The 460,247-nt window shown below is 48.0% G+C and carries 425 protein-coding genes, 17 tRNA genes, 9 rRNA genes, 1 other RNA gene, 8 pseudogenes and 1 riboswitch (1 of these 461 running past the window's edge); of the genes and pseudogenes, 248 read left to right on the top strand and 212 right to left on the bottom strand.

Going from position 1 to position 460,247, the window contains the following annotated elements:
- Positions 1–10 carry the 3' portion of a bifunctional helix-turn-helix transcriptional regulator/GNAT family N-acetyltransferase gene (locus C1H71_RS07490; RefSeq protein WP_130105989.1) on the top strand. The gene continues 902 nt to the left of window position 1, outside the view, so 10 of the gene's 912 nt are visible here — the last part of the coding sequence; its start codon lies beyond the left edge, outside the window; the stop codon is at positions 8–10.
- A 57-nt stretch (positions 11–67) separates the two neighbouring features.
- On the opposite strand, the gene gnd is transcribed toward C1H71_RS07490, so the two are convergent.
- Positions 68–979, bottom strand: a complete 912-nt coding sequence (gene gnd, locus C1H71_RS07485) for a phosphogluconate dehydrogenase (NAD(+)-dependent, decarboxylating) (protein WP_188053650.1) — start codon at positions 977–979, stop codon at positions 68–70.
- 437 nt (positions 980–1,416) lie between these two features.
- On the opposite strand from gnd, the gene ubiU reads away from it, so the two are divergent.
- The 4 genes from ubiU (at position 1,417) to C1H71_RS07465 (ending at position 4,859) form a co-directional block, all read left to right on the top strand.
- Positions 1,417–2,415, top strand: coding sequence for a ubiquinone anaerobic biosynthesis protein UbiU (gene ubiU, locus C1H71_RS07480; RefSeq protein WP_130105988.1), 999 nt, complete (start codon positions 1,417–1,419; stop codon positions 2,413–2,415).
- Positions 2,416–2,547: 132 nt separating this feature from the next.
- A complete protein-coding gene (locus C1H71_RS07475; RefSeq protein ID WP_130105987.1) occupies positions 2,548–3,423 on the top strand; it encodes a U32 family peptidase in 876 nt (291 codons plus the stop codon).
- Positions 3,420–3,845, top strand: a complete 426-nt coding sequence (gene ubiT, locus C1H71_RS07470; RefSeq protein WP_130105986.1) for a ubiquinone anaerobic biosynthesis accessory factor UbiT — start codon at positions 3,420–3,422, stop codon at positions 3,843–3,845. The genes C1H71_RS07475 and ubiT overlap by 4 nt, the downstream gene beginning before the upstream one ends.
- Positions 3,846–4,028: 183 nt before the next feature.
- Complete coding sequence (locus C1H71_RS07465) at positions 4,029–4,859, top strand: undecaprenyl-diphosphate phosphatase (RefSeq protein ID WP_130105985.1); 831 nt, start codon at positions 4,029–4,031, stop codon at positions 4,857–4,859.
- A gap of 92 nt (positions 4,860–4,951) precedes the next feature.
- Here the strand turns inward: C1H71_RS07465 and cyoE are convergent, their stop codons facing one another.
- The 4 genes from cyoE to C1H71_RS07445 form a co-directional block, all read right to left on the bottom strand.
- On the bottom strand, positions 4,952–5,863 hold the full coding sequence (gene cyoE, locus C1H71_RS07460) for a heme o synthase (RefSeq protein ID WP_130105984.1): 912 nt from the start codon (positions 5,861–5,863) through the stop codon (positions 4,952–4,954).
- A gap of 17 nt (positions 5,864–5,880) precedes the next feature.
- Positions 5,881–6,915, bottom strand: a complete 1,035-nt coding sequence (locus tag C1H71_RS07455) for a COX15/CtaA family protein (RefSeq protein ID WP_262488412.1) — start codon at positions 6,913–6,915, stop codon at positions 5,881–5,883.
- A 100-nt stretch (positions 6,916–7,015) separates the two neighbouring features.
- The gene (locus C1H71_RS07450; protein WP_130105982.1) at positions 7,016–7,471 is read right to left on the bottom strand and encodes a hypothetical protein; all 456 of its coding nucleotides are present in this window, start codon (positions 7,469–7,471) and stop codon (positions 7,016–7,018) included.
- 169 nt (positions 7,472–7,640) lie between these two features.
- Positions 7,641–8,357 (bottom strand): SURF1 family protein, encoded by a 717-nt coding sequence (locus C1H71_RS07445; RefSeq protein WP_188053648.1) that lies wholly within the window; start codon positions 8,355–8,357, stop codon positions 7,641–7,643.
- Between C1H71_RS07445 and C1H71_RS07440 the strand changes: the two genes are divergently transcribed.
- Entirely contained in the window at positions 8,356–8,547 is a 192-nt protein-coding gene (locus tag C1H71_RS07440) for a twin transmembrane helix small protein (RefSeq protein ID WP_130105980.1), read from the top strand. The genes C1H71_RS07445 and C1H71_RS07440 overlap by 2 nt on opposite strands.
- 409 nt (positions 8,548–8,956) lie before the next feature.
- Here the strand turns inward: C1H71_RS07440 and C1H71_RS07435 are convergent, their stop codons facing one another.
- The 6 genes from C1H71_RS07435 to coxB all read right to left on the bottom strand — a co-directional run bounded on the left by C1H71_RS07435 (position 8,957) and on the right by coxB (position 13,638).
- A complete protein-coding gene (locus C1H71_RS07435) occupies positions 8,957–9,823 on the bottom strand; it encodes a cytochrome c oxidase subunit 3 (protein WP_130105979.1) in 867 nt (288 codons plus the stop codon).
- A gap of 114 nt (positions 9,824–9,937) precedes the next feature.
- Positions 9,938–10,111, bottom strand: coding sequence for a DUF2970 domain-containing protein (locus tag C1H71_RS07430; protein ID WP_130105978.1), 174 nt, complete (start codon positions 10,109–10,111; stop codon positions 9,938–9,940).
- On the bottom strand, positions 10,108–10,620 hold the full coding sequence (locus tag C1H71_RS07425; RefSeq protein ID WP_130105977.1) for a cytochrome c oxidase assembly protein: 513 nt from the start codon (positions 10,618–10,620) through the stop codon (positions 10,108–10,110). Before C1H71_RS07425 ends, C1H71_RS07430 begins: the two co-directional genes overlap by 4 nt.
- Before the next feature lie 172 nt (positions 10,621–10,792).
- Positions 10,793–10,888, bottom strand: a complete 96-nt coding sequence (locus C1H71_RS21000) for a cytochrome oxidase small assembly protein (protein ID WP_218586923.1) — start codon at positions 10,886–10,888, stop codon at positions 10,793–10,795.
- Positions 10,881–12,530, bottom strand: a complete 1,650-nt coding sequence (gene ctaD, locus C1H71_RS07420) for a cytochrome c oxidase subunit I (protein WP_130105976.1) — start codon at positions 12,528–12,530, stop codon at positions 10,881–10,883. The genes C1H71_RS21000 and ctaD overlap by 8 nt, the downstream gene beginning before the upstream one ends.
- A gap of 10 nt (positions 12,531–12,540) precedes the next feature.
- Positions 12,541–13,638, bottom strand: coding sequence for a cytochrome c oxidase subunit II (coxB, locus tag C1H71_RS07415; protein WP_130105975.1), 1,098 nt, complete (start codon positions 13,636–13,638; stop codon positions 12,541–12,543).
- A gap of 304 nt (positions 13,639–13,942) precedes the next feature.
- Here coxB and C1H71_RS07410 point away from each other — a divergent pair, with 304 nt between their 5' ends.
- From C1H71_RS07410 to C1H71_RS07370, 9 genes are all read left to right on the top strand, one after another.
- Entirely contained in the window at positions 13,943–14,707 is a 765-nt protein-coding gene (locus C1H71_RS07410; RefSeq protein WP_130105974.1) for a DUF2189 domain-containing protein, read from the top strand.
- A 124-nt stretch (positions 14,708–14,831) separates the two neighbouring features.
- Positions 14,832–14,907, top strand: a tRNA-Met gene (locus tag C1H71_RS07405).
- Between the two features lie 533 nt (positions 14,908–15,440).
- Positions 15,441–15,516 (top strand) — tRNA-Met (locus C1H71_RS07400).
- 27 nt (positions 15,517–15,543) lie between these two features.
- Positions 15,544–15,619: transfer RNA gene (locus C1H71_RS07395), tRNA-Met, on the top strand.
- A 27-nt stretch (positions 15,620–15,646) separates the two neighbouring features.
- A tRNA-Met gene (locus C1H71_RS07390) sits at positions 15,647–15,722 on the top strand.
- Between the two features lie 110 nt (positions 15,723–15,832).
- Positions 15,833–17,218, top strand: coding sequence for an alpha/beta hydrolase (locus C1H71_RS07385; protein ID WP_130105973.1), 1,386 nt, complete (start codon positions 15,833–15,835; stop codon positions 17,216–17,218).
- Between the two features lie 200 nt (positions 17,219–17,418).
- The gene (locus C1H71_RS07380; RefSeq protein WP_130105972.1) at positions 17,419–18,177 is read left to right on the top strand and encodes an ABC transporter ATP-binding protein; all 759 of its coding nucleotides are present in this window, start codon (positions 17,419–17,421) and stop codon (positions 18,175–18,177) included.
- 174 nt (positions 18,178–18,351) lie between these two features.
- Positions 18,352–19,515 (top strand): ABC transporter permease, encoded by a 1,164-nt coding sequence (locus C1H71_RS07375; protein WP_130105971.1) that lies wholly within the window; start codon positions 18,352–18,354, stop codon positions 19,513–19,515.
- 166 nt (positions 19,516–19,681) lie between these two features.
- On the top strand, positions 19,682–20,833 hold the full coding sequence (locus tag C1H71_RS07370) for an acyltransferase family protein (RefSeq protein WP_130105970.1): 1,152 nt from the start codon (positions 19,682–19,684) through the stop codon (positions 20,831–20,833).
- Between the two features lie 339 nt (positions 20,834–21,172).
- Here C1H71_RS07370 and C1H71_RS07365 read toward each other — a convergent pair whose 3' ends face one another.
- The 17 genes and pseudogenes from C1H71_RS07365 to mraZ all read right to left on the bottom strand — a co-directional run bounded on the left by C1H71_RS07365 (position 21,173) and on the right by mraZ (position 40,054).
- The gene (locus tag C1H71_RS07365; RefSeq protein WP_130105969.1) at positions 21,173–21,364 is read right to left on the bottom strand and encodes a hypothetical protein; all 192 of its coding nucleotides are present in this window, start codon (positions 21,362–21,364) and stop codon (positions 21,173–21,175) included.
- A complete protein-coding gene (lpxC, locus tag C1H71_RS07360) occupies positions 21,364–22,278 on the bottom strand; it encodes a UDP-3-O-acyl-N-acetylglucosamine deacetylase (RefSeq protein WP_130105968.1) in 915 nt (304 codons plus the stop codon). Before lpxC ends, C1H71_RS07365 begins: the two co-directional genes overlap by 1 nt.
- Before the next feature lie 131 nt (positions 22,279–22,409).
- A complete protein-coding gene (ftsZ, locus tag C1H71_RS07355; protein WP_130105967.1) occupies positions 22,410–23,585 on the bottom strand; it encodes a cell division protein FtsZ in 1,176 nt (391 codons plus the stop codon).
- A gap of 74 nt (positions 23,586–23,659) precedes the next feature.
- Complete coding sequence (gene ftsA / locus C1H71_RS07350; protein ID WP_130105966.1) at positions 23,660–24,892, bottom strand: cell division protein FtsA; 1,233 nt, start codon at positions 24,890–24,892, stop codon at positions 23,660–23,662.
- Positions 24,893–25,065: 173 nt separating this feature from the next.
- Positions 25,066–25,815, bottom strand: a complete 750-nt coding sequence (locus C1H71_RS07345; RefSeq protein ID WP_130105965.1) for a cell division protein FtsQ/DivIB — start codon at positions 25,813–25,815, stop codon at positions 25,066–25,068.
- A gap of 63 nt (positions 25,816–25,878) precedes the next feature.
- Positions 25,879–26,786 (bottom strand): annotated as a pseudogene (locus C1H71_RS07340) (D-alanine--D-alanine ligase).
- A 199-nt stretch (positions 26,787–26,985) separates the two neighbouring features.
- Positions 26,986–28,374, bottom strand: coding sequence for a UDP-N-acetylmuramate--L-alanine ligase (murC, locus tag C1H71_RS07335; RefSeq protein ID WP_130108157.1), 1,389 nt, complete (start codon positions 28,372–28,374; stop codon positions 26,986–26,988).
- A 7-nt stretch (positions 28,375–28,381) separates the two neighbouring features.
- The gene (murG, locus tag C1H71_RS07330; RefSeq protein WP_223146010.1) at positions 28,382–29,449 is read right to left on the bottom strand and encodes an undecaprenyldiphospho-muramoylpentapeptide beta-N-acetylglucosaminyltransferase; all 1,068 of its coding nucleotides are present in this window, start codon (positions 29,447–29,449) and stop codon (positions 28,382–28,384) included.
- On the bottom strand, positions 29,446–30,633 hold the full coding sequence (ftsW, locus tag C1H71_RS07325; protein ID WP_130105964.1) for a putative lipid II flippase FtsW: 1,188 nt from the start codon (positions 30,631–30,633) through the stop codon (positions 29,446–29,448). The genes murG and ftsW overlap by 4 nt, the downstream gene beginning before the upstream one ends.
- Before the next feature lie 320 nt (positions 30,634–30,953).
- Positions 30,954–32,330, bottom strand: coding sequence for a UDP-N-acetylmuramoyl-L-alanine--D-glutamate ligase (gene murD, locus C1H71_RS07320; protein ID WP_130105963.1), 1,377 nt, complete (start codon positions 32,328–32,330; stop codon positions 30,954–30,956).
- Between the two features lie 146 nt (positions 32,331–32,476).
- Positions 32,477–33,565 (bottom strand): phospho-N-acetylmuramoyl-pentapeptide-transferase, encoded by a 1,089-nt coding sequence (mraY, locus tag C1H71_RS07315; RefSeq protein ID WP_130105962.1) that lies wholly within the window; start codon positions 33,563–33,565, stop codon positions 32,477–32,479.
- Complete coding sequence (locus C1H71_RS07310) at positions 33,566–34,930, bottom strand: UDP-N-acetylmuramoyl-tripeptide--D-alanyl-D-alanine ligase (RefSeq protein ID WP_130105961.1); 1,365 nt, start codon at positions 34,928–34,930, stop codon at positions 33,566–33,568. It abuts the gene before it with no gap.
- Entirely contained in the window at positions 34,930–36,411 is a 1,482-nt protein-coding gene (locus tag C1H71_RS07305; RefSeq protein WP_130105960.1) for a UDP-N-acetylmuramoyl-L-alanyl-D-glutamate--2,6-diaminopimelate ligase, read from the bottom strand. The genes C1H71_RS07310 and C1H71_RS07305 overlap by 1 nt, the downstream gene beginning before the upstream one ends.
- Positions 36,412–36,476: 65 nt before the next feature.
- Positions 36,477–38,339 (bottom strand): peptidoglycan D,D-transpeptidase FtsI family protein, encoded by a 1,863-nt coding sequence (locus C1H71_RS07300; RefSeq protein WP_130105959.1) that lies wholly within the window; start codon positions 38,337–38,339, stop codon positions 36,477–36,479.
- A complete protein-coding gene (gene ftsL, locus C1H71_RS07295; protein ID WP_130105958.1) occupies positions 38,336–38,629 on the bottom strand; it encodes a cell division protein FtsL in 294 nt (97 codons plus the stop codon). Before ftsL ends, C1H71_RS07300 begins: the two co-directional genes overlap by 4 nt.
- Entirely contained in the window at positions 38,626–39,558 is a 933-nt protein-coding gene (gene rsmH, locus C1H71_RS07290) for a 16S rRNA (cytosine(1402)-N(4))-methyltransferase RsmH (RefSeq protein ID WP_130105957.1), read from the bottom strand. The genes ftsL and rsmH overlap by 4 nt, the downstream gene beginning before the upstream one ends.
- 58 nt (positions 39,559–39,616) lie before the next feature.
- A complete protein-coding gene (gene mraZ / locus C1H71_RS07285) occupies positions 39,617–40,054 on the bottom strand; it encodes a division/cell wall cluster transcriptional repressor MraZ (RefSeq protein ID WP_130105956.1) in 438 nt (145 codons plus the stop codon).
- 270 nt (positions 40,055–40,324) lie between these two features.
- Here mraZ and C1H71_RS22105 point away from each other — a divergent pair, with 270 nt between their 5' ends.
- Entirely contained in the window at positions 40,325–40,489 is a 165-nt protein-coding gene (locus tag C1H71_RS22105; protein WP_445351653.1) for a protein MIGRI, read from the top strand.
- Positions 40,490–40,624: 135 nt separating this feature from the next.
- Positions 40,625–41,548 (top strand): protein-methionine-sulfoxide reductase catalytic subunit MsrP, encoded by a 924-nt coding sequence (msrP, locus tag C1H71_RS07280; protein WP_130105955.1) that lies wholly within the window; start codon positions 40,625–40,627, stop codon positions 41,546–41,548.
- A gap of 211 nt (positions 41,549–41,759) precedes the next feature.
- Here msrP and rpoH read toward each other — a convergent pair whose 3' ends face one another.
- From rpoH to ftsY, 5 genes are all read right to left on the bottom strand, one after another.
- Positions 41,760–42,611, bottom strand: coding sequence for an RNA polymerase sigma factor RpoH (gene rpoH, locus C1H71_RS07275; RefSeq protein WP_130105954.1), 852 nt, complete (start codon positions 42,609–42,611; stop codon positions 41,760–41,762).
- Positions 42,612–42,797: 186 nt separating this feature from the next.
- Positions 42,798–43,700, bottom strand: coding sequence for a permease-like cell division protein FtsX (gene ftsX / locus C1H71_RS07270; RefSeq protein WP_130105953.1), 903 nt, complete (start codon positions 43,698–43,700; stop codon positions 42,798–42,800).
- 6 nt (positions 43,701–43,706) lie between these two features.
- Positions 43,707–44,360, bottom strand: a complete 654-nt coding sequence (ftsE, locus tag C1H71_RS07265; protein ID WP_130105952.1) for a cell division ATP-binding protein FtsE — start codon at positions 44,358–44,360, stop codon at positions 43,707–43,709.
- A gap of 37 nt (positions 44,361–44,397) precedes the next feature.
- Entirely contained in the window at positions 44,398–44,925 is a 528-nt protein-coding gene (locus C1H71_RS07260; RefSeq protein WP_130105951.1) for a GNAT family N-acetyltransferase, read from the bottom strand.
- Between the two features lie 37 nt (positions 44,926–44,962).
- A complete protein-coding gene (gene ftsY / locus C1H71_RS07255; protein WP_188053644.1) occupies positions 44,963–46,195 on the bottom strand; it encodes a signal recognition particle-docking protein FtsY in 1,233 nt (410 codons plus the stop codon).
- 141 nt (positions 46,196–46,336) lie between these two features.
- Here ftsY and rsmD point away from each other — a divergent pair, with 141 nt between their 5' ends.
- A complete protein-coding gene (gene rsmD, locus C1H71_RS07250) occupies positions 46,337–46,891 on the top strand; it encodes a 16S rRNA (guanine(966)-N(2))-methyltransferase RsmD (RefSeq protein WP_130105950.1) in 555 nt (184 codons plus the stop codon).
- A gap of 223 nt (positions 46,892–47,114) precedes the next feature.
- On the opposite strand, the gene C1H71_RS07245 is transcribed toward rsmD, so the two are convergent.
- From C1H71_RS07245 to hmgA, 14 genes are all read right to left on the bottom strand, one after another.
- Complete coding sequence (locus C1H71_RS07245) at positions 47,115–49,154, bottom strand: putative bifunctional diguanylate cyclase/phosphodiesterase (RefSeq protein WP_130105949.1); 2,040 nt, start codon at positions 49,152–49,154, stop codon at positions 47,115–47,117.
- Complete coding sequence (locus C1H71_RS07240; RefSeq protein WP_130105948.1) at positions 49,151–50,143, bottom strand: HDOD domain-containing protein; 993 nt, start codon at positions 50,141–50,143, stop codon at positions 49,151–49,153. The genes C1H71_RS07245 and C1H71_RS07240 overlap by 4 nt, the downstream gene beginning before the upstream one ends.
- Before the next feature lie 99 nt (positions 50,144–50,242).
- Complete coding sequence (locus C1H71_RS07235) at positions 50,243–51,292, bottom strand: sulfate/molybdate ABC transporter ATP-binding protein (protein WP_130105947.1); 1,050 nt, start codon at positions 51,290–51,292, stop codon at positions 50,243–50,245.
- A gap of 142 nt (positions 51,293–51,434) precedes the next feature.
- A complete protein-coding gene (gene cysW / locus C1H71_RS07230) occupies positions 51,435–52,304 on the bottom strand; it encodes a sulfate ABC transporter permease subunit CysW (RefSeq protein WP_130105946.1) in 870 nt (289 codons plus the stop codon).
- 43 nt (positions 52,305–52,347) lie between these two features.
- Positions 52,348–53,181, bottom strand: coding sequence for a sulfate ABC transporter permease subunit CysT (gene cysT / locus C1H71_RS07225; protein ID WP_130105945.1), 834 nt, complete (start codon positions 53,179–53,181; stop codon positions 52,348–52,350).
- A 298-nt stretch (positions 53,182–53,479) separates the two neighbouring features.
- Entirely contained in the window at positions 53,480–54,481 is a 1,002-nt protein-coding gene (locus C1H71_RS07220; protein WP_130105944.1) for a sulfate ABC transporter substrate-binding protein, read from the bottom strand.
- A gap of 93 nt (positions 54,482–54,574) precedes the next feature.
- Positions 54,575–55,393 carry an EAL domain-containing protein gene (locus C1H71_RS07215; RefSeq protein WP_188053642.1) on the bottom strand — a complete coding sequence of 273 codons (819 nt, stop codon included), beginning with the start codon at positions 55,391–55,393 and terminating at the stop codon, positions 54,575–54,577.
- Between the two features lie 502 nt (positions 55,394–55,895).
- Positions 55,896–56,888, bottom strand: coding sequence for a sulfate ABC transporter substrate-binding protein (locus C1H71_RS07210; RefSeq protein WP_130105942.1), 993 nt, complete (start codon positions 56,886–56,888; stop codon positions 55,896–55,898).
- Positions 56,889–56,976: 88 nt separating this feature from the next.
- Entirely contained in the window at positions 56,977–57,831 is an 855-nt protein-coding gene (locus tag C1H71_RS07205; protein ID WP_130105941.1) for an EAL domain-containing protein, read from the bottom strand.
- Positions 57,832–58,388: 557 nt separating this feature from the next.
- A complete protein-coding gene (locus tag C1H71_RS07200) occupies positions 58,389–58,898 on the bottom strand; it encodes a DUF1993 domain-containing protein (protein WP_130108154.1) in 510 nt (169 codons plus the stop codon).
- A 433-nt stretch (positions 58,899–59,331) separates the two neighbouring features.
- Entirely contained in the window at positions 59,332–61,290 is a 1,959-nt protein-coding gene (locus tag C1H71_RS07195; RefSeq protein WP_130105940.1) for an acetoacetate--CoA ligase, read from the bottom strand.
- Positions 61,291–61,461: 171 nt separating this feature from the next.
- Entirely contained in the window at positions 61,462–62,091 is a 630-nt protein-coding gene (gene maiA, locus C1H71_RS07190) for a maleylacetoacetate isomerase (RefSeq protein WP_130105939.1), read from the bottom strand.
- Positions 62,092–62,526: 435 nt separating this feature from the next.
- Positions 62,527–63,837: a fumarylacetoacetase gene (fahA, locus tag C1H71_RS07185; RefSeq protein WP_130105938.1), complete on the bottom strand. Its 1,311-nt coding sequence runs from the start codon at positions 63,835–63,837 to the stop codon at positions 62,527–62,529.
- A 434-nt stretch (positions 63,838–64,271) separates the two neighbouring features.
- Positions 64,272–65,564: a homogentisate 1,2-dioxygenase gene (gene hmgA, locus C1H71_RS07180; protein ID WP_130105937.1), complete on the bottom strand. Its 1,293-nt coding sequence runs from the start codon at positions 65,562–65,564 to the stop codon at positions 64,272–64,274.
- 95 nt (positions 65,565–65,659) lie between these two features.
- Here hmgA and C1H71_RS07175 point away from each other — a divergent pair, with 95 nt between their 5' ends.
- Positions 65,660–66,436, top strand: a complete 777-nt coding sequence (locus tag C1H71_RS07175) for an IclR family transcriptional regulator (RefSeq protein WP_223146009.1) — start codon at positions 65,660–65,662, stop codon at positions 66,434–66,436.
- 94 nt (positions 66,437–66,530) lie between these two features.
- On the opposite strand, the gene C1H71_RS07170 is transcribed toward C1H71_RS07175, so the two are convergent.
- Positions 66,531–66,869 carry a 2Fe-2S iron-sulfur cluster-binding protein gene (locus C1H71_RS07170; protein ID WP_130105936.1) on the bottom strand — a complete coding sequence of 113 codons (339 nt, stop codon included), beginning with the start codon at positions 66,867–66,869 and terminating at the stop codon, positions 66,531–66,533.
- 64 nt (positions 66,870–66,933) lie between these two features.
- On the opposite strand from C1H71_RS07170, the gene C1H71_RS07165 reads away from it, so the two are divergent.
- Entirely contained in the window at positions 66,934–68,157 is a 1,224-nt protein-coding gene (locus tag C1H71_RS07165; RefSeq protein WP_130105935.1) for an HD-GYP domain-containing protein, read from the top strand.
- 258 nt (positions 68,158–68,415) lie between these two features.
- Here C1H71_RS07165 and C1H71_RS07160 read toward each other — a convergent pair whose 3' ends face one another.
- Positions 68,416–69,003, bottom strand: coding sequence for a protein-methionine-sulfoxide reductase heme-binding subunit MsrQ (locus C1H71_RS07160; RefSeq protein ID WP_130105934.1), 588 nt, complete (start codon positions 69,001–69,003; stop codon positions 68,416–68,418).
- A 320-nt stretch (positions 69,004–69,323) separates the two neighbouring features.
- On the opposite strand from C1H71_RS07160, the gene proB reads away from it, so the two are divergent.
- Complete coding sequence (proB, locus tag C1H71_RS07155; protein ID WP_223146008.1) at positions 69,324–70,451, top strand: glutamate 5-kinase; 1,128 nt, start codon at positions 69,324–69,326, stop codon at positions 70,449–70,451.
- 154 nt (positions 70,452–70,605) lie between these two features.
- Here proB and C1H71_RS07150 read toward each other — a convergent pair whose 3' ends face one another.
- The 7 genes from C1H71_RS07150 to C1H71_RS20620 form a co-directional block, all read right to left on the bottom strand.
- A complete protein-coding gene (locus tag C1H71_RS07150; protein WP_130105932.1) occupies positions 70,606–71,163 on the bottom strand; it encodes a CNP1-like family protein in 558 nt (185 codons plus the stop codon).
- A gap of 34 nt (positions 71,164–71,197) precedes the next feature.
- Complete coding sequence (locus tag C1H71_RS07145; protein ID WP_130105931.1) at positions 71,198–72,175, bottom strand: cation diffusion facilitator family transporter; 978 nt, start codon at positions 72,173–72,175, stop codon at positions 71,198–71,200.
- A 1-nt stretch (position 72,176) separates the two neighbouring features.
- Positions 72,177–73,463, bottom strand: coding sequence for an ATP-binding protein (locus C1H71_RS07140; RefSeq protein WP_130105930.1), 1,287 nt, complete (start codon positions 73,461–73,463; stop codon positions 72,177–72,179).
- Positions 73,460–74,125: a response regulator gene (locus tag C1H71_RS07135; RefSeq protein ID WP_130105929.1), complete on the bottom strand. Its 666-nt coding sequence runs from the start codon at positions 74,123–74,125 to the stop codon at positions 73,460–73,462. The genes C1H71_RS07140 and C1H71_RS07135 overlap by 4 nt, the downstream gene beginning before the upstream one ends.
- 45 nt (positions 74,126–74,170) lie before the next feature.
- Positions 74,171–74,443 (bottom strand): PepSY domain-containing protein, encoded by a 273-nt coding sequence (locus C1H71_RS07130; RefSeq protein WP_130105928.1) that lies wholly within the window; start codon positions 74,441–74,443, stop codon positions 74,171–74,173.
- A 101-nt stretch (positions 74,444–74,544) separates the two neighbouring features.
- Positions 74,545–75,495, bottom strand: coding sequence for a cation diffusion facilitator family transporter (locus tag C1H71_RS07125; RefSeq protein WP_130105927.1), 951 nt, complete (start codon positions 75,493–75,495; stop codon positions 74,545–74,547).
- A 346-nt stretch (positions 75,496–75,841) separates the two neighbouring features.
- A complete protein-coding gene (locus C1H71_RS20620; protein ID WP_188053640.1) occupies positions 75,842–76,126 on the bottom strand; it encodes a PepSY domain-containing protein in 285 nt (94 codons plus the stop codon).
- Between the two features lie 205 nt (positions 76,127–76,331).
- Here C1H71_RS20620 and C1H71_RS07115 point away from each other — a divergent pair, with 205 nt between their 5' ends.
- From C1H71_RS07115 to rnpB, 4 genes are all read left to right on the top strand, one after another.
- On the top strand, positions 76,332–76,571 hold the full coding sequence (locus tag C1H71_RS07115; RefSeq protein WP_130105925.1) for a sulfurtransferase TusA family protein: 240 nt from the start codon (positions 76,332–76,334) through the stop codon (positions 76,569–76,571).
- A 128-nt stretch (positions 76,572–76,699) separates the two neighbouring features.
- Positions 76,700–77,734 (top strand): dihydroorotase, encoded by a 1,035-nt coding sequence (pyrC, locus tag C1H71_RS07110; protein WP_130105924.1) that lies wholly within the window; start codon positions 76,700–76,702, stop codon positions 77,732–77,734.
- Positions 77,731–78,234, top strand: coding sequence for a hypothetical protein (locus tag C1H71_RS07105; RefSeq protein WP_130105923.1), 504 nt, complete (start codon positions 77,731–77,733; stop codon positions 78,232–78,234). Before pyrC ends, C1H71_RS07105 begins: the two co-directional genes overlap by 4 nt.
- 14 nt (positions 78,235–78,248) lie before the next feature.
- An RNA gene (rnpB, locus tag C1H71_RS07100) (RNase P RNA component class A) lies at positions 78,249–78,683 on the top strand.
- A 73-nt stretch (positions 78,684–78,756) separates the two neighbouring features.
- Here the strand turns inward: rnpB and aqpZ are convergent.
- From aqpZ to C1H71_RS07085, 3 genes and pseudogenes are all read right to left on the bottom strand, one after another.
- A pseudogene (aqpZ, locus tag C1H71_RS07095) lies at positions 78,757–79,306 on the bottom strand (aquaporin Z).
- Between the two features lie 281 nt (positions 79,307–79,587).
- A complete protein-coding gene (rimJ, locus tag C1H71_RS07090) occupies positions 79,588–80,169 on the bottom strand; it encodes a ribosomal protein S5-alanine N-acetyltransferase (protein ID WP_130105922.1) in 582 nt (193 codons plus the stop codon).
- Positions 80,166–80,426, bottom strand: a complete 261-nt coding sequence (locus C1H71_RS07085; protein WP_130105921.1) for an accessory factor UbiK family protein — start codon at positions 80,424–80,426, stop codon at positions 80,166–80,168. The genes rimJ and C1H71_RS07085 overlap by 4 nt, the downstream gene beginning before the upstream one ends.
- A gap of 254 nt (positions 80,427–80,680) precedes the next feature.
- On the opposite strand from C1H71_RS07085, the gene glnK reads away from it, so the two are divergent.
- A complete protein-coding gene (glnK, locus tag C1H71_RS07080) occupies positions 80,681–81,019 on the top strand; it encodes a P-II family nitrogen regulator (protein WP_130105920.1) in 339 nt (112 codons plus the stop codon).
- Positions 81,020–81,047: 28 nt separating this feature from the next.
- On the top strand, positions 81,048–82,448 hold the full coding sequence (locus C1H71_RS07075) for an ammonium transporter (protein WP_130105919.1): 1,401 nt from the start codon (positions 81,048–81,050) through the stop codon (positions 82,446–82,448).
- A gap of 694 nt (positions 82,449–83,142) precedes the next feature.
- Here the strand turns inward: C1H71_RS07075 and C1H71_RS07070 are convergent.
- Positions 83,143–84,357: a multifunctional CCA addition/repair protein gene (locus C1H71_RS07070; RefSeq protein WP_130105918.1), complete on the bottom strand. Its 1,215-nt coding sequence runs from the start codon at positions 84,355–84,357 to the stop codon at positions 83,143–83,145.
- Positions 84,358–84,443: 86 nt separating this feature from the next.
- On the opposite strand from C1H71_RS07070, the gene cysK reads away from it, so the two are divergent.
- The 6 genes from cysK to C1H71_RS07040 all read left to right on the top strand — a co-directional run bounded on the left by cysK (position 84,444) and on the right by C1H71_RS07040 (position 90,849).
- Positions 84,444–85,376, top strand: coding sequence for a cysteine synthase A (cysK, locus tag C1H71_RS07065; protein ID WP_130105917.1), 933 nt, complete (start codon positions 84,444–84,446; stop codon positions 85,374–85,376).
- Positions 85,377–85,593: 217 nt separating this feature from the next.
- Positions 85,594–86,184, top strand: a complete 591-nt coding sequence (locus C1H71_RS07060; RefSeq protein ID WP_130105916.1) for a TetR/AcrR family transcriptional regulator — start codon at positions 85,594–85,596, stop codon at positions 86,182–86,184.
- 196 nt (positions 86,185–86,380) lie between these two features.
- Positions 86,381–87,538 carry an iron-containing alcohol dehydrogenase gene (locus C1H71_RS07055; protein WP_130105915.1) on the top strand — a complete coding sequence of 386 codons (1,158 nt, stop codon included), beginning with the start codon at positions 86,381–86,383 and terminating at the stop codon, positions 87,536–87,538.
- Position 87,539: 1 nt separating this feature from the next.
- Positions 87,540–88,451, top strand: coding sequence for a glutathione S-transferase family protein (locus C1H71_RS07050; RefSeq protein ID WP_130105914.1), 912 nt, complete (start codon positions 87,540–87,542; stop codon positions 88,449–88,451).
- Between the two features lie 56 nt (positions 88,452–88,507).
- Positions 88,508–89,530, top strand: a complete 1,023-nt coding sequence (locus tag C1H71_RS07045; protein ID WP_130105913.1) for an NADP-dependent oxidoreductase — start codon at positions 88,508–88,510, stop codon at positions 89,528–89,530.
- A 215-nt stretch (positions 89,531–89,745) separates the two neighbouring features.
- Positions 89,746–90,849, top strand: coding sequence for an alkene reductase (locus C1H71_RS07040; protein ID WP_130105912.1), 1,104 nt, complete (start codon positions 89,746–89,748; stop codon positions 90,847–90,849).
- A 148-nt stretch (positions 90,850–90,997) separates the two neighbouring features.
- On the opposite strand, the gene C1H71_RS07035 is transcribed toward C1H71_RS07040, so the two are convergent.
- Positions 90,998–102,394 (bottom strand): beta strand repeat-containing protein, encoded by an 11,397-nt coding sequence (locus C1H71_RS07035; RefSeq protein WP_188053638.1) that lies wholly within the window; start codon positions 102,392–102,394, stop codon positions 90,998–91,000.
- A gap of 637 nt (positions 102,395–103,031) precedes the next feature.
- Between C1H71_RS07035 and C1H71_RS07030 the strand changes: the two genes are divergently transcribed.
- The gene (locus tag C1H71_RS07030; RefSeq protein ID WP_130105910.1) at positions 103,032–103,562 is read left to right on the top strand and encodes a YfaZ family outer membrane protein; all 531 of its coding nucleotides are present in this window, start codon (positions 103,032–103,034) and stop codon (positions 103,560–103,562) included.
- Between the two features lie 87 nt (positions 103,563–103,649).
- Here the strand turns inward: C1H71_RS07030 and C1H71_RS07025 are convergent, their stop codons facing one another.
- Complete coding sequence (locus tag C1H71_RS07025) at positions 103,650–104,864, bottom strand: MFS transporter (RefSeq protein ID WP_130105909.1); 1,215 nt, start codon at positions 104,862–104,864, stop codon at positions 103,650–103,652.
- A 124-nt stretch (positions 104,865–104,988) separates the two neighbouring features.
- Between C1H71_RS07025 and C1H71_RS07020 the strand changes: the two genes are divergently transcribed.
- From C1H71_RS07020 to C1H71_RS06970, 11 genes are all read left to right on the top strand, one after another.
- Entirely contained in the window at positions 104,989–106,161 is a 1,173-nt protein-coding gene (locus C1H71_RS07020) for a phosphoglycerate kinase (protein ID WP_130105908.1), read from the top strand.
- Between the two features lie 127 nt (positions 106,162–106,288).
- A complete protein-coding gene (locus tag C1H71_RS07015; RefSeq protein WP_130105907.1) occupies positions 106,289–106,804 on the top strand; it encodes a cupin domain-containing protein in 516 nt (171 codons plus the stop codon).
- Between the two features lie 166 nt (positions 106,805–106,970).
- Positions 106,971–108,014: a class II fructose-bisphosphate aldolase gene (gene fba, locus C1H71_RS07010; RefSeq protein ID WP_130105906.1), complete on the top strand. Its 1,044-nt coding sequence runs from the start codon at positions 106,971–106,973 to the stop codon at positions 108,012–108,014.
- A gap of 743 nt (positions 108,015–108,757) precedes the next feature.
- The gene (locus C1H71_RS07005; protein ID WP_188053636.1) at positions 108,758–110,542 is read left to right on the top strand and encodes a DUF6531 domain-containing protein; all 1,785 of its coding nucleotides are present in this window, start codon (positions 108,758–108,760) and stop codon (positions 110,540–110,542) included.
- 18 nt (positions 110,543–110,560) lie between these two features.
- Positions 110,561–112,762 (top strand): RHS repeat domain-containing protein, encoded by a 2,202-nt coding sequence (locus C1H71_RS07000; RefSeq protein WP_130105904.1) that lies wholly within the window; start codon positions 110,561–110,563, stop codon positions 112,760–112,762.
- Entirely contained in the window at positions 112,759–113,163 is a 405-nt protein-coding gene (locus C1H71_RS06995; RefSeq protein WP_130105903.1) for a hypothetical protein, read from the top strand. Before C1H71_RS07000 ends, C1H71_RS06995 begins: the two co-directional genes overlap by 4 nt.
- Before the next feature lie 159 nt (positions 113,164–113,322).
- Positions 113,323–114,141, top strand: a complete 819-nt coding sequence (locus C1H71_RS06990) for an RHS repeat-associated core domain-containing protein (protein ID WP_130105902.1) — start codon at positions 113,323–113,325, stop codon at positions 114,139–114,141.
- Between the two features lie 439 nt (positions 114,142–114,580).
- Positions 114,581–116,878: an RHS repeat domain-containing protein gene (locus tag C1H71_RS06985; RefSeq protein ID WP_130105901.1), complete on the top strand. Its 2,298-nt coding sequence runs from the start codon at positions 114,581–114,583 to the stop codon at positions 116,876–116,878.
- Positions 116,878–117,270, top strand: a complete 393-nt coding sequence (locus C1H71_RS06980) for an ankyrin repeat domain-containing protein (RefSeq protein ID WP_130105900.1) — start codon at positions 116,878–116,880, stop codon at positions 117,268–117,270. Before C1H71_RS06985 ends, C1H71_RS06980 begins: the two co-directional genes overlap by 1 nt.
- Before the next feature lie 165 nt (positions 117,271–117,435).
- The gene (locus C1H71_RS06975; protein ID WP_130105899.1) at positions 117,436–117,768 is read left to right on the top strand and encodes an ankyrin repeat domain-containing protein; all 333 of its coding nucleotides are present in this window, start codon (positions 117,436–117,438) and stop codon (positions 117,766–117,768) included.
- Between the two features lie 79 nt (positions 117,769–117,847).
- The gene (locus C1H71_RS06970; protein WP_130105898.1) at positions 117,848–118,273 is read left to right on the top strand and encodes a DUF4279 domain-containing protein; all 426 of its coding nucleotides are present in this window, start codon (positions 117,848–117,850) and stop codon (positions 118,271–118,273) included.
- Positions 118,274–119,139: 866 nt separating this feature from the next.
- Here C1H71_RS06970 and C1H71_RS06965 read toward each other — a convergent pair.
- From C1H71_RS06965 to C1H71_RS06940, 6 genes are all read right to left on the bottom strand, one after another.
- Positions 119,140–119,790: a hypothetical protein gene (locus C1H71_RS06965; RefSeq protein WP_130105897.1), complete on the bottom strand. Its 651-nt coding sequence runs from the start codon at positions 119,788–119,790 to the stop codon at positions 119,140–119,142.
- Positions 119,791–119,862: 72 nt separating this feature from the next.
- On the bottom strand, positions 119,863–120,600 hold the full coding sequence (locus C1H71_RS06960; RefSeq protein WP_130105896.1) for an AbiU2 domain-containing protein: 738 nt from the start codon (positions 120,598–120,600) through the stop codon (positions 119,863–119,865).
- Between the two features lie 72 nt (positions 120,601–120,672).
- Positions 120,673–120,918, bottom strand: a complete 246-nt coding sequence (locus tag C1H71_RS06955; protein WP_130105895.1) for a hypothetical protein — start codon at positions 120,916–120,918, stop codon at positions 120,673–120,675.
- A gap of 59 nt (positions 120,919–120,977) precedes the next feature.
- Positions 120,978–121,319: a DUF2489 domain-containing protein gene (locus C1H71_RS06950; protein ID WP_130105894.1), complete on the bottom strand. Its 342-nt coding sequence runs from the start codon at positions 121,317–121,319 to the stop codon at positions 120,978–120,980.
- A gap of 85 nt (positions 121,320–121,404) precedes the next feature.
- Positions 121,405–121,818, bottom strand: a complete 414-nt coding sequence (locus tag C1H71_RS06945; protein WP_188053634.1) for a hypothetical protein — start codon at positions 121,816–121,818, stop codon at positions 121,405–121,407.
- Positions 121,819–121,868: 50 nt separating this feature from the next.
- Positions 121,869–122,956 (bottom strand): IS3 family transposase gene (locus C1H71_RS06940; protein ID WP_130105893.1). Its coding sequence is split into 2 segments (ribosomal slippage): positions 121,869–122,704 and positions 122,704–122,956, totalling 1,089 coding nucleotides; the frame shifts between segments, so codons are not numbered across the junction.
- Between the two features lie 535 nt (positions 122,957–123,491).
- On the opposite strand from C1H71_RS06940, the gene C1H71_RS06935 reads away from it, so the two are divergent.
- Together C1H71_RS06935 and C1H71_RS06930 are read left to right on the top strand one after the other, a co-directional pair.
- Entirely contained in the window at positions 123,492–124,652 is a 1,161-nt protein-coding gene (locus tag C1H71_RS06935) for an AAA family ATPase (protein WP_130105892.1), read from the top strand.
- A 183-nt stretch (positions 124,653–124,835) separates the two neighbouring features.
- Positions 124,836–125,717 carry a CPBP family intramembrane glutamic endopeptidase gene (locus C1H71_RS06930; RefSeq protein ID WP_130105891.1) on the top strand — a complete coding sequence of 294 codons (882 nt, stop codon included), beginning with the start codon at positions 124,836–124,838 and terminating at the stop codon, positions 125,715–125,717.
- Between the two features lie 167 nt (positions 125,718–125,884).
- Here the strand turns inward: C1H71_RS06930 and C1H71_RS06925 are convergent, their stop codons facing one another.
- The 3 genes from C1H71_RS06925 to C1H71_RS06915 all read right to left on the bottom strand — a co-directional run bounded on the left by C1H71_RS06925 (position 125,885) and on the right by C1H71_RS06915 (position 128,309).
- Positions 125,885–126,307, bottom strand: a complete 423-nt coding sequence (locus tag C1H71_RS06925) for a hypothetical protein (RefSeq protein WP_130105890.1) — start codon at positions 126,305–126,307, stop codon at positions 125,885–125,887.
- A gap of 196 nt (positions 126,308–126,503) precedes the next feature.
- On the bottom strand, positions 126,504–126,875 hold the full coding sequence (locus C1H71_RS06920; RefSeq protein ID WP_130105889.1) for a hypothetical protein: 372 nt from the start codon (positions 126,873–126,875) through the stop codon (positions 126,504–126,506).
- Between the two features lie 42 nt (positions 126,876–126,917).
- Complete coding sequence (locus C1H71_RS06915) at positions 126,918–128,309, bottom strand: cryptochrome/photolyase family protein (protein ID WP_130105888.1); 1,392 nt, start codon at positions 128,307–128,309, stop codon at positions 126,918–126,920.
- Positions 128,310–128,413: 104 nt separating this feature from the next.
- Here C1H71_RS06915 and C1H71_RS06910 point away from each other — a divergent pair, with 104 nt between their 5' ends.
- The 5 genes from C1H71_RS06910 to C1H71_RS06890 all read left to right on the top strand — a co-directional run bounded on the left by C1H71_RS06910 (position 128,414) and on the right by C1H71_RS06890 (position 132,200).
- Positions 128,414–128,965 (top strand): YqgE/AlgH family protein, encoded by a 552-nt coding sequence (locus C1H71_RS06910; RefSeq protein ID WP_223146007.1) that lies wholly within the window; start codon positions 128,414–128,416, stop codon positions 128,963–128,965.
- 141 nt (positions 128,966–129,106) lie between these two features.
- Positions 129,107–129,601 carry a Holliday junction resolvase RuvX gene (ruvX, locus tag C1H71_RS06905; RefSeq protein ID WP_130105886.1) on the top strand — a complete coding sequence of 165 codons (495 nt, stop codon included), beginning with the start codon at positions 129,107–129,109 and terminating at the stop codon, positions 129,599–129,601.
- Positions 129,588–130,559, top strand: a complete 972-nt coding sequence (locus C1H71_RS06900; RefSeq protein WP_262488411.1) for an aspartate carbamoyltransferase catalytic subunit — start codon at positions 129,588–129,590, stop codon at positions 130,557–130,559. The genes ruvX and C1H71_RS06900 overlap by 14 nt, the downstream gene beginning before the upstream one ends.
- Positions 130,556–131,833: a dihydroorotase gene (locus C1H71_RS06895; RefSeq protein WP_130105885.1), complete on the top strand. Its 1,278-nt coding sequence runs from the start codon at positions 130,556–130,558 to the stop codon at positions 131,831–131,833. Before C1H71_RS06900 ends, C1H71_RS06895 begins: the two co-directional genes overlap by 4 nt.
- A 100-nt stretch (positions 131,834–131,933) precedes the next feature.
- The gene (locus C1H71_RS06890) at positions 131,934–132,200 is read left to right on the top strand and encodes an acyl-CoA-binding protein (RefSeq protein ID WP_130105884.1); all 267 of its coding nucleotides are present in this window, start codon (positions 131,934–131,936) and stop codon (positions 132,198–132,200) included.
- Between the two features lie 293 nt (positions 132,201–132,493).
- Here C1H71_RS06890 and C1H71_RS21370 read toward each other — a convergent pair.
- The 7 genes and pseudogenes from C1H71_RS21370 to C1H71_RS06850 all read right to left on the bottom strand — a co-directional run.
- Positions 132,494–132,929, bottom strand: a pseudogene (locus C1H71_RS21370) (transposase); the annotation flags it as partial.
- Between the two features lie 275 nt (positions 132,930–133,204).
- Positions 133,205–134,137 (bottom strand): septal ring lytic transglycosylase RlpA family protein, encoded by a 933-nt coding sequence (locus tag C1H71_RS21785; RefSeq protein WP_130105881.1) that lies wholly within the window; start codon positions 134,135–134,137, stop codon positions 133,205–133,207.
- Complete coding sequence (gene rodA / locus C1H71_RS06870) at positions 134,134–135,246, bottom strand: rod shape-determining protein RodA (RefSeq protein WP_130105880.1); 1,113 nt, start codon at positions 135,244–135,246, stop codon at positions 134,134–134,136. The genes C1H71_RS21785 and rodA overlap by 4 nt, the downstream gene beginning before the upstream one ends.
- Positions 135,239–137,158, bottom strand: coding sequence for a penicillin-binding protein 2 (mrdA, locus tag C1H71_RS06865; RefSeq protein WP_130105879.1), 1,920 nt, complete (start codon positions 137,156–137,158; stop codon positions 135,239–135,241). Before mrdA ends, rodA begins: the two co-directional genes overlap by 8 nt.
- Positions 137,155–137,661, bottom strand: a complete 507-nt coding sequence (mreD, locus tag C1H71_RS06860) for a rod shape-determining protein MreD (RefSeq protein ID WP_130105878.1) — start codon at positions 137,659–137,661, stop codon at positions 137,155–137,157. The genes mrdA and mreD overlap by 4 nt, the downstream gene beginning before the upstream one ends.
- On the bottom strand, positions 137,661–138,551 hold the full coding sequence (gene mreC / locus C1H71_RS06855; protein WP_130105877.1) for a rod shape-determining protein MreC: 891 nt from the start codon (positions 138,549–138,551) through the stop codon (positions 137,661–137,663). The genes mreD and mreC overlap by 1 nt, the downstream gene beginning before the upstream one ends.
- Positions 138,552–138,747: 196 nt before the next feature.
- A complete protein-coding gene (locus tag C1H71_RS06850; RefSeq protein WP_046351519.1) occupies positions 138,748–139,791 on the bottom strand; it encodes a rod shape-determining protein in 1,044 nt (347 codons plus the stop codon).
- 541 nt (positions 139,792–140,332) lie between these two features.
- Between C1H71_RS06850 and gatC the strand changes: the two genes are divergently transcribed.
- The 11 genes from gatC to pip all read left to right on the top strand — a co-directional run bounded on the left by gatC (position 140,333) and on the right by pip (position 151,943).
- Entirely contained in the window at positions 140,333–140,620 is a 288-nt protein-coding gene (gatC, locus tag C1H71_RS06845; RefSeq protein WP_130105876.1) for an Asp-tRNA(Asn)/Glu-tRNA(Gln) amidotransferase subunit GatC, read from the top strand.
- A 28-nt stretch (positions 140,621–140,648) separates the two neighbouring features.
- On the top strand, positions 140,649–142,097 hold the full coding sequence (gene gatA / locus C1H71_RS06840; protein WP_130105875.1) for an Asp-tRNA(Asn)/Glu-tRNA(Gln) amidotransferase subunit GatA: 1,449 nt from the start codon (positions 140,649–140,651) through the stop codon (positions 142,095–142,097).
- A gap of 21 nt (positions 142,098–142,118) precedes the next feature.
- Positions 142,119–143,546, top strand: a complete 1,428-nt coding sequence (gatB, locus tag C1H71_RS06835) for an Asp-tRNA(Asn)/Glu-tRNA(Gln) amidotransferase subunit GatB (protein ID WP_130105874.1) — start codon at positions 142,119–142,121, stop codon at positions 143,544–143,546.
- A 227-nt stretch (positions 143,547–143,773) separates the two neighbouring features.
- Positions 143,774–144,811 carry a tRNA dihydrouridine synthase DusB gene (dusB, locus tag C1H71_RS06830; protein WP_130108151.1) on the top strand — a complete coding sequence of 346 codons (1,038 nt, stop codon included), beginning with the start codon at positions 143,774–143,776 and terminating at the stop codon, positions 144,809–144,811.
- The gene (locus C1H71_RS06825; RefSeq protein WP_130105873.1) at positions 144,808–145,047 is read left to right on the top strand and encodes a helix-turn-helix domain-containing protein; all 240 of its coding nucleotides are present in this window, start codon (positions 144,808–144,810) and stop codon (positions 145,045–145,047) included. The genes dusB and C1H71_RS06825 overlap by 4 nt, the downstream gene beginning before the upstream one ends.
- Positions 145,048–145,257: 210 nt before the next feature.
- Entirely contained in the window at positions 145,258–146,820 is a 1,563-nt protein-coding gene (gene purH, locus C1H71_RS06820; protein WP_130105872.1) for a bifunctional phosphoribosylaminoimidazolecarboxamide formyltransferase/IMP cyclohydrolase, read from the top strand.
- 120 nt (positions 146,821–146,940) lie between these two features.
- Positions 146,941–147,498 carry a phospholipid:lipid A palmitoyltransferase gene (locus C1H71_RS06815; protein ID WP_130105871.1) on the top strand — a complete coding sequence of 186 codons (558 nt, stop codon included), beginning with the start codon at positions 146,941–146,943 and terminating at the stop codon, positions 147,496–147,498.
- A gap of 14 nt (positions 147,499–147,512) precedes the next feature.
- Positions 147,513–148,790, top strand: a complete 1,278-nt coding sequence (purD, locus tag C1H71_RS06810; protein ID WP_130105870.1) for a phosphoribosylamine--glycine ligase — start codon at positions 147,513–147,515, stop codon at positions 148,788–148,790.
- A 152-nt stretch (positions 148,791–148,942) separates the two neighbouring features.
- Positions 148,943–149,203, top strand: coding sequence for a FeoA family protein (locus C1H71_RS06805; RefSeq protein WP_130105869.1), 261 nt, complete (start codon positions 148,943–148,945; stop codon positions 149,201–149,203).
- Entirely contained in the window at positions 149,200–150,966 is a 1,767-nt protein-coding gene (gene feoB, locus C1H71_RS06800; protein WP_130105868.1) for a ferrous iron transport protein B, read from the top strand. The genes C1H71_RS06805 and feoB overlap by 4 nt, the downstream gene beginning before the upstream one ends.
- Positions 150,967–150,986: 20 nt before the next feature.
- On the top strand, positions 150,987–151,943 hold the full coding sequence (gene pip / locus C1H71_RS06795; RefSeq protein ID WP_130105867.1) for a prolyl aminopeptidase: 957 nt from the start codon (positions 150,987–150,989) through the stop codon (positions 151,941–151,943).
- A gap of 676 nt (positions 151,944–152,619) precedes the next feature.
- Here the strand turns inward: pip and C1H71_RS06790 are convergent.
- The 8 genes from C1H71_RS06790 to C1H71_RS06755 all read right to left on the bottom strand — a co-directional run bounded on the left by C1H71_RS06790 (position 152,620) and on the right by C1H71_RS06755 (position 158,278).
- Positions 152,620–153,642, bottom strand: coding sequence for a tyrosine recombinase XerC (locus tag C1H71_RS06790; protein WP_223146006.1), 1,023 nt, complete (start codon positions 153,640–153,642; stop codon positions 152,620–152,622).
- Positions 153,642–154,337, bottom strand: a complete 696-nt coding sequence (locus C1H71_RS06785) for a DUF484 family protein (RefSeq protein ID WP_130105866.1) — start codon at positions 154,335–154,337, stop codon at positions 153,642–153,644. The genes C1H71_RS06790 and C1H71_RS06785 overlap by 1 nt, the downstream gene beginning before the upstream one ends.
- Positions 154,324–155,181: a diaminopimelate epimerase gene (dapF, locus tag C1H71_RS06780; protein ID WP_130105865.1), complete on the bottom strand. Its 858-nt coding sequence runs from the start codon at positions 155,179–155,181 to the stop codon at positions 154,324–154,326. The genes C1H71_RS06785 and dapF overlap by 14 nt, the downstream gene beginning before the upstream one ends.
- Before the next feature lie 117 nt (positions 155,182–155,298).
- Positions 155,299–156,054 carry a DUF3658 domain-containing protein gene (locus tag C1H71_RS06775; protein WP_188053632.1) on the bottom strand — a complete coding sequence of 252 codons (756 nt, stop codon included), beginning with the start codon at positions 156,052–156,054 and terminating at the stop codon, positions 155,299–155,301.
- On the bottom strand, positions 156,051–156,467 hold the full coding sequence (locus C1H71_RS06770) for a CoA-binding protein (protein WP_130105863.1): 417 nt from the start codon (positions 156,465–156,467) through the stop codon (positions 156,051–156,053). The genes C1H71_RS06775 and C1H71_RS06770 overlap by 4 nt, the downstream gene beginning before the upstream one ends.
- A gap of 32 nt (positions 156,468–156,499) precedes the next feature.
- Positions 156,500–157,255 carry a hypothetical protein gene (locus C1H71_RS06765; protein WP_130105862.1) on the bottom strand — a complete coding sequence of 252 codons (756 nt, stop codon included), beginning with the start codon at positions 157,253–157,255 and terminating at the stop codon, positions 156,500–156,502.
- 25 nt (positions 157,256–157,280) lie between these two features.
- A complete protein-coding gene (locus C1H71_RS06760; RefSeq protein WP_130105861.1) occupies positions 157,281–157,664 on the bottom strand; it encodes a Rid family detoxifying hydrolase in 384 nt (127 codons plus the stop codon).
- Positions 157,665–157,672: 8 nt separating this feature from the next.
- Positions 157,673–158,278, bottom strand: coding sequence for a flavin reductase family protein (locus tag C1H71_RS06755; protein WP_188053630.1), 606 nt, complete (start codon positions 158,276–158,278; stop codon positions 157,673–157,675).
- A gap of 298 nt (positions 158,279–158,576) precedes the next feature.
- Between C1H71_RS06755 and C1H71_RS06750 the strand changes: the two genes are divergently transcribed.
- Positions 158,577–159,842 carry an Hsp70 family protein gene (locus C1H71_RS06750; protein ID WP_262488410.1) on the top strand — a complete coding sequence of 422 codons (1,266 nt, stop codon included), beginning with the start codon at positions 158,577–158,579 and terminating at the stop codon, positions 159,840–159,842.
- Between the two features lie 45 nt (positions 159,843–159,887).
- Here C1H71_RS06750 and C1H71_RS06745 read toward each other — a convergent pair whose 3' ends face one another.
- On the bottom strand, positions 159,888–160,970 hold the full coding sequence (locus C1H71_RS06745) for a class I SAM-dependent methyltransferase (RefSeq protein ID WP_130105859.1): 1,083 nt from the start codon (positions 160,968–160,970) through the stop codon (positions 159,888–159,890).
- Positions 160,971–161,059: 89 nt separating this feature from the next.
- Here C1H71_RS06745 and C1H71_RS21355 point away from each other — a divergent pair.
- The 3 genes and pseudogenes from C1H71_RS21355 (at position 161,060) to pdxY (ending at position 162,997) form a co-directional block, all read left to right on the top strand.
- Positions 161,060–161,570 (top strand): annotated as a pseudogene (locus tag C1H71_RS21355) (hypothetical protein).
- A 330-nt stretch (positions 161,571–161,900) separates the two neighbouring features.
- Positions 161,901–162,023, top strand: a complete 123-nt coding sequence (locus C1H71_RS21910; RefSeq protein ID WP_445351652.1) for a hypothetical protein — start codon at positions 161,901–161,903, stop codon at positions 162,021–162,023.
- Between the two features lie 119 nt (positions 162,024–162,142).
- Positions 162,143–162,997, top strand: a complete 855-nt coding sequence (gene pdxY, locus C1H71_RS06735; RefSeq protein WP_130105858.1) for a pyridoxal kinase PdxY — start codon at positions 162,143–162,145, stop codon at positions 162,995–162,997.
- Between the two features lie 130 nt (positions 162,998–163,127).
- Here pdxY and C1H71_RS21905 read toward each other — a convergent pair whose 3' ends face one another.
- The 3 genes from C1H71_RS21905 to C1H71_RS06720 form a co-directional block, all read right to left on the bottom strand.
- Entirely contained in the window at positions 163,128–163,322 is a 195-nt protein-coding gene (locus tag C1H71_RS21905) for an FCD domain-containing protein (RefSeq protein ID WP_374704446.1), read from the bottom strand.
- Positions 163,323–163,810: 488 nt separating this feature from the next.
- Positions 163,811–163,886: transfer RNA gene (locus tag C1H71_RS06725), tRNA-Phe, on the bottom strand.
- Positions 163,887–163,940: 54 nt separating this feature from the next.
- Positions 163,941–164,016 (bottom strand) — tRNA-Phe (locus tag C1H71_RS06720).
- Between the two features lie 410 nt (positions 164,017–164,426).
- On the opposite strand from C1H71_RS06720, the gene C1H71_RS06715 reads away from it, so the two are divergent.
- From C1H71_RS06715 to rplQ, 46 genes are all read left to right on the top strand, one after another.
- Positions 164,427–164,512: transfer RNA gene (locus C1H71_RS06715), tRNA-Tyr, on the top strand.
- A gap of 43 nt (positions 164,513–164,555) precedes the next feature.
- Positions 164,556–164,629: transfer RNA gene (locus C1H71_RS06710), tRNA-Gly, on the top strand.
- Between the two features lie 14 nt (positions 164,630–164,643).
- A tRNA-Thr gene (locus C1H71_RS06705) sits at positions 164,644–164,718 on the top strand.
- A gap of 41 nt (positions 164,719–164,759) precedes the next feature.
- The gene (tuf, locus tag C1H71_RS06700) at positions 164,760–165,950 is read left to right on the top strand and encodes an elongation factor Tu (RefSeq protein ID WP_130105856.1); all 1,191 of its coding nucleotides are present in this window, start codon (positions 164,760–164,762) and stop codon (positions 165,948–165,950) included.
- 47 nt (positions 165,951–165,997) lie between these two features.
- Positions 165,998–166,073 (top strand) — tRNA-Trp (locus tag C1H71_RS06695).
- A 67-nt stretch (positions 166,074–166,140) separates the two neighbouring features.
- Positions 166,141–166,494 carry a preprotein translocase subunit SecE gene (gene secE / locus C1H71_RS06690; RefSeq protein WP_130105855.1) on the top strand — a complete coding sequence of 118 codons (354 nt, stop codon included), beginning with the start codon at positions 166,141–166,143 and terminating at the stop codon, positions 166,492–166,494.
- 25 nt (positions 166,495–166,519) lie between these two features.
- Positions 166,520–167,053: a transcription termination/antitermination protein NusG gene (gene nusG / locus C1H71_RS06685; RefSeq protein ID WP_130105854.1), complete on the top strand. Its 534-nt coding sequence runs from the start codon at positions 166,520–166,522 to the stop codon at positions 167,051–167,053.
- An 81-nt stretch (positions 167,054–167,134) separates the two neighbouring features.
- On the top strand, positions 167,135–167,566 hold the full coding sequence (gene rplK / locus C1H71_RS06680; RefSeq protein ID WP_130105853.1) for a 50S ribosomal protein L11: 432 nt from the start codon (positions 167,135–167,137) through the stop codon (positions 167,564–167,566).
- Positions 167,567–168,262: a 50S ribosomal protein L1 gene (gene rplA, locus C1H71_RS06675; protein ID WP_130105852.1), complete on the top strand. Its 696-nt coding sequence runs from the start codon at positions 167,567–167,569 to the stop codon at positions 168,260–168,262.
- 271 nt (positions 168,263–168,533) lie between these two features.
- Positions 168,534–169,076 carry a 50S ribosomal protein L10 gene (gene rplJ, locus C1H71_RS06670; RefSeq protein WP_130105851.1) on the top strand — a complete coding sequence of 181 codons (543 nt, stop codon included), beginning with the start codon at positions 168,534–168,536 and terminating at the stop codon, positions 169,074–169,076.
- A 60-nt stretch (positions 169,077–169,136) separates the two neighbouring features.
- A complete protein-coding gene (rplL, locus tag C1H71_RS06665) occupies positions 169,137–169,505 on the top strand; it encodes a 50S ribosomal protein L7/L12 (protein WP_130105850.1) in 369 nt (122 codons plus the stop codon).
- Positions 169,506–169,724: 219 nt separating this feature from the next.
- Positions 169,725–173,903: a DNA-directed RNA polymerase subunit beta gene (gene rpoB / locus C1H71_RS06660; RefSeq protein ID WP_130108148.1), complete on the top strand. Its 4,179-nt coding sequence runs from the start codon at positions 169,725–169,727 to the stop codon at positions 173,901–173,903.
- A 67-nt stretch (positions 173,904–173,970) separates the two neighbouring features.
- Positions 173,971–178,161: a DNA-directed RNA polymerase subunit beta' gene (gene rpoC / locus C1H71_RS06655; protein ID WP_130105849.1), complete on the top strand. Its 4,191-nt coding sequence runs from the start codon at positions 173,971–173,973 to the stop codon at positions 178,159–178,161.
- A gap of 393 nt (positions 178,162–178,554) precedes the next feature.
- Positions 178,555–178,929: a 30S ribosomal protein S12 gene (gene rpsL / locus C1H71_RS06650; protein WP_130105848.1), complete on the top strand. Its 375-nt coding sequence runs from the start codon at positions 178,555–178,557 to the stop codon at positions 178,927–178,929.
- Positions 178,930–179,041: 112 nt separating this feature from the next.
- Positions 179,042–179,512, top strand: coding sequence for a 30S ribosomal protein S7 (rpsG, locus tag C1H71_RS06645; protein WP_046351551.1), 471 nt, complete (start codon positions 179,042–179,044; stop codon positions 179,510–179,512).
- A gap of 26 nt (positions 179,513–179,538) precedes the next feature.
- Positions 179,539–181,638 (top strand): elongation factor G, encoded by a 2,100-nt coding sequence (gene fusA, locus C1H71_RS06640; protein ID WP_130105847.1) that lies wholly within the window; start codon positions 179,539–179,541, stop codon positions 181,636–181,638.
- A gap of 26 nt (positions 181,639–181,664) precedes the next feature.
- Complete coding sequence (gene tuf / locus C1H71_RS06635) at positions 181,665–182,855, top strand: elongation factor Tu (protein WP_046351553.1); 1,191 nt, start codon at positions 181,665–181,667, stop codon at positions 182,853–182,855.
- A gap of 12 nt (positions 182,856–182,867) precedes the next feature.
- Positions 182,868–183,179: a 30S ribosomal protein S10 gene (rpsJ, locus tag C1H71_RS06630; protein WP_046351554.1), complete on the top strand. Its 312-nt coding sequence runs from the start codon at positions 182,868–182,870 to the stop codon at positions 183,177–183,179.
- A 156-nt stretch (positions 183,180–183,335) separates the two neighbouring features.
- On the top strand, positions 183,336–183,980 hold the full coding sequence (rplC, locus tag C1H71_RS06625; protein WP_130105846.1) for a 50S ribosomal protein L3: 645 nt from the start codon (positions 183,336–183,338) through the stop codon (positions 183,978–183,980).
- Positions 183,980–184,600 (top strand): 50S ribosomal protein L4, encoded by a 621-nt coding sequence (gene rplD, locus C1H71_RS06620; protein WP_130105845.1) that lies wholly within the window; start codon positions 183,980–183,982, stop codon positions 184,598–184,600. The genes rplC and rplD overlap by 1 nt, the downstream gene beginning before the upstream one ends.
- On the top strand, positions 184,600–184,902 hold the full coding sequence (gene rplW, locus C1H71_RS06615; RefSeq protein ID WP_197433117.1) for a 50S ribosomal protein L23: 303 nt from the start codon (positions 184,600–184,602) through the stop codon (positions 184,900–184,902). Before rplD ends, rplW begins: the two co-directional genes overlap by 1 nt.
- A 12-nt stretch (positions 184,903–184,914) precedes the next feature.
- Positions 184,915–185,751: a 50S ribosomal protein L2 gene (gene rplB / locus C1H71_RS06610; protein WP_130105844.1), complete on the top strand. Its 837-nt coding sequence runs from the start codon at positions 184,915–184,917 to the stop codon at positions 185,749–185,751.
- A gap of 5 nt (positions 185,752–185,756) precedes the next feature.
- Positions 185,757–186,032, top strand: coding sequence for a 30S ribosomal protein S19 (gene rpsS, locus C1H71_RS06605; protein ID WP_046351559.1), 276 nt, complete (start codon positions 185,757–185,759; stop codon positions 186,030–186,032).
- A gap of 9 nt (positions 186,033–186,041) precedes the next feature.
- Positions 186,042–186,371, top strand: coding sequence for a 50S ribosomal protein L22 (gene rplV, locus C1H71_RS06600; RefSeq protein WP_046351560.1), 330 nt, complete (start codon positions 186,042–186,044; stop codon positions 186,369–186,371).
- A 9-nt stretch (positions 186,372–186,380) separates the two neighbouring features.
- Complete coding sequence (gene rpsC, locus C1H71_RS06595; protein WP_130105843.1) at positions 186,381–187,088, top strand: 30S ribosomal protein S3; 708 nt, start codon at positions 186,381–186,383, stop codon at positions 187,086–187,088.
- Entirely contained in the window at positions 187,072–187,491 is a 420-nt protein-coding gene (gene rplP / locus C1H71_RS06590; protein ID WP_125974255.1) for a 50S ribosomal protein L16, read from the top strand. The genes rpsC and rplP overlap by 17 nt, the downstream gene beginning before the upstream one ends.
- The gene (gene rpmC / locus C1H71_RS06585) at positions 187,488–187,676 is read left to right on the top strand and encodes a 50S ribosomal protein L29 (RefSeq protein ID WP_046351563.1); all 189 of its coding nucleotides are present in this window, start codon (positions 187,488–187,490) and stop codon (positions 187,674–187,676) included. The genes rplP and rpmC overlap by 4 nt, the downstream gene beginning before the upstream one ends.
- A gap of 2 nt (positions 187,677–187,678) precedes the next feature.
- Positions 187,679–187,939, top strand: coding sequence for a 30S ribosomal protein S17 (rpsQ, locus tag C1H71_RS06580; protein WP_130105842.1), 261 nt, complete (start codon positions 187,679–187,681; stop codon positions 187,937–187,939).
- Between the two features lie 186 nt (positions 187,940–188,125).
- Positions 188,126–188,494, top strand: coding sequence for a 50S ribosomal protein L14 (gene rplN, locus C1H71_RS06575; protein WP_046351565.1), 369 nt, complete (start codon positions 188,126–188,128; stop codon positions 188,492–188,494).
- Positions 188,495–188,504: 10 nt separating this feature from the next.
- On the top strand, positions 188,505–188,825 hold the full coding sequence (gene rplX, locus C1H71_RS06570; RefSeq protein ID WP_099396482.1) for a 50S ribosomal protein L24: 321 nt from the start codon (positions 188,505–188,507) through the stop codon (positions 188,823–188,825).
- 13 nt (positions 188,826–188,838) lie between these two features.
- A complete protein-coding gene (gene rplE / locus C1H71_RS06565; protein WP_130105841.1) occupies positions 188,839–189,378 on the top strand; it encodes a 50S ribosomal protein L5 in 540 nt (179 codons plus the stop codon).
- A gap of 7 nt (positions 189,379–189,385) precedes the next feature.
- Positions 189,386–189,691 (top strand): 30S ribosomal protein S14, encoded by a 306-nt coding sequence (gene rpsN / locus C1H71_RS06560; protein ID WP_046351568.1) that lies wholly within the window; start codon positions 189,386–189,388, stop codon positions 189,689–189,691.
- A gap of 15 nt (positions 189,692–189,706) precedes the next feature.
- Entirely contained in the window at positions 189,707–190,099 is a 393-nt protein-coding gene (gene rpsH, locus C1H71_RS06555; protein WP_046351569.1) for a 30S ribosomal protein S8, read from the top strand.
- A gap of 12 nt (positions 190,100–190,111) precedes the next feature.
- The gene (gene rplF, locus C1H71_RS06550) at positions 190,112–190,645 is read left to right on the top strand and encodes a 50S ribosomal protein L6 (protein WP_130105840.1); all 534 of its coding nucleotides are present in this window, start codon (positions 190,112–190,114) and stop codon (positions 190,643–190,645) included.
- Positions 190,646–190,658: 13 nt separating this feature from the next.
- Positions 190,659–191,012 (top strand): 50S ribosomal protein L18, encoded by a 354-nt coding sequence (gene rplR / locus C1H71_RS06545; protein ID WP_130105839.1) that lies wholly within the window; start codon positions 190,659–190,661, stop codon positions 191,010–191,012.
- Between the two features lie 19 nt (positions 191,013–191,031).
- A complete protein-coding gene (gene rpsE / locus C1H71_RS06540) occupies positions 191,032–191,547 on the top strand; it encodes a 30S ribosomal protein S5 (protein WP_130105838.1) in 516 nt (171 codons plus the stop codon).
- On the top strand, positions 191,544–191,729 hold the full coding sequence (gene rpmD / locus C1H71_RS06535; RefSeq protein WP_046351573.1) for a 50S ribosomal protein L30: 186 nt from the start codon (positions 191,544–191,546) through the stop codon (positions 191,727–191,729). Before rpsE ends, rpmD begins: the two co-directional genes overlap by 4 nt.
- Entirely contained in the window at positions 191,730–192,164 is a 435-nt protein-coding gene (gene rplO / locus C1H71_RS06530) for a 50S ribosomal protein L15 (RefSeq protein WP_130105837.1), read from the top strand.
- A gap of 26 nt (positions 192,165–192,190) precedes the next feature.
- Positions 192,191–193,495: a preprotein translocase subunit SecY gene (gene secY, locus C1H71_RS06525; protein ID WP_130105836.1), complete on the top strand. Its 1,305-nt coding sequence runs from the start codon at positions 192,191–192,193 to the stop codon at positions 193,493–193,495.
- Positions 193,496–193,507: 12 nt separating this feature from the next.
- Positions 193,508–193,726, top strand: a complete 219-nt coding sequence (gene infA / locus C1H71_RS06520) for a translation initiation factor IF-1 (protein WP_046351576.1) — start codon at positions 193,508–193,510, stop codon at positions 193,724–193,726.
- A gap of 35 nt (positions 193,727–193,761) precedes the next feature.
- A complete protein-coding gene (gene rpmJ, locus C1H71_RS06515) occupies positions 193,762–193,875 on the top strand; it encodes a 50S ribosomal protein L36 (protein ID WP_046351577.1) in 114 nt (37 codons plus the stop codon).
- Positions 193,876–193,939: 64 nt separating this feature from the next.
- Complete coding sequence (rpsM, locus tag C1H71_RS06510) at positions 193,940–194,302, top strand: 30S ribosomal protein S13 (RefSeq protein ID WP_046351578.1); 363 nt, start codon at positions 193,940–193,942, stop codon at positions 194,300–194,302.
- 17 nt (positions 194,303–194,319) lie between these two features.
- Entirely contained in the window at positions 194,320–194,712 is a 393-nt protein-coding gene (rpsK, locus tag C1H71_RS06505) for a 30S ribosomal protein S11 (protein WP_130105835.1), read from the top strand.
- Positions 194,713–194,726: 14 nt separating this feature from the next.
- A complete protein-coding gene (gene rpsD, locus C1H71_RS06500) occupies positions 194,727–195,359 on the top strand; it encodes a 30S ribosomal protein S4 (RefSeq protein ID WP_130105834.1) in 633 nt (210 codons plus the stop codon).
- Positions 195,360–195,393: 34 nt separating this feature from the next.
- On the top strand, positions 195,394–196,377 hold the full coding sequence (locus C1H71_RS06495; protein WP_130105833.1) for a DNA-directed RNA polymerase subunit alpha: 984 nt from the start codon (positions 195,394–195,396) through the stop codon (positions 196,375–196,377).
- Between the two features lie 24 nt (positions 196,378–196,401).
- The gene (gene rplQ / locus C1H71_RS06490) at positions 196,402–196,791 is read left to right on the top strand and encodes a 50S ribosomal protein L17 (protein ID WP_130105832.1); all 390 of its coding nucleotides are present in this window, start codon (positions 196,402–196,404) and stop codon (positions 196,789–196,791) included.
- Between the two features lie 76 nt (positions 196,792–196,867).
- On the opposite strand, the gene C1H71_RS06485 is transcribed toward rplQ, so the two are convergent.
- Positions 196,868–197,755, bottom strand: coding sequence for an HDOD domain-containing protein (locus tag C1H71_RS06485; RefSeq protein WP_130105831.1), 888 nt, complete (start codon positions 197,753–197,755; stop codon positions 196,868–196,870).
- 58 nt (positions 197,756–197,813) lie between these two features.
- On the opposite strand from C1H71_RS06485, the gene C1H71_RS06480 reads away from it, so the two are divergent.
- A complete protein-coding gene (locus tag C1H71_RS06480) occupies positions 197,814–198,635 on the top strand; it encodes a symmetrical bis(5'-nucleosyl)-tetraphosphatase (protein ID WP_130105830.1) in 822 nt (273 codons plus the stop codon).
- Here the strand turns inward: C1H71_RS06480 and C1H71_RS06475 are convergent.
- From C1H71_RS06475 to C1H71_RS06430, 10 genes are all read right to left on the bottom strand, one after another.
- A complete protein-coding gene (locus C1H71_RS06475) occupies positions 198,617–199,291 on the bottom strand; it encodes a lysophospholipid acyltransferase family protein (protein ID WP_188053627.1) in 675 nt (224 codons plus the stop codon). The genes C1H71_RS06480 and C1H71_RS06475 overlap by 19 nt on opposite strands.
- A 184-nt stretch (positions 199,292–199,475) precedes the next feature.
- Positions 199,476–200,219, bottom strand: coding sequence for a GNAT family N-acetyltransferase (locus C1H71_RS06470; protein WP_130105828.1), 744 nt, complete (start codon positions 200,217–200,219; stop codon positions 199,476–199,478).
- 92 nt (positions 200,220–200,311) lie between these two features.
- Positions 200,312–200,503: a DNA gyrase inhibitor YacG gene (locus tag C1H71_RS06465; RefSeq protein WP_130105827.1), complete on the bottom strand. Its 192-nt coding sequence runs from the start codon at positions 200,501–200,503 to the stop codon at positions 200,312–200,314.
- The gene (zapD, locus tag C1H71_RS06460; protein ID WP_130105826.1) at positions 200,500–201,258 is read right to left on the bottom strand and encodes a cell division protein ZapD; all 759 of its coding nucleotides are present in this window, start codon (positions 201,256–201,258) and stop codon (positions 200,500–200,502) included. Before zapD ends, C1H71_RS06465 begins: the two co-directional genes overlap by 4 nt.
- Before the next feature lie 78 nt (positions 201,259–201,336).
- Positions 201,337–201,930 carry a dephospho-CoA kinase gene (gene coaE, locus C1H71_RS06455; RefSeq protein ID WP_130105825.1) on the bottom strand — a complete coding sequence of 198 codons (594 nt, stop codon included), beginning with the start codon at positions 201,928–201,930 and terminating at the stop codon, positions 201,337–201,339.
- 14 nt (positions 201,931–201,944) lie between these two features.
- Positions 201,945–202,814, bottom strand: a complete 870-nt coding sequence (locus C1H71_RS06450; protein WP_130105824.1) for a prepilin peptidase — start codon at positions 202,812–202,814, stop codon at positions 201,945–201,947.
- Positions 202,814–204,037 (bottom strand): type II secretion system F family protein, encoded by a 1,224-nt coding sequence (locus C1H71_RS06445; protein ID WP_130105823.1) that lies wholly within the window; start codon positions 204,035–204,037, stop codon positions 202,814–202,816. Before C1H71_RS06445 ends, C1H71_RS06450 begins: the two co-directional genes overlap by 1 nt.
- 18 nt (positions 204,038–204,055) lie before the next feature.
- On the bottom strand, positions 204,056–205,765 hold the full coding sequence (gene pilB, locus C1H71_RS06440) for a type IV-A pilus assembly ATPase PilB (RefSeq protein ID WP_130105822.1): 1,710 nt from the start codon (positions 205,763–205,765) through the stop codon (positions 204,056–204,058).
- 124 nt (positions 205,766–205,889) lie between these two features.
- On the bottom strand, positions 205,890–207,152 hold the full coding sequence (locus tag C1H71_RS06435; protein WP_130105821.1) for an HlyC/CorC family transporter: 1,263 nt from the start codon (positions 207,150–207,152) through the stop codon (positions 205,890–205,892).
- Between the two features lie 38 nt (positions 207,153–207,190).
- The gene (locus C1H71_RS06430; RefSeq protein ID WP_130105820.1) at positions 207,191–208,033 is read right to left on the bottom strand and encodes a cytochrome C assembly family protein; all 843 of its coding nucleotides are present in this window, start codon (positions 208,031–208,033) and stop codon (positions 207,191–207,193) included.
- Positions 208,034–208,092: 59 nt separating this feature from the next.
- Between C1H71_RS06430 and ffh the strand changes: the two genes are divergently transcribed.
- From ffh to C1H71_RS06390, 8 genes are all read left to right on the top strand, one after another.
- Positions 208,093–209,445, top strand: a complete 1,353-nt coding sequence (ffh, locus tag C1H71_RS06425) for a signal recognition particle protein (protein ID WP_130105819.1) — start codon at positions 208,093–208,095, stop codon at positions 209,443–209,445.
- Between the two features lie 229 nt (positions 209,446–209,674).
- The gene (gene rpsP, locus C1H71_RS06420) at positions 209,675–209,932 is read left to right on the top strand and encodes a 30S ribosomal protein S16 (RefSeq protein ID WP_130105818.1); all 258 of its coding nucleotides are present in this window, start codon (positions 209,675–209,677) and stop codon (positions 209,930–209,932) included.
- 8 nt (positions 209,933–209,940) lie between these two features.
- A complete protein-coding gene (rimM, locus tag C1H71_RS06415) occupies positions 209,941–210,474 on the top strand; it encodes a ribosome maturation factor RimM (RefSeq protein WP_262488407.1) in 534 nt (177 codons plus the stop codon).
- Complete coding sequence (gene trmD / locus C1H71_RS06410; RefSeq protein ID WP_262488406.1) at positions 210,464–211,255, top strand: tRNA (guanosine(37)-N1)-methyltransferase TrmD; 792 nt, start codon at positions 210,464–210,466, stop codon at positions 211,253–211,255. The genes rimM and trmD overlap by 11 nt, the downstream gene beginning before the upstream one ends.
- A gap of 41 nt (positions 211,256–211,296) precedes the next feature.
- Positions 211,297–211,680, top strand: coding sequence for a 50S ribosomal protein L19 (rplS, locus tag C1H71_RS06405; RefSeq protein WP_130105816.1), 384 nt, complete (start codon positions 211,297–211,299; stop codon positions 211,678–211,680).
- Positions 211,681–211,759: 79 nt separating this feature from the next.
- Positions 211,760–212,248, top strand: coding sequence for a methylated-DNA--[protein]-cysteine S-methyltransferase (locus C1H71_RS21345; RefSeq protein ID WP_130105815.1), 489 nt, complete (start codon positions 211,760–211,762; stop codon positions 212,246–212,248).
- The gene (xerD, locus tag C1H71_RS06395) at positions 212,226–213,149 is read left to right on the top strand and encodes a site-specific tyrosine recombinase XerD (RefSeq protein ID WP_130105814.1); all 924 of its coding nucleotides are present in this window, start codon (positions 212,226–212,228) and stop codon (positions 213,147–213,149) included. The genes C1H71_RS21345 and xerD overlap by 23 nt, the downstream gene beginning before the upstream one ends.
- Positions 213,150–213,212: 63 nt before the next feature.
- Complete coding sequence (locus C1H71_RS06390) at positions 213,213–214,037, top strand: mechanosensitive ion channel family protein (protein ID WP_130105813.1); 825 nt, start codon at positions 213,213–213,215, stop codon at positions 214,035–214,037.
- An 84-nt stretch (positions 214,038–214,121) separates the two neighbouring features.
- Here the strand turns inward: C1H71_RS06390 and clpA are convergent, their stop codons facing one another.
- Positions 214,122–216,386, bottom strand: coding sequence for an ATP-dependent Clp protease ATP-binding subunit ClpA (gene clpA, locus C1H71_RS06385; RefSeq protein WP_130105812.1), 2,265 nt, complete (start codon positions 216,384–216,386; stop codon positions 214,122–214,124).
- Positions 216,383–216,694, bottom strand: a complete 312-nt coding sequence (gene clpS / locus C1H71_RS06380; RefSeq protein ID WP_130105811.1) for an ATP-dependent Clp protease adapter ClpS — start codon at positions 216,692–216,694, stop codon at positions 216,383–216,385. Before clpS ends, clpA begins: the two co-directional genes overlap by 4 nt.
- 311 nt (positions 216,695–217,005) lie before the next feature.
- Here clpS and C1H71_RS06375 point away from each other — a divergent pair, with 311 nt between their 5' ends.
- Together C1H71_RS06375 and C1H71_RS06370 are read left to right on the top strand one after the other, a co-directional pair.
- Positions 217,006–217,209 (top strand): cold-shock protein, encoded by a 204-nt coding sequence (locus tag C1H71_RS06375; protein ID WP_046351601.1) that lies wholly within the window; start codon positions 217,006–217,008, stop codon positions 217,207–217,209.
- Positions 217,210–217,321: 112 nt separating this feature from the next.
- Positions 217,322–217,525, top strand: a complete 204-nt coding sequence (locus tag C1H71_RS06370) for a cold-shock protein (protein ID WP_046351602.1) — start codon at positions 217,322–217,324, stop codon at positions 217,523–217,525.
- 121 nt (positions 217,526–217,646) lie between these two features.
- Here the strand turns inward: C1H71_RS06370 and icd are convergent, their stop codons facing one another.
- On the bottom strand, positions 217,647–218,870 hold the full coding sequence (gene icd / locus C1H71_RS06365) for an NADP-dependent isocitrate dehydrogenase (protein ID WP_130105810.1): 1,224 nt from the start codon (positions 218,868–218,870) through the stop codon (positions 217,647–217,649).
- Positions 218,871–218,995: 125 nt separating this feature from the next.
- Here icd and C1H71_RS06360 point away from each other — a divergent pair, with 125 nt between their 5' ends.
- The 13 genes and pseudogenes from C1H71_RS06360 (at position 218,996) to C1H71_RS06305 (ending at position 234,019) form a co-directional block, all read left to right on the top strand.
- A complete protein-coding gene (locus C1H71_RS06360; protein ID WP_130105809.1) occupies positions 218,996–219,619 on the top strand; it encodes a pseudouridine synthase in 624 nt (207 codons plus the stop codon).
- 24 nt (positions 219,620–219,643) lie between these two features.
- Positions 219,644–220,093 (top strand): NUDIX hydrolase, encoded by a 450-nt coding sequence (locus C1H71_RS06355; RefSeq protein WP_130105808.1) that lies wholly within the window; start codon positions 219,644–219,646, stop codon positions 220,091–220,093.
- 26 nt (positions 220,094–220,119) lie between these two features.
- Complete coding sequence (gene mnmA, locus C1H71_RS06350; RefSeq protein ID WP_130105807.1) at positions 220,120–221,187, top strand: tRNA 2-thiouridine(34) synthase MnmA; 1,068 nt, start codon at positions 220,120–220,122, stop codon at positions 221,185–221,187.
- Positions 221,188–221,496: 309 nt separating this feature from the next.
- Positions 221,497–223,030, top strand: a 16S ribosomal RNA gene (locus C1H71_RS06345).
- Positions 223,031–223,098: 68 nt separating this feature from the next.
- Positions 223,099–223,175: transfer RNA gene (locus C1H71_RS06340), tRNA-Ile, on the top strand.
- 169 nt (positions 223,176–223,344) lie between these two features.
- Positions 223,345–223,420: transfer RNA gene (locus C1H71_RS06335), tRNA-Ala, on the top strand.
- Positions 223,421–223,711: 291 nt separating this feature from the next.
- A 23S ribosomal RNA gene (locus tag C1H71_RS06330) occupies positions 223,712–226,602 on the top strand.
- A gap of 142 nt (positions 226,603–226,744) precedes the next feature.
- Positions 226,745–226,858, top strand: a 5S ribosomal RNA gene (gene rrf / locus C1H71_RS06325).
- The 16S, 23S and 5S rRNA genes sit together here with 2 tRNA genes alongside, the layout of an rRNA operon.
- 340 nt (positions 226,859–227,198) lie before the next feature.
- A pseudogene (locus tag C1H71_RS21900) lies at positions 227,199–227,776 on the top strand (chemotaxis protein CheB); the annotation flags it as partial.
- The gene (locus C1H71_RS06320) at positions 227,765–230,218 is read left to right on the top strand and encodes a CheR family methyltransferase (protein WP_374704453.1); all 2,454 of its coding nucleotides are present in this window, start codon (positions 227,765–227,767) and stop codon (positions 230,216–230,218) included. The pseudogene C1H71_RS21900 and the gene C1H71_RS06320, both read left to right, overlap by 12 nt.
- Positions 230,208–232,451 carry a PAS domain-containing hybrid sensor histidine kinase/response regulator gene (locus tag C1H71_RS06315; protein WP_223146003.1) on the top strand — a complete coding sequence of 748 codons (2,244 nt, stop codon included), beginning with the start codon at positions 230,208–230,210 and terminating at the stop codon, positions 232,449–232,451. The genes C1H71_RS06320 and C1H71_RS06315 overlap by 11 nt, the downstream gene beginning before the upstream one ends.
- Complete coding sequence (locus C1H71_RS06310; RefSeq protein ID WP_130105806.1) at positions 232,448–233,266, top strand: response regulator; 819 nt, start codon at positions 232,448–232,450, stop codon at positions 233,264–233,266. The genes C1H71_RS06315 and C1H71_RS06310 overlap by 4 nt, the downstream gene beginning before the upstream one ends.
- Positions 233,267–233,290: 24 nt before the next feature.
- A complete protein-coding gene (locus tag C1H71_RS06305) occupies positions 233,291–234,019 on the top strand; it encodes a Crp/Fnr family transcriptional regulator (protein WP_130105805.1) in 729 nt (242 codons plus the stop codon).
- Positions 234,020–234,026: 7 nt separating this feature from the next.
- Here C1H71_RS06305 and C1H71_RS20985 read toward each other — a convergent pair whose 3' ends face one another.
- The 4 genes from C1H71_RS20985 to istA form a co-directional block, all read right to left on the bottom strand.
- Positions 234,027–234,206: a helix-turn-helix domain-containing protein gene (locus C1H71_RS20985; RefSeq protein ID WP_223146002.1), complete on the bottom strand. Its 180-nt coding sequence runs from the start codon at positions 234,204–234,206 to the stop codon at positions 234,027–234,029.
- Between the two features lie 46 nt (positions 234,207–234,252).
- Positions 234,253–234,741, bottom strand: coding sequence for a Crp/Fnr family transcriptional regulator (locus C1H71_RS06300; RefSeq protein ID WP_223146001.1), 489 nt, complete (start codon positions 234,739–234,741; stop codon positions 234,253–234,255).
- A 194-nt stretch (positions 234,742–234,935) separates the two neighbouring features.
- Positions 234,936–235,736: an IS21-like element helper ATPase IstB gene (gene istB, locus C1H71_RS06295; protein WP_130104872.1), complete on the bottom strand. Its 801-nt coding sequence runs from the start codon at positions 235,734–235,736 to the stop codon at positions 234,936–234,938.
- A complete protein-coding gene (istA, locus tag C1H71_RS06290) occupies positions 235,729–237,249 on the bottom strand; it encodes an IS21 family transposase (RefSeq protein ID WP_130104993.1) in 1,521 nt (506 codons plus the stop codon). The genes istB and istA overlap by 8 nt, the downstream gene beginning before the upstream one ends.
- A gap of 507 nt (positions 237,250–237,756) precedes the next feature.
- On the opposite strand from istA, the gene C1H71_RS06285 reads away from it, so the two are divergent.
- The 4 genes from C1H71_RS06285 (at position 237,757) to C1H71_RS06270 (ending at position 240,055) form a co-directional block, all read left to right on the top strand.
- Positions 237,757–238,134 carry a DUF4398 domain-containing protein gene (locus C1H71_RS06285; protein WP_130105804.1) on the top strand — a complete coding sequence of 126 codons (378 nt, stop codon included), beginning with the start codon at positions 237,757–237,759 and terminating at the stop codon, positions 238,132–238,134.
- Positions 238,135–238,262: 128 nt separating this feature from the next.
- On the top strand, positions 238,263–239,090 hold the full coding sequence (locus tag C1H71_RS06280) for an OmpA family protein (RefSeq protein WP_130105803.1): 828 nt from the start codon (positions 238,263–238,265) through the stop codon (positions 239,088–239,090).
- 48 nt (positions 239,091–239,138) lie between these two features.
- Entirely contained in the window at positions 239,139–239,675 is a 537-nt protein-coding gene (locus C1H71_RS06275; RefSeq protein WP_130105802.1) for a ferritin-like domain-containing protein, read from the top strand.
- A 71-nt stretch (positions 239,676–239,746) separates the two neighbouring features.
- Entirely contained in the window at positions 239,747–240,055 is a 309-nt protein-coding gene (locus C1H71_RS06270) for a DUF883 family protein (RefSeq protein WP_130105801.1), read from the top strand.
- Positions 240,056–240,557: 502 nt separating this feature from the next.
- Here C1H71_RS06270 and C1H71_RS21340 read toward each other — a convergent pair.
- The 4 genes from C1H71_RS21340 to C1H71_RS06255 form a co-directional block, all read right to left on the bottom strand.
- On the bottom strand, positions 240,558–240,803 hold the full coding sequence (locus C1H71_RS21340; RefSeq protein ID WP_262488405.1) for a Crp/Fnr family transcriptional regulator: 246 nt from the start codon (positions 240,801–240,803) through the stop codon (positions 240,558–240,560).
- 10 nt (positions 240,804–240,813) lie between these two features.
- Positions 240,814–241,311, bottom strand: a complete 498-nt coding sequence (locus C1H71_RS06265) for a Crp/Fnr family transcriptional regulator (RefSeq protein WP_262488404.1) — start codon at positions 241,309–241,311, stop codon at positions 240,814–240,816.
- Positions 241,312–241,567: 256 nt separating this feature from the next.
- Positions 241,568–242,116 carry a DUF1003 domain-containing protein gene (locus tag C1H71_RS06260; RefSeq protein ID WP_130105800.1) on the bottom strand — a complete coding sequence of 183 codons (549 nt, stop codon included), beginning with the start codon at positions 242,114–242,116 and terminating at the stop codon, positions 241,568–241,570.
- Between the two features lie 128 nt (positions 242,117–242,244).
- On the bottom strand, positions 242,245–243,081 hold the full coding sequence (locus C1H71_RS06255; RefSeq protein ID WP_130105799.1) for a BON domain-containing protein: 837 nt from the start codon (positions 243,079–243,081) through the stop codon (positions 242,245–242,247).
- A gap of 525 nt (positions 243,082–243,606) precedes the next feature.
- Between C1H71_RS06255 and C1H71_RS06250 the strand changes: the two genes are divergently transcribed.
- From C1H71_RS06250 to rrf (C1H71_RS06210), 12 genes are all read left to right on the top strand, one after another.
- A complete protein-coding gene (locus tag C1H71_RS06250) occupies positions 243,607–243,831 on the top strand; it encodes a CsbD family protein (protein WP_130105798.1) in 225 nt (74 codons plus the stop codon).
- A 71-nt stretch (positions 243,832–243,902) separates the two neighbouring features.
- Positions 243,903–244,049 (top strand): hypothetical protein, encoded by a 147-nt coding sequence (locus C1H71_RS20615; protein WP_188053623.1) that lies wholly within the window; start codon positions 243,903–243,905, stop codon positions 244,047–244,049.
- A 267-nt stretch (positions 244,050–244,316) separates the two neighbouring features.
- Positions 244,317–244,631 (top strand): BON domain-containing protein, encoded by a 315-nt coding sequence (locus C1H71_RS06245; RefSeq protein WP_130105797.1) that lies wholly within the window; start codon positions 244,317–244,319, stop codon positions 244,629–244,631.
- A gap of 141 nt (positions 244,632–244,772) precedes the next feature.
- Complete coding sequence (locus tag C1H71_RS20980) at positions 244,773–244,961, top strand: alpha/beta fold hydrolase (RefSeq protein ID WP_223146000.1); 189 nt, start codon at positions 244,773–244,775, stop codon at positions 244,959–244,961.
- A 124-nt stretch (positions 244,962–245,085) separates the two neighbouring features.
- Entirely contained in the window at positions 245,086–245,256 is a 171-nt protein-coding gene (locus tag C1H71_RS20975; RefSeq protein ID WP_223145999.1) for a hypothetical protein, read from the top strand.
- 109 nt (positions 245,257–245,365) lie between these two features.
- Complete coding sequence (locus tag C1H71_RS20970; protein WP_223145998.1) at positions 245,366–245,599, top strand: alpha/beta fold hydrolase; 234 nt, start codon at positions 245,366–245,368, stop codon at positions 245,597–245,599.
- Positions 245,600–245,701: 102 nt separating this feature from the next.
- The gene (locus tag C1H71_RS06235) at positions 245,702–245,860 is read left to right on the top strand and encodes a DUF3309 family protein (RefSeq protein ID WP_130105796.1); all 159 of its coding nucleotides are present in this window, start codon (positions 245,702–245,704) and stop codon (positions 245,858–245,860) included.
- Positions 245,861–246,279: 419 nt separating this feature from the next.
- A 16S ribosomal RNA gene (locus C1H71_RS06230) occupies positions 246,280–247,813 on the top strand.
- A gap of 68 nt (positions 247,814–247,881) precedes the next feature.
- Positions 247,882–247,958: transfer RNA gene (locus tag C1H71_RS06225), tRNA-Ile, on the top strand.
- 169 nt (positions 247,959–248,127) lie between these two features.
- Positions 248,128–248,203, top strand: a tRNA-Ala gene (locus C1H71_RS06220).
- A gap of 291 nt (positions 248,204–248,494) precedes the next feature.
- A 23S ribosomal RNA gene (locus tag C1H71_RS06215) occupies positions 248,495–251,384 on the top strand.
- Between the two features lie 130 nt (positions 251,385–251,514).
- Positions 251,515–251,628 (top strand): 5S ribosomal RNA (rrf, locus tag C1H71_RS06210).
- 321 nt (positions 251,629–251,949) lie between these two features.
- Here rrf (C1H71_RS06210) and C1H71_RS06205 read toward each other — a convergent pair.
- The 9 genes and pseudogenes from C1H71_RS06205 to C1H71_RS06175 all read right to left on the bottom strand — a co-directional run bounded on the left by C1H71_RS06205 (position 251,950) and on the right by C1H71_RS06175 (position 257,225).
- Positions 251,950–253,037, bottom strand: a protein-coding gene (locus C1H71_RS06205; protein WP_130105795.1) for an IS3 family transposase whose coding sequence is annotated in 2 segments (ribosomal slippage) — positions 251,950–252,785 and positions 252,785–253,037 — 1,089 coding nt in all. Because the reading frame shifts where the segments join, the coding sequence is not laid out codon by codon here.
- A gap of 157 nt (positions 253,038–253,194) precedes the next feature.
- A pseudogene (locus C1H71_RS21335) lies at positions 253,195–253,652 on the bottom strand (DDE-type integrase/transposase/recombinase); the annotation flags it as partial.
- A gap of 224 nt (positions 253,653–253,876) precedes the next feature.
- The gene (locus C1H71_RS21330; RefSeq protein WP_262488280.1) at positions 253,877–254,485 is read right to left on the bottom strand and encodes a reverse transcriptase domain-containing protein; all 609 of its coding nucleotides are present in this window, start codon (positions 254,483–254,485) and stop codon (positions 253,877–253,879) included.
- A 117-nt stretch (positions 254,486–254,602) separates the two neighbouring features.
- A complete protein-coding gene (locus C1H71_RS21325) occupies positions 254,603–254,977 on the bottom strand; it encodes a reverse transcriptase/maturase family protein (RefSeq protein WP_262488444.1) in 375 nt (124 codons plus the stop codon).
- Positions 254,978–255,247, bottom strand: a complete 270-nt coding sequence (locus tag C1H71_RS21320; RefSeq protein ID WP_262488281.1) for a hypothetical protein — start codon at positions 255,245–255,247, stop codon at positions 254,978–254,980.
- A 497-nt stretch (positions 255,248–255,744) separates the two neighbouring features.
- A complete protein-coding gene (locus C1H71_RS21315) occupies positions 255,745–255,873 on the bottom strand; it encodes a hypothetical protein (protein ID WP_262488282.1) in 129 nt (42 codons plus the stop codon).
- A gap of 8 nt (positions 255,874–255,881) precedes the next feature.
- Positions 255,882–256,304, bottom strand: a complete 423-nt coding sequence (locus C1H71_RS06185; protein WP_130105792.1) for an IS3 family transposase — start codon at positions 256,302–256,304, stop codon at positions 255,882–255,884.
- Positions 256,301–256,594: a transposase gene (locus tag C1H71_RS06180; RefSeq protein ID WP_130105791.1), complete on the bottom strand. Its 294-nt coding sequence runs from the start codon at positions 256,592–256,594 to the stop codon at positions 256,301–256,303. The genes C1H71_RS06185 and C1H71_RS06180 overlap by 4 nt, the downstream gene beginning before the upstream one ends.
- A 46-nt stretch (positions 256,595–256,640) precedes the next feature.
- Positions 256,641–257,225: an acetate uptake transporter gene (locus tag C1H71_RS06175; RefSeq protein WP_130105790.1), complete on the bottom strand. Its 585-nt coding sequence runs from the start codon at positions 257,223–257,225 to the stop codon at positions 256,641–256,643.
- Between the two features lie 287 nt (positions 257,226–257,512).
- On the opposite strand from C1H71_RS06175, the gene C1H71_RS06170 reads away from it, so the two are divergent.
- Positions 257,513–258,283 (top strand): HAD-IIA family hydrolase, encoded by a 771-nt coding sequence (locus C1H71_RS06170; protein WP_262488403.1) that lies wholly within the window; start codon positions 257,513–257,515, stop codon positions 258,281–258,283.
- Between the two features lie 91 nt (positions 258,284–258,374).
- Here C1H71_RS06170 and C1H71_RS06165 read toward each other — a convergent pair whose 3' ends face one another.
- The 3 genes from C1H71_RS06165 to rsmI form a co-directional block, all read right to left on the bottom strand.
- On the bottom strand, positions 258,375–258,842 hold the full coding sequence (locus tag C1H71_RS06165) for an AtaL-like protein (RefSeq protein WP_188053621.1): 468 nt from the start codon (positions 258,840–258,842) through the stop codon (positions 258,375–258,377).
- 156 nt (positions 258,843–258,998) lie between these two features.
- A tRNA-Leu gene (locus C1H71_RS06160) sits at positions 258,999–259,083 on the bottom strand.
- Positions 259,084–259,283: 200 nt separating this feature from the next.
- Positions 259,284–260,168: a 16S rRNA (cytidine(1402)-2'-O)-methyltransferase gene (gene rsmI / locus C1H71_RS06155; protein WP_262488402.1), complete on the bottom strand. Its 885-nt coding sequence runs from the start codon at positions 260,166–260,168 to the stop codon at positions 259,284–259,286.
- Between rsmI and C1H71_RS06150 the strand changes: the two genes are divergently transcribed.
- From C1H71_RS06150 to C1H71_RS06130, 5 genes are all read left to right on the top strand, one after another.
- Positions 260,163–261,359, top strand: coding sequence for a penicillin-binding protein activator (locus C1H71_RS06150; protein WP_130105788.1), 1,197 nt, complete (start codon positions 260,163–260,165; stop codon positions 261,357–261,359). The genes rsmI and C1H71_RS06150 overlap by 6 nt on opposite strands.
- Complete coding sequence (locus C1H71_RS06145; protein ID WP_130105787.1) at positions 261,356–261,700, top strand: YraN family protein; 345 nt, start codon at positions 261,356–261,358, stop codon at positions 261,698–261,700. The genes C1H71_RS06150 and C1H71_RS06145 overlap by 4 nt, the downstream gene beginning before the upstream one ends.
- A 2-nt stretch (positions 261,701–261,702) precedes the next feature.
- Entirely contained in the window at positions 261,703–262,293 is a 591-nt protein-coding gene (locus C1H71_RS06140; RefSeq protein ID WP_130105786.1) for a phosphoheptose isomerase, read from the top strand.
- Positions 262,290–262,871 carry a BON domain-containing protein gene (locus C1H71_RS06135; protein WP_188053619.1) on the top strand — a complete coding sequence of 194 codons (582 nt, stop codon included), beginning with the start codon at positions 262,290–262,292 and terminating at the stop codon, positions 262,869–262,871. The genes C1H71_RS06140 and C1H71_RS06135 overlap by 4 nt, the downstream gene beginning before the upstream one ends.
- Positions 262,872–263,064: 193 nt before the next feature.
- On the top strand, positions 263,065–264,267 hold the full coding sequence (locus C1H71_RS06130; RefSeq protein ID WP_130105784.1) for an amino acid aminotransferase: 1,203 nt from the start codon (positions 263,065–263,067) through the stop codon (positions 264,265–264,267).
- 262 nt (positions 264,268–264,529) lie between these two features.
- Here the strand turns inward: C1H71_RS06130 and C1H71_RS06125 are convergent, their stop codons facing one another.
- Together C1H71_RS06125 and murJ are read right to left on the bottom strand one after the other, a co-directional pair.
- Positions 264,530–265,030, bottom strand: a complete 501-nt coding sequence (locus tag C1H71_RS06125; RefSeq protein ID WP_130105783.1) for a hypothetical protein — start codon at positions 265,028–265,030, stop codon at positions 264,530–264,532.
- Positions 265,031–265,102: 72 nt separating this feature from the next.
- Entirely contained in the window at positions 265,103–266,650 is a 1,548-nt protein-coding gene (gene murJ, locus C1H71_RS06120; RefSeq protein ID WP_130105782.1) for a murein biosynthesis integral membrane protein MurJ, read from the bottom strand.
- Between the two features lie 232 nt (positions 266,651–266,882).
- On the opposite strand from murJ, the gene rpsT reads away from it, so the two are divergent.
- Positions 266,883–267,146 (top strand): 30S ribosomal protein S20, encoded by a 264-nt coding sequence (gene rpsT, locus C1H71_RS06115; protein WP_099398629.1) that lies wholly within the window; start codon positions 266,883–266,885, stop codon positions 267,144–267,146.
- Between the two features lie 67 nt (positions 267,147–267,213).
- Here rpsT and C1H71_RS06110 read toward each other — a convergent pair whose 3' ends face one another.
- Positions 267,214–267,570 (bottom strand): hypothetical protein, encoded by a 357-nt coding sequence (locus C1H71_RS06110; protein WP_130105781.1) that lies wholly within the window; start codon positions 267,568–267,570, stop codon positions 267,214–267,216.
- A 134-nt stretch (positions 267,571–267,704) separates the two neighbouring features.
- Here C1H71_RS06110 and C1H71_RS06105 point away from each other — a divergent pair, with 134 nt between their 5' ends.
- Positions 267,705–268,817, top strand: a complete 1,113-nt coding sequence (locus C1H71_RS06105) for a diguanylate cyclase (RefSeq protein WP_188053617.1) — start codon at positions 267,705–267,707, stop codon at positions 268,815–268,817.
- 29 nt (positions 268,818–268,846) lie between these two features.
- On the opposite strand, the gene C1H71_RS06100 is transcribed toward C1H71_RS06105, so the two are convergent.
- The 5 genes from C1H71_RS06100 to C1H71_RS06085 all read right to left on the bottom strand — a co-directional run bounded on the left by C1H71_RS06100 (position 268,847) and on the right by C1H71_RS06085 (position 272,396).
- Positions 268,847–269,038, bottom strand: coding sequence for a hypothetical protein (locus C1H71_RS06100; RefSeq protein WP_130105779.1), 192 nt, complete (start codon positions 269,036–269,038; stop codon positions 268,847–268,849).
- Positions 269,039–269,124: 86 nt separating this feature from the next.
- Positions 269,125–269,328, bottom strand: a complete 204-nt coding sequence (locus C1H71_RS06095) for a diguanylate cyclase (protein WP_130105778.1) — start codon at positions 269,326–269,328, stop codon at positions 269,125–269,127.
- Between the two features lie 400 nt (positions 269,329–269,728).
- Positions 269,729–270,592: an AI-2E family transporter gene (locus C1H71_RS06090; protein WP_262488401.1), complete on the bottom strand. Its 864-nt coding sequence runs from the start codon at positions 270,590–270,592 to the stop codon at positions 269,729–269,731.
- Positions 270,553–270,744, bottom strand: coding sequence for a hypothetical protein (locus C1H71_RS21310; protein ID WP_262488400.1), 192 nt, complete (start codon positions 270,742–270,744; stop codon positions 270,553–270,555). Before C1H71_RS21310 ends, C1H71_RS06090 begins: the two co-directional genes overlap by 40 nt.
- Before the next feature lie 53 nt (positions 270,745–270,797).
- Positions 270,798–272,396: an NAD+ synthase gene (locus C1H71_RS06085; protein WP_130105777.1), complete on the bottom strand. Its 1,599-nt coding sequence runs from the start codon at positions 272,394–272,396 to the stop codon at positions 270,798–270,800.
- Positions 272,397–272,882: 486 nt separating this feature from the next.
- Here C1H71_RS06085 and C1H71_RS20610 point away from each other — a divergent pair, with 486 nt between their 5' ends.
- Positions 272,883–273,047 (top strand): hypothetical protein, encoded by a 165-nt coding sequence (locus C1H71_RS20610; protein WP_188053615.1) that lies wholly within the window; start codon positions 272,883–272,885, stop codon positions 273,045–273,047.
- Positions 273,047–273,253: a hypothetical protein gene (locus C1H71_RS06080; protein WP_130105776.1), complete on the top strand. Its 207-nt coding sequence runs from the start codon at positions 273,047–273,049 to the stop codon at positions 273,251–273,253. The genes C1H71_RS20610 and C1H71_RS06080 overlap by 1 nt, the downstream gene beginning before the upstream one ends.
- Positions 273,254–273,410: 157 nt before the next feature.
- Here C1H71_RS06080 and C1H71_RS06070 read toward each other — a convergent pair whose 3' ends face one another.
- Both C1H71_RS06070 and C1H71_RS06065 read right to left on the bottom strand, forming a co-directional pair.
- Entirely contained in the window at positions 273,411–274,664 is a 1,254-nt protein-coding gene (locus tag C1H71_RS06070) for a hypothetical protein (protein WP_130105775.1), read from the bottom strand.
- Positions 274,661–275,569: an ABC transporter ATP-binding protein gene (locus tag C1H71_RS06065; RefSeq protein ID WP_130105774.1), complete on the bottom strand. Its 909-nt coding sequence runs from the start codon at positions 275,567–275,569 to the stop codon at positions 274,661–274,663. The genes C1H71_RS06070 and C1H71_RS06065 overlap by 4 nt, the downstream gene beginning before the upstream one ends.
- A 114-nt stretch (positions 275,570–275,683) precedes the next feature.
- Between C1H71_RS06065 and C1H71_RS06060 the strand changes: the two genes are divergently transcribed.
- The 4 genes from C1H71_RS06060 to pyk all read left to right on the top strand — a co-directional run bounded on the left by C1H71_RS06060 (position 275,684) and on the right by pyk (position 280,727).
- Positions 275,684–276,271, top strand: a complete 588-nt coding sequence (locus tag C1H71_RS06060; RefSeq protein WP_130105773.1) for an LURP-one-related/scramblase family protein — start codon at positions 275,684–275,686, stop codon at positions 276,269–276,271.
- Positions 276,272–276,297: 26 nt separating this feature from the next.
- Positions 276,298–276,780: a GAF domain-containing protein gene (locus tag C1H71_RS06055; RefSeq protein WP_130105772.1), complete on the top strand. Its 483-nt coding sequence runs from the start codon at positions 276,298–276,300 to the stop codon at positions 276,778–276,780.
- 241 nt (positions 276,781–277,021) lie between these two features.
- Positions 277,022–279,016 (top strand): UvrD-helicase domain-containing protein, encoded by a 1,995-nt coding sequence (locus C1H71_RS06050; RefSeq protein ID WP_223146052.1) that lies wholly within the window; start codon positions 277,022–277,024, stop codon positions 279,014–279,016.
- A gap of 280 nt (positions 279,017–279,296) precedes the next feature.
- The gene (gene pyk, locus C1H71_RS06045) at positions 279,297–280,727 is read left to right on the top strand and encodes a pyruvate kinase (RefSeq protein ID WP_130105770.1); all 1,431 of its coding nucleotides are present in this window, start codon (positions 279,297–279,299) and stop codon (positions 280,725–280,727) included.
- Between the two features lie 304 nt (positions 280,728–281,031).
- Here pyk and C1H71_RS21895 read toward each other — a convergent pair whose 3' ends face one another.
- On the bottom strand, positions 281,032–281,391 hold the full coding sequence (locus C1H71_RS21895) for an ABC transporter substrate-binding protein (protein ID WP_374704452.1): 360 nt from the start codon (positions 281,389–281,391) through the stop codon (positions 281,032–281,034).
- Positions 281,392–281,558: 167 nt separating this feature from the next.
- On the opposite strand from C1H71_RS21895, the gene coaD reads away from it, so the two are divergent.
- From coaD to C1H71_RS06025, 3 genes are all read left to right on the top strand, one after another.
- Positions 281,559–282,059: a pantetheine-phosphate adenylyltransferase gene (gene coaD, locus C1H71_RS06035; protein ID WP_130105769.1), complete on the top strand. Its 501-nt coding sequence runs from the start codon at positions 281,559–281,561 to the stop codon at positions 282,057–282,059.
- 112 nt (positions 282,060–282,171) lie between these two features.
- On the top strand, positions 282,172–283,113 hold the full coding sequence (locus C1H71_RS06030) for a class I SAM-dependent methyltransferase (protein ID WP_130105768.1): 942 nt from the start codon (positions 282,172–282,174) through the stop codon (positions 283,111–283,113).
- Between the two features lie 180 nt (positions 283,114–283,293).
- On the top strand, positions 283,294–284,682 hold the full coding sequence (locus C1H71_RS06025; RefSeq protein ID WP_130105767.1) for an exonuclease domain-containing protein: 1,389 nt from the start codon (positions 283,294–283,296) through the stop codon (positions 284,680–284,682).
- A 41-nt stretch (positions 284,683–284,723) separates the two neighbouring features.
- Here C1H71_RS06025 and C1H71_RS06020 read toward each other — a convergent pair whose 3' ends face one another.
- Together C1H71_RS06020 and C1H71_RS06015 are read right to left on the bottom strand one after the other, a co-directional pair.
- Positions 284,724–285,434 (bottom strand): SAM-dependent methyltransferase, encoded by a 711-nt coding sequence (locus tag C1H71_RS06020; RefSeq protein WP_130105766.1) that lies wholly within the window; start codon positions 285,432–285,434, stop codon positions 284,724–284,726.
- Positions 285,431–286,015: a Maf family protein gene (locus C1H71_RS06015; protein ID WP_130105765.1), complete on the bottom strand. Its 585-nt coding sequence runs from the start codon at positions 286,013–286,015 to the stop codon at positions 285,431–285,433. The genes C1H71_RS06020 and C1H71_RS06015 overlap by 4 nt, the downstream gene beginning before the upstream one ends.
- Before the next feature lie 57 nt (positions 286,016–286,072).
- On the opposite strand from C1H71_RS06015, the gene C1H71_RS06010 reads away from it, so the two are divergent.
- The 8 genes from C1H71_RS06010 to fabF all read left to right on the top strand — a co-directional run bounded on the left by C1H71_RS06010 (position 286,073) and on the right by fabF (position 292,769).
- Complete coding sequence (locus C1H71_RS06010) at positions 286,073–286,594, top strand: YceD family protein (RefSeq protein ID WP_130105764.1); 522 nt, start codon at positions 286,073–286,075, stop codon at positions 286,592–286,594.
- 36 nt (positions 286,595–286,630) lie between these two features.
- Positions 286,631–286,810 (top strand): 50S ribosomal protein L32, encoded by a 180-nt coding sequence (gene rpmF, locus C1H71_RS06005; RefSeq protein ID WP_046351409.1) that lies wholly within the window; start codon positions 286,631–286,633, stop codon positions 286,808–286,810.
- Between the two features lie 178 nt (positions 286,811–286,988).
- Positions 286,989–288,026, top strand: coding sequence for a phosphate acyltransferase PlsX (plsX, locus tag C1H71_RS06000; protein ID WP_130105763.1), 1,038 nt, complete (start codon positions 286,989–286,991; stop codon positions 288,024–288,026).
- Between the two features lie 182 nt (positions 288,027–288,208).
- A complete protein-coding gene (locus tag C1H71_RS05995) occupies positions 288,209–289,165 on the top strand; it encodes a beta-ketoacyl-ACP synthase III (RefSeq protein ID WP_130105762.1) in 957 nt (318 codons plus the stop codon).
- A gap of 120 nt (positions 289,166–289,285) precedes the next feature.
- Positions 289,286–290,212, top strand: coding sequence for an ACP S-malonyltransferase (gene fabD / locus C1H71_RS05990; RefSeq protein ID WP_130105761.1), 927 nt, complete (start codon positions 289,286–289,288; stop codon positions 290,210–290,212).
- Between the two features lie 61 nt (positions 290,213–290,273).
- Positions 290,274–291,017 carry a 3-oxoacyl-ACP reductase FabG gene (fabG, locus tag C1H71_RS05985; protein WP_130105760.1) on the top strand — a complete coding sequence of 248 codons (744 nt, stop codon included), beginning with the start codon at positions 290,274–290,276 and terminating at the stop codon, positions 291,015–291,017.
- 162 nt (positions 291,018–291,179) lie between these two features.
- Positions 291,180–291,419: an acyl carrier protein gene (gene acpP / locus C1H71_RS05980; RefSeq protein ID WP_125975770.1), complete on the top strand. Its 240-nt coding sequence runs from the start codon at positions 291,180–291,182 to the stop codon at positions 291,417–291,419.
- Positions 291,420–291,527: 108 nt separating this feature from the next.
- Positions 291,528–292,769, top strand: a complete 1,242-nt coding sequence (gene fabF, locus C1H71_RS05975; RefSeq protein ID WP_130105759.1) for a beta-ketoacyl-ACP synthase II — start codon at positions 291,528–291,530, stop codon at positions 292,767–292,769.
- Positions 292,770–292,833: 64 nt separating this feature from the next.
- On the opposite strand, the gene C1H71_RS05970 is transcribed toward fabF, so the two are convergent.
- On the bottom strand, positions 292,834–293,349 hold the full coding sequence (locus tag C1H71_RS05970; protein ID WP_130105758.1) for a lipocalin family protein: 516 nt from the start codon (positions 293,347–293,349) through the stop codon (positions 292,834–292,836).
- Between the two features lie 360 nt (positions 293,350–293,709).
- Here C1H71_RS05970 and C1H71_RS05965 point away from each other — a divergent pair, with 360 nt between their 5' ends.
- Together C1H71_RS05965 and pabC are read left to right on the top strand one after the other, a co-directional pair.
- Positions 293,710–295,023, top strand: coding sequence for an aminodeoxychorismate synthase component I (locus C1H71_RS05965; RefSeq protein WP_130105757.1), 1,314 nt, complete (start codon positions 293,710–293,712; stop codon positions 295,021–295,023).
- Between the two features lie 180 nt (positions 295,024–295,203).
- The gene (pabC, locus tag C1H71_RS05960) at positions 295,204–296,055 is read left to right on the top strand and encodes an aminodeoxychorismate lyase (protein ID WP_130105756.1); all 852 of its coding nucleotides are present in this window, start codon (positions 295,204–295,206) and stop codon (positions 296,053–296,055) included.
- Between the two features lie 102 nt (positions 296,056–296,157).
- Here the strand turns inward: pabC and C1H71_RS05955 are convergent.
- Positions 296,158–296,247 (bottom strand) — tRNA-Ser (locus tag C1H71_RS05955).
- 107 nt (positions 296,248–296,354) lie between these two features.
- Here C1H71_RS05955 and mltF point away from each other — a divergent pair.
- A complete protein-coding gene (gene mltF / locus C1H71_RS05950; RefSeq protein WP_188053613.1) occupies positions 296,355–297,812 on the top strand; it encodes a membrane-bound lytic murein transglycosylase MltF in 1,458 nt (485 codons plus the stop codon).
- Positions 297,813–298,107: 295 nt separating this feature from the next.
- On the opposite strand, the gene aceB is transcribed toward mltF, so the two are convergent.
- A complete protein-coding gene (gene aceB / locus C1H71_RS05945; protein WP_130105754.1) occupies positions 298,108–299,694 on the bottom strand; it encodes a malate synthase A in 1,587 nt (528 codons plus the stop codon).
- Between the two features lie 185 nt (positions 299,695–299,879).
- A complete protein-coding gene (gene aceA / locus C1H71_RS05940; protein ID WP_130105753.1) occupies positions 299,880–301,160 on the bottom strand; it encodes an isocitrate lyase in 1,281 nt (426 codons plus the stop codon).
- A 549-nt stretch (positions 301,161–301,709) separates the two neighbouring features.
- Here aceA and grpE point away from each other — a divergent pair.
- Positions 301,710–302,249, top strand: a complete 540-nt coding sequence (gene grpE, locus C1H71_RS05935; protein WP_130105752.1) for a nucleotide exchange factor GrpE — start codon at positions 301,710–301,712, stop codon at positions 302,247–302,249.
- A gap of 158 nt (positions 302,250–302,407) precedes the next feature.
- A complete protein-coding gene (gene dnaK, locus C1H71_RS05930; protein WP_130105751.1) occupies positions 302,408–304,345 on the top strand; it encodes a molecular chaperone DnaK in 1,938 nt (645 codons plus the stop codon).
- A gap of 78 nt (positions 304,346–304,423) precedes the next feature.
- On the opposite strand, the gene C1H71_RS05925 is transcribed toward dnaK, so the two are convergent.
- On the bottom strand, positions 304,424–306,055 hold the full coding sequence (locus C1H71_RS05925) for a methyl-accepting chemotaxis protein (protein ID WP_130105750.1): 1,632 nt from the start codon (positions 306,053–306,055) through the stop codon (positions 304,424–304,426).
- Positions 306,056–306,233: 178 nt separating this feature from the next.
- Here C1H71_RS05925 and dnaJ point away from each other — a divergent pair, with 178 nt between their 5' ends.
- The gene (gene dnaJ, locus C1H71_RS05920; protein WP_130105749.1) at positions 306,234–307,361 is read left to right on the top strand and encodes a molecular chaperone DnaJ; all 1,128 of its coding nucleotides are present in this window, start codon (positions 306,234–306,236) and stop codon (positions 307,359–307,361) included.
- Positions 307,362–307,445: 84 nt separating this feature from the next.
- Here the strand turns inward: dnaJ and C1H71_RS05915 are convergent, their stop codons facing one another.
- From C1H71_RS05915 to thiC, 3 genes are all read right to left on the bottom strand, one after another.
- Positions 307,446–307,796, bottom strand: a complete 351-nt coding sequence (locus C1H71_RS05915) for a DUF4870 domain-containing protein (RefSeq protein ID WP_130105748.1) — start codon at positions 307,794–307,796, stop codon at positions 307,446–307,448.
- Between the two features lie 108 nt (positions 307,797–307,904).
- The gene (locus C1H71_RS05910) at positions 307,905–308,369 is read right to left on the bottom strand and encodes a DMT family transporter (protein WP_130105747.1); all 465 of its coding nucleotides are present in this window, start codon (positions 308,367–308,369) and stop codon (positions 307,905–307,907) included.
- Positions 308,370–308,522: 153 nt separating this feature from the next.
- Positions 308,523–310,448 carry a phosphomethylpyrimidine synthase ThiC gene (thiC, locus tag C1H71_RS05905; RefSeq protein WP_130105746.1) on the bottom strand — a complete coding sequence of 642 codons (1,926 nt, stop codon included), beginning with the start codon at positions 310,446–310,448 and terminating at the stop codon, positions 308,523–308,525.
- 34 nt (positions 310,449–310,482) lie between these two features.
- Positions 310,483–310,584: riboswitch (TPP riboswitch) on the bottom strand.
- A 348-nt stretch (positions 310,585–310,932) separates the two neighbouring features.
- On the opposite strand from thiC, the gene C1H71_RS05900 reads away from it, so the two are divergent.
- The 23 genes from C1H71_RS05900 (at position 310,933) to C1H71_RS05790 (ending at position 332,995) form a co-directional block, all read left to right on the top strand.
- Complete coding sequence (locus C1H71_RS05900; protein ID WP_130105745.1) at positions 310,933–311,586, top strand: protein-L-isoaspartate O-methyltransferase family protein; 654 nt, start codon at positions 310,933–310,935, stop codon at positions 311,584–311,586.
- A 54-nt stretch (positions 311,587–311,640) separates the two neighbouring features.
- Positions 311,641–311,964, top strand: coding sequence for a rhodanese-like domain-containing protein (locus C1H71_RS05895; RefSeq protein WP_130105744.1), 324 nt, complete (start codon positions 311,641–311,643; stop codon positions 311,962–311,964).
- Positions 311,965–312,123: 159 nt separating this feature from the next.
- Positions 312,124–314,586: an SLBB domain-containing protein gene (locus C1H71_RS05890; RefSeq protein ID WP_130105743.1), complete on the top strand. Its 2,463-nt coding sequence runs from the start codon at positions 312,124–312,126 to the stop codon at positions 314,584–314,586.
- 166 nt (positions 314,587–314,752) lie between these two features.
- The gene (locus C1H71_RS05885) at positions 314,753–315,952 is read left to right on the top strand and encodes a GumC family protein (RefSeq protein WP_130105742.1); all 1,200 of its coding nucleotides are present in this window, start codon (positions 314,753–314,755) and stop codon (positions 315,950–315,952) included.
- Entirely contained in the window at positions 315,949–317,007 is a 1,059-nt protein-coding gene (rfbB, locus tag C1H71_RS05880; protein WP_130105741.1) for a dTDP-glucose 4,6-dehydratase, read from the top strand. The genes C1H71_RS05885 and rfbB overlap by 4 nt, the downstream gene beginning before the upstream one ends.
- A 4-nt stretch (positions 317,008–317,011) precedes the next feature.
- Positions 317,012–317,737, top strand: a complete 726-nt coding sequence (locus C1H71_RS05875) for an HI0074 family nucleotidyltransferase substrate-binding subunit (RefSeq protein WP_130105740.1) — start codon at positions 317,012–317,014, stop codon at positions 317,735–317,737.
- A 23-nt stretch (positions 317,738–317,760) separates the two neighbouring features.
- On the top strand, positions 317,761–318,681 hold the full coding sequence (rfbD, locus tag C1H71_RS05870; RefSeq protein ID WP_130105739.1) for a dTDP-4-dehydrorhamnose reductase: 921 nt from the start codon (positions 317,761–317,763) through the stop codon (positions 318,679–318,681).
- Positions 318,681–319,061 (top strand): type VII toxin-antitoxin system MntA family adenylyltransferase antitoxin, encoded by a 381-nt coding sequence (mntA, locus tag C1H71_RS05865; protein WP_130105738.1) that lies wholly within the window; start codon positions 318,681–318,683, stop codon positions 319,059–319,061. The genes rfbD and mntA overlap by 1 nt, the downstream gene beginning before the upstream one ends.
- Positions 319,051–319,494, top strand: a complete 444-nt coding sequence (gene hepT / locus C1H71_RS05860) for a type VII toxin-antitoxin system HepT family RNase toxin (protein ID WP_130105737.1) — start codon at positions 319,051–319,053, stop codon at positions 319,492–319,494. The genes mntA and hepT overlap by 11 nt, the downstream gene beginning before the upstream one ends.
- A gap of 2 nt (positions 319,495–319,496) precedes the next feature.
- Positions 319,497–319,760: a DUF2442 domain-containing protein gene (locus tag C1H71_RS05855; protein WP_223145997.1), complete on the top strand. Its 264-nt coding sequence runs from the start codon at positions 319,497–319,499 to the stop codon at positions 319,758–319,760.
- Positions 319,761–319,811: 51 nt separating this feature from the next.
- The gene (gene rfbA / locus C1H71_RS05850) at positions 319,812–320,717 is read left to right on the top strand and encodes a glucose-1-phosphate thymidylyltransferase RfbA (protein ID WP_130105735.1); all 906 of its coding nucleotides are present in this window, start codon (positions 319,812–319,814) and stop codon (positions 320,715–320,717) included.
- Between the two features lie 136 nt (positions 320,718–320,853).
- Entirely contained in the window at positions 320,854–321,402 is a 549-nt protein-coding gene (gene rfbC, locus C1H71_RS05845; protein WP_130105734.1) for a dTDP-4-dehydrorhamnose 3,5-epimerase, read from the top strand.
- 115 nt (positions 321,403–321,517) lie between these two features.
- Positions 321,518–322,378, top strand: coding sequence for a 3-hydroxyacyl-CoA dehydrogenase NAD-binding domain-containing protein (locus C1H71_RS05840; protein WP_130105733.1), 861 nt, complete (start codon positions 321,518–321,520; stop codon positions 322,376–322,378).
- A gap of 15 nt (positions 322,379–322,393) precedes the next feature.
- Positions 322,394–323,239, top strand: coding sequence for an acyltransferase (locus C1H71_RS05835; RefSeq protein WP_130105732.1), 846 nt, complete (start codon positions 322,394–322,396; stop codon positions 323,237–323,239).
- A gap of 14 nt (positions 323,240–323,253) precedes the next feature.
- Positions 323,254–324,339 (top strand): DegT/DnrJ/EryC1/StrS family aminotransferase, encoded by a 1,086-nt coding sequence (locus C1H71_RS05830; RefSeq protein ID WP_130105731.1) that lies wholly within the window; start codon positions 323,254–323,256, stop codon positions 324,337–324,339.
- Between the two features lie 2 nt (positions 324,340–324,341).
- The gene (locus C1H71_RS05825; protein ID WP_130105730.1) at positions 324,342–325,457 is read left to right on the top strand and encodes a DegT/DnrJ/EryC1/StrS family aminotransferase; all 1,116 of its coding nucleotides are present in this window, start codon (positions 324,342–324,344) and stop codon (positions 325,455–325,457) included.
- Between the two features lie 8 nt (positions 325,458–325,465).
- A complete protein-coding gene (locus C1H71_RS05820) occupies positions 325,466–326,809 on the top strand; it encodes an oligosaccharide flippase family protein (RefSeq protein WP_188053611.1) in 1,344 nt (447 codons plus the stop codon).
- Between the two features lie 24 nt (positions 326,810–326,833).
- Complete coding sequence (locus C1H71_RS05815) at positions 326,834–327,850, top strand: polysaccharide biosynthesis protein (RefSeq protein ID WP_130108142.1); 1,017 nt, start codon at positions 326,834–326,836, stop codon at positions 327,848–327,850.
- Complete coding sequence (locus C1H71_RS05810; RefSeq protein ID WP_130105728.1) at positions 327,819–328,922, top strand: glycosyltransferase; 1,104 nt, start codon at positions 327,819–327,821, stop codon at positions 328,920–328,922. Before C1H71_RS05815 ends, C1H71_RS05810 begins: the two co-directional genes overlap by 32 nt.
- A 36-nt stretch (positions 328,923–328,958) precedes the next feature.
- Positions 328,959–330,023 (top strand): hypothetical protein, encoded by a 1,065-nt coding sequence (locus C1H71_RS05805; protein ID WP_130105727.1) that lies wholly within the window; start codon positions 328,959–328,961, stop codon positions 330,021–330,023.
- 67 nt (positions 330,024–330,090) lie between these two features.
- On the top strand, positions 330,091–331,032 hold the full coding sequence (locus C1H71_RS05800; protein WP_130105726.1) for a glycosyltransferase: 942 nt from the start codon (positions 330,091–330,093) through the stop codon (positions 331,030–331,032).
- Positions 331,033–331,087: 55 nt separating this feature from the next.
- The gene (locus C1H71_RS05795) at positions 331,088–331,834 is read left to right on the top strand and encodes a glycosyltransferase family 2 protein (protein WP_130105725.1); all 747 of its coding nucleotides are present in this window, start codon (positions 331,088–331,090) and stop codon (positions 331,832–331,834) included.
- A 63-nt stretch (positions 331,835–331,897) separates the two neighbouring features.
- Positions 331,898–332,995 (top strand): MraY family glycosyltransferase, encoded by a 1,098-nt coding sequence (locus tag C1H71_RS05790; RefSeq protein WP_130105724.1) that lies wholly within the window; start codon positions 331,898–331,900, stop codon positions 332,993–332,995.
- Positions 332,996–333,218: 223 nt separating this feature from the next.
- Here C1H71_RS05790 and C1H71_RS05785 read toward each other — a convergent pair whose 3' ends face one another.
- The 12 genes from C1H71_RS05785 to C1H71_RS05730 form a co-directional block, all read right to left on the bottom strand.
- Positions 333,219–334,580, bottom strand: coding sequence for a glycosyltransferase (locus C1H71_RS05785; protein WP_262488443.1), 1,362 nt, complete (start codon positions 334,578–334,580; stop codon positions 333,219–333,221).
- Positions 334,562–335,416: a glycosyltransferase gene (locus tag C1H71_RS05780; RefSeq protein WP_130105722.1), complete on the bottom strand. Its 855-nt coding sequence runs from the start codon at positions 335,414–335,416 to the stop codon at positions 334,562–334,564. The genes C1H71_RS05785 and C1H71_RS05780 overlap by 19 nt, the downstream gene beginning before the upstream one ends.
- Positions 335,417–335,926, bottom strand: coding sequence for a glycosyltransferase family 4 protein (locus tag C1H71_RS05775; protein ID WP_130105721.1), 510 nt, complete (start codon positions 335,924–335,926; stop codon positions 335,417–335,419).
- A 5-nt stretch (positions 335,927–335,931) separates the two neighbouring features.
- Complete coding sequence (locus tag C1H71_RS05770) at positions 335,932–336,444, bottom strand: hypothetical protein (protein ID WP_130105720.1); 513 nt, start codon at positions 336,442–336,444, stop codon at positions 335,932–335,934.
- Positions 336,441–337,109, bottom strand: coding sequence for a class I SAM-dependent methyltransferase (locus C1H71_RS05765; protein ID WP_188053607.1), 669 nt, complete (start codon positions 337,107–337,109; stop codon positions 336,441–336,443). Before C1H71_RS05765 ends, C1H71_RS05770 begins: the two co-directional genes overlap by 4 nt.
- 28 nt (positions 337,110–337,137) lie before the next feature.
- Positions 337,138–338,067, bottom strand: coding sequence for a DUF4214 domain-containing protein (locus C1H71_RS05760; RefSeq protein WP_188053605.1), 930 nt, complete (start codon positions 338,065–338,067; stop codon positions 337,138–337,140).
- Positions 338,068–338,080: 13 nt separating this feature from the next.
- Complete coding sequence (locus C1H71_RS05755) at positions 338,081–339,322, bottom strand: ABC transporter ATP-binding protein (RefSeq protein ID WP_130105717.1); 1,242 nt, start codon at positions 339,320–339,322, stop codon at positions 338,081–338,083.
- Between the two features lie 2 nt (positions 339,323–339,324).
- Positions 339,325–340,113, bottom strand: a complete 789-nt coding sequence (locus C1H71_RS05750) for an ABC transporter permease (protein WP_130105716.1) — start codon at positions 340,111–340,113, stop codon at positions 339,325–339,327.
- Entirely contained in the window at positions 340,100–340,432 is a 333-nt protein-coding gene (locus C1H71_RS05745; RefSeq protein ID WP_130105715.1) for a VanZ family protein, read from the bottom strand. Before C1H71_RS05745 ends, C1H71_RS05750 begins: the two co-directional genes overlap by 14 nt.
- The gene (locus tag C1H71_RS05740; protein WP_130105714.1) at positions 340,414–341,547 is read right to left on the bottom strand and encodes a glycosyltransferase family 4 protein; all 1,134 of its coding nucleotides are present in this window, start codon (positions 341,545–341,547) and stop codon (positions 340,414–340,416) included. The genes C1H71_RS05745 and C1H71_RS05740 overlap by 19 nt, the downstream gene beginning before the upstream one ends.
- Positions 341,548–341,587: 40 nt before the next feature.
- Positions 341,588–342,760 (bottom strand): glycosyltransferase, encoded by a 1,173-nt coding sequence (locus tag C1H71_RS05735; RefSeq protein WP_262488442.1) that lies wholly within the window; start codon positions 342,758–342,760, stop codon positions 341,588–341,590.
- A gap of 393 nt (positions 342,761–343,153) precedes the next feature.
- Positions 343,154–343,837 carry a Crp/Fnr family transcriptional regulator gene (locus tag C1H71_RS05730; RefSeq protein ID WP_188053604.1) on the bottom strand — a complete coding sequence of 228 codons (684 nt, stop codon included), beginning with the start codon at positions 343,835–343,837 and terminating at the stop codon, positions 343,154–343,156.
- A 40-nt stretch (positions 343,838–343,877) separates the two neighbouring features.
- Here C1H71_RS05730 and C1H71_RS05725 point away from each other — a divergent pair, with 40 nt between their 5' ends.
- From C1H71_RS05725 to C1H71_RS05715, 3 genes are all read left to right on the top strand, one after another.
- Positions 343,878–345,326, top strand: a complete 1,449-nt coding sequence (locus C1H71_RS05725; protein WP_130105712.1) for a FecR family protein — start codon at positions 343,878–343,880, stop codon at positions 345,324–345,326.
- A 120-nt stretch (positions 345,327–345,446) separates the two neighbouring features.
- Positions 345,447–347,327 carry a CHASE2 domain-containing protein gene (locus C1H71_RS05720; RefSeq protein WP_130105711.1) on the top strand — a complete coding sequence of 627 codons (1,881 nt, stop codon included), beginning with the start codon at positions 345,447–345,449 and terminating at the stop codon, positions 347,325–347,327.
- 168 nt (positions 347,328–347,495) lie between these two features.
- A complete protein-coding gene (locus C1H71_RS05715) occupies positions 347,496–348,668 on the top strand; it encodes a tetratricopeptide repeat protein (protein ID WP_130105710.1) in 1,173 nt (390 codons plus the stop codon).
- On the opposite strand, the pseudogene C1H71_RS21305 reads toward C1H71_RS05715, so the two are convergent.
- Positions 348,652–349,187 (bottom strand): annotated as a pseudogene (locus C1H71_RS21305) (PLP-dependent transferase); the annotation flags it as partial. The gene C1H71_RS05715 and the pseudogene C1H71_RS21305 overlap by 17 nt on opposite strands.
- A gap of 211 nt (positions 349,188–349,398) precedes the next feature.
- Between C1H71_RS21305 and C1H71_RS05700 the strand changes: the two are divergent.
- Positions 349,399–350,550 carry an anthrax toxin-like adenylyl cyclase domain-containing protein gene (locus C1H71_RS05700; protein ID WP_188053602.1) on the top strand — a complete coding sequence of 384 codons (1,152 nt, stop codon included), beginning with the start codon at positions 349,399–349,401 and terminating at the stop codon, positions 350,548–350,550.
- Between the two features lie 398 nt (positions 350,551–350,948).
- On the opposite strand, the gene C1H71_RS05695 is transcribed toward C1H71_RS05700, so the two are convergent.
- From C1H71_RS05695 to C1H71_RS05675, 5 genes are all read right to left on the bottom strand, one after another.
- Positions 350,949–351,713 (bottom strand): alpha/beta fold hydrolase, encoded by a 765-nt coding sequence (locus C1H71_RS05695; protein ID WP_130105708.1) that lies wholly within the window; start codon positions 351,711–351,713, stop codon positions 350,949–350,951.
- A gap of 377 nt (positions 351,714–352,090) precedes the next feature.
- Positions 352,091–352,636, bottom strand: a complete 546-nt coding sequence (locus C1H71_RS05690) for a DUF1993 family protein (protein WP_130105707.1) — start codon at positions 352,634–352,636, stop codon at positions 352,091–352,093.
- 467 nt (positions 352,637–353,103) lie between these two features.
- Positions 353,104–353,571, bottom strand: coding sequence for a serine protease inhibitor ecotin (gene eco / locus C1H71_RS05685; protein ID WP_130105706.1), 468 nt, complete (start codon positions 353,569–353,571; stop codon positions 353,104–353,106).
- Positions 353,572–353,799: 228 nt separating this feature from the next.
- Entirely contained in the window at positions 353,800–354,318 is a 519-nt protein-coding gene (locus C1H71_RS05680; RefSeq protein ID WP_130105705.1) for a hypothetical protein, read from the bottom strand.
- 69 nt (positions 354,319–354,387) lie between these two features.
- The gene (locus C1H71_RS05675; RefSeq protein ID WP_130105704.1) at positions 354,388–355,302 is read right to left on the bottom strand and encodes a LysR family transcriptional regulator; all 915 of its coding nucleotides are present in this window, start codon (positions 355,300–355,302) and stop codon (positions 354,388–354,390) included.
- Between the two features lie 622 nt (positions 355,303–355,924).
- On the opposite strand from C1H71_RS05675, the gene C1H71_RS05670 reads away from it, so the two are divergent.
- Both C1H71_RS05670 and C1H71_RS05665 read left to right on the top strand, forming a co-directional pair.
- On the top strand, positions 355,925–356,332 hold the full coding sequence (locus C1H71_RS05670) for a DoxX family protein (RefSeq protein WP_130105703.1): 408 nt from the start codon (positions 355,925–355,927) through the stop codon (positions 356,330–356,332).
- 171 nt (positions 356,333–356,503) lie between these two features.
- Positions 356,504–357,283, top strand: a complete 780-nt coding sequence (locus C1H71_RS05665) for a DODA-type extradiol aromatic ring-opening family dioxygenase (RefSeq protein ID WP_130105702.1) — start codon at positions 356,504–356,506, stop codon at positions 357,281–357,283.
- A 661-nt stretch (positions 357,284–357,944) separates the two neighbouring features.
- On the opposite strand, the gene C1H71_RS21300 is transcribed toward C1H71_RS05665, so the two are convergent.
- The 12 genes and pseudogenes from C1H71_RS21300 to C1H71_RS05605 form a co-directional block, all read right to left on the bottom strand.
- Complete coding sequence (locus C1H71_RS21300) at positions 357,945–358,205, bottom strand: IS110 family transposase (protein WP_262488441.1); 261 nt, start codon at positions 358,203–358,205, stop codon at positions 357,945–357,947.
- Positions 358,206–358,230: 25 nt separating this feature from the next.
- Complete coding sequence (locus tag C1H71_RS05655; protein WP_262488399.1) at positions 358,231–358,998, bottom strand: alpha/beta fold hydrolase; 768 nt, start codon at positions 358,996–358,998, stop codon at positions 358,231–358,233.
- 408 nt (positions 358,999–359,406) lie between these two features.
- Positions 359,407–359,598, bottom strand: a pseudogene (locus C1H71_RS21295) (transposase); the annotation flags it as partial.
- A gap of 601 nt (positions 359,599–360,199) precedes the next feature.
- The gene (locus C1H71_RS05645) at positions 360,200–360,751 is read right to left on the bottom strand and encodes an NADPH-dependent FMN reductase (RefSeq protein ID WP_130105701.1); all 552 of its coding nucleotides are present in this window, start codon (positions 360,749–360,751) and stop codon (positions 360,200–360,202) included.
- Between the two features lie 191 nt (positions 360,752–360,942).
- Positions 360,943–361,695 carry a hypothetical protein gene (locus tag C1H71_RS05640; RefSeq protein WP_130105700.1) on the bottom strand — a complete coding sequence of 251 codons (753 nt, stop codon included), beginning with the start codon at positions 361,693–361,695 and terminating at the stop codon, positions 360,943–360,945.
- A 35-nt stretch (positions 361,696–361,730) separates the two neighbouring features.
- Positions 361,731–362,321 (bottom strand): hypothetical protein, encoded by a 591-nt coding sequence (locus tag C1H71_RS05635; protein ID WP_130105699.1) that lies wholly within the window; start codon positions 362,319–362,321, stop codon positions 361,731–361,733.
- A 288-nt stretch (positions 362,322–362,609) separates the two neighbouring features.
- Positions 362,610–363,191, bottom strand: a complete 582-nt coding sequence (locus C1H71_RS05630; protein ID WP_130105698.1) for a hypothetical protein — start codon at positions 363,189–363,191, stop codon at positions 362,610–362,612.
- Between the two features lie 307 nt (positions 363,192–363,498).
- Positions 363,499–367,008, bottom strand: coding sequence for a hemagglutinin repeat-containing protein (locus tag C1H71_RS05625; protein WP_130105697.1), 3,510 nt, complete (start codon positions 367,006–367,008; stop codon positions 363,499–363,501).
- Between the two features lie 35 nt (positions 367,009–367,043).
- Positions 367,044–368,372 (bottom strand): filamentous hemagglutinin N-terminal domain-containing protein, encoded by a 1,329-nt coding sequence (locus C1H71_RS05620; protein WP_130105696.1) that lies wholly within the window; start codon positions 368,370–368,372, stop codon positions 367,044–367,046.
- A gap of 440 nt (positions 368,373–368,812) precedes the next feature.
- Positions 368,813–370,495: a ShlB/FhaC/HecB family hemolysin secretion/activation protein gene (locus tag C1H71_RS05615; protein WP_130105695.1), complete on the bottom strand. Its 1,683-nt coding sequence runs from the start codon at positions 370,493–370,495 to the stop codon at positions 368,813–368,815.
- An 80-nt stretch (positions 370,496–370,575) separates the two neighbouring features.
- On the bottom strand, positions 370,576–371,262 hold the full coding sequence (locus tag C1H71_RS05610; protein ID WP_130105694.1) for a CTP synthase C-terminal region-related (seleno)protein: 687 nt from the start codon (positions 371,260–371,262) through the stop codon (positions 370,576–370,578).
- Between the two features lie 21 nt (positions 371,263–371,283).
- Positions 371,284–372,522, bottom strand: coding sequence for a deoxyguanosinetriphosphate triphosphohydrolase family protein (locus C1H71_RS05605; RefSeq protein ID WP_130105693.1), 1,239 nt, complete (start codon positions 372,520–372,522; stop codon positions 371,284–371,286).
- A gap of 719 nt (positions 372,523–373,241) precedes the next feature.
- Here C1H71_RS05605 and C1H71_RS05600 point away from each other — a divergent pair.
- Positions 373,242–374,492 (top strand): aminotransferase-like domain-containing protein, encoded by a 1,251-nt coding sequence (locus C1H71_RS05600; protein ID WP_130105692.1) that lies wholly within the window; start codon positions 373,242–373,244, stop codon positions 374,490–374,492.
- 615 nt (positions 374,493–375,107) lie between these two features.
- Positions 375,108–375,998, top strand: coding sequence for a hypothetical protein (locus C1H71_RS05595; protein ID WP_130105691.1), 891 nt, complete (start codon positions 375,108–375,110; stop codon positions 375,996–375,998).
- Positions 375,999–376,423: 425 nt separating this feature from the next.
- Here the strand turns inward: C1H71_RS05595 and C1H71_RS05590 are convergent, their stop codons facing one another.
- A complete protein-coding gene (locus C1H71_RS05590; RefSeq protein ID WP_130105690.1) occupies positions 376,424–376,933 on the bottom strand; it encodes a GNAT family N-acetyltransferase in 510 nt (169 codons plus the stop codon).
- Between the two features lie 366 nt (positions 376,934–377,299).
- On the opposite strand from C1H71_RS05590, the gene C1H71_RS05585 reads away from it, so the two are divergent.
- Both C1H71_RS05585 and treR read left to right on the top strand, forming a co-directional pair.
- On the top strand, positions 377,300–378,244 hold the full coding sequence (locus C1H71_RS05585) for a hypothetical protein (protein ID WP_130105689.1): 945 nt from the start codon (positions 377,300–377,302) through the stop codon (positions 378,242–378,244).
- A gap of 106 nt (positions 378,245–378,350) precedes the next feature.
- Complete coding sequence (treR, locus tag C1H71_RS05580; protein ID WP_130105688.1) at positions 378,351–379,073, top strand: trehalose operon repressor; 723 nt, start codon at positions 378,351–378,353, stop codon at positions 379,071–379,073.
- On the opposite strand, the gene C1H71_RS05575 is transcribed toward treR, so the two are convergent.
- Both C1H71_RS05575 and C1H71_RS05570 read right to left on the bottom strand, forming a co-directional pair.
- Positions 379,070–379,531 carry a threonine/serine exporter family protein gene (locus C1H71_RS05575; protein ID WP_130105687.1) on the bottom strand — a complete coding sequence of 154 codons (462 nt, stop codon included), beginning with the start codon at positions 379,529–379,531 and terminating at the stop codon, positions 379,070–379,072. The genes treR and C1H71_RS05575 overlap by 4 nt on opposite strands.
- Positions 379,532–380,377, bottom strand: coding sequence for a threonine/serine exporter family protein (locus C1H71_RS05570; RefSeq protein WP_130105686.1), 846 nt, complete (start codon positions 380,375–380,377; stop codon positions 379,532–379,534).
- 425 nt (positions 380,378–380,802) lie between these two features.
- Between C1H71_RS05570 and treP the strand changes: the two genes are divergently transcribed.
- From treP to C1H71_RS05555, 3 genes are all read left to right on the top strand, one after another.
- The gene (gene treP, locus C1H71_RS05565) at positions 380,803–382,260 is read left to right on the top strand and encodes a PTS system trehalose-specific EIIBC component (RefSeq protein ID WP_130105685.1); all 1,458 of its coding nucleotides are present in this window, start codon (positions 380,803–380,805) and stop codon (positions 382,258–382,260) included.
- A gap of 74 nt (positions 382,261–382,334) precedes the next feature.
- The gene (gene treC, locus C1H71_RS05560; protein ID WP_130105684.1) at positions 382,335–383,987 is read left to right on the top strand and encodes an alpha,alpha-phosphotrehalase; all 1,653 of its coding nucleotides are present in this window, start codon (positions 382,335–382,337) and stop codon (positions 383,985–383,987) included.
- 107 nt (positions 383,988–384,094) lie between these two features.
- The gene (locus C1H71_RS05555) at positions 384,095–385,303 is read left to right on the top strand and encodes a maltoporin (RefSeq protein ID WP_130105683.1); all 1,209 of its coding nucleotides are present in this window, start codon (positions 384,095–384,097) and stop codon (positions 385,301–385,303) included.
- A gap of 69 nt (positions 385,304–385,372) precedes the next feature.
- Here C1H71_RS05555 and C1H71_RS05550 read toward each other — a convergent pair whose 3' ends face one another.
- The 3 genes from C1H71_RS05550 to C1H71_RS05540 form a co-directional block, all read right to left on the bottom strand.
- On the bottom strand, positions 385,373–386,944 hold the full coding sequence (locus tag C1H71_RS05550) for a methyl-accepting chemotaxis protein (protein ID WP_130105682.1): 1,572 nt from the start codon (positions 386,942–386,944) through the stop codon (positions 385,373–385,375).
- A gap of 304 nt (positions 386,945–387,248) precedes the next feature.
- Positions 387,249–387,325 (bottom strand) — tRNA-Pro (locus tag C1H71_RS05545).
- Between the two features lie 58 nt (positions 387,326–387,383).
- Positions 387,384–388,346: a polyprenyl synthetase family protein gene (locus tag C1H71_RS05540; protein ID WP_262488398.1), complete on the bottom strand. Its 963-nt coding sequence runs from the start codon at positions 388,344–388,346 to the stop codon at positions 387,384–387,386.
- Positions 388,347–388,622: 276 nt separating this feature from the next.
- Here C1H71_RS05540 and rplU point away from each other — a divergent pair, with 276 nt between their 5' ends.
- The 13 genes from rplU to C1H71_RS05475 all read left to right on the top strand — a co-directional run bounded on the left by rplU (position 388,623) and on the right by C1H71_RS05475 (position 404,708).
- Complete coding sequence (gene rplU, locus C1H71_RS05535) at positions 388,623–388,934, top strand: 50S ribosomal protein L21 (RefSeq protein ID WP_130105681.1); 312 nt, start codon at positions 388,623–388,625, stop codon at positions 388,932–388,934.
- A gap of 36 nt (positions 388,935–388,970) precedes the next feature.
- Positions 388,971–389,249, top strand: a complete 279-nt coding sequence (rpmA, locus tag C1H71_RS05530; RefSeq protein ID WP_130105680.1) for a 50S ribosomal protein L27 — start codon at positions 388,971–388,973, stop codon at positions 389,247–389,249.
- A 261-nt stretch (positions 389,250–389,510) separates the two neighbouring features.
- Positions 389,511–390,758 carry a GTPase ObgE gene (gene obgE, locus C1H71_RS05525; RefSeq protein WP_130105679.1) on the top strand — a complete coding sequence of 416 codons (1,248 nt, stop codon included), beginning with the start codon at positions 389,511–389,513 and terminating at the stop codon, positions 390,756–390,758.
- Between the two features lie 109 nt (positions 390,759–390,867).
- Positions 390,868–392,142 (top strand): hypothetical protein, encoded by a 1,275-nt coding sequence (locus C1H71_RS05520; RefSeq protein ID WP_130105678.1) that lies wholly within the window; start codon positions 390,868–390,870, stop codon positions 392,140–392,142.
- Positions 392,143–392,190: 48 nt separating this feature from the next.
- Positions 392,191–392,841, top strand: a complete 651-nt coding sequence (locus tag C1H71_RS05515) for a hypothetical protein (protein ID WP_130105677.1) — start codon at positions 392,191–392,193, stop codon at positions 392,839–392,841.
- A gap of 34 nt (positions 392,842–392,875) precedes the next feature.
- Positions 392,876–393,523: a hypothetical protein gene (locus C1H71_RS05510; protein WP_130105676.1), complete on the top strand. Its 648-nt coding sequence runs from the start codon at positions 392,876–392,878 to the stop codon at positions 393,521–393,523.
- Positions 393,523–396,345 carry an ATP-binding protein gene (locus tag C1H71_RS05505; RefSeq protein ID WP_130105675.1) on the top strand — a complete coding sequence of 941 codons (2,823 nt, stop codon included), beginning with the start codon at positions 393,523–393,525 and terminating at the stop codon, positions 396,343–396,345. Before C1H71_RS05510 ends, C1H71_RS05505 begins: the two co-directional genes overlap by 1 nt.
- A complete protein-coding gene (locus tag C1H71_RS05500) occupies positions 396,342–397,514 on the top strand; it encodes a THUMP domain-containing class I SAM-dependent RNA methyltransferase (RefSeq protein ID WP_130105674.1) in 1,173 nt (390 codons plus the stop codon). The genes C1H71_RS05505 and C1H71_RS05500 overlap by 4 nt, the downstream gene beginning before the upstream one ends.
- 345 nt (positions 397,515–397,859) lie before the next feature.
- Positions 397,860–399,393: ribosomal RNA gene (locus C1H71_RS05495) — 16S ribosomal RNA — on the top strand.
- Between the two features lie 302 nt (positions 399,394–399,695).
- Positions 399,696–402,683, top strand: a 23S ribosomal RNA gene (locus tag C1H71_RS05490).
- A gap of 149 nt (positions 402,684–402,832) precedes the next feature.
- Positions 402,833–402,946: ribosomal RNA gene (rrf, locus tag C1H71_RS05485) — 5S ribosomal RNA — on the top strand.
- A gap of 312 nt (positions 402,947–403,258) precedes the next feature.
- Positions 403,259–403,561 (top strand): hypothetical protein, encoded by a 303-nt coding sequence (locus C1H71_RS05480; protein ID WP_130105673.1) that lies wholly within the window; start codon positions 403,259–403,261, stop codon positions 403,559–403,561.
- A gap of 91 nt (positions 403,562–403,652) precedes the next feature.
- A complete protein-coding gene (locus C1H71_RS05475; protein WP_130105672.1) occupies positions 403,653–404,708 on the top strand; it encodes an AI-2E family transporter in 1,056 nt (351 codons plus the stop codon).
- A 167-nt stretch (positions 404,709–404,875) separates the two neighbouring features.
- Here C1H71_RS05475 and C1H71_RS05470 read toward each other — a convergent pair whose 3' ends face one another.
- The 9 genes from C1H71_RS05470 to C1H71_RS05435 all read right to left on the bottom strand — a co-directional run bounded on the left by C1H71_RS05470 (position 404,876) and on the right by C1H71_RS05435 (position 416,289).
- The gene (locus C1H71_RS05470) at positions 404,876–405,175 is read right to left on the bottom strand and encodes an STAS domain-containing protein (protein WP_262488397.1); all 300 of its coding nucleotides are present in this window, start codon (positions 405,173–405,175) and stop codon (positions 404,876–404,878) included.
- A 122-nt stretch (positions 405,176–405,297) separates the two neighbouring features.
- On the bottom strand, positions 405,298–406,986 hold the full coding sequence (locus C1H71_RS05465; RefSeq protein ID WP_130105671.1) for a response regulator: 1,689 nt from the start codon (positions 406,984–406,986) through the stop codon (positions 405,298–405,300).
- A gap of 177 nt (positions 406,987–407,163) precedes the next feature.
- On the bottom strand, positions 407,164–409,290 hold the full coding sequence (locus C1H71_RS05460; RefSeq protein WP_130105670.1) for a UvrD-helicase domain-containing protein: 2,127 nt from the start codon (positions 409,288–409,290) through the stop codon (positions 407,164–407,166).
- Between the two features lie 272 nt (positions 409,291–409,562).
- Complete coding sequence (locus C1H71_RS05455) at positions 409,563–409,892, bottom strand: H-NS histone family protein (protein ID WP_188053600.1); 330 nt, start codon at positions 409,890–409,892, stop codon at positions 409,563–409,565.
- A gap of 80 nt (positions 409,893–409,972) precedes the next feature.
- On the bottom strand, positions 409,973–411,295 hold the full coding sequence (locus C1H71_RS05450; RefSeq protein WP_130105668.1) for a TolC family outer membrane protein: 1,323 nt from the start codon (positions 411,293–411,295) through the stop codon (positions 409,973–409,975).
- A gap of 170 nt (positions 411,296–411,465) precedes the next feature.
- A complete protein-coding gene (locus tag C1H71_RS05445; protein WP_308418303.1) occupies positions 411,466–413,673 on the bottom strand; it encodes an efflux RND transporter permease subunit in 2,208 nt (735 codons plus the stop codon).
- Positions 413,616–414,563, bottom strand: a complete 948-nt coding sequence (locus C1H71_RS21780; protein WP_308418302.1) for an efflux RND transporter permease subunit — start codon at positions 414,561–414,563, stop codon at positions 413,616–413,618. Before C1H71_RS21780 ends, C1H71_RS05445 begins: the two co-directional genes overlap by 58 nt.
- Before the next feature lie 4 nt (positions 414,564–414,567).
- On the bottom strand, positions 414,568–415,647 hold the full coding sequence (locus C1H71_RS05440; RefSeq protein WP_130105667.1) for an efflux RND transporter periplasmic adaptor subunit: 1,080 nt from the start codon (positions 415,645–415,647) through the stop codon (positions 414,568–414,570).
- Between the two features lie 3 nt (positions 415,648–415,650).
- Entirely contained in the window at positions 415,651–416,289 is a 639-nt protein-coding gene (locus tag C1H71_RS05435) for a TetR/AcrR family transcriptional regulator (RefSeq protein ID WP_130105666.1), read from the bottom strand.
- 189 nt (positions 416,290–416,478) lie between these two features.
- Between C1H71_RS05435 and argB the strand changes: the two genes are divergently transcribed.
- The 4 genes from argB (at position 416,479) to C1H71_RS05415 (ending at position 420,684) form a co-directional block, all read left to right on the top strand.
- Complete coding sequence (argB, locus tag C1H71_RS05430) at positions 416,479–417,354, top strand: acetylglutamate kinase (protein ID WP_130105665.1); 876 nt, start codon at positions 416,479–416,481, stop codon at positions 417,352–417,354.
- A gap of 170 nt (positions 417,355–417,524) precedes the next feature.
- Complete coding sequence (locus tag C1H71_RS05425) at positions 417,525–417,956, top strand: CBS domain-containing protein (RefSeq protein ID WP_130105664.1); 432 nt, start codon at positions 417,525–417,527, stop codon at positions 417,954–417,956.
- A gap of 58 nt (positions 417,957–418,014) precedes the next feature.
- Entirely contained in the window at positions 418,015–418,677 is a 663-nt protein-coding gene (locus C1H71_RS05420) for a pyrimidine 5'-nucleotidase (protein WP_130105663.1), read from the top strand.
- Between the two features lie 153 nt (positions 418,678–418,830).
- Positions 418,831–420,684 carry a M3 family metallopeptidase gene (locus C1H71_RS05415; protein WP_130105662.1) on the top strand — a complete coding sequence of 618 codons (1,854 nt, stop codon included), beginning with the start codon at positions 418,831–418,833 and terminating at the stop codon, positions 420,682–420,684.
- A gap of 225 nt (positions 420,685–420,909) precedes the next feature.
- Here the strand turns inward: C1H71_RS05415 and C1H71_RS05410 are convergent, their stop codons facing one another.
- The 3 genes from C1H71_RS05410 to argA form a co-directional block, all read right to left on the bottom strand.
- Positions 420,910–421,524 (bottom strand): LysE family translocator, encoded by a 615-nt coding sequence (locus C1H71_RS05410; RefSeq protein ID WP_130105661.1) that lies wholly within the window; start codon positions 421,522–421,524, stop codon positions 420,910–420,912.
- A 580-nt stretch (positions 421,525–422,104) separates the two neighbouring features.
- On the bottom strand, positions 422,105–424,930 hold the full coding sequence (locus C1H71_RS05405) for a bifunctional diguanylate cyclase/phosphodiesterase (protein ID WP_130105660.1): 2,826 nt from the start codon (positions 424,928–424,930) through the stop codon (positions 422,105–422,107).
- A gap of 201 nt (positions 424,931–425,131) precedes the next feature.
- On the bottom strand, positions 425,132–426,448 hold the full coding sequence (argA, locus tag C1H71_RS05400; protein ID WP_130105659.1) for an amino-acid N-acetyltransferase: 1,317 nt from the start codon (positions 426,446–426,448) through the stop codon (positions 425,132–425,134).
- Positions 426,449–427,127: 679 nt separating this feature from the next.
- Here argA and C1H71_RS05395 point away from each other — a divergent pair.
- The gene (locus C1H71_RS05395; RefSeq protein ID WP_130105658.1) at positions 427,128–427,670 is read left to right on the top strand and encodes an acyloxyacyl hydrolase; all 543 of its coding nucleotides are present in this window, start codon (positions 427,128–427,130) and stop codon (positions 427,668–427,670) included.
- Between the two features lie 149 nt (positions 427,671–427,819).
- Here the strand turns inward: C1H71_RS05395 and wbaP are convergent, their stop codons facing one another.
- From wbaP to C1H71_RS05375, 4 genes are all read right to left on the bottom strand, one after another.
- Entirely contained in the window at positions 427,820–429,274 is a 1,455-nt protein-coding gene (wbaP, locus tag C1H71_RS05390; RefSeq protein ID WP_130105657.1) for an undecaprenyl-phosphate galactose phosphotransferase WbaP, read from the bottom strand.
- 416 nt (positions 429,275–429,690) lie between these two features.
- On the bottom strand, positions 429,691–430,794 hold the full coding sequence (locus C1H71_RS05385; protein WP_130105656.1) for a glycosyltransferase: 1,104 nt from the start codon (positions 430,792–430,794) through the stop codon (positions 429,691–429,693).
- Complete coding sequence (locus C1H71_RS05380) at positions 430,791–431,597, bottom strand: glycosyltransferase (RefSeq protein WP_130105655.1); 807 nt, start codon at positions 431,595–431,597, stop codon at positions 430,791–430,793. The genes C1H71_RS05385 and C1H71_RS05380 overlap by 4 nt, the downstream gene beginning before the upstream one ends.
- A gap of 443 nt (positions 431,598–432,040) precedes the next feature.
- Entirely contained in the window at positions 432,041–432,847 is an 807-nt protein-coding gene (locus tag C1H71_RS05375; protein ID WP_130105654.1) for a glycosyltransferase, read from the bottom strand.
- 273 nt (positions 432,848–433,120) lie between these two features.
- Here C1H71_RS05375 and C1H71_RS05370 point away from each other — a divergent pair, with 273 nt between their 5' ends.
- Positions 433,121–433,576: an NUDIX hydrolase gene (locus C1H71_RS05370; RefSeq protein ID WP_130105653.1), complete on the top strand. Its 456-nt coding sequence runs from the start codon at positions 433,121–433,123 to the stop codon at positions 433,574–433,576.
- An 8-nt stretch (positions 433,577–433,584) separates the two neighbouring features.
- Here the strand turns inward: C1H71_RS05370 and soxR are convergent, their stop codons facing one another.
- Entirely contained in the window at positions 433,585–434,049 is a 465-nt protein-coding gene (gene soxR / locus C1H71_RS05365) for a redox-sensitive transcriptional activator SoxR (RefSeq protein ID WP_130105652.1), read from the bottom strand.
- Between the two features lie 85 nt (positions 434,050–434,134).
- On the opposite strand from soxR, the gene C1H71_RS05360 reads away from it, so the two are divergent.
- Complete coding sequence (locus C1H71_RS05360) at positions 434,135–434,590, top strand: VOC family protein (protein WP_130105651.1); 456 nt, start codon at positions 434,135–434,137, stop codon at positions 434,588–434,590.
- Between the two features lie 151 nt (positions 434,591–434,741).
- Here the strand turns inward: C1H71_RS05360 and C1H71_RS05355 are convergent, their stop codons facing one another.
- Together C1H71_RS05355 and C1H71_RS05350 are read right to left on the bottom strand one after the other, a co-directional pair.
- A complete protein-coding gene (locus tag C1H71_RS05355; protein WP_130105650.1) occupies positions 434,742–435,623 on the bottom strand; it encodes a dihydrodipicolinate synthase family protein in 882 nt (293 codons plus the stop codon).
- 42 nt (positions 435,624–435,665) lie between these two features.
- Positions 435,666–436,448: an aldolase gene (locus C1H71_RS05350; protein WP_130105649.1), complete on the bottom strand. Its 783-nt coding sequence runs from the start codon at positions 436,446–436,448 to the stop codon at positions 435,666–435,668.
- Positions 436,449–436,549: 101 nt separating this feature from the next.
- Here C1H71_RS05350 and C1H71_RS05345 point away from each other — a divergent pair, with 101 nt between their 5' ends.
- A complete protein-coding gene (locus C1H71_RS05345) occupies positions 436,550–437,098 on the top strand; it encodes a helix-turn-helix domain-containing protein (RefSeq protein WP_130105648.1) in 549 nt (182 codons plus the stop codon).
- 97 nt (positions 437,099–437,195) lie between these two features.
- Here the strand turns inward: C1H71_RS05345 and C1H71_RS05340 are convergent, their stop codons facing one another.
- Together C1H71_RS05340 and C1H71_RS05335 are read right to left on the bottom strand one after the other, a co-directional pair.
- Positions 437,196–438,053, bottom strand: coding sequence for a pirin family protein (locus C1H71_RS05340; RefSeq protein ID WP_130105647.1), 858 nt, complete (start codon positions 438,051–438,053; stop codon positions 437,196–437,198).
- A gap of 496 nt (positions 438,054–438,549) precedes the next feature.
- Positions 438,550–439,149 carry an FMN-dependent NADH-azoreductase gene (locus C1H71_RS05335; protein WP_130105646.1) on the bottom strand — a complete coding sequence of 200 codons (600 nt, stop codon included), beginning with the start codon at positions 439,147–439,149 and terminating at the stop codon, positions 438,550–438,552.
- 116 nt (positions 439,150–439,265) lie between these two features.
- Here C1H71_RS05335 and C1H71_RS05330 point away from each other — a divergent pair, with 116 nt between their 5' ends.
- Positions 439,266–440,159: a LysR family transcriptional regulator gene (locus C1H71_RS05330; protein WP_130105645.1), complete on the top strand. Its 894-nt coding sequence runs from the start codon at positions 439,266–439,268 to the stop codon at positions 440,157–440,159.
- Here the strand turns inward: C1H71_RS05330 and C1H71_RS05325 are convergent.
- The 3 genes from C1H71_RS05325 to adh all read right to left on the bottom strand — a co-directional run bounded on the left by C1H71_RS05325 (position 440,156) and on the right by adh (position 444,871).
- Positions 440,156–441,772 (bottom strand): methyl-accepting chemotaxis protein, encoded by a 1,617-nt coding sequence (locus C1H71_RS05325; RefSeq protein WP_130105644.1) that lies wholly within the window; start codon positions 441,770–441,772, stop codon positions 440,156–440,158. The two genes, C1H71_RS05330 and C1H71_RS05325, sit on opposite strands and share 4 nt — an antisense overlap.
- Positions 441,773–441,981: 209 nt before the next feature.
- The gene (locus tag C1H71_RS05320) at positions 441,982–442,995 is read right to left on the bottom strand and encodes a DUF475 domain-containing protein (protein ID WP_130105643.1); all 1,014 of its coding nucleotides are present in this window, start codon (positions 442,993–442,995) and stop codon (positions 441,982–441,984) included.
- Positions 442,996–443,350: 355 nt separating this feature from the next.
- Positions 443,351–444,871 carry an aldehyde dehydrogenase gene (gene adh, locus C1H71_RS05315; RefSeq protein WP_130105642.1) on the bottom strand — a complete coding sequence of 507 codons (1,521 nt, stop codon included), beginning with the start codon at positions 444,869–444,871 and terminating at the stop codon, positions 443,351–443,353.
- Positions 444,872–445,138: 267 nt separating this feature from the next.
- Here adh and C1H71_RS05310 point away from each other — a divergent pair, with 267 nt between their 5' ends.
- Positions 445,139–446,950, top strand: a complete 1,812-nt coding sequence (locus C1H71_RS05310; protein ID WP_130105641.1) for a sigma-54-dependent Fis family transcriptional regulator — start codon at positions 445,139–445,141, stop codon at positions 446,948–446,950.
- Positions 446,951–447,002: 52 nt separating this feature from the next.
- On the opposite strand, the gene C1H71_RS05305 is transcribed toward C1H71_RS05310, so the two are convergent.
- The 5 genes from C1H71_RS05305 to C1H71_RS05285 form a co-directional block, all read right to left on the bottom strand.
- The gene (locus tag C1H71_RS05305; RefSeq protein WP_130105640.1) at positions 447,003–447,251 is read right to left on the bottom strand and encodes a hypothetical protein; all 249 of its coding nucleotides are present in this window, start codon (positions 447,249–447,251) and stop codon (positions 447,003–447,005) included.
- A complete protein-coding gene (locus C1H71_RS05300) occupies positions 447,248–448,570 on the bottom strand; it encodes a deoxyguanosinetriphosphate triphosphohydrolase (protein ID WP_130105639.1) in 1,323 nt (440 codons plus the stop codon). Before C1H71_RS05300 ends, C1H71_RS05305 begins: the two co-directional genes overlap by 4 nt.
- A gap of 124 nt (positions 448,571–448,694) precedes the next feature.
- The gene (locus C1H71_RS05295) at positions 448,695–450,311 is read right to left on the bottom strand and encodes a bifunctional diguanylate cyclase/phosphodiesterase (protein ID WP_130105638.1); all 1,617 of its coding nucleotides are present in this window, start codon (positions 450,309–450,311) and stop codon (positions 448,695–448,697) included.
- The gene (locus tag C1H71_RS05290) at positions 450,308–451,201 is read right to left on the bottom strand and encodes an HD-GYP domain-containing protein (protein WP_130105637.1); all 894 of its coding nucleotides are present in this window, start codon (positions 451,199–451,201) and stop codon (positions 450,308–450,310) included. The genes C1H71_RS05295 and C1H71_RS05290 overlap by 4 nt, the downstream gene beginning before the upstream one ends.
- Before the next feature lie 182 nt (positions 451,202–451,383).
- Positions 451,384–451,644, bottom strand: a complete 261-nt coding sequence (locus C1H71_RS05285; RefSeq protein WP_130105636.1) for a DUF3391 domain-containing protein — start codon at positions 451,642–451,644, stop codon at positions 451,384–451,386.
- Between the two features lie 745 nt (positions 451,645–452,389).
- Between C1H71_RS05285 and C1H71_RS05280 the strand changes: the two genes are divergently transcribed.
- The 5 genes from C1H71_RS05280 to C1H71_RS05260 all read left to right on the top strand — a co-directional run bounded on the left by C1H71_RS05280 (position 452,390) and on the right by C1H71_RS05260 (position 457,705).
- Positions 452,390–453,478, top strand: a complete 1,089-nt coding sequence (locus C1H71_RS05280; protein WP_130105635.1) for an ABC transporter ATP-binding protein — start codon at positions 452,390–452,392, stop codon at positions 453,476–453,478.
- Positions 453,479–453,486: 8 nt separating this feature from the next.
- On the top strand, positions 453,487–454,419 hold the full coding sequence (locus tag C1H71_RS05275) for an ABC transporter permease (protein ID WP_130105634.1): 933 nt from the start codon (positions 453,487–453,489) through the stop codon (positions 454,417–454,419).
- Positions 454,412–455,185 (top strand): ABC transporter permease, encoded by a 774-nt coding sequence (locus tag C1H71_RS05270; RefSeq protein WP_130105633.1) that lies wholly within the window; start codon positions 454,412–454,414, stop codon positions 455,183–455,185. The genes C1H71_RS05275 and C1H71_RS05270 overlap by 8 nt, the downstream gene beginning before the upstream one ends.
- A gap of 162 nt (positions 455,186–455,347) precedes the next feature.
- Complete coding sequence (locus C1H71_RS05265; RefSeq protein ID WP_130105632.1) at positions 455,348–456,406, top strand: polyamine ABC transporter substrate-binding protein; 1,059 nt, start codon at positions 455,348–455,350, stop codon at positions 456,404–456,406.
- Between the two features lie 189 nt (positions 456,407–456,595).
- Positions 456,596–457,705, top strand: a complete 1,110-nt coding sequence (locus tag C1H71_RS05260; RefSeq protein WP_130105631.1) for a VanZ family protein — start codon at positions 456,596–456,598, stop codon at positions 457,703–457,705.
- A 627-nt stretch (positions 457,706–458,332) separates the two neighbouring features.
- Here the strand turns inward: C1H71_RS05260 and C1H71_RS21775 are convergent.
- Together C1H71_RS21775 and C1H71_RS21770 are read right to left on the bottom strand one after the other, a co-directional pair.
- A complete protein-coding gene (locus tag C1H71_RS21775; RefSeq protein WP_308418301.1) occupies positions 458,333–459,079 on the bottom strand; it encodes a hypothetical protein in 747 nt (248 codons plus the stop codon).
- Positions 459,076–460,233: a hypothetical protein gene (locus tag C1H71_RS21770; RefSeq protein ID WP_308418300.1), complete on the bottom strand. Its 1,158-nt coding sequence runs from the start codon at positions 460,231–460,233 to the stop codon at positions 459,076–459,078. Before C1H71_RS21770 ends, C1H71_RS21775 begins: the two co-directional genes overlap by 4 nt.
- Between the last annotated feature and the right edge of the window lie 14 nt (positions 460,234–460,247).

Genomic DNA, 460,247 nt, shown 5'->3' with positions numbered 1-460,247 from the left:
GGATCTGTAAAAAAACAAACCCCGCCTTTTAAAAAGACGGGGTTTGTTTTTAGTATGTTAAAGCCGTTTACTTCTTGGCTACATGATGGCCGCCAAAGGCATTGCGCATCATCGATAGCAATTTAGCGACGTAATCACCTTTACCTTGGGTGGTGTAGCGCTGGAATAGCGACGCTGCAATCACCGGCGCAGGAACGCCTAGTTCTACGGCTTCTAGTACTGTCCAGCGGCCTTCGCCTGAATCAGGAACGAAGGGTTGGATGTTTTCTAGCTTGGTATCGTTTTTCAGGGTGTCGGCGGTTAAGTCGAGCAGCCATGAGCGGATTACTGAGCCGTGACGCCATGTTTCAGCGACTTCAGCTAGATCAAGATTTAGCTCTTTTTTGGCTTCCAAGAGGGCAAAGCCTTCGGCAAAGGCTTGCATCATGCCGTATTCAATGCCGTTGTGAACCATCTTCACATAGTGGCCGCTACCGGCTGGGCCTGCGTGAATCCAGCCGCGATCTGATGCTGGAGCCAAGATTTTAACAAACGGCTCCGCCATCGCAAATGCGTCTTTTTCGCCGCCAATCATAATGGTGTAGCCGTTAGCTAAGCCCCATACGCCACCTGATACGCCCGCATCCATAAACTTAAAGCCTTTGGCATTCAGCTCTTTAGCGTGGCGTTGTGAGTCTTTATACATGGCGTTTGCGCCATCAATAATCAAATCACCAGGGGCCAGTAAAGCAGTCAGCTCACCAAACATGGTTTCGCTGATTTCGCCGGCAGGTAACATCATCCACACCACTCGCGGGCTTGGTAATTCGGCAATTAGGCTGGCTACGGAGTCAAAACTGCGGATATTGGCGTGCTCAGCGGCAAGTTGGGTACGCGTTTCAGCACTTACATCAAAGCCAAATATGGTAGCGCCACCAGCAGCTAAGCGGCGAGTCATATTTGCGCCCATTTTACCGAGACCAATCATTGCAATTTGCATTTTGAGCATCCTTGTTTGTTCGTTTTCTCGTGCTTGGCTTGTGCCCAAGCGTGAATATCCTGCAGCATGAACCTTAGTCTCATGTCTGCCAATTGGGAATTATGGCACTACGCGTTGGGCGTAGTGGGAAGCAAATGCCTACAAAACACGGTAAACGGCCTTTCTTACGTTTTTTTTGTTATTTTGGGCTTGTTTTTAAGAAATTGATCCTGATTAAACCAGAATATGTTGCGATGCAGTATGATGAAAAAGTGTCATAAAGCGTGTGGGCTTTGTGGCATGGTCACTCTGTGTGTGGGTTGATTAAGGCGTGCGGTGCTGCTTTTGCAGACGCACGCTTTTTTCTGCGCGCTATTTCTGATGTTTGTTTGATTTAACTTAAAAAGCGCTGTGTCAGATGTATTTAAGCTACCCGTGTTTATCATTCGGGGGTGCTTATGGCCCTGCCACAACTGGTTTGCCCTGCTGGCAGCCTGCCCGCCTTAAAAACCGCGATCGATCAAGGGGCTGATGCGGTTTATCTTGGTTTTAAAAATGCCACTAATGCCAGAAACTTTGCTGGCCTTAATTTTAGCGATGCTCAGCTGCTTGAAGGCGTGCGCTACGCCCATGCTAAATGCCGTGAAGTGCTGATCGCAATTAATACCTATGCTCAGCCGGGGCGAATTGCCGAGTGGCGTGCATCTGTTGATAAGGCGGCTGATTTAGGCGCAGATGCGGTGATTTTGGCCGATATGGGCCTTTTGGAATATGCCTATCGCACCCATCCTCATTTGCATCTGCATTTATCGGTGCAAGGCTCGGCCACTAATTTTGAAGCAATTAATTTAGCGCATGAATGCTTTGGCGTGCGCCGTGCGGTGTTACCGCGCGTGCTGACGTTGCCGCAAGTTGAATACGTGATTAAAAATACGGCTGTGGAGATTGAGGTGTTTGGTTTTGGCAGCCTCTGCGTCATGGCCGAGGGCCGCTGCATTTTATCTAGCTATGTAACGGGACAATCCCCCAACACTCACGGTGTGTGTTCTCCTGCCAGCTTTGTTCGCTGGGAAAACCACGGTGATCGTATGGATGCGCGTTTGAATGGCGTGCTGATTGATCGTTTTGAAGCAGGTGAGCCTGCAGGCTATCCAACCCTGTGCAAGGGGCGTTTTGAAGTGGCGGGCGAGACTTATTACGCCATGGAAGAGCCAACCAGCTTGAATACGCTATCAATCCTGCCTGAGCTGATGCGAATTGGTGTAGCGGCGATCAAGGTAGAGGGCCGTCAGCGCAGCCCTTCTTATGTTGGGGAGGTAACCAAGACTTTGCGCATGGCTATTGATGCCTGTGCGGACCCACGCTATTCAGTTAAACCTGCGTGGCAGGCGGCTTTGGATAAGGTGTCAGAAGGGCATCAGCAAACGCTGGGCGCTTATGATCGGCCGTGGCGTTGATGCTTAATCATCACTCTAATACTGGTGCAAAAAACGCTAAGCCTGAATGACAGAACCAAGCGTAATAGTGTTTAGTTTTCTTTGCGGAACGCTGTGCTTAAAGATTTAGCAATATTCTATTAACAGGTATTTATGAAACTCTCCCTCGGCCCCATCCTTTATTACTGGCCTAAGCAACAGGTGCTAGATTTTTATGCCGAGGCACTGACTTGGCCTGTGGATGTGATTTATCTGGGCGAAGTGGTTTGTTCGCGTCGGCATGAGCTGCGCAGTGCAGATTGGCTGGCGCTAGCTAAAACCTTGCGGGCAGCGGGCAAAGAGGTGGTGATTTCTTCGCAAGCTTTGTTGGAGTCGGCCAGTGATTTATCTAGCTTAAAAAAGCTGGCAGAGGCGGGGGGCTGTCTTGAAGCCAATGACTTGGGGGCGGTTAAAGTGGCCCGTGATTTGGGGATGCCTTTTGTGGCTGGGCCGCATCTGAATATTTATAACGGCGCGGCGCTGGATTGGTTTGCTGCTCAAGGCGCGATGCGCTGGCTGCCTTCTTTAGAAAGCAGCCACACCGATATTGCGGCTATTCTGGCGGAAAAAACCAACGTCATTGAAACCGAAGTCTTTGCTCACGGCTATTTACCATTGGCATTTTCAGCACGTTGTTTTACCGCACGTTATTACGGGTTAAATAAAGATGCCTGTGAGTTTCGCTGCCTTGATCATGCCGATGGGCAGTTGGTCGCTACGCGTGAAGGGCAGGGCTTTTTACGGCTCAATGGCATTCAAACCCAATCATCCGCCTGCCAAGTGCTGTATGCCGAGCTGCCGCAAATGGCCGAGATGGGCATCGATATCTTGCGTATCAGCCCCCAAGCCGCTGGCACGGGCGAGCTGGCGGCGGCGTATGCTAAAAAATGTAGTTATCCCAATGCTATCCACGACTTTTCAACAGCTTATCCACAGGGGATGGTGAATGGTTATTGGCATGGTGAAGCAGGCATTAAGGAGTGCATATGAAACGTTTACAACATTTTCTTTTACTGAAATTACCGGAAGCCCCTGCGGCGTTTGCTTTAGCCAGCAGCTTAAATCTGGCCAGAAAAAAATTATGGCTGGAGGAAGACTTTGCTTGGCTAAGCGGGCGAAATATCCGTTTGGAGGTGCTGGATATTGGGCGAGGCATAACGCTGTCTTTTCAGAATGATCGGTTTAAACGTGGGGAAGGTCAGGTAGATGTGAAATTTAGCGCCAGCCTTGCCGATTACCTCGTGTTGGCACGCCGCTTAGAAGACCCTGACACGCTGTTTTTTCAGCGCCGCCTAAGCATTGAGGGCGATACCGAGCTGGGGTTAAGGCTAAAAAACCTAATGGATGCAACTGATTTTGAGCCACTCTTGGCGTGGTTGCCAAGCAAATTACGGGCGCATTTGCCAATTTGAAGAGGGATTAGAAAAAGTTAGAAAGAATCTGTAGACACAGAGGAAACTGAGAAAACCTAATGATTGCAGGCGTAACTGAACAGGGTTAGTTGTAAATCATTGCAATAAATATCAGATGTTAATCAGTTGATAAGATTGCACAGATATAATGCGGTTCTTTTCAGGCTATTGGGCAGAGTATCAATGGATATCGTATTGCTGTTTAAGTCGCTCATTATGGGCATGGTTGAAGGTATTACTGAATTTCTGCCTATTTCTAGCACTGGGCATTTGATTTTAACTGGCGATTTGCTTAATTTTATGAGCAAAGAAAAACGCGACGTGTACGAAATCTTTATTCAACTGGGCGCTATGCTGGCGGTAGTTTGGGAGTATCGGGCAAAACTTACGCAAACGCTAAAGGGCGCAGTTAAGCCAGGCAGCGAGCGTAATTTGCTGCTTGCGGTGGTGATTGCGTTTATTCCTGCCGCTATTTTGGGGCTGTTATTTAGCAAAACCATTAAAGCGCATTTATTCCAGCCAGTGCCGGTGGCGATGGCATTTATTATTGGTGGGATCATTATTCTTTGGGCCGAAAAACGCCAAGCTAATAAAGTGCCTGTGGTTGAATCGGTGGATGATTTAAGTTTAAAAGATGCACTTAAAGTAGGCCTTTGCCAGTGCCTTGCTTTAATTCCTGGGACTAGCCGCTCTGGTGCCACCATTATTGGCGGTATGTTCCTAGGCATTTCTCGTAAGGCTGCTACTGAATTTTCATTCTTTTTGGGGATTCCAACGCTGGGCGCGGCATCTATTTATAGCCTGCTAAAACATCGCCACGAGCTGGATATGGGCGATAGCGGCGTATTTGCGGTGGGCTTTATTGCCTCGTTTATCTTTGCCTTTATTGCTATTCGTGCGCTGATTAAATTTATTTCTACCCATACCTTTGTTGGGTTTGCTTATTACCGAATTGCCTTTGGTCTCATTGTATTAGCTACGGCGTATAGCGGCCTTGTGAGCTGGACGGTTTAATCGAAGGGCACGGCATACCGTGCCCTTCTTATCTCTGTGCCCACGCGTATAAGTCGATATTTTCGGCCTTGGCAGGTGCCGTGCCCCTAAATTTAAGCCAGCAATACCATCAACCAATGATCCAATAATAAAGCTGCAAATAAATAAGCTAGGTATTTAATCGAATATTTGAATAGTTCGCGGGCAATTAGATCGCCTTCGACTTCTTTCTCTTCCTGCCATAGCTTAAAGGCACGGGATAAAAAGCCGGTATTAAGAATGGCGATACTCATGCCGTATAGCCAGCCACTCATTCCGATAGCCAACGGGAGGGCGGTAACGGCGGCGAGGATGGCGGCATAGAGCAAGATAGATAAACGGGTAAATGCTAAGCCATGGGTAATGGGCAGCATAGGTAAGCCGGCTTTGGCATAGTCGGCCCGTCGATAAATTGCCAGCGCCCAGAAGTGCGGTGGGGTCCAAGTGTAGATAATCAGAAACAACAGCATGGCTTCTGCGGGCACACTGCCCGTTACTGCTGCCCAGCCTAAAATCGGTGGCATGGCCCCAGATGCACCGCCAATCACAATATTTTGCGGCGTAGCGCCCTTAAGTAGGCGGGTGTAAATCACCGCATAACCAAAGAATGTGGCCAGCGTTAGCCACATTGTCAGCATATTCACCCACGCCCCTAGCATCCATAGGCCCAGTGCGGTGGTAAGTAGGGCGTAAATCAGCGCATCGCCGGGCCTTACCGACCCTTTGACCAGTGGCCGCTGCTCGGTGCGACGCATATTACTATCGCGCTCTACTTCAATCAGGCAATTAAACGCTGCCGCACCACTGGCAACAAGGGCAATGCCTGCTGTAGCGGCCAGTATCAGGCTGAAAGCAGGCACTGTAGGGCCTGCCAGCAGCATGCCAACTACGGCACAAAAAACAATCAGCACAATTACACGGGGTTTACCAAGTTTAAAAAGCTCAGAGAGCTGCGCGGCAGATCGGCTAAGGGCAAGGGCAGTCATGGCAAAGCTCCAGTAAATTAAAACTGCGATGAAGATGCTACTTTTCTACCACTCCCATTTGGGGAGAGGGTTAGAGGAGAGGGTGCTTGGGCAATGTGCTTCAGTGGTTTAAGCTGCGCCAGTGCGCTTACACATAGCATTAGCAATAAAGCCGCTCCGCCGTTATGCGCTACTGCTAGAGGCAAGGGTAGGTAGAGCCAAACATTGGCGATGCCTAGGGAGATTTGTAGTAGCAGCGCGGCGCTGATCATCATGGCGAGCTTGGGGCTGTGCTGACGCAGTTGCCAAGCGGCAAGGCTAAACGTGATCAGCACCAGTAGCGCACCCAGCCGGTGCAGCCAGTGAATCGTGGCCAAGTGTGAGATGGTGAGCGCCTCGCCGCTGGCGGTGTGGCCCAGTTGGCGTATGGGCTGCATAGCCTCTGTGATGCCATCTAGCGCCGGAGTAAAACTGCCTTGGCAGGCAGGGAAACCATTACAGGCTAATCCTGCATAATTGGTAGATACCCAGCCGCCCAATGCGATTTGCAGCACAATGGCGGCAAGGCTGGTACTGAGCAGGGGCAGTAAATGGCGGTTAAAGCGGGTGGGTGTGCTAACTCTGGTGGCTAACCAAGCCAGCAGTGCTAATAGACACATTCCACCTAATAAATGAGAGGTCACCACCACCGGCATCAGCTTCATGGTGACGGTCCACATCCCTAGCAAGGCTTGGAAAAGAATCACCACCAGTGGCAGTAAAATTATCGTTCGGCCTAAATGCAGTGCACGGCGTTTTTTCCACAGTAAGATAGATATCGCCAATACCAGTAGACCAAGCCCACCGGCAAAATAACGGTGGATCATTTCTTTCCAGCCCTTGGCAGGCTCAATCTCCCCGCCGAATTGTGCACTAGCCTGCGCAATTTCATGGGCTTCATCTGGCGCACCAATCTGCCCGTAGCAGCCAGGCCAATCTGGGCAGCCCAGCCCAGCATCAGAGAGCCGCACATACGCCCCCAACATCACAAGACAAAAGGTCCAGATCAGGGTGAGGCAGAGTAGTGGTTTCATTGTTTTACCCCTTATCTTTAATTGCATAAATGCTTGCTGCTTAAGATAGAAAAAGTTCGTAAGCGTAGAATTTTTCCCGTTCTCTGTGGCTACAGAGTTTTCACCCCAGTGCCTTATTGTTTTTGAGTACCTGGCCAATCTCTTTTAGTGCTTTGCTTCGCCCCTCAATGCTGCTGAGTTGTTCGATGGAATAGCGCAGCACGGCATTACCGTGGGGATCGATCAGATAGAGGCCACTTTCTGGGGCGTGGCTGGGTAGATAGGCGATATCGGCGCTGTTTGATGGGCAAAAGCTGGCACGAACCACCCGCTGGCTGGCTTCTCCCTGCGCTAAACGCAGCTGTCCAGCAGCAAAGAGCAGCTGGCTATGTACATCGCCACATGCCGCATCGGCCGCAGCTAATCGCCAAGGACCAGGCGCTGCGATAGGGGTGGCTAATAGCTCACCAAAGCTATGCCCACCCGTAGGCCGCCACCATTGCCAAACAGCTTGTGCTGCCAGTATGGGCAGCAGGGATAACATAAAGCATGCGATCAGTACCGTGCGTCCTTTCATTTTTTTGCTTCCCTTCTCAGGCCAGAAAAACTCATTAAATTTTTTTAAAACCAAACTTTGTACGACAGAGAAAAAGAAAAATACGGAAGGCCACAGAGAAATACACAGCAAACTTAGTACAACTTATGCAAGCTATTTATCAGGGGGCTTTTCCGTGTACTCCGTGTTATTAGTGCGCTTCGCGGTTTAATGTTTGACTTCTAATGGGTTGGAGTTTTAGTTCTTTTTTAAATCGAAACCAAAGAAAAGCACCTGCCAGCGTCATGGCCCACCACGTTGCGGTATAGGCAAGGTGGCGCTCTGGAGGAATGATGGGCTGGCTGTGTGCTGCGATCAGCCCGTTTTCGCCCTGCTGCATTAATGCGTAAGCCTGTGGCTTGGGCTGCTTTGCCCAAGTGGCAAAGCGCTCTGGATTGATGTTTTGAAAAATATTGCCGCTGGGCATGGTGTGGCCCAGCTCAAAGAAACGCGGCCAAGGCTGAGCGCTGACAATGTTGCTAGAGCTCGCTTGTGGGGGGTGGGAATCCGGCCACCAGCCACGATTAACCAGTAGTATGTCGCCGTTCTTTAGTTGAAAAGGTGTGATGACCTGATAGCCGATTTGGCCGTTTTCAATGCGATGATCTAGTAATAGTTCTGCGCTATGTAGCCAGCTACCAACGAGCCGTACTGGCCGATAGAGCGGTAGCGTACCGCTTTGCCAGATCAGCGGCGGTAAAGCTTCTTGCTCTGCCAGCTGGTCAATTAAGAGTTGTTTATTGTGCGCTCGGCTCAGCTGCCACAGACCCATGCAAAAGGTAATTAGGATTAGTAATGCCAATGAAATAAGCGCAAACCGCTGGCGCTGGGTTAAGCTGGTATTTTGAGTGGACAGAGGCTTTGCCATGAAAATTGTTGCCATTATCCTGCTCCTGATTATTCTGATCACTTTGGGGCGAGCGCTATTGCAGATGGTTCGCGGTGGGCGATCCACGCAAATGGTTAAAGCGCTAACGCTGCGAGTGGGCTTGTCGATTGTTTTATTTCTTTTGTTATTGATTGCTTATGGGGTGGGGTGGATACATCCCAATGCATGAGTGTTGTTTTGTAGGGCGGGTGTAACCCGCCGCTTTTTAATTTGTATGCTAATCAAAAAACTGGTTTAAATGCCTTCGGCACAGTGATTTTGGAACGGTAGCCACCGTGGGGGCGTTCTTTTCTTGAACGGCCAAGAAAAGAACCAAAGCCGCAACCTCAAAAACACGAAGGCCCCTCTCTGCGGACAATCGAGGTGGCGTCAATTCAACTCGCTTCGCTCAAACACGACACAACGACTACCCCACCCCGCTTGTTCCTCGTGTCGCGGCTTCAAGGGGAGGGTAAAAGCCCAGTGCTACGAGCCGAGAAGAGCCGGAGCATGAACCCCCAAAAAATTCAAAGAACTTGGTTTTCCTCCGTGAAACTTCGTGTTCTCAGTGCCCTTCGTGGTTCAATGTTTGGGTTCGCTTATAGCCAGTACACAAACACAAATAAAATCAGCCACACCACATCTACAAAGTGCCAGTACCAAGCGGCGGCTTCAAAGCCGAAATGGTGCTCGGGGGTGAAGTGCCCGCGCATGGTTCGTACCAGCATGGTGGCAAGCATGATGGTGCCAACTAAAACGTGCATACCGTGAAAACCGGTCAACATATAGAAGGTTGCACCATAAGCGCCTGAGCTCATTTTTAGGCCTAGCTCGGTCCAGCCGTGATGGTATTCGACTGCTTGTAGCGTTAAAAATAAGGTGCCGAGCATGACGGTAAACAGCAGGCCCAGCTTAAGTTGGCCACGTTTGTTTTCCATTAATCCCCAGTGCGCCCAGGTGAGCGTTGCGCCGGATGTCAGTAGTAAGGCGGTATTGATAGCGGGCAGGCCAATCGCCGCCATAGGGGTATAGGGTGCGGCTTTGGGGCCGGTGGCGGCTGGCCAACTTTCATGAAATCCTGACCAAAGCAGGGTGTTTGTATCTGAGAAAAAGCCTAGCTCAGGCACGGAAATGGTTCGGGTATAAAATAGCGCGCCAAAAAAGGCGGCGAAAAACATCACTTCAGAGAAAATAAACCAGCTCATTCCCCAGCGAAATGAATAATCAACCTGAGTACCATAGCTGCCGCTTTGCGATTCTTTAACCACATCGCCAAACCAGCCAAAAATCATCCATATTAGGATGGCAAAACCCAGCAGCAAGATCCAGCTACCGGCTGCAACGCTATTCATGGCAAATGCTGCGCCTAGGCCCATACAGAATAGGGCTAGTGAGCCCACCACCGGCCAACGTGATGGTGCGGGTACAAAGTAATGTGCGTCGTGGATGCCGTTTTCAACGTTCATTTCATTACTCCAAATCTATATGTTGGGTGGGCACGGTGCCCACGCGTCATTCGTTCAACGTCATCAAATATGTAGGATGAAGTAGTAAACGAGGGCAAAAAAACATGTCACACCCTAAGATGTGGCAATCAACACTCGTACAAGTAAGAACACGCACAGCGCCAAGCACAGCGCTAAAATTAGCCCCGCTGCAATAATTTGCTGCGGCTTTAATTTAGCGCTCTCGGCGTTTTTACGGCTGCGTACGCCAAAAAAAGCGGCGAGTACGGTTTTAAGCGCTGCAATCATGATTTCAGCTCTGGGTGCAGCGTGTATGAAAGCGTGGCAGCGCCAAGTTCTTCGGGTAGTTCTTTCGCCACCAGTAGCACAACGGTCACGTCGCGTTGCTCATTTGGAGCTAAGGTGAGCGCATCAAAGCAAAAGCATTCTAGTTTTTGTAATAAACCTGCCGATCTGGCAGGGGCAAAACTGGGTATGGCACGTACTTTTAAAGGCTGATCGCTTAGATTACTTAGGCGAAATCTTGCTTTAAGTAGACCACCTGGTTTGGCCGTCATGACCGGATCTAAAGCCGCTAATGTGGCTGGTAAGTTGTCCGCCACATTAGTATCAAATTCAACGCGGATCACAGCGGCGTTGAGATTGGCGTAATCGCTATTGGCCTGGTCAATCCCAATTGCCTTACATAGCGCACCATAAAACGGCACCATGATGTAGCCAAAGCCAAACATCAGGCAGGCCACCACCATCATCCGTATGGCAATTTTGCGGTTGGCTTGCTGGAGAGCGCTTTGCATTTTTGCCTTTTTTATTCAGGTGAAAAACGTACAAAAACCTGTAGACGCAGAGAACATAAAGCCCTTAGCGCTTAGGGTGGGCACGTCGTTGTACCCGCGCGGTTGGTGCAGTAGGCGTGGGCACAAAAAGCATGCCCCTACCAATCCGTGCGCTTAGATTTTAGGTTTACCTTTACACATCCATCAGCCAGCGCCGAATAATGATGCCCACAAAAAAGGCGGCGGCGATGCTGGCGGTGATCAGTGCGGTGCGTAGATTCTTACTCATGGTGACCTTCCAGTAAGCCTTGGGCTTTTAGGCCTTTTTCGACCATTTCTAAAGAGGGCGGTGTTTCCCATGTATGGTGTGGTGCTGGTGAGGGCACTTCCCACTCTAGTGTGTTAGCGCCTTCCCATGGTTTGGCCGGAGCCTTGCCCACACCGCCACGGATGGTGTGAATCACGTTGTATAAGAAGAAAATTTGCCCTAGCCCAAAGCAGAACGCACCTACCGTCGCCATGGCGTTAAAGTCGGTAAATTGCATATTGTAATCAGGGATACGGCGCGGCATTCCGGCGAGGCCCAAGAAGTGCATCGGGAAGAATGTGACGTTAAACCAGATCATCGACCACCAAAAATGAAACTGGCCGCGGCCTTCGTGGTACATAAATCCTGTCCACTTTGGAAGCCAATAGTAGGTGGCGGCAAAGAGCGTAAACAGAGCGCCTGCCACCAACACATAGTGGAAATGGGCCACCACATAATAGGTGTCTTGCATTTGAGTATCGACCGGTGCAATAGCAAGGATTAGCCCAGAAAATCCACCAATGGTAAACAGGCAAACAAAGCCAATTGAAAACAACATTGGCGTTTCAAAAGTCATGCTGCCCTGCCACATGGTGGCGATCCAGTTAAAGACTTTTACCCCAGTTGGCACGGCAATCAGCATGGTGAGAAACATAAAAAACAGCTGGGTGCTGGCGGGCATACCCACCGCAAACATATGGTGTCCCCAAACCATAAACGACAGAATGGCGATTGAGCAGGTGGCGTAAACCATCGACACATAACCAAACAGCGGTTTGCGGGCAAAAGTGGGGATAATCTGGCTGACGATACCAAAAGCGGGCAGCGCCATGATATAGACCTCGGGGTGGCCAAAAAACCAGAAAATATGCTGGAACAATACTGGGTCGCCACCGCCAACGGCTTTGAAAAAGTGCGTATCAAAGTGCCGGTCGGTGAGCAGCATCGTCACTGCGCCTGCCAGCACCGGAGCCACGGCAATCAATAGATAGGCCGTAATCAGCATCGTCCAGCCAAACAGCGGCATTTTCAGCATCGTCATGCCTGGCGCGCGCATATTTAGCACCGTGGTGACAATATTGATCGAGCCCATAATCGACGATAAGCCCAAAAGGTGGATGGCAAAAATCGCCAGATCCATCCCCATGCCCGCCTGAATCGACAGCGGTGGGTAAAGCGTCCAGCCGCCTGCCGCTGCGCCGCCGGGTACAAAAAATGAAATCATTAACAGTGCCGCTGCGGGAGGCAATAGCCAAAAGCTCCAGTTATTCATCCGTGCAAACGCCATATCTGGCGCACCGATCATCAGCGGCAGCATCCAGTTAGCTAGGCCGGTAAATGCCGGCATAATTGCGCCAAACACCATAATTACGCCGTGCAAAGTGGTCAGCTGATTAAAGAAATCAGGTTGCCAGAATTGCAGACCAGGTTGAAATAACTCAGCGCGAATACACAGCGCCATAATGCCGCCAGTAATAAACATGCTAAAGGCAAACCATAGATAAAGCGTGCCGATGTCTTTGTGATTGGTGGCGTAAAGCCAGCGCTGCACAAAGGAGACGTGATGCTCCTCATGCGCATGATCGTGGGCAGGGGCATGCAGCGTGTCGTGTGCGGTTGTCATGGGTTTATCCTCACTTTCTGGCGGCTTTAACATCGGCGGGGTATAGAGCATCGCCTACGGTATTGCCAAAACTATTGCGCTCGTAAGTGACGACTGCCGCAATCTCGGTATCTGATAAAGCATTCCATGCGGGCATGGCATTTTTGCCTTTCAACACCATTCCAAGATGGTCGGCAATAGGACCAAGTGCGATTTTTGATCCAGCCAGCGATGGGTAAGGGCCAGAGCCTTTGCCGTCGGCCTTATGACAGGCTACGCAGTTGATTTCATAAACAGATCGGCCTCGGGCAATCAGCTCGTCTTTGGTCCACTTTTTATTTGGATCGTCGGCAGCGGCTTTAGCCTCGGCTTGTTTCTTGCCAACCCATTCTTGAAACTCCTTATCTGTAACCACTTTAACGACCACAGGCATAAAGCCGTGGTCCTTGCCACAGAGCTCGGAGCACTGACCACGGAAGGTGCCTGTGTTTTCTGCTTTAAACCAAGTGTCACGGATAAACCCCGGAATTGCATCTTGCTTAACCCCAAAAGCGGGCATCGCCCAAGAGTGGATTACATCGTTACTGGTGGTCAGAATGCGGATTTTCTTGCCAACAGGCACCACCAATGGCTCATCAACTTCCAATAGATAATGCTCTCCCTTAGGGCTGGCATTGCCTTGGTAATCGTTGATTTGATCCTGTTTGGTGGTTAGACGGCTTTTAAAATCAACGCCATGATCCAGATATTTGTAGCCCCAGAACCATTGATAGCCGGTGGCTTTAATGGTGATTTCTGAATCGCGTGTGTCTTTTTGTGCGATCACTACGCGGGCGGCGGGCCATGCCATCGCAATCAAAATGAGCGCTGGAATGATGGTCCAGAGAATTTCGACCGTGGTGTTTTCGTGGAAAGGTTTGGCAGCATGGCCGAGTGATTTTCGGTGCCTTAAAATGGCGTAAAACATCACCCCGAACACAAGAAAGAAAATCACCAGAATAATCCACATCAATAATGTGTGTAGATTGGTGATGTCATGGGCTATTGCAGATTGAGCAGGCTGAAAGTTCATGCTTCCCGCTTGTGCAATAGCAGCAGGCAGCATTAATGCCAATGCAAGTCTTCGCATTACTCACCTCCCTAGGTGTAGCGCCTTCCTCTTAATAATAGGGTCGGTCGCAGATTTAATCTTTATTCATATAACATAGCAGAAGATCTGACATATGCAAGTCAGATAGCTCATGATATTTCTTACGCCAAACTACTAATTTCTACCGTCTGTCTGCTTTTTAGAAGGCCATTGCCAAAGGTGTACTAAAAAATAAATGACCATCTGTTTTTGTGGTCACCAGTTTTTATCGGTCAAGGGGCGGAGCCAGCTTCGATTAATACGAAGCGGCTCCGAAAAAAGGCCATCACCAGAGAGGATAATCATGAGCGTACATATGGCCGTATTGGATCAGCACTTCACGCTGCCTAAAATTAGAAAGGTAGCAGCTAATAGCCCTGTGCTTTGGCTACAAAGAGGATGGACAGATTTATGGGCGCACCCAGGGCCAAGCTTGGTTTATGGTCTGCTTGTTACCTTGATGGGGGCTTTGGTCTTGTCTCTTGCTATAAACAATCCTTATTTATTCACCACTTCAATTACTGGGTTTTTACTGCTTGCTCCATTGGGGGCGGCAGGGATTTATGAGCTGACGTCTGAAAGAGAAGAGGGTAGGCCAACTTCTTTTGTGCAATCAATTCGTGATTTATTGGCCAATATGGGGCAACTGGCTTTTCTAGGCTTGGCATTAGCGATGGTGGCGATTGCTTGGGAGCGCTTTTCAGCTATTTTATTTGCCATATTTTACGGCGGACAAGATGTTAGTTTGTCTGGCTATTTGAGCTCTTTAATTGGTGAGTTTTTACCCTTCACCATTGTTTGGTCATTGGCAGGCTTCTTACTCGCCTTTTTGGTATTTGGCTTAACGGCCATCTCGATTCCCATGCTGGCCGATCGGGAAGTCGACAGCGTCACCGCCATGATGTGCAGCCTGCGTGCCACCTCTGAAAATCGCGTGGTAATGATCCAATGGGCGGCTTTAATTGTGCTGCTTACTGCCGTTGGCTTTATTACGGTGATTGGTTTGATCGTGATTTTCCCACTGCTAGGGCACTCAACTTGGTACGCCTATAAAGACTTGGTTGAGTAGATGCCAAGCACCCTGCTTATGAGCTTAAGCAGGGTTTAATAGATTTTATTTATGAGTAAATCATTTTTAGTATGTCTTTTGTATTGACTCCGAGCTTAAGCTCTTGTACAGTTCGGCCCTCTGTCGCGGGGTGGAGCAGTTGGCAGCTCGTCGGGCTCATAACCCGAAGGTCACAGGTTCGAGTCCTGTCCCCGCAACCAAGAATTATAAAAGCCGCTGTTCAAATGAACAGCGGCTTTTTCATATGCTTTTTTTGTGGGGCTGGATTTTTATCGCCACATATTACTGATTCAATGCAATATAAAAATGCCAATTATGCAGCGTTCTCAAATTGGAGCTTATCCAGCAACCTAGCGATGTCGGTAGAGAATATCTTGCAACTTGCAAGTTGTGGGTATGACGGATCGAGCACTTTATGATGTAAAAAATCCACAAGCCGCATCTAATCGCCGTATCGAGCTATTAGTACTCACGGGAAGACCAAGCTCAAAAATGGGCTAAACCCGAAGGGCTGAGCCGGAAAATGGCCATTCACTGCGTGATGCTCCTCGGCAATAACCCGTTATTGCCTTCGTCACATGCCTTGTGTCTGGCCGTTTTCCGGCTCAGCGCAATGGCGAATGAACCGTCAACAGACCCTAGATAGGTGCGAGGCATGGCATGTTTCTTGCGGTAATTTTGGAATTAGCATTGACGCTAGCCGCTACACAGGCTATAGTCCGCCTCTCTCTGTCGCGGGGTGGAGCAGTTGGCAGCTCGTCGGGCTCATAACCCGAAGGTCACAGGTTCGAGTCCTGTCCCCGCAACCAGCGATGTAATATAAGCAAGACACCCGTCGCGGGGTGGAGCAGTTGGCAGCTCGTCGGGCTCATAACCCGAAGGTCACAGGTTCGAGTCCTGTCCCCGCAACCAGTGATGCAATATAGACAAGACACCCGTCGCGGGGTGGAGCAGTTGGCAGCTCGTCGGGCTCATAACCCGAAGGTCACAGGTTCGAGTCCTGTCCCCGCAACCAAGAATACTAAGCCTCTGATCTGTGATCAGGGGCTTTTCAATTTCCGTTCGCCACGTTTTAGGCAAGCCCTAGGTTATACTTGCACCAATCTTATTAATACAAAGATCGCGATGCAAGTATTAATTCTCGCCCTTCTCTTATTCAGCTTTTCTGCGCATGCGGCAACTAAGCCTTGCCGTATTGATGGCTTTGCTAGCGAAGTACAGTGCGGGCAAATTGAACGCCCGCTGAATCCTCTTGATCCTTCTGGTAAAAAAATCCAAATTCACTATATGGTTTTGCAGGCGCAAGACCGTAATAAACTCGCTGATCCCGTGTTTATGCTGGCAGGTGGCCCAGGCCAAAGCGCGATAAATATCGCCAGCTGGGCGGAAGGGCCACTTAATAAACTGCAGCGCCGTCGTGATTTAGTGTTTGTAGATCAGCGCGGTACGGGGCGCTCCGCGCCATTGGAGTGCCCAGAAACTGAGGATTTAAGCAAGATTGCTGATGCTGATTTGGGCATTGCCGCGCTTAAAAGCTGCAAGGCTCAGCTGCAAAAACTCCCCTATGGCGATCTGCGCTTCTTTACCACTAGCATTGCTGTGCAGGATTTAGAAGCGGTACGCAAAAGCGAGGGCTATCCAGCGATTAACCTGCTGGGCGTTTCTTATGGCACACGCGTGGGGCTGGAGTATTTGCGCCAGTATCCACAAGCGGTGCGGCGTGTGGTGCTCGATGGCGTGTTGCCACCTGATTACGCAATATCCGGCAACGATATACAAAAATCACTCGATAGCTTGTTTAGCGATTGCAGTCGCGATGCAGCATGCCAACAAGCCTACCCCAAGCTGGTGCAAAACTGGCGAGAGCTGCTTGCGAGCATGCCCAAAACCACCGTTTTAATGCACCCGCGTTTAAATACCGAGGCTAGCGTAACCATAAGCCGCGATACTGTGTTGGGCATGGTGTCGGCGGTGCTGTATTCACCGGTGAATAGCTCGGGCCTGCCGTTTGCCATTACAGAGGCAAAGGCTGGGCGCTTTAATCCGCTGTTGGCTCTTAGCGGGCAGACTGCTTTGCCCAATGCAGGCAAGATTTTTGTAGGTATGCATTATTCGGTTTGGTGTGCCGAGGAAGCGGGCCGCTTGCCGGTAGTGGATGATGATTTTGGCCGCTTTCGCAGCGAAACCTACCGCAAAGTCTGCGGTGTTTGGCCGCGCGGCACTGTGCCTGCGGTTTTCTATACCCTGCCTAAAAGCGCTGCACCTGTATTGCTACTGAGCGGCGGGCTTGATCCAGTTACGCCGCCTCAGCACGCGACCCACGTCGCTAAAGCGCTGGGAGCCAAGGCTCGGCACGTGGTGCTGGGCAAATCTGGCCACGGCATGTTGATGCAAAGCTGCGTGGATGATCTGGTCTATCGCTTTATAAATGCAGAAGACGCGCAAAAAGTAGACCTAAGCTGCGTAAAACCCATCCCAAGGCCTACGGTATGGGCCTTGCCTAAGGGGTGATTGGCCTAAAAAGATTTGTAGACACAGAGCTAAATAAGCATACAGAGCCACTGAGAAAGGCGGAGTAAAACCAAGCCCGCAGCACTTATCCGGCATGGTTTTAGATTCATTTATCTCGAAGTTTCTTCTCGTTTTTGCCCTTCTCCGTGTTCTCTGTGTCTACAGAACTGATGTTTTTAGAAGTCTTTTAAAGGCAGTTTATGATTATTGTCGAGCAATTATCTAAGCAATTTGTTCGTGAGGCCGCTTGGCCGCGTCGTTCTAAAAGCGTGGTTCAGGCGGTGAAGGATATTCACTTTAGCGCAGCAGATGGCGTGGTGACGGGCTTGTTGGGTGCGAATGGCGCAGGTAAGACCACCACTTTGCGCATGATTGCCGCCTTACTGCCTGCGGATTCCGGACGGGTGTTGGTCGATGGTGTGCAGGTGGAGGCAGGTAAGCAGGCCACGCAAGCGCGGATGGGGGTGTTGTCCGATGCGAGGGGCTTGTACCCAAGGCTGAGCGCTCGTGAAAATATTGCTTACTACGGCGTGCTGCACGGCATGAGTAGGGATGAGGCCAACGAGCGTGCCACGGCACTGGCCGATGCGCTGGATATGCGCGCCTTGATGGAGCGGCGCTGCGAAGGTTTTAGTCAGGGCGAGAAAATGAAAACGGCACTGGCAAGGGCGCTGGTACATGATCCGCAGAATATTATTCTGGACGAGCCCACAAATGGCCTTGATGTGTTGGCAACAAGAGCGCTGCGCGAGTTTCTGGCATGGCTAAAATCGCCAGCTGGCGGCAGTAAATGCATTCTGTTCTCGACTCATATCATGCAAGAAGTAGAGCGGCTTTGTGATCATGTAGTGATCGTTGCAGGCGGTGAAACCGTCGCACAGGGTACGGTAGCTGAGCTATTAAATCAGGCCGCAGAAAACAATTTTGAAGACGCGTTTGTGAAACTGGCCTTTGCTTGAAATATTCAAAAATGGTGATTACTCAAGTGCACGAACAAAACCTAAATCTTGAACCACAGAGAGCACGGAGTACCACGGATAAAATCATTCTATATGTTGGTTTACTCCGTGTTCTCCCAAACTCCGTAGTTTAAGACTTGGGTTTTAAATACATAATAAACTGGAAATGAGCGCATGATGATTTGGGAAATATTTAAAAAAGAATGGGTTGATTCATTAAGAGACAAGCGCACGATGCTGGTGGTGATTTTGTCTTCTTTAATGGGCATGCCCTTCTTTTTATTTATCAGCTCTGAAGCTTATTCCAGAATGGATGAGCAAAATGAGAAACGCTTTATTCGCGTACTAGGCGCTGATTACGCGCCGGAGTTGGTGAATTATATTCAGCGCCAAGGCTTTGAAATTAAACCCGCCTCAGCTGATTACGCCCAAAAACTGCATAGCAAGGAATACTCCGAGCCAGTGTTGTTTTTATCTAAAGACTTTGCCAGCCAGTTTGCCCAAGGCATTGCACCAAAGGTAGAAATTATCAGCGACCTAGCCAATAAAGATTCCCAAATGGGAGTGCGGCCGGTGAAACTATTATTGCAGGGCTTTATGCAAGAAAGGGCGGGATTAAATCTGGCATTGCGCGGTGTTTCGGCAGAAGTGCTGGCGGTATTAAAAGTAGAAGAGCGCCATTTAAGCCGAGCACAAAATCAACAGAGTGCGGGCTTAAAAGAAATGCTGCCCTTTATGTTTATTATGACGCTATTAGGCGTGGGCATGTATGCGGCGATTGATACTTCGGCAGGGGAGCGCGAACGTGGCTCACTAGAGCCCTTAATGATGAATCCGGTATCGAGCTGGCATTTTGCTCTGGGCAAATGGGCGGCGGTGGGAACGCTCACGGTTTGTGTATTGTTTTTTAATGTGATGAGTATTTTCCCCTCGCTATTTTTAATTAAAAACGAAGTATTAAAAATCGCTTTTCAATTCTCAATCAAAGACGCTTTTGTATTTTTGGCCGTGCTATGCCCGCTGGCGCTAGCCATTGCCGCCCTGCAAATCGCCGTGGCGATTAATGGTAAAAGCCATAAGGAAGCGCAGGCCAGAAACTCGATGTTGATGCTGCTTGCTCCCCTCGCCCTAGTGATCGGCATGTTAAAACAGGGAGCTGATCCAGTCTGGTTTTCTTGGACGCCGCTCTTGGCGCAAAACCAGCTGATTATCAAAATACTGAATGGCGAAACCTTGAGCCTTGCAGAAGTGCTGATCCCCATCTTGGTTTGCGTGGTGATTTTGCTGGCAAGCCTGAGCTACACCGCGCAGAAAATGCGGCGGGTGGTGATGATTTGATTGTTCTGAGTATTCTAGATATTGATGTGAGACATGATTTTCTATTCTCATTCAATACTAAATTATTATATTATGTGTTTCTTATTTGTTATTTTATTTGGCAATAAAAATTAATTATTAATTATGTATACTGCGGAAATTCCATTTGTTTTGTCGGAGCGGTGTAATGAATTTAAATATGAAGTCTTTTATTAATTTGTCGCGCTGGTTGGCTGCTTTTTTGGTTTTAATTAGCCACGTCAGGCATTTGGTTTTGGTTGATTATAAAAATGTAGTCAATAAGGGTTTTTTTAGTAAAGGTGTATATTTTTTAACGGGTTTTGGCCATGAAGCCGTTGTTGTTTTTTTTGTGATTAGCGGTTTTTTAGTCGGCGGAATTACGTTAGATCGCTGGGTAAGTAAAGGGCCGGATATTCATGGTTATGTTGCTGCGCGGATAAGTAGAATTTATACAGTTTTAATCCCCGCGCTATTTATTGGTCTTTTTTTCGACACTGCTGGCTTGAATTTTTTTAATGCAAGTGAGCTGTATACTAATTCTTCACAGTACCAAACTATTTCTTTAAATTCTATCATTGCTTCTGCAACAAGTATTCCAACTTTTTTTGGTAATTTGCTCATGCTTCAAGGTGTATTAACAGGCAATTTTGGAAGCAATGGGGCACTCTGGAGCTTGGCTTATGAGTGGTGGTATTATTGTATTTTTGCATTAATTGGATTTGCATTTTGTAATGAAGGAAATAAACGTTTTTTATGTATCGCTTTGGCTTTGGTAATCTCTGTTTTACTGCCTAATAAAATAATTTTGTGGGGTGCTGTGTGGCTACTGGGTGTTTTTGCATATAAATGGTTCTCCTCAAACAAATGGAAAATTAATCCACTATTGGGGTTCTCCGTTTTTTTTATTTTGATGATTGCCTCAAGGCTTAGCCATAATCAAGATAATGTAGAAAATCATGAGTTTTTACTTCAAGAATTTTTAAGAGATTTTACTCTTGGGGTTGCTTATGTTATTGCCCTAGTTAGCTCTTCTCAATTTTCAATTTATTCCGTATTCTCAAAGTTAAGTGAGCGGCTTGCTGATTTTTCTTTTTCTACTTATTTGTTCCATTTTCCTTTAATGGTTTTTTTTGTTGCTGTGGGTTATCAGATTTTTGGTTTGCAATTTCAAGTTCAGCCTGATTGGTATGGTTTTTCATATGCACTAACGTTAGTTGGTTTGTTGTATTTTTCTTGTTTTATTTTTTCACTTTTAACTGAAAAATGGACTTCTTCAATCAGAGAGCGTCTTCAGAGATTCATAGTGGGCAGGGCATAAATGTAAGGGAAAGAGTTCTTTTGGATATAAACGGGATTGATGTTATTTATTTAGCATCTAACCCGTTTGCTAATATTGGTGCTTTTTAGTTGGTATGCTGGTGCAGTTAACAGCTACAGGCTTTGCAGTAATCGATCAAGCCGTCCCGCTCACGTTGTCAACGAGCACGCCAGAAGCGCTGCTGCTTGGAGTCGGATACGAGGAGGGCGCTGGAGGGAAATGCTATGGGGCATAGGGAACCTTGCCGGCCCCCTGTGTCAGGATAGTTGAGATACTCCCTTTTCAGGGATTCCACCTTACTTAGGGGCGGGTTAATAAATCAAACTTGTCCAACAATCTTCAGCTCAACCCGCCCCCTAGCCGCTCTATCACCAGTCCTACAAAAAAGATCACCAGCAAACCCAGCGTGGAATACAGAATCCATTTTATGATGCGTAGCCAGCTTGGGTCTTGGCTGCGCTGGTATTTGAACGCACAGTAGGCGATGCCTAGAACGGCTATGACAAATAGCAGGCGTAGCACGATAAACATCAGATTCCTAAGGCCGGTAGATCGTGGAAGGAGCTGGGTACTTTGTCGCGCTCGTTAAAGCTGACAATTTCGTAGTTGCTAGCGTCTTCCAGTAGGGCGCGCAGTAGTTTGTTATTCATGGCGTGGCCGGACTTATAGCCTTCGAAAGCGGCGATAAGTGGGCGGCCTAGGATGTATAAATCGCCGATCAGATCGAGTACTTTGTGGCGCACAAATTCGTCTTCAAAGCGCAGGCCGCCATCGTTCAGCACGCGGTATTCGTCGATCACGATGGCGTTATCCATGCTGCCGCCACGGGCTAGGCCATTCATGCGCAGGTATTCTACTTCGTGGATAAAACCAAAGGTGCGGGCGCGGGCGATTTCGCTGACGTAATTGGTGTTAGCAAAGTCAATCTTGATGGTTTGGGCGGATTTTTTGAATGCTGGGTGAGCAAAGTCGATGGTGAGAGCAACTTTATAGCCTTCGTGGGGCAGTAGCCTTACCCATTTATCGCCTTCAATCACTTCTATCGGCTTGAGCACGCGCACAAATTGTTTGGCCGCTTGCTGATCCACAATGCCTGCTGATTGCAGTAAATAAATAAAAGGAGCCGCCGATCCATCCATAATCGGCATTTCCGGGGCGTCGACTTCAACAATCACGTTGTCGATGCCTAGCCCCGCAAATGCCGACATGATGTGCTCAATTGTTCCAACACGTACACCGTCTTTGACGAGCGTGGAGGAGAGCCGCGTGTCATTAACCAGCGCTGGCGTTACTCTGAATGGCGTCGACTCGGGCAAATCGACGCGTTGAAAGACGATCCCGCTATTGATCGGGGCCGGTTTTAAGACGAGGGTGACGCGCTCGCCAGAGTGCAGGCCCACGCCAACGGCGCGGATGGTCGTTTTCAGAGTGCGTTGTTGGAACATATTGGTCTCGTTAATCGGCAGACCGCAATCTTACCAGCACTGGGTTTGTGCTGGTTTTGATCTTTTCAATTGTACTGATAGGCCTTTCCTTCTTAATCTATGCGTGGGCGCGCACGCCCACTCTATTGCCATTAATCTGCCTGACGACGTAAAAACGCTGGAATATCCATATCAACATTCGAGGTGTTGTTACGCGTTGTTGTAGCCACATCCCCGCTGCCGCGTGCGCTACGTGCGCTCGGGCGAAAGCCTGGTGGCAAATCGTATTCGCTCCAATTTGGCTCGCTACTGGAGTGATTGTCGGTACCGGTTTTTAGCTGCGGCGTTGGCACGACAGAAAGCTGTGGCTTACTGGTGTTGCCCATGCCGGTAGCGATAATGGTGATACGAATCTGCTCACCTAAGCTTTCGTCGTAAACCACACCGTGTTTCACCATTGCATCTTCTGCTACGTGTGATTGGATGATTTCACGAGCGCGGGTGATTTCGCTTTTCTTCAAGCTGGCACGGCTGGCGCTGATATTTAGCAGCACACCACGCGCACCCTTGAAGTTAATGTTATCTAGCAATGGGCAGCTGATGGCTTCTTCGGTGGCGCGGATAGAGCGGTTTTCGCCAGCAGCAAAAGCTGAGCCCATCATTGCCATGCCTTTTTCTTGCATCACTGTTTTTACGTCGGCAAAGTCGACGTTGATCAAGCCTGGGTATTGGATGATTTCTACGATAGAGGCTACGGCATTACGCAGTACATCATCGGCAGCACGGAAAGCTTCGTCAACGGTTACGTCTTCGCCTAGTACTTCTTCTAACTTTTGGTTAGATACAATAATCAGCGAATCTACGTGTCGGCTGAGCTCGTCGATCCCCGCTTGGGCCACTTTCTGGCGTGAGCCTTCGTCAAGGCCAGGCTTGGTCACTACGCCAACGGTAAAGATGCCTTTTTCACGGGCAATTTGCGCAATCACCGGGGATGCGCCCGTACCTGTGCCACCACCCATCCCTGCGGTGATAAACAGCAGGTTGGCACCGCTGATGAGCTCGCCAATGCGCTCACGATCCACTTCAGCAGCTTCGCGGGCCACTTCTGGATCGCAGCCTGCGCCAAAGCCCGTGGTGCCCAATTGCACAACATCGGTGGCTTTAGATAATTTAAGCACCTGTGCATCGGTGTTGGCAGCAATAAACTGCACCCCACTTAATGCGTGCTCGATCATATTATTGATGGCGTTGCAGCCTGCGCCGCCTACACCAATCACTTTAATGTTGACGTGATGTGCAACTTCTTGCACTTCGAAAGTTAAAGCCATGTTGCTCTCCTTGCGTTGCCCGATTTAAGCGGCCGTGGTGTTTACCAACAACCGCTGATACTTACCTGAATAGATCAGAATGTGTTTTGAAACCAAGACTTCATACGGCCAAAAATATCCCCCATGGAGCCATCTTTGCCCCGATGTACGGGGTTCTTTTGTAGTTGTTCGCGTGCGATGAGTAATAAACCCACCGCGGTGGAATAACGTGGGTTTTTCACCACTTCGGCTAGGCCACCTACATACTTTGGCGTGCCCATCCGTAGTGGCATATGGAAAATCTCTTCCCCTAGCTCTACCATGCCAGGCATCATGGCTGCCCCACCGGTAATGACGATGCCGCTGGATAGGCGGCCTTCAAAACCAGAGCGGCGTAGTTCTTGTTGAACTAAGCCATATAGCTCTTCAATTCGCGGCTCAATCACTTCCGCCAAGGTATGCCGGCTCATTTGCCGCGCACCGCGCTCACCTACGCCCGGCACTTCAATCATTTGCGCTGGATCGCTCATATGGCGCAGCGCTACGCCATGTTGCAACTTGATGGTCTCGGCTTCAGACGTTGGGGTACGTAGCGCCATGGCGATATCGTTGGTGACTTGGTCGCCAGCAATAGGGATAACGGCGGTATGGCGGATTGCACCGCCAATGAAAATCGCTAAATCGGTGGTGCCGCCACCAATATCAACCAAGCAAACGCCGAGGTCTTTTTCATCTTCGGTGAGCACTGAATAAGCGGAGGCCAAAGGCTGTAATACCACTTCTTCGATTTCTAAGCCGCAGCGACGCACGCACTTGGTGATGTTTTGCACCGCACTCATCGCGCCGCTAACGATATGCACATTCACATGTAAGCGCACACCAGACATTCCTAGCGGCTCTTTAACGCCTTCTTGGCCGTCAATCATGTATTCCTGCGCCAAGATATGCAGTACTTGATGATCGGTTGGGATATTCACCGCGCTAGCGGTTTCAATCACGCGGTCTACATCGGCAGAGGTGACTTCCTTATCCTTGATCGCCACCATGCCATCAGAGTTAATACTCTTGATATGGCTACCCGCTATGCCGGTAATGACTTCGCGAATTTTGCAATCGGCCATCAGCTCAGCTTCACCTAACGCTGATTGGATGGCTGCAACGGTTTTTTCAATGTCGACAACCACGCCACGTTTCAAACCACGCGACGCAGCTGAGCCTAGGCCAACTACATTGAGTGCGCCGTCTTCCTTGATCTCGGCAACCACGGCCACCACTTTGGAGGTGCCGATGTCTAGCCCGACGATGAGGTTTTTGCTATCCCTGGTCATCTGACAACCTTTTTACAATGCTTATTTCTTAAAAAACGGCGCTTTATATAAGCTGATGCCGCTGAATGTTTGGTATTGCTTTATCGTTAGAATATAAAAATTTGTATCGGTGTAGCTTGGGCTTCGTATGTTCAGCGCCAAGCAACAAATTTATATTCATTACAAAAGGCTATTTAGTGCGCTAAAGCGGCCTCTTTTGCATTTTCCGGCTTGGCTGCAGCCGGTTTAAAATTTGGTAAACGTACTGCAAAGCCATTTGGATAGCGCAAATCTACATATTCAAAAGGCTGTTTTAATCTGCCCAATGAGTAAGGGTAAGCGGTTACAAAACGCGCGGTTCTTGCTACTGGCTCGTCTCTACCTACTTCAATGGTGAGCTGATGATCTAGCTCAAATCGCCATGCCCGCCTTGCCGATAGCCAAACGTGAGTGGCTTTTTTCCCGAGTGGCAACAGTGTTTTATGCAGCTCTACAAAGCCGTCAACCATGATTTTTTCTGTGCCATCTGGCCCTTCTAAAGTCGGTAATTGATCATTTGAAGCCGCATCAAAGCGTTCGCCATAGCTATTGAGTAAGCCAACTGAGCCCCAACGGGCCATGGCTTTATGCTCTTCAATATTTACCTCTACTCGATCTGGCCAATGGCGGCGCACCGTTACTTGTCTTACCCAAGGTAGCTTTTCAAAAGCTACGCGGGCTTTATCTAGATCCAGAGTAAAAAATGTTCCTTTTAGCTCGTGTTTAATAACGTATTGCAATTGCTCGCGAGTGACGTGAACTAAATCACCATCAACTTTGATTCGTTTAATCGGAAACAAAGGCGAATGCACAGTCAAAAACAACAAAGCATAAAATAAAAGCAATAAAGCCAGAGCCGTCAGCAAATTGGCAAACCACATTAATAGCTGAGGTTTATCCCACATGGGTTAGCCTCATCGTAATGGCGTTTATTAATCGGCTGAAATGGTTAAATAACATCAAGTTTCTTATTCCAGCGTGCTGTCTAATACTTGCAAAACTAAATCCTCATAGCTCAATCCGGCATCTTTAGCCGCCATAGGAAATAAGCTATGGCTGGTCATTCCCGGCGCGGTATTGGCTTCTAATAGATAGGGATTACCCGCTTCGTCCATTAAGAAATCAATACGTGCCCAGCCGCGGCCGCCAAGGGCCCAAAAGGCTTGCTTGACGTAGCCAGCGATTTTTTCATTGAGTTCAGAGGACAAACCGGCAGGACAGCGATAAACCGTATCATTGCGGATATATTTGGCTTCGTAATCGTAGAATTCAGTAGCAGGCTCAATTTTTACAAACGACAGTACTTGGTCTCCCAGCACCGCTGCGGTGTATTCTCCCCCTCCAATGAACTGTTCTGCAATGACAATCATGTCGTATTTGTAAGCTTCTGCAAACGCAGCGGCAAGATCTCCGGCATTTTTTACTTTACTCACGCCAATGCTAGAGCCTTCACAAGCAGGCTTTACAAATAAGGGTAGGCCTAGCTTGCGCTCAACCGCTGAAAAATCGCTTTCTGGAGTAAGAATTTCAAAAGCAGGAATAGGCAACCCTAGTGCTTGCCAAATCAGCTTGCTGCGCAGCTTATCCATACCTAGTGCTGAGGCCAATACACCACAGCCAGTATATGGCATGCCTATTACATCTAATGCACCTTGCAATGTGCCGTCTTCACCAAATGGGCCGTGTAAAATCAGGAAAGCGCGGTCAAATTTTTCTGTGGTTAATTCTGTCAGCGGTTTTTCAGCGGGATCAAACGCATGCGCATCTACGCCGCGGGATAGTAGAGCACCTAAAACACCTTGGCCGCTCATTAAAGAAACTTCACGCTCTGCGGAAGTCCCCCCATTACCACGGCTACTTTTCCGTATTTATTCATTTTGAAATCCATCTCATTATATTTTCCGCGTGGGCATAAAAACCGTGCCCACACTACAAGTTCTAACCCCAAACCTTGCGCCAAGAAGAAACAGGAGAACCATGGAGAAAGCAAAAAATGGTTAGTCTTTTTTTCTCAGGTTTTAGGCCTCTTCTTTGAAACGCTGTCTCCTCCGTGGTTCAAAATTTAGGTTTTTTATTTAAATTTCCGCAACCTTGCCAGGAACGCCGCCTATCGTGCCTGCGCCCATGGTGATGATCACATCACCGTCTTTGGCTGCGGTCATAATGGCGGTGGGCATGTCTTGGATGTCGGCTACAAATTGCGGCTCTACTTTGCCTACTACGCGTACTGCGCGGGCGAGGCTGCGGCTATCTGCCGCCACAATGGGCGCTTCGCCTGCGGCATAGACTTCGGCTAGCAATAAGCCATCTACCGTGGATAAAACGTGTACGAAATCTTCAAAACAATCGCGGGTGCGGGTGTAGCGGTGCGGCTGGAAAGCCAGTATTAAACGGCGGCCAGGAAACGCGCCTCGCGCAGCGGCAATGGTGGCTGCCATTTCAACTGGGTGGTGGCCGTAATCGTCTATTAACGTAAAGCTGCCGCCGGTTTCTAAGGCGATGTCACCATAACGCTGGAAGCGGCGGCCCACCCCTTGAAAGCCTGCTAGTGCAGATTGAATGGCGGCCTCATCTGCACCCACTTCAATGCTCACTGCAATGGCGGCTAGGGCATTGAGCACATTGTGCATGCCGGGCATATTCAGTGTGATCGGTAGACGGCGCGATTCGCCGTTTTCCCATACCGCATCAAATTGCATCTTGCCATCGAGGGCGACGATATTCTCGGCGCGCAGCATGGCGTCGCTACTGGTGCCATAGCTCGTTATTGGGCTGGTGACCTGCGGTAAAATCTCGCGCACATAGGGGTCGTCAATGCACAGCACTGCGCGGCCATAGAAGGGTAGATGCTGCAAGAAGGTGATAAAGGCTTTCTTTAGATTATTAAAATCGTGGCCATAGGTATCCATATGGTCTTGATCTATATTGGTGACCACCGAGATCACAGGGGTGAGCAGCAGAAAAGATGCATCGCTCTCATCGGCTTCGGCCACTAAAAAGTCGCCATGACCCAAACGAGCATTGCTGCCTGCGGCGTGTAATTTACCGCCAATTACAAACGTAGGATCTAGCCCCGCTGCTTCTAAGATCGAGGCGGTTAGGCTGGTGGTGGTGGTTTTGCCGTGGGTGCCAGCAATAGCGATACCTTGTTTTAAGCGCATCAGCTCGGCTAGCATTTGGGCGCGCGGCACTACGGGGATCTTGCGGCTATGCGCTTCGATCACTTCAGGGTTATCGTCTTTTACCGCGCTAGAAATCACCACCACATCGGCATTGGCAACGTATTCTGCGGAGTGCCCTAAATGAACTTGCGCGCCAGCAGCGGCCAAGCGGTGAGTGGTGGCATTGCTGCCAAGATCAGTACCACTGATCTCAAAATCAAGATTAAGCAGTACCTCAGCGATGCCGCTCATGCCGACTCCGCCTATGCCTACAAAATGGATACGTTTAACTTTATGTTTCATCATGATGTCACTTGGCTAATTCTTCTATTACAGCCACTACACTTAAGGTGGCATCCGGTTTGGCTAGTTTTCTAGCTTGTGTCGCAATGTTTAAGCAGGCTTCGCGGCTGGTCTGCTGAAGTAGAGCTGCAAAAGCGGCTGCGTTAAATTCTGTTTGAGGTAATAAATGGCCTGCGCTGTTTTCGCTTAAATAGCGCGCATTGCCGGTTTGGTGATCGTCTACCGCATGCGGAAAAGGCACGAGTACCGAGGCCACACCCATGCAAGCTAGCTCGGCCACGGTAAGTGCTCCGGCGCGGCACAATACCAAATCGGCATCGCCATAGGCGTTGGCCATATCGCTAATAAACGCTAGGCAATCGGCGCTCACGCCTGCTTTGGCATAGTTGGCGCGCAAAGTTTCAATATGTTTCTCACCCGCTTGATGAATCACCTGTGGACGGTTGGCTTCGGGTAAGAGCGCCAATGCTTTGGGTACTTCTTCGTTAAATACTTGTGCGCCTAAGCTGCCACCAACTACTAACAACTTTAGCGGGCCAGTACGCCCAGCAAACCGTGCTGCTGGGGCAGGCATGGCTTTGATTTCATCCCTAACTGGGTTGCCGATGCAGCCGTCTTGGTTAGGGAACGCGCTTGGAAAAGCAAACAGCACGCGGTTGGCTATTTTTGAAAGCACTTTATTAGTCAGGCCTGCCACAGCGTTTTGTTCATGTATGACCAGCGGCAGCCACATTAGGCGTATGGCTATTCCACCAGGAAAGCCAGTAAACCCACCAAAACCAATGGCTACATCGGGCCTGTGCTCAAAAATCACCTTAAACGCGCAGCAGAGGGCTTTGAGCTGCACCCACGGCTGGCTGAGTTTTTTAAGCAGGCCTTTGCCGCGCACGCCGTCAATTTTTAGCGTGATTAAATCAATGCCATGCTCTGGCACGATGCGGGTTTCCATACGCCCAGCCGCGCCCAGCCAGATAATCTTCCAACCACGCTCTTTTAACTCATTTGCTACCGCTAGGGCGGGGAAAATATGCCCGCCTGTACCGCCAGCCATAACCATAAGGGTGCGTTTACTCATGACCGATACCCTCTAATCAACTGACGACTTTCATAGTCAATCCGCATTAGCACACCCAGTGCAATTAAATTGGCTACGATGCCCGAGCCACCAAACGAGAGCAGTGGCAGGGTTAGTCCCTTGGTGGGCATCAGGCCCATATTTACGCCAATATTGATAAATGCTTGCACACCCATCCAAGTTCCTACGCCTTGCGCGGCTAGCGCTTGCCAGTGGCGCTCTAATTTTGCGGCTTGTACGCCGATCATAAAGGCGCGGAAAATCAAAAATGAAAACAGTAAAATCACAACGGCAACGCCTATAAAGCCAAATTCTTCGGCAATAATCGCCATCAAAAAATCGGTATGTGCCTCGGGTAGGTAGGAGAGTTTTTCTACGCTGGCACCTAGGCCCACGCCGCTCCATTCACCACGGCCAAACGCAATCAATGAGTGACTCAGCTGATAGCCCTTGCCGTAAGGGTCTTTCCACGGGTCTAAAAAGCCTAAAACGCGTTGCATGCGGTAAGGCGAGCTCACTACCAAGCCCACAAAGGCCACACCCAAAAACATAAACAGCCCCGCAAATAGCTTCCAGTTAAATCCGCCTAAAAACAGTGCACCCATAGCAATGGCGGTAATCACGGTAAACGCGCCAAAATCTGGCTCTAATAGCAATAAAGCGCCTACCACCATCATCACCATAAACATCGGTAATAGCACTTTGGTGACGCTTTCTAAAAATGAGCCATTCATATTGATGGCTTTACGTACGGTGTAATCAGCGGCATAGAGCACAACAAACAGCTTCATCAGCTCGGATGGCTGTAAATTAATCACCACTAAAGACAACCAGCGGCGGCTACCGTTTACTTCTTTACCAATATGCGGAACCAGTACCAAGATCAGTAAGACGATGCCAAGCATAAACAGCATCGGCGAGTATTGCTGCCAAGTTTTGGTAGAGATAGAAAACGAAATAAAAGCTGCAGCAATCCCTACGGCCAAGAAAACCACATGGCGGATTAGGAAGTAATTCGAACTAAAGCCGGTGTCTTTATCCACCTCGGCCATCGCAATCGATGAGGAATACACCATCACTAAACCAATGGTCAGCAGCAGGGTAATGCACCAGAACAGCGCCTCATCGTAGGCACTCATACTGGGGCGTAGCCGCTTAATGGCTTGTGAGAATAGCTGGCGCATCAGTCCCCCAAACCTTTAAAGAGGCAAAGCGGATAAGCAGGGATTGGATCCCTACGAAGCATCGTTGGGCGTACCCGAATAGCGGTTTGTGAGAATAGCTGGCGCATCAGTCCCCCAAACCTTTAAAAAGGCAAAGCGGATGAGCAGGGATTGGATCCCTACGAAGCATCGTTGGGCGTACCCGAATAGCGGTTTGTGAGAATAGCTGGCGCATCAGTCCCCCAAACCTTTAAAGAGGCAAAGCGGATTAGCAGGGATTTGATCCCTACGAAGCATCGTTGGGCATAACCGAGTAGCGGTTTGTGAGAATAGTTGACGCATTAGCTTTCTAATCCTTTCACTGCCGCAATAAATACTTCCGCACGGTGATGATAATTGCGGTACATATCTACGCTGGCGCAGGCAGGGGATAGCAGGACTACGTCGCCACTCTCGGCAAAGTTGCTGGCAAACTGCACGGCCATTTCCATGTTGGGCAGTTGCAAGATCGGCAGTAGCTGTTCGTTATCAAAATCTACAAATTGTGATTGGGCTTCATTTAAGGCTTCGGCCAGAATAGAGGCATCACGGCCAATTAAAATCACGGCACGGCAGATGCGCTCGCAAGCGGTTTTCAGTGGGCGGAAATCTTGGCCCTTGCCATCGCCACCGGCAATCAATACCACGGGGCGAGTCATGCCTTTGAGCGCCGCTTCAGTAGCGCCAACATTGGTGCCTTTGGAATCGTCGTAGTAGCTCACGCCGTTAACAGTGGCAACAAACTCAACGCGGTGCGCAAGGCCCGTAAATGATTTCAATGCGGCCAGCATCGGGGCCGTTGCTACGCCAATGGCACGGCACAGTGCGATGGCCGATAAGGCATTTACCGCGTTATGTAAACCTGCTACCGGTAAATTGGCGGCGCTCATCAGCGCTTCATCGCCGTAGCTTAGGGTAAAGTCCTCACCGCTTAAGCCATACTCGGCGGTCTTGGGAGTATCTGCGCCAAACCACACGACTTGGCGATCTGGAAGACTCATTTCACGGCAGAAAGCGTCTTCGCGGTTGAGCACCATGACGCCTGTGCCCGCAAAAATACTGGCCTTGGTGGCGGCGTAATGCGCTAGGTTTTTATAACGATCTAAGTGATCTTCGCTGATATTAAGCACCGCTGCAGCGTGTGCATTCAGTGAGCTAGTGGTTTCTAGCTGAAAGCTTGATAGCTCTAAGACAAACACCTCGGCATCAGGGTGCTGGCTTAGCGCATCCAGCACCGGCAGGCCAATATTGCCTGCCATAACGGTGTTTAAACCCGCCGCACTACACATTGCGCCAACCATACTGGTGACAGTGGATTTACCATTCGAGCCAGTAATCGCAATCACTTTGGCTTTGGAGCCAGCAATGGCTTGAGCAAATAACTCCACATCGCCAAGGGCTGGTACGCCACGGGCGATGGCTGCGGCAATCGCAGGTGTTGCTAGCGGCACGCCTGGGCTAACAATCAGTGCATCGGCATCGGTAAACGTGGTTTCGCTGAACTCGCCTAGGCGCAGCTCAATCTGGCTATGGGCAGAATGCAATTGCTCTAGATTAGGCGGGGTGCTGCGGGTATCGCAGACGGTGACGCGCGCACCTTGAGCTGCCAGCCACTTAGCAGCAGAAAACCCCGATTCGCCTAACCCCACAACGATGCAATGTTTGCCTTGGTAATTCATTTTTTTCTCTTTAATGTCTACAAGCAAAGCTAAAACCCAAATCTTGAACCACAGAGGGCACAGAGAAAACCTTCAGAACGGATAAAGGCAGGTGTGATTCTCTTGCTTTCCTCCGTGGTTCAAGACCTAGCTTTGTCTTTCAATCGTTAACGCAGCTTCAGCGTGGCTAAACCGGCCAATACCAACAGCATGGTGATGATCCAGAAGCGCACAACGACTTGGGTTTCTTTCCAGCCTTTTAATTCGTAATGGTGGTGAATCGGGGCCATTCTAAATACTCGTTTGCCGCGTAGCTTAAAGCTGGCGACTTGAATCATCACGGACAATGCTTCCATCACAAATACACCGCCCATAATCAGCAGTACAATTTCTTGGCGCACAATTACCGCCACAATGCCAAGGCCAGCGCCAAGGGCTAGGGCACCCACATCTCCCATGAAGACTTCGGCTGGGTAGGCGTTAAACCATAAAAATCCTAAGCCCGCTCCAGCCATAGAGGCACAGAAAATCACAAGCTCACCCGCGCCTGGCACAAAGGGCACACCTAGGTATTTGGAAAACACCACATTGCCGGCTACATAAGCAAAGATGCAAAAAGCAAATGAGATCAGCACCGTTGGCATAATGGCTAAGCCATCTAAACCATCGGTTAAGTTCACCGCATTACTGGTGCCAACAATCACAAAGTAAGTCAGGATACAAAAGCCAACCGCGCCAAAGGGGTAGAGGATTTGTTTGAAAAAGGGCACGACAAACCCCGTATTGGCAGGCAGGCTACCGCCGGCATACACCAAAAATACGCCAGCACCAATGGCGATCAAGGATTGCCAGAATAATTTGGCTTTGGCCGACATTCCCTTAGTGTCTTTTAAGGCAATTTTTCGGTAGTCATCTACAAAGCCAATGACACCGGTGGCGAGCGTAACAATCAGTGCTAGCCAAACATATTTATTGCGCAGATCACCCCAGAGCAGAGTGGTAAGGCCAATCGCCAGTAAGATCAGCGTGCCGCCCATAGTAGGAGTGCCCGCTTTAATTAAATGGCTTTGTACACCGTCAGTACGTACCACTTGGCCGACTTTCAAATCGGTGAGCTTTTGAATGACCCAAGGGCCCATCGTCCAAGAGATACCGAGCGCCGTCATGGTCGCCAGCACCGCTCTCAAAGTGATGTAGTTAAAAACGTGAAAGGCGCGAACTGATTCGCCTAGCCATTGAGCTAACAGCAACAACATTTACATCTTCTCCAGATTGTTTATTACTACGCCATCAACGACGCGTTCCATACGCATAAAGCGCGAGCCTTTTACCAAGATCGTGGTGCTTGGGGATAAATCTTTGCGAACGTAGCTGATTAATTCGGCAATATCGCTAAAGTGCTGGCCGTGAGTGCCAAAAGCTTGGCTGGCAAGCTGCATAAGCGAGCCGTGGGTATACAGGCGGGTAATGCCTTTGTGCTGCGCGTAAGTGCCGATCTCTTGATGGCGCTCTGCAACATCGCTTCCTAACTCGCCCATATCGCCCAGAATCAGCAGGGTGTCGCTGCCAAAGCTGGCCAGCACATCAATCGCTGCGCGCATGGATTCTGGGTTTGCGTTGTAAGTATCGTCGAATACTCTTGCGCCATTAAAGGCGGTTTTGCTTTGCAAGCGTCCCTTTGTGCCTTCGTAGCTAGCTAATCCGCTGGCAATGTCCTCTGCGCCTATAGCTAAGGCGTGGCCGACGGCCGCTGCTGCTAAGGCATTGAGTACATTGTGTAAGCCTGGTATTTGTAAATCGACTTGTGCCGAGTCATTGGGCGTGCACAGGGTAAATTGCGCGCCGGTATGGTGAGCGCACAAATTACGCGCGTAGACATCGGCATTTGTGAGGCTAAAGCTAACTTGTGGATGCTCGGCGGCTAGCTCGCGCCATAGCGGAGCGTAATCGTCGTCGGCGTTGATAATGGCGTAGCCACCCGCAACCAAGCCCGCAAAAATCTCACCCTTGGCCTGAGCCACCCCCGCCACGCTGCCGAGCGCTTCTAAATGGCAGCGGCCTGCGTTGGTGATAATGGCGATATCTGGCTTGGCGATATGGGTGAGGTAGCTGATTTCATCAAAATGATTCATGCCCATTTCGGCAACTACATAGCGATGGCTTGCACGTGCCGCCAATAGGGTAAGCGGTAAGCCGATATGGTTGTTTAGATTACCGCGTGTAGCGTGTACAGCGTTTTTACCGCTGTGGCCCAGCACGGCAGAGATCATTTCTTTAACCGTGGTTTTGCCATTGCTGCCGGTTACGCCAATCACAATTTGCCCTGTGGCTGCTTTTAAATGCGCGCGCCAAAAGGTGGCCAGCTGCCCAAGGGCTGCCAGTGTGTCGTCTACTAAAATATGTGGGCCAGCGATGGGCGTATCGACCAAGGCACAGACAGCCCCCGCCGCGATGGCCGCAGTTGCAAAGGCATTGCCATCGAAGCTTTCGCCGCGTAAGGCCACAAATAAATCACCCGCGCGAATATCACGGCTGTCGGTGGTAACGCGCTCAAAGCGGATCTCACCTTCAGCGTGTAAAGCGGCCTTAAGGGCCAGCGCGGTTTCTTGCAAAGACAACATTATTTTTTCTTCCTTGATAGGGCGCGGTTAGCGATCGCCACATCATCAAAGGGATGACGAATTCCTGCGATTTCCTGATAAGTTTCGTGGCCTTTGCCGGCGATCAAAATCACGTCGTTGGCGGTGGCTAAATCAATGGCATCCGCAATGGCCGAAGAGCGATCTGAATCAATGATGTAATTGGCGTGGCCCGTGCCTGGTACACCAGAAACACCACGTACGATGTCTTGAATAATCGCTTGCGGGGTTTCGGTGCGAGGATTATCTGAAGTGATAATGACTGAATCAGCCAAGTGGCAAGCAATCTCGCCCATTAAAGGGCGCTTGCCTTTATCTCTATCGCCGCCGCAGCCAAAGATGCAATACAAGCGGCCATCTTCCTGCATGGATTCGCGTAGCGTAGAGAGGGCTTTTTCGAGTGCATCAGGGGTGTGGGCGTAATCCACCACTGCGAGTGGGCGCTCATCGCCGCCCAACTTTTGCATACGGCCCGCAGCGGGCTGAATCTGCCCAAGAATATTGGCTGCGGTAGCGAGCGGCACGTCGGCGGCCAAGAGTACGGCTAGGCAGGCGAGCAAATTGCTGGCATTGAAACGACCTAACATTGGCGAGCTGATATTGCATAGGCCATAAGGCGTTGCAACTTCTAGCTCTAATCCGCTTAGGCTTAAATTGATTTTGGTGGCGCGAATGCCGCCGTTTTCTAGGCCATAAGTCAGTACGCGCGGCGCTTTGCAGGTGGAGGCTAGCTCGCGCCCAAATGCATCATCTGTGTTGATAACGGCTGTTTTTAAGCCTTCCCACTCAAATAACTTGGCTTTGGCCGCACCATAGCTGCCCATATCGCCGTGGTAATCTAGATGATCACGGGTCAAATTGGTAAATACCGCCACATTAAAAACGGTGCCATGTACGCGTGCTTGGACTAGCCCGTGCGAAGAAACTTCCATGGCAATATGGCTTGCGCCTTCACCTTGCAAGCGCGACAGCCAGCTTTGCAGAGTAACGGGGTCGAGCGTGGTGTGGCTGGAGCTTTCTAATTTATCAATAAAACCGTTGCCCAGCGTGCCAAGCATGGCCGCTTTATTGCCGAGCAGGTTAAAGGCTTGGGTCAGCCAGTGGGCAATCGAGGTTTTGCCATTCGTGCCGGTAATGCCGGTTACAAACATCGCTTGCGATGGATTGCCCAGTAAGTGCGCGGCCACAATGCCTGCTTGCGCACGCAAATCTGCAATGCCAAGGTTGGCTACTTTCCAATCTGGATTCCACTCAAAGCCATCGGTTTCCCATAAGACTGCGGCGGCCCCAGCGGCAATGGCGGCTTCGATATAGCTACGCCCATCAGCCTCTTCACCTTGAAAGGCTAAGAAAACATCCCCGTTTTGCACCCTGCGGCTGTCCACCACGAGGCGTGCCCCTGATGCGATTGCATCAATCGCTGGAAGGTCGAGAGAAGGGAGGTTCCAACTCACAGCTTTCATGTTTCTTCCTTTTTGGTGGTGAGGGGGGGCACGGCATAGCGTGTCATTACCGTGTCCATTGCTATTTACGTTTCTTCTCTTAGCTCTGGAGCATCCAGGCCTGGTAGCAAAATATTATTCATCGGCGCATCAGGCGGTACGCCCAAGATACGCAGGCTGCCGGCCATGATTTCTTGGAAAATTGGTGCTGAAACCCAGCCGCCGTAATATCGATTACCCACTGTGGACGGCTCATCCACCAAGACGGCCACAATCAGCCTAGGGTTGGAGACCGGTGCAAAGCCAATAAACGATACTTCGTACTTTTCTCTTGAATACTGACCATTCACAATCTTGCGTGCTGTACCCGTTTTACCGCCCACTCTAAAGCCAACAATTTGGGCTTTAGTGGCCGTGCCGCCAGGCTGAGTCACGGCTTCTAGCATGTTTTTAACTAAATCAGCAGTTTTGCTAGAAATAACCTGCTTACCTGGGCTAGGTGCGATCATCTTGGTAAAGGTGATCGGCTTCATCTCGCCGCTATTGGTAAATACGGTGTAGCCACGCGCCATTTGCATCAGGCTTACCGAAAGACCGTGGCCAAAAGACATGGTGGCTTGCTCAATTGGCCGCCATGTTTTCCAAGGCCTGACGCGCCCAAATGCTTCTCCTGGAAAACCGCTATGGGTTGATGCACCAAACCCGTAGTTATTAAAGTATGTCCATAAATTTTCACGGCTCATCATCAGGCCTACTTTGGCCGCCCCCACATTACTGGAGTGCTTTAAAATGCCTTCAGGGTTGAGCTGCCCATAGTTGCGAGTATCTTTAAAAGTGGCTGGGCCAATGGTCATAGAGCCCGTGGTCATCACCACACTATTGGGTTTAATTACACCTTGCTCTAAGCCCGCTGCAATAATAAAAGGCTTCATTGTTGAGCCTGGCTCGTAAGTATCGGTAACCACGCGATTGCGTTTCCTACCTAAATCAACCCGCTCACGGCTGTTGGGGTTGTAAGAGGGGAGGTTAGCCAGCGCCAGTACTTCTCCTGTTTTTGCATCTAGTACCACCGCTGCACCCGCTACTGCATTGGCGGCTTCAATGCCTTTTTTAAGCTCCCGATACGCCAGATATTGAATCTTACGATCGATGGATAACTGCAATGTTTCGCCGTCTTTGGCGGGAACAATGGTAGAAACGTCTTCAACGATATAACCACGTCGGTCACGAATAACGGTGCGGCTTCCTGATTTGCCTGCCAGCATCGCCTCACGGGTGAGCTCAAAACCTTCTTGCCCTTTGCCATCGATATCGGTAGTGCCCACAATTTGTGCCATCACATCGCCAGCAGGGTAGTAGCGGCGGTATTCGGTTTGCGTATAGACGCCTGGTACATTCAGCGCCATCACCGTTTTGGCGTCATTGGGTGACATATGCCGGTTTAGCCATAGGAAATCAGGCTTAACGCTTTCACCTTTTGCATTTTTACGTGAGTAGCTTAGCTTTTTAGTAATGTCTTCAAAGGGCTGTTGTAATGCTGTGGCCAGTTTTTTAATTTCACTTTTTGAAACTGGAACCGGGTCTTTCTCTGATTTAGGCTCCCAATCTGCGGCTCGCTCCTGGCCATCTGGCAAGAGCGTCATGCTGCGTGGGCTGGCCCAGATCGATTGCACTGGCGTAGAGATTGCTAGTGGCTCGCCATGTCTATCGGTAATCATTCCACGGTTTGCTGCTTGCCTTAGGTTACGCATATAACGGGCATCACCTTGCTCTTGCAGAAAGCCTTCATTCCAAGCTTGCAAATACAGGCCGCGCCCTAGCAAAATTGCAAATAAGCTGAGCAAAAATACCACTACAAACCACACTCGCCAGCGTTCTAGTTTTGGCGGCTGCGCAAAACGTTGTTGGCGTGGCTGCGATGCCACACGTTTAGGTCGGGCTAATTTCATTCCGACACCGGTTTAGCGACGCGTTCACCATGCGGTAAAATCACTTGAGTACGGCTTGGGCCTGGAACTTGCATATTTAATTTTTGTGTAGCTTCAGTTTCAATACGTGAATGCATGGCCCAAGTGCTTTGTTCAAGCTGTAATTGTCCCCACTCCACATCTAATTTACGGCTTAGTGCGGCCTCTTTTTGCAGCTCGCCATAAAGTTTGCGGGCCTTGTGCTGGCTGGTAATGAGCGCCAACGCACACACAATTAAAATTGCGAGCAAAAAAAGGTTCAAACGAGTCACAGCGCAATACCCGTCCGCTCTGCCGTACGCAAAATGGCACTGCGTGCACGCGGGTTATCGCTCACTTCTTTGTCGCTGGCACGGATCGGCTTACCAATGATTTTGACCGGTGGTTCGGCAATATCAGCGGCACGCACGGGCAGGCGCGATGGCAGTTTGTCGCCTTGTGCTGCGTCTTGTAAAAAGCGTTTAACGATGCGGTCTTCCAATGAATGGAAAGCAATCACCGAGAAACGCCCACCAGTATTCAACAGCTGCAAAGCTTGCGGCAGGGTTAGCGCAAGCTCCTCAAGTTCGCGATTGATGTAAATCCGTATAGCTTGGAAGGTACGTGTCGCCGGGTTCTGACCCGGCTCGCGACTCTTGACGGCTGTTGCAACAATCTCGGAGAGTTGCCCAGTGGTGAGAATCTGTTTTCCCGCTCGACTTGCAACAATCGCTGCTGCAACCTGTTTAGCAAACCGCTCTTCGCCATAGTCTTTTACTACCTCTGCAATTTCTTTCTCATCGGCTAGGTTCAGCCATTCGGCCGCCGTTGTGCCACGGGTGGTATCCATGCGCATATCCAGCGGTGCGTCAAAACGAAAGCTAAAGCCACGGCTTGCGTCATCTAATTGTGGGGATGACACGCCTAAATCCATTAGCACGCCGTCCACTGCATCAATTCCGCGCAGGTTTAATTCTTTCTGCAAATTCACAAAGCCTTCGTGAACGATGGTAAAGCGCGGATCCGTAATGGTTGTTGCCTCGGCAATCGCCATTAAATCTTTATCAAAAGCGATCAGACGGCCTTCGGGCCCTAGTCTGGAGAGAATGAGCCGCGAATGGCCACCGCGACCAAAGGTGCAGTCAACGTAAGTACCATTTGGCTTGATAGCCAGAGCGTGCACCGCTTCTTCTAATAAAACGGTGGTGTGGATAAGCGTCAAAGCACAAAGTCCTGCATAGCGTTGTTGAGAGCCTTAAGGGCTCTGATATATATCTGTGTCAAAGCACAATGCCTTGCATTTGGTTTGCCAGATCGTCGGGATTGATATCCATAACGGCCTGAATTTGGGCAGCCCAACGGGCTTCATCCCACAGCTCAAATTTATTACCCATGCCCACGAGGGCCACTTCCTTATCTAGGCCCGCCAATTGGCGTAAACGAGGCGGAATTAAAATGCGCCCAGCGTTATCCGGTTCGATCTCTTCGGCATGGCCAACGATAAAACGACGAATAGGCATCTGAGCGCCAGAAAGACGATTAAGTTGGTCGCGTACCGGTAACCAATCAGGTTCTGGGTAAAGCAGCAAGCAGCCCGATGGTTCGGCAGTAATTACCAAACGATTTGCACAGTGTGTCCCGAGCACGTCACGATGCCTGGCAGGGATTGCCAATCGTCCTTTGCTATCGAGATTTACTGAGGCTACGCCGCCAAACATGTATATTTATCCGTTCTGTAAGGGTTAAAACAACACTTTTACCCACTTTTACCCACTACTTCCCACTATAGAGTAAAAAAAAAGAGCGCACAAGCGCCCGTTTTTTAATTGTTCTTTTGATACAATCACTTAGCTCTAAAATACCCAGTGTGCATTTTTCACTTGTTTTATCTTTTATAAGCAAGCATTAAAGCTAAATACTTAATGTAAAGCTTTAACATTTGTATGCAAGAGTGCGTATTTTCCACACAAGACAAATTATTACAATAAATGAAAGAAAAGATATTAAGTATCTGTTTGCTAGGCTTGCTGGTTTATGCGCTTTGGAAGCGGATTAGCCCAGCAATGCGCTCAGAAATAGACCGCAGCATGCGAATTGCAGCCGTTGTTTTGCTGCTTGGGGCCGCTACAGCCTTGTTTTTTCAAGTATATTAAAATACTCAAGCCTAAAGTAGGATGGTTAAGTGGACTGCGCTTGCCTGCAGGGGTAATTGAGTACTGAATAATATTTATTGGCACTACTGTCAGCCATGGTGCTTCTACCCGACTAAAAAATTTTAGGAGAACACCATGCTCATTCGCCCTACTGATCAAATTTTAAGTTCTGAAATCACCCCAGAAGCGCTTTGGTTAAACCGTCGGCAACTGATGACCGGTGCTGCGGCTTTGGGCTTGGCGGTGGCGTTGCCTGCGCAAGCGGCGGGCGAGCTGGTTTATCGTAAGAGCCCTCTCTCGGTTAAAGACGATAAAAACAGCTTTGAGCAAATCACCCAATACAATAATTTCTATGAATTTGGCACGGACAAGGATGATCCCGCCCAAACTGCGGGCAAGCTAAAAACGCGGCCTTGGAATATTGTGATTGAAGGTGAATGTGATAAGCCTCACACATTTTCTATGGATGAGCTTTTAAAAATAGCGCCGCTTGAGGAGCGAATTTATCGCTTGCGCTGTGTAGAAGGCTGGTCGATGGTGATTCCATGGGTGGGTTTCCCTCTTTCAGAGCTGCTAAAGCGGGTTAATCCCACCTCTAAAGCTAAATATGTTGAGTTTATTTCATTAGCAGATAAAGAGCAGATGCCTGGCGTGCAACGAGCGGTGCTAGATTGGCCTTATACCGAAGGCCTGCGTATCGATGAAGCGATGCATCCATTAACCATTATGGCGGTGGGCTTATATGGCAAAGTACTGCCTAATCAAAATGGCGCACCCATCCGAGTGGTAGTGCCGTGGAAATATGGTTTTAAAAGTGCCAAATCCATTGTAAAAATCCGCCTTACTGAAAAACAGCCACAAACTTCATGGAATAAGGCGGGGCCAAATGAATATGGCTTTTATTCCAATGTAAACCCTGAAGTAGACCACCCCCGCTGGAGCCAAGCCACCGAGCGGCGTATTGGCGAGTTTTTTAAGCGCAAAACCTTAATGTTTAATGGCTATGGGGACCAAGTGGCGGGAATGTATAAGGGAATGGATTTGAAGAAGTTGTTTTGAGGGGGTGAAAGTCAAAAAGGTCTGTAGACACAGAAAACACAGATGGGTAAAGCAGCACACTGAGAAAACCATGAGAATGCAAAATGGGTAAATGATCACCCTCACCCTTAAAAGGTTTTTTGTGTGCTCTGTGTTCTCACCGCTCTCTGTGTCTACAGAACTGTTGTAAGATGTTCAGATATAAAAAAACGGAGCCGCTGGCTCCGTTTTTTTATGCTGGCAATAAAGCCTGCTTCATTTTACTGAGGGCTTTGGCCTCAATTTGGCGGATGCGCTCGGCCGATACATTAAACTCTGCAGCTAAATCATGCAGCGTTAAAGACGAGCCTTCGTCGGCTAACCAGCGTGTTTCTACAATCCGGCGGCTGCGCTCGTCTAAGCTGGCCAGTGCCATTTGCAGTCCTTCGGTATGCAGCTTATCGGTAGCACGACGGGCAAGGGTGGCGTCCGGTGCGCTGTCGTGATCGGCAAGCCAATCAATAGGCGCGTAGCCTTCGTCCTCGTTGTCGTCCGAGATCAGCGAAATATCTTGGCCGCTCATCCGCGTTTCCATTTCTAGCACTTCTTCACGTTTTACGCCTAAATCATCGGCGATTTTTTGCGCTTCTGAGGTAGTGAGTGCGGCAAAGCCTGGCTTCATGGAGCGCAGATTAAAGAATAATTTACGTTGAGCTTTGGTGGTGGCAACGCGTACTAAGCGCCAGTTACGCAGCACGTATTCGTGGATTTCAGCTTTAATCCAGTGTACGGCAAAGGAAAACAAGCGTACGCCACGGCCTGGTTCAAAGCGTTTTACCGCCTTCATCAAGCCAATATTGCCTTCTTGGATAAGGTCTGCCTGTGGCAGGCCGTAGCCAGAATAGCCGCGTGCAATCGATACCACGACCCGCAGGTGGGACATGACCAACTGCTTGGCGGCCTCTAGATCATTCTCTTGGCGAAAGCGCTCAGCAAGGTTAATTTCCTCTTCCTGTGAGAGCATAGGCACCGTATTTACACGCTGGATATAGCTCTCGATGCTGTCACCACTAGACAGTACGGGAAGTGTAAGTGCAACTGCCATGTTTAAGTCTCTCCTTGCAAAAACTCTCGTTGATTCTAGCACTCGTATCATGAGAGTGCCAAAATATGACGAAGTTCATTTATTCAGTGACTTGATTCAATCACAGTATAGGGCGGTGAAGCACGGCAATTTTTCCTATCTGGTCCATAGCGTAAATGAATGGCCCAGTGCAGTTCCTTGAATTTTTTAGGTAAATTGCCTCAAATGTCGCCATACCGCAAGCCATGCACCGATAAAGGTAAGCAGGGTGCATAGGCCACATACTATGACGACCGTACTAAAGTCTGGTGACAATAAGCTAAATTTTTGCCCGTACGCGTTGGCTAATTCAAACACAGCTGGGTTTAGGTGCGACAAAATACCTGCCACAATTGCACAAGCAAATAGGCCACCGAGCAAACCTTGCACCATGGCAAAGTAGATAAATGGTCGACGGATAAAGGCATCCGTTGCGCCAATGAGCCGCGCCACCTCAATTTCTTCCTTGCGAGTCAAAATCTGCATGCGAATGGCGTTGCCGGTAATCAGCGCTAGGGCCGTGGCAAGCAATACTACAATCACTTCGAATAACGTTTGGCCTAAGGCGAGTAGTCTTTCTAAACGATGCGCCCACGCCGAATCAAGCTGAATTTCGTCTACGCCAGGCCGAGTTAGCAAGTCTTTTTGCAAGGCTTCTAGCTTAGTGGCTTGGCCATCTTTGCTACTTAAGATAAAAGCATCAGGTAGTGGGTTTTCGCTTAAGCCTGCTAATAAATTGGCGGCTCCAGAGGACGCCTGCATTTCTTTAAGTGCTTCGTCCTTGGCAATAAACCGGCTACTGGCGATACGCGGGTCTTTTTTTAACTGCTCAGCGAGCATGCTCAGGTCTTCTTTGGTGGCGGAATCGCGCATAAAGATCGAAATTTGCGGCTCAATATGAATTTGGCTCGCTACGCTAGAAACACTACTAATAACCAGCCAGAGCGCTAAAGGCAGCGCGGCAGTAATGCCAATCACCAGTAGATTAAGCGCGCTTGAAAAAGGATGGCGAACTAATGCGCCTAAAGTGCGGGCCAGTGATTGGCCATGAAGTCTTAACCAGTGTTTCATATCGCCTCAGGTAGAAAATTGACCGTTTTTTAAACGTAAAATCCGGCGGCCATAATCTGCCATCAGGGTTTCATCGTGTGCGGAGATCACAATGGTGACGCCCACTTGGTGAAAAGATTTAAATAGCTCCAAAATATCGTGAGCGTAATCTCTATCCAAATTAGCGGTTGGCTCATCTGCCAGTAAAATGGCAGGGCGATGCACCACGGCCCGAGCGATGCATAATCGCTGCTGCTCGCCGCCCGATAGCGAAACGGGGTTGAGCTTTTCTTTGCCGGTGAGACCAACCTTATCGAGTGCTGCCAAAACGCGGCGGCGGCCTTCTTTATGATTAAAGCCAATAATGTCGAGCGGCAAGCTGACGTTATCTAATACTGTGCGATCAAATAGTATTTTATGGTCTTGAAAAATGAGCCCTAAATGGCGGCGGATATAGGGTAGCGAGCTGCGGTTCATCTTCGCCATATTTTGCCCATTGACGTTAACAATGCCGCCACTCGGTTTTTCTATCCCTGCAATCAGCTTTAATAGCGTCGATTTACCTGCACCGGAATGGCCCGCTAAAAACACCAGTTCGCCGCTTGGTATCTCAAAGCTTAAGTTCTTTACGGCATCAAAGCCGCCAGGATAGCGCTTACTGACTTGCTGGAACTGGATCATAAGAGGCCCTATTTCTCTGTAAAGGCACGGCATGCCTTTACATATGTTTGATGTCTATTGCTTTTGGATGCTTCACCAGCACCTTGTTTTCGTATTGATTACCGCCAAACTCGAAATATGTTACACCATGCTGAACAAAAGCTTGGTGTGCATAAAAGGCAATGGCGCGGGTATTGTTGCTATTTACGCTGAGCCAATAGGCCTGCTGATTGAGATTGCGCTCTACATACGCCAAGAGCTGCTTGCCTATACCTTGGCCGGTAAAGGCTTCTTGGACATAAAAAGTTTTCAGTTCAGCGCTGGGCAAATCTGCATTGCTAGCGGCCAAATCAAGCATGGCGTAGGCGATAAGATGCCCCTTATTCTCCGCAATCAGTAGGCGATACTGTGGATTGTTGATGAGTGCAGCGAATTTTTTAGGAGTAAATTCACCCAGCACATACGCCGAAATATCATGGCGAATCCCATCCTTGGCGTAGGTATGTAGCCATACCTGAATCGCCAGCGCGGCCAAGTTCCGCACATCAGCAAGGCTAGCCGTGCGAAAGGAAATATGTGGGCTCATGAGTAGATGGTCAGTTGTTTGTGTGCCCTATCCATACTTAATCAAACAGCGCGTCTACATAGTCTTTGGCAATAAAGGGGCGCAAATCGTCGATGCTTTCGCCCACGCCAATAAAGCGCAGTGGAATAGGGCGCTGTTTGGCAATGGCCGCGATAATCCCGCCTTTGGCTGTGCCGTCGAGCTTGGTCAAGATCAAACCCGTTAGGCCGAGTGCATCGTCGAACGATTTTACTTGGCTGAGCGCGTTCTGGCCGTTATTGGCATCCAGCACCAGCATGATTTCATGCGGGCCAGTAGGATCGGCTTTTTGTACCACGCGTTTTACTTTTTTTATTTCTTCCATCAAATGTAATTGCGTAGGCAGGCGGCCAGCGGTATCGACGATCACCACATCAATGCCACGCGCCTTGGCTGCGTTTACTGCATCAAAGGCCACCGCTGCAGAATCACCACCATCTTGGGCAATCACCTGCACACCATTACGCTCGCCCCATACCACCAACTGCTCACGCGCGGCAGCGCGGAAAGTATCACCAGCGGCGAGTAAGACGCTGAGGCCTTGGCCTTGAAAATACTTGGCTAATTTACCGATGCTGGTTGTTTTACCTGCACCATTTACGCCAGCTACCATCAAAATAAATGGCTTATGGGTGCTAATATCCAGCGGCTTTTGTAGTGGGTTGATTAAATCAGTGAGGGAGCTTTGTAATGCACCTTTTAGCTCACTGCCATTTTTAAGCCCTGCAAGGCTTACACGATTTCGTACATCATCTAACAAATGTTGTGTTGCATCGACACCCATATCGGCGGTGAGCAACACCGATTCCAGCTCTTCATACAGATCTTCATCGATCTGGCCGCCACCAAATAGGCCCGCTAAGCTTTTACCCAGACGATCACGGGTTTTAGTTAAACCCGCTTTTAGGCGCTCAGACCAAGAAAGCTTGGCTTGTGGCTCAGCCGCCTCAATAATTGGAGCAGGAGCAGGAGCAGGAGCAGGAGCAGGAGCAGGAGCAGGAGCAGGAGCAGGAGCAGGAGCATCAGGCTCTACGCTCTGAAAAGGGGCTGCGGCTGGCTCTGCTATCACCGTTTCAATGGCGATGGCTTCATGCTGCTGAATAAGGGCTGCAGAGGGAGCGGGAGCCGAGTCAGTTACAACTTCAGCTGTTTGATTGATAGGTGCCGTGTCGATTTGAACAGGCTCTACCACCAGTGGTGATTCTGGTGTAACCGGTGCAACCGGCTTTTTTTTGCGAAAAAAACTGAACATGAGTTTGCGGGGATTCCGAAAGATGGCGGAAAATGCGGGCAGCCTGTCGAAAAAAGTCTGTTTTCTACGAAAAACCACTAAGTGGCTTATCTTATTAACAGGCTGCTGGGCTATTTAATTACAGATTGCTAGGATTTTAACATGGCCGCACAGTTCAAAAACCAGGTTCGTATTATTGGCGGTGACTATAAACGCCGTTTATTGAAGTTTCCTGACTCAGAAGGCCTACGGCCTACGCCAGATCGGGTGCGTGAAACTCTTTTTAATTGGCTAGGCCAAGAGTGTACCAATCTGACGTGCTTAGATTTATTCTCTGGCAGCGGCGCGCTCGGTTTTGAGGCTGCATCAAGGAATGCCAAGCGTGTCGTGATGGTAGAGCGGGCCAAAAACGTGGCCGCTAGCCTAAAAGAGAATCAAAACTTGCTTGGGGCTAGCAATATTGAGGTGATTTGGGGCGATGCGCTACGCTTTTTAGATAGCACGGCGGAACGGTTTGACGTGGTGTTTTTAGACCCTCCCTTTGCATCAGATTTTTTAGCGCAAGTATTACCAAAACTGCCCCGTGTGCTTAATTCAGGGGCCGTTATCTATGCAGAAACAGCTAATTGGCCAGATCGGGAAGGCTGGGAAATCGTAAAGGATGGCAAGGCTGGGCAGGTAAAATACGCTTTGTTGAAGCAGAGCTTAATTGTGTAAGCGATTGTAAGCCGTGCCTATTATCTAGTTTAGGTTGCTTGTAAAATATTGTACCGCAGAGCTTCACAGAGAGTGGGCTTGCTAAATGCCTCGTAAGTAGTGAAAGCCCAATAGCATGATGATTCATATCCTCTTTCATTGAGCTAAGCGCGCTGTGTTCTCTGTGGTTCAAGATTTAGTTATTTTTGCTACTGTGTAATAGAAATTAGAGCTGGTGATAGGCTTAGGCAGACTTAGTTATTTCACTTTGTTGCGTAATAAGCAGCTGCGTAAAGTCTGCCGCACTCATGGGGCGGTAGTAGTAATAACCTTGGATTAAATTGCAGCCTAAGTTGGAAAGATATTCGGCTTGTGATTGGTTTTCTACGCCCTCGGCAATGAGCTTTAATCCTAAATTGTTAGCGATATCAATAATGGAACGAACAATCGCTGCAGAATGCAAATTATCTGGTAACGATTGTACAAAAGATTGGTCTATCTTTAAATAATCGATTGGATAGTTTTGTAAATAAGCTAAATTGGAATATCCGGTTCCAAAGTCGTCTAGTGCTAGGCTAAAGCCATTGCTATGCAATTGGTTAAGTACGTTAGATTGGCCATTGCCCATTAATAAACTTTCTGTTAACTCTAGCTCGACTAATTCAGCAGGTATTTTGTGGTGAGTTAAAAGGGCCGCAATCTCTTCCGGTAATTGGGGGTTGAATTGCATGACGGATAAATTAACGGCGAGCCTATCTAGTGAAAGACCCGCTTTCTTCCATTCGGCAATTTGGCTAATTGCTTCATTAAGCACCCAGCTGCCAATGGCAACAATTAAGCCTGTTTCTTCTGCAAAGGGGATAAAGTTAGCGGGAGAAATCATTCCTTTTAGTGGATGCTGCCAGCGAATTAAAGCCTCTGCTCCCATGATTTTTTTGCTAGGAAAATCAACCTGTGGTTGAAAATAAAGCTCAAATTGATTTAAGTTTAGTGCGTGGTGAAGTTCGGCCTCGAGTTTGATTTTTTCTAAGGAGCTGCGGTTCATTTCCGTAGAATAAAATAAATAATTTTGATTGTTCTTTTTAGCACGATGCATGGCTACGGTGGCATTGTTGATCAGCGTTTCTGAGTCATAGCCATCATCTGGATAAATAGTAATGCCAATATGGCAAATCAAAACAATTTCTTGATTCTTTAAATAAAATGGCGCTGCGGTAGATTGTAAAATTCTACGGGCAACTAAAATGGCATCTTCTCTTTGCTCTATTTCAAATAAGGCAATATAAAATTCATCGCCACTGAAGCGGGACACAACGTCTTCTTCTCGTAAGGCAAGGCGGATGCGTTTTGCTAATTCTGCCAATAAAATATCTGCTGAGGCGTGACCAAATGAATCATTGATATTTTTGAAGCCGTTAATGTTAAAGCATAATAATGAACCATGTTTTTGTTTGCGCTTTGCCTCGGATAAAGATTGGGCGAGTAAAGAAAATAGCATGGCACGGTTGGGGAGGCTAGTGAGCGTATCGTAATAAGCTAACTGATGGATTTTAGCATCAGTTTGGCGTTTTTCTGTGTGGTCAGAAAACACCGCAAAGTAATGGCTAATGAAGCCCAAGTTGGTGTGTACCGCGCTAATGGTTAGCCATGCTGGAAAGGCTTCTCCATTGGCGCGCTGATCCCATAATTCGCCTTCCCAATGCCCCAATGATTTAAGTGTATTTTCAATGGCTTTAGAGGTGTACTTCTCTGTGCTATTTAAAAAGCTAGGCATGGTGCCTTGCACTTCTTGCATATTGCGGCCGGTAATCTTTAAATAGGCGTTGTTTACGCTCAGAATAAGGCGATTACTATCGGTAATGACAATGGCTTCACGGGCATATTCAAAGATTCGGGTATAAAGCCGGCTGCGCTCTTCATTGGCAAGCTGGCTGCTGATATCACGGACATAAGCAATAAGTCTTGTGCCTAGGCCTTGTTTATTACGTATCAAGGTGAGGTGAAGATGTGCCCAGAAATCACTACCATCTTTCCGCCGCCGTTTAACATCCATTTCGGCATGACCATTGGCGATGACCTCGTTAAAACAATCTTCTTCCCCTTGGTTTTCTGCATCTGCATACAAAAGTAGAATATGTTTGCCTAAAACTTCATCCGCTAGATAGCCAAACAATAGCTCAGCACCACGGTTCCAGCCGGTGATATAGCCTTCCAAATCCATCGTAATGATCGACGCTTCAAGCGCCGCATAGATGCCGGATTCGCTATCTAGCTCGTTATTCATGTGGCGGATGCCAATAGTTTTCTAACCCATTGGCAGGCGCTGATCTCAGATTGCATCCACGCACTAGATTGGGTGTCGCTTAGTAAATTGCTGAGCACGGCTTCATCACCGGCTTCCATTGCGGCAAGTGCATTGATGGCATTTCCAAGCGGCCCTTCGCCTGCCAGCAAACCAGTACGCAGCTCGGGGCTGAGCGGGAGTGGATCAAGAATTTCGCTTAAGGTTTGGCCAAATAGGCGATCTAGCAAGGAGAGCATGCCAGCCATAAAGGCCACATCTGGCTTGATACTGGGTAGTGCGCTGCTATTTGCCCAGTTTTCTAGCCGCTTGGCGCGTAGTGCGGCTAAGAGTAGCAGTGGTGGCGTGCCACTATCAGCACCAAATTGCTCGGCATAAAGCAAAAGCTGTAGCCAGCGTTGTAATTGCCGTCTTCCTAAGATAGCGATGGCTTGGCGCAGGCTTTCTGCATGGGTGCTGCCGCCTACGGCCACTGAATTAACCAATCTTAATAAGCTGAACACTAGTTGTGGTGCTTTGGCGATCACGGCTTCGATGGCGGGGGTGTCGGCATCACTAACGATTAAGCCAAGTAGCTCTAATAAAACCGGTTTGCTAGGGTTGGGGCGGCTGTCGGGTTTTTGTGGGGCCAGAAGCCAAGTGCCGGTTAGCCACACTTTAGGGGGGAGCTGGCTTGGGAGGGTTTGCACGCCAGCGATGAGGCCAAGGTCTTCACTGGGAGCACTGAGTAACCGACGTGCCGTTTGCGGAGCTGGCAGAGCAAGCTCATTATTATTGAGCAAAATTACAAAAGGATGTGGCTCAGCTAACTCAGCAGGAAACAACCCATCGCAGCTTTCCCATAGGCAAGGCAGCTTTGCCAGTATAGATTCAGCAAAAAGTGGGGCGAGGGTTACCAGTTGGTGCGGCTCTGCATGCAGCCTTAGGGCAATCCATTCACGATCTGTATTCCAAACGGGTTCAATTAGCATGATAGTAGCGCAGCAAAATGACTCTTTACCCTAGCTCTGGCCTTAGCTATGGGCAAGGGGTCATTGCTTTGTCAGGCTACCAATGGGCTTTTTGCTGCTTCAAGCCGCAGCTGGATAGACTTTTGCTTCTCTTGGCGTAAGAAAAACACTTTCTCCCGATTGCCATTGTCCCTCTTGTTGTCGCTCGCGGGTGATTTCTACTTCTACGATTTCTGTATTGGCAATGGCGACTTCTAGTCTTACCGTTGCCCCTAGCAAGCGCACATGGATAATTTTTCCTGCAATGGCGCTTTGATTTGCAAGGCGGGATAGATCAATTTCATGTGGGCGAACATAAACCGTGGCGGTAGCCTGTGCAACATCAGGCGCTGCAAAACGTGCACCGCCTACTTCTGCCCAACCTTCGTGAACGCGGCTGTGGAAAAGATTTACATCGCCCAAAAACTGGTACACAAACGGAGTGGCGGGCGTGTCGTAGACCTGCTCTGGCGTGCCAATTTGCTCGATCTGGCCTTTATTCATCACTACTACGCGATCGGCCACTTCCAGTGCTTCTTCCTGATCGTGGGTCACAAATACGCTGGTGATATGCATTTCATCGTGCAGGCGGCGCAACCAGCGGCGCAGCTCTTTGCGCACCTTGGTATCCAGCGCTCCAAAAGGCTCGTCTAACAGCAAGACTTTAGGCTCTACAGCCAGTGCGCGGGCCAAGGCAATCCGCTGCCTTTGTCCGCCGGATAATTGCGCAGGGAAGCGATCGGCCAGCCAATCCAGTTGCACCATATTGAGTAGGGCATGGACTTTTTCTTTGATCGCCGCTTCTGATGGGCGGGTTTTCTTAGGGCGAACGCGCAGGCCAAACGCGACGTTTTCAAATACCGTCATGTGGCGAAACAGCGCGTAGTGCTGGAAAACAAAACCGACCTGCCGCTCTCTGACATGGGTATCGGTGGCATATTCACCATGAAATAAAATCTGCCCTTGATCGGGCGTTTCAAGGCCAGCAATCACCCGCAGCAGCGTGGTTTTGCCGCAGCCCGAAGGCCCAAGCAGCGCCAACAGCTCGCCCGATTTCACTTCTAAATTCAGATTATCCAGCGCGGTAAAAGCACCGAAACGCTTGGCGATGTTTTTAACTTCGATACTCATATTGAATGCCTTTTGATGGTGCGTAGCAAAACCCAAATCTTGAACCACAGAGGGCACGTGGAACATGGAGTTCCACAGAGAAAAGCTAAGGGCTTTAAGTTGGCGGCGCAGGAAGGGGGCGAAGCGATTCCCGATTCCCGATCTACTCCTCAACCGCATGTCGTCGATCTGCTGCCGCTTGTTGCTCACCTCTCCATTCCACATAGCTTTTTGCCGCGAGGGTTAAGAGGGCTAACAGCGCCAAGATAGAGGCGCAGGCGAATGCGCCGACGAAGTTGTATTCGTTGTAAAGAATCTCAACATGCAGCGGCACGGTATTGGTCATGCCACGAATATGGCCGGAAACCACCGATACCGCGCCAAACTCACCCATGGCGCGGGCGTTGGCTAAAATCACGCCATAGAGCAATGCCCACTTGATCTTGGGGAGGGTGACGCGCCAAAACATCTGCCAGCTAGATGCACCCAGTACAATTGCGGCTTGTTCTTCGTCCGAGCCTTGGGCTTCCATCAGCGGAATCAGCTCACGGGCCACAAAGGGGAAGGTGACAAAAATGGTGGCCAGCACAATGCCAGGCACGGCAAAAATAATGGTGTAGTTGTGCTCAATCAGCCACGGCCCCCACCAGCCCTGCGCGCCAAACATCAGCACATAAATCAGCCCCGCCACGACAGGGGAGACGGAAAACGGCAGATCAATCAAGGTCGTTAAAAAGCTTTTGCCTTTGAAATCAAACTTGGCAATCGCCCACGCCGCCGCCACGCCAAAGATCAGATTGGCGGGCAATGAAATTGCCGCAACAATCAGCGTCAGCTTAATGGCCTGTACCGCATCTGGCTCTACAAGGGCCGCTAGATAAAGCCGCCAACCTTGGCGAAACGCTTCGACAAACACCGAAGCCAGCGGAATCACCAGAAAAACACTGATAAACAGCAGGGCAAGGCCGGTGAGCAAATAGCGCACAGCAGGGCTTTCGGTGGTGACGATAGAGCGTTGAATGGTTGAAGCCATTATCTATGCCCCTCTACGCTAGGGATGTGGTGTATTGAGGCCATTATTTAACTCTCCCTAAGCGCTTCGCTGTCCACCACTGCAAGCCATTAATCAAGAGCAGCAGGGCAAAGGACACCACCAGCATGACGACGGCAATGGCGGTTGCGCCCAGATAATCGTATTGCTCTAGTTTGGAAATAATCATCAGCGGGGTGATTTCTGAAACAAAAGGCATATTGCCCGCGATAAAAATCACCGAGCCATATTCGCCAATCGCCCGTGCAAAGGCCAGTGCAAAGCCGGTTAAGAGTGCAGGCAAAATGGTAGGGAAGATGACTTTGTAAAAGATCTGCCAACGGCCTGCACCCAAGCTGCAAGCGGCTTCTTCAAGTTCATGCTCCAAGTCTTGCAAGACCGGTTGCACTGTGCGCACTACAAACGGCAGAGTCACAAAGGTCAGCGCAATCACGATGCCGATGGGGGTGAAGGCAATCTTGATACCCAGTGGCTCCAGATATTGGCCTATCCAGCCGTTAGGCGCGTAAATGGTCGCCAGCGCAATCCCAGCCACTGCGGTAGGCAGGGCAAAAGGCAGATCGACCATGGCATCAATAAAGCGTTTGCCATAAAACTGATAACGCACCAGCACCCATGCCACCAGCAGGCCGGTAAAGAGGTTGATCAGCGCCGCCAGTAGGGACGCGCCAAATGTCAGCTTATAAGATGCCACTACGCGTGGCTCGCTAATAATCTGCCAGAAATGCTCCCAACTTAGCGCACTGGTTTTGATGAGCAGCGCTGAGAGCGGCAGTAGAACGATGATCGATAAATAAAACAGCGTGTAGCCAAGGCTTAAATTAAAACCGGGCAAAACGCTTGGCTGTTTGAAGCGCATGGTGAATCCGATGGGGTATAAAGGGGAATTCTACTTAGTGGTTTAGAGCGCTGAATCTTGAACCACAGAGTAAAAGGAGGACACAGAGAGCCACAGAGAAAACCTGCTCTTTAGGGCATGGCATGTATTAACTCCCCACTTTCGTCATTCCCCGAAGGCGGGAATCCAGTGGTACTCTTGGATCCCCGATAAAAACACTCGGGGATGACGGGGAGTCACTTCACGCCAGATCCTTAGTTAGTTTTTCTCTGTGAAACTCTGTGCCCTCTGTGGTTTAAGGTTTAACTCTGGTGGTGTATCAGCGCTTAGCAATGCTTGCTGAGATCTGGTCGTAAATTGCACCGTCTTCAAAGTGTGTTTTTTGGGCTTTTTGCCAGCCACCGAATTCTTCGATAGCGAATAATTTAATCGCTGGGAATTGCTTGGCGTATTTGGCTGCGATGGCTTTGTCTCTTGGGCGCAGATAGTTTTGCGCGGCAATTTCTTGGCCTGCTGGGCTCCACAGGTATTTCAGATATTCCTCGGCCTGTTTGCGAGTGCCTTTTTTATCGACCACTTTATCGACGATGGCGACAGGTGGCTCGGCTTCGATGGAAATGCTTGGGTAAACCACTTCAAACAGACCACGGCCAAATTCTTTGGCGATCATTTCGGCTTCGTTTTCAAAGGTTACCAATACATCGCCAATCTGGCGTTGCATAAAGGTGGTGGTGGCGGCGCGGCCACCAGCATCTAGTATTGGGATGTTTTTAAATACGCTGGCGACAAATTCACGTGCTTTTGCATCATTGCCACCCGGCAGTTTTGCGGCATAGCCCCATGCCGCCAGATAAGTGTAGCGGCCATTGCCCGAGGTTTTTGGGTTGGGCACGATCACGCCAACGCCGGGTTTGGTTAAATCATTCCAGTCCTTAATCCCTTTTGGGTTGCCCTTGCGAACGATCAGCACTTGCAAGCTGGTAAAAGGTGCTGCGTCATTCGGTAGGCGTTTGGCCCAATCGGCCGGCAAAAGCTTGGCTTTATCTGCGATGGCGTCGATATCGTTGTGCTGATTCATGGTGACTACATCGGCTTGCAGGCCATCGATCACCGAGCGCGCTTGCTTGCTGGAGCCGCCGTGCGACATTTGTAGGGTGATGTCTTCGCCTGATTTGGCTTTCCAGTATTTGGCGAAGGCAGGGTTGTAGTCTTTATAGAAATCGCGCATCACGTCATAAGACACATTGAGGAGTGTACTGTCGGCAAAGGCGGGCAAGGTGGTACTGAGGGCGATGGCGGCGAGCAGAGACTTAAGACGCATGACGATTTCCTAGCGGTGTGTCAGATAGTGTTGATTTTTACTGGCTTTGTTAAGTTTCACAAAGACTATTGAGTGTTATTTAAATAACTAAACTTATTTATTTAAATATCTGGGTTCTGCCAAGAAATAGCCTTGAAAGAAATCCGCACCGCTTTCTTGAGCAATCGCTAGCTGCTCAGCGCTTTCTATCCCTTCGATCACAACCTGACTGTCGAGATCATGTAGCATTTCAACCAGCTGGCCTAGTAATCGCTGCGCCTTACTATTGCGGTCTGTGGCGTGAATTAATACTTTATCCAGCTTTACAATGTCGGGAGACAAGGACAGCAGATGGCAGAGATTGGCATTTTTCTGGCCGTAATCATCGATAGCTATTCGGTAGCCACGTTGGCGATAGTTTTTTATCGCGCGGATAAGGCCGGCTTCTTGTGCGTCAGGAATGGTGGATTCAAGGATTTCTAGCACCACATCGCTAGGCTTTAAACCCTGATCTTGCAAAATACGCTCGAATGCCTCGCCGTGCTGTTTTTCAACGGCAATCAGCAGTTCGGGGTGAACATTTAGAAATAATGTTTTGCCTTTTTGCGGCCCAGCCAAGTGGTTCATTAAATGCAGGCTGCGGCATAGGCGATCGAAAGCCACCAAGCATTCGCCTCGGGTGGCGCTTTTAAAAACATCGGCAGGCGACATGGCTTTGCGGCGGATACTGGCGCGTAGCAGGCCTTCTTCGCCGATGATGGTTTGCGCATCTGATGCAAAAATGGGCTGAAACACGCTGGTGAGCTCCAGCCCCAGCGCCTTCACCACGATGCCGCGCTCTTGGGTATAGGCAAACTGGGCGCTGGGCCAATCGGCGAGGGTATCTTTGGGTACATGTAAAGTGCCGCTGGCATGATGGATAGTGGCTGACATGGTGGGCTCTTTTCTGATGGGGCTTATGCCTTTGAGGTGTTTGTTAAAAAGTGACGTTTGCAAGTTTTGAGTCATCGCAGGGCGGGTGCAACCGCAAAGTCAAAAAGATCTTTTTAGTGCCTTCGGCACGTTGATTTAGGTGCGGGCGTCCCGCGGGACCTTCCTTTCTTGTGTGGCCAAGAAACGAAGCCAAAGAAGGCCACCCCACGAAACACGAAGGCCCCTGCGTTGCGGACAATCGAGTCGGCGGCGGGCGGGATTGGCTCGCTGCCTCGCTCCCTGGCCGAAACCCCGCCCCGCTTGTTCCTCACTCCGGCGTGTTTCAAGGGGAGATTTAAGCCCCGTATCGTGAGCGTAGTCCTCCTCCTCTTCTGTCTTTGTTTGCTACTAAAAGCCAAACTGATTAGCGCATATGGGGTGAAACCCGTCAGATTTACGCCCTAAAAGCTAATATAGCGGCGGGTTTCACCCGCCCTGATGCACCACCCTAGCGTGCTTGTGCTTACTTACTCGGCTGATAAATCTGATCGAATGTGCCGCCGTCGCTAAAGTGCGTTTTTTGCGCTTTGGCCCAGCCACCGAATACGTCGTCGATATCAAACTGCGTTACTTTCGGGAACTGATGGGCGTATTTGGCCGCGGTTGCTGGGTCGATTGGGCGGTAGTAGTTTTGCGCGATGATTTCTTGGCCTTCTTTGGAATATAGATATTTCAGGTATTCCTCGGCTACTTTGCGGGTGCCTTTTTTATCGACGACTTTATCGACCACGGCCACAGGGGGCTCGGCCTTGATCGAGTAGCTTGGGGCGATGATTTCGAATTTATCTTTGCCTATTTCTTTAACCACTAATTCAGCTTCGTTTTCCCAAGCGAGTAATACATCGCCAATGCCGCGTTGGGTAAAGGTGGTGGTTGATCCGCGTGCGCCGGTATCGAGTACGGGAACGTTTTTGAAGAGTTTTTGTACATAGTCGCGGGCTTTATCGTCCGAACCGTAGGTTTTTTTAGCCCAGCCCCAAGCGGCTAAATAATTCCAACGCGCGCCGCCGCTGGTTTTAGGGTTAGGCGTAATGACTTTTACATCGCTTTTGATGAGGTCACCCCAGTCTTTAATCCCCTTGGGATTGCCTTTTTTAACGAGGAACACAATGGTCGAGGTGTAAGGTGAGGCGTTGTCCGGTAGCTTTTTTTGCCAGCCAGCATCTAGTAATTTGGCCGGGGAGGCTAGCTCGTCAATATCGTAAGCCAAGGCCAGCGTCACCACATCGGCTTGCAAGCCATCGAGCACCGATCGGGCTTGCTTGCCCGAGCCACCGTGGGATTGGCGCACGGTAACATCATCACCGGTTTTTTTCTTCCAGTAGTTGCTGAAGGCTTTGTTATAGTCTTGATAAAGCTCACGAGTTGGATCGTAAGAAACATTAAGCAGTTCAACTGATGTTGCAAAGAGACTGGTGCTGGCAAGGCTAAGAATTAAGCTGGCGATCAGTTTCATGTGTAAGCCCTTGTAGTGGATAAGGCTTAGTCTAATCGCCAGCTATATAGATTTAAAAAGAATTAATAATTGTTTTTATATTCCATATTTACGAACTTGCCAAGACGTGCACAAACGCCTCACTACTCAAATGGCGCGGCTCACTTAAAAAATAGCCCTGCATCATATCTGCGCCGCTGGCTTGGGCGAGGGTGAGTTGCTCGGCACTATTAATGCCTTCAATCACGACCAAGCTGCCGTTGTCATGCAGGCGCTCCACAAATTGGCATAGCAGCTCTTGGGCCAGTGGTTCCTTGCTGATGGCGTTGATGACGATTCGATCCAGCTTAACAATCTCTGGGCTTAGTGTGAGTAAGCGGCTTAAATTACTATTTAAAAAGCCGTAATCATCGATTGCGATCCGGTAGCCGCGCTCGCGGTAGCTTTTAATGGCTTTGGCTAAACGGGCTGTTTGATCTGGTAGTACCGTGGATTCAAAAATCTCTAATACAATATCCTTAGGGCTGAGGCCTTGATCTTGCAAAATTCGCTCGAAGGCATCGGCGTGCTGTTCACCTGTTGACATCAGTAGTTCTGGATAAACATTTAGAAATAGCGTGCGTTTTGGGTAAGGGCCAGCAAGGTGGTTCATTAAATGTAGGCTGCGGCATAGGCGGTCAAATTCCACCAAGCAATCGCCACCTTGTGCACTTTTAAATACTTCTGATGTAGCAAGTGCTTTACGGCGAACACTGGCGCGTAATAGGGCTTCTTCACCAATGATTTGTTGGCTTTGGGCGTCAAAAATGGAGAGAAAAGCACTGGTTAACTCCAGCCCCAGTGCCTTTACTACAATTCCCCTGTCCTTTGTATTGGCAAATTGTGCCATTGGCCAATCATTTAAGGTGTCTTGTGGAATATGCAAAATACCGTCACGGTGTTTTACTGATATTAAAGGAGGCATTGTTTTCTCCGTTTAAAAATGGTTATTTTTAACTAAATTCAATTTTGTAAAAAATGCATTTTAATTTATTAAAATTCACTATGTAATTAAATTGCTATTTAGTACAAAGAAAAAAATTGATATTGTGCTGGTGCAGGTTAAATTTAGTTGCTTGAAGATTAGTGCGCTTTGAATATGAAAAGTTCAAAAGAATGGAATGTTTTTTTATGCGCGTTCTATGCTGTTTGATTGTTGCCGGTAAAATGCTAATTGTATATTAGCAATTAATGCGTGCTTAGGAATGAATATTAAAAATGCATGAGGGCGCTAAATAAATAAGTTCTTATTTATTTTATGTAGGTAATAATTTCTAGAATGGTAATATTTATTTCTGGAAAACAAGTAAAAATGGTGAGGTAAGAGGCGGATGCCTTGCTCTTAAACCTGTCAACTTAAGTATTTGTAGAGTGGGCAAGGCTAACCGCTTTTGTCCACCCTACAAATGAGTTTCCCATCCTGAAATGGACAGGCTTAGCACTGCGCTAGGGGGTGAGGCTTGGCAAATGATGCGAGGGGGCTTAGTAAGCGCCCATAAAATCGCGTTTACCAATTTCTACACCGTTATGCCGTAGCAGTGCGTAAGTGGTGGTTACATGGAAGAAAAACTGCGGCAAGCCATAAGAGAGCAGATAGGTTTGGCCGTCGAGTTTTTTTTCTTTTGGTGTGCCAGGGCGGAGCACGATTTCTAAAGCTTCACTGCCGTCGATTTGAGCTGCGCTTAGGCCATCTAAGAGCACCAGTGTTTTGGCAATACGGGCTTGTAGCTCGGCAAAGCTTTGTTCATTGTCTTCATAAGCTGGTACTTCTACCCCCGCTAAGCGTGCAGGTACGCTTTTGGCAAAGTCACAAGCGATCTGCACTTGGCGCACCAGTGGAAACATATCTGGATACAAACGCGTTTGTAGCAAGACGGCTGGGTCAATTTTGTGAGCTTGGGCATGCGCTTCTGCTTTGGCTAAAACATCAGCAAGAGCGGTGAGTAATTGCTTAAAAACTGGAACGCTGGCGGTGTACATTGAAATAGACATCATGTTCCTTGAGCAGGTTAGGCGGCAGGTCCGCAAATCATAAGGTGGGGGCTGGCCGTGAATAGTCAATAGCCATTTTTCTGATGCAGAGGATAGCGCTTCGGATCATTTTCCCAAGGGGCATGAGGTAAAAAAAGCGGCGTTACTAACACCCTTGGCCGCGAAATTTATTAATGCTCATATAAAGTGAGTTGAAATTAAAAAGCGCTGCTTATTACGCCACGAAAGCGTAACTGCAGCGCTTCAAATTTTTACTAGCAGCCTGCCGGACTTAAGCGATCGTAGCGAGGGAAAGACCGGTTTGAGACAGATTTCGTGGGTTTTTGAGGCGAATAGCTGGCTATTCAACGAGAAAATGCGTGAAATATGGCCAAATCCGGCTTTTCCGTAGTGGATCAGTCTTAAGTCCGACAGGCTGCTAGGTATTTGGGTGCTAAGTCGCTAGCTCAGCTCGGTTTCTGAATTCTTCTAGCGCTTCTGGATTAGCCAGTGAATCCGTGTTTTTTACCGGCCGATCATGCACCACATTGCGCACCGCCAGCTCGACAATCTTGCCGCTGATGGTGCGGGGAATATCCCTGACCTGAATGATTTTAGCGGGCACATGGCGTGAGGTGGTGTTGCTGCGGATGATTTGGCGGATGCTGTTTTGTAGCGCATCACTAAGCTCCACGCCTACACGTAAGCGCACAAAGAGCACTACCCGTACATCGTTGTCCCAGTCTTGGCCGATGGCGATGGATTCTAGAATCTCTGGCAGTTTTTCTACTTGGCGATAAATTTCCGCCGTGCCGATGCGCACGCCGCCGGGGTTAAGCACCGCATCTGAGCGGCCATGAATAATGACGCCGCCGTGGATGGTTTCTTCGGCGTAATCGCCTTGCGCCCAGATGCCGGGGTATTGGCTAAAGTAAGTGGCTTTTAGCTTTTCACCATCGGGGTCATTCCAAAAGCTGATAGGCATAGCGGTAAAGTGGCGGGTGCATACTAGCTCGCCTTTTTCGCTAATGACGGGCTGGCCTGCGTCATTCCATACCTCAACTGCCATGCCTAAGCCCTTGCATTGCAGCTCGCCACTCCATACCGGCAGCACGGGGTTGCCTAAGGCAAAGCAGGAGATGATGTCGGTACCGCCTGTAATGGAAGAGAGGCAGAGGTTTTGTTTAATATCGCGGTAAACGTATTCAAAGCTTTCGTGCGATAACGGTGAGCCGGTAGAAAGAATCGTTTTTAAGTGTTCTAAGCGGTGCGTTTGTTTTGGTTTAGCACCCGCTTTTTCTAGGGCCGCCAAGTATTTTGCGCTAGTGCCAAAGATGCTGATATTTTCTTGATCGATTAAATCAATCAGCCGGTCGGCATTGGGGTGAAACGGTGAGCCATCAAACAGCACGATGCTAGCGCCCAAGGCAAGGCCGGATACCATCCAGTTCCACATCATCCAGCCGCAGGTGGTGTAGTAGCACAGCGTGTCGCCCATGGTGAGATCGGTGTGCAGGCCCAGCTCTTTAACGTGTTGTAGTAGCGTGCCGCCAGTGCCGTGAACGATGCATTTGGGAACGCCCGTCGTGCCGCTGGAGTACATGATGTAGAGCGGATGGGCGAAGGGAACAGGGGTGAATGTTGGCTCGCCACCCGCTTGGTAAAAATCATCCCATAGCGTGATCTTGGCGTGACCCGCTTTAAAGTCTTTGGCCTCTGCATCAGGATTTGCATAGGGAACAATCACTAATTGCTCTACGGAAGGCAGGCGGGTGACGATTTCTTTGATTTTGTCTGCAAGGGCAATGGTTTTACCCGCATAGCGATAAGCCGCACAGGCAATCAGGACTTTGGGCTCTATCTGGCCAAAACGATCGCTCACACCTTGCGTGCCAAAATCGGGTGAGCAAGAAGACCACGTTGCGCCAAGGCTGGCCGCTGCCAGCGTGCCCACAATGGTTTGCCAAGTATTGGGCATAAAGGCAGCGATACGATCGCCAAAGCCAATACCGGCGGCAGCGAGTGATTTTTGTAAGCCTGCCACATGCGCGGCTAGCTGGGCATAACTTAGCACCTCGCGGGAGCCATCTTCGCCAATGGCAATTAGCGCGGGGTGATCATCCCTGCGGCGCAGCAGATGTTCGGCAAAGTTAAGCTCGGTATCTTTATACCAACTGGCGCTTGGCATGGTGGAGCCTTCGCTAAGGACCTCGCTAGCTGCTTGGCTAAAATGCACCGCAAAGAAATCGACAATCGCCAGCCAAAAAGATTCCCGATGTGCCACGCTCCAAGCGTGTAGTTGGGCATAGTCGCCCAAGTCTAGGTGATGTGCTTGATTGATATGGCGGCGAAACGCATCCATTTGGGTGGCAGCAACCTGCTCAGGGGAGGGAGTCCAAAGCGCTTCTTGCATGTCGATTCCTTGGGTTCGTACTAAAAACTTCAAAAAGTTCTGAAGACACAGAGCTAAATGAGAACACAGAGCACACAGAGAAAAGCTAAATGCCTTAATCTCTTAGGTTTTTCTTAGTGTGCTGCTTTTTAACGCCGTGTTCTCTGTGTCTACAGATCTTAGGTTTTTGACCTATTCTGGGCTATCTGCCTGATTTTTTGGGTGGGCCGCTATAAAGGCTGGATGTGCGTTGGCGAGGGCTTCTACTCTGAGGATTTTTGGGTAAGCATCGAGAGGCACATTAAAGCGGTGGGCCGCGTAGAGCTGTGGGATCAGGTAGGCGTCTGCCACGCTGATTTCACCAAAGCAAAAGCCGCTCTCGCCAATCAATTGCTCAACTGCAGCCAGCCCTTGGCTCATCCATTCATTAATCCACGCCGTAATATTGTCTTCTTTGCATTGGTAGTTCTGGCGCAGATAGTTGAGCACGCTGATGTTATGCAGCGGGTGTACATCACAAGCAATCAGCGCCGCCATACCACGAATCTTGGCCCGCTCAAATAGATCTTTGGGCAGTAGCGGCGTTGCTGGATAGCGCTCTTCCAGATACTCGATAATCGCTGGCGATTGGATAATCACTTCTTGAGCTTGATCTAGCAAAGCGGGGACGCGCGCTTGCGGATTGACGCGGAGATAAGCCGCGTCTTTTTGCTCATTCTTAAGTAGGTTGACCGGTATGGCTTCATAAGCCAGCCCTTTGAGCGCCAGCACAATGCGCACACGGTAGGATGAGGTGGAGCGGTAATAGCCGTAGAGTTCCATGCTTAAACCTTATGTATATTTGTCGTAGGGCGGTTAAGCCCCATGTGCGCTAAGCCGTTTGCATTTTTTCAGTAAACAATGAAAAAACGTAATAACAACGATCTCCGCATAGGGCTTTAAGTCCCCTTGAAACACGCCGGAGCGAGGAACACGCGGGGCGGGGTTTCGGCCAGGGAGCGAGGCAGCGAGCCAATCCCGCATGCCGCCGACTCGATTGTCCGCAGTGCAGGGGCCTTCGTGTTTCGTGGGGCGGCCTTCTTTGGCTTCGTTTCTTGGCCGTTCAAGAAAGGAAGGCCCCAGCGGTGGCTACCGCTCCTAAATAAACGTGCCGAAGGCACTAAAACGACTAGGCACTAAAGAGTTTCACCTGTACTACGAAACCGATGCATCATGGTGGGTTACGCCCAAACAACCGAGCTAACCCACCCTACGAAATTACGAAACAGCTAAAATCACTCCACGGCATTCGCCAAAGCCGATGCTTGGGTGGCCTTCTTTTTTACATCGGGCAAGCATGATAATTTCGTCGCCGTCAGCAAGAAAGCAGCGCTCTTCGCCAGAATTCAGCTTGATTGCTTGTTTGCCGCCATTGCTTATTTCCAGCAGGCTACCCAAAGAATCAGGTGTAGGGCCCGATAGCGTGCCGGTGCCGAGTAAATCACCCGGGCGCAGGCTGCAGCCGTTGACGGTGTGATGGGTAATCAGCTGGGCCACGGTCCAGTACATATTCAGTGTGTTGGATAGGCCGAGTCGATGCGGCGGTAGGCCTTGGGCTTTTTGCGCTGCGGTATGCAGCAGGACTTCTAGCTCGATATTAAAAGCGCCGCTGGCTTGATCTTCACTATTAAATAAATATGGCAGGGGTTGCGGATCGCCTTCTGGGCGGGGCGCTTGTGCGCTGCGATAAGGCGCAAGTGCTTCGGCCGTTACCACCCAAGGTGACACGGTAGTGGCAAAGTTTTTAGCTAAGAACGGGCCAAGCGGTTGGTATTCCCAAGCTTGTAAATCGCGGGCCGACCAGTCGTTTAATAGGCAGAAACCGGCGATATGTTCTGGCGCGTTTTCAATGGTAATTCCCTCGCCTTGCGGGTTGCTGCCTGCAATCCAAATACCCAGCTCTAGCTCGTAATCCAGCCTTGCTGTTGGCGTGAGCGTGGGCATTTCAGAGCCTGGTTTTAGCGTTTGCCCGAGAGGGCGGCGTACGGCATAGCCACTTGGGTAAATGGTGGACGAGCGGCCGTGGTAGCCAATCGGCACATATTTGTAGTTAGGCAGCAGGGGATTATCTGGGCGGAATAGTTTGCCCACGTTCACCGCGTGGTGAATGCCGGTGTAAAAATCGGTGTAGTCGCCAATCTTGGCGGGTAGGTGCATGGTGCAATCAGCCGCTGGGCGCAGCAGTGCCTCGCCTTGGGCTTGCAGATTTTTGAGCTGTGGATAATCGGCATCCAGCAACTCTAATAAACGCTCGCGCAATGCCAATCTTGCCGTGCTTGGCAGGGCAAAGAAGGCATTCAGCGATTTACCACTGGCGGCTTGGGCGGCGGTTTGGGCTACGCCAGTGAAGAGGCTATTTTCTAATGCAGTTTGTAAATCAAAAATAACATCACCGATGGCAACGCCGCCGCGTGGTGGCAGGCCTTGTGGGCTAAAGATACCAAACGGTAGGTTTTGTAGCGGAAAATCACGGTGCTCGTTTGCGGAAGTAACCCAGCTGCGGCGATAAGAAGTGGCGGTAGAGGTCATCAGGGATTCCGTTGATCTTAGGTGGATAAAAATATCCCAAAGCTGTTGAATGAAAGCAAGCAAAACCCTAGCAGCCTGTCGGACTTAGCATCAGTCAGCTGCAAAATCACCTGATCGGCCTATATTTCACCAGATTTTTGACCAATAACTCGTTATTGGCGCTGCAAATCCGGCAAAATCTGGCCTCGATCATGCAATTTTTCGCTTCGACCGTCTAAGTCCGACAGGCTGCTAGTCTTGAACCACGGAGGACAAGGAGATACACGGAGAAGGGCAGCCGTTTTAGCTGCTGTCCTTAGTTTCGTAGGCGTATCTTTGGGATACGCCAAACGACATCACTAAGCGACCTTTAGCAAATTTAGATTTTCTCTGTGAAACGCCGTGTTCTCTGTGCCCTCTGTGGTTTAAGACTTGGGTTTCCCCTGCATCAATGATTAAATCTGATTTTTATTAAATGTTTTTGGCATGTCTGCCCAGCAATCGTCGTAGTTTGCTTGTAGCTGGCTGCATTTCATAGCGTATTGGCTAGGGCGGATGACCGCGTGGGTTTCAATCATAAATGCCATCGTGCGCTCTATTTTTTGCGGTTGCAATTCAGTGGCGCTGGCATTGATAAATGTTTTGGCATCCGGCCCGTGTGCGCTCATAACATTGTGTAAAGAAGCGCCGCCTGGCACAAAACCACCCGCTTTTGCATCGTACTCGCCACGGATCAGCCCCATAAATTCATTCATAAGATTACGATGAAACCAAGGTGGGCGGAAGGTGTTTTCAGCTACCATCCAACGTGGAGGGAAAATAACGAAGTCCGCATTGGCTTGGCCGGTAATGGCAGAGGGTGAGGTGAGTACGGTAAAGATGGATGGATCAGGGTGGTCGTAACTCACGGTGCCTATGGTGTTGAAGCGGCGTAGATCATATTTATACGGCACGCTATTGCCGTGCCAAGCCACTACATTGAGCGGTGAATGGCTAAGCTGACAGGCCCAGAATTCACCTAAAAATTTTTGTACCAAAGTTGTGGCTTGATCGATGTCTTCATAAGCAGCAACCGGCGCAAGAAAATCACGCGGATTAGCTAAGCCATTACTACCAATCGGGCCTAGATCTGGAATACGTAGCGGTGAGCCGTGGTTTTCGCATAAATAACCACTGGCGTTGCTGTCTAATAGCTCGACACGAAACTTCATTCCGCGAGGAATCACCGCGATTTCTTCGGGCTCTATTTCTAAGATGCCTAGTTCTGTCACCAAGCGAATACGGCCTTGTTGTGGCAGAAATAAAAACTCGCCATCGGCGCTAAAAAACACTCGCTGCATCGAAATATTGGCGCGGTAGAGATGAATCGATACGCCTTCGGGCGAGTCACTATTCGCCGCCATCGTCACTAGGCCATCAATAAAATCAGTGGGCGTATTAGGCAGTGGTAGCGGATCCCAACGTAGGCGATTGGGGGTAATGGCCGCTAATGTACTATTGGGGCGCTGGCGCTCTAGGCGTTCAAATTTGCTATGCGCAGCTGAAGGCAAGATGCGATACATCCAAGTACGGCGCAGCTCGGCGCGGGGCACAGTAAAAGCACTGGTAGAAAACTGCTCTGGGTATAAGCCATAAGGGGCTTTTTGCGGCGAGTTTTGGCCGCTAGGTAAGGCACCTGCTAATGCCTCGCTAGCAAATTCATTCCCAAACCCAGAAAGGTAAGACAAAGTACTTGTATCGTGTGGCATGGTGCCCCCTTTTACGTTGTGCGTAATATATTTACGCAAAACATAATTTGATTTTAAAAAGTCGTCAAGTTATAAACGCGCTTTATGGCGTTTAAGTGGCAAACAACATGGTAATGGCAGATCGTAGGCAGAGCGTGGGCTCGGCCGAGGTGGCGGCACAGGTTTTAAAAGCACTGGCTGATTTGGCTCCCAGCACCTCGCTCTCTCGCTTGGCGGAGTATTTGGCCATGCCTGCCAGTAAAGTGCATCGTTACTTACAGGCCTTGATTGCCACCGGTTTTGCCGAGCAGGATGCAGGCAGTAATCGGTACGCACTGGGCCATGAGGCGCTGCGGGTGGGCTTGATTGCGTTGGGTAAAATGGATGTGCTAAAAGTCGCAACGCCTTACCTGCTGCAACTACGTGATCAACTGAATGAAACGGTGTTTTTTGCGGTGTGGGGTAATAAAGGTGCGACGGTGGTGCAGGTAGAGCAGGCGCTTAGATCTATCAGCTTGATTACCCAAGTAGGATCGGTATTACCGCCGTTTAAATCGGCCACAGGGCTGGTGTTTAGTAGCTATCTGCCAGCGCAGGAGGTGCAGCTCTTGCAGCAGGAGGCGGGCTTGACCAAGGGGGCGCTGCAGACGCTTAATTTGCAATTAGCAGAGATCCGCGCTCAGGGCTGGCACAGTATTCAAGGCTTATTGATTTCTGGTGTAGATGCCATCTCTGCCCCAGTATTTGATGCTCGCCAGCAAATTATTGCGGTGGTTACCGTAGTGGGAGCGGCATCGTCTGCCCTGCAGCCCGCAGCAGATAGTAATTTGGTGCAAAGGCTGCTGCAAGCCACCCAAGCGATTAGCTGCAGAATGGGGGCCGTGCAGATTTAAATCCAAATTTTGAGCGACAGAGAGCATGGTGCGCACAGAGAAAACCCCGCTAAGTACATTTTCCTGTGGTTCAAAATTTGGGTTTTAAGCCGCTTTAAACATAAATCGTTAAATCACTTTTGATTTGAATATGGCAGGCTAGGCGGATGAGGGCTGGGGTGTCGGGGATGCTTAGGGGGGAGTCTGCTGCTAGCCCTGCGTGGCGGGCCATTACGTTTTTTTCTTTGGCTCCTAGCATCACCATTGCGCCGCTGCCAGCGTGTTCTAAGCGTACTTTACATGCTCCACAAGTGCCTTGGCCGCAGCGCCAAGCCAGTTGTAATTTTCCATCGTTGACTAATTTTCTGACAGAAGTTATCAACATGCTATCAGGTTCGGCAGTCACTTCCAGACGGCTGGACTCCTGCGAATTGATAAAAGTAAGTGTGTACATGAGCGAGAAGTGAGCCTTAGCTCTAAGATGAAGTTAATGACCTTCATTGTATCTGCAAGCCGCCATGATTAAAAAAATCCCCTCATCAGTATTAAAAATTGGCATGTATATCCATGATCTGAATGTGGATTGGATGGACCATCCATTTTTGCGTAAGCAATTTGTGGTAAAAACGGAAGAAGACTTACAAAAGATCATGGCATCGGGCGCGCATGAGGTTTACATCGATACCGACCGTGGCTTGGATTACGCCCATGCCCCAACGGTGGATGAAGTAAATGCAACTATTGAGGCGGAAATGGTTTTGGCCGCTACTGCCCCTGCGCCGGTAATTCAGGTTTCTACAACAGAAGAAATGTCGCGCGCTAAAAAAATTCATAAGCAGGCTCATTCATTGGTGCGCACGGTGATGCAGGATGCGCGGATGGGCAAAGCGATTCATATGGATGATGTAGAAGAAGTCGTTGAAGCAATTACCGATTCTATTTTAAGAAATAGCAGTGCTTTATTGGGATTGTCTGGAATTAAAGATAAAGACGAATATACTTTTTTGCATTCGGTAAGCGTGTGTACTTTAATGGTTACGTTTGCAAAAAGTATGAATTTTCCCTCAGAGCTAATTCGGCAAGCGGGTATAGGTGGATTATTGCACGATACCGGCAAAACAATGGTACCAAACGAAATATTAAATAAACCAGGCCGATTAACAGAGGCAGAGTTTGAGGTAATGCGCTCACACCCAATGGAAGGTTTTAAGATTTTGTCGCAAGTGGATTCAATTGGTGATATTCCATTAGAAATTACCCTACATCATCATGAGCGTATGGATGGTAGTGGCTATCCGCATAGATTGCCAGGGGAAAATATTACTCAATTAACGCAAATGGCATCGGTAGTGGATGTATATGATGCAATTACTTCGGATCGTTGTTATCACAAAGGCATGCCGGCCTCGGAAGGATTAAAAAAACTTTGGGAATGGAGTAAATTTCATTTTAACCCAACGCTAGTGCAAGCCTTTATGCGCACGGTGGGGATTTACCCTGTAGGGTCTTTAGTTAAATTAGAATCTGGCCGTTTGGCCGTGGTGCTGGAGCAAAATGAAGGTAATTTATTAATGCCAAGGGTAAAAGCTATTTTTAGTACTAAGGCAAATGCTTATATTACCCCAGTAGAAATTAATTTGGCTAAACCCATGGGCTTGGGTGGGGCGGATAAAATTACGGGTCATGAATCGCCAGAAAAATGGAATATCGACGTTTCGCGGTTTTTGATTCCACCAAGTTGACATCAATAAAAATATGTAAATATCGATTAAATAGAGAAAACCAGAGAGAAGAAGTTGCTGAATGATTCGCTAGAAACGTGTATTAAGTGTGTGTTTTTAAGTTTCTGCTGCTTAATGCACTTAATTCCCGCTCTTGGATAAATAACTCGAAGGCGGGATAAGCAAATCACGGCTAAAAGCACAGAGTAGAGCTGCAAAATATAAGAAATTTATTAGCATATTTCCTTTGTGCACTTTGCACTCCTCCATTCTCTGAGCCTATGTATTTTTTTGCAGTTTAGCCTTATCAAAACGCCTTGCAAAGGGTGTGCGCATTAAAAATAAAATCGCCAATATCCCCGCATAAATTAACGGTGTTGTTAAATCCTTTTTTACTAACCAAAAGTAATGCAATACACCTAAGCTGGCAATTAAATAAACCAGCTTATGTAATGCTTGCCATTGCCGTTTTAATTTTTTAATTGCAGCTTGATTTGATGTTGCCGCGAGTGGAATTAATAATATAAAAGCTAAAAAACCAATCGTTACAAAAGGGCGCTTGATTACATCGTGCAAAATGGCGGCAGGGTCTAAACCATGGTCAAACACAAAGAATGTGACTGCATGGATAAAGGCGTAAAAAAACACATAGAGGCCAAGCATACGGCGGTAGAGCAGGAGCTTGCCATAGCCTGTTAAGCGGCGTAACGGCGTTACACAGAGGGTAATCATTAGAAAATTTAACGCCCAAGTGCCGGTTTGGCGGGTTAAAAACTCAATAGGATTAACCGCTTGCCCTGTAGAAATAGCAATCCAAAGCAGGGGCAGCAAGCAGGTAATAAAGAGAATGGGTTTACTAAAGCGCATCGTGGCAAGCTCGATTTTAAGGGGGATTAGTGGTTTAGTCGGCTGATTGTGCTTGATCTGACAAGGGTAGAGGGGATTAGTGCATTTTGAAAGCGTTTGGACTTAGCGAGTCATGAAAACTTCATCTTTCGTCATAATGCTGTGTTGCGCATTAAAAAATATACTTAGATATCAAATATATACAACATCAATTTTTTACTACGGGCCTCGTCTTATTTGGAAATATAGTTTTTTCGAGACTCCTGTAGTTTTTTGTATCAAAACAAAGCAGTTTGTGATCGTTTCTAGGATAATGCGAGGCCTTGCTTAAGGAAATGGCTATGTCGCAAAGCATTATTCACGCAGCACACCGCATTGTGGTGAAAGTTGGCTCCAGCTTAGTTACCAATGAAGGTCGCGGCCTAGATCACGCGGCCCTTTTGCGTTGGGCGGAGGAAATTGCCGAAGTATCAAAAATGGGCAAGCAAGTGTTGCTGGTCTCCTCTGGCGCAATCGCCGAAGGCGTGGCGCGTTTGGGTTGGACACAAAAGCCGACGTCAGTACACGAAAAGCAAGCTGCTGCGGCGGTTGGGCAGATGGGATTGTGCCAAGCGTATGAAAGCGCATTTCGCCAGCATGGTTTAAAAACTGCGCAGATTTTACTGACGCACGAAGACTTAGCCGACCGCACCCGCTATTTAAATGCCCGCTCTACCCTGATGACGCTGCTAAATCTGGGCGTAATTCCCATCATTAATGAAAACGATAGCGTCGTCACCGCCGAAATTAAATTTGGTGATAACGATAGCTTAGGTGCTTTGGTGACCAATCTGATTGAAGGCGATGCGCTGATTATTTTGACCGATCAAAGTGGCTTGTTTACCACCGATCCACGTAAAGACCCAGATGCCCGCTTGGTAGAAGAGGCCGAGGCTGGGGACTTGCATTTAGAAGAAATGGCTGGCGGTGCGGGCTCTAGTGTGGGCACGGGCGGGATGTATACCAAGATTATTGCCGCTAAACGTGCAGCGCGTAGCGGTGCTTCAACGGTGATTGCCAGCGGGCGCGAGCCTAGCGTATTGACTCGTTTAGCTTTGGGTGAGCGAATTGGCACTCAGCTAACTGCTCAATCCACACCGTTGGCCGCCAAAAAACAATGGATTGCCGATCACTTGCAGCTTAAAGGCAGCGTGGTGCTGGATGCAGGCGCGGTGCGTGCCCTGCGTTTGCATGGCTCTAGCCTGCTGCCGATAGGCGTAAAAGAAGCGCTGGGTGATTTCTTACGTGGGGATGTGGTGAGTTGTGTGGATAGCACGGGGCTAGAAATTGCTCGAGGCATGGCCAATTACAGCGCCGCTGAAACCCGCCGCATTATGTGTTTACCCACTGGGCAGATTGAAGCCACTTTGGGTTATATTGATGAATCAGAGCTGATTCATCGGGATAATATGGTGCTGATGGGGGCTTAGCCAAGCAAGATGGTCAAGAGGTGATCCTGCCCATTGCTTGCCTTTATTCACGTAACCGAGCGGATTGCTCGTAGACTTTGCATCCTTGCAAATTAAGCTGCGATTGGGCGTTCTGTATTATCGAGTGCGCCCAATCGCTATTTCATATTCTAAGTTACCGAACAATCTTAAGCGGTACGTTAGATGTCATGGCATCGACGATTTTTTCTACTGAGGTGGGCGCGCCGCCCCAGCAAAACTCTTTGGCTAATTTGTATTGATAGCCATTGCGTTTATCTTTAAAGATCAGCTCCCAAGGCCGGTTGAGGTTTTGCCATTGATCGCCGCTTAAATAGGCATAGCTGCGATATTGATTGGTTTTGCAATCAATGCCTTCAAAGCTAACATTTCTTACACTGCTGCCCTTGCTGGTTACGGCCGCTGCATAGCGAATAATTTCATCTTCACCGATTACAATCCCATCTAGCGCTACTTCAAATTTATTCATTCTGGAATCGTAATTGGCAACAAATTCCTGCCATTTTTCGAGTTTTTTAGGATCTGGCTTGGTGAATTCTTTTTCTTCAGGCGCAGGCAGTGGTGTGTCTTTCAGTAGACGTGAAATAGTAGTCCCGCCGGTATGTTCTACTCCTGGTGGGGTGCTATTGCTGAATTCGGAGGCGTTGGCAAGGCAAGGCAAGGCAAGCAGGGCGACTAGAATAAAACGTTGCATATTAATCCTTAAACAAAGATGTACAGCTGGCCTGTCAATGTGGGATGCGGCGGATAGGAATACTACGCGTGGGGCGAATACTAAACCATGTGGCTTGCAAGGTAATATGTTGGATGCCGTAGCGCTCGCCTAGCATATGGTTGATATGTTTAAGCTGCAAGGGCCACGTTTCTGGCTTTTCGATCACAATATGTGCAGAGAGCGCCACTTTGTCGCCAGATATATTCCAAACATGTAGGTCATTGACCTGCACCACGCCTTTTTCTGTGGCGAGGGCGTTGCCGATTTCTTCTAGATTTAACTGTTGTGGCACGCCTTCCATTAACACATGGGTGGTCTGGCGAAGTAGATTCCAAGTTGAGCGCAAAATCAGCATGGATACAAAAACCGATAAAATAGGATCAATGGCTTTCCAGCCAGTAAAGTAAATGACTGCGCCAGCGGTAATCGCCGCAACCGACCCTAGTAAATCGCCCAGCACATGAATCATCGCCGCACGGCTGTTTAGATTGTCATGATCGTGCGATAGCTGCCAAGCAGAGATGATGTTCACCAGCAGGCCAATCACCGCAATAATCATCACCCCCATGCCGTTCACGGGCTGAGGATGCATTAAGCGGCTGATCGCTTCCACCACAATCCATACCACCAGTGCAATCATCACCAAGCTATTGATCAGTGCGCCGATCACCTCCGCCCGCGCATAGCCATAGGAGTTTTCTGCATTGGCGGGGCGCTGGCCAATTAAGTTGGCGATTAGCGCCAAAAGCAGCGCGGCGCTATCGGTAAACATGTGGCCGGCATCTGAAATTAGCGCCAGCGAGCCAGTCATTACCCCACCTACCAGCTCAACAACGCCAAAACCACCGGTGATAATCAGCGCCAGTAATAGCCTTTTTTGCGAGCTGGGCTTGCCGTGATTATGGTGGTGATGCGCATGATCAAAGGTGTGATTGTGATGCTCGTTATGCCCACCTGGCTGATCGTGCGGGTGCTGGTGTTGAAGCGGCATCTTATTTTTCCTGACTTATAGTGATTTGAAAGCCATTTTTGCTGCTCATTGTGACGGCGGCTTGATGCAGCTCGGCAATTCTATGCACAATCGATAAGCCTAGCCCTGCGCCTGTTTGGCTTTGGCCTACGGGCCTGAAAAAACGCTCACCAAGACGGGTAATGACATCAGCGGGAACGCCGGGGCCATTGTCGCTAATGCAGATGGAATTTTGCTTGATCCTGATCGTTATTTCAGCGTTTTCACCTGCATAACGTTTTGCGTTGTCGAGCACATTGCGCAGCAATAGGGCCAGCAACCCTGCGTGCCCATGCCAAGTTGAGGCGTTTTCTGCTTGCAGGCAGGTTTGCGCTAATCCAGCGTCTTGGAGTGCTTGCTTGGCCAACTGCACCATATCAATGCTTAGCTCGGTTTTAATGCTTGCGTAGTCTAAGCGGGCCAGCTCCAATAGTTGCGCTACTAAATGGGTGCCACGGTCTACGCCAAGCAGGGCCTGTTTGAGTGCTTTTTCGCGGGTTTCTGGCCTTGGGCTGCCTTGGGCTAGCTCGATTTGCACGCGTAATCCGGCTAGCGGCGTGCGTAGCTCGTGTGCAGCATCGGCAGTAAATCGCCGCTCTTTTTCTAAGGTGGCGCTCACTTGAGCAAAGAGTGTGTTGAGCCGATCGCGCAATGGGGCGATTTCGCGTGGCACGGCGAGGGTGAGCGCTTCCAGATTATCGGGCGCACGGCGGGCCAGCTCGGCATCGACGGCACGCAGTGGCAGTAATCCTTGTCGAATAGCCAAGAGCAGCAGTGGCAATAGAATGGCCAAGGCAATCATGGCGGTGATACCTAGATATTCAATGATTTCATCAATCAACTGCTCGCGCTTTTGGTGTGGCTCGCCCACGATAAGTTGCCGCTCATCATTTTGGCGAACGGCTATTTCCCAACGGTGATCATCCAGCGTGATGGTGCGGGTTTTTTTCTCATATTCGGTTTGAAAGGGCAAAACATGCTCACTGCTGGAGAGCAAAAGCTTGCCTTCACTGCTGTAGAGGCTAAAAACCACACGGGGTAAGTGATCGGGCTTGCCACTGATTAAGATTTTTAAATCGTCGCTGTCGTCTAGGCTTTGCCAAAGCAGCTCGGTATAAACATAAAGCTGTTTATCCAGTAGCTCGCTGACTTCATCGTGGGTTTCATAAAGCAGAACCGCGCTGAATGCGGCCCAAGTGAGCGAAGTGAGTAATAGCACCAGCAGCGTTAGTCTTGTGGCGAGCGATGCGCTTTGTAGCCAAAGTCTCATTCTTTTTCTTCCAAACGCCAGCCCATATTACGGGCATTTCGGATCACCACATTGTGTAGTTTTTTGCGTAAATGTGAGAGATGCACATCCAGAGTGTTACTTTCAATATCCTGCTGCCAGCCGTAAAGCTTTTCTTCGAGCTGTGGGCGTGATAAATAATGCGGATGATTCGCCATTAACAGATGCAGCAGGCGGTATTCCATCGCAGTCAGGTTGAGCATCTGGCCCGCTTGTTGCACTGATTGATGAGCAGGATCGAGTGCCAAATCTTGCCAGCATAGCTCGCCATCGCGCTTGCCTTTGCCTCGGCGCACCAAGGCCCGTACCCTTGCGCACAGCTCGCCCAGGGCAAAGGGCTTGATTAGATAATCATCTGCTCCAGCATCAAGGCCTTTGATGCGATCTTCAATACTGTCTCTGGCCGTGAGCAGCAGCACCGGCAGATGGCCGCGCTCACGGCGTATCCACGCCAGAAGCTGTAAGCCATCCATACGCGGCAGGCCGATATCCAGCACCACGCCATCAAAGCTATGTTCGGTCATTAGCGCTAATCTTGCCGATTCGCCATCTTTTAACCAGTCGACTACAAAGCCTGCGTCAGTTAAGCCCTCGGTAATGCCATCACCTAGGAGGGCATCGTCTTCAACCAGTAGTAAGCGCATATTTATCCTTGATGGCCCTCTACTGGCTTTAGCAGAAGAAGGGGATTAATTGTCTAATTTAGATCTAACTAAGTCTAAGGTTTTTGGATCGAAATAAACGTCTACTTTTTGGCCTTCTTTATTCCAACCTTCAATCTTGTAACAATTGCCAGATTCTTTAAATTCTTTCACCTTGTAGCCCATAGCTACAATTTTGGTGTGGGCTACGCTGCCAGCCAACCATTCGGCTTTGGGATGGGTGGTGCAGTAGTTGTAGTCAGCCATACTAAAAGAAGAGGCAGCCAGCGTGGCGATGGCAAGTAATAGGTTGATTTTCATGGTGATTCCTTCGTAGTGGTAAAAGGGTGTGAGTGCATTTCACCATGCCATCATTAAGCTAAACTTAAGCTTGTATCAATGTGTGTCTTTTTTTCTTTCTCTCAATGATGATTTTTTGACACCTTAAGCACAGGCTGATGATCAAGATCGGGCCGCTTAGATGGATCAATATGGGTCATCAGGTTTAATACCCTGTGCCGCTGCAGTACGCGCTTTCTGGCCTCTACTGCGATATCATGACCCGCCTCAACGGTCATTTGTGCGGCAACTTCTATATGGGCGTCCATCACAATCATGTCGCCCATTTTGCGCGTCCGCAGATCGTGTACGCCCAGTACGCCCGGCGTGCTTAATAGCGTTTGTTTGATTGCTTGAACTTCATCGTCGTCGGCTGCTCTGTCCATTAAATCGTGCAGGGCATCCCAGCTAAAGCGCCAGCCCATTTTGCTGATCATAAAGCCCACTAAAAGCGCCGCAATCGGATCCAGAATCGGGTAACCAAGCAAATTACCCATAATGCCGAGGCTCACCACCAGCGACGATGCCGCGTCCGAGCGGGCGTGCCAAGCATTGGCGATCAGCATGCTGGATTTCACCCGTTTGGCCACGCTCAGCATATATCTAAATAGCAGTTCTTTAGCAATAAGAGCCGTACCCGCTACCCACAGCGCGATGATGTGTACTTTTTGAATAGTCTCAGGCTCTTCAAGTTTATTAAACGCAGCCCAAAGCATGCCAATGCCCACTGCCAGCAAAATCAGGCCAATAATCAGTGAGGCGGCGGTTTCAAAGCGTTGGTGACCATAAGGGTGATCTTCATCCGCATCTTTTTTACTGTGATGCCCAGCAAAAAGCACCACGCCATCGGCCACCAGATCAGAGAGTGAATGAATCCCGTCGGCAATCAGTGCCTGAGAATGAGCAAACAGGCCAAGCACAATTTGCGCGCTGGCCAAAATAATATTAACCAGCACGCTGACCCAAGTGCTACGGGTGGCGGCTGACGCATGATTGCGGGCTTCAGTTTGGGAGGTCAGATCGGAATGGGGCATTGTTTTATCCTTACTATCTGATGTTACGCAGGCCTTTAGGTGGAATGCGCTCTGCAGCTGATTGGGAAAATCCTAACCCATTGATTTTTCATAATGGGTTCGTAACATCAGTTACTCATGTGGCGGGGTAAGTTATTGAGTATCCCCGCTCAACTCTGATGCTTTAGCTAAGACGTATTTTTGCATAAATATAGAGTAAGTGATCTGCAGATAATCGAAAGGCTGTTAGGGGGCTCTGCAAGTAAAAAGTGCAAGCTTGCGTAGATAGCAAAGTTGCACCGTGTTGCAGAAGAATCTGGGAGCTAAGAATGTGTGGGCAAGCCGCTCCCAGTTCTTAATAAGGAAATTAACGATCGAGTTCGGAGCGTACAACGGCCAGCGTTTTAGGGTCGAAAGCGACCTCTACTCTTTGCCCAGCTTTATCCCAGCCTTCAATTTCATAGCAAGCGGCTGTTTCTTTGAATTCTTTGACCTTGTAACCCATGGCCACGATTTTGGCATGGGCATCGCTGCCTGCTATCCATTCAGTTTTTGGCGCCGTTGTGCAGTGGAAATAGTCTTCATAGCGGTCGGCCATGGCCAAGGAGGAGATGGCTAAGGTGCTGATGGCAAATAAGTTGATGATTTTCATATTTTTCTCTCTGGAGTGTGAATGAGGAAGGGGATTAAACCGTAACACTATGAAGCGAAACTTAATTGCAGGTAAGTACTTGCTAATTGGTATTTTTCCCCTTTTATGATGTTTTTTTCCCGAAGTGACTACTACTTCTGGCACGTGATTACAGTGGGGCTTGACTTGCTTGCTACAATAGACTTTTCCCCGCCTAGAGACAGCCATGTCCAGCCGCCCAGAGCACCAGCAAGCCGCTGATTTAAGTGGGCTTAATTGCCCCTTGCCTATTTTGCGTACTAAAAAAGCGCTGGCCACTATGCAAAGTGGTGAAGTGCTGCATGTCATTTGCACCGACCCCGCCACGCCCACTGATTTCACCGCCTTTTGTCGCCAGACCGGCCATGAGTTGATCGAGACCTGGCCACAAGAGAATAAATTTTTGTTTTTGATTCGCAAACGCTAAGAGTCAGGCCAAACATGTTTACCTGCTGATGTTACGCAGCCTTTGAAAATTGCGAACTAAAAACCTTTGATGAAGAGCATAGGGTGCTAAACATCAGTTACTCATTCATAAAGACAGAGAATAAAAATATGAGCAAATCAATCACAATTATCCGACCTGATGACTGGCATCTGCATTTACGCGATGGCGATTTAATGGCTGCCGTTTTGCCCCACACCGCTCGCGAATTCGCCCGTGCGATTGTGATGCCGAATCTGAAGCCGCCGGTTGCAACAGTGGATGCGGCATTTGCTTATCGCCAACGGATTTTGCAAGCTCTGCCTGCAAGTGTGCAGTTTGATCCGATGATGGTGCTGTACTTGACTGACCATCTCACGCCGGAAGAAGTGGTCAAAGCCAAACAAAGTGGCTTTGTTAAAGCCGTGAAGCTTTATCCGGCTGGGGCCACCACGAATTCAGATTCTGGAGTGACCAGTTTTGATAAAGTGATGCCAGCCCTAGAGAAAATGTCCGAGCTGGGTTTGCCTTTTTTACTCCACGGTGAGGTCACCGATTCGCATGTCGATGTATTTGATCGTGAAGCGGCATTTATTGATAGCGTACTGATGGTGCTACAACAGCGTTTGCCTAAGTTAAAAATTGTGTTTGAACATATCACCACCAAGCAGGCGGCTGAATATGTACTGAAGGCGGGCGACAATATTGCCGCCACGGTAACCCCGCAGCACTTATTAATGAATCGCAATGCGCTGTTTACTGGCGGGATTCGCCCGCATCATTACTGCCTGCCAGTACTAAAACGTGAAGAGCATCGTCGTGCGCTCTTAGCTGCAGTGACATCGGGAAGCAAAAAGTTCTTTTTAGGCACCGATAGTGCACCTCACGCAAAGCACACCAAAGAAGCCGCCTGTGGCTGCGCGGGCATTTACTCCGCCCATGCTGCGCTGGCTTTATACGCCGAGGCCTTTGAATCGGTGGGGGCGCTTGATTTACTCGAAGCGTTTGCTTCTAAAAACGGCCCCGCTTTTTATGGTCTGCCAGAAAATACCGATACGGTGACGCTGGTCAAAGAAAGCTGGACAGTGCCTGAGAGTTATCCATTTGGCGAGCACAATGTCGTGCCTTTACGTGCTGGGGAAGAAATCCATTGGAAGCTAGTTTGAAACAGAATTTGAAAACAAGCCTAACTCACCGCGGCATCAGTAAATTAAGCTGGTGGTTGTTTGGCGCGGCGATGATTGCTGCCGCATGGTGGGGCCAGCCGTTAGTCGATTCAGTGCATTTTGAGAATCATTTTTTTGGCGTGTTTTGGTATTCCATGATCGCGCTAGGGTTGATGTTTTGGAGCCTGCCTAGTGAGCAATTTACCGATGGCAAGCTGCTGGAGCGCCGTACCATGCTGCTAGGCTTGTTGCCGCTTTGGCGTAAGAGTGAACCAGTTAGCGGTTTTGAGCGGGTAGAACTAACACAAGAGCCCAATGTTTTTGGTAAAGACAGCGTTTGGTTAAGCTTAATTACAACGGAGGACGGGGAAACAAAGCGCCGCTTTGTGTTTGCTTATTTCCCTGCCAGCCATCGTGGAATCGCTAAAGCGCAGCAAATGGCCGGTGATTTATCACAAATAAGCGGTTTGCCATTTGCACAAGCAGCCACAGAGGTGTGATAATCCGCCGCTGCGGAGCAGGCTAGACAGTCGCTGCCATACTTTTAGGGTATGGGGGAGGAAAGTCCGGGCTCCATAGGGCAGGATGCCGGTTAACGACCGGGCGTTGCAAGGCGACGGAAAGTGCAACAGAGAGCTGAACCGCCGATGGCCCAAGTTAAAAGCCTTTATTGATACAAGGCCGGATTGGGATCAGGTAAGGGTGAAAAGGTGTTCCCGTCAGGGATGCAGGCCGCAAGGTTTGTCGGTAAGAGCGCACCGCGGACGTGGTAACACGGACGGCAGGGTAAACCCCATCCGGAGCAAGACCAAGCAGTAGACGTTGAGGTGGTCCGCCGAGTCTACGGGTAGGTTGCACGAGCCCAGTAGCAATGCTGGGCCTAGAGGAATGACTGTCACCTTGGGGTAACTCAAGGCTACAAAACCCGGCTTATCGGCCGGCTCCGCAACCGAATAAGTAAAAAGCCGATCTATCATCTAGGTCGGCTTTTTTGCGCTTAAGGCGCGTCTTTAACGCCCCGCTTAAGCAGGCTGATCTTCTCCAGTAATAAAGCGGTAGACCACGGCACCTAAAATGGCACTCACAATCGGCGCAAGCCAGAACAACCATAGTTGGCCCATGGCGAAGTTGCCTGCAAATAGCGCGACTGCGGCACTACGTGCTGGATTTACCGATGTATTGGTCACGGGAATGCTAATCAAGTGAATGAGCGTGAGGCCTAAGCCAATGGCAATCGGCGCAAAGCCTTGTGGAGCACGTTTATCGGTTGCAGCCAGGATGATGATCAGAAACATCATGGTCATCACCACTTCGGCAATCAGCGCGGCAGCCATAGAAAACTTACCTGGCGAGTATTCGCCGCAGCCATTTGAAGCAAAACCACCGAGGGTCGTAAAGTCTGCCTTACCGGTCACTATAAAATAGAGGACGGTTGCCGCCACAATCCCGCCTAAATCCTGGGCAACGATATAGGGGATAAGTTGATTAGTAGGGAAGCGCTTGGCAGCCCAGGCCGATAGAAACCGCAGGGTTAAGATGGTAGCCAGAAATATGGCCTATCGCGTAGGCCATGGGGAGAACAGTAAGACTAAAAGCTAAGGAAACCCCTACAAAGCCAATCCCAAGGCTGGGGAAGGCCGCTTGCCGTAGCCGCCAAGTACTGGCCAAAAGGTGCCTACGAACTTAGCGGCATACTTATGTATTGTTATGCTTCCTTTCGATAAACGCTCATTTTAAAAAAGTGGCGGATGGTACAGGCTGCGATATGGCTAGGCACATTGCTTAAGGTCACTTTGAGGCTTTGCTGGCTTTGGGGGCAAACCTATTCAGTATTTTAGTAAACAGAGTTATTTTTAGACGCTTATTTGGCTATGTGCCGGATTGATGAGTGAATTTAAAACATGATCTTGCCATCGCCCCGCAATTTTTAAGTAAGAGCGCGCATAGCCTTCTTTTTCAAAGTTCAAGCGTTGTAATAACTGGGCGCTACGCAGATTGCTGGGGAGATGGTTGGCCATGATGCGGTGTAAATCCCGAGTGCAAAATAGATGCTCGATAGCGGTGCTGAGTGCTTCAAACATTAGCCCCTTTCCTTCAGCATGCGCCGCGAGTGAATAGCCCAGATGGCATGCCATAAAAGGGCCTTGCACAATATTGCTGAAGCTACATTGCCCTAGCATTTCACCGCTGCATTTATCTAACAAGGCCCAGTGAGCCGCTGAGCCTTGCTGATATTGCAGCCGTGCATTTTCTAATCGTAGTTGCCAAGCGTATGCCGTAAAAAACGCTTCATCACGTAGCGGATCCCAAGGGGCCAAATGGGCGCGGTTTTGCTGCTGAAACCCAGCCCATAATTTAGCTTGCTTAGGGTTTGCTTGAACCAAGCTTAAACGCTCTGTTTGCAATGACTCGGGGGCTTTACGGCTAAAAATCATAGTGCGTCTTGTGGATTATTGGCGTTTAGCTTGGTTTCTAGTTCATTAATTCTAGCTTCTAATTCGTGTAATTTTTCACGCGTGCGCAGCAGCACTTCTTGTTGAATTTCGAACTCCTCGCTCGTTACCAAATCCATTTTAGTAAAGGCCGATGCCATCATGGCGCGGGCGTTTTTTTCCATATCTTTAGCAGGGCTGGCGGCAATTGCTTCAGATATTTTACTGGCGATTTCGTCAAAAAATTTGTCTTTTAACATGGTGTAGTACTCCTTGTTTGATTGGGTTTTAGTTTAGCAGAAGCGGCTGTAATTAGGCTGGGTTGGCGTGTGTTTTACATCTGCACAGTGTTGGGGATATGCACTACTCTGGTGCAAAATTTAGTTGCAGTGCACCATAGAACGTCTATTGTTGGTGCATGCTTTTGCTAAGCCCCTGAAGTTTGGTCGATTTATTGCTTGGCATGCTTTGTGCTGATACGTGAGATCACTACCCTTTTAAAAAGGAGCACCCCATGAAATTCGTGTCTGCGATTATTAAGCCGTTCAAACTCGATGAAGTTCGCGAAGCTTTGTCAGAAATCGGCGTGCAGGGTTTAACTGTTACCGAGGTGAAAGGTTTTGGCCGCCAAAAAGGTCATACCGAGCTGTATCGTGGCGCTGAATACGTGGTGGATTTCCTGCCTAAGGTCAAAGTGGAAGTAGCGATTGGTGATGATCAGCTGGAGCAAACGCTAGAGGTCATCGAAAAAGCAGCGAATACCGGCAAAATTGGTGATGGCAAAATTTTTGTATTTGATCTGCTGCATGTGGTGCGGATTAGAACCGGTGAAATTGGCGAAGCCGCCATCTGATAAATAAAAACTTTGCTGGAGAGAGACGATGAAAAAATTGTTAACAGCATTTGCATTCAGCGCCACTGCGGCGCAAAGTTTTGCGGCGGATGCGTCTGCCCCAGTTGCCATTGTAGACGTCATTAATAAAGGTGATAACGCGTGGATGTTTATCTCCACAGCTTTGGTTATTTTGATGTCTATTCCTGGCTTAGCCTTGTTTTATGGTGGCTTGGTTCGCTCTAAAAATATGCTATCGGTGCTGATGCAGGTGTTTTCTGTGTTTGCCATGATCTCTGTGCTGTGGGTGGTGTATGGCTACTCACTGGCGTTTACTGAAGGCAATGCGTTCTTTGGTTCTTTTAGTAAAGTTATACTCAAAGGCGTGACCCCCGATTCAATCGCGGCTACTTTTAGTAAAGGGGTAGGGATCTCTGAGCTGATTTACGTGGTTTTCCAAGGCGCATTCGCGGCGATTACCTGCGGCTTGATCGTCGGGGCGTTTGCCGAGCGGATTAAGTTTGCCGCCGTGCTGGCTTTTTGCGCGATCTGGTTTACCTTCTCATATCTGCCAATGGCACATATGGTTTGGTACTGGACAGGGCCCGATGCCTATCTCACGCAAGCCGCAGCCGATACTGCAACTGCAACGGCTGGTTTCCTCTTTCAAAAAGGCGCGCTCGATTTTGCTGGCGGCACGGTGGTGCATATTAATGCTGCGGTTGCAGGTTTGGTTGGTGCAATTATGGTTGGCAAGCGGATTGGTTTTGGCCGTGAAGCCATGACGCCGCACAGCTTAACCATGACCATGATTGGCGCTTCATTGCTGTGGTTTGGTTGGTTTGGCTTTAATGCAGGCTCCGCATTAGAAGCCAATGGCATTGCGGCACTGGCCTTTATTAATACTTGGTTGGCAACGGCTGCTGCAACGATGTCTTGGCTTTTGGCTGAATGGATGCTTAAAGGCAAGCCTTCGCTCTTAGGCGCGGCATCTGGAGCAGTAGCAGGTTTGGTGGCGATTACACCGGCTTGTGGCTTTGTTGGTGTAGGTGGTGCTTTGGTGATTGGCTTGTTGGCTGGTGTGATTTGCCTATGGGGTGTGCATGGTTTAAAGCGCATGCTGGGCGCAGATGATGCCTTGGATGTGTTTGGTGTGCATGGCGTAGGTGGAATTTTGGGTGCCTTGCTTACTGCGGTGTTTGCGTCGCCAGCGTTGGGTGGCGTAGGGGTTTGGGATTATGTGGCGAATAAGGTTGTTGCTGATTATTCCATTTTGGCACAGCTTAAAATTCAGGCGATTGGAGTGGGGACAACGCTCATTTGGTCTGCAGTGGTGTCTATCATTGCTTTCAAACTCGTTGATTTGGTCATTGGCTTGCGTGTTCCAGAAGAAGAAGAGCGCGAAGGTCTAGATTTAACCAGCCATGGCGAAAAGGCCTACAACTTTTAACCATAATTAAAACTATTCTGGGGAATTAATATCGTGTTATTCTCCGCAATGCAGTATCAGTATGCTTTCATGTATTAAGGTTTGTATCAAGCCACTAATTATCTCTCCTAAAGGTGATTCGGTTTGTTTAATACAAAGCATTCTGTGAAAAGCCCGCCGAGTAATCGGCGGGCTTTTCTACGTCTAGTTAATTGTTGATAGCAAGGTATTTTGCTTAAGCATGATATCTAGGAGGGGCGTGAATTAATAGAGTAAGCAAATAAAGCTTAGTGTTGATTGACTATAATCTTTTATATCAGTATGTTAGTTGTTTTCTTTTTGTTAATTTATTTGGTTTTAGTTGTGATATTTATGCATTGCATATTTCCAGTTGCTGAATTTTGGTCAGTCTTATGCTCGTATGTTTTCTGCAGTTTTTAAGTTGTAAAAATATTATTACTATCCCATAAAAGGCTGAATCTGAGGCTGTTTTTTTATGTTGGGTATTTGCAGCACTATTGATCACCATGCTTGGTTTCGTTTGAATTTATTTGTCATGATGTGCAATATGGACCAAGCTATTTTACTTACAAAAATGATGGGTTCCATACTGCTTACATATTGTTTTTCTTAATTAAAACGGTTTTAAAAAGTATGAAAATTAGCTTACGGCTGTTGAGGCTGAAACTGGCAAGCATAATCTATGTTCAGGTTTTTAAAGCGCGATTATTTGGTTTTTAATAGCAGCAATTCTGGCCAGCTTGATTCTTTCAGGAATCTGAGTTTTATCAGTGCAGCTGAGGGCAATTTCACCGTTATTCACAGTGTTGGCCGCGGCCAGCAGCTTGAGTAAATAATCGGCTTGCGGATAGTCGCAATTTTCAAAATTGGTGCGTCCGCGTGCATCGGCAAGGCAGGCATTGAGTATCTCTTTAAAGCGCTCTGGCTTTCTGAAGGCATCGCAGCGCTGAAATACTTCGAGCACTGTAGCAGGGCGCAGCTGTAATGCAGTGTGAACATGGGTGTGCTCACGGCACACCATGCGGGCTAAATCTCGGCAATCGCTGGGTACGCGCAATCTTTCACATAAAGCCTCAATAAGCGCCACACCGCGTGCTTCATGGCCGATATGCTTAGGTAAAATATGAGCAGGCGTGATGGCCTTGCCCAGATCGTGGCAGAGCGCCGCAAAGCGGGTAGTGAGTGGCCATTTTTGGCTGGCACTATAATCCAGCACCATCATTACATGTACGCCGGTATCGATTTCAGGGTGGTAATCGGCGCGTTGCGGCACCCCCCATAGTGCGTCGATCTCTGGTGCAATACGCGCTAGTGCACCGCAGCGGCGCAGCATTTCAAACATCTTGGATGGCGTGTTTTCCATCAGCCCCTTGGCAAATTCCTGCCACACCCTTTCTGCCACTAAATGATCGACTTCACCGCTGTTTACCATTTCCTGCATAAGGGTGAGTGTTTCTGGAGCCACATCAAAGCTAAAACGTGCAGCAAAGCGTGCGAGGCGCAAAATTCGCACGGGGTCTTCGCTAAAGGCGGGGGAGACGTGGCGTAATAGTTTAGCCTTAAGATCTGCTTGGCCATTGAAGGGATCGGTGAGCTGGCCGTTTTCATCCTCGGCGATCGCATTAATGGTGAGGTCGCGCCGCAGCAAGTCTTCTTCTAAAGTAACGTCTTCGCTTGCAAATACGGTAAAGCCTTTGTAACCATGGCCGGATTTGCGCTCGGTACGGGCTAGGGCATATTCTTGGTGAGTTTTGGGGTGTAAAAATACAGGAAAATCTTTGCCAACGGGTGTGTAGCCTTGTGCTTGCATGGCCTTTGCTGTGCTGCCTACCACTACCCAGTCGATATCTTTAACGGCAAGCCCTAGTAATCTGTCTCTTACAGCACCGCCTACGCGATAAACTTTCATCGATCTTTCCTTAGAATTTTTATGCATTTTAATTGCTAATGATCCAGCCGTTGTAATCAATCATCAATCTGACTTCAAGGTGGCTTATGAAAATCGCCAATAGCATCACTGATCTGATCGGCAATACGCCCTTAGTAAAGTTAAACCGCGTTGCAGCAGCGAGTGGGGCAACGATCGTTGTTAAGCTGGAGTTTTTTAACCCATCGCACTCTGTAAAAGACCGCATCGCCGTGGCGATGATTGATGCAGCAGAACAAGCTGGCCTAATCGGCCCAGATACGGTGATTGTGGAGCCTACTTCCGGCAATACCGGTATTGGTCTAGCCATGGTTTGTGCCGCACGTGGCTATAAATTAGTCCTCACTATGCCAGAAAGTATGTCTAAAGAGCGTCGTGCATTATTACGTGGCTATGGCGCTACTTTGGTTTTGACGCCTGCGGCAGAAGGGATGAGTGGGGCGATCGCTACAGCAAAAGCCTTGGTGAATGAGCACAGTAATTACTTGTTGCTGCAGCAATTTGAAAACCCAGCTAACCCAGAAATCCACCGCCGTACCACGGCTGAAGAGTTATGGAATGATACCGATGGCCAGATTGATATTCTGGTGGCCGGTGTGGGTACAGGTGGCACAATCACAGGGATTTCGGAAGTATTAAAAGCGCGTAAACCTTCATTTACAGCGGTGGCCGTTGAGCCAGATGCTAGCCCAGTGTTGAGCGGAGGGCTAAAAGGCCCACACCCTATTCAAGGGATTGGCGCTGGCTTTGTGCCGGGTGTTTTGAATACCAAAAGCTATGACGAAGTGATTCGGGTAAAGAATGAAGACGCTTTTGCAACGGCGCGTGCCCTTGCTACACAAGAAGGCATTTTGGCTGGGATTTCTGCAGGAGCCGCAACCTGGGCCGCCATTGAGCTAGGCAAGCGCCCAGAAAACGCAGGCAAGCTGATTGCCGTGATCATTCCCTCCTTTGGTGAGCGTTATCTATCAACACCTTTGTTTGAAGGTTTGCTGGATTGATGGTGGGGCACAAAAACGTGCCCTATAGGCATCACTAAAAAATAGAGTGGAAAATTATTTTTATAGGGTGTGCAAGTCGTTTTTCTTGCGCACCGCCCCTTGGTGCGCAACGACTGCGTCGTTGTACACCCTATAAAACCGTAGGATGGGCACAAGAACGTATCCACCCTATATAAATAACTAGACGACTGGTCTATTTTTATGGGAGACTGCGTCCATGGCAAAACACGAAGATACACGCGAACATTTATTGGCAGTGGGCGAATCCATTCTCAGGGGGAAGGGATTCTCCGCTGTGGGGCTGGCTGAGATTTTAAAGGCGGCAGAAGTGCCTAAAGGTTCGTTTTATCACTATTTCCCCTCAAAAGAGCACTTTGGCTGTGCGCTTTTAGAGCGTTATTTTGTCAATTATCAGCGGCATATGCAGTCTTTAGAGACGCAATACGATTGCGGTAGCGAGCGGTTAATGCACTACTGGGGCACTTGGCTGATGTCTCAAGGCGCATGTAGCCCAGCGAATCAGTGCATGGTGGTTAAGCTTTCCGCAGAAGTGGCCGATTTATCTGAACCCATGCGGCAGGTTTTTAAGCAGGGAACCAATGAGGTGATCGAGCGTCTAGCGAAGTGGCTGGATGAGCCACGCTGCGATGGGGCTTTGTCGCCGAATATGGATGCACAGTCTGTGGCTTTGATGCTGTACCAGATGTGGTTGGGTGCCAGTCTGCTGACCAAAATCCGTCAGGATGGCAGTGCGCTGGAAACCGCAATGCAAACCACCTGCTACCTTTTGGGGGTGAAGTATATCTAGGATAGACCCACTGGCTTTGGCTGAGGATCTCTTTGCCAAGGCTTAAAAAAAGTAGCTTGTACCGCTTAAAGAGAATTAGGGTTCAGTTTTTCCTGAGCGAAAAATTTGTAAAAAACACTTCGGCAGCGTTGCCGTTTTTTTTGAACCGCAGACTAGACGACTGGTCTATTTTTAATGACTTAAACAAGGATACTCAATGTTGCAATTCGAATTTTACAACCCCGTTCAAATCGTTTTTGGCGAAGGCCAGATTGCTAAGTTAGCCACTCTTGTACCTGAAAAGGCCCGTGTCTTGGTGCTCTACGGCGGTGGCAGTATTAAAAAAAATGGCACTTACACCGAAGTGATGGATGTCTTAAAAAACCATAGCGTTGCTGAATTCTCAGGCATTGAAGCCAATCCAACGTATGAAACCATGATGAAAGCCGTGGCACAGATTAAGGCAGAGAAAATTGACTTCCTGCTGGCTGTGGGTGGTGGCTCGGTGATTGATGGCACCAAGTTTGCCGCCGCTGCAGCCGTTTACGAAGGCGATCCTTGGGAAATTTTTACCACGGGTGGTCAGTATATTAAAGCAGCCTTGCCTTTGGGCGCGGTGTTGACTTTGCCTGCTACCGGCTCAGAAATGAATAATGGCTCGGTGATTACGCGCAGCGAAACCAAGACCAAGCTACCTTTTATGAATCGCCATGTATTCCCTCAGTTTGCGGTACTCGACCCAACTAAAACCTACAGCCTGCCAGCTCGGCAAATTGCTAACGGTGCGGTGGATGCCTTTGTGCACGTGGTTGAGCAATATTTAACTTACCCAGCCAATGCGCCGGTGCAAGACCGCTTTGCCGAAAGCCTCTTACAAACCTTGATCGAAGTGGGCCCGCAAGCGCTGGCAACGCCGCATGATTACACCGTTCGATCCAACTTAATGTGGGCCGCCACGATGGCGCTCAATGGCCTGATCGGTGCCGGTGTACCGCAAGATTGGGCAACGCATTTGCTGGGGCACGAGCTGACGGCTTTATATAATATCGACCATGCGCAAACGCTGGCGATTATCTTGCCATCCATGCTGAATGTACGCCGCGCCGCTAAGCGTGAAAAACTGCTGCAATACGCCGATCGTGTATGGGGTATTAAAGAAGGCTCGGAAGACGCGCGTATCGATGCCGCCATCGCTAAAACCCGTGATTTCTTTGAAGCTATGGGCGTTAAAACCCGCATGCGTGATTATGGTCTGGAAGTCAGCGCCATTAATGCCGTGCTTGAGCAGCTAAAAGCCCACGGCATGGTGGCCTTGGGCGAGCGTGGCGATGTGGATTTAGCCATTAGCAAGCTGGTTTTGGAAGGCAGCTACTAAGATGAGCGCTGCGCTGATTTTGCATCATTACCAAGCATCGCCGTATTCAGAAAAAGTGCGATGCTATCTGGGGTTTAAACAGCTGGCGTGGCAATCCCTGCTGATGCCTCCTGTCTTGCCTAAACCCGATTTAATGGCGCTTACCGGTGGATACCGGCGTGCGCCGGTATTGCAAATTGGCGCAGATATTTATTGCGATTCGGCGTTGATTATTGCGGAGCTGGAGCAGCGCTATCCTCAGCCTGCTTTAGCGACGGGGCCTCAGGCGGCACAAGCCGATTTATTGGGCCGCTTATTTGATGTGGATATCTTTTGGCGTGCCGCCCGTTATTTGATGGCAAGCCGCGCTGAGCATATTCCCCAAGCGCTGCTCGATGATCGTATCGCCATGCACCCGCAACTCCCTTTGCAAAAAGCGCAATTGCTGGCCGATCAGGCGCAATTAGCGATTCAGCTGCGTGCTTTGATTAATCAGCTCGATCAAGCTTTAAGCGGGGCCCATTTTCTGGGTGGCATCAATCCCTGCGCGGGTGATTTTGCGGTGTATCACTCGCTGTGGTTTTTGCTGGGTGCACAGGCTTTAGAGGCGCTGGCCCCAAACACCAAGGCTATATTGCCGTGGATGGCCAGAATAGCGGCATTTGGCCATGGTGAGATGAGCAGTATCTCAGCGGGCGATGCGTTTGCTGCAGCAAAGCAGGCTAAGCCTGTTGCGCTAGCTGAAATGCAAGATTCGCTATTTAAAGCAGGCCAGAAAGTGGCTGTTCAGCCAGAAGGCTATCCGCAGGAGAGCGTAGCGGGTGAGCTGGTTTATTTGGACGAGAAAAAAATAGTGATCGCCCGTCAAAGCGCAGCTTGTGGCCTGCTGCACCTGCATTTCCCCCGTATGGATTACGAAATTCGCGCCATTTAATTAATGTTTCCTGTCGTTTTCCTCGCGAGCGGGGATCAAACACTCTGGAGCTTCACATGTCATCAACACTGAATCGCAGCATCGTTTTAGCCCGCCGCCCGCATGGCGCACCTGTACCTGCTGATTTTCGTTTAGAAGAGCACGCCATCCCTGCTATTGGCCGCGGTGAAGTATTGCTGCGCGCCTTGTATTTATCGCTTGATCCTTATATGCGTGGCCGGATGAGCGATGCGCCTTCTTATGCTGCACCGGTAGAAGTGGGCGCTGTAATGGTAGGCGGTACGGTGAGCCGCGTTGAAGAGTCGCAAAATGGCGATTATGCCGTGGGCGATTTAGTCGTGAATTTTGGAGGCTGGCAGGATTACAGTATCTCGGATGGCACGGGCCTGCAAAAGCTAGGCGCTATGGCGTCTCCATCGCACGCACTCGGTGTACTCGGCATGCCGGGCTTTACTGCCTATATGGGCCTGTTAGAAATTGGCCAACCTAAGGCGGGAGAAACCGTGGTGGTGGCTGCTGCCACTGGTGCAGTAGGCGCGATTGTTGGGCAAATCGCCAAAATCAAAGGCTGCCGCGTGGTGGGGATTGCCGGTGGTGCAGATAAATGCGCTTACGCCGTGAAAGAGCTGTGCTTTGACGCATGTATTGATCACCGCGCTAGCGACTTTGCCGAGCAGCTGGCTGCAGCCTGCGCTAAAGGCATCGATGTGTATTACGAAAATGTAGGCGGTGCGGTATTTGATGCAGTTCTGCCGCTGCTCAATACCGCCGCCCGTGTACCGCTCTGTGGTCTGATCTCGCAATACAACGCCACTAGCCTGCCCGCAGGCCCAGATCGCTTATCTATGCTGATGGGCACGCTGCTGAAAAAACGTATCCGCATGCAAGGTTTTATTATCTGGGACGATTTTGGTCATCGCTACGGCGAATTCTTTACTGCCATGAGCCAGTGGATTGCTGAAGGCAAAATCAAATACCGTGAAGACGTAGTACAAGGTTTGGAAAACGCCCCGCAAGCCTTTATTGGCCTGTTGGAAGGGAAGAATGCCGGGAAGCTGGTAGTGAAGGTGGCTGAGTAAGGGTCTTGTTTAGAATGTTCTCCCGTTTTCGAAACGTCGTCATTCCCCTCCCGACACAAGCACTCGGGAGTGACGTGGCGGGAATCCAGCTACGCTGCTGGATCCCCGACTACAACACTCGGGGATGATGGTTTTGCGTTGATAAATCATTTCGGGAAGTTGTTTTGAGCCACACCCAAAGTTTGATTTTTATATCTAATAATTAAGGAAATCTTATGTCCGCAGATAAATTACTCACCCCCATTACCATCGGCAAAACCACCCTCGCTAATCGCATGATTATGGCGCCGCTGACTCGATCACGTGCTAGCCAGCCGGGCGATGTGCCGACTGAAATGAATGCTATCTATTACGCACAACGTGCCAGCGCCGGTTTAATTATCACCGAAGCCACACAAATTTCCCGTCAGGGCCAGGGCTATTCACTTACCCCCGGTATGTATACCGATGCCCAAGAAGCAGGCTGGAAGCAGGTAGTGGATGCAGTGCACGCCAAGGGCGGCAAGATGGCTATGCAGCTTTGGCATGTGGGGCGAATTTCTAATCGTCACTTGCAAGAAAACGGTGCAGCGCCGGTGGCCCCGTCAGCCATTCAGGCCGTGAAATCAACCAGCTTTGTGATTCTGCCAGATGGCACGCCGACCCGAGCGCCTTGTGATGCGCCGCGCGCTTTAGAAACCGCAGAGCTGCCTGGGATTGTGGCCGATTATGTAGCCGCAGCTGAGCGTGCGATGCGGGCAGGGTTTGATTTTGTAGAAATTCACTCGGCCAATGGTTATTTGCTGCAGCAATTCTTGGCCACAGGTAGCAATAAGCGTACCGATCAATACGGCGGCAAGATGGAAAACCGTGCTCGCCTATTACTGGAAGTGATAGATGCCGTGGCGGCAAAAGTCGGTGCAGATAAAGTAGGCGTGCGCTTATCGCCTAACTTTGTAGCGCACGATATTGTGGACGATGAATCAGAAGCAATGGCGATGTATCTGGCTGAGGAATTTAACCGCGCTGGCGTAGCCTACCTGCATATCGCTGAGCCAGATTGGGCCGGTGGTCAGCCTTTAAGCGAAACCTTCCGTACGGATTTACGCCAGCAATACCGAGGCGTGATCATGACTTGCGGTGGTTACGATGCACAAACAGCAGAAGCACGTTTAGCCACTGGCACTGCAGACGCAATCGCCTTTGGCCGCCCGTTTATTAGCAATCCAGATTTGGTGGCGCGCTATCAACAAGGGGCCGCATTGAATACGCCTGATCAGGCAACATTCTATGGGGGTGATGAAGTGGGTTATACCGATTACCCAATATTGGTGGCGTAAAGGGGCTTGCTTGGGAGCAAGCATGCATAAATAGTGGCTGCATAGCATCAGCAGATTGGTCCTTGTTGTGGGATGAAACGGGATACACTTTAAAAAGCATAGGGGGCGCTGCTTGCAGCGCCCCCTATGCTTTTTAAAGCCAAAGGTCTTATTTCATCACCAAAATACCATTGCTGTGCTGCTGATTCAGAGCATTGAGTTTGAGCGTTGGGTCGCCGCTGGCCAGCATGCTTTCTGGAGCGCCTATCATATTGCCGTTGGCATCGAAGAGCTTCATCAGCGCGGCCATATTGCTGGCGGTGATTTGGGCGGATGCGGCCAGTGGGGCATCGGATGGCAGTTGCAACTGCATTGGCTCTATTGTATTGAATACCCCGCGTTTTTCCGCCTCGGTAAAGGCCGACATGGTTTGCACCAGGTTGACCACGCTGCTGCGTAAATCAGGGGAATTGTCGTTGAGTAAAGCGGATTTATCGGTAGCAAACCAGATATCGGCCGCCATGTGGCTTACGCCATCATTGGTTTCATAGCTGGATTTCAAGCCAATAAAGTTGCCATTGTCTTTTTCTGCGCTTTGGCTCGCCCGAACGCCTATCTTGCTGATATCGAGTGAGATCAGTGTTTTAAGCTCCTCGGCTTGGCTAAAGCCATCGGCATTTTCATCAATCCATACTTTTAATTCATGGAAATCTGCATCAAATTGATCTAGCTGGCCGTTGTGATCGCTATCTAGCTCCGCCAGTGCGGCATAGCCATCGGCTGCCTTGCTGCCATTGCTAAGTAGGGTAGATGTGCCAAATAATTCTTTACCATCATTGATGATGCCATCTTGGTTTCTATCGAGCACCAGCAGGCCATCGCCTTGGCCAACCCAACCGGTTTTAATCTTATTGCCATCGCCCAGCAAATCAAATTGTGTGCCGTTTTCTAGGCTAAGCGTGCGGATACCATTACCATCCAAATCCAGAATGATAGGGCTAGACGCAGCTAAGAATGGCGTTTGTGTGGTGGTAAAGGCCGCTTGCTGAGCACCCGTGAGCGCCATAACTTGGGTAGAGCTGAGCGCCTGAACTTGGCTGGTGGTGAGGCTTTGAATTTGCGTCGTCGTAAAGCTTGGAATCTGTATGGTGCTTAAGGCGGCAATGCCGCTGGTTCTTAATACGGCTAAATCACTGGTTTCTATCGCAGCTAGATTCGTGCCAGAGATCGCTTGTAGTTGGCTATTAGTCAGCACCGCAGCTTGGGCAGTGGTGAAGGCAACTACTTGATCGGAGGATAAGGCGGCAATTGCACTGGTATTGATTACGGCGAAATCGGCGGTTTCGAAGGCGGCGATTTGGCTGGTGGATAAGGCGGCCATTTGGCCGGATGTAATCACCGCCGCTTGAGCCGAGCTGAGGGCAATAATTTGCGTGGTGGTAAAGCCCGTGGCTAGGCTGGCAGAGTTAAGCGCTGCCACTTGATTGGTGTTTAAGCTGGCCACTTGATTATTGCTTAGGGCATTAAGCTGGCTGCTAGATAACACGGCCACCGCCGTGGTATTTAAGGCCGCAAGATCGCTGGTTTCAAAGGCGGCAACTTGCTTGCTTGAAAGCCCTGCCACTTGATTGGCGCTGAGCGAGCCCGCTTGGGCCGAGGTCAGGGCAATAATTTGCTCGGTGGTAAAGCCCGTTGCCATGCTTGCTGCGGTTAAAGAAGCAATCTGGTTGGTGCTAAGGCTAGCAATTTGCGTAGTGCCCATCGCGCTGATTTGTGCCGAGCTAAGCGCCGCAATCCCGCTGGTTTTTAACACGGCAATATCAGCTGCCGTCATGCCAGCTAGGCTGCTAGGAGCAAGCGCGGCAATTTGGCTAGCGCTTAAGCTGGCGGCTTGCTCTTCGGTTAGCGCGCCAACTTGGGCCGAGTTCAGCGTGGCGATCCCAGCCGTTTTAATGGCGGCTAAATCTGCGGTTTCTAAGGCGGCCACATTGCTAGCAGAAAGTACCGATAGCTGTGCGGTAGTCAGTGCTGCAGCTTGCTTGGTCGTCAGGGCGGTTACTTGCTCTGCACTGAGGGCGTTGGCAATGGCTGCGGTGCTCAGTGCGGCAATTTGGCTGCTGCTCATGCTGGCAATGTGCTCAGCCGTTAATACCGCAACTTGAGCCGTGTTGAGTGCGGCAATCGTGTTGGTTTTAAAGGCAAGTAAATCGCTGGTTTCAAGCACCGCGATATTGTCAGCGCTTAGCCCGCTAATTTGGCTGCTGCTGAGGCTGGCGGCTTGTGCTGTGGTCATCGCAATGGTTTGGTCAGCGGTGAGTACGTTGATTTGAACGGTGGAAAGAGCGGCAAGCGCGGTAGTTTTTATAGCCGCAAAGTCAAGCGCCTCTAGTGCGGCAATACTGCTGGTGCTGAGCGCGGCAATTTGGCTGCTGAGCAAGGCGGCTGTCTGCGCCGTGGTGAGCGCGATGATTTGATCCGCGCTCAAGTTTGCCATGCTGTTGGTGCTCAGTGCGCTGATTTGTTTGCTGGTGAGGCTGGCAATTTGGTCTGGGCTAAGGGCTGCAAGCTGCTCGGTAGATAAGATGGCAATCGCGTTGGTTTTGATTGCGGCTAAATCACCGGCCTCTAAGGCGGCCATATTGCTGGCGGATAACGCGGCTACTTGCGCGGTGCTTAATGCAGCGGTTTGGGTGGATGTTAGCGCAATCACCTGATATGCACTCAGGGCATTGGCGATGGCCGAGGTGCTTAATGCGGCAATTTGATCACTTCTTAGGCTGGCAATTTGTGCCGCATTGAGCACGGCCACTTGGGCGGTATTTAATGCGGCAATGGCGCTGCTGGTGATGGCGATTAAATCGGTGGTTTCTATGGCCGCCACATTTGTAGCCGTTAGCGCGGCAAGTTGGCTGCTGCTTAAAGTAGCGGCTTGCTGTGTGGTCAAGGCAATGCTTTGAGCCGCGGTGAGCACTTTTATCTGGTTGGTGGATAAAACTGCAATAGAGTTGGTACTCAGTGCGGAGAAATCGCTGGCTTCCATTGCGGCGATACTATTGGTAGAGAACGCACTGATTTGCTCGGTGCTAAGCGAGGCTACTTGTTGTGAAGTTAGCGCGATAATCTGGCTGGCACTAAGGCCGCTGGCAATCACGGTGGTGCTTAATGCAACGATCTGATTGCTGCTCAGGCTGGCAATTTGCGCTGCACTTAATGCCGCGCTTTGAGTTGTGCTTAAGGCGGCAATGGCGCTGCTGCTGAGTGCGATGAGATCACTGGTTTCTAGCGCGGCGATATTGCTGGCACTGAGCGCGGCAAACTGGCTGCTGCTTAAAATGGCGGCTTGCTGCGTGCTTAGGGCTGCGGTTTGCTCTGCGGTTAGGGCATTAATCTGGCTGGTGGAAAGGACGGCAATCGCACTGGTTTTTAGCACAGCAAAATCCGCAGCTTCAATGGCGGCAATGCTGGTGGTGGAAAGCGCCACAATTTGAACGCTACTTAGCGCGGCAATTTGCTTGCTAGTGAGTGCCACCATTTGATCGGGCGTTAGGCCATTGGCAATGGCTGAGGTGCTAAGAGCAATGATCTGATTGCTACTAAGGCTGGCGATTTGTTCTGCACTCAGCGCGGCAACTTGTGTGGTGTTTAAAGCCGCAATCGCGCTAGTTTTGATCACTACTAGATCACTCGTTTCTAGTGCTGCGATATTACTGGCGCTGAGTGCTGCCACTTGGCTACTGCTCAGTGCGGCGGCTTGTTGCGTAGTCAGGGTAATTGTTTGATCTGCCGTCAGTGCGCTGATTTGATTTGTTGTGAGCGCGGCGATGGCATTAGTTTTAAGCGCCGCAAAATCTTCCAGCTCCATCGCTGCGATACCGGTAGTGCTCAGCGCCGCTATCTGGCTGGTGTTCAGCGCTGCGGCTTGGCTGGAGGAGAGTGCAATCACTTGATCGGCGCTTAAACGGGCGATGCCATTGCTGCTGAGTACAGCAATTTGCTTGGTGCTTAGGCTGCTGATTTGCTCCACAGTCAGCGCGCTGATTTGATTGCTATTGAGTACCGCAATGGCCGTGGTTTTAAACGTGGCTAAATCGCTGGTTTCCATGGCGGAAATCGCGGTGCTTGAAAGCACGGCTACTTGGCTGCTTGTCAGTGCAGATGCCTGATTGGTTGTGAGCGCAATCACTTGATCGGCACTTAGATTACCGACGGCGTTGGTGTTCAGTACGGCAATTTGCGTGGTGCTGAGCTTGGCAATTTGCGCTGCGGTGAGCGAGCCGACTTGCGTGCTCGATAATGCCGCAATGGCGCTGGTGCTGATTAAGGTGAGGTAAGACGTTTCTAGGCCACCAATGGTGTTTTCAGATAAGGCAGCAATTTGGGCAATAGAAAACGCAGCAACTTGGCTGGATGTGAGCGCCATAACCTGATTAATGGTTAAGCCATTGGTGATCGAGTCGGTGCTTAGCGCTGCGATTTGTTTAGTCGTAAGTGCTGTGATTTGGCTGGTCGACAATGCGGCAATGGCGCTGCTGTTGAATACGGCTAAATCGGTGGTTTCTAGTGCGGCGATATTGCTGGTGGTCAGCGCTGCGGCTTGCACGCCCGTTAGTGCGGCAGCTTGGTTGGTGGTAAGCGCAATGACTTTATCGCTGCCTAAGCTGGCCATGGCCTGTGTATTTAAGCTGGCGATTTGGCTGGTGACAAGGCTGGCAAATTGCTGGGTGCTGAGGGCGTTGATTTGGGCACTGGCCAGCACCGCGATGGCGCTACTGCTGAGCACGGCCAAATCGGCGGTTTCAAGCGCTGCCATTTGCAGGCTAGATAATGCGGCTGCTTGGCTAGAGCTTAACGCTGCGGCTTGGTTTGAAGTCAGCGCCACAATTTGGCTGCTGCTTAAGCTAGCGATTGCTGCCGTGCGTAAGGTGCCTATCTGCTCGGTAGTGAGCGCGGCGAGCTGATTGGTCGATAAGGCGGCGATCACTGTGGTGCTGAGCGCCGCTATGTCGCTGGTTTCCAGGGCGATAATTTGCAGCGTTGAAAGCGCGGTGACTTGCGTGCTGCTTAAAGCCGCTGCTTGGTTAGTGTTTAAGGCGGCAAGCTGAGTGCTGCTTAAATTTGCCATTTCGGCGGTGTTTAAGGCTGCAATTTGTGTGGTTTTGAGGCTGCTGATTTGCTCTGTGCTAAGCGCTTGCAGCTGGCTGCTGCTAAGCGCCGCAATCACGCTGGTTTTTAGCTCGGCCAGATCACTGGTTTCAAAGGCGGCGATTTGGCTGGTCGATAGCACGGCAACTTGGCTAGTGATCAGGGCCGCCGATTGATTGGATGTAAGCGCTGCAATTTGCGCAGTGCTTAGCCCTGCCAATGCGTTGGTATTCAAAGCCACAATCTGCTTGCTGCTTAGGCTGGCTATTTGATCGGTGCTCAGTGCGCTCACTTGGCTGCTGGATAACACGGCGATACCTGCGCTAGCTAAAACGGCTAGGTCGCTGGTTTCCATGGCCTGAAGTTGCGTGCTTGATAAGGCTGAAACTTGCCGCGTAGTCAGCACGCTGGCTTGGCTGGAGTTAAGCGCAACGGTTTGCGCGGTACTGAGCGCAGCGATTTGATCCGTCGAAAGCGCGGCAATGGCGGCGTTGCTGAGTACGGCAAAGTCAGTGGTTTCGATGGCAGCAATTTGTGCTGTTGATAGCGCAGCAATTTGCGCGGTATTGAGCGCGATGGCTTGCGTTGAGGTTAAGGCGCTGACTTTATCTGTGCCAAGGCTGGCGATCGCCGTGGTGTTCAGCGCGGCAATCTGGCTGGTACTTAAGCTGCTTTGCTGTGTAGTGCTCAAGCCGCTGATCTGGGTGCTCGATAAAACGGCAATAGACGCCGCCTGAATGAGCGCTAAATCGCTGGTTTCTAGCGCCGCCAATTGGGTGCTAGAGAGCGCCGCAGCTTGGCGGGTATTGAGTGCGGCAGCTTGAGTGGTGGTCAGCGCAATGATTTGATTGCTGCTTAGCGCCCCTGCTTGAGTACTAGATAAGCTGGCAATGGCAGCTGCGCTGAGCGCTGCAAAATCACTGGTCTCCATTGCGGCCAGATTACTGGTAGAAAGCGCGGCCATTTGGCTGGCGCTTAAAGCTGCGGCTTGGCTGCTGCTCATCGCCACAATTTGATCGGTTCTTAATCCGCCTGCGATGGCCGTGGTGTTCAGAGCTGCAATCTGGCTGCTGCTTAAGCTGGCAAATTGCTCGCTGGTGAGTGCATTCACCTGATTACTGGATAGTGCCGTAATGCTGGCAACTTTAAGCAAGGCTAAATCTCGGGTTTCCATTGCGGCCAGATTACTGGTCGATAAGGCGGCAATCTGGGCGGAGCTAAGCCCTGCAGCTTGGCTAGTGGTGAGCGCCACGATCTGATTGCTATTGAGAGCGTTCGCTATATTGGCCGTAGTTAAAGCCGTAATTTGATTGCTGCTTAGGCTGGCGAATTGGCTGGTGCTTAGCGCTGCCACTTGGGCGCTGCTCAGTGCGGCAATGGCACTTGTTTTAAATACGGCTAGATCACTGGTTTCCAGCGCAGCCATGCTAGTAGTTGAAAACGCAGCAACTTGTGTGGAGCTAAGCGCCGCCGCTTGCAGGGTGCTCAGCGCAATGGCCTGATCGGATGTCAGTGCTTTAATTTGGTTAGTAGATAGAGCGGCAATGGCCGATGTTTTCAGCGCTGCAAAATCAGCGGTTTCCATTATGGCAAGGTTGTTTGTTGAAAGCGCTGCTACTTGGGCGGTTGTTAGCGCAGCGGCTTGGCTGGATGTCAGCGCCACGATTTGGCTGCTGTTTAGGCCAGAGGCAAGGTTTGTTGTGCTTAAAGCCACAATTTGATTGCTGGTTAGATTGGCGATTTGATCGGTTGTTAAGGCATTAGCTTGCGCGGTGTTCAAAGCCGCAATGGCGCTGGTTTTCAGCAGCGCTAAATCGCGCGTTTCCATTGCGGCCAGATTAGTGGTCGATAAAGCGGCGACTTGGGCGGAGCTGAGCGCCGCTGCTTGGCTGGTGCTCAGCGCCACAACTTGGCTGCTATTTAGCCCATTGGCGATATCTGCTGTATTGAGCGCAACGATTTGGCTAGTCAGTAAGCTGGCGATTTGGCTGGTGTTGAGGGCCGCCACTTGCGCCGATGTTAAAGCGGCAATGGCGCTGGTTTTTAGGGCAATTAGATCTGAGGTTTCTAGCGCCGCAATGCTGGCAGTCGACAAGGCGGCCACTTGTTTTGAAGACAGCGTTGCCGCCTGAGCGGTAGTTAGGGCCACGGCTTGATCTGAGGTCAGTGCTTGAATTTGATTGCTGGCTAAGGCCGCAATGGCATTGGTATTGAGCGCAGCAAAGTCGCGGGTTTCCATTGCCGCGAGATTAGTTGTTGAAAGCGCCGCCACTTGGGCGGTTGTTAAGGCCGCTGTTTGATTGGAAGTCAGCGCCACAATCTGGCTGGTGTTTAGGCCATAGGCAATAGCGGCGGTGCTTAAAGCCACAATTTGACTGGTGGTGAGATTGGCAATTTGATCGGTGGTCAATGCCGCCACTTGTGCGGTGTTTAAAGCGGCAATGGCGCTGGTTTTAAGCGCAACGATATCGCGTGTTTCCATCGCGGCCAGATTAGCTGTCGAGAGTGCCGCCACTTGGGCGCTGCTTAAAGTGGTGGCTTGGCTGGTGTTGAGCGCCACAATCTGACTGCTCGTCAGGGCATTGGCCATATTTGCGGTGGTGATGACTGTGATTTGGTAGCTGCTTAGATTAGCAATCTGATCTGTGGTCAGCGCATTGACTTGGCTTGAATTTAAAGCGGCAATAGCGCTGGTTTTGAGGGCGGCTACATCGCGCGTTTCCATTGCTGCTAGATTGGCGGTTGATAGCGCCGCCACTTGTGTGCTGCTTAAAGTGGCGGCTTGGCTGGTGTTGAGAGCGACGATCTGACTGCTATTTAGCCCGTTGGCGATGGCTGCGGTATTCAGTGCCACTATTTGCATCGTTGTTAAGCTCGCCATTTGGCCGCTGCTCATTGCGGCGATTTGGCTACTGCTAAGGACAGCAATGGCGCTGGTTTTGAGTACGCTTAAATCGGTCGTTTCTAATGCTGCGATATTACTGCTGGATAAGGCTGCTATTTGTCTGGAAGACAGCGTTGCAGCCTGAGCGGTAGTCAGGGCAAGGGCTTGATCTGAAGTTAGCGCTTGAATTTGATTGCTAGACAAGGCCGCAATGGCATTGGTATTGAGCGCAGCAAAGTCGCTGCTTTCCATTGCAGCAAGATTCGTTGTTGAAAGCGCCGCCACTTGGGCTGTTGTTAGCACGGCGGTTTGAATCGATGTTAGCGCTACAATCTGGCTGCTGTTTAGGCCATAGGCAATATCGGCTGTGCTTAAAGCCACGATCTGGCTGGTGGTGAGATTGGCGATTTGGCTTGTTGTTAGTGCTCCAATTTGCGCGGTGTTTAAAGCGGCAATGGCGCTGGTTTTAAGCGTAACGATGTCGCGCGTTTCCATCGCGGCTAGATTGCTGGTCGTTAATGCGGCCACTTGGGCGGAGCTAAGTGCGGCGGCTTGGCTGGTGTTGAGTGCCACTATCTGATTGCTCGTCAGGCCATTGGCGACACTTGCGGTGGTGATGAATGTGATTTGGTTGCTGCTTAAACTAGCAATCTGATCTGTTGTCAGCGCATTGACTTGGCTTGAATTTAAAGCAGCAATGGCGCTGGTTTTGAGGGCGACTACATCGCGCGTTTCCATTGCAGCCAGATTGCTAGTCGTTAATGCCGCCACTTGAGCGGAGCTAAGTGCGGCGGCTTGGCTCGTTGTCAGCGCCACAATCTGACTACTATTTAGCCCGCCGCTTATGCTGAGGCTATTTAAAGCCACGATTTGATGGGTGCTTAGGCTGGCAATTTGATCGCTACTTAGGCTGGCGATCTGATTGCTAGTAAGGACAGCAATGGCGGCTGTTTTCAGCGAAATCAAATTAGCCGTTGTCAGCGCGGCCAGATTGCTGGTCGACATGGCTAAAACTTGCGCCGTGGTGAGTGCCGCAGCCTGGCTCGTGCTCAGCACATCGATTTGCTTGGTGATTAAGGCATTGAGCTGCTGGCTGGAGAGGGCGGCGACTGCGCTGGTTTTGATTACGGCTAAATCAGTGGTCTCAAGTACCGCGATATTACTGGTGGATAGGGCTGCCACTTGGGAAGAGCTTAGCGTTGCAGCCTGTTGGGTGGTCAGCGCAATCACTTGGCTACTATTTAATCCATTGGCGATATTACTGGTGCTAATCGCCGCAACTTGGCCGGTGCTGAGGTTGGCAATTTGCTGAGTTGTTAGCGCATTAAGCTGGGCGCTAGAAATAGCAGCGATGGCGCTGGTTTTGAGTGCTGCTAAATCGGTGGTCTCAAGTACCGCGATATTACTGGTGGATAAGGCCGCTACTTGGGAAGAACTTAGCGTTGCAGCCTGTTGGGTGGTTAGCGCAATCACTTGGCTGCTGTTTAATCCATTGGCGATATTACTGGTGCTAATCGCCGCAACTTGGCCTGTGCTCAGGTTGGCAATTTGCTGAGTTGTTAGCGCATTAAGCTGAGCACTAGAAATAGCGGCAATGGCGCTGGTTTTGAGCGCCGCTAAATCGGTGGTCTCAAGTACCGCGATATTGCTGGTGGATAGGGCTGCCACTTGGGATGAGCTTAGCGTTGCGGCTTGCTGGGTGGTCAGCGCAATCACTTGGCTACTATTTAATCCGTCCGCCATATTCGCCGTGCTAATCGCCGCAACTTGGCCTGTGCTCAGGTTGGCAATTTGTTGAGTTGTTAGCGCATTAAGCTGAGCGCTAGAAATAGCGGCAATGGCGCTGGTTTTGAGCGCGGCTAAATCGGTGGTTTCAAGTGCTGCGATATTGTTGGTGGATAAGGCTGCGACTTGTGATGAGCTTAGCGTTGCGGCCTGTTGGGTGGTCAGTGCAATCACTTGGCTACTATTTAATCCGTCCGCCATATTCGCCGTGCTAATCGCCGCAACTTGGCCGGTGCTGAGGTTGGCAATTTGCTGAGTTGTTAGCGCATTAAGCTGAGCGCTAGAAATAGCGGCAATGGCGCTGGTTTTGAGCGCCGCTAAATCTGTGGTTTCAAGTGCTGCGATATTGCTGGTGGATAAGGCTGTGACTTGGGTGGAGCTAAGCGCGGCTGCTTGCTGGCTGGTGAGTGCCACAACTTGCATACTATTTAAGCCGTTAGCGATATTAGCGGTGCTAATGGCGCTAATTTGAGCGGTGCTTAGGGCGGCAATTTGCTGAGTTGTTAGCGCATTAAGCTGAGCGCTAGAAATAGCGGCAATACCGCTGGTTTTTAAAGCGATTAAATCGACGGTTTCTAAAACAGCAATGCTGCTGGTAGAAAGTGAAGCGATTTGAGTTGATGTCAGTGCTGCTGCTTGATTTGACGTTAAGGCAATGCTTTGCGCGGTATTGAGAATATTAATTTGCTGGCTGCTGAGTGCTGCAATGGCACTAGTTCTAAGCGCCATAAAATCAGCGGTTTCAAGTGCTGCAATATTGCTGGTGGTTAAGGCGGCCACTTGCGCTGAGCTGAGCGCTGCAGCTTGGCTGGTAGTCAGCGCAATCACTTGATTACTATTTAGGCCATTTGCCATATTGGCGGTGCTAATTGCAGCAATTTGGCCTGTACTCAGGCTGGCAATTTGCCCCGTGCTCAGCGCATTAAGCTGCTCGCTTGATAAGGCTGCGATTGCGCTGGTTTTAAGTACGGCAAGATCACTGGTTTCTAGCGCCAGCAATTGCGTGCTAGAGAGCGCCGCTACTTGGCTGGATGTAAGCGCTGCCGCTTGGTTTGAGTTAAGTGCAATGATTTGGCTACTGCTGAGCGCCATCATTTGCTGGCTAGAAAGCGCTGCAATTACACTGGTTTTGAGTACGGCAAAATCAGTGGTTTCAAACGCGGCAAGCTGCGCTGTCGACATCGCAGCGAGTTGCGTGCTGCTGAGCGCCGCTGCTTGATTGGAGTTGAGTGCGGCAATTTGGCTGGTGCTTAGTGCGTTGATTTGCGAGCTTGATAAGGCGGCAATCACGCTGGTTTTGAGCACGGAAAAGTCGGTGGTTTCTAATGTGGCGAGTTGAGTGCTTGATAGAGATTGCAGTTGAGCAATGCTGAGAGCCTCAGCTTGATTGGATGTAAGTGCAATCAGTTGGCTGCTATTTAAAACGCTAAATTGTTTGGAATTTAAGCTGCTGATCGCCGCCGTGCTGAGCGCGGCTAAATCGCCGCTTTCTAGTGCGGCGATTTGTAGTGTTGTCAGTGAAGCTAATTGCGTGGTACTTAATGCTGCAGCTTGAGTGCTACTCAGCGCCATGATTTGATCGGTAGTAAAGCCTTGGCTAATTTGTGTGCTGTTTAATGCAGCAATTTGCCGAGTGCTTAATTGGGCTAATTGGAGCGTTGTAAGAGTAGCAATCGCAGCCGTATTCACACTGGCCATTTGGGCTGTGGTTAACTCCGCGATTTGACTAGTGCTCATGCCAGTAAACACGCTCATCATGCTATCCAATTGCCGGTTATCAAGCTCCGGCTGAAATAACCTTTTTAAAACGTTAGACCCATAGCCTTATGATACAGAGGAATTCAATGCCCGTTTGGGGCATAAGATGCATGGTAGCTAAGGCGTGGAATATAAAGTCTAGTCATTTATCGGCTTTAAGTTAAATAACTTAAATTATTATTCTTACATAATGAATCTCTGTTTTTTGTAAGGATGTTAGCGGTTTTAAACTGTTTGCTATAATTACGCCTTGATGTGCACGTTCTTAATTAAATAGTGCCTATTTGTTTTTTAAAAAATAATCATGAGCATATATGATATATATATTTTCAAATAGTATTTGAATTGTATTTGTAGCTAAGCACTTTATGGAATAAAAGCCTCAGTAATACCGTACTGAAAGACATCTCAATTTTAAAACACCTCGTGTGATACCAAGTAAATAATATTTATGTAAGAGCAAAAAAATGCCAATGCTATATGAGTAATAGGTTGTTTTATATTGTGGCTTTTCTTATAGCGAGTGAATCAAAGTTTGCAGCCCTAAACAAAACAGGTATTAATCGCCTACCCAAAGGATATTTGCCAAGTTTATGATTCAGCATATATTTTCAATAAAGTGGCTGGAGTGGGCATGAATAAAAAACTACTAGGCGCAATTTTTGCGCTGTCTTTACCTATGGCAGCACAAGCGGGTGATTTAACTGCCCGCGTTGGCGATGGCTTTTTTGGTGCTTCATATGAAGGCAGCATCTTATTATTAACAACGAGTGCAGATTGGTTGAGTAACGATGGCAAGGGCAATATCGGTTCGGTAGGGTTAGGTGTTCAAGCGCCACTGGGTATTGCAAAATTTAAAGCAGGCGGTAAGTTGGTGTATATGAATTTAAAGCACCAAGATAACCGTTACGCAGCCGCTTTAGGCGGAGGGGTTGATATTCCTATTGGTGCATTTACCTTGTATGGTCAAGGTTATTTCTCACCATCGGCATTATCTAATGGTGTGGATTACTACAAAGAAGCCCGCGCCGGCGTGCGTTGGGATATGACAAAAATGCTCGCTTTGGATGTGGGCTATCAATACACCTATGTGAATGGCAAAGACAGCAATCCATCGGTCACAATGGCCAATGGCATTTATGCAGGCGCACAGATTAATTTTTAATGTTGGGGTGTATTCAAAAAAACGCAGCGGTTTAGGCTGCGTTTTTTTTGCGAGCTAATTAACCAAGGTGGGTGCAGATTTTTGCATTTAATCTATTTCCCGAATCACCTTCATTTTTAAAGTCATCGCTAGCATCATCGCGGCCAGCAGCAGGCCAAATATCGGCAACACCCATTCAACACCAATATGCATAGAAAACAGCCCCGTCACCAGCGCGTAGGAGAGTGGGGCCAGCCCCATTGATGCCATAGAATTTAGGCTCATAATCCGCCCTAGCTTTTGTCGGTCGGTGTAATGCTGGATCAAGGACATCATCGGCACATTATTGGCGGCAACGCCAAGGCCAATTAAAACTTGCAGCCCCAGCGCAACGGGCAGCCAGGTTGCCAGCGCTAATGCAGCCAGCAGCAGGCCTTCGATGGCAATTACCACGGTAATCATCAGCAAGCGTTTTTGGGTGGGCGGGTAGAGGGTGAGCAGCAGCCCGCCCAGCACCATGCCCGCCGCAAAAGCGCTTTGCATAAAGGAAAGCGTGCTGGCATTGCCTTGTAAGAGATCGGTTACCACCAGTGGCACGCCTAATCCCAATGGGCCCATAAAGAGTAAATTGGCCGCAGCATATACCAGCATCAAGGCCCGCAGCACGGGCGTTTGAATCATATATTGTGCACCTTCTTTTAGCTCGGCCAGCATATTTAAACGGGCTCGACCTAATAGCAGCGGCGGTTCGTGAATCATGGCTATGGCGATCAGCCCCAGCGCTAGCATGATGCCGGTGAGGGCAAATATCACTTCATAGCTAAATAAGGCCAGCATGGTGCCGCCCAGCACTGGGCCAAATACTAGGCCGATCTGATTGGTGGTCAGCATAATAGAGTTGGCGCGGGTTAAATCGTTGTTGGCCACAATATTGGGGACGAGGGCATCGCGGGCAGGCCAGAAAAACGCATCCAGCGCGCCGTAAATCAAGGCAAACACAATCATAATGCCCATACTGATTTTACCCGCAGCCAGCAGGGGGATCATCGCAAACAGCAGCAGTACCCGTAAGCCAACCGAGCCTAAAATAATATGGCTGCGCTTCATTCGGTCGGCTAGTACGCCGCCTACCGCCATTAGTAAAATACGCGGAACAGAACCCGCTATCATCACAAGCCCTAGCTGCTCTTTAGCACCCAGCGTGTTAATCACAAGCCATGTTTCGGCCAGCATGGCCACGGCCAGCGCAAAATTGCTGACAATGCTGGCGAGCCAAAGGAAGAGGAAATTGCGATTAGACAATAGTGCCGGTGCTTGCTTCATAGATCTCAGAATCTGTATGTTAAAATACGTGTGATGATATTAAGCGCAGGCTGGCTTTGAGCGTTATGCTCTGCTTGCGTATTTGTAATGACTCTTACTTATTCACCATTCAAAGGAAACCACCATGGCTTTTCGCAAGATGACCGAGCTTGAATTAACGGGTAAAAAAGTACTGATCCGTGCCGATTTGAATGTGCCGGTAAAAGATGGCGTGATTGGTGATGACACTCGTATTCGCGCTTCTATTCCAACGATTGAAGCCGCTTTGCAAGCCGGTGCTGGCGTGATCGTGATGAGCCATCTAGGCCGCCCTACTGAAGGTGAATTTCAGCCTGCTGACGATCTTGCCCCTGTGGCAAAGCGCCTTGGCGAGTTAATGGGCCGCAATGTGGCTGTGGTGAATGATTTCAACGGTTTTGTAGTGAAAGCGGGCGAGCTGGTACTGCTGCAAAACGTGCGCTGCAACAAGGGCGAAAAGAAAAACACAGACGAGCTGGGCCAAGCCTACGCTGCGCTTTGCGATGTATTTGTAAATGATGCTTTTGGTACGGCTCACCGCGCCGAAGCGTCTACCCATGCCGTGGCTAAATTTGCCCCGATTGCCGCCGCTGGCCTATTGATGGCGGGTGAGTTAGATGCTTTGGGTAAAGCGCTGAAAGCACCAGCCTCACCGCTGGTCGCGATTGTGGCTGGCTCTAAGGTATCAACCAAGCTGACTATTCTTGAAACTTTGTCAGATAAAGTGGATTACTTGATCGTAGGCGGCGGCATTGCCAATACTTTCTTGCTGGCCGAAGGCCATGAAATTGGTAAATCTTTAGCCGAAGCCGATCTGGTTGAAAACGCCAAGCGTGTCATCGCCAAAATACGCGCCCGTGGTGGGGATGTGCCTTTGCCTGCTGATGTTGTGATTGGTAAGCAATTCTCCCCAACCGAGCCCGCCGTAATTAAGGCCATTGGCGATGTGGCCGCGGACGATATGATTTTTGATATTGGCCCAGACACCGCAGCAAGGCTTGCAACGGTATTGAAAACCGCTGGCACCATTGTTTGGAATGGCCCAGTTGGCGTGTTTGAATTTGATCAGTTTGGCAAAGGCACCGAAGTGATTGCTCGCGCCATTGCTGCATCGCCTGCGTTCTCTATTGCCGGTGGTGGCGACACACTGGCGGCAGTGGCTAAGTACGATATTGCTAACGATGTTAGCTATATCTCAACTGGCGGCGGCGCATTCCTTGAATTCCTAGAAGGCAAAGTATTGCCAGCCGTAGAGATTTTGGAACAGCGCGGCGCTTAAGTACCGCCAGCATAATTGCCATACTAGGACGTATTTGTAGACGGCAGTTCAGCTCTCTCAGTAAGATCAACGCCAGCAACGATGCTGGCGTTTTTTTCGCCTGTTTACTTAGACAAGAGGATCAGCCATGACAAACCGCCCCCCTTTTATCAAGCACTGGCAAGAAATCCAAGCGGAAGATAAGGCCTGTTATGTCAATAGCCAAGAGAAACTATCGATAGGCTCGCCCTTTGGCCGCACATTCGGCCTGACTCGCCTTGGCATTCATCACGAGCTATTACCGCCAGGCCGACGTACCTCGTGGCCGCACTCTGAAAAAACCGAAGAAGAATTTGTTTTCGTGATTGAAGGCAGCCCTGATTGCTGGGTGGATGGGGTGCTGCATCGCTTAGCGCCAGGAGATGCGGTCGGTTTCATACCAGGCACAGGCATCGCTCATACCTTTATCAACAACACCGACAGCGATGTGCGCCTGCTGGTGGTGGGCGACACCAATCGCGCCGACAATAAAGTGGATTACCCGCTGGACGCAAAGAAAAATATCGCCATCGGTGATTTTCACTGGTACGACGTGCCTAAGCAGCCGCTGGGTGATCACGATGGTTTACCTGATCAGTTACGCGCATCAAATGGGCCATTTTGAGCGATGCTGAGTGGCTGTTTTATTTGAGTTGAAGCGATATAAATGGGGGCTAAAACAATAGAAGTGGTTTTAGCGTTTTCCCGAATGGCGTTACTCCTGATTGGATAGGGCGGCGTGGAATACTAATATGTGTTGCATCGCAGCAACAATATTCTGGATCTTAGCCATGTCACTCGTATCCCTTCGCCAAGTCCTTGATCACGCCGCCGAACACGGTTATGGCGTACCCGCCTTTAACGTGAATAACCTCGAACAAGTTCAGGCTATTTTGCAAGCCGCCGATGCCACGTCCAGCCCAGTGATCCTGCAGGCCAGTGCCGGTGCGCGTAAATATGCAGGTGAGCAGTTTCTAAAAACACTGATCGAAGGCGCAGTAGCCAGCTACCCGCATCTGCCCATCGTCATGCACCAAGATCACGGCGTCAGCCCTGCAGTCTGTATGACCGCTATCAAAATGGGCTTTACCAGCGTGATGATGGATGGCTCCCTATTGCAAGATGGCAAGACCCCATCCGACTACGCCTACAACGCAGCAGTAACTGCAGAAGTGGTACGCATGGCGCACGCCTGTGGCGTATCGGTAGAGGGCGAGCTGGGCTGCTTGGGCAGCTTAGAAACCGGCATGGGCGAAGAAGAAGACGGCGTGGGTGCAAACCGCGTATTAAGCCACGCCGAAATGCTGACTGATCCGCAAGAAGCGCTGGCCTTTGTGAAAGCCACTGGCGTAGATGCATTGGCGATTGCCATCGGCACCAGCCACGGTGCGTATAAATTCACCAAGCCACCCTGCGGCGAAGTACTGGCGATTGACCGCGTGCGTGCAATTAACGCCGTCATCCCCGATGTGCATCTGGTGATGCACGGCTCATCCAGCGTGCCACAAGAATTACTCGAAGAAATGCGCAAATACGGTGGTGAGTTGAAACCTACATGGGGAGTTCCCGTAGAAGAAATCCGCCGCGCCATCCAGTACGGCGTGCGTAAAATCAATATCGACACCGATTTGCGCCTAGCCATGACCGCCGCCATCCGCCGCCATCTGGCGATGAACCCCGCAGACTTCGACCCCCGCGCCTATTTAAAACCCGCCATCGTCGCCATGCGCGAAATATGCGAAGCCCGCTACGACGCTTTTGGCGCAGCGGGGATGGCAGAGAAAATGAAGCCGGTATCGCTAGAGAAAATGGCGTTGAGATATAACAAGGCTTAAATATTAAGCATTAATTAAAAAAGGGTGATTACGAGAAATCGTATTCACCCTTTTTTAATTAAATTTGCATATTAATAATATGTCAATAAGTGCAAATGACTATGCCAGTCATCAGTAAATTTAGTTCAATAAAAACATATCGATTAGAATGCCTGTCCAAAATTTAGTCTTAAAAATCATCAGTGTTTTTATCATCGGCATCTTTTTTGATGGATGCTGTTTTGGTATGAGTGCCGGTTTTACAGTGTAAAAAAGAAATTTTTAATTAGGGTTGTACAGATATGTATATAGGGAAGATGGCTAAAATAATATTTGTTTTTATATTGATGGTCAGTGGCTCAGTGTTTGCTGCTGGTTTGCAATGCTACACAACTCTTGCCTACAGTGTACCAAAAGCATCTCCATGTTTTTTAGATCGAAACAGCGCTGCATCTTGGGGGTGGAATAACTCTGTATCAGCTGACGGCTCTCATCAAGCTATTGATGGCAACGAAGACCAATCTGAATATTCATTTGCTGGTTTGCTACAAAATGGGACAGGGCCGTCAGGTTATTGGTGGGCCTACAACTTTAGCTCCCCACGGTGGGGTAATTCTGGTCCGTGGCCATACCTTCCACTATTCCAATGTAATGATCAGCAGTTTCCAGGGTTTGTAAGTAACTCTTGTCGGCCAAAATGTGACGTTGGCCTTTATCTTGGCCCTAATAATAATTGTCAACCGCTAGTTGCTTGCCCTAATGGTTTGTGTGAGCAGCCAGAACTGGGTGTACCTAATACGTGTACAGGGAATCCAATCAATACCGCGACGGGTAATAAACTCCAAACTGAACCAGATTTCATTTGGGGAAATGGGCTTAAATTCACTCGTTACTACAACGGCAGCAGTGTTGCTGAGCAAGGCCTAGGTATTGGCTGGAAGCATAATTTAATGCGCCGCATTGTGCCTGTTGCTCCCATTTTGGATGGCGTGTCTTCGTTTCATTTGGCCATTGCGCCTAAAGATGCTGACCCAGATTGGCTGGCTTACTATGGGCTGATTAATACTTCCTCTGTAAGTAGTGTTGCTCAATATTTGCTTGAGCGTGAAGATGGAAAACGCTTTGCTTTCAGTAGCAACGGTCAAGCCCAATCTAGCACTGCAGAAAATCCCTATCAGCTCATTATTTCCCCTGATGGGTTTACAGTAAAAGAGGGCACTAACACGGAAAGCTATGATAAGCAGGGGAAGTTGATTCAAATAGCCATGTTGAATGGTCAAAGCATGGCGTTTAGTTACGATGAGTCTGGTCGTCTAAGCAAAATAGTGGACAAATTAGGCCGTCAGCTTGTTTTCAATTATGAGAGCTCAATTTACCTGAGTAGTGTGCAGGCAGATGAAGTCACCGTTGCTTCTTATGCTTACGATGCGGGGCGTTTGAGTAAGGTGACTTATGCCGACAATACCAGCCGCCAATATCTCTACGAAGACACCCGTAATCCAACTTTACTCACTGGGCTTATTGACGAAAGTGGTCAGCGCTTTGCTTCGTGGGCTTACAACGAGCAAGGTCAGGCGATTTCGTCCGAGCATGCTGGTGGCGTGGATAAATTTACGCTTAATTTTGGCGGTGACCCTGCCAGCGGTACGCGCTGGACAGAAGAAACAGATCCATTGGGGTCGGTAAGGCGCTATCAATTTAAATTGGTCGCGGGAACATGGCGTTTGCAGGGTAAGGATCAGCCAGGTGGCGCAGGCTGCAGTGCAGCAAGCAATAATCTGCTCTACGACGCTAACGGCAATGTGACCAGCCGTACAGACTTTAACGGCAACAAAACCACCTACGTTTACGATTTGGCCCGTCTGTTAGAAACCAGCCGCACCGAAGCCGCTGGCACGCCGCTTGCCCGAACCATCAGCACCGAATGGCATGCTACTTGGCGCTTGCCGCTTAAAGTGACCGAGCCTGGCCGTGCAACTACTTTTCAATACGATGACAAAGCCAATCTGCTGAATAAAGCCATCACAGCCGACGGGCAAACCCGCCGTTGGAGCTGGACTTATGCCGATTTGGGGCAAGTAAAAACCAGCACAGATCCAGATGGTAAAACCAGCAGCTATCAATACGATGCTCAGAGTAATTTAACGGCGCTGACTAATGCTGCTCAGCAGATGACTCAGTTCACCCGCTATGACGCCAATGGCAATCCATTAGAAATCCTTTCGCCAGATGGGATTAAATCGATCCTCACTTACGATGCTCGCAATCGCTTAATCAGCAGGCAAGTCGGCGCGGCACTAAGCCGTTTTGACTATTGGCCAACGGGCTTATTAAAACAGGCCACGCTACCTAGTGGTTTAGTGATTAATTATCTCTATGACGCAGCGCATCGCCTAAGCGAAATCACCGATAACCAAGGCCATCGTGAGGTTTACACCCTGAATAAGGCAGGTTTACAGGAGCAAGTGGATCGTTACGATCCTGACAGCACGCTCGCTAATGGCCTATTGCAAGTGCAACAAGCCCAGTCAGTCAAACCTGCCAAATAACCTTTCAGAGAGTTACCTATGTTTATATCTACAGCTCTGCCTGGCAAAGTGTTGCTGGGCAGTATTCTTCTTTTGAGCCAGGTTGCTTTTGCAGCGCCCATTGCCCCTTCTGCGGCGGCATCATCTGTCAGTGCCTTACCAACTCACGCCACGGTGGTCAGCCGCTTTAAGCGTTACGATGCTTTAGGCCGCCTGGAAAAAGAATGGGATGCAAAAGGCCAAGTTTATAGCTACAGCTATGATGCCAATGGCAATCGCCAAACCAGTACTGATCCGCTAGGCCGGGTTACCCGCTATGAATATGATGCTTTAAACCGCCTGAGCAAAAGCACCGATGCAGCGGGCAAAGCCACACTGATGGCTTATGACGCCCGCGATAATTTGGTACAAGTGACCGATCCAGAAGGCTTTAAAACCAGCTACAGCTACAACGGCTTTGATGACCTAATTAAATTAGTCAGCCCGGATACAGGCACCAGCAGCTATACCCGCACGGCCAGCGGGCAGATTCAAACCTATACCGACGCCAGAAAAAAGACCGCCGCCTACACCTACGACGATCTAGGCCGTGTGCGCAGTATTAACTTTGGCGATGGCATCAACACCTTTACTTACGACACCAGCCTCGTCGGTCAAATTGCCAGCATTAGTAATCCAAGTAGCAGCATCAGCTATCGCTACGATGCACAGGGCCATCTGGCTGAGGCTCAGCAGCAAATTGGCAAGGCGCTTGCAACCGTCGGCTACACCGCCACCAGCAACGGCCAGCTAGCAAGCATCCGCTACCCAAGTGGCACGATGATCAGCTATCTGCGTGATGCCGCAGGGCAAGTCAGCAGCGTGCAAATCAATGGTAAACCTTTGCTGGATCAGCTGGTTTGGTCCGGCCATATCGGTGCACAAAGCTGGCGCTGGAGTAATGGTCAGATTTGGGCAAGGGTTGCGGCTAATACGGGCCTGCTTGCTGGGCAAAGCCTTGCGGATGGCAACCGCGTTTATACCTTTGATGCAGCCAGCAATTTACGCCGCATCGAAGACATTAACGCCCCGCAGCGCAGCCAGGAATATAGCTACGATCTGCTCGACCGGCTAAATCTGGCCGTCAGTAATAACAGCTCGTTTAATTATTTTTATGATTTTAACGGCAACCGTACCGACCAAACTGTTGGGGCGGAGACTACAAATTATAAGCACGCTGACAATAGCAATCGTCTGCTTTCATCCAGCGGGGCGAACAAAGCCACTTACACTTACGATGCGGCAGGGAATCGCGCTAACGATAATGGCTGGACGCTGACGTATAACAACGCTGGCCGCTTAATAAAATCCACTAAAGCTAAGGTGGTCGTCAGCTATAGCTACAACGCGCTCGGGCAAAGGGTACAAAAAACCTCAGCAACCGGCACTAGCCTGTTTGTCTATGATACTCAGGGGCATTTGCTGGGTGAATATCAAGCCGATGGCAAGCCAGTGCAGGAAACAATTTGGCTGGGTGATACGCCGGTAGCCGTGCTTAGCACTGCGGGCGCAAGCGCTAACATCAGCTATATCTGGGCCGATCACCTGGGCACACCTCGCCAGATTAGCGATCCAGCCAGCAAAAAAATCCTCTGGCGCTGGGATGGCGAGCCATTTGGCAATAGCCTCGCTGATGAAGACCCAAGTAAAACCGGTAAAAAGTTCAGCTACAACCTGCGCTTCCCCGGCCAGTATTTTGATAAAGAAACCGGCAAGCATTACAACTACTTCCGAGATTACGACCCGGCAACAGGCAGGTATATTGAATCTGATCCGATTGGGTTGGCGGGTGGGATTAATACTTATGGGTATGTATCAGGGAATCCAATCAATCTGATTGATCCTTTTGGATTGGCTGAGATGTGCTATCGCCCAATTCAAGGTTATGTAATTCCTGGTCAGCATTGTTTTATCCGTTATCAGGGTAACGATAACGATACATCAAGCTTTTCTCCCGAAGGGGTTGGCCCTGACCCAGCTCCAAAAGGTGCTACTTGCCAGGAAGCTAAGGGGCGAGATAATGATGATTGCATTAAGCGTGAAATGAAGAAATGTACCGACTATAGCTTCCTGAAAAATAATTGTTGTCATTGCGCTGAACGAGCACTGGATGCTTGTGGCCAGAAGATTCCTGCTAAGTTGTGGCCGAATTTCCCCATTAATCCTGGGCCTCAGTCGGGTGAACCGAGGTACAACAAATGATTCATCAGACAATGTTAAAAGCAATTATTGTGGGGGTTAGCGTTTTAGTGCTAGCACAAGTACTGTATATCGGTGTTTTATTGCGGATTGAGCATCATGACGTTTTGCGTATTTTGCTTCTATTCTTTCCATGCATTTCTGCCTTTTTATCTGCATGTATTGCTCCAAGAAGAAAGTTGTTGATTGGTATGTCTATGGCTATTTGGGGGAGTTTAATTGCCATATTCTCGGCGATGATATATGAGCGGATGGGGTTGCCTGTTGATAGTATTGGTGGCCCATTGGCAACGTTGGTTGTAGTTTTTACCTATGATGCAATCTTGAGTATTCTCGGAGGAGCTGCAGGTTACTGTTGTTCAAGACACCAAATAATAGAGACGAGGCAATCGACTTTTCATTGAGAGGGGAAGTCATGCGAAGTCAGAAGTCACGAAGTCACGGGGTCAGGTCTTACATTTTGCACATGATGAAATTTATAGTGGTTTGCAAAGCTGATTGAATTGATTACTCATGTCAAATGTAAGACCTGACCCCTTAGGTGTTTTGATACTCAGGGGCATTTGCTGGGTGAATATCAAGCCGATGGCAAGCCGGTGCAGGAAACAATTTGGCTGGGCGATACGCCGGTAGCCGTGCTTAGCACTGCGGGCGCAAGCGCTAACATCAGCTATATCTGGGCCGATCACCTGGGCACACCTCGCCAGATTACTGATCCAGCCAGCAAGCAAATCCTCTGGCGCTGGGATGGCGAGCCATTTGGCAACAGCTTAGCTGACGAAGACCCAAGTAAAACGGGTAAAAAGTTCAGCTACAACCTGCGCTTTCCCGGCCAGTATTTTGACAAAGAAACCGGCAAGCACTACAACTACTTCCGGGATTACGACCCGGCAACAGGGCGGTATATTGAATCTGATCCGATTGGTTTAGCGGGCGGGATTAATACTTATGGGTATGTGGGCGGGAATCCAATAGTACGGATTGATCCGATGGGTCTTGCCACCCTGACTTTAACAGGAGGGGGTAGCCTTGTTGTTGTCGGTGGAGGGGAAGGCAGTATAGGGGTTTATACAAGTAACAATCCGGTTGACTTTGGTATCGTTATTTCAGGAGGAGCTGGAGGCGGTGGGAATGTCGGGTTGAGCGGCCAAGTAGGATATATACCCGGCCCGCTATCTAATGTTAGTGGAACAACCCAAAATACAAACATGTCATGGGTAATCGGAAGCGGCACACTAATGCGTGATCCAATAACCGGGAAAGTTGTTGGGGGAACTATTGGCTTAGCAGGACGCCTTGGACTCTCAGAAACAGTTTCTAAAACGGGAACTTATGGTCTTCGTGGTTTATTTGATCACATATTTAGCAAATTCCTGCCATAAAGAGTTTTTATGAAAATGTCTCCGAGAGCTAAGTTTTATTTAGGAACGTCAGTCTTTATCTTGTTTGGGCTGGTGTTAATTAGCCGTGTTGTCGATACACAAGAATATTGGTGGGGTATTGCATTCTTTTTGTGGATTGCAATTGGGTCTTTAGTATTGGCGCAAATACGATGTCCTCATTGTGGGACATCGGTTGCATACCAAGGCAAGCTTGGGCAGCTATCAATTTATGCTGGCTTAGTAAGGACAAACTGTCAGAACTGTGGCTATGATCTAACCAAGAAATAGGTTGTACTACTGACGCACTACGCGTGTCGGCCCACTGAATCCCCCGTGTGTGAAATATGTGAAATAACTGGGGTCAGAGCAAAATAACTGGGGTCAGAGCAAACTTAAATCTAGCTTTGCTTCAGATTTTGAATTTAAAAAGTCACACAAAATGTCCAGATTACCCTTGGCATGCCTAGTGGGTTTGTTGTGGGCTCAGCTTTCCCATTCCATCAAAAATACGGGAGTGGGTAAACTGAGCCCGTTTTTTCTCGTCAGTATTCTTCTTTTGAGCCAGGCTGCTTTTGCAGCGCCCATTGCACCCCCTGCGGCTGCATCATCCGTCAGTACCTTACCAACTCACTCAACTGTGGTAAGCCGCTTTAAGCGTTACGATGCTTTAGGCCGCCTGGAAAAAGAATGGGATGCAAAAGGCCAAGTTTATAGCTACAGCTATGATGCCAATGGCAATCGCCAAACCAGCACTGATCCGCTAGGCCGGGTTACCCGCTATGAATATGATGCTTTAAACCGCCTGAGCAAAAGCACCGATGCAGCGGGTAAAGCCACACTGATGAGCTACGACGCTCGCGATAATCTGGTGCAAGTGACCGATCCAGAAGGCTTTAAAACCAGCTACAGCTACAACGGCTTTGATGATCTGATTAAATTAGTCAGCCCAGATACAGGCACCAGCAGCTATACCCGCACGGCCAGCGGGCAGATTCAAACCTATACCGACGCCAGAAAAAAGACCGCCACCTACACCTACGACGATCTAGGCCGTGTGCGCAGCATTAACTTTGGCGATGGCCTCAACACCTTTACTTACGACACCAGCCTCGTCGGCCAAATTGCCAGCATTAGTAATCCAAGTAGCAGCACCAGCTACCGCTACGATGCACAGGGCCATCTGGCTGAGGCTCAGCAGCAAATTGGCAAGGCGCTTGCAACCGTCGGCTACACCGCCAATAGCAACGGCCAGCTAGCAAGCATCCGCTACCCAAGTGGCACGATGATCAGCTATCTGCGTGATGCCGCAGGGCAAGTCAGCAGCGTGCAAATCAATGGTAAACCTTTGTTGGATCAGCTGGTTTGGTCCAGCCATATTGGTGCACAAAGCTGGCGCTGGAGTAATGGTCAGATTTGGGCAAGGGTTGCGGCCAACACGGGCCTGCTTGCCGGGCAAAGCCTTGCTGATGGCAACCGCGTTTATACCTTTGATGCAGCCAGCAATTTACGCCGCATCGAAGACATTAACGCCCCGCAACGTAGCCAGGAATACGGTTACGATCTGCTCGACCGGCTAAATCTGGCCGTCAGTAATAACAGCTCGTTTAATTATTTTTATGACTTTAACGGCAACCGTACTGACCAAACCGTTGGAGCAGGGATTACAAATTATAAGCACGCTGACAATAGCAACCGTCTGCTTTCATCCAGCGGGGCGAATAAAGCCACTTATACTTACGATGCGGCGGGTAATCGCGCTAACGATAATGGCTGGGTGCTGACGTATAACAACGCTGGCCGCTTAGTTAAATCCAGCAAGGGCAAGTTGGTCGTCAGCTATGGCTACAACGCACTTGGGCAAAGGGTACAAAAAACCTCAGCAACCGGCACTAGCCTGTTTGTCTATGATACTCAGGGGCATTTGCTGGGTGAATATCAGGCCGATGGCAAGCCGGTGCAAGAAACAATTTGGCTGGGCGATACGCCGGTAGCCGTGCTTAGCACTGCGGGTGCAAGCACTAACATCAGCTATATCTGGGCCGACCACCTTGGTACGCCCCGCCAGATTACTGACCCAGCCAGCAAACAAATCCTCTGGCGCTGGGATGGCGAGCCATTCGGCAACAGCCTAGCTGACGAAGACCCAAGTAAAACGGGTAAAAAGTTCAGCTACAACCTACGCTTCCCCGGCCAGTATTTTGACAAAGAAACCGGCAAGCACTACAACTACTTCCGAGATTACGATCCGGCTACCGGCAGGTATATTGAATCTGATCCGATTGGGTTGGCGGGCGGGATTAATACTTATGGGTATGTGGGTGGGAATCCTAATCAGTATGCAGATCCAACCGGTTTATTTGTCCCTGCTTTAGCTGTTCCTGTTGTGTGTGGTGGTGGTGGGTGTGCTGCCGCGGCCACAGCGGTAGTGACTGTCGCACGCGCTGTGCTGAGTTGGGCAGCTCTTCCTTCTGCTGACGAAGTACAAAAGGATATTGATCATCAGAACTACCATAAAACCTGTGATCAACCTCCACCTCCGGGCATGACTCCCTGTGAAGAAGCGCGATGGAGGTATCGACAAGCAAAGAGTTGTTCAGATAAAAGGCAGGCTTGGGAGGAGCGATGGGGGAATGCTCAAAGTAAAGGACCTCATGATTCTGCATTGGAAAACGTGAAAAATAGAATGAAAAATGCTGCTGCTGATATTGCTAAATATTGCAACTCTTGTGAGAAATAATGAAAACAATCGAAGATGTGTTCCGCCAATGTGAAAAGACTGGTGCTTGGTATGGCCTTCAAATTACAGACGTGAATCAACAAAATAACTTGGGAGACACTGTTTTGCATACTGCTTGTAGTTGGGGGGATCTAAATGCTGTAAAGCTCCTCGTCGCTGCTGGTGCAAACGTTAATTCGAAAGGCGACCAAGGTGCTATTCCGCTTTTCAATGCTGTTATTGGGAAAAGTCCAGACGTTATTTCATTTCTGATTAGCTCTGGTGCTGATCCAACAATAGAAAATGGCTACAAACGTCAAGTTTTAGATTATGCAAGGAACGTGTCCGCTTCATCAGTTATTTTGCTATTGCTTGAACAAGGAAAAAAAAGGAGGGGCAAAAAAGGGGCGTAATTGCTATGCACAGGGCGGGTAGGTTTTATTAATTCGCGCTGACGACCATCAAATAGGCTGCCAAAATGATGGCGAGTTAGGCCTATGGCTAACCGCCATACTCCTGTTGGGGTTTGGTCGCTTGTGTCTACTTGCAAGGCCCAACACGCAAGGGTGCACATGTCCATGAAACTAAGTGATGAAGCAATCGTGAAATTGCAAAAAAAATATGATTACTTGATTAACTATGACTCAAGCGACCCGACTGATGCTATTGATCCACTCACTTACGTCGATTCCAATGGCGATAATCTTATGCACATAGCTGCTCAGCTTGGGGATATGAATACAATCACCTTATTGGTTGATGCTGGGATGAACATAAATCAAAAAGGTGATATGGACTCTACAGCTCTGCACTATGCGCACGATGGTAAGCACTCACATGTAGTTGAGTTCCTGTTGGCTCATGGTGCTTCTACCGAAATTGAAAACGGGTTTGGGAAGTTATCAGGTTAGAGATGATCTAACCTGATGGTCACAATGCAAGGGAACATAAAGGGGTCTAGCCCGTTTAATTATTAATTATGGGTTCGTCATGACTCAACAAAAAAATGTAGCAGGGCATGTGTATACGGTAGAGCTACGCTTCTCTGGCGATCAGTTGGAGCCATCTGAAGTTTCATCTCGATTGAATTTGCAGCCAAGCCGCGAATTTAGCTCATCGCAAAATCAGCTGGTTATGAGGACGAGACGACCATATTGGGCATACAACGGACAAGGGGAAATTGGATTTCAGCCTGAGTGGGCCTGCCTAGAGGATGGCTTGGAATTCCTTCTCAAAGGGCTGAGACCCAGAAAAGCAGAGGTCATTGCTCTTGCACTTCAATTCGATGGTCTTTGGTGGTGCGGTCACTTCCAAGCTAGCTTTGATGGTGGCCCCACGTTGTCACCGAAATTGTTGACTGAACTGGGTAGTTACGAAATCTCACTCAGTATTGACAACTATTTCAATGATGAGTGATCTCCTTTGTCTGGGGCATTGGCGCCAGTTTTGTAAGGTGGGGTGGTTTTATCAACCCGCGCTGAGGTTCATCAAATAGGCAGTCAGTATTAATCACTGCTCAGGCAGCAAAAATAGTGGCGGGTTAGGCCTAAGGCTAACTGAGGACGTTGTCAGTACTAGTGAGAAGATCTGCGAGGGGCGGTTATGATGATAAGGCGGGCTATCTTCTTGATCCTGTGGCTGGTGGTCGTGCTCTTGATATTCGTGTGGACTATGGTCAGCTATAACTCACAGGTTGTCCCTGAGCTTAAGAACGAGATACTACTTCGGCATGGACTCTTAATGCTTGTACTGACACTGCCAAGTGGGTGGGTTGCGACTGCTTTGGTCGGCTCTATTGTGAGTCTTATCGGACTTGATTTGGTTGGCATCGCTGATGCGCTACTTGTATCATTAACTTGCGCCGTTGTGGGCTATCTTCAATGGTTCATGTTGCTGCCGTGGCTATGGCGCAAGTGGAAGGGAAGGCGGGCGAGCAGCGCTACTCCTCCTGTCTAAGCGTCAATTCTGCGTCCTGAATGAGCGATATGGTTTGTATTCATTACCGACAGTAGCAGGTTGGAAATCAGCGCATGCTTGATGTGAAGAGCATCGGAAAGCCGTGTGCGGGAAAATCGCATGCACGGTTTGATGAGGGAGGGCTGCTGTAAGGCAGCTCTCTACTCTACCAAAATTAAATACTACTATGCTTAAATAGAAAGCGGATTTAACTTTACTCTGACCCCAGTTATTACAGTTATTATAGAGGGTGCATGTTTGGCATTGAGGGTACTTAAAAACTGTCCAGCGCACGAAGTGCGCGATGCTTCAGCGACTTGTTACAACTAGTTACTTCTTGGGACATTGTTTATTACAACATCAAGAAATAGAACGCCAAATTCAGTTAATTGATACATATTCTTAGTTCCTTCTGGTTTAATTAACGCAGCAGAACATATATATACTAAGCCCGCACCAACTAAGACGTCACCAATGTAGTTTTCCATATAACAAGATACAGCTAAATTTTTTAGATACTGTAAGTCTGAAACCAAACATTTTTCTATGGCATTTGATAGCCGCCTGAAAGTGGTAAAATCAAACTGCGCTTGAATATAACCAGAAAATGCATTGGCGAACAATTCACATTTTTCTAAATCATCAAGTTTATCAAGGATGAGAAGAACAGCATCAGATGTTTTTTCTTTCAACTCTAAATTTTCATTTATTTCAGATACAAATTTTTCTCTTTGTTCTTGATTGACTTCTGAAAGCTTTGTTAGAAATTTCTGAATTTTCTTAGCAAAAAAATAACCTTGAAGTGAGATAGCACAACTAAATAGCTTTTGAACTGTGCCGGCAAAAGGAATATCTTTAATAATTCCTTCGCTCAAATTTGAGTCCAATACAAACTCTGCCGCATCAAAAAGCAGGTCTTTGCCGCCATGACCTTTAATTGTTTCAAATATTGAATCCCCTAGTTCCTTTTCCATCATTGATTGATACTCATGTTGTAACGTAAAGTTGAGGGGCGCCGCGCTTTTGCGGCGTCCTGCTCGAACGGCAGGTTAGGCGTCTTTCGCATGCGCTGCGAGAAAGGCTTTTGTCTCATGCACCAGACGCTCCTGTAGCTTTCCGTGCTTGGCGTTGGGCGATGGCTGCTCGAGTATTCGCTTCACGGAGAAGCGCGCCGGCGCGAGCGTAGGCTTTCGCCCGTTGAAATACAACTGCCAAAGGACTTCATGGAGGCGGCCGAGGAAGACCAGCAACTGCTGCATTTCTCTGATGTTCGTCTTTGCGAACAACTCGCCGACTTCAACGCAGGTGGCAACGCCACGGTGAGCAAACACCTTGTGCCGGAGTGGACGGTAGTTCGTTTCGTAGATCTTACGTCGATCCGCGACGTGGCGCTTCAGCCTTCTGAAGTCGTTACCGTTTGGCTCGTACGCGATCTGTAGGTACTCAGGTAGCCACTCGTCCGCGTCCGCACTGCTCTTGCGCGCTGCAAGTGAATCCTTGGAGAAGATGTCCAGATTCGCGTGTGCGACAGACAGTAGCCGGGTAATACTATGATTCTTTGGATCAGGGTCGAACACTCGGCCAAGCGCCACCAGCGTTGATGTTTGAAGCGCGCCGAGGTTTGTATTCCAGAACAGCGGTGCTTGGTTCAGCAAACGAAAGACTTCCTTGTCTTTTGCCGCAACAGCACGGACTGTGTCCCATGCGTAGAAGTATTGGATTGCGCTCTCCGCCTCGGTTCGGAATAGTTCGAGCTGGGTTTCGAAGTCTGCGGCGGGCGAGGGCATGTGTTTTGAGACGCTTAACGTTTGAATGATGGGTTAGGGGAATGTATATGGCTAGTATAGAGGCAGATAGAGTTAGTTACCGCGCTTGGTTACTAGGGAGATAAATTTCTCTCGAGCAGCTTGATAAGCGTCTAGTTCTTCGTCTGAGAAATTCTCTGCAAGAGCAAGTTCGTCAAAATTTTTCTCGGCTTTCTCCATTGAGTGAAGAGCTGCGGTCTGATTTGGCAAGTGGTCTAGAACAGCAACAAGAGCAGCCTCTAAGACGGCAATGTAAGCAGAAAGACGAATGAGTCGTGTTTCAATTTCTGACTGTTCCATGATTTCCCTAACGTTTGAATTAAGGGGCGCGATTTAGCGCGTCCCGCTTGAATGATGGGTTAGGCATGGAAACGCCCCGCGAGAGATTGACAGGCTGCTAACCCCGCTTTTTTAGCCCACACAATAGCTGCATCAATTTCGGGTTGATGCTTAGCTAATGCTTCTTTAGACCATAGTTCTCTTGATGTACCAATGGGAAGACTATCCGTTTCGGATGCAATTACAACAAAAGCCATAAAGTCAGGGTCGTTTTCTTCGACTGCGGCTTCATGGCGCAAAGATGCCAACTCAATCGCACCTTCAATAAATTCAACCTCACCACTGAGCATGCCAAACGCCACAGTGCCTACGCGCTTGTGAACTGACAAAGTGTAGCTTTCATTCGTGATTACAGCGGACATAAGTGCCTAACGTAGAGCTAACCGGCGCTGCGCGGCTTTATCGCGCAGTGTCCAGAGAGCGAAGCAAACGGGGTTGAGCGTTGGGTTAGCTGCGTGGTGGTTTGATAGCGAATAGCAATTGCGAAACCTCAGCATTAAGAAACTCCTTGTCCTTTAGCCCAAGTGACTTGCGGATATCGAGAACGAAGCGTGTGAATGCGAGAATCTCTGACTCTGTTTCGAGCTTAGCACCCGCCTCCCAGAAAGTAGCGAGCTGCTTAATAACAGATTCTTCACCAAACATGCAGATACGTGCTTTTGCATGAGTGAGTCTAGCGAGTTGTTCTTGCTCCTGTTCTCTCCTGCCCAAGCGCTGAGCTGACATTACAAGAGAAACAGCCTCCATGAAATCGATATAGGCTTGGTTGCGAGATTCGAGAAGTTGTTTTGCCTCGTTATTCTGTCTGGCAAAGTGGTTTTGTAAGAACGCGCCGACTACGACACCGAGAATTGATAGCAAGGCTGTAATAGGGTAATCCCCCCATTTTTAAGCTCACTTAAAAGTAGAGGCTAGGCATGTAATGCCAGTTTTTGTTTCGGGGTGATGCCGCCCAATCCCATGTGCGGACGCTCGTTATTGTAAGTCCAAAGCCATTGCGTTGCGGTTTCTTGTACTTCAGCAAGACTTTCAAAGTCATCGCAGGCCAGCCATTCATAACGCACAGTCCGATTATAACGCTCAATATATGCATTTTGCTGCGGGTTACCGGGCTGAATATAGGCCAATTCAATCGATTGTTGCTCTGCCCAATTTTTTAATAGGTGACTAATATATTCAGGGCCATTATCGGACCTGATTCGTTTTGGCTTGCCGCGCCATTCAATAATTTGATTCAGGCTGCGTATGACGCGCTCTGCTGGCAAAGAGAAATCGACTTCAATGCCCAATCCTTCCCGATTAAAATCATCAATCACATTAAATAAGCGAATACTGCGGCCATCGGCCAATTGGTCGTGCATAAAATCCATCGACCACGTTTCATTTTTTGCCTCTGGCACAGCTAATGGCGCTGGGGTTTCACGATCTAAGCGTTTTTTAGGCTTAATCCGCAGATTTAATTCTAAATCGCAGTAAATCCTGTAGACCCGTTTATGATTCCAGTACTTTTTCTTTACGTTTCGCAGATGCAAAAAACAAAGGCCAAAGCCCCAGTTGCGATGCGTTTCCGTGAGTTGAACCAATGAGTCAGCGATTTGGGCATTTTCTGCATCCAGCTTACGAACATAGCGATAGCAAGTCGTGCCAATCGCAAAGCTGGCGCAAGCTGCACGAATAGAAACGGCCTTGGTTTCAACGGCCCATTGAGCCATCTCACGACGCTGAGATGGCTTCACCACTTTTTTGACATGGCCTCCTTGATGATATCCGCTTGCATCTGGGCTTCGATATACATCTTTTTAAGGCGCTTATTTTCGTCCTCCAGCTCTTTCATCCGCGTCATCATCGAGACGTCCATGCCGCCAAACTTAGCGCGCCATTTGTAGAAAGAGGCAGAACTCATGCCGTGCTCGCGGCACAGATCGGGGACGGTTGAACCGGCTTCCGCTTGCTTTAAAATCGCCATAATCTGGCTGTCAGAATAACGTGCTGCTTTCATGTAGAGCTCCTCAAAGACTACGAGAAAATTCTACTTAAAAATGAGCTGGTTTTGTGGGGGGATTACCATAGCTACGGTCATAAATACTCTCTAAGTGGCTAACAATATGTAGACACCCTAAAATGGTAGAAAAACCACCATCTCGGGCGTATAAAAACGCAGCGCGCCTTTGCAAGACCTTGTGAGGCGCGCCCTGAAGTGTTTTATGCCAATATACTACATCCGATTGAGCGGGGATTCCCTCCTTTTCTTTTAAGTCAGGTTGTAGATTGATTTATACAGAGTCCATTGAGTTAAGAGGCATAATTAGGTCGATCGATTAAATCTGATAGTCAGGAATAAACGATTTAATTAAATATTTTTTATGGCTTTAAAGGTATTAATTCTAATCAATGCCAATAAGCAGCGCCCTGCTATTAAGCTGAAGTCCTGATCTTATATTCCACGCTTTCCATCTCTGTGCATTTTGTAAAGAAACACCCGTGCCACAGGGCGCGCTTGGCTTTATGATGGTGTTTTTTGCCGATTGATTGCCATGCTGCATAAACTTGCTATTGCCAATTACCGTTCCTTACGCGATTTAGTTGTTCCTTTGGCTCAGCTCAATGTCATTAGTGGTGCTAATGGTTGCGGGAAATCGAGTTTATATCGTGCTTTACGCTTAATTGCGGAATCTGCGGCGGGGCGTTTGATTGGGTCTTTGGCGCTGGAAGGGGGCTTTGCTTCTACTTTATGGGCGGGGCCAGAGAATATTTCTAGTGCAATGCGCCGTGGTGATGTACCGATTCAGGCAACGGTAAGAAAGGCGGCTGTTTCACTCAAGCTGGGCTTTGCTGGCGATGATTTTTCCTATGCAATTGATTTAGGTTTGCCCACACCCAGCTTATCGTTATTTGCGGCAGACCCCGAAATAAAGCGTGAGCAAATCTGGGCGGGAAGTGCTCAGCGGGAAGTTACCTTGCTGATGGATAGGCGTAATGCTGTTGCAAAAACGCGGCTGGGGCGCAGTTGGCAGATCATCAGCCAGCATGTGCCTACTTACGATAGTATTTTTAGCCAGTGTGCCGATCCGGTGAATGCGCCCGAGGTTTTGCAGCTGCGCGAGGCGATGCGTCGCTGGCGTTTTTATGATCATTTACGCACCGATGCCAGTGCGCCCGCTAGGCAGGCGCAAATTGGCACTTACACGCCTATTTTGGCGAATGATGGCGGTGATTTGGCAGCTGCGCTGCAAACCATTATTGAGATTGGCGATGCCGCTGCACTGATGGCGGCGGTTGACGATGCTTTCCCCGGCGCACGGATCGAGATTGCCGTTAATGATGGCCGTTTTAGCGTTTTGATGTGGCAGCGTGGCTTATTGCGCCCTTTGGCGGCAAGGGAGTTATCGGACGGTACGCTGCGCTATTTATTGCTGATTGCCGCTTTGCTTAGCCCGCGCCCACCGGAGCTTTTGGTCTTGAACGAGCCTGAAACCAGTTTGCATCCTGATTTATTGCCTGCTTTAGCACGCTTAATTTCTGCCGCAGCGGCGCACAGCCAAGTGATTGTTGTTAGCCATGCCAGCCGTCTTGTGGCGGCGCTTGAGCGTGAGGCGGATTGTAATTCGATTATTTTGCAAAAAGACTGCGGCGAAACGTCGGTTTTAGGGCTGCATGATTTAGATAAGCCGGTATGGTCGTGGTCAAACAGATAGGCTGTATTGATCGATGCTACAGGCTACTTTTTTAGTGTTTGTGGCCTGTTTGCTGTGTTTTTTTCTTTAAGCTGGGTCCCTGCCATCATCGGCATGATGATTTTTCTGCGGCTTTCTTAGCACCCTATCTTCGTTATTCTCCGTATCATCTTGCCCCTTCTCACACTTTTTTATTGATTCTCAATGCTGAAACTTCTGAGTTCTCCTGCCTATGTGTTTTTAATCTTGGCCATTGTGTGTGCGTGGTTGCCTGTGGTGCATTGGGGCAGGCTTTCTATTCGGCCTTGGCTGGTTTGTTTTGCGCTGGCGCTTTGTACCGCGCTGGCAACGGGGGTCTTGGGGTTTGTGGGTTTATTACTCGTTTTGGTACTGGCTTTGGTGCTATCGGGGGCGAGTTGCGATCGGCTACCTAAGGTTTTGCGGCTGGCTTTGGGCGTGGTCGCCGCTTTGCTGGCGCTGGCTTTGGCGATGCATAAGGTGCCGGAGTTTAGTAATTTACTGATCTTTAAAGGTGTGCAATTGAGTGCAGATGCGCCGCCATTTACGCTCTATGCCAATTTTGATAAGGGAATCGTAGGCTTATTGCTGCTGGTTTTGTTTTGCCGCAAGGTGACAAGCTTCGCCGAGCTAAAAGTGGATTTTAGACGTTCGTGTTTGTTTGTTTTTACAACGATTCTGCTGTTGTGCATTGCTGGGGTGCTTAGCCAGTTTTTCCGCTTTGATTTAAAACTGCCAGCCGCTACGGCGGTGTTTGTTGTGGTTAATTTATTGCTGACTTGCGTTGCCGAGGAGGCGTTCTTTCGAGGCTTTGTGCAAGAATCTTTGCACCGCCTAAGCAGCAAGCCTTTGGGCTCGGTACTGGCGGTGGGGGCCTCGGCGCTGTTATTTGGGCTGGCTCATTTTGCGGGTGGTGTGATGTATATGGCTTTAGCTAGTTTGGCAGGCTTGGGCTATGCCTTGGTGTATCAGCAGAGCCGGCGGATTGAAATGGCGATTCTTGTGCATTTTGGATTTAACCTCGTCCATTTTCTTTGCTTTACCTACCCCATGTATGTAGGCGCATAGGGACTAGCAGCCTGTCGAACTTAAGACTGATCTGCTACGGAAAAGCCGGATTTGGCCATATTTCCCGCACTTTCTCGTTGAATAGCCAGCTATTCGCCTCAAAAATCCGCTAAATCTGTCTCAAACCGGTCTTTCCCTCGCTACGATCGCTTAAGTCCGACAGGCTGCTAGGATGCCGGAATACTGGCCGGTTGTGCGGCCTGCACTACTTTGGGCGCTGGAGTGGAGCGTACTTCGGCCACAACAGCCCGGCTGTTGCAGGCGTCCCCAGCGTTATCTACCCAGCATTCGCACTGATCAATATTGCCTTTGAAGTCTATTTGCACCTTAAGCGGGCCAATTTTGCACCAGCGGCCATTTAAGCCCGAATATAGATGATCGACATCCAGTGTTTTGGGGCTGAAGCTGTGGGCAGGCAGGGTGTAAATTCCGTGCTCTCCATCCCACACCGCAACGGGAAGGCTACTTTGGTTGACCACTTTGCCATTCAAAGGCCAAGGCCAATACATGGCCGAGGCGTAGCTGCTTAGGGTGCTAATGGCGAGAAAAATAAGGATATAGAGGACGCGGGTATTGCAAGGCATTGGCATATTTTGCTTAAAAAACAGAGCACTATCATGCCGCCATTTAGTAGGCTATGGCTGTAATCTATTGCCAAAATAGTCCGTTAAAATTGAATATAACTGGGCTTGCTTGTCATTAAAAAGTGGTTAGTTGTGTGTGCTCCATGCAGCGTATCTATTTGTTTGGCAGGCGATGGCGGTCGTTAATTGCCAACATAGCCCGCTAAAACTGAATACAGGCTCGGCCTGCGTCAAGCGAATAGCAGGGGCAGCCATCTAAATAACCATCTGCTTTTAGGGTGACGGTATGCGGGCCTACTTTGCACCAGCGCCCCGATGCGCTTTCTTGCACATGGTCTACATCAAGCTCATTACCAGAGCGGGTGTGTGCGGCAATGGTGTAGTGCAGATGATCGTCGTCCCAGACTTTGGCTGCTTGAGCGGATTGGTTAATGAGTACGCCATTAAGTGGCCACGGCCAATGGCCGTCCTGCTCTTTTTCTTGCATGATGGCAAAATAGGCAATGGCAATGGCGCTTGCTACTAGGCAAATACCGAGAGCAAAGAGACGGGTGGAAGTAAGAAATTTGCGCATAGTCTGATCGGGTCATCGCTGCTGCATCAAAGCGGCCAGCATTTAGTTTCGTTTAAATAAAGCCAAGGCGGCTATGCGTTGTGCTGCGTGATCCACGATGGGCGCAGGATAATCATAGCTGGGCTTTATGCCAAAAATAGCTTTGATGAGCCAAGGAGCATGAATTTCTTTTGGGCTTAGCTCTGCCAGCTCAGGGCAATAGCGGCGGATAAATTTACCCTGTGGGTCAAAGCGCTCGGATTGGCTGACTGGGTTAAAAATCCTAAAATAAGGCTGGGCATCGCAGCCCGTTGATGCGGCCCATTGCCAGCCACCATTATTCGCGGCTAAATCAAAATCATTGAGTTTTTCGGCAAAATATTGCTCGCCCCAGCGCCAGTCAATGAGTAGGTCTTTGACTAAAAAACTGGCGGCAATCATCCGTAGGCGGTTATGCATAAAGCCAGTTTGATTCAGCTGGCGCATGGCGGCATCCACAATGGGAAAGCCTGTACGTCCCTCGCACCATGCGGCAAAGTATTCAGGATTATTTGGGAAAGGCAGCGCGTCGTATTCAGGCTTAAATGCGTGCTGAACCACTTCGGGCCGATGCCAAAGAATTTGCTGATAAAACTCGCGCCAGATGAGCTCTGATAGCCATGTTTCAGCGCCGCGCCCACCCATTTGCCAAGCCCTTTTTGCGAGCTCACGAATTGACACCGTGCCAAAGCGTAAATGGACGGATAAATAAGAGACGCCTTTTACCGCTGGAAAATCACGGGCTTCTTGGTAGTCGTTGATACGCAGGCAAAAGTCATTAAACAGCGCCTCGCCGCCAGCCATACCCGGCTGTAGAGTGCTGACATCGATATCATCAAAACCCAGCACCGCTAGGCTTGGCATAGCTTGCAAGGGGAGCGGGGCAAGCCGTTTTAGATAGGGCTTAATTGGGTAAGATGTTAAGTAAAAATCATTGAGTTTGGCGAGCCAACTGCGTTTGTACGGCGTAAATACACTATACATACCGCCGGTTTTAGTCAGCACTTCATCTTTTTCAAAGATCACTTGGTCTTTGTAGCTATGTAATTGGCAGCCCACTGTGGCCAGTTGCTCTGCCACATTGGCATCACGCACAATAGCGGCGGGTTCGTAATCGTGATTGGTGTAAACGGCGGTGGCGTTAAATTCTGCGGCTAAACGTGGGATTTCTAGCTCGGCCTTGCCGTGGCGAATGACTAAATCAGATCCTTCAGCCATTAAGCTGGCTTTGAGCTGCTGCAAGCTGTGCCAAATAAAAGCAATTCGCCGATCATCTCGTTTTAAGCCATCTAAAATAGAACGATCAAAGATAAATACCGCAATCACTTTTTGCGAGGCTTTTAGCGCGTGATGTAAGGCTGCGTGGTCAAATAGACGTAAATCGCGGCGAAACCAAATCAATGATGTTGTGGGCATAGGGGGAGATTAATAGAATTAACGCCCTATTGTGCCATTTCTACGGCATGGGTGACGCGCTGTAATCTGCGGCTTGTGCGATAATTAGAATCATGGATAACGCAATGAACTTTTCTCGTCATTTTTTGATTGCGATGCCTAGCCTCGTCGATCCGATTTTTTCCCGCGCTTTAACCTTTGTGTGTGAGCACAATGAACACGGCGCGATGGGGGTGATCGTGAATCGGCCGCTAGGTATGACGCTGGCCTCCCTTTTTGAGCAGATCGATATTGAGCTGCATCGCCCCGCTATGGCCGAGCTATCGGTGCATTTTGGTGGGCCGGTACAAACCGATAGAGGCTTTGTGCTGCACACCCCCTTAGGTAGCTGGCAATCTAGCTTGGCCGTTTCGGATGAAATGGGCCTTTCTACCTCCAGAGATGTCTTGCAGGCATTAGGAGATGGTGAGGGGCCAGATCAGGTGTTTTTAAGCTTGGGTTATGCTGGCTGGGATGCGGGCCAACTTGAGAACGAAATCGCTCAGAATTCATGGCTTACCGTAGAAGCCGATCCTAAAATTATTTTTGATCTACCTCCCGAAGCCCGTTATGCCGCTGCTTTGGGATTGCTGGGGATTGATATCGCGATGCTGTCTAAAGACGCTGGCCACGCGTAATCCGCCCATCAAAGAGCGCCCAATCTAGCGCCGATAACGGCGTGTTGATTGGGGCTGCTCACAATTAAGTCAGTTTATTAATTTAGCTAATATTTTGAAACCGCATCTGGTGATGCTTTTGGCATTGTCATCTGGAAAACAATGAGTACTCTTCTGGCTTTTGATTTTGGTGAAGTACGGATTGGTGTGGCCGTTGGCTCGTCTGAGCTGGGTATTGCCCATCCGGTAGAAACCATCACGGCGGAAGGAAATGATCGCCGTTTTGCGCGGGTCGAGCAATTGATTCACGAATGGCAGCCAGCTTGTTTGATCGTTGGCTTGCCTAGTCATTTAGATGGCACACCGCACGAAATGACGCGGCTCTCTAAAAAATTTGCGAATCGGCTACACGGGCGTTTTAGCTTGCCGGTGTTTTTAGTGGATGAGCGGCTGTCTAGCGCTGCCGCTAGCAGTGCGCTTAATGAAACCGGTGTGCGCGGCCGCCGCCAAAAGCCCGCCTTGGATCAAGTGGCGGCAATGCAGATTTTACAAACTTATCTGGATTCCCCAGCAACGGGGGAGGCATTAAGCCACCGTTCTCCTGAGGCTCCAGCGATTCAATCCAACAAGGATGCAGGTGAGGATGGCAATGTATAACCCGCAGTTAAATGCTCAAGGTGAGCTGATCCATCTACTGACTACTGAAGGCTTGCCAAAGCGCATCCTGACCCAAATCCTCGATCAGGCGGCCGAATACGTTGAGAACGGCGAATTACTGAACCACAAATGGCAAAATCTGGCTGGTACTTCCGTTTTTAATTTATTTTTTGAAAACTCGACCCGCACCCGTACGACCTTTGAGCTGGCTGCAAAGCGCTTAAGCGGCGATGTATCCAGCCTCAATATTCAAGCCTCCAGCACCGCCAAGGGCGAAACCCTGCTTGATACCATCCACAATCTGGAAGCAATGGGCGCTAATCTATTTGTGGTGCGCCATTCAGAATCAGGCGCGGCGCATTTGATTGCCAGGCATGTAAAGAAAGGCATTGGGGTGGTGAATGCAGGGGACGGCCGCCATGCTCACCCTACGCAAGCCATGCTGGATATGTTTACCATCCGCCACTTTAAGGGCGACTTTACCAAGCTGCGCGTGGCGATTGTCGGCGATGTTCTGCATTCGCGCGTGGCGCGCTCGCAAATCCATGCGCTGAGCACATTAGGCTGCCCAGAAATCCGTGTGATTGCGCCTAAAACCTTGCTGCCGACCGGCATCGAGCAGCTGGGCGTGCATGTGTATCACGATATGGCCGAAGGCCTGAAAGATGTGGATGTGATCGCCATGCTGCGTTTGCAAAATGAGCGTATGGCGGGGGCTTTTTTGCCATCGACTCAAGAGTTCTTTAAGTATTACGGCCTTACCCCAGAAAAACTGGCGCTGGCTAAGCCCGATGCCATCGTGATGCACCCCGGCCCGATGAATCGTGGCGTAGAGATCGATTCTGCTGTGGCCGATGGCCCGCAAGCGGTGATCTTGCCGCAAGTAACCTTTGGTATCGCTGTACGTATGGCCGTGCTAGCGATTGTTGCCCGTAATCAGAAAGCGAGCCAAGCATGAAAAACGTAGCAATTCTTGGTGGCCGTCTGATTGACCCGCTGCACAACACTGACCAAGCTGCCGACTTATATCTTGCGGACGGGAAAATTGTTGGCGTGGGTGCTGCTCCTGATGGTTTCATCTGCGATGAAACCATCAATGCCAAGGGTTTGTTGGTTAGCCCAGGTTTAGTCGATTTAGCTGCGCGTTTGCGTGAGCCGGGCTTTGAATATAAAGCCACCTTGGCGTCTGAAATGGCCGCTGCGGTGGCCGGTGGCGTTACAAGTATTGTGTGTCCGCCAGATACCGATCCGCCACTCGACGAGCCTAGCCTCGTTACTATGCTGCGTCAGCGGGCAAAAAACCTTGATCTCGCTCGCCTCTACCCGGTTGGCGCTTTAAGCCGTCAGCTAAAAGGTAAAGAGCTCACCGAAATGGCCGAGTTGCGTGATGCTGGCTGTGTGGCGTTTTCGCAGGGCGATCAGGCGGTTGGCGATTTACAGATTTTGTATCGGGCTATGCAATATGCCGCCACTTTTAATGTGGCTTTGCGTTTGCTGCCGCAGGATGCAGATTTAAATACGGGTGTGGCGCATGACGGCGATTACGCGACTCGTCTAGGGCTGGTGGGCATTCCGGTGTTGGCAGAAACCGTGGCGATTTCTAATATTTTGCTGCTGATGAAAGAAACTGGCGCGCGTGTGCATCTATGCCGTCTTTCCTCGATGGCGGGTTTAGATTTGGTGCGTACTGCTAAAAAGCAAGGCTTGCCGATTACTTGTGATGTGAGCATCAACCATATACATTTGGCCGATGTGGATATTGGTTTTTTTGATAGCAACTATCGTTTTGACCCGCCGCTGCGCTCCGTGCGTGACCGTGATGCGATTGTGACGGCTTTGGCAGATGGAACGATCGATGCTATTTGCTCCGATCATAGTCCAATCGATGATGATGGTAAGTTGCTGCCGTTTGCAGAGGCAGAGCCTGGCGCAACGGGGCTAGAGCTGCTGCTGCCACTGACCCTTGCTTGGGCTGAGCGCCAACATATTCCGTTGTCACAAGCTTTGGCTAAAATCAGCGCCATACCGGCAAAAATGCTGGGCTTTGATGCGGGTTTAGCTGTGGGTAATCGTGCAGACTTGGTGATTTTCGATCCAGAAGCTCATTGGCAAGTGACGCCCGCAGCCTTAAAAAGCCAAGGTAAAAACACGCCGTTTGTAGGGATGGAGATGAAAGGGCGCGTGATGCATACCTTGGTGAAAGGGAAGCGGGTGTACCAATTTAGCGAGTAAGGGATATCAACAAGGCCTGAGTCGCTTGGTTTATCTTGGCGCTCAGGCTATACTTTTGCCTATTAAAACGATCGTTTAATCCTTGCTTTGGAGAACAATAATGTCTGATCTCGATTCCCTGTTTCAAATTGCGCAAGATGATGTGGTTAAACTGAACGATGCGCCAGATGTATCGACTAAGCTCAAGTTATATTCTTTGTTTAAACAAGCTGCAGAAGGTGATGTAAGTGGTGATCGCCCATCGGCCATTCAGTTTGTGGCTCGCGCTAAATTTGACGCTTGGTCAGAGCTTAATGGCATGGCTGCTGATGCTGCTAAGCAAGCTTATATTGACTTAGTCACTGAATTAAAAGCGAACGACGAATAAAAAATAGGCTTGGCGTGATTTGGGTTGAGTAAAATAAAGTCCAATATTCTTCATGGTTTTTTTGGGCTTTATTTTACTCAGCGCCAGAAGGCTTATTTATTCAAATGTTAATTGTTTCTAAGTAGTTCTTTAAAGCTATTCGCAGTAATTGGCTGGCTAAATAAATAGCCTTGTATTGAAGAAATAGGTGTTTACATTTAAGAGCGCCAGTTACTCTCTGGTTTCTACGGGCTTTGTTGCACAAATAAATTTAAGAACGAACCGCCTCAAACCCCATACCGATTTACGCTACGTGCACCATCACCATGCACGGAAACCAGCACTTCATCCTCCGGCATCTGCTCAATCATATCAGGCAAAACTTGTGCATCGCCCCTGGCGTTACTCATCACCTCAATGGCACATATTTCAAGGGTTTCAGCATCAATACCGATGTGGACTTTACGCCATTGCCGACGATATTCCACGCTATGTTTTTTAGTTTTCCGCTCGCCTTCGCTCCGCATCTTGACACCCATGCTTTTTGTGCCGAGATGACGGCCTTAAGACGTTTTTGTCATCGGCAGAGCGTGCTGGAGTCAGGTACTTTCCAATCAAAATTGGCGAGTCGAAGCCCGCTTTCTACAAAGCCTATTGTTTGGCGTAGCGGGAGATTAAATAGACACTTGTAGTTAAGCAAAACTGAATGGCAGTGTCGCTAAATTCAGCTTGCCTCCTTCGCTTGCTCGATTCAGGCTTGCTCATGCGTTCATTCTAACCGCAGTAAGGCTTGGCAGATTTGCGCAACAAAGCCCATGAGCACGCCCCCACTGGGAGTGGGGGCGGTGAGGGATATGTATGCTAGCAGCCTGTCGGACTTAAGACTGATCTACTACGGAAAAGCCGGATTTGGCCATATTTCACGCATTTTCTCGTTGAATAGCCAGCTATTCGCCTCAAAAACCCGCTAAATCTGTCTCAAACCGGTCTTTCCCTCGCTACGATCGCTTAAGTCCGACAGGCTGCTAGTGGCTGACCATGCTAGCGAGCTGATGCTCGCCACTGATTCTGTCTGCGGCAAGCTGAGCGCTTTGCCTATCTGGATACGGCCCAAGCCGAACGCGGTGTAAAGCGCCTGTGCTTTGAATCAATAATTTATTTACATCACGATCAAGCTGGGTGGATAGATGATCTCGAAAGCTTTCTGCATTGGCTAAAGAGCCAAAAGCGCCGAGCTGTAAATAGACCGAGCCATTGCCACTGTCTGCCAAGGGAATTGCTTTAGCTGGGCTGATTTGGGCGTTGGTTACAGGTTTTACGGCGGCCGCAACGACGCTTGGAGTGTCGCTGGCGAGTAGGCTTTCTACAGTTACCTCGGCACTACCATCCATGGTGTAGCCTAGGCGGCAGGCAGCTAGAAACGATAAATCTATCACTCGGCCATGCAAAAATGGGCCTCTATCGTTCACCCGAACAATAATGCTGCGGCCATTCTTTACATTGGTGACACGGGCATAGGAGGGTAGGGGCAGGGTGGGGTGCGCTGCGGTAATGGCGAACATATCGTAAATTTCACCGGTTGAAGTTTTTTGCCCGTGAAATTTTCTGCCATACCAAGAGGCCGTACCTTGCTGTTTTAATTCGCCTGGGCGTGGCAGAGGGGTGAAGTTTTGCCCGAGCACGGTGTAGGGATTATTGGCCCAGCGATGCAGGGGTTCCCAGCGTGGCACGGGTTCTGGGACTTGATCGATTCCAGAAGGGAATGAATCCATCGGGCCATCGTCTTTATAAAACGCTCCACTGCCTTTGGCGGTGTAATTGCAGCTATATTGCGCAGGAGTTGTTGCGCCCGTAGTGGTGGGCTTGCTTGGTAAAGGTTTGCTTGGCGGTGGTGGTGTGGTGGAGCATGCCGCGAGCAGTAAGGCCGCAATGAGTGCGGAATAATTTTTATGCTTCATGATTTCATCAACTTGCGATCACCTTGAACACTCATTAAGAGGCCAAAGCCGGTGAGCAGCGACACCATCGATGTGCCGCCATAAGATATCAGCGGGAGGGGCACACCAACCACCGGCAAGATGCCGGAAACCATACCCATATTGACAAAGGCATAGGTAAAGAAGGTGAGGGTAATGGCCCCTGCCAGCAGTCTGCCAAATAAAGTGGAGGCATTATTGGCTATCACTAAGCCTCGGCCTATAAGTAGTAAATATAAAACTAATAAAATAGCATTGCCTAAGAGGCCAAATTCCTCGCCAAATACGGCGAAGATAAAGTCAGTTGTGCGCTCAGGAATAAAGTCCAAATGGGTTTGTGTGCCATTGAGCCAACCTTTACCAAAAATACCGCCTGAGCCAATTGCGATGGTTCCTTGAATAATGTGATAACCGGCACCTAGCGGATCTTGCATTGGATCGAGCATGGTGGCAACACGGCGGCATTGGTATTCGTGCAGTATCTGCACACAAGAATTCCAGTGCATTACCACATAAGCCAAGCCACCACCTGCTGCGCCCATCAGGCCAATAAACTTCCAAGAAAGCCCTGCAAAAAACAACACATAAAAGCCGGATGAGGCAATCAATAAGCTGGTGCCTAAATCGGGCTGTTTCATAATCAGGCCAACTGGCACGATTATCAGGAGCGAGGCAAAGAGATAGTGCTTCCAGCGAATACTGATTTCAAAATGATGGAAATACCAAGCCAGCATCATCGGCAGGGCGAGCTTCATTAGCTCGGATGGTTGTATTTTTGTGACGCCAATATGCAGCCAGCGTCGTGCGCCATGGCTGATGTCACCAAAGAGTGCCACCGCAATTAGTAGCAGTAAGCCGACAATATAAGCAGGAACGGCAAGCCGAATTAGGGTTTGTTGTGAGGTATTTGCCACCAGCCACATCACCGTGAGTGCAATGCCCATAAAGGTGACTTTGTTGATGATCATGTCCATATCACGATTGGATGCTGAAAACAGCAGAACCGTGGAGAGCAGCAATACTAAGCAGGTAAAAAGAAGCAGCCAAGAATCGATTGGCCGAATAAAGCGAGTCCATAGATGTTTAATCACCCACGATCTCCTCAGTGGTGGCGTTGCTTGCGCTTGAAGCTGCACCGCTAGTTTTAGGGGGGGTAGGCAGCTTACCGTTTAGGTAGAAATCCAGCGCTTGCCTTGCAATCGGGGCGGCTGCTTGCGCACCAAAGCCACCGTTTTCTACGATGACGGCCAGCGCAATGGTGGGTTTGTCTACCGGTGCAAACACAATAAACCAAGAGTGATCACGTAGGCGCTCACTGATGTTTTTATTATATTTGCTGCCTTTTAAGCTATAAACCTGCGCTGTTCCCGTTTTACCTGCGGCAATATAATTTGCGCCAGCAAAGGTGCGCGCGCCAGTTCCTTCCCGAATAACCCCTGCCATGCCACGAATGACGCGTTCGGTGTTTTCATTTTTCCACGCCATGGTACGCACAGGTTGCGGCTCAACCATTGTGACGATGCCAGTAATTGGATCGATGATTTTATTTACGGCGTGCGGGCGAAACATCACGCCACGATTAGCCAAGGTAGCGGTGGCGTGTGCCATTTGTATGGGGGTATAGCTGTTATAGCCTTGGCCAATACCAATAGACACGGTTTCACCTGAATACCATTTTTGTGTAGCAGGCGTTTTGAAGCGTTTTTTCTTCCACTCGGGGCTAGGTAAAATACCCGCGCGTTCGCCGTTTAAATCAACCCCCGTTGGGCTGCCAAAATCGAGTGTTTTCATAAATTTGGCGATATTGTCGATGCCCATTTGTACGGCAAGTTGATAAAAATAGGTATCGCTCGAGACAATAATTGAGCGATCAAAACTCATTGAGCCATAACCACCAGCATGCGAGTCTCGAAATTTATTATTGCCATACATAAAGTAACCTGGGTCGCTGATCGTTTGCCGCGTTAACGGGAAATCACCTTCCAGCGCGGCCATAGCCATAAAGGGCTTAAAGGTTGAGCCCGGTGGGTATTCGCCTCGAATGGCTCGATTAAGCAAGGGTTTATCTGGCGAGGTATTGAGCTCATTCCAGCTTAAGGGATCAATTCCATCCACAAATAAGTTTGGATCAAAACCTGGTTTGGAAACCATGGCCAGCAGGCCGCCAGTTCTAGGATCGATGGCCACGAGCGAGCCACGGCGTTTGTCGAATAAATCTTCGACAACTTGCTGTAGTTTAATATCCACCGATAGGGTGAGATCGCTACCTGGAATAGGTGGAGTTCGGCGCAAAGTGCGTACGGCGCGGCCACCTGAATCAATCTCCACTTCTTCAAAACCGGTTTTGCCATGCAATTGACGCTCATAGCTTTGTTCAATACCAATCTTGCCTAAATGATCGGTACCGCGATAATTGGCGAGCACGCCATCTTCATCGAGTTGTTCTAAATCTTTGCCATTGATACGGCCGATATAGCCAATTAAATGACTGGCAATTTCGCCTAATGGATAATGCCTAAATAAACGCGCTTTGATTTCTACGCCAGGAAAGCGATAGCTATTAGCGGCAAAACGCGCCACTTCTTCATCGCTTAAACGAGTGCGAATCGGCAGTGTTTCAAAATCTTTAGTTTCTTCACGCAGTTTTTTAAAGCGGCGCTTATCTTTTGCGGTAATTTCAACAATGCTAGAAAGCCGCTCAATTGTTTCGTCTAAATTAGCTTGCTTAGATGGCGTAATTTCTAAGGTATAAGCAGAAAAATTATGCGCTAAAATGACACCATTTTTATCTCGAATAATGCCGCGTGAGGGGGGAATAGGCACGAGCGAAATACGATTTTGCTCGGCCAAAGTCATATATTTATCGTGCTGTACCGCTTGTAGCCAAAAGAAACGGCCAAATAACAGGGTAAATAAAGATAAAACAAAAAGGGCAGCCGCGATGATTCGCAGCTGGAAAGCATAACGCTCTCGGTGCTGGTTTTTAATCTCACCCTGGCTCATAGTTCTTCAGTCGTTGGTCTACGTTGATGGGAGAGCAAAATATTGGATAGTGGTGGCCATATAAAAGCCGCAACACAGCAGCCTGCAAAATAAGCCCAGCCAGGGAAGGGGGCGCCCATTAGCATGCGTAAGCTCAGCATTAGAACTTGCCCTATTAGCATTAAGGCTAAAGCGACAAAGGCTTGTTGCCAAAACGGGAATACGGCTAATTGGCGCTGACGAGCTAGGGTTAAATAGGCAATGACGGTATAGGCAAGCGCGTGCTGCCCAAGAACATTGCCATCGGCCACATCCATCAGTAGGCCCAAGAAAAAAGCCCAGCCTACACCAATCCGGCGGGGTTGATTGAGTGTCCAATAGATAATAAACAGTGCAACAAAATCAGGTGCAAAGCCAATTAAGCCCGCTTGCCACGGCAAGAGGTTAATGCTTAAAGAAAGTACAAAAGTAAATAGAATAAAGCTGCTACTTACAGGGCGCAGTAATTGGCGTGAAATTGGCATTAGCGACCTTTCTTTTTTTTGATTGCGCCAACATCAGAGGCGTTGCTTGGGTAGGGGGCTGCGGCCTGATTTGCATCTAGTATCAGCAAGAAACGATGCTGGTCAATCCCTGCCAGCGGGGTGCAATAAATCCGCGCAAAGGCATTGCCGGTATTGCGTTCAATTTTAAATACTTTGGCGACGGGTAATCCTGCTGGATATAAGCCATCAATTCCAGAGGTAATCAGCGTATCGCCTTCTTTGATTTCTGAATTAGATGACATATTGCGGATTTCTAGCGGTAAACCTCGGCCCATACCATAAATCACCGTGCGTAATTGGTTGCGCTCAATTTGCACTGGCACCATATGGTTGCGATCAGAAATAAGCCTGATCTCACTGGTCATAGGCTGCACTCGCACCACTTGGCCAATCACGCCGCTGGCATCAACGGCAATTTGCCCTTCTTTAATATTTGAGCGCTCGCCACGGTCGACAATCAGCCGCGCACTAAATGGATCACGTCCGTTATAGAGGATTTCTGTGAGCTGGCTGGGTTGGCTTGCTTGGATAGTATTGAGTAGCCTTAGCCTGGCGTTTTCAGCTTCTAATGCTTTCAACTTCATTGCATTTACGCTAGCCACTAATTGCGCGTCGTGTAGCTTACGATTTTCACCGAGTAATTCAGCTTGCCTTGATAAAAAGGTGCTGGTGTCTTTGATTAACTCAAAAGGCGCAGTAACCAGCCATTGCAGGGGATAGAGTAAAACGGAAAGTTGTTGGCGTACCGGTCCAAGCATTTGATAGTTGGCATCCCCAACGATTAAACAAATCGATAGGGTGGAAAACAGGAAAAACCGCGTCAGCGGCTTTGGTCCCTGCTTAAAAAAGGCGGGCTGAGAGGCTTGCATGAAAGAAGGCCGGTGATTCTTAAAGTGAAGTTTCGCAAGGTGGGTTAGGCGGCTAACGTGCGAGGCTTGCAAAGCTTGGATCGCTCTAAGCCACGCACTAATGCGCCATAGTGGGCTACGCCCAAGAAAAGCCAAGGCTAACCTACCCTACAACTTTCATACCAATAAAGGGGCGAGACTTCCGGGGGCTAATCACTTAATCGTAAGTGAAAATGCTGCCCGCTTTATCGAGTTTTTCTAGTGCCTTACCAGAGCCACGCACAACGCAAGTTAGTGGATCTTCTGCAACAAATACGGGCAAGCCGGTTTCCTCCATCAATAGGCGATCTAAATCGCGCAGCAGTGCGCCGCCGCCGGTCAGCACCATGCCTTTTTCGGCAATGTCGGCACCCAGCTCAGGCGGGGTTTGTTCTAGCGCTTGTTTTACTGCAGAAACGATTTGATTGAGTGGCTCAGTCAGCGCTTCTAAGATTTCATTAGAAGAAATAGTGAACGAGCGCGGAATGCCTTCAGCAAGATTACGACCCTTAACTTCCATTTCACGTACTTCGGCGCCAGGGAAGGCGCTGCCGATGCGTTTTTTGATTTCTTCTGCGGTAGCTTCTCCAATCAGCATGCCGTAGTTGCGACGAATATAGTTAATGATAGCTTCATCAAACTTATCCCCGCCCACGCGAACGCTAGACGCGTAAACAATACCGCCTAAGGAAATCACGCCTACTTCGGTTGTGCCGCCACCGATATCCACCACCATCGAACCGGTTGCTTCTTCAACTGGCATACCTGCGCCGATAGCTGCGGCCATTGGCTCTTCGATTAGCTCAACTTTACGTGCGCCCGCACCCAACGCTGATTCACGAATCGCACGGCGCTCAACCTGAGTAGAGCCACATGGCACGCAAATCACGATACGGGGAGGGGAGGAGAACATGCGGCTTGGGTTCACTTTTTTAATGAACTGCTTCAGCATTTGTTCGGTAATGGTGAAATCGGCAATCACGCCGTCTTTCATGGGGCGAATAGCATTAATGCTGCCAGGTGTGCGACCAAGCATTTTTTTTGCTTCTGCGCCAACAGCAAGAATCGTTTTCTTGCCTGATGGGCCGCCTTCTTGCTGAATGGCAACTACGGAAGGTTCATCAAGCACAATGCCCTTGCCCTGCATATAAATCAGCGTATTGGCAGTACCAAGGTCAATGGCGATGTCGTTGGCAAAGTAGCCGGAAAGAAGTCCAAACATTCGGGTCTCGCACTTTAAAATTACATGATTAAAGGTAGGTCGTGGAATCGCCACGGGCTTTAAGGGGTCTGGCTAGATCGTTTAGTATTTAGTAAGACTATTCATTTTGGCCTTGCGATGGCAGAACAAAGACAGCAGCCCAAATACGTAGGTCTCACGTTTTAAAATTATGGTGCTTAGGTTAGCGATGGAATACTCACATATCTTATTCTTGCTCGAGCTGCCCTTGCTTGAAAGCAAGATTGTTTTTATTCGTTAATCTACTGCGCGCACGGGTTTTTCATAATAGTGCCGCCCGTTAAAACAGGCCCACCCTATATGGCATATATTGCAAATCACCGGTATTTCTGCCTGCGGCAGGAAAAAGGTTCGTTATTTTAAGCGTAATTGCTGCATTTGGCGGCAATGCAGGTAGAAAAGTTCCGCGGCACTATGTACCTATTGCTTTGCCACCATAGTCTATTGACGGGTGGTAGTAATCAAACCCTATATGATACCCTATCGAGTTGACGTTAATAAATGTTTACGGGGTAAATCCGACATGTCCCTGTCTATTGAAGATGTGGCGCGCATCGCCCGCTTGTCCCGCATTGCGGTGACGGGTGATGAATTAGCGGCCACCCAAGGCCAGTTAAACCAAATTTTGACTCTGATTGAAGAGATGCGGGCCGTTGATACCAGCGGTATTGAGCCGATGGCCCATGCACAAGATGTGATGTTGCGTTTGCGCGATGATGTGGCGTGCGAGCCAAATCGTCGGGAAAACTGGCAGGCTGTTGCGCCAGCTGTAGAGGCTGGTTTATATCTTGTTCCGCAAGTTATTGAATGAGGCTAGGGTTAACCCCCTCTAAAAAATAATGATAGAAAAATCAGTTAAGCAACTGTCAGCCATGCTGGCAGCAAAAGAAATTTCTGCGGTCGAAATGGCTAGCGAATACTTGGCTCGGGCCAAAGCAATGGCAGATCTCAATGCCTTTATTACTTTGGACGAAGACAAAACCTTGATCGACGCGCAAGCCGCAGACACCATGCTAGCTAATGGCTCGGCCGGGGTATTAACCGGTGTACCTATTGCGCAAAAAGATATTTTTTGCCAGCAAGGCTGGAAGACTACCTGTGGTTCCAAGATGCTGGATAATTTTGTCTCGCCTTATGACGCCAATGTGATTGAGCTGTGCCGCAAAGCAGGGCTGGTTACCTTGGGCCGCACCAATATGGATGAGTTTGCGATGGGCTCTTCCAATGAAAACAGTTTTTATGGCGCGGTAAAGAATCCTTGGGATAAAACGGCTGTACCTGGTGGCTCATCAGGCGGGTCGGCAGCCGCAGTTGCCGCGCGTTTGACTCCGATTGCTACGGCAACGGACACTGGCGGATCGATTCGCCAGCCCGCAGCATTTTGCGGCGTAACGGGGATTAAGCCTACTTACGGGATTGTTAGCCGCTTTGGCATGATTGCTTTTGCCAGCTCACTGGATCAGGGCGGCCCGATTGGTAAAAGCGCCGAAGATTGCGCACTGCTATTGAATGTGATGGCGGGCTTTGATGAGCGCGACTCTACATCGCTAGAACACGCTAAAGAAGATTACAGCCGCGATTTAAACACCCCGCTGGTGGGTTTAAGAATTGGTGTGCCTAAAGAATATTTTGCAGAAGGGCTAGAAAGCGACGTGGCTGCCGCCGTACTTGCAGCGATTGAAGAGTATAAAAAGCTGGGCGCAAGCATTGTTGAAGTTAGCTTGCCGAATACTAAGCTGTCGATTCCTGCCTATTACGTGATTGCTCCTGCTGAAGCTTCGAGTAATCTAAGCCGCTTTGATGGCGTGCGTTATGGTCACCGCGCTGCGGATTATTCTGGCCTAACAGAAATGTACGAAAAAAGCCGTAGCGAAGGCTTTGGCGCGGAAGTAAAACGCCGCATCTTGACGGGTACTTATGTACTGAGCCACGGTTATTACGATGCTTACTATTTGCAAGCGCAAAAAATCCGCCGCATTATTGCGAATGATTTCCAAACGGCATTTGAGCATTGTGATCTGATTGCAGGCCCTGTTGCGCCAACGGCCGCTTGGAACTTAGGCGAGAAAAACGCCGATCCAACCGCCATGTATTTAGAAGATATTTACACCTTGGCTGTCAATCTGGCTGGCCTGCCAGGCATGAGCTTACCAGCGGGCTTCGCAGCCAATGGCCGTCCTGTTGGCTTGCAACTGATTGGTAATTATTTCAGTGAGGCCAAAATGCTGAATGCTGCACATCAATTGCAGCAAGTGACTGACTGGCACACCCGTGCCCCAAGCCTATAAACCAGCCTAAGGATTCACAACATGAAATGGGAAGTAGTGATTGGGCTGGAAGTGCATACCCAGCTCTCGACTCAGTCGAAAATTTTCTCCAGAGCCAGCACTGCTTACGGTGCTGAGCCTAATACGCAAACCTCCGTGGTGGATGTGGCCATGCCCGGTGCTTTACCGGTAATGAACCGTGGCGCGGTTGAGCGTGCGATTCAGCTGGGCTTGGCGATTGGCGGCAAAATTAATCGTAAATCGATTTTTGCCCGTAAAAATTATTTTTATCCTGACTTACCTAAGGGCTATCAGATTAGCCAGTTTGAGCTGCCGGTGGTTGAGGGCGGAGTGATTGAGATTCAAGTGGGGGACGTCACTAAGAAGATTAATGTGACGCGGGCTCACTTGGAAGAAGACGCAGGTAAGTCGGTACATGAAGACTGCAATGGCATGACCGGTATCGATTTGAATCGCGCTGGTACGCCTTTACTGGAAATCGTTTCCGAGCCAGAAATGCGCTCAGCAGCCGAAGCCGTGGCTTACGCTAAGGCGCTGCATAGCCTTGTGACTTGGATCGGTATTTGCGATGGCAATATGCAGGAAGGCAGTTTCCGTTGCGATGTGAACGTATCGGTACGCCCAGAAGGCCAAGCAGAATTTGGCACTCGCCGCGAAATTAAAAACTTGAACAGCTTTAAGTTTATGGAGCAAGCCATCAAGTTTGAAACACAGTGGCAAATCGATCAGATCGAAGACGGGCATAAGATTCAGCAAGCAACGATTCTGTTTGACCCAGATAGCGGCGAAACTCGCATGATGCGCAGCAAGGAAGACGCGCATGATTATCGCTATTTCCCAGACCCAGATTTGCCGCCATTGTGTATCTCTGAAGATTGGATTGAGCGTGTGCGTAGTGAAATGACCGAGCTGCCACAGCTGATGCGCGAGCGCTTTAGTACGCAGTATGGCTTGTCAGCTTATGACGCCAGCACGCTGACCAGCTCTAAAGATATGGCGGTGTACTTTGAAGCCATGGTGGCCGCTGGAGCGGACGCTAAGCTAGCAGCCAACTGGATCATGGGCGATGTATCGGCCACACTGAATCGTGAAGAAAAATCGATTGGCGATAGCCCTGTTTCTGCTCAAGCTTTAGCTGCCTTAGTGAAACGTGTGATGGATAACACCATCAACAATAAAACCGCTAAAGACGTGCTGAAAAAGATGTGGGAATCGGGTGATTCTGCGGACAGTATTATCGAGCGCGATGGGCTGAAGCAAACTACGGATACAGGTGCAATCGAGGCGATTATCGATGAAGTACTGGTGGCCAATCCCAAGGCTGTTGAGGAATATAAAAGCGGCAAACTCGCTGCGATTAATTCTTTGATGGGCCAGTGCATGAAAGCCAGCAGGGGCAAAGCCAACCCTGCGATGGTGACTGAGATTCTGACTAAAAAGCTAAGCTAATTATTGCCTAGCCATTAAAAATAGCGAGCCTGTAGGTTCGCTATTTTTTTTGCTCATAATGGTTATATGTGCTCACCCTGCAAAGAGTCTTGTGCTAATTTTTGGCTTCTCCGTACCTGCATATTTAAGGTTCTTTCTAAGTTTTTTCATAAAAATCCGCCTGAAGGTTGTTGCTTAAAAATTAGGCAGGCGTTAGAATGCGCGGCCTTTTACTGCGCCAGCAGACTATGCATATCGGCCCCTACCCCCTTACAAATAATCTGATTGTTGCCCCCATGGCGGGTGTCACTGATCGGCCTTTTCGCATGCTTTGTAAGCGATTTGGCGCGGGGCATGCTGTGAGCGAGATGATTACTGCCGATAGCAGCATGCGCTCGCACCAGAAGACGCTGCATCGCGCTAATTTTGAAGGCGAATTAGCGCCGGTTTCCGCGCAAATTGCTGGGTCAGATCCACAATTGCTGGCAGAAGCGGCGCGGCATAATGTGGCGCACGGTGCGCAAATCATTGATATCAATATGGGTTGCCCAGTTAAAAAGGTTTGCAATAAATTGGCCGGATCGGCCCTGTTGCAAAATGAAGACTTAGTTGCCGATATTCTGCACGCCGTAGTGCGTGCGGTAGACGTGCCAGTTACACTGAAAACCCGCCTAGGCTTTGCCAATGGCGAAGAAAATATTATGCGCGTGGCCAAAATCGCCGAAGAAGCAGGGGTAGCCGCGTTGGCTATTCATGGCCGAACGCGTGAAGATATGTACTTGGGGCATGCACGCTACGCGCTGATCGCCCAAGTTAAACAATCGATACAGATTCCTGTGATCGCCAATGGCGATATTGATAGCCCGCAAAAAGCCGCGCTGGTTCTTAAAGAAACCGGTGCAGACGCCATAATGATTGGGCGGGCAGCGCAGGGCAGGCCGTGGATTTTCCGCGAAATTGCCCATTATCTGGCGAGCGGTGAGTTGTTGCCCGCGCCAGAGGTTGTGGAGGTCCGCGATGTATTGCTTGGCCATCTTGACGATTTATATGTCTTTTATGGCGAGTACTCTGGTTGCCGTATAGCTCGGAAACATATTGCTTGGTATACCAAAGGTTTGCGCGGTAGTAATGAATTCCGTCAAGCGATGTATGCACAAGAATCAACGGTAGGGCAAGCAAATGTAACCCGCAGTTATTTTGATGGCCTACTGACCTTGGGCGAGCGTTTGCAGTATGAAGATATGCAAAAACAAAAAGAAAATCACAATGAATCGGGAGATTTATGAGTACTCAAGCCGATCTGATTGCCCAGGCAATTTATGCTTCTCTCGACCAGTATTTTCAAGACCTTGATGGTGAACCGCCGTGTGCGATGTACGATATGGTCTTGGCTCGAGTTGAAAAGCCACTATTAGAGTTGGTGTTGGAGCGCGTAGAGGGCAATCAGACCCGAGCGGCCGATATGCTGGGAATTAACCGTAATACCTTGCGTAAAAAGCTGCAGATTTACGATTTACTGTAAGTAAATTTAAAACACGGCCGCATGGTAAGTAAAAACATTTGAAACCCAAATCTTGCACTACCGAGAGCACGGAGCTGCACGGAAAAAATCATTTTTATGTGTGTAGGTTTTCTCTATGTTGCTCCGAGTTCTCCTTTTCCTTCGTGGTTCAAGGTTTGGGTTTTGCTAAGGCTCCATCTTTGTCGTTTATGATATACAGGGAAAGAAACCATGACCAAAATTACCCGCGCGCTGATCAGCGTATCCGATAAAACCGGTGTACTTGATTTTGCCAAAGCCTTGGCGGCGCAAGGTGTCGAAATTTTGTCGACAGGTGGTACAGCCAAATTATTTTCTGACAATGGCGTGCCGGTGATCGAAGTGGCAGATTACACTGGCTTTCCTGAAATGCTGGATGGGCGTGTGAAAACACTGCATCCAAAAATTCATGGCGGCATTCTGGGGCGCCGCGATTTACCTGAACACCTTGCCACTATGCAAGAACACGGCATCGGCAATATCGATCTAGTTTGTGTAAATCTCTACCCTTTTGAAGCCACTATTGCCAAGCCTGACTGTAGCTATGAAGATGCGATTGAAAATATCGACATCGGTGGCCCAGCTATGGTGCGCTCTGCAGCCAAAAACCATGCACATGTGGCTATTGTGACTGATGCTAGCGATTACGCTGCGCTGATTAAAGAAATGCAAGCAAATGACGGTGCTTTATTGCTTGCTACCCGTAAAGTGCTGGCAAAAAAAGCTTTTAGCCATACCGCGGCTTACGATGGTGCAATTTCTAACTACCTGACGGCGTTAACGGTTGAGGGTGAGAAGAAATCTTATCCAGACCGCTTAAATATGCAGTTCGTTAAAGTGCAAGATATGCGCTATGGTGAAAACCCACATCAAAGCGCCGCTTTTTACCGTGATATCGACCCTGCAGCGGGCAGCCTAGCGGCATACAAACAGTTGCAGGGTAAGGAATTAAGCTACAACAATGTAGCGGATTCCGATGCAGCATGGGAATGCGTGAAGCAGTTTGCAGAACCTGCGTGTGTGATTGTAAAACACGCCAATCCTTGCGGCGTCGCGGTAGGCGTGGATAGCTACTCAGCGTATCGCTTAGCGTTTGCAACCGATACCACCAGCGCGTTTGGCGGCATTATTGCGTTTAACCAGACGGTAGATGTGGATACTGCCGAGGCCGTATCTAAGCAATTTATGGAAGTGCTGATTGCCCCTGCCTATACCGCAGAAGCCTTGGCCTTGCTGGCTAAAAAACAAAATGTTCGTGTGCTAGAAGTCCCTGTAGAGCAGGGCGCTAATCGCTTTGATGTAAAGCGTGTTGCTGGTGGTTTGCTGGTGCAAACGCCCGATACCCATATTCTGGCGCTAAAAGATGTGAAGGTAGTGACTAAGCTACAGCCTACCGAGGCACAGCTTAAAGATCTACTGTTTGCATGGAATGTGGCTAAGTTTGTTAAATCAAACGCGATTGTATTCTGCGGTAAGGGCCAGACATTAGGTGTGGGGGCAGGCCAGATGAGCCGTGTGGATTCAACTAAAATTGCCGCCATTAAGGCTAAAAGCGCGGGGCTGGATTTACGTGGCTCGGTAGCCGCGTCTGATGCCTTCTTCCCATTCCGTGATGGTGTGGATGTGATTGCAGAAAATGGCGTATCCGCCATTATTCAGCCGGGCGGCTCGGTGCGCGATGATGAAGTGATTGCGGCAGCGGACGAGCATGGTATTGCAATGGTGGTGACAGGTATTCGCCATTTCCGTCATTAATCGAGTGGTTTAACTATTTAAAAGCGGGGAAGAAATTCCCCGCTTATTGTGTTTATGGTGTTGTGTTTAATTGAGAGGCTGGCTGAGCCGCCGCTGCTTTGAAATATTTTGGTTGAGATAATGAAAAAACTGTTTGCCACCCTTTGCTTGCTGATGGCCTTGCCTGCATCTGCAATGGATTGCTCCAATATGTGGGATTGGGCGACGGCTGCTTGTCAGCGTGTGGATAAAATAAACCGGGAAGGTAAGAATGATTTGTTGTTGTCGGGTTATTCTTGGCACGATCGTTCAACCTATACCGCTGAAAAACTCGAAGACTTTCAAGAGTTTGCTTACGGTGGCGGCCTAGGTAAGCGTATTACTGATGAAAATAATAACCAAGAATTTATTTACGGGATGATTTTTGCTGATTCGCACAATCAGCCTCAGCTTCAGGTTGGCTATATGCGTCTCTGGTATTGGCCGATTGTTGGTGAGTTATCAGCAGGCCTTGGAATGTCTTTACAGCTCATTTCACGTCAGGATGTGATTGGCGGAGTGCCTTTTCCAGCCCCTTTGCCTATTGCGTCAGTTCGCTATGGCAAGGCATCTTTGATTGGTACCTTTATCCCAAGGCTCAATGGCCAACTAAATAATGGCAATGTGGCTTATGTCTTTGGCCGCTACGAATTCGATTAACAGGAAACAGATTCATGAATATTTTGGTGGTTGGTTCGGGTGGCCGTGAACACGCATTGGCTTGGAAAATTGCCCAATCTGAGCGCGTGGGTAAAGTGTTTGTGGCGCCGGGCAATGCGGGTACTGCACTGGAAAAAGATTTAACTAATATAGATATTACGGCAATTGATCAATTGATCGCTTTTGCCAAAGCAGAAAATATTGCCATTACTGTTGTCGGGCCAGAAGCACCATTGTCGCAAGGTGTGGTGGATGCATTTCGCGAAGCAGGTTTAAAAATATTTGGCCCAACTCGCGCAGCGGCACAATTGGAATGGTCTAAAGACTTTGCCAAAGCCTTTATGCAGCGCCATGGTATTCCTACAGCGGCTTACCAGACTTTTGCTAATGCGGATGAAGCGCACGCTTATATCAAAGCGCAGGGCGCGCCGATTGTGATCAAGGCAGATGGCCTAGCTGCGGGCAAGGGCGTGGTTGTGGCGATGACGCTGGATGAAGCGCACGCTGCGGTTGATTCTATGCTGTCCGATAATAAATTTGGCGATGCGGGTGCTCGCGTGGTGATTGAAGAGTGCCTTGTTGGTGAGGAAGCCAGTTTTATTGTGATGGTCGATGGCAAAAATGTGCTGGCCATGGCTTCTAGCCAAGATCATAAACGCCTCTTGGATGGTGACGAAGGCCCAAATACCGGCGGCATGGGCGCGTATAGTCCAGCACCTGTGGTCACCCCAGATGTGCATGCCAAAGTGATGCGTGAAGTGATTATGCCTACCGTGCAAGGCATGGCGAAAGACGGCACTGTATTTACGGGTTTCTTATATGCAGGCCTGATGATTGATGCGCTGGGTAATCCCAAAGTGATCGAATACAACTGTCGCTTTGGCGACCCTGAAACCCAGCCGATTATGCTGCGTTTAAAAAGCGATTTTGTCACCTTGCTCGAGCACGGTGTGAATGGCACGCTGGATCAAATTGAAGCCGAATGGGATCGTCGCGTGGCGATGGGCGTGGTCATGGCTGCCGCTAATTACCCAGAAACTCCGCGTAAAGGCGATTTAATCTCCGGCCTGCCAACAACTGCGCTAGAAGACGGCCATGTATTTCATGCCGGCACGGCTCTAAATGAGCAGGGTGAAGCTGTAACTGCTGGTGGCCGTGTACTTTGTGTAACCGCCTTCGGCGACAGTTTTAAAATGGCACAAAAACGCGCTTATCAGATTCTGGCCGGTGTTTCATTTGCCGGTGCGCAATATCGCAACGACATCGGCTGGCGAGCGATTAGCCGCAAGTAATACTTGATCGTTGAGAAAAAAGCCATGCTCTGTATGGCTTTTTTCTTGTCTGGGCACTCTGATGAAGATCAATAAATAACAGCGCGCAGATTGACGCACTGTTTTGTAAGGCAGATGATGTTGTAACAAAAACCGTTCTCATTGTTGAAACCATGACACTTGCTGATCTTCCTCTGAATACCCTTGCCAAAATTCTCATCACCCAGCTTTCTCCAGATTTAACCCAGCGCCTTGCCGCCCTAGGCTTGCATGCAGAGCGCGATATTGAAGTGATTCGCCGAGGCTTTTTTAATGGGCCTTTGCAGCTGCGTGTTGCTAGTACTGATTTTATGCTGAGGCGGAATGATGCACGGCAAATTGTGGTTTTGGTTTTACCACAGGCAGAGGCTGATCTGATTGCGGTGGCAGCATGAAACGTGTTGCCTTGGTAGGCATGCCAAACACAGGTAAATCAACCTTATTTAATCGCATCACAGGTGGTACGGCACGCACAGCTAATTGGCCTGGGCTGACGGTGGATTTGGCTTCCAGCCGTATTTTGCTGGGCGGCGCTATGGTGCAGATGATTGATCTGCCAGGGATTTATGATTTAAGTGGCGGGGCTGAAGACGAGCGTATTACTCAGGAATTTCTGAATAAAACTGAGCTAGATGCCATTTTATTAGTACTGAACGCCACGCAGCTAGATAGGCAACTGGTGTTGGCTTTGCAGCTAAAAGCACTGGGCGCGCCGCTGATTATTGCGCTTAATATGAGCGATGAAGCCAAGCAGGCTGGGGTGCAAATTAATCTAGAAGGGCTGGCTGCTGAGCTAGCCTGCCCCGTGCTAAAAATCAGTGCCAAGCATGGCCAAGGTGTGCCTGATTTAAAAGAGGCGCTCAATCGCCTGATCAGCCAGCAAGCGCCTAAGCAAATTGCACTGGCCCATGCACCCGCATCCAATACCCTGCATCAGGACGAGGCGAGGCTTTATAGCCGCTTTATTCATCGCCCCGCTATTTTGCCTCCTGGCCCCACCGCCATGCTGGATCGCTGGGTTTTGCATCCGCTACTTGGCTTGCCGCTGTTTGTGCTGATGATGTTTTGCCTGTTTCAGCTGACCTACGCCATTGGCGTGCCTTTGCAGGATCTAATGAAAGAGGGGCTGGAGTGGTTTAAAAGCGATATTTTAAAAGTGGCTGCAGCGTCTTGGCCGCCTTTTTGGTCAGGCTTTTTAGTGGATGGTGTGTTTGATGGCCTTAGTACGGTACTGACTTTTATCCCCATTATTTTTCTGTTTTTCTGCCTGATGGCGATTATTGAAGACTCAGGTTATTTCTCGCGCGCGGCTTTTATGATGGATGGGCTGATGGCGCGTCTGGGCATGGATGGCCGTGGTTTTGTGATGTTGATGATGGGCTTTGGTTGCAATGTGCCTGCCTTAATGGGCACAAGGGTGATAAGGGATAGAAAAGCGCGTTTGCTGACCATGCTGGCGATTCCTTTTTCACTATGTTCGGCGCGTTTACAGATCTTTCTGTTTTTAACTGGTGCGCTGTTTAGCCCGCTGCAAGCACCTTGGGTGCTGCTCTCTTTGTATTTTGCGAGTATTTTTATCTCTATGGGCACGGCGCTTTTGCTGCGTGGGCGCTTTAAATCGACCGAGCCATTTACGCTAGAGCTACCGCCTTATCGCTTCCCGGTGCTACGGCAAATCTTTTTGCGTGGCTGGGGCGAGGCGGCGGGCTTTGTACGGCTGGCTTCAACTATGATTGTGATTGGCGTGGTTTTAGTTTGGCTGCTCAGTAATTATCCGAATCCGCAGCATAGTTATTCCACTCTGATTGCTGGATTTTTTCAGCCCGTGTTGTCCCCAATTGGTATTCAGGCCGAGCTGTCGATTGCTTTGATATTTGGTTTTGTGGCGAAGGAAGTGGTGCTTGGTGCACTGGCGGTGATTGCTGGGCAAGACGGCACTGCCTTGGCGCATCATTTATCTATCGTACTTGATCCAGTATCCGCTTATAGCTTTATGCTATTTTCATTGACCTATGTGCCCTGTGTTTCTACTATTGCTGCCATGCGCAAGGAATCGAATAGCGTAGCGCTAACGACTTTCTCAGTGGTCTATTCTTTATTTCTCGCTTGGGTGCTGTCGTTTATCTTTTACCAAGGGGCGAGGATATTGGGATTTTAAAAATTCAGTAAGGGATTTGAATGAGCGATTTATTGTTTCCGGAAATTCAGCCACACCGCAGCGGCCGCTTGGCCGTAGATGATGTGCATACCCTTTATTGGGAAGAATGCGGTAATCCTGATGGCGTGCCGGTGCTGTTTTTGCATGGCGGCCCCGGAGGCGGCATTTCGCCCATGCATCGCCGCTTTTTTGATCCCGCCTATTACCGTATTGTGTTATTTGATCAGCGCGGTGCAGGGCAATCGACGCCCTTGGGTGAGTATCGCAATAACACCACCGCTCATTTAATCGCCGATATCGAAGTCTTGCGTCAGATGCTGGATGTAGAACAGTGGTTGGTATTTGGCGGCTCTTGGGGATCGACTCTTTCGCTGGCCTATGGCGAAGCGCATCCTGAGGCATGTTTAGGTTTTATCTTGCGCGGGATTTTCCTTTGCACTGCGGCCGAGGTGGACTGGTTTGTGAATGGCATCGGTCATTTTTACCCAGAAGTCCACGCCGAATTCGCAGCGCATATACCTGAAGCCGAGCGAGCTAATTTGCTCGAAGCCTATAGTCAGCGGCTCTTTAATGATGATCCAGAAGTTTATCTGCCTGCAGCCCGCAGCTGGAGTCGTTACGAAGGCAGTTGTTTGTTTTTAGAACCGCAAAGCAGCACCATTGCCCAGTTTGAAACCGATGCCGTTTGCACCAGCTTAGGTCGCCTAGAAGCACACTATATGTACCATGCCGGTTTTATGGCAGAAGATCAGTTGCTGCAACAGGTGGGCAAGATTCGCCATTTGCCCGCGGTGATTATTCAAGGTCGTTACGATGTGATTTGCCCGCCAAAATCGGCTTATCGTCTGTATCAGGCTTGGCCTGAGTCTACTTTGCATATCATCCCTGATGCGGGCCATGCGGCGATGGAGCCAGGGATTGCTACGGCTTTAATGAAAGCGACTGAGGAATTTAAATTGCAGGGGAAGTTTTCTTAATAGGATGGGTGAGCCGTTGTAGGGCGGGTGGAACCCGCCGATTTTGCTAGGGTCTGTTGACGTTTCATTCACGGCTGCGTTTGGCCCAGTTTTGGGGCTGAACAAGGAGAAAATTGCGACATGGTACGAGTACCATCAGCGATTTTTAACGCCGTGCAGCCCCAAAAATGGGCTAAACCCGAAGGGCTGGGCCGGAAAATGGCCATTCACTGCGTTATGCTCCTTGGAAATAACGCGTTATTGCCTTCGTCGCATGCCTTGTGCCTAGCCATTTTCCGGCTCAGCGCAATTGTGAATGAAACGTCAACAGACCCTAGGCTAAAGTCAAAAAGATCTTTTTGGTGCCTTCGGCACGTTGATTTAGGAGCGGTAGCCACCGCGAGGGCGTTCTTTTCTTGAACGGCCAAGAAAAGAACCAAAGCCGCAACCTCAAAAACACGAAGGCCCCCCACTGCGGATAATCGGCTCGGCGAAAAAGGCTGCTCGGGAGCAAGCCCGCTAACCCTTTTCCGAAACTCTGAGCCGCTTATTCCTCGCTTCGGCGTGCTTTAAGGGGACTTTAAAAAGCCCCGTGCCACGAGCTGTGATGTAAATCCAATCGCCTAAATTTGAAAATATTCAAACCTCAAAGCAAATAGCTTGTTCCCCCTCTGTTTTTCTCCGTGCACTCCGTGTTTCAAGATTTGGGTTTGGATTTACGCAGCAACAAAGCTAACTTCTCTTCTTCATCCTCAGGTTTTTTAGCCCTTGGGTGAGTTCGGTCGTATTCTTGCGCTAGGTGTTGGTAATCAAGGTGGGTATAGACTTGGGTGGTGGCGATGCTGGCGTGGCCAAGTAGCTCTTGCACGGCGCGTAAATCGTGTGAGCTTTGGAGTAAATGGCTGGCGCAGCTGTGGCGCAGTTTGTGTGGGTAGAGTGGTTCTTTAATATTGAGTTTGGTTTCCCAGTATTTAATCCGCAGCTGCACCGCGCGGGTGCTGAGCGTGCCACCGTTTTTCCCCACAAAAACTGTATTATCTTTGGGGCTGAGTTTGGGACGCTCTATTAGCCAGCGGCGTATGGCTTCGCATGCCACGCTACCTACGGGTACCTGCCGAGTCTTGCCGCCTTTCCCTGTGACCACTGCCATGCCTTGGTTTAAGTCTAAATCAAGTAAGTTAATCGATACCAATTCAGCCACACGCAGGCCAGAGGAGTAAGCCAGCTCAAAGATGGCTTTGTCACGACAGGCTAGGATTTCCTCATCAGGCATGTTTTCTAAAAAACCTGAGGTATCGTCAATGGTCATCGCCGCAGGAAGTTTTTTTGCAGTTTTTGGGGGCTTTACCCCGTCGGCGGGGTTCATTGGCCAGTGAAAGTCGCGGCACATCAGGCGATAAAAAGTGCGCCATGTAGAAAGGGTGCGAGCAATGGTTCTTGCCGATAGGCTGCGGCTGGTGAGCTTACGCACATAGCCGCGAATTTCCTTAGGCGTGAGCGAGGCTAAATCATGGCCAGCAGCGCATTCCAATAAGGTGGCCATATCGCGCTCATAGGCGGCACGCGTGTGCTCGCCCGCACCTTTTTCCCCTTCTAAATATTGGACAAAGTGCGCGAGCATGGCTTGTTTTACGCGGAGCTGTTCTTCGTTTTCATCCGCTGGCTTGCTTAGGGTATCTTCCCTACTCAGCGGTATAAGACGCTCCGTGGTCGCTTGCATCACACTTCTTCAGTCAGCAGCATGGGCTCATCATTTGGCTCAAACTGAGGCACTGCACGGCGAACGGATGCAGAGACTAAATCAGATAGGCGTTGCAAGTATAGCGTGCCCATATCAGGGTAAAAGCGCTCAATATCTTCGCTGGCCATTACCAGTATGCCAAATGGCTCGCCGGTCCCAATACGCAAAGCAAACTGAGCGAAGGATTTCAGCGTGTTGGCTTCGCATTCAAACCATGTTTGTACTTCATCGGTCACATAGGGGCCGCAGTAAGGTGATACTAAGTTTTGCGCTAGTTTTTGCACGGACTCACCTACGGGGGCAAATTCGCGCAGATTACAATCGCTATTTAGCCACAGCCGTAAGGCGATATGTGGCACGCCAAAGCGATGCTGTAGATGGTATTCCAGCGTGCCTATCATGCTAGCCAGATCATCAGCTTCCATCAAGCTAACGCTAAGCTGGTGCAGTTTTTCAGAGATATGATCGTTTTCTTCACCAAACTGCAGCAGATCGCCTAGGCGTAGCTCTAGTGAGCGATTTTTTTCACGTAAGGTGAGTAGCTGGCGCTCCGCCAGCGAAATCGCTTGGCCTCGGTGGCTGTGGGGCACATAAATTTGTGCCAGCTCGTCGGCGTATTGATCAAAGAACGCTGGGTTGTCTTTTAGCCAAGCGACAATTTCATTGGGCTGCATATTGTTCTCCAAGGTTGCCAAGGCTGATCTCTCCATTAAATACTGTTACAGCAGGGCCGCTCATCAAAACTGCTTCGCCTGCTCGCCAGCTAATGGTTAGCTCCCCGCCGTGGGTAATAACACGAACACTGGGGTTGAGTAAGCCACGGCGAATACCTGTCACGACCGCCGCGCAAGCGCCTGTGCCACAGGCTAGGGTTTCGCCTGCGGCACGTTCAAATACTCGTAGTTTAATTTGGTCTCGATTCACGATTTGCATAAAGCCGACGTTGACTTTTGCAGGAAAGCGCACGTGCGTTTCAATTTTTGGGCCAAGGCTGGCAACAGGGGTGCTGTCCACATCGCTGACTACTTGCACTGCATGCGGGTTGCCCATTGATATCACGCTGATATCAATACTCTGCCCATCTACATCTAGCGGATGAATGATGAGATCTGCATCGCTGATAAAGGGTATTTCTGCGGGGGAAAATTGTGGTATGCCCATATTTACCGTGACATTGCCATTGTCTTCCAGACGTGGATAAATCACCCCGCGCGCGGTGCTTACGGCAATTTCACGTTTATGGCTTAGACCTTTATCAAATACAAAACGGGCAAAACAGCGTGCGCCATTGCCGCATTGCTCGACTTCACTACCGTCATTATTAAAAATTCGGTAGCTAAAATCGATATTGGGTAGGTTTGAGGCTTCTACTAATAAAAGCTGATCAAAACCAATACCAAAATGCCGGTCACCTAGCTGGCGTATGCTGTTGGCGCTCAGCTTGACCTGCTGATTTACCCCATCAATCACCATAAAGTCATTACCTAGGCCTTGCATTTTTGTGAACTGAAGTTTCATATATCTGGCGCGCCGCTGAAGAATTTAACTAAAGGTAAACGTAGCCGCTGTTTAAGGCAATGCGTGAGCTGATTTTTTTGCATAAATCTCCTCGTACTTTGGAAGAGGGGTAGCGCGCTATTTTTTTCTTACTTTAAAAGCATATAAATCGTGCTGATCGGGGTGGCTTTCCATTTCAATCAGCCCTTGTGCCGCTAAGCAGCGTAAGCGCCACATGGCTAATACATCGCTGCGAAAAAAGCCTTTAGCGGCTTGCATCCAAAGCCCCGCAATTTGCCTGCAAGGCAAGTAGTTATCGGTGATCAGGGCCAGCATTTCGGTGTCGAGCGCAGTTTCGGTCAGGTATTGAAACGTCTGCCCATTCCAGCCTCGAAATGTACTTTTTTGCTGGCATAAGTCTTGCCATTCTTGTGCTAGTTTTTGTAACTGGGCGTGGGAAAGCCGTTCGCCGCAGGCCGATTCGATTTGTTCGGGGCTGATCAGGCTAAGTGCAACCTGTCCTGCAACATAGCTGCTTACCCCTGTGGTGTCAGGAATAATCAGTTTAAAACTTTGCCCTTTTTGATAGCGCCACCACGCTAAGCGTCGAAGCAAAAGCGCCTCGCCGCAAGATGTGCCTATCCATAAAGTCAGGTCCTCCGGCAGGGCGGCGAGCTGGGCATTGCCCGCAGGGAGGACATCACTAAAGTCAAAACTGGAGAGCGGGAAGACTTCATTCCAAAATTGGATTCTGCTGGCGGGATAAACGTGGTCGATATCGTTCAGCGGGCCAAGCGTTAAGTCATCCTGGTGAATGCGGATATCGGCATAGGGGCCAAGCGACTGACGCAAAAGATCGGCTGCAAAATCCCCCAGAACAAGATTGCAGCTCACAGACAAAGCCTCAGATAATCAATCTTGATACATCGATTCACCACCACAAACAGCCCCGCCGCTTGGGCGCGCTCTGCAGCCGCCTCATTAATAATGCCGAGTTGAATCCAGATTGCGGGGATTTGCAACTGGATGGCCTCATCCACAATGGCGTCGATTTGATCGCTGGCCCGAAATACATTCACTAAATCCACTTTGCTGGGTACATCGCTTAGGCTGGCATAAGCTGTTTCGCCTAGTACGCTGTTGGTGTAAGGGCGCACAGGGATAATATGAAAGCCCGCTTTTTGCATAATGGCAGATACGCCAAAGCTAGGCCGATCAGCCTTGGGCGATAAGCCTACTACGGCGATGTGGTGAATGCTGAGTAAAAACTGGCGAATTTCTTCATCGCTAGGGTTTTGAAAGGGCATGGTATGAAGTGGCTCAAGTATATGTGCTTGAATTAGTTGCTAGTAGCATGCGTATTTTTTTTATACAGTTGCCCACTGGCAGATGGATTATTGTCTTGATGTTCTAAAAAACGATGAAGTTGAGGGAAAAGGAGTTGGAGTTGTCCTACCTGTATAGGAGAAAAAGACTCTTTTATTGGGTCTTTGTAATGTTCGGGCCATTGAGCTGCTTGCCAGACTGAATATATAGATTCGTTGCATAGGCAATTAAGGGTTGAGCTAGTGGTATGCCCACGTTTAGTTTGAGGTGCAGTAGATGCTTTTGCTGCGTCATCTAGGTTTGTAATACTGCTATCAACTCCGTAGAAAAATTCTGCAGGTTGATCTCTGATTAATGAATCAAACATTCCACGATATCTGAGTCGCTCTATTTCTAGAGTGTGCTGATGAGATGGGATCGTGATGTTTTTTGCAAGCTCATTACCTAATTCAAGACTTCGAGCGGCCTCTATCCACTTTTTGCGGTCATTGTTCTTATCTATGAGGAGTGATTGTGCATAGGCGAATGCTTTGCAAAAGCTTTCGAGATGAAAAAGAGATTTTTTCTCTTCTGCATCAGTAAGGTTTTTCGCTTGAGTAAAAAGGTGTCCAGCCAGCGCAAGCAAAGTAGCACTTATTAGTACTGCATCTTTGAAATCGATGCAGCGAAGGTAAACGCACTGAGTATTGATAAATGAAAGTATGGGGATGCAAATTGCGCCCAAAATTAGCAAAACGGCAAAACAATTTAGGGCTTTTGACATCTTCATTTGAACATGCTCCAGAATTTTGTTCTTACTCCTCTAAAACCATAATCCCATCCGCCTCAACCAGTGCGCCCTTAGGTAGCGCAGCAGCTTGGACTGCGGCTCGGGCGGGGTAGGGCTCGGTAAAATACTGGCTCATGATGTCGTTTAGGGCAGAAAAGTTGCTTAGGTCGGTAACAAACACCCCTAGCTTAGCAATATTATGCAGGTCTCCCCCTGCCGCCTGACATACCGCACGCAAGTTTTGAAAGACTTGATGGGTCTGCGCAGTAAAGTCTTCAGCCAAAATACCACTGGCAGGATCAAGGCCAATTTGCCCAGATAAATACACGGTATTGCCGATTTTTACGGCTTGAGAGTAAGTGCCAACGGCTTTTGGGGCTTGCTTGCTTTGGATAATTGATTTTTTCATATTAATACTCATTTTTGCCTCTGAATAACAAAACGTTCGCCTACTACCGCGTAGTCTGGCCCGCCAAGACGGGATAAGGGATCAAGTGGCTCGGGATGGATGCGGCCATCAACCATTAAATCATCGGCTACGCCAAGGTGCACTACTTCTAGCAGGATTAAATCTGCCACAACGGGGTCGCCCACTTCGATATGCATGTGTAGGCGGCACTCTAGTGCCACGCCGCAATCGGCAAGGCGGGGTGGTTTTACAGCGATAGAGGGGATCAATGCTAAGCCTAGGGCTGTTGCTTCACTTTCATTAGGGGCAAAAGCGGCAGCGCTGGCATTCACTTGTGGGGCGTGGCCACGGGATGGCAGGTGGACAACACATTCACCCGTTTGCAAAATATTGCGCGCGGTATCTTTTAGCATGGCATTGTCGTGGCGGCGATTAATACTGACCGATACAATCATTGGCTCGTTAGAGACAATATTAAAGTAGGAAAACGGCGCAACATTCACGATTCCGGCCATATTTTGGCTGTTGATCCACGCAATAGGGCGGGGCACAACACAATCGCTGATTAAAGCGTATTTTTCATCGGGTGATAACGCCGATATGGTTAATTCCATGCTTGTTGCCCTAAGTCTATTAAGCATAAGTGGGGGCATAAGTGAGTAACTCAAGCCATATAGATATCTCGTATTGCCATCGCTTGCGGCAATATGCTGGTCGTGGTGATGATTGTATAAGCTAATGTTTATTGTGCACTGGAAGCAGACCCTAGCACTCGAAATAAGGCTTTGATTTATCTTAAATGTCGCAATCGCGCGGGTAAACCTGCATTAATCGAGCCTCTATGATTCAAAATTGTTTTTATCAGCAATGCTATGTAGAATTACGCCCCCTTTTGCCGTTCGGATCAGGCCTGTGACTTCTCCTTCTTTTGCTCGTGCCTGCGGCATCGATTTTGGTACTTCTAATTCCACGGTGGGCTGGGTGCGCCCTGGGGCTAACACGCTGATTTCATTGGAAGATGGTAAGGCCACGCTGCCATCGATGGTGTTTTTTAATGCTGAAGAAGATTCCGTTTGCTACGGCCGAGCCGCCATGGGTGAATACTTGGAGGGCTATGAAGGGCGCTTGATGCGTTCTTTAAAAAGCCTTTTAGGCAGCAGCTTGATTGATGCGCAAACCGAGGTGAATGGCCGAGCTTTGCCGCTGCGTGGCTTGTTGGCCAAATATATTGGCGAGCTTAAGTTGCGGGCAGAAGCGGCAGCAGGCAGGCCGTTTGAGCAGGCGGTATTTGGCCGACCCGTGCATTTTGTGGACGACGATGCGGCAGCCGATGCGCAGGCTGAAAAAACCCTCGCCGAGATTGCCTATCAGGTTGGTTTTAAAGAAATCAGTTTTCAGTTTGAGCCGATTGCGGCCGCTTTTCATTACGAGTGCACCATTCAAAAAGAAGAGCTGGTGCTGATTGTGGATATTGGTGGTGGTACTTCAGATTTTTCTTTGGTGAGATTATCGCCAGAGCGTGCTCAGTTGCTGGATCGCCGCGAAGACTTATTGGCCAGTGCTGGCGTGCATATTGGTGGTACAGATTTTGATAAGGCGTTGAGCTTAGCTGGTGTCATGCCTTTGTTGGGTTATAAAACGCGGCTTAAAAATAACTCAGAAGTCCCGTCCGGTACTTTCTTTAATTTGGCGACCTGGCACACCATCAATTTTGCTTATACTCGGCGTTCTTGGACCGATCTAGTCGATGTTTACCGCGATGCACTAGAACGGGATAAATTAGATCGTTTAATGAGCTTGATCGAGCAGCGTGCTGGGCATTGGTTGGCAATGCAGGTGGAAGACGCAAAAATTGCCTTATCCGCAAACCAGCGCACCATCCTAACGCTGGATCGTCTCGAAGATGGGCTAACGCATGAGCTAAGCCGTGCAGAGTTTGATACATCGATTGAGCGTTTGGTAGAGAGCGTAGAAAAGACTGTCACAGGCTTGCTGACCACGGCAGGGATACGTGTAGAGCAAGTCGATACCGTGTTCTTTACCGGCGGCTCTAGCGGTGTGCCGCTATTACGCAGCCAAGTTGCCGCGCTCTTGCCCAATGCCCGCCATGTAGAGGGTGATCTATTTGGCAGTATCGGCACGGGCTTGGCAGTGGAAGCGGCAAGACGGTTTGGCTGATTAGCCGTTGTAGGGGGCAACGTATTATCGTTAGGTTTCAGCCAGTTACCGCTTCGCTTTGATAATCACAAATTTGGCATTCTGGGCGACTAGGTTGATCTGCTTGAAGGTTTTTTTTAACGCTGCCTGATAGTCTAAATGCCGGTTTGCCACGATCCATAACTCGCTATGGGTGCTCATGCACTCTTTGGCCTGTGTAAACATGCTCAGCGCAATATCGGTAGTGACGGTGTTTTGCTGATGAAATGGCGGGTTAATCAGAATTAGATCGAAAGTCTGCTTCGTTGCCACTGCACTTGCAAGGCCATCGCCATGCTGAATCTGGTAGCTGGCCGCAGGAAAGTTAGCGGCAAAGCTTAGCTTTGCCGATTCTACTGCCGCTAAAGACTCGTCAAATAAATGCAGCCTAGCTTTGGGGTGCAGCGTGTGGTACGCCAAAGATAGTAGGCCATTGCCGCAGCCCACGTCGGCAACGGTTTCTGCGCTTGGCAGGCGATCAAAATGCTCAATAAAAAAGCGTGATCCTATATCTACTTTGTGCTCAGCAAACACTCCCGGCGCGTTGCTGAGTGTGAGATTCAGCTCGGGTATGGTTTGCAGATAAGGTTGAGTGACCTCTTGGCTTGGCCTTAGCCGAGCTTGGTACATACGCGCTTTACGCTGCGTTGGCAGGTATTCCACTTCATCGCAGCAAGACTTTATTATCGCCAAATGTCCATTGCTAACGTGCTTTTGCATGCCGGAGAAATACAGCGTTAAAGGCTTACTGATGTGATTTGCAAGCTGCTGTAGCTGTGCGGCAAATAAAGAAAGCGACTTTGGCAGCTTAACCAGCGTGTAGCTGATCGCTTGCCCTGTGTAAGTTTCAAAGCTTTGCTGGCTATTGATTTCAATGGCGTGGCGTGAGCACCATGAATCGTTGATGTGAAAAATCAGTGCGCCAGAGCTTAGGCTCGTGGCAGAGTGCAGCGCACCAAAGCTATCATTGATCAGCAAAACGGGGGCATCGGCGCGGATAAATTCAGCAAGGTATTCATCACTCGCATCCCATGCGCGTAAGTCTTTAGCGTGTTTAGCTGGGTAGCGCTGCAGGGTGAGCGCGGTAAAATCGATAGGGCTGGCGGACATTTATATTCTTCATCAATGAAGCCAGACTCAAGGGGCTGGCTAAAGGGGCGATTCTATCAGCTGCCGGTAGCCTGCGCCTTGGCCATCTTGTGCCATGGCTCGCTTTAAAACGCTTTCAGAGGGCGGGTTATCGCCTGCTGGCGCTGGTTGGCGGTGCTACCGGATTGGTGATTCTAGCAGCCACTGAGCGCTCGCTAAATACTCCTGATGTGGTGGTCTGGGTAGATAAAATTCGCAAGCAAGACTCACCGCTCTTAGGTTTTGACTGTGGAGCCAATAGCGCCGCCATGGTTAACAATAATGACTGGTTTGCCGGTATGGATGTGCTGAGCTTTTTACGTGATATGGGTAAGCACTTTTCAGTGAATACCATGAGTAATAAAGAATCGGTAAAGCAAGGGTTGGGTTGTGATGCAGTCGGCATCTCGTTTACTGAGTTTGCCTACAGCTTGTTGCAAAGCGATGACTTCGCCGTTGCAATTAGGGGGTTCGGGCCAGTGGGGAAATCTCACGGTAGTGATTGATCTAAGTCGCCGGATGAATCAGCAGCAAGTGTTTGGCATTGCCATGCCGCTGATTAACCAAATTGGGCAGTACTAAGTTTGGTAAGAGCGACGGTAATGCCATCTGGTTTGATCCTAGAAAATGCTCGCTATACAAATTTGATCCGTTTTAGTTGAGCATGAGTGATGATGTCTATCGCTTTATTGAAATACTTTACCTTTATGCCTTCGGCTGAGATTGATAAAATCAAAGCGGCACAGCACCAACTGCTCAGCGTATTTTAGCTGCGCACCCCACCGAGCTAGCCCTGGATGGCATTCGTCATATCGAGCTGGGTTACACAGAAGCCTGTTTGGCTGATGCCCTGCTTGCCGCAGGGCTTGCTAGCTAAAAAACTAAGCACGTGGTTTCATTGAAAATGATGCTGTGAGTATTAATGGCCAGAAGATCAACGATCTTGCGTGCCATATGGGCATGGTTGATTATTGTTTTAGCCGTTACACTCTGCTAAACGCGGTAAAAAATTATTGCCTGATTATTTGGAGGTAATTAGTTTTTTTGAAGGTAAGTGCTTGAATACCAGCATTTACTATCCAATTAAATCATCACTTTCGTTGTGTTCGGAAGTGGTGATTTTTTTATGCAGCTATTTCACTCTTGGATCTCATATGAATATCTTGTCTATTCAGTCACATGTGGTATTTGGCCATGCAGGAAATAGTGCTGCAGTGTTTCCAATGCAATGTATGGGAGTTAATGTTTGGCCACTACATACGGTGCAGTTTTCTAATCACACCCAATATGGTCATTGGGCAGGAATGGTGATGCCTGAGGCGCAGATTAGCGAATTAGTGGCAGGTATTGCCAAGACAGGGCAGTTGGCAGAATGCAATGCGCTGTTATCTGGGTATATTGGCAATGCGGGCCAAGGCGAGCATATCCTTAAAGCGCTGCAGTTAGTAAGAGAAGCGAATCCCTTAGCTATTTATCATTGTGATCCGGTGATGGGCCATCCTTTAAAGGGCTGCATTGTTGCGCCTGGTGTGGCCGAATTCTTAATTGAAAAAGTGATTCCACAGGCCAATATCGTATCGCCAAATCAGCTGGAATTAGAAATGATTACAGGCAGAACATTACATAGCCTGGGAGATATCGTGGCAGCTTGCCATGAATTGCTGGCAAAAGGGCCGCAAACAATTCTTATCAAACACCTGCATTACCAAGGAAAAAACCCTAGTGATTTTGAAATGCTGGCGCTCACCGCTGATGAGGCTTGGCTGATTCGTCGGCCAATTTTGGAGTTTGATAAAGAGCCGGTTGGAGTGGGGGATATGACTTCGGCGATATTCTTGGCTAGCCTTCTCTCTGGTAAACCTATTGTAGAAGCACTAGAGCACACCACCGCTGCGGTGTATGGCGTGTTACTTGAGACAGCAAGGCAATCGCGTTACGAGCTGGCAGTGGTGGCGGCTAGGAAGGGATATATCAGCCCATCGCAGCCGCTGTTTGCCACTAGGCTTTAATCATTGGGTGGCTTTTTACCCTTTCAAAGAAGTTTTATACGGCTTCGCGATTCGGCCAGATCAATGACTTGCGGGTAATACTCTTCAAGAAGGCTGAGGGTGTGAGGGAGATCCCTTGTCAGTGCCGCATCTATAATATTTTTTGCTCGCCATGATCATGATGGCGGGGCACTTGATTTAAGTCGCCATTAAGCCAAGGATGTGGGTAACACTCTAATTTGTTATAAATGTTGTCTAAAATGAATAGCATTACTGGTGAGTTGCAGGCCTGAATCAATGCAATATGAAAGGCCATATGTCGTACGCTCCATTTTTCGTAATCCACATCTGCCTGATCTATTTATCTCCACGTTGCATGACTTTTTCTTAGAGCAAAGCATGCAATGGCGCGTGTGGTTGTTAGAATGGCGAGCATTAAAGAAATAGGTATAACTCTAAAGCTTTTTTTCGGCTCCTTGACGACAAAATTTTATCAAGCTAGCTGCACTAAAATATCACGAATTGGCGTGCTACCTACTTGATAATGCTGCTTTAATTCATTCATTCATTCATTCTTGCTTATCACCCAGTAAAAAAGTGCTAAGCAAGAATGTCGCGACGAATGGTCTTAACCATTTGATGTGAAAAAAAGGGGGGGGGGGGCTGTTTGTTATGAATTTTTATGGATTCGCTTTTAATACAGCGCAATGGTAGCCATTGCAAGAAGCAATCATGCTTGCTGCCACAGGCAATAACCACAAATAATATAAGCGAACTATTTGGAAGACGAAATGAAAAACGGCCCCAATTTTCATTGGAGCCGTTTTTTAATTCTGGTGGCCCGTCTCGGAATCGAACCAAGGACACGCGGATTTTCAATCCGCTGCTCTACCAACTGAGCTAACGGGCCGCATAATGCGGTTTAAAACAAACCAGATTGTAATAATCTGACCTTACAAAAACTTGGTGGCCTGTCTCGGAATCGAACCAAGGACACGCGGATTTTCAATCCGCTGCTCTACCAACTGAGCTAACAGGCCGCTGAGAGGTCGCTATTAAAGCCCATTTGTATTGAGTCGTCAACCTTTATTATGAATAATATTCGAAAACAGGCTAATTTTTATAATTTCACAATATAAGATTAGTTGGCATGGAGTATTGATTTATGGCGGGTTAGGGGATTGGTTTTTGGTATCAATCAAGATGAGGCAAGGTGGCATTTTTTAGTTTATTCGAGCAAGGTGGCTAAGTTTTTGCCAGTTTGGTGTATTAAATGATCTGATTCACTAAAAAATTAAAATAAAAAGTAGGCAAATAGATGGCGCTTAATGGCTGTTTTTAAATGAAATTAGCCGCGCGAGTGGGGAGTATTTAGTGATGAATTTGGAGAATGTTCGATTGCTGGGCTTGACGCAATGAAAAACCTTGCCTAGAATGCGCTTCTCTTGTCGGGGGGGTTACCCCAGCGGTCAACGGGTCCGGACTGTAAATCCGGCGGCTTAGCCTTCGAAGGTTCGAATCCTTCCCCCCCCACCATAATAATGCATGCGCAGAAGTTGTAAGGTTGGATTAAAATAATGCGGGTGTAGCTCAATGGTAGAGCAGAAGCCTTCCAAGCTTACGACGAGGGTTCGATTCCCTTCACCCGCTCCAAAAAAGATTAGCGTGCCGTTGTAGCTCAGGGGTAGAGCACTCCCTTGGTAAGGGAGAGGTCGCGGGTTCAATTCCCGCCAACGGCTCCAATCGCTTGGCATATTTTCAAGTTCTCGAGATAGGAAATATCATGGCAAAAGAAAAGTTTACGCGCACTAAGCCTCACGTTAATGTTGGTACTATTGGTCATGTTGATCATGGTAAGACCACGTTGACAGCGGCTATTTCGACCATTTTGTCGAAGAAATTTGGTGGCGAAGCAAAAGATTATTCGCAGATTGATAGTGCGCCTGAAGAAAAAGCACGCGGTATTACTATTAATACATCGCACGTTGAGTATGAGACAGAAACACGTCACTACGCTCACGTTGACTGCCCAGGTCACGCGGATTACATCAAGAACATGATTACGGGTGCTGCGCAGATGGATGGCGCGATCTTGGTATGTTCAGCAGCTGATGGTCCTATGCCACAAACTCGTGAGCACATCTTGTTGGCTCGTCAAGTTGGCGTTCCGTACATCATTGTTTACTTGAACAAAGCTGACTTGGTTGATGATGCTGAATTGCTTGAATTGGTAGACATGGAAGTTCGTGAACTGCTGAGCAAGTATGACTTCCCTGGTGATGACACTCCAATTATTGTTGGTTCTGCTCGTATGGCCCTGGAAGGTGATCAGTCTGAGCACGGCGAGCCATCGATTTTCCGTCTTGCTGAGGCGCTCGATTCATACATTCCATTGCCAGAACGTGCTGTTGATGGTGCGTTCCTGATGCCAGTTGAAGATGTATTCTCGATCTCAGGTCGCGGTACTGTTGTGACTGGTCGTGTTGAGCGCGGTGTTGTTAAGGTTGGTGAAGAAATCGAAATTGTTGGTATCACTGCAACAGTTAAGACAACATGTACTGGTGTTGAAATGTTCCGCAAGCTGCTTGATCAAGGTCAAGCTGGCGATAATATCGGTGCATTGCTTCGTGGTACTAAGCGGGAAGATGTTCAGCGTGGTCAAGTGTTGGCTAAGCCAGGTTCGATCACTCCGCACACTAAGTTCGAAGGTTCTGTGTACGTTTTGTCGAAAGATGAGGGTGGTCGTCACACTCCATTCTTTAATGGCTACCGTCCACAGTTCTTCTTCCGTACAACGGACGTAACAGGTTCAGTTGATTTGCCAGAAGGTACCGAAATGGTAATGCCTGGTGATAATGTTGAAGTTACCGTTAGTCTGATTGCTCCGGTTGCAATGGAGCAGGGTCTGCGCTTCGCGATTCGTGAGGGTGGCCGTACGGTTGGTGCAGGTGTTGTTGCAAAAGTTATTGAATAAAAGGGTTTACAAAAGAGGGTTGAATTGTTATAGTTTTGCCCTCCCGTAGGCGAGTAGCTCAATTGGTAGAGCACCGGTCTCCAAAACCGGGGGTTGGGGGTTCGACACCCTCCTCGCCTGCCACGGTTTAGACATCAGAGCCGTTCCGCAGGGAACGGCTCTGTTTTATCCAAGTTTCCGAATCGGACAAATGGTTAGCATCGATAAAATCAAGATCGCAGCAGCATTGCTGTTGGTTGTATTGGGCGTTACTGGGTTCTACCTGGTTCCGACTGATCAAGGGGTTGTCCGTTCACTGCCTGTAGTGCTTAGTTTGGCACTTGCAGGTTTTGTGCTATGGTTTTCTGGGCCAGGTCGTGCGTTTGTAGATTACGCGCGCGACTCAATTAAAGAAGCGCAGAAGGTTGTGTTTCCGACTCGCAAAGAAACCTGGCAGATGACGGGCGTTGTATTCCTGTTCGTAGGAGTGCTGTCTCTCTTTATGTGGGCAGTCGACTCTGGTCTGACATGGGTATTCTATGATCTGATTTTGGGTCGTGGCTAAGTAAACGGGAAAGCGGAGTATCTAAATGTCTATGCGTTGGTATGTGGTACACGCCTATTCCGGCTTTGAGAAAAGTGTGCAAAAGGCGCTGATTGAGCGGATCGAACGTGCGGATATGTTGCACTTGTTTGGTCAGATCTTGGTGCCGGTTGAAGAAGTGATGGAAGTGAAGGCTGGCACTCGTAAGCTGACCGAACGGAAACTCTTCCCGGGTTATGTATTCGTCGAAATGGAAATGGGTGATGAAACTTGGCACTTGGTAAAGAGTACTGCCAAGGTTAGCGGTTTCATCGGTGGTGTGGGGAATCGTCCTACACCTTTGCCTGAGCGTGAAGTTAAATCTATGCTTCAGCAGGTGCAGGAAGGGGTTGAAAAACCACGTCCTAAGATCTTGTTTGAAGTGGGTGAGGAGCTTCGTGTTACAGAAGGCCCGTTTGCAGACTTTAATGCAACTGTTGTGGATGTAGATTACGATAAAAGTCGGATTAAAGTTTCTGTGCTTATCTTTGGTCGTGCAACACCAGTTGAAGTGGATTTTGCACAGGTTGAGAAGATCTGATCTGTGTAGTGTGGTGCCGATGAGGTGCCGATAGGGGAGCGAGTTTTGTACTCGCGTTTGACCCGAATTTAGGAGTTTTAAATGGCTAAGAAAATTATTGGCTATATCAAGCTGCAAGTGCCAGCTGGTAAAGCAAATCCATCGCCACCGATTGGTCCAGCTCTGGGTCAACGTGGTCTGAATATTATGAATTTCTGCAAGGAATTCAATGCGGCTACTCAAGGTATTGAGCCAGGTCTGCCAATTCCTGTAGTTATTACTGCTTTTGCAGACAAATCTTTCACCTTCGTGATGAAGAGCCCACCAGCAACGATCTTGCTGAAAAAGGCTGCTGGTATCACTAAGGGTAGCGCTAAGCCACATACCGACAAAGTTGGTTCTGTGTCACGCGCTCAGCTTGAAGAAATCGTTAAAACCAAGAATGCTGACTTGACTGGTGCAGATATGGACGCAGCTGTGCGTACTATCGCTGGGTCTGCTCGTTCGATGGGTCTGACCGTGGAGGGCGTGTAAATGGCTAAGCTTTCTAAGCGCCTGAAGGCACTGAATGCAACTGTTGATTCAAACAAGTTGTACGCTATTGATGAAGCAATTGCGCTGGTTAAAGCCGCTGCAACTGCTAAATTTGTTGAATCAATCGACGTTTCTGTTAATTTAGGTATTGACGCACGTAAGTCGGACCAAGTGGTTCGCGGCGCTGTTGTATTGCCTAAAGGTACTGGTAAGTCAGTTCGCGTAGCCGTATTTGCACAAGGTGCAAATGCTGAAGCTGCTCGCGCTGCTGGTGCAGAAATCGTTGGTTTTGATGATTTAGCTGAATCGATCAAAGCTGGTAATATGGACTTCGACGTTGTTATTGCTTCTCCAGATGCAATGCGCGTTGTTGGTCAATTAGGTCAGATCTTGGGTCCACGTGGCCTGATGCCTAACCCGAAAGTCGGCACTGTAACTCCGAACGTTGCTGAAGCAGTTAAAAATGCTAAAGCCGGTCAAGTTCAATACCGTACTGACAAGGGTGGTATTGTTCACGCTACTCTAGGTCGCGCTACTTTTGAAGTGGCTGATCTGAAAGAAAACTTGTTAGCGCTGGTTGATGCGTTGCAAAAAGCTAAACCAGCTTCATCTAAAGGTGTATACCTGAAGAAGATCGCTGTATCGAGCACGATGGGTGTAGGCGTTCGCGTCGAAACCGCTTCGGTAGTAGCTTAAGTATTATTAGGGTCAGTCAAGCGACTGACCCTGTCGACTTTGGGCTTGGCAAAATATCGCCAAGGTTGTCAAAGACCGTAGGTGCCATAAGATTTCTTGTGGCTTAATCCGGCTCCCAAAAGCCAGCCTACGCAGACGGTGCGCCCGAATCTATAGGTTCTAAATGCATTGCCGTTGTGGCGATGTTGTTAGGTCTCCTGAATTAAAGGTCGCCGTTTGATTGGGTGGTGCGATTTATTCGCGCTGAACTACTAACCAATGGAGGTAGACCTTGAGTCTCAATCTTGAAGACAAAAAGGCGGTAGTCGCTGAGATCGCAGCAGAAGTTGCTACAGCTCAGACGATTATTATCGCTGAATACCGAGGTATCGGCGTTGCAAGCATGACTACACTGCGCAAACAAGCGCGTGAGTCAGGTGTGTTCCTGCGTGTTCTGAAAAATACGTTGGCACGCCGTGCGGTTGCAGGAACTCCGTTCGCTGAGTTGGCAGACCAAATGGTTGGCCCACTGGTGTACGGTATTTCCGAAGACCCAGTAGCTGCAGCAAAGGTCTTGAACGAATTCGCTAAGAAAGACGCGAAAATTGTGATCAAGGCTGGTTCTTATGATGGTAAGGTAATGAATGCAGAAGAAGTAGCTGTTCTCGCATCTATTCCAAGCCGTGAAGAACTGCTGTCCAAGTTGCTGTACGTTATGCAAGCACCGATGGCTGGTTTCGCACGTGGCCTTGCCGCGCTGGCAGAGAAGAAGTCCGAAGGCGTTGCCGCTCCGGTGGAGGCTGCAGAAGCCCCAGCCGAAGAAACAACTGCATAAAAGATTACTTAAACACGATTGTTGTATTAAAACAGACAAGATTTTCAGGAGTATTAATAAATGGCTCTGACTAAAGACGATATCCTCGAAGCAGTATCTGCTTTAACCGTAATGGAATTGAATGAGCTAGTTAAGGCATTCGAAGAAAAGTTTGGCGTTTCAGCTGCTGCTGTTGCAGTTGCAGGCCCTGCTGCAGCTGGTGCTGCCGCTGAAGAAAAGACAGAATTCGATGTAATTCTGACTGGCGCTGGCGCTAACAAAGTAGGTACCATCAAGATCGTTCGTGAGCTGACAGGTCTTGGCCTGAAAGAAGCGAAAGACCTAGTTGACGGCGCTCCTAAGTCTCTGAAAGAAGGTATTTCTAAGGCTGATGCAGAAGCTATGGTTAAGAAACTCGTTGAAGCTGGTGCAACAGCTGAGATGAAGTAAGCATTATTTAGTATGTAGTGAAGGCAGGCGGAGGAATCCGCCTGCCCTTTTGCGTTTGTGTCTATTGCTTAGCTTACAGCTGATCCCGATATTTGTCGGTTAGCGGAATCCAGCTTGTGTACTTTGCAAGCAGTTGTCAAACCGGAAACCGCTCACAAACACGTTGGCGGGCGTTTGCGGTTTGTCCTTTGCGCCCCACTCCATGGAGAGTTTATGAGTATCAAGTACTCGTTCACTGAGAAAAAACGCATTCGTAAAAGTTTTGCGAAACGGAAGAGCGTCCTTGAGGTGCCGTTCCTGCTCGCAACACAGATCGATTCTTATAGCGAATACCTGCAGCTAGGGGTTCCGGCAGATTCACGCCGGATGATCGGTCTACAAGCAGCGTTTAATTCGATTTTCCCTATCGTCTCTCATAACGAAAACGCTCGATTGGAGTTTGTGCATTACTCCCTCGGCGATCCTGCTTTTGATGTGCTTGAGTGTCAGCAGCGAGGGATTACCTTCGCCGCTCCGCTGCGCGCGCGCGTACGCCTCGTGATCATGGATCGCGAAGCATCTAAGCCAACCATCAAAGAAGTGAAAGAACAAGACGTTTACTTTGGCGAAGTGCCATTAATGACGCGTACTGGTTCTTTTGTGATTAACGGAACAGAGCGGGTTATTGTTAGCCAGCTGCATCGTTCACCTGGCGTGTTCTTTGAGCACGATAAGGGTAAAACGCACTCTTCTGGCAAGTTGCTGTTCTCGGCGCGGATTATTCCGTACCGTGGCTCTTGGTTAGATTTTGAGTTTGATCCAAAAGATCTGTTGTTCTTCCGTATCGACCGTCGTCGCAAGATGCCGGTAACAACCCTGCTGAAAGCTCTGGGTTACAACCCAGAACAAATTCTGGCGGGTTTCTTTGATACCGATACATTCCTGATGGATGAAGATGGCCTGTGCCTAGAGCTCGTGGCTGAACGTCTAAAAGGTGAAGTTGCGAAGTTCGATATCGTTGCTGACGACGGTAAAGTACTCGTACAAAAAGATAAACGTATTACAGCTAAAACGATTCGCGATATCAATGCGTCTGGTTTGCAGAAGATTCCAGTGCCTTTGGACTTCTTCTATGGCCGTATCTTGGCTCACAATGTTGTTGATCCTATTACCGGCGAAGTGCTGGCAAAGGCCAATGAAGAAGTGACCGAAGATCTGGCTGTTAAGTTGGATATGGCCGATGTGAAGTCGGTGAATGTGCTGTTTGTTAATGATCTGGATCAAGGTGCATTCCTGTCCCAGACATTGCGTTCAGATGATGTGGCTGATCAGTACGGTGCTCGCGTAGCTATCTATCGCATGATGCGCCCTGGTGAGCCGCCAACCGAAGATTCAGTTGAAGCGCTGTTTAAGGGCTTGTTCTTCGCGCCTGAGCGTTACGATCTATCTGCAGTAGGTCGCATGAAGTTTAACCGCCGTGCTTATCCTGATCGCTTAGAAGAAAAAGCACCAGGTTGGCAGCGTCGTTTCTACGAAGAAGCGGGTCCGCGTGGTGTTGAGGGTGCAGGTATTCTGTGCACAGAAGACATCATTGCTGTGATCGGTATCCTCTTAGAATTGCGTAACGGCCGTGGCGATATCGATGATATCGATCACTTGGGCAATCGTCGTGTGCGCTCGGTGGGTGAGTTGGCCGAAAACCAATTCCGTGCTGGCTTGGTTCGTGTAGAACGCGCAGTTAAAGAGCGTTTATCGCAAGCAGAATCAGACAACCTGATGCCGCATGATTTGATTAATGCCAAGCCTGTATCGGCGGCTATTAAAGAGTTCTTCGGTTCTTCACAGCTATCGCAATTTATGGATCAAACCAATCCATTGTCAGAAATCACGCACAAGCGTCGTGTTTCTGCTTTGGGACCAGGCGGTTTGACTCGCGAGCGCGCTGGCTTTGAGGTTCGTGACGTGCATCCGACGCATTACGGTCGCGTTTGCCCGATCGAAACACCGGAAGGGCCAAACATTGGTCTGATCAATTCGCTTTCTTGTTATGCGCGTACCAACAGCTACGGCTTCTTGGAAACACCGTATCGCAAAGTGATCGATTGTAAAGTTACCGACCAAATCGAATATCTGTCTGCGATTGAAGAAGGTAAGTATGTTGTCGCTCAGGCGAATGCCGAGTTTGACGAAGAAGGTCGTTTAACTGACGAACTCGTTACTTGTCGATCCAATGGTGACACGATCGTGGCAACGCCAGATCGCGTGCAGTACATGGATGTGGCTCCTAGCCAGATCGTGTCGGTAGCGGCTTCATTGATTCCATTCTTGGAACACGATGACGCTAACCGTGCGTTGATGGGGGCCAACATGCAGCGTCAAGCTGTGCCTTGCTTACGCGCTCAAGCGCCGTTTGTAGGTACGGGTATTGAACGCACATGTGCAACTGACTCGGGTACAGCAGTCACTGCTTTACGCGGCGGTGTGGTTGATTATGTTGATGCAGCTCGTGTGGTTATTCGTGTCAACGATGACGAAGCGATTGCGGGTGAAACAGGTGTAGATATTTACAACCTGATTAAATTTACTCGTTCTAACCAGAACACCAATACCAACCAAAAACCAGTGGTTATCCGTGGCAGTATTATTGCCAAGGGTGATGTTATTGCGGATGGCGCTTCAACTGACTTGGGCGAAATGGCTCTGGGTCAGAATATGATGATCGCGTTTATGCCATGGAACGGTTTCAACTTCGAAGATTCGATTTTGATCTCGGAAGATGTGGTTGCTAACGATCGTTATACTTCGATTCACATCGAAGAATTGAACGTGATGGCGCGTGACACCAAGCTGGGTGCTGAAGAAATTACCCGTGATATCTCTAATCTGTCTGAGCGCATGCTAGGCCGTTTGGATGAGTCTGGCGTGGTTTACATCGGTGCAGAAGTTGAAGCGGGTGATGTATTGTGCGGTAAGGTGACACCTAAGGGTGAAACCCAGCTGACTCCTGAAGAAAAGCTCTTGCGTGCGATCTTCGGTGAAAAAGCCTCCGACGTTAAAGATACCTCGCTGCGCGTGCCGTCTGGCATGGTGGGTACGGTTATTGACGTGCAAGTGTTTACTCGTGAAGGCGTGGAGCGCGATCGTCGTGCCCAATCCATCATCGATGATCAATTGCGTCGTTACCGCCAAGATCTGAACGATCAATTACGTATTGTACAAAGCGATTTATTCGAGCGTATTGAACGTATGATTGTGGGCAAAGTAGCCAACGGCGGCCCAATGAGGTTGGCTAAGGGCGTAGAAATCACCAAAGAATATTTGCTTGGCTTGCCAGCAAAGATTGATTGGTTTGATATCCGCTTAGCAGACGAAGAGTCCGCTCGCCAGCTAGAAGCCATGAAAGACCTGATTGGTCAGATGCGTACTGAGTTTGATCTGCGTTTTGAAGATAAAAAACGTAAGCTGACTCAAGGTGATGAATTGCCACCTGGCGTGATCAAGATGGTGAAAGTGTATGTGGCGGTTAAACGTCGCTTGCAGCCTGGCGATAAGATGGCCGGCCGTCACGGTAACAAGGGTGTGGTTTCCAAGATTCTGCCGATTGAAGATCTGCCATACATGGCAGATGGTACAACGGTAGATATCGTTCTGAACCCATTGGGCGTTCCTTCGCGGATGAACATTGGTCAGATTCTGGAAATGCACTTAGGTTGGGCGGCTAAGGGTATTGGTCAGCGTATTGATGCGATGCTCCGTGAGCAACGTGCCGGTATGCTGCTTGATATGCGCGCTTACTTGAACAAGATCTATAACACCAGTGGTAAGACTGAAGACATTGACGGTCTGACTGATGAAGAGTTGATCGAGTTGGCACGTGGCCTGCGTAACGGTATGACTTTTGCAAGCCCAGTATTTGACGGTGCGAAAGAGTCGGAAATCTATCAGATGTTGGATTTAGCTTACCCAAGCGAAGATCCACACACCCAGTTACTGGATTTCAACAGCAGCAAGACACAAATGCAGCTGTTTGATGGCCGTAACGGTGAGCCATTTGAGCGAAAGGTTACAGTTGGTGTGATGCACTATCTGAAACTGCATCACTTGGTTGACGATAAGATGCACGCTCGCTCCACTGGTCCTTACTCACTCGTTACGCAACAGCCACTGGGCGGTAAAGCTCAGTTTGGTGGTCAGCGCTTCGGGGAGATGGAAGTTTGGGCGTTGGAAGCATACGGTGCAGCATACACCTTGCAAGAAATGTTGACCGTGAAGTCGGATGATGTGAACGGTCGTACTAAGGTGTATGAAAACATCGTGAAGGGCGATCACCGGATTGATGCGGGCATGCCGGAATCCTTCAATGTGCTTGTGAAGGAAATCCGCTCACTCGGTATCGATATTGATCTGGAAACGTATTGATTCGTGGGGTAGTTAGTTGGCGGGCAAAGTGCCCGCCACACCCCGAACGCCTCACTGGAGTCAAAGAATGAAAGGCTTACTCGAACTCTTCAAGCAAGTTGCTGCAAATGAAGAATTTGATGCGATTAAGATCGGTCTGGCATCGCCAGAAAAAATCCGCTCTTGGTCGTTCGGCGAAGTAAAAAAGCCGGAAACCATTAACTACCGTACATTTAAGCCGGAACGTGATGGCTTATTTTGCGCGCGTATTTTTGGCCCAATCAAAGATTACGAATGCCTGTGCGGTAAGTACAAACGCCTGAAGCATCGTGGCGTGATCTGCGAAAAGTGCGGTGTGGAAGTGACTCTGTCTAAGGTTCGTCGCGACCGCATGGGACACATTGAACTGGCTAGCCCAGTTGCGCACATTTGGTTCTTGAAATCCCTGCCTTCGCGTTTAGGTATGGTGCTTGATATCCCATTGCGTGATATCGAACGCGTACTTTACTTCGAAGGTTTTGTGGTGATCGAGCCAGGCATGACGCCGCTCACACGTGGCCAATTGCTGACGGAAGAAGATTACTTCAATAAAGTTGAAGAGTACGGTGACGAATTCGTAGCCCTGATGGGTGCGGAAGCGGTGCGTGAACTCTTGAAGAGCATGGATGTAGAAGACCAAATCACCACCTTGCGTGCTGAATTGTCCTCCACCGGCTCTGAAACCAAAATCAAGAAGATTTCTAAGCGCCTGAAAGTGCTGGAAGCTTTCCAGCGTTCCGGCATCAAGCCAGAATGGATGGTTTTGGAAGTTCTGCCTGTATTACCGCCAGAATTACGTCCTCTCGTACCATTGGATGGTGGTCGTTTCGCTACTTCGGATCTGAACGATCTGTACCGTCGCGTGATTAACCGTAATAACCGTCTGAAACGTCTTTTAGAATTGCGCGCGCCTGAAATTATCGTGCGTAATGAAAAGCGTATGTTGCAAGAAGCGGTTGATTCCTTGCTCGATAACGGCCGTCGCGGTAAAGCGATGACGGGTGCGAACAAGCGTCCTCTCAAATCCTTGGCAGATATGATCAAGGGTAAGGGCGGTCGTTTCCGTCAGAACTTGTTGGGTAAGCGCGTAGATTATTCTGGTCGTTCGGTTATTACCGTTGGCCCGACACTGCGTCTGCATCAGTGCGGCTTGCCAAAACTGATGGGTCTGGAGCTGTTCAAGCCATTTATTTTCCACAAGCTTGAAGTGCTTGGTCTTGCGACCACCATTAAAGCGGCGAAGAAAATGGTTGAAGCCCAAGATCCAGTCGTTTGGGACATCTTGGAAGACGTGATTCGTGAACATCCGATTCTCTTGAACCGTGCGCCAACACTTCACCGCTTGGGTATTCAAGCGTTTGAGCCAGTGTTGATCGAAGGTAAAGCGATTCAACTGCATCCACTCGTCTGCGCGGCATTCAATGCCGACTTTGACGGTGACCAGATGGCTGTTCACGTTCCACTGAGCCTTGAAGCGCAGATGGAAGCACGCACCTTGATGCTGGCTTCTAACAACGTATTGTCGCCTGCAAACGGCGAGCCAATTATCGTTCCTTCGCAGGATATCGTGCTGGGTCTGTATTACATGACTCGTGAGCGTATCAATGCCAAGGGCGAGGGCATGTACCTGATCGACGTAAGCGAAGCAATGCGTGCTTATGCGAGCAAGGAAGTGACCTTGCAAACGCGTGTTGATATCCGTTTGAAAGAATGGGTACGAGACGAAGACGGCGAATGGCATAGCCAGATGGTGCGTCGTAACACCACAGTGGGTCGTGCGATCTTGTCTGAAATTCTGCCTAAAGGCTTGGACTTCAGCCATATCGACAAGGCGCTGAAAAAGAAAGAAATTGGTAAGCTGATTAACGCTTCATTCCGCCGTTGCGGTTTGAAAGATACCGTTATTTTTGCTGATCAACTGATGTACACCGGTTTTGCTTATTCGACACGCGGCGGTATCTCAATTTGCGTTGATGATATGGTTGTACCAGATAAGAAGGTTCAGCTCTTGGCTGAATCCTACGCTGAAGTGCGTGAGATCGAGCATCAGTACAGCTCTGGTCTGGTGACTCAGGGTGAACGTTATAACAAGGTTGTGGATATCTGGGGCCGTGCCGGTGATCAGATCGCCAAAGCGATGATGGACCAGCTCGGTAAAGAGAAGGTTATCAACTGTGAAGGCGTTGAAGTCGATCAAGACTCGTTCAACTCTGTGTTTATGATGGCCGATTCCGGTGCCCGCGGTTCTGCAGCGCAGATTCGTCAGCTGGCCGGTATGCGGGGTTTGATGGCTAAACCGGACGGTTCGATTATTGAAACGCCGATTACCACCAACTTCCGTGAAGGCTTGACCGTTCTTCAGTACTTTATCTCCACACACGGTGCACGGAAGGGTCTGGCAGATACGGCGCTGAAAACAGCGAATTCGGGTTACCTGACTCGTCGTCTGGTTGACGTAACGCAAGACTTGGTAGTGATCGAAGACGATTGCGGTACTAAGAACGGCGTCGTCATGAAGGCGGTAGTACAGGGTGGTGACGTGATCGAAGCCTTGCGTGATCGTATCTTGGGCCGTGTAGTGGTACTGGATGTGATTGATCCTGTGACGCACGAAACCGTGTATCCAGTGGGCACCTTGCTCGGTGAAGACGAAGTAGAAGCGATCGAAGTCCTTGGCGTTGATGAAGTTAAAGTTCGTACTCCATTGTCTTGCGAAACACGCTATGGCTTATGTGCTGCGTGTTATGGTCGTGATCTTGGTCGTGGTCACTTGGTTAATACAGGTGAAGCTGTTGGTGTGATCGCTGCGCAATCGATTGGTGAGCCTGGTACACAGCTGACCATGCGTACCTTCCACATCGGGGGGGCGGCGTCGCGTGCGGCTGCTGCAACGCAAGTAGAGTCGAAGTCCAGCGGTAATATCGCGTATAGCCCTAACATGCGCTACGTGACCAATGCCAAGGGCGATCCAGTGGTGATTGCACGTTCTGCTGAAGTGATCGTTGTTGATGACAATGGTCGTGAGCGTGAGCGTCACAAAGTACCTTATGGTGCAACACTGACCGTTAAAGATGGCGATAGCATTAAAGCCGGTGGTGTACTGGGTACGTGGGATCCGCACACTCGTCCAATTATTTCGGAATACGCCGGTCAGGTGAAGTTCGATAATGTGGAAGAGGGTATTACCGTAATGAAGCAAGTCGATGATGTGACCGGTCTTTCGACCTTGGTTGTTATCGATCCTAAGCGTAAAGGCGGTAAGGCAACTGGCGTACGTCCAATGGTTAAGTTGTTGGATGAGCGTGGCGGCGAAGTGAAAATGGCGGGTACAGACACCACCGTTATGATCGGTTTCCAAGTGGGTTGTATTATCACTGTGAAAGATGGTCAGGTTGTGGGTGTGGGTGATGTACTGGCGCGTATTCCACAAGAATCCGCTAAGACTCGCGATATTACAGGGGGGTTGCCACGCGTTGCTGAGTTGTTTGAAGCACGTGTGCCGAAAGATCCAGGTATGTTGGCTGAAATTACCGGTACAGTTTCATTCGGTAAAGAAACCAAGGGTAAGCAGCGGTTAGTCTTAACAGATCTGGAAGGTGCGCCGCACGAATACCTGATCTTGAAAGAAAAACACGTACTGGTTCACGATGGTCAAGTTGTTAACCGTGGTGAAAGCATTGTCGATGGCGCGATTGATCCGCACGATATTTTGCGTTTGCAAGGTATCGAAGCGTTATCTCGCTACGTGGTACAAGAAGTGCAGGAAGTTTACCGTCTGCAGGGTGTAAAGATTAACGATAAGCATATTGAAGTGATTCTGCGTCAAATGTTGCGTCGAGTAATCATTACTGATTCAGCTGATTCTGCCTTCATCCAAGGTGAGCAAGTTGAGCGTGCCGAAGTCCTTACCGTGAACGATAAGTTAATTGCTGAAGGTAAGTTACCAGCAAGCTACGATAATGTTCTGTTAGGTATTACCAAGGCATCTCTGTCCACTGATTCGTTTATTTCAGCGGCTTCCTTCCAGGAAACCACGCGGGTGCTGACTGAAGCAGCCATCATGGGTAAAATCGATGACTTGCGTGGCCTGAAAGAAAACGTGATTGTAGGACGTTTGATTCCTGCAGGTACTGGTTTAGCTTACCACCGTAATCGTAAGCGTCAGGCTCCTGTTGTTGATCAATTGTCTGATATTTTCGCTCCAAATGCAGAGGTAGAAACCACTGCAAGTGCTGATTAAGGGTTTAACGATCATCAGCTTGTCTTGACGACAAGCACTTGATTTCAATAGAATCCTGTACTTTTACACAACGCTCAGCATTTGCTGGGCGTTGTGTACTTCTTTTTTGGCTAAGATTTTGTCTTTTAAAAGCAATGAATACGGATAAGAAGTGAGCCGGTGGTGGTTAGCGTAAGCAGGACTGATAATCGACTTAATGCTTTGATTTTATTGCAGATATGATGAAAATCTTGCTTAAAAAAGAAGGGTTGTGAGTGGTCGTCCGTAGTAAAAACAAAGAAACAAAGGCGTCGTGGTCGGCATAAGCTGGCTGATAATGCGTTTAATGCTTTGTATGTAAAAAGAAGCAGTAGTAAGTTCCCTCCGGGGATTTTTAACCTAAGGAAGTAATCAATGCCAACGATTAACCAGCTCGTCCGCAAGGGTCGTGAGCAGGAAAAAGCAAAGAGCAAAGTGCCAGCTCTTGAGTCCTGCCCACAAAAACGTGGCGTATGCACTCGTGTATACACAACCACTCCTAAGAAGCCTAACTCAGCGCTTCGTAAAGTTTGTAAAGTTCGCTTAACCAACGGTTTCGAAGTTATTTCGTACATCGGTGGTGAAGGCCATAACCTGCAGGAACACAGCGTTGTGCTGATCCGCGGCGGTCGTGTTAAGGATTTGCCGGGTGTGCGTTACCACACAGTGCGCGGCTCCTTGGATACAGCTGGCGTTAAAGGTCGTAAGCAGTCACGCTCCAAGTACGGTACTAAGCGTCCTAAGGCTTAATTGCCACTGGACGGTCGGCGAGTCCCGTATTGGGCCGTCGAGTAAGTGGTCGTCTTGATGGGCGACCGAGGGGCTGAGCCCCGACTGAATGAAATATTAAGGATAGAGAATTATGCCTAGACGCAGAGAAGTACCGAAACGTGACGTTTTACCGGATCCAAAATTTGGTAGCCAAGAGCTGACCAAGTTCATGAACGTTGTCATGATGGATGGCAAGAAAGCGGTTGCAGAGCGTATCGTTTACGGTGCACTTGTACAAATCGAGAAAAAAACTGGCAAATCACCGCTGGAAGTATTCTCAGCAGCAATCGGTAACGCTAAACCAATGGTTGAAGTAAAAAGCCGTCGTGTTGGTGGTGCAAACTATCAAGTACCAGTCGAAGTCCGTCCTAGCCGTCGTTTGGCATTGGCGATGCGTTGGGTTCGTGATGCGGCTCGTAAACGTGGTGAAAAATCGATGGATCTGCGTCTAGCAGGCGAACTCCTCGATGCGGCTGAAGGCCGTGGTGGCGCTATGAAGAAGCGCGACGAAGTACACCGTATGGCAGAAGCGAATAAAGCATTCGCCCACTACCGCTTCTAATCGCGTAACCCGGAAAGGACTATCCCGTGGCACGTAAGACTTCTATTGAGCATTACCGTAATATTGGTATTTCTGCTCACATCGACGCCGGTAAAACGACGACGACTGAACGCGTTTTGTTCTACACCGGTGTAAACCACAAGATCGGTGAAGTGCATGACGGCGCAGCAACAATGGACTGGATGGAGCAAGAGCAGGAGCGTGGTATCACGATTACTTCTGCTGCAACCACCACGTTCTGGAAAGGCATGGCGCAACAGTACCCAGAACATCGCATTAACATCATTGACACTCCAGGTCACGTTGACTTCACTATTGAAGTTGAGCGCTCAATGCGCGTTCTGGATGGTGCTTGCATGGTTTACTGCGCTGTGGGTGGTGTTCAACCTCAGTCTGAAACCGTATGGCGTCAAGCAAATAAATACAAAGTTCCACGTCTTGCGTTCGTAAACAAGATGGATCGCCAAGGTGCTAACTTCTTCCGCGTTGTTGAGCAGATGAAGATTCGCCTGAAAGCTAATCCAGTGCCCGTTGTTATTCCGGTGGGGGCTGAAGACGGCTTTACTGGTGTAGTCGACTTGATCAAGATGAAGTCAATCTTGTGGGACGAAGCATCGCAAGGCATGAAGTTTGAGTACGGTGAGATTCCAGCCGAATTACTTGAACTGGCGAAAACATGGCGCGAAAACATGGTGGAAGCCGCTGCTGAATCATCTGAAGAGATGATGAACAAATACCTTGAAGAAGGTGATTTGAGCGAAGCTGATATCGTAGCTGGCCTGCGTATTCGTACTTTAGCGTGCGAAATTCAGCCAATGTTGTGCGGTAGTGCGTTCAAGAACAAGGGTGTGCAGCGCATGCTCGACGCAGTAATCGACTTCATGCCGTCTCCGATTGAAGTGGCTGCGATTACGGGTGTGAACCATAAAGAAGAGTCTATCACTCGCGAGGCGTCTGATACTGCTCCATTCTCTGCACTTGCATTCAAGTTGATGAGCGATCCTTATGTTGGCCAGCTGACCTTCTTCCGAGTTTACTCTGGCATCGTGAAGTCTGGCGATACCGTGTTGAACTCGGTTAAAGATAAGAAAGAGCGTATTGGCCGTATCGTGCAAATGCACGCAAACGATCGTCAAGAAATTGATGAAGTTTATGCGGGTGATATCGCGGCTGCGATTGGCTTGAAAGATGTAACTACGGGTGAGACTTTATGTGCACCAAGTGACTTCATTATCTTGGAACGCATGGTATTCCCAGAGCCAGTGATTCACGTTGCTGTTGAGCCAAAAACAAAGCCAGACCAAGAGAAGATGGGTATTGCCCTGAATCGCTTGGCGAAAGAAGATCCTTCTTTCCGTGTGCGTACTGACGAAGAAACCGGCCAGACAATTATGTCTGGTATGGGTGAGTTGCACTTAGAAATTCTGGTTGACCGCATGCGTCGTGAATTTGGCGTTGAAGCGAACGTGGGTGCTCCGCAAGTTGCATACCGCGAAACTATTACCCGCATCGCGGCCGATGTTGAAGGTAAACACGCGAAACAGTCTGGCGGTAAGGGCCAGTACGGTCATTGCGTAATTACTGTTGAGCCGGCTGGTGAGGGCAATGGTTACTCCTTCTCTGATGAAGTTAAGGGTGGTTCGATTCCTCGTGAATTTATCCCTTCGGTAGACAAGGGTATCCAGAACACGCTGAAAGCTGGTGTGTTGGCAGGTTTCCCTGTTGTTGACGTTAAGGTTCGCTTGACATTTGGTTCGTACCATGATGTTGACTCTTCACAACTTGCGTTTGAACTTGCGGGTTCGATTGCATTTAAAGAAGCGATGCGTCGTGCTGGTGCCGTAATTCTTGAGCCTATGATGGCCGTAGAAGTCGAAACACCAGAAGAGTATATGGGCGACATCATGGGCGATATCTCGTCCCGCCGTGGCATCTTGCAAGGTATGGATGATAATCCTGCTGGTGGCAAGATGGTTAAGGCTGAGTTGCCTCTTTCCGAGATGTTTGGTTACTCGACTCGCTTGCGCTCAATGTCGCAAGGTCGTGCAACTTACTCTATGGAATTCAAGCACTACTCCGAAGCGCCGAAGCATGTGGCTGACGCGATTATTGCGAACAAAAAATAATCATATAATTTAAAGGATTTATAGCAATGGCAAAAGAAAAGTTTACGCGCACAAAGCCACACGTTAACGTTGGTACAATTGGTCACGTTGACCATGGTAAGACCACTCTGACAGCGGCAATTTCGACTATCTTGTCGAAGAAATTCGGTGGCGAAGCGAAAGATTATTCGCAAATCGATAGCGCTCCTGAAGAAAAAGCACGTGGTATTACTATTAATACATCGCACGTTGAGTATGAGACAGAAACACGTCACTACGCTCACGTTGACTGCCCAGGTCACGCGGATTACATCAAGAACATGATTACGGGTGCTGCGCAGATGGATGGCGCGATCTTGGTATGTTCAGCAGCTGATGGTCCTATGCCACAAACTCGTGAGCACATCTTGTTGGCTCGTCAAGTTGGCGTTCCGTACATCATTGTTTACTTGAACAAAGCTGACTTGGTTGATGATGCTGAATTGCTTGAATTGGTAGACATGGAAGTTCGTGAACTGCTGAGCAAGTATGACTTCCCTGGTGATGACACTCCAATTATTGTTGGTTCTGCTCGTATGGCCCTGGAAGGTGATCAGTCTGAGCACGGCGAGCCATCTATTTTCCGTCTTGCTGAAGCGCTCGATTCATACATTCCGTTGCCAGAGCGTGCTGTTGATGGCGCGTTCCTGATGCCAGTTGAAGATGTATTCTCGATCTCAGGTCGCGGTACTGTTGTGACTGGTCGTGTTGAGCGCGGCGTTGTTAAAGTCGGCGAAGAAATCGAAATTGTTGGTATCACTACAACAGTTAAGACAACATGTACTGGTGTCGAAATGTTCCGTAAACTGCTTGACCAAGGTCAAGCTGGCGATAATATCGGTGCATTGCTTCGTGGTACTAAGCGTGAAGATGTTCAGCGTGGTCAAGTGTTGGCTAAGCCAGGTTCGATCACTCCGCACACTAAGTTCGAAGGTTCTGTGTACGTTTTGTCGAAAGATGAAGGTGGTCGTCACACTCCATTCTTTAACGGCTACCGTCCACAGTTCTTTTTCCGTACAACGGACGTAACAGGTTCAGTTGATTTGCCAGAAGGTACCGAAATGGTGATGCCAGGTGATAACGTTGAAGTTACCGTTACCCTGATCGCTCCAGTTGCTATGGAACAAGGTCTACGCTTCGCTATTCGCGAAGGTGGCCGTACTGTTGGCGCTGGTGTAGTTGCCAAAGTCCTCGTTTAAAGGCTTGTGAAAATGCAAAACCAAAAAATCCGTATTCGCCTGAAAGCTTTTGACTACGCTCTGATTGATCGTTCGGCGCAGGAAATTGTTGATACGGCTAAGCGTACTGGTGCTGTTGTTAAGGGCCCGGTTCCACTTCCTACTAAAATTGAGCGTTTTGACATTCTGAGTTCCCCGCACGTTAATAAAATGGCGCGTGATCAGATGGAAATTCGTACGCACCTGCGCTTAATGGACATTGTCAATCCAACAGACAAAACCGTTGATGCGCTGATGAAGCTGGATTTACCAGCTGGCGTTGATGTAGAAATCAAACTACAGTAATCGGCAATCAAGATTTTTTTTCTGTGATATGTGCTAAGTACTTGCGGTAAAAGAAAAATCTTGTTAAAGTCGCGGGCTTGCTACCTAAGGGTAGTAAGCCTTTTTTACTTTGGGTTTAGCCGGTCAATCGTAATCGGCCCTGAAAAGGATATAACTATGAGCTTAGGACTTGTCGGACGTAAAGTCGGCATGACCCGCGTATTTGCTGAGGATGGCGCGTCCATTCCGGTAACTGTGCTGGACATGTCAGCTAATCGCGTTACGCAAATCAAGACGCCGGAAACTGATGGCTATTCAGCTGTTCAGGTTACTTTCGGTGCAAAGAAAGCTAGTCGTGTAAACAAGGCTCAAGCTGGCCACTTTGCGAAAGCAGGGGTGGAAGCAGGTTTGGGTTTGGTTGAATTTAATGTCACTGCAGAGAAATTAGCAGAATTGAAGGCTGGTGATCAGCTTTCAGTTGAGATGTTTGCGGCTGGTTCGTACGTTGATGTAACTGGTACAACGCTAGGTAAAGGTTTTGCTGGTGTAATTAAGCGCCACCACTTTTCATCTAATCGTGCCTCCCACGGTAACTCGCGCTCGCATAATACGCCGGGTTCTATTGGTCAAGCGCAAGATCCGGGTCGTGTATTTCCTGGTAAGCGCATGGCAGGTCAATTGGGTAACGTTCAGCGTACCACCCAGAACCTGGAAATCGTCCGTGTCGATGCCGAGCGTCAATTGTTGTTAGTTAAGGGTGCTGTCCCTGGCTGCAAGGGCAATGACGTCGTTGTTCGTCCGAGTGTGAAGGCAGGTGCGTAATGGATCTTAAAGTCATCAATGCTGCTGGCGAGGCGCAAGCCGCTGTTGCTGGTTCCGATGCACTGTTCGCACGCGAGTTTAACGAGGCGCTGGTTCACCAAGTAGTGACCGCTTACTTCGCAAATGCTCGTAGCGGCAATCGTGCTCAAAAAGGTCGTGATAACGTAAGTCACTCGACCAAAAAGCCTTGGAAGCAGAAGGGTACTGGTCGTGCTCGTGCTGGTATGAGTTCTTCCCCGCTATGGCGTGGTGGTGGTCGTGCTTTCCCGAATAGCCCAGACGAGAACTTCTCCCAAAAAGTTAACCGTAAGATGTTCCGCGCTGGTATTGCGACCATCTTGTCGCAACTGGTTCGTGAAGAGCGTCTGGTGGTGGTGGAAAGCTTTATTGCTGAAACACCCAAGACTAAGGCGTTTGCACTGAAGCTAGCTGCTATGCAGTTGGACTCCGTGTTGATTATTACTAAAGAGTTGGATGAGAACTTGTACCTTGCGTCGCGCAATCTTGCGCACGTTCTGGTCCTTGAGCCATCGCAAGCTGATCCAGTGAGCCTCGTTCGTTATAAGAAAGTGGTTATCACTCGTGAAGCATTGCAAGCTTTTGAGGAGTTGTACGCATGATGCAATTCTCTGAAAATCGTCTGCTTCAAGTTCTTTTGGCACCTATCGTGTCAGAAAAGACCACTTTTGTGGCTGAAAAGAATGACCAAGTTGTTTTCCGTGTTTCCACGGACGCTACCAAGGCAGAAATCAAGGCCGCTGTTGAGCTTCTCTTTAAAGTGAAGGTTGAAGGTGTGTCGACATTGAATGTCAAGGGCAAGGGCAAGAAATTTGGTCGTACCGTAGGTCGTCGCAAGGACTGGAAAAAGGCTTATATTAGCCTGGCTGCAGGCCAAGAACTCGACCTCGCGGCAGCGCAGTAAAGGAGACTGAAAATGGCATTGGTAAAAGTAAAACCGACGTCCCCCGGTCGCCGCGCCGTCGTCAAGGTTGTGAACTCGGATCTGCACAAAGGTGCTCCGTACGCTCCTTTGCTCGAATCGCAAAGCAAGACTGCTGGTCGTAACAACCGTGGTGTGATCACAACCCGTCATATGGGTGGTGGTCATAAGCAGCATTATCGTCTTATCGACTTTAAGCGCAATGACAAGGATGGTATCGTAGGTCGCGTTGAGCGTCTTGAGTACGATCCTAACCGTACCGCTAATATTGCGTTGCTTTGCTACGCTGATGGTGAGCGTCGTTACATCATTGCTCCTAAAGGCCTGAAGGCTGATATGACTGTGATTTCTGGCTCGGATGCGCCGATTAAGGTGGGTAATACCCTTCCTATTCGCAATATCCCAGTTGGTTCCACTATTCACTGCATCGAATTGCAGCCAGGTAAAGGCGCTCAGTTGGCGCGTTCTGCTGGTGCAGGTGTTCAGTTGTTGGCTCGTGAAGGTGCTTACGCTCAGTTGCGTTTGCGTTCGGGCGAAATCCGCAAGGTTCACGTTGATTGCCGTGCAACAATCGGTGAGGTAGGTAACGAAGAGCATAACCTTCGCTCCTACGGTAAAGCAGGTGCTAAGCGTTGGTTGGGTATTCGTCCAACCGTACGTGGTACTGCTATGAACCCGGTTGATCACCCGCACGGTGGTGGTGAGGGTCGTACTGGTGAAGGTCGTGTTCCAGTAAGTCCATGGGGCCAGCCTGCTAAGGGCTATCGCACTCGTCGCAACAAGCGCACAAGCAATATGATCGTGCGTCGTCGTCCCGCGAACAAGAGGTAATGTAAATGGCACGTTCTATTAAAAAAGGCCCATTCGTTGACCTGCACCTGATTAAAAAGGTGGAAACTGCCCGCGCGGCGAACGACAAGCGTCCAGTGAAAACTTGGTCACGCCGTTCTACTGTGTTGCCAGACTTCGTTGGTCTGACAATTGCAGTTCACAATGGTAAGCAGCACGTTCCGGTATATGTGAACGAAAACATGGTTGGACACAAGCTGGGCGAGTTCGCACTCACCCGCACGTTCAAAGGCCATGCTGCGGACAAAAAAGCCAAGCGATAAGGTGAAGACATGCAAGTATCTGCTGTATTAAGCAACACTCGCCTCTCCGCCCAAAAAGCGCGGCTGGTCGCTGACCTAGTCCGTGGCAAGCCGGTAGAGCAGGCGTTGAACATCCTGGCCTTCTGCCCTAAAAAGGGCGCAGTTTTAATTAAGAAGGTTTTGGAATCCGCTATTGCCAATGCTGAGCACAATGAAGGCGCCGATATCGACGCACTCAAAGTGACCACAATTTTTGTGGATAAGGGGCCTTCTCTTAAGCGTTTCAGCGCACGTGCCAAAGGCCGTGGCAATCGTATCGAGAAGCAAACTTGCCATATCACATTGATTGTTGGCGATTAAGGAGCGACTATGGGTCAGAAAGTTCATCCGACGGGTTTTCGTCTCGCCGTCACCAAGAACTGGGCTTCGCGTTGGTACGCCAACAGTAGCAATTTTGCCGGTATGCTCAATGAGGACATCGCTGTACGCGATTATCTGAAAAAGAAACTGGCCAGTGCTTCGGTGAGTCGTGTCGTAATCGAGCGTCCGGCTAAGAACGCTAAAATCACTATCTACACGGCTCGTCCTGGTGTGGTGATTGGTAAGAAGGGTGAGGATATTGAGCAGCTTAAGAAAGCGCTGCAAAAAATCTTAAATGTGCCCGTGCATGTAAACATCGAAGAAGTGCGTAAGCCTGAAATCGATGCACAAATTATTGCTGATAGTATTTCCGCGCAACTTGAAAAGCGCGTTATGTTCCGTCGTGCAATGAAGCGTGCAATGCAAAACGCAATGCGCCTTGGTGCCCAAGGTATCAAAATCATGTCGTCAGGTCGTTTGAACGGCATCGAAATTGCGCGCTGCGAGTGGTATCGTGAAGGCCGTGTGCCTTTGCATACCCTGCGTGCTGATATTGATTACGCTACTTCTGAAGCCAAAACCACCTACGGTATTATTGGTATCAAGGTTTGGGTTTATAAAGGCGAAATGAAGCCGGGCGAAAAGGCTGCTGAACCAGCACCTGAAGCTCAGAAGAAAAACGCACGGAAGGGGCCACGTAATGCTGCAGCCAACTAGACTTAAGTATCGCAAGGTCCAGAAGGGCCGTAACACGGGTATTGCTACTCGTGGTAACAGCGTTGCTTTTGGTGTGTTTGGGCTCAAGGCCACAAGTCGTGGTCGTCTGACTGCACGTCAGATTGAATCCGCCCGTCGTGCGATCACGCGTTATATTAAGCGTGGTGGCCGTGTATGGATTCGTACGTTCCCAGATAAGCCAATCTCTACCAAGCCCGCTGAAGTGCGAATGGGTAATGGTAAGGGTAGCCCAGATTACTGGGTTGCTGAGATTCAACCAGGCAAAGTATTGTATGAGTTGGATGGTGTTGATGAAGTAGTTGCACGCGAGGCTTTCCGTCTTGCTTCTGCTAAATTGCCATTCGCGACTACCTTTGTCACTCGTCAGGCGGGACAACGATGAAAGCTGCTGAACTACATCAGAAATCTGTTGAAGAGCTGAAGGCTGAGTTGACCGCATTGTTGAAGGCGCAATTTAGCTTGCGTATGCAGCATGCGACGGGTCAACTGGCCAAGCCAAGCGAACTCAACCGTGTGCGCAAAGATATTGCGCGCGTTCATACCATCATGGCTCAGAAGGCGGCTTAACGATGTCTGAAGCTAAACTGAAGCGCGAACTGACAGGCCGTATCGTCAGCGACAAAATGGATAAGACTGTTACCGTGTTGGTAGAGCGTCTGGTTAAACACCCGCTCTACGGCAAGATGATGCGTCGTTCCAAAAAATACCATGCGCATGACGAAAGCAATCAATATCACGAAGGTGATTTGGTTACAATCGTAGAAATTCGTCCATTGTCCAAAACAAAAAATTGGGCTGTGACGACGCTGGTAGAGAAAGCTCGTAATTAATATTTAATACGTGCTTGCGCGGGTATTGTGCTTTATGTACAATGCCCGCTTTCTTATCCATATATAACACATGTTGTGTATGGAGTTCTTCCCTACGGGATCCAAAACTAGCTGCTAATGCTCGGTTTTGCCGAGCGACTCGGTCTTGCCGAGATTATAGGCGGAAAAAGTTGGAGGTTTGTTTCAATGATTCAAATGCAAACTAGGCTTGAAGTTGCTGATAACACTGGTGCACGTTCAGTAATGTGCATTAAGGTTCTTGGTGGTTCCAAGCGTCGCTACGCTTCGGTGGGCGATATTATTAAGGTTGCCATTAAAGATGCTGCCCCTCGTGGTCGTGTTAAAAAAGGTGACGTATATAGCGCCGTAGTGGTTCGCACCGCTAAGGGCGTACGCCGTGCTGATGGTTCGCTTATCAAGTTTGATGGCAACGCTGCAGTTCTCCTTAATGCCAAGCTTGAGCCAATTGGTACCCGTATTTTTGGGCCAGTTACTCGTGAGCTGCGCAATGAACGATTTATGAAAATCGTTTCACTTGCGCCAGAAGTGTTGTAAGGGGACGGGCATGAACAAGATTCGCAAAGGCGATGAAATCATCGTTATCACAGGCAAGGACAACGGCAAGCGCGGTACAGTGCTGCGCGTAATCCCGGCTGAAGATCGTGTCGTTGTTGAAGGCGTTAATGTGGTGAAAAAACACCAAAAGCCAAATCCAATGCGCGGTGTACAGGGCGGTATTGTCGAAAAGACTATGCCGGTTCACATTTCTAATGTTGCCTTGTTTAACACTGCAACGGGCAAGGCTGATCGCGTTGGCTTCAAGACTTTAGAGGATGGCCGCAAGGTTCGTTTCTTTAAGTCTAGTGGCGAAGTGGTTGGCGGCTAAGGGGTGATGAAAAATGGCACGTCTGCAAGAGTTTTATAAAGATCAAGTAATTCCGAAGCTGGTTGAGCAGTTCGGTTATAAGTCCATCATGCAAGTTCCACGTATCGACAAAATTACCATTAACATGGGTGTTGGCGAAGCGATTGCGGATAAGAAAGTGATGGATCATGCTGTTGGTGATTTGGTGAAGATTGCTGGTCAAAAGCCGGTTGTTACTGTAGCTAAAAAGTCGATTGCTGGTTTCAAGATTCGTGAAGGGTATCCGGTTGGCTGCAAAGTGACTTTGCGCCGCGAACGCATGTTCGAATTTTTGGATCGTCTGGTAACGGTTGCTTTGCCACGTGTGCGCGATTTCCGCGGTGTGAGTGGTAAATCGTTTGACGGTCGTGGAAATTTCAATATGGGCGTGCGTGAGCAAATCATTTTCCCAGAAATCGAATACGACAAGATTGACGCTTTACGTGGTATGAATATTACGATTACCACTACAGCTAAATCCGATGAAGAAGCGCGTGCTTTACTCGCTTGCTTCAAGTTCCCATTCAAGAGTTGAGGCAACCATGGCTAAAGTCGCAGTGATTAAGCGTGAGGAAAAGCGTCGTGCAACCGTCGCTAAGTACGCCGCCAAGCGTGAAAAGCTGATGGCGGTCATCAATGACCAGAATGCATCTGACGAAGAGCGTTTTGCTGCTCGTTTGCAATTCCAGCAGCTTCCGCGTAATGCAAGCCCAGTACGTCTAGTAAATCGTTGTTCGATTACTGGTCGTGGTCGTGGCGTGTATCGCAAATTCGGACTCGGCCGTATCAAGCTACGTGAACTCGCCTTTAAGGGTGAAGTTCCTGGCATGGTCAAGGCTAGCTGGTAATAGGAGAGATAAAACATGGCAATGCATGATCCTATCGCCGATATGCTAACCCGTATTCGCAACGCACAACGTGCGGACAAGGCACAAGTTACAATGCCGTCGTCCACACTGAAGTTAGCTATTGCTGGCGTGTTGCAAGATGAAGGTTATATCGAATCGTTTGAAGTCGCAGGTGAAGTTAAGCCTGTTCTGACCATCGAACTCAAGTACTACGCTGGTCGTCCGGTTATCGAGCGTTTGGACCGTGTGTCCAAGCCGGGTCTGCGCATCTACAAAGGTGCAACAGAAATCCCAACGGTGATGAACGGTCTGGGTGTGGCTATTTTGTCCACCTCCAAAGGCGTAATGACAGATCGCAAAGCACGTGCCAATGGTATTGGTGGCGAGCTTCTGTGCGTCGTCGCTTAAAGAGGTGAATCGATGTCTCGCGTAGCAAAAAACCCAGTAGTTATCCCGGCAGGCGTTGAAGTTCAATTCGCAGCTGGTGAAATCGTTGTGAAGGGCCCGCACGGCACAATGACGCAAGCACTTTGCGTTGATGTTGACGTTAAGGTTGAGGACAATGCCGTACAATTTGCCGCCAAGAGTGCATCTAAGCATGCTCGCTCTATGTCCGGTACATTGCGCGCGTTGGTAAACAACATGGTAGCAGGCGTTTCTAAAGGCTTTGAGCGTAAGCTCTTGCTGGTAGGCGTTGGTTACCGTGCTCAAGCTCAAGGCGATGTCTTGAACTTGACTCTCGGCTTTTCTCATCCAGTTGCGCATACAATGCCTGTGGGTGTGAAGGTGGAAACCCCGACGCAAACCGAAATCGTCCTCAAGGGCGCCGACAAGCAACTAGTTGGTCAAGTTGCAGCCGAAATCCGTGAATACCGTAAGCCAGAGCCATATAAAGGCAAGGGCGTACGTTATTCGGATGAGGTTGTCGTATTGAAAGAAACCAAGAAGAAGTAATCGAGGCTGAATCATGGACAAGAACCAAGCTCGACTCCGCCGCGCACGTAAAACCCGTGCAAAGATTGCGGAGCTCAAGATGTTGCGTCTGTCGGTGCATCGCACCAACAGTCACATCTACGCCCAGATCATCGACGAAACCGGTAGCAAAGTACTGGTTTCTGCTTCAACACTTGAAGCAGATGTTCGTGGCCAAATCAAGAATGGCGGCTCTGTTGATGCCGCAGTCGTGATTGGCAAGCGTATCGCAGAAAAAGCGAAAGCTGCGGGTGTCGAAACGGTTGCATTTGACCGTTCCGGCTTCAAATATCACGGCCGTGTTAAGGCCTTAGCTGATGCCGCTCGTGAGGGCGGCCTCGTCTTCTAATTGAGTTTGGAGTTGATATATGGCTAAGAACGATATGGAAGAACGCGGCGACGGCCTTCGTGAAAAGATGGTCGCTGTAAATCGCGTTACCAAAGTCGTCAAGGGTGGTCGTATCCTTGGTTTTGCCGCACTGACAGTTGTTGGTGATGGTGATGGCGGCGTTGGCATGGGCAAGGGCAAATCGAAAGAAGTGCCTGTAGCTGTACAAAAAGCAATGGAAGAAGCTCGCCGCAAATTGCAGAAAGTTTCTTTGAATAACGGTACTATCCAACACACCGTTTACGGCAAGCATGGCGCGACTACCGTGTTTATGCAACCTGCTGCAGATGGTAAGGGTATTATTGCTGGCGGCCCAATGCGCGCTGTGTTCGAAGTTATGGGTATCCATAATATTTCGGCAAAGTGCCATGGTTCGACCAACCCGTACAACATTGTGCGTGCAACATTAAACGGTCTTTCTAAGCTGCATACACCAGCGGATATCGCTGCGAAACGTGGTAAGAGCGTTGAAGAGATTCTAGGAGCTGCTAAATGAGCGACTCTAAGAAATTCAAAGTAACTTTAGTTAAAAGTCTGATTGGTCGACTGGAAGCTCACAAGGCTTGCGCCCGTGGCTTAGGTCTCCGTCGTCTTAACAGTAGCTCTGAAGTGATCGATACCCCAGAAAATCGTGGTATGGCTAACAAGATTAGCTACCTACTGAAGGTGGAAGGCTAAATGGAACTTAATAACCTGAAACCAGCTGCTGGTTCTACTCACGCTAAGCGTCGTGTAGGCCGCGGTATTGGCTCTGGCTTAGGCAAAACGTCTGGTCGTGGTCACAAAGGTCAGAAGTCACGTACTGGTGGTTTCCATAAAGTCGGTTTTGAAGGCGGTCAAATGCCTTTGCAACGCCGTCTGCCAAAGCGTGGTTTTGTTTCTCTCACACGTGGTGATACCGCTGAAGTTCGCTTGTCGGACATCAATGATTTGCCATTGAGCGAAATTACTTTTGAAGCGCTGCTTCAAGCTGGTGTGGTATCTCAGCGTGCTCTGCGCGGGAAAGTTGTACTTTCCGGCACTATTGAGCGTGCAGTTGTACTTAAGGGCTTGGCTGTAACTAAGGGTGCCCGTGCTGCTATTGAAGCAGCTGGTGGCAGCATCACCGAGTAATTCGGTAAACTGAGGATAAGGCAGTAATGGCAAATCCCGCTCTGGCTAGTTCTGCAAACAAGTTTGCGGATCTTAAACGCCGGATTTGGTTCCTCATCGGGGCGCTGATCGTATATCGAATCGGCGCACACATCCCGGTGCCGGGCATCAATCCAGCTGAACTGGCAAAATTGTTTGAGTCGTCGCAAACCGGTTTATTGAACATGTTCAATATGTTTTCCGGTGGTGCCCTCTCTCGCTTTACCGTGTTCGCTATCGGGATCATGCCTTACATCTCGGCATCGATTATTTTACAGCTCGCTGCCGAGGTGCTGCCATCTCTGAAGCAGATGAAAAAAGAGGGGGAGGCAGGCCGTCGTAAAATTACGCAATATACGCGTTATGCGACGCTGCTTCTTGCTACTGCACAGAGTTTTGGTATTGCAATGATGCTCTTTAAACAGCCCAATCTAGTAGTTGTGGCACAAGCTCAGTTTGTGTTTACAACGATCGTGACGCTGGTTACAGGCACCATGTTCCTGATGTGGCTGGGGGAGCAGATTACTGAACGAGGCATCGGTAACGGTATCTCTATACTGATCTGTTCTGGTATTGCTTCCGGCTTGCCTTCGGCAATCGGCAAAACTTTATCGCTGGCTAATCAAGGTGCATTACCTATTTTGCTTGTGTTGTTCCTCTTTGTTGGTGTTGTGCTATTAACTGCTGCGGTCGTGTTTGTTGAACGTGGCCAGCGTAAAGTCCCTGTTCATTATGCGAAACGCCAAGTTGGCAATCGTATGATGCAGGCACAGAGCACTCACCTTCCGCTGAAACTGAATATGGCGGGCGTGATCCCTCCGATTTTTGCTTCGTCAATTATCCTATTCCCTGCGACGTTACTGTCCTGGACTGGTAATAGCGATAAATTGTCATGGTTAAAATCGATCGGTGACATGCTGCATCCTGGTCAGCCGCTCTATGTATTGTTGTATGCGACAGCGATCATTTTCTTCTGCTACTTCTACACTGCTTTAGTCTTCAATCCGAAGGAAACTGCAGATAACTTGAAGAAGAGTGGGGCAATGATTCCGGGTTATCGCCCGGGTGACCACACTGCAAAATATATCGAAAAGTTGATCTTAAAGCTCACACTTATTGGTGCAGTCTATATCACGGTAATCTGCTTGATTCCAGAGTTTTTGATACTGAAGTGGAATGTTCCATTCTATTTTGGTGGTACTTCTCTGTTGATTCTGGTAGTTGTGACAATGGACTTTATGTCGCAGATGCAGTCATACGTGCTCTCACATCAGTACGAGAGTCTGCTCAAGAAAGCTAACTTCAAGGGCTAGGCGTAACAGGCTATGGCGAAAGACGAAGTCATTCAGATGCAGGGCGAAGTCCTAGAAACGTTGCCAAATGCAACGTTTAAGGTCAAGCTCGAAAACGGACATGTGGTTCTTGGTCATATTTCTGGTAAGATGCGGATGCATTACATCCGTATCCTGCCTGGAGATAAGGTTACAGTGGAGTTGACTCCCTATGATCTGACCAAGGCTCGCATTGTATTCCGAGCTAAATAACAGCTCGGATTTAATTTTGATCGAAAGGAAAGACGATGAGAGTTCAAGCGTCGGTCAAGAAAATTTGCCGCAATTGTAAAATCGTACGCCGCAACCGTGTTGTGCGTGTGATTTGCACCGACCCGCGGCACAAGCAGCGTCAAGGCTGATTGTTGCGACAATCAGTTTCTGATGTTAATATGCAAAGCTTTTTGAACCTGGGGTAAGAAAAGTATGGCCCGTATTGCTGGGGTTAATATCCCGAATCATCAGCATACTGTGATCGGCCTTCAGGCTATTTTCGGTATTGGTCGCACTCGCGCCTATGCCGTCTGCGCAGCTACAAGCGTTGAGCCTACAAAAAAGGTAAAAGATCTCAGTGATGCTGAACTAGATCTGCTGCGTGAAGAACTTGGCAAGTATGTTGTCGAGGGTGATTTACGCCGCGAAGTGACCATGAGTATCAAGCGTCTTATGGACCTTGGTTGTTACCGTGGTTTCCGTCACCGCAGGGGGCTTCCGTGCCGCGGTCAGCGTACTCGTACCAATGCGCGTACTCGCAAGGGTCCGCGTAAGTCCATCGCTGGCAAGAAGTAATAGCAAGGAATTGAAGAATGGCTAGAGCAAACACAGTACGTGTACGTAAGAAAGTCAAAAAGAGCGTGTCTGAAGGTGTTGTGCACGTGCACGCATCTTTCAATAACACAATCATTACCATCACTGATCGCCAAGGGAATGCACTGTCTTGGGCTACCTCGGGCGGTGCTGGTTTCAAAGGCTCTCGGAAAAGTACACCTTTTGCAGCTCAGGTAGCTGCAGAAGCTGCTGGTAAAGTTGCCCAAGAATACGGTGTAAAGAACCTCGAAGTTCGCATCAAGGGTCCGGGTCCGGGTCGTGAATCTGCTGTGCGTGCATTAAACGCACTCGGCTTCAAGATTACGAGTATTTCGGATGTTACGCCGATTCCGCATAACGGTTGTCGTCCGCCGAAGAAGCGTCGTATCTAATCCCGGAGTAAGTTATGGCTCGTTATATTGGACCCAAGTGCAAACTTGCACGTCGTGAGGGTACGGATCTTTTCCTTAAGAGCGCTCGTCGTTCTTTGGATAGTAAGTGCAAACTAGAACAAGCTCCTGGTCAGCATGGTGTGAGTGGCGGTAAGAAGCCATCACGTCTGTCCGACTACGGTGTTCATTTGCGCGAAAAGCAAAAGATTCGTCGCATTTACGGTGTATTGGAACGTCAGTTCCGTCGTTATTTTGAAGAAGCTAGCCGTCGTAAAGGCTCGACAGGCGAAAATCTGTTAAAGATTCTCGAATGTCGTCTCGATAACGTGGTTTATCGTATGGGTTTTGGCTCTACACGTGCCGAATCTCGTCAGCTTGTTTCCCACAAGGCAATTGTGGTAAACGGCAGTGTTGTAAATATTCCATCGTACTTGGTTAAGGCTGGCGACGTTGTTTCAGTTCGCGATAAGTCGAAGACTCAGGCTCGCATCCAGGAAGCTGTTTCCTTGGCTGAGGGTATCGGTTTCCCGAGCTGGGTTCAGGTAGATTCCAAAAAGCTTGAAGGTACGTTTAAAAGCATGCCAGAGCGTTCTGATCTGTCTAGCGACATCAATGAAGCGCTGGTTGTGGAATTCTACTCCAAGTAACATTCTGACCCGGCTAGCCAAGGGATACTGACTTATGCAAATCAACGCGAATGAGTTGCTCAAGCCGCGCATCATTGATGTGCAGGCTTTAAATGCTGCCCAGGCGAAGGTCGTGATGGAGCCGTTCGAGCGCGGTTACGGCCATACGCTCGGTAATGCTCTGCGCCGCATTCTTCTTTCTTCGATGTCTGGCTTCGCGCCGACTGAAGTTAAGATCGAAGGTGTGGTACATGAATATTCCGCACTGGATGGTGTACAGGAAGATGTTGTTGATATCTTACTGAACCTCAAAGGCGTTGTGCTCAAGCTGCATGGTCGGGACTCGGTTGTTCTCACCCTCTCAAAAGAGGGTGAGGGCGTCGTTAAAGCGTCCGATATTCAGCTGTCACACGATGTTGAGGTGATCAATCCAGATCATGTGATTGCCCATCTGTCTGCTGGTGGCAAGCTCAATATGGAGATTACGGTTGAGAAGGGTCGTGGGTATCAACCTGCCCCTAATCGCTTAGGTAAAGATGAAGGCCGTACTATCGGTAACATCATGCTTGATGCGTCATTCAGCCCAATTCGCCGTGTGAGCTACCACGTAGAAAGCGCACGTGTAGAACAACGCACTGATCTTGATCGTTTGATTATTGACATTGAAACCAATGGCGTAATTGAACCTGAAGAGGCAGTCCGCCAAGCTGCGCGTATGCTAATTGACCAGCTCGCCGTGTTCGCTGATCTTGAAGGCACTCCCGTAGAGGAAGAACAACCACAAGCGCCACAAATCGATCCGATTCTGTTGCGCCCGGTTGACGACCTCGAACTGACTGTCCGTTCGGCTAACTGCCTGAAGGCAGAGAACATCTATTATATCGGCGACCTGATCCAGCGTACCGAGACTGAGCTTTTGAAGGCACCTAATCTTGGGCGTAAATCGCTTAACGAGATCAAGGAAGTTCTTGCCTCTAAAGGCCTCTCGCTGGGCATGCGCCTTGAAAACTGGCCGCCTGCTGGCTTAGAAAAGCCGTAATAGCGGGCAAAAGGAAATCGACAAATGCGTCACCGTCAATCTAATCGCAAATTAAATCGTACGACGAGTCATCGTCTGGCGATGTTGCGTAATCTTGCGAATTCGTTGCTCCGTCACGAAGTCATCAAGACCACTTTACCTAAAGCAAAAGAACTGCGCCGTGTTGCAGAGCCTTTGATCACTTTGGGTAAAAAGCCTTCGCTTGCGAACCGCCGTCTGGCGTTCAATCGCACTCGCGATCGTGATATGGTGGTTAAGTTATTCGACGTGCTCGGCCCGCGCTACGCTACCCGTAATGGTGGCTATCTTCGCATTCTGAAGTGCGGTTTCCGTCAAGGCGACAATGCTCCTATGGCATTCGTTGAGCTTGTAGACCGTCCTGAAGAAGCGGAAGCGGTTGAGGCTGGCGAGTAATCGCTTGCTTTACAGCCTTTCGTAGTAAAGTAAAAAGCCAACCGTAAGGTTGGCTTTTTTATTGCCTGCTGTTTTGTTAGTTAACTTGTGGTAGCGTTGTTGCGACAGGGAGTACTGAAAACCATTGCCATTCATGTGCTGTTTTAAGGCAAACATTACGCACTAGGTTGTATGCCTGCTCGGTATCAAAAGATAATAGATTTGCGATGTTTATGTAGTCATCGGGTAGTGCGGGGTCTTGCCAGCTGTTGGCTAGGTGTCTTGCTGTTGATGTTGCAATAGTGACGGTTCTTACCCTTGGTTCATCTAAGTGCCGTTCATCCATGAGATGAGATAGCAGGCTGGGTAAATGCCAGCGCTGAGCTAACTCCGTTTGTAATTCATTAAAAGTAAAGCCTAGGATAAGTTTTTGCGCATCATGGCTGCGTGTTCCAGGTTTTTTTTGTAGATGCTGATTTATATTTTGAGTTAATTCTGGTGCGCTCAAACAAATTAAGATTTCTGCTAGGTCATGTAGTAATGATGCGGTTGTGACTTCTTCAGGATCTACATCATTTCTTTGCCCGCCTAAGCTTTCAGCGATTTTAGCTGCTAAATAGGATCGTGAAATAAGTTGTCTTACTCGCTGCAATGCCTCTGGCGTTGAATGTAATCTATTTTCAATGCTTTGCATCTTACCAAATTCACGAAAAAAGCCCCCCATTCCAATCATGAGTAGGACACGGTTAATCGTATTAACGTCAGTCAATTGGGTTGTGCTACGGTGCTCTTGCTGAAAACGTATTAATCGTAGCGTGAGCAGAGGGTCATGGCGAATAAGTTGAGAGATTTCTCTAATACTGATGTCGTCAATTCTTGACTGCAAATTATGCATTTGATCAAGCGTATACTGAAGGGTGGGTAGCTCGATTTGACTTAATTTAATGAGCCAATCGTTAAGATCTAGTCGTTTGTCTGCGATCATGGTCTTTATTCTGCTGGCTTAAGAGTATTTTTCATTTTAGCTGTTAATTGGATGAGTTATGGCACGATATGCAATTGGTGATGTTCAGGGCTGCTATGCTGAGTTAATGTCTTTGCTTAATGCCATGGCTTTTAATCCACAAAATGATCAAATCTACCTTGTTGGTGATTTAGTAAATCGTGGGCCATTTTCACTTGAAACACTTCGTTGGGCTTCTCAGAGTATGGGGATTTCGACTGTGTTAGGGAATCATGATTTACATCTGTTGGCCGTGTATGCGGGGGTCTCTCAGGTAAAGCATGGTGATACGGTTCAAGATATTTTGGCTGCACCTGATGCTGATGCTTTGATTGGGTGGTTAAGACAGCAACCTCTATTGATAGATCTGGGGGATGTTTTGTTGGTACACGCAGGCGTCAGCCCTAATTGGTCACTTGAGGATGCAAAAAATGCGGCTAGCGAGGTTGAAAATGCATTGCGTGGAGAGGGTTGGAAGTCCTTTTTATCTACAATGTATGGCAACCAACCAGCAAGCTGGGATGTAGCAATGCCGCTAGCAGATAGATTGCGATTTACTGTGAATTGCTTAACGCGGATGCGTTTTGTTACTGTAGATGGTTCTTTACAGCTGAAGTATAAAGGGGAACGGGATCATGCACCTGCGGGGATTTGCCCTTGGTTTGAGTCTAAAGATAGGCTACCATTGCCGCGCCGTGTGGTCTGTGGCCATTGGTCTGCGCTTGGTTTAATGCTTAAAGAGCAGGTATGGTCTTTAGATACGGGCTGTGTATGGGGTGCCGCTTTAACGGGGATCGATTTAGACAGTGGGCAGCTCTTTCAGGTTGCTGCCCGCTATGAGTATCAAGCACTGCTTGACTGAGGGTTTAATGCTTGGTGCGCAGTACAGATGCGTGCTTCTACAAATTGTGTAAGAGTGCGACGGTTTTCATGCTCCGTTGGAAATGGGGCAAGAAAGTTGATCTCTGCATGCAAAGATCGTGTGCCTAATATTCTCCACGCAGATTGGGCAATAGACATGTTGCCAATGTAAGTGGCGGCATCTGAATATTTTCCTTCGGCGTCGGTATAGCGTAAATAAACGGGCTGGATCGTTGCCTTTCCATCAATCGCTGCCTGCAGAAGTGAGGATCGAAAAGGTAGCAGCTGACGCCCACAGCCGGTAGTGCCTTCAGGAAATACTGTAATGCAATGTCCTTCGTTCAGAGCGGTCACAATAGCTTGGTTGACTCTGGCGGTATCTCGTTTGCGATCACGTTCAATGAACAATGTGCCAGAGCCTATGCAGAGTCTGCCGATAATTGGCCATGACTTGAGCTCGGATTTGGCCACGAAACGTGAAACGGTTACCGAGTCTAATACAAAAATGTCTAACCAAGAAATATGGTTGGCGAGTAGCATATGTTGACTTGGGTACTGTCCAGGTTCAATACCCTGCACGCGCAGTCTTACACCCAAAATTTGAGTAAATTGTTTTGACCATTTTTGAATGTAGTTGACCCTGTCTTCAAGTGCCATGCTTGGAAACCGAAAGGTAACTTTAAATAATCCTTTAGCAAAATGGCTAATTAAGCGGCACAAGCGACTAAGGCGTAGGCAGAACAATGGAGTGCGCATGCAGCTAAATTTCTATAGGAAAATTCTGAATGCTCTGAGTTTAGCTGTTTCTTGGGCCTTAGGCCAATTCCTATCTATGTGAAGATCACCGCATGAAATGTCTGGCATAGCGGATATCCAAGTTTTGCATTGGCAAAAGGATAAATAGGTCGGCCGTATTGAAATCAGGATCCCATGCAGGTTCACCGCAAATGAGCGCACCAGCACGTAAATATCCTTTGATGAGCGGCGGAATTTCTGTGTCTAACCGTTGATTTAGCGTTGCGATGGGCAGTGGGCAGCGCGGAAAGACGCGCCATTCAATAGGTGCGAGCTTTTCTTTTGCAAGCTTGCGGTACAGGCTAGCGGCAACATGGCCTCCGTCAGCAATAGAAATGCTGGCGCAGCCAATAAGGTAGTTATAGTTGTTCTTGCTCATATACTCAGCAAGGCCTGCCCAGAGCAGGGTTATCGTGGCGCCAGAGCGGTAATCTGGATGTACGCAGGAGCGGCCAATTTCTACCAACTGTTCGCGTAGATGCCCAAGTCGAGTCAAGTCAAACTCTGTGTCTGAGTAGTAGCTGCCCAGTTTACGGGCTTGATGAGGGGGTAGAATGCGATAGGTGCCAACTACTTCTCCAGTTTCATCGTCTTGAACCAATAAATGGTCACAGTAAGCATCGAACAGGTCACGATCAATGCCAGGTTCGCGGCATATCATGCGCGCACCCATTTCCTCTACAAACACTTGGTAGCGTAGTGCTTGTGCGGCGCAGATGAGCTCTTCACTGTGCGCGATAGAGGCGGAGAGTTTAGGTTTACGGCTAGGGGTGATCTGAGTTTGAAGCATTAAGTTTCCTCCGATGTATGAGGAAACTTAATGCTTGCAGATGACACTGCGATGACGATGAGATGAAGCTGGAATGACAGACTAACATTGCTTTAGTTCGGCAAAGAATCTACATCCTCAGGGCTGGTAATTGGAGCTGGAATGCTGTATTCCTCATTTGCCCAGCGTCCCAAATCAATCAGTTTGCAGCGTTCGGAGCAAAAAGGTCGGTTTGGATTCGTTGTGGAGTATGTATGTTGTTTACCACAACTTGGGCATTTGGTTTGAAATATAGGCGCTGTCATAGGTTGCAGTAGCCGAGTTGGAAGTCGATATCTGAATCAACGACCTTGGCGCGTTCTCCACTGGTTGAGGGGATAACAAAGCGAATATTAATGGCGTAACGGTTCGCAGATAGCTCTGGAACAGCGGCCAAATGTGCTGGCAGGCTTACTCTTAATAGTTGAACGGTTTTGCCCCCAGACATTTGCTGGAAGTTGCCATTTTTTGCTGTGTAGCTATTCTCACGCATGCTGTCACGCAGTAAGCGTAAGATAATATCGATGCCTTGTTTGATGGGGAGCAGGGGGGTGAACCATGCGTCAATATCTGAGCGGCGATATTCTGGGGTTTGCTGCTGCCAATAATGGTAGGAGGGAAGATCGAAAGCACAGGCCCCCCCAGGTATCGTTACACGTTGTTTAATGGCCATTAACCACTCGTTTTCACGTAGTGCCTGCCCAAATTTACCCGTCATATTCAACATCTTGCAATGCGTTTCTTCGATGTCGATCAAAACACGCTCGAGGGCGTCTTCGGATATCTGGGGATTATTTCGCAGGGCAGATAAAGCCTGTCGCTGGCGTTCTAATTCTTGCAATAAATCTGATTTCATATCCGCGCGACTAGCGACTTCCATAATCTCGAATAGGCCGAGTAGGGCCGCATGATGGTCGGTGGCAGAGTTTCTCCCCACATACTCTATGGTGCGGTTGTATAAGTGTTCGAGTCGCAAAAGGGTGCGAATGCGCTCGTTAATTGGAAATTCGTAGCTAATCACGATGCGTCTAACCGGCGAAGATATTCGATTTTGCAGCAAGAAATGGTTTATTAAAATCAATTACGTAAACCGACATATTTAATCCTGATATCGCTGATGAAGAGCGCTAACGGTAGATTGTAAATGAGCGAGCGTCGTTTCATTTAAAATAATATCATCTGCGAGTTCTATTCGTGCTTTTCTTGGACACTGGCTTGCAATAATCGCCTCGATTTCATGCTGACTTAGGCCGTTGCGAGCTTGAACACGGGCAATTTGCAGCTCAATAGAGCAATCCACTATTAAGCTGCGATCAATGATTTGGTTATAGTTCCCTGTTTCAAATAGCAGGGGTACTGCCAAAATGGCGTAGGGCGTTTGCTCTGGCAAAGCATCAAGCATCTGTATCGCTGTATCTTTGATCCGTGGATGGAAAATTGCTTCTAGCTTTTTTTTTGCCGTAGGCTCTGCATAAACATGCTGGCGCATTCGTACACGATCTAATGATCCATCCTCGCTTAAAAATTCTGGGCCAAATGTTTGGGCAATTTGCGCTAAGGCGGGCGATGGCGGAGTGCTAAGAGCGTGGGCAATTTCGTCTGTATCAATAACAGGCACGCCTTGCTCAGCAAAAAGCCGAGCAACGGTTGATTTACCACTGCCTATTCCTCCTGTGAGCCCAATAACCCGCATGCCATCTGCCCTCACTAAATGGCTCCACCATTAAAGATCATTTGTTGTAACGTGGTGCCAAAAATTAATGTGAGCCAGCCTGCAATACCTAAATAAGGGCCAAAAGGCATAGGCTTTCCCATGCCGCGTTTAGCAAGGATGGCGAGTGCAATGCCGATTACTGCTCCGCTAATTGACGAAAGTAATATGACGCTCGGCAGTGCTTGCCATCCGAACCATGCGCCAAGGGCTGCAAGTAGTTTGAAGTCACCATAGCCCATTCCTTCCTTGCCGGTAATGAGTTTGAATATCCAGTACACGCTCCACAGTACAAGGTAACCGGCAACGGCCCCAATTACAGCCTGATCTAAAGGTACAAAAACATTATTTAAGTTGAATAGAAGTCCTAGCCAAAGCAAGGGCAGCGTGATGCTGTCTGGCAGTAAATAGGTATCGGCATCAATAAAGACTAAGGCGATCAAAAACCATGTGAGTAAAATAGCTGCGATGGCTGTAATGGTTACTCCAAAGTGCAGCCCAGCAACAGCGGTAAGCGTTGCACAAAGTAGCTCGACTAAGGGGTAACGTGGACTAATGCGAATCTTGCACCCTCGACAGCGCCCCTTTAACATTAGATAGCTAATCACGGGAATATTTTCTAATGCACTTATTGCATGGCCACAGCTGGGGCAGGCTGAGCGAGGAACAATTAAGTTATAGCAAGTGGCTTGTGGCATCGGCGCGTCGATGGGGGCATCAATCAGCTGGCATTCTTGCCTGAATTGCTGCTCCATCATTTTGGGAATGCGATGGATTACGACATTTAAAAAACTACCAACCAATAAGCCTAGTGCGAATAAAAACCCGCCAAATATGGCGGGGTTATCTAAAAACAACTCAATCATTAACCGACAACCTCGCCCATTTTGAAAATTGGTAAGTACATAGCAACCACTAGACCACCAATCAGCGTACCTAAGACCACCATAATGATGGGCTCCATTAAGCTGGAAAGCGCTTCAACGGCGTTATCTACCTCTTCTTCATAATAATCGGCGACTTTACTGAGCATTGAATCTAATGCACCAGATTCTTCACCAATTGCGACCATTTGCATCACCATATTGGGAAACATATTGGTGCTTTGCATGGACAAAGTGAGGCTAGTGCCAGTACTTACTTCATTTTGAATTTTTTTGGTGGCAATTTTATACAGATAATTACCCGCCGCACCGCCCACCGAGTCGAGTGATTCTACTAATGGCACTCCTGCTGCAAACATGGTGGACAAGGTGCGGCACCAGCGCGCAATGGTTGCATTAAGCATAATTTGCCCAATGATTGGAATTTTTAGCAGTAAGCGATCCATCACGATTTGAATAGCTTCAGATTTTTTCCACGCTTTTAAGAAGCCCCAAATCCCACCAAAAATACCGCCAAATATGAGCCACCAGTAGGTAACAAAAACATCTGAAATTGCCATTACAACCAGCGTTGGTGTTGGCAGGTTTGCACCAAAGCTAGAAAATAGCTCCTTAAATGCGGGAATAACAAAAATCATAATGACTGCCGTAATCACAAATGCAGCAACAATCACGGCAGTTGGATAAAATAGTGCCGATTTAATTTTCTTTTTAACGCCAAGTGTTTTTTCTTTATACGTAGCAAGCCGTGCGAGTAGGGCATCCAAAATACCAGCTTGTTCACCCGCTTGAATTAAGTTGCAATACAGCGCATCAAATTCATTAGGGTGTTTTCTAAAGGCTTGAGTAAGGGACGATCCGGTTTCAATATCGTTTTTGATATCTAAAAGCAACTTGGTTACGGATGGATTGCTATGGCCTTTTGCGACGATATCAAATGAGGTAAGTAAAGGAACCCCTGACTTGAGCATGGTGGCAAGCTGGCGTGTAAACATGGTGATATCTTCGTCAGTAATTTTCTTACTGGAGCCCATGCGTTGTTTCTTTACTTTTAGAACATTAACACCCTGGCGCCGCAGCGTGTTTTTTACGACGTGCTCGCCACTGGCACGCATTTCGCCCTTAACTATTTTGCCGCCACGATCTTTACCTTCCCATACAAAAGTAAATTCTTTTACTTTTAGGGCTTTAGATGCTACTGCCATGATGACCCTCTTTGTGTTTTATTCATTCGTCACCGCCATAATTTCTTCTAATGAAGTGAGACCTTGCTTTACTTTACGTAAGCCAGACTGACGCAAATCACGAACACCGTCTCGCTTTGCTTGATCTGCAATATCAATGGCGTTGCCGTTTGTCATAATGATGCGGTTCATTGCATCCGTAATGGGCATGACTTGGTAAATCCCTACACGGCCTTTATAGCCTGAACCCTTACAAATATCACAGCCAACTGGCTTGTAGGGGCTCCAAGTGCCATCCAGATCTTCTTCTAAAAAGCCCGCATCCAGTAAGGCTTGGTGAGGGATATCAATGTGCGCTTTGCAACTGCACAGCTTACGAGCTAAGCGCTGAGCAGTGATCAAAATAACGGATGATGCGATGTTAAACGGGGCAATTCCCATGTTTAACATACGGGTTAGAGTGGTAGGGGCGTCGTTGGTGTGTAAGGTAGAAAACACCATATGCCCAGTTTGTGCCGCTTTAATCGAGATATCGGCGGTACCCAAGTCACGAATTTCCCCCACCATGATGATGTCAGGATCTTGACGCAGAAAGGCTTTTAGCGCCACGGCAAAGGTGAGCCCTGATTTTTCATTGACATTAACTTGGTTAACGCCAGGCAAGTTAATTTCGCATGGATCTTCTGCCGTAGAGATATTAATCCCTGGCTGATTCAGAATATTCAAGCAGGTATAGAGTGAAACTGTTTTGCCTGAGCCGGTTGGGCCTGTTACTAAGATCATGCCGTATGGGCGTTGGATGGCCTCAAGCAGAATTTCTTTTTGATCTGGATCGTAACCTAAGGCGTCAATGCCCAGCGTGGCAGAGGATGGATCTAAAATCCGCATACAAATTTTCTCGCCATGCATGGTTGGCATGGTGGATACCCGAAAATCAATTGCACGACTTTTAGACAGCACAAGCTTCATGCGGCCATCTTGAGGAACGCGCTTTTCTGAAATATCGAGCTTAGAAATAACTTTAATTCGAGATGCAAGTTTGTCTTTAATTGCCAGCGGGGGCTGAGCTACTTCGCGCAATACCCCGTCTAGTCGATAGCGAATCCGAAAGTACTTTTCGTAGGGCTCAAAGTGAATATCTGAAACGCCAGCATTAATGGCATCAAGTAAGATTTTTTGCAGATATTTAACAATAGGAGTGTCATCCACTTCCTTCGCTGCTGCGTCGTTTTGACTGACATCTTCTTCATCGCCGGCCATTTCTAGGTCGACGTCATCTAGCGACATTTTGCTTAAATTGCCACCTGCGGCTTCTATAAGTTTATCGAGTAATGATACTAACTTGCTGTCTTCAACCACCAGAGGTTGGACTTGCAAGCCGGTTTGAAAGCGAACTTCTTCAAGCGCTTGCAGGTTAGTGATGTCAGATAGGCCAATAAATAGCTTCGTGCCACGCTTAAAAAGCGGCACGATTCGTTGGATCTGCATTACTTTGTGATCTAAGACCCCTTGAGGGATATAGCTTGAATCAAGGTGATCAAGGTCGAGTAGCGGGTAGCCAAAGGCTTGCGACGAAAACTCAGCCACATCCCTCGCAGTCATTTTATGACTGCGTATGAGTTGCTCAATGAACGGCGTTTTACTGCTGTTGGCCGTAGCTTGCAAAGCCTCTGCGTCCGCTTCAATCAATCTTCCGTGCTGAACAAGAAGGCGGGCAAGACCAGATACAGGTGTGTTGGGAGCTGACATGGTCTTCAATATGTAATCGAAAAAGGGAAAAACAGCTAATGATTATTACATCCTTAGTTTAGCAAATAGCTTTTGAAATTGCGTTGCTATTCGAAGCTAAAGAAAAATATATTTATACTGCATATCAAATATTAGCTGCATAAAGCCGGACTACGCGAATACTGCGGTCCTGCGTTTGAACTATTTCAAGACGTTGGCCGGCCAAAACTAAGCACGTTCCCGCGTCTGGTATATCTTGAAAGTGTTCAAGGATTAGGCCATTTAATGTTTTGGGCCCATCTATAGGAAACGTTAATCGAAGCTTTCTATTTAACTCACGTAGGCTTGAAGCACCATCCAGTAAAATACTACCATCGGGTTGGCGCAACACTTTTGCTCCTTGCGTAGGGGCGTTAGTGGTGAACTCTCCGACGACTTGCTCAAGAATATCTTCAAGAGTAACTAGCCCTTGCATTTCACCATATTCATCAACGACGACGGCTATTCTACGTTTGTTTTCTTGAAAGTTTTGTAATTGCGTAAATAAGGGAGTACTAGATGGAATAAAGTATGGGGGGCGCATCATTTCACGCAAACTGCTTTGGTCTATTTCATCTTCTTTTAATGATAGAACTTTTCGACTATGTAAAATACCAATGATATTGTCAGGATTGCCTGAATAAACAGGGAGGCGCGTATGATGGCATGTGGATATTTGTTTGCGAATCTCATCCGTTGGCGCGTCTAAATCAATGCTTTCCATTTGGTGGCGCGGTGTCATTACATCATCAACTGTAATGCTCGCTAGCTCAAATAGGTTTAACAACATTGTATGGTGTTTTTTTTCCATATGTCGCCCAGATTCTAAAACCAATAAGCGCAGTTCTTCTGGTGACAGTGCTTGTTGATTGTCATGGTTTTTTTTGAGGCGTAATGTGTTAATTAACCCGGTAACAAATAAATTAACTAGCCAAACCGCAGGGTAAAGTACTCTTAATAGCAATAATAAGGGGGCAGAGGCGGTGTAAGCTAAGGGTTCTGGGTACGTTGCTGCAAGTACTTTGGGAGTCGCTTCAGAAAAAATAAGGATAGCAAATGCCACCAATAATGTAGCAATCGCTAAGGCGAAATCATTACCTGAAAATAATCGATCTGCAATAAGGGCTGATAATGTCGCTGAGGCGGTATTGATAACGGTATTGCCAATTAAAATGACGGAAAGAAGTTTATCCGTTTGGCTTAATAATTTTTGGGTACGGACTGCTGCGCGATGGCCTTGGCGCGCTTTGCTGGCTACTTTATAGCGATTAACCGCCATCATGGCGGTTTCTGCTCCAGAAAAAAAAGCGGATGTAAATAAGCAAGCAGCAAGCGCTGTGTAGAGAAATGCTAAGGAGAGCTGTTCCAAAATATTACATGGCCCGTGGTTGAGTGGGAGCGTGTTGATTATATACGGTGCAAGAGCGCCTCAAAAACAAAACGACTACCTATATACCCTAGGAAGAGTAGTGCAAAGCCAGCAAGAGTCCAGTTGGCAGCGAAGCGTCCACGCCACCCATATTTAAATCTTCCCCAAAGTAGTGTGCCGAATACGAGCCAAGCTGCGATGGATAAAATAATTTTATGTGAAAAAACAAGTCCATGTCCCCAAGCAAGTTCGGAAAAAAATATTCCTGAAAGAAGAGCAAAGGTCAGTAAAATAAAGCCCATGCGTACGCAGGCAAACATGAGCTTTTCTAATGTCATTAATGGTGGAAGTGTGCGTATTAACGACCCTGCTTTGGCTTGATGCAGTGTTTGATCTGCAAAACGCATTAGAATGGCAACTCCAGCGGCATTAAGCAGCATGCCGTGGGCGAACATGGCTAATAAAAAGTGACCACGTGATAATGGACTTAATGGATAAGTAATCGGATGCCCGGTGGGCAATAGTAGTGATAGCAGTAAAAATATCGCTGCTATGCCTAACATAGGGGGTTGTAAGCCATCCATTTTCCAGAAAAGTTGCCCACATACATAGATGCACAAGGTGGAAAACGCGCTAAGCGATAATGCTTCTGCCGCACCAAAGTGCAAGGTGCTTGCCCAAAGTAGGGAGGGGAAGAGGGCGGAGGCGTGTAGCAACAAGCCACTGATTAACAGTAGTTGCTCTAGAGTTGGCGTAAGCAGGCTTTTGGAGTGAGAGGAAGCCAGCCGGCTGCGGCAAAAATGCCAGCCAAGCAACAAATAAATGGTTAAGGCCGGCAGCGCTAAATAAGTCGCTGGGCTAACTTCAGGTAAAATGCTCATTATATAAGTCTATCAGAGCGAGGTCCCTCTTGGGGCAGTCGCCAAGCAAAGGATCAAGCATGTTCGAAAATCTTTCCAGTCGTCTATCTGGCGTCGTTAAAAATTTACGTGGCCAGTCTCGCCTTACAGAAGACAATATTCAAGACGCAATGCGTGAAGTGCGCATGGCCTTGCTTGAGGCTGACGTGGCTTTGCCTGTTGTTAAGCAATTTATTAACGACGTAAAAGTTCGCGCTCAGGGCCAAGAAGTTATTGGTAGTCTTACCCCTGGTCAAGCGGTAATTGGTGTTGTTTATGAGGAACTGACCAAGCTAATGGGCGCACAAAATGATGCGTTGAACTTAGCCGCCGTACCACCTGCCGTCATTTTAATGGCGGGTTTACAGGGGGCGGGTAAGACAACTACATCGGGTAAGCTTGCAAAATTACTTAAAGAAACACAAAAAAAGAAAGTTTTGTTGGTATCGACCGACGTTTATCGCCCCGCAGCGATTGAGCAACTGAAAACGCTGGCTGGGCAATTAGAGGTTGAGTGGTTTCCTTCTGATGTTGCGCAAAAGCCAGTGGATATCGCGCTTGCTGCACATGATTATGCGAAAAAACATTTTCATGATGTGTTGATTGTCGATACGGCCGGTCGTTTGGCGATCGATGAAGCCTTAATGGCCGAAATTAAGGCTCTGCATGCGGCCGTTAATCCGGTTGAAACTCTGTTTGTGGTGGATGCCATGCAGGGGCAGGACGCGGTTAATACTGCCAAAGCATTTAATGAAGCACTGCCTTTGACTGGCGTTGTGTTGACTAAAATGGATGGTGATTCGCGAGGTGGTGCGGCATTATCTGTCAGAAATATTACGGGAAAACCGATTAAATTTTTGGGTACGGGTGAAAAGCTCTCCGGCCTAGAGCCATTCCATCCAGACCGTATGGCTGGCCGTATTTTAGGAATGGGCGATGTACTGTCCTTGATTGAAGACGTGCAAAATAGCGTTGATCAAGAAGAAGCACTTAAAATGATGAAAAAAGTTAAATCCGGTAAAGGGTTTGACTTGGAAGATTTTAAAATACAAATCCAGCAAATGAAAAAAATGGGCGGTATGAGTGCCTTGATGGATAAACTGCCAGGCCAAGTGAGCCAGATGGCTAACAGCCAAGTGACTGACAAATCGGTGGCTCGGATTGAGGGCATTATTAATTCGATGACCCCAGAGGAGCGTCGCAAACCAGAGTTACTCAAAGCCAGCCGCAAACGCCGCATTGCAGCTGGGGCTGGAGTTCAAGTTCAAGAAGTGAATCGCTTGCTTAAGCAGTTTGAAGAAACGCAAAAAATGATGAAACAGTTCTCCAAAGGCGGTATGGCGAAGCTGATGCGTGGAATGAGTGGCATGAAGGGAATGTTGCCAGGTTTGTAAAACGATATTGCCCCAGACCCCGATCGTTGCTTGTTTGTAGAGGGGGGTATGCATCCCTTTGATGCACCTTATTTATTAAAATTCGCTCCTGACCGGCTGCCGAATATCACGTTAAGCTTTACAACGTGATTGTTTTTACTGTACTTTTGCCGGTTATTCTTGCGGGGTTTGAGTTTTTGTTTCATAATCGAACCCCTTTAAATTAATCTCCATTATTGGGTTTAATGCCATGGTTGTTATTCGTCTTTCCCGCGGCGGTGCTAAAAACCGTCCGTTTTACAACGTTGTTGTAACCGACTCCCGTAATCGTCGTGACGGTCGCTTTGTTGAGCGTCTTGGCTTTTACAACCCACTCGCTAAAGATGGCGAAGAAGGCGTGCGTCTAGCTATGGACCGCGTAAGTTACTGGGTAGGCGTTGGTGCGCAAGCTTCTGACTCCGTTGCCAAGTTGCTGAAGAGCTACAAACCAGCTGCTGTTGCTGCTTGATTCAAGCCGTGACTACGCAAAAGCGTGCTTCATTATCAGTGCCAGATGATCTTTTGATCATGGGTTACGTGAGTGGGGCTTTTGGTATTCATGGCTGGATCAATCTGGTAGGTGATACTGAAGATGCCGATAGTCTTTTTGACTACGACACTTGGTGGATCGGTCAGGAGGGTCAATGGCAAGCTTATACGCTTGTTCAAGGCCAAGTTCATACCAAGAAACTTGCAGCTCAACTTGAAGGTGTAAATGATCGCGATGCGGCATTTGCGTTAAAGAGTTGTAAAATTGCAGTTTCACGCAGCCTGCTGCCAGTACCTGCTGCTGATGAATATTACTGGGTCGATTTAATCGGTCTAGATGTCATCAATGAGCAAGGTGAGAAGCTGGGTGTTGTGGATAACTTGTTTGAAACCGGAGCTAACGATGTGATCGTTGTAAAAGATGGCCAGACCGAACGTCTGCTGCCTTTTGTACCTCATGTTGTGCTTAAGGTTGATCTTGCTGCTAAAACAATCTCTGTGGATTGGGGCCTTGATTACTAGGGCTGAGGTAAATCACTTTGATGTGATTACTTTGTTTCCAGAGATGTTTGAGGCGATCACTCGTCATGGAATTACTCGGCGAGCGGTTGAATTAGGTTTGTTTGAACTAATCAGTTGGAATCCACGCGATTTCACTATAGACAAACACCGCACTGTGGACGATCGGCCGTATGGTGGTGGCCCCGGTATGGTGATGTTGCCAGAGCCGCTAGAAAGCGCGCTGGAAGCCGCTAAAAATAGGCAGCGTGAGGCTGGTATTGCTATAACGCATACCGTTTATTTATCTCCCCAAGGGGCGACATTAACGCATGATAAAGTGCTAGAGCTAGCAAAAAAGCCGGGTCTGGTTTTGTTATGTGGTCGTTATGAAGGTGTAGATGAGCGTTTGCTAGATCGCCAGATCGACGAGGAAATCTCGGTAGGTGATTATGTGCTTTCGGGTGGAGAGCTGCCTGCAATGGTATTGATGGATGCCATCATTCGCCAATTGCCTGGTGTGCTTAATACCGCAGCGAGTGCAGAAGAAGATTCATTTGTGGATGGGTTGCTGGATTGCCCGCATTACACCCGTCCCGAAAATTATCTAGGTATGAACGTACCGGAAGTCTTACTTTCAGGAAATCATGCATTGATACGGCGCTGGCGCTTAAAACAGTCTTTGGGTCGAACGCTTTTGCGTAGGCCTGACTTGTTAAAAGAGCGACAGCTATCAAAAGAGGAAGCTCGTCTTCTGGCCGAATTTAAGGCGGATCTGGTGATAAGCCAAGATCAGGTGGTTTGACCACCTTTGAAGGAACAAGCTTCACATTGGAGTAATACCCCATGGATTTGATTCAAATACTTGAGCAAGAAGAAATCGCTCGCTTAGCTAAGACTATTCCTGAGTTCGCCCCTGGCGATACCGTGATCGTTCAGGTCAAGGTTAAGGAAGGTACACGTGAGCGTCTGCAGGCTTATGAAGGTGTTGTGATTGCTAAGCGTAATCGCGGCCTGAATAGCTCCTTTATCGTGCGTAAAATTTCTGCCGGTATGGGTGTTGAGCGTACATTCCAAACTTACTCACCACTGGTAGCTGGTATTGAAGTGAAGCGTCGCGGCGATGTACGTCGTGCTAAGCTTTACTACCTCCGTGATCGTTCAGGTAAATCTGCACGTATTAAGGAAAAATTGCCAGCACGTAAGATTGTTGCTAAAGCTGCGGCTTAATTTTTTAAGCAAACAGTATTTAAACGCGGGCCGAGTGCCCGCGTTTTCGTTTCCATAACAAAGATCGTTTGAGGTTGTTATGCGTATCGAAAGCATGGCTTATCATGCGGTTATTGCGAGCCCCGTCGGGCCTCTGGGGCTAGCCGAGCATGATGCACAGTTGATTTTGCTTGAATTTCTTCCTCCTTCTGCCCCTTTATTGGCGACAACAAGTCCCTTGCTTGTAGAGGCGGCACGTCAGTTAGCTTGTTACTTTCAAAATCCTTTGTTTGTCTTGGATCTGCCTTTTATGTTGTCGGTTAGTGCGCATCAACATAAGGTTTTGGCTGAGATTGCGACGATCCCTGTAGGAAATGTGCAAACCTATGGCGAAATTTCCAAGCGTATCCAGTCCAGTCCTCGATCGGTAGGAGGTGCTTGTGGTCGAAATCCTTTGCCTTTGTTTATTCCTTGTCATCGCGTTGTGGCGGCCAAGGGCTTGGGTGGTTTTAATGCTGGGCGAAATGGCGTGGATTGGTTGCCTATAAAGCGCTGGTTGCTAAATCATGAGCAAGCGCGGCATGGATGAACAATTACTTTTAATTGATGAATTTTTAGATGCTGTTTGGCTGAGTGATCAGCTTTCTAAAAATACCATTGATAGTTATCGGCGTGATTTGCTGATTTGGGCTCAGTGGCTGTTGGCGGAGCGGCAGTGTGATCTGCTGAATGCTGATCGGGAGTGTGTGCAAGCTTTTTTAGCTAGGCAGGCCCGCGATATGAAGGCGGCCACTTTGGCACGGCGTATGGCTAGCTTGCGCAAATTTTATCGACACTGGATTTTATCAGGGCAGGCAAGTTTTGATCCTACCGCTGAGCTGACCGCGCCTAAACGGATTCGCCCCTTACCTAAGGCCTTGGATGAGGATCGCATCAAGGCGCTTTTATTGGCTCCAGAGCTTGATCAGGCAAGTGGCTTAAGAGATCGGGCTATGCTGGAGCTGATGTACGCTACCGGTTTACGTGTGACTGAGTTAGTTACTCTGCCATTAGGGCAAATAAAATTACGTGAACGTTATGTGCAAATCTTGGCGGGTAAGGGCGGGAAGCAGCGTTTAGTACCGATGGGGGAGGTGGCTGCTGATTGGGTTGAACAATATTTGGCCCATTCTCGACCTTTGTTGGTTGGAGTGCATCAGGTGGCTGAGGCCTTTGTTAACCAGCGTGGGCATCCGCTTACTCGGCAAGGGTTTTGGTACATCATTAAGCAGTATGCTGCAGCGGCGGGTATTGATGCGAGTCATTTAAGCCCACACGTTTTAAGGCATGCATTTGCCACGCATTTGTTAAATCATGGCGCTGATTTGCGGGTGGTGCAAATGTTGCTAGGGCACGCTGATATCACAACTACGCAAATTTATACTCATGTTGCATCGGCTCGTTTGAAATCTTTGCATAAAGAACATCATCCGCGTGGTTCTCGTTCATAAGAATAATCTCTGTATGCTAATCTCATAGTCAATCCGCCGTTTGGCGGCTAGCGGAGATATAGAATGGATACAACTTGGGCGCAGAAGTATCAAGAACTTGCTATGGGTTATGTAACAGAGTTCGGGGTGAAAATCTTTGCCGCGATTGCTTTTTGGGTGATTGGTCGCTGGCTGATCGGTTTTGCCGTTCGTTTGGTGCAAAACTCTTTAAGTAAGCAAAGGGTTGATCCTACTGTATTGCGATATGTGGGCTCAGTCATTACGGTTACTTTGAATATCTTGCTCGTGATTGGTATATTGGGCTACTGTGGTATTCAAACGACAACATTCGCAGCGCTAATTGCCGCTGGTGGTATTGCAATTGGTATGGCGTGGTCCGGCTTATTGGCTAACTTTGCCGCAGGTGCTTTTATTATTGTATTACGGCCGTTTAAGGTGGGTGATTTTGTGGCGGTGGGAGGGATTGTAGGGACAGTAAGCGAAATTGGTTTGTTTTCTACTATGATTAATACGCCAGATAATGTGATGACTTTGGTTGGAAACAATAAGATTTTTTCTGACAATATTCAGAATTTCACTTTGAATCCATTTCGCAGAGTTGATTTAAAGGCTCAATTGGCTGGGAGTGCTGATCATGTTGCAGCAATGCAGGTGTTGCGTGATAAGATTACCGCCATCCCTAATGTATTGGCTGAGCCTAAGGTCGATGTAGAAATTCTTGAATTTAATTTGGTTGGGCCTGTCTTGGTAGTGCGCCCATATTGCCATAATGATCATTATTGGCAAGTCTATTTTGATACTAATCGCATGATTAAAGAAAGCTTGGCTGCTGCTGGATTTCCAGTACCAATGCCTGCTCAAACTGTTGTGGTACAGCAACAGGTGTAATTATTTGGCTTGGTTATGTAGGAATGAGGTTCATAAAAAGCCCCCCATCCAAAGCTGGATGGGGGGCTTTTTATGTCATAGATCTTAAGCTGGGATGGCTTCTTTATTGGAGATATCTAGGCTAACTTTTCCATTATCATCAATATCGATAGTCACTTCGCCGCCATGTATTAATCGACCAAATAGCAGCTCATCGGCAAGCGCTTTCCTAATGGTATCTTGAATCAGCCTTGCCATTGGCCTAGCCCCCATCATTGGGTCAAAGCCTTCGGCGGCAAGGTGCGTTTTCAACGCGGGAGTAAAGTGTGCTTCTACTTTCTTTTCCTGCAGCTGAACTTCAAGTTGAATGAGGAATTTATCTACAACTTGCATAATGATTTCGTGCGAAAGCGGTGCAAATGGAATAATCGCATCCAAGCGGTTGCGGAATTCTGGCGTAAACATGCGCTTAATTTCTTGCATCTCATCGCCCGTTTGCTTGCTCGTTGTAAAACCAATTACTGATTTTGTGAGTGTTTCCGCGCCGGTATTAGTGGTCATAACAATAACGACATTTCTAAAGTCAGCCTTGCGTCCATTGTTATCGGTTAACGTGCCATGATCCATCACTTGTAACAACACGTTAAAGATATCTGGGTGCGCTTTTTCGATTTCATCTAGCAGTAATACGGCATATGGGTGTTTGGTAATCGCCTCGGTGAGTAGGCCGCCCTGCTCAAAACCAACATAGCCCGGAGGCGCGCCAATTAAACGGCTAACCGCGTGGCGCTCCATATATTCGGACATATCAAAGCGTAGTAGTTCAATACCCATCGTGTAAGCCAATTGGCGGGCCACCTCGGTTTTTCCTACGCCAGTTGGGCCGCTAAATAAGAAAGCACCAATGGGTTTTTGTGGGTTTCCTAGACCTGCTCTTGCCATTTTTATCGAAGTTGCTACCGATTCAATGGCTTTCTCTTGGCCAAATACGACGTGCTTAAGATCACTTTCCAGTGTTTTAAGGGTGTTGCGATCGTTGGTTGAGACACTCTTTGGAGGAATACGTGCAATTTTAGCCACGATTTCTTCGATTTCGTGTTTGTTAATGGTTTTCTTTTGCTTGGATTTAGGCAAAATCTTTTGTGCCGCACCCGCCTCGTCAATGACATCAATTGCTTTATCGGGTAAGTGACGGTCATTGATGTATTTGGCAGAAAGCTCTGCAGCCGTTGTGAGTGCGGCCAAGGTGTATTTTACGCCGTGGTGTTGCTCAAATTTATCTTTCAAGCCTTTTAAAATCTCAATTGTTTGTTCGACGGTTGGCTCGGGGACATCAATTTTTTGGAAGCGACGTGATAAAGCGTTGTCTTTTTCAAAAATACCACGGTATTCGGTATAAGTCGTTGCACCAATGCATTTTAATGTGCCATTAGATAGGGCCGGCTTTAATAAATTAGAGGCGTCTAAGGTGCCGCCAGAAGCTGCACCGGCACCGACCAGTGTATGAATTTCATCAATGAACAGCACCGCATTTCGTTCTTCTTGTAGTTGTTTGATTACGGCTTTAAGGCGTTGCTCAAAGTCGCCACGATATTTAGTTCCCGCAAGGAGTGCACCCATATCAAGGCCGTAAACTGTTGCATCTTTAAGGATGTCAGGCACGTTTCCTTCAACAATACGGCGCGCTAATCCTTCGGCAATGGCTGTTTTGCCCACGCCAGCCTCTCCTACGAGCAGAGGGTTGTTTTTGCGACGACGGCATAGTGTCTGAATGACGCGCTCCAACTCATGCTCACGCCCAATAAGCGGGTCAATTCGGCCTGCAATCGCTTGCTGATTTAGGTTTTCAGTGAAGCTGCTGAGAGCTCCCCCTGTGGTTGTTTCTTCTTCGTGTTCTTCGTTTTGTTCTGTACGTGGAATGGGCTGCTGTGCGCTGGCCGATTTTGCGATGCCATGAGCAATAAAATTGACAACGTCCAAGCGTGTAATCGCTTGTTGATGAAGATAATAAACCGCGTGGCTGTCTTTTTCTCCAAAGATGGCAACAAGTACATTGGCACCCGTTACTTCTTTCTTTCCTGATGATTGCACGTGCAATATAGCGCGTTGTATGACGCGTTGAAAACCAATGGTAGGCTGGGTTTCAACTTCGCTATCGCCTGAAACGACCGGAGTATGTTCTTTTACAAAGTCGCCAAGTTGGCGACGTAGCTCATCCATGTGCGCGCCGCATGCGCGCAGCACTTCTGCTGCAGATGGGTTGTCTAGCAGCGCAAGTAAAAGATGTTCCACTGTAATGTACTCGTGGCGCTTTTGCCTCGCATCCGTAAAGGCCATGTGGAGGCTGACTTCAAGTTCTTGGGCAATCATTCGTTCACCTCCATTGTGCATTGCAGTGGCTGCTGATGTTGCCTGGAATATTGGCTGACTTCTGCGACCTTAGTGGACGCAATGTCTTTAGGAAAAATCCCACACATCCCGCGCCCTTCTGTGTGAACCTTAAGCATAACCTGCGTTGCTCGTTCACGGTTCATTCCAAAAAATTTTTCTAAAACATTGATGACAAAATCCATCGGTGTAAAGTCATCATTTAACAGCAGTACGCGCCACAAAGCGGGTGGTGGTGAGAGTATCGATTGCTGATTAAGTTCGGCATCGGTTTGATGCTGTGCAGGCATTTTGCTACCAATTTGTGTGGTTTGTAATCATTTTGGTCCTCCCACGCTCTTTTTCAAGCTCTGATCTGCATCAACGTGGGTGGATGGTGTGTTTGCTTGTTTTTGAGTGTGGTTTTTTATTTAATACGCGTCGCCACTTTTAGAATTTTACTTGACCTTCGGTGTAAAAGTCGCGTAAAAAGGTGGCTCGAGTTTGATGTACAAGTTTCTGCAGTACCGGTTTGGCCGTTTTGCTGGTCTTGGACCTCAAACCTCATGGTGCCTCTTAAAGAGGCGGTTCATGTTTTACAAGTTGATAGGAAAGACCCCAAATGGCTCTGGGCACTGTTAAGTGGTTCAATGATTCCAAAGGCTTCGGCTTTGTTACTCCAGACGAAGGCGGCGAAGACATTTTCGCTCACTTCTCCGCGATTAACATGCCAGGCTTCAAAACCTTAAAAGAAGGCCAACGTGTCTCTTTTGAGATCACCAACGGTGCTAAAGGCAAACAAGCCTCTAACATCCAGGCTGCTTAATCGTAGCTAGGTGATGGGTATCCCGCTTAGGCGGGTATTTTCGGACTATCCCTTGGTTGGGGCTCCATACTGGAGTAGTCCATGTTTCACTGTTTAGATAGGAAGTGCCAAAATGGCTCTAGGTACCGTAAAGTGGTTCAATGATTCTAAAGGTTTCGGCTTTGTGACTCCAGACGAAGGCGGCGAAGACATCTTCGCTCACTTCTCAGCGATCAACATGCCAGGCTTTAAAACACTGAAAGAAGGCCAGCGCGTTTCTTTCGATATCACCAATGGTGCTAAAGGCAAACAAGCCTCTAACATCCAAGCTGCTTAATTAGCTGCTGGTGATCAAAACCCCGCTAAGGCGGGGTTTTTTTGCGTCTGTATTTTCTGATTTATATGCTACAGCCAATAAAAACCCCACCGAAGCGGGGGTCTTAGGGCTGAATCAGTGATTACATACGTTCAATGATTGCCTTGCCAAAGCCTGAGCAGCTTACTTCTGTTGGATTGTCCATTAGGCGGGCAAAGTCGTAAGTAACGATCTTATCCGCGATGGTTTTTTCCATGGCAGTAATAATTAAGTCAGCCGCTTCTTTCCAGCCCATGTGACGTAACATCATTTCTGCGGATAGCAGCAATGAGCCAGGATTTACCTTGTCTTGGCCGGAGTACTTTGGCGCCGTGCCGTGTGTAGCTTCAAACATAGCAACGCTATCCGACAAGTTTGCACCAGGAGCAATGCCGATACCGCCAACTTGTGCCGCGAGTGCATCTGAGATGTAGTCGCCATTCAAGTTTAATGTGGCGATAACATCATATTCGGCAGGACGTAACAAGATTTGCTGTAAAAATGCGTCAGCAATGACGTCTTTAATCACGATGCCATTTGGTAGCTCAAGGTATGGGCCGCCATCAATCTCTACACCGCCAAATTCTTTTTTGGCTAATTCATAGCCCCAGGTGCGGAACATGCCTTCGGTGTATTTCATAATGTTTCCCTTGTGAACCAAGGTAACACTCTTGCGATTGTTGTCGATTGCGTATTGGATAGCTCGACGTACAAGGCGCTCAGTACCATCTTTGCTTACTGGTTTGATGCCAATGCTCGATGTTTCTGGGAAGCGAATTTTTTTCACGCCCATTTCATTTTGCAAAAAGTTGATGACTTTTTTCGCGCCTTCAGATTGAGCATCCCACTCGATACCGGCGTAGATGTCTTCGGTGTTTTCACGGAAAATGACCATTTCGATCAATTCTGGATGCTTCACTGGGGATGGAACGCCTTGGAAGTAGCGAACTGGACGCAGGCAAACGTAGAGGTCAAGTTGCTGGCGCAGTGCTACGTTGAGTGAGCGAATACCGCCGCCAACTGGAGTTGCTAGAGGGCCTTTGATCGATACTACGTATTCTTGCAGTGCGGCCAAGGTTTCGTCTGGCAGGTAAGTGCCATCCGGATACAATTTAGATGCTTTTTCACCGCAATAGATTTCCATCCAGTGAATCTTACGGCCACTGCCGTAACATTTCTTTACCGCAGCGTCGACAACGTCGATCATCACGGGGGTGATATCTACGCCAATGCCATCACCTTCGATAAATGGGATAATTGGATTATCTGGAGTCGCAAGGTTTTGGACGATTTTCGCGCCATCCTGCGGAACTTTGATCAGGCTCATCTGTTCATTCCTGTTGTGTCGAGTGGTTTGTCGCGTTTTGTCGGCTGGTATTGTGAATTTCTTGTGGAGCGCCAACGAAAAAACAGCCTATTATCGCTGTTTTGTAGCAATACTGCCAAGTCGCTATGCCAAAGCTTATTCTTTTAAATAAACCTTACGGGGTGATTTGCCAGTTTTCACCTTCGCCGCCGCATGCTTCGCTGGCTGATTTTGTTCCTATTAAGGACGTTTATCCAGCGGGACGTTTAGATACTGATTCTGAAGGCTTGTTGCTTTTAACAGATTCAGGGCCATTGCAGGCTAAAATTGCTGACCCCAAACACAAGCTGGCAAAAACTTATTGGGTGCAGGTAGAGGGTAGCCCGACTGAGTTGGATTTGCTGCCTTTATTGACAGGCGTTAATCTGGGGGATTTTACAACTCTACCGGCTCAAGTCAGAATTATTGAAGAACCTGCGCAATTATGGGTGCGAGTACCGCCGGTACGTTTTCGTGCAAGTGTGCCGACGACGTGGCTTGAAATCATTATCCGCGAGGGCAAAAATCGTCAGGTGCGACGCATGACTGCCAAAGTAGGGTTTCCTACCTTGCGATTGGTACGCTATGCAATTGGTGATTGGACTTTAGATCATTTGCCTTTGGGTGCATGGCGTGAAGAGTTTGTTGTGGCCCCTCGGCAACATCACCCAGCCGAGGTCACGACAAAACCTAAGCAGCGTGGCCGTCGCGGTCCGAATAAAACGCGCTAATAACGAATGAATGCAGGAGCTGCAATGTGGAAGCCTAATGCCACCGTCGCCGCAGTCATTGAAAAAGACGGGCGCTTTTTGTTGGTGGAAGAACTTATTCACGGCGAGTTAAAACTTAATCAGCCTGCGGGTCATATTGAATATGGGGAAAGTATTGTTGATGCTGCCATTAGAGAAACACTAGAAGAAACGGCGCATTATTTCGAACCTCGAGCCTTGCTTGGTATTTATCAATGGTCGCCGCGCGAACAGCCGGAGTTAACATATCTTCGTTTCTCCTTTAGTGGTGTCGTAATTGGGGTTGATGAAGGACGAGCTTTGGATTCAGATATTGAACGAGCTGTTTGGTTGACGCGTGAAGAGATTGTGGCTCGTGTTAGCCAGCATCGCAGTCCCTTATTGCTAGAGTGCATTGATGATTATTTGGCGGGACGCCGTTATCCGCTAGAGATTTTGCGTGATTTTGATCGCTGAAACGATCGTAGTACGTTTACTGGAATATGAGTATGTCTGACAAAATTGTAGTAGGGCTTTCTGGTGGGGTAGATTCCTCGGTGACAGCGTGGCTCTTAAAGGAGCAGGGCTTCGACGTAGTTGGCGTCTTTATGCAAAACTGGGAAGACGATAATACTGATGAGTATTGTTCGATCAAAGAAGACAGCCTGGATGCAATCTCGGTTGCGGATAAAGTAGGGGTTGAGATCGAGCTGGTTAATTTCGCCCAAGAATATAAAGAACGAGTGTTCAGCTATTTTTTGGCCGAGTACTCGGTTGGTCGAACGCCAAACCCAGATATCTTGTGCAATAGCGAAATTAAATTTAAGTGCTTTCTTGATTACGCGATCAAATTAGGGGGCACTAAGCTGGCAACGGGACATTACGCTTCAAATCGAGTCCGCTCAGATGGCCGTACAGAGCTGCTTCGCGCTAAAGATTCCAGTAAAGATCAAAGTTACTTTCTCTATAAGCTCAGCCAAGAGCAAGTTGCTCATGCTGTTTTTCCGCTGGGCAATATGCTGAAAACAGAAGTGCGTGAGTTGGCAGAGAAAATTGGCCTGCATAACGCCAAGAAAAAAGACAGCACCGGTATCTGCTTTATTGGTGAGCGTCCGTTCCGTGAGTTTCTTAATCGCTACTTACCTAAAGTGCCAGGGCCTATGGTTACTCCAGAGGGTAAACACATGGGCGAACATATGGGTTTGATGTATCACACTATCGGTCAGCGCCAAGGTTTGGGTATTGGCGGGGAGGGTGCACCTTGGTTTGTTGCTGGCAAGGATATGGCTAAAAATGAGCTGATTGTGGTGCAAGGTCATGATCATCCATTGCTACTTAAAAGTACTTTACAGGCGCAAGACCTTTCTTGGGTCCTAGGTGAGTCACCAGCGCTAGGTCGCTATACTGCAAAAACACGCTATCGCCAGCAAGATGCTGCATGTGAGTTGCTCTGGATAGAAGATGGCCGTTGTGAGTTGCGTTTCGATGAAGCGCAATGGGCAGTCACTCCTGGGCAATCAGTAGTTTTATACGATGGTGAGGTCTGTTTGGGGGGCGGCATCATCGCGTAGATTGTTTGTTTTGTAGCTAGTGTTTCTGCTTACAAATACAGCTTATTTAAATCAACCACTTAGCCTATTACTACGCTTTTTTTGTGCGGTAGTGGTTGACCTCACAGGCCAAGGCCCGTATATTTCGGCCTCTCGCTGCAGCACACACAGCAACACGGTGTTCTAGCCGCAGCGAATGATCTTTAAAAAAATACAGTCGATGAGTGTGAGTGCTTGATTCGGAAGCGAAACAAGTGCTTGCATTAGTAAGGCGCATTCAGCGATGGATGTGCCGAATAAAGTAAGCCAGTAAGTACTAGCTTAGCGATTAAACTAAAGAGTTTGATCCTGGCTCAGATTGAACGCTGGCGGCATGCTTTACACATGCAAGTCGAACGGTAACAGGGTGCTTGCACCGCTGACGAGTGGCGAACGGGTGAGTAATATATCGGAACGTACCTAGTAATGGGGGATAACTATCCGAAAGGATAGCTAATACCGCATACGCCCTGAGGGGGAAAGAGGGGGATCGCAAGACCTCTCGTTATTAGAGCGGCCGATATCAGATTAGCTAGTTGGTGAGGTAAAGGCTCACCAAGGCGACGATCTGTAGCGGGTCTTAGAGGACGATCCGCCACACTGGAACTGAGACACGGTCCAGACTCCTACGGGAGGCAGCAGTGGGGAATCTTGGACAATGGGCGCAAGCCTGATCCAGCAATGCCGCGTGCGTGAAGAAGGCCTTCGGGTTGTAAAGCGCTTTTGTTCGGGAGGAAATCCTAGGGGCTAATACCTCTTGGGGATGACAGTACCGGAAGAATAAGGACCGGCTAACTACGTGCCAGCAGCCGCGGTAATACGTAGGGTCCAAGCGTTAATCGGAATTACTGGGCGTAAAGGGTGCGCAGGTGGTTGATTAAGTGTGATGTGAAAGCCCCGGGCTCAACCTGGGAATTGCATTGCAAACTGGTCAACTAGAGTATGGCAGAGGGGGGTGGAATTCCGCGTGTAGCAGTGAAATGCGTAGAGATGCGGAGGAACACCGATGGCGAAGGCAACCCCCTGGGCTAATACTGACACTCATGCACGAAAGCGTGGGGAGCAAACAGGATTAGATACCCTGGTAGTCCACGCCCTAAACGATGTCTACTAGTTGTTGGGGAATTCGTTCCTTAGTAACGCAGCTAACGCGTGAAGTAGACCGCCTGGGGAGTACGGCCGCAAGGCTAAAACTCAAAGGAATTGACGGGGGCCCGCACAAGCGGTGGATGATGTGGATTAATTCGATGCAACGCGAAAAACCTTACCTAGCCTTGACATGTCAAGAATCCCTGAGAGATCGGGGAGTGCCGCAAGGAACTTGAACACAGGTGCTGCATGGCTGTCGTCAGCTCGTGTCGTGAGATGTTGGGTTAAGTCCCGCAACGAGCGCAACCCTTGTCCTTAGTTGCTACCATTTAGTTGGGCACTTTAAGGAGACTGCCGGTGACAAACCGGAGGAAGGTGGGGATGACGTCAAGTCCTCATGGCCCTTATGGCTAGGGCTTCACACGTCATACAATGGTCGGTACAGAGGGTTGCCAAGCCGCGAGGTGGAGCTAATCTCATAAAACCGATCGTAGTCCGGATTGGAGTCTGCAACTCGACTCCATGAAGTCGGAATCGCTAGTAATCGCGGATCAGCATGTCGCGGTGAATACGTTCCCGGGCCTTGTACACACCGCCCGTCACACCATGGGAATGGGTTTCACCAGAAGTAGGTAGGCTAACCGTAAGGAGGCCGCTTACCACGGTGGGATTCATGACTGGGGTGAAGTCGTAACAAGGTAGCCGTAGGGGAACCTGCGGCTGGATCACCTCCTTTCAAGAGAAGTCTTTTGGATTGAGTACTCACACTCATCGGCTGTAGAAAAGAAGATACGAAATCACATTGGGTCAGTAGCTCAGTCGGTTAGAGCATCGTCTTGATAAGGCGGGGGTCACAGGTTCGATTCCTGTCTGACCCACCATTCTAATCCGCACTAGCCTGCGTGATGCGTCGTCATAAAATAACTTGTGTACTGAAACGTACACGGCGTTATTTTATTTCTAGCCTCACTTGACTATTGCGGCCAGAAAGGTGATTGCTTAATGAATTTATTGAGCAGCCAATTTGATTTGAGTATGTGCGGAATTATTGGGGGCTTAGCTCATCTGGTAGAGCACCTGCTTTGCAAGCAGGGGGTGAACGGTTCGAGTCCGTTAGCCTCCACCATTCTTTTAGAGTGGTGGAAAAATGAAGTTCAGAAAATAGAAATAAATCACTGTCTCAAGAGAGATTCATCGCTTGAGACGATCATTTATTTCTGGTTTCTAAAATCAGCAAGACGTATCTTTGATCTTTAAAAAAATAGAAGAAGTAATACTCAAATTTAGAAATAAATAAGGGTAGATTGTATCAAAACTTAAATCTCGAAGTCAGAACTGAGGTTTAAGTGTCGCAAACAAAGCGAAATCAGATACTTTGAATTGTATTAACTTTGTTAATACGTGTTTGAGGTTATAGGATCAAGCGACTAAGTGCATCTGGTGGATGCCTTGGCGATGATAGGCGAAGAAGGACGCGTTAGCCTGCGAAAAGCACGGGGGAGCTGGCAAATAAGCATTGATCCCGTGATATCCGAATGGGGAAACCCGGCCCTTTTGGGTCACTCATCACTGAATACATAGGTGATGTAGAGCGAACTCGGCGAACTGAAACATCTAAGTAGCCGAAGGAAAAGAAATCAACCGAGATTCCCAAAGTAGTGGCGAGCGAAATGGGAAGAGCCTGCATGTGATAAATCAAACTTTAGTGGAACAGTCTGGAAAGTCTGGCGACAGTGGGTGATAGCCCCGTACACGAAAGAGATTGGTTGGTACTAAGCATGCGACAAGTAGGGCGGGACACGAGAAATCCTGTTTGAAGATGGGGGGACCATCCTCCAAGGCTAAATACTCATCATCGACCGATAGTGAACCAGTACCGTGAGGGAAAGGCGAAAAGAACCCCGGGAGGGGAGTGAAATAGAACCTGAAACCGGATGCATACAAACAGTGGGAGCCCTTGCAAAATGGGGTGACTGCGTACCTTTTGTATAATGGGTCAGCGACTTACGTTCAGTAGCAAGCTTAACCGAGTAGGGGAGGCGTAGGGAAACCGAGTCCGAATAGGGCGCATAGTTGCTGGGCGTAGACCCGAAACCAAGTGATCTATCCATGGCCAGGATGAAGCTGCGGTAAAACGCAGTGGAGGTCCGAACCCACTAATGTTGCAAAATTAGGGGATGAGCTGTGGATAGGGGTGAAAGGCTAAACAAACTTGGAAATAGCTGGTTCTCCTCGAAAACTATTTAGGTAGTGCCTCATGTATCACTGACGGGGGTAAAGCACTGTTATGGCTAGGGGGTCATCGCGACTTACCAAACCATGGCAAACTCTGAATACCGTCAAGTGCGAGCATGGGAGACAGACTGTGGGTGCTAACGTCCATGGTCAAGAGGGAAACAACCCAGATCGCCGTCTAAGGTCCCAAATAATCAGTTAAGTGGAAAACGAGGTGGGAAGGCATAGACAGCCAGGATGTTGGCTTAGAAGCAGCCATCATTTAAAGAAAGCGTAATAGCTCACTGGTCGAGTCGTCCTGCGCGGAAGATGTAACGGGGCTCAAACTGATAACCGAAGACGCGAATATGCACGATGTGCATATGGTAGAGGAGCGTTCCGTAGGCCTGCGAAGGTGTCTTGAGAAGGATGCTGGAGGTATCGGAAGTGCGAATGCTGACATGAGTAGCGATAATGCGGGTGAAAAGCCCGCACACCGAAAACCCAAGGTTTCCTGCGCAACGTTCATCGGCGCAGGGTGAGTCGGCCCCTAAGGCGAGGCAGAAATGCGTAGTCGATGGACAACGGGTTAATATTCCCGTACCGATATAAAGTGCGATGGGGGGACGGAGAAAGGTAGGTCAGCCCACTGTTGGAATAGTGGGTTTAAGCGAGTAGGCGTGTGGCTTAGGCAAATCCGGGCTGCTATAACGCTGAGACGTGACGACGAAGTCCTCGGACTGAAGTGATTGATCCTATGCTTCCAAGAAAAGCCTCTAAGCTTCAGCTTTATATTGACCGTACCGCAAACCGACACAGGTGGGTAGGAAGAGAATTCTAAGGTGCTTGAGAGAACTCAGGAGAAGGAACTCGGCAAATTATCACCGTAACTTCGGGAGAAGGTGAGCCCATATTAAGTGAAGGCCCTCGCGGCTGGAGCTGAAATGGGTCGCAGAGAAATGGGGGCTGCGACTGTTTATCAAAAACACAGCACTCTGCAAAGTCGAAAGACGACGTATAGGGTGTGACGCCTGCCCGGTGCTGGAAGATTAAATGATGGGGTGCAAGCTCTTGACTGAAGTCCCAGTAAACGGCGGCCGTAACTATAACGGTCCTAAGGTAGCGAAATTCCTTGTCGGGTAAGTTCCGACCCGCACGAATGGCGTAACGATGGCCCTACTGTCTCCTCCTGAGACTCAGCGAAGTTGAAATGTTTGTGAAGATGCAATCTCCCCGCTGCTAGACGGAAAGACCCCGTGAACCTTTACTGTAGCTTTGCATTGGACTTTGAAGTGGTTTGTGTAGGATAGGTGGGAGGCATTGAAGCGTGGACGCTAGTCTGCGTGGAGCCGACCTTGAAATACCACCCTGACCCCTTTGAGGTTCTAACCTTGGTCCGTTATCCGGATCGGGGACCGTGCATGGTAGTCAGTTTGACTGGGGCGGTCTCCTCCCAAATTGTAACGGAGGAGCTCGAAGGTCGCCTAGGTACGGTCGGACATCGTACTGATAGTGTAATGGCATAAGGCGGCTTAACTGCGAGACAGACAAGTCGAGCAGGTGCGAAAGCAGGACATAGTGATCCGGTGGTTCTGAATGGAAGGGCCATCGCTCAACGGATAAAAGGTACTCCGGGGATAACAGGCTGATTCCGCCCAAGAGTTCACATCGACGGCGGAGTTTGGCACCTCGATGTCGGCTCATCACATCCTGGGGCTGTAGCCGGTCCCAAGGGTATGGCTGTTCGCCATTTAAAGTGGTACGTGAGCTGGGTTCAAAACGTCGTGAGACAGTTTGGTCCCTATCTGCAGTGGGCGTTGGAAATTTGAGGGGGGCTGCTCCTAGTACGAGAGGACCGGAGTGGACAGATCTCTGGTGTACCGGTTGTCACGCCAGTGGCATCGCCGGGTAGCTAAATCTGGAAGAGATAAGCGCTGAAAGCATCTAAGCGCGAAACTCGCCTCAAGATGAGATTTCCCCAAGGCTTTAAGCCTTTTAAAGGGTCGTTCGAGACCAGGACGTTGATAGGTCGGGTGTGGAAGTGCAGTAATGCATTAAGCTAACCGATACTAATTGCCCGTAAGGCTTGATCCTATAACCTGAAGCGCGTGTGTGCGACGGTATAATCTACCCAGATTAGAGTTAAATTTGAGACCGCAACAAAGTAATCTATTACTTCTTCTATTGAACTGAACGCGTTGTGGAGCAATACACACAACGAGTTAACCCGTTAAAGTCTGGCGACCATAGCGAGGTGGCCCCACTCCTTCCCATCCCGAACAGGACAGTGAAACACCTTAGCGCCGATGATAGTGCAGATTACCTGTGTGAAAGTAGGTCATTGCCAGACACCCTAAGCCGTAAACAAAACCCCCGTACTCGAAAGAGGCGGGGGTTTTGTTTTGGGCGGAAAAAAGGCGCCCTAGCGTAATGACTAAGCACCTGTGGTTTGCGTGTTGGGTTACGCGATAAAGCTACTAACCCAACCTACGTGAGATTAACCTCGCACGCAGACTGCTAACCACAACCTATGCGAGATCAACTCATACATCTAGCCGCTAAGCCGATCTACATGGCTAACTCGATCAGCGTGAGGTTCGTTTATGCTTGAGCTTTTAATAAGCACTGTGAATGATCCTTAGTAGCGTACACTCATTTCTTAATACGCCAGCTTGGCGTTAGGATGATGTATGACCGCTGGAAAAGTAACAAAGAAAGCCAAAACTCAAGTTTTGGAGCATCTGCCCAGCCTTGTTGTTCCGCTAGACACTCCCTCCGCTGTTTCTTTCCCCATTGTTGGTATTGGCGCTTCTGCGGGTGGTTTGGCGGCGTTTGAAGCGTTTTTTTCGGGAATACCCGTAGATGTTGATATGGGAATGGCTTTTGTATTGGTGCAGCATCTTGCTCCGGATCATAAAAGCATTCTCAGCGATTTAGTTCAGCGCTACACCCCTATGCAGGTCTTTGAAGTTGAGGATGGCATGGTGGTGCAGCCCAATTGTGCTTACATTATCCCCCAAACCACGATATGGCCTTTTTGAATGGTGCGCTGCATTTGCTTGCGCCTGCTGAGCCACGTGGGCACCGCTTACCCATTGATTTTTTCTTCAGCTCATTGGCGCAAGATCAGCATGAGCTGGCCATTGGCATTGTGCTATCTGGATCAGGCAGCGACGGTACTGTAGGTATTCGGCAGATTAAGGGTGAAGGTGGGATGGTCATGGCGCAGACGCCGGCCTCTACCGAGTTTGATGGTATGCCAAGCAGTGCGATTGCCACCGGTTTGGTTGATTGCACGCTCAAGCCTGCGGACATGCCTGCTAAGTTGATTGCCTATGTGGCTCATGAATTTGGCAAGTCAAGCAGCACAATCGTGAAGCCTATTGCCAAGGATGAAAACTCGCTCAAGAAAATTTTTATTTTATTGCGCACACAAACAGGCCACGATTTTTCTCAGTACAAGCCGAGCACGATCCTAAGGCGGATAGAGCGGCGTATGGCGGTGCATCAGCTTGATACAACTGAGCAGTATGTTAAATATTTGCAAAAGATGCCTGATGAAATAGAAGCTTTGTTTTGCGATATTTTAATTGGCGTCACGCATTTTTTTAGAGATTCAGAAGCTTTTCTGGCGCTTGAAGAGCAGGTGATTCCCCTACTCTTTAAAGGGAAGCCTGCTGGGGCGACGATTCGTGTTTGGTCGACGGGCTGCTCTACTGGCGAAGAAGCGTATTCCATCGCTATTTTGTTGCAAGAGCAACAAGAGGCATTAAAGCAGAATTACACGCTACAAGTTTTTTCTACCGATATGGATCGCCGGGCGATTGCCACAGCCCGTGCAGGACTGTATCCAGCAACGATTGCTGCTGATATTTCCCCACAAAGGCTAGCGCGTTTTTTTACCGCTGAAGCTGATGGTAGTGCCTATCGCATTCATAAAGGCATCCGCGATATGTTGGTTTTTTCTGAGCAGGATGTGATTAAAGATCCGCCTTTTTCTAAATTAGACTTAATCAGCTGCCGCAATCTGATGATTTACATGGGGGCAGAGTTACAGAAAAAGCTGATTCCCATGTTCCACTATGCACTGAACCCAAGCCGGTTTCTATTTTTGGGAACTTCAGAAACAGTGGGTGAATTCTCTGATTTATTTGCTGTCGTGGATGCTAAATCTAAGCTTTATCAGCGAAAACAAGACGCTTATGGCAGGCAAAAGGCATTTCAGCCTCCAATAGCGATGAGCGAAGTAGCCCTTCCTCCGGCAGCAAGCAAATTAAGCCCGGCAAAGCGCTCTTTACGTGAAGTCACCGAGCAAGCGCTCTTGCAGCAGCTGGCACCGGCTGCTGCCTTGGTGAATGAGCATGGCGATATTCTGTATTTGCATGGGCGCACGGGCATGTATTTGGAGCTGCCCGAAGGCGAGGCGGGGATTAATAATATTTTGAAGATGGCGCGTGAAGGATTACGCCGAGAGCTAATTGCCACCTTGCATAAATCAGTAAGCAAAAATGAAACGATCCAGCGGCTTAATTTGAGCGTTAAAACCAACGGGCATTTCACGCCGGTTAATCTGACGATTCGCCCAGTCGCGATGGGGAAGCCTACGGAAGGGATGTTGTATTTGATTGTTTTGGAAGACGCAACGCTGCTTCTTAGCCCCGCTTTGCCGATTAGCGTAGCACTGCTTGAAGGAGGGGAACACAGCAAGATCGATGCACGGATTGCCGCTTTAAATGAAGAGCTTTGCGCAAAAGATGAATATCTTCAGGTGAGCAATGAGAAATTAGAAACCATTAATGAAGAGCTCAAATCTTCTAATGAAGAAATGCAGTCAGTGAACGAAGAGTTGCAATCGACCAATGAAGAGCTGGAAACCTCTAAGGAGGAAATGCAATCGATTAACGAGGAATTGACCACGGTAAACATGGAATTACAGACCAAGGTGGCTGATTTATCCCGCGCCAGTAATGATTTAAATAACCTGCTGGCTAGCACCGGCATAGGCACTATTTTTGTTGACCATGCGCTGCATATTCTGCGTTTTACCCCTGCCGCGACCAAGATCATTAATTTGATTTTAAGCGATGTAGGCCGGCCAGTTGGGCATACAGTGACTAATTTACGGGGCTATGGGCAGCTGGTCAGCGATGTGCAAGCCGTGCTCAATACCCTGATTCCAAAAGAAATTGATGTACAAACCGAAGCGGGTAAGTGGTACACGATGCGTATTCAGCCCTATCGCACGCTGGATAATATGATTGAAGGTGCGGTGATCACCTTTGTAGATATTACTGAAATGGTGCAAACCAGAGATGCGCTTCGCAAAGCCAATGAGCTGCTGCGTTTAGCCGTGGTGGTACGAGACGCGCATGATGCCATTACGGTGCAAGATTTAAATGGCCGTATGCTGGCCTGGAACCCAGGCGCCTCGCGGATGTATGGCTGGAGCGAGGCCGAGGCGCTGTTGATGAATGTGGCGGATCGGATCCCCGAGCCCTTGCGAAAAGAAGCCTTGCTGCAAGTTCATCAGCTTAGCCAGTCAAAAGTTCTGGAACCCTACCACACCCAACGTTTGAGCAAGAGCGGTGATATTTTAAAAGTGTCCATGACCTCTACGGCCTTGGTGAATGCGGCAGGCGCAATGTATGCCATTGCTACTACCGAGCGGGCAACAGATACGCAGGATGGAGGGCAAAAACATGGCAAATAAAAAGGAGGTAGCTTTGGCGGCAGAACTCGCTTTACGCGGGCAAGCCGAAGAGCAGGTTCGTGAGAGCGAGGCAGAATTATTAGAAGACGTCGATACCATGTCGCTACAAGAAACACAGCGGCTGCTGCATGAATTACGCGTGCATCAAATTGAATTAGAAATGCAAAATGAAGAGTTGCGTCGAACGCAGATTGATTTAGATGCGGTGCGCACACGATATTTCGATCTTTATGATTTGGCACCTGTGGGCTACTGCACCATCAGTAAAGAGGGGCGTATTCTGCAAGCCAACCTCACGGCGGCCACGCTTTTGGGGACCAATCACAGAGCCTTAGTGAATCAGCCATTTAGCCAATTTATTGCAAAAGCAGATCAGGATATTTTTTACCTATTAGGCAAACAGCTGCTGGAAACGCGTGAGCCGCAGATTGGCGAGCTGCGTATGCTAAAAAACGATGGCCTGCAATTTTGGGCGCATTTGGTCGCCTCTGCTCCTGCCGATCAAGAGGGCAGCCCTGATCTACGCATCGTGCTGAGTGATATTAGCGAGCGTAAGCTGGCAGAAGAAGTGCAGCTGAAAGAAGGCAGTTTGCAAAAGGCGATTTTCAATAGCGCTAATTTTTCGAGTATTGCGACCGATGCGCAAGGCGTGATTCAGATTTTTAATGTGGGCGCAGAATGCATGCTGGGCTATACGGCCGAAGAGGTGGTGAACAAAATTACCCCTGCTGATATTTCTGATCCACAAGAAATCATTGAGCGGGCCAATGCGCTGAGTGTTGAGCTGGCTACGCCTATTTCCCCCGGCTTTGAAGCGCTGGTATTTAAGGCTTCCCGTGGGATAGAAGACATCTACGAGCTGACTTATATCCGCAAAGATGGCAGCCGTTTCCCCGCAGCGGTATCGGTGACGGCTTTGCGGGACGCAAGAGAAACGATTATTGGCTATCTCTTGATCGGCACGGATAACACTGCGCGTAAATTGGTAGAGGCTGAACGAACGCTGCTTGATCAGGCCTTGCAACTTAAAAATACCGAATTAGAGCGCGCTACCGCCGTGGCCGAAAAAGCCAATTTAGCCAAATCGGATTTTCTTTCCAGCATGAGCCACGAGTTACGCACGCCGCTCAATGCCATTCTTGGCTTTGCCCAAATTTTGGAATCGGGTTCACCCGAGCCCACCGATTCTCAAACGCGCAGTATTGATCAAATTTTGAAAGCGGGTTGGTATCTGCTGGAGCTGATCAATGAAATTCTTGATCTGGCCTTGATCGAGTCTGGCAAATTGTCTCTCTCGATGGAGCCTATTTTGTTGACCGACGTGATGCGTGAATGCGAGACGATGATAGAGCCGCAAGCGCAAGGTCGTGGCATTAGCGTGGTGTTTCCACCTGCCAACTTGCCCTACTTTGTATATGCCGATCAGACTAGGCTGAAGCAGGTGCTGATTAATCTGCTTTCTAACGCAATTAAATACAATAAAGAAGGCGGCTCGGTGGTGGTTGAATGCACCTTAAGCCAGCCTGATTCTATTCGTATTAGCTTGCGGGATACCGGCGCGGGGCTGGCGCCAGAGCAGCTATCACAGCTGTTTCAACCGTTTAATCGTTTGGGGCAAGAGGCGCATGTAGAAGGAACCGGCATTGGTTTGATTGTGTGTAAGCGCTTGGTTGAATTAATGGGCGGCGTGATTGGAGTGGAAAGCCACTTTGGTGAGGGAAGCACTTTTTGGCTTGAATTGAGCTTGGTTAATGAGCCGCTACTGCTCGATCATTTGGAAGAACCCATGATCGTTGCAACGCCACCCTTACAAGGCGCGTCGTACACCATGCTCTATGTTGAGGACAATCCGGCCAACCTGATGTTGGTGGAAAGCTTGATGATGCGTAGGCCAGATATTCGCTTACTGAGTGCGAGGGATGGCAAGCGGGGCATTGAGATTGCCCGCGCATCGCTGCCCGACATTATCCTTATGGATATTAATTTGCCAGGAATCAGCGGTATCGAGGCATTACAAATTTTGGCCCAAGATCCAAATACCGCACCTATTCCAGTGGTGGCGATCAGCGCCAATGCGATGGTTCGTGATATTGATAAAGGCTTAGCTGCGGGGTTTTTCCACTATCTGACTAAGCCCATCAAGCTGCATGAATTTATGGAAACTTTAGATCTCGCACTGAATTTTGTAAAAACAGAAGCTATTCGGGTGAATAAAAAGGAAAAATCATCATGATTCATCATTCTGAAATCCTGAATGCCAGCATTCTGATTGTTGATGATCAAGAGAGTAATGTCAGCTTGTTTGAGCAATTATTGAGCGATGCTGGCTATACGCAAGTTGCCTCAACCATGGACCCAACTATGGTCTGTGAGCTGCATAGAAAAAACCGTTATGACTTGATTTTGCTTGATTTGCAGATGCCCGTAATGGATGGCTTTCAAGTGATGGAATGCCTTAAAACCAATGAGGAAGACGCTTATTTACCGGTGTTGGTGATTACTGCGCAACCGGGGCATAAGCTGCGTGCTTTGCAGGCAGGGGCTAAAGATTTTATTAGCAAGCCTTTTGATTTAGTGGAAGTTAAAACCCGTATTCATAACCTGCTGGAAGTACGCCTCTTATATAAAAAGCTGGAAAGCTATAGCAAGGAGCTGGAAAGCACAGTAGCAGAGCGAACTGCCGAATTACGCGAAAGTGAGGCGCGCTATCGCAGCCTGACCGAGCTGGCCTCTGACTGGTATTGGGAGCAGGACGAGCAGATGAACTTTACCAAAGTATCTGGCCCTGTTTTAGAAATGCTGGGCATTCGAGTGGATGCTTTAGCTGGCGATGTAGAAGAAGCGATCGAAGAGGGCTGGAATGAAGATGAGCGCCAAAAATTACAGGCCACCATCAATGCGCGACAGCCTTTTCTAGACTTTGTGTTTAGCCGTGTTCATCCCGATGGATCAGCGCAAAAGTTTCAAGTCAGTGGCGAGCCCATGTTTGATCGATCCTGCCGCTTTATTGGCTATCGGGGCATTGGTGTAGAGCTGACTTCTAAGTGAAAAAATTTCTTTCGATGGTTCCCTATGCCAGCAATACATAGTCCTCAACAAAATCATCTGCTTGCTGCCTTATCAGCGGCCGAGCTTGAATTATTAGCCATACATTTGGAATTAGTGCCGATGCGGCTCGGCGATATGCTTTACGGGCCGGGTGAGCAATTGCGTCATGCTTATTTTCCAACCTCCTCGATAGTCTCACTGCATTATGTAATGGAATCGGGCGCTTCAGCAGAAACGGCCGGAGTTGGCAATGAAGGTGTCGTGGGCGTCTCTTTATTTATGGGAGGGGACACCACGCCCAGCTCAGCGGTGGTGCAAACGGCGGGTTATGCATATCGACTACCTCGTCAGGTTTTAAAAGATGAATTCAACCGTGGGGCGGCTTTACAGGGTTTATTACTGCGCTATACCCAAGCGCTGATTACCCAAATGGCCCAAACCGCGGTGTGCAATCGGCATCATTCCGTCGAGCAGCAGCTTTGCCGCTGGCTATTACTCACGTTGGATCGCCTCAGTGGCAATGAACTGATTATGACGCAGGAATTGGTGGCCAATATGCTGGGTGTACGGCGGGTAGGGGTGACGGAAGCGGCTGGAAACTTGCAACGTGCAGGTTATATCAGCTATCGCCGTGGCCATATTGCGGTGTTAGATCGCTTGGGGCTAGAGCAACACACTTGTGAGTGTTACGCCGTGGTCAAAAAAGAATTAAGTCGGCTTTTGTCTGATGTGTCCGACGCATCCAGCCACTAAGCAGCGATTAAATATTTTTCATAATGCTTGAGTAGCTGGTTTTGTCGGCTTCATAGCATTGGCAAGCGGCCATTTTTAAGCCCTTTCGGTCGAGTATCGTGATCTCGCCACGGCTATAGCGAATCAGTTTGTGATTTTGCAAAGTGGTGGCGGCCGTGGTGACCCCTACGCGGCGCACGCCCAGCATATAGGCTAGAAATTTTTGCGTAATGTGAAAGGTATCTGAATGCGCCCTATCTGTGTGTCATTAAAAGCCAGCGCGCCAATCGTGCTTCAATCACATGAAAGCGAGCGCAAGCTGCGGTTTGTGCTAGCTGCTTGATGATCACATAGAGGTAGCGCGGTAGGATATATTGCAGCGCCTTGCTGTGTTGCAACTCTTCGCAAAACCTCTTGGCCGTCATGCGTAGTACTGTTCCTTGCCCCTGCACCAAAGCATGCAGCGGTGAAATCTCCACTCCCAAAGCAAGCGAGGCGCCTAGCATGCCTTCATTGCCGATTAATCCCACTTCCAGCGTGGGATGCCCATCCATCGACGCCAATAAAGAAATAAAACTTTCTAGCGGAAAATAAACGTACTGGACGCACGCGCCAGGCTCAGAGAGCACGTCGGAAAATTTCAGTTCGAGCACTTCGCAGCGTGCTAAAAATCGTTGCTGATCTTGGCTTGGTAAAGCGGCTAGCAAACGATTGTCGCTGAGCGCATGCAGTGGAATTGGCATGAATTAATCTCTCCCTAGAATGGCAAGGAAAATACTCAGAAGGCCGAGCAATGTTCACGCCGATTGAAATTTGACCCACCCTGCCGATCGAATTTTGACCCAGGGCCGAGCGTTGCTTTTTATCGGAGCAACTGTGCATAAGTCTAGCAAATAGCGGGCCACTCACCCGCTATTTTTACGCCTTCAGGTTCGGCTTAAAACCGCTCAGCCTCGGTACGCGCTTCCTCCTTTCTGCTTTGCTCCCTTTGTTTTATCTTCGTTTTTGCTGCTAAGCTGCTGTGCTGGAAACGGTAGGAGTCATTCCCCGTTTCTACAATGTGGCAATGGTGCGTCAGCCGATCCAACAACGCCGTCGTCATCTTGGCATCGCCAAATACACTCGACCATTCCGAGAAGTTCAGATTCGTGGTGATGATGACGCTGGTGTGCTCATAGAGCTTCGACAACAAATGAAACAGCAATGCGCCTCCGGCCTGACTAAAGGGTAAGTAGCCCAGTTCATCCAAAATCACCACATCCACTCGCATCAGCGCGAGTGCAATACGACCTGCTTTGCCTTCACGTTTTTCTTTTTCCAGTAAATTGACCAAATCCACGGTCGAATAAAAACGGCCGCGCTTGCCGTGATGCGTGATCCCGCCGATCGCTAACGCCGTGGCCAAATGTGTTTTACCCGTGCCTGGGCCGCCAATCAGTACGGTATTTTGTGCCGTGTCGGTAAAGGCCAATGTCGCCAGTTGATTGACCAGTGCTTGATCTGCCTTGCTCGCGCTAAAGTCAAATCCCGCTAAATCACGATGCACGGGAAACTTCGCTGCGCTCATTTGATGCTGAATCGAGCGCACCTTACGATCGCTGTGTTCTGCTTGCAATAAATGCTCAATCAGCCAGCCACACGTTTCCATACTCTGGCCGCCCTGGCTCTTCAGATCCAGCCAAGCGGCCGCCATCCCATGCAAGCGCAAGGCTTTGAGTTCAACACTCATCTCATGCATGGCTCGACTCCTCGTGGTCGCTGTCGAACTCGCTCGCTGCACGCAAGCCGTCGTAACGCTGGGTGTTCGCCTGCGGTTCTTCTACTAATTGCAGCTGCGTTTCAGCGCTAATAGCGGACGGTGGGTCATTCAATCGCGCCACTACATTTAAAATGTGTTCAATGCTGATGACGCCTGACTCCAGTACCAACTCAACCGCAACCAGTACTGCATCCAAACCCGCCACCGGAACCGTGGCCAGCACTTGCGCCATCACCTTGTCTCCCCCGTTACGCCGTAACAACCTTTCCTTGAGCTGCAATAAGGGCGCAGGCATCGACGTAAAGGGCGCACCATTGCGTAAGGCCCCCGGCTTACGGGCAATCAGCGGAATATAGTGCAGCCAATCAAAGCTCACCTGCTGTTGCCCCGTCAGCCGCTGATGTCGGGCCATGATTTCATTATTCGCCACCACCACAACTTGCGTGGGATACAAGCGCACACTCACACGCTGCCGCGACCATTCACAAGGCACCGAGTAACGATTGCGCGCGACGGTGATTAAACAGGTGCTGGAAACCCGAGCCAGATGCTCAACGTAACCATCAAACGGGGTCGGCATCGGCATCATTTCTAAACGCTCTTGCTCCAACATCTCGGCAATGCTCAGACCTTTGAATTCGGGATGCCTGAGCACGCCCCATAAGACGCGACAACGCTCGGCCAGCCACGCATTCAATGCGTCAAAGGTACTGAACTTGATGCTTTGCGCCTCCAGCCAGATTCGCCGCCGACTATCTTGGACATTCTTTTCAACCACGCCTTTTTCCCAGCCAGAGGCGACATTGCAAAAGTCGGGATCAAACAAATAATGGGCGCACATCACCGAGAATCGGGCATTCACGATCCGGCCTTTGCCTTTCAATACCTTATCAACAGCGGTCTTCATATTGTCGTAAATGCCTCGGCGCGGCACACCCCCTAAAGCCGCAAAGGATCGAGTATGCGCATCGAACAACATTTCATGCCCTTGACTGGGATAGGCCACTAACCAGAAGGCGCGACTGGCACACAATTTCAGATGGGAAACTTGAATGCGCCGATAAATACCACCAATAAGTAGATGCTCCTCACTCCAATCAAATTGAAAGGCTTCGCCCAAAGCAAATTGCAAGGGCACAAAACCCTGTGGGGTCTTACCGGCTTTGCCCCGCCAAGCACGAACGAAATCAGTGACGCCACTGTAAGCCCCTGTATAACCCTCAGCTTGAATCTGCTCAAACAAGGCTTTGGCGGTGCGACGATTCTGCTTGGATCGGAAGGAGTCGGCAGTCAGGGCTTGTTCTAGAGTGGCATGATAGGGCGTCAGTTTGCCAGGCTTACGCTGCCGTACGTATTGCGGCTCAGCCTTGGCAGCGGGTTTGCGAACCCAAGCGCGAATAGTGTTACGCGCCAGCCCCGTGCGCTTGGTGATTTCGTGCAGCGACAGATTATCGCGAAAATACATCCTGCGGATTTTGCCCATCATTTCCATGGTGATCACCTTTTATCCTCTGCTCAAGAGTTAAGCAGAATAAGTAAAGCACCTGGGTCAATTTTGGATCGGCAGAACTAGCTGTGGTGGGTCAGTTTTCGGTCGGCGTCAACACCGAGCAAGGGCTCTTGCATGGTTATTTTTAAATAGAGAAAAACCTGAGTTTCTCTGCTGCCTCGCCCTTTTCTTTATCCCCATTGTTTTATTGAGAGGTATTGCTTTGAGAGCTGCTATTTGGGGCGCTTTGCGAGTAGGGCAGAGATAAAAATGCATTGAATTAATATAGTGCTTTGAAATAGCAGGATTGTCTGAGCGTTAACGTACAGAGGGTGGTGTTTTTTTTAACAAATTAAGCAATGAGTTAGATGGCAATCGGGGCGTTTTAATAGCTTTCTAAGCATGACAAAAAATAGCGCTATGTGCGTCAGCGTACCGATCGAGTACAAAAATCAGCTTATAACAGGGGCATGTGGGGAAAAACCCATTCACAGTTTAAAGAGGAACATCATGCCAACAAAATCAAAACAATGGCTCAAGCTCTTGGGCATTAGCGCCGTTTTACTCATGGCCGGTTGTAGCAGTATGAAAACACCTGCTACTGCCGATGTCGCCGTATCTGATGCTGCCGTTGAAAATGCAGCAGGAGCGGGCGGGGCTAAATATGCGCCCGTAGAAATGAATATGGCGCGAGAAAAAATGCAGCGCGCGCATAAGGCAATGGCGGCTAAGGATTTCAAGCTCGCTGCAGAGCTAGCTAATCAGGCTGAATCGGATGCCAAACTAGCACAAAGTAAAGCGAATTCGGGCAAGGCAGAAGTCGCAGAGCAAGCACTACAGGACGATATTAGAGTGATGCGCGAAGAGCTAAACCGCGCAAATAAATAATCAGCTCGCCCCGTTTCTTGATTATGAAAATGCTTCATCTTCACGCTTAAGCACTTTCGTAATCAGGCCCTACTCTGTTGATTGTATTTTGCTACGCAGATGTACTGTGTGGCTTCAAGGATTTCATCATGAATAAGAAAATTGTTACGCCTATATTATTGGCAATCGCCGTGTTGATTGCTGCTTGTGGAACAGCACCTACAAGCACAGGTTTATTGGATCAAACACGGATAGATTATGTGGCCATACAAAATGATCCGGCGGTATTAACTTATGCCGCTGTAGAAATGAAGCAGGCGGGGGATGCTTTAAATAAAGCGAATGCAGCGGCGATCAATAAAGATAGTGAGAAAGAAATTGATAATCTGGCCTATTTGGCAAAACAGAAAATTGCGCTAACACAGGAAGTAGCCAAGCAAAAAGCCAGCGAGGCTGGAGTTGTGAATAGCGCAAAAATAAGAGATCAAGCGCGGCTAGAGCAGCGTACCAAGGAGGCCGATCAGGCTAAAGTGGAAGTGCAGAATGCTAAAGCCCATGTCAGCCAGCTTGATCAACAATTGGCAGACTTAAAAGCAAAAAAAACCGAACGTGGCATGGTGGTCACTCTAAGTGACGTGCTTTTTGGTACAGATCTATCGCGCTTGAATGACGTGGGGATGCAAACGGCTAAAAAATTAGCCGATGTTTTACAGCAAAACCCAAATCGCACTGTCCTCGTTGAAGGCTTTACCGATAGCACTGGGGCCGCTAAGCACAACCAAGGTTTGTCTGAACGCCGCGCTACAGCCGTGCGCAATGCTTTGCAAGAATTGGGTGTTGCAGATAGCCGTATTGCCATTCATGGCTATGGCGAGGCTCATCCTGTGGCCTCAAATAAAACAGCCGATAGCCGTCAACTCAACCGACGCGTTGAGATTATTCTTTCTGACGATACTGGCCGAGTAACACCACGTTAAGCAGCGTCACATCCTATTTTTCTGTTCTTTTTTAAATCGAGAAAAATCATGAGTGATATTACAAATATCTATCCAGGTATTGATATTGAGGAAATAAGAGCGGCAGCTAAAGATATTAGCAATGGCGCGGTCACTGCGGGGTATCAGGGCAACCGCCAGCAAGTGGTGGCGATGCTGAATGACGCTTTAGCCACAGAATTAGTCTGTGTTTTGCGCTACAAGCGGCATTACTACACTGCCAGCGGCTTGCTAAATGGGCCCATTCGGGCGGAGTTTTTGCTGCATGCACAAGAGGAGCAAGCCCATGCGGATTTGCTAGCCGCACGGATTGTGCAATTGAATGGTAAGCCGGATTTTAACCCCAATACCCTTACGGCCCGTAGCCACGCTGAGTATGACGACTCAGACAATATTTTGGCCATGATTAAGGCCAATTTGATTTCTGAGCGGGTAGCGATTGAATCTTATCGCCAGATGATCAAAGACCTCGGCGATACCGATCCAACAACTCGTCTCTTGCTTGCCGGAATTATGGCGAAAGAGGAAGAGCACGCCGATGATATGCGGGATCTACTCGTAACCTGATTGGGCTTGCCCCTGCTTAAGCCTAGTTATATTTTCGGGGCCGATTTTTTACCTATATGAAGGAATTAATTATGTTTGGAAACCATACAAAGCCGCTTAATACCGATGTAGCGAGCCTCGTTAAAGATGCGCAAGCACTGTTGCAATCAGCAAGATCATTGACTGGTGAAAAGGCGGATGAGGCGGTTAATCAGGGCATGCTGCGGCTAGATCGCGTTCTACTCATGGCACGGGATGTGCAGGGAAGTGCTGTGGAAGCGAGTAAATCCATCGTGTGTTCAACTGGGGAGTGTGTAAAAGCTAACCCATGGCGCTCGGTGGCAGTTGCTGCTGGCACAGGGCTATTGCTAGGCGCTATCTTGGGCCGTAGTAGTAAGTAATATTTCCAGACGGGTACTCAGCGCTTATTTATTAGTAGCAATAGTTTTGCTGGGCTTTTATCTAAACTGGAGCGAGTTGTTCTAGCTTGGGCAAAATTGCGCACGCGTTAATTAAAATTGTTTTTGGTTTTAAGTTTTGCCGTTTTATTGGCATGGTTCGCGATTGCGTATGGCACTATTTTGATCGTCTACCTGACTTGGGAGAGCCTGGGGTGTTGGATCTGGTGCATTTTGTGCTTGATTTTTTACAACCTAAGCATTGAGTTCGGTTTATTGGCTGCGCTCTATGCTTTGCCTTTGCGTACTTACCTCTAGTGCGGGATACATTAGAGGTGAAACAGGATCGCCTCATAAGATCAGCAATTGGAAGTAATAAGGGTAAACCGCTGGCAAATGACGCCCCTTACCTTGAGAAAGTTCGGTAGCAGCAAGAGCATTAAAGAAGGGGCTTGGCATATATGCTAAGCCCCTTTTGTGTGTTTATTGAAGGACGGGGGGCGAGTTAAAAGGCCATGGCTTTTGTTGTGGTGCTGGGATTACGCAAGTTTTTGCAGGGTAGTAGGCGATCAAATTCTGTTTTAACGACGGCATAGCATTCGCAGGCCCTTTTTTCTAAGCCTGGACGATCTAGTACCGCAATACGGCCACGGCTGTATTCAATGAGTTTGGCTTTTTGTAAATTACCTGCCGCTTCTGTAACGCCTTCTCTACGCACGCCCAGCATATTGGCAATTAGCTCTTGGGTCATGATTAGCTTATTAAGAGGGCAGACGATCCAAGCTTAATAATAGCCAGCGGCAGAGTTGTTGATCTAATGAGTGATGGCGGTTGCAGACCGCGGTTTGTGCCATTTGAGTGAGCAGTGCTTGGGTGTAACGCAGCAGTAAATGTTGCAAGGGGCCGGCTTTATCAAAGGCGGCGTTAATTTGTTTTTTGCCTAGCCGATAGGCAAAACCTGCACTTTGTACAACAGCCCGACTCGGTGTGCTATTACCGCCCATAAAGAGTGATATTCCCACAAGGCCTTCGTTGCCGACGATGGCTATTTCGGCGGATGCACCACTTTCTAAAACATAAAGTAAAGAAACGATGCTGTTGGTTGGAAAATAAACATGCTGCATTTGTGCTCCAGATTCATAAAGCACATGGCCCAGCGGCAGGTGAATAAGCTCTAATAGCGGTGCTAAAGAGGCATAGTGAGTTGCCGGTAAAGTGGTAAGAATAAGGTTTTGGCAAGGGAAATGAAGTTCTGTCATTTGAGTCTCCAGCTTGGTATTTATTCAATAAAGAGCTAGGTGCTGCAAAGTGAATGAAGTACTTACCCTTAGTTATACCGAATTACTTGCTAATACTATGTTCTTTACCGAACATATATCGTCAATAAAAAAGTGGTAAAAGTAAAGTTTTTATAGTTTTTTTTGTAAGTAATTTGTTGTTTAAGTGTCAGTTCTATGTGTTGAAGCGTTTAAATGACGAGCTGCATTAGCCAGATCAAAAGCTCGGTGTTTTGGTTTATGAGGTTTTGTTTTTTTCAAGCACTTGAGTGAGGAGCTTAATTTGCTCTTGCTGCATTGAAACCAGCTCGGACCATTGTTGATCGCGCAAGACGTCAATTTTTTGGTGCAAAGCCAGCACTTCTAGTTCTGATTTTAAATTCACTTCGTAATCATGCTCGGCCGCGGCACGATCTTTGGCGGCATGCCGGTTTTGCGACATCATAATCACAGGGGCTTGTAATGCTGCCAGCATGGATAAAATCAGATTAAGGAAAACATAAGGGTAAGGATCAAAGGATTTATTAGCCAAGATCAGCGTGTTGAGGACGATCCACGCAAAAAGTATGCCTATAAAAATAAGAATAAATGTCCAAGAGCCGCCAAAAATAGCGATTTTATCGGCCAGTCGCTGGCCCAAAGTTAAAGAGTCATCAAAGTTCTTATTGGTGTTATGGCTTATATGTAGGCGTTTTGTTAAACGCTCCATGACTTTTTGCTCGCTTTCCCCTGCATCTTTGCAGGTTTTTAAAAACTGGCTGGCGAGCTGCTCGTTTGAGTTGTTCATGATGCGGAGTGTCCTTGTTGGGGGGGGGCTGTAGAGAAAAAGGCTTATTTGGATAGCGGATCCAATAATGTAAAAAAGGACCACCAGCCCATTGAGGCCGGTGATCCATTAATTGGGAATAAATGTAATTAAAGGCCGATGAGCCCCTTGGCTTCTACACGCTTCACGCCACGTACATTTTTTGCCAGCTCGATGGCTAAAGAGCGCTCTGCACCGCTGGCTACTTTACCACTGAGTGTCACCACGCCGTGTTGTGTACTCACTGAGATATCTGTGCTTGGCACGTTTCGGGAATATAGAAAGGTGGAGATGACTTTGGTGGTGACCCAGCTATCACTAATGCTTTGATCTGCATCGGATGCAGTGCTTTTGACGCTATTAATAACCTGGGTTTTAGCCCCATCCACCACAATTTGGTTATCTACCGAAACCACGCCACGGGTGTTCATGGCCAAGTTGCTGGCCAGTATTTTGGATTTCACAGTGTTGGCTGTACCCGCTAGCCGCACCTTACCTGCATGGCTCTCTACCGTTGTGCTTAGCCCATCGGTATTTTTACTCCAAAGCAACTTCGATTTAATCGCCGCGCTGATGTTCACATCGTCTATTGCTTCGCCATAACTACGGCTTGCGCCTTCTTTGACTGGTGCGTAATCCGCCTGAACCACAATCTGATTATCGACTTCTTTAATTCCGCCAACGCCTAGGGCGATTTGTTTGGCTAAGTCTTTATTGACCTCTTCATCTACTTTTCCGCTCAGCACTGCTTTACCGTTTTGCACAGATACTTTGAGATCACTGGCTCGCAGATAAGGGCTTAAGGCATAGGTGGTCCAGATCTGGGTTTCCTGTTTGGCATCGCTGATTTCCTGGGGAATGCTTGCCGCAGCAAGCGGACCGCTAAAGACAGTGAGGGCAGCGGCAAGGCTTGAGGCAATCAGTAGTTTGTGGGCGTTTAAATGCATCTTATTTCTCCATCAGAAAAAAGTGGGTTATAAAAATGGCGATCAACCGTGGTATTGAGCTGTTGATGCGCTTTAAATAGGCTTTTCTCAGTGCACCCGATACTAGCAAGCATGCCAAGTAGCTTGCTTAAGAAGGGGGTAAGTGCTTAGGCATAAACAATGCGTGGGAAGAAAAAAACTGTCTGTACGCTAGCGCACTTAAGTGGCTTTTTTATTCCAAGATCATTGCATTGGGCTCGGTGGATTTGAGCTGCGGGCTTGCTGCGATGGCGGAGAGGAAGTGGGCTAGGGAGAGAGGCTAAAAGATTAAATACGCTTATGTTCGCCAGCGCACCGACCAAGTTTAGACATCTGCTTTAATCTGGTTCTGTCATCGATAGTTTTCGCACCAAGCATGGCTTGGCTGCATCTCTAGAAGCTCATGTTTAGCATCATCAGGCGGCATGTAGTTGATGAAGTGTTCGATGTAAAAAGGGGCTGAAATGGCATCATGCCATTTGCCTCCTAAACACAAAGGAGCTTGATATGAATTGGGATATCGCCGAAGGCAACTGGAAAGAATTTAAGGGCAAAGTGAAAGAGCAATGGGGCAACTTAACGGATGATCATCTGGATGTGATTGCGGGTAAGCGCGACAGGCTGGCAGGCCAAATCCAGAAAGCCTATGGCATTACAAAAGATGAAGCCGAGTTGCAAATTACCAAGTTTGAAAAGCTCAATAAAGATGCCCCACCTAAGCATCTTCCATAGTTTTGCTTAGCCCTCAGGTTTGCTTGGCGGATGAGTCGTCAGCAAGCACCTAGCCAGTGCCGGAGAACAAGATGTTGCTCTTTCCCTTGATGATGCTTGGTCTAATTGCAGGTTTTATCATTAATAAGATACTGACCACGATAAGCCAAGGGGTGGTGCTGGATATGATCTTTGGCGTGCTGGGGCTTTTTGGGGCTGCTGGGCCGTCATTTCCTTAGGCTATGAGGGTATGAGCGAGCTTAGCCTTTACAGCTTGTTTATTACTGTAGCGGCTACGGTTGCTTTAATCGTTGGTGTTCGTGCCATTTTGGGGGCGCTCTTATTGCTGCGAATCTCCCGAGAGCTGGCTCGTCACAGGTTCTGAGGCTATGGGTGAGTTGCGCAGCTTTATAAGCAAGACTGCTTGCGTGATGGCAAGCAAAAAATAACTCGTTTGCTCTGATCTTGAACATTTTCGTTTTCTTATCCCTTTTGGAGAATTAGCCATGAAACACCTCGGCAAGTATTGTGCAGCATTTTTTGTGGTGACCGCCTTATTGTCTGTGGCCGCTTGTTCATCTGCGCCAACGCAAGAAGGTACGGGCGAGTATCTAGATGATAGCGTTGTCACTGGTAAAGTGAAGTCGACCATTTTTGGTGACCCTAAGCTGAAATCTATGGAAATCAATGTAGAAACATTTAAAGGCGTAGTGCAATTGAGCGGTTTTGTTAGCTCACAGGCCGCTTCAGATCATGCTGAGCAGCTGGTTAAAACAGTGAAAGGTGTGAAGTCAGTTAAAAATGATATGCGAGTTAAATGATCGCATATTGAGTCGTCTTTTTTAGATTTTCATACAAGCAGCCTGTGAGGGAAGTTGCCAGGCTGCTTGTAGATGAAAAGCGTGATTGTTTCCTGTGTTTAGTGAGTGCCGTTTATTCAACTCAATAAAGGATTATTCGTCATGAATATCATTACAACATCTGATCATACTGAGCTTTTTGTTAAAGACAGGGGCTCAGGTCAGCCTGTTATTTTATTGAGTGGCTGGCCATTATCATCCGCCAGCTGGGAAGATCAGGCGATGGTGCTTGTAGAAGAAGGCTATCGCGTGATTAGTTATGACCGCCGCGGTTTTGGTCGCTCATCCTAGCCTTGGAATGGCTACGATTACGATACTTTATCGGATGATCTGGCCACGGTGATTCAGCAAACGGGAGCCGTTGATGCAACGCTAGTGGGCTTTTCAATGGGAGGGGGGGGGAGTTGCCCGCTATATGTCTCGCCATCAAGGCAAGTCTGAAGTGAAAACGGCACTGATCTCTTCGGTACTGCCCTTTATGCTGAAAAAGAACAATAACCCCGATGGTGAAGAACAAGAAGTATTTAACAATATGATTGAAGATCATAAAAGCAGATCGGGCAAAGTTCTTTGCTGGGTTTTTTAAGAAGTTCTTCGGTATTGGCATCATTGCGCCCAGCCAGTGAGCGATGAGCTTATGCATTGGATGCTGAGTATTGCGATGCAAGCCAGCTTGAGAGTCACACATTGAATGTGTGAAGTTATTCTCAATCACCGATTTTCGTGATGACCTTAGCGCGTTTAATGTGCCCACTCTTATTATTCATGGCACCGATGATAAAACTGTACCCATCGAAATATCTAGCCGAGAGGCCGCTCAAGGTATTCCACAGGCCACGTTGATTGAGTATGAGGGGGCGCCACATGGATTGTTTGCTACAGATAAAGACATGCTGAGCCGGGATTTAATTAGTTTTCTTCAACAATAGCACTCGCAGTTTTATCCCCCGCAGAGTTGCCATTGGAGCCTCTGGGAGAGTCGTGTTCGCGGCCTAGTACCGGATTAAATTAACTTTTTTTAGGGGAATATCATGAGTGTAGGAACCATATTATTGATCGTGCTGATCCTAATGCTAATCGGGGCCATCCCAAGCTGGCCACACAGCAGAAGTTGGGGTTATGGCCCAAGTGGCGGTTTAGGCCTTATTGTCATTGTTGTTGTCGTTCTATTACTTTTGGGGTGCTTGTAGAAACAGTCGTCAGCAATGCTCATACATGCTTGGTTATAGAAGGCCGTCCAGGTGACGGTCTTATTTTTGAGCTTTTTTCTGAGCGTAACTGTGGCATGACTCCTTGCTAAAAAAGAGATCAGATCTCTGTGGCTTAAAAATACAAAATAGCCCCTCATAAAATCAAAGACTTAGTCACTTGTTGCGTTTTATCTCGTTTCACGGGTTGACGGGGCTGGGGGATGGGGGTATATTTCGGCCTCTCGCTGCAGCGCACACAGCAACACGGTGTTCTAGCAGTAGCGAATGATCTTTAAAAAAATACAGTCGATGAGTGTGAGTGCTTGATTCGGAAGCGAAACAAGTGCTTGCATTAGTAAAGAGGGGCCAGCGATGGTTACTCTGAATAAAGTAAGCCAGTAAGTACTAGCTTAGCGATTAAACTAAAGAGTTTGATCCTGGCTCAGATTGAACGCTGGCGGCATGCTTTACACATGCAAGTCGAACGGTAACAGGGTGCTTGCACCGCTGACGAGTGGCGAACGGGTGAGTAATATATCGGAACGTACCTAGTAATGGGGGATAACTATCCGAAAGGATAGCTAATACCGCATACGCCCTGAGGGGGAAAGAGGGGGATCGCAAGACCTCTCGTTATTAGAGCGGCCGATATCAGATTAGCTAGTTGGTGAGGTAAAGGCTCACCAAGGCGACGATCTGTAGCGGGTCTTAGAGGACGATCCGCCACACTGGAACTGAGACACGGTCCAGACTCCTACGGGAGGCAGCAGTGGGGAATCTTGGACAATGGGCGCAAGCCTGATCCAGCAATGCCGCGTGCGTGAAGAAGGCCTTCGGGTTGTAAAGCGCTTTTGTTCGGGAGGAAATCCTAGTGGCTAATATCCATTGGGGATGACAGTACCGGAAGAATAAGGACCGGCTAACTACGTGCCAGCAGCCGCGGTAATACGTAGGGTCCAAGCGTTAATCGGAATTACTGGGCGTAAAGGGTGCGCAGGTGGTTGATTAAGTGTGATGTGAAAGCCCCGGGCTCAACCTGGGAATTGCATTGCAAACTGGTCAACTAGAGTATGGCAGAGGGGGGTGGAATTCCGCGTGTAGCAGTGAAATGCGTAGAGATGCGGAGGAACACCGATGGCGAAGGCAACCCCCTGGGCTAATACTGACACTCATGCACGAAAGCGTGGGGAGCAAACAGGATTAGATACCCTGGTAGTCCACGCCCTAAACGATGTCTACTAGTTGTTGGGGAATTCGTTCCTTAGTAACGCAGCTAACGCGTGAAGTAGACCGCCTGGGGAGTACGGCCGCAAGGCTAAAACTCAAAGGAATTGACGGGGGCCCGCACAAGCGGTGGATGATGTGGATTAATTCGATGCAACGCGAAAAACCTTACCTAGCCTTGACATGTCAAGAATCCCTGAGAGATCGGGGAGTGCCGCAAGGAACTTGAACACAGGTGCTGCATGGCTGTCGTCAGCTCGTGTCGTGAGATGTTGGGTTAAGTCCCGCAACGAGCGCAACCCTTGTCCTTAGTTGCTACCATTTAGTTGGGCACTTTAAGGAGACTGCCGGTGACAAACCGGAGGAAGGTGGGGATGACGTCAAGTCCTCATGGCCCTTATGGCTAGGGCTTCACACGTCATACAATGGTCGGTACAGAGGGTTGCCAAGCCGCGAGGTGGAGCTAATCTCATAAAACCGATCGTAGTCCGGATTGGAGTCTGCAACTCGACTCCATGAAGTCGGAATCGCTAGTAATCGCGGATCAGCATGTCGCGGTGAATACGTTCCCGGGCCTTGTACACACCGCCCGTCACACCATGGGAATGGGTTTCACCAGAAGTAGGTAGGCTAACCGTAAGGAGGCCGCTTACCACGGTGGGATTCATGACTGGGGTGAAGTCGTAACAAGGTAGCCGTAGGGGAACCTGCGGCTGGATCACCTCCTTTCAAGAGAAGTCTTTTGGATTGAGTACTCACACTCATCGGCTGTAGAAAAGAAGATACGAAATCACATTGGGTCAGTAGCTCAGTCGGTTAGAGCATCGTCTTGATAAGGCGGGGGTCACAGGTTCGATTCCTGTCTGACCCACCATTCTAATCCGCACTAGCCTGCGTGATGCGTCGTCATAAAATAACTTGTGTACTGAAACGTACACGGCGTTATTTTATTTCTAGCCTCACTTGACTATTGCGGCCAGAAAGGTGATTGCTTAATGAATTTATTGAGCAGCCAATTTGATTTGAGTATGTGCGGAATTATTGGGGGCTTAGCTCATCTGGTAGAGCACCTGCTTTGCAAGCAGGGGGTGAACGGTTCGAGTCCGTTAGCCTCCACCATTCTTTTAGAGTGGTGGAAAAATGAAGTTCAGAAAATAGAAATAAATCACTGTCTCAAGAGAGATTCATCGCTTGAGACGATCATTTATTTCTGGTTTCTAAAATCAGCAAGACGTATCTTTGATCTTTAAAAAAATAGAAGAAGTAATACTCAAATTTAGAAATAAATAAGGGTAGATTGTATGAAACCTTAAATCTCGAAGTCAGAACTGAGGTTTAAGTGTCGCAAACAAAGCGAAATCAGATACTTTGAATTGTATTAACTTTGTTAATACGTGTTTGAGGTTATAGGATCAAGCGACTAAGTGCATCTGGTGGATGCCTTGGCGATGATAGGCGAAGAAGGACGCGTTAGCCTGCGAAAAGCACGGGGGAGCTGGCAAATAAGCATTGATCCCGTGATATCCGAATGGGGAAACCCGGCCCTTTTGGGTCACTCATCACTGAATACATAGGTGATGTAGAGCGAACTCGGCGAACTGAAACATCTAAGTAGCCGAAGGAAAAGAAATCAACCGAGATTCCCAAAGTAGTGGCGAGCGAAATGGGAAGAGCCTGCATGTGATAAATCAAACTTTAGTGGAACAGTCTGGAAAGTCTGGCGACAGTGGGTGATAGCCCCGTACACGAAAGAGATTGGTTGGTACTAAGCATGCGACAAGTAGGGCGGGACACGAGAAATCCTGTTTGAAGATGGGGGGACCATCCTCCAAGGCTAAATACTCATCATCGACCGATAGTGAACCAGTACCGTGAGGGAAAGGCGAAAAGAACCCCGGGAGGGGAGTGAAATAGAACCTGAAACCGGATGCATACAAACAGTGGGAGCCCTTGCAAAATGGGGTGACTGCGTACCTTTTGTATAATGGGTCAGCGACTTACGTTCAGTAGCAAGCTTAACCGAGTAGGGGAGGCGTAGGGAAACCGAGTCCGAATAGGGCGCATAGTTGCTGGGCGTAGACCCGAAACCAAGTGATCTATCCATGGCCAGGATGAAGCTGCGGTAAAACGCAGTGGAGGTCCGAACCCACTAATGTTGCAAAATTAGGGGATGAGCTGTGGATAGGGGTGAAAGGCTAAACAAACTTGGAAATAGCTGGTTCTCCTCGAAAACTATTTAGGTAGTGCCTCATGTATCACTGACGGGGGTAAAGCACTGTTATGGCTAGGGGGTCATCGCGACTTACCAAACCATGGCAAACTCTGAATACCGTCAAGTGCGAGCATGGGAGACAGACTGTGGGTGCTAACGTCCATGGTCAAGAGGGAAACAACCCAGATCGCCGTCTAAGGTCCCAAATAATCAGTTAAGTGGAAAACGAGGTGGGAAGGCATAGACAGCCAGGATGTTGGCTTAGAAGCAGCCATCATTTAAAGAAAGCGTAATAGCTCACTGGTCGAGTCGTCCTGCGCGGAAGATGTAACGGGGCTCAAACTGATAACCGAAGACGCGAATATGCACGATGTGCATATGGTAGAGGAGCGTTCCGTAGGCCTGCGAAGGTGTCTTGAGAAGGATGCTGGAGGTATCGGAAGTGCGAATGCTGACATGAGTAGCGATAATGCGGGTGAAAAGCCCGCACACCGAAAACCCAAGGTTTCCTGCGCAACGTTCATCGGCGCAGGGTGAGTCGGCCCCTAAGGCGAGGCAGAAATGCGTAGTCGATGGACAACGGGTTAATATTCCCGTACCGATATAAAGTGCGATGGGGGACGGAGAAAGGTAGGTCAGCCCACTGTTGGAATAGTGGGTTTAAGCGAGTAGGCGTGTGGCTTAGGCAAATCCGGGCTGCTATAACGCTGAGACGTGACGACGAAGTCCTCGGACTGAAGTGATTGATCCTATGCTTCCAAGAAAAGCCTCTAAGCTTCAGCTTTATATTGACCGTACCGCAAACCGACACAGGTGGGTAGGAAGAGAATTCTAAGGTGCTTGAGAGAACTCAGGAGAAGGAACTCGGCAAATTATCACCGTAACTTCGGGAGAAGGTGAGCCCATATTAAGTGAAGGCCCTCGCGGCTGGAGCTGAAATGGGTCGCAGAGAAATGGGGGCTGCGACTGTTTATCAAAAACACAGCACTCTGCAAAGTCGAAAGACGACGTATAGGGTGTGACGCCTGCCCGGTGCTGGAAGATTAAATGATGGGGTGCAAGCTCTTGACTGAAGTCCCAGTAAACGGCGGCCGTAACTATAACGGTCCTAAGGTAGCGAAATTCCTTGTCGGGTAAGTTCCGACCCGCACGAATGGCGTAACGATGGCCCTACTGTCTCCTCCTGAGACTCAGCGAAGTTGAAATGTTTGTGAAGATGCAATCTCCCCGCTGCTAGACGGAAAGACCCCGTGAACCTTTACTGTAGCTTTGCATTGGACTTTGAAGTGGTTTGTGTAGGATAGGTGGGAGGCATTGAAGCATGGACGCTAGTCTGTGTGGAGCCAACCTTGAAATACCACCCTGACCCCTTTGAGGTTCTAACCTTGGTCCGTTATCCGGATCGGGGACCGTGCATGGTAGGCAGTTTGACTGGGGCGGTCTCCTCCCAAATTGTAACGGAGGAGCTCGAAGGTCGCCTAGGTACGGTCGGACATCGTACTGATAGTGTAATGGCATAAGGCGGCTTAACTGCGAGACAGACAAGTCGAGCAGGTGCGAAAGCAGGACATAGTGATCCGGTGGTTCTGAATGGAAGGGCCATCGCTCAACGGATAAAAGGTACTCCGGGGATAACAGGCTGATTCCGCCCAAGAGTTCACATCGACGGCGGAGTTTGGCACCTCGATGTCGGCTCATCACATCCTGGGGCTGTAGCCGGTCCCAAGGGTATGGCTGTTCGCCATTTAAAGTGGTACGTGAGCTGGGTTCAAAACGTCGTGAGACAGTTTGGTCCCTATCTGCAGTGGGCGTTGGAAATTTGAGGGGGGCTGCTCCTAGTACGAGAGGACCGGAGTGGACAGATCTCTGGTGTACCGGTTGTCACGCCAGTGGCATCGCCGGGTAGCTAAATCTGGAAGAGATAAGCGCTGAAAGCATCTAAGCGCGAAACTCGCCTCAAGATGAGATTTCCCCAAGGCTTTAAGCCTTTTAAAGGGTCGTTCGAGACCAGGACGTTGATAGGTCGGGTGTGGAAGTGCAGTAATGCATTAAGCTAACCGATACTAATTGCCCGTAAGGCTTGATCCTATAACCTGAGACGCGTGTGTGCGACGGTATAATCTACCCAGATTAGAGTTAAATTTGAGTATTGAATTACTTCTTCTATTGAACTGAACGCGTTGTGGAGCAATACACACAACGAGTTAACCCGTTAAAGTCTGGCGACCATAGCGAGGTGGCCCCACTCCTTCCCATCCCGAACAGGACAGTGAAACACCTTAGCGCCGATGATAGTGCAGATTACCTGTGTGAAAGTAGGTCATTGCCAGACACCCTAAGCCGTAAACAAAACCCCCGTACTCGAAAGAGGCGGGGGTTTTGCTTTGGGCGGAAAAAATGGCGGCAGTGGTAAGAATGCACTAATTTTTATCTGTATGTGTTTCTCGATATCTTCAGCCGAAAAATGGTCGGCTGGCAGGTGTACGCATGTTGACGCCGACCGAAAACTGACCCAGGTGCTTTACTTATTCTGCTTAACTCTTGAGCAGAGGATAAAAGGTGATCACCATGGAAATGATGGAAATCACCACGCGCACAGGGCTGGCGCGTAACACGGTAATCCCCCATTTTTAAGCTCACTTAAAAGTAGAGGCTAGGCATGTAATGCCAGTTTTTGTTTCGGGGTGATGCCGCCCAATCCCATGTGCGGACGCTCGTTATTGTAAGTCCAAAGCCATTGCGTTGCGGTTTCTTGTACTTCAGCAAGACTTTCAAAGTCATCGCAGGCCAGCCATTCATAACGCACAGTCCGATTATAACGCTCAATATATGCGTTTTGCTGTGGATTGCCAGGCTGAATATAAGCCAATTCAATCGATTGTTGCTCTGCCCAATTTTTCAGCAGATGGCTGATATATTCTGGGCCATTATCGGACCTGATTCGTTTTGGCTTGCCGCGCCATTCAATAATTTGATTCAGGCTGCGTATGACGCGCTCTGCTGGCAAAGAGAAATCGACTTCAATGCCCAATCCTTCCCGATTAAAATCATCAATCACATTAAATAAGCGAATACTGCGGCCATCGGCCAATTGATCGTGCATAAAATCCATCGACCACGTTTCATTTTTTGCCTCTGGCACAGCTAATGGCGCTGGGGTTTCACGATCTAAGCGTTTTTTAGGCTTAATCCGCAGATTTAATTCTAAATCGCAGTAAATCCTGTAGACCCGTTTATGATTCCAGTGCTTTTTCTTTACGTTTCGCAGATGCAAAAAACAAAGGCCAAAGCCCCAGTTGCGATGCGTTTCCGTGAGTTGAACCAATGAGTCAGCGATTTGGGCATTTTCTGCATCCAGCTTACGAACATAGCGATAGCAAGTCGTGCTAATCGCAAAGCTGGCGCAAGCTGCACGAATAGAAACGGCCTTGGTTTCAACGGCCCATTGAGCCATCTCACGACGCTGAGATGGCTTCACTACTTTTTTGACATGGCCTCCTTGATGATATCCGCTTGCATCTGGGCTTCGATATACATCTTTTTAAGGCGCTTATTTTCGTCCTCCAGCTCTTTCATCCGCGTCATCATCGAGACGTCCATGCCGCCAAACTTAGCGCGCCATTTGTAGAAAGAGGCAGAACTCATGCCGTGCTCGCGGCACAGATCGGGGACGGTTGAACCGGCTTCCGCTTGCTTTAAAATCGCCATAATCTGGCTGTCAGAATAACGTGCTGCTTTCATGTAGAGCTCCTCAAAGACTACGAGAAAATTCTACTTAAAAATGAGCTGGTTTTGTGGGGGGATTACCACACCATTCGCGCTTGGGTTCGCAAACTCGCTGCCAAGGCTGAGTCGCAATACCGAGGGCTGCGTCAATCACGGACACCACGCTTTGGGTTTATTCCTGATTTGCTAGCTCAAATTGCTTGGCAAATACTGCTGGCTCTTCATCGTTCAAACGTGAATGACGGCGAATTCGGTTGTAAAAAATTTCAATATATTCGGTGATTTCCTCCTGCGCTTCCACTCGTGTTTTGTAGCTACGGTGATGAACCAATTCATTCTTCAATGAGCCCACTTTCCATTGGCGCATTGTCATAGCAGTTCCCTTTGCGTGACATAGACCCCCGCAAGCCCGCCAATGCCACTTGCCTGGCTCCCTCGATCCGAATGTAAAATCAATCCTTCCTTAGGTCGCTTTTGCGCCAAGGCCAGCTTCAATGAGGCACTCACCAACTCTTTTGTCATTCGACTACCCATCGCATAACCGACGATTTCACAAGTAAACACATCCTTGATTCCAGCCAAATAAAGCCAGCCTTCTGTGGTCGGAAGTGGAGTAAGAGACGGGGCGTAGTCGTACTATTTCCCCGTCTCTCCTCTCCGAACCGGACTTGCACCTTTCAATGCATCCGGCTCTTCATCTAAGTGCTGCTCATCGCAAAGGCAACCTCACCATACCTCGACTCCATGGTGCTGATCGGCTCGTCGTGCAATATGAATGGATTTTCAGTCAAGGTTCGCCATTTGAACCGACTCTTCCGGCTTGTAATCAGCCGCCGGAGTGTGAGGGCTCCATACTAGCCATGAGTGTTTTGCCCTCCAATCAACCAAGTTTTAGCGACACCGTTTGCTGGCGATTTAACATAATCTCGCATGAGCGATCTAAAGCCGCGTCGGTATTTACGCGCCAGCCAATAGCCAAACTTCCAGAAGATGGCGCGATCTAACTTGCTGAATAAAGTGGCAGTAAAGTCGGTGTATTGGTGAAAGTTTGCCCACCCAGTGAGGTGTCGGTTAAGACTCGCCAGCATATCCATTCGATTCGTGCTGTAATTACTCGACAGTTGCTTTACCAACTTCTCGGTAAAGCGCCGATATTTATCCCATGGAATTGTACTCACCACCCGCATCTGACCGCGCGCGCCACGCTTACGAATGATTCGATGCCCCAGAAACACAAAGCCATCGTTAACATGCGGAATGTGGGTTTTCTCAAGATTCAGCGTCAATTTAAGCTGATCTTCAAGAAATGCTCGGCAGTCTGCGCGCGCAGTTTCAGCTTGCGCTTTGCTGCCTTTGACAATCACAACAAAATCATCAGCATATCGACAATAAGATATTGCCGGTTTCCACTGGCGCTGCTCCCGTACCGCAATGGGCGCTGGTTTTGTATGCCAAAGTTCCATGCCCAACGATCTTTACGTACTTTCTTGTTAAGGTATTTCGCTTCCATCCAAGTATCAAACTCATGCAGCATGATGTTTGATAACAAAGGTGAAATAACCCCACCTTGCGGTACGCCTTCACTTGCCGCCCGAAATAAACCGCGATCTACACAGCCCGCTTTGATGAACTTCCATAGCCAGTAAACGCGGGTCTGCGATACGCTTGCGCATTGCTTTAAGCAGTAATCGATGGTGAATGGTATCGAAGTAGCTGGCCAGATTGCCTTCAATAATCCAGCGCCCAGCTGTGCTTTGTTCTCCCCCATCCTGTAGCTGTAATTTCACCGTGCGAATGGCGTGATGTACGCTGCGCGCTTTTCTGAATCCGTATGAAACGGTATGGAAATCACTTTCCCATATCGGCTCCATCACCATCAAAATGGCACGCTGTACAATCCGATCACGCAGGCAAGGGATGCCCAAAGGCCTCATCTTGCCATTGCTTTTTGGAATTTACACACGACGGGCGGCTTGTGGCTGAAACGTGCCAGCAAGTAGCTCGGTGCGTAAGGTTTCAAGTTCATGCTGGAGATGATTTTCCATATAAACCCGAGTGACACCATCGATTCCCGGTGTCTTTGCTCCACTTGACGCCAGCGTAGTGTGAGCAGCTTCGCGTAGCCAGACCGGTTCAGCAATGAGCCTCAGCAGACGATCGAACTTGCGTTCTTTATCCTTTGAAGACCATATTGCCAGCTTGCTTTGCATTTCACTGATTATCAAAGGTCTTCACCTTATTGTGGTCAGTTAGTCGACCCAGCAAACCACTTAAACTGCCTCCCTTCGCCATGTAACTGGCTTTCCCAGTTTCGGACTACTACGGAGGCTCCGCCAACTCGCACATCATCGGGGGCACACTCCCTTGGCATTTGTGCAAGCCTTCCCCAGTTCACATGCTGGACTCAACGCATGGGTGAGGTTGCCTATCGCAGTCTTTATCCTTGCTTTCCGCAAGTCGATTTAGATGCCATGGTCTAGCTACACACTCCCCATGACTCCATACAGACCAGTCTACATTTCTGGCTACAATCGCGGCATCAGTGGATATATGTCACTGATACCAATCCAAATCCAGCCTGTTAAACGGTGTAGGCCGTGGTGACATTTCAATCCTCAGATGCGGTTTAATAGGTACGTGTTCCTCAACCGTCCCATGCTCAGCCTAGAGGTTCATCTTGGCGTAACCGCTTCGCCGCAAACCCCGTTTCCCACGGACTTCGTCACCCTGCCAGTGTCAGCAGGTCACCGCCGCTTCGGCTCACTTCCCCTTGTAGCAGAAGAAGGGCATTCCCCAGCGCAACATCAACGACTTGCTGGGATACTGCATTCCAAACATGCTCAAGCAGCATCACCCCAATCAATGCAGGCTACGCTGGCTGGGCGTACTGTAACTAATATCGCTCACCCACATTTCATTCGGCTTGACCGGTTCGAAACATTGCCCGAGTAAATTCTCTTTCACTGGCAAGCTATGATTTGAATGGGTCGTCGCCTTGAATTTCTTCGCTTGAATGCAGCGCAAACCCAGTCTGCGCCTCAAATAGCGCAATTGACTCAAGCCAATTTGTACCTCATCAGCCGCAAGCTCTTTCTGTAAACGTCGTGGCCCATAAGTCATTCTGCCGTGCGCATGTGCTGCACGTATTTTGACTTCCAGCAGCAGGCGATGCGCCTGCTTTGGTGCTGATTTGGACTGTAGCCAGTTATAAAATCCGCTGCGCGACAGGCCAAGCCATTGTGCCATTTGTGAAATCGGATACTGCTTTCTTTGCTGTTTCATGAACGCGTACTTAGCGTGAATTCCTTGGCAAAGTACGTGGCGGCCTTTTTTAAAAAAGCGCACTCCATTTTGCTTTCGGCCAGTTCTCGTTTGAGCCTGGCGACCTCGGCGCTGAGCTCGTCGACAGGCTGAACGCGATGTTGATCCAGGCCCGCTAGCTTGCCTTGCTGTGCCAATTTGACCCACTTATCCAGCGTCTGTTTGGGCATCGCTTGCGGCACATTCAAGTGTTGTTCGAGTACTAATTTAACGGCTTCTGCACGAAATGCAGTGGTGTAACTACTGGCCATGACTTACCTCCAGAGAAGATTTTATCTCAATTGAAGGTGTCCATAATTAGCAGCCTACTTCACCTAAAGGCATTATAGTTTTTCCGTACATTTCATTTAATATTTGGGCCATCGCTGCATAAATGGCCGATGCGCCGCAAACAATTCCTTCGATTCCCGCTATTTGTTTAATGGTGGCGCTGCCTGTGTAGTCGCCAACGGCTAAGAGAGCAAAAAGAATGGTGAGCGAGCCAAAAATAAATTGTGTGGCTTTATTTAACTTAAGCGTGCCAATAAAAAGAAATGCGGTAAAGATTCCCCACATGGTTAGGTAGGCGGTCATGCTATTGACTGAAGCGGACTCTGCAAGCCCTAGCTTAGGAAGTATCAGTAGGGCAACTAGCGTGAGCCAGAACATGCCGTAAGAGGTAAAGGCAACGGTACCAAACGTATTGCCTTTCTTCCATTCTAAAATCCCTGCAATAACCTGAGCAATGCCTCCATAGAATATCCCCATGGCTAATATCATGGCGCTAAGCTCAATGGCGCCTGCGTTGTGTAAATTCAGTAACACGGTGGTCATACCAAAGCCGAGTAGCCCTAGTGGAGCAGGATTAGCTGTTTGGTCTTGAGTGTGATGGCTTTGGGGCATATTGATATCGGTTTGAATTATATGGAGGCGTGATTATACCTAGCCTTGCTGTTGAAAAAGTGGGCTTAGATTAACATGGCAGTATTTACGAGTTTAAAGCACTTAGCTGATTGTTTCTGTAGGATAAATTACAATAGTATTACTGATTTATGTTGAGCTTAGTCGCCACTATTTACTGGCGTTATGGCGGAGAAAAATAATGATGACTACAGCTCTATTACGCTAAGTTGGGACATGACAAGTTGGATGCTGTTACGATGAAGTCGCTGTTAAATAGGGAGATAAAGATGATTAAGAGCATTATTTCTGATATGGATGGTGTGATTTATCGTGGTAAGCAACTCATTCCAGGCGCCAATGAGTTTGTTCAGCGTTTATTAAGTACTCAATTGCCCTTTCTGTTTTTAACGAATAATGCAGAGCAAACGTCTCTCGATTTAAAATTAAAACTAGAAGCGATGGGTATTCATGGCTTAACTGAGGGTAATTTCATTACTAGCGCTATGGCGACAGCTATGTTTTTACGTAGCCAGAAAGAGCGTGCCACGGTATTTATTATTGGTGGAGGTGGCTTGATTAATGAGCTTTATAATGTTGGGTTTTCTATTTCAGAAAGTAAGCCTGATTATGTTGTTGTCGCCAAATCAAGTAGCTTTAATTTTGAACAAATGAAAAAAGCAGTGCGCTTTATTGATGGCGGTGCCAAATTTATTGGTACCAATCCAGATATGATTGATCCGGTGGAAGGAGGGAGTGAGCCTGCCGCTGGGACTATCTTGGCGGCGATTTCGGCGGCGACCGGTAAGAAGCCATATATTGTCGGCAAGCCTAATGCACTAATGATGACACTTGCAACGCGTAAATTGGGCGTACACCCAGAAGACACCTTGATGGTGGGCGATCGGATGGATACGGATATTGTTGGTGGGATGGAGGCTGGAATGAAAACCGCCTTAGTGCTTTCTGGCGTATCAACTATGGGAATGATTGAGCAGTTCCCTTATAAACCAGATTATGTCTTTAACCATGTTGGTGAAATTGATTTCACCAATCTTTAAGCGCTTGTGCTTGGTTTGTAGCTGCGCAGAAGCGTTTAGCAGCCAAGGTGTTGGGCTCGCCTTGGTCGCACTCTGGCGTAGTCTTCGGTGCTTAATGTTTTACCGCTAGCAAACCTTCAGTAGCCAATTCGCGAATTTTCTTAATGGTTTCTACATCATTTTGCTGCCATGCAGCTTTCAAAAATTTTGTATATTCCGCTTCTTCGCCTTGATCATCTTGAGGTGTCTGGTAATGAAAGCGCACAAATAGCATGTCGGTTTCAGGCTCTTCGATCAGCATCAGTAGTGTGCCGCCGCCATGTTGCTCATTGGGCTCGGTATCGTAGCGGATGTGCTGTTCGTGCACTAAGTGGATGCGATCTTGGATATGCATTGCGCCGATAATCATTGTTCGCAGTAGATGTACAGCGCTGCGCTCAATGATTTCAACGTGGTCGACGTGCGACATAAAGATGTCGGGGCATTCGGCGCGTATTAATAGCCCTTTCCAAAGCTCGGCGCGAGTTAGAACTAAATCGTTGGATGGATCGTTAACCGCGACAAGGTGTTCGAGTTGCAAAATAGTTCTCCTTCAAAATGGCTAGTATAGCTAATTGTGTTGAGGGTGGCGGGGTATTGCTATGTGTTATAAGGGAGGAGTGAGGCATGCAATAGATGAAAAAAAAGGATTTCAGGCTAAGCCTTGAAATCCTTAATTTATCATGTACTTAACGAGTGGTGCCCGGGGTCGGACTCGAACCGACACACCTTGCGGCGAGGGATTTTGAGTCCCTTGCGTCTACCAATTTCGCCACCCGGGCTCGTTCAGTGCAGGAGTCGAATTATGTAGGAACACTTTTCCGCTGGCAAGCGTTATTTACAAAAAGTAGATTTTGTTTTCTAGGGTATTACATAGTGTATTGATATAAAAGATTATTTTTTATATCAATCTTGCTGCTGCATTCGCCAATGCTGAATAAAAAAAGCGGTAAATAGATGAATGAGTCAGCAAGCCCTGTGTTTAAGCCGAAGGTTCCTTGCCTTTTGCGCTGTTTTTTAGCTCTAATGCACGTTCATAGAGGGCATTTTTAGGTGCCCCGCTAATGGATACTGCTAGGGCAACTGCTTGTTTGAGCGGTAGCTCGGCAATTAGAGGGAGTAATATTTTGTCATAATCTGCGCCATTTGCTTTTTCTGCTTTTGGGGCGGCATTCACCACAATCACAGATTCACCACGTTCTTGATTACTATCGCTGGCCACCCATGCTGCGAGTTCGCCCAGTGGTAGGCGTCGGATAGTTTCGAAGGTTTTGGTGATTTCACGGCAAAGTACGGCTTCACGTTCTGGGCCAAACACTGCGGCCATATCGGCTAAACAATCAACGATACGGTGCGGGGCTTCATAGAATACAGTGATGAAGCTTTGTTCTTTAAGCTCCGCCAGTGCATCACAACGCTGTTTAGTTTTTGGCGGTAAGAAACCATAAAACAAGGCGTGTGGGGATACAAAGCCACTAGCAGAAAGAGCGGTAGTCAATGCTGAGGCACCTGGTACAGGAATGATCTTGCATCCTGCGGCATGGGCTGCTGCGGCGAGCAGTGCGCCAGGATCTGATACTGCGGGGGTTCCTGCATCGGATACTTGCGCAATTGTTTCACCCGCAAGCATGCGGGCGATGAGTTTTTCAGCCATGCTGTGTTCATTGTGCTCATGCAAAGACACCATCGGCGTTGAAATATTAAAGTGTTTAAGTAACTGCCCAGTGACTCGGGTATCTTCCGCTGCGATCACATCGGCACCTTTTAAGGCAGCAATGGCGCGAGGCGTCATGTCGTTAAGGTTACCGATAGGGGTTGCGACCACATATAATGCGGACTTAATAATAGGAATGGATTCGGTATGCACGCCAAGGCTCTCCTTTTTGCTTCGGAATGGCGCAGTGCGCTAGGAGCCGTACTATACGGTGCTCTTCTCTTAACTGCCATAGCTGGCTGCGCAGCTGCTCCTGTTGTACCTCATGCAGAGAATAAACCAACGTATTCGATTGCTACTGCTGTGGTGAGCGCTGTTGAGCAAAAAGGTGTGCCCGTAAACACAAGTGTGCAAACCAAGCCCTTGGAGGGGGCTGGCTTTATCGCGGTTTTATTACCAGGCAAAAGTAAGGTGATGCGTCCAGCTGTAGATGCGATTAAGGCTGGGGTCTTGGCTGCAGCGACGGCCAACGGAAATGCTGAATTGCCTGTGGTTAAAGTTTTTGATACCGATGATGTGCCGGCGGAGGTATTTGAGCAGTTTCAGCGCCTGCACGATCAAGGAGCGCTCGCAGTGATTGGGCCTTTAACTAAGCCTTCGATTAATTACTTAGCGGATATTGGTGATTTTGATATTCCGGTGATTGCTTTAAATTCATTTGATGAACGCACTTTGCGCCGCGCCCACCTCTATAGTTTTTCTCTCTCTATAGAGCAAGAGGCACAGCAAGCGGCTAGGCAGATGTTTGATGAGGGCTTGCGCATGCCCTTGGTATTGCAAGGTGATAGCCCGCTATCCGCTAGGATGGTGCAGGGCTTTGTGGATTCTTGGAAAGAAATAAATAGCGTGCTGCCTAAGGTTTTTATGCTGAAAGACGCACGTAGCCAAGCGCAGGATTTGCGTAATCAATTAAAAGATGGCGAGCATGATTCAGTGTTTTTTGCCGCCAATGCACGACAAACACGCCTGTCTCGGCCTTTTATAGGGAATGAGCGTCCCGTTTTTGCCACGAGCCAAATTAACCCTGGCAATTTAAGTAAAATGGCGATGGTGGATATGAGTGGTATTCGTTATTTAGAAACGCCTTGGATTTTACAACCTGATAATAGCGAGTATGCCTTGCTGAATCGCATCCGATCCCCATCCAACGATGTGGAAAGATTATTTGCACTGGGGGTGGATGCTTGGAAGCTGGCTATTTTATTAAGCAGCAAAGCAGAAATTAATTTTGATGGGTTAAGCGGGCATATCAGTATGGGAAGCGGAGGGTTAATAGAACGGGAGCTGGTGCTTAATAGCTTTAATAGTGGCGATGATCGCCCAGCAGTTAATCCTGCTCCATGAATACTCTAGGGCTTGCTGCTGAAAATACGGCGGTGATTTTCTTGCAGCAGCAGGGCTTAAAAATCATTGCACGTAATTGGCAATGCAAACGTGGTGAAATTGACATAGTCGCTAAAGACGGTAACACCTTAGTATTTGTAGAAGTACGGCAGCGCCGTAATACGCGCTTTGGCGGAGCGGCTGCCAGCATAGGCCCAGCAAAACGCGCTAAACTGCGAGCAACGGCTCAATATTACCTATTAAAAGTTTCTCCTTTGCCACTTTGCCGCTTTGATGCAATTTGCATTGAAGGGGAAACAATCAACTGGCTCAAAAACTGTATAGACGCCACTGAGGGATAAAAATGGATTTAGCACAACGTATTCGACAGCATTTTCTAGATAGTATCGACGCCAAACAAATGGCGATGGAATTGCTCTCCCCCGGTATTCGAATTGGCGCAGAGAAAATGGTGCAAACCTTTATCTCCGATGGGAAAATTTTAACCTGCGGTAATGGGGGCTCAGCCGCCGATGCTCAGCATTTTGCTGCTGAAATGGTCGGGCGTTTTGAGCGTGAGCGTCCGGGTTTGGCTGCGGTGGCTTTATCGACAGATACCTCCGCAATTACTGCGATTGCCAATGATTACGACTATGACTTGGTTTTCTCTAAGCAAGTGCATGCACTAGGGCGCCCAGGTGATTTGCTGATTGCGATTTCTACATCGGGTAATTCGGCCAATGTGATTTCCGCCATTCACGCAGCTCATGATAGGCAAATGAATGTGATTGCTTTTACTGGGCGCGATGGTGGGCAAATTGGCGAGATCTTATCTGGCGATGATGTGCATTTGTGTGTGCCGGTACAGCGCACCGCCAGGATTCAGGAAGTACACATCACCATGATTCATGCCTTATGCGATACGGTGGACTATATGCTGCTAGGTGGCGAATGATGCGGCTAAAAAACGCACTACTCGCAATGGGGCTGGCAGCGTCTTTATCTGCTTGCGTGCCTATTTTACTGGTTGGTGGTGTGGCGGTGGGTGCAATGGTTGGCTCGGATCCGCGTAAATCTGAAATTATCAAAACTGATTTTGACTTAAGCTCACAAATTAGTAGTGATTTAATTGATACGTGGAAAGACAAAGCGCATATCAACGTCAGTGCTTTTAACGGCGTGATTTTGTTAACTGGCGAAGTGCCAGATGAAGCCGCCAAAGCAAAGGCGTACGAGATTGCCCAGCGGCAAGCGAAAGTTCGCAAAATCCACAATGAAATCGTGGTTACAACACCTTCTACCGCTGCAAATCGTCTTTATGATACGCAACTCACGGCACGGGTTAAAAGCGCCTTGCTGACCGATGCAAATGATGCTGATGCGTTGCACTTGCAGGTGATTACTGAGCGCAGCGTGGTTTACCTGATGGGAGTGAGCAAACCCGAGATTGCAGACTCTGCTGCACGTGCGGCTAGTCGCGTATCGGGTGTGCGCCAGGTGGTGAAGTTGGTTGAGCCATTAACCCTTAACTAGAGATAAGCCGCCAGCTATTAGGTGCGCATCATTACCGATAGTCAGCTGGATCAGGGCTCCTTTGTTTGTTTAAGCGTTTAGCTTACAAGGAAAGGGCCGTGTTTAAGCTCAGCATGCTAAAATTAGCCACTGTGAATTTGTGCTTTTATGCCAATTACAAGCCAGCCTTCCCTATTACTTTTTGGAGCCTCGGATGACATCCTCGATTTTTGCCGCAGTAGAAATGGCCCCCCGCGACCCTATTTTGGGTCTGAATGAAGCCTTTAATGCCGATACACGCGCTGGTAAGGTTAATTTAGGTGTGGGTGTGTATTACGATGACAATGGCAAAATCCCATTGCTGGCTGCGGTAAAAGCGGCAGAAAAAACCCATATGGATGCACAGCCACCACGTGGCTACCAAGCGATTGAAGGCCTTGGTTTATACAATAAAGCGGTGCAGGATTTGGTATTTGGTGCGACAAGTGAGTTAGTCGCATCGGGCCGAGTGGTCACGGCAGAAGCTTTGGGCGGTACTGGTGCTCTGAAAATTGGCGCTGATTTGCTCAAACGCTTAGATGCCAATGCCAGTGTTTATATCAGCGATCCAAGCTGGGAAAACCATCGCGCTTTGTTTGAATCGGCGGGGTTCAAAGTTGAAAACTACGCGTATTACGATGTAGCGACTCGTGGTGTTAATTTTGTGGGCATGAAGGCCGCTCTGTTAAGTATGCCTGCAGGCTCTATCGTGGTGCTGCATGCTTGCTGCCACAATCCAACTGGCGCGGACATGAGTGATGCGCAGTGGGCCGAAGTCGTAGACGCCTGCCGTGAACGTCATTTAGTACCGTTCCTAGATATGGCTTACCAAGGTTTTGCCGATGGCATTGAGGAAGATGCCATTGCAGTGCGTTTGTTCTCTGCTTCTGGTCTGCAATTCTTTGTTTCCAGCTCATTTTCTAAAAGCTTCTCGATGTATGGCGAGCGCGTAGGCGCTTTGTCTATCGTGACAGAAAGTCGTGAAGAGGCTGCTCGTGTGCTGAGCCAACTGAAACGTGTGATTCGTACTAATTATTCCAATCCACCGATCCATGGTGGCGCGGTAGTGGCGGCGGTATTGGCGAGCCCAGAACTACGCCAGCAATGGGAAGACGAATTAGCCGGTATGCGTGATCGCATCCGCGCCATGCGTACCAGCTTGGTTGCAAAACTGGCTGAGCGCGGCGTAGCGCAAGACTTTAGCTTTGTAGCGGCTCAGCGCGGTATGTTCTCCTATACCGGCCTGACAGCGGCGCAAGTTGAAGTGTTGAAAGACGAATACGGTATTTACGCGGTATCGACTGGGCGTATTTGTTTGGCTGCACTTAATACTAAAAATATCGATTACGTAGCGGATGCGATTGCTAAAGTTTTGTAATTTAGCCTTGCAGCCTGTCGGACTTAAGCGATCGTAGCGAGGGAAAGCCCGGTTTGAGGCAGATTTAACGGATTTTTGAGGCGAATAGCTGGCTCTGGCTATTCAACGAAAAAATGCGTTGAATATGGCCAAATCCGGCTTTTCCGCAGTAGATCAGTCTTAAGTCCGACAGGCTGCTTGGCCCAATAAAAAACCCACGAATCGATTCGTGGGTTTTTTATTGCTGAAAATCGTAGGGGCTCGGCAGTCACGGTAAGTCCCCTTATTCAGCCGCTGCTCCAAGAAAAATGCCGCTTACTTTCTTTTTTTTATGGGTAAAAATTAGCCCACCATAGATGCTACCTGCTACAAACTGATTGGAGTCACTCTCCTCTTCATTCCAAAAAGGTTTGTAGGCCTTCATCACCTCTTGAGTGGAGCTGCCAATGCGGATGCCCCGCTGGGTGCTTAAAGTACTAGGGGCAATTAAGGTAATTGCGGCAACTTTTTTTGCGCCTCGTTTTTTATCTGAAACCATATCAAGGATAATACCACAATCGGCATAGGCCCACTCCTGATGATAGGCCCCATCTGCCCCCCATAATTTATCTGCCCCTCGTATTTCCTTGCAGCTGATGGCTTTTTTGACTTCTTTCTCAGGAAGATCAATCCGTAGATTGCCTATCTTCTCTTCTCGCAGCAGGTCAAATCCATCCGCAGCCCAAGAAACATGACAAATAAATCCAAACATCATGCCCACAATGATTTTTCTTAGCAGCTTCATTGATATCTCTGTTTAACGTGAAATGAGCTGGTGGCGAGCAAGGGGAGGGTAAATCCGCCTAACGATGATTTACTAATCCGTAATCGCCTTGCGTGAGAAGTCTTTGGGTCTAAAGCCCAAGGCAAAGAGCGATGCAAAGTAAGTCCCTGCACCTGCGACCACCAAAATACTGAGCCAGCCAACTCGGACCAGCTTACTCATTTCGGCAAAAGCCGGCATAAAGTGCAATAGCACGAGTAGCAGGGCGCTCATGGCGATTACGCCGCATAGGATGCGCAGCATAAAGCCCTTCCATGCGGCTTGTGGCGTGTAATAGCCTCGTAAACGCAGCGTGCGGTATAGCAAGCCTGCATTCAGGCATGCACCTAAGCTCATCCCCAGCGTGAGCCCTGCGTGCTTAAAAGGCAGGGTATACAAGAAGATTAGGTTGATCGCTAGTGTGACGAAGAGCGTGATGATGCCGATACGCACCACGGTTTTAATTTCCTGCCTTGCATAAAATGCAGGAGCGAGGATTTTAATCAGGATCAGCCCAATTAAACCCACGCTATAGCCCACCAGCGCCTGCTGGGTCATTAAGGCATCGTGCATAGAAAACTTGCCGCCTTGGAATAGGGTAAGCACCAGAGGCTCGGCAAGGATGGCTAAAGCCACCGTGGCGGGCAGGCAAAGCATGATGCATAGACGCAAGCCCCAATCCAATAAACGATCGTAGCTGACTTGATCGCCGCTAGCATGGCTGCGGGCTAGGCTGGGCAGTAGAATCGTCCCTAGCGCAACGCCAAGCACGCCAGTTGGGAATTCCATCAGCCGGTCTGCATAGTAAATCCATGAAACACTGCCTGAAGCCAAGAAAGAAGCGAGGTTAGAATTAATAATCAAGCTGATTTGCGCCACCGATACACCAAAAATAGCCGGGCCCATTTGCTTGATGACTCGCCATACCCCTTCATCTTTTAAATCTAGCTTGGGCCACATCAGCATCCCCAGCTTGGCTAGATGTGGCAGCTGATAGCAAAGTTGGGCCACACCACCAATCAGAACGGCGATCGCAAGCGCAAAAATGGGCCGATCCATCAACGGGGCCAGCCACAGTGCGCAGGCAATAAATGAAATATTTAAAAGCGTGGGGACAAAGGCAGGAACAGAAAAACGGTTATAGGTATTGAGAATACTGCCGACCAAGGACGATAGAGAAATCAGCAAAATATAGGGAAACATATAGCGGAGTAGCTCGACCGCTAGATTGAATTTATCTGGGTTTTTGGCAAAACCTGCCGCAGAAAAATAAATAATCGCAGGTGCTGCTAAAACACCGAGCAAGGTGATTAAAACTAAAACCAATGTCAGCACACCAGCAATTTTAGCGACAAATTCTTTGGTTTCTTGTTCGCCTTTACGTGTTTTATATTCTGCCAGTGTAGGGACAAAGGCTTGTGAAAATGCACCTTCAGCAAAAATACGCCTCAGCATATTGGGCAGTTTAAAGGCGGTAAAAAAGACGTCGGTGGCAGCGCCTGCACCAAATACATGGGCAATAATGGTGTCGCGCACAAAACCTAATATGCGTGAAACTAGCGTCATGGAGCTAACTGCGGCCAGTGCTTTAAGAAGGTTCATACCGGAGGGTTTGAGTAGTGAGGGCGTAATTATAAGGCTGGATCTTATCTGTGTTGCAAGCTATGCGAATGCTGGTGGAGTTTACTAGAAAATGAGGCGTTTTTTTTGCGTGTGGTGCTTTGTTGATGCTCGCTGGTTAGAAGTGCTTGCCAGAATCTAAAAGTGGGGCTATCATCGCCGGTTTCCGAATTAGCCCGCTTTTTGGGCAAGCCCGTCTCAGGAGTTTCAAAACATGGCTAACAGTGCCCAAGCTCGCAAGCGTGCACGTCAGGCTGAGAAAGCCCGCCAGCACAATACCAGCCAGCGTTCCGCTTTCCGCACCGCGATCAAAAAGGTGCTGAAGGCTGTGGAAGCAGGTGATAAAGCTGCGGCTCAGACTGTCTTCCAACAGTCCGTCAGCATCATCGATCGTATCGCTGATAAAGAAATCTTCCACAAGAACAAGGCAGCTCGTCATAAGAGCCGTCTGTCTGCAGCAATCAAGGCTATGGCCTAATTCTGTAGATGTTCGAGTGAAGAAAACCCCAGCCTCGGCTGGGGTTTTTGTTTGTCTGTGCCTTAAATTATCGGCGTAATGGCGGCATTCTTAGCCTAAATGCGGGCATTAAGCGCTGGTAATCTACTTCTTCAAAAATAAATAAATGTTCGGTTTCGTTGTCGCTCGTTACTAAGCTAGTAAGGCGTACAAAACGCCCAGCTTCTTTCCAGATGGCTGCCGCGAGACGCTCGCAAAGCCATAGAGGGCTATCAGAGCTGATGTATTCAGCGCTAAGGTTTAATAGGCAGGTGTCACGACTTAAAGAGCGCTGCTCATTCCATAGGGTTACAATGCCTTCACGTGCCAAGCTGCGAAGGCAACATTTCGCTTCAAAGTATGTTAGTGGGGCGATGCTCAGCTGAAGCTGCAAATTTATGTTCATAATGCCCGCTCCTTGTGGTCTAGCCTGAATCTTATAGGGTTTAAGGTGGAAGGTTTTACCGTATATCGGCAGAGCGTATGCGTTTATGCTAAATTCTATCAACGATGTAAGATAGGTCTGATTAGATGTCGCTAGTGGATTCAGAACACTTTCCTTTGCCGCGCATTCTTGTCGTGGATGATTCTCGTATTGTGCGCGCAACAATCAAAAAGCACCTTGGCATTGCTTACGATGTCATCGAAGAGGCTGATGGTGAGGCGGGATGGCAGCGTCTTTTAGACGATGAAAGCATTCAGGTACTCATTTCTGATTTAACCATGCCGGAGCTCGATGGCTTGGGTTTATTGGCCCGTGTGCGTAGCGCTGGTGATGGTCGGTTGTATTTGTTGCCCGTGATTATTATCTCGGGCGAAGAAGACGACGCCACCAAGCAAAAATGTGTTGAATGTGGTGCCACAGATTTCATTACAAAATCAACTGATAAAACTGAAATGCTAGCACGTGTTGCGGCTAATATTCAATTGGCCGCAGTTCAGCAAGAGCTAGTCATCGCTCGGACGGAAAAAGCGCAGGAAATCGCTCGGGATAGCACGACAGGGGTTTCTAGCTCGAATTTGCTGATGTTGCAAATGGAGCAATCTATGGCCTATGCGCTACGGCATAATTCTGAAGTCACTTTACTCTTATTAGAGATCGATCATTATCAGCCACTAAAGCAAAAGCTCGGTGAGCGCTTAGCAAGTCAAATGTTGAGTTTGTTGGCTAAGCTATTGGCAGCAAAATTGCGCCGAGAAGACACCTTGGCACATGTGGGCGGGCCACAGTTTGCGATTGTGGCGCCTGGCACATCTTTATCAGAAGTACGAGTTATGGCCGATCGCTTAAGGCAAGGCGTGGCCGCAGCAAGAATTAATTATCGGGATGAGCGTTTAACGGTGACCGCTAGTGTGGCGGTGGCAAACTCTTGGCATGACGATACTCATTCGGCTCCTGCTTTGTTTAATAAGGCCACGACAAGGCTGTATGGCTCTATTGGCTCTGATCGTATTTTAATGCCGGATGAGAATGTAAACCGGCTGCCGGTATTATCGCTAGCAGATGCTTTATTGATGCTGCATAAGGGTCAGCAAGCCGAGGTTGCGCCACATCTACCTGCTCTGCTAACGAGTTTGCAGCCTCTGCTTGATTTAGCGAATGCAGAATATGGCGTGGATTGGTCTTTAGGTTTTTTGTCTGATAAGGTATAGAGGGCGCTTTTCTTTGGCTAACTCCCCGCTTAAAGCGAGAGCCCTGCGCTTGAATGCTCTACTTTGCGCTGCTCTACAAACAAGCTGTTTCCCTGTTTGCTTTTGGCTAGATGCTTGGCGTGGGTGGCAGCAGCAGCAACTTCGTGGTGGGTAAGGTAGCGATCTTGCCGTGCTTCAATTACCCCAATAGATAGGCTGCTGAGTGGGAAATTCTGCACCACACCACGGCGATCCTCACTGCTATAGTCTTTTCTAAAACGTATTCAGGCTTAAACAAGCTTTTTACCCTTTGCTCAAATTATTTGAGTCAGCGCTGGCAGCGGTTTTTCCAGTATGGGGAGCGAAACAGCACCATAAAGTCATCGCCGCCAATATGGCCCATAAAATCAAGCTGTGGGCCGGCAATGCCAAGTAGTAATTCTCCCAACATCCGAATCATGCTATCGCCACGGGCATAGCCGTATACATCGTTATATGGCTTCGGGCGCTGCTCTGTAAGTCGCACTTTCATATATTATTGAATGGACACATTGCCTGGCAATAAGGTCAGTGGATTGGCGTGCGGCGCGGATTTGTAATTCAGTAATGGCCTGCGGTGACTAATTGGAATAGCTTTTGCAGGCCGGTGGAGCGCTCCACAATCAGTGGGGCGCAATCCATAAGTGTTTTGCAAGGCTTGTTCCCGTAAAGCTTGTGGGTAAAAGGGCAGCCAAAGTATTTGATGACTTCATGGTGGCGTAATAGTCCGACCGGATGATGGTCATCAATCTCTGGCAGCGCATGAATTTAGGGATGCTTATTAAAGATACGGCAGATTTTTGCGCCGCTTTGCCTAGACTCCGTTGACGTTTGTTTCCCAGCTCAGCGCAATTGCGAATGAAACGTCAACAGACCCTAGCGATATGGAGGGCTTAAATCAATTGTGCTTCTTTTAATTCGTTCTTTAAATAGGCGTAGAAAATGGGCGCAGCCACAAGGCCTGGCAGGCCAAATATGGCTTCCATCAATAGCATGGCTAGAAGTAGCTCCCAAGCAAAAGCATGGATACGTCCACCCACAATGCGCGCATTTAAAAAATACTCAAACTTATGAATGATCACTAAAAACGCTAATGAACCTGCCGCTACCGAGGCGGAAACGCTCATGCTAACGGCCACAATGGCAGTGTTAGAAATCAGATTACCAATCACAGGCAGTAAGCCCGCTAAAAAGGTAATGACAATTAATGTCTTGGTAAGCGGCAGCGAAACGCCGCAGGAAGGTAAAACAATGGCCAAGTAGATCAAGGTGAAAAATGTATTAAGTGCAGAAATGCGTACTTGGGCAAAGACGATTTGCTTAAAGGAATGAGCCAAGCGGGCGCAGCGGCTTTGTAGGGCATCGAGCAAGGGGGCTTTATCTTGGTTGTTGTGGTGTAAGGACAGCATGGCCCCAATCACCATAGCGATCAGCATTTGCGCCAGCGTATGGCTGGTGCGGGCACCAATTTGCTGCAATTGGGCGATGTGCTTATCTGACCATTCGTAAAAAGCGGTTTTCCACGCCGTTACATCTTGTGGCAGGCTTTCTAGCATCCAAGCGGGTAGCCAGTTAGCTAGCTCATGATGCAAGGCTTCGGCAATTTCGCCTGATTTACGCATAATGCTGGGCATGGATGCCGATTCGCCATGGAATACGGAGGCTAAGCTAAAGCCCAGTAAGACCAGCAGTAAGATAATAAAGGCGGAAAAGATAACTAGGGCAACAGGTTTGGCACGTTTGGGGGCAGGCGGCAAATAAAAGGGGCTTGGGCGGCTTGGGCAACCAACTCATAAACGAGTAGGCCAACGAGTAAGGCGGGAAGTAGGTGATTCAACATGACGATAAGTAGAAATAACCCAATTATGAAATAACTGGCAATACGCGTGTAGCGGTCTAGCTTAAGCATGGGTCATCCAGAGTGAAGTTTGTTGGGGCACGGCATGCCGTGCCCTGGGTTTTTTACATCGAAAAACGGTTGGTAATGGGCATGCGCCAGTCTTTGCCAAATGCGCGGTGGGTAATGCGGGGGCCTACCGGTGCTTGTCGACGTTTGTATTCATTGATGGTCAGCAAATGCACCACGCGATCTACATCGGCCTTGGCAAAACCCTTGGCGATAATCTCTGCGCGGCTGAGGTTTTCTTCCACATAGGCTTGCAAGATTGCATCCAGCGTTTCGTAGGGAGGCAATGAGTCTTGGTCGGTTTGATCTGGGCGAAGTTCCGCAGAAGGTGGGCGAGTAATGATTCGCTCTGGAATCACCATGCCTTGGGTATTGCGCCAGCTAGATAGGCGATAAACTAGCGTTTTTGCCACGTCTTTTAGCACCGCAAAGCCGCCTGCCATATCGCCGTAAAGAGTGGCGTAGCCGGTGGTCATTTCTGATTTATTGCCGGTAGTGAGGACCAGTTTGCCGGATTTATTGGATAAAGCCATTAGCAAGGTGCCGCGTGCGCGCGCTTGCAGGTTTTCTTCGGTGGTGTCCGCAGCTTGGCCCTCAAATTCATCGCTCAAGGCATACATAAAGGCTTCATAAATCGGCCAAATTTCGATTTCTGAATATTTGCAGCCCAAGATTTTAATCATTTCGCGCGAATCGTCCACGCTGATATCCGCGGTATAACGTGATGGCATCATCACGGCGTGCACTTTATCTGCACCCAGTGCGTCCACAGCAATCGCCAGCGTGAGCGCTGAATCAATCCCGCCGGATAAACCCAGCAAGATGCCTGGGAATTTATTTTTGCCAATATAATCTTGCACGCCGAGTACCAGCGCCTGATAGCTGCTGGCTTCATCGCTTAAATCTGCAGTAATGGCAGCGGGCTTCAGATTGCCTTGTTGGTAATCAATAAAGGCGAGCTCTTCCTTAAACGCTGGTAATTGGGCTACCAGCTCACCAAATTTATCCAGTGCAAAGGATTGGCCGTCAAAAATCAGCTCGTCTTGGCCGCCCACCATATTGCAATACACCATCGCCATGCCCGTTTCTTCCACGCGCTGGCCCACCACTTCTCGGCGGGTGGATTGCTTGGCTTGATTGTATGGGGAAGCATTCAAAATTAATAAAAGCTCTGCACCTTCGTCATCCGCAGCAGAAGCCGGTTCTACGTCCCAGATATCTTCACAAATGGCGAGGCCAATCTGCACGCCTTCTTGCTCAAATACCAAGGGCGAATAGCCTGGCGAGAAGTAGCGTACTTCGTCAAAGACTTGGTCATTAGGTAGCAGCAGTTTGTCGTAGCGGCCAAGTACATTGCCATCCCGAATCACGATGGCACTATTAAAGCGCTCACCACCACTGGCGCGCGGATAGCCCAAGACCAAGGTGATGCCATCTAGCTCATCAATAAAACGGCCGACGGCGGTGGCGCACTCCGCCAAAAAAGCTGGGCGTAGCAATAAGTCTTCTGGCGGATAGCCGCATAGCGCCAGCTCTGGGGTCAGCAAAATATCCGCGCCCTCAGCTTTGGCCTGAGCGGCAGCAGCAAAAATCTTGGTGGTATTACCGGCAAGGTCGCCGACAATAGGGTTGAGCTGGGCAATGGCGATTTTCATCGTGGCGGCGTCGCGTAAGAGAAAAAAAGCTATTTTAAGGCAGAACGCTATGGGGATGGGAAAGTGTGTGAGTAAGCTGCGGCTGTCATCTGCCTGTGCTAGGGTATTTTAAGCAAGCAAGTAGGATGGCTTAGGCGGTTTATTCAGCATAAAGCATCACCATCTAACTCAATATAATGACTACGGCGCTACCGCATCTAGCCGACAGCTGCCCACAATGCCATGCGCATTCGGGCGTATCGTACTAGGCTGATACAGGGCGATTAGCTAATAGGGATGATTGTATGCGTAGTGTAAAAGGTATGTTTTTGACGGTGGGTGCATTAGCGGCTTTTACCTTACTGCTACTAATTAAACTCGGCCATTTTACTGAAGCAAAGCGCCGATGCGCTTAGCCAAGCAGAGTTACAGCGTTATAACTCTTATTTGCTGGCGGATGGATTACGGCAGAGCTCGGATGATCTCACTCGCCTAGCGCGAACCTATGTGATTACGGGTGATGCTAAATATGAGAAGCAATATTGGGATGTGCTGGATATTCGTAATGGCAAGAAAGCACGGCCACAAGATTATCAGCGGATTTATTGGGATTTTATGGCGGTAGCATTGCGCCAAGGCCTAGTGAAGGCAGTATTTCTTTACAAGATCTAATGAAGCAGGCTAGCTTTAGCAATGAAGAGTTTGCAAAATTAAAGGAAGCTCAGGCTAATTCTGATGATTTGGTTAAAAGCGAAACGATTGCCATGAATGTAGTAAAAGGACGTTTTGTTGATGACGCAGGGCAATTTACCAAGCAAGGCAAGCCAGATTTAAAACGCGCTGCCGATTTAATGGAGCTTGTAAATCTTTCTGTGTAAATGCCTTTGGAATGACTGGTGGCCGTTCAGCCGGTCACCAAATTCTATAACGAAACGATTCAGCGCCATCCGCCAGCTTTGAATCGGCATCGTCCATTTCTTTGAAGCTTGTTCGATCGCAAGGTAAATCACTTTCTTCGCCGATTAATCGCTTGGCTTAACGTTGGGCTGATTGCAGGGCTTGCCATCTCCAAAATGCTAAGGCGATAGCCATGAGGGCATGAATGGCGCTGATGAGAATACTGGCGATTGAGCTTGGATGGTTGATTGGCATAATTAAATAAGCCACGCTCGGTAAGTCGCTGCTATGGGCCAAAAATGGAAGTAGGCCATTAATCAATGCTAGATAAAGCAGGCTATTAGCGACGCCACGCTTGGGGCCAAAGGCAAGGAATACGCAAACGGCACTATCTCGTAGTAACATCAACGCAATGGAGAGCGGAGCGGTGGTGATGCTGGAAAGCTCGCTTGGAGCGGCCCCCGTTGCGAGTAAGGAAAACGCAAATGAGAGTATGAGAGTAGTAGGCCAGAGCGGTAAGTTAATCAGTGCCCCATGCCAGTTTTTGGCTTGAATCCGTTGCTGGATGCGCTGCCAAATGGTGATGCTATTAGGCTCAGAAAATAGCGTTGCGTAGGTCATGCTGCTGCTAATAATTAGGCCGAGCATCGGCAGATTTTCGTGATTAAACCCTGCTAAAAAAGCGGTGAGTAGGCAGGCAAATATTGGCCAAGCCCAAGGCTGTGTGCGCACTTGCAAGGCATTTTGCATGAGTCGCCAAGCCGCAAATATGCTGCAAATAGCAAAGAAACTGCCCGCTAATAGCTGAAATTGCAGTGGCATAAAGCTGATATCCCACCAAGTGATAGGGGTTTCGCTGAGCTCAAATAGGCTGGGCATGAAAAAGAGGGCTGGAATCGCGAGGAGTAGATTAAAGCTGCCACGGCGATTTTGGGTGAAATCTGACTGGCCTAGCTGTAAGTTCATCACTAGCGCTGCGCCGTGGAGCAACAGGCTCATAGCGATCAGCGATAGCGCTTTGAGCAATGTATTAATTGGGTCTTTGGCAAGATCGCTAATCAGCAATACCAAGATACAAATCGCCCCGCCGTACCAGTTAAATAAGGTTGCACCCAATAACTTGCCCCACGTCATTGCCCACGGGCTGAGCGCACTCATTCTTTGCTGATCCCAGGTGTGATCTCTTTGCTCATCACCGATTGCTGCTGCGGCGTTTTTTGTGCCCCATAGCCAAACAATGCCAACAAACAGCATCGCAGCTGAACTGCCTACGTGATTGGCTTGCCCGTTCATTGCCACGGCTAAAAAAATTAGCCCCAAAATAGCGGGCATGCCGATTAAGCGGTGCAGAGAAAAGTTGAGCCATAGATTGCGTTTGAATTCTGGATTCATGATTTTCCACCTTCTATCGAGCGCAAATAAGCTTGCTGCAAGTTTTGTTCACCAAAGCTCGTAATCGCAAGGCCCGCTTGGATGAGTTCGGCCAGTAACCGTGCTTGCTCTGCGCTATTGCCATTGAAATCAAACTCGGCGTGCAAGGTATCGGCTTTGCTGAGATTAATTGCGGGGTGGGCGCTTAAAATCTCAATGAGCTTATCGTTGGGGCTGGCAAGCCTGAGCTGTAATGCTTTGCTGGCTAGGCCTTGGTGCAGGGCGCGGTGTTCAAGGATTTTGCCATCCCTAAGTACCAGCATATGACTGGAGTAGGCTTCTAATTCGGCTAAAATATGTGAGGACACCAAAAGCGTCATGCCGCTGGCCTGCAATTGGCGAAATAAAATCGCCAGCTCATTGCGTGCTTCAGGATCGAGCCCAGATGCGGGCTCATCAAGCAGTAAAACTTGCGGAGCATGAATAATCGCTTGGCCAATTGCCACGCGTTGACGTAAGCCGCGCGATAGGCTGCTGGCTTTTTGCTCTAGCCTATCACTTAAAGATAGGCGCGCTGCAGTCGCACTGATTGCATCAGCAATCGCATCCTTGGCTAAACCTTGCGATGCTGCGGCGTATTCCAAGCACTGAGCCACGGTGAGCTCTTGGTAAAGGCCAAAAAAGTCAGATAAATAGCCCATCTGCCTATGCACTGTGCGTGGTTGCTCTTGCACATCTAGCCCCACCACGGTGATTGAGCCTGCTAACGGTGTTTCTAGGCCAGCGATGCAGCGCATCAAGGTAGTTTTACCTGCCCCGTTTGCCCCAACTAGTGCGGTTACGCTGCCACGCTCTACCTGTAGATTGAGCTGATTGAGCGCCCGATGGCCGGTGTAATCAAATGTGAGATCAGAAATTTGAATCATTGAATTCCCTAGGGGGATCTGATGTTTGTACATAGCACGATCGCTTGCTAATCGCTTTCAGCTGGCATCATACTTCATCCCCGCTTGGGGCAATACAACGAGGGAGGTAAAGTGATGAATGCTGTGTTGGATCGCAATCAGTTTTTTGTAAAAGAGCACTTGGGCATTTTTAAAGCGGCCAATGATTTTGATATTTTAGATCCAGAGAACGGGCAAGTTATTTTGGAGTGCCGTGAGCCAAATTTAGGCATGCTCACTAAAGTCTTGCGTTTTACAGATTACAAACGCATGACGCCATTTGATGTACAGATTACACAGCCAAGCGGCGCTTTATTATTATCGGTGCGGCGTGGGGTGAGTATTTTTCGTTCCAATGTTGAGGTTTTTGATCATCAGAATAAAAAAATTGGTGAGTTTAGACAAAAATTATTATCAATTGGCGGTAAGTTTGAATTGCTCGATGCCAATGGGCAATCGCTTTGTTGGTTAAAAGGAAGTTGGACTAGCTGGAACTTTAGCTTTGACCAAGATGGCAAGCAGCTGGCGCAAGTGAGTAAAAAATGGGCAGGGCTAGGTAAAGAGCTGTTTACTTCGGCAGACAACTATATGCTCTCTATCGATACTAGCGTGGCAGGAAATGATCCTTTGCGGGCATTGATTCTAGCTGCGGTAATGTGTATTGATATGGTATTAAAAGAGTAATAATTCTTTATTTATGTGGAATAAAAATGGCAGAAAACTTAAGTATTCAGGGCAATAGCAAAGAAGAGCTGTATCAAAATCTGATTCCGCAAGCTTTAGCTTTGATTGAGGGCGAAAGGGATTTAATCGCGGCAATGGCCAATGCCTGCGCCGCGATACACCACACTTTTGGCTGGCTGTGGACGGGCTTTTATATTGTAAAAAATAATGAATTGGTGCTGGGGCCGTTTCAAGGGCCGATTGCCTGCACCCGCATTCAAAAAGGGCGCGGTGTGTGTGGTAGCGCGTGGCAACAGGCCACAACGTTAGTGGTGCCGGATGTGGATGCCTTTGCTGGACATATCGCCTGCTCATCGTTGGCTCGCTCAGAAATTGTATTACCACTGATAAATAGTGAGGGTGTGGTGCTGGCTGTGCTGGATGTTGATTCCGCCGAATTGGCCACTTTTGATGAGATTGACGCCCGATATCTGGCTCAGTTGTGCCAAGCTTTGGCGCGCTTATTTTAAGCTATGATGTTATGCAGCTAAACCCCAAATTTTGAACCACGGAGAGCATGGGGTTCGACAGAAAAAATGTTGAGTTTTAGCGGGAGGAGCGCAGCTAAATCAAGGGGCCAAAGGCTCTTAAATGAATGATGTTGCTTTGATTTGATATCTCAAACGGACGAGGCAATCCCCCTACCGATCAGCGGCGGCCTCGTCCGTGGTAAAATCCGGCCGCTGTTTTACTTCCTAGGTCTTTCTCATGCTGCATCTCTTAAATACCCCGCAACGCGAAGCTGTGGTTTATCTTGGCGGCCCTTGCCTGGTTTTGGCGGGTGCTGGCTCGGGTAAAACGCGGGTGATTACGCAGAAGATTGCGTATTTAATTGAGACGGCGGGCATGGATGCCAAAAACATCGCCGCGATTACCTTTACCAATAAGGCCGCACGCGAGATGGAGGAGCGGGTGGGGGCGCTCTTACCCAAAGCCATGTTGAAAGGGTTGACGGTATCGACCTTCCACTCGCTAGGGTTAAAAATGCTGCGTGAAGAGGCACGGCATTTAGGTTATAAGCCCAAGTTTTCTATCCTAGATTCGGCAGACGTAGCCAAGATTATTGCCGATCAACTCACCACCACAGATAAGCAGCTGATCCGTAGCAGCATGAGCCAGATTTCTATGCTGAAAAACGATCGTATCTCGCCCGATAAGGCGCAAAATATGGCGGAGTCTGAAGGTGAGCTGCAGCTGGCTAAGCTTTACCGCTCTTATCAAGACACGCTGTTTGCTTATCAAGCGCTAGATTTTGACGATCTGATTCGCCTGCCGGTGGATTTATTTGAAGCGCATCCAGAAGTCTTAGAAAAATGGCAAAACCGCCTGCGCTATTTGCTGGTCGATGAATATCAAGACACCAATACCACCCAATACCAGTTGGTTAAGCTTTTAAGTGGCGTAACCGGTCTGTTCACCGCCGTTGGCGATGATGACCAGTCTATTTACGCTTGGCGTGGTGCCAATGTGGATAACTTACGGCTGTTGCAGGAAGACTTTCCTAAGCTGCAGGTCATTAAGCTGGAGCAAAACTATCGCTCGATGGCGCGGATTTTGCGCTGCGCCAATGCGGTGATTGGCAATAACCCAAAATTATTTGAGAAAAAACTCTGGTCTGATCTGGGGATTGGCGATCCGATCATGGTGATTGAAACCAAGACCGAGGAAGAAGAAGCGGCCATGGTGTTGGATCACCTAGAATCGAGCCGCTTTTTAAATAATGGCAAATATTCTAATTACGCCATTTTATATCGGGGTAATCATCAGGCACGAATTATTGAACAGCAGCTCTGGGGCCGCCGTATTCCCTATGTGATTTCGGGCGGGCAATCATTTTACGATAAGGCCGAGATCAAAGACGTGCTGGCCTATTTGCGCTTGATTGCCAATGAAGATGACGATCCCGCGTTTATCCGTGCCGTCACTACTCCTAAGCGCGGCGTGGGTAATGTCACCCTAGAAAAGCTGGGCACTTATGCCGCCAATCGTAATGTATCGCTGTTTGCGGCGGTGTTTGAAGAAGGCTTTATTCATCAGGTGCAGAGCACTCAGTACGAGCCCCTCAGGCTATTTGCAGAATTTATCAACCGTATGCAAGATCGCGCCCCAGTAGAGCCAGCAGGGCAGTTATTGAATGAGCTGCTGCTTGCTATCGATTTTGAAACATGGCTCTACGAAAATGACGACCCACGGCCTGCCGAGGCCAAATGGAAAAACGTACAAGATTTAGTGGCGTGGATTGCCAAAAAAGGCGTGGAAGACGATAAAAGCTTGATTGATATCGTGCAAACCATTGCGCTGATCACTATGTTAGAAGGCCGCGATGAAGAAGAAGTAGATGCGGTGAAACTATCCACTCTGCATGCGTCTAAAGGGTTGGAATACCCACATGTGTTTTTGATTGGCTGCGAAGAAAACATCCTGCCGCACCAAAACTCCATTGAGACCAATATGGTAGAAGAAGAGCGGCGGCTGATGTATGTGGGCATTACTCGTGCTCAGCGCAGCTTAACAATTAGCTATTGCGGCAAACGCCGCCGTGCCGGTGAATGGCAAATTACCGAGCCAAGCCGCTTTTTAAAAGAGCTGCCACCTGATGATATTACGATTAGCGGGCGTTTGGCAGGTGATAAGCCCAAGCCCGCCATGACGAAAGAAGAGCGCAAGGCGAAGAATGCCGAGTTAATGGCGCGGATTGGTAAATAGACTACAGACTTGCTGATTTGGATCTAAATACCCTGATGGAGATGGCGTATGCTCATGCTTACTGGCATAACAAACGCGCCTTTCGTTATTTAGATTTAGCCGCGTAATCGACGGGGATTACCACAATAGGCTCAAGCAGGAATATGTGCTTGGGCAGGGTAAGTGTTTTGTAGGTATGATCGCGATCAAAACCAAGAAATAAGAAAGCAATACGGGCAAGCGCCCGATATTTGATGTTTTCCTTGATGTGCAGATTTCCCTTATTCAGGAGTATTACCTAATGATTAGAGGCACAAAGATTGTTGCAACGCTCGGCCCAGCTTCCAATGACCCTAAGGTTTTGGAAAGGCTGATTGTGGCTGGGGTAAATATGGTTCGCCTGAATTTCTCCCACGGCACTGCGCAAGACCATACGGACCGTGCTAATTTGGTTCGCTCTATTGCAGAGCGCCTTGGCCAATCTGTGGCGGTTCTTGCTGATTTGCAAGGCCCAAAGATTCGCGTTGGTAAGTTTGAGCACAACAAAATTGAGCTGGAAAAAGGCGCAGCGTTTACTCTGGATGCGGCTTGTGAGCTGGGTAATCAGGATTATGTTGGCCTCGATTATAAAGAATTGCCAAATGATGTAGAGCCTGGCGATATTTTATTACTGGATGACGGCAAGATTAAGTTGGAAGTCATCTCGGTAACGGGCGTTAAAGTATTAACCAATGTTTTGGTGGGCGGTACCTTATCTAATAATAAGGGGATCAATCGTCAAGGGGGTGGCTTAACGGCCCCAGCGCTGACTGATAAAGATATGGCCGACATTAAAACAGCTGCTGCATTGCAGGCTGATTATGTGGCGGTGTCTTTCCCAAAAAGTGGCAGCGATATGCATTTGGCGCGCACTTTGCTATTGGCTGCAGGTAGCCAAGCGGGCTTGATTGCTAAGATTGAGCGTACTGAAGCCATTACCAATCTAGAAGAAATCTTAGAAGCTTCTGACGGCATTATGGTGGCGCGTGGCGATTTGGCGGTTGAAGTGGGCGATGCTGCTGTACCTGCCTTACAAAAACGCATGATCAAAATGGCCCGCCATATGCGTAAGCTATCCATCACCGCAACACAAATGATGGAATCAATGATCAGCAGCCCAGTGCCAACTCGCGCTGAAGTGTCTGATGTTGCTAATGCGGTATTGGATGGTACTGATGCGGTGATGCTGTCGGCTGAATCCGCTGCGGGTAAGTACCCAGTAGAAGCAGTAGAAGCGATGTTGCGCGTTTGCCAAGAAGTAGAAAAACACGCTGATATGCAAAGCGATAATGATTTTATTACCGCCGAAGGCGTAGAGCGCATCGATCAAGCGATCTCTATGGCGGCAGTATATGCGGCTAGTCATTTGCCGATGCGTGCCATTGTGGCGCTGACTGATTCGGGTACTTCAGTGCTATGGCTGTCACGCTATATCAGCGCCGTACCTATTATGGCGGTGACACAAAATGTTGCAACTTACCGCAAGCTGGCGTTGTATCGTCATGTTCAGCCGATGCTGATGCCAGAATCGGTTGGTAATGAGCGCGATGCACAAATTGCCCACGTAAAAATGGCTTTGGTGCGTGACGAGCGTGTCAATGTTGGTGATAGTTTTGCTATGACTTGGGGTTCGCAAGCGGGTTTAGGTGCAAATACCTTGCAAATTATCGCGGTAGAGAAGCCACGCACTTAATTGTAGAAGCACGGCATGCCGTGCTTAATACCGTTAAAGAATGCATAAAGGGGCGTGGGAAACCATGCCCCTTTGCTATTAACGGCTCAAACTGCCATTCCGTAGATCATTGTTAGCTCTACATAATTAGAGCCTTGGCATTTTTATCGTTAAAGTCTAAATTAAACTCGCCTAAGTCATAACTCTTTAAGCTATTAAGCGCATTGTAAACGCCGCTACGGCTAGGGTTTTTTCCTGATCGCCTGATCGCTTCAACGGTGATTCTGGCCCTAAAACTGCAGCCAATGCAGCCGCGAATGAAACGTCAACAGAACCTAGCATGGGTATGAAAGATATAAGGGTGATTGCGAATAATATCGGCACTCGAATGCACCCCAATTAAGGCTATATTGACTCTTTCTAATGTTTTAGATTTGATGAGTTCCGAAGTATTGTTTGTGCCATAAAATGACACAAGTGCAATTGCATTTTGCTTATCGATTAGCTCTTGATTATTAGCAATAGTACGTTTCGTATGATTGCCATCATCCCTGATCTGATGATTAATTGCCTCAACGTTCATTCCGCCGTTAGCATTTACTCTAGAGAAATAAAGTGTTGCGCCAAGTGCTAATGCCTTCCCCGTCTCAGTATCAACGCCGGTAGTGGGAACAGATTGACCAATTGCAATTTAAGCCTGACACAATGGTGCAATTAGCAGACTAATGCAAAGCATGGCTTTTATCATGACGTCGCTCCCTATTTTTATTGGGTTATAACTGCGAGTAGATATTAGTTTATTGTTTGTCGGTGTTATAGTGGCACAAACTTTTAATATAGGAAGTCATACCCATGCGTAGAGGGGTATATGCAGGTAGTTTTGATCCAGTCACCAATGGTCATCTATGGATGATTGAACATGGTGTAAGGATTTTTGACGAAATGATTGTCGCAATTGGCGATAATCCAGATAAATCTTACACATTTAGTTTGGCTGAGCGTTTGGCTATGCTGAGAGAAACCACTGCCCATTTACCTTCTTTACGGGTGGAATCATTTGAAAATTCATTTTTAGTAAATTACGCTCGTGAACAAGGTGCGCATTTTATTTTGCGAGGTATTCGCGAAGCGGCTGATTATGAATTTGAGCGCAAAATGCGTTATGTAAATGCTGATTTGGCCCCACATATTGATACGGTATTTTTAATGCCTCCGCGTGAAATAGCCGAAGTCAGCTCCACCATGGTGAAGGGCTTGGTTGGCCCTGCGGGTTGGCAGGGCGTGGTGCAGCAATACGTGCCAGAGCCGGTGTTTAATCGCTTTGTGGCTCTAAGAGCGCAGATGCAGGGCTGAAGCTACTTAAGCGGCTGATAATTTTTCAGTTGCAGAGAGTAGGGGGCACAAAATCGGTGCCCGCCTTGCAAGGTGTTACACTTCTGCTTTTATGTGCTCAAGATTTTAAAAAATGGCTGATATCGCTAGCTTTCGTAACCGCCTTGCCAAAAATGTAAAACACTGGGGTAAGTGGGCCCGTCGGCAGGGAATTACTTGCTACCGTGTGTACGATAAAGATGTACCCGAGTTTCCTGTCATTGTTGATTTTTACGAAGGCCGTATTCACTTGCAAGAAGTGGCCACTGGCTGGATGGAAAGTGATGAAGACCATGCCGCATGGCTGGAAGACATCCGCAATGCCTGCGCAAGCGTGTTTAATATTACAGAAACCAGCGTGGTGCTGAAGTTGCGCCAGCGGCAAAAAGGCTTGCAGCAGTATGAAAAGCTGGAAGGTGAGCTGTCTGAAGACTTTGTGATCGAAGAAAGTGGGCTTAAATTCTGGGTGAATTTAGGTGCGTATCTTGATACAGGCTTATTTTTGGATCACCGTAACACACGTAAACGTGTGATGGAAGAAGCCAAGGGTAAGCGGTTTTTGAATCTATTTAGCTATACAGGCTCATTTAGTGTTTACGCCGCAGCCGGTGGAGCCACCCATACCACGACCGTGGATATGTCTAATACCTATTTAGAGTGGGCAGAGCGTAACTTCGCTTTAAACGGTATGGACCCCGCCCGCCATCAGCGCGTGCGTGCCGATGTGTTTGAGTTTTTGTCGGATGCCTTAAGCGAAACTACCCGTTATGATCTGATCGTGATGGACCCGCCATCGTTTTCTAATTCCAAAAAAATGAACGGCATTCTGGATATCCAGCGTGATCATTCATGGTTGCTAGAAAGCGTGCTGGGCTTATTAAAGCCGGGCGGCGTGCTGTATTTCTCTAATAATCTACGCACCTTTACTTTGGATGATTGGCTTAAGCCGATGTGTACTGACGTATCCAATGAATCTGTGCCAGAAGACTTTAGAAACCGTAAAATTCATCAGTGTTTTAGATTTGTGAAGCCCTAAGGCTTCAGCCGTAAAAAATTCTGTAGGCACAGAAAACACGAAGGGCACAGAGCGCACAGAGCGCACAGAGGAAAAACGAAACGTAGACATTGGGTTTTTCTTAGCTCAGCGCCTTTCAGTGAGCGCCGTGCTTTCTTTTTTTTCTGTGTCGACAGGTTTTTGTAGCCTTTGGTTTTTGATATGAACAATCCCTATTTTTCCTTCCCCCTTGTGCTGGTTGATCTGGAAACCACGGGTGCGAATCCTCAGCGTGATCGCATCACTGAAGTGGGCATTGTGCAGATTGATGAGCAGGGCAGCCGCAGCTGGTCGCGCTTAGTTAATCCTGAGCAAGTAATCCCTGAGTTTATTCAAGAATTAACCGGTATCAGTAATGAGATGGTGGCTGATGCGCCGCTGTTTGCTGAGATCGCAACTGAAGTGTTAGATCTGCTGCAGGGGCGGGTGTTTGTTGCGCATAACGCGCGTTTTGATTATGGTTTTTTAAAACAAGAATTTAAACGCCTTGATATGCGTTTACAGGCGCAAGTGCTGTGTACGGTAAAGCTCTCTCGTAAGCTGTATCCAAACGAGCACAAACATAGCTTAGACGCGTTGATTGCCCGTTATGGGCTGACCTTCAGCGGCGGTCGGCATCGCGCTTTAACCGATGCAGAGTTATTGCAGCAGTTTTTAGACGTGGCACTCAAAGACCATGGCGCGGACGTGCTACATCAAGCCATTGCTGATTTATTACGTCAGCCCGCTTTGCCTCCTGCGCTAGACCCCGCGCAGATTGACGAGCTGCCTGAATCATCCGGCGTTTATATTTTTTACGGCTCGGACGATGTGGCTCTTTATATTGGCAAAAACCACAATATCCGCAAACGTGTGTTGGCTCATTTTAGCGATGGCAATCCTAAAGAAGTGCAGCTGGCTAAGCGCACTCAACGCCTAGCTTGGCATGAAACTGCGGGTGAGCTAGGTGCCTTATTGCTGGAAACCAGCCTTGTTGCTCAACTAGAGCCAAGTTACAACCCACCACAGCGGCGTATTAAAGAACTAGGTGGGTGGCGCTTAGTTTCCAAAGACGATGTGTTGCAGCCCTACTGGATTCCGTGGGCTGAGGTAGGAGAAGAGCCAGTATTTGGCCCATTCCGCTCGCGCCGCGAAGCCGCTAATGTGCTGAATAAAATGATTGATGGGCACGGCCTGTGTCGGCAGGTTTTAGGTTTGGAGCCAAAGCCAAAATCCTTGGCTCCTTGCTCGGCGTTTTTAGAAAGCCGCTGCCGTGGCGCTTGCGTGGGCCGCGATATCACCCACAATGCTCGTTTTTCTGCTGCGATGGAGCGCTATCGCTTTTCCACGTGGCCGTACAAGGGGGCCGTTGCACTGGCAGAAGGCCCTGAATGGGCGCCAGTGCTACAGGTGTTTGACCAATGGTGCTATTTGGGTGCCATCAACCATATCGACGAGCTACCCTCCCTGATGAGCAAGCCACGTCAGTTTGAATTAGATGTATTTAAGTTGATTCAGAAAGAATTTAAAAAACAGGGGCATAAATTACTGAGGCTAGGAATTAGGGAGTAGATTTTACTCCCCATTTTCCACTCCCTACTCCCCGTTTTTGTTTAAGCAGCGTAAATTACAAACACTGTCGGGCGTTTGTGTAGGTCGGGTTTAGGGCCGCTTTTCCAGTCTGCGGCAGTTTTGCTGACGATAAATTCGTTGGTAGTGGTTAAATCACAAGCCACCGTGAGCTGGGTGCTGCCTTTTAAACCTAGCAAGAGTGCATCAAATAATGCGCCGTTGCGGTAAGGCGTTTCAATAAATAACTCTGCTTGTTTATTGCGGAAGGAATCGTTTTCTAGTGCACGAATCGCTTCAAGGCGTGCGGGGTCTTGCGCTGGGATATAGCCATTAAAGCGAAACTTTTGCCCATTAGCACCCGCCCCCATCAGCGCCAGCAGAATAGACGAAGGGCCAACGAGTGGTGCAACTTTAATGCCTTTACGGTGCGCTAAACGAATCAGGTTTGCGCCTGGGTCGGCCACGCCAGGGCAGCCCGCTTCGCTCATTAGGCCTACATCGTGGCCATCCAGTAGCGGCTTTAGCAGCGCGCTCAACGCGTCTTCTTTGGTGTGCTCGTTCAGCTCTTCCATCCACAGGCTGCGCAGCTCATGCGGGGTGCCAAATTCCTTTAAAAAGGCCCGCGCAGTCTTGGGGGCTTCCACAATAAAGTGCGTTAAGCGCTGCGCTGTGGCCAGCACATCTGCGGGGATGACGCTGGCTAAGCTGTCGCTGCCAAGGGGGACGGGAATTAAATACAGAGTGCCGCTCATAGCAGTGGAAATCCTTCATTTTTTAACATAGTAATCAGTTCAATCAGCGGCAGGCCGATGATCGCTGCAGGGTCGGTGCCTACAATTGCGGCAATCATGACGATGCCAAGGCCTTCCGTTTTAGCGCTACCTGCGCAGTTATATGGCTTTTCACGCTGTAAATAAGTCTCGATTTCGGCATCGGAGTAATCACGCATGGTGACACGGGTAATATCAACAGCATGCTGTTCACGGCCAGTGGTGGTGTTGTACAAACAAAGTGCGGTGTGAAACGCCAGTGTATGGCCACGCATTTGTTGCAACTGATGAACGGCACGATCGTGCGTGCCAGGCTTGCCTAGCTGCTCATCCCCTAAAAGCGCGACTTGATCTGAGCCGATAATTAGGCTGTTTGGATAAAGATCCGCCAGTACTTTTGCTTTGGCAATCGCGAGGCGCATGCTGGTTTCCCCTGCGGTTTCACCTTCTTTGCGGCTTTCATCCAAATCTGGCGCAGCCGTTTCAAAAGAAATGCCAAGGCGCTCAAGTAGTTCTTTGCGGTAAGGCGAGGTTGAGGCGAGGATTAATCGAGGTAAGTACATGGATTTGTTAGACTCTTACGTAAATGACTTTGACAGGGTAGTGCTCTAGATTGTATCATGCGCGGTTTCTTGTATTCGTTCTGGTTCCTTATGATTGTTATTCACAGCGGTCAATTCGCGCTTGAAGGCGAAAAGATTGAAGGATTGACGCCGCTGTCTGAGTTAGGCCGCTTACATGATCTGCTTGCTAGTACTGAGGGCAGCATGGTCTGGAAGTTGTCTAGCGGCATTGATAAGTTAGAGCGGCCGTGGTTGTTTGTTGACGTGGAAGGCGAGGTTCAACTCGTTTGCCAACGCTGCTTAAAACCCATGCCCTTTTTTGTTAATGTGGGTAGCACTCTCGTACAGTTTCCGGACGAGGCCCATCTTGATGATGCGGAAAACGCAGATGAAGATCTCGAAGGTATCGTTATCGATCCCGAGCTCGACGTTATTGCGTTGATAGAAGATGAAATTCTGCTTGCCTTGCCTTTCGCGTCTAGACACGAAGATTGTGGTGCAGATCGTATTGTTTTAAAAGATTCAAAACCGAATCCGTTTGCTGTCCTGGCTCAGTTGAAAACCAGGGAAGCGGAATAAACTGTCAATTAAACTGGTTTTCAAGGAGCTACAATCATGGCTGTTCAACAGAATAAAAAGTCCCCGTCTAAGCGTGGCATGCGTCGTGCACACGACTTCCTGACCGCTCCGGCGCTGGCAGTTGAAGCGACGACTGGTGAAGCACATTTGCGCCACCACATCTCCCCAAATGGCTTTTACCGCGGTCGTCGCGTTATCAAAGCTAAGGGCGAGTAATTCTCTTTATAACCTTTTGGTTATAATATGCGGCGCAAGCGGGCAACCCTTGCGCCGTTCGCCGTTCTGGATTCCCCAGTCTGTGCCTTTTTTGGAGTTGTGATTGAAGCGTGCTTTTAAGCTTGGGTATTTAGCTTGGATATTGCTCTCCTGCTCCTTACAGGACTTGTAGCCCCCGATGGATATCACAGTTGCCGTTGATGCAATGGGCGGCGATCATGGCACGCACGTTACTGTGCCTGCAGTGCTTCGCTTCCTAAAAGAATTTCCCCATGTAAATGTTGTGCTGGTTGGCCTGCCCGACGTTCTTGCTGTTGAATTAAAAGCTAGCCATGCCACGGTAGGGCCCCGCTTGCGTATTCACGCTGCCAGTGAAGTGGTTACGATGGATGAGTCGCCTCAGTCTGCAATGAAGAATAAAAAAGATTCTTCGATGCGTGTCGCCATTAATTTGGTGAAATCAGGCGAGGCCAATGCTTGCGTTTCAGCAGGCAATACTGGCGCGCTGATGGCGACTGCACGCTTTGTGCTTAAAACCATTCCAGGTATTGATCGCCCTGCTATTGCTAAGATGATGCCATCTAGCCGTAATGAAACTTGCGTGCTAGATCTGGGTGCGAATGCAGTATGTACGCCACATAATATTTTGCAGTTTGCGATTATGGGCTCGTGTTTGGTGGCGGCAACTCGTCATATTGAAAACCCAACGGTTGGCTTGCTTAATATTGGTTCAGAAGATCAAAAAGGCAATGAAACGGTTAAAGAAGCCTCTGAGTTGCTGAAAGCCTCTCAGCTTAATTTCCAAGGCAATGTAGAAGGTAATGATATCTATCGTGGCTCGGTGGATGTAGTGACTTGTGATGGCTTTACCGGCAATGTGGCGCTAAAAGCTTCGGAAGGTTTGGCGAAGATGTTGGCCGAATTCTTAAAACAAGAATTTACCCGCAGCTGGTGGACGCGCATTATTGCGCTTTTGGCGTGGCCGGTACTGGCTCGTTTTAAGGCTAGAGTGGATCCGCGCCGTTATAACGGAGCCTCCTTACTAGGCTTAAAAGGCATCGTGGTGAAGAGCCACGGTAGCGCAGACAAAGTGGCGTTTTATTGGGCACTGAGGCAAGCGATGGATGAGGCTCGCTCGGGCGTAATTCAGCGTATTACCGAGCAAGTTCAAGATCAGCTTGCAGAGTTTGCGGTAAAAGAAGCCGCCACAGAGTAATGGCTTGTGATTGAACTACGCTCTGCGTGATTCAGCCGCATTGGCGAATAAGTTATCAGCTTGTAAAGTTTGCAGATAAGCCAGAGCCATGCACCTGTGTGGCTTGGTGCACCGCTGAATAGCTTGAAGATCAGTCGCAGAATTGGCAGCTAAAAAGACTGCCATCGAATAAGGGGTTATGCATGTACGCTCGCATTGTTGGCACAGGTTCATATTTACCGGCTCGTATTCTTACTAATCAAGAGCTAGCCGAGCGCGTTGAAACAAACGATGAGTGGATTGTTTCGCGCACGGGTATTCGCGAACGCCATATTGCCGCTGAAGGTGAAATGACGTCTGATTTGGCCTTAAAAGCCGTTGAGGCTGCGATTGCTGCGGCAGGCGTAGCTAAAGAAGACATTGATTTACTGATTGTGGCTACCACAACTGGCGATCAGATTTTCCCTTCAACGGCATGCATCTTGCAAGATAAATTGGGCGTGCATGGCTTTCCGGCATTTGATGTGCAGGCGGTGTGTGCGGGCTTTATTTATGCACTGAGCACGGCAGAAAAATTTGTAAAAACGGGTGCATCTAAGTGTGCGGTGGTGGTGGGGGCTGAAACGCTGTCACACCTCGTGAATTGGGATGATCGTGGTACATGTATTTTGTTTGGCGATGGTGCGGGAGCCGTGGTACTGAAGCCTTCCGAGGAAACGGGGATTTTGGCCACAGAATTGCGCGCAGATGGCCGTTATCGCCATATTTTAAAAGCCGACGCAAAAGTAAAATACGGCAGCTTGACGGGTAGCCCGTGGCTCTACATGGAAGGCAATGCGGTCTTTAAATTTGCGGTAAGAGCGCTGGCTGATGTGGCAGGTCAAACGCTAGAAGCGGCGGGTTTGGCGCAATCTGAGATTGATTGGCTTGTGCCGCATCAGGCTAATATTCGTATTATTGAATCCACCGCAAAGCATCTTGGCTTAAGCATGGATAAAGTAGTGGTTACGGTGGCTGAGCATGGTAATACCTCTGCCGCCTCTATTCCTTTAGCTTTGGATGTGGCTGTGCGTGATGGACGGATTAAAGCAGGGCAGAAAGTGCTCATGGAAGGAATTGGTGGTGGTTTTGCCTGGGGTGCGGTTATCGCCCAGTTTTAATCAGCATAACGGCGCAGCAATGCGCCGTTTGACTATCTGACATTAAAATAACTGTTTGAATTTTACAGCGCCGTAAGGATGGGGTAAAAGCACCCTTAGCACGGTATGCAGGAGTAAAAAATGGCATTAGCATTTGTATTTCCGGGCCAAGGCTCGCAGTCAGTAGGTATGATGAACGGTTGGGCAGATTTGGCGGTAGTAAAAGCCACTTTTGATGAAGCTTCGGCAATTTTAGGGCAAGACTTGTGGCAGATGGCCGCTGAGGGCTCTATTGAACTCTTGAATGCCACTATCAATACTCAGCCTTTGATGTTAACTGCAGGTGTGGCGGTGTGGCGTGCTTGGCAAGCGCAAGGTGGCACCCAGCCTACTGTTTTGGCTGGACATAGTTTGGGTGAGTACAGCGCTTTGGTGGCGGCAGAAGCATTATCTTTTGGTGATGCCTTGCAACTGGTGCGTTTGCGTGCCGAGGCGATGCAAGAAGCCGTACCGGTTGGCACAGGTGCTATGGCGGCTATTTTGGGTTTGGCGGATGATGAAATCATCGCGGCCTGCCAAGAGGCAGCCCAAGGTGATGTGGTTGCAGCTGTTAATTTTAACTCGCCGGGGCAGGTAGTGATTGCAGGTAGTAAGGCGGCTGTAGAGCGTGCTTGTGATGCTTGTAAGGCGCGTGGCGCTAAGCGAGCGATGTTATTACCAGTGTCTGTACCGTCTCATTGCGCTCTAATGCGTCCTGCTAGTGATAAGTTGAAACAAAAGCTAGATACAATTGTTATCAGTACGCCTGCGATTCCTGTCTTGCATAATGCAGATGTGGCCGCATATAGCGATGCAGCGCAAATTAAAGATGCCTTGGTTCGCCAGCTTTACGAACCCGTCCGTTGGGTAGAAACGATCGCCAAAATGGCGCAGGATGGGGTGACCGTGATTGCGGAGTGTGGCCCTGGTAAAATATTAGCAGGCTTAAACAAGCGCATCGCTAGCGATGTTCAGCAAGCCGCATTAGTTGATACTGCTGCACTACAAACATTAAAAGCAATGCTGTAAGCGATTGCTACGCAGATTTAACGCTGCTTGAGCAGTTCGCTTGAATAAACAGGAGTTTTGCATGAGTTTTGAAGGTAAAGTTGCACTCGTAACGGGCGCATCACGCGGGATTGGTCAAGCGATTGCGCTGGATTTGGCGCGTGCGGGTGCGGTAGTGATTGGCACTGCAACAACAGATACGGGCGCAGAGGCGATTACAGCTTATTTGAAAGAAGCGGGTAACATTGGCTGTGGCTTACGTTTACAAGTGACTGAAGAGGGCGCGTGTGAGGCGATTGTTGACTCAATTACCCAACAATTTGGCCCAGTGACTATTCTTGTTAATAATGCCGGTATTACCCGTGATAACCTCCTGATGCGAATGAAAGATGAAGAATGGGATGCCGTTATGGCAACTAATCTGCGTCCGGTGTATAAGCTATCCAAAGCAGTGATGCGTGGCATGATGAAAGCGCGCTGGGGCCGCATTATTAATATCGCTTCAGTGGTAGGGGCCACAGGTAATCCTGGTCAGGTGAACTACTCTGCAGCAAAAGCCGCCCTATTTGGTTTTACTAAATCACTTGCGCGTGAGATCGGTTCACGCGGGGTTACAGTGAATGCTGTAGCGCCTGGTTTTATTGATACGGACATGACAAAGTCGCTGCCTGATGAACAAAAGGCTAAACTGGTCGAACAAATTGCCTTAGGATGCTTGGGTAATCCGCAAGATATTGCAGATGCGGTGAGTTTTTTGGCGTCAGATAAAGCTGCTTACATTACAGGCAATACCCTGCATGTAAACGGCGGAATGTATATGAATTAGCGTGGTATCCATGCTGTACGCAGAAGTTGTTTTGCAGCTCAGCGTGGTTTTTTGGTTGTGCATTTCACCGAAGTTACTCGACAAACGTATGCTGTGACTGTTTTTTTGGTAGAATGCCGACGTTTTTTTTAGTAATTAAGACAAGGCTTGGGACATAAATTCATGGAAAACATCGAACAGCGTGTTAAGAAGATCGTTGCCGAGCAACTTGGCGTGCCGGAAACAGACGTTAAGATTGACTCATCGTTTGTAAACGACCTCGGTGCCGATTCTCTCGATACCGTTGAACTCGTCATGGCACTGGAAGAAGAATTTGAGTGCGAAATTCCTGACGAAGAAGCCGAAAAAATTACTACCGTTCAGCAAGCCATTGACTTCGTCAATGCCAACCTGAGCAAGTAATTCGTTTTTCTCGAGGCCCCTACGATGGGCGCGTAAGCGTTTATTGTGGGGGTCTTGTTCCATCTGGTTTCGGCAAGCCTGCTTGAACCATCTTACGGAGACTGCCCCGTGTCTAAACGCAGAGTAGTTGTCACCGGCCTGGGACACGTCTCACCGGTAGGCAATGATGTCGCCACTGGCTGGGCAAATTTGCTCGCTGGTCAGTCTGGCATCGCTCAAATTTCTCGTTTCGATGCTAGTGACTTAGCTTGCACTATTGCTGGCGAAGTTAAAGGTTTCGATATTACCGAATACATCTCGGCAAAAGACGCACGTCGTATGGATGTATTTATCCATTATGGTATCGCCGCTGCCTTGCAAGCGATTAAAGATGCAGGCCTTGATGATGTTGCTGATTTGGATAAAACCCGCGTTGGTGTGAATATTGGTTCTGGTATCGGTGGCCTTTGGTCTATTGAGCAGACCAGCGCTGCCTTGCTTGAAGGCGGCCCGCGCAAAATTGGCCCGTTTTTTATTCCAGGTTGTTTAATTAATCTGGTTGCAGGCCATGTAACTATTTTGAAAGGCTATCAAGGCCCAAGTTACGGCATCGTATCTGCGTGCACTACAGGTGCACATAGCATTGGCGATGCGGCTCGTATCATCCAGTACGGCGATGCCGATGTGATGGTCGCTGGCGGTGCAGAAGGCGCGATTTCCCGCCTTGGCATGGGCGGCTTTGCCGCAATGAAAGCGCTATCTACTCGTAATGACGATCCAGCTACAGCATCCCGCCCTTGGGATACCGGCCGTGATGGCTTTGTAATGGGTGAGGGCGCGGGTGTGTTGGTACTGGAAGAGTACGAACATGCTAAAAAACGTGGCGCAACCATTTATGCGGAGTTGATTGGTTTTGGTATGAGCTCAGATGCTCACCATATTACTTCGCCAACGGCAGAAGGCCCAGCGCGCGGCGTGGCCAATGCCTTGAAAGATGCAGGCGTTAATCCGGATGAAGTGGATTACGTTAATGCACATGGCACGTCTACCCCACTAGGTGACGCTAATGAAACCAATGCGCTTAAAATTGCCTTTGGTGATCATGCTAAGAAGTTGGCGGTGAACTCGACTAAATCCATGACTGGCCATTTATTGGGTGGCGCGGGTGGGGTGGAAGCGATTTACTCTATTCTTGCTCTGCACAACCAAGTTTCCCCGCCAACCATTAATATCTTCGAGCAAGATATTGCTGGCGGTTGTGATCTGGATTATGTAGCGAATACCGCAAGAGACATGAAGATTGGCGTTGCGATCTCTAACTCCTTCGGTTTTGGCGGCACGAATGGCACGCTGGTATTCCGTAAAATTTAATTAAGAATATCAAGCATAAAAAAAGGCTACTTCGGTAGCCTTTTTTATTGCAGCTTGTAGCGCGTTAATCATCTCGCTGCAAAGTGTAATTGAGCTTACTGATATCAAATCCCTGCTCTTTGGCAATGTCTAGCGCATCATTTAGATCTTGGTTGTTGATGGTCTGGCTGCGGGATAATAGCCACAGATATTTATGGTTGGGGTTCCCCACTAGGGCCCATTGGTACTCATCGCCCAAGCCAAACACCCAGTAGTCGGCAGAGAATGGCCAGAAGAAGCTGACTTTTAATTTTGCGTTGCCACTATGTGGCACAACACTAGCGTTACCGTTAGCTTCAGCAAAGCTACCGTCTTGCTTGCGGCAGCGATTAACCACGGTGATTTTATCTTCGCTTTGCTTGCTGTATTCCGCCGTAGTGTCCGCCACGCACATCCGTTGAAAATACATAGGAAAGCTGGCGATTTCGTACCAACGGCCTAGATAACGTTCTATATCCAGCGATGGGACAGCATTAGCAGTGGTTTCAGCATAAAGGCTGCTGCTAAGAGCGAAGGTGAGTAATGCGGCAAATATGCGCATAATTGTTTCCCCTTTTTTTATAGGCTATTGATATTTTATTTCTAGCAGCCTGTCGGACTTAAGCGATCGTAGCGAGGGAAAGACCGGTTTGAGACAGATTTCGCGGGTTTTTGAGGCGAATAGCTGGCTATTCAACGAGAAAATGCGTGAAATATGGCCAAATCCGGCTTTCCCGTGGTAGATCAGTCTTAAGTCCGACAGGCTGCTAGCCATGAATCAGCGGTTAACAGCCCCACGGTGTTGTTATATTTTAGCGCTAAAAATTGCCGTCTTTGTCATTCTTGCTGGGTATTTAATCCGGCACTACCCCTTGTGTGAGTGTTAAGGTATAAGGCAACTCTCTTTGTTAGAAAACGACCTATGTACTGCTTATCTCTCCACACTACTCCAGACCTATTGGCGCTGCATGCCAGTGATCCTGCACGTTTTCCTGCTTTGGCTGAAACAGGCGGTGGCCACGCGGGTTGGGACATCTTATTTGCCCTGCCTCGGGAGGTGCGTATTTATGCTGCGGGAGAAGGGGATGCGTTTGTCCGTGATTTGCGTGAATTATCGCTTAATCCAGATTTAGCTCGCCCTGAAGATTTACCCGCTGATGCGCCCTTTGCCGGCGGCTGGTTTGCCTACGCAGGCTACGAGCTGCTGTCTACTTTTGAGCCACACGTGGCGCATAGATTGGAGGCGGATTTCCCGCTTGCGGCGTTATTACGTATTCCGGCAGCAATTGTATTACAGCGCCCATCCGGCCTAGCTTGGTTAGTCGCTGAGACTTTAGAAGAGCTGGAGATGCTGGCTGAAAAGCTAGCCGCCTGCCGCAAATTTACCCCTGCTTTGCCACAAGTTGCATCCATTAGCGAGGATGAGCCAGCGGCCTTTTTACAAGGTGCAGAACGGGCGCTTATATATATAAGAGAAGGCGACGTTTTTCAGGTGAATTTATCGCGCGGCTGGGATGTGCAATTGGCCGAGCCATTAAGCCCGGCCGAGCTGTTTGCCAGCCTGCGGGTACGCAACCCTGCTCCCTTTTCTACCCTACTAGATTTAGGCGTGCATGGCGCAGTGGTGAGCTCATCTCCTGAGCGCTTGGTTAAAGTCAGCGGCGATCAGGTCGAAACTCGCCCGATTGCAGGGACGCATCCTCGATCTACCGATCCTATTGAAGATGCAGAGTTAAAAAATCGCCTACTTGCCACACCAAAAGAGCGTGCTGAGCACATTATGTTGGTCGATCTAGAACGCAATGATTTAGGCCGCATTTGCCAGCCAGGCACGGTAAAAGTGGATGAGTTGATGGCCGTGGCCACCTACGCCTTTGTGCATCATATTGAATCCAATGTTCGTGGCACTTTAACGTCAGGCCAAACGCCGGCAGATATCTTAAGGGCGTTGTTCCCGGGGGGGACTATTACAGGTTGCCCTAAGGTTCGCTGCATGCAAATTATCAGAGAGCTAGAAGATAGGCCGCGTTATGCTTACACCGGCAGTTTGGGTTATATCAATCTAGATGGGTCTATGGATCTCAATATTCTGATTCGTACCTTCTTGCAAAAACAAGATCATCTTTACTTTAGAGCCGGTGCAGGGATTGTGATTGATTCAGATCCTGAACGTGAGTTACAAGAAACTCGGCATAAAGCCCGTGGCTTGCTTCGTGCCTTGGGCGTGCAAGAGTAGCAGCGTCAAAACCCAGACCTTGAACTACGGACCACACAGAGAGCAGGGCGTTTCACAAAGAAAACCTTACTTAAAATAGCGAAGCATTTTCTATTACTTGTTCTTAAATATGTTCCGTGTGCCGAAGATTTGTATTTAGTAAAAACATGATGAATAAATTGTGCGTTTTAGGGTGTAAGAATGCGATTACTTAATGGACAGCCACAAGACGTTATCAGTATGGCTGATCGGGCGTTTCAATTTGGTGATGGTGTGTTTCGCACCTTGCGCTGCGAAGGTGGGCAGATTGAGTTTTGGCAGCGGCATTACGCCCGCTTACAGCAAGATTGCGCCGCCTTAGGAATTAACTGCCCAGCTGAGGCAGTACTGCTCGAAGACTTACGAATAATTACGCCAGTTGACGCGGCAATTAAAATAATAATTACACGTGGCGAAACAATTCGTGGGTATGGAACTTCTGATTTTCTGACGCCAAATAGAATTACTCAGTGTGCGGCACTGCCCAACTACCCTAAAGATTTACATCAACAAGGGGCCAATGTGCGTGTATGCAGCACAAAAGCAAGTTGGCAACCTGCCTTGGCAGGGGTTAAGCATTTGAATCGCTTAGAAAATGTTTTAGCGCGACGCGAATGGCAAGACCCAAGTATTTTTGAAGGGCTGATGTTGGATCGAGATGGCTGGGTTATCGAAGGCGTGATGAGTAATGTGTTGGTTTTATGCGACACCCATTTATTTACCCCAAAACTGGATCAAAGTGGGGTAAATGGAGTGATGTGCGAGGTGGCTTTTGATGCTGCGTTGCAGCATGGATTCGCTGTCGAAAAACGAGCTTTAACACTGGATGATGTCAAAAAAGCAGATGCAGTTTGGTTAACAAATAGCCTAGTGGGATTATTGCCAGTGGCCAATATATGCGATCGGAATTTTATGCCGCACCCCGCGCAGGCTCTACTATCGAAGGCGGTGAACCACTTGCGCCAGCTAGAAAAATTTACGATTGTTGAATCACCGGATATGCCGAAGGGGTAATTTTTACTGGGGTGGACGAGACGCTTGGCCTTATGCTGGCGCTCCTTGTAGGATCAGAACGCAAAAACGGCAAGCCCGAAAGCTTGCCGTTTTCACTGATTCTGGAGGAGAGAGGGGGATTCGAACCCCCGATACTCTCGCGAGTACGCCTGATTTCGAGTCAGGTACATTCAACCACTCTGCCACCTCTCCAAAGAGGAGACGAATTCTAGCGCAAATTTTACCCAAGGCAAAGCAATGTTTGTGCTTTGGGGAGGAATTAGTGCAGAATGCGGCCGGTATCAACAAACGGGATGCGCATGAAACATTTGCTCATGGCTCTAGCAACAGTTGTCCTAACGGGTTGTGGCGATATGCCGCAGCAATCTTCCAACCAGGTTCTTCCTTGGGCAGAATCACAAGAACTCGTCGTGCTGGTACAAAACGGTCCGACCACACTCTATGTCGATGCTGAAGGCAATTACGCAGGCTTGGAGTACGACCTCGTTACTCGCTTTGCAGCAGCAAATGGGCTGAAGGTGCGTTTTATTGTGACCAACAGCTATGCCGAATTGTTATCTAGGCTAAAGCAGCATGAAGCGCACTTTGCAGTGGGCGTGCAAAAAGATTTTGAAGGAGCAGGCTTGGCATTTGGGCCTGCTTACCAAAGCATTGAACCTGTCTTGGTTTACCCAAGCAGCCGCTCTGCCAGCAGTGTTTTATCCGAGCTGACAGCGGGTGAGGCTTTGATTAGCACCTTGCCACAGTATGTGATGGCGCTGAATAAGCTAAAAGTAAGCAAGCCCAATCTCAGCTGGCAGATCGTCGAAGATGGCGATAGCGAAGATCTGATTGAGCGCGTGGCTAATGGTCAGCTTAGCTACGCTATGGTTGATTCACACGCCGCAGATGTTGCGCAAAATTACTTTCCTAAGGTGGCAATTAGCCGCGAAATGGGCTCTGCTCAACAACTGGCTTGGGCCGTACCTGAGAGCGATAGCGAGCTATATGGTTTGTTCCAAGGCTTTTTTAGCAAAATAGCTAAAAATGGCGAGATGCACAGCCTACTTGATCGATATTACGGCCATGTGAATCGCCTTGCACCCGTTGATGCCATGGCGTTTTTGGATAAGCGTAAAGCCACTTTGCCACGTTATAAAAAGTGGTTTAAAGAGGCGGAAACAAAAACTGGTTTGGATTGGCGCTTAGTGGCCGCGCTGTCTTATCAAGAATCAATGTGGGACCCTGAGGCGGTGTCGATGTCGGGCGTGCGTGGCATGATGATGCTCACAAACGACACGGCAGAGCGCTTAGGGGTGAATCGCCTAGATCCCTACCAAAGTATTCAAGGTGGGGCGCGTTATATCCAGACGATGAAAGACAGCTTGGCGGAAAACATTACTGAGCCGGATCGTACTTGGCTGGCCCTTGCCGCATACAACGTAGGGCTTGGCCACTTGCTCGACGCGCGCGCTTTGGCGGTGAAGCTAGGCAAGAACCCAGATAGCTGGGTAGACGTGAAAACCACGCTGCCGCTGCTGCGTAATCCGCAGTACTTTAAATCGGCAAAATATGGCTATGCCCGTGGTGGCGAGCCCGTGATTTTTGTTGAACGTCTACGTACGTATTACGACATCCTCGTGCGTTTTGAAAGCCCTGTACAAAGCACTATGCCGATGCTTAGCGAAAATATCGTGGTGCAAAACCCAGATAACTTGCAGTTAAATATCAATAATCGTGTGTTGGCTGCTCAGCAGGTTCGCACTGCTGCTTTATAAGGCTGCTAGCAGCCTGTCGGACTTAGCATCAGTCAGCTGCAAAATCACCTGATCGGCCTATATTTCACCAGATTTTTGACCAATAACTCGTTATTGGCGCTGCAAATCCGGCAAAATCTGGTCTTGACCATGCGATTTTTCGCTTCGACCGTCTAAGTCCGACAGGCTGCTAGGCTCTTTTTATGTCCATGCGTTTAGTCGCTGTGCGCTCGTGTAAGTAAGTTGAGGTTTTTGCCTAGTCTAAAATAAAAAGGGAGCCAAGTGGCTCCCTTTTTAATTTCTTACAAATTAAACCTTACTTTAAGCGCTCATAGCCTGGCAAGGTCAGAAACTCAACAAAATCCTCGCTGGTGGTCAGCTCGTCAAACATCTGCGCGGCTTCATCGAGCGTGCTGGCAAAGCGGCCGGTGGTGTGGATTTTGGCGACTTCTTCGGGTAGCCACTGGCGAAATAGCGCTGTGCTTACCTTGCGGCCATCGTCCAGTACACCTTTGGGCGACCTGATCCATTGCCAGATTTGTGAGCGGCTGATTTCTGCGGTGGCGGCATCTTCCATCAGATTATGAATGGGTACGCAGCCAAGACCAGAAATCCATGCCGCCAGATATTGCACACCTACGCTAATATTGCCACGCAGGCCAGCTTCGGTAATCGGTGCGCTTGGCTGAAAATCCAGTAAATCGCTGCCTGCAACGTGTACATCAGGGCGTTGCTTACTGATTTGATTAGGCTTACTGCCTAGCACCGCATCCCAAGCCGCTTGAGCGATCGCAACCAGCCCAGGGTGAGCAACCCAGCCACCATCGTAACCATCGTTGGCATCACGCTCTTTATCAGCGCGTACCTGCTGCATGGCTTTTTCGTTGGCGGCTTCGTCGTTTTTGATTGGGATGACCGCGCTCATGCCGCCCATCGCTGGCGCATTGCGATGGTGGCAGGTTTTGATCAGCAGCAAGGAATAAGCACGCATAAAGGGTACGGTCATGGTAATCAGGCTGCGATTGGCGAGGCAGAAATCCGTATTGACGCGGAATTTCTTAATGCAGCTAAAGATGTAATCCCAGCGACCGGCATTTAGGCCTGCCGAGTGCTCACGCAGCTCGTAGAGGATTTCGTCCATTTCAAAAGCGGCCAAAATGGTTTCGATCAGTACTGTGCCCTTGATGCAGCCGTGTGGTGCGGCTAACTCTGCTTCGGCCCAAGTAAAGACATCGTTCCAGAGCCGTGCTTCTAAATGCGATTCCATTTTTGGTAGATAGAAATAACACGATGTGCCTTGGCTAAGGCGGTATTTCAGGTTGTGAAATACGGCAAGGCCAAAATCAAATAATGAGCCCGCCATGATTTCGCCGTCAACTTCAAGGTGTTTTTCCATTAAATGCCAGCCGCGTGGGCGCAGAATCAGCGTGGCGATTTCAGGGTTTAATTTGTATTCTTTACCTTCGGGCGAACGGTAGGACAGCTCTTTACGATAGGCGTCTTTTACATTGATCTGGCCTTCAACTTGGTTTTCCCAAGTGGGCGTATTGGAATCCTCAAAATCGGCCATAAACGATTTAGCGCCGGAATTAAGCGCATTAATCATCATCTTGCGCTCAACGGGGCCGGTGATTTCGGTGCGACGATCGAGTAAATCGGCGGGCAGGGGCGCAATACTCCAGTTGCCATCACGGATATGCTGGGTATCAGCTAGGAAATCGGGCACTTCACCGGCATCTAGCCGTGCTTGGCGTTCGGTACGGGCGACCATTAGCTCACGGCGGCGCGGCTCAAAACTGCGGTGCAGCTCAGCTAAAAAAGCCAGTGCATCGGGGGTAAGAATAGGGGCAAAAGCAGGGCTGATATGGCCGAGAACTCGAATACCTGCAAGCGTGATTGTCATATTGTTCCCTCATTTATCGTCGGGTGGGTTAGGCCGCTCTTTGAGGTCATCTTCGCGCTGATATATTTCGGCCGCGTACCCATCATGGCGCTACGGCGGGTACGCGGCCAAGATACGACAGCGCTTATATCTAGTACATTTTACTGGCCTAACCCACCCTAAGGATTACAGATCTTTTGTAAGTTTTAGTGGAACTGTTCTTCTTCGGTCGAGCCTTTCAGCGCGGTGGTAGAAGACTGGCCTTGCTGGATCACTTGTGTGACCGCATCAAAGTAGCCTGTGCCCACTTCGCGTTGGTGTTTTACTGCGGTAAAGCCACGGTCGGCGGCGGCGAATTCTGCTTCTTGCAGCTCAACAAAGGCACTCATACCACGGCGGGCGTAGCCGTGGGCCAGATTAAACATGCCGTAGTTCAGTGCGTGGAAGCCTGCCAAAGTGATGAACTGGAATTTGTAACCCATCTTGCCAAGCTCAGCTTGGAACGTGGCGATGGTGGCGTCATCCAGATTTTTCTTCCAGTTAAACGATGGCGAGCAGTTATAAGCCAGTAATTTTCCAGGGAACTGAGCGTGAATTGCGGTCGCAAATTTGCGTGCGTATTCCAGATCCGGCTTGCCGGTTTCACACCATACCAAATCAGCATAAGGCGCATAGGCAAGGCCACGGCTAATGGCTTGCTCTAGGCCCGGTGTGGTTTTGTAAAAGCCTTCTGGTGTGCGCTCGCCAGTGCAAAATGGCTGATCGTTAGCGTCTACATCAGAAGTGAGTAAATCAGCCGCTTCGGCATCGGTGCGCGCCACAATTAGCGTTGGCACGCCCATGATGTCGGCAGCAAAACGTGCGGCAACCAGTTTTTCTACCGCTTCACGCGTTGGCACTAATACTTTGCCGCCCATATGGCCGCATTTTTTAACCGAAGCCAGTTGGTCTTCAAAGTGAACACCGGCAGCACCCGCTTCGATCATGGATTTCATTAACTCGTGCGCATTCAGCACACCACCAAAGCCCGCTTCAGCGTCAGCGACGATTGGGGCGTAAAAATCGATACTGTCGTCGCCTTCGGCGTGGTTGATTTGGTCGGCACGGGTCAGTGCATTATTGATGCGGCGTACCACCAGTGGTACCGAGTTCGCTGGGTATAGCGATTGGTCTGGATACATTTCACCGGCGATGTTTGCATCAGCGGCAACTTGCCAGCCTGAAAGGTAGATGGCTTTCAAGCCAGCTTTAATTTGTTGCATGGCTTGATTGCCGGTCAAAGCGCCTAGAGCATGCACATAGGGTGTTTCGTTCACTAAGGACCACAGCTTTTCTGCGCCACGGCGGGCTAGTGTGTGCTCGACTTGCACATTGCCACGCAGGCGTTCAACGTCTGCAGCGGTATAAGGGCGGGTGATGCCTTTCCAGCGTGGATTGGTGTCCCAGTCTTGCTGGATGGCGGCGATCTTTTGTTCCTTTGTACTCATAACAATACTCCCTAATGGGTGATGGGCTGCATGTCTAAGTAAAGCATTTTATAGCCGTGTTGCAGAGTTATTTTGCAGTGCACCATTCGATTGTAGTTGTAAAATATTGACTACATATTGGGGCTTTCATGTACTTTTTTTTCCGTAAGAATTAAGTAAAGTAGTAGTCAATAAGTGCTTGAAATGACCAGCGAATATGCTTTGATTTTATCTACCTTAAAACGACTGTTTTAAAAGCATAAAGTTGCAAAATATGCGGAAAATGTAGTTTTTAATCTATTTTTATTTGTCAGCTACATGCTGTTAAACAGGTGTTTGAAGAAAAAACTGCGTAGGAAAAAATTGAATTTTTTGAGCGTGTTCGTGGCAGATTAGCTAAAAAATGTCTGAAAAAAGGGATAAAAAATGCTCAAGCCGCAGTGCTTTGTAGCGTATTGAGTTGATTTCCTAGGCTAAAACAGCAAGCTCTTGCAATCTATGCACTTGAAATGCCCCGTGATAACCCCATCTGCCTTTGCATGTTTGAAATAGTTTTGACTGGAGTTCCCTATGAGCAACGAAACCGAACAAGTACAGAATGAAGATGTGTTGGCCGCTACCGCTGATGCAGGCATTGAGGCCGCGAGCGAAGGCATTACTTTAGAAACACAGTTAGCCGCTGCAACTGCAGATATTGAGAAAGCCCGTCAAGACGTGCTGTATGCCAAGGCAGAGGCAGAAAATAATCGCCGCCGTGCACTTGAAGAAATCGACAAAGCCCGCAAATTTGCGGTAGAGAAATTTGCGATGGAATTGCTGGCGGTAAAAGATTCGCTAGAAATGGCGCTGAGCGATCAAACTGGTGATGTAGATGCCCTGAAAAATGGCGTGGAGCTTACTTTAAAGCAGCTCACTGCGGCGTTTGAGAAATCGCAAGTGATCGAAATTAACCCAATGGGCGACAAGCTAGACCCGCATAAGCACCAAGCGATTGCGATGGTGCCAAGCGATGCAGAGGCCAATACCGTGGTGCAAGTTATGCAAAAAGGCTATGAGTTAGCTGGCCGCGTAATTCGTCCTGCGATGGTTATGGTTTCCGCCGCTAAATAATCTATAGGGGCAAGCTAGACGCGTCTTATAGCGGGTAAATGTTTTGTTGAACATCGCATATCGTGCCCCTACTTGAAAATATTTCTGGCATCCCCATTTTGTAAACATGGTTGTTAATTTACCGCTGCCTAGAGTGGCGAAGATAAGGAATTTTAAAAATGGCAAAGATGATTGGTATTGACTTAGGCACAACAAACTCTTGCGTGGCCGTGTTTGAAAATGGCCAACCTAAAGTAATCGAAAACGCAGAAGGCACACGTACCACGCCGTCTATTATTGCTTACCAAGAAGATGGTGAGATCTTGGTTGGTGCGCCAGCTAAGCGTCAGGCTGTAACCAATCCAAAAAACACGTTGTACGCGGTAAAGCGTTTGATTGGCCGCAAGTTTGAAGACAAAGAAGTACAAAAAGACATCGACCTGATGCCTTTTGCCATTGTAAAAGCTGATAACGGCGACGCATGGATTTCGGTGCGCGACAAAAAAATGGCTCCGCCACAAATCTCCGCAGAAGTACTGCGCAAGATGAAGAAAACCGCTGAAGATTATCTTGGCGAAGAAGTCACCGAAGCAGTTGTAACCGTACCTGCTTACTTTAATGATGCACAACGCCAAGCTACTAAAGATGCTGGCCGTATTGCGGGGCTGGATGTAAAACGTATTATCAATGAGCCAACTGCCGCAGCGCTGGCTTTTGGTATGGATAAGAAAGAAAAAGGCGACAGCAAGATTGCTGTGTATGACTTAGGTGGCGGTACATTCGACGTATCCATCATCGAAATTGCCGATGTAGATGGCGATAAGCAATTTGAAGTATTGGCCACGAACGGCGACACATTCTTGGGCGGTGAAGATTTCGACCAACGCATCATTGATTACATCATTGATGAATTCAAGAAAGACTCAGGTATCAACCTGAAGCAAGACGTAATGGCGCTGCAACGCCTGAAAGAAGCGGCAGAAAAAGCCAAGATTGAGTTGTCTTCTACTACCACAACAGAAATCAACTTGCCGTACGTAACAATGGATGCGACAGGGCCTAAGCACTTAACGCTGAAAATCACCCGCGCTAAATACGAAAGCTTGGTTGAAGATTTAGTTGCCCGCACCATCGAGCCTTGCCGCATTGCTCTGCAAGACGCTGGCCTGAAAATTACTGATATCGATGACATCATCTTGGTTGGCGGTCAGACCCGCATGCCTATGGTGCAAGATAAAGTTAAAGAATTCTTCGGTAAAGAAGCGCGTCGCGATGTAAACCCAGACGAAGCGGTTGCCGTGGGCGCTGCATTGCAAGGCTCGGTATTGTCTGGCGATCGCACGGATGTATTGCTGCTGGATGTAACCCCGTTGTCCCTCGGTATTGAAACCATGGGCGGCGTCTTAACTAAGCTGATCAAGAAAAACACCACGATCCCTACCAAGGCATCGCAAGTGTTCTCTACCGCAGAAGACAACCAAACGGCCGTAACCATTCATGTATTGCAGGGTGAGCGCGAAAAAGCATCTGCAAACAAGAGCCTTGGCCAATTTAACTTGGGCGATATTCCGCCTGCAGCACGTGGTGTGCCACAAGTTGAAGTGACTTTTGATATCGACGCTAACGGTATCTTGCACGTAGGTGCTAAAGACAAGGCCAGCGGCAAAGAAGCGCGTATCACTATTCAAGCTTCTAGCGGTTTATCCGAAGCTGAAATCGAAGCGATGGTTCGCGATGCTGAAATGAATGCTGAAGAAGACAAAAAATTGTCTGAATTAGTAGCGGCTCGCAATCAAGCGGATGGCATGGTTCACTCCGTGAAAAAATCACTGGCTGAATTTGGCGAAAAGATTGGCGCAGACGAAAAAGCTAAGATTGAAGCCGCTATGGCCGAAGTGGAGCTAGTACTCAAAGACCACAGCGACGATAAAGAAAAGATCGAAGCGGCGACTGCAACGTTAACAGAAGCATCGCACAAATTAGCTGAGCAAATGTACGCACAGCAACCTGAAGGTGCCGCAGCAGCTGGCGCAGCAGGTGCGGATACGCATGCAGATGCTAAAAAAGAGGACGGCAATGTGGTTGATGCTGAATTCACCGAAGTAAAAGATAAATAAGCCCAGCTTATTTAAATGAAAACAGGCCCGCTTGATGCGGGCCTGTTTTTTTTAGCGCTAAGGCTCAGCTGTAGACGTTCAGCTTAGTTTAAAGCGGCTAATAGATTGCTTTAGGGAGGTGGCAAGTTTCACCAGATCATTGGATGAGTTGGCAACCTCTTCAACGGCGGCACGGTTTTCTTCCGCCATTTGGGCGATTCGCTCTACATTTTGTGCTAGATCGGTGCTCACGGAGCGTTGTTGTGCAAGCGCAGCAGAAATATCTTTGATCGACGTTTGTACTTTAAAAGAGCCCGTTTTAATTTGCTCCATCACTTGGTTGGTGCGCTCTGATGCCGTAGATACTTGGCTTACGCTTTGCTGGCTTGATTGCATACCGCTTACCGCAGCGCGTGTGCCTTGTTGAATGGTTTGAATCATGCCGGTGATTTCTTGCGCCGAGCTGGTGGTGCGCTCTGCTAATTTGCGCACTTCATCGGCCACCACGGCAAAGCCCCGGCCCTGCTCACCCGCTCTGGCCGCTTCAATGGCGGCGTTCAGGGCCAGCAGATTGGTTTGGTCGGCTACATCTTTAATCACGGTGGCGATATTGCCAATATGGGTAGAGCTTTGTTCCAAGCTGGCAATCTGCGTGCCGGTGCTATTAACGTTTTCTAAAACGGTATCGATGAGTGAATTAGATTTTTTAACCTCTTCGCTGCCAGAATTAGCCAGTAATCCAGCGTCGCTGGCTTGTAGATTGGCCTCGGTGGCGCTAGCCGATACGCTGTCTATGCTAACCGTTAGCTCTTCCACCCCCGCTGCTGAAGAAGATGCGGATTCGGATTGGGTTTGCGAGCTAATCGCCACTTGTTGCGATGCACTGGCCAGCAGATCAGCCATGCTAACCAGCTCAGAGCAGTTGTTATTTATGCTTTGAATGGTGGTTTTTAAATCACTCTGCATTTTTAATAGATCGGTTTGCATGGCTGCCAGCTCATCTTTGCCTTCTATATCAATGTGCTCGCTTAAATTGCCTTCACGGATTCTTTCTAAAGACAGGCGTACATGGCTGATAGGCGTGGTGATGCTTCTGGTTAACATCAGCCCAAGCACCACCGCTGACAACACGGCAATCACAGTCAGAATAGTCGATCTGGTTTTGGTCGTGGCCAGCTCTTGCGTGCTAAGGTCCATGTTGTGATCGGATATTTTTTTATTCATATCAACCAGTTCGCTTAATATATCGTCATAGGGCTGAAATGCGCCCGCTACCGAGTTGGACATCAGCTCTGCAGCCAGCTTAAAGTCATTGGCTTTACCGGCAGCCATTGCGGGTTTGGCTGCTTCTAAATAGGGGAGCCATAGGCGATCTACTTTTTTGAGTAGATCTGCTTCTGGTGGGGTGAGTGAGGTAGCTCTGTATTTATCTAGCAATTCTTTTAGCTTGCTTTCATTGGCTTTCATGCCTTCTTCAATCTTGGCCATTTTCTTGTCATCGGTTTCCAGTGCAATCGCATACACGGCACGGTGATGATAAATGGCCTGCATATTGGCGTTGGCTAAATCCAAAATCGGCACAAGCTGATTATTGTGCATATCTTCGGTCAGGTCTTGCATGGATGCCGCACTATGATAGCCAAGTATGCCTAGAATTAAGGTGATGATGGCACATGATAAGAAGCCAGCAAGCAATCTGCCGCCTATAGAGAATTGATTCAGGATGTTCATGACATACCTTTAAGATGCAGGTGTAAGAAGCGTGAATTATTCATAGCTAGATAATCGGCCGCATACAAGGGGAATCTGAGAAAGAAGAGTGAGGGGCTTGTAGATTGAATGCTTCGCCCCCATGTGCAAACAGTTGATGAATTCCGTGGGGCGCGGCCTCCTGTGCAGGATTAAAAAGATGGCTAAAAAAGATTTTTACGACACGCTAGGTGTGAACCGCGATGCGGGTGATGACGAGATTAAAAAAGCGTATCGCAAACTGGCAATGAAGTACCACCCAGACCGTAATCCTGATGCAAAGGATGCGGAGGAAAAATTTAAAGAGGGTAAAGAAGCCTACGAGGTTTTATCCGATGCACAAAAACGTGCTGCCTACGATCAGTACGGCCATGCCGGTCTTGATCAGCAATCAGGCATGGGCGGTGGTGGCGGTGGAGCAGGCTTTGGAGATGCGTTTTCTGATATCTTTGGCGATATTTTTGGCCAAGGCGGCGGTAATCGCGGTGGGCGCTCTAATGTATATCGTGGCGCAGACCTGCGTTACAACTTAGAAATTAGCCTTGAAGAAGCGGCGCGCGGTGTAGAGCGCCAGATTAAGATCCCTTCGCATGAAGAATGCGGCAGCTGCCATGGCAGTGGGGCGAAGGCAGGTACGCAGGCTAAAACTTGCCACACCTGTGGTGGTCATGGCCAAGTGCGTGTGTCTCAAGGCTTTTTTAGCCTGCAGCAGACTTGCCCAACGTGCCACGGTAGCGGCAAGTATATTCCTGATCCATGCCGCCCTTGCTCAGGCACGGGCCGTGTTAGCACGCACAAAACACTGGCAGTGAAAATCCCTGTGGGCGTGGATGAAGGCGATCGTATCCGCTTAAGTGGCGAAGGCGAAGCGGGCGTCAATGGTGGGCCATCTGGCGATCTTTACGTGGTGATTCATGTGAAGGCGCATTCGGTGTTTCAGCGTGATGGCAATGATCTGCATTGTGAAATGCCGATCAGCTTTACCATTGCGGCTTTGGGTGGGGAGATTGAAATCCCAACGCTGGATGGCAAAGCGCGGATTACTATTCCTGCAGAAACGCAAAGCGGCCAGCAGTTTCGCCTACGCAGCAAGGGGATCAAGGGCGTACGCAGCGCCATTACTGGCGATTTAATGTGCCATGTGATTTTGGAAACGCCGGTTAAACTAACTGCGCGTCAAAAAGAATTGCTAAAAGAGTTTGAAGAAATTAGCCAAGGCGATTCCGATAAGCATAATCCGCGGGCTAAATCGTTTATGGATAAAGTAAAAGATTTTTTCGCATCATAATTAGGTGGAATGGATAGATTACCCACTTACACTTAATAAAAAGGCCAGCGCTTGAAAATGCACTGGCCTTTTTGCTTTAAGCGCTTATTTGATTAAGCGAAGTACATAAGGCAGGCGGTAGGCTTCGCCTTTACTGGCCGTGATGGCGGCAATAATGCAAAACACCACATTGGCCAGCCCAAGTAAAAATATGCCTAAAAAGCCCACTAAAATAACGGTTAATACTGCACTAATGGCATAGCCTATCATCACCGTAATCGACCAATTAAGCGCCTCTTTTGCATGCTCTAATACAAAAGGATCGTCTTTTTTAAGTAAAAAAACGATGAGTGAAGGGATAAAACCAAAGAAAATTCCCCCTACCCAAGTTAGCGCCGCAATGGTATTAGAATCTGACTTGACGGGTGTGGTAACTGGAAATTGATTGTCATCCATATTGGATCTCGATCACGAGGCAGAAAAGTCATTCTAGCCTATGCCATGTTTACATGGTTTAAAAGCTAAGGCGGTACTGTTGTTATCAGATTATTTTGTTTTGATGGATTAACGTTTTGCGAGTAGAGGGCCAAAATTAACTAAGAGCACTCCAACAGCAATAAACACTGCACCTAAGATGCGCAGGCTGCCAATTTCGCGCATAGGCAGGCCTAAAATGCCGAAGCGATCAAAAAGTAAGGAGGCGATAATTTGCCCCGCCACAATTAAGGAAACCATCGCCGCCACGCCAATTCGAGGCGCAAGCAAGGTGGTGCCAAAGACAAACAATGCACCCATTAAGCCTCCGGTAAGCTGCCACCAAGAAACTTGGCCTAGTTGGCTTAATCCTGCCCACTTTTGCCCGCTTAAAATAGCGCATAGCGCCAACGTGAGTGTGCCTATAGAAAAAGACAAAAGCGCCGCCAGCAGCGTGCTGCCACCAATGATGCCTTTTAATTGATTGTTGACGGCCGATTGCAGCGGAACAATGAGGCCAATGATAAGGGCGAGTAGAAAGTAAGGGAGTTGCATGGGATTTGTGGGCAAGGAGTAAGGCAGGCGAGACTAGCATGTTTTTTTGGGGTGAGGCGGGGAGTCGATAGTCGATAGTGGGGAGTAGGGGCGTGGCGGGTTTGATTTTCCGACTCCCCACTCCCCTGCTCCCCACTCCCTAAGCTCTTTTAATTAAGCCTTGTGGTAAACCTCTGCGCCTTTTTTGATAAATTCAATCGATTTGGTTTGCATGCCGATCTGATTGGCGTCCGCTTCGGCAATCCCTTGCTTGGCTGCAAATTCACGCACGTCTTGGGTGATTTTCATTGAGCAGAAATGCGGGCCGCACATCGAGCAAAAGTGCGCCACTTTGCCGCTGTCTTTTGGCATGGTCTCATCGTGGTAAGCGCGTGCGCGATCCGGATCTAGGCCCAGATTAAACTGGTCTTCCCAGCGGAATTCAAAGCGCGCCTTGGATAGCGCGTTGTCGCGAATCTGCGCGCCGGGGTGGCCCTTGGCAAGATCCGCAGCGTGTGCTGCCAGCTTGTAAGTAATGATGCCTTCTTTCACATCATCTTTATTGGGCAGGCCCAAATGCTCTTTCGGCGTGACATAGCAAAGCATGGCGCAGCCGTACCAGCCAATTTGCGCCGCGCCAATGGCGGAGGTGATGTGATCGTAGCCGGGGGCGATATCGGTAGTCAGCGGCCCTAGGGTGTAGAAGGGCGCTTCATGGCACCAATCTAGTTCTAAATCCATGTTTTCTTTAATCAATTGCATCGGCACATGGCCAGGGCCTTCGATCATCACTTGTACATCGTGCTGCCAAGCGATTTGCGTCAGCTCACCCAGTGTTTTTAGCTCGCCTAGCTGCGCTTCATCGTTGGCATCCCAAATCGAGCCAGGACGCAGGCCATCGCCCAAACTGAAGGCCACGTCGTATTTTTTCATGATTTCGCAGATGTCTGCAAAATGGGTGTAAAGAAAGCTTTCTTGATGATGAGCCAAACACCATTTCGCCATAATCGAGCCACCACGGCTAACAATGCCAGTCATACGGCCTGCGGTCATTGGCACGTAGCGCAGTAAGACACCCGCGTGGATGGTGAAATAATCCACGCCTTGCTCGGCTTGCTCGATCAGCGTGTCTTTAAAAATTTCCCAAGTCAGATCTTCGGCCTTGCCATTTACTTTTTCGAGCGCTTGGTAGATAGGAACAGTGCCGATCGGCACGGGGCTATTACGTAGAATCCACTCACGCGTTTCGTGGATATTTTTGCCTGTGGATAGATCCATAATGGTGTCTGCACCCCAGCGAATACCCCAAGTCATTTTTTCTACTTCTTCACTAATGCTGGAGCTGACGGCAGAGTTGCCGATATTGCCGTTAATCTTGACCAAGAAATTACGGCCAATAATCATCGGCTCTGATTCTGGGTGGTTGATGTTATTGGGGATAATGGCGCGGCCACAGGCGATTTCGCTGCGTACAAATTCTGGGGTGATTTCATCCGGCATCACTGCGCCGTAGTTTTGCCCCTTATGCTGACGATTCATCATCGCCAGCATTTTTTCGCCGGTTGGGCTGCTGTCACGCAGGCTTTGCAAATAGGCCGCACGATTCATGTTTTCACGAATCGCCACGTATTCCATTTCTGGCGTGATGATGCCTTTACGGGCGTAATGCATTTGGCTGACGTTTGCGCCATCTTTGGCAACGCGGGGCTGACGTTTTAATTCAAAGCGTAATTCATCTAGCTTGGGATCGGCCTCGCGCATGCGGCCATATTCGCTGGTGAGCTGGCTAAGTCGCTCAGTATCATTGCGTTCGCTAATCCATGTGCTACGAATGGCTTCAAGCCCTTTGCGCACGTCTACCTTTGTATCTGGATCAGAGTAAGGGCCGGAGCAATCATAAACAAAGATAGGTGGGTTTTTTTCTGTTGCGCCGCTGATACTCATTTGTAGCGGGGTGTCGGCCTGGCTGATTTCACGCATAGGCACACGGATGTCGCTGCGTGAGCCGGTGACGTAAATTTTGCGTGAATTGGGGAGTGGCTGGATGGCTGCGTCGTCGACGACGGCGGTTGAGGCTAAAAACTGTGCTTTTGCGTTCATGCTCTACTCCACAAAGGCGCGGGTTGAGCGGAATGAGGGCAACCGCTCGCTTCCCTACGCCGGTATTAACCGAATCAGGTTCAGAGGGTATTTCTCATCCGCGCCTAAATCTGGCACAGAACCCCTAGCGATAAAGCAGAGAAGGTATATAAAAAACCAGCAAACAGCAAATTTAAGATAGGGCGCTGCTGATTTGTATCAAGGTTAGTGGGGAGTGGGGAGTGTGAGTGTGAGTGTGAGTGGGAGTGGGAGTGGGAGTGGGGGGGGTGGGGAAGTCGTCATCCTCGAGCGTTTTTATCGGGGATCCAGTCATCCCGCTGGATTTCCGCCAAAGGCATGCGGGAATGACGCTGTTATTTACTTATCTTTGTTCTTATCCGCTCGTGATCTTAGGCTCTATAACCACACTGGGCTTGGTCTGTGGGATAATTGCAAAAATTTTCAAACGCTGGGTTTGATCCCAGCTCGCTTTGAGGTGATAAAAATGGATTGGGAAAACGCACGTTATTTATTAGTAGAGCAGCAAATTCGCCCTTGGGATGTGCTGGATCAAAAGGTGCTCAACCGTGTATTGGCGGTGAAGCGCGAAGACTTTGTGCCGCTCGACAAAAAAGAGCTGGCCTTTGTAGATATCGAGCTGCCGCTGGCAAATGGCGCACAAATGCTGGCCCCTAAGATGGAAGCCAAGCTGCTGCAAGATATCGATCCGCAAGTAAGCGATAAGGTGTTGGTGGTGGGCGCAGGCACGGGTTATTTGATGGCGCTGGCAGCGGGCTTAGTGGCGCATGTGTATGGCGTAGAAATTGATGCGGCGCTAGTAGAAACCGCCCGCGCCAATTTGGCGGCGGCGGGGATTAAAAATGCCACTGTAAGCCAAGGCGATGCTCTGGCAGCGGCACAAAAGCAAGGCCCATTTAATGCAATTATTGTCACGGGGTCTTTAGCCGAGGTTCCTGCTAGCCTAAAAGATCAGCTGGCGGTGGGCGGGCGTTTGATTGCTGTTGTGGGTGAATTACCAATTATGTCGGCAACGCTGTTTACCTGTGTGGATCAGGGTAGTTTTGCTGAAAATAAATTATTTGAATACAATTTGCCACGCTTAAAAAATGCTGTAGAAAAAACAACATTTGCATTTTAATAAATTGAAAATAGTGCGGTCTAATTGGCCGCGTTATTTATATCAGGGGCTTATATGCAACAGATTAACCCGCTTGAGTTATCTCAATGGCTAAGCGATACCTCGCGGCCAAACCCATTGTTATTGGATGTGCGTGAAGCCACTGAGTATGAGATTTGTCATATTGATGGCAGCCAATTAGTTTCAATGAATACTATTCCTAGCCGCTTTAACGAGCTGGATGATGAAGCGACGATTGTAGTGATTTGTCATCATGGAATGCGTAGTTATCAAGTTGCTTCTTTTTTGGAACGCCAAGGTTTTGCTAATGTCATTAATTTGAATGGAGGGATTGCGCGTTGGGCTGAAGAGGTGGATTTGACCATGGCAAGATATTAATAAGGTTTACTTGAAATGAAAATGAAGTCGCAAAAGCAATTTATATATGCCATATGAATTGTTTTTAAGTCTCAATGGCTTCCATAGAGTACGTTGAGTTGTTATAGTCTCCCCGCTTGTTTGTCCGCACCCCTTGCCTTTCATAAGACATTACTAACCATGAATTTATCCAGAAGCTCCGCTGTTATTTCACTTTCGCTGCTTTTAGCGGGTCCTGCGTGGTCTGCGACGTGTTTATCAGGCTCTGGCGATTGCCAAACAATGCCGGATGATCCGTCTGCATTAATGAATCAAAGTGCGTTGCCAAGCCAAGGTGCTACCTTGGGCTATCCACAGCAGGGTGTGCCGCAGAATCAGCAGAATCAGCAGGGGCAGCAAAATCAGCAAAACCCGCAGAGCAGAAATTTTACCCCGCAAATGCCAATGGCACCGGTGAGCTGTGATGATGTGAGCGGCAAGTTCACTTTGGATAAAAATAGTAAATACAAGGCACCATCGCTGCCGTTGAATGATTTCCAGAAATACCTCTGTAGCAGTGCCAATCTGCCGCTACCGATTTTTGGCCAGCAAATCTTTCAGATGCAGCAAGCTAGCTATTCGCCTTTTGAAGCCGCACCAGTTTCAGCAGATTACTTGATTGGTGTAGGTGATAATTTTTCAGTTCGCCTTTGGGGGCAGCTCGATGCTGATTTACAGCTTAAAGTAGATCGCTCTGGCGCGGTGTTTATTCCGCGTGTTGGCAATGTCAGCGTGGTTGGCATTCCGTTTGGCGCGCTTAAGCAGCATTTAAGCCGCGAAGTGGGCAAGGTTTATCGTAATTTTGATCTGGCCGTTACGATGGGCCAGCTTAAAAGTGTGCAAGTTTTTGTGGTGGGTTTTGCACAAAACCCGGGCAGCTATAGCCTTGGATCGCTGTCTACGGTGGTGAATGCGCTGTTTGCTGCGGGCGGGCCATCCGCCAATGGATCTTTACGTAAGATTCAGGTGAAGCGCGCTGGCAAAGTGGTGAATGAGTTCGATTTATATGATTTGCTGCTGAAAGGCGATAAGAGCCACGATTTGATGTTGCAAGGTGGCGATGTGGTGTATGTGCCGCCCGTGGGCGGACAGGCCGCGATTTCCGGTAGCGTAAAAGTACCGGCCATTTATGAAGTGAAGGCAGGCGAGAATCTACAAGATTTGATCTCTTGGGCCGGTGGTGCAGGTAATTTTGCGCTAGATGGCAAGGTCTCGATCGAGCGTGTGGTTGCGCAAAAATCACGCAAAGTAGAATCCGTTGAGTTAGCTAAAGCTGCTGGTTTTGTCGTGCGCGGTGGCGATGTGGTGCAGCTCTATGCGCTCAGCCAAAAAATTGACGATATGGTTTCTCTGCGTGGCAATGTGGCGCAGTCGGTGCGTATGCCGTGGTTTGAGGGTATGAAGGTGAGCGATTTAATCACCAGCAAAGACATGCTGATCGCGCCGCGCTTCTGGGAAAATAAATATCAGGATAAAACCGCCAGCAGCAAAGATATTCAGGAAGAAGAAGACCAGCAAGAGCTTCAAAAACAGCAGCAAAGCATGCAAATGCTGAATCCTCAGAATACTTTTAACCAGCAACAAACACTGCCCAAGCGTAAAGTAGACCGCACACTTTTAGGCGCTTTACGCGGCAACCAACAGGAAATTAACTGGAATTACGCTGCGATCGAGCGCACGAATGAGCTGGATAGCACAACAACACTGGTGCCGTTTAATCTGGGGGCGGTGGTATTAAAACGTGATGCGTCACAGGATAAGCTGCTGGCGAAGGGGGATGTGATTCATGTTTTTTCTAAGACCGATATCCGCGTCTCTACCCAGCAAAAAAACCGCTTTGTGCATATCGAAGGTGAAGTCGGTACGCCAGGTATTTATCAGGTGAGCGAAGGCGAAACGCTGGCGACCTTGATCGATCGCATCGGTGGCTTAACGTCCAGTGCTTATCTTTATGGTGCAGAGTTCTCGCGTGATGAAGTGCGTAAGAAGCAACAGGATGAGCTCGAGCGCTTGGCCGATTATGTGGAGCGTAATGCGCAAACATCGGCAGGGCAGCAGGCGCAAAATGCTTTGAATGAAGGTGGCGTAAAAGCAGCAACGATTCAGGCTGATCAGCAAAAACTCCTCGCGCAGAAAATCCGTACCACTAAGGCCGATGGTCGCGTGGTGCTGGGCTTAAACCCAGAAAGCGGCAAGGTTGCAGATATTCCTGAAGTAGCGTTGGAAGATGGTGATCGGGTCTTTATCCCTTCGAGATCGAGCACTGTGGCGGTGATGGGTTCGGTATTTAGCCGCAATAATGCCTTTATCTTTAGCAAAAACCGCAGTGTGGGAGATTACCTTGCGCTGGCAGGCGGACCGACCGAAAGTGCGGATAGCGACAGCATTTTTGTGGTGCGTGCAGATGGCTCGGTGGTGAGTGCCAAGCAGTTTGGCTTACTTTCGCGCTCATTCAAAAGCGTAGAGTCCCTGCCGGGTGATGTAATTGTGGTGCCAGAGAAGTTTGACCGTACTGGTTTTGTGAAGAATGCGCTGGATTGGACGCAAATCTTGGCTAACTTTGGTACTGGCTTGGCGGGGATTAAAGTATTAGGTGATTTATAGACGGCTAGGACGGAGGGAATCCCCCTTTTATCTACTTAGCCATTTGTCGTGCTACGGCACAATGACAAAGATTGAATCATTGTAGGGCGGGTGAACCCAGCGTATTTTTCAGCTTTGTTCGCGGCTTGCACCCGTCCTACGAAAACAACAATAACGATTAGAGCCCATGGAAAACAAAGTAATTACCCAAGAAAACGATCAGGACGATGAAATCAGCCTGATTGATTTATTAATCGTACTGGCCAAGCATAAAAAATTAATTTTTGGCCTGCCTATTGTGTTTGGCATTTTAGCTTTAGTGTATGGCTTAGTCGCCACGCCTATTTTTGAAGCCAAAACAACTATTTTGCCACCACAACAACAGCAGTCTTCTGCATCGGCGATGTTGGCATCATTGGGTGGATTGGCGGGGGGCGCAGGTGCGGCGTTGGGGATGAAAAGCCCGAATGATATTTATATCGCCATGATGCAAAGCCGCCGTTTGGAAGAAAAACTGGTCGAGCGTTTTAAGTTGCAATCGGTATACGAAACTGAAACAGCGGGTGAAACCTTGCTTGCCCTTGAGGGCAGCAGCAAGATTGCTAGCGGTAAAGATGGTTTGATTTCGATTACGGTAGAGGATAAAGACCCAAAACTGGCGGCTGCCATTGCTAATGCCTATGTAGAAGAGCTACGTAATTTAAGTAAGGTGTTGGCTGTGACTGAAGCAGCGCAGCGCCGTCAGTTTTTTGAAGGGCAGATTGTTACGGCTAAAAAAGAGCTGGCCGACGCAGAAGTTGCCTTAAGGCAGTTACAGGAAAAAACCGGTGTGTTGCAGCTCAATGAGCAGGGCAAAGTGGCGATAGAAGCAGTTGCTGCTTTACGTGCCAGAGTATCGGCCAAGCAAGTGCAGCTGAATGCCATGCGTAATTTTGCTACTGAGAATAATCCTGAATTACAAAGAGCCAAGGCGGAGCTTGATAGCCTGCAAACCCAGCTGGTAGATATGAGCAAGGGCGGGGATGAGAATGAAGATGTGCTCATCGCTAAGAGCAAAGCGCCAGGAATTGGTTTGGATTACATTCGCAAAATGCGTGATGTGAAATACCAAGAAACACTATTTGAGTTGATGTCTAAGCAATATGAAATTGCTAAATTAGATGAAGCCAAAGATGGTGCAAATATTCAGGTATTAGATAGCGCCATTGCCCCAGAAAGAAAAGCCAAACCTAAACGTGCCATTTTAATTTTACTGGCCTTATTTGCGGGCTTCTTTTTGGCTATTTTGGCGAGCTTTATCCTAGAAGCAATGAATAAAATGGGTACAAATCCAGAGCAAAAACAGCGTCTGGATTTATTAAAGAACACATGGAAGGGCGTAGCATGATTTTAGTCACGGGTGGTGCAGGTTTTATTGGTGGTAATTTTGTATTGGATTGGCTGGCCCAGTCTGATGAGCCGCTTATTAATGTAGATAAGCTCACTTATGCTGGCAATCTAGATACCTTAGCCTCATTAAAAAACGATGCACGGCATATTTTTGTGCGCGCAGATATTGGCGATAAAGCCGTAATCAGCGAATTACTGGCCAAATATCAGCCCCGTGCTGTGATTAATTTTGCCGCTGAATCGCATGTGGATCGATCCATTAGCGGCCCGGGCGAGTTTATTCAGACCAATGTAGTGGGCACATTTAATTTGCTAGAAGCCGTGCGCGGCTATTGGACAGATTTAGCTGCGGATAATAAAACTGCTTTTCGCTTTTTGCATGTGTCTACCGATGAAGTTTATGGCTCTTTAGCGGTTGATGACCCTGCCTTTACCGAAACCAAGGCTTACGAGCCAAACAGCCCGTATTCCGCATCTAAAGCCGCATCCGATCATTTGGTTCGAGCGTGGCACCATACCTATGGACTGCCGGTATTAACCACCAATTGCTCCAATAATTACGGCCCTTATCATTTCCCTGAAAAGTTGATCCCGCTGGTGATTCTGAATGCCCTTGCTGGTAAAGCCTTGCCGATTTATGGCGATGGCCAGCAGATTCGCGACTGGCTGTATGTAAAAGATCATTGCAGCGCCATTCGCCGCGTGTTGGAAGCGGGCGTAGTGGGTGAAACTTATAATGTAGGCGGCTGGAATGAAAAGCCGAATTTAGATGTAGTCCACACCATCTGCCAGATTCTTGACGAGCGACAGCCGAGAAGTGATGGCAAGGCTTACGCTGAGCAAGTCACCTATGTAACAGATCGCCCCGGCCACGATAAGCGCTACGCCATTGATGCGAGTAAGCTAGAGCGAGAGCTAGGCTGGAAACCTGCGGAAACCTTTGAAACAGGTATTGCTAAAACGGTAGATTGGTATCTGACTCACCAGGATTGGGTGCAGAATGTAAGTAGTGGTCATTATCAGGACTGGATTGATCAGCAATACGGGGCTTAAAAAAATGGCAGAAGTGACGCCGGTTTTGGATAAGAAACTGATTGATGCGGTAGTGGGCATTATTTTGCGCCATTTAAATCCAAGCAGAATCTGGTTGTTTGGCTCACGCGTGGATGGTGAAGCCAAGGAGACCAGTGATTATGATTTTGCCTTTGATGATGCAAATGCCAGTTCTGAAAGCATGGCCATAATTCGTGCAGAAGTGGATTTGTTGCCAACCTTAATCAAAATTGACGTCGCTAATATTGCCCATGCTGAGCCGCGTTTTTCTCAAAGGGTGAAAGAGACTGGGCGGGTGTTATTCAGTGCCAGCAAGCAATTGCGTGCAGAAGACGGCTTATTGTATTTCTCCAGAGCGTTGCGACGTTTACGCTTGGTGCAAGAAGAAGCGATTGCCTTACGCCAAGAAGGTTTTGGCGATGTGGTCTTGGATATTAACGTGCAGCGTTTCGAGTTTACTTTTGAAATGTCTTGGAAAGCATTAAAGCGCTATTTAGATTTTGTGGGAATTGATAGCAAAAATCCCCGCGCTATTTTTAAAGACGCTTTTGCTCAAGGCTTACTTCAGGATGAGGCTCTTTGGCTAGACATGATAGAAATGCGTAATTTATCCAGCCATGTTTATGACGAGCGAGAGGTGTCTGCTTTATTAGGCAAAGTAGGCGCTTATATTGGTGCATTTAATCAATTAGAAGCTAGCTTGCAAGCTGCTTTAGCCAGTGAAAAGTAGATCCCAGTGAAGAGTAGGTCAAAATGAAGCAAACTATTCGTATTCTATTGACCGGCAAAAACGGCCAACTCGGTTTTGAGCTGCAGCGCAGCCTAGCCGTGCTGGGTACGGTGATTGCGGTTGATCGGGATGGTTGTGATTTAAGTGATCCAGCAGCGATACGAGCACTGGTCGCCAGAACACAGCCACATGTGATTGTGAACCCTGCTGCGCATACGGCAGTGGATAAGGCCGAAAGCGAGCCAGAGCTAGCGTGCGCAATTAACACGATTGCCCCACAAGTTTTTGCAGAGGAAGCGGCTAAGATTGGCGCTTTGCTGGTGCATTACTCCACCGATTATGTGTTTGATGGCACAAAAGACGGCTGGTATAGCGAGACTGACACGCCTAACCCGCAGTCTGTGTATGGAAAGACTAAGTTAGCCGGAGAGCTGGCGATTGCCGCCGCCAATCCACGGCATCTGATATTTAGAACCAGCTGGGTGTTTGGCGCGCACGGCGGCAACTTCCTGAAAACCATCTTGCGCTTGGCGGGTGAGCGGGAGGAGCTAAAAATCATCGCCGACCAACACGGCGCGCCGACTGCGGCAAGCTTATTGGCCGATGTGACCGCTCATGCGATTCAGCAAATTTTAGCCTCGGAGCAATCCCTAACTCCCGACTCCCCACTCCCTGTCTTATATGGTACTTATCATCTAGTTGCCGCTGGAAGTACAACGTGGCATGGCTATGCAGAGAGCGTGGTTGAGCGAGCAAAAGCGGCTGACGTTCAAGTTAAAGCTACACAAATTCTCCCCATCCCAACCAGCGCTTACCCCTTACCCGCACCAAGGCCAGCAAATTCACAGCTAAGCACAGAAAAGCTACAAGCCGCCTTTGGCCTTTGTCTGCCAGATTGGCAAGACGGTGTGACGCAAGTGATGACCTTGCTGAGCAAAAACTAATGTCATTGCAGCGCTTGCAAACAGCACTGGAGCAGGCCACTAAAGTCAGCTTTGCTGTTTTAGTGGGCAGCCGTGCCAATGGCAGCGCCCATGCGGAGAGTGATTGGGATATTGGCATTGCATTTGAATATGGCATTGACCCGCTGGAGCGTTACCAGCAGCTTGGTGATTTGCAAGTGCAGTTGGCACAAGCCACGGGCCTGCATCCAGATCAGCTGGATTTAATTGATATTGCCCAAGCAGGCCTTGCTATGCGTGAGCAAATAGCGAATTACGGCGTGCTACTAAAGGGAGATAACACGCTGGTTTGGAGTCGTTTTTTAACGAAAACATGGCGCGAGCTGGAAATGTTTCAGTGGGAAAAAGAGCATGAAGTTTAATACCTATCAAGCTGAAACCGCTGCCCATGCGGCAAGGCAAGCTTTAATTTTGCAGGAAGCAAAGCAGCGCTTGCAGCAAAATCATAGCCTCAGCGCATTGGAGTTTTCTGGAGTCGCTCATGCGCTACAGGTGATTACAGAAAGCGCAATTGGCAAGGCAAAACATTTGCTAAAAGCACAGGGACAAGTTGCGCCAGTGAGCGCATATGATTGTTTTGCCTTGCTGCATCAATTGCGCTTGCAAACGAGTGAAGAGTTACAAGCTTGGCAAAGGGCAGTAGGACTGAGAAATAGAATTGTGCATGATTATTTGAATTTAGACAGCAGGGTGATTTATCGTTTGCTTGAAACGAATGCCTATCAATTTATGCTGGATTTTTTAAATACCCCATTTCAATGTAATCCTGATGAGGTGCGTGGCATTAAAGGATGAAAATGATCCATGTTCGATCTGCTCAATATCTGGATGGCTATCGTATTGCATTGGAATTTAATAATGACGAGCGCGGAATTGTAGATTTAAGTGATTTAATCCAGCGCTATCCAATTGCTTGGCCGCTAAGAGATCAAACCTTATTTGCTCAATTTTACTTGGATGAATGGCCGACCTTGGTATGGCATTGTGGCTTTGATGTATCGCCAGAAACACTCTATGAGCGAGCAAGTGGCAAGACGATCGCTTGGTTAAAGCAAGCATAATGAATTTGTAGGGCGGGAGAAACCCGCCAGATAACCGTAAACGAGAAAAATATGACAACTTCTAATACAAGCACATCAACTCGCAAAGGCATTATCTTAGCCGGTGGCAGTGGCACTCGTCTTTATCCGGCCACCTTAGCCGTGAGTAAGCAGCTGCTACCTATTTATGATAAGCCGATGATTTACTACCCGCTTTGTACCTTGCTGCTGGCGGGCATCAAAGAAATCCTGATTATCTCCACCCCGCAAGACACCCCGCGCTTTGAGCAATTATTGGGCGATGGTAGCCAGTGGGGTATTCAGCTGCAATATGCAGTACAAGCCAGCCCAGACGGCCTTGCCCAAGCCTTTATTATTGGGGAAGAATTTATTGGCAAAGACAATTGCGCTTTGGTGTTGGGTGACAACATCTACTACGGCCACGATTTTGCTGGATTATTACAAGACGCATCGGCCAAAACCAGCGGTGCCAGCGTATTTGCCTACCGCGTTACCGACCCTGAGCGCTACGGTGTAGTGGAGTTTGATGAGCAAGGCAAAGCCGTTAGCCTAGAAGAAAAACCACTCAAACCGAAATCAAACTACGCCGTAACGGGCCTTTATTTCTACGACAATCGCGTAATAGAAATTGCCAAGGCGATTAAACCGTCCCCTCGTGGAGAACTAGAAATCACCGATGTAAACGCTGCCTACTTAGCCATGGGCGAGCTAGACGTACAAACTATGGGCCGAGGCTATGCTTGGCTAGATACCGGCACCCATGAGTCCTTGCTAGAAGCCAGCCAATTCATCCAAACCATCGAATCGCGCCAAGGTCTAAAAGTATGCTGCCCCGAAGAAATCGCCTACCGCTCAGGCTGGATTGATGCTGCACAAATAGAAAAACTAGCCCAACCTTTAAAGAAAAATGCCTATGGGCAGTATTTATTGAACATGCTAAAAGACAAAACATTCTGATGATTTTTTGTGGTAAGCGTGGTTTACTAGCCAACCACTTGTGTTGAGCGTTTTTTGTCGATAAAGAAAATCATTCTTACATAGGAATAAAACCCGAAGAATGGGCTAAGCCCATCTTTGGTGTGAAAAGTACAATATGAAAATCATTGATACCGCAATTAGCGATGTAAAAATTATCGAGCCGCAAGTCTTTGGAGACGAGCGCGGTTTCTTTTACGAAAGCTTTAACCACGCCAAATTTGAAGCCGCAATTGGCCAGAAAGTTGAGTTTGTACAAGACAACCATTCCCGCTCAGTAAAAGGGGTATTGCGTGGTTTGCATTATCAATTGCCACCGCATCCCCAAGGCAAATTAGTGCGCTGTACTTTGGGGGAAGTCTTTGATGTTGCCGTAGATATCCGCAAATCGTCACCTACTTTTGGGCAATGGGTGGGCGTTACACTGAGTGCCGAAAACAAGCGTCAGCTATGGATACCAGAAGGCTTTGCGCATGGTTTTGTCGTGGTGTCAGAGGTGGCAGAGTTTTTATATAAAACTACAGATTATTGGTACCAGAACCTTGAGCAATCTATACGATGGGATGACCTAAATTTAGGAATTGAATGGCCAGATTGTATGACAGCAGTTCTGTCTAAAAAAGATGAATTTGCGTCCCCGTTTTTAGAGGCATCCATATTTGATTAATAAATAGTTAACCTTTCAACGAATAAGATTTAAAAGTAGTGTTTTAGTAAGGTAGTTATTATTGATATGCACTAACACTTAGTAAAGTTGGTCTATAGAAATTTTTTGAGGTCTTATGAGTACAGAAAAATATATTGTTGGTGTTGTTGGTGCTGGCGTAATGGGTACAAGTTTGGTGCAGTTATTGAGTATGTCAAATGCGGTGGAAACTGTTTATTGGCGTTCTGCACGTGGTGCCGATCTAAATGAAAGGATGGAAGAGATCTTTCGATATTTGGATAAACTAGCAAAGAAAGGCAGGATATCCGCTGAAGTGGCAAGTGCTGCAAAGAATAAAATTGTAAATGTGAAATGTTTTGATGAATTTATACATTGTGATTTCGTTCATGAAGCGGCTGAAGAATCGTTAGGAGTTAAAGCTGGTGTAATCAATAAATTAAATTTAGTTGAAAATTCAAAATATATTATTGCATCTAATACTTCATCTATTTCAATTACAGATTTGTCTCAGGCAATGATTGAGCCAGAGAACTTGATTGGGATGCATTTTTTCAACCCCGCTCCATTAATGAAGCTCGTTGAAGTTATACGAGGTTACCATACCAGTGATCGTGTAGAAAACGCTGTCAAAAAATATGCAGAGGCAATAGGGAAATGCCCTGTTGTTGTAACTGATTCGCCAGGTTTTATTGTCAATAGAATGCTAATTCCCATGATTAATGAAGCAGTTTGTATCTTGGCTGAAAATGTTACGGATCGTGATTCCATTGATAATGCAATGAGATTTGGGGCAAATCATCCCATAGGTCCATTGGCACTATCAGATTTAATTGGCAATGATGTTGTTTTGTCGATAATGGAAGTTTTATATAGTGAAACGGGTGATCAGAAATATCGTCCTCATCCATACTTAAAAAAAATGGTGAGAGCAAAAAGGTTAGGTAAAAAAGTGGGTAAAGGGTTTTATGATTATTAATAATAAGGGTGCCATATGATTAAGGTTGTTGGCAAAGGGCGTGTAGAAATTGGGAAAAATTGCAATATTGGGGAAGATGCCGTTGTGATTTTTAAGAATGAATCATTATTATCAATTGGAGATTATGTAACGATCGGTAATGGTGTAAAGATTATAATTGAAAATGGGAATGTCACAATTGGTGATTGGTCTACAATTCACGCAAATACGTTATTGCTATCAACTGCAGGCCTTTCTATTGGGAGGCATTGTTGGTTTGGTCAAAATTCAATTTTAGATGGTACGGGTGGGTTAAGTATTGATGATGGTGTGAGAGTAGGGATGTACTCACAAATCTGGACTCACGTTGCTGCCGGTGAACAGATTGAAGGTTGTAAACTATTTTCTAGCCGATCTACACGAATTGGTCGAGATGTTTGGCTTGTTGGGTCCTGCACTGTTGGTTCAGGTATTGATATTGGTGAAAGAGCGATTTGCATGAATGGTTCAAATATTACAAAGTCGATCCCCGCCCATGCTGTAGTTGCTGGAATACCTGCCAGAGTTCGAGAGGGGGTTAGTTTTTATAAAAATATCAGCTTAAGTGAAAAGTTCTCATTGATGCTTGGGTGGGTTGATGAATTTTGTAATTTGTTCAATTTTACTCACCATGTTGTAAATGATCATTCAATTATAATTAACGGTGAAAGTGAATTGATCATTTATTTATATGAGCTTAATTTTCAAGACAGAGAAGAAAATTTATCTTCTGTAGCATTTTGCATTGAAAATAAAAAATACGAGAAGAAATTTACTGAAACAGAAGAGAAGTTCATTAGATTTTTAAGCGGTAACAAAGCACGTTTTTATCCAATCCAATAAATGGAATAATGTTTATGCTTCCCTTAATTAAAGTCGGTATGCCGGACCGCTCAAAACTGATGCCAATGCTGGAAAACGTTTTATATAGTGGGATGTTGGCAGAAGGCGAAGCTGTTTATGAGTTTGAGCGTCGTTTTGCGCAGCATTTTGGACTGGATAGGGCTATAGCAATGTCTAGTGGTACTGCTGCGTTACATGCTGCATTGGTTTTGGCCGGGGTCAATGCGAATGATGAAGTAATTACAACGAGTATGACTGCTGAGCCAACAAATGTGGTTATTTTGCAGGTGGGGGCAATACCCGTTTTTGCAGATGTAGATGTCAATTCTGGTAATTTAGATCCTAAAGATATAGAACGTAAAATCACAGAAAAAACTAAAGCGATTGTCGTTGTTCATTATGCTGGAATTCCAGTTCGCTTGGCTGAAATTGCGGAAATTGCTAAGAAACACCATATTCCTTTAATTGAAGATTGCGCCCACGCATTGGGTGCTCGATATGCAAATCGAAGTATTGGATGCATAGGTGACTTTGCTATTTTTTCCATGCAAGCAATCAAGCATATGACGACCGTAGATGGTGGCATTCTTACATTTAAGGATGAAACATTACTGCGATCCGCCAAGAAGTTTCGATGGTTTGGGTTAGAAAAAGGCATACCACGCACCGAGGTAGATATAAATAGCGTGGGTTATAAATATAATATGCATAATGTTGCTGCAACCATTGGCCTAGCTCAACTGGATGTTATTGATGGCCTGATTAGTCGTCATATTTCAAATGGTCGCTATTTTGATGAACACATTAGCAAAATTCCAGGACTCTCAGTTCCTTTTTTTGATGAGGTTGCTAGCCCAAGTTATTGGCTATATACGATATTTTCGGATGATTCCAGTAATATAGAAAAGCTACTTTCAAATATTGGTGTTGCAGCTAATAAATTACATCGGCCAAATCATTATCACAGTATATTTAAACCATTTGCTGGTGTGTTGCCGGAATTAGAAAAGTATTATCAGAATATGATTCATATACCGTGTGGTTGGTGGGTTAGTGATGAAGATCGCGATAGAATTGTAAATGCATTGCAAAGAGGTTAGGCATGATGAATCTTCCATTATTTGGGGTTGTTAATTCCGCTGAAATGGAGCGCGTTGTAGTCGATGTGTTAAGAAGCGGAAAAATTGCCAGTGGAGAATATGTAACTAAATTTGAAGCTGGACTTGGAGAATTATTAGGGAAAAAAAATGTAGTTACAACCGTCGACATGACAAGCGCAATGCATTTGGCGTTGTATATTGCGGGGGTGGGGGTGGGTGATGAAGTCATTACAAGCCCATTTTCTTGTCTTGCTACCAACTCCCCAATAGCTACACTTGGTGCGACTCCAGTTTGGGTAGATTTACTTCCAGATTCAGTATTAATTGATGTTAAGGCATTTAAAGCATCAATTACGCCCAAAACTAAAGCGGCGATTGTCTACCATGTCGCTGGATACCCTGCGCCAATTGAAGAAATTGCTGCTATATGTAGAGAGTATAAAATTATTCTTGTTGAAGATTGTGATAACGCCTTATTAGCAACAGTCAATGGAAAGCAGGTCGGCTCATGGGGGGACTTTTCAGTCTATTCGTTTTACCCTAATCGGCAAATAAATGCATCTGAAGGCGGTGCATTGGTTTGTCGTTTAGAGCAAGATGCAATTAAAGCAAAACGGTTACGAAGATTTGGAATTAACAGTTCACAATTTAGACGTACTGATGGTGAAATTAACCCACTGGAGGATGTCAAAGAGGCCGGGTGGGCTTGTACATTAAATAATTTATGTTCAGCGCTAGGCTATATGCAGTTGCCTGATGTTCATCGCCGGGTTGATGCAGCGAGAAGAAATGCCAAATACCTAGATCAATATTTTTTTGGTTCAAAAAAAATTGTTCCAATTAAACCAATTGATGGATCAACTCCATCGTATTGGGTTTACTTAATTGTTTCCTCTAACCGAGATGCATTGCTTGCAGGACTAAAAGAACTTGGCATTTTTGCGTCAATATTACATCAGAATAACCATATATATAGTTGTTTTGCAAAAAATGCTCATGAACAAGGGCTGAAGAATGCAAATGAATTACAAAAAAATATAATTGCCTTGCCATGTGGTTGGTGGCTGGATTCAGATGATATGCAAAAAATTGCAACTGCTGTCTTGGCCTTGGCATGAGTTTAAGGATGAACAAAGTTATTTCTGCTTTTAAAAATAGAGAATTATTCAACTTAGTTATGCTTTTTTTTAGTAAGGCTGGCGCCGTGTTGGTAGGCGTTGTTTTTTTGCCGCTGTATAGCCACCTTTTAGGTGTAGAGCAGTTTGCTGTTTTAGCGGTAATATTGTCATTCCAAGCTTTGCTATTAATGTTAGATTTTGGAATGTCAACAGTTGTAGGTAGAGATTTAGCCTTACACCAATACAAAAATGAGGGTGTAAGTACATATATTAGCGCACTAATTTTTGTGGTTCTTATATATTTTTTATTCACCTTAGTATTCGGTGGATTATATTATTTTTTTGACTACTTGCTATTTGATAGTGTTGCACAAAGTGGATTGGCTATTCTATTTTTTATGCTGAGTGTTTTGCAAAACATTATCACGACATCTCTTGTTTCGACCTTGCAATATAAATCAGCTAGTAGCATTCAAGCTGGAGCAGTTTTGATTAAGGCAATATGTGCCTGGCTGGCAATGGTTTACATACAAGCTTCAATTGATACATTTCTAATTGTGCATTGTCTTTTAGGTTTCATACATTTAGTTATTTTGCATAAATTGTTTCATAAGACAGTTCAAAGATCATTTTTTGATAAGAATTTAATAAAGATTAAGACTGTTTTTAATTCAGCAAAACCGTTATTTTTATTTGGTGTGGCAGGTGCGGTTGCTTTACAGTCAGATAAAATAATTATTTCAAAATTTATGACTGCTGAAGCCGTATCATCATATTTCTTTGCGATGACATTTTGTATGACTCCACTGGCAATTTTAGGTGGCCCTATAACCCAGTATTTTCAACCTAAAATTATTTTAGCTAATGCAGGTGCGGATAAAATATATTCTTTTAAATTGATCAAGTATTTTGTATTGATTTTGGTACTGGTTTCATTGATTTTTTCTGCCTTTTTAATATATTTTAGAGAAGAATTACTGTTTTATTGGTTAGGTATTTACCCACATAAATCGGAGGTTGCAAATTACATAAAAATATTAATGCCTGGCTTGGCGATTGGTGCTTTAGGATATATTCCATTTGTAATGCTTACTTCAATAAAAGACTTTCATTTTCAGGCCAAGCTATCAATATGTCTAACAACAATTCTTGTGGGCTTTGTATTTCTAAGTGCAAGACTGGGGCGATTAGATCTTATTTGCATATGTTATGCTTTATACCACTCAGGTTCAACGGTATCATCGTGGTTACGAAGTGTTTGTGTGCGTGAAATAAAAGAGCATTCAATCTTTGCCGCAAAAGTAGCTATCTTTCCGGCTATTTTTTTTCTTACAATATGTTATTTTCTGTGAAATGTTATTGATGGAGCAATGAATATGTTTGACGATAAAGTGTTAATGATCACTGGTGGTACCGGTTCTTTTGGAAATACCGTTTTAAGTCGATTTTTAAATACCAATGTGCGTGAAATTATCGTTTTTAGCCGCGATGAAAAAAAACAAGAAGATATGCGTATTGCAATAGGCAATAGGAAAGTAAAATTTCATATTGGTGACACTCGTGATTACAATAGCATACGCCAAGCAATGACAGGTGTTGATTATGTATTTCATGCAGCAGCTTTAAAACAGGTGCCGTCCTGCGAGTTTTACCCAATGGAAGCAGTCCGTACCAATGTGATTGGCACAGAAAATGTACTAAGTGCAGCTGTTTCTGCCGGGGTAAAGAGAGTTGTATTACTGAGTACAGATAAAGCAGTTTACCCTATTAATGCGATGGGGATTTCTAAAGCAATGGCAGAAAAAGTGCTTGTTGCAAAATCAAGAACAGTTCCTGAAGGGGGGCCCGTGATGTGTGCTACCCGTTACGGAAATGTAATGGCTTCTCGCGGATCGGTTATACCTTTATTTATTGAGAAAATTAAAGCGGGCCTCCCATTAACTGTTACCGATCCTAATATGACACGATTCTTAATGTCACTTGAGGATTCTGTTGATTTAGTTATGCATGCCTTTGCTCATGGTGAACAAGGTGATATTTTTGTGCAAAAAGCACCTGCTAGTACCGTGGGTGATTTAGGTATTGCAATTAAAGAATTATTTAATAGTGATGCTCCGGTTAACATTATGGGTACACGTCACGGTGAAAAGCTTTACGAGTCATTGGTATCGCGTGAAGAAATGGCAAGAGCTGATGACATGGGGCGTTATTACCGTATCCCTGCTGATAATAGAGATTTAAATTACGATAAATTTATTATAGAAGGCCAGCCGGAGGCAAATCATATTGATGACTACACTTCCCACAATACGGAAAGACTAAGTGTAGATCAAATTAAAGAGTTGTTACTAACATTGACATATGTGCAAGAGCAGTTGGGGGCTAAGGTTTAACGTGAGTAAATTGCTATCAATTATAGTTCCCTCGAAAAATCGGCAAGAATTACTTATGGCCATGATAAATCACTACAATTGCCTGTGTCGTGAGGGGGTAGAGATTATTATTTACGATAATAGCAGCTTACCAGTTCAGGATCTCAGTATATTTGGTGGAGGAATTAGATATATCCATGATTCTGAGCAGCTTTCTGTTGGAGCAAATTTTTCAAAGGCTATTGATTCAGCAAATGGTGAGTTTTTAACTATCATTGGTGATGATGATGAAATTTGTCTGAAGAATTATGATAAATTATTATTGCAACTAAAAGATACGAATTTTGATGCAATTTCTGCTCCTATTTTTGATATAAAGTTTTGGCGTGGTACATCTACTAAATTTACTGGTGTATTTACAGAGGACACTCTAATCTCTCCAAATTTTATTGGAAAGTCATTGATCCGTATAGTCTTCCTAGTTTCTTCCCTCTTTAGGTCAAGGATGTCTTCCTTTTGGATTATGGCTCCAGATTTATGGGCACATCCTAAAGCGTATTTTGGTATAGTTAGAAAAAAATGTTTAATACAAGGGCTGGAAAATAATGGAGAAAGGGCGGTTTATTTGTCTCCGGATGCATATTTAATGGGCAGGATGTCAAGGTTTGATAATATTAAAATCTTGACGGAGCAGTTGTTTATACCTGGTACATCGCAAAGTTCTACTAGCCATTTAAGTAACCAAAGGTCTCATATTGGCTTGATATCTGAGCAAAAACATTTCGATATTAACGACCTTAAAAAATTACCAAAAAACGTTCCTGATTCATTTTTACCTGAGGTGATTTGGGCAGCTTCTTATGCAGCGGGGGCTGGAAAAGATACTTTATCTAAGTATAGGGTTAGGCTGATAGGTAATTATCTACGGCTAAAATATGGTAAGAATATTCCTGCATCATTAGGCGGTGGTGTTTGGTCCTATTTTTCTAGCTCTGGCATGCTCGCTTTTACATACTTTGCTTTGAACCGTTTTATGGTGCTATTAACAGTTCTTGGGCGTTATGTTTTTTCTAAAAAAACAAGGCTTACTTGAGCAATTTATAACTGACTCCAGTTATTCGGGGGACGTGTGTTTATTTTTAAAAAATACTATTATTTAATTGTAATTTTCGTCCCTTTACTTATCGCATTGTTTGCAAAGAAATATTTATTTCTATCTACATTTAGTCAAGTTGTTTTTTTGTCTCTATTTGTTGGTAGTTGTTTTTTCTCAAGTGAGCTATTTAATCGGCGAGTGCTTTTTTTTCAATTTTCTTTGCTAGTGCTGGTTTTTATGGGCTGTTTATATAATGATAGCTCATTTATTTATGCATTTAAAAATGCTATATATATATTAATGCTTCCGTTTCTTTATAGAATGGTAAAGAAAGGTTTTTCTTTAAATTTGAAATTTGTTTGTTGGCTTAATTTCCTTGCAATAGCTTGGTATATCATTGACCCGTCTTCATACATTACTGATTCACTAGGCGGATCTGCAAGGATGGTAGGCTTTGGTATCAATCCGAACGTGTGGGGTTGTTTATCAATTTTGTTTGCCAGTGCTATTTTTTCAATTAAAAATAAGAAATTTGAAGACTGGGTGTCTTTATCAGGTTTTTTATTGTCAGCTTTTTTTTCTGGCTCAACTACAGCAATGTTGGTTTTACCTCTTGTTTTTTCTCGTTCTTTTAAGTATGTGATTGTATATGTATTAATGTTAGTGCTTGGTGGGGGCTATTTATTTTTAATGTTTGAAAATATTTCTTTGTTTGTTCCTTCGCTGTTTGCAAGGTTCGAGCTATGGAAAATTGCAGCAGAGTCGATTTCTCTGCACACTTATATAATTGGAAATGGATACGACTACTTTGGTGCTGGAATATCTACTGTTGATTCGTCTACCGTTAGAATAGTTGATTCATTTTTTGTTTCATCGTTTGTTTCTGGTGGTGTTTTTACATTGCTATTGATTTGTTGGTTTTATTTTTATATTCCTGCACATTATGCAGCAAAGAATAATGATTTAACATTGCTAGTTTTTGTTTCTATTTTTTTTATATGTAATTTTATGGGTAATTTTCTTGAGAATGGTTTCCCAATAAATCTTGTGTATGTTGTGTTGATTTTCCAGAGACTAGTAAACGATAAAAGGAAATAGGTGTGGGGATTACTATTATCAGCCTCGGTTCAAAGTTTAGCGGGGGGGGCTTGTCGTTCAAGAAATTATGCATAATATTTTATCAGCAGGCTTAAAGGTAAATCATAAGTCATATCCATGGGCTTGGTGTAAAAATCATCGCTGGTTAGAGAGAGTGGCACAAGTCTATTGGTTGATTTTTTGGCCTCTTCATGTTCTAAGAGATGCAAATACTATTGTAGTAGCGCATTCATTTTTTGTTGCTAATCCCTTGGTTTATTTTATTCGTAACAAAAAAATGTATAATTTATTTCAAGGCGAAGAGTTCTTATTACTTGCTTACCCATTTAACAAAATAGTTCAATATTTTTTTTACAAAGAGGTCAAATTTTTTTTAACATTGCCTACAAATAAATATTTGGCTCAGCAAGTTGTCGATCGTGGAGGTGATGTTTATTTACCAGTAGTAAGCCTTGGCCCCAAGAGGTTTTTCTATAAAAATAATCCAGGAAATATTGCTTCAAAAAAAATAATTATTTTCGCTCGTGATGGTGCTAATAAGGGGGTGGATTTAGCAATTGAACTTTATAAAAACAAACATACTGTTTATGAGTTTGTTTTTATTGCGGCCGGTGATCTTTCCCGAAATAAATTAAGTATTAATGGCATTAATTATTTGGCTGATTTAAAACCCGAAGTAGTAAGTGAAGTATTGAGTAGTGGACAAGTTTTGTTTCTTCCGAGTAGTTATGAAGGGCTATCTTTGCCAATGTTAGAGGCTGTTGCAGCGGGTATGATGGTTGTAACTTGCACCGATGGTTTTCCTCGTTGGGCTGCTACGCAGTCAAATAGAATCATTTATGTAGAAGATAAGTCATTAAATAAAATTGAAATCGCTCTGTCTAAAGCCTTTTTAAATTTAGGTGCTACAGGTTCTTTAGGTCGTGATGAAGTTTTTCATGTCGAAAATTATTCATTTGAAGGTTTTTGTAAAGATATTGCTGCTGAAATTGTTTCTTCATCGGCATGAGCATATTTTTATTTAAACGGATGTTTTTTTGCAAATATTTTATTGGTTTTTAAAAATGAATGAGCTTAATAATTTGAATGGTAGTAAATTTTTAGTTTCTTACTCCATTGTTAGCCATGGTCAAGGACAGTTGATTGAGGCCTTACTGGCAGACTTTAGAGAAGTTAAATATTTACATGAGTTAATAATTACTATTAATATTGCCGAGGATTTAGATTTTTTAGCTAAATTTAATGACTTACCAATTATTTTAATAGAGAAACTGAATATAAAAGGATTCGGTGAGAACCATAACTCAGCTTTCGAAATTGCGACGGGTGATATTTTTATCATAGTGAATCCGGATATCAGATTGCCAAAGTATGATGAAAATATATTGTTGGATGTCTTTAAACAAGAGCATGTTGGTGCAGTAGCGCCATTGGTTTTAAATTCATCCGGAGGCGTAGAGGATAGTGTTAGAAGGTTTCCGACTTTTTTTAGATTGTTCTGTAGAACAGTATTTAGGATAAAAAAATCTGACTATGTTTGTAATGATATTATCGAAGTAGACTGGGTAGCCGGTATGTTTGTTGCATTTCGAGTAAAGGCATATAAATCAGTGAATGGTTTTGATGAAAAATATTTTATGTATATGGAAGATGCAGATATTGCTTATAGATTGAAGAAAAAAAATTGGGCTGTAAAAATTCAGCCCAATACATCTGTTGTTCATGATGCACAAAGAGCAAGTAAGAAGAAGTTAAATCATCTTTGGTGGCACATAAATAGTGCAATTAGATATCTTCTAAAAAACTGGTAATATTAAAATATTCTATAAAAAGGCTTTATACTTTAAGTAGTAAATCTTAACTTGGGCACATCCATGCTTTATCTTGTATTAGCATTCCTAACCTCCGTCATCGTCACCATGCTCGTGATCCGTTTTGATCACTTGCATAGCCATATCTCTGGTGATCATGATTTAGGTGGGGTGCAGAAGTTTCATTCTCATTCGGTACCGCGGATTGGTGGGCTTTCTATCATGATGGGGATGCTCGCGGTTTTATTGGCTGGGGCGATTAAAGAGACTCATTGGTTTCCGCAGTTTGCTATGTTGATTGTGGCTAGTTTGCCTGCTTTTTTAGGGGGGCTGATTGAGGATTTAACTAAAAAAGTAGGGGTGTTAATGCGGCTGGGTTTAACCATGCTGGCGGCTTTATTAGGATACTTTTTATTGGGTGCAGGTATTGTTCGTTTAGATGTGCCTTATATTGATCTAATTATGCAATTTACTGTTGTTTCATTGCTTTTTACCATGTTTGCAGTGGCGGGCGTGGCAAATGCTTTTAATATTATTGATGGTTTTAATGGTTTATCTGCCGTTGTGGCAATTATGATTTTTTCTGGGCTGGCTTATGTTTCATTTGCTTTAGGTGATTGGTTTTTGGTAATTGCTAATATGGGCATGATTGGTGCCTGTTTTGGGTTTTTACTTTGGAATTACCCCAGAGGGTTAATCTTTTTAGGTGATGGTGGGGCGTATTTTGTTGGCTTTATGGTGGCAGAATTATCCGTATTGCTGATGGCAAGGCATCCTAGTGTTTCTATTTGGTTTCCGTTCTTGCTTTGTATTTACCCAGTATTTGAAACGCTATTTACTATTTATCGTCGTAAATTTGTAAAAGGTGTTTCTCCTGGTTTGCCTGATGGCATCCATTTGCACACGCTTATTTATAGGCGAGTAGTGCGTTTGCAATTAGGTGAAGATGTGGCGCGTTATAAAGTGCAGCGTAATGCTTTAACTGCGCCATATTTATGGGCTCTATCATCTTTTGCGGCTATTCCAGCAGTTATATTTTGGGAGAGCCCGTATATTTTATTAGGCTTTGTTTTATTGTTTATTGCCAGTTATATTTTGCTGTATAAAATGATTGTTAATTTTAAAATTCCACAATGGATGGTAATTAACAAAGATAGTTAGTAAAGCAAGCTTGATATTGGAAGAGAAGGGGAAGGCAAGATGCTTTCCTCTTTGCTTTTTACCGTATGTATGCCAGTTTTAATTTCTTTGTGGTATCTTTCTGCCAAACTTTGCCAAGATAGTTCATTTTTTATATATTCTGCAGTTTTTCTTGTTATTTTATCTAATTGTATATCTGTTAGCGTTAGTGTGTTCTTTATTGTGTCGGTTATATTTTTTATCTTTATATAATGCACCCCAGTCTCAAACCTCGTCCCCTCACCCCAAACTCAGTACTAATAATTGGCAGCCCTGCCGCTGCATATTCAATGAGTTTTAAATTAGATCCAGAACCATTTAGCATTGGGTTGAGTCCGATGGAGGTGATTTGTAACCAGAGTTGTTTTTCTGCTTGGCTGACTACGCCTAAAAAACGCACATTATTGGGTATTTTACGTTGCTTAAATGCATCGGCTACACTGCCTAAAATAATATATTGCAGGGATATATCTTGTGCTGCGGCGATCAATATTTTCTCTACAGCTTCTAAATTGGGGCCGTGATTGCTGCCCATAAAGAGGGATATATTATTTGTGGATTCTAGCCCCATTTGCATGCGTATTTCTTTGCGACCTGCTTGGTCTAAATACTTAATATTTTGAGTGTCAGCGCCATTGGCAATTACGCTGAATTGATGATCAGGGATTTGATACAGGGCTTGCATACGCTGGCTGTCTTCATTGCTGCAGCAAATTATATGAAGCGCGCCCATGGCACATTGGAATTCTAATTCTTTGATTTTTTGCGCTTCATTAGGGTGCTGCTGATATATTTGTGCCTTCAGGTCGGCTTCTACATTATGCGCTTCATAGAGCCATTGCTTAACGCCAGCCTGTATCATTGCCGGATATGCATAAGGATGGCTGCAGATAACCACGCTGGCCCATGGGGCACGGCGTTTAATCTCGGTTTGCCATTCTGGTAATAACTCAGGATGTGCGGCTGCTAGCCAATCAACGCAGGATATATTTAATCTTTTTTCTTCTGCGCTTAGTTTTTTTCTAAATTCATTGCCTACCGGTATTAAGACTTCAATAAAGTTCTCATTTAAGTTTCTGCTTTTAATGATTCTGGTATTAAAGTCTAAGTTAAGTATCTCTACCGAATAGCCAAGCATTGATAGCTCTGAATACAAATGATAAAGCCGTGCCTGCCCACCGCTGATAACGGGGTAGATGGGATAGGTATTGAGTACCAATATTTTGGGCTGATATGGTACGTTTACATTTAAAAGCTCTTTCGCTAATGTTGGCCAGTTTATATCTTTAACCGCGTTATGCGCTTGTTGGCCAAGCTGATAGCTAAGTGATGGGTTTTCGCAAAGTTGTTTAATTGCTTTTGCGATTTCATCACAATCTGGTTCTATAATAAGGCCGTTTTCCATATGTCTGATTAATTCTGTGGCGCCTCCGCTATCTGTGCAGCTTAATACAGCTTTTCCTGCAATCATGGCCTCATAACTAATTAGGCCAAAGTCTTCGTGCTCGGGAATGAAAGGCACAAAAATAGCATTGGCATATTCTTGCGCTAATTGCTGCTCGGATATATGCCCAAGCAGGGTAATTGCAGCATTGGGGGGATTAGTTTTTGTAATTCAGTACCTTGTGGGCCTGTACCTGCAATTCTTAAAGGCGTTTTAACCCCCGATTTACAGTAGGCTTTAATGAGTAAATCAATTCTTTTAGGTGTATCGAGCCGGCTGGCGGTAAAAATGGCCGGGGGAATTTGCGTATCCGCTATAACCCCAGCTTGTGGTAGCGAGCTTGGGTGGTAAAGCACATCAGGTTTAATACCATCAGGAAAGTATTCTTTGCGATTGGCAACTTCATGGGCAATCGCTGTATAGCGAAAAATTTGCCCAGGAGCTAAGGCGACAGCATCAAGAAAATGAATAATTGCACGTAATAGCGGGCCGGGCAGAGTAATATCTTGCGGGCTCAGGATTTGTAATTCTTTAATGCGTTTTAATTCTGCAAAGAATTCGATAAGATGGGTTCTGTTTGGTTTTTTTATACTTAGCTGGCGGTATAGGGCAGGTAATTTTTGTGCCAAATGGTTAATATTTTTTGTTAAATTTGTTGGATAAGTATCGTATAAGCCGCGCAGCGTGTGTTGCATAAATAGAATATGCCGAGGATGGGCAATCATCCATGCTGGATATTTAGTACTAATGACTAAATCAAAGTGATTTAAATCGAGTTCAGCAAAATTTTGATAGCTTTGAATAATGGCCCAAAAATCATGCTCCGGGCTGGGTAATTTAATCAGCTCAGCCGTAATGTTTTCCTGCTGATTTAATGTCAGCCACAGGCCTTTCCAAATGTTTTCAGCACCGCCCCACACAAAGGGCACTCCGCTTGGGGCAACAATAGCGACTTTCAATTAGCTCTCCAGTAATTTGCTGACTACGTTATTCCAGCTTATGCCTAATTTAGGCCATGCTGCTTTTGCGGTTTTACCCATTTCTAGTGTCTGACTTGGGTGCTCTGCAATCCAGTTTAATACCTCTGCTATGGACTGAGGATTGGGGGGGATAATCCAGCCGGTATGGCTGTGCTCAATAAACTCTAATGGCCCACCAGAATCGGTGCAGGTAATTACTGGCTTGCCGGAAAGCATGGCCTCATGGGTGATATAGCCATAATCTTCATCGAAAGGAGCAAAGAATACAGCGGTACAGTGGGCGTAATAGGCTATTTTCTCGGCTTCGCTAATTGCGCCTAGCATTCTCACTCTTTCGTATAAGCCTAGCTGATTAATTAATTGTTTAAGTGATTCCGATTGTCCGCCAGCACCTGCAATCACAATAGGTAAAGATTTAGGAGCCAGTGCAAGTGCTTTGATTAATAAATCTTGGCGCTTTAGAGCTTCTATTCTACTGGGGCAAAAAATATAGCCTAAATCTTCTGCACGATGAAATGCTTGATAAGCGGGGGGGGATGGTAGAGTGGCTGGGCTTTTAAATCATTGTATTGATAAAGGCGCTCTGCAACGCGTTTAGAGTTAGCAAAACGCTGGGTGCAGTGGCTCAATGCATATTGATCAAACTCTATAATGGCATCTTTAAGCTGGGCGAGCTGAGGGTTGCTATTTTGTGGTGAGTAAAGCTCATATACGGCGCGGTGCTGGTGCATAATCCAAGCGGTATGGCAATTGTGCTCAATGCCATAGCATGGAAATTGTAGGCTAATTAATCGATCAACCCTATATCCATTGGGTTGATTTAAATTTAATTTATTACACCATTGCATTAAATCAAGAATGGGTTGCTCGGGCTGAAAAGTAAAGGGGAGGCGTAGTGTTTCTACTTTACAGCCTGCATTTATTAATGCATCTGCGGTGCCTTGAATATGGTAATCCGCTCCGCCGTGCAAAAAAGGCGTGATATTTGCGGCAAGCATGATGTTCATTGCTTATTTCCAGCGCGTTTAGCAATCAGTGCATAATCTTGTGGCCCACATAGATGGCCATTTACCCGCTCGGTGAGTAAATCATTACCTGGTACTTTAGCTGACTCTGGATAAGGATTTAAACGTAGTATTTCGCAGTCTTTAAATCCATGATATTCAGCTAAAAACTGTAGACTATTTGGAGTTACTGGATTTTTATGGCTAAAATCATGATAGAAGGTATGGCTGCCTACTAACACATTTTCTGGATTAGGCGTTTCTAAAATAAGGATACCACCAGGGCTTAATACTCGATAGGCTTCTTTCAATAACCGAAATAGTATTTCAAATGGCAAATGCTCTACAACATGAAATGAGCTAATAGCACCAATTGATTTCTCTTTTAGATTAGATAAATAATCTAGTGCATCCGCATGTACTACAGATAAATTTTGCTCACGACAATGGCGAATCATTTCTTCACTTTGATCTACACCTTGGGCTTTTAAACCTTTTGTGTTCAGTAATTTAATCCACTCGCCACGGCCCATACCTATATCTAATAAAGGGAGTTGGCTGGTCCTTAATATATCTTCTACATACGGCGTATATTTTTCTAGTTTTCCAGTGATTTCATCTTCTGGGCCACGAAACTTTGCTTCAAATGCAAGGTAGTAGGCATCCACCTCGATATCTTCTACGTGAAGGGGTATTTCATAAGTAGCAGGTTGCGGATTCCCTGCCATTTTTTTTTAAAATTTGTTCGTTTAAATAGAGCGCTGTTTTACCATTATTAATCATACCATTACTGATAAAGAGCATTTTTTCCTCTGTATCGACAAGTGATTTATTAATAGCAGATAAATTATGTGCCAGTTCTTGCTTGATCTTCTCTTGGCTTATATTTAGGGTTTCAGAAAAACTATCAATGATATTGTTAAGACCATCAGTTTGCTGCTTAATGCTGCCGCGCACAAAATCTCTTACGTCATGAGCATTTTGTATTTTCTGCTCGAATAATTTATTGTATTGATCGTTTAATTCTTGATTTGCATTATTTAGTGAAGCTGTAAGATTGCTCTCTATATTAATTAGCTGCTGATTTACGGTATATGCTATTTTTTTATTGATGATTTCTAAATCGTGGCTTTGTTTGGCTAGTATTGCACTATGCTGAATCGTGGCTGTATTCATGCTGCTTATTTTAATGAGCTGATCGTGTATACGACCAACTAGGCCTGCGCCACGGCGGCCACCCCATATGGTTAGTATTTTATTTTCAAGCGCAATAATATAGCGGTCCAGCCGGTTTGTTTTTAATAAATGATCGTGATGTTTAGATTCAGTGCTGCATAACATTTGTAATGCAAATTTACGTAAACTGAGTCTGCCTGATGATATTAAATCATGGTAATTACGTGCGCCTTCTGTATCTGGCGCTCTACCTAAAATAACTTGGTATGAAAAAAATATAAATAAATGTGGGTTACCAATTGCAATTAGTTCTCTTAATGATTGTGGCAACCATGGCAATTGATATCTTTCAGTGCTATCTATTTTGTTAACTGCCAATAGCGTTGGCTGTGTATTTTGGCTAAGTGCATAAGATTGAACACGATTAATGATTGCATCTAGATTATGCATGGGCCTATACCTTTTACTCATTGTTTTCAGATTCAATGCAACTTTGCAAACTCAGCTCTATGGGGCTGCCATCTAAATAAGCCGCATCAAGCCTTACTACTCCCGCAAATACTTCATCAGAAATGACAGTAATGGTGGCGGCATGATCCCACCAATCATAGTTTTTAATTAAATGGTGATAGGAGGAGTGTAATGCAATACTCAAGTTATAGCTGCCAGCAGCTAGTCTAAAATCTGCAAGTTCAAAAATTATTTGAAATTTCTCACCTTGCTTAAGAGGTGGTTTTTTCTGCATTAAAAATGTATTTGATCCAAACACTTCATTGCCCACTCTATCTTTAATTAAAAATCCAATAGTTAAATCTGGTATTTTTTGTACTACTTGATAAGTTACATGTATTTGTATTTTACTGCCAGAAAGAACTGCCTGAATTTTTTCATTGTCTTTATATACGTCAACAGCAAGAAGCTTGGCTTCACCCGTCCCTGATCTAACCCCTTCATCGATACATATTTTATTATTTTCGCTATTTGAAATTAGTGCATTATAGTAATCAAGAATGGCAGCTGGGCTATCGTCGGCAAGCATCTTTCCCTTATCTAATAAAATAGCTCGATCACAAAGTGTTTTGACCGCGAGTGGGTCGTGCGATACAAATAAAAGCGAAGTACCAAGAGCCTGAAATGCTTTTATTTTATCAAAACATTTATGCTGGAAATAAGCATCCCCTACAGAAAGCGCTTCATCCACAATCAGTATTTCTGGCCTAACGGCGGTTGCTACGCTAAATGCCAAACGCATTTGCATTCCACTTGAATATTTTTTTAATTGAATATCAATATATTCTGCAAGCTCTGAAAAGCCAATGATGCTATCAATGTGCTGGTCTATTTCATGCCGGCTCATACCGAGTAGTTGGCCAGAGATATAAACATTTTCTCTACCACTCAATTCCTCATGAAAGCCGATACCAAGCTCTAATAAGGCACCAATTCTGCCATTTACTGTAATAAGGCCTTCGCTTGGGCTAAGCGTTTGGCAAATAAGCTTGAGCAAAGTGCTTTTTCCAGAACCATTGCGGCCAACAATCGCAATAGATTCGCCTGCTTCTATAGAGAAAGATATTTCTTTAAGTGCCCATTTATTAATGCAGTGCCGACTAGCATCTATGCCTAGCAAAGCTTGCAGCTTATGACGACGTAGTGGATATATGCTAAAAACTTTGGATACATTTTCAACAGAGATCAAGGCCATGCTTATAGATCATCCATGATTTTTTGAATGTTTTTAGAATAAAATATATAAAATATTAAAAATAAAGTTACGGAAAGGATGAGTGCGTAAAATAGCCAATTCCATGCAATTGGCCAGCCAAGTATAACCTGTTGCCCTAATTGCGAAACCCAGTAAACGGGGTTGAGATAAATATAATTTGCGGCCCATGTAGGTAAAATTTGTGGAGCATAGACTATTGGGGTTGCCCAAAATAATAACTGCATAATGGCATCAACAAATTGCCCTACATCTCTAATATAGGCATGGGCAAGTGCCAGTAGCCCAGATAAACTAAAAGCAAACAGGGTAATCACGGCTATTTGTAAAATATAAACCGCTATAATTTCAAAGCTGAATGATCCTAGTATAATTAAAAATATAAAATAAAACCCCGCTAAGACTAAACTATTAACAAGCGCAATGACTACTACTGATAGTAGTGGGATTATCTTTGAAATTTTATTTTTTCTAAGTAGGCCTGCATTTTCAACTAAAAATAATTTACCTTTGGCTATAATTTCGGAAAAATACTGCCAAACTAGCATGCCGCTGGTTAAATACATTGTATAAGCGTAATGACTATTTATACCTGGCAAACGAGATTTCATTAAATCTGCAAAAACTAAGCTATAGGTGAGTATCATTAATACAGGTGCAAAAAACAGCCAAAATATACCAAGTAATGACCCACTATATCTTGATTTAATTTCTCTACTTACCATTGCATGCAATAGCCAGCGGCCGGCGAGTATTCTTTTAATGATTTCCAAAAAAAGCCCCCCATACGTAGAGTAATGTCATTGAGGAAATAATACCGGTGGTGTTGGCTAGCTGGTCATAAATACAACATTTTCTACCTGTTAATGGTTGCAATATTTCAATACTTGTTCCCATTAAAAATAAAATGATAAATGTTTTTGTGTAGGTAAAATAAGGTGCTATGAGTAGACTAAGAAAAAAGTAAGCAATAAAATGGATAACTTTATCATTTTTAACGGGAGAATATTGTTGCAAATTATAAAATGAACCCACAATAATGGTTATGATTGTGGATGATATTAATACACCATTTAATAATGATTCGCCCATACATCCCTATATGTGTTAAGAGTTTTAGCGGCACATCGATCCCAGGTAAAGTAATTTGATCTAATTAGCCCTTCGGTGATGTGATCGCTAGCGCATTCAGGGTTGAGGGCTAGATTGGTCATATGTTCTGCCAAGCCCTCTATATCACCGTTATTAAAATAAAAGGGGGCGGCTCCACCAATTTCTTGGATCGCTCCGCCTGCGGTGGTAATCACCGGCGTACCCACGCTCATTGATTCTAATACGGGTAAACCAAAGCCTTCATAAGCCGATGGATAGACCATGCAGCGTGCGCCAGCCAAAAGGGCGGGCAAGTCTTCTTCAGTTACATATTGTAGCCAATGAACATTCTTACTCTTTTTTATTCTGTTTAATAGATCTTCACACTTCCAGCCAGCTCCGCCAATAATAATTAATGGAAGTGTGGTTTTTTTGTTTTGAACTAGCATTTGATAGGCTAGTAATAGGTCTTCAATTTTTTTTCTAGGCTCAATGGTGCCCAAAAATAGAAAGTAGTCTTTGCTTGGTAGATTATATTTTTTTAATATTTGGCTATTGTAAGATTCAGGCGAAAACTTATTATGGTCTACGCCGTTATAGGTGATGTGTAGTTTATTTGTTACCTCGGGCATCCAATTGATCAGCTCTTTTTGTACTGATTTCGATACCACAAAGATGGCTTCTGCCTTTTCTAGTGTGATAGGGAGGTGATCATTTAAAAAGCGAACTCTTTCGATTGGGTGCCATTCTGGGTTAATAATATGGGATAAGTCGTGAACGGTTACTAAATATGGGTATTGTAATACCGTTGGAATGTAATTAGGTTCGTGATAGATATAGTTTTTATTCTTAATGGTGTGTGCACCACGATTGCTATGATATTTTTTTCTAAGATAGCATTTTAATGCTGGAAATCGATTCACGAAATTTCTTAGCTTAGAAAGTAGATACTCATTATTGGTTTTTTTGCTAACACGGCCAAATTGATAGTAATTTAGGTCAATATCTGTTTCAAATTGCTGCATCGCCCTAGATAAGCTGGTTGCATAGCGGCCTATCCCCGTGAGTGGTGGGATCATGCCTTGGGCCGAAAATAAAATATTTATTTTATCCATTGCTCAGCTTTGTTTGGGTGGTTTTATGAGCAAGCAGCGCCTAATTACTATGTTGCTTGGTTTTTTTCGTGGAAAGTGCTTGTTCGCTATTTAATATTTCTGTGTCAAATGCTTTTCGGAATGAAAAAATTTCAGTTTGCATCACAGCCATACTGCTTGCTTGATACATTTGTATCGTTTTTTTTACCATTTTTTCAGCGGTTAACTCTTGCTCAAATCTTTTTCTTGCGTAGACGGCCATATTATTTCGCAACTTATCGTCTTGGCAGAGCTTATTTATAGCATTAGCTAATGCCAGTGAATCTGCAGGAGGGACAATTAAGCCAGATTTTTCATGCTCATTAACCCAAGCCACCCCAGAGCCAGATATATCACATGAGATAACTGGTTTGGAAAAGCTCATGGCCTCTACTTGCACAATGCCGTAGGCTTCTGATCTTAAAATAGAAGGCAGACAGAATATATCGCAGGCACTGTAATATGAAGGCAATTGTTGATCTGAAATTTCACCCAATATTTTAACTTTATATTCGAGTCCTAGTTTTTGTATCAAGTGGCGGAAACTCTCTACACCTGGTCCGCCAATTAACACTACGATATCATCATTAGTATATTTACAAGCTTCAATTAAGTGGATGATGCCTTTATATATGGCTGATCTGCCGATAGATAAAACAATTTTTTTACCTAAGTATTCGCTGCGTATTTTGTTTACAAGTTCCTGTGAGGCAAGCTGGCTTTTATCTGCAACACCAATAGGGATAATGGAAACTTTATCTATATTATGGCTAAGCCATTTCGATGAGTTTGCATATTGCTGTGAGGTAGCAATAATGCCATCGGCACGATTAATGAGCCATTTTAGCCATGGGGCATAGAGCTTGAGCATATGTTTTTGTTTAACAATATCACTATGCCAATGTAGATAAACCTTACATTTTGGCTTAATTAGCCACATGGCCAAATTAGCCATTGGATTAGGTAAATGAATATGAATCGCATCGTATTGGTGGACACGATTTTTTAGTTCAGTAATTAACTTTATAGATATTGATGTCGAATTAATAACCGCCAGTGTACCCGCTCTAATTACATGGTAGCGCGTATTATTTAGATCTATTCTAGTTTCCGTACCTTTATTGCTACAGAGTACATCTGCATTCACACCTTGCTGGTTAAGGCCTTCAACTAAATCGAAGGTTACTGTTTCAATCCCACCGTACTCAGGGGATAAAACTTACCAAGGTGGATTATTTTCATAAACATAGCTCTTGTATGGTTGTTATTTTATTCAGTTTGCTATTTTGATGGGGGTATAAAATTTGGGCAGCAGGTAGGCGATGCACGTGATTAATTCTATTTTAAGCTAGGTTTGCCCCTGTTTTCTTACATGCTCGATATGTTTCGGCTGTTTTTATACTAGTAATTGAATTTAATAATTACAAGAAAATTTCTTTCAATCTTGTCAGGAGCCTAATGCTGCTTGTGGCGATGTGGATGGTTTTTTGTAATTAAGTCTTTGTTTCTTAATGGGGTTTTTGATTTGTTTTTGCTTTGTGTTTTAGTGTTTCAAATAATTTTTATTGTGATTTTTTTATTAAGGCAATTACTCAATTGAGATCTTTCCTTTTACTATGCTTTGTAGACGTTCTGGTTCTCGCAAAATGAGCATTTTCCGATCTTTTTCTGCAATACCAGTATTCAGTAGCTGGCCTATGGCTCTAGATACGGTTTCACGGCTGCAATTAGTCATTCCTGCAAGTGATTGCTGAGGCGGTAGTTCGATGACTTTTAAATTACTAGGTAGGGTGCGTATTAATGTGGTTAACACGGTACATATGCGCTGAAATGGGTTTTGTATGCTAAGCATGGCTCGGTTTTGTGACGATAAGCGTACTAAGAATGCGAGCTTTTTCATTAGCCGTTCAGCCAAAATGGGGTGGGAGTAAATCAGCTGAAGCGCAGTGGCGCGGCTGAGCACCAATAGCTCGGCATCGGCAATTGAAACTACGCTTGTTGAACGGGTTCCGCCATCTATGACCGCTAGCTCACCAAAGTACTCCCCTTCGTGAATGATGTGAATGCAAAGCTCCCGACCGTCTTCTGTAACGTCGACGACTTGTAAACGGCCTCTAATCAAAAAAAACAACTCATCGCCTAGAGAGCCCTTGGTAATCACTTGCTGGTTACGGATGGCTGTCCTAAGCTGAGATTCGTGCGCAATCGAATTTAAAATGCTTTCTGGTATCCCAGAAAAAAATTCTAAAGAATAAATGGGATGGCGTGTCATAAGCATCTCCCGAAGGTTGGTGTTGTAAGGAGTGATCCAAGTGCTCAAGCGATTAAATTTATGTAGGTTGGTGCTTGCTGTTTTTATAAGTGTGCCGTCTATTGTTCTAGCACAAGATTTGGCAAATATGGGTACAGTTATTGCAGTGCTTGGGCAGCCGATGCTGTTGAGAGCGGGGCAGCTTCTGCCTTTAGCTAAGGGTGCTGCCCTGCGTGAGGGAGATGAATTACAGACTGCAGAGCAGAGTAGTGTGTATTTACGCACCTTTGATCAAGGCTTTATTGCCGTGCGGCCAAATAGCGTACTGCTGATTGAAAAATATCACTTAGGTAAGCAGGGGGCGGCTAGCCAATTTAAATTTGTGCTTAAAACAGGCTTGATGCGTTCGGTAACAGGCAGCGAGGTACAAAAAGATAAAGATAAGTACCGGCTAAACACGCCTGTGGCTGCGATTGGCTTGCGCGGTACTGATTTTGTGGTGCATGCCAATGAGCAAACTACTCAGGTAGCCGTGCAAAAAGGTGGGGTCGTTGTAGAGGCTTTTTCTAGCGCTTGCAGTATGGAGCAAGGCGGGCCTTGCCAAGGGGTTAATTCTCGTGAGTTATTTGCATCCACTGCGCATATGTTAGAAGTGGTTCGTGGGCAGGCGGTGCCGGTGCAAAAAGACTCTTCACCGGTATTGCAAAAAGAATTACAAAAAGAATTACCTAAAGATGTGGCTAAAGAAGCGGTCAAAGATTCAAAAGAAGTCGCTAAAGAGGGGGGGAAAGAACCAAGTAAAGCCGTTGCTTTGGGAGCGGAATCCTCTACATCGGCGGTGGATTTAACCAATGCCGTGGCCAAAACGCTGCTTGATGGTTCTAAGATAAAAATTAGCGAGCCCATTGTTGTGGCGCCTACACCCGCACCTAGCCCTATTGCCCCTATTCCAACACTGCCAGAGCCGACAACACCCCTGCCTAAGCCTAGTGAGCCGGTGGTAGTGGTGCCCACTATTCATTGGGGGCGCTGGCAAGAATTGGTTAATTTACCCTCAACGGCTAGCTTTAGTGATGTCTATAAAGCGGGGCAAGAGGTGGTGAATGCAGGGATTTATTATGTGATGTCGCGTGATAATAGCAATCTGCAATATGGCCCGGAATTAGGCGTTGTTAATTTTCAAATGGCTAAGCACGATGGTATATTAGTCAATACCGCTAGCAATTCTATTATTCCTACTTTGGCTAAAGAATCAGCTTTGCAAATTAATTTTTCAGCTCAAAGCTTTAACACTCATCTTTTATTAAATGCTGCAGGTAGAGAAATCCCAATTAATGTAAAAGGTGCAATAGAAAGTAATGGTGTATTTCTAAATGGTGCCGTGAGCGATGTGCAGCTGCGTGGTGTTGTTTCTGGAAAAGATGCCGCTGAAGCAGGTTATATTTATCACACCGTACCAGGGGCTAATGAAATATTAAACGGTGGAACGTATTGGTTAAGGAGACGTTAATTTAATTTTTTTGTATTTATTTGCTGCTAGATTCTATATTTTTCTATAAATAAAAAATAAATATAAAGGTTGTGGCGGCCAAATGATGATTTACTTTTTGAGCGGAGTTAAGCAGCCCTAATGGCGGATTTTAAAACCATTTGGCGTAAGCTGCGGTTTATTTGGCTGGGGCGGGTTTTATTCTTTTTACTCAGCACCCTGCTGGTGGTTTGGTTGGCCATGCCTCGTGGCCATGCTTATCCTTTTCCCTTTGATTTATTAGATCGCCTGCATGATCAATTAATGAGCCAAAAACTAAGCGATCAGCCAGAAAAGCGCATTGTTTTGGTGGATATTGATGAGGCTTCTTTGGCCCAATATGGGCGTTGGCCTTGGTCTAGAACGCGCTTAGCTCAATTACTACAGCAATTAGATGCGCATTACCAAGTTGCACATATTGGCTTGGATATGATTTTCCCTGAGGCTGGTGATGTTTTAGGGGATCAAAAAATTGCGGCAATGGCAGCTTCTCGGCGGCTGAGCTTGGCGCAGACTTTTGGTTTCGATCGAAGCCAAAGTATTCGTGTAGGGGAGTTAAGCGCAGCAATCCCCATCGGCAATATCCCTTCCACCATCGCATTTGGTTATTTAGGCAATCATGCCATGTTGGCGCAAAACGCCCCATGCGTCGGCCATATTGCCATTACTGCTGATCCTGATGGCGTGGTGCGGCATCAAAGCATGCTGGTGCAATATCAGGGCAAACTTTACCCTGCATTTGCGCCCGTATTATTGCGTTGTTGGCTAGGGCAGCAAGCGCAATTACAGAGTCACTCTGGGAAAATTGCATGGCTGCAAGGCTTATCTGCGCAACAAAATATTGCAGAAGATGGCATGGCCGCGATTCCGTTTTTACGCAAGGCCGAGGCTTATATAGCGATTTCTGCCCGCGATATTTTATCGGGGGAGGCGCCAGCAGCGCTCTTGAAGAATCGCTTGGTGATTGTGGGGTCTAGCGCATTGGGCTTGGGGGATTATGTTGCTACTATTTTGGGGGGGCGCACGCCTGGCATGTTATTGCATGCAGAGTGGCTTTCAAAAGCCTTGGATCAGCTAGAGCAAAATCAGCCGGTTGAGGTGATTAGTTTTTTTCCTATTATGGCGGTTTGGGGGGCTTTATTGCTGGGGGTTTCTCTGCTGCTACATCATAGCAATACCCTGCGGCTTATTTGGGGATTTACGGTGATGATGGCGTGGCTGCTATGGCTGCATTACACCACGCAAGAAGTGGCGGCGAATGCTTTGGCGCCACTGGTGGGGGGTGTGGTCTTGCTGATTTTAGAAGGGGGCTTGGAGTGGTGGTATGCCCAGCTTGGGCGGCGGCAGCTTTATCAAGCCTTTCATCATTATGTGCCGCCAGCGATTATCGATCAGCTGATTAGCAGTAATAGCCAAGCGATGATGCAGCCTCATCGGGTAGAAATAACCTGCTTATTTGCAGATTTACAAGGCTATACCGGCATTGCCGAAAGATTGCCACCAGAAGAATTGGCCAGTTATACCCGGCATGCTTTGATGCTGCTGACTCAGGCCGTATTAGATCAGGAAGGCACTTTAGATAAGTATATGGGCGATGCCCTATTTGCATTTTGGGGCGCGCCAGTGGCCCAAGCAGACCACGCCAAACGTGCCGTGGATGCGGCGATAGCCATGCAGGGCGCAGTTGAACTGCATAACCAACAGGCGGCTTTTGGCAAGCAAATCAAAGTGCATATTGGCATTCAAACAGGGGTGGTGGTGGTGGGGGATATGGGCACACCCTTTCGCAGTACCTATACGGCCATTGGTGATGCGGTGAATGTGAGTGCTCGATTACAAAATTTAGCTAGTTTACATAATGAGAAAATTTTGGTTGGGGAGGATACCGAGCGGCGTTTAGCCTATTCACCGCTACAGCTTTATGGAACGGTTGCCCTCAAGGGGCGGCGTGGGGTGCAGCAGGTTTATCGTTTGCCAGGATAGTTTGGTAATGGATGTGTTGTAGTCGCCCTTATTTAATGCCTGTTGTTCTCCGCGAAACGCCGTGTTCACCGTTTGGGCTTTGTTGTGTAATATCAGTTCTTTGAGATAAAGTCAGAATCCAGCAAGTAAATTTATAGATTTGTGATCGTGAGCATATACAATTAATTTATGCGTCTGATCCCTCCCGCCATTCTATTGCTTTTGCTGGTCTGCCCGTCTATTGCGCAAGCGCAAACGGCAGATGCACTGTATCAGCAAGCTATTGGTGATATCGCTCAGCAAGACTGGCAAGAGGCCAGCTGGCTGTTAGAAGAGGTGCTGCAGCTTAATCCCCATCACCAAGGGGCTAAGCTAGATCTGATGCTGGCCTATTGCCAGCTAGAGGATTACACCAGAGCGGCGGTTTTGCAGCGGCAATTGCAAGCTTTACCGGTACTACCGCAAGCCATTAGTGATTTAATTCGGCAAAAAACCGAGCAAGGTTGCCGTGAAAAAACGCTGTGGCAGGGGCAAATACAAAGCTGGGTGGCAAGCGATAGTAATCTGGATCAAGGTAGCTCTAAGCGCTGGCTAGAAATCAGCTTACCCGATGGCGTGTTTAATTTAGAAGTAGACCCTAATAGCCTGCCGCAAGCCGGCTATTTAGCTGGATTAGAAATCCAAGCCATTGCCACACCACCGGGTGGGCAGCAATGGGCATTGCACGCTGGCGCGGTGCAAAGCTGGCCACAAAGTAGCCAAACGATGCGCTGGTTTGGGGGCTTTTGGCAGCCGCAAGCGCGCAGTGATTGGGGTGTAGGTTTACAGCAGTTTTGGCTACAAAATGAGGCCTACCAAAGCAGTGCTTTGTTGGAGTATCGGGGTTTACCAACGCTAGCCGGTGCTCAGTCTTTGCTTAGGCTAAGGGCGCAAATGGTGGATATTGCCCCTCGCTATCAAAGCCTGCACAGCGAATGGCGTGTACAGCATATTCAAAAGTGGCGAGGACTCTGGCTAGATAACCGTGCCGCGCTGGCTTTTGAGCTGGCTCCGCAGCGCCCAGGTGGTAATCAATTTAGTGGCGAGCTGAGCAGCCGGCTGATCTATCCCCAAGGCGCCCATCAGCTTGAGTTTCAGCTACGCGCCAGGGTGATGGAAGATAGAGAGGGTTATAGTCCATTGCTGGAATACAACCAAAAACGGCAAAGCCTGCAAAGTAACTTAGGCTTGGCTTATCAATGGCAAAGCCCTTGGGCCAGTAAATTGCGTTTGGAATATCAATACCAAGAGCAAAACGATAGCTTACCCTTGTTTTCATGGCAAAAGCAGCTGATTTCTTTATCTTTTAAGCAAGATTTTTAAGGGCGTGCAGCTTGTATTCTTGGGTGAGTGCTTGTGTTAGATCGGCCAGAATATCATCGATATGCTCGATGCCAATTGAAAGCCTTACCATGTCTTCGCTTACACCGGCTTGTAGCAATTCTTCTGGTGATCGCTGGCGATGTGTGGTGCGAGCAGGGCGGAAAGCCCGCGATTTGGCATCGCCAATATTGACTAAGCGGCTAATAAGCTACAGTGTGTCTTGGAATCTAGCCCCACCCGCACTGCCATCTTTCAGCCCTTCGGGTTTAGCCCATTTTTGGGGCGGAACGAAAGTTAAAAATCGCTCATGGTACTCGTACCATGTCGCAATTTTCTCCTTGTTCAGCCCCAAAAATGGGCCAAACGCAGCCGAGAATGAAACGGCAACAGACCCTAGATGATGGTCTGCTAAGCCTGCGTATTTTACCCAGCTTACTTTGCTATGTGCGCCACTTTCAGTGCGTTTTCTACATGTCTATCCATGCGCAAAGCCTGTGTTTCTAAGCCCTGCAGGATTAAACAATAAACCGCCAGTCCGACATGCACTGCAGCCATACCCCGCACCGCACCTGCAAATCCCCCATCCATCCTTGATAAAAACCTCAGCATGACGAAAAAAGGAAGGGGCGTTTAGAGGGGGGGCTTGGCCCATATGGTGGTAAGAATATTCTCATGTACTAGATATATTTTAAAAAATATAGTGGGGAAACTATCTAAAAAGTGTATATGTATGGAAATCATTTCTCAGCGGCCGGTCTTTTCAGCACAAAAACAACCGGCTCAGGTCAAAGATAAAGAATCCTGTATTAATTCAAAATTGAGTACGTTGACAAGTAATAAAGAGGAGGTGATCAAGCTTTCAGGTCTGGCTCCTCGACATTGCCCGGGTCTGCAGAAGGTGGCCACTGAGAGTGGTTGTATTATTGCTTTCAGGCCAGTAGAGGCTGTTTCAACTCAATTAATCGATGCAAATTATCCTACCAAGAATTTTCACATTAAAGGGAAAAGTTCAACGTGGGGGCCTATGGCTGGGTTTATTGCCGTGGATCAATCGTTAAGCAAATTGGAAGGGGGCAATAAAATTGAACCTTCTAATCAAAAAGTACAAGAGTGTCTGAAAAATAGAGATGCGGTGGCTGGCCCCCTAGAAATGAGTGTTGAACGTCTAACCTATTTAATCAATGAAGGTGTGCTCCAAAGGCAGGGTGATATTCTTTATGCCACTGGCCCGAGCGGTAAGGAATATAAGTTTAGTGTCAACTCTGATAATGGACGCGATAGATTGGCGATTACACACCATGGTGAGCCCGTCATGGTACTTTGCGATCCCCGAAGTAAATTGCCGTTAACTGCCGACTATGACCTGATGCTCATTGCACCACCATTATCGGAATATGGATCCAAAGATATTCCGCCAATTAGTGATGTCAGTCAGAGCGTTTTTATTAAAAGAACAAATATTTATACCAAGAAACTTCCCTTTGAGTTACAGAAGCAAAAAGATTCTTCCTCTCTTTTTTATGCAAAAGAAGATAAAGATTTAGGAAATATCAATCAGCGGACGCGTGAACTGATCCCGCAGCTGAATGAGGCTATGGGGTGCCTACCGGGCAGAGAGGTTGTGCATCATAATATGGATGCAACGAGTCCAGCTGCCGATCCTCGTTCTAATTATCCAGTCACACTGTTTTTGCCACGTAAATTGGATGGGATAGCAGAGACTATGATCCTTGCCAGCAATAAAGAAGAGTTGGCAGCAATCATTGATTTGGCTAAATCTGAAGGTTTTCATGTACCACTTAATCCGCTATGGGAACCCGAGGTAAATAGTATTCGGCGAGCTAGTTTTGTGAGTGCGCGGTCTATGTTTAGCAAGTCGTGAGGCTTTATTGCACAAATTAGATAGCTCTATGTGGGTTGTAATGGGTCATGCTGTTCATCCATCCATGAACAGCGCAACCTTATTGAGCATAGCCTGACAGTTGAGTGGTCGCAGAGATACAAGGCATCCGCAGCCGAAGTCATGCTGTCCGTTACGCTGCGCGGTGAGGAAAAGCCCATAGGGTCAGGTCTTACATTTGACATGAGGAGTAATCAATTTAACTTGCTTTGAAAACTACTATAAATTTTATTTGATGCAAAATGTAAGACCTGACCCCTATCACACACATCGTGACGTGCAACTGCTCGGCAGAAATGTGATTTCTAGTCAGCCAAGCCAGCAAATCGGCGAGACCTTTGCTGGTATTGGAAACAACTTTAGCTTTGCCTTTGAGTGGGTCAAGCTGGTTCAGTAAATAGCAGTCGAGTTTGGCTTTGGCGACATCGATGCAATGTGGGTAATAAGTGCTCTAAAAAAGACTGTGGCAATTCAAACATTGGGCTATGTCCACATTCTAAAATAACAGAAGTCTGAATATTTTCAAATTGTCCTGCAAGATCTAACCATGGCTGTGCAGGAGTAATATCATCATGTTCACCCCATATCAAATGGATAGGCAAAGCTTTCAATTGTTGCAAAGCCTCTGGAATATCGTATTTACGGCTCAAGGAATACCAGCGCGCTATGTTGTTAAACACTCCACGATCTCTAAATAAACCAGCAAGTTCTTCAGCTCCTCCCTGCGGTATTTTGCTTTTATCATAGATGACCTTATTGATAAAGGCCTGAGCATACTGGATTTCTCCAGTGTGTAACTGCCTTAGTGGCACCGTTTCCAGTTCAACAAGGCCGGGAGCCCCACTCATAACTAAACCTTGAATACGTGTTGGATTTTGCAAAGCATAGTCCAAGGAAATCAAAGCTCCTAGGGAATTTCCTATTAAAAATGGCTTCTCCTCACATTCCTCCAAAACCATATCTAAAAGTTTTGTCGCTTGTCTAAAATGATTCCCAAAGATAACAGGAATAGGATCATCAAAAGTTATGGTACTAAATCCTTCTTCTAAGCACCTACTTGCAACTGCATCCCAAACCCAGCCTCCAGCAAATAATCCTGGAAGAAAAACGATGGGAGTTCCATTTCCTTTTCTTTTAAATTGCATGGCAGAATCCTTTAATAAGAGTGTAAAAATCCACTAAATTTCTGAATTTTTTCTAAATTATTAGAATCTGAAAATATACGTCTTCTTACATTGCGAGTCAAGTTGTTGTTTTTTTTTGAAAGGTAAATTCACATCTATCAACACTAACAATTTAGAAAGTAGTGTCATTGTCAAAAAAAGCCCATAGGGTCAGGTCTGACATTTGACATGAGGAGCAATCAATTTAACTTGCTTTGAAAACCACTATAAATTTCATTAGATAAAAAAGTAATACCAGGCCCCATTACTTCGCTAGCATGCTTGAATTGGGGGGTACGCTTTCGGCTAACCCGCACTACAGGGCTTTAAATTCATTTGGGGTTGCTGCTGTAAAAAACTCAATCATTATTATTCGCCTCAAAGAAACTAAAGCCTCGCTGATATTGATGAATACCATCAAAATCGCCTTTACCAATAGGGTAACCCTCACATCGCAAAATAGCGTGCGCCATACACAGATGGAAAAAAAAATTAGGCATCGCATATTGCATAATAAATACTGAACCATTTGCTTCAAAAATGGCATCTCCCGCTTTATCTGCCATTTTCAAGTTCTCTAAATCATCCACGTCTTGCTGAGAAACGCCGTTTAAAATTTCAATACGATTTTGCAATCTTAACTGTAACTGCTCAAGCGTATTGATTGGCATATCTTCAACAATGATTTTCTTATTCAGCAAAGGTTTTATCGCCCTCAAAGAAAAATCCATTCCAATTAAAACTTGCATTCCAAATGGGAACATATCTTTTTTCAAACTAGTTTTTAAAAGAGCCTCTTCATCCAATTTTTCTTCTATTATATGTTTTGCTACTTTTTGGAGCATAAAATTTACTCGCTCCAAATGATGAATAAAAACTACAACCGAAACATCGTATAAACTCATCGCGTTTTCCCCTATAACAAACAGAATTTTCCTGATTATGTCTCTTACTCAACAAAGCATCCACGCGGGCAAGGCTTGGCTATGAGTAAGGCATGCAGCATGTGTGGACTAAGGCTCCCCAATTCAAAACCACTCAGACCGTCAAGATTTATGCCATACGGATTGCCCAATCAAGGGGGCTTGAGAAAGAAAAGCCCATAGGGCCAAGTCTTACATTTGACAAGAGTAATCAATTTAACTTGCTTTGAAAACCACTATAAATTTTACCTAATTCAAAGTTTAATAGCTGTCCTTATTACTTTCTAGGGCTTGCCTATTATCCTGCAAAGACTTAAAGCGCAGGTAGAGGGTGCTCAGGCTGCGAATATTTAGTTGTGTAATAGGAGTGTCATAAGTGATGGTAATTAAAAAAGGCGGCGCAAGCTTAATATTTAATTGAGCCAGCACCGCCTTTTTAAATCGATTAATTAACCATTTTCTGCGGTTTGGGTTTCATCTTTGGCAGACCAAACGCGGTAGCGTAATTCAACGCCTTCGGGTAAATAAACCACCATAGGTAATTTATCGTTATAGCGGTGCAGCTCTTCTGAATAGACGCTCACAAAAGCTTGTTTTTTCGGCGCATTCGGTGGGCATGCCATCATGGTGCTCATGCTCGGCTCAATCTGCGGTAGTACCCAATAATTATATCCCCAGCCCTGAGCAGTTTCTTTCTTTAGCTGACCGCCCAAACGACGGGTATTGCAATCCACTTCCATCATTTTGCCTGGTAATAACTGTACCCGATAAAGCTCAGGGTTTTTAACTTTAGGCAGCTGAATCACTTTGCGCACAAAGCCTGCTTCTGGGGCAGGAAAGGCTTTCATTGGGTCTGGGCTTGCGGCAAAGGTGCTGGCACAGGTGATGGCGGTCAGGATGGCTAGTTTAATTTTCATTTAATCTTCCTTTGGAGTTAACTAATGCAATATTTATTGCAAGGGCGGTACCTTATTGATAAGGCATCATATTGATGATCTACTTTAAAGAGTAGCAACTATTTACATAAAGTTAATGATGTTTATCACATTGTTGCTATGCTGTAAAAAATAATTATTTGTTTTTATATTTATTGTATTAATTGAATTTAATGATATTAATGCAATATAATTTAAAGTTAATAAATATTAAATTTTCTTATTTAGTTTAATCGCCACTTCTTTCTGCACGCATTCCTTGCGTGATCCGCCTGCAGTATCCACTTTAAAACCGCAGGCTTTGGCGATGATATAGCCTTTTGCTTCTGGATTATTGCTTAAGAATAAGTTAACCGAGGTGGGTACGCCAGAGAGCGAGATGTTGTCTTTGTCTGCCTCCCATTTTAGGGTTGCTCTGGCGTTTTTTTCTGGGTTTAGCGTAAAAAACAAATCGGTATCATTGCCGCTGACCAGTGAGTCTTTGCTGAGGTGAAGGTTTAAAGTGGCGATATCGGTGGATTTGGCATCCCAATCCACGCTAAAGAAACCATCATTAATCGGGGTGATGCCACTGGCGTCTTTTTCCCCGGCAAGCACTCGCAGGCTATTAATGGTGGGCACGGTATCGATGGCAACAATATTGATGCCGTCGCTATTGACGGTGACGTCCCCTCCACCGCAAGCCACTAAAAGCGAGCAGAGGGCGCTGATCAGGAAGATGGATTTCATGGGGCGTTGTCCGAGTTAAGCATTAATGTGGGCAATATACAGTGGGAATCTCTTCGTATATGTAATGGTTTATTTTTTCATCCAGCCATCCCACACGGGTGGCTCGCTCATTTGTGCGGCTATAAAGTCGATAAAGCTGCGGATTTTGGCGGAGAGGTGGCGGCGGCTGGGGTAGACGGCGTAGAGGGCAAGTTGGGGTATGGTGTAATCGGGCAGTAGGATTTCCAGCGCGCCACTGGCTAAGTCCTCACCAATTAAAAAGCTCGGCTCGCAAATAATGCCTTCCCCTGCAAGGGCTGCGCGGCGCAGTAGATCGCCATTATTGGCGCGAAAATGCCCAGCTACTTTAATCGTGATATTGCCATCCACCCCGCTAAAATCCCACTCACCACGGCGGCTACCATTGGTGTAAATCAGGCAGTTATGGTTGGCTAAATCGGCGGGAGTGAGCGGCCTACCGTGCTGGGCCAGATAGCTTGGGGCCGCTGCAGCTACGATGCGTATTGTAGACAACCGCCGCGCCACTAGGGTGTCGGTGATCTGGTCGGAGATGCGCAGCGCCAGATCAAAGCCTTCTTCTACTAAGTCGACACTGCGGTCGATCAGCTCGATTTCTACGATCACATCGGGATAAGCTTTTTGGTAAGCGGCAATCAGCGGGGATAGATGCAGCTGGCCAAAAGACACCGGCACATTAATCCGCAGCAAGCCAAAGGGGCGCTGGCCTTCCTGCCCTAGCTCCGATTCGGCCTCTGCCACATCACCCAAAATCTGCAAACACCGCTCATGGTAAAGGCGGCCTGCTTCGGTGAGGCTGAGTTTGCGGGTGCTGCGCTGCAAGAGTCGGGTATTGAGATGTGCTTCCAGCTCGGCCACCAAACGCGACACCGCGCTGGTGGAGATATCCAACTGATCGGCAGCCTTTACAAAACTACCCGCGTCAACCACCCGGGTGAATACTTGCATGGCGGTGAGTTTGTCCATAATCGGCTGATCCCTCAGATTGTTTGATAAAGAGCAAAACCCAAATCTTGAACCACGGAGGGCACAGAGGACACGGAGTTTCACGGAGAAAACCAAGCGATAAATTAAGCCCCGTCTTTGGGGTGTACGCAGTTGCAAGCTTGAAAATCTGAACTTTCATCACTACTAGTAGCACGGGGCTTAAATCTCCCCTTGAAGCACGCCGAAGCGAGGAACAAGCGGGCGGGGTTTCGGTGAGGACTGTTTGAGCGAAGCGAGTTCCGCAGCCGCCGCTCGATTGTCCGCAGATGAGGGGCCTGCGTGCTTCGTGGGGTCGCCTTCTTTGGCTTCGTTTCTTGGCGAAGCAAGAAAGGAAGGCCCCGCGGTGGCTAACCGCTCCAAAATAAATGTGCCGAAGGCACTAAAAAGGTCTTTTGATCTACGGTATTCAACCAGCTCAATCTGATAATGAGATGCTAGAAAACGGCGGGTGTCACTCGCCCTACGTAACGTCATCTTTAAGTTATTATCCCATATTCAGGGATAATTATTTGAGGATATCTGTATTTATCCCTCAAGTGGCAATCGTCATACTGCACCCCATCGATGCCAAACACATGGCGCAAACCACTGGAGATTCAAAATGATTGATCACAAAACCGCCCCCTACGCAGCCCTTGTTCTTCGCACGGCTCTTGCCATTATGTTTTTGGCGCACGGTTTCACCAAAGTATTTGTATTTACTTTGCCAGGCACGGCGCAGTTTTTTTCCTCGGTAGGCTTTCCTGGCTGGATGGCTTATCCGGTAGCGGGGGCTGAGGTGTTTGGTGGCTTGTTCTTGCTGATCGGGCTTTACCCACGTTTAGTGGCAGCGGCCTTGTTGCCGGTGTTGATTGGTGCAAGCACGGTTCATTTGGCTAATGGTTGGTCGTTTGGTAATGCGAATGGTGGCTGGGAATATCCGGTGTTTTTGATTGCTGCAGCCTTGGTGCAAGTATTAATGGGAGACGGCGCATTTGCTCTGAAACGCTCACCTCGTTTTGCGGATTAAATGATCGTATGGCGGATGCCCCCAATCCTGTCAGCTTCACAGGGTTGGGGTTGATTTTTATAGGGTGCGCAAATCGTTTTTCTTGCGCACCGCCCTCTGCGCCCCAACTTCGTCGTTGTACACCCTATAAACTTCAGACTTTTAAAATACTCAAACACCAAGGACTTCACCATGTTTCCCAGCTTTTATATCTCTCACGGCTCTCCCATGCTGGCTTTGGATGCTGGGAAAACGGGGCTTGCTTGGCAGGCGTTGGTGGCGGATTTGCCGAAGCCTAAGGCTATTTTGATGGTGTCGGCGCATTGGGGCTCTTTGCAGCCTGCGGTGGGTGCGGCCAGCCAGCCTGAGACGATTCATGATTTTGGCGGCTTTCCTGCGGCGCTGTTTGATTTGCAATACCCAGCGCCCGGTGCGCCGTGGTTGGCAAAAAAAGTAGCCGCTGTATTAGAGTCCGCAGGTTTGCCGGTGGCGGTTCACCCCAGCCGAGGGCTGGATCATGGCGCTTGGGTGCCGCTGCGGGTGATGTATCCAGATGCCGATGTGCCGGTGGTGCAGCTGTCTATTCAGCCAAGGCAAGGCCCAGAGCATCATTACCGGCTAGGGCAGGCTTTGGCGGGTTTACAGCAGGAAGGGGTGATGATTATTGGCTCGGGCAGCCTGACCCATAATCTATATGAGGTAATGGGGGATATCACGGAAGGAGATCCACGCGTACCCGCCTATGTGCCTGCTTTTCAGGCTTGGATGAATGAAAAGCTGTTGGCTAACGATATTAACGCCTTGCTCGATTACCGCCGTCAAGCACCGGAGGCCAACCGAGCACATCCAACAGATGAGCATCTGCTACCGATTTTTGTGGTGCTGGGCGCTGCTCAAGGCGGGAATGTAGAGCGCAGCCATCGTGGTATTACCGGCGGCGTGTTGGCGATGGATGTGTATCGCTGGCAGTAAGTTGCTTTGTAGATACTGTCTTGCTAGTCAAGCGTTTTGATATTCTGCTTGGTACTTTTTTTTGCGTTTTTAGCACGCCAAAGCACAGGTGCACCAATTTGCGTATGCAAGCACCGAGCGCTGACATTTTGCTCTTGCCTCGGGCAAGTAAACGCTCAAATAAGGCGTTGACGTGGGGTTTGTGCTTGGTGGCGACGATGTCAGCCATGTAGAGCACTGCGCGTACGCGGGCGGGGCCAGCTTTAGATAGTTTGGCGCGCCCAAGTATGACGAACCCGATTGTCGCTCTACTGGCACCAAGCCCAAATACGCCGATAATTATTTGGCCGTATTGAACTGATGCGTATGCATTACCGCCAATAATTGCGTGCCACTTTGTGGGCCGATTGCTGGAATGGTTTGCAGTAAATTCAGGTCGTTTTTTAATCCCGGATGGTGGCCGATATGATCGTCGATTTGTCTTTGCAGTTTTTTGAGCGGAGTGTTTAGAAAGGCAAGGCTGTCGGTAATTGATTGATGAATCAGCTCTGGAGTAACAGTAGATTATGCTTTTTCCTGGCGATTTTGTTCGCGCAGCAAATCCTGCAGAATTGCTTCGCGCCGAGCCTGAAGCCCTTTCAGAATGTGGGCTTCAGGTGGCGGTGGCAGCTACGCGGCAGGTTTAATCATGGCGCAGTAACGTGCTAGCACGTTTGCCATCAACGCCATCGGTTTGGGTGCGAATAGCGATGCTTTGGCCAAAATGTTTTACCTGTGAAGGATTGGCAATCGAGAGACACACGCCAGCATCATGCAGCAGAGTAGCGGCCAATTCGTGATACACCCCAGTAGCTTCCATCGTGACCTGCAACTGCTCGAGAAGAATGTGATTTTTAGTCAGCCAAGCCAGCAAATCGGCGAGACCTTTGCTGGTATTGGCAATAACTTTAGCTTTGCCTTTGAGTGGGTCAAGCTGGTTCAGTCAATAGCAGTCTAGTTTGGCTTTGGCGACATCGATGCAATGTAGGCAGTAAGTGCTCTAAAAAAGACTGTGGCAATTCAACCATTGGGCTATGCCCACATTCTAAAATAACAGAAGCCTGAATATTTTCAAATTGTCCCGCAAGATCCACCCATGGCTGTGCTGGAGTAATATTATCATGTTCACCCCATATAAAATGGATAGGCAAAGCTTTCAATTGTTGCAAAGCCTCTGGAATATCGTATTTACGGCTCAAGGAAAGCCAGCGCGCTATGTTGTTAAACACTCCACGATCTCCAAATAAACGAGCAACTTCTTCAATTCCTCTCTGTGGTATTTTGCTTTTATCATAGATGACATTACTGACTAAGGCATGAGCATACTGGATTTCTCCAGTGTGTAACTGGCTTAGTTGCACTCCCGCTTCCAGTTCAACAAGGCCCGGAGCCCCACTCATAACTAAACCTTGAATACGTGTTGGATTTTGCAAAGCATAGTGCAAGGAAATCAAAGCTCCTAGGGAATTTCCTATTAAAAATGGCTTCTCTTCACATTCCTCCAAAACCATATCCAAAACTTTTATCGCTTGTCTAAAATGATTCCCAAAGATAACAGGAATAGCATCATCAAAAGTTATGGTACTAAATCCTTCTTCTAAGCAGCTACTCGCAACTGCATCCCAAATCCAGCCTCCAGCAAATAATCCTGGAAGAAAAACGATGGGAGTCCCATTTCCTTTTCTTTTAAATTGCATGGCAGAATCCTTTAATAAGAGTGTAAAAATCCACTAAATTTCTAAATTTTTTCTAAATTATTAGAATATGGAAATATACGACTTCTTACAAAGTGAGTCAAGTTGTTGTTTTTTTTTGAAAGGAAAATTTCACATCTATCAATACTAAAAATTTAGAAAGTAGTGTCATTGTTTGATTTCATTATCAAATGAAATGCAAACGAAACTCAGATGGGCGCAGTATTGATTACGCCACTTTTACAAGTGATGTGCCAGCGTGCGGTCAAAGCCGTTAAGGAACCTCTACACATGTAAGCAGCAAAAAACTATTTCTTTGAATTTTGAAAATTTTTAATAAAAACTCAATTTTTCATCGATAAAACATGTGGTTTTACTAAGTTTGATGCAGTTTCTCCCTTGTCCTCATATTCAAGGCGCAATAAGCTTCTTGCGGCACTTGTAACGGTTTGCGCGAAGAACATTAGAAATCGCAGCCAGCAATTTAAATCGACTCGCGTTTTTGATTAATCCACGATAGCGTGCTTTGGCATAGCCAAAGCCAATCTTTTAATTACGAAATACATGCTCAACTTTTGCACGACGGCTCGCTAACTCATGCTCGACTGTAAGCAGTAAATCAATCAACAGACCCTAACATAAGCCCCAAAAAACATTATCTGCCGGCCTCAGTAATATAAATTTAAAGCTGATACTCATTACATCCATACCGAGATAAAATATGAGAATTCTTTCTGTAAAAAAGCCTAATTGGCTCACTTGCCTTGTGCATACAGGGTCAAAGCCCTTGGCTACCGTCCAGTGTCTGATTTGGCGAAAGAAGAGAGGCGAAGGGTTTGATCTACAAAAGAAGGTCAATGCCTTAAGATTGGGCTTAAACTCACTTCGCCTCGTGTGGTAGTAGCTAACTACTACAGGGAACAAGATACAAGGTTTTAAGTATTTTAAAACTCAGCTATTTGGATTCGTATCGCAGCTAGTAGCAGGGGGCTTAAATCTCCCCTTGAAACATGCAAGCTCCGAACAAGCGGGGCGGGGGATCGCTTGGGAGCGAGCCAATCCCCCGCCGCCGCCTCGATAGGGCCGCAGAGGGGCCTTCGTGTTCTTGGCTTCGTTTCTTGGCCACACAAAAATCATATAATTCGCGGGACGCTCGCACCTAAATCAACGTGCCGGAGGTACTAAAAAAAGGGTGGGCTGCGTATTACTTCTGTAACTGCTTAGCCCACGCTTGCAGCGCTGCCATTTGGGCCGCTACGTTTTTGCTGATGGCTTCATCCGTCACGTTGCCATTGGCATCAAAGCCACCGGCAAAGGCGTTGGCGAAGACTTCGGGTTTTGCCAGTGGCAGCAGGTTTACAAATACGCAGACTTGGCGCAAATGGTATTGCGAGCGGGAAGAGCCCATGCCGCCTGCCGCGCCTAAAATGGCGACTGGCTTGCCGTTTAGCACCTTGTTATCAGCTTCGCGCGATGCCCAGTCGATCACATTTTTAAGCGCTGGGGCGAGGGAGTAATTGTATTCTGGGCAAGCTAATACCAGCGCATCGGCGGCGGCAATTTTGGCCAATAGCTCCAGCAATACGGCAGGGCGATCGCCAGCTGCGATATCGCCGTTATAAAAAGGAATCGCCGAGATATCGACGATTTCTAATTCCATACCGGCAGGTAAATTTGCTTTGGCGCAGCGTAGCAGGCCGCTATTGGTTGATGCTTTACGCAGGCTGCCAGAAATTCCAATTGCTTTGATTGTCATCTTAATGCTCCTTGGTAAAAGTGGATGATGTGATGCACCAAGTCATCAATGCCGCTGCTTGCACAGCTAGTGATACGCCGCAGAGATCAATTACGCAAGCTTACTTCGGCTTAAATGAATTTAGGATTTCTCATGCAGGTAGATGAATCTTTACAGGGCTGGGAAGCTGATCCCCAGCCTGTTTGCCTGCATTAAACCGCTTGCTGGCTTACTTTACTGAGTACTTGCTCGGCAGCAGGGTATTCAGTATTCATATAAATTTTTACAAAAGAATGGCCCGTTATGTCTTGCGTGGGGTGAAAGCCGATGCTGATATTGGGCGGTAGTGTTGTTTTAATTAGGCGCAGCCCGTTAATGACCTGATCCCACGATGAGGTGATATAGCTGGAGCCTGGCATCAGGTATTGCGCTGGGCTGGCGGTTCCCACGCTGCTCACTTTGCCCTGCATATTCTTGGGGCCGGAGATCAGCATATTTTGTTCGGCATTGGCGTAAAGATTGCCTTGTGAATGCGCCACCAAAACGAGCTTGCGGCCTTCTGCTAAATATTGGCGGTATATTTTTAAATGCTCGGGTAGCTCTGGCATTGAGCTGTTGCTAAAGGCATTTAAATACTTATCGTAAATGGCTTGGCTCATCCAGCCTGCCTGCGCCGTGCCTCCATCGAGCATGCGCCAAAAATTTTTGGCGTCTTGCGTTTCATTGTTTTTTTGCTGAAACACTTGCCACAGATCACTAAAAAAGCCGTTGCTGGTGTTATAGGCATTGCCGTAGACGAAATTTTTATCTAGCTTTTTGGCTTTTAAATTGCCTTTAAGCACCAGCATGCTGGCAACAGAATCATCAAAGGTGCTTTGCACGCCATTGATAAAAATCACAGCAGCAGGCGCAGCAAAGGCTGGGCCAGCCATTAGAGAGGTAAGCAGGGCAAGGCGTTTCAACATGATTAATTCCTGTTAAGGGTGGGTAAATCGTGGTGTTAGCTGCTTAGTTCGGTAGATTTAAAATTGCAGGGTTGATTGCCGGGGTCCGCAAAAAATTGGCCGGATGCCAGCGTCTGAAAGCGCAAATAGGCTTCGGTGCGCTTGGGTGTGGCCAACATTTCGGCGCGGGTTTTGAGCAGCTCATCGTACATGACCTGCGCTGTTTTACCGGTTTTTTGCATCACGTCATCGCTCATCAGACAGGCAATGCCACGTGCAATCTTTTCGCCAGCTTGCTTGGCTTGTTCGGGTGTAGAGATGTCGTTAATGGCTTCGCCCCAGCCTTGGGCTAGCTGGGTAAAGGCGAGCTGACCGGTTTTGGATGCGGCGTAGGTATGGTCGATATAGGCATTTACATCATCGGGCACGCCATCATGATTCTGATCGCGATCGCTTTGTGTATTGGCTGCACCTATGGCTGAGGCAACGCTTAACCAAGGATTACTAGTAGAGAGGGGAGAGGGGGGGCTGGAAGGGGGGCTGCTAGCCGCTACTGCTGTGGGGGCAGATTGTGCTTCTGTGGGCCATTGGGAATAAACGCCAAGAAAAATAAGGGGCACTGCAGCAATCAGATAAGGCCATTTCATGGCGATATACTCGGTAAGTGCTCAGTTTTAAGAGTCAATCAAAGCAACGGTTTTTAGCGCCCTTGTGAGGTGCTTCGCGTGCTTTTGCGGATAAACAAGGTAGCACCAATTTGGGTCTTAAGCATAAATTGGCACTACCTTTGCCTTGTTTATTCCTTGATCGGCTGGGCTAAGTGGCTTCCTTAAAGCGGCTTGCCCATAAAGCGATCATCGTTGGATTTATTCATACTGCATATAAGTTGTTTAATTTACTTGTTGCGTAAGATACACGCAGGTAGAAAATAAGGTTTATTGAGCCGAAATCACCCCGCCATCAATAGTCTGTGCCTTGTTTGTTACGCCCACTTGCAGCACGGGTGCGGTGCCTGAGCCGATTTTATCTATGGCATTAGAGATCACCGCAGCAGGTGAGGTTGATGCATTGATGCCTACAGATACCGAATACTCTTGGCCGTTAAGCTGATGCGCTTCAATTTGGCCGATATCCACTTTGCCCGCGCTTGATGCAACTTTAGCGCCTGTTAATATTGATTTACCGGCTACATTCAGCGTTATGCCTTGCTTGCCACTGATGCCTGATTCGGTTTTTACAAAATCACTGGCGCTATGTTTAACGGCTAAATCAAGCGATGGGGTGATCGAAGAGTCTTCTTTATCATGGCCAAGTAAAGCATCTTTAATCCCATTACCTGCTTTACGCGCTATGCCATCTACTTTGCCCCCCTCTGATGGGCCGCTGGTCAGTTGCTCTGGCAGGGTGACGTTGCCGCCGTCTTTGGCCGAAAAGCTAACGCCTTGGGTAGTATCGGTTTTTAGGCCTTGGTTAAAGGCGAAGCTTTCGTATTTGTCTAATAAGGGGCACTGCAGCAATCAGATAAGGCCATTTCATGGCGATATACTCGGTAAGTGCTCAGTTTTAAGAGTCAATCAAAGCAACGGTTTTTAGCGCCCTTGTGAGGTGCTTCGCGTGCTTTTGCGGATAAACAAGGTAGCACCAATTTGAGTCTTAAGCATAAATTGGCACCACCTTTACCTTGTTTATTCCTTGATCGGCTGGGCTAAGCGGCTTCCTTAAAGCGGCTTGCCCATAAAGCGATCATCGTTGGATTTATTCATACTGCATATAAGTTGTTTAATTTACTTGTTGCGTAAGATACACACAGGTAGAAAATAAGGTTTATTGAGCCGAAATCACCCCGCCATCAATAGTCTGTGCCTTGTTTGTTACGCCTACTTGCAGCAGGGGTGTGGTGCTTGAGCCGATTTTATCTATGGCATTAGAGATCACCGCAGCAGGTGAGGTTGATGCATTGATGCCTACAGATACCGAATACTCTTGGCCGTTAAGCTGATGTGCTTCAACTTGGCCGATATCCACTTTGCCCGCGCTTGATGCAACTTTAGCGCCTGTTAATACTGATTTACCGGCTACATCCAGCGTTATGCCTTGCTTGCCACTGATGCCTGATTCGGTTTTTACAAAATCACTGGCGCTATGTTTAACGGCTAAATCAAGCGATGGGGTGATCGATGAGCCTTCTTTATCATGGCCAAGTAAAGCATCTTTAATCCCATTACCTGCTTTACGCGCTAGGCCATCTACTTTGCCCCCCTCTGATGGGCCGCTGGTCAGTTGCTCTGGCAGGGTGACGTTGCCGCCGTCTTTGGCCGAAAAGCTAACACCTTGGGTAGTATCGGTTTTTAGGCCTTGGTTAAAGGCGAAGCTTTCGTATGTGTCTGCTACTTTATCCGCGGCCTTATTCACCGCGTCGGTGGCTTTTCCTTTTACGGTATCGCCCAGCCCACCTAATTTATCGGCAACTAGGCCTTTTTTGCCCTGATATTTTTCAGTATTTAGGCCAAGGCTGATATCTACCTTGGTGCTGTGATCGCGATCTTGCTGGCTACTAACGATTAAATCACCGCCTACTTTGCCGCTCACCGCATCAGCCTTGATATTGCCGCCCTGAATACTCACATCTTTACCGCTATTGAGGCTAACCTTGCCCGCTTCAATATTGGCATTCTGGTGTTGCAAGATATCTTGCTTATCCACGCCCACAGCCACTTTAGCGTTAAAGCCGTAGGTGTCTTTGCCCTCATCCACCTTGCCATTGCTGTCTTTATTAAAGGATTGGCCTCCTTTTGCGCCGCCCCCAATGGCTACATTCCAGTTATTAACTTCTTTGCCAGATTGGGCAGATTGAATGTTAATGCCACCATTGGCTGCATCCAGCGCTACGTTTTCTGCTTTGACTTGCGTGCCTGTTAGGCTCACCGCATCTTTAGCCGCCGCACCTGCGCTGATCACTACATTGCCCGTACTGTTAATGCTGCCTGCAGTCTGGCTATGGGCAGATTCATTCACCTTGCCGATATTAAAATCGGCAGCAAAGTTAACATTACTGGATGATTTTTCGCTGCTTTCACTAGAGCCACCGCCACCGCTGATATTGCCACCTACAGAAGACCCAGTCTTGCTGCTGCTATTGCTGCCCGCTTGAAAGTCGACTTTACCGGCGGCTTGTAGCGTGACATCGCCTGCAGCAGTTTGCTTGCCAATCTGTGTGCCTTGCAGAGTTAAATCTTTACCCGATTTAATCTCTACGCCGCCCTTACCATCTAGGCTGCCAACAACCGCCGTGCTGGATTTACTTTCGCTACTGTTGACTTGCCCGCCCACACCCGCGCCGCCGCTGGCTGAGCTGCTGACATTCACATTAAGCTTGGCATTGCCTCCCACGCTGTTGCTGCTGGCGTTCTGGCTATTATTAGCCTGATCAAAGCGCACATCGCCACCGGCATGGATGATGGTTTTACCTTCACCTGCATTGATCTGGCTGCCCTCATAGCTGGCATGATCTTGCACATTTATATTGATGCCTTGCTTAGCATTAATACTGCCGGTGATGGCATCTGATTGGCTGGAGGCGGTGGTTTGATTACCGCCCTTGCCGCTGGCATTTACGTTCACATCCTCGCCGGTTTCGGTATAAACCCGCGCATCAGCTTGGCCCTGCACGGTGTTTTGAGTGGACGATTGCGTATTGGCTGCAGCGCTTAAATCATGGCTGCCCGCTTGGATATTGACGGCACCATCTGCCTTGTATTGCGTGGCTTGATCGCTTAGTGCGCCCTTGGTATTGATGTTGATATCTTTGCCGCTGATCTGGCTGACAATCGCCTTGCTGCTGTCGCTAATGCCTTGGCCATTGCCCGCTTTAACTTGCACATCGATCCCTACATTGGGCGCGCCAATGCCGCCCAGTGCGCTGACCTCGCTTACTTTGCCCTTGATCACGCCGCTGACGGCTTTTTCAACCGGGCGTGTGATTTTGCTGTAATCCACATTGGCACCAATATCCACACTCCAATTACTGCTCTTGGTATCGGTATGGCTGGTATTGGTGGCGGCTTTGTTATCAATGCTGTCGGCTTTAAGCGCAACACTGCCACCCGCTGCCAGCTGTGTGCCTTCGTTACTGATCTTGCCGGCATTGATATTTAAATCGCCCGCTGTTTTGACCGATGAAGTGTTGGCGGTGGATTTATTGCTATTGGTTTGCTGGTTACTTTGGCCTACTTCATAGCCGCTGCCCGCTTTATCAATACCGCCGGTGTAGTAAAAGCCTGCGCCGGTTACGGTGTTGTTGGTGCTGGATTTCTCTGTATCTTGTGAGGCGGTAATGGCTACATTCTTACCGCTGATATCTGCATTGCCTTTTGTGGTTTCAACGGTAGAGCCTTTAATGGCCACATCGTTGCCAGCATTTACGCTGATGCTGCCGCCACTGACCACTGAACCCGTGTTGCTGGTTTTTTCGATATCGGTTTTGGTTTCGGTGTGCTCAATGCGCACGCCAGCGCGGTATTGTTTATCGCTTTGTTCTTTGGCGTAGCCATTCACTTCCAGCTTGGTTTCCGTGCCCTTGCTACTTTCCTTGTTGGCGGCACTGCTGATATCAACATTGCCTTTGGCCGCAAGGCTGAGCTGATCCTTGGCCTTGATATTGCTACCAATCACGGCGATATCTTGGGCAGAAACGATGTTTAAATCTGCATCGGATTGCAAAGTAGATGCCTGATTGGTTTCAACGCTGCTTTTGGTTTGATTAGAGCTGCTGGTGATATTAAACACCGTGCCATTGCGCTGATCGATGCTGGTTTTGTTTAAATCACGTGCGCTATCAATGATGATGCCGCCTGCGGTGGCTTGAGCATAAGCGCCTTGGCTGGCTTTTACCGTGCTGCCATTTACGCGGATGCCTTGCGCGCCAATTAGGCTTAATCTGCCTGCGCTATTAATATTGGAGCGCACATGAATGCTTTGATCTATGCCATTGTTTTTTTCACCCCCGCCGCCAATCCCTCCCCAGTATTGTTGCTGGTTTTGAGTCTGGCTGCTGTTGGCAATGGCCTGTGTAGCGATATTCAGCGTGCCTTTGGCTGCAATCTGGCTATCTGCGCCTGCCTGAATTTGCGCACCCGCCGCATCAATATTACCTGCAGCATTGATGATTAGCGATTTACCGCTTTGCAATGCCGTGCTCACCAAGCGCTCGCTGCTGCTGCTGCTATCCCAAGAACCAGTTTGCAAGCTGGCACCATCATTTTTGCGGTTACCCTTATCCGATTTGCTATCACGCTCTACCAAACCCGCTAGCGCAATATTGCCGCTGGCAGCCATCTCTAATTGATTGCCGGCTTGAATACTGCTGCCTTTTAGATTGAGGTCTCCCCCGTAGCGCTGATTTGAATATCGTTACTGGATTTAATCCGCGTGCCAATTTGCTGCTCTGTGCTGCTGGATTCAGCCTTGTTATATGCCCAAGAGTTTTTCCAAGCATTATTACTGCTGCTTTCGCTATTGCTAAGCAATTGGCCATCCAAATTAATCTTGGCTGCGCTGAGATTTAGATTTTTACTATCGATATCAGTCGCGGCAAGCGTTGCTGTATTGCTGGCCTTGATATTGATCTCATCGCCTTGAATGCTGCTGCGTTCAATACTGCTTTTGCTGCTGGAGGATTTTTTATCGGTTTCGCCGGTTTTCCAGATAAACCAGCTTTCATTATGGCTTTGGTCTTGCGTGTTTTGAGTACTGATCTTGCCGCTGCTTTCTATATCTTTGGCTTGTAGGGCAATAGCTTGGCCTTTGAGCTGCGCCGCATTAAGCGCTAGCTTGCCCGCGCTTTCAATATTGAGCGCTTCCTGCCCCTGAACTTGGCCGGTGATATTAACGCCAGCACCCGCTGCTGTGCTGATTAGATTAATCCGGCCCGCTTGAATGGCGCCAAGGTAATAGCTATCTAAAGAGCCACTTACTGTAGGAGCGGTGCTGGTGCTGAGCATTTTGCCGCTGATGCTATCCACTGAATGATCGAAAACCACGCTATTAAAGCCAGCGACTGCATTGATGGCTTTTTCTGCTTGCATATTGCCACGCACATCAATACGTGGCGCGATTAAATCTAATACTTTTTCGCCGCGTGCGCCGCCAGTTTGTACCTGCAATAAATTATTATTTTTAGCTGCTTCTAATGATTGAATCTGGCCGTCTTGCACATTGGCATTACCCACCAATAATGAAGCGCGCGGGGTATTGATAAAGCCGCAGCCATTGCAAGTAATGCCATTGGGGTTGGCTAATACATAATCAGCAGCCATCCCAAAGATTTCTTGCTTGCCTAATAGCAAGGAAGGATTGCGGCTCACCACTTCATTTAAAATGACTTTAGCGGCCTGATTGCCAAGTTGGCTATTGGCATTGAGCTGCCCCGCCAATTGTGATTGGCCCGCAATAGTGGAGTTATTTAAAACAGCACCAGCCGTGCCAACATTAAAGTCTTTAAATTGGTTATGCGATAAACCGGCTGCGCTAGGCGCAACAATATTAACTACGGCAGCGCCATTATTTGCTGTGCTGATTTGTGCCTGTTTAGCTGCATCGCCTCCAGCCACAATTCCGGCAGCAGATACATGTTCTGTGAGCACAAAGGCCATAATGAGTGCGGCAGAGATTTTGCCGCTGATTGATAGATTAAAGTTCATTATTTGTGCCTCTTGAGTTTGTTGAGCAGAGCGCCAATAACCACATCGGTTTATCACAAAAACAGTTTTAAGCTGCCACTAGTAAAGGCTAATGCATCTCTATATGCATTGCATAATAGGGTGTTCACACTACGAGGCATTTTTTTATGAAAATAGCAAAGATATTGGCTGATTGAGACAGATTATTCTTTATAAACAGCGGGTTGAAGCAGTCCTCTGCTTCTTGCCGTCAGAATTTGTGAATATTACTGATTATCATTTGGTGGAATGCCCAACTAAATTTATCTAAATTTAGGCTCTGCTACAGAGCTGAAGCCCATGCACACATCGGCAGAAACACGGGCCAATCCAAAATTTATGAGAAATTTTTTTAGCAGTGCTTTAATTGCTAAGCAGTTATATAGGGTAAATGATGGGCTGTAGTTAGCTGAAATCCTGCTTTAAAACTGCCAGCTTAAGCGGGAAATAATCTGAGCTTCTTCATTCGTAAATCTATCTGGCATATGTAATGCGTGGTTGTATTCCAAATCGATATTAAAATCTTGCATATTTAAGCCTAAGCCTAAAGTCATTCCAGCCAAGCTTTGATAGCCTATATTGGCTTGCAAAACACGCCCAGCATCGATGCCGATTCTTGGGCTTAAATAAGCGCCCAATATGGGCAGGCGGGCAGATAGTGTATTGCGCCAATACCAGCCGGTATCGCCAGATAAAGAATTATGCTTAAAACCATGTACTGCCGATTGGCTGGCGAGCTCTATTTGTTCGATAGCGGGCAGGCGATCACGGCTGCCTTGCCAGCTCCAGCTGCTTTGCAGGCTGAGGGCTTGCTCTGCAATCACAAAATTGTGGTACAGCTTAATGCCTAACTTGGCCTTGGTGAATTCTGGCGTAGGCCAATCTGCTATGGGTCTATCGTGATCTGCACCAAACCAAGTAAGGCCTTTTTCTAGCGATGCATCCAGTACCCAAATGCCACTATCGCTAATCAGCATCTGGTTAAAACCAAGTTCCATCACGGTGAGCTTGGGGCTGCTGATCTCTAGCCAGCCATCTAGAAAATAATTATCCGAGCGCTTATGGCTGAGCTGCACGCTGGCTGTGCTGGTGGCGTGCTGGCTGCGGGTGATAATCCGATCAAGCCTTACACCGCTTTGGCTGGATTCGCCCGATAGCTGCACGCTGTTTTTTTCCAGCTGCTGAGTGTTTAAATAGCGAGATTCACTGGCAAAGGCGCTCAGTGTCCAGTAGCCATAGGGCAGGGAATAAAACAAAGAGTTGCTACGGCTATAGCGAGTATTGGGATTATCTGTGGTGCTTTGGGTAGATAAGCTAATAAAATCTGATGCTGCAAATGGGCTATCCCAAGCAGCATTTATACCTGCAATCCATACACCGGTTGATTCTTGCCCAGAATCGTTAAGCGATAATCCACCATGCCAAGGTGGGGATTCAGGATTGCGTAGCATAAGGATAGAGCCACCCTGAGCCGTGCCTGGCAAAATATCGACAGTGGCTTGGTTGGATTGCAAGCGATTCGCCTGATCAAGCCCTTGATCAATATCCTTAATATTGAGCGGCTGCCCAATCACGTTAGGAAACAAAGTACCCGTGTTTAGGCGGCGATCTGCGTTTTGGATCGCCTCAACATGGCCTTCAACCGCCCTGAGCGTTAATACCTTATCAGCATCTGGGCCAGAGGCCAAAATACGCACGGCAATATAGCCTTTTTGCACATAAAGCGTGGTGAGTGCCTGAATAAAGTCATTGATATCCTGATTGCTTAGGCATTCGGCATTGGGCAAGCCCAGCGCATTCACCTCTGAATAGCTCAGTAGCGTTATTCCCGCCAGCTTTAGCCCTTTGATTGCAAGGCAATCAAACTCTTGTATGCTGGAGGCGGGCTTGCTTGGCAGGGCGCTATCGTCATTTTTAAGCTGACGCATGCGGTGGTCGTCCACAATGCTACGAAATCTATCCGCGTTTTCTTGCATCATGCGGCGTGATTGATCTTCCATCGATTGCTGCATGACGGGCAGATCAGGTTTGATATTCGCAGCTGCGCTAGCCAAGCTAAGGGCACTTAGAAAGGTGGATAACAGAGTGCGCTGAGTTTTAGTCAATGAGGTTTATCTTCGCAAATAGATTCGTTGGCTTTTTTAAATTAGGCAAGTTGTACGCCACTGTCTGTACTTTATAGTGTTTATTTGCAGACGGTAAGAAAAGCCTTCACAAGCGGCGGGCATAGGCCTGTAAGTGCTTTGCGCTCTGGCTGAAATAGCGTGGCGACAAAAAATGGATGATTATCCAGCTCAATACCGCGAATATCCCCGGCCTCATCAATGGCCGTGGCGCGTAGTGGCCCAGCGGTAAGCGCCGCTTGAAACTCAGGGTTGAGCCCATAGCGGCAGCGGTAGCCCTCAGTCGATGGCAAGCCTTGATAAGCTTGAGCAAGCTTTGATCCGGCAATAAAACACACGTTGGCGTTGACTTCTACCAAGCTGCATTCCAGAGGGGCAATCACTGTTCGCTTAGCATTAGGCGCGGTTTCTGCATGATCGGCATCTGCCCAGCCAAGTGCGTTTCTGGCGTATTCAATCACCGCATGTTGAAAACCGCCGCAAGTGCCTAAAAATGGAATGTGTTGCTCGCGAGCATAGCGAATCGCTAGCAGGGCACTTTCCATATTCTGATAAGGGCTGCCAGGCACGCACCAAAGCCCAGCAAATTGCTGGAGTTGTGCTGTGTGGGTGATATCGGCAGTAGGTAGCCATACGGATTTAATTTCAATATCTAGCGCTTGGGCTGCCAGCTCCAGCGCCACTGGAATCGCCTGATGTGCGGCGACTTCAGGATTAAAATCACCAATCAATCCAATTTTTAGCTGCATATAAATCCTTGCGTTGTTTATTTAAGGCGCAATATGATTTTTATATAATTTATTGTATTCAGACTCGCCAAAATACTTAATATATTCTTGCGTGGCAAAGGCATCCATCGTGCCGGAAATATAATCAGTAATCAGGCGAGTGGTGTTTTCTTTGCCTACACGGTAACGCAGCTCGGCCGGGAAGAGTTGCAGCCCTGGGTTGTATTGCTCATCCGAATAAACTTGAAACAGCCCACGAATAATGTTTTCGCCGCGTTTTTCGTACTGCAGAATGCTTTTCTTTTTAAGAATCATTTTAGATAAAACATTCTTTAATCCCGCCGCTAGCTTAGCGTGTTGGCGGTAGCCAATTTCTTCAACTCCATTATTATTCACCACGGCAATGTCTTGGCAAAGGGTATGGATAATCGTAGAAGTAAGCTCTTTAATAAAAATATAAGAGTATTCTTCTGAGGTGCGCATTAAATAAGCGTCGCCGGCTTCTTTTTGGCAGGCATCAATAATTTCTTTAAAAGTATCATAAGCATCATTGTATTTTTCACTCATTCTAAATGCGTATAAAAGCTCACCCATATCTACCATGTCGGCATTAATTGCGTCTTCTAAATCGTGCGCAGCATAGGCAATCTCATCGGCAATATCCATGATTTGCGCGTCAATGCTTTTTTTATCAAGAATGCTGTGCTTATCTAGCTGCTCTTTTAAAAAGTGGTAATTATCATCGTATAAAAATTTATTCGGGTTTTCTGCTGAAGTATGAAAATATTTAATCGTGCCCCAGATAGTACGCAGGGTTAAATTTAGGCCGGAGTAATGAATACTTTTGGTTTCTAAATTGTGCACAATTCTAAATGCCTGCGCATTGCCTTCGTAGCCGCCCACATTTTTCGAGAGTGAATGCAAAATACGCTCACCATGATGGCCAAATGGTGGGTTACCAATATCATGAATCAACGCGCAGGTTTCAGTCACCGCAGGGTGCTTTAAGCCTAAATCCATAGCAATGCTGCGGGCAATTTGCGCTACTTCTAAGCTATGCGTCAGGCGATTACGGCTAAATTTGGTGTTGTTTACGCTAAGTAGCTGCATCTTGCCTTGCAAGCGTCTGAACGATGAGCTGTATAAAACGCGGGCGTAATCGCGCATATAGTTATCACGGTCTCTGCCGCCCATGCTTTTTTCGGCGTGGAAGCGGTAGGCTAATTTTTCGGCTTCATTCTCTTTGTGTTGCGCAAATTCTATGGTTTGGGCTGAGTACATGGTGATCCTTAAGTGCTGCAATCTCAGGCTGGATATCAGCTGGGATGTTTGAATTTGTAGGGCTGGTGACAGTGTGTCTGTGCTAATAAAAGGTAAAAAAAGATCTTTTTAGTGCCTACGGCACGTTGATTTTGGTGCGGGCGTCCCACCGGACCTTCCTTTCTTGTGTGGCCAAGAAACGAAGCCAAGCCACAACCTCAAAAACACGAAAGCCTCGCAGTTGCGGACAATCGAGTCGGCGGCTGCGGAACTCGCTTTGCTCAGACAGGCATCAAAGAAACCCCGCCCGCTTGTTCCTCGCTTCGGCGTGCTTCAAGGGGGATTTAAGCCCCTTGCCATTAGCTGCTATATGAACCCGGATTTCTAAGGTTTGAAAATACTTAAATCCTAATCAAAAACAGCTTAAGTCAAAGCCTTGTTTTTCTCCGTGTTCTCTGCGATCTCCGTGTTTCAAGGTGTGGGTTTTACTGCGTAATATCAGTTCTGCTTTTCAATATCTTGAGATTACACAATCCTTCTCCCGCCTTAAAGCACACTCAGCTTAGCTGATTCATTTACCGTCTGTGTACCCTTATCTCTGCCTGCCTGTGTCTTTGATTGGATCACAGGTGCAAGTATAAAGTGGCTTTTGCTGATTGAATTTACGCTATATCTGCCAAGCCTGTTAAAGCCATGTCCATACAATTTTATCCGTGCCTGACTAAGGGGCGGTTTAATAATTGGCGGGTATTGATGATTATTATTACCCAGTTGATTTTCTTTGGCCTGCCTATGTAGAGGCCGAGCCACGGGCGGCTTTTAGGGTGATTGTGGCGGGGCAGGGTAAAAAGGTCGATGCGCTGGCCGCTGGTGAGTTCGATCCGCTCTGCCTGTTAGAAAATGTCGCCGCGCCTTGGGGCTCGCCCTTTATTAATGCTGAGCTACTCGATACCCGCGCCCTGAATCGTGAATTAATGCGGGCCATGGCATCCTATCCGCAAGCGCTTAATCATCAGCCCATGTTGGGGCTAGACCAGCTACGCCGCCAAATTGCCCGCATGTATCACAGCGACGGCGTGCATTTACATTGGGAAAACCTGATCGTTACCTGTGGCGGCATGGAAGCCTTATCGCTGGCGATTCAAGCCGTAGTGCAAGGCATTAGTAAGCCCTGCCTTGCTGTGGTCACACCTGCATTCCCCGGCGTGCTTAGCCTGATTCGTCAGCTAGGGATCAACGTGGTCGAAGTCGCTTCCGAGCCTTATCTAGATCTGCCCGCGCTTGGTGCGCTCTTGCAAGAGCAAGCCATTACCGCCTTGCTGGTGATGCCCAATTTTCAGCACCCCAGCGGGCGCTGCATGCCCGAGGCCGATAAACAAGCACTGCTCGACCTAGCCTATCAGCATCAGCTAGCGATTATCGAAGACGACACCTACCGTGCGCTGCACTTTAGCGGGCAAGCCCCCTTGCCGCTTAAAGCCTACGACAGGCTGGGCCTAGTGCTGCATTGTTGCTCATTCAGCAAAACCATCGCCCCCGGTTATCGGGTTGGCTGGATAGAGCCCGGCCGTTGGAGCGATCGCATCCGCGCCCTCAAATTTTGCAGCTCACTCAGCTCGCCACTCCCCAGCCAACTGGCGCTGGCCGCCTTACTCGCGGGCGATTTACACACTCGCAGCATCACCAAACTATGCGCCGAATTACAAAAACGTACCGACGCCATGCGCAGCGACATCCTCGCCTGCTTTCCAGCGGGCACCCATGTAGAAATCCCCGCTGGCGGCTACCTGCTATGGATAACCCTGCCACAAGCCATAGACCTAAGCACCCTATTAAAAAAAGCCCTAGCCCAAGGAATCCACTTCGCCCCCGGCTGGCTCTGCTACCCCCAAAGCGGGCCGATGTGTAAGCAAATACGCCTGAATGCGAGTTTTTATTTGGGGCAGAGGGAGGAGCTGGGGGGGGAGGGCATCAAGTTAAGCCAAACTTAAAAGCGCTTTTTAGTGCCTTCGGCACATTGATTTAGGTGCGGGAGTCCCCCGCGTGGGACTCACTTTCTTGAACGGCCAAGAAAGTAAGCAAAGAAGGCCGCCCCGACCAGCACGAAAGCCCCTCGCTGCGGATAACCGGCTCGGCGAAAAAGGCTGCTCGCTCGCTGCCTCGCTACCCCTTTTCCGAAACCCCGATCCGCTTATTCCTCGCTTCGGCGTGCTTCAAGGGGGTTCTTAAGCCCTATGCGTAGAGCGTGGTTAGGTAGGTTGGAGTAAATGTTGGTTAGCCCAACGGGGGTACGTAGGGCTGATTAAACATGCCCAAACTACTTGCTGATAATGCATGAGTTCAATCTGCGGTGAAATTTCACTGGGTTAATTTTTTCTGATTAATTTAGTAAGCTTTTTTTGTGATTTTGTGTGTATTTTTAAAGTTTGGTGTAATATGCTGCTGGTTTTTTTGTTGCCATATTCATCGAATAATTTGCCCAGTGCATAATAAATTTTTCTATTTGCAAACACACATAGTGTGGGTTGTTTTGTATACGCTGTTTGTCTAGGCAGATTATTTTATGTTTTTTTGAATTCGTATTATTTTAAATAAGATATAAAATTATGAAAAAAATATATTTTAAGCGCATGTTCTCTTTGGTATTGCTTGCATTTTTATCTGCATGTGGAGGTAGTGCTGATGATGAAAGTGGTGTGGCCTTGTGTGCGGATGGCACGACTACCAAGTCTGCTGGGAAACAAGGCGCTTGCTCACATCATGGCGGTTTAGCTGTTACACCAACTCCCGTTCCAAAACCAACTGTCGTACCAACACCCGCTCCAGTACCTGTTGTGGGGAGTTCCGCCGGTTTGTGGTTGGGTAAAACGACTGAAAATCGCTCCATTACTTCTTTAGTATTGAATGATGGGACGTTTTACAATTTTTATTCAGTAGCTGGCAATCCAAATAAAATTGCGGGTGTCGTTCAAGGGGCTGGTACTGCAAGTAATGGAACCTTTCAATCAAATAATGCGAAAGATTTTAACCTAGAGGGATATGGTATTTTGCCCGCATTTGTTTCTGCTAGCTATACCGTTAAATCAGCATTTAGTGGAACAGTAGCTTATTCAGATTCACGTTTTGGTGTTACTTCTTTTACTAGTAGCTATGATCGTGATTATGAAACAAAGCCTAATTTAACTAATATTGCCGGTGTGTTTTCAGGAGTTGTATCAACTTCTTCAGGAAATGAATTGGCCACAGTGAATATTTCTGCAGCTGGTGTGATTACCGGATCTGGAATATCTACTTGTTCAATTTCAGGGACGGTAACGCCACGCCCAGATGGCAATGTTTACGATATGGTTATTAAATTTGGTGGGTCACCGTGCTTGTTTGCAAATCAATCCTTAACTGGGATAAGCTATTTTAATTCATCGATTAAACGTTTATACGCAGCTGCGCCTAATTCTAGCCGCACAGATGGGGTTGTGTTTGTAGGGACTAAGTTTTAATTTTTTGCATGGTAGTTTAGGCTAAAGTTTTATTAGCCCAATATTTCATTGTGTATAAAAACGGTGGGTTACACCAAAGGTGAAGCGCTTTTGTCTAACCCACCCTACGAAAGCTATGTGATATTTGTTTTTGATATGTTTTTAAAATGAACTGAACGAATATTTACTATTAACTGCGATGATTGCACTGGGCTTTTTAGACTCCCCTTGAAGCACGCCGAAGCGAGGAACAAGCGGGCGGGGTTTCTTTGATGTCTGTTTGAGCGAAGCGAGTTCCGCAGCCGCCGCTCGATTGTCCGCAGATGAGGGGCCTTCGTGCTGGTCGGGGCGGCTTCTTTGCGTACTATGATTTCTGGCCGTTCAAGAAAGTGAGTCCCACGCGGGGGAATCCCGCACCAAAATCAAAGTGCCGAAGGCATTTATCCCTAGTCCAAGCCTCCGTGCCTATGCAATAAAATCTCCGACTGACTCAATTCGTTTTTCTGCCGCTCAATATCTGAAGCCTCTTCCACAAAGCCCAGCGCCTTCGCTAGCAACACAGAGCGTGTGTTTGCTCGCTCTGCAATGATGCAAAATCGCTGCACAGAATCGTTTTGAGATAAATGAGTAATCAGTTGTTCCGCAGCATGCCTAGCATAGCCCTTGCCCCAAAATGGGCTGCCGATGCCATAAGCGATATGCGCATCGCCGTCTTGGTGAATCGTTGCAGTTAAATAGCCGACGATATGGCCCAATTCATTTTTAATGACCCACCCCAGCCAATCTTGCGATCCATCCGGTGACTTGCCGCTGGCATTTCGTTCAATGCGCTCACGTAGCGCATCTGCTGTGGCAGGGCGGTGGGCGATGTCAACATACTCATATAGCAGGGGATCGCTCATGATCAGGAATAGCTCAGCCGCATGATGAGGCTGTCTTGGCTCAATAGTCGGCATGCTGTCCTAAAGTAACGCGGCTGCAGGATTGTCTCGCCGTTATGTCATTCGGGTATTTTTCTACCCACTGGCATCTTGCCGTTGCAGAAAGCTTGGGCTTGGGTGCTTGCATTGGAGCGGTCAGTGCTAAGCATCAGTGCTGAGTGGTTTTAGGTATGGATTCGTTTAATTTGTGGATACAACTAAGTCAGTTTGTTTTCTTTAAAATTGCTGTGTATGCAATTTGAAAGTGAGTATAAATTGAAGTAACTTTCCTAAAGACATGGGTTTTAATCACATTTGTTAAGCACTGAAAGTAAGCTTTAAGATGCTTCGCTCAGTGTAGCATCGCTAAATGCGTTTTCTCAAACAGGAGCTTGTACGATTATGTTTTTACCAACAATGCTAAGGGCTGTCGCTATTTCTGCTTTTTTGATAGGCCTGCCCGTGTTCGCAGCAGAGGCCGCACGACCAGCTGCCACGCCGTTCTTCGCCAATCAGGCCAACTTTACATTGCCATTTTATTTATTTAATGGCCACATTCTGATTGATGGCGCGGTGAATGGCCGGCAGGGGAAGCTGATGTTTGATACGGGAACCGAGTTTCCTTTCTTTTTGAATAATCACTATTTACCCTTGGCTAAAGATCTGAAAATTGGAGAGGGGCAGGCGGCTTCAGGGCAGAAAATGGTGCTTTATAAGCAAAATCTCCCGATTGAAAAAATAGAGCTTGCTGGGCAGATTTCGCTTAAAAGCTTGCCTAGCGTTTTGCATACGGATTGGCGTTTTATTGAGCAGGCCTACACGCCTTTGTTTCTAGGCAGTATTGGCCATGGCTTTAATCGTCAGTATCTATTTGTGATCGATTACGAAGCGCAGACCATTGCGTTTCATGCTTTTAATCAGGATAAAGCCCTGCTCGCCAACGTGATTGATCCGGCACGCGTCGTTGCTACGCTTGAATTTACCCCAACCGGAGTAGATGGAAAAATGCCGGAAGCCGCGCTGCGAATCGGCGACAAAACTATCAAAGCATCTTTTGATACTGGCAATCTGGGAAGTTTGGAATTAACAGAAGCAATGAAAAACGAGCTGGTCGCCAGTGGTGAGCTAAAGCTTCAGCCTAGAGAGTTCACCTACGGCGTGCGCGAGCCGCGTGTGAGTGCCAATTTGCAGGGGCTAAACTACGGCCCCCAAGCATTACAAGATGCCCGCAACCTGACTTTTAAAATTGGCAAAACTAATCAGATAGGATTGGGCTACCACTTTCTAAAAAATTACGTCTCGGTATGGGATTACCAAAACAGCAGAATAACGTTGCTGAGGCCTTAGAGGATGATGCTGTGCTCTGGATCAATCCTCTCCCCAAACTGGCATCCAAAGTCAGTTTCAGGCAGACTGCATTTTATATTCCTGATTCCCCTTAAGTGACCCCAGCGTGAACAAATACAGCCAGATTTTTGCCGATATCGTTGCGGATATTGATAATCAGCGTTTGCTAAAAGGCGAGAGGATTCCTTCAGAATCCGAGTTGATGAATAGCTACGCGGCCAGCCGAGGAACGGTGCGTAAGGCGGTGGATCAGTTGCAGGAGCGTGGCTATGTGCAAAAAATCCACGGCAAGGGCGTGTTTGTTTTAAAGCCGGGCAATATCGAGTTTCAACTCAGTGGTATTGTGAGCTTTAAAGAATCTTACGAGCGCCTTGGGCGGGCGGTGACGACGCAGATTGCTGATTTTCAACTGATTAGCGCAGATAAATCGCAGGCAAAGCTTTTGCAAGTGCCGGAAAAAACCGAGCTGGTGCGGATTAAGCGGGTACGTAATATTGATGGCGAGAATGTCATTCTGGATATTAATTATTTCGTGGCCGAGTTAATTCCCGGCCTTACGCCACAAATTGCCCAGCATTCGATTTATGAATATATAGAGAAAGTGCTCAAGCTCAATATCTGCTATGCCCAGCGCGTATTTGAAGCCCAGCCCTGTATTGAAGACGATAGCCGTTATTTAGATTTAAATGGCATGGATCATGTGATTGTGGTGAAAAACCACACCCATTTCTACGATGGCCGCCAATTTGAATACACTGAATCTCGGCACCGGCTGGATAAGTTTTTTTTCTCGGATATTGCGCGGCGTTCTAGGCCAGATCATCCTTAACTTCTGCCCCGCTTGGGCAATAGCAATAAAGGCGCGGCAATGCCAAAGGCCAGCGCTAATACGATCATGATGGCTTTTACACCATGCACACCGGCGGCGACTAAAAGAGCCGTGCCATCTGCTTCTGCCGACATGGTGGCGATGCCTAATAAAGCTTGCACGGATTGATACATTGATTTGCCAGGAATCATCGGAATAGCAGCGCTAATGGCGTAAATCACGCCGGGCTGATTGTGGCGGTCGGCCCAAAGCTCGGCCACGATGCCGATTAATAATGCGGCCAAGAGCGTGCCAAATACCATATCGCCATCTATGATTAACACCAGTTTGCGTACGGCATGACCTGATACGGCCAGAATGCCGCACATCCATAATGCTTTTGGCGGCACATTAAATAAGAGGGCAAAGCCTAATGCGGCGGGAGCGGCCCAAAGCTCGATTAGCCAAGGTGTATACATTTAGATTCCTAATATCCTGAGCGCTAAGCTAATGCCAATCGCAATGCCAAGAATAATTACTGCGCTCATAGTAAAGCGCACAATGCCATTCAAATAATTAGCATTGAGTAAATCAGCCGCACCATTAATTAAAGGTACACCGGGGATTAAAAATAGAACTGAAGCCGCCATTGCAGTATCGGGGGTACTGGTGAAATCTCTTAATAATCCTGTGCAAAACAGGGCCACAAAGCTGGCCACGCTGGCAAATACAAAGGGCTTAAAGTGGTGCAATACCAGTTGAAAGCGCACCGCCATTCCCAATGATGCGCCCAGAGTAGTCATTAAAATTGCTGCAGGATCACCACCAAATAAAGCCGCAAATGCGCCGCAAGATAAGCCCACAAATAAAGTCACCACGCTGCGTGGGTAATGGACTTTGGCTTGGGCAATTTTATCTAATGCCAGTTGGGCATCTTTGGCATTGATCGGGTTTTTTTCTAAGGCCAATAGCCAGTCATCTAATGAAGTCAATAATGAAAAATTCACCCCCATATGCGGCGCTTTTCTAAAGCCTGTTTCCCGTTCGTGCTCCCGCTCTATGGTGGCGCCAATATTGGTGGATGAAATAACTACCTCAACTTGCACTGCGCCCAGCGCTTTGGCCGTGCGCTGAATAATCAGCGAGGTGCGATGCGTGCCCGCCCCGGATTGATGGGCAAGCAGGCCCGCTTTTAAGGCCAGCGTCAGAATATCAGTGAGTGCGTAGATGGCTTTCATAGTATTAATCATAAAGTAATTATATTGAAATGTTTTAGCGATGATCAAATCGAGTGCAAAGCGGTCTAGGGTCTGTTGACGTTTCATTCGCCATTGCGCTGAGCCGGAAAACGGCCAGGCACAAGGCTGAGTGGTGTTTTTAGCTGCGGCCGCTTTATTTGCTGTAATAAGTGTTGTAAGGCTTTATGCCTCTTTTTAAGTTAAAAAATCAGCGTTTCAGATAGCTGGTTCTTTTGGGGATGTTTGTGGTGTTAAAAATATGCCTTGTGCTGCAGCGTAGGCGTGCTCCGGCTTAGATTTTATTGGCTTTGTAGGGCGTTTTCCCGTAAAAGGCTGGGCAGAAAAAATATTATATCCGGCTGGCTTTACTTAGGAATGTCTTTTTATGTCGTGTTTGATTTAGCTTAAAAGTCAGTTAATTTAAGTACTTAACTAGTACATATGAGTATTGACACAACTCGTCTGTACGAGTTAAATGCGTCACTGTGAATACTACGCAAAGAGGCAGATAGATGAGCTACGACTACCGGCAGATTGCCCAGCAGATTTTGGATTCAATAGGTGGGGCAGAGAATATTGAGCAGGCGGCGCACTGTATTACCCGCTTGCGGATTGCTTTAAAAGACGAAGGTAAAATCAATCATGAGGCGCTGAAGGCGGTTGATCTGGTGAAAGGCCAGTTCAGTAACGGCGGCGTGTTTCAGATTGTGATTGGATCGGGCGATGTGGATAGAGTGTATGCGCAGCTGATCGACTTAGCGGGGAGAAGTGCAGCCACCGTGGCGGATGTAAAAGGCAAGGGCGACAATAAGCTCAATCCTTTGCAGCGCTTGGTCAAGATTTTCTCAGATGTATTTATGCCTATCTTGCCCGCGATTATTGTCGCTGGCCTGTTGATGGGGATAAACAATCTGCTTGGCGCTAAGGATATGTTTATCCCAGGCCAAAGCTTGTTGGATGCGTATCCGGGCCTCAGCGGCCTGTGGCAGCTGGTCAATATGATGGCCAATACTTCTTTTGTGTTCTTACCTGCTTTGGTGGGTTGGTCGGCGGCTAAGCGTTTTGGCGGCAGCGAGGTGCTGGGTATTGTACTGGGCCTTTTGCTGGTGCATCCCGATTTACTCAATGCCTGGAATTACGGCAAGGCCGCAGCCGGGCTGGATGGCCAAGCGATTCCTTATTTCGATATTCTGGGTCTATTTAAGATTGAGCGCGTGGGTTATCAGGGGCAGATTCTGCCGATCTTGGCGGCTACTTGGGTGATGAGTCAGGTAGAAATCTGGCTGAAAGCGCGTGTGCCTAATGCGATTCAACTACTGGTTGTGCCGATTACTACGATTGTGATCAGCGGCGTGCTGGCTTTGGCGATAATCGGGCCGGTGGCGCGTGGCCTAGGTGTATTGATTACCCAAGGCTTAGTGCATGTGTTTGAAGTGGCCCCCGTATTGGGCGCGGCGATTTTTGGTGCGCTGTATGCGCCGCTGGTGATTACCGGCATGCACCATATGTTTATTGCGGTGGATTTGCAGCTGATTACCAGCCACGGCGGCACCTTTATCTGGCCGATTATTGCGCTATCCAATATTGCGCAAGGCAGCGCGGCTTTGGCGATGTTCTGCATTGCAAAAAGCGCTACTGAAAAAAGTATGGCCTCTACCTCGGCAATCTCTGCGTTCTCCGGCATTACCGAGCCAGCCATGTTTGGGGTGAATCTGCGCTTTAAATATCCTTTCTACGCCGCGCTGATAGGTTCAGCCTGCGCTTCGGTGTTGATTACCTTAAACCACGTTTTAGCTTCCGCGATTGGCGTGGGTGGTTTACCCGCGTTTATCTCGATTGTGCCGGTGCATATTCCTGTGTTCTTACTCGGCACCTTGGTCGCTGTCATTGTGCCATTTTGCCTGACTTGGGTCTTTGCCAAGCGTATGGCGTGGAAGGCTGAGCCGGTGCTGGCTCAGCAATCTGTGTAGATATCCGGAGCGGTAACGCCCCAGTTTTTTAGTAAGCAGCGTCGTATCAGTGGCGCTGCGCAGGGAGTATTTAGATGCAACAAGACTGGCAATCATCCGTGGTTTATCAAATTTATCCTAAAAGCTTTTGCAGCCATCAGGGCAGAGCAACGGGAGATTTATTAGGCATCGTCGACAAACTAGATTATTTGCAATGGCTGGGCGTGGATTACCTGTGGCTCACGCCAATTTACGCATCGCCGCAAAAAGATAATGGCTACGATGTTAGCGATTACTATGCGATTGATCCTGCTTACGGCAACATGGCCGATTTTGACTTGCTGCTGAGTGAAGCATCCGCTCGTGGCTTGCGTATCATGCTCGATATCGTGGTGAACCATACCTCAGTGCAGCATGCTTGGTTTCAAGAGGCTTTAAAGGGCCGTGATAATCCCTATCGTGATTTCTATATTTGGCGCGATCAGCCCAATAATTGGCAATCCAAATTCGGTGGCTCGGCGTGGGCGCTTGATTCGGCCAGCGGCCAGTATTACCTGCATTTATTTGATGAAAGCCAAGCAGATTTAAATTGGGAAAACCCAAAGCTGCGCCAAGCCGTGTTTGAAATGATGCAGTTTTGGGCCGATAAAGGCGTGGCAGGCTTTCGCCTTGATGTGATTAACCTGATCTCCAAGCAGCAAGATTTTAGTGACGACGATAGCGATGGCCGCCGCTTTTATACCGATGGCCCGCGCGTGCATGAATATCTGCAAGAAATGCACCGCGCCGTATTTGCTGGGCGAGATTTGCTGACCGTGGGCGAAATGTCATCGACTACTTTGCCTCACTGTATTCAATACTCGCGGCCAGATCGGCATGAATTATCCATGACGTTTAATTTTCACCATCTGAAAGTGGATTACCCGAATGGCGAGAAATGGCAGGCTGCGCCCTATGATTTTATCGAGCTAAAACGCATCTTGTCGGATTGGCAAAGCGGCATGAACGAGGGCGGTGGCTGGAACGCTATTTTCTGGTGCAACCACGATCAACCACGTGTGGTTTCACGCTTTGGCGACGATGGCCGCTATCGCGTTGAATCCGCCAAAATGCTTGCTACTACCCTGCATGGCCTGCAAGGCACGCCTTATATTTATCAGGGCGAGGAAATCGGTATGGCAAATCCGGCCTTTACTGATATTAGTGAATACCGAGATGTAGAAACGCTGAATGCCTACCAAAACCTGAGCGCAGCGGGTGTGCCTGAGGCAGAAATCATGGCCGCAATTAAGCAAAAATCCCGCGATAATTCCCGCACCCCAATGCAGTGGGATGATAGCCTGAACGCAGGCTTTTCTAGCGCTGAGCCGTGGATCAGCATCGCCAGCCAGCCAGAAAAAGTAAATGTGGCCGCCGCAAGGGCAGATGCAGATTCAGTATTGCATCACTACCGCCAGCTAATCACCCTGCGCAAAACATCGGCAGCGCTTAAATACGGCAATTACTGCTGCTTAAGCGCAGATGATCCCGCAATTTGGGCGTATAGCCGCAGCAGCGATGGCGAAAGCTTGCTGATCGTGAGCAACTTTAGCCCTAGTGAAGCAGATTTCGCCCTCCCACCGCTGGCTATTCCGGCGGATTGGGTGGCTGAAGTGCTGCTGGCTAATTATGAGCAGAGCATTAGCGATTTCAAGCACTTTAAATTACGCCCGTATGAATCGCTGCTGATTCGATTTAGCCCTTCTTAATCAGCTTCATCCCCTAATTTCTGCCGTCAGGTAGTTTTGTCCCCGTCGCTGCTATGCGCTGCGGGTGGGGACGCTTTTGCTTGTAAAAACATAAAAGGAGTAGAGCGATGTATAACTCATCGATGAAAGCCATGCTGTTGAGTAGTGTGTTGATAAGCCTGCCCGCAATGGCATTTGAGTTTCATGGCTATGGCCGGATTGGCTCGGGGGCTTCAACCGGATCTGGCGGCGCGCAAAGCTGTTTTCAGCTGGCGGGTGCAGAGACTAAATATCGCCTTGGTAATGAGTGCGAGTTATACGGCGAGCTAGAAATTAGCCACGATTTCTTTAAAAGCGAGCAGGGCAGCACCTTTACCGTGGTGGGAATGGGCAGTCTTTATAACCGCAATGATAGATCACCTACTTTTCAGCCCGATGATGGCAGCGCCAGAGCGCCACAGATTTACGCCAAATACAGCAATATCCCAGAGCTAAATGGCGCTACGCTGTGGGCTGGGCGTCGCTATTACAAGCGTCATGATGTGCATATCACCGACTTTTATTACTGGAATCCAAGCGGCACGGGGCTGGGGATTGAGGACTATAAAGTTGGTGATTTAAAGCTCAGCTATGCGTTTTCGCGTGAGGACAATATTTATCAGGCCGACTACGCCAATAAGCATGATTTTCAACTCGGTGGGATTGCCACTAATAAAGGCGGGGAAGTGGCGCTGGGCCTGAGTTACATTCAGGAAGCAGGGCAGGTAAGCGGAGCTAATAGCGGCTGGTCGCTCACTGCGCAGCACGAGCAAAAGGGCTGGCTGGGTGGCACCAATAAATTCGCCATTCAGTATGGTGTTGGCCCCGGCACTGGTCTGGGTTATACCGGTTCTTTGCTGGCAGACCAGAGCAATAAACGCCTTCGTTTAGTTGAATCCTTTGACTGGCAGGCTACGCCAGAATTTGGTGGCCAGCTGACCGTAGTTTATCAGCGTGATCAAAGCGATGCAGGCAGGCAAACGTGGTGGTCGGCTGGGGCAAGACCGGTTTATGCTTTTAGCCAGAATTTTAAACTAGTGGGCGAGGTGGGCCATGATCGTGTGGAGGCTTTAGACGGGCAAACGCGCAATCTAAGCAAGCTGACCATTGCACCCACCTTTACTTTGGATAAAGCCTTCTGGAGCCGCCCAGAGCTGCGTTTGTTTTATACCTACGCCCGCTGGAATGAAGCCGCACAGAATGCGGCAAGTAGCGGATCGGCAATGTCTAAAACCGGCACATTTGGCCGTGATCTGAATGGCTCTACTTATGGTTTGCAGCTTGAATATTGGTGGTAAGGGCACTTATTAATAAGGCTTAATAAACAAAAAAGGGGCGCTGCATGCGTCCCTTTTTTTAGCTGTGGCTTACAGCGATTTCTCGAATTGTTGCACCAGTTGGTGTAGCTCACCGGCAATTTGGGTGAGCTCTGATGCGGTTTGCTCTACTTCGATGATATGCCCAACATTTTGCTCATTCAGGGCATTCATTTTTATCATGGTCTGCGCAACTTCTAAGGACGCTGAAGATTGATGGTTGAGCATTTCAGCAACTTGCCTTGCTGATTGATCTACACCGTGGCTACTGGTGGCGATCTCACTTAAGGTGAGCGTGCAGGCATCAATTTTTGCTGTGCCTGCATGCACTGAATTGACGGCTTCACTCATGGTAGAGAGTGCTTCTTTGGTACGCGCTTCTACGCTATGAATGGTGCTTGCAATGCTGATCGTACTGGCGCTGGTTCGCTCTGCTAATTTACGAACTTCATCGGCTACAACGGCAAAGCCCCTGCCTGTTTCACCCGCTCTGGCGGCCTCAATGGCGGCATTAAGGGCCAGCAGATTAGTTTGATCGGCAATTTCACGAATGGTTTGAGTGACTACGCTAATTTCGCGTACCGCATCTGAAAGCTGACCGAGCGTGATCCGAGCTTGATCGACAACATTGACGACTTCTTGTGTAGATTGTTGTGCCGCATTCATTTCTTGGGCGCCACGCGATGCCAAATCATTGGCTTGGGCTGCATGATCAACACTTAGCCGAGTTGCTTGACTAATTTCATTAACGCTGGCGCTCATTTGCTCTTGCGCTGCAGTAACGGTGGCTACGGCATCTGATTGCTCTTGGCTACGCTTAATCAGTGCTTCTGCTCTTTTTGCTACATCATTTGCTCTTTCATCAACGCGGCTACCTGCCAGTACAACATCGGCAAAAATAGCCCGTAAATTAATCCGCATAGATTCTAAGGAAACCAGCAGGTGGCTAAATTCTTTTGGGGCTAGTGCGTCGACATCAAATCTAAAATTACCTTCGCTTAGTTGAGAAAATGCATTTTCAATTCGGTGAATTGGGTCTGTAAATGAATGAGTTAAATACCAAGCTCCGGCTGCTGCTGCGAGTGCAGATACCACTAATAGAGCGGGAGCGAATGGTGAAGCGAGGGCAGGAATAGTAATCGCAGCAATAACGAGCCAGATTCTATTTCTTAAAGAGAGTTTTTGTGGCCATTTGGTGGCAGCAAGCTGAGCTTGTCCGGCATTGACTTTGATATAGAGCGCTTCAGCGGCAGCAATTTGCTCTCGGCTTGGTGTATTACGCACCGACATATAGCCAATTTTCTTACCGTTTTCTAATAGTGGAGTGACGAAAGCTTCTACCCAGTAGTGATCGCCATTTTTGCAGCGGTTTTTAACAATTCCGCGCCAAGGTAAATCGTTTTTTAATGTTTGCCACATATCCGCATATGCACTGCTCGGCATAAAGGGATGGCGCACAATATTGTGTGGCTTACCTATTAATTCTTCATTGGTAAAACCTGCGATATCTCTGAAGGAAGAATTTGCGTAGCTGATTTGGCCTTTTAAATCTGTTTTGCTCACAATGGGGCGGCGTGGGTCTACGCTGATTTCGTGCTCGGTAATAGGCAAATTGCTACGCATGAGATTATCCAGAAGGGCGGGCTAAGCGGAAAAGGGTGTAATTTAAATATTAGGATTGCAATCAAAGCAAATGCAAGCAACTGCTTGCTTAAAAGATACAAGTTCTAAAATTTTTTTACACGAATGACATGCATTAGAGATTACTACTTAATGGCACTGGCTGACTATTGATATTAGCGCCAATGACAAACTGGGTAATTATGTCGCCAATTTGGAAGGATGCACGAGCTGCAAAGAATAAGGCTGAAAGTAGAAACGCTAGATAATAAAAAACCCCAAGAGCGAAGTCTTGGGTTTAAATATTTGGTCGGGGCGGTGGGATTCGAACTCACGACCACCTGGTCCCAAACCAGGTGCGCTACCGGGCTGCGCTACGCCCCGAAATTTCTTCACGTTGCCGTGAAGAGGTGCGCATTATCAACTGAGGGCGTACCGCTTGTCAACTGTTTCTGTTAATTGATATATCGGCAAGCAAAAGGAGTGATTGCAAATAAGGATTCATGCTGAGTCCTTCTAAGCAACTTTTAGCCAGCTTTGCTTCTTGGGCGGCCACGGCACGAGCGTATTCAAGTGAGCCGCTGGCATCAATCGCTGCTAGTACCGCAGGCAAGTCATCACGGTTGGCGTGTTGCAGCGCGGCGCGCACGACGTTGGCGGATTCTGGCGAGCCATGGCTCATTACATGAATCAGTGGCAGGGTGGCTTTCCCTTCAGCTAGATCATCGCCGAGGGTTTTGCCGATTTCGCTGGTTTTGCCAGAGTAATCTAATACATCGTCAATAATCTGGAAGGCCGTGCCTAAATGCATACCAAAGCGCGCCATGCGCTCCTCGGTATCGCTATCGCTTTCTGCAAGAATGGCACCAAGGCGTGCGGCAGCTTCAAATAGTTTGGCGGTTTTGTAGCGAATCACTTTTAGGTAGGCTGCTTCATCAATATCCACATTGCCGATATTCATCAGTTGCAGCACTTCGCCTTCAGCAATAATGTTGGTGGTGTCAGCTAAAACTTGCATTACGCGTAGCGAACCACAGCTCACCATCATCTGAAACGCGCGCGAGTATAAGAAGTCGCCTACCAAAACCGATGCGGCATTGCCAAACAGCACATTAGCTGTGTCACGGCCACGGCGTAGATCGGATTCATCCACCACATCATCGTGCAGCAGGGTGGAGGTATGAATAAACTCAATCACGCCTGCAAGTTCGCGATGATGGGTGCCCTCATAACCTAAAGCTTTTGCAGAAAGAAGCACCATCATTGGACGCAGGCGCTTGCCGCCCGAGTTCACAATATATTCGGCAACTTGCCGCACTAGAATGACGTCAGAATAGAGGCGATCGCGAACCACTTGGTCCACTGCCTGCATTTCCTCGCCAATAACTGATTTTACGAACGCCATTGCCACGCTTGTGCCCCGTACTGCTCGTGCATTAATTAAGCGCGCATGTTAGCAGAAACTTCGGCTTAGCGCTTTGCTTCAGCTAATTAGTGCTTGCATCTAGGGCTCTGTGTTTCAGCGGTGTGCTCAACGTAAGTGCTTGACTTGATTGGTGCTTGCGCGTAGCATCGCGCGTTTCCCGATTCGGGAAGACGTTTTGCTGCTCGCGTTGTTTTAATTATATAAAGCGTGACAGGTAGTAAAGCGCAAGACCCAAACTCTCCAATGGAGCTTGTTATGTATGCAGTCGTAAAAACCGGGGGCAAGCAGTATAAAGTTGTCGTCGGCCAAAAACTTAAAGTAGAACAGATTACTGCAGACATCGACAGCCAGATCGTACTGAATGAAGTATTGATGGTGGCAGACGGTGAAACAGTGGTTATTGGTGCTCCTCTTGTAGCTGGCGCATCTATTTCTGCAACCGTGGTAACACACGGCCGTGGTGACAAGGTGACCATTTTCAAAATGCGTCGTCGTAAGCATTATCAGCGCCATCAAGGCCATCGTCAGAATTACACTGAATTGCGTATCGACGCGATCGTTAAGTAATTCCGCCTTTTCGTAATTCAGTAGGAGTGTTGCAACATGGCACACAAGAAAGCTGGCGGTAGTTCACGTAACGGCCGCGACTCACATTCAAAACGACTTGGTATCAAGGTTTACGGCGGTGAATTAATTCCTGCTGGCTCAATCATCGTGCGTCAGCGCGGTACAGAGTTCCACCCAGGTGAAAATGTTGGCTTAGGTAAGGATCACACCTTGTTTGCCCTCGTTGATGGTTATGTAAAATACGCAGTGAAAGGCGCTCTGAAGCGTCGCACTGTTACTGTTTTGCCTTATGTTGGCGAAGAAGTAGCTGCTTAATTTATTGAGCTGTAGTGGTATATTTTAAAGCCCTGTCCATCATGGATGGGGCTTTTTTTTCTATTGGAAGTTTTGGTTCTGTTGCTTGTTGTTTTTTTGCTTTACTGGGTGATCTAACATGGGTTTTAAGTGCGCCAAGACCCGATTACTGAAGTTGAATTGCGCTGTAATTTACGTGCAGTTTCTAAAAAAATAACAAGCAACAGTACCTCGCCTTATAGTAAATGGGCGGTCTTCTAAAGTATTTTGGTGGAGATCCAAATGAGATTTATTGATGAAGCAAAGATTGAAGCCATTGCCGGTAAGGGTGGTAGTGGTTCTGCAAGTATGCGTCGTGAAAAATTTATTCCGCGTGGCGGCCCTGACGGAGGCGATGGTGGCCGCGGGGGCAGTGTTTGGGCAGTTGCAGATGAAGATATCAATACTTTAGTGGATTACCGATTTGTAAAGAAATACAAAGCACGCGATGGCGAAGGCGGCCGTGGTGCAGATTGTTATGGTAAGGGGGGTGATGATGTTGAGCTGCGCATGCCGGTCGGTACAACGATTGTGGATGCTGAAAGTGGTGAGTTGATCGCGGATTTAACCGAAAGCGGCCAGCGTGTGGTGATTGCTAAGGGCGGCAAGGGTGGCTTAGGCAATTTGCACTTTAAATCATCGGTGAATCGTGCTCCACGCCAAACCGCACCCGCTGAAGAAGGCGAGCGTCGTGAGCTGCGTTTGGAGCTTAAAGTGTTGGCTGATGTGGGCCTGCTTGGCATGCCTAATGCGGGTAAATCAACCTTTATTCGCGCGGTTTCAGCGGCAAAACCAAAAGTTGCTGATTATCCCTTTACCACTTTGTTCCCTAATCTGGGCGTAGTGCGTATCGATGATAACCGCAGCTTTGTAGTCGCAGATATTCCCGGCCTGATTGAAGGCGCGGCAGAGGGCGCAGGCTTGGGCCATCGCTTTCTGAAGCACTTACAGCGCACTGGTATTTTGCTACATATCGTTGACTTGGCACCTTTTGATGAAGATACCGATCCAGTGGCTGAGGCTTGCGCCATTGTTGAGGAACTGCGTAAGTACGATGAAGAATTACATCAGAAACCACGTTGGTTGGTGCTGAATAAGCTTGATATGATCCCAGAAGAAGAGCGGGAAGAGCGCGTTGCAAGCTTCTTAAAAGCATATGGCTGGGAAGCGGGCGCTCAGGACAAATACGCGGTATTTGATCCAATGCAGCCACGTTTATTTACGATTTCCGGTTTAACTGGCGAAGGTTGTCGCGATTTAACTTACGCGATTATGGATTACTTAGAAGCCGCACGTATCTATACTCGTAATGAAGATAAGATTCGTGCCGAGCAGTTAGAAATCGCTCGCGAAGCTGCGGCAGTAGCTAAAGAAGCCGCTAATGCTGAAAAAGAAGCGATAAAAGCTGCTGAAGCGCTTGAGAAAGAAGCGGCCAAGCAAGCGGCAACTCAGGCTGATTTATTAGCTTCAGACGATAGCGCCAGCGCTTAATTGCCCTTAGTACACCCGCTTAATTAGCCCCTACGTGAAATGTTCGGGCTGGTGTCCGGCGGGTGTACGCGTTAAGCTCCCTTCCCTTCTGTACTCATCTGCCGGCCACATGCAGAACGACTCCGCACTCTTAGAATTTTTTCAGCCCGGCTTTGTGCCACTTGATCTGCCGCCACTGGCGGGATTGATGCGCGCTCGTCCCTATCTGGATGCCTTTATTACCCTATTTCGCGGTGGCGAAGAAGAGGTGATGGTGCGCCTCTTGGTGCTGCGCGAAATTGGTGCGCGTGCCCAAGCACCGCGCTGGACGCCGCAAGATTTACAAGCGCACTTTGCTTATATCAATCCGGTTAAGCTAGAAACCGTACTGAAGCGCATTCGCGATAATGGGCTCTTGGTTTGGGATTCGGATGAGCAGCTTTATTCCCTTTCAGAGCCTGGCCGCATCGCCTTGGCCTCGATTGGCACTTTGGTACAGTTTTCAGATGGCGATGCTGAGCTTGGTTATTTAACCGCCCAAGTTGCGGCAGGCCAATCGGTTGGGCGAGTAGCGCATGAAGCGCTGCAGCATCTGTTGGCGCGGCTTAATGAGCTGTACCGCGATTTTGAAGAAGCACTTGAATCGCAATCCGAGTTCCAAATTCGCAAAGCACAATCTAAGCTAGAGAGTGTTTGGAAATGGGTGGAAAAAGGCACCGAGGTGATGCACGCCATCCTTGATGATGACACCCTTGATTTGCTGACCTTGAATCAGGCACAAGCCATTGCGACGGCGCAAAGCCGAATGCTACGTCTAACCAGTGTCTTCCAGCGGCGCTTAAGCGAGTTAGCGGCACAGCGCGTGCATTTGGGCGAATCAGGGCTGACATCCACTAATGTGGCCGATTGGCTGCGCCGTTTAGATCAAGATACTTTGGCCAACTTGGGGCGTGATCTATTGATTTTTCACCCTGAGCCGGTGTTTGTAACTGCGGACGAGCTATTAGATATCTCTGAATACGAGTTGGTAAGCCGTGAGCGGCTTGAGTATATCGAGAGCGCATTGCCATCCAGTGAAGTAGCAGAAGACGTTGAGGCGATGGAAGTCGAGCGTTTACTCGATGCAGAAGCCCTGTTTGAAGAGCTGGGCGCCTTGGCTGCCCGTGGCGGCAGTGCCGAGCTATTTGAACAGGTATTGGCAGATACTTATAACGTCACAGCTTATCGCTTATCTTTGCTTTCTTTGCTTGGTGATGCCGATGCTGCGCTAGAACAAAGTGTGGTCGCAGATTTAGTGCGGTTGCCTTTGTTCTTGGAAGCGGAGCCAGGGGTGGAGTTACTCGAACACTTAGAAGTCGCGGCGATTAGTCGGGGCCGTTTGCGGCCTGTTGGCGCTGTAAAATAGAAAGATGGCATATAATCTTTCTATATCGGAAAGTATTGAGTGGAGTGAATGATGGGTCTTTTGGATGATTTAAAGCAGCAGGCTGAGTCGGTACAGACGGATGATGCCGAGCAAAGGCGTGTTTATTTAGCCAATATGGGCTTAATTGAGGCGGCAATGTGCTCGGCGATGGCGTATTTTTATGAGCTAGCCAATCAGCTTAAAGTGGTTAAGCCAGTTAGCCCGCATGTTTATAGGGTATGGGGAGTGGGGGAGTTTACGCGGCTGAATATGACGCTGGCTGCGGCAAATTCCCGCAATAAATCGCTTGAGGGGAAGGACCTTCCTGATTACATTGAGTTTATTGTTGAGTGGCAGGGGGCGGAGCCTTTACGCACTATTTGTTCCTCGCAAAGTGCCGCTAAGCATTTAAAAGAGCAACTGTGGCAATACGGCTGCAAGCTGGAAGAAAAAGTTCAAGCCGCAGCAGATGGCAAGTTTATCCGTGCGGCCATCACCATCGCACCTGTCGTGCCAACGCGTTTTCGTTTCGATGCTGTGTATGAAACCGGCAAGATTCGTTTAAATATTCGTAATTTGGCTAATCTGGGCGAAGACCAACACGTGCTAAGCCCCGCGCAATGCACGCCAGCACTTTGTGAAGAGCTGGCTAAGGCGATGCTGGGCAAACCTCATCAACTGGCTGAATTGCTTCGCTGATTTTGGCTGTTAAATATGTTTAGTTTGGGTGTACATGGATCAAGCTCTTAATATTTTGGTTGCGCGCCTCTTGGCGCATCGCTTCTTACCGCGCAAAGATCCTTTGGCGCGGCGCGCTTTGATAGATGAAGCGTTTCGTGAATCGCTAGACCACCGCCTTGCTGGTTGTGGCTTACGCCTCTTAGAAAACCCTTACGCTGAATATATCGCTGTAGGCCTAGCTACCGAAATGGAAGACTGGGTCTTTGGTGAGGGAGAAAACTGGCTGTCCAATAATATGGGCATGCCACGGGATGCGATTGCCTTGCTGATTGTGGTTTGGGCCTTGATTATTTTGCCTAAGCGCCAGCGCCAGATTGCTTTGTCGGCATCTGATCCAGACGATATGTTTGGAGAAGCATCGCCGATAGAGTTTGGCGATGAGGTGGCGCCAGGTATTCCAGAAGAAGCGATTTATGCCGACTTTGGTAAAAAGCTGGGTGGTAAAGCGCGTTTTTCTATGAATTTAAGCCAATTGGCTAAGCTGGGTTTTGTAAATCGCCGCAATAAGATGGTTTATGAAGGGCCACTATTGGATCTGATGATTGATTACGCGCGTCTTGCTCCACGAATCATCAACGGGGCGCTGGCTGATTTATTAAAGATTGATGCTGTCCATGTGGCAGAGCAGGTTGAGGACTAATGTTTCAAATTCGTGAGATTGAAATGGTCCACTGGGATTTTTGGCGCGCGATTCGTGTACCGCTAGATGCCCAGATTGTGACTATCGTCGGCCCAAATGGCTCGGGCAAAACCACTATGCTCGATGCCTTACGCACGTTACTGGCCTTGCGCTGCTCGGGGCGGCGCGATTACAAGCGCTATGTTCGCAATAACAAAGAAAACTTTGCTTGGCTGCGCGGTGTGGTTTCTAATCCGCGCCGTGGCGAAGGCGGCTTGTTCCCCTATCTATTTTTCCCCATTACCAGTCCTGAAGTAACACTATTTTGCCGTGTTAAAAAGCAGGGTGGTGATTGGGTGCGCCACTATGCCATTGCCGAGGGCGTGGTTGAGCTAACACCAGAAACTGAAAGTGGTTTGCAGTGGCTGGGCGTGAATGAATATAAGCGCCGGCTTGAATCTGCAGGCCTAACTGCGGCCATTGCCGAAGTATTGGCGCTGGAGCAGGGCGACACCGATAAGTTGTGCGAATACAGCCCAAAGGCTTTGCTGGATTTAGTGTTCCAAGTGTTTGGCGATAAGCAGGTGCTGGATAACTACCAAGAAGCTAAGTTGCGCCTAAAAGAAACTGAGGGTGAGCTGGGCAAGGTAGAGCAACAGATGGGCCAGCTTGGGCTGGATGTGGAGCGGATGAAGCTGCGCTCTAATAGTTTTTTAGAATGGCAAGCTTTGCAGCGAGATGTGCTGCGTTTAGAAAGCGATGTGGTGCCAGGGCTTAAATACCTAGAGCAATGGGATGGCTTATTGGCGGGCTTGACGCAGTTCCGCCTCGCTAAAACCAATGTGCGCGCTAAGAAACAAGAGCTGGATCTGCTGAACCAATCTTATAGCGAATTTGACCAGCATCGTGAAGCGGCTTTGGTATTTGAGCGCGAAGCGAAGCAAGCGTACGATAGCCACTTTGTCTTATTCCAGCAGGTGCGTGACGCTGCGCGTGATACCGAAAAACTATTAAAAGAAGAAACCCGCTTGCGGGAGCTGGCTGAATCTGAGCATGGCCGTGATGCAGTCAGCATTAATGATCGGCTATTGGCTTTAAAAGAGCAGCTGGCTAGCTTGCGACAATGGCTGCGCACGGCTAAAGAAGAGCGTCAGCAGCTTCTTGATATGCAAAATGCCTTGCAAGCAGGTCGAGCGCCAGCGCCAGACTTTACTAGAAATATGCGGGGGGCCTTGGATGAGGCCGCGATCCCGCATCAAGTCTTAACTGAGATCGTTGAAGTCACTGACGCAACTTGGCAGCAGGCGGTTGAGGCCTTACTTGCACCTTATCGCCATATTGTTTTACTTAAGCGTGCTAGTGATCGTAATCGGGCTTGGGAAATTGCGCAGCGTTTACGCTATCGTCACTTTATTGTGCCGGACAGCGAGCCTGTGCCGCGTGCGAATAAAGGTTCAGTCTTGGAAGTGGTTGATTTTAATGGTGATGCACCGAGCTGGGTGGTTCAGCTATTAAATCGCACTCAGCGTGTGATTACGGTTGAGGCGGGTGGTAAGGTCGATGGCGATTGGATCACCAAAGAGGGTTATCACAAAGAGCGCCGTGGTGGCCGAGATATCAGCGTGCGCCCGAATGATTTTGCCTTTGGTGAGGCCGCAAGGCAGTCGCGCTTAGGGGATGCACTGAGCCGGATTAAAGAATTAAATCATCAAATTCTAGATGCTGAAGCGCGCGATGTTGATTTAAGCCGCGATATCAGCGCGCATACCGAGCAATTAATGGGCATGCAGGCCGTGGTTCAGTTGGCAGCAAGGCAGGAAGAATTTGCCGCTGCCGCTGCGCGTTTCCCTGGTGAGCAAGACTCAGTACAAAATTTGGGTGCTGAATTGGCTGCGGCACAAGCCGCTTGGGAAGCGGCTCGGGATGCGCGTGAAGAATTGCGCGTGGGTTATGAGCGTAGCAAAGATCAGCGTGAGCGTTTGGCTGGGCAAGTGAATTACCAGCAAGATTTATTGCAGCGCCAGCAGCTAGAAATTCAAAAACAACTGCGCCAGTTACGCGAGTTAAAAACCAGCATGCAAGCGCATCTGGCCGATGTTGCAGCCTTGAGCGCAGTACGCGATCAATTTGGTAGCGTGCGGGAAGTACAGCATTTATTAGAGCGCCAACGCCAGCAGCTGGCTAATGGTTCGTGGGAAACGGATGAAACCATCCTTGCTCGCCGCGATAAACTGCAAAATGATTATGACACTGTACAACGTGATGCCGACGTTCACTATAAAGAAGTGCAACGTACTGGGGAGCTGACGCACGAAGCACGCGCAGCCTACATCAATAAGCTGCGCGCCACTGTGCGTGCTTATTGCCGCAATATTGCCCGCTTGGGGCAACTGGCTGGGATTGATGTCGAGGCCGAAATGCCTCATCTGGATAACGATGACGCCGTACTTGCGCAAGCAGGCTTGGCCGCGCGTTTCAATTTTGACCAGAAAGGCATGATGGGCATGAATGATGGCGAAGCGTCGGGTGGTCAACAGGTGATGAAGTCATTAATCTTGTTGATTGGCCTGATGATGGATGATGCCAATCCTTCAGGTTTTGTGTTTATTGATGAGCCATTTGCTCACTTAGATATTTTTAATATTGATCGCGTGGGCGCTTTCTTGAAAGCCACTCAGGCTCAGTATTTAATTACCACGCCACTTACGCACAATACCAATGTTTATGCGCCATCTGATTTGACGCTGACCACCCGTAAAAAACGCCCTGGCGACACGTGGGCGCCGCTTATTCTTCAAACCCGTCGTCGGGTTGAAACTGCCCAACAAGAGTTGATTGTATGAAACAAGTATTCCATTTTTTCGCGCCTTGCCCACGTGGTTTAGAAGGCCCGCTCGTTGCCGAGCTAGAAGTACTGGGGGCCGATCAAATCAAGCAGACTGAGGGGGGCGTCGGTTTTGCTGGCTCTTGGTCGCTGATGTATGAGGCTAATTTACAGTCTCGCATCGCCAGCCGTATTCTGTGGCGCGTCGCAGAAAAAACATGGAAAACAGAAGACGATCTCTACGCTATGGCGCGTGATTTAGATTGGTCCGAGCTGTTTTCAGTGGATTGCACTATCAAGGTAGGCGTTACTGCCTATCGTGTACCGCAGATTCGCAGCCCAGAATTTGTTGCTTTGCGGATTAAAGATGGCATCTGCGATCGCTTCCGTTTAAAAAATGATAAGCGGCCAAGCGTGGATACTGCGGATCCAGATATGCGTATTCAGTTATATCTAACTGATCGCATGGCAACGCTGTATTTAGATACTTCGGGTGAAGCGTTGTTTAAGCGTGGTTACCGAGTGGAAACTGGGGATGCACCGATGCGCGAAAATCTAGCGGCCGGCATCCTCTCCTTAATCGGCTGGACTCCCGCTGAGGCGCTTTACGATCCAATGTGCGGTTCGGCTACTTTCCTCATCGAAGCCGCAATGATTGCTCGGAAAATCGCACCAGGTGCACGTCGTGAATTCGCCTTCCAAAAAATGCGTCTGCATAACGAAGATATGTGGCAAGAATTGGTGGCAGCAGCACGCGCAGCAGAAACCAAAGAAATTTTCCCTATTTATGGAAGTGATGTGGCTGCCGTAGCGATTGCACATGCTCAAGCCAATTTAGATTACGCACGTTTTGATGACACCATTCATTTAAAGCAACTTAATGCAATGGATGCCAAGCCACCGGTTGATATGGAAGGGGTTTGGATCTCCAATCCACCTTATGGTGTGCGTTTGGATGAAAAAGAAAAACTGGCTGCACTTTATCCGCAGTGGGGCGATGCGCTTAAAAAGCGTTTCTCAGGCTGGAGGGCATACTTCCTCACTGCAGATATGGATATCACTAAACATATGGGTCTTAAGGCCTCTAAACGTACCCCGCTATATAACGGTGGTTTAGAGTGCCGATTATTTGAATATAAAATGGTTGCAGGCGGTATGCGTCGCAAACCCGCTGGTTCAGACGAATAATCTACCCTATGTAAAACAAGCCGCTTCGTGAAGCGGCTTGTTTGTTTTGTAATTAGTGTTTCTGCTTACAAATACAGCATATTTAAATCAACCACTTAGCCTATTACTAGGCTTTTTTTGTGCGGTAGTGGTTGACCTCACAGGCCAAGGCCCGTATATTTCGGCCTCTCGCTGCAGCGCACACAGCAACACGGTGTTCTAGCAGTAGCGAATGATCTTTAAAAAAATACAGTCGATGAGTGTGAGTGCTTGATTCGGAAGCGAAACAAGTGCTTGCATTAGTAAGGCGCATTCAGCGATGGATGTGCCGAATAAAGTAAGCCAGTAAGTACTAGCTTAGCGATTAAACTAAAGAGTTTGATCCTGGCTCAGATTGAACGCTGGCGGCATGCTTTACACATGCAAGTCGAACGGTAACAGGGTGCTTGCACCGCTGACGAGTGGCGAACGGGTGAGTAATATATCGGAACGTACCTAGTAATGGGGGATAACTATCCGAAAGGATAGCTAATACCGCATACGCCCTGAGGGGGAAAGAGGGGGATCGCAAGACCTCTCGTTATTAGAGCGGCCGATATCAGATTAGCTAGTTGGTGAGGTAAAGGCTCACCAAGGCGACGATCTGTAGCGGGTCTTAGAGGACGATCCGCCACACTGGAACTGAGACACGGTCCAGACTCCTACGGGAGGCAGCAGTGGGGAATCTTGGACAATGGGCGCAAGCCTGATCCAGCAATGCCGCGTGCGTGAAGAAGGCCTTCGGGTTGTAAAGCGCTTTTGTTCGGGAGGAAATCCTAGGGGCTAATACCTCTTAGGGATGACAGTACCGGAAGAATAAGGACCGGCTAACTACGTGCCAGCAGCCGCGGTAATACGTAGGGTCCAAGCGTTAATCGGAATTACTGGGCGTAAAGGGTGCGCAGGTGGTTGATTAAGTGTGATGTGAAAGCCCCGGGCTCAACCTGGGAATTGCATTGCAAACTGGTCAACTAGAGTATGGCAGAGGGGGGTGGAATTCCGCGTGTAGCAGTGAAATGCGTAGAGATGCGGAGGAACACCGATGGCGAAGGCAACCCCCTGGGCTAATACTGACACTCATGCACGAAAGCGTGGGGAGCAAACAGGATTAGATACCCTGGTAGTCCACGCCCTAAACGATGTCTACTAGTTGTTGGGGAATTCGTTCCTTAGTAACGCAGCTAACGCGTGAAGTAGACCGCCTGGGGAGTACGGCCGCAAGGCTAAAACTCAAAGGAATTGACGGGGGCCCGCACAAGCGGTGGATGATGTGGATTAATTCGATGCAACGCGAAAAACCTTACCTAGCCTTGACATGTCAAGAATCCCTGAGAGATCGGGGAGTGCCGCAAGGAACTTGAACACAGGTGCTGCATGGCTGTCGTCAGCTCGTGTCGTGAGATGTTGGGTTAAGTCCCGCAACGAGCGCAACCCTTGTCCTTAGTTGCTACCATTTAGTTGGGCACTTTAAGGAGACTGCCGGTGACAAACCGGAGGAAGGTGGGGATGACGTCAAGTCCTCATGGCCCTTATGGCTAGGGCTTCACACGTCATACAATGGTCGGTACAGAGGGTTGCCAAGCCGCGAGGTGGAGCTAATCTCATAAAACCGATCGTAGTCCGGATTGGAGTCTGCAACTCGACTCCATGAAGTCGGAATCGCTAGTAATCGCGGATCAGCATGTCGCGGTGAATACGTTCCCGGGCCTTGTACACACCGCCCGTCACACCATGGGAATGGGTTTCACCAGAAGTAGGTAGGCTAACCGTAAGGAGGCCGCTTACCACGGTGGGATTCATGACTGGGGTGAAGTCGTAACAAGGTAGCCGTAGGGGAACCTGCGGCTGGATCACCTCCTTTCAAGAGAAAGTCTTTTGGATTGAGTACTCACACTCATCGGCTGTAGGTTTAAGGATTGTGATTGAAGGATTTAGAACTCATGCGATTAAAAAGTCACATTAGTTCTGATTGCTTCACAGCAAGCCAGTACATTGATCTTTAAAAAAATAGAAGAAGTAATACTCAAATTTAGAAATAAATAAGGGTAGATTGTATCAAAACTTAAATCTCGAAGTCAGAACTGAGGTTTAAGTGTCGCAAACAAAGCGAAATCAGATACTTTGAATTGTATTAACTTTGTTAATACGTGTTTGAGGTTATAGGATCAAGCGACTAAGTGCATCTGGTGGATGCCTTGGCGATGATAGGCGAAGAAGGACGCGTTAGCCTGCGAAAAGCTACGGGGAGCTGGCAAATAAGCATTGATCCGTAGATATCCGAATGGGGAAACCCGGCCCTTTTGGGTCACTCATCACTGAATACATAGGTGATGTAGAGCGAACTCGGCGAACTGAAACATCTAAGTAGCCGAAGGAAAAGAAATCAACCGAGATTCCCAAAGTAGTGGCGAGCGAAATGGGAAGAGCCTGCATGTGATAAATCAAACTTTAGTGGAACAGTCTGGAAAGTCTGGCGACAGTGGGTGATAGCCCCGTACACGAAAAAGATTGGTTGGTACTAAGCATGCGACAAGTAGGGCGGGACACGAGAAATCCTGTTTGAAGATGGGGGGACCATCCTCCAAGGCTAAATACTCATCATCGACCGATAGTGAACCAGTACCGTGAGGGAAAGGCGAAAAGAACCCCGGGAGGGGAGTGAAATAGAACCTGAAACCGGATGCATACAAACAGTGGGAGCCCTTGCAAAATGGGGTGACTGCGTACCTTTTGTATAATGGGTCAGCGACTTACGTTCAGTAGCAAGCTTAACCGAGTAGGGGAGGCGTAGGGAAACCGAGTCCGAATAGGGCGCATAGTTGCTGGGCGTAGACCCGAAACCAAGTGATCTATCCATGGCCAGGATGAAGCTGCGGTAAAACGCAGTGGAGGTCCGAACCCACTAATGTTGCAAAATTAGGGGATGAGCTGTGGATAGGGGTGAAAGGCTAAACAAACTTGGAAATAGCTGGTTCTCCTCGAAAACTATTTAGGTAGTGCCTCATGTATCACTGACGGGGGTAAAGCACTGTTATGGCTAGGGGGTCATCGCGACTTACCAAACCATGGCAAACTCTGAATACCGTCAAGTGCGAGCATGGGAGACAGACTGTGGGTGCTAACGTCCATGGTCAAGAGGGAAACAACCCAGATCGCCGTCTAAGGTCCCAAATAATCAGTTAAGTGGAAAACGAGGTGGGAAGGCATAGACAGCCAGGATGTTGGCTTAGAAGCAGCCATCATTTAAAGAAAGCGTAATAGCTCACTGGTCGAGTCGTCCTGCGCGGAAGATGTAACGGGGCTCAAACTGATAACCGAAGACGCGAATATGTGCGTTCCTTTAAGCACATTCTATAAGCTTGGCGTTGCGCAGCAACGTCAAAGCGTGTCATTAAAGTCGAGTTGCTTCAATGACGGAGTGGATTTAAAGGAACGCACATATGGTAGAGGAGCGTTCCGTAGGCCTGCGAAGGTGTCTTGAGAAGGATGCTGGAGGTATCGGAAGTGCGAATGCTGACATGAGTAGCGATAATGCGGGTGAAAAGCCCGCACACCGAAAACCCAAGGTTTCCTGCGCAACGTTCATCGGCGCAGGGTGAGTCGGCCCCTAAGGCGAGGCAGAAATGCGTAGTCGATGGACAACGGGTTAATATTCCCGTACCGATATAAAGTGCGATGGGGGGACGGAGAAAGGTAGGTCAGCCCACTGTTGGAATAGTGGGTTTAAGCGAGTAGGCGTGTGGCTTAGGCAAATCCGGGCTGCTATAACGCTGAGACGTGACGACGAAGTCCTCGGACTGAAGTGATTGATCCTATGCTTCCAAGAAAAGCCTCTAAGCTTCAGCTTTATATTGACCGTACCGCAAACCGACACAGGTGGGTAGGAAGAGAATTCTAAGGTGCTTGAGAGAACTCAGGAGAAGGAACTCGGCAAATTATCACCGTAACTTCGGGAGAAGGTGAGCCCATATTAAGTGAAAGCCCTTGCGGCTGGAGCTGAAATGGGTCGCAGAGAAATGGGGGCTGCGACTGTTTATCAAAAACACAGCACTCTGCAAAGTCGAAAGACGACGTATAGGGTGTGACGCCTGCCCGGTGCTGGAAGATTAAATGATGGGGTGCAAGCTCTTGACTGAAGTCCCAGTAAACGGCGGCCGTAACTATAACGGTCCTAAGGTAGCGAAATTCCTTGTCGGGTAAGTTCCGACCCGCACGAATGGCGTAACGATGGCCCTACTGTCTCCTCCTGAGACTCAGCGAAGTTGAAATGTTTGTGAAGATGCAATCTCCCCGCTGCTAGACGGAAAGACCCCGTGAACCTTTACTGTAGCTTTGCATTGGACTTTGAAGTGGTTTGTGTAGGATAGGTGGGAGGCATTGAAGCGTGGACGCTAGTCTGCGTGGAGCCGACCTTGAAATACCACCCTGACCCCTTTGAGGTTCTAACCTTGGTCCGTTATCCGGATCGGGGACCGTGCATGGTAGGCAGTTTGACTGGGGCGGTCTCCTCCCAAATTGTAACGGAGGAGCTCGAAGGTCGCCTAGGTACGGTCGGACATCGTACTGATAGTGTAATGGCATAAGGCGGCTTAACTGCGAGACAGACAAGTCGAGCAGGTGCGAAAGCAGGACATAGTGATCCGGTGGTTCTGAATGGAAGGGCCATCGCTCAACGGATAAAAGGTACTCCGGGGATAACAGGCTGATTCCGCCCAAGAGTTCACATCGACGGCGGAGTTTGGCACCTCGATGTCGGCTCATCACATCCTGGGGCTGTAGCCGGTCCCAAGGGTATGGCTGTTCGCCATTTAAAGTGGTACGTGAGCTGGGTTCAAAACGTCGTGAGACAGTTTGGTCCCTATCTGCAGTGGGCGTTGGAAATTTGAGGGGGGCTGCTCCTAGTACGAGAGGACCGGAGTGGACAGATCTCTGGTGTACCGGTTGTCACGCCAGTGGCATCGCCGGGTAGCTAAATCTGGAAGAGATAAGCGCTGAAAGCATCTAAGCGCGAAACTCGCCTCAAGATGAGATTTCCCCAAGGCTTTAAGCCTTTTAAAGGGTCGTTCGAGACCAGGACGTTGATAGGTCGGGTGTGGAAGCGCAGTAATGTGTTAAGCTAACCGATACTAATTGCCCGTAAGGCTTGATCCTATAACCTGAAGCGCGTGTGTGCGACGGTATAATCTACCCAGATTAGAAAACTAAATTTGAGAAACAAGCAATACAAAGCAATATATTACTTCTTCTATTGAACTGAACGCGTTGCAGAGCAATAAGTGCAACGAGTTAACCCGTTAAAGTCTGGCGACCATAGCGAGGTGGCCCCACTCCTTCCCATCCCGAACAGGACAGTGAAACACCTTAGCGCCGATGATAGTGCAGATTACCTGTGTGAAAGTAGGTCATTGCCAGACACCCTAAGCCGTAAACAAAACCCCCGTACTCGAAAGAGGCGGGGTTTTTGTTTTTTGCGGAAAAAATGTGGCTGCTGGTAGAAAGTGAACTGCTTAAAACGTGCAGTGATTTGCTTCTTGTATTTGATGTGTAGATTACATGTTGCTAACTATTTATTACACTGTGTTTTGATAAAAGAATATTGGAATAGCGGTAGATTTATTAATAAAAGCGTTGCATTGCCATTGGGTTTTGCCATCCGACGGGAGGTGCTATGGTGGTGTGAAGATAAGACTAGAGTAAACTAATGCTTACTAAATAGGAGTTAAATCATGGCCACCCAGCTGCTTGCGCTTGGTGTGATCGGCGTGCGTTTGTACGAGCGTATTTTGACATCTCCTGTGCAGTATTCGAATGAGCTTGCTGATCATATTGTTGATGAAATTAACTACTATCTACCAATGGCTCCATTGCAGGAGAAAAACGTATTATTTCATTTGGCATGTGAAATCCATGCAGCATTAGAAGAGTGTGATAAAGACATTAATTCTATTGCTGGGCGTCATCAAGTTGCAGTGATTGTTTCTCGACTTATCGCTCAATCAAAGAAGTATTTTCACTTATACCACGATTAAATTTACATTTTAACCTGCAATTCACGCGTTATTCGCTCGCAATAAGTTATGCTAGCAAGCGTCTATTCTGGATGCTTATTTGCGAGTGATTATGCGAATTCAAAGTTCTGATTTAATTGAGCCATTAGCTGCACTGCTGGCTATGGGAGCGCTTATATGGCTTGGCTTGATGATCATGTCTCCCTTTTTAGCTTCGGTAATTTGGGCCGCTATTTTGGTTTACTCCACATGGAGACCTTTTCAGTGGCTAGTTAGGCTGTGCCGAGGCCGCCGCTTTATGGCTGCTTTGCTGCTTATTAGCGCCTTACTGACTTTTTTGGTTTTGCCTTTGTTACTCGCTGGGGTTGAATTTGCGAGCCAAGCTGGTTTTTTAATTAAAACAGTAAGACTGCAATTTGAAGCGGGCTGGCCTGTTTTACCTGCATGGGTTAGTACCTTTCCTTATCTTGGTGAATTGCTAAATGGTTTCTGGCTTAAATTAGGTCAAGGAGACCCTCAGCTATTGGAGCGTATTCGAGGCTTGAGCGGCCCTGTCGCTGCAGGTTTATTACGCTTTGGTGGGATTGTTGGTGGTGGATTTTTGTTATTGGCTTTAAGTTTAATTGTGGCTTTTTTCTTTTATCTGCATGGTGAAAGCGCTGCCGCATGGTTGAAAGGGGCAATGCGGCGTATTGCGGGGGATAAAGCAGAGTCATTGTTGAATGTCGCGGGCGGTACAGTAAGAGGGGTTGTTTATGGCTTCTTAGGTACAGCCTTAGTGCAAGGCATATTGGCTTGGTTTGGTTTTTTAATTGCTGGCGTACCTAATTCATTAACACTTGGCTTCGCTAGTTGCTTTTTGTCTTTATTACCAGGTGGGCCAGGTTTAATTGGTTTACCTGCGGCGGCGTGGTTGTATCAACAGGGACATACAGGCTGGGCGGTGTTTCTAGCCATATGGATGGTGGTGGTGGTGGGTACTGCAGATAATGTGGTTAAGCCGCTCTTTATTGGTAAGGAAAGCGATTTACCCTTTATTTTGATTTTATTTGGTGTATTGGGTGGTGCTTTGGCATTTGGTTTATTAGGCGTGTTTTTAGGCCCAACCCTGCTGGCCGTTTGCTATACCTTGCTGGGAAGCTGGGTTAAAGGGGCTGAAAGTGTTTGAAGGGTGAGAGTCTTTATTGGAAGAGGTAAGGCACCGCAGGTAAAGCGGTGCCTTTTTGTTGGTAATTATTTTACTGATGTTACGCACCCATTATGAAAAATCAATGGGTTAGGGTTTTCTCAATCAGCTGCAGAGCGCATTCCACCTAAAGGCCTGCGTAACATCAGTTATTTTATTTCGAAAATTTTGCCAAAGTTGGCAATTTCTAGCACGGCTTTGACGGTTCCACGGCAGTTAACTAAGGTGACTTTTCGACCATTGGCGCGTTCATTTAATAGCAATAGCATGCCTAATGCCGCTGAGTCCATGTAGTCCACCGCACTAAAATCCATCTCTAACTCGGTCAGACCAGGGGTTTCTAGTGCGGCAGTAGTGGCTTGCTTGAACTCACGATGTGATTCAAACGTGAAGTTGCCGTTCAGCATGATGCGACCTTTGTTATTATCAATCTTAGTACTGGTTTGCATGATTGTTTCCTTCGTTAATCTCAATTCAGTTTAGCAAGCCTAGAGGTTTTACACTCTCTTCATTGTAGAGATGCATTTTGACTTTTGCTGGGAGTTCATTATTAACTAACTAATACTTGGGGTCAGTTAGTTATGTCATAGCGTATTTTAGTTTTACGATAAAACTCTTGCAGCTGTAAGCCTCTGCCATTGATCGGATCAAGTTCGTGGATGCGTTGTAGAAACTCATGGCTTAATTGCATCCATTCTAGATGCCAGCCGTGTTGGTTGGTGTGGGCCAGTAGCGCATTGACGGTATTGAGCAAGACTTGCAAATTGCCTGGCATCTCGGTTGCTGCACGGATGAAACGCTCGGCTGCCCCTGCTAAATTGCCACTCCGAGCGAGCTGTACCGCTTCATTATTGAGGGCAACAATGCTGGCCGTGTTTTCTTTGATCAGGAGCTCGGCTTGTTCAGGCTTGCCCTGCTGCTGATACAGCGCGGTAATTTTTGCCGCTAAGGATAAATCGTCATGGCGATTTTTTAGCAGATTACGCACCACAATTTCTGCCAGTGCCTCCCTTTGTTGATTAAAACAAGCCTTGGCTAAAGCTAAGCCAACCGTTGGGCTGGGGGGAAACTTGAGTTGCACCAGCTGCGATAGTGCAATATTAAGCTGGTTCTGAGCACTTTCTACTTCACCCACCTGCATAGAGATATCTGCATCAAGCGCATCGGCTAAAATCACGACCTCGGGGTCTTTAAAGTCCTTTCTTACCTCCGCGACGGTACGTCGTGCTGCTACCACATCGCCTCTGCTAATTTGTACGTCAGCTAATTGCCCGTAATCGCTTGGATCACGCAAGAATGAATGCCGAGCAATTTTAACTGTTTCCAGCAGGGCTGTTTCAGCCGTGGCTAAATCGCCACTACGCAAAGCAACATCGCCGAGCTGTCGCTGCCTTGTGGCGACAAAGGGCGATTTAACAATGGCGCGTTGCAAGGTCTCTTTAGCGGCTTGGTCGTCACCCATGGCTTGTTGGGCGCGGGCAAGCCAATCGTAGGCCTCAAGAGCATGTGCATGCTCGCTCATAATGGCTTTAAAGACAGATGTTGCTTCTGAATAGCCTTTTAGTTGATATAAGGCTTTACCTAGTGCCATTTTTGCCCAAGGTAAATCTTGTTCTACGAGCAGTTGCCGACATTGGTCTCGAACACTAACCCAATCGCCAATTCGGAGTAATAAGTGAATTTGTAGCCGCAAAAAGTCGATAGCGTAATCGCCACTGGTTTTGGCTGCCTTGATGCAAAGCTGGATCGCCGTTAAAAAATCGTGGGCCATGATGGTTTCATCCACTAATTTAAAGCGTACTTTTTTTTGCAGGGCGGTAAGGATACGGCCGTAGAGCATCTCACTGGTAAATGGCTTGAGTAAAATGCTATCGGGGGATTGTTCGGCGGCTCCGAGTACTTTTTGGGCGCTTCGCTCGGCGGTCATAATGATAAAAATAGATGAAGCCTTGAGCAAATCATTACGGCGCGCCTCATCAAATAGAAATAAACCATCTTGCCCTGTGCCTAAATCATATTCGCACAGTACCAAGTCATATTTAATCCGACGGATGCTTGTTAAGGCCTCGTTGCTGTTGCTGGCATGATCTATATGGCTGGTGCCATATTGGCCGAGGGTCATCCCAACGGTGGTACGAATTTCCGCCAGAGGATCGATCACTAAAACTTGCAAACTGGCGATGTCAGGAATGCCGTTGGCCGCTTTACGCTTGGCCGTGGCTGAGGAGATTACCGAGAAGGAGCTAATTTTTTCAGCCATAGGGTTTGAGGCTTGTAGGTAGGGTGTATGCCGTGGCCCGCTTAAGACCGACCAAGGTAATGAGTAAGGTCTATAGAGTAAATTAAAGAGGCTAGCTTGCCTATATGCTTGTTCACTTTAAGCTATAGCCAAGTAACTAGCCTCTATCAATTCAAAAATCAAAAATAAGCTTAGGCATTACAATGCTTTTAATTTTGCATAAGCCACAGCAAGCCATTTAGATCCTGCATCAGCAAAATTGACTTGGACATTACCACTGGCACCCCCTTCATAATCGGTCACCACGCCCCTGCCAAACTTTGGATGCTCCACATTCATTCCTATGGCCAAGCCATGCTCGGGCGTAGGTGATTTAATTTTGCTGGCAAGGGTGGCTGGGCCTGAATAGCCCTGTGGCGCATACCCACGGTTTAAGAACTTCAAAAGTTGCTGGGGGATTTCTTGCATAAAGCGGCTAGCTACGGCATAGCGCGTTTGCCCGTGCAGCATGCGACTTTGTGCCAGTGTAATGTAAAGACGGCGACGAGCACGGGTAATGGCTACATACATTAAGCGGCGTTCTTCTTCCACTGCGTTTGCATCATTCATGCTGTTATCGTGGGGGAATAAGCCTTCTTCTAGGCCACATAAAAATACCGCGTGAAACTCTAGGCCTTTTGAGGCGTGCACGGTCATCAGTTGTAGGGCTTCTTCATGCGCACCCGCTTGATGATCTCCGGCTTCTAGGCTGGCATGCGATAAAAAAGCGATGAGATTGTTTTCATCTTCTTGCACAAAATTAGTGGCAGCATTGATGAGCTCACCTAAGTTGGCGAGGCGTTCTTCGCCTTCTTTATCCGCTTTGTAGTGTGCACGTAGGCCTGATAGATCAAGCATCATATCGACCAATTCAGGCATCGCCAGCCCTGTGGCTTGCTGGCGCATCCCTTCGATCATCTCAGCGAATTTCTTAACCGCTGCGGCACCACGGCCTGCTGCTCCAGAGCAAGCGGCTTGCCAGAGGCTTGTACCGGCATTACGCGCGCTTTCTTGGATACTTTCGATGGTACGGGCACCAATGCCACGGGTGGGGAAGTTCATGACGCGTAGCAGGGCGTTATCGTCGCCAGGATTGGCAATCAGACGCAAGTAAGCTAGGGCATGTTTGATTTCTTGGCGTTCAAAAAAGCGTAAACCACCATAGACGCGATAGGGTACCCCTGCGGTAAATAGTGCGTGTTCAATTACCCGTGATTGGGCATTGGCGCGATAAAGAATGGCAATATCATTGGCCCGATTGCCATCTCTAATCAATGACTGTGCTTCTTCAACAATAAAAGCGGCTTCTTCAAAATCTGTGGCTGCTTCAAATACGCGAATAGGTTCGCCAGCTGGCTCGCTGGTCCATAGTTCTTTACCTAAGCGATTACGGTTATTTGCAATCACGGCATTGGCGGCATCTAAAATATTGCCTTGCGATCGATAATTCTGCTCAAGGCGAATCACGTGCTTTACGGAAAATTCAGTTTGAAAATCATGCATATTGCCCACATTCGCACCACGGAATGCGTAAATAGATTGGTCATCATCGCCAACGGCAAAGAGGGCATTCTCTTTGCCCGCCAAAAGCTTTAACCACGCATATTGGAGTTTATTTGTGTCTTGAAATTCATCGACTAAAATGTGTCGGAAACGGCTTTGATAATGGGCCCGTAAAGATTCATTTTTAGAAAGTAATTCGTAACAGCGTAGTAATAATTCAGAAAAATCTGCCACGCCTTCCCGTTGGCATTGTTTTTCATATTCCTCATAAATTAATCGCAGCATGCGCGAGTAATCATCCCAAGTATCTACATCACCTGCGCGGCGGCCATTTTCTTTATGGGCATTAATATAATGTTGTAAAACTTTTGCTGGATATTTTTCATCATCTATATTTAATGCTTTCAATATCCGCTTAATGAGTGAAAGTTGTTCGGCAGAATCTAAAATTGCAAAAGCTTCGGGTAAGCCAGCATCCCGCCAATGTAAACGCAGCATACGATTACATAATCCGTGGAATGTACCCATCCATAATCCACGTGGATTAAGCGGCATCATGGAGGTAATTCTGAGCAGCATTTCTTTTGCGGCTTTATTGGTAAAAGTGACTGACAATAAACCAGCGGGGCTGCATTGTCCTGTAGATAACAGCCAAGCAATGCGCGTTGTTAACACACTGGTTTTGCCGCTACCCGCACCGGCCAAAATCAGGGCGTGTTCCGGAGGAAGCTCAACGGCTGCGGCTTGTTCTGGATTGAGATTTGCGGTAAGGGGATGCGGCATGGCAAGGATTCACAGTAAAGATGAGAGGATTGTACTGCTAGCAGTCTATTTAGTAGGGGCTAAATAACAAACAAGGCAGCCGAAGCTGCCTTGTTTGGGGCGATACGCGCACAATGTTTTATAAAATAATGAGAGTATTCAAGGGTATACTAATTTAGCATGAGGTATTTACATACAGGCACAGAAATTAATTTTTGTGCCTGTATATAAAATAATTTTCAGTAAAACAATATGCTGCCGGTTTATTCTTTATTTCATAAAACAAGGCTTAATTAGGCGATACGCAGTGCTTCTAATGAACCACCTTGGGCTAAGAATTCAATTGCCCATTGTGGCTTACGGCCACGGCCAGTCCAAGTTTGTTCTGCATCAGCTGGGTTACGGAATTGTGCTTTAGCAGTAGAAGCTGCTTTTTTAGCTGCTTTTTTGTCGCTGCTTGTGCCCAATACATCAGACAATGAGAAGCCTTTAGAAGCAACCAAGTTTTGCAGTTCGGCAATCAGGTTTTGCTTTTCTGATTCTTTGCGACGAACAATTTCAACTTCTAGGTTCTTGCGCAGTTCAACTAAGTCGCTATAGCTCAGTGGGGAAAGATCAATCACGGTAATTCTCCTTGGGTTTTTAAATTGGGATACTCCACCGAACGGATTATGGATATCTATTCGCTACAATTCAAGCTTTCTTAATTACCAAGCCAAATATTTATTGAATTTAGATCTTTTTCAGACAATTCCCCGCTTGTCGCGGCTAATTGTAAACGAGCATACAAATAGGTGTAGCGGGCTACTGTTAGGTCGTAACGGGTGGAGAAATAGGCTTGTTCGGCATTAAGTACATCAATAGTAGTACGCACTCCAACTTCGCGTCCTAATTTAGTTGATGCTAATGATGATTCGCTCGATTTAAGAGCTTGTTGCAATGCGAGGATTTGTGCAGCGCCGGAACTTACGCCTAAAAAAGCTTGCTTGGTGAATTGAGTTGTATCTCTACGACTTGCTTCTACCGTTTGGCGTTGTTGTTCTTTTTTTGCGATTGCTTCGCGTAATTTAGAAGAACGATCTCCACCCGTAAATAATGGAATGGATAATTGCAAGCCAATTTGTCCTGAGCCGCTGCGATCTAATCCACCTGATTTGGATATGCCCGCAGATTGCCAAGCATCACCATAACCAGCTACTAAATCAAGAGTTGGGGAACTTTCTAGCCGATATTTGTCGATTTCTCGGCTGGCAATATCTAAACCTAATTGCTGACCTGCAATCACTAAGCTGCCATTTTCACTGCGCTGTATCCATGCTGCCATATCATTAGGTTGTGGTGGGGTAGGTTGCTGGCGATTGCTAATCGGTTTTAACCCCGTTGGATTAAGCTGAGTAAGCTGCTCATATGCATTACGCTTAATGGCTAGATCATTTTTCGCAGCAATTTCAGCAGAAGTGATCGAATCAAATCGTGCCTGAGCTTCATCTGTATCGGTAATAGTCGATACGCCAACTTCAAAAGATTTTTTTGCCTGTGCCAGTTGTTGGGCAACCGCTTCTTTTTGGGCCGTGGTTTGTTTTACTTTTTCTTCTGCACCTAAAACTTCAAAGTAAGTTTTAGCTACGCGCAAAATTAAGTCTTGCTCCGCTACGCGAAAAATAACTTCGGCTTGTTCAGTTTGTTTTTTGAGCTGATCGGCACCTGCAAATGCGTCTGCTCGATAAATAGGCTGGGTGAGGCTTAGTTTATAGCCATAGCTCTCGCCATTTGAGTTGATGCTGTCACGGTTTTCTGGGCTGTAGCGTGATTGCTCCCGATTAGCATTCCCCGCTAAAGAAACATGCGGCAGTAATAAGGCTTTACCTTGCTCGATCTTTTCGCGCCCCGCATCTAGCCCTGCGCGTGCGGCGGCAAAATTAGCATCATATTTTTGTGCTGCGCTCCAAGATTCGATCAAATCAGCAGCAAAGAGCGGTTGTGAAAAAATGGCGATGCTCAGAGCAATTAAAGTTTTTTTCATCATTGGTGTCTCAGGTGTTTTGAGTGGGTGAATATTTTGTTCAAAATGGCGTTTAAAAACAGGCTGAAGTGCAGTTATCTTGCTCAGAGGCTTCTGTTCAGATCTAAGTCATACAAGGAAGAGGGAGATAATCCCCCTCCCTGCTAATTTTAATTTGTCGAAATTTGTATGTTTTATGTAGATGTTTTTATATTTGTAGGCCGCTCTGGTGGGCTTAAGCGGAACCATGCGGCATATAAAGCCGGTAAAAATAATAAAGTTAAGACGGTTGCTACAAAGAGCCCACCCATAATGGCAATGGCCATTGGGCCCCAGAAAGTATCCCGAGTCAGAGGGATCATTGCGAGGATTGCAGCTGCGGCTGTCAGCATAATGGGCCGAAAACGCCTTACCGCTGATTCAATGACGGCGGTCCAAGCATCGTCCCCTGCGGCACGATCTTGCTCAATCTGATCCATCAGAATCACCGAGTTGCGCATAATCATGCCTGAAAGCGCGATCACGCCCAACATAGCCACAAACCCAAATGGCGCTTGAAATAAAAGTAAGGAAATGGCCACGCCAATCAGGCCTAGCGGCGCGGTGAGCAGCACCATGATCATTCTCTGAATGCTTTGCAGCTGCAGCATTAATAAGGTCATGACGACTAGCAACATCAGTGGCATGACTTTATTAATCGACTCTTGCCCCGTGGCAGATGATTCTAGCGTGCCGCCGGTTTCAATATGATAACCCTGAGGCAGCTTGGCTTCGATTTCACGCACTCTAGGCATCAGCGCATTGCTCACGTCAGGCGCTTGGGCGCTGCCAGCCACATCGGCACGTACCGTGAGTGTGGCGACCCTATTACGTCGCCATATTAAGCTTTCTTCGTTCTCTAACTGCAAAGTTGCCAGTTGGGACAGCGGTACAAACTGGCCCGATGGAAGGGGTACGCGCAAATCTTTCAGAAAATCGAGGCGTGTGCGCTCATCGCTGGTGAGACGGGTGACCACATCGATACTCTGATCGGCTTCACGATATTGTGTGGCGGTAATGCCAGATACGGCCATTTGTAAGTAAGTAGCCAGCTCTTGCGAGGTTAAGCCAAGTTGGCGTAAACGGTCTTGCTTGGTTTGTAGACGTATCACCTTTACTTTTTCGCCCCAATCAGTGTGGACTTGGCGCGTGTCTGGGTTTTTGCGCATCGCATCGGCCACTTGATTGGCAATGCGGCCCAGTTCGGCGGTATCTGTGCCACTAATACGGAACTGCACTGGATATCCAACCGGCGGGCCGTTCTCTAAGCGTGTTACCCGGCCACGTACCAGTGGAAAATCATCAGCGAATTTCTGGGCAAGGCGTTTGTAGACGTTCTCCCGTACCTTTTCGTTTTTGGTCATTACCGTTAGCTGGCCAAAGTTGAGGTTAGGCATTTGCTCATCGAGGGGTAGGTAGTAACGCGGCGAGCCTACGCCGATATAGCTGGTGACATGATCGACATCGGGATCTTTTATGGCGATGGCTTCCATGCGTTTGACTTCGCGCTCGGTAGCTTCATAAGAGGCGGTGTAGGGTAGCCACATATCTACCATCAGCTCGGGGCGTGCAGAGGCAGGGAAGAACTGCTGCGGGATAAACAGGGCAAAGGTGGCGACAGCCAGCAGAAACGCGCCTAGGGTGGCAGTAATCACTGTCTTTCGCCATGTGACGCACCACGTTACTAGCTTGCGAAAGCGTGCATAAAACCCTCCTTGGTAAATATCGTGTTCTTCATGCCGAGGCGTTTCTGGAAGCAGGTGATAGCCCATATAGGGGGTAAATACCACAGCCACTACCCAAGACAGTACTAGCGCAATTCCGATCACGGCAAAGATAGAGAAGGTGTATTCACCTGCATCCGATTTAGCCAGCCCCACCGGCAAGAAACCTGCTGCGGTAATCAAGGTGCCGGTTAGCATAGGAAATGCGGTGGAGGTATAGGCAAAGGTGGCAGCCTCAAAGCGGCTCCAGCCTTGCTCTAGTTTAAGTGCCATCATTTCAACCGCAATAATGGCGTCGTCCACTAATAAGCCCAGCGCGATCACCAGTGCGCCGAGTGAAATCCTTTGGAGCTCGATATTGAAAATACTCATGCCAAGGAAGGTAAGCAGTAGTACCAATGGAATGCATAAGGCCACTACAACACCGGTGCGCCAACCCAAGCTTAAAAAGCTGACTGCCAATACAATGACCACGGCTTCCAGCAAGGATTTCATGAAGATGTGGATGGCGTTTTTAACCACGGCTGGTTGGTCAGAAATAGTATGGATTTCTATACCAATGGGTAAGCTACTTTTGATTTTTACGAGCGATGCATCAATCTGCTGGCCCATTTTGACGACGTCACCCCCTTTACGCATCGAGATGCCCAAACCCACCGCGTCTTGCCCTTGATAGCGCATTTTGGTTTGGGGGGATCGATCGTGGCGCGAAATACCTGAGCGATATCGCCTAGCAAAAAGGTTTTACCAGCCACGGTAATCGGTAGACTGCGTAAGTGCTCTACGGCGTTAAAACCGCCAGTTACGCGTAAAAATACGTGCTCGTCCTTGCCCTCTATTGCACCAGCTGGGGTAACTGTATTGGTGGCGGCAATGACTTTATTGATTTGAAATGGCGAAATGCCTAAGCTGGCGAGCTTGGCATTGGAGTATTCCACATAGATTTTCTCATCCTGCTGGCCAATCAGCAGCGCTTTGTTTACATCTGGAATACGCAGTAATTCGGTGCGGGCCAGCTCAATATATTTTTTCAGCTCAGGGTAGCTGAAGCCATCGCCGGTGAAGGCGTAGAGATTGCCGTAGGTATCACCAAACTCATCATTAAAAAATGGCCCCACCACACCCAGCGGCAGCTTACTCTTGGCGTCGTTAATGCGCTTTCTGACCTGATACCAAGCATCGGTCACATTATTTTTTTGATCTTCGTGCAGCATAATCGTGATCAGCGATTCGCCACTTCTGGAATAACTTTTAGTGAAGTGGATATAAGCAATGCCCTGCAGCGCTTCTTCCAGCTTATCGGTAACCTGCTGCTCCATTTCTGGCGCACTGGCACCTGGCCAGAAGCTTCTGACCACCATCGCTTTAAAGGTGAACTCTGGATCTTCTTTCATGCCGAGTTTGCCGTAAGCCAGAATGCCACCCAGCGAAAGCACTACCATTAAATACAGCACAAGGGATTGATGCTTTAAGGCCCAGGCCGATAAATTAAAGCCTTGTTTGGCTAAATCTGGTTTGTTTTGCTTCATGTTGCTATTCCCCTTGTGCAGGCAATAGCTTCACAGCCTGCCCTTCGCGTAATAGATGCACACCGGCGGTAACAACGACATCACCCGCTTTAAGCCCCTTCACCTGTACTTGCTCGTTACGATCTAATTGGCTGGCTTCAACGGCAACACTCTTGACCCGTTTGCTTTGCATATCAACTAGCCAGATGCGTTGACCCTTGTCTTTGCCATAGATAGCGGTCAGTGGCAGCGTGGTGCTGGCTTGAGTGGCGCTGTTTTGGCTGCTTTTTACCGTGGCACTCATGCCAAGACGGATATCAGCGGAGGGCTTTTCTAGTGTCACTTTGGCGCGGTAAGTACGGCTGACTGGATCGGCTGCGGGGGATACTTCACGTACTTTGCCATTATAAGTTTTACCGGGTAGCGCCCAGAAGCTAATCTCGGTGTGCTGGCCTGATTTTAAATCGTGGCTACGTGCTTCGGGTAGGTCAATAAAGACTTCAACCTCACCGGCTTTCGCTAATTGCACCACCGGCTGGCCTGCGGCTAAGACTTGGCCAGGCTCGGCTAAGGTGGCGGTAATAACGCCATCGCTACTGGCTAGTAGCGTGGTATAGCCCGCTTGATTTTGGGCGAGTTGCTGTTGAGATTGAGCTTGTTGCAGTGATTTTTGTGCGCCAATGACGGCGGTTTGCTTGCGATCGACTTCGGCTTGGCTTACAAATTTTTTGGCGAGTAGCTCTTGAGAGCGGGTCAGATCTAATTTGAGCTGGGTCAGTTGGCTTTGTGCTGATTCTGTTTGTGCTTTGGCTGCGAGTGCATTCAGTGCCATATCTTGAGCATCAATTCTAGCGAGTACAGCACCTGCTTTAACCACGCTGCCAATCTCGACTTCGCGGCTGATTAACTTGCCTGGAATCCGAAAACCTAAAGTACTTTCTTGACGAGCGTGCAGTTCGCCAGAAAATTCGGCGTGGTTGCTGCTTGGATGAGAGGCTAGCGTGATGGTGCGAACGGGGCGAATTTCTTCCTGTGGCTTGGCCTCTTCCTTGCAGGCGCTGAGTAGTACCGTAGCAATCAGCAGCAAAGGGATCGTTTTATTCATGTTTCAATGGTCCTTGGGTGAGGCTAGTAGGCCGTTAAGGAGGAGGTCGAGCGTGGTGTTGATGAACCTTTCAGGATCCAGCTCGTCAGGCAGGCAGTTGATCAGCGAATGCTTCATCAGCATGGCCATCACAATGGGGGCACAAATTACTTCGATGGCGTAATCAATATCGAGCAAGCGAAACTCGCCGCTGGCGATACCTCTTTGCAGGAGATGCCGCAGCATTTTATTGCCAGGGTTTACAAATTCTTCTTGGTAAATCTTTGCGACTTCGGGGAAATTACTGCCCTCGGCAATCATCAGCTTAGGCATGGCAGAAAACTCGCTCTCACCCATGGCCTGCCACCATGTTTGCAGCATGGCACGCAGCAGCTCTGCAGAGCTGCCTTGAAAATTGCTCAGTAAATCATGACAACGCGCCAGTTGGGGCAGTAACAGCTCGCGGACAACGGCTTTAAAAATCTCTTCTTTGCTTGAAAAATAGACATAGGGCGTGCCACAGGTCACTCCAGCGGCCTTGGCGATATCGGCCATTTTGGTGGCCGCAAAGCCTTTTTTTACAAAGAGTTTGAGTGCCGCGGCTAAAATTTCCTGAGGGCGTGCTTCTTTGCGGCGTGCCCAACGTTTGTTTTCCGGTTGCATTGTGTACTTTTTAAATAAATGAATACTTATTCAATTATTATGTGTAGGGTGATTTTTGTCAAAAATTGCCATCTAACTCGCTTGAGACTGTTAGAATTCTGCTACGCGGCAGCCTCCCTTTAGTCTCTACAGTAGAGATGACTTAGGTATGGCAGGGCTGCTAGACCTTATCTTGTTTTTGGACTCGCCATGACCATGATTACCCCGCAAGAAAAAGCCGAAATTCTTTCAGAAGCCTTGCCTTATATTCAGCGTTTTTTTGATAAGACCATCGTTATCAAATACGGTGGTAATGCAATGACTGAACCCGAGTTAAAAGAAGGGTTTGCTAGTGATGTGGTACTGCTTAAGTTGGTGGGGATGAACCCCGTCGTTGTACACGGTGGTGGCCCACAAATTAACGAATTACTTGATCGCATCGGTAAGAAAGGCGAATTTATCCAAGGGATGCGCGTCACCGACGCCGAAACCATGGATGTTGTAGAAATGGTATTGGGCGGCCATGTAAACAAGGAAATCGTTTCCTTGATTAATAAGCATGGTGGTAAGGCGGTTGGTTTAACTGGGCAAGACGGGCATTTTATTAAGGCTCGTAAAATGTATCTAAAAGACAGCTCGGACGAGCTGTTAGATATTGGCCAAGTGGGCGAAATTGAATCGATCGACCCAACTATCGTGGCGCATTTAGACGCGGGTGATTTTATCCCTGTGATTGCACCGATTGGCGTAGATAGAAATGGCGAAAGCTACAATATCAACGCCGATTTAGTTGCGGGCAAGCTGGCTGAAGTCTTGCATGCTGAAAAGCTCATCATGATGACAAATACCCCTGGCGTACTTGATAAGGAAGGCAATCTGCTTACGAAGCTCTCTGCTAAACGTATCGACGAGCTATTTGCAGACGGCACGATTTCTGGTGGCATGCTGCCTAAAATCTCTTCAGCGCTCGATGCTGCTAAGAGCGGCGTGAATGCGGTGCATATTATTGATGGCCGAGTAAAACACGCATTACTGCTAGAAGTACTCACCGAGCAAGGCGTAGGAACCATGATTCGCGCTAAGTGAGTTGTACGCTGCTTAGGCTAGGAGACTCCTAGTCTAAGCAATTGAAATATTAAGATTGTGATGCTTTCATCCCCTTTTCTTGTCTTTTTGTAAAAAGTAAGCTAAGTCATCCTTGCATGTTGCGCTCTGGCATCTAAAATTAGAGTACTAGCCATCAGGGAGATGACCATATGAAAACAGCACGCCAGCTGCTTGCAGAAAAAGCCATAGATAATATCTTGTCAGTTACACCTCAGGCTTCCGTGTATCAAGCCTTGCAAGTGCTTGCAGAAAAAAATATTGGTGCTTTGTTGGTGATGGAAGAAAATCACCTTGTTGGGATTTTCTCCGAACGAGATTACGCCAGAAAAGTGATTCTGATGGGTAAGACTTCGGCGGGTACGCCAGTCTCAGAAATCATGACGCGTAAGCTACTGTGTGTGCCGCCATCTGCCACTATCGATGAATGTATGGCGATCATGAGTGAAAAACGGATTCGCCACTTACCGGTTTTAGATGGGGATAAGGTATTAGGGGTATTATCGATTGGCGATTTGGTGCGAGAAATCATCGACGAGCAGAAATTTACCATCGCTCAGTTAGAGCACTATATTCATTCTTGAGCTTAAATACGGCCACCCTAAACAGACCAGCCATGCTGGTCTTTTTTATGTTTAAACAATGAAACCAGTCTGGATATTCGATCTCGATAACACCCTGCACAATGCCGATTTGCACGCTTTTCCGGTGATTAATCGTGCCATGACGGCCTATTTAGCCCAGCATTTATCACTCAGCCCAGAGCTAGCATCCATATTGCGTACTGATTATTGGCGGCGTTATGGCGCTACTTTATTAGGCTTGCGCCGTCATCATCCGCATATTGATCCCCTGCATTTTTTACGAGCCACCCATCCTTTAAGCGAATTGCTAACGGCGATCCACCCTATGCCGGGGTTAAAAATGGCCATTCGGCGCTTGCCTGGAGAGAAAATTCTTTTCACTAACGGCGCGCGCCATTACGCCAAGGCCATGATGCTAGCACTAGGGATTGATGATTGTTTTAACGCAGTGGTGGCGGTTGAGGATGTCGATTTTATCCCCAAGCCACATATTCATGGCTATCGCCGCCTCATTAGCAAGTTTAAGTTGAAAGCTAATCGCTGTATTTTTGTGGAAGATACGCTGGCTAATCTGGTAACGGCCAAGCGCTTAGGCATGAAAACTGTGTGGCTAAACCATGGCAGCTTTGGCGCGCAGGCGGCTGATTTAAGCATTACTTCGCTACGCGATTTGCCGCAGCGAAGCCGTTATTTATTGGCTAGCAGTGCGTTTAGCAGCTGATTCTATTCCGGTTTAGAATAACTACGACAGATTTCTCTTCTGTACCAAGGCAAACTGGCAAATTTATAGCGGCTAGTGTAATTTGCTTGGCATAAACATAAAGCATAAGTCAGAACTTTTGCAATTTCTTAAATACAGAAGATTGGAGATTCAATGGAAGCCGCCCGCCAGCTATTTGCAGCACTTAACCGTGATTACCTCGCCGTTCATAAAGCCAAAGAAGACCTATTTTGGGATACCTATATGGCAATCTCTGATGATCATGCAGGCTTTGCCAAGGCAGAAGACGCGTATAAAAATTTCACCTCTAGCCCCGCTAAATTGGCGGAAGTAAGGGCGGCTTTGGCGCAGTTAAGCGCGGACGATGCCGATACGCAAGCGTTAAAACACGGCTTAACCGGCTGGTTGGCGCTATTTGAAAGCAATATTATCGATAGCGATGCCGCGCGTGATTTGATGAGCCAGCTGATTGTGATGGAAGCCGAGCTGTTTGCTAAAAAGCGTGATTATGTGCAAACGCATATCAATGACAAGGGCGAGCGCGTTGAAGCCACCCAAGGCTCGCTGGCGACAAATATGTCGACCAATCCAAGCGAGGAGGCGCGTAAAAGCTCCTTTGATGCGATGGCGGGGCTAGAAAACTGGGTATTGGAAAATGGCTTTTTAGAGATCGTTAAACAGCGTAATGCCTTTGCACGTGCGCAGGGCTATGCCAATTATTTTGATTATAAAGTACGCAAAAATGAGCAAATGAGCAGTGAAGCGCTGTTTGCTATTTTAGATGATTTTGAAGTGCGCACTCGGGATACCAATCTGCGCGGCTTAAATGAGCTGGCAAAAGAACACGGTAAAGACGCGTTGCTGCCGTGGAATTTTCGCTACACCATTAGCGGTGATGTGGCGCGCCAGCTTGATCCATACCTGCCTTTTGCCAAGGGTTTACAGCGCTGGGTTGATAGTTTTTGCGGGCTGGGGATTACTTACCGTGGTGCCACCTTGCAGCTCGATCTTTTGGAGCGCAAGGGGAAGTATCAAAATGGCTTCTGCCACGGGCCGATTCCGTCATTTTATGATGTAGATGGCCGCTGGGTAGCGGGGCAGATTAATTTTACCTCCGATGCTAAGCCAGATCAGGTGGGCAGTGGCGCGCGGGCGATTAATACGCTGTTTCATGAAGGGGGCCATGCGGCGCACTTTGCCAATATCACCCAAAATTCACCGTGTTTTTCGCAAGAATTTGCGCCGTCCTCTATGGCTTATGCCGAAACACAATCGATGTTTTGCGATAGCTTGCTAGAAGATGCCGATTGGCTAAAGCGCTATGCCAAAAATGCGGCTGGCGAAGCGGTGCCGGATGAGTTGATCAAAATGCGTATCGAAAAAACGCAGCCATTTGCTGCGCTTAACCAACGCAATATTTTGGTGGTGCCCTACTTTGAGCGCGCTTTGTATTTGCTTGCCGATGATGAGCTTACTTCGGTAAACGTGTTGGCGCTAGCCCGTGAGTTTGAAATGAAAATATTGGGTTTTGAGCAGGCTGGTCGGCCGCTCTTGGCAATTCCTCATCTCTTAAATCAGGAATCGGCCGCGGCTTATCACGGCTATTTACTGGCTAATATGGCGGTTTATCAAACCCGCGCCTTCTTTGAGCGTGAGTATGGCTATCTGACCGATAACCCAGCCATTGGCCCGCTGCTCTCTGAGCATTATTGGGTGCCGGGAAATAGCATTAGCCATAACGCCAGCTTGATCAGCCTGACTGGCGAGGCTTTCAATGCCAAGTATTTAGCCGATTCCTGCAATCAAACCGTGGAAGCTGCATGGGCCGATGCAGAAATGCAAATCAGTGCGGCTGCGAGCCGAGTTTACCCAGAATCCCCATTAAAAAATCTGGATGCGCATATTCGTATTGTGCATGGTGCTGAATTATTAGCAGATAACACGCAATCAGACACGCAAATGTTTGCCGACTTTGAGCGTGTGGTGAGTGAGCGTTACGGGGTGTAACAGGTATCAGGAGTCAGGGGTCAGGAGTTTTTATAGGGTGTGCAAGGTGGTTTTCTTGCGCACCGTTTTGATACAGCAATGCTAAATCGCACCTTGTAGGAGCGGCTTTAGCCGCGAAAGCGTCGTCAACAGCGCTGCATTCGTGGATAAATCCGCTTCTACGGGGGTGTTTTTCGATTAATTTCTGTCGATTTAAAATTGCTGGCTCCGATACCTGACACCTAATCAGCGCTGCGCAGCTGCCAGCAATCCACCTACCGTAAAGAAGGCCGCGCCGCAGCCTTGGTTAAAGCGCTTGATGCGATTCGGGCTTTGTAACCAGTTACCTAGCCTTGCGCCGCCTGCCGCGTAGGCGACTTGCCAGCCTGCTTCGATGATAAAAAAGCTGCCCAGCAAAATAGCCCATTGCCCTGCTTGCGGCTGCGATGTGTTGATAAATTGCGGCAAGAAAGCTCCGGCAAATAAAATCGCCTTGGGATTGGATAGTGCCACGGTTAATCCTAGGCGAAAGCGCCCTGCTGCCGAATCGGCGGAGGAATTGGGCATTTCTAAATTGTTCCCGGCTTTAAAGCATTGCCAGCCCAGATAAATTAAATACACCGCACCGGCTAATTTAAAAATCAAAAACAGCGTGGCGGATGTGGCTAGGATAGTCGCCATCCCAAAAGCAGATAGCGCAAACAACAAGCCTAATCCAGCCAGTGCACCGCTCATGGTGGCCAGCGTCGCCTGCCAGCCATAGCGTGTGCCGTGCGATAGCATCAGCAGCATATTAGGGCCGGGCGTGGCGGAAATAAAAAAAGTGGTGGCAATAAAGGTTAGCCAGATAGTCATGCTCATGGGTGTATTTCCTGTTTAGCTGAGGTTACACAGAAGTTATTTTTTAGTGCCTTCGGCACATTGATTTAGGTGCGGGCGCCCCGCGAATTATATGATTTTTGTGTGGCCAAGAAACGAAGCCAAGCCACAACTCCAATAACACGAAATCCCCTGCGCTGCGGTCCAATCGAGTCGGCGGCGGGCGGGATTGGCTCGCTGCCTCGCTCCCAAGCGATCCCCCGCTCCGCTTGTTCGGAGCTTGCGTGTTTCAAGGGGAAATTTAAGCCTAGCAGCCTATCGGACTTAAGACTGATCTACTACGGAAAAGCCGGATTTGGCCATGTTTCACGCATTTTCTCGTTGAATAGCCAGCTATTCGCCTGAAAAACCCGCGAAATCTGTCTCAAACCGGTCTTTCCCTCGCTACGATCGCTTAAGTCCGACAGGCGGCTAGTGCCACGATCAGAGTAAAAATCTAGATAACAAGGTTTGAAAATATTTAAAGTTTATTCAAACACCTTAATTCAATCCCTGTTTTTTTCCGTGAAACTCCGTGTTCTCTGTGAACTCCGTGGTTCAAGATTTGGGTTTATAGCATCCGTTAAATAATATTCAATCCCGGATGATCTTTCATGGGTTTGTCGAGGTAATAGCCCTGTACTTGATCAATCCCTAATTCAATCAGCATATTAAAAATGGCTTCGTTTTCTACAAACTCGGCAATGGTTGTTTTGCCCATTTCATGCGCCATGCTCACCATGCCTTTTACAAAGACTTGGCTATCGTGATCGCTAATAATATCTTTAATAAAGAAGCCATCAATTTTCAGTACGTCTGCTTTTAATTGTTTTAAATAGGCAAAGGAAGCAAAGCCAGTACCAAAATCATCGAGGCAAACAGTGCAACCGGTGGCTCTGAGTGCATCAATAAAACGCTCCGCATCGCGGATATCTGATACTGCGGCTGTTTCGGTGAGCTCTACCAATAGCCTTGCTGGATTTACTTTATGTAGTTTGAGCTGCTGGCTAATGTAATCAGGCATTTCTGGTTCATCAAAAGAGCGGCCAGAAATGTTAATTGCAATGGATGGAATATTGGCCTTTTGGCCGAGTAATTCAATGGTGGTGCGAATCACCCAACGATCAATATCAATGATCTTGCCGGTTTTTTCGGCATGGGTAATAAACATCCCAGGCATAATGAGCTCACCCAGCTTTTGCCGATCTTTCATACGTACCAAGGCTTCTAAGTGAGCGAGCTTGCGTGTTTTTGGGTAGTAAATTCCTTGGTAGTGCAGCTCCAGGCCTTCGTTTTCTAAGGCCTCGGTAATGCGATCTTTCCATGAGAGCCGGTTAATTGCTGATCGGGAAGGATCGGCGTCTTGGCGGTACATGCGCCAAGTGGATTTACCTGCAGATTTAGCCTGATACATGGCCGAATCCGCGTGGGCGACCAGCTCTAGTGAGTTGCTCGCATGATTGGGAAATAGCGCTACGCCGACCGATGAAGATGGGCGCAGTACATGGCCTTCAACGGTAAAGGGGATTTGCGCGATCGAGCTTACAATTCGCTCGGCTAGTTTACTGACTTCAAATTCATTGCAATCAGGGACTAAAATCGCGAATTCATCCCCACCAAGGCGAGATAAAACCTCATGGCGGCGCACTTGTAGGCCAATGGTTTTGGCGATGGATTTAAGTAACTCATCACCCACGCCATGGCCAAAAGTATCATTCACATGCTTAAACTCGTCCAGATCGAAAAACACTAAGGCCATCGCGCTTTGCTTACGGTCTGCTTCTGAAACCATTCTATCTAGCTCTTGCTGGAAGCGATGGCGGTTATACAGGCCGGTGAGCGAGTCACGCTCCGCTAGCTTAATCATATGTTCGGATATTTCGCGTTGTTGGGTAACATCTTCATAAATCCACATCCGCCCATTGGCAGCGCCTTGGCTATCGAGCACCTTAAAGCCATGCTGGGTAATCACACGCCCATCATTCATGGTGAGCTCACCAAAATCGACCTTATCGTCAGAGAGAACCAGATCTTCAAGGTAGGTCGCAATAATATCGCCTAGGGCTGGCCGGTTTTCTGCAATTTGTAAAATTTGTCCGATAGGTTTGCCTGGCAATTGATTGCTAGGCCCAAGGCCCCATAAATCACAGAAGGCGGGGTTATGAAATACCACGCGATTATCGTTATCTACAAACAACACGCCAAAGCGCATGGCCGTGAGTAGTGCGCTTAAGCGGGCCCGTTCGGATTCGGCGCGGGACAAATAGCTTTGCCCTAGCGATTGAATTTGCCGCAGTTCAATCACAGCTTTGCGTAAGGATAAGCGGTCTTCTTTTAGCTCGCTATTATCGCGAATACTGGCTCTGAGCCCTAAATAGCTATTGTTTGAATCGTAGATAGGCTGCCAAGAAACCGAGGCCCAAAAGGGTTGTCCATCACGGCGTACCGCACGAAACTCAAAATCTTGAATCACGGTGCGATGCAGTAACGCTTGTTGCAGGGTTTCGGTGACACGCTCTCGCTCCTCAGGCATGGTGAGCGAGAGTGGAAAATCCCCTAAGAGCATACATTCATTGACAGAATAGCCCGAGAGGCGTGTGACGGAGTCATTAATCCACACCAGCTTGCCTTCATCGGGGGATAGCCATAGCTCCGTGCTGTGTGTGTAGTTAGCAATGGTATGAAATTTTTCTTCATTCATAACAAGGGTATCTACGCGTTCTTTGATTGCAGCCGCCATTTCATTAAAGCGGATGGTGAGTAGGGATATTTCGGTCAGGCCATGGCTAGGTAGGGGGACTTCGTAGCGCCCTAGCGCAGCGTTTTCAGCGGCTTTGATGAGCCGGTGAATATGCCGAGTAAGCCAAAAGCCCAGTACACCCATGATGAGGGCACAAAGTAAAACCCCAGCGACAATAGTCATTGCGCTTTGCAGCATGAGTTGATTAATGCCGCCCCGCATGATTCCTGTGGAAACACCAAAGCGTAGCTCGCCAAAAGGCTCGCCCGCAAATTCAATCGGGGTGGAGGCGTGAATTAAAGTTGGCAAATCATGATCGAGCGATAATTTATCTACTGGAGGGAGTTTTTGTGCAATATCCCAGCCCCGAGCGGCAATGATTTGTTTTTTATTATCGAGCAAAATTAAGTAATCAATCCCTTCGGGGGTGCGAATTCCTTCTAGTAAATCTGCTGCTTGTGCCAAGTTGCCACTGGATAAAGGCGTAGCAAAGGCCGCATTTAATAGGCGCGATAATTCTTGTACGCGCACTTCCGTGACATGGGTCGCCATTTCTGACCATATTTTCGATGTATTGAGCAATAGGATGGCTAAAATCGTACCTTGCACGACTAAGGTGGCAACAATTAAACGTGCTCGTAGCGAATTAAAAAACGGGAGCGATGCCATGCAAACCTGTTAGAAAAGGAGTCTATCTTTTATAGGCCAAGCCGCTTCAGTATGTCTTGGCCGCTTGGTGATTCAGAGATATTGCTTGCACTCATTCTGATCACTACCGAAAGCATTGCTGGCTTTCGGTAGTGTTACATAGTCAATAATAATGATGAATTGAAATGCCGTATATTGCTGATTTATTTTCTCAATACAACTTTAGTTTCGTAGTTGCTTAATAAATACTTTTGAACGTCTTTGATAATTGTAGAGCTGTTTTCTTTCAATCGGTAAAGCATCGACGGTGGCTAAGGCAAAGCCTCTTTCAACAAACCAATGCGCGGTACGGGTGGTCAGCACAAATAGCTCGCGTACTCCTAGGCTGCGGGCGTGTTGCTCAATATGCTTGAGTAATTGCTCGCCTCGATTGGCATCGCGGTAATCGGGATGGATCACCAAACAGGCCATTTCTGCCATGTGGCTTTTAGCGAAGGGGTACATCGCCACGCAGCCCACAATCTTACTATCGTGCTCGAGTACCGAGTAACGATGGATTTCACGCTCGAGTAATTCTCGCCCACGTTTCACTAAAACCCCATCGTCCTCTAGCGGCTCAATCAAGGCCAATACCCCGCCGACATCATCAATGGTGGCTTCACGCATGGTTTCGAGTGAATCACGCGATACCATGGTGCCAATTCCATCGTGGGTAAATAGCTCTTTAAGCAAAGCACCATCCACATGATGACTAACCAAATGCGCCCGTGCTACGCCATTGCGCACCGCTTTGATGGCGCAAGGCAGATACAGCCGGATATCTTCGTTTGGATGAGGGTGAGTGTTTAAAAACTGCTCAGCTTGCAAGGCAGTAAGCTCGGTCAGTAGCTCGCCCACTAAGTCTTCTACCCCTTGCTGGCCAAGTAAAAAGATCAGCTTGTCGGCACGCAGGGCAATGGCAGCGCTGGTGGCCACGTCTTCGAGTGGCACATTAAATACTTCGCCCGTGGGCGAGTAGCCCAAGGTAGAAAGCAATACGAGCTCGCCGTCATCAAGACGATAGCGGATGGCGGTAGTGTCTACTTTACGTACTTCGCCGGTGTACATTAAATCTAGGCCATCACGAATGCCCATCGGCTGCGCCGTAATAAAGTTGCCCGCTGAGACGCGAATATCGGCATTTGCCATGGGCGAATTAGCCAAACCCATAGACAGCCACGATTCAATTTCTACTCGAACTTGCCCCACCGCCTGAATGACACATTCTAAAGTTTGAGCATCGGTAACGCGTAAACCATGGTGATAGCGGGTTTCTAGGCCCCGCTCATTAATTCGCGTTTCAATTTGTGGACGAGCACCATGCACAACAACTAGGCGCACCCCAAGGCTGGTGAGCAGGTTGATATCGTGGGTGATGGTGGCAAATTTGCCATCTCGGACCACTTCACCGCCTAAGGCGATGACAAAAGTGCGATCACGAAAGGCATGAATATACGGGGCGGCCAGACGAAAAGACTGGACGAACTCATCGGCTTGCATGGGATTCCTAAAAGATTTGATAGCTTTGAGTTAAGTATGGGTTATTGCTAGGCTCTGTTGGTATTTGTTGCACGATTATTGTGTTTGCAAATCAAACGTCAAAGGAGACCTAGCAGCCTGTCGGACTTAGACGGTCGAAGCGAAAAATCGCATGGTCGAGACCAGATTTTGCCGGATTTGCAGCGCCAATAACGAGTTATTGGTCAAAAATCTGGTGAAATATAGGCCGATCAGGTGATTTTTCAGCTGACTGATGCTAAGTCCGACAGCCTGCTAGATAGCATGCCAACTGGGGAGACGCCGGATTTTTTCATATTTTGTGCAATTTTACTTCAAATAGCTAGCAACTTAGTCTTAAGGGAGTAGACACCTGCTTTAGACGAGTCTTTCTATTCAAAATATGGGTGAAGTCCTCTAGGGTCTGTTGACGTTTCATTCGCGGCTGCGTTCCGCCCTAAAAAGGGGCTAAACCCGAAGGGCTGATCCGGAAAATGGCCATTCACTGCGTGATGCTCCTCGACAATAACCCGTTATTGCCTTCTTCACATGCCTTGTGTCTGGCCGTTTTCCGGCTCAGCGCAATGGCGAATGAAACGTCAACAGGCCCTAGGTGGTAAGGACGGTGTAAAAGGATTGTTGTGTCTATATTGTAAAAGCGACTGCGTAAAGGAGCTTAGCCATGCTTACACTTTTTCTACGAATTTCCCCCTTGCTGATTGCGCTAGCTTCATCAGCAGCGGAGGGTTTGGAGTGGCAAGTGGAGCTTGGGCAGGGCATACAGCCAAGCCATGTTGAGCAGCACCATTTGTTTAGAGTGGCTTTACACAAGCCGCTACCTTGGTCTTGGTATGAAAGTAATACCGGCAAATTAAGCTCTGGTTTTTCGATTGGGGGCGGATTGTGGCGCGGCGATGATCGCAATACAGGTGAAGTATTTATTACACCAGAGCTAAGATATGAATGGACGCCACTGGAGACCGGCACGCAGTGGTTTGTGGAGGCGGGGGTGGGCGGGCATTTGTTTTCCCGCACGGATTATGCCAAACGTGGCCCTTTTAGTACGGCATTTCAATTTGGTGAGCGGTTGGGCGCAGGCGTACGTTTTGGTGAGCAGTCCGCTCAAGATTTAACGCTGATGTATCAGCATCATTCAAATGCCGATATCAAAACGCCCAATTATGGCGCTGATTTTGTGGTGCTGCGCTACGGCTTTAAAATGTAGATGAGTGGTGTGACGGTTCACAATTTTTATCCACTAAAAACACGTAAGGTATGAAAAATAATGGAGCTTCAGGTGTAAGTTTTCGCTCTACCTGTTCTTATTTTTTACGCTTGTAGCGTTTTTAGTGGGTGACCCTATTTATGTGAAAATTAATACGCGCCGCGCCCGCTCACTACCGTGCGTATGGTTTTGCAGACAATTGCCACGTCGTACCAAAGATTCCAGTTTTTAACGTACCAAGCATCCAGTGCCACGCGTTCTGCGTAGGTGGTGTCGTTGCGGCCAGAAACTTGCCATAAGCCAGTTAGGCCTGGGCGCGCTTCTAAATAGAAATCAACGTGCTCCCCATAACGCTCTAGCTCGGCGGTGATAATTGGGCGGGGGCCAACAAGGCTCATTTCACCTTTGATTACATTCCACAGTTGCGGAATCTCATCGAGGCTGGTTTTTCTTAAAAACTCGCCAATCGGCGTAATGCGCGGATCATTTTTAAGCTTAAAGTCTTTATCCCATTCCGCACGTGCCTCGCTGCTGTTTGCCAATAGTTTTTCTAGTACTTCTTGGCTGTTGGAAACCATGGTGCGGAATTTCCAGCACTTAAATGGCTTGCCATTAATCCCTACGCGAACATGGCCAAAGAAGATGCTTCCAGGGCCGCCCTGACGTTTGATTTGAACCGCTACATAGGCTAATAGTGGAAAAAGCAAGATCAAGCCAACGCTTGCACCAAATAAATCAAAAGCGCGTTTTAAGGTGGTCAGCGATTTTACTGATAAATTATTGCGTACACGCAGTAGCAGTACTTCATGGCTAAAAAAATGATGCGGCACCACGCCAAACAGCGGTAAGCCAGCGATCGGCGGGATGATGTGCATATCTTTATATTTAAGCGAAAGCAGCTCAATTTGCGGGCCAAGACGGCGCAACTCATCTTCATCCACGGCAACCACCACGTGGGGGCGGCCGTTATTATCTAGCCAAGAAAGCAACCCGCTTTCGTCTAGCTGAATAACCGGCCTAGTTTGGCCGTCAATGATCAATGTGGCTGGATCACTTTGGTTAATTGATAAAAAGGCTTGCACCTCAAATCCCAGCTGGCGCTCGCTGTGCATGGCGCGGCAGGCGTCGATGGCATTGCTGCTGGCCCCAATCATCACCGTGGGCAGTTGCCAGAGCTGCTTAGATAACAGCCAGTTTTTCATTTGCGAGCGTAAAAATGGCAAGAGCAGCAGTGCCAAGCTCCAGGACATTGGCCACAAAAAGCGCGATACAGTGAATTTGCCTAGCAGTACCAACATGCCGTTTAAAAGGGCAGCTAAGAGCAGAGCACGCAGGATTTCCAGCAGCTCATCCCAAAACGGCAGGCGCAGGCTGTAATGGCCTCTCCACCAAAAGTTGCCCACGGTGAGCACGGCTAGAAACAAAAACGCGGTACTTTGTTGCGAGCCTTCCCACCACCACCAAGCGGCAAAATCGCCACCAATTCTTTGATGGCGAAAAAAGCTCAGCATGGCCAGCGCCGCACAAAACGACGCGGTAAGCGCAGCAAAATCGGCCAGCGCTAACAAAGGCTTAGCCCTTTCGGCTTGTAAATGCTTGTTCATTTTACTTCCTGATTTTCAAGCAAAAGATTGGTAGAACAGAGGACGGGTAATACCCAATCCTATTCACTTAAGAGAAACGGTATTCGTAGGGTGGGTGCAACCGCCATTTTTCGGATTTCATCGTAAAGCTCGGCAGGTAAGCACCTGCCCTAGGGTCTGTTGACGTTTCATTCGCCATTGCGCTGAGCCGGAAAACGGCCAAGCACAAGGCGTGTGACGAAGGCAATAACGGGTTATTGTCGAGGAGCATAACGCAGTGAATGGCCATTTTCCGGCTCAGCCCTTCGGGTTTAGCCCATTTTTGGGGCTGCACGGCGTTAAAAATCGCTCATGGTACTCGTACCATGTCGCCATTTTCTCCTTGTTCAGCCCCAAAACTGGGCCAAACGCAGCCGTGAATGAAACGTCAACAGACCCTAGGCTAGTCCATAAGCTTGATAAAGACTCGCCATCATTTTATCCAGCGAGTAATTCGTTTCAGCAAACAGCCTTGCCTGTTCGCCAAGTTTTTGGCGGGCGCTGCGGTCTTCGATCAGCGTGTTCAGGTATTTTACAAAGTCGCTGCTGTTTTCACACAGATAGCCATTTTCGCCATCTATCACCAAATCTTTATTGCCCACCACATTGGTCGCTAATACCGGCAGGCCAGCGGCCATGGCTTCGATGACGGCGACGGGCAGGCCTTCCCAGCGCGAGGTCTGGATATAAATATCCAAGCTTGCCAGTTGCTCTAAAGCTTGGCTGCGATCTATCCAGCCGCTGAGTTTTACATTGGCGTTTTTTAGGTTTTTTTCTGATGCCACATCGCCGCCGCCTATCCACACAAACTCGACGCCGGGCTGGGCCATCTGGCTGGCGATTTTGGCAAATAGATCGGGGTTGCGGGCAAGCGTGACTCGGCCCGCGGTGCCGATGCGCACGATATCCTGATTGCCCCTAGCGGGGAGGATGGCGGCCAGATCGACGGCATTATTGACCACCACCACATTGCTGCTGAGATGGCGACTAATTTCTGCGCCTTCGGAAGGCGAGCAGGCGATAAAAGTGGTTGGGATTTCTGACAGAATTTTCTCGACGGTCATGAAAATGGTATTTTTTAAACGCCCTTCAGCCCGCTGCAAAAACGATAAACCATGCGGTGAGAAAAACCACTTGGGAGCTGAGCGGCCACGAATAAATAAACTGACAATTCGCCCCAGCGCACCGGCCTTGGATGAATGCATATGCACCACTTCGGGCTTTAATTCACGCAGCCAGTGATAAAGCGCCCGGCCAGCACGCCAGTCGGCGGCGGGGTTAATGGCGCGCACCATGGGCAGCTGAATAAAGCGGATGGCATCGACAAATAGCGCTCGCCAGTTATTCGGTGTTTCTTCGCGTACCGAATGAATAATAGTAACGCTATGGCCGTCTTTGGCCTGGGCATTGGCCATTGCTGACACCATAGACAGCGTGCCAGCGCCAAAGGCCTCGACAATATGTACAATTTTAGCGGCATGTTTTACGGGGATCAGATTCATACTTTTTTGGCTCTTAATTTTGATTTGAGCTTAAACACCAAGGAGTAGGGGAGCAAGAGTAAAAGCTGGGTTCTGGCCATGCCGATCAGGGCGGCCACGCTGCCATCACTATATTTTTTTTGCACCGCCAAGCGGGATTTGAGCTGCTGGCGGCGTTTACTTAGCGAAATGCCGCTGGGGTCTAGCTCGTAGCGGATCAGTACCTCGGGTAGGTTGGCTACTTTAAACTGGTGGGTGAATTCGCTAAACAGTGCGTAGTCTTCTGCGGCAGGCGTATCCAGCGGGTAGAGGCCGGTGCTGGCCAAAGCGGTGGTTCTGAGCATCACTGCCGGATGGATAAAGGCTGAGTTATTACGCATGGCTCGGGTAATGGCCGCGTGCTCACTTGGGTGGCGCATCACAAATTGCTCGGCTCCTGCCTGATCGACAAAGCTAGCCGCGCCGCCAAGCAGCATCACATCGGGGTGGCTGTCTAAAAAGGCGACTTGCTTGGCTAGGCGATCGGGCAGGTTTTCATCGCCACAATCCAAGCGGGCAATCAGCTCGTAGCCGCGGGAGGAAATCCACGTCAGGCCAGAATTAAGCGCGTGTTCGATGCCACGATTGACCGACAAATTTAAAAACCGTAATTCGCCCTGCGCCTTAAACGCATTTCTGGCCACCGTATGCTCGATCGGCGCACGCGTGCTGCCATCATCCACCACCAGCACATCACATTGCTCGTTGGGGCCGATGGAGGCTAAAGACTTAATCAGCCCGGCAGGATTATTAAAATGCGGTATCAGTAAAATAAGGCGTGTCATGTGTGCTTCTGTTTTTGCGAGTGCAGCTTCGCGTTTAAATTAACAATTGTAGGGCGGGTGGAACCCGCCGAATTACTCGAGAACATGTGTGCTAAGCAAGGTCAAAAAGATCTTTTTAGTGCCTTCGGCACGGTGATTTTGGTGCGGGAATCCCCCGCAAGGGACTCCCTTTCTTGAACGGCCAAGAAAGGAAGCAAAGAAGGCCGCCCCGACCAGCACGAAAGCCCCTCATCTGCGGACAATCGAGCGGCGGCTGCGGAACTCGCTTGCAGGCTCGCTCAAACAGTCCTCACCGAAACCCCGCCCGCTTGTTCCTCGCTTCGGCGTGCTTCAAGGGGATTCTTAAGCCCAATGCAGAGCTTGCGTTTATTCTAATTTTTGTTGTTTGCATAAGGGTAAAAGCAAACGGCTTAGAGTACATGCATAGATCTGGCTCACATCAATCAATTCCACTTCCCCATCCCCAGTAGCCGTTTGATTTTACGGGTGAAGCTGACCGGTAGGGCGAAGGATAGGCTGGCTTTGCTTATTTTTATGAAGGACCGTGGCGAGTAATCGAAGTAGCGCCATAGTAGCTTGATCCGCATTGCTTGCTGTTGGCGGCGGCGGCTCATGGAGATACCCGCATCGTTGTACTCGCTGCGGGTTAGCACCTCGGGCAGATTAGCTGTTTGATAATGCGCCACAAAGCGCCAGAAATAAGCAAAGTCTTCCGCGGCTTTGCAGTCAGTCGGGTAAAGCCCCAGCTCTTTTACTCCGGCGGTTCTAAACATTACCGTGGGATGGGTAAAGGCATTGTCATCGTGCATCTGGCGCAAAATTTCATCGTGCGTCTGCGGCTGATTAATCGTAAAACGATCGCCGCTGGTATCAAAAAATGTCACCGCGCTGCCTAATAAATACACATCTGGATGGCTATCTAAAAAAGATGTTTGCTTAGCAAAGCGATCCGGCGCGCACAAATCATCGCAATCTAAGCGAGCAATATACTCATATTCCGCCTCAAGAATTGCTTGCAGCCCCGTATTGAGCGCGTGCTCAATACCTTGATTTTGTGGCAAATAAATAAAGTGCAATTCGCCATTCGCCTGCCAGGCTTTTGCACAAGCCGCCTCATCGACTCGCTGCCTGCTGCTGCCATCATCCACGATAAAAGCATCAATTTGCTCGTGCTTACCCACAGAAGCCAAAGACGCAGCAAGGCCCTGTGGATTATTAAAGTGTGGAATAAGTAAGGCCGTGCGGTTCATCTAAGCGCTTTGTGCAAGTAAAGTCCGCTATTTTAACGGGTTTTAAGGCTTGGCGTGCTGAGGTGAAATGTAAATTGGGCGGATTTGCCTGCGAGGGGTTTAAGTCTGAGGATGTGATTCGTGTTTTGTTTAGAGTGATTAGTTTTATGATTGCTCTGCGGATAAAGATATTTTCATGGCATGCGGGGGCTAAACGCATAATTACAGCCCCAATTGCCTGTTTAATCTTCATTTAATTGAGTTAATCAACATAACATCATTTGGATTTCCCCTATGCGGCGTCGCCCATCTGCACGTTTACTGGTGTTATCACCAGAAAACCATATTTTATTATTTTACTTTGTATTCACAAAGGGGGCTTTGGCTGGAAAGTCCTACTGGGCCACGCCTGGAGGGGGCGTTGAAGATAATGAGAGTTTTGCAGAAGCTGCTGTGCGGGAGTTTGCTGAAGAAATTGGTCAGCACAATTACTCAATTAGCGAGGAAATTGCCTGTCAGAAATTTATAATGAAATTACCAGATGGCGAATCCGTGATTTCGGATGAGCGCTATTTTATTGTGCGAATGAGTAAAGTTGCTCCTGACCGCGCGGCTTGGAGTGCTTTAGAAATGGAAGTGATGAAGCAACACCGCTGGTGGACGCCTGAGGAAATCGCGATGACAGACGAGATTGTTTTTCCGGAAAACTTGCTGGAAATGTTAAAAAACAGAGTGTTATCAGTTTGCTAAAAATGCCTTTATTCTTTCAAAACTAAATCAGCTGCACTATCTCCCATTAAAAACCGTGGCCCAGATCCCAGATGGCGGGCTTGGTCGTCTGCGTTATACAGGCTGCATTTTTGTAGCGATAAACAGCCGCAGCCTATGCAGGAATCCAATAGCGTTTGTAATGCACATAGCGCATCTATTCTGGCTTGCAGCATGGGCCGCCAGGATTGCGATAGCTGCGCCCAGTCCTCAGGCGTTGGCGTTCTTTGCTGCGGCAGGGAGGCCAGTGCGGCTGATATTTCTTCAAGGCTTAGGCCCACATTTTGTGCAACGCGAATAAAGGCCACTCTGCGCAGCACTTCTCTTGGGAATTGCCGAGTTTGCCCGCTACTGCGAACGCTGCTGATTAAGTCCTTGCTTTCATAAAAACGCAGCGCGCTGGCTTTTACCCCTGAGCGTTTAGCCAGAGTGCCGATTGAAATCAAAGTAGTCATGAAAAAAGCTCCTTAACACGCTTGACTTAAAGTTTACTTTAACTTGCATAGTGATATGGCATTTAAATTTTAAGGAGTGGCAATCATGGAACTAGCGTATCTGGAGCATGTAAATATCACGGTGAGCGATCTGGATCGAGCCGTGCGTTTTATACAAACGGCGATTCCGCACTGGAAAATCCGCGGCAGAGGCAAAATGGATTGGTTTGGCGCGGAAATCGATTGGCTGCATATCGGCGATGATTTTGCCTATATTGCTCTGCAAAGTGGTGGAATAGGGGAGGCGCCGGGTTGGAAAACACATCTGGTCGGTGTGAAGCATCTGGGCTTTGTGGTGCCGTCTTTAAAAGACACGATGCAAAACTTGGAAAACGCGGGCTTTATGCTTGATCACGCGGGAGGGAGTGATACCCATCGAGATAGTGCTTATTTTATGCTTGGTGAGGATATTCAGTTTGAGTTTGTTGAATATTCGTCTGAGCTGCCCGCTCAGCGTAATGGCTATGCATCGAGTGTTGCTGACGCGATGGGGGTGAGTTAGCTTGGGGGAACTCACTTTAACGCTAAGTGTGCAGGCGCTCAGGTGCTTGGTGATCAGCTCTGGTTGGGGCTGATCAGTGAGCGAGGGCAGCTCTTACATTCACTTTAAGTTGCGTATGAAAGAGCTGATGCCTGTTTGCCCTTGCTGCGGGTTAAATGCCGTTCAGGATGGTTTGTAGTTCATCGTTGCCTTTTTCCCCAAGTGGCAGCAATGGCGCGCGTGGTATGCCTGCATCAAAGCCTTGTAAGCGTAAACCTGCTTTGATGGTGGTCGGTAAGCCTCCTTTCATGATGAATTGCAGTAACGGCAATTGTTTGAAAAAGTGCTGGCGAGCAGCCGCTAAATCGCCAGTGCTGATGGCATTGTATAAAGCCAGCGGCAGTGCCGCATTCAGGTTGGGGGTAGCGGTGCACCAGCCTGTTGCCCCTGCACTTAATGCGGCGAGTGCCAGGGTGTTGCTGCCGTTATAAAATGGCAGGCTGCCATTGCTTAATTGATTCAGGCGATGCATGCGCTGAATATCGCCGGTACTTTCTTTCACCATGGTCACATTGCTCACCGCTTTACTGATGCGCACAATCAGCTCAGGCGATAAGTCGATTCCGCTGGTGGCTGGATTGTTGTAGAGCATGATGGGAATACTGAGCGCGGCTCCGATACTGGAATAGTGACGGATGATTTCTTCTTCACTGAGTTTCCAGTAGGAGACAGGTAAAACCATGACTGCATCAGCACCGGCTTGCTCGGCATATTTGGCGCGGCGGATCGCGTTTTTGGTGGTTAAGTCAGAAATGCCGACGATGATGGGTACGCGTTTGTCTACGGCGCTGATGGAGGCGCTGGTCACGGCATCCCATTCTTCATCAGACAGATATGCGCTCTCACCAGTGCTGCCCAGTGGCGCAATAGCATGTACACCATCGTTAATTAATTTGTCGATGAGCTTGGTGAGTTGTGCTAGGTCGACACTGCCATCGTGCTCAGCAAAGGGCGTGACCGGATAGGCGATAATGCCGTGAAAGAGTGGTTTCATAATTTGTTCTCCAATATTAAATACGGTCATTTGCTTTGTGAATCAAAGCAGGCAATCTGGGTGCATATTGATTGCACGCCGGGCGTAATAATCAAAGTTGACGGAGTTACGTTTTTTTGTAGAGATCCAGTCATGAGCCTCATTTGCTAATTGCGGTGGCAGAGGCTTGACCTCTCCGGCCGCCATGGCGAGTAATTGTAATTTTGCGGCTCGCTCGATCAGGATGGCTAAATAGCAGGCTTCTTCAACTGTTGTGCCCACTACCAGCTGGCCGTGGTGGGCCAGCAGAATGGCGCGTTTATTGCCAAGTGCCTGAGAAATAATTTCACCCTCACTATTGCCTACCGGTACACCCGGCCATTGCGGCAGAAAGGCGCAATCGTTATAGAGCGGGCAGGTATCCATGTGCGAAATAATCAGCGGCTGCTCCAGCATCGATAGGGCGGCAACATAGAGTGGGTGGGTATGAATAATGCAATTTACTTCTGGGTGTTCCCGGTAGATCCAAGTGTGAAAACGGTTTGCCGGATTGGGGATACCGCTACCGCTGATGACTTCCAGATCATGATTTACATGAATCAGGTTAGATTGAGTTATTTCATCAAAGCCTAAGCCTAATTGCTGAGTGTAAAAGGTGTTTTCTTGCTCTGCACGGCAGCTGATTTGCCCAGCTAAGCCTGAATCATGGCCTTGGTCAAATAAAATGCGGCAGCTTAAAGCGATCTTTTCCCGTTCGCTCCAAGGGTGATCGATGATTGCCGCATCTAAGCGTTGCTGAGCAATATGGATAAGTTCGGTTTTAGATAAGTGCAAGGTGCTTGACATAGATCCTCCTAGCGGTAATGTGCTGAATGACACGGTGTTTATAATAAGACACTTGTGTCATGTGTTAAAATAGATTTTTTTGAGAATGTAACTATTTACTTATGAATATCAGACTGAAGTTACTCAGGAAGCAGGGCGGTTGGACATTAGAAGCACTGGCAGAGAAAGTGGGGCTGACTAAAAGTTATTTATCTAAAGTAGAGCGGGGCGTGTGCGTGCCATCGATTGCGGTAGCCTTGAAATTATCTAAAGCACTGAATGTCGATGTGGAGCAGTTATTTTCTGCCATCAATAACCGGGAATTAGTTTGTATTACACGGGCAGATGAGCGGGGCAGTTTGGGTGATCCGGCGCTGGGGCCGCGCCGTGCGTACGAGAGCATTGCTTTGGCAATGGCGGCTAAGAAGCTGATGCCTTTTATGCTCTACCCGCCAGAAGATTTTGCGGATTCAGCTTTTGTGGAGCATGAAGGGGAAGAGTTTTTATTTGTTCACCAAGGCGTGGTGGAGATTGAGTTTCCGACTGAAACGGTGCAACTTAGTGCAGGGGATTCATTGTATTTTAATGCGCTTATCCCGCATCGCACTCGCAGCGTGGGAGAGATGCAGGCACAGATGTTGGTGGTGGTGAGTAATGAGCGTCACCAATAAAAAAAATCAGCATGCGCCTGTACACATGCTGAACTATCTTGTTTTAGTTAGCAGCTATCTTGAAAGTTAATCATATCTTGCGTTGTAGCAAACCGTTTTACAAAGCCCCCAACTTCCCCGCCCTGAAATCAGCCACCGCTTGCGAGATCTCTGCTTGAGAGTTCATCACAAACGGGCCGTATTGCACGATGGGCTCTTGGAGCGGCTGGCCAGCAAACAGCAGCACACGGCTGGCGGCGGGGCTTTGGATGCGGATGCCGTCGCTATTTACATCGTTAGCAAAAATGGCCAGTTGCTCGCTGGCAACCGCAGAGCCTTCAATCTCTACATCACCGCGATAAACATAGATAAAGGCATTGTGCCCGGCAGGGATGGCTTGGGTGAATTCGCTGCCAGCGGGCAGATGCAAGTCTAAATACAGCGCCTGGGTGGCGGCTTTTTCAACGAGGCCACTCGTGCCGTGGCTTTGGCCCGCGATCACATGCACCGCCACACCGGCGTCGGTGGTTACACTGGGCACGGTTTTAAAATCTTTGTACCAAGGCGCGCTCATTTTTTCGGTTGCTGGCAGGTTTAGCCATAGCTGAAAGCCTTCCATACGGCCGTTTTCCTGCTCGGGCATTTCGGAATGCATGACACCGCTGGCGGCCGTCATCCATTGCATACCGCCGTTTTCTAGTAAGCCTTCATGGCCCGCACTGTCTTTGTGGCGCATTTTGCCGGCAATCATATAGGTGACGCTTTCAAAGCCTCGGTGTGGATGCTCTGGAAAACCTGCCAGATAGTCTTGCGGATCGTCGCTTTTAAAGGCGTCTAGCATTAAAAATGGGTCTAGTCTTTGTTGCAAAGATTGGGTCAGCGCACGGTTAATTTTGACACCCGCACCTTCCATCACTGGGCGACCCTGTACTTTTCTTTCTAAAGTGCGTGGACGAGTTACCAGTTCGGTGTTCATGGTGTATCTCCATTTATTTAACTGTGCAAACAAAACCCAAGTCTTTTTTCGTAGGGCGGGTTTCACTCCGTACTCGTAAACCAAATTAAAAAAGATCTTTTTAGTGCCTTCGGCACGTTAATTTTGGTGCGGGCGTCCCGCTGGACCTTCCTTTCTTGCGTGGCCAAGAAACGAAGCCAAAGAAGGCCACCCCACGAAACACGAAGGCCCCTGCACTGCGGACAATCGAGTCGGCGGCGGGCGGGATTGGCTCGTACCTCGCTCCCAAGCGATCCCCCGCCCCGCTTGTTCCTTGCTACGGCGTGTTTCAAGGGGACATGAAAGCCCTATGCTGAGATCGTTGTTACTACGTTTTTTCCTTGTTTGCGGAAAAAAAGCAAACAGGTTAGCGCAGGGTGCAACCCGCGAATCATGCTAAATAAATACACGGGGTTGCACCCGCCCTACGACTTTCCGTTTTAAAACTCTGTGTCCTTTGTGTCTGCAGAACTTTGCCTTAAGCCACCGCCAGTTCGATTTCGCTGTGGGCTTGGCTGATGCCTTTGCTTTGCATTTCATCGCCCATGTTTAGGCCTTCGGCGTAGATAAATTCCACTTGGCTCATGCCTAAAAAGCCTAAAACGGTACGCATATAGTCTGCGATGGTGTCGCCTGTTGTGCCGCGATGCACACCACCACGGGTGAGAACTACATACACTTTTTTGCCTATTAGTAAGCCTTCTGGGCCGTTGGTGCCGTATTTAAAAGTAACACCGGCGCGGGCAATGGCGTCGATCCAGTTCTTAAGTTGAGCAGTAATGCCAAAGTTATACATCGGAGTGGCAATGATGAGCGTGTCTGCTGCTTGTACTTCGGCGATCAATGCATCATTTTTGGCAACGCTGGCGGCTTGGGCTGCGGTCCGCGCTTCAGCAGCGGTCATCAGCGCGGCTAAAGTGGCTTCGTCCAGTACTGGATGTGGATTGGTGGCGAGATCGCGTAACACCAGTGTTGAGCCTGCGTGGCTGTTCAGTAGTTTTGTCGCCAGCACATTAGCCAGTTGTGTAGAGAAAGCACCGTTGCTGCGTGCGCTGGAGTTGATTTGTAAGATGTTCATGTCAGCTCTCTTGCTCGTTGTGTCTTGGAATAATGCTAATGTAGCCTTAGAGATTAATGGGCAGAAGTCCTTAAAATGGATAGTATTGTTCCATTAATGGAACAATGGTCGAAACTATGAAAATAGAAGCCAATGATCTGCTGCTATTTGCTCGTGTGGCGGATGCAGGTAGCTTTAGCCGCGCTGCTGAACGGATGGGGCTGCCTAAATCCACCGTATCGCGGCGAATTGCCAATATGGAAACGGCATTGGGCGAGCGATTATTGCTACGTAGTACCCGTAAATTGGTGCTTACCGAGTTTGGCCTGCATGTGTTGGAGCATGCGCGGCAGATTGCCAATGAGTTGGATGCGGCCGTGGCGCTGGTGGAGCATCGGCAAGCCGAGCCGAGCGGCTTATTGCGGCTGTCTTTACCTGGAGATTTTGCTGTTTTGGTGTTGGATGATTTTTTACATGCATTTAGTCAGCGTTATCCGCAAATTCGTTTAGAAATAGATTTATCCCCACGCCGAGTAGATTTACTGGCAGAGAACTTTGATTTAGCGCTAAGGATGGGGGATTTACCGAGTGATGCCATGCTGGCTGCTAGGCGGATTGCGTTATTTAATGTGGGCCTATATGCATCGCAATGCTATGTGGCGGTGAATGGCTTGCCGGATGGGCCGGAGCAGTTAAATAACCACCATACCTTGGCGATATTAAAAAGCAGCGGCGGCGCGCTGCCTTGGGCTTTGCAAAAGGGTAAGGCTACGCAGCATATACAGCCACAGCCTAAATTTTGCGCCAATTCCCCTCAATTACTCATCCGTATGGCCTGCCGTGGGCAGGGGATTGCGGCGGTTAGCGAATCTTTTGCGAAGCCTTATTTGGAGCGGGGCGAGTTGGTGCGTATTTTACCCGACTGGTGTTTGCCCCCCGTGGCGGCTTGGGCTGTGTTTCCAGAGCGGCGCTTAATGCCCGCTAAAACACGGGTTTTTTTGGATCTGCTAGAGCTGGCTTTAAAGGCTTAGCAACTAAAGCGTACCGCAGCTAGTCTTAGCGATTGCGCCAGCTCAGCATTATGATCCACGGCGATATTGATTTCTTTTGATGCAGAGAAGGAGCGCTCTGTCATCACGGCAATCAGCTGCACATTCACGGCAATCTCTTGGCCTGCTGTGTTTTGCTCGGCCAAGGCATCGGAGATTTTCGCCATGGCTTCTTTGGTTTCAGCAGCGCTTTGCTTAATCAAAAGCAGCACTTCACTGCTGTGGTTGGCGTGCTCTAAGGCAAGCTCGGTTTGGCGTAAGCTATTGCGCATATTGCTGGCTGCTGTATGTGTGGTGCTGGCTATGGTGCTAAGGGTTTCCTGAATTTCACGCGTGGCTTGGGTGGTGCGCTCGGCGAGTTTTCTAACTTCATCAGCCACAACGGCAAAGCCACGGCCTTGCTCGCCAGCTCTGGCGGCTTCGATGGCGGCGTTTAAGGCGAGTAAATTAGTCTGCTCGGCGATATCTTGAATCACTCTTGCTACACGACCAATACTGGCGCTATGTTCTTCTAAATGGTTAACGGTGTCGGTGACGGTATGGGCGCTATCGGCCACAATTTGCATTTCTTTGGTCAGCTCATTTAAAGCCAGCGCACCTTGCTCGGCATGTTTGCCAGAGGCGGTGGCGACTTCAAAGGCATAGCTTGAATAATCTTTAAGATACGACATTCCCGTTGAAAGCTCTTCGACTGCGGCAGCCATCCGAGCGGCGGCATCGCTTTGCTCTCCTGCGGATTCGTGTACTTCTTGGCTACTGCTGCGGGTTTGTGCGGCATCGGTGGCAAGTTGGTTAGATGAGTTTTGAATGTTTTCTACAAGGGCGGCCAGTTGGGTGCGCATTGATTCCATTGCGCCAGCTAAGCTATCTCGCATATTGCTTGGTACATGCACAGGTGAGGCTAAATCGCCTTCAGCAATTCGTGTGGCTGCGGATCGCATATCACTAGGCTCGCCACCTAAATCGTTGAGTAGTGAGCGCAAAATCCAGCCAGACAGCAAAATACCCGATAAGGTGGCGATAATCACAAATACTGCGCCGCCAACCAAGGCTTGATCGTGGCTACTGCTAAATGCAGCTAAGTTTTCTTGTGCTACGTGCAGTTGCAGTTTAATTAGTTTATCTACCGTGTCGGTAATAGGATCAACACTTTGATAAAGCGTTGTGGCGGCATATTCATTGATGGCCGCAAAGTTATTGCTGGCTAAGAGTTTCTCGAGCTGATCAAAGCTAGCTCCCGCGGCTAACATATTTTTATCGGCGATTTCTACCAGCTTATTTTCATCAGCGGTGAGCTCGGTGGCGTGATAGGTCTGCCATTGCTCTTTGATGGTTTTTCTGGCGGTTTGGACATTTTTTAAGCCGGCTGCGATGCTCATGCTGCCATTGGTGACTTTATGCACCGTATCCACAATATTGATGGCATACATATCTGATACAGACTTGAGTTGCACTAAGGGCATCACTCGATCTGCAATGGTGGTTTGAAATTTTTTAGAGCCATTTTCTAAACAGCTAAGACTAAGCACCGCTAGCATTAAAATAATACCGAGTAGGCTGCCAGATAATAAGATTAGCTTGTGCTTAACTTTCATGGTTTTCTCATCTTAGGTCAGGATGGTATTTAAAAGGTAGAACTAATTTGTTTAAATGTAACATAATTAATTGAGTAAACTGATAAGCGGGCAATGTTTTATTGCTATTTCGTGAAAGAAAAAAGAAGGATAGTTTTAGTTTTTCGTCAGAAAATGGCGATAAAAGAGAGCAAAAAAAAAGGCGATGGGGAATCGCCTTCTGTGGGATGTTAGCTAGAATGATTTTTTTTGTATCGCAGTGAGGCAATTAAGGAAACAATAATAAATATTGCGCCAATCAAGCCAGTAATAACCTCATGAATTTCATGGAAAGTGCCGATAAACATAATAAAAGCTAAGGCACCAATGGCATAAAAAGCACCGTGCTCTAAATATCTAAATTGATCCAAAGTACCTTTCTCTACAAACATAATCGTTAGGGATCGAACAAACATTGCGCCAATCCCTAGGCCAATTGCAATAATAAAAATATTATTAGATAAGGCAAATGCGCCAATGACACCATCAAAGCTAAAGCTAGCATCTAATACTTCTAAATACATAAATGCAGAAAAACCTGTTCTTACCACCACAGTTTGGCTGTGGTTTTCTTCGCTACCCAATAAAGCACCAAATCCATCCACAATGATATAGATAATAATTCCTGTAATGGCCGCTAGGATAAAATCGAGTTGGTTATGGAGAGCAAGTTGCGTGGAAATAAAGTAAACAATCGCTAAACAAATACCAATTTCAACCCCGCCCATTTTACCCATTTTAACTAAGGGTGATTCAAGAATAGGTAACCAATGCACTTCTTTATTTTGATCAAAAAAGAATTTTAAAAATACCAACATTAAAAAAGCGCCACCAAAACCTGCCACAATAATATGCGAAGAGGTTAATGTGGTTGCGTATTGTTCAGGTTGCTGGATAGCTAAGGTGAGCGCTGCCCAGGGGCTAAGCTGGGCAATCACCGCCACAATTAATACAGGGAAAATAACCCGCATACCAAATACGGCAATTAACATGCCCCAGGTCATAAATCGTCTACGCCAGACGGCATCCATATCTTTTAATACCGTGGCATTGACCACCGCATTATCAAAAGAAAGCGATACTTCTAATACCGATAAAATAGCGGCAATAAACATGGCCTTAGGGCCGCCTAAGGCGTAGGCGGCAGCCAAGCCCAGTAGCGTAATAATAAATGAGCTTTTAAAAAAGCGTAGGTGTGACAACATTGAGCGTCTCGGTATGTAAGGGTTCTGTATTTCAACTCCGATATTTTAACAAGTGCGTCATGGCTTCGGGTAATTAAGATCTTTCAGATTGGCGGGCGCTTTGTAAGTAAGTTAGATGGGGCAAAGTTTGGAGCGGGTTAAAAAGCGTAAGCCTTCTGATCCCTCTAAAGAAAACAGACCTTAGCAGCCTGTCGGACTTAAGCGATCGTAGCGAGGGAAAGACCGGTTTGAGACAGGTTTCGCGGGTTTTTGAGGCGAATAGCTGGCTATTCAACGAGAAAATGCGTGAAATATGGCCAAATCCGGCTTTTCCGTAGTAGATCAGTCTTAAGTCCGACAGGCTGCTAGCCCATGCTTAGAAAAATCCCAAGGCATCTGGGCTATAGCTCACTAATAAATTCTTGGTTTGCTGGTAATGATCGAGCATCATTTTGTGGTTTTCACGGCCAATCCCCGATTGTTTATAGCCACCGAATGCTGCATGAGCGGGGTAGGCGTGGTAGCAGTTAGTCCAAACGCGGCCCGCTTGAATTTCGCGCCCCATACGGTAAGCGGCATGGCTGTCACGGGTCCATAGGCCTGCGCCTAGGCCGTACAGCGTGTCGTTGGCGATTTCTAAGGCTTCGGTTTCATTCTTAAAAGTGGTGACTGAAACCACCGGCCCAAAGATCTCTTCTTGGAAAATCCGCATCTTATTGTGGCCTTGGAAGACGGTAGGCTGAATGTAATAGCCACCCGCCAGCTCCCCTGTCATTTGGGCGCGCGCGCCACCCGCCAATACTTTTGCACCTTCTTGACGGCCGATATCTAAGTAAGCGCTGATTTTTTCCATTTGCTCCATAGAAGATTGCGCGCCCAGCATGGTGCTGGCATCCAGCGGATTACCCTGCTTAATGGCGGCAACGCGGGTCAGTGCGCGGTCCATAAAGGCATCATAAATCGATTCGTGAACGAGGGCGCGGCTTGGGCTGGTGCAGACTTCGCCTTGGTTGAGGGCAAACATCACAAAGCCTTCGATGGCCTTATTAAAGAAGGCATCGTCGTGCTTCATCACATCGGGCATAAAGATATTGGGCGATTTGCCACCTAGTTCCAGCGTCACTGGAATCAGGTTTTGCGCCGCGTATTGCATGATCAAGCGGCCGGTGGTGGTTTCGCCCGTAAAGGCGATTTTGGCAATACGCGAGCTGGAGGCTAGTGGCTTGCCTGCTTCAAGTCCAAAGCCGTTCACGATATTGAGCACGCCTTTAGGTAGCAAATCGCCCATGACTTCCATGAGTAGCAAAATGCTGAGCGGGGTTTGTTCGGCGGGTTTGAGCACTACGCAATTGCCTGCCGCCAGCGCAGGAGCGAGCTTCCAAGTGGCCATCAAAATTGGGAAATTCCAAGGAATAATCTGCCCAACCACGCCTAGCGGTTCATGAAAATGATAGGCCACGGTATCGTTATCGATCTGGCCAATGCTGCCCTCCTGCGCGCGTATCGCCCCAGCAAAATAGCGGAAGTGATCGATGGCTAAGGGCAAATCGGCCGCGCGAGTTTCGCGGATGGGCTTGCCGTTATCCCAAGTTTCTACCGTGGCCAGCATGTCTAGATTAGCCTCGATACGGTCGGCAATTTTATTCAAAATATTGGCGCGTTCGGTGGTTGATGTTTTACCCCAAGCGTCTTTGGCTGCGTGGGCTGCGTCGAGCGCCATTTCGATGTCGCTGGCGTCTGAGCGGGGGATTTCGCAAATGACTTTACCGGTGATGGGGCTGACGTTTTCAAAATACTTCCCAGCCAGCGGTGCTTGCCATTCGCCATTGATATAGTTTGCGTAGCGCGTTTTTAATTGCAGTGGAAAACCATACTGACCTGGAATCAATGTGCTCATGCTGCTTCTCCGTTGGGTTTAGGGCTGCTGCCCCTGTCCACTGCTATTTAGCAGAAAGCATGCCTGCGTATGAGCATGCTGCGCTGCAATGTAAGTGAAAACTTTATGAAAGCTAATGAGCGCTGTTTAAATATTGCAATGCGGCATTTGTAAAAGCGGTAAATATTCGTATTTACAAGGGTTTAACGTATATTGTGGGGCAGATAAACCTTGCAAGTGTTGCAATTTGCAACAGTGGTTTGAACGCTTGCAACAAGGAGATCCCCCATGCCTAGTTCACTGCCCGCTCTAAGTACGCAAGCGCGCCGTCAGTTTTTTGAAGAAGGAGTTTGCCCAGCCAGCTTGCCGCAGCAGATTGCTGAATCTTGGTTGCGCTGCCGTCAGCAGGGATTGGCGGATGGGGGCTTTGATCCACTCGTAAGCGCCAATTTGCAGCAGGCGCTGCAGGCCAATGAGCATCTACTGCGGGTGGCTTTGCCAGAGCTGGATGGCGTATATGAGCAGGTGCTAGGTACGCAGAGCGTGGTGTTGCTTACCGATGCCACTGGCCTCATCTTGAATACCACCGGTAATCCGCAATTTATGAAAAAGGCCGAGCAAGTGGCGCTGCTGCCAGGCGTGAGCTGGGCTGAAGCCACTAAGGGCACCAATGCAATTGGCATGGCGCTGGCGCTAGGTGATTCGGTGGAGGTAAGGGGCGGTGAGCACTTCTTGGCACAAAATATCGGCATCTCTTGCTCAGCATCACCCGTATTTGCGCCCAATGGGCGACTGGCTGGGGTGCTGAATGTTTCGGGTGACGCCAGTTTGCATCATCTGCACGCTTTGGGCTTGGTGCGCCTTGCTGCGCAGCAGATTGAGCACCGTTGGCTGAGCTTGGCTGGGGATGAGCATTGGTTGCTGCGGCTGCACCCGCGCAACGCGTTACTTGGCTCGCCAAGGGAGGGGGTACTGAGTTTTGCTGGGGATATTCTGATTGCCGCCAATCGTGTGGCGCTACACTGGCTAGGTTTAAGCTGGCAAGACTTAGGCCGCAGCCGTTTTGCAGATTTATTTGATGCGGCTTTAAAACCCATCGCCGTGGCGCAGCAAATCTATACCCAGCGCGGCCAGCATTTTTATATCACCATTACCGCGCCTAAGGCCAAGCTCGCGATTCGCACCTTGATTGAGCCAGAGTTTAACGAGCAGAGCATGGTGCAGCCTTTTCAAAAACAATTAAATCAAGCGGTCAGGGTACTTAATGCTGGCGTGGCAGTACTGCTACAGGGCGAAACCGGTAGCGGTAAAGAGGTATTTGCCAGAGCGCTGCACCAAGCCAGCCAGCGCAGCAAAGGCCCGTTTGTGGCGATTAACTGCGCCGCCCTACCTGAATCCTTAATTGAATCTGAATTATTTGGCTATGAAGAGGGTGCGTTTACGGGAGCCAAGCGTAAAGGGCATCTGGGTAAATTACGCGAGGCCCATGGCGGCGTATTGCTGCTAGACGAGATCGGCGATATGCCGCTGGCTATGCAGGCGCGTTTACTGCGGGTGCTGCAGGAGCGTGAAGTCACCCCGTTGGGGGGCAGTCGGTCTTATAAAGTAGATTTCGCTATTGTTTGCGCCAGCCACCGCGATCTGCCTAAACGGGTGTCTGCAGGGGAGTTTAGGGCCGATTTATTCTATCGCCTGCAAGACTTTACCATGCGCCTTCCTCCGCTGCGCGAACACGCAAATTTGCTCGGTTTTATCTCTGGGCTTTGGCAAAATCTAGGAGGGGTAAAACGGCAGATTCGGCTGGAAGACGAGCTACTGGGGGCATTAAGCCGCTATCCTTGGCCTGGCAATGTAAGGCAGTTACTCAGCGTATTGAAAACCCTACTGGCGTTAGCTGACGATGGCGATAGTTTGGGCATCTGCGACTTGCCAGAGGCCTACCAAACGTCGGTCAGCAAAGCCTCCCTAGCCAGCAACAGCCAAGGGCTGATTGAACAAACTATTGCCCAGTTTGAAGGCAATATCAGTAAAGCCGCAGCTGCACTTGGTGTGGCGCGCAGCACGCTCTACCGGCGGCGGCGCAGCTTGGGTGTAGCTTAAACGATGGCATTCCTTCATTGATAAAACGATTCCTGCTTCAACGCCCGCACCTCTACTGATTCTGGGCGGGGGTGTTGATGACTGGCGTTGGGTCGGGCGCTGTTGTGGGAGTGGGTGAGCTACTTAAAGCATCTGCTGCTGCGCCACCCACGGCCACTGCGCCTTTTACTCCCGCTTTGCCCACATCGTAAGCCACTCCAACAGCGGTGGTGGTGAGGCTAACAGCGGCCGCGCCGACGGCCACTACGGCGCAGCCGCTTAGGCTAATGGCGAGCATGCTGAGTAAGATCAAAGCTTTCATTTACCCATTCCTCCTACTTGTTGCGCTAGATAGGTGGCGTAGTTATCGGTCATGCCGCCGATAAAATCCAGCACTCGGCTATAGCTCTCATAGAGCGGCCATTCTTTTTTAGGGGCGTTGTATTCCATTAAATCGAGGATTCGTTTCATTCTAAAGCTCAGTTGAGGCGATACTTTTTGTTGGTAGGCTGCGTTGCAAAAGGCACCCAGCAGAATATCTAAGCAGGTAAATGAGCCCACTTCAATTTCTATTTTGCGCCTTTCATTAAAAATACGATCACGGGCAAGCTGCTTGGCGGCGTTGATGCCGTCTTTCATACTGTTGGGGCAGGCGCTAAGTAAATCGCCCTTGAATTTGCCTTCCATAATCGTGGTGTATTGCTGCATAAAGGTTTCAGTGGCACTGAGTACGCAGCGTTCGATCGCTTTACCACGCAGCAGCGATATTTTGCGGCGAGTGGATGGCGCTGCTGCGATTTCTAGCTCCAGCAGGTCTTGCTGACCACCACAAATTTTAATTAAGAGCGGCTCGACTTGCTCGTAAGCCAGCATGCCAATTTCTATACCGTCTTCTAAATCTAAAATGGCGTAGCAAATATCGTCGGCGGCCTCCATCAAATAAGAGAGTGGATGGCGTGCCCAGCTGTTTTTATCGACCTTAGGTAGGCCTAATTCGATGGCAATTTCTTCTAAGATGTTTTTTTCAGATTGATAGCAGCTAAATTTGCCGCTGGGCGTGGCTTCACTGGATGTCCACGGGTATTTAAGCGTCGTGCCCAGCGTGGCGTAGGTTAGGCGCATGCCGCCTTCAAAACGGTGGTTTTCTAGCTGGGTGACTACTCTAAAACCTTGAGCATTGCCTTCAAATGTCATTAAATCGAGGCGCTCGTTGGCGCTTAGATTTTGTAGCAGATAGGCGTGTTGATCGCGGCAAAACCAATCGCGGATTGCGTATTCACCGGCATGGCCAAATGGCGGGTTGCCAATATCGTGGGCAAGGCAGGCAGCTTGCACAATCGCACCGATATCGTAAGCGTTAATATGCGGCGGCAGTGCGTATTGCAGCCTTTGCCCTACTAAAATACCCAAGCTGCGCCCCACGCAGCTCACCTCAATGGAGTGGGTGAGGCGGGTATGTACATGATCGTTTTCAGTTAGCGGGTGAACCTGAGTTTTGCGCCCTAAGCGGCGAAACGGAGAGGAAAAAACGATGCGGTCGTGGTCTTTATGAAAATCACTGCGCCCTGATTCGTGATCAAATAAATCATTACGTACTGCGCCAAGTCGCTCGGCGTTTAGGAGCTGTTGCCAGTTCATCATAGATGGGTCTCATTGGGCTATGTTCGTCTTAGAAAAACACTCCGTGATGATCTGAACGAGCCTTTTCCTTCGAGGAGGGGGGCTGGGGTCAGATTAAGTCCTGAAAGATGAGCTATGGCGTTAATTAGCGCGTCCTTAGGCTTACTCGTGATTTTGGTGTTTTTCGTGGACTATGTATTTTGATATTCGCTGCTTTGGTTGCAAGATAATATTGCAGTAAGTCATTGGCTGCGAGTGGGCGACTAAAATAATAGCCTTGAATCAGGTTACAGCCATAGGCGATTAGTTTTTCTGATGTGGCTTGATCTTCTACGCCCTCGGCCACCACGCTTAAATTGAGTGTGTGCGCTAAATTAATCACGCTTTCTACGATATGTGCGTCGGTGTCTGATTGAGTAATTGTGCGAATAAAGCTTTGGTCGATTTTTAGCTTATCAATTGGCAGGCGCTTTAAATAAGAAAGCGAGGCGTAACCCGTGCCAAAATCATCGAGGGCTAGCTTACAGCCTAGTTTCTTTAGCCCATACAAGCTACTGATGGTGGCTTCTAAATCCTCGATTGCGGCGGATTCGGTAATCTCAAAAATAATGCGATCGCCAGGGATATTCCATAGGCTAAGTGCGTTATCTACCTCTTGCGCTAAGCGCGAATCCAGTAGATTAGATGGGGTTAGATTAATACTTAAACTGCCCTTTAGCCCCGCTTGGCTAAGTAGGGAAAACTCGCGCAAAGCCGTATGAATTACCCAGCGGGTAAGCTGTGGCATCAGCCCGAGTTGCTCGGCCACTCGCACTGCTTCATCGGGGTGCACATAGCCTAGTTGCTCGTCTTGCCAGCGCAGTAGCGCTTCGGCTCCTTTATAAAGCACGCCATTGCTAAGCGGCTGTACCTGGGGTTGAAAAACCAGGTGAAAGCGATTGTTTGCCAGTGCTTCACGTAGGGGTTTTTCTAATTTGGCAAGCAGCAAGCCTTGGATATCTCGCTCGGCTTGATACACAGCGGGCTCTTCATTGCTGCATTGTTTGGCTGCCGCTTTGGCACAATGGATTAATTGTCTTAGATTTACGCCATGCACAGGCCATAGCGCAATGCCGATCCGTGGGCTTACTGAGTATTCTGTAAGGGATTGATTTAGCAGGGATTGTGCACGGTTAGCCGCTAAGAAAGCATGCCCTTCGCCTAGCATATTGGGCAAAATCATTAATACTCCCCCCTCGATAGGGAATACTTTGTCTTGCGGGCGCAGCATTTCATTTAGTAGTTTTATCGCGCTGGCTCTGAGCGATTCAAGATGATCAGCTTCTATAAAAAGTAGACCGATATTTCGCTCTGCTTGAGTATGTAGCTTGGCATTTTCTAAGCCTTGAGCGGGTGAATCTATTTGTAATGGCATGCGCGTTTGTAGCTGCTGAAGGGCTTTTTCTAGCTCGGCTAGGCTGAGGCGATTTATCAGCACTTCAGCGTCTGCAGGTAAATGGGGGAGTAATTGTTCTCGCCAACTTAAGATCATTAAGGTGGATTGGTTAAGGCCGTGTTGGCTAAGCTGCGGCCAAATGTTGATAGCTTCCCCCTTAAGAAGGGCTTGAAAGTAACTATCGTAGAGCGTGTCGTCTTGGGGATTTTCTTGACAATGTGTTTGGGCTTGCCTGCTTAGGGCTTGGCTTAATGAGTTCTGTGTACTGAGTTGATAGCAGGCAAGCAGGCTTAGGTCGCTGCTGTTGGCTAAGGGTGAGGTACTCATCCTTGAAAATACTCTCGTGGATTAATATTAAAACTACCCTGTGGCCACTCTTTGCGAATGCTGATTTCTTGCCCGGTACTGCTAGATGGATTAATCATTAAATCCAGCTGGCTAGGCCGTGCATGGGGTAGTTTATCTGGCCCTAAAATCAGTAATACCTTGGGCTTAAGCCGCCTACTGCGATTTTGCCCCGTCACAATCCCAATATCTCCACTGCTAAGCTCAACCAGGGCTCCCACCGGAAACACCCCAATGCATTGGGCAAATTGCTCAACCAAGGCGGGGTGGAAGGATTTATCGCTCCATTTATAAAGCAATTGCAAGGCGGCATGCGAGGTTTTCGTTTCGGCGTGAGAGCGATCGCTGGTCATGGCTGTAAAGCAATCTACAATACCGGCCATGCTAGAAAATAGCCCGATCTCTTCGCCTTTTAAACCGATAGGATAACCACTGCCATCTAAGCGCTCGTGATGGCGAGCCACCATATCGTAAACATCAAGTGGTACATCTTTAATCTGATTCAAGATATCTAAGCCATGCCATACGTGGGTTTTCATCATAGAAAACTCCTCTGGCGAGTAAGAGCCGTGGTGTTGTAATAGCGTTTTAGGCAATTTCATTTTGCCAATATCCAGCATAAATCCAGCAAATCCCAAAGTGTGTAAATCTTCGCGGGGATAGCCTAAGTGCCGACCAAAAGCCAGCATATAAACGGCGCTATCTAAGGCATGCTCGTAGGTGTAGCTGTTAGCGTTTTTGAGCTGGGATAGCCAAAGCAGTGCGCTGGGATTGCGGATAATCGAATCAACCATCTCACTGACTACAGTATTAATTGCCTCTGCACGCGGTTGTAAGTCTCTGCTGATTTCGGCCATGGAAATCGCAATCATATCGCTGGCAGAGCGGTGTATGGTTTTAGCCTGCTGCAGCTCTTGTTTGATGGGCTGGCTATCCGCATAAATAATAATTTGCGGCTCAACGTAGGGTGCATTCGCAGTCGTTGCTTTGTTTTGCGACCACTTGGCAAACAGCTGGCGTAATTCTTTGAGCAGCGTGATGTGCTCTTTGATTTCTACTGTTTGATATTGAATCTGCGGAAAGAGGGGGGGGCGCTAAATTTTTTTTCGGTCAAAAATCCCCAGCGCGCCACTCCGCCTGTGGAGCGCTCGATATCTACTGTCACAAACTGGCAGTATTCTTTGAGTTGCTCAAGCTGCTCAGCGCTTTCTAGCAAAAAACCTTCAATTAGAAAAGGCGTGTCAATCCAAGGGCGATCAAGTTCGCTAATAAATAAATCAGCTTGTAGCGCTGATACAGGTAGGCGTGTTTCCAATTGATTATGTCTTTATTGCTGACTCAGATGACCAGAAGCACTGAAATGTCGTTTTTTTAAAATTAATGACTGTCTTTTTATTGCCATTGATTATGTTTTTTGTAAGTAATAGATTTTTCAAACAAAGTTAAAGCCATATTGTAAGGGATTTACAATCCACTTAAGCCATTTCCTTATGGTTACATCTATCTTTTTATGCTTCATGTCAATAGCATTATGGTGGTAGTTTTTGTAATCGCCAATGGCAAAATGCACTTAATTCGCATGGTAAAAGGATTGCTAAATGACGTTATCAATGCATTTGCAGACACTTAATCAGCTTTTCTAATCGTTTTGCAGATTAACTGATGCATATAGAACGCATGAAATTAGCCTCCAAAAATTTCAAAAAATATCACAAAGGGCTGCTTGCTGCGCCCAATATTGGCCAAGTCTAGCAATCAAGGGGCTTGATGTGGGGCTATTTCCTTTGTAGCAGCAGCTCACTGCGGGTTGCTGATTACTCTGATCATTTGTTCTGTGTGAGCTTACGCCCTGTTTTTAGCTGGTCGACTAGCCAGTATTGAAAGGACTGAGTATGCATCTAAAGATCTTATCTGCTTTGGATATAAGCAATTATTACCGAGCAGGCGCATTAAATGTTCTGGGGACTAGCCCTCGATATTTGCATTTGGCTGTAGGCTATAAAACCAACATCACTGCGATGTTTTTGTTAAAATAGCGACCGTTTTTTTGTGAGAAGACTATGGCCCTGCTGGAGATCCGTGACGTCGTAAAAACTTTCGGCGATTTCACTGCTGTTAATCATGTGAACTTGTCGGTGGAAGCCGGTGAATTCTTTACCCTGCTTGGCCCCTCGGGCTGCGGCAAAACCACTTTATTACGGATGCTGGCCGGTTTTGAGCAGCCAGATTCTGGCGCAATTTTGCTTGATGGCAAAGACATGTCGAATGTGCCGCCAGAAAAGCGCCCAGTGCACACGGTGTTTCAGAGTTACGCGCTGTTTCCGCATATGAGCGTGGGCGACAATATCGCTTTTCCGCTGAAAATGGCCAAAGTCTCACCTGCAGAGATTAAATCCCGTGTGACCGAAATCTTAGAGGACGTGCGTTTGCAAGAGTTTTCGCATCGTTTTCCGCATGAACTATCTGGTGGCCAGCGCCAGCGCGTTGCCATTGCTCGCTCCCTAGTGAACCGCCCACGTCTCTTGCTGCTCGATGAGCCGCTCTCCGCGCTGGATGCCAAGCTGCGTGAACAAATGCAAATGGAATTAATTACACTGCAAAAAGAAGTCGGCGTGACCTTTGTGTATGTCACCCATGATCAAGGCGAAGCTTTGGCTTTATCACATCGGATTGCGGTAATGAATAAGGGACAAGTAGAGCAGCTGGATGCGCCTGAAGCTATTTATAGTTACCCCAAAAGCCGTTTTGTGGCCGATTTTATTGGCCAATGTAATTTGCTGGATGCCACGATCAAATCGATTAGCAATGAGCGCATGCAGGTAGAAATTGCTGGCGTAGGCATAGCTGAAACCTTGCCAGTGGCGGGGGCGGTGGTTGGGCAAACAGGTACGTTGAGCTTACGCCCAGAAAAAATAAAATTGGCGGCATCGCTTGATGTTGGCGATGCCGATGAGGTGCACTTCAAAGGCACGGTGCATAACTGCCTCTATCTGGGCGATGTCACTATGTATATCGTTAAGCTAGATAACGGCATGTTAGTAGAGGCCATGTTGCCAAATTCAGCCGCAGGGCGGGCTAAGTTCTTTGATGATAATGATGCAGTAGAGCTGGCTTGGCGTTACGACGCCGGCCACTTCTTGCTGTCTTAGGGGGCGATATGTCGAAAGTTAAATCGCTCAGTTTGGCGAAATGGTTGATTTCTGGCCCGCCGCTCTTATATTTAGTGATCTTTTTTGCCGTGCCAACGCTGATTATGATTTTTTCAGCGTTTCGTTTTCCGGGTGAGTATGGCGGCTTAATGCCGCTGGTAGATATCAATGCAGATACTGGTGCGCGTGAGCTACTCATTAATTGGCAAAATTGGCATGAGTTTCTAACTTTAGAAAACTTCACTCGCTTTTTTGAAGACGGCGTTTACGTTCAGTTATTTATTAAGTCGTTTTGGTATGCCGGATTAACCACCTTTTTTTGCATTATTTTGGCTTATCCATTGGCGTGGCTGATTGCCCGTAGCCCAAAAAAATACCGTGATTTATTAGTGCTATTAGTGATCTTGCCGTTTTGGAGTAATTTTTTGATCCGTGTGTATGCGTGGATGATTATTTTAGGGCCGCAGGGCTATTTTGCTATGACGGTGAATAGCGTATTGGCGTGGTTTGGTGTTGGCCCTCAGCAGTTTCTATTTACCCATTTTGCGGTGATTGTGGTGCTGGTCTATGTGCATCTGCCGTTTATGGTGTTGCCGCTCTATGCAAATTTAGAAAAACACGATATGGCCCTTTTAGATGCGGCGCAAGATTTGGGCGCGTCAGCTTGGCAACGTTTCTGGCGGATTACTTGGCCATTGTCTTTGCCTGGTATTTGGGCAGGTGCTGCTTTGGTGTTTATTCCCGCCTTAGGGATGTTTGCCGTGCCTGATTTGGTGGGAGGCACTGATGGGATTATGGTGGGTAATCTAATTAAGCAGCAGTTCTTAGATAGCCGAGATTGGCCATTTGGTTCTACCTTATCGATTATGCTCACTGCCACCGTATTGCTATTAGCATCCTTAGCGACCTTGATTAGCCGTGGGAGAAAAAAACATGACTAAGCAAAACAAATGGCTATGGTTAGCGGCTTTGTTCACCTATGCCTTTTTATATTTGCCACTGATTATTGTGGTGATGTATTCGTTTAATGATTCACGTCTTAATGCCGAGTGGGTAGGTTTTACCTTTAAGTGGTATCACATTTTGTTTAATGATGAGCAAATGCTGGTGGCTGCCCGCAATTCATTATTAATTGGTGTGGTAACGAGTTTTTTTTCCACTATATTTGGTACCTTGGCAGGTGTTGCCATGTACAAATATAAGCTGCGGCTTTTACCTGTTTTGGTGCTCACCCCGATCGCTATCCCAGAAATATTAATGGGCGTATCGCTGTTGATGTTTTTTGTTATGCTGAATATGACGCTGGGATTGTTCTCAGTTGCCTTAGCGCATATTGCATTTTGTATTGGTTTTGTGGCGATTGTGGTGCGCTCCCGTTTGCAAGGCATGGATGAATCCTTGCTAGAAGCCGCGCGCGATTTAGGTGCTACGCCGATACAGGCATTTAGGCTGATCACTATGCCCTTGATCATGCCAGGCATTATTGCGGGTGCATTGATGGCGTTTACATTATCTATTGATGATTTTGTGATCACGTTTTTTACTGCAGGCGCGGGTGCATCTACCTTGCCATTGCAAATTTATTCAATGATTAGAATTGCGGTAACCCCTGAGGTTAACGCTATTTCAACCTTATTAATGCTGCTAACTCTTGCTTTAATTTTGATTGCCAGCAAAGTAGCCCCAAGCGCTTTACGCGCTAAATAGTTCATCAGCGTTTGGTATTGATGGGCAATACCAAGCGCAACAGCATTTTGTACCTATAAACATAGATAACCAGCATAAGGGTTCCTTTGTTTTTAGAGTGCCTTAAGATTTAGGGCATAATCGCACTGCTTTTTTATTCAACCGCTTTGGAGTGTTTGAGACATGAAGAAATTATTATTCACGCTGCTATTGGCTGCCAATATGGCAAATGCTGATGAAGTGCTCCACGTTTACAACTGGAACAATTATATTGCGCCAGAAACGGTAAAACGCTTCGAAGCAGACTGTAAATGCCGTGTGGTGCAAGATTATTACGGTGCAATGGAAGAAATGCTGGCTAAGCTTTCCGCCGGTGCCAAGGGCTACGATGTGGTTGTGCCCACTGGCTTTGCAATGCCGCCTTTGATTAAACAAGGCATGGTGCAGCCACTAGATAAAAGCAAGTTGGCGAATGTTAAAAATGTAAATCCAGTTTTTTTAAATAGCCAGTTTGATCCGGGCAATAAGTTCTCCCTACCGTATTCATTCACTACTACCTTGCTGGGTTTTAATCAGACTAAGCTTAAAGAGCTAGGTGTTGAGTCTAATTCTTGGGCCCTTATTTTTGATACCGCTATTTTGGCAAAAATTAAAGGCAAAGTAACCGTGCTGGATGATGCTAATGAGCTATTTGCTGCATCCTTAATGTATAACGGTTTTTCTGCTAACTCGACCAATCCAGCTGAGTGGAAAAAAGCCCAAGAAACCATTATTAAAGCAAAGCCATTTTGGGCTGCGTTTAATTCGCAAAGTTATATTAAAGAATTAACGCTGGGCAATATCTGGGTAGCACACGGTTATTCTAGTGATATGTTTCAAGCGGCCGCAGATGCTAAAACAGTCAAGCGCGCCTTTACCGTGAGCTATGGTTTGCAAAAAGAAGGTAATACCCTCTCTGTTGATAATATGATGATGCTTAAATCAGCGCCTCGCCCTGATTTGGCGCTGAAATTTATTAACTTTATGATGGAAGGCAAAAACTCAAGCGAGCTGACCAATATGGTGGGCACGGGTAATCCTAATTCGGCTGCTGCCCCGTTTGTTAATGCTGAAATTAAAAAGAATACCGCAGTATTTCCTGATGAAGCCGCTTTAAAAAAACTGCAGCAGCTCAAGCCATTGGATGCGAAACAGCGCCGCGATTTAGGCCGTTTGTGGACGCAAGTTAAAACCTCTAAATAGGCGGCAGGGTGTTTGGGCACCCAAGCCTGTCATCTCAGCTTTTGTAGGGTGGGCAAGGTTGATTGCCTTGGTCTGCCCTATATATTGCTTCTTATCCTTAAATTACTCGGATCTGTTGACATTCGATTCATGGCTCCGTGTAATGTGAATCAAGCGTCAATCCACCCTAAGGCTGGCCTTGCTTAGCTAATGCGAAACATATCCTTTAATATCAGCTACTTGGCTCGTCGCATTACCCCATCGCGGGTGCCGCGCTACGTGTTTTTTTGCAGCGTGCTGGTGATTTTGGTGGTGAGCCTGTATCCCTTTACTGGCTGGCGTTTTACTGGGGAGCCCATCTGGGCTTTCTATGCCTATCCTCTGCCTTACTATTTCACTTTTTTTGATAACAGCATTAATGTGCTGGCCTATATGCCGCTGGGCTTTAGTCTGGCCATTTCATTAAAAAATAATCGTTTAGGGCCATTGCTGGCGCAATTTTCGGGCGTGCTTTTATCTTGTATGGTGGAATTCACCCAGCAGTTTTTACCTGGCCGAGTGGCATCAAACCTAGATATTTTAAGTAATAGTTTTGGTGCTTTTTTGGGCGTGCTCTTGGCTATGATTTTAGGCAATCGCTATTGGCAAACGCGCTGCTTAGCGGCTCGGCACGCTTGGTTTGCTCCCGGGCCAGCCGTGGAATGGGGTGTCACTTGGTTGGTGCTGTGGTTTCTCACCCAGATGGATCCATCGCAACCCTTTTTGGGCGTGGTGGTTGAATCGCCAGGCTTGCCACAGCCATTTGAATCGCCAATGGAAAACGCCAAGCTATTTTTGCGCCTATTAGAAGGTGGCGGCATGATGCTGCACTTTTTGGGTGTCGCGCTATTTGTTTCGGTGCTGATGCGTCACACGCGGCAAAGCCCCGCCGCGATTCGCTTTACTCTACTGACGGCTTTATTACTTAAGCTTGGGTTTGCTGGGGTTTTGCTTAAGCCTGCACAGTTTTTTGCTTGGCTGAATTTTAATATCTTCGTGGGTGGATTATTAGGCACGCTGGCTTTGCTGCTGCTATGGCGTTTAAATCGTGGCCTAAGAGCCTTGTTGGGGGCGCTCGCTTTGGCGGCCACTTTGGTGATCGGCTGGTTTTGGCCCTTGGTGCCACAGCTGGCGGCAACCCTACCGCTGTTTCGTTGGCACTATGGCCATCTTTTACACTTTAATGGCCTATCCGCGGTGATTAGTGATGTATGGCCTTATGGCGCAATCGCCTTGCTACTATGGCTAGCCGCTCGCCCTCCCCGCGAAGAGTCTTGGTAGAGGTTTGAGCTTGACTTGGCTTCAAGTAGAAGATTCTGCTCATTACTATTCCTGCGCATTTTTATTATATTTTTCAAATTAACTTTCTTTTCTTTACCTCATTTTTGCATCTGAGGTAGGCCACTAAATGTGGACACCTTCAATGGAGATAAAATCGTCTCTGGAGGTAAGCCACAGGGCAGCCTTTACATCACTGTATTTCATTAACGCCGTGCAGCCCCAAAAATGGGCTAAACCCGAAGGGCTGAGCCGGAAAATGGCCATTCACTGCGTGATGCTCCTCGACAATAACCTGTTATTACCTTCGTCAAATGCCTTGTGCCTAGCAGCCTGTCGGACTTAGCATCAGTCAGCTGCAAAATCACCTGATCGGCCTATATTTCACCAGATTTTTGACCAATAACTCGTTATTGGCGCTGCAAATCCGGCAAAATCTGGTCTCGATCATGCGATTTTTCGCTTCGACCGTCTAAGTCTGACAGGCTGCTAGATGATTAAAACCATAGGCCCCTGAAATTGCGCCGCATAAGAAGGCCAATACCCAGTTATCTGCAAGCCCAGAAAGAATCCGCCAAAAAACACACCGCTGAATGGGGGCAAATATTCGTCATTTCCTCATGAGTTATTTTAGGGCAGCCAGCTCTGGCTTAACGGCGTCTCATCGCGGGTTCCAGAATTCAATTTTTGCAGGCGCTCCTCATAAGCTGTCCTGACCGGCTCAGGAACTCCTAGTACTGGGGGCGGTAATGACTCTAATGGTTGGGTTGTATTGTCATTCATTTCGGCGGCTATTTTATCAATAAATCTTTGGCGATCAAGGCGGCGCAAGCCAATTACCTCGTCGATAAACCCACTTGCTTCAGCGTTGCCTACGTTTGGATATCTATCTGCAATACCTGCGCGGAGCATGGTGCGATTATCGGTGGTAAAATTATTATCGCCATTGGCTACATAGGCTGGCATTAGCCCTGATAAGGCAGCAACAGAGGCCTTGATCGTGCCTAACTGCGGAGACACGATAACCGATGCCACCTCGGTCAAGGTTTGATTTTCTACCTCTGCGGCAACCCCACGCAGGTTGCCTTTTTTCGTGTTTGCTTGTTGTTGAAAGTAGTCACGGGCTGTCAAATAATCCTTTACTTGATGTTGCAATACCTGCATATCAGGCGATTGAATGCCATCCTCTTGCATTGTTTGCAATTGAGCCTGGATTTGTAGTGAAGGTGCCTCATCTAATAACAGGTGTGACAACACTTGTGCATGGTTACCAGGCAGTTTGGTCAATTGCTCAAATACTCGGTCTGCTGCATGGTCTAGGTAACTATGCGAGACATTGCTCGCTAACTGCGCAACTGCGGCGCCGATAATGATCAAACCGCTACTGCTGTTCGTTCCACGGCTTTGTAAGCCCAAGATCGTCTTAAATGGCTGGTCGCTATAGACTTGGTCGTAATCATAAACAGGCTCCAGCTGCTGAAGCAGGTCCCAAGCATTGCACCAGCGCTTCCTGGCTTATGAATGTCTTGCCCCAAAGCATAAACGTAGTAGTCCGCCTCCAAGGAGTGGCATGCTTCTTCGATGTCTTGTCCTGGCGAGGTGTAGTCTAGGCGCAATGCAGGCCCGAACGCTTGCTTTGTTGGATGTATGTCGAGTGAATCCACTTTATACAAGGCACTTTGAGCTAAAGCGGGTGCAAACTTCAGGTGGTTTCCATCTAGCAGCAACGGGTTGGTGCTGCGTGTAAACCACACGACATTGGCCTCCAGCTCTCCCGCGCGTTCAACCGCGTCAATCCCCGCGTTGGGGCCATGTATCACGACTGTTTTTCCTGCGAACCGCGAGGGATCAACATCTGTCATACGCATAAACTCATCAAGATCCAAGACCTTGCCAAGCAAGGCTTCCTGTTCATGAAGCTTGATATTGTCTAGTCGTTTTTCTGCTTGGGTGTGTGGTGTCGCACTGTTCCAGATGCTGGTATGTTGCCCGGCACCAGAGCCCAATACAACTTGCCAACTGTCTATAACCTGACCATTGTCCAAGACGATTCGGAAGCATCCATCATCCAGTCGCTTAATGCTCGTTACCAGCAGCTCCAAGTGCTCTGCGCCCAACTCTACTGCTTGTGTTAATTGTAATTGGTTACTTTTGGAGAACTCGTCACGATCAGCATAACTGGGATCATATGCTGGCACCTGCTGTCCCCATTGACTGACAAGTTCGATTTGATGATTAAGATAGCCTTGGCCACGAACATTTGCGACCCAAGCGTCCTCCTTGCCAACAATACTGACTTTTCCTGAAAATGGTGAAGTTTCTCTGTCTTGCGCAAAACGGCCATTAAGTTCATTAAGCAGATAGGCCACACTACTACCTACCCCAATGAGTGTTAGTTCTCGTACTCGATGTGGGTCCAGCGGTTTATTGGTGTTGCTGATAGCATGGCTGCTTGCACTTTGAGCCTGTACGGTAGTGGCAGAACCCATTGCTGCGGGTTGCATATGATGTAAATTGTTTCCAATACGCATTGTAGTGATCCTCT

Origin of the sequence: Iodobacter fluviatilis, from assembly GCF_004194535.1 — a bacterium.
GTDB lineage: Bacteria > Pseudomonadota > Gammaproteobacteria > Burkholderiales > Chitinibacteraceae > Iodobacter > Iodobacter fluviatilis_A.
The sequence above is the reverse complement of the archived record's forward strand: the minus strand, read 5'-3'. Positions and strand labels throughout refer to the sequence as shown.

Excerpts from the sequence above, each read along its gene's own strand:
- gnd (WP_188053650.1), bottom strand. The coding sequence starts at position 979 with ATGCAAATTGCAATGATTGGTCTCGGTAAAATGGGCGCAAATATGACT.
- ubiU (WP_130105988.1), top strand. The coding sequence starts at position 1,417 with ATGGCCCTGCCACAACTGGTTTGCCCTGCTGGCAGCCTGCCCGCCTTA.
- C1H71_RS07475 (WP_130105987.1), top strand. The coding sequence starts at position 2,548 with ATGAAACTCTCCCTCGGCCCCATCCTTTATTACTGGCCTAAGCAACAG.
- ubiT (WP_130105986.1), top strand. The coding sequence starts at position 3,420 with ATGAAACGTTTACAACATTTTCTTTTACTGAAATTACCGGAAGCCCCT.
- C1H71_RS07465 (WP_130105985.1), top strand. The coding sequence starts at position 4,029 with ATGGATATCGTATTGCTGTTTAAGTCGCTCATTATGGGCATGGTTGAA.
- cyoE (WP_130105984.1), bottom strand. The coding sequence starts at position 5,863 with ATGACTGCCCTTGCCCTTAGCCGATCTGCCGCGCAGCTCTCTGAGCTT.
- C1H71_RS07455 (WP_262488412.1), bottom strand. The coding sequence starts at position 6,915 with ATGAAACCACTACTCTGCCTCACCCTGATCTGGACCTTTTGTCTTGTG.
- C1H71_RS07450 (WP_130105982.1), bottom strand. The coding sequence starts at position 7,471 with ATGAAAGGACGCACGGTACTGATCGCATGCTTTATGTTATCCCTGCTG.
- C1H71_RS07440 (WP_130105980.1), top strand. The coding sequence starts at position 8,356 with ATGAAAATTGTTGCCATTATCCTGCTCCTGATTATTCTGATCACTTTG.
- C1H71_RS07445 (WP_188053648.1), bottom strand. The coding sequence starts at position 8,357 with ATGGCAAAGCCTCTGTCCACTCAAAATACCAGCTTAACCCAGCGCCAG.
- C1H71_RS07435 (WP_130105979.1), bottom strand. The coding sequence starts at position 9,823 with ATGAACGTTGAAAACGGCATCCACGACGCACATTACTTTGTACCCGCA.
- C1H71_RS07430 (WP_130105978.1), bottom strand. The coding sequence starts at position 10,111 with ATGATTGCAGCGCTTAAAACCGTACTCGCCGCTTTTTTTGGCGTACGC.
- C1H71_RS07425 (WP_130105977.1), bottom strand. The coding sequence starts at position 10,620 with ATGCAAAGCGCTCTCCAGCAAGCCAACCGCAAAATTGCCATACGGATG.
- C1H71_RS21000 (WP_218586923.1), bottom strand. The coding sequence starts at position 10,888 with ATGAGTAAGAATCTACGCACCGCACTGATCACCGCCAGCATCGCCGCC.
- ctaD (WP_130105976.1), bottom strand. The coding sequence starts at position 12,530 with ATGACAACCGCACACGACACGCTGCATGCCCCTGCCCACGATCATGCG.
- coxB (WP_130105975.1), bottom strand. The coding sequence starts at position 13,638 with ATGCGAAGACTTGCATTGGCATTAATGCTGCCTGCTGCTATTGCACAA.
- C1H71_RS07410 (WP_130105974.1), top strand. The coding sequence starts at position 13,943 with ATGAGCGTACATATGGCCGTATTGGATCAGCACTTCACGCTGCCTAAA.
- C1H71_RS07385 (WP_130105973.1), top strand. The coding sequence starts at position 15,833 with ATGCAAGTATTAATTCTCGCCCTTCTCTTATTCAGCTTTTCTGCGCAT.
- C1H71_RS07380 (WP_130105972.1), top strand. The coding sequence starts at position 17,419 with ATGATTATTGTCGAGCAATTATCTAAGCAATTTGTTCGTGAGGCCGCT.
- C1H71_RS07375 (WP_130105971.1), top strand. The coding sequence starts at position 18,352 with ATGATGATTTGGGAAATATTTAAAAAAGAATGGGTTGATTCATTAAGA.
- C1H71_RS07370 (WP_130105970.1), top strand. The coding sequence starts at position 19,682 with ATGAATTTAAATATGAAGTCTTTTATTAATTTGTCGCGCTGGTTGGCT.
- C1H71_RS07365 (WP_130105969.1), bottom strand. The coding sequence starts at position 21,364 with ATGTTTATCGTGCTACGCCTGCTATTTGTCATAGCCGTTCTAGGCATC.
- lpxC (WP_130105968.1), bottom strand. The coding sequence starts at position 22,278 with ATGTTCCAACAACGCACTCTGAAAACGACCATCCGCGCCGTTGGCGTG.
- ftsZ (WP_130105967.1), bottom strand. The coding sequence starts at position 23,585 with ATGGCTTTAACTTTCGAAGTGCAAGAAGTTGCACATCACGTCAACATT.
- ftsA (WP_130105966.1), bottom strand. The coding sequence starts at position 24,892 with ATGACCAGGGATAGCAAAAACCTCATCGTCGGGCTAGACATCGGCACC.
- C1H71_RS07345 (WP_130105965.1), bottom strand. The coding sequence starts at position 25,815 with ATGTGGGATAAACCTCAGCTATTAATGTGGTTTGCCAATTTGCTGACG.
- murC (WP_130108157.1), bottom strand. The coding sequence starts at position 28,374 with ATGAAACATAAAGTTAAACGTATCCATTTTGTAGGCATAGGCGGAGTC.
- murG (WP_223146010.1), bottom strand. The coding sequence starts at position 29,449 with ATGAGTAAACGCACCCTTATGGTTATGGCTGGCGGTACAGGCGGGCAT.
- ftsW (WP_130105964.1), bottom strand. The coding sequence starts at position 30,633 with ATGCGCCAGCTATTCTCACAAGCCATTAAGCGGCTACGCCCCAGTATG.
- murD (WP_130105963.1), bottom strand. The coding sequence starts at position 32,330 with ATGAATTACCAAGGCAAACATTGCATCGTTGTGGGGTTAGGCGAATCG.
- mraY (WP_130105962.1), bottom strand. The coding sequence starts at position 33,565 with ATGTTGTTGCTGTTAGCTCAATGGCTAGGCGAATCAGTTCGCGCCTTT.
- C1H71_RS07310 (WP_130105961.1), bottom strand. The coding sequence starts at position 34,930 with ATGTTGTCTTTGCAAGAAACCGCGCTGGCCCTTAAGGCCGCTTTACAC.
- C1H71_RS07305 (WP_130105960.1), bottom strand. The coding sequence starts at position 36,411 with ATGAAAGCTGTGAGTTGGAACCTCCCTTCTCTCGACCTTCCAGCGATT.
- C1H71_RS07300 (WP_130105959.1), bottom strand. The coding sequence starts at position 38,339 with ATGAAATTAGCCCGACCTAAACGTGTGGCATCGCAGCCACGCCAACAA.
- mraZ (WP_130105956.1), bottom strand. The coding sequence starts at position 40,054 with ATGTTTGGCGGCGTAGCCTCAGTAAATCTCGATAGCAAAGGACGATTG.
- C1H71_RS22105 (WP_445351653.1), top strand. The coding sequence starts at position 40,325 with ATGAAAGAAAAGATATTAAGTATCTGTTTGCTAGGCTTGCTGGTTTAT.
- msrP (WP_130105955.1), top strand. The coding sequence starts at position 40,625 with ATGCTCATTCGCCCTACTGATCAAATTTTAAGTTCTGAAATCACCCCA.
- rpoH (WP_130105954.1), bottom strand. The coding sequence starts at position 42,611 with ATGGCAGTTGCACTTACACTTCCCGTACTGTCTAGTGGTGACAGCATC.
- ftsX (WP_130105953.1), bottom strand. The coding sequence starts at position 43,700 with ATGAAACACTGGTTAAGACTTCATGGCCAATCACTGGCCCGCACTTTA.
- ftsE (WP_130105952.1), bottom strand. The coding sequence starts at position 44,360 with ATGATCCAGTTCCAGCAAGTCAGTAAGCGCTATCCTGGCGGCTTTGAT.
- C1H71_RS07260 (WP_130105951.1), bottom strand. The coding sequence starts at position 44,925 with ATGAGCCCACATATTTCCTTTCGCACGGCTAGCCTTGCTGATGTGCGG.
- ftsY (WP_188053644.1), bottom strand. The coding sequence starts at position 46,195 with ATGTTCAGTTTTTTTCGCAAAAAAAAGCCGGTTGCACCGGTTACACCA.
- rsmD (WP_130105950.1), top strand. The coding sequence starts at position 46,337 with ATGGCCGCACAGTTCAAAAACCAGGTTCGTATTATTGGCGGTGACTAT.
- C1H71_RS07245 (WP_130105949.1), bottom strand. The coding sequence starts at position 49,154 with ATGAATAACGAGCTAGATAGCGAATCCGGCATCTATGCGGCGCTTGAA.
- C1H71_RS07240 (WP_130105948.1), bottom strand. The coding sequence starts at position 50,143 with ATGCTAATTGAACCCGTTTGGAATACAGATCGTGAATGGATTGCCCTA.
- C1H71_RS07235 (WP_130105947.1), bottom strand. The coding sequence starts at position 51,292 with ATGAGTATCGAAGTTAAAAACATCGCCAAGCGTTTCGGTGCTTTTACC.
- cysW (WP_130105946.1), bottom strand. The coding sequence starts at position 52,304 with ATGGCTTCAACCATTCAACGCTCTATCGTCACCACCGAAAGCCCTGCT.
- cysT (WP_130105945.1), bottom strand. The coding sequence starts at position 53,181 with ATGCGCTTCAAACAGCCAAGCGTTTTGCCCGGTTTTAATTTAAGCCTT.
- C1H71_RS07220 (WP_130105944.1), bottom strand. The coding sequence starts at position 54,481 with ATGCGTCTTAAGTCTCTGCTCGCCGCCATCGCCCTCAGTACCACCTTG.
- C1H71_RS07215 (WP_188053642.1), bottom strand. The coding sequence starts at position 55,393 with ATGTCAGCCACTATCCATCATGCCAGCGGCACTTTACATGTACCCAAA.
- C1H71_RS07210 (WP_130105942.1), bottom strand. The coding sequence starts at position 56,888 with ATGAAACTGATCGCCAGCTTAATTCTTAGCCTTGCCAGCACCAGTCTC.
- C1H71_RS07205 (WP_130105941.1), bottom strand. The coding sequence starts at position 57,831 with ATGCCTCCTTTAATATCAGTAAAACACCGTGACGGTATTTTGCATATT.
- C1H71_RS07200 (WP_130108154.1), bottom strand. The coding sequence starts at position 58,898 with ATGTCTATTTCAATGTACACCGCCAGCGTTCCAGTTTTTAAGCAATTA.
- C1H71_RS07195 (WP_130105940.1), bottom strand. The coding sequence starts at position 61,290 with ATGCAAGAAGCGCTTTGGACTCCCTCCCCTGAGCAGGTTGCTGCCACC.
- maiA (WP_130105939.1), bottom strand. The coding sequence starts at position 62,091 with ATGGAACTCTACGGCTATTACCGCTCCACCTCATCCTACCGTGTGCGC.
- fahA (WP_130105938.1), bottom strand. The coding sequence starts at position 63,837 with ATGACCTCTACCGCCACTTCTTATCGCCGCAGCTGGGTTACTTCCGCA.
- hmgA (WP_130105937.1), bottom strand. The coding sequence starts at position 65,564 with ATGCCACACGATACAAGTACTTTGTCTTACCTTTCTGGGTTTGGGAAT.
- C1H71_RS07170 (WP_130105936.1), bottom strand. The coding sequence starts at position 66,869 with ATGTACACACTTACTTTTATCAATTCGCAGGAGTCCAGCCGTCTGGAA.
- C1H71_RS07165 (WP_130105935.1), top strand. The coding sequence starts at position 66,934 with ATGATTAAAAAAATCCCCTCATCAGTATTAAAAATTGGCATGTATATC.
- C1H71_RS07160 (WP_130105934.1), bottom strand. The coding sequence starts at position 69,003 with ATGCGCTTTAGTAAACCCATTCTCTTTATTACCTGCTTGCTGCCCCTG.
- proB (WP_223146008.1), top strand. The coding sequence starts at position 69,324 with ATGTCGCAAAGCATTATTCACGCAGCACACCGCATTGTGGTGAAAGTT.
- C1H71_RS07150 (WP_130105932.1), bottom strand. The coding sequence starts at position 71,163 with ATGCAACGTTTTATTCTAGTCGCCCTGCTTGCCTTGCCTTGCCTTGCC.
- C1H71_RS07145 (WP_130105931.1), bottom strand. The coding sequence starts at position 72,175 with ATGCCGCTTCAACACCAGCACCCGCACGATCAGCCAGGTGGGCATAAC.
- C1H71_RS07140 (WP_130105930.1), bottom strand. The coding sequence starts at position 73,463 with ATGAGACTTTGGCTACAAAGCGCATCGCTCGCCACAAGACTAACGCTG.
- C1H71_RS07135 (WP_130105929.1), bottom strand. The coding sequence starts at position 74,125 with ATGCGCTTACTACTGGTTGAAGACGATGCCCTCCTAGGTGATGGCATT.
- C1H71_RS07130 (WP_130105928.1), bottom strand. The coding sequence starts at position 74,443 with ATGAAAATCAACCTATTACTTGCCATCGCCACGCTGGCTGCCTCTTCT.
- C1H71_RS07125 (WP_130105927.1), bottom strand. The coding sequence starts at position 75,495 with ATGCCCCATTCCGATCTGACCTCCCAAACTGAAGCCCGCAATCATGCG.
- C1H71_RS20620 (WP_188053640.1), bottom strand. The coding sequence starts at position 76,126 with ATGAAAATCATCAACTTATTTGCCATCAGCACCTTAGCCATCTCCTCC.
- C1H71_RS07115 (WP_130105925.1), top strand. The coding sequence starts at position 76,332 with ATGTCCAGCCGCCCAGAGCACCAGCAAGCCGCTGATTTAAGTGGGCTT.
- pyrC (WP_130105924.1), top strand. The coding sequence starts at position 76,700 with ATGAGCAAATCAATCACAATTATCCGACCTGATGACTGGCATCTGCAT.
- rimJ (WP_130105922.1), bottom strand. The coding sequence starts at position 80,169 with ATGATTTTTAGCCGTAAAGCCCCCGAGTCATTGCAAACAGAGCGTTTA.
- C1H71_RS07085 (WP_130105921.1), bottom strand. The coding sequence starts at position 80,426 with ATGTTAAAAGACAAATTTTTTGACGAAATCGCCAGTAAAATATCTGAA.
- glnK (WP_130105920.1), top strand. The coding sequence starts at position 80,681 with ATGAAATTCGTGTCTGCGATTATTAAGCCGTTCAAACTCGATGAAGTT.
- C1H71_RS07075 (WP_130105919.1), top strand. The coding sequence starts at position 81,048 with ATGAAAAAATTGTTAACAGCATTTGCATTCAGCGCCACTGCGGCGCAA.
- C1H71_RS07070 (WP_130105918.1), bottom strand. The coding sequence starts at position 84,357 with ATGAAAGTTTATCGCGTAGGCGGTGCTGTAAGAGACAGATTACTAGGG.
- cysK (WP_130105917.1), top strand. The coding sequence starts at position 84,444 with ATGAAAATCGCCAATAGCATCACTGATCTGATCGGCAATACGCCCTTA.
- C1H71_RS07060 (WP_130105916.1), top strand. The coding sequence starts at position 85,594 with ATGGCAAAACACGAAGATACACGCGAACATTTATTGGCAGTGGGCGAA.
- C1H71_RS07055 (WP_130105915.1), top strand. The coding sequence starts at position 86,381 with ATGTTGCAATTCGAATTTTACAACCCCGTTCAAATCGTTTTTGGCGAA.
- C1H71_RS07050 (WP_130105914.1), top strand. The coding sequence starts at position 87,540 with ATGAGCGCTGCGCTGATTTTGCATCATTACCAAGCATCGCCGTATTCA.
- C1H71_RS07045 (WP_130105913.1), top strand. The coding sequence starts at position 88,508 with ATGTCATCAACACTGAATCGCAGCATCGTTTTAGCCCGCCGCCCGCAT.
- C1H71_RS07040 (WP_130105912.1), top strand. The coding sequence starts at position 89,746 with ATGTCCGCAGATAAATTACTCACCCCCATTACCATCGGCAAAACCACC.
- C1H71_RS07035 (WP_188053638.1), bottom strand. The coding sequence starts at position 102,394 with ATGAGCGTGTTTACTGGCATGAGCACTAGTCAAATCGCGGAGTTAACC.
- C1H71_RS07030 (WP_130105910.1), top strand. The coding sequence starts at position 103,032 with ATGAATAAAAAACTACTAGGCGCAATTTTTGCGCTGTCTTTACCTATG.
- C1H71_RS07025 (WP_130105909.1), bottom strand. The coding sequence starts at position 104,864 with ATGAAGCAAGCACCGGCACTATTGTCTAATCGCAATTTCCTCTTCCTT.
- C1H71_RS07020 (WP_130105908.1), top strand. The coding sequence starts at position 104,989 with ATGGCTTTTCGCAAGATGACCGAGCTTGAATTAACGGGTAAAAAAGTA.
- C1H71_RS07015 (WP_130105907.1), top strand. The coding sequence starts at position 106,289 with ATGACAAACCGCCCCCCTTTTATCAAGCACTGGCAAGAAATCCAAGCG.
- fba (WP_130105906.1), top strand. The coding sequence starts at position 106,971 with ATGTCACTCGTATCCCTTCGCCAAGTCCTTGATCACGCCGCCGAACAC.
- C1H71_RS07000 (WP_130105904.1), top strand. The coding sequence starts at position 110,561 with ATGTTTATATCTACAGCTCTGCCTGGCAAAGTGTTGCTGGGCAGTATT.
- C1H71_RS06995 (WP_130105903.1), top strand. The coding sequence starts at position 112,759 with ATGATTCATCAGACAATGTTAAAAGCAATTATTGTGGGGGTTAGCGTT.
- C1H71_RS06985 (WP_130105901.1), top strand. The coding sequence starts at position 114,581 with ATGTCCAGATTACCCTTGGCATGCCTAGTGGGTTTGTTGTGGGCTCAG.
- C1H71_RS06980 (WP_130105900.1), top strand. The coding sequence starts at position 116,878 with ATGAAAACAATCGAAGATGTGTTCCGCCAATGTGAAAAGACTGGTGCT.
- C1H71_RS06975 (WP_130105899.1), top strand. The coding sequence starts at position 117,436 with ATGAAACTAAGTGATGAAGCAATCGTGAAATTGCAAAAAAAATATGAT.
- C1H71_RS06970 (WP_130105898.1), top strand. The coding sequence starts at position 117,848 with ATGACTCAACAAAAAAATGTAGCAGGGCATGTGTATACGGTAGAGCTA.
- C1H71_RS06965 (WP_130105897.1), bottom strand. The coding sequence starts at position 119,790 with ATGATGGAAAAGGAACTAGGGGATTCAATATTTGAAACAATTAAAGGT.
- C1H71_RS06960 (WP_130105896.1), bottom strand. The coding sequence starts at position 120,600 with ATGCCCTCGCCCGCCGCAGACTTCGAAACCCAGCTCGAACTATTCCGA.
- C1H71_RS06955 (WP_130105895.1), bottom strand. The coding sequence starts at position 120,918 with ATGGAACAGTCAGAAATTGAAACACGACTCATTCGTCTTTCTGCTTAC.
- C1H71_RS06950 (WP_130105894.1), bottom strand. The coding sequence starts at position 121,319 with ATGTCCGCTGTAATCACGAATGAAAGCTACACTTTGTCAGTTCACAAG.
- C1H71_RS06935 (WP_130105892.1), top strand. The coding sequence starts at position 123,492 with ATGCTGCATAAACTTGCTATTGCCAATTACCGTTCCTTACGCGATTTA.
- C1H71_RS06930 (WP_130105891.1), top strand. The coding sequence starts at position 124,836 with ATGCTGAAACTTCTGAGTTCTCCTGCCTATGTGTTTTTAATCTTGGCC.
- C1H71_RS06925 (WP_130105890.1), bottom strand. The coding sequence starts at position 126,307 with ATGCCAATGCCTTGCAATACCCGCGTCCTCTATATCCTTATTTTTCTC.
- C1H71_RS06920 (WP_130105889.1), bottom strand. The coding sequence starts at position 126,875 with ATGCGCAAATTTCTTACTTCCACCCGTCTCTTTGCTCTCGGTATTTGC.
- C1H71_RS06915 (WP_130105888.1), bottom strand. The coding sequence starts at position 128,309 with ATGCCCACAACATCATTGATTTGGTTTCGCCGCGATTTACGTCTATTT.
- C1H71_RS06910 (WP_223146007.1), top strand. The coding sequence starts at position 128,414 with ATGAACTTTTCTCGTCATTTTTTGATTGCGATGCCTAGCCTCGTCGAT.
- ruvX (WP_130105886.1), top strand. The coding sequence starts at position 129,107 with ATGAGTACTCTTCTGGCTTTTGATTTTGGTGAAGTACGGATTGGTGTG.
- C1H71_RS06900 (WP_262488411.1), top strand. The coding sequence starts at position 129,588 with ATGGCAATGTATAACCCGCAGTTAAATGCTCAAGGTGAGCTGATCCAT.
- C1H71_RS06895 (WP_130105885.1), top strand. The coding sequence starts at position 130,556 with ATGAAAAACGTAGCAATTCTTGGTGGCCGTCTGATTGACCCGCTGCAC.
- C1H71_RS06890 (WP_130105884.1), top strand. The coding sequence starts at position 131,934 with ATGTCTGATCTCGATTCCCTGTTTCAAATTGCGCAAGATGATGTGGTT.
- C1H71_RS21785 (WP_130105881.1), bottom strand. The coding sequence starts at position 134,137 with ATGAAGCATAAAAATTATTCCGCACTCATTGCGGCCTTACTGCTCGCG.
- mrdA (WP_130105879.1), bottom strand. The coding sequence starts at position 137,158 with ATGAGCCAGGGTGAGATTAAAAACCAGCACCGAGAGCGTTATGCTTTC.
- mreD (WP_130105878.1), bottom strand. The coding sequence starts at position 137,661 with ATGCCAATTTCACGCCAATTACTGCGCCCTGTAAGTAGCAGCTTTATT.
- mreC (WP_130105877.1), bottom strand. The coding sequence starts at position 138,551 with ATGCAAGCCTCTCAGCCCGCCTTTTTTAAGCAGGGACCAAAGCCGCTG.
- C1H71_RS06850 (WP_046351519.1), bottom strand. The coding sequence starts at position 139,791 with ATGTTTGGACTTCTTTCCGGCTACTTTGCCAACGACATCGCCATTGAC.
- gatC (WP_130105876.1), top strand. The coding sequence starts at position 140,333 with ATGTCCCTGTCTATTGAAGATGTGGCGCGCATCGCCCGCTTGTCCCGC.
- gatA (WP_130105875.1), top strand. The coding sequence starts at position 140,649 with ATGATAGAAAAATCAGTTAAGCAACTGTCAGCCATGCTGGCAGCAAAA.
- gatB (WP_130105874.1), top strand. The coding sequence starts at position 142,119 with ATGAAATGGGAAGTAGTGATTGGGCTGGAAGTGCATACCCAGCTCTCG.
- dusB (WP_130108151.1), top strand. The coding sequence starts at position 143,774 with ATGCATATCGGCCCCTACCCCCTTACAAATAATCTGATTGTTGCCCCC.
- C1H71_RS06825 (WP_130105873.1), top strand. The coding sequence starts at position 144,808 with ATGAGTACTCAAGCCGATCTGATTGCCCAGGCAATTTATGCTTCTCTC.
- purH (WP_130105872.1), top strand. The coding sequence starts at position 145,258 with ATGACCAAAATTACCCGCGCGCTGATCAGCGTATCCGATAAAACCGGT.
- C1H71_RS06815 (WP_130105871.1), top strand. The coding sequence starts at position 146,941 with ATGAAAAAACTGTTTGCCACCCTTTGCTTGCTGATGGCCTTGCCTGCA.
- purD (WP_130105870.1), top strand. The coding sequence starts at position 147,513 with ATGAATATTTTGGTGGTTGGTTCGGGTGGCCGTGAACACGCATTGGCT.
- C1H71_RS06805 (WP_130105869.1), top strand. The coding sequence starts at position 148,943 with ATGACACTTGCTGATCTTCCTCTGAATACCCTTGCCAAAATTCTCATC.
- feoB (WP_130105868.1), top strand. The coding sequence starts at position 149,200 with ATGAAACGTGTTGCCTTGGTAGGCATGCCAAACACAGGTAAATCAACC.
- pip (WP_130105867.1), top strand. The coding sequence starts at position 150,987 with ATGAGCGATTTATTGTTTCCGGAAATTCAGCCACACCGCAGCGGCCGC.
- C1H71_RS06790 (WP_223146006.1), bottom strand. The coding sequence starts at position 153,642 with ATGCAAGCGACCACGGAGCGTCTTATACCGCTGAGTAGGGAAGATACC.
- C1H71_RS06785 (WP_130105866.1), bottom strand. The coding sequence starts at position 154,337 with ATGCAGCCCAATGAAATTGTCGCTTGGCTAAAAGACAACCCAGCGTTC.
- dapF (WP_130105865.1), bottom strand. The coding sequence starts at position 155,181 with ATGAAACTTCAGTTCACAAAAATGCAAGGCCTAGGTAATGACTTTATG.
- C1H71_RS06770 (WP_130105863.1), bottom strand. The coding sequence starts at position 156,467 with ATGCCCTTTCAAAACCCTAGCGATGAAGAAATTCGCCAGTTTTTACTC.
- C1H71_RS06765 (WP_130105862.1), bottom strand. The coding sequence starts at position 157,255 with ATGAAGATGTCAAAAGCCCTAAATTGTTTTGCCGTTTTGCTAATTTTG.
- C1H71_RS06760 (WP_130105861.1), bottom strand. The coding sequence starts at position 157,664 with ATGAAAAAATCAATTATCCAAAGCAAGCAAGCCCCAAAAGCCGTTGGC.
- C1H71_RS06755 (WP_188053630.1), bottom strand. The coding sequence starts at position 158,278 with ATGGAATTAACCATATCGGCGTTATCACCCGATGAAAAATACGCTTTA.
- C1H71_RS06745 (WP_130105859.1), bottom strand. The coding sequence starts at position 160,970 with ATGTCCGCCAGCCCTATCGATTTTACCGCGCTCACCCTGCAGCGCTAC.
- pdxY (WP_130105858.1), top strand. The coding sequence starts at position 162,143 with ATGAATATCTTGTCTATTCAGTCACATGTGGTATTTGGCCATGCAGGA.
- tuf (WP_130105856.1), top strand. The coding sequence starts at position 164,760 with ATGGCAAAAGAAAAGTTTACGCGCACTAAGCCTCACGTTAATGTTGGT.
- secE (WP_130105855.1), top strand. The coding sequence starts at position 166,141 with ATGGTTAGCATCGATAAAATCAAGATCGCAGCAGCATTGCTGTTGGTT.
- nusG (WP_130105854.1), top strand. The coding sequence starts at position 166,520 with ATGTCTATGCGTTGGTATGTGGTACACGCCTATTCCGGCTTTGAGAAA.
- rplK (WP_130105853.1), top strand. The coding sequence starts at position 167,135 with ATGGCTAAGAAAATTATTGGCTATATCAAGCTGCAAGTGCCAGCTGGT.
- rplA (WP_130105852.1), top strand. The coding sequence starts at position 167,567 with ATGGCTAAGCTTTCTAAGCGCCTGAAGGCACTGAATGCAACTGTTGAT.
- rplL (WP_130105850.1), top strand. The coding sequence starts at position 169,137 with ATGGCTCTGACTAAAGACGATATCCTCGAAGCAGTATCTGCTTTAACC.
- rpoC (WP_130105849.1), top strand. The coding sequence starts at position 173,971 with ATGAAAGGCTTACTCGAACTCTTCAAGCAAGTTGCTGCAAATGAAGAA.
- rpsL (WP_130105848.1), top strand. The coding sequence starts at position 178,555 with ATGCCAACGATTAACCAGCTCGTCCGCAAGGGTCGTGAGCAGGAAAAA.
- rpsG (WP_046351551.1), top strand. The coding sequence starts at position 179,042 with ATGCCTAGACGCAGAGAAGTACCGAAACGTGACGTTTTACCGGATCCA.
- tuf (WP_046351553.1), top strand. The coding sequence starts at position 181,665 with ATGGCAAAAGAAAAGTTTACGCGCACAAAGCCACACGTTAACGTTGGT.
- rpsJ (WP_046351554.1), top strand. The coding sequence starts at position 182,868 with ATGCAAAACCAAAAAATCCGTATTCGCCTGAAAGCTTTTGACTACGCT.
- rplC (WP_130105846.1), top strand. The coding sequence starts at position 183,336 with ATGAGCTTAGGACTTGTCGGACGTAAAGTCGGCATGACCCGCGTATTT.
- rplD (WP_130105845.1), top strand. The coding sequence starts at position 183,980 with ATGGATCTTAAAGTCATCAATGCTGCTGGCGAGGCGCAAGCCGCTGTT.
- rplW (WP_197433117.1), top strand. The coding sequence starts at position 184,600 with ATGCAATTCTCTGAAAATCGTCTGCTTCAAGTTCTTTTGGCACCTATC.
- rplB (WP_130105844.1), top strand. The coding sequence starts at position 184,915 with ATGGCATTGGTAAAAGTAAAACCGACGTCCCCCGGTCGCCGCGCCGTC.
- rpsS (WP_046351559.1), top strand. The coding sequence starts at position 185,757 with ATGGCACGTTCTATTAAAAAAGGCCCATTCGTTGACCTGCACCTGATT.
- rplV (WP_046351560.1), top strand. The coding sequence starts at position 186,042 with ATGCAAGTATCTGCTGTATTAAGCAACACTCGCCTCTCCGCCCAAAAA.
- rpsC (WP_130105843.1), top strand. The coding sequence starts at position 186,381 with ATGGGTCAGAAAGTTCATCCGACGGGTTTTCGTCTCGCCGTCACCAAG.
- rplP (WP_125974255.1), top strand. The coding sequence starts at position 187,072 with ATGCTGCAGCCAACTAGACTTAAGTATCGCAAGGTCCAGAAGGGCCGT.
- rpmC (WP_046351563.1), top strand. The coding sequence starts at position 187,488 with ATGAAAGCTGCTGAACTACATCAGAAATCTGTTGAAGAGCTGAAGGCT.
- rpsQ (WP_130105842.1), top strand. The coding sequence starts at position 187,679 with ATGTCTGAAGCTAAACTGAAGCGCGAACTGACAGGCCGTATCGTCAGC.
- rplN (WP_046351565.1), top strand. The coding sequence starts at position 188,126 with ATGATTCAAATGCAAACTAGGCTTGAAGTTGCTGATAACACTGGTGCA.
- rplX (WP_099396482.1), top strand. The coding sequence starts at position 188,505 with ATGAACAAGATTCGCAAAGGCGATGAAATCATCGTTATCACAGGCAAG.
- rplE (WP_130105841.1), top strand. The coding sequence starts at position 188,839 with ATGGCACGTCTGCAAGAGTTTTATAAAGATCAAGTAATTCCGAAGCTG.
- rpsN (WP_046351568.1), top strand. The coding sequence starts at position 189,386 with ATGGCTAAAGTCGCAGTGATTAAGCGTGAGGAAAAGCGTCGTGCAACC.
- rpsH (WP_046351569.1), top strand. The coding sequence starts at position 189,707 with ATGGCAATGCATGATCCTATCGCCGATATGCTAACCCGTATTCGCAAC.
- rplF (WP_130105840.1), top strand. The coding sequence starts at position 190,112 with ATGTCTCGCGTAGCAAAAAACCCAGTAGTTATCCCGGCAGGCGTTGAA.
- rplR (WP_130105839.1), top strand. The coding sequence starts at position 190,659 with ATGGACAAGAACCAAGCTCGACTCCGCCGCGCACGTAAAACCCGTGCA.
- rpsE (WP_130105838.1), top strand. The coding sequence starts at position 191,032 with ATGGCTAAGAACGATATGGAAGAACGCGGCGACGGCCTTCGTGAAAAG.
- rpmD (WP_046351573.1), top strand. The coding sequence starts at position 191,544 with ATGAGCGACTCTAAGAAATTCAAAGTAACTTTAGTTAAAAGTCTGATT.
- rplO (WP_130105837.1), top strand. The coding sequence starts at position 191,730 with ATGGAACTTAATAACCTGAAACCAGCTGCTGGTTCTACTCACGCTAAG.
- secY (WP_130105836.1), top strand. The coding sequence starts at position 192,191 with ATGGCAAATCCCGCTCTGGCTAGTTCTGCAAACAAGTTTGCGGATCTT.
- infA (WP_046351576.1), top strand. The coding sequence starts at position 193,508 with ATGGCGAAAGACGAAGTCATTCAGATGCAGGGCGAAGTCCTAGAAACG.
- rpmJ (WP_046351577.1), top strand. The coding sequence starts at position 193,762 with ATGAGAGTTCAAGCGTCGGTCAAGAAAATTTGCCGCAATTGTAAAATC.
- rpsM (WP_046351578.1), top strand. The coding sequence starts at position 193,940 with ATGGCCCGTATTGCTGGGGTTAATATCCCGAATCATCAGCATACTGTG.
- rpsK (WP_130105835.1), top strand. The coding sequence starts at position 194,320 with ATGGCTAGAGCAAACACAGTACGTGTACGTAAGAAAGTCAAAAAGAGC.
- rpsD (WP_130105834.1), top strand. The coding sequence starts at position 194,727 with ATGGCTCGTTATATTGGACCCAAGTGCAAACTTGCACGTCGTGAGGGT.
- C1H71_RS06495 (WP_130105833.1), top strand. The coding sequence starts at position 195,394 with ATGCAAATCAACGCGAATGAGTTGCTCAAGCCGCGCATCATTGATGTG.
- rplQ (WP_130105832.1), top strand. The coding sequence starts at position 196,402 with ATGCGTCACCGTCAATCTAATCGCAAATTAAATCGTACGACGAGTCAT.
- C1H71_RS06485 (WP_130105831.1), bottom strand. The coding sequence starts at position 197,755 with ATGATCGCAGACAAACGACTAGATCTTAACGATTGGCTCATTAAATTA.
- C1H71_RS06480 (WP_130105830.1), top strand. The coding sequence starts at position 197,814 with ATGGCACGATATGCAATTGGTGATGTTCAGGGCTGCTATGCTGAGTTA.
- C1H71_RS06475 (WP_188053627.1), bottom strand. The coding sequence starts at position 199,291 with ATGGCACTTGAAGACAGGGTCAACTACATTCAAAAATGGTCAAAACAA.
- C1H71_RS06470 (WP_130105828.1), bottom strand. The coding sequence starts at position 200,219 with ATGCTTCAAACTCAGATCACCCCTAGCCGTAAACCTAAACTCTCCGCC.
- C1H71_RS06465 (WP_130105827.1), bottom strand. The coding sequence starts at position 200,503 with ATGACAGCGCCTATATTTCAAACCAAATGCCCAAGTTGTGGTAAACAA.
- coaE (WP_130105825.1), bottom strand. The coding sequence starts at position 201,930 with ATGCGGGTTATTGGGCTCACAGGAGGAATAGGCAGTGGTAAATCAACC.
- C1H71_RS06450 (WP_130105824.1), bottom strand. The coding sequence starts at position 202,814 with ATGATTGAGTTGTTTTTAGATAACCCCGCCATATTTGGCGGGTTTTTA.
- C1H71_RS06445 (WP_130105823.1), bottom strand. The coding sequence starts at position 204,037 with ATGGCAGTAGCATCTAAAGCCCTAAAAGTAAAAGAATTTACTTTTGTA.
- pilB (WP_130105822.1), bottom strand. The coding sequence starts at position 205,765 with ATGTCAGCTCCCAACACACCTGTATCTGGTCTTGCCCGCCTTCTTGTT.
- C1H71_RS06430 (WP_130105820.1), bottom strand. The coding sequence starts at position 208,033 with ATGAGCATTTTACCTGAAGTTAGCCCAGCGACTTATTTAGCGCTGCCG.
- ffh (WP_130105819.1), top strand. The coding sequence starts at position 208,093 with ATGTTCGAAAATCTTTCCAGTCGTCTATCTGGCGTCGTTAAAAATTTA.
- rpsP (WP_130105818.1), top strand. The coding sequence starts at position 209,675 with ATGGTTGTTATTCGTCTTTCCCGCGGCGGTGCTAAAAACCGTCCGTTT.
- rplS (WP_130105816.1), top strand. The coding sequence starts at position 211,297 with ATGGATTTGATTCAAATACTTGAGCAAGAAGAAATCGCTCGCTTAGCT.
- C1H71_RS21345 (WP_130105815.1), top strand. The coding sequence starts at position 211,760 with ATGCGTATCGAAAGCATGGCTTATCATGCGGTTATTGCGAGCCCCGTC.
- xerD (WP_130105814.1), top strand. The coding sequence starts at position 212,226 with ATGAGCAAGCGCGGCATGGATGAACAATTACTTTTAATTGATGAATTT.
- C1H71_RS06390 (WP_130105813.1), top strand. The coding sequence starts at position 213,213 with ATGGATACAACTTGGGCGCAGAAGTATCAAGAACTTGCTATGGGTTAT.
- clpA (WP_130105812.1), bottom strand. The coding sequence starts at position 216,386 with ATGATTGCCCAAGAACTTGAAGTCAGCCTCCACATGGCCTTTACGGAT.
- clpS (WP_130105811.1), bottom strand. The coding sequence starts at position 216,694 with ATGCCTGCACAGCATCAAACCGATGCCGAACTTAATCAGCAATCGATA.
- C1H71_RS06375 (WP_046351601.1), top strand. The coding sequence starts at position 217,006 with ATGGCTCTGGGCACTGTTAAGTGGTTCAATGATTCCAAAGGCTTCGGC.
- C1H71_RS06370 (WP_046351602.1), top strand. The coding sequence starts at position 217,322 with ATGGCTCTAGGTACCGTAAAGTGGTTCAATGATTCTAAAGGTTTCGGC.
- icd (WP_130105810.1), bottom strand. The coding sequence starts at position 218,870 with ATGAGCCTGATCAAAGTTCCGCAGGATGGCGCGAAAATCGTCCAAAAC.
- C1H71_RS06360 (WP_130105809.1), top strand. The coding sequence starts at position 218,996 with ATGCCAAAGCTTATTCTTTTAAATAAACCTTACGGGGTGATTTGCCAG.
- C1H71_RS06355 (WP_130105808.1), top strand. The coding sequence starts at position 219,644 with ATGTGGAAGCCTAATGCCACCGTCGCCGCAGTCATTGAAAAAGACGGG.
- mnmA (WP_130105807.1), top strand. The coding sequence starts at position 220,120 with ATGAGTATGTCTGACAAAATTGTAGTAGGGCTTTCTGGTGGGGTAGAT.
- C1H71_RS06320 (WP_374704453.1), top strand. The coding sequence starts at position 227,765 with ATGCCAAGCAGTGCGATTGCCACCGGTTTGGTTGATTGCACGCTCAAG.
- C1H71_RS06315 (WP_223146003.1), top strand. The coding sequence starts at position 230,208 with ATGGCAAATAAAAAGGAGGTAGCTTTGGCGGCAGAACTCGCTTTACGC.
- C1H71_RS06310 (WP_130105806.1), top strand. The coding sequence starts at position 232,448 with ATGATTCATCATTCTGAAATCCTGAATGCCAGCATTCTGATTGTTGAT.
- C1H71_RS06305 (WP_130105805.1), top strand. The coding sequence starts at position 233,291 with ATGCCAGCAATACATAGTCCTCAACAAAATCATCTGCTTGCTGCCTTA.
- C1H71_RS20985 (WP_223146002.1), bottom strand. The coding sequence starts at position 234,206 with ATGCTGGGCGTGCGCCGCGTAGGGGTCACCACGGCCGCCACCACTTTG.
- C1H71_RS06300 (WP_223146001.1), bottom strand. The coding sequence starts at position 234,741 with ATGCCAATTCCACTGCATGCGCTCAGCGACAATCGTTTGCTAGCCGCT.
- istB (WP_130104872.1), bottom strand. The coding sequence starts at position 235,736 with ATGCATGAGATGAGTGTTGAACTCAAAGCCTTGCGCTTGCATGGGATG.
- istA (WP_130104993.1), bottom strand. The coding sequence starts at position 237,249 with ATGGAAATGATGGGCAAAATCCGCAGGATGTATTTTCGCGATAATCTG.
- C1H71_RS06285 (WP_130105804.1), top strand. The coding sequence starts at position 237,757 with ATGCCAACAAAATCAAAACAATGGCTCAAGCTCTTGGGCATTAGCGCC.
- C1H71_RS06280 (WP_130105803.1), top strand. The coding sequence starts at position 238,263 with ATGAATAAGAAAATTGTTACGCCTATATTATTGGCAATCGCCGTGTTG.
- C1H71_RS06275 (WP_130105802.1), top strand. The coding sequence starts at position 239,139 with ATGAGTGATATTACAAATATCTATCCAGGTATTGATATTGAGGAAATA.
- C1H71_RS06270 (WP_130105801.1), top strand. The coding sequence starts at position 239,747 with ATGTTTGGAAACCATACAAAGCCGCTTAATACCGATGTAGCGAGCCTC.
- C1H71_RS21340 (WP_262488405.1), bottom strand. The coding sequence starts at position 240,803 with ATGACCCAAGAGCTAATTGCCAATATGCTGGGCGTGCGTAGAGAAGGC.
- C1H71_RS06265 (WP_262488404.1), bottom strand. The coding sequence starts at position 241,311 with ATGACAGAACTTCATTTCCCTTGCCAAAACCTTATTCTTACCACTTTA.
- C1H71_RS06260 (WP_130105800.1), bottom strand. The coding sequence starts at position 242,116 with ATGAACAACTCAAACGAGCAGCTCGCCAGCCAGTTTTTAAAAACCTGC.
- C1H71_RS06255 (WP_130105799.1), bottom strand. The coding sequence starts at position 243,081 with ATGCATTTAAACGCCCACAAACTACTGATTGCCTCAAGCCTTGCCGCT.
- C1H71_RS06250 (WP_130105798.1), top strand. The coding sequence starts at position 243,607 with ATGAATTGGGATATCGCCGAAGGCAACTGGAAAGAATTTAAGGGCAAA.
- C1H71_RS20615 (WP_188053623.1), top strand. The coding sequence starts at position 243,903 with ATGTTGCTCTTTCCCTTGATGATGCTTGGTCTAATTGCAGGTTTTATC.
- C1H71_RS06245 (WP_130105797.1), top strand. The coding sequence starts at position 244,317 with ATGAAACACCTCGGCAAGTATTGTGCAGCATTTTTTGTGGTGACCGCC.
- C1H71_RS20980 (WP_223146000.1), top strand. The coding sequence starts at position 244,773 with ATGAATATCATTACAACATCTGATCATACTGAGCTTTTTGTTAAAGAC.
- C1H71_RS20975 (WP_223145999.1), top strand. The coding sequence starts at position 245,086 with ATGTCTCGCCATCAAGGCAAGTCTGAAGTGAAAACGGCACTGATCTCT.
- C1H71_RS06235 (WP_130105796.1), top strand. The coding sequence starts at position 245,702 with ATGAGTGTAGGAACCATATTATTGATCGTGCTGATCCTAATGCTAATC.
- C1H71_RS21330 (WP_262488280.1), bottom strand. The coding sequence starts at position 254,485 with ATGGAACTTTGGCATACAAAACCAGCGCCCATTGCGGTACGGGAGCAG.
- C1H71_RS21315 (WP_262488282.1), bottom strand. The coding sequence starts at position 255,873 with ATGCTGCTTGAGCATGTTTGGAATGCAGTATCCCAGCAAGTCGTTGAT.
- C1H71_RS06185 (WP_130105792.1), bottom strand. The coding sequence starts at position 256,304 with ATGAAACAGCAAAGAAAGCAGTATCCGATTTCACAAATGGCACAATGG.
- C1H71_RS06180 (WP_130105791.1), bottom strand. The coding sequence starts at position 256,594 with ATGGCCAGTAGTTACACCACTGCATTTCGTGCAGAAGCCGTTAAATTA.
- C1H71_RS06175 (WP_130105790.1), bottom strand. The coding sequence starts at position 257,225 with ATGCCCCAAAGCCATCACACTCAAGACCAAACAGCTAATCCTGCTCCA.
- C1H71_RS06170 (WP_262488403.1), top strand. The coding sequence starts at position 257,513 with ATGATTAAGAGCATTATTTCTGATATGGATGGTGTGATTTATCGTGGT.
- C1H71_RS06150 (WP_130105788.1), top strand. The coding sequence starts at position 260,163 with ATGCACGCCAAGGCTCTCCTTTTTGCTTCGGAATGGCGCAGTGCGCTA.
- C1H71_RS06145 (WP_130105787.1), top strand. The coding sequence starts at position 261,356 with ATGAATACTCTAGGGCTTGCTGCTGAAAATACGGCGGTGATTTTCTTG.
- C1H71_RS06140 (WP_130105786.1), top strand. The coding sequence starts at position 261,703 with ATGGATTTAGCACAACGTATTCGACAGCATTTTCTAGATAGTATCGAC.
- C1H71_RS06135 (WP_188053619.1), top strand. The coding sequence starts at position 262,290 with ATGATGCGGCTAAAAAACGCACTACTCGCAATGGGGCTGGCAGCGTCT.
- C1H71_RS06130 (WP_130105784.1), top strand. The coding sequence starts at position 263,065 with ATGACATCCTCGATTTTTGCCGCAGTAGAAATGGCCCCCCGCGACCCT.
- C1H71_RS06125 (WP_130105783.1), bottom strand. The coding sequence starts at position 265,030 with ATGAAGCTGCTAAGAAAAATCATTGTGGGCATGATGTTTGGATTTATT.
- murJ (WP_130105782.1), bottom strand. The coding sequence starts at position 266,650 with ATGAACCTTCTTAAAGCACTGGCCGCAGTTAGCTCCATGACGCTAGTT.
- rpsT (WP_099398629.1), top strand. The coding sequence starts at position 266,883 with ATGGCTAACAGTGCCCAAGCTCGCAAGCGTGCACGTCAGGCTGAGAAA.
- C1H71_RS06110 (WP_130105781.1), bottom strand. The coding sequence starts at position 267,570 with ATGAACATAAATTTGCAGCTTCAGCTGAGCATCGCCCCACTAACATAC.
- C1H71_RS06095 (WP_130105778.1), bottom strand. The coding sequence starts at position 269,328 with ATGAAAGTGCGACTTACAGAGCAGCGCCCGAAGCCATATAACGATGTA.
- C1H71_RS21310 (WP_262488400.1), bottom strand. The coding sequence starts at position 270,744 with ATGCTTAAGCTAGACCGCTACACGCGTATTGCCAGTTATTTCATAATT.
- C1H71_RS06085 (WP_130105777.1), bottom strand. The coding sequence starts at position 272,396 with ATGAAAATCGCCATTGCCCAGCTCAACCCTATTGTCGGCGACCTTGCC.
- C1H71_RS06080 (WP_130105776.1), top strand. The coding sequence starts at position 273,047 with ATGAAGCAGGCTAGCTTTAGCAATGAAGAGTTTGCAAAATTAAAGGAA.
- C1H71_RS06070 (WP_130105775.1), bottom strand. The coding sequence starts at position 274,664 with ATGAATCCAGAATTCAAACGCAATCTATGGCTCAACTTTTCTCTGCAC.
- C1H71_RS06065 (WP_130105774.1), bottom strand. The coding sequence starts at position 275,569 with ATGATTCAAATTTCTGATCTCACATTTGATTACACCGGCCATCGGGCG.
- C1H71_RS06060 (WP_130105773.1), top strand. The coding sequence starts at position 275,684 with ATGAATGCTGTGTTGGATCGCAATCAGTTTTTTGTAAAAGAGCACTTG.
- C1H71_RS06055 (WP_130105772.1), top strand. The coding sequence starts at position 276,298 with ATGGCAGAAAACTTAAGTATTCAGGGCAATAGCAAAGAAGAGCTGTAT.
- pyk (WP_130105770.1), top strand. The coding sequence starts at position 279,297 with ATGATTAGAGGCACAAAGATTGTTGCAACGCTCGGCCCAGCTTCCAAT.
- coaD (WP_130105769.1), top strand. The coding sequence starts at position 281,559 with ATGCGTAGAGGGGTATATGCAGGTAGTTTTGATCCAGTCACCAATGGT.
- C1H71_RS06030 (WP_130105768.1), top strand. The coding sequence starts at position 282,172 with ATGGCTGATATCGCTAGCTTTCGTAACCGCCTTGCCAAAAATGTAAAA.
- C1H71_RS06025 (WP_130105767.1), top strand. The coding sequence starts at position 283,294 with ATGAACAATCCCTATTTTTCCTTCCCCCTTGTGCTGGTTGATCTGGAA.
- C1H71_RS06020 (WP_130105766.1), bottom strand. The coding sequence starts at position 285,434 with ATGAGCGGCACTCTGTATTTAATTCCCGTCCCCCTTGGCAGCGACAGC.
- C1H71_RS06015 (WP_130105765.1), bottom strand. The coding sequence starts at position 286,015 with ATGTACTTACCTCGATTAATCCTCGCCTCAACCTCGCCTTACCGCAAA.
- C1H71_RS06010 (WP_130105764.1), top strand. The coding sequence starts at position 286,073 with ATGCGCGGTTTCTTGTATTCGTTCTGGTTCCTTATGATTGTTATTCAC.
- rpmF (WP_046351409.1), top strand. The coding sequence starts at position 286,631 with ATGGCTGTTCAACAGAATAAAAAGTCCCCGTCTAAGCGTGGCATGCGT.
- plsX (WP_130105763.1), top strand. The coding sequence starts at position 286,989 with ATGGATATCACAGTTGCCGTTGATGCAATGGGCGGCGATCATGGCACG.
- C1H71_RS05995 (WP_130105762.1), top strand. The coding sequence starts at position 288,209 with ATGTACGCTCGCATTGTTGGCACAGGTTCATATTTACCGGCTCGTATT.
- fabD (WP_130105761.1), top strand. The coding sequence starts at position 289,286 with ATGGCATTAGCATTTGTATTTCCGGGCCAAGGCTCGCAGTCAGTAGGT.
- fabG (WP_130105760.1), top strand. The coding sequence starts at position 290,274 with ATGAGTTTTGAAGGTAAAGTTGCACTCGTAACGGGCGCATCACGCGGG.
- acpP (WP_125975770.1), top strand. The coding sequence starts at position 291,180 with ATGGAAAACATCGAACAGCGTGTTAAGAAGATCGTTGCCGAGCAACTT.
- C1H71_RS05970 (WP_130105758.1), bottom strand. The coding sequence starts at position 293,349 with ATGCGCATATTTGCCGCATTACTCACCTTCGCTCTTAGCAGCAGCCTT.
- C1H71_RS05965 (WP_130105757.1), top strand. The coding sequence starts at position 293,710 with ATGTACTGCTTATCTCTCCACACTACTCCAGACCTATTGGCGCTGCAT.
- pabC (WP_130105756.1), top strand. The coding sequence starts at position 295,204 with ATGCGATTACTTAATGGACAGCCACAAGACGTTATCAGTATGGCTGAT.
- mltF (WP_188053613.1), top strand. The coding sequence starts at position 296,355 with ATGAAACATTTGCTCATGGCTCTAGCAACAGTTGTCCTAACGGGTTGT.
- aceB (WP_130105754.1), bottom strand. The coding sequence starts at position 299,694 with ATGACAATCACGCTTGCAGGTATTCGAGTTCTCGGCCATATCAGCCCT.
- aceA (WP_130105753.1), bottom strand. The coding sequence starts at position 301,160 with ATGAGTACAAAGGAACAAAAGATCGCCGCCATCCAGCAAGACTGGGAC.
- grpE (WP_130105752.1), top strand. The coding sequence starts at position 301,710 with ATGAGCAACGAAACCGAACAAGTACAGAATGAAGATGTGTTGGCCGCT.
- dnaK (WP_130105751.1), top strand. The coding sequence starts at position 302,408 with ATGGCAAAGATGATTGGTATTGACTTAGGCACAACAAACTCTTGCGTG.
- C1H71_RS05925 (WP_130105750.1), bottom strand. The coding sequence starts at position 306,055 with ATGAACATCCTGAATCAATTCTCTATAGGCGGCAGATTGCTTGCTGGC.
- dnaJ (WP_130105749.1), top strand. The coding sequence starts at position 306,234 with ATGGCTAAAAAAGATTTTTACGACACGCTAGGTGTGAACCGCGATGCG.
- C1H71_RS05915 (WP_130105748.1), bottom strand. The coding sequence starts at position 307,796 with ATGGATGACAATCAATTTCCAGTTACCACACCCGTCAAGTCAGATTCT.
- C1H71_RS05910 (WP_130105747.1), bottom strand. The coding sequence starts at position 308,369 with ATGCAACTCCCTTACTTTCTACTCGCCCTTATCATTGGCCTCATTGTT.
- thiC (WP_130105746.1), bottom strand. The coding sequence starts at position 310,448 with ATGAACGCAAAAGCACAGTTTTTAGCCTCAACCGCCGTCGTCGACGAC.
- C1H71_RS05900 (WP_130105745.1), top strand. The coding sequence starts at position 310,933 with ATGGATTGGGAAAACGCACGTTATTTATTAGTAGAGCAGCAAATTCGC.
- C1H71_RS05895 (WP_130105744.1), top strand. The coding sequence starts at position 311,641 with ATGCAACAGATTAACCCGCTTGAGTTATCTCAATGGCTAAGCGATACC.
- C1H71_RS05890 (WP_130105743.1), top strand. The coding sequence starts at position 312,124 with ATGAATTTATCCAGAAGCTCCGCTGTTATTTCACTTTCGCTGCTTTTA.
- C1H71_RS05885 (WP_130105742.1), top strand. The coding sequence starts at position 314,753 with ATGGAAAACAAAGTAATTACCCAAGAAAACGATCAGGACGATGAAATC.
- rfbB (WP_130105741.1), top strand. The coding sequence starts at position 315,949 with ATGATTTTAGTCACGGGTGGTGCAGGTTTTATTGGTGGTAATTTTGTA.
- C1H71_RS05875 (WP_130105740.1), top strand. The coding sequence starts at position 317,012 with ATGGCAGAAGTGACGCCGGTTTTGGATAAGAAACTGATTGATGCGGTA.
- rfbD (WP_130105739.1), top strand. The coding sequence starts at position 317,761 with ATGAAGCAAACTATTCGTATTCTATTGACCGGCAAAAACGGCCAACTC.
- mntA (WP_130105738.1), top strand. The coding sequence starts at position 318,681 with ATGTCATTGCAGCGCTTGCAAACAGCACTGGAGCAGGCCACTAAAGTC.
- hepT (WP_130105737.1), top strand. The coding sequence starts at position 319,051 with ATGAAGTTTAATACCTATCAAGCTGAAACCGCTGCCCATGCGGCAAGG.
- C1H71_RS05855 (WP_223145997.1), top strand. The coding sequence starts at position 319,497 with ATGATCCATGTTCGATCTGCTCAATATCTGGATGGCTATCGTATTGCA.
- rfbA (WP_130105735.1), top strand. The coding sequence starts at position 319,812 with ATGACAACTTCTAATACAAGCACATCAACTCGCAAAGGCATTATCTTA.
- rfbC (WP_130105734.1), top strand. The coding sequence starts at position 320,854 with ATGAAAATCATTGATACCGCAATTAGCGATGTAAAAATTATCGAGCCG.
- C1H71_RS05840 (WP_130105733.1), top strand. The coding sequence starts at position 321,518 with ATGAGTACAGAAAAATATATTGTTGGTGTTGTTGGTGCTGGCGTAATG.
- C1H71_RS05835 (WP_130105732.1), top strand. The coding sequence starts at position 322,394 with ATGATTAAGGTTGTTGGCAAAGGGCGTGTAGAAATTGGGAAAAATTGC.
- C1H71_RS05830 (WP_130105731.1), top strand. The coding sequence starts at position 323,254 with ATGCTTCCCTTAATTAAAGTCGGTATGCCGGACCGCTCAAAACTGATG.
- C1H71_RS05825 (WP_130105730.1), top strand. The coding sequence starts at position 324,342 with ATGATGAATCTTCCATTATTTGGGGTTGTTAATTCCGCTGAAATGGAG.
- C1H71_RS05820 (WP_188053611.1), top strand. The coding sequence starts at position 325,466 with ATGAACAAAGTTATTTCTGCTTTTAAAAATAGAGAATTATTCAACTTA.
- C1H71_RS05815 (WP_130108142.1), top strand. The coding sequence starts at position 326,834 with ATGTTTGACGATAAAGTGTTAATGATCACTGGTGGTACCGGTTCTTTT.
- C1H71_RS05810 (WP_130105728.1), top strand. The coding sequence starts at position 327,819 with ATGTGCAAGAGCAGTTGGGGGCTAAGGTTTAACGTGAGTAAATTGCTA.
- C1H71_RS05800 (WP_130105726.1), top strand. The coding sequence starts at position 330,091 with ATGCATAATATTTTATCAGCAGGCTTAAAGGTAAATCATAAGTCATAT.
- C1H71_RS05795 (WP_130105725.1), top strand. The coding sequence starts at position 331,088 with ATGAATGAGCTTAATAATTTGAATGGTAGTAAATTTTTAGTTTCTTAC.
- C1H71_RS05790 (WP_130105724.1), top strand. The coding sequence starts at position 331,898 with ATGCTTTATCTTGTATTAGCATTCCTAACCTCCGTCATCGTCACCATG.
- C1H71_RS05770 (WP_130105720.1), bottom strand. The coding sequence starts at position 336,444 with ATGAACATCATGCTTGCCGCAAATATCACGCCTTTTTTGCACGGCGGA.
- C1H71_RS05760 (WP_188053605.1), bottom strand. The coding sequence starts at position 338,067 with ATGCATAATCTAGATGCAATCATTAATCGTGTTCAATCTTATGCACTT.
- C1H71_RS05755 (WP_130105717.1), bottom strand. The coding sequence starts at position 339,322 with ATGGCCTTGATCTCTGTTGAAAATGTATCCAAAGTTTTTAGCATATAT.
- C1H71_RS05745 (WP_130105715.1), bottom strand. The coding sequence starts at position 340,432 with ATGGGCGAATCATTATTAAATGGTGTATTAATATCATCCACAATCATA.
- C1H71_RS05740 (WP_130105714.1), bottom strand. The coding sequence starts at position 341,547 with ATGGATAAAATAAATATTTTATTTTCGGCCCAAGGCATGATCCCACCA.
- C1H71_RS05730 (WP_188053604.1), bottom strand. The coding sequence starts at position 343,837 with ATGACACGCCATCCCATTTATTCTTTAGAATTTTTTTCTGGGATACCA.
- C1H71_RS05720 (WP_130105711.1), top strand. The coding sequence starts at position 345,447 with ATGGCGGATTTTAAAACCATTTGGCGTAAGCTGCGGTTTATTTGGCTG.
- C1H71_RS05715 (WP_130105710.1), top strand. The coding sequence starts at position 347,496 with ATGCGTCTGATCCCTCCCGCCATTCTATTGCTTTTGCTGGTCTGCCCG.
- C1H71_RS05700 (WP_188053602.1), top strand. The coding sequence starts at position 349,399 with ATGGAAATCATTTCTCAGCGGCCGGTCTTTTCAGCACAAAAACAACCG.
- C1H71_RS05695 (WP_130105708.1), bottom strand. The coding sequence starts at position 351,713 with ATGCAATTTAAAAGAAAAGGAAATGGAACTCCCATCGTTTTTCTTCCA.
- C1H71_RS05690 (WP_130105707.1), bottom strand. The coding sequence starts at position 352,636 with ATGAGTTTATACGATGTTTCGGTTGTAGTTTTTATTCATCATTTGGAG.
- eco (WP_130105706.1), bottom strand. The coding sequence starts at position 353,571 with ATGAAAATTAAACTAGCCATCCTGACCGCCATCACCTGTGCCAGCACC.
- C1H71_RS05680 (WP_130105705.1), bottom strand. The coding sequence starts at position 354,318 with ATGAAATCCATCTTCCTGATCAGCGCCCTCTGCTCGCTTTTAGTGGCT.
- C1H71_RS05675 (WP_130105704.1), bottom strand. The coding sequence starts at position 355,302 with ATGGACAAACTCACCGCCATGCAAGTATTCACCCGGGTGGTTGACGCG.
- C1H71_RS05670 (WP_130105703.1), top strand. The coding sequence starts at position 355,925 with ATGATTGATCACAAAACCGCCCCCTACGCAGCCCTTGTTCTTCGCACG.
- C1H71_RS05665 (WP_130105702.1), top strand. The coding sequence starts at position 356,504 with ATGTTTCCCAGCTTTTATATCTCTCACGGCTCTCCCATGCTGGCTTTG.
- C1H71_RS05655 (WP_262488399.1), bottom strand. The coding sequence starts at position 358,998 with ATGCAATTTAAAAGAAAAGGAAATGGGACTCCCATCGTTTTTCTTCCA.
- C1H71_RS05645 (WP_130105701.1), bottom strand. The coding sequence starts at position 360,751 with ATGACAATCAAAGCAATTGGAATTTCTGGCAGCCTGCGTAAAGCATCA.
- C1H71_RS05640 (WP_130105700.1), bottom strand. The coding sequence starts at position 361,695 with ATGTTGAAACGCCTTGCCCTGCTTACCTCTCTAATGGCTGGCCCAGCC.
- C1H71_RS05635 (WP_130105699.1), bottom strand. The coding sequence starts at position 362,321 with ATGAAATGGCCTTATCTGATTGCTGCAGTGCCCCTTATTTTTCTTGGC.
- C1H71_RS05625 (WP_130105697.1), bottom strand. The coding sequence starts at position 367,008 with ATGGCTGCCAGCGGCAATATTGCGCTAGCGGGTTTGGTAGAGCGTGAT.
- C1H71_RS05620 (WP_130105696.1), bottom strand. The coding sequence starts at position 368,372 with ATGAACTTTAATCTATCAATCAGCGGCAAAATCTCTGCCGCACTCATT.
- C1H71_RS05610 (WP_130105694.1), bottom strand. The coding sequence starts at position 371,262 with ATGCAGCTAAAAATTGGATTGATTGGTGATTTTAATCCTGAAGTCGCC.
- C1H71_RS05605 (WP_130105693.1), bottom strand. The coding sequence starts at position 372,522 with ATGTACTCAGCCCAAACCATAGAATTTGCGCAACACAAAGAGAATGAA.
- C1H71_RS05595 (WP_130105691.1), top strand. The coding sequence starts at position 375,108 with ATGAAAAAAATATATTTTAAGCGCATGTTCTCTTTGGTATTGCTTGCA.
- C1H71_RS05590 (WP_130105690.1), bottom strand. The coding sequence starts at position 376,933 with ATGCCGACTATTGAGCCAAGACAGCCTCATCATGCGGCTGAGCTATTC.
- C1H71_RS05585 (WP_130105689.1), top strand. The coding sequence starts at position 377,300 with ATGTTTTTACCAACAATGCTAAGGGCTGTCGCTATTTCTGCTTTTTTG.
- C1H71_RS05575 (WP_130105687.1), bottom strand. The coding sequence starts at position 379,531 with ATGTATACACCTTGGCTAATCGAGCTTTGGGCCGCTCCCGCCGCATTA.
- C1H71_RS05570 (WP_130105686.1), bottom strand. The coding sequence starts at position 380,377 with ATGAAACGTCAACAGACCCTAGACCGCTTTGCACTCGATTTGATCATC.
- treP (WP_130105685.1), top strand. The coding sequence starts at position 380,803 with ATGAGCTACGACTACCGGCAGATTGCCCAGCAGATTTTGGATTCAATA.
- treC (WP_130105684.1), top strand. The coding sequence starts at position 382,335 with ATGCAACAAGACTGGCAATCATCCGTGGTTTATCAAATTTATCCTAAA.
- C1H71_RS05555 (WP_130105683.1), top strand. The coding sequence starts at position 384,095 with ATGTATAACTCATCGATGAAAGCCATGCTGTTGAGTAGTGTGTTGATA.
- C1H71_RS05550 (WP_130105682.1), bottom strand. The coding sequence starts at position 386,944 with ATGCGTAGCAATTTGCCTATTACCGAGCACGAAATCAGCGTAGACCCA.
- C1H71_RS05540 (WP_262488398.1), bottom strand. The coding sequence starts at position 388,346 with ATGGCGTTCGTAAAATCAGTTATTGGCGAGGAAATGCAGGCAGTGGAC.
- rplU (WP_130105681.1), top strand. The coding sequence starts at position 388,623 with ATGTATGCAGTCGTAAAAACCGGGGGCAAGCAGTATAAAGTTGTCGTC.
- rpmA (WP_130105680.1), top strand. The coding sequence starts at position 388,971 with ATGGCACACAAGAAAGCTGGCGGTAGTTCACGTAACGGCCGCGACTCA.
- obgE (WP_130105679.1), top strand. The coding sequence starts at position 389,511 with ATGAGATTTATTGATGAAGCAAAGATTGAAGCCATTGCCGGTAAGGGT.
- C1H71_RS05520 (WP_130105678.1), top strand. The coding sequence starts at position 390,868 with ATGCAGAACGACTCCGCACTCTTAGAATTTTTTCAGCCCGGCTTTGTG.
- C1H71_RS05515 (WP_130105677.1), top strand. The coding sequence starts at position 392,191 with ATGATGGGTCTTTTGGATGATTTAAAGCAGCAGGCTGAGTCGGTACAG.
- C1H71_RS05510 (WP_130105676.1), top strand. The coding sequence starts at position 392,876 with ATGGATCAAGCTCTTAATATTTTGGTTGCGCGCCTCTTGGCGCATCGC.
- C1H71_RS05505 (WP_130105675.1), top strand. The coding sequence starts at position 393,523 with ATGTTTCAAATTCGTGAGATTGAAATGGTCCACTGGGATTTTTGGCGC.
- C1H71_RS05500 (WP_130105674.1), top strand. The coding sequence starts at position 396,342 with ATGAAACAAGTATTCCATTTTTTCGCGCCTTGCCCACGTGGTTTAGAA.
- C1H71_RS05480 (WP_130105673.1), top strand. The coding sequence starts at position 403,259 with ATGGCCACCCAGCTGCTTGCGCTTGGTGTGATCGGCGTGCGTTTGTAC.
- C1H71_RS05475 (WP_130105672.1), top strand. The coding sequence starts at position 403,653 with ATGCGAATTCAAAGTTCTGATTTAATTGAGCCATTAGCTGCACTGCTG.
- C1H71_RS05470 (WP_262488397.1), bottom strand. The coding sequence starts at position 405,175 with ATGCAAACCAGTACTAAGATTGATAATAACAAAGGTCGCATCATGCTG.
- C1H71_RS05465 (WP_130105671.1), bottom strand. The coding sequence starts at position 406,986 with ATGGCTGAAAAAATTAGCTCCTTCTCGGTAATCTCCTCAGCCACGGCC.
- C1H71_RS05460 (WP_130105670.1), bottom strand. The coding sequence starts at position 409,290 with ATGCCGCATCCCCTTACCGCAAATCTCAATCCAGAACAAGCCGCAGCC.
- C1H71_RS05450 (WP_130105668.1), bottom strand. The coding sequence starts at position 411,295 with ATGATGAAAAAAACTTTAATTGCTCTGAGCATCGCCATTTTTTCACAA.
- C1H71_RS05445 (WP_308418303.1), bottom strand. The coding sequence starts at position 413,673 with ATGCGTAAAGGGGGTGACGTCGTCAAAATGGGCCAGCAGATTGATGCA.
- C1H71_RS21780 (WP_308418302.1), bottom strand. The coding sequence starts at position 414,563 with ATGAAGCAAAACAAACCAGATTTAGCCAAACAAGGCTTTAATTTATCG.
- C1H71_RS05440 (WP_130105667.1), bottom strand. The coding sequence starts at position 415,647 with ATGAATAAAACGATCCCTTTGCTGCTGATTGCTACGGTACTACTCAGC.
- C1H71_RS05435 (WP_130105666.1), bottom strand. The coding sequence starts at position 416,289 with ATGCAACCGGAAAACAAACGTTGGGCACGCCGCAAAGAAGCACGCCCT.
- argB (WP_130105665.1), top strand. The coding sequence starts at position 416,479 with ATGACCATGATTACCCCGCAAGAAAAAGCCGAAATTCTTTCAGAAGCC.
- C1H71_RS05425 (WP_130105664.1), top strand. The coding sequence starts at position 417,525 with ATGAAAACAGCACGCCAGCTGCTTGCAGAAAAAGCCATAGATAATATC.
- C1H71_RS05420 (WP_130105663.1), top strand. The coding sequence starts at position 418,015 with ATGAAACCAGTCTGGATATTCGATCTCGATAACACCCTGCACAATGCC.
- C1H71_RS05415 (WP_130105662.1), top strand. The coding sequence starts at position 418,831 with ATGGAAGCCGCCCGCCAGCTATTTGCAGCACTTAACCGTGATTACCTC.
- C1H71_RS05410 (WP_130105661.1), bottom strand. The coding sequence starts at position 421,524 with ATGAGCATGACTATCTGGCTAACCTTTATTGCCACCACTTTTTTTATT.
- C1H71_RS05405 (WP_130105660.1), bottom strand. The coding sequence starts at position 424,930 with ATGGCATCGCTCCCGTTTTTTAATTCGCTACGAGCACGTTTAATTGTT.
- argA (WP_130105659.1), bottom strand. The coding sequence starts at position 426,448 with ATGCAAGCCGATGAGTTCGTCCAGTCTTTTCGTCTGGCCGCCCCGTAT.
- C1H71_RS05395 (WP_130105658.1), top strand. The coding sequence starts at position 427,128 with ATGCTTACACTTTTTCTACGAATTTCCCCCTTGCTGATTGCGCTAGCT.
- wbaP (WP_130105657.1), bottom strand. The coding sequence starts at position 429,274 with ATGAACAAGCATTTACAAGCCGAAAGGGCTAAGCCTTTGTTAGCGCTG.
- C1H71_RS05385 (WP_130105656.1), bottom strand. The coding sequence starts at position 430,794 with ATGAATCTGATCCCCGTAAAACATGCCGCTAAAATTGTACATATTGTC.
- C1H71_RS05380 (WP_130105655.1), bottom strand. The coding sequence starts at position 431,597 with ATGACACGCCTTATTTTACTGATACCGCATTTTAATAATCCTGCCGGG.
- C1H71_RS05375 (WP_130105654.1), bottom strand. The coding sequence starts at position 432,847 with ATGAACCGCACGGCCTTACTTATTCCACACTTTAATAATCCACAGGGC.
- C1H71_RS05370 (WP_130105653.1), top strand. The coding sequence starts at position 433,121 with ATGCGGCGTCGCCCATCTGCACGTTTACTGGTGTTATCACCAGAAAAC.
- soxR (WP_130105652.1), bottom strand. The coding sequence starts at position 434,049 with ATGACTACTTTGATTTCAATCGGCACTCTGGCTAAACGCTCAGGGGTA.
- C1H71_RS05360 (WP_130105651.1), top strand. The coding sequence starts at position 434,135 with ATGGAACTAGCGTATCTGGAGCATGTAAATATCACGGTGAGCGATCTG.
- C1H71_RS05355 (WP_130105650.1), bottom strand. The coding sequence starts at position 435,623 with ATGAAACCACTCTTTCACGGCATTATCGCCTATCCGGTCACGCCCTTT.
- C1H71_RS05350 (WP_130105649.1), bottom strand. The coding sequence starts at position 436,448 with ATGTCAAGCACCTTGCACTTATCTAAAACCGAACTTATCCATATTGCT.
- C1H71_RS05345 (WP_130105648.1), top strand. The coding sequence starts at position 436,550 with ATGAATATCAGACTGAAGTTACTCAGGAAGCAGGGCGGTTGGACATTA.
- C1H71_RS05340 (WP_130105647.1), bottom strand. The coding sequence starts at position 438,053 with ATGAACACCGAACTGGTAACTCGTCCACGCACTTTAGAAAGAAAAGTA.
- C1H71_RS05335 (WP_130105646.1), bottom strand. The coding sequence starts at position 439,149 with ATGAACATCTTACAAATCAACTCCAGCGCACGCAGCAACGGTGCTTTC.
- C1H71_RS05330 (WP_130105645.1), top strand. The coding sequence starts at position 439,266 with ATGAAAATAGAAGCCAATGATCTGCTGCTATTTGCTCGTGTGGCGGAT.
- C1H71_RS05325 (WP_130105644.1), bottom strand. The coding sequence starts at position 441,772 with ATGAAAGTTAAGCACAAGCTAATCTTATTATCTGGCAGCCTACTCGGT.
- C1H71_RS05320 (WP_130105643.1), bottom strand. The coding sequence starts at position 442,995 with ATGTTGTCACACCTACGCTTTTTTAAAAGCTCATTTATTATTACGCTA.
- adh (WP_130105642.1), bottom strand. The coding sequence starts at position 444,871 with ATGAGCACATTGATTCCAGGTCAGTATGGTTTTCCACTGCAATTAAAA.
- C1H71_RS05310 (WP_130105641.1), top strand. The coding sequence starts at position 445,139 with ATGCCTAGTTCACTGCCCGCTCTAAGTACGCAAGCGCGCCGTCAGTTT.
- C1H71_RS05305 (WP_130105640.1), bottom strand. The coding sequence starts at position 447,251 with ATGAAAGCTTTGATCTTACTCAGCATGCTCGCCATTAGCCTAAGCGGC.
- C1H71_RS05300 (WP_130105639.1), bottom strand. The coding sequence starts at position 448,570 with ATGATGAACTGGCAACAGCTCCTAAACGCCGAGCGACTTGGCGCAGTA.
- C1H71_RS05295 (WP_130105638.1), bottom strand. The coding sequence starts at position 450,311 with ATGAGTACCTCACCCTTAGCCAACAGCAGCGACCTAAGCCTGCTTGCC.
- C1H71_RS05290 (WP_130105637.1), bottom strand. The coding sequence starts at position 451,201 with ATGATTGCGATTTCCATGGCCGAAATCAGCAGAGACTTACAACCGCGT.
- C1H71_RS05280 (WP_130105635.1), top strand. The coding sequence starts at position 452,390 with ATGGCCCTGCTGGAGATCCGTGACGTCGTAAAAACTTTCGGCGATTTC.
- C1H71_RS05275 (WP_130105634.1), top strand. The coding sequence starts at position 453,487 with ATGTCGAAAGTTAAATCGCTCAGTTTGGCGAAATGGTTGATTTCTGGC.
- C1H71_RS05270 (WP_130105633.1), top strand. The coding sequence starts at position 454,412 with ATGACTAAGCAAAACAAATGGCTATGGTTAGCGGCTTTGTTCACCTAT.
- C1H71_RS05265 (WP_130105632.1), top strand. The coding sequence starts at position 455,348 with ATGAAGAAATTATTATTCACGCTGCTATTGGCTGCCAATATGGCAAAT.
- C1H71_RS05260 (WP_130105631.1), top strand. The coding sequence starts at position 456,596 with ATGCGAAACATATCCTTTAATATCAGCTACTTGGCTCGTCGCATTACC.
- C1H71_RS21770 (WP_308418300.1), bottom strand. The coding sequence starts at position 460,233 with ATGCGTATTGGAAACAATTTACATCATATGCAACCCGCAGCAATGGGT.